The sequence below is a fragment of the Micromonospora sp. CNZ286 genome, from assembly GCF_014207755.1.
On the sequence record NZ_JACHIZ010000001.1, the window covers coordinates 3,592,492 to 4,053,864 of the forward strand.

Consider the following 461,373-nt stretch of genomic DNA (forward strand, 5'->3'; position numbering starts at 1 on the left):
CCTGACGACGCCCGCCTGACCGGCTGAGTCCCGCCCGCGCCGTGTGACAGCGACGCGGGCGGGTAAACACCTGCCTGGAGACCCAGGCCGCAGACTGTCCCACGCATACCCCCCGGGGTATATAGGCAATGAGAGGAAACGGCATGACTCTCGACGTGTCCGTCATCACGACATCCTCGCTCGGCGACCGCAGCTACCTCGCCTCCGACGGCCGGGTGGCGATCGTGGTCGACCCGCAGCGCGACATCGACCGCGTCCTGTACCTGGCCGGCGCCAAGGGCGTACGGATCACCCACGTGGTCGAGACGCACATCCACAACGACTACGTCTCCGGCGGCCTGGAACTGGCCCGGATCACCGGCGCGCAGTACCTGGTGGCCGCCGCCGACACGGTCGAGTTCGACCGGACCCCGGCCGCCGACGGCGACACCGTGCCGGTGTCCGACACGATGCGGCTGCGGGTGATCGGCACACCTGGTCACACGTTCCACCACCTGTCGTACGCGCTCGACGAGGCCACCGACGGCGGCTGGACGGCGGCCGGCGTGTTCACCGGCGGCTCGCTGCTGTTCGGCACCACCGGCCGCACCGACCTGCTCGGCCAGCAGTACGCGCACGAACTGGCGCACCACCAGTACGCCTCGGCGCGCAAGCTGGCCGACCTGCTGCCCGACGGCGCGCAGGTCTGGCCCACGCACGGCTTCGGCAGCTTCTGCTCGGCCAGCCAGGCCGACGCCCCCGAGTCGACGATCGGCCGGGAGAAGGAGGCCAACCCGGTGCTGCGGCTGGCCGCCGACCAGTTCGTCACCGAGACGCTGGCCGGGCTGGACGCCTACCCGGCGTACTACGCCCACATGGGCGTCGCCAACGCCGCCGGTCCCGCCCCGGTCGACCTCACGCCGGTGGCCCGCGCCGACGCCGACGAGCTGCGCCGTCGTATCGCCGCCGGCGAGTGGGTGGTCGACCTGCGCCACCGCAAGGCGTACGCGGCCTCGCACCTGGCCGGCACCGTCAGCCTCGGCCTGGACGGGCCGATGTCGACGTGGCTCGGCTGGCTGATCGAGTGGGGTGTGCCGATCACGTTCCTGGCGCAGACCCCGGAGCAGGTCGCCGACGCCCAGCGGGAACTGGTCCGCATCGGCATCGACCGTCCGGCCGCCCAGGCCACCGGCGAGCCCGAGCAGTGGACCGGCGACCCGTCGCAGCTGCGGGAGCTGGCGGTGGCCGACTTCGGCGCGCTCGCCGCCGCGCAGGCCGGGAAGACCCCGGCCGGGCTGCCCGAGCCGCAGGTCGTCCTCGACGTGCGGATGACAAACGAGTGGAAGGCCGGGCACGTCGACGGTGCGGTGCACGTGCCGCTGCCGGACGTGCCGAAGCGGCTCGCCGACATCCCCGCCGGGACCGTCTGGGTGCACTGCGGCTCCGGCTACCGGGCCACCGCCGCCGCGTCCCTGCTCGCCAACGCCGGCCGTGACGTGGTGCTGATCGACGACTCGTACGGCCGGGCCGAGGAGGCCGGCGTACGCATGGCGCCCACCGCCTGACCTCTCCCCGAGCGCCCGGCCGGCGTGTCCCTACGCCGGCCGGCGCCCGAGCCTGCCCGAAAACACCCCGTGAAGGAGACAGAGCATGACCACGACCACCCCCACCACCATCGACGCGGCGACCCTGCGCGAGCTGATCGCCGCCGGCCGTACGCCCCGGATGCTCGACGTGCGCACGCCCGGTGAGTTCGAGGCGGCGCACATCCCCGGCGCGTACAACGTGCCGCTGGACCTGCTCCGGGAGCACCGCGCGGAGCTGCGCAGCCACCTGGACGAGGACGTGGTGCTGATCTGCCGCTCCGGCGTCCGGGCCGGCCAGGCCGGTCAGGCGCTCGGCACCGTCGGCCTGCCCAACGTGAAGGTGCTCGACGGCGGCATGCTGGCCTGGCAGGTCACCAACGCGCCGGTCAACCAGGGCCGCCCGCGCTGGGACCTGGAGCGCCAGGTACGCCTCGTCGCCGGCTCGATCGTGCTCGCCGCGATCGTCGCGTCGGTGTTCGTGCCCGGCCTGAAGTGGGTCGCCGCGTTCATCGGCGCGGGCCTCACGTTCGCCGCGCTCACCAACACCTGCGCCATGGGCATGCTGCTGAGCAAGCTGCCGTACAACCGCGGCGCGAGCTGCGACCTCGACACGATCGTCGGGCAGTTGCGTGACGGGAGCCGCAAGTGACGACTCTCGTCCTGACGCTGGCCGGCGCGGTGCTGATCGGCGTGACGCTGGGCCTGCTCGGCGGCGGCGGGTCGATCCTCGCCGTGCCGCTGCTGGTCTACGTCGCCGACCTGCCCGCCAAGGAGGCGATCGCCACCTCGCTGCTGGTCGTCGGCGTGACCAGCGCCGTCGGCGTACTGCCGCACGCCTGGGCGAACCGGGTCCGCTGGCGCACCGGGCTCATCTTCGGCGTGGCCGGCATGACCGGCGCGTACGCGGGCGGCCGGCTGGCCGAGTTCGTCCCGGCCGGCGTCCTGCTCACCGGGTTCGCTCTGATGATGCTCGCCACCGCGGTCGCGATGCTGCGCGGCCGCCGGTCCGCCGAGGGCCGCCCGGTGCCGCACGAGCTGCCGATGCTGCGGGTGGTCGGGGACGGCGTGGTCGTCGGCCTGGTCACCGGCCTGGTCGGCGCGGGCGGCGGCTTCCTGGTCGTGCCGGCCCTGGCCCTGCTGGGCGGGCTGCCGATGCCGATCGCGGTCGGCACCTCGCTGGTCGTCATCGCGATGAAGTCGTTCGCCGGCCTGGCCGGCTACCTGTCCAGCGTGCAGATCCACTGGGGTCTGGCCGCCGGGGTCACCGCCGCCGCCGTCGTCGGCAGCCTGCTCGGTGGCCGGCTCGCCGGCCGGATCCCGGCCGACCTGCTGCGCCGGGGGTTCGGCTGGTTCGTCGTGGTGATGGGCGTGTTCGTGCTCGCGCAGCAGTTGCCGCCGCTGTGGGGACTCGCCGTGGGAGCGCTTGCCGTGGCCGGTACGGTCACCATGGCGGTGTGGGGCCGCCAGAGGAGGGAACACAGTGGACAGCAGCGCCTGGGACAGCCGGTACGCCGACACGCCCGGACTGGTGTGGAGCGCTGAGCCCAACCGTTTCGTGGTCGAGTCGGTCACCGGGCTGACCCCCGGGTCAGCGCTGGACATCGCCGCCGGCGAGGGCCGCAACGCGGTCTGGCTGGCCGGTCAGGGCTGGCGGGTCAACGCGGTGGACTTCTCCACGGTGGCCGTCGACCGTGGGCGGGAGCTGGCCGCCGCGCGGGGCGTGACCGTCGACTGGCGGGTCGCGGACGTGACCGCGTACCGGCCGGTGCCGAACAGCTACGACCTCGTGCTGATCAGCTACCTGCACCTGCCCGCGCCGGAGTTCGCCGGGGTGCTGGCCGCGGCGAAGTCCGCGCTGCGCCCCGGCGGCACGCTCGTCGTGGTGGGCCACGACCTGGCCAACCTCTCCGGCGGCATCGGCGGCCCGCAGGACCCGGACGTGCTGATCACGCCGGAGTCGGTGGTCGACGGGCTGGCCGGGCTGCGTGTGCAGCGGGCCGAGACGACCCGCCGGCCGGTCCCGGCCACCGACGGCGGCACAGTCGACGCGCTGGACACCGTCGTGGTGGCCACCCGCCCCGCCGACTGACCGCCGTCCGCCCCCGTTTCGCCGGGCCGGGCCGAGCCCCGGCCGGTAGCATCCGGGGACGGATCGGCGGAGAGGACACCGGGTGGGCGCGCGTTTCGAGGAACTGGCCTGGCGGGAGACGCCGATCGGCGAGATCAGCCTGCGGCGGCGCCGTGACCCGGCACTGGACTCCGACGTGTACGAGGTGAAGCTCGACGACGAGTACCTCATGTCCAGCGCCTTCCCGGTCGCGGAGATCGAACTGGCCCGGCTCGGGCTGGCTCCGCTGACCGGTGACGCGCTGGACGTGGTGGTCGGCGGGCTCGGTCTCGGCTACACAGCGCGTACCGCGCTGGAGGATCCCCGGGTGCGCTCGCTGCTGGTGGTGGAGGCGATCGAGGACGTGATCGACTGGCACCGGCGGGATCTGCTGCCGTTCGCCGCCGGGCTGGCCACCGATCCGCGTACCCGGTTCGTGCGGGCGGACTTCTTCGCCGCGGTCGCCGGCGACGGTTTCGACAGCGACGAGCCCGGGCGCCGCTTCCACGCGGTCCTGCTGGACGTGGACCACTCCCCCCGCCAGGTGCTGCACCCCAGCCACGCCGCGTTCTACACGGTCGACGGGCTGCGGCGGCTGGCCGCGCTGCTGCATCCGGAGGGCGTCTTCGCGCTGTGGTCGAACGACCCGCCGGATCCGGCGTTCCAGCGCACGCTGACCGAGGTGTTCCCGACCTCGGTGGCGCACGTCGTCCGGTTCCCGAACCCGTTGCAGGGCCGGGAGGCGGCGAACACCGTGTACGTGGCCCGGCACTGATCCACCCGGCGGCGCATGGCCGCACGAGCAGCGGGAAAGCGCACGGCCCACCGTACGACGGGAGGCTGGGACATGCGCGCGTTGCTCTGGGTGGTCGGCGTGGTCGCCGGTGTGCTCATCCTGCTCGGGCTGCTGCTGGAGGCGGTCCGCTGGCTCGTCATCATCGGCGTGATCGCGCTCGCCGCGGTGATCATCTTCGGGATCGTGAAGGGCCGGCAGGTGGTGCACCAGCATTCGACCCGCCGACGCTGACCTGCGGAGAGTGTGACCGACCCGGCAACCTACGTAAGCGTAGGTTACCGGGCGGTTAAGTTAGGCTGGGGGCGTCATCCGCGCGACGAGGAGTAACGGCGATGGACGCGACCGCCCAGCGACCCTGGACCCGTAGCTACGCACCCGGGGTGCCGGCTGACATCGCCGAGCCGGACGGCTCGCTCGTCGACCTGCTCACCGAGGCGGCCGGACGGTTCGGCCCCCGGGTCGCGCTCGACTTCTACGGCGCCACCACCACGTTCACCGAGCTGGCCGACCAGGTCGCCCGCGCCGCCGAGGCGCTGCGCCGGCTCGGCGTCGGCCCGGGCGACCGGGTGGCCCTGGTGCTGCCGAACTGCCCCCAGCACGTGGTCGCGTTCTACGCCGTGCTGCGCCTCGGCGCGGTGGTCGTCGAGCACAACCCGCTCTACACCGCCGACGAACTGGACCGGCAGCTCACCGACCACGGCGCAGGCGTCGCGATCGTGTGGGACAAGGTCGCGCCGCTCGTGGCGGGACGCGGCGCCGTGCGTACCGTGGTGGCGGTCGACCTGACCGCGGCGCTGCCGCGGCTCAAGCGGTGGGCGCTGCGGGTGCCGCTGCCGAAGGTCCGCGCCGCGCGGGCCGCGATGACCGCCCCCGCGCCCGGCGCGCTGCCCTGGTCGGAGCTGGTCGCCGCCGCCGGGCCGCTGCCCGCCGGGCATCCCGCGCCGGAGGCCGGGGACGTGGCGCTGCTCCAGTACACCGGCGGCACCACCGGCGAGCCCAAGGGCGCGGTGCTGACCCACCGCAACCTGCGCGCCAACGCCGCGCAGGGCCGGGCCTGGGTGCCGGGCCTGCGCGACGGCGCAGAGACGGTGTACGCGGTGCTGCCGCTGTTCCACGCCTACGGGCTGACGCTCTGCCTCACCTTCGCCGTCAGCATCGGGGCGACGCTGGTGCTGTTCCCCCGCTTCGACGCCGACCAGGTGCTCGACGCGGTCCGCCGCCGCCCGCCGACGTTCCTGCCCGCGGTGCCGCCGGTCTACGCGAAGCTGGCCAGCGTCGCCCGCGAGCGCGGCGTCGACCTCACCTCCATCCGGTACGCGCTGTCCGGCGCGATGTCGCTGCCACCGGCCACCGTGGAGCTGTGGGAGCAGGTGACCGGCGGCCTGCTGGTCGAGGGGTACGGGATGACCGAGACGTCCCCGATCACAGTGGGCAACCCGGTCGCGCCGACCCGAAGGCCCGGCACCGTGGGCGTGCCGTTCCCCTCCACCGACGTGCGCATCGTCGACCCGGAGGACCCGTCCCACGACCGCGCGCCGGGTGAGGCCGGCGAGCTGCTGGTCCGCGGCCCGCAGGTGTTCACCGGCTACTGGCACCGGCCCGAGGAGACCGCCAAGGTGCTGCTGCCTGGTGGCTGGATGCGGACCGGCGACATCGTCACCATGGACGCCGACGGCTTCGTGACGGTAGTGGACCGGATCAAGGAGCTGATCATCACAGGCGGCTTCAACGTCTACCCGTCCGAGGTGGAGGAGGCGCTGCGCCGCGTCCCCGGCGTACGGGAGGCCGCCGCCGTGGGAATGCCCACCGACGACGGCGAGGAGGTCGTCGCCGCGGTGGTGGTCGACCCGGCGGTGGCCGGCAGCCCGGAGGCGATCCGGACCTCGTGCCGCACCCACCTGGCCGGGTACAAGGTGCCGCGCCGGGTCGTGATCGTCGACGAGCTGCCGTACTCCCAGATCGGCAAGATCCTGCGTCGCGAGGTCCGCGAACGTCTGCTCGCCGGCCGCTGACGCGCAGGCCCCCTCGCCGGCCGGCGACGAGTGGAGCGCCATGGGTGTCATGCGCGGCCCCAGGCACCCACAGCGTTCCACCGACGGGTGGTCTCACCGCGGTTGACGCGCCGCTCTGCGCCGGCCGTGTCGGTGCCGCCGCCTACGCTGTGTCGATGGTCGACAGGCGTCAGGTGCTGAACTTCCGCGTCCGGGCTCAACAACTCGACCGAGTGCAGGGCTCGCTCGCCGACACCGCCGTGCTCGACATCGGCGTGCAGGACACCGGTCCCGACGGCGGCCGGTGGGCGCTCGCCGCGCGCGGCGTCGACGTGGCCCCGCTGACCGGCGACGACCTGGTCCTGCTCTGGACCGTACGCGGCGCCCCGCACCTCTACCGCCGTACCGACGTGGGCGCGGTGGCCGCCGCGGTCGAGCCGTTCTCCGACACCGACGCCGGCAAGCGCATCTACGACGCGGCGAAGCCGTTGAGGGCGGCCGGCATCGGCATCGTCGCCGCGCTCGACGAGGTGGCCGCGCGGATGCGGAAGATCGTCCGTGAGTCGACGGTCAAGGGCGAGGTCTCCGGGCGGCTCGCCGACGTGATGCCCGAGCCCTACCTGCGGTTCTGCCGGCCGTGCGACGCGACCCACCTCTACGAGATGCCGTTCCGGCTGGCCGCCGTGCGGGCCGGGTTGGAGCTGCGGCTCGACACGTCACCGCCGATCCTGGAACGCATCCCCGGGTTCCGTCCGGCCGCCGCGCCCGGCGACCGGTTCGAGCTCATCCGCGCCTACCTGCGGCTGCTCGGCCCGGCAACCCCGAAGCACGTGGCCGATTACCTCGACGCCCCGGTCAAGGAGGTCAAGGCCCGCTGGCCGCACGACGCGGTCGAGGTGAGCGTCGACGGCGAGACGCGCTGGCTGCTCGCGGCCGACGAGGCGGCGCTGGCGTCGGCGGACGCCACGACGACCCGCCTGCTCGGCCCGTTCGACCTGTTCCTCCAGGCGAAGGACCGGGCGACGCTGGTGCCGGACGCGGCCCGCGCGAAGGAGCTGTGGCCGGTGCTGGGCCGCCCCGGCGCCGTCCTCGTCGACGGCGACCTGGCCGGCACCTGGCGCCCGCGAAAGTCCGGCCGCTCCTTCACGGTCGCGGTTCAGCCGTGGCGCAAGCTCCCGGGCAGCGCACGCGACGCGGTCGTCGTGGAGGCCGAGCGGCTCGCCGCGTACCGGGGTGTGCCGCTGGCCGGCGTCGACTTCGCCGGCTGACCACGCCGCCCGGGCGCTCGCCACGTTCGCGTCGGTGACCGACGCCCGTCTGATCGACGCCTCCGCCCCGCCCGAGCAGTTGGCCGACGCCTCCGCCGCGCCCGCGCAGGTGGCCGACGCCGTCGCCGCGCATGTGCGCGCCGAAACTCGCTGTCGGGCCGCCGCGCGCACTGGTAGACAGCCTGAGTGACCGAGCCCCTGACGTTTACCGATCGGCTGCGGCTGATCGACGACCGGTCGGCCGCGTTCCGGGATGCGGTCGCCGCCGCGCCGGACCTCGACGCGCCGGTGCCGACCTGTCCCGAGTGGACGCTGTTCGACCTGGCCCGGCACATCGGCGAGGGACGCCGCTCGTGGGCGGCCACGGTCGCCGCCGGTCCCGGGGCGTCCGGGCGGGCCGCGCCCGGCGGTCCGGGCGCGCCCCGGGAGCGTACGGCGCTGCGGGACTGGCTGGCCGAGTCGACCGAGCAGTTGCTGGTCGCGCTGCGCGACGCCGGACCCGATCGTGGCTGCTGGACGTGGTGGGACACGTCGCAGTCGCCGCAGACCTGCGGCGCCGTCGCCCGGCACCAGCTCCAGGAGATCGCCGTGCACACCTACGACGCCCAGCTCACGGTGGGCGCGCCGCAGCCGATGCCGGTCGAGGTGGCCCTCGACGGCGTGGAGGACTTCCTGTTCACCTGCTGCGCGACCACTGTGCCGTGGCCGTACGAGCCCGCCGTCCTCGACTACCACGTCACCGAGGGCGGATCGTGGCGCACGCGGCTCTCTCCCGAGGGCGCACGGGTCACCCGTCTGCCCGCCGGAGCCGGGGCGGAGCCGGCCGACACCGCCGCCCGTTCCACCGCCGGTGACCTGGTCCTGGCCTTCTACGGCCGGATACCGCTGGACGCGCTCGCCGTCGAGGGCGACCGGCGCGTGCTCGACCGGATCGCGGCGTGGGATCCGGACGCGTAGGACGGCGGCCTGATCGTGGGAGGATGCCCGGTATGCCGGATCGTGCGTTGAGCTTCGGAGCGGCAGCGCAGGCATACGAGCGGTTCCGGCCCGGCTATCCGGAGGAACTGGCCGACCTGGTGCTGGCGTACGCGGGCCGGCCCGTCCGGACCGCTCTGGAGATCGGCGCCGGCACCGGCAAGGCGACCCGGCTGTTCGCCCGGCGCGGCGTCGCGGTCACCGCCACCGACCCGGACGCCGCGATGCTCGCCGAACTGCGGCGACACGTCCCGGCCGAGGTGCGGGTCCGGCAGGCCGCGTTCGAGCAGTTGCGCGCCGGCGAGCGCCACGACCTGGTGTACGCGGCGGCGGCGCTGCACTGGACCGACCCGGACCGGCGGTGGGAGCGGATCGCCGGGCTACTCGCGTCCGGTGGCGTGTTCGCGTCGTTCGGCGGCCCGTTGCGGCTGGCCGACCCGGCGCTGCGCGACGCGGTGGCCGCGGCCCGGTCCGAGTTCCTCGCCGACGACGAAATCCCGTCGCCGGACGGGACGCCACCGGAGGCCGGCATGCAGTGGCCCGGCACCGAGCTGCGCGCGTCCGAGTGGTTCACCGACGTGCGCCAGTCGGAGATCGCGCGGCGGATCACGATGAGCGCCGACGACTACGTCGGTCTCCTGTCGACCGTCTCGGCCTATCTCGAACTGCCGCCGCCGGTACGTGATCAGGTGTTCCGCCGCGTCCGGGATGTGCTGCCCGGCACGGTCGAGGTCACCTCGGACGTCACGGTCCACCTGGCGCGGCGGACGTCGCAGCCCTGATCACGCGGGCCAGGCGGGCCGCCAGACCGGTCCGGGCAGCGGCGGCAGGCCCGCGAAGTGACGGATCACCGGCCGCAGCCCCGGGTGCGGGCCGGTCCGGGGCAGCATGAGGTTGATCGGGTACGCGAGCACCGGACCCGTGATCGGGATGCGGCGCAGGTCGTGGCCGGCGGGCCAGAGGTAGCGGTCCCGGGCGCCGACGAGCGTCGCCACGTCCACGGAATTCGCGAGCTCGTCGAGGAGCACCTCGGTGCCGAAGTTCGGCCCGGTCGCGTCCACCCACAGGTCGAAGGCGTCGGCGAGCTGCTCGTAGAACTCGCCCCACTCGCTGCCGGGCACGATGCCCGGCACCCGCAGCCGGTGTCCGCGCAGCTCGGACGGTGTGAGCGTGGGCGCGGACGCGAGCGGGTGCCGGGGCCCGGCGAGCAGTTGCAGCGGCGAGTCGAAGGCGCGGACCATCCGTACCTCGGGCGGCAGCGCGGCCGGGTCGGTGACGGTGCGGAACGCGGCGTCGATCTCGCCGGCCCGGACCGCGGCGGCGACCTGCCGGGGGTCGTCGACCCGCAGCGTCACCACGTCGAGGTCGACGCCCGGGTGGGCGCGCCAGTAGTCGTGCAGCAGGACGGCTTGCGCGCTGCGCAGGCCGAGCACGTCGATGCGCGGCGCCCGCGCGCCGGGCCGGACCGCGGCGACCGCGCGGTCCGCGCCCGCGACGACGCCCCGGGCGTGCGGGAGGAACGCCCGGCCGTCGTGTGTCAGCTCGACCCCCCGGGGTGTACGGGTGAACAGGCGCACCCCCAGCTCCCGCTCCAGCGCGGCGATCCGCTTCGACACGGCCTGCTGGGTGACGCCCAGCTCGTCGGCGGCGTGCCGGAACTGGCCGAGTTCGGCCGCCCGCACGAACGACCGCACCGCCTCGCTGTCCACCGGCCCACAGTAGGCGGGCCCAGCCGATGGTTGTGGCGCGCCGGGCGGCGGTTGTTTGCTCCGGCGTCCGCGCGGCCGGTCTGATGCGCGGGGCATCGGTGACGGGGGCGGCGTGCGGAAGCTGGGTTCGGATTTCGGGTGGCTGTGGTCGGCGTACGCGGTGAGCACGTACGGCACATGGCTGGCGTTCGGCGCCTTCCCGCTGATCGCGGTGCGGGTGCTGGACTCGTCGGCGTTCGCGGTGTCGCTCCTGGAGGCGGCCGGGCTGGCAGTGGCGGCGATGCTGGCGGTCCCGCTCGGGCCGTGGGTGGCCTACCGGCGGAAACTGCCGGTGATGATCGCGACGGATCTGGTCCGGTTCGCGGCGCTGGCGAGCGTGCCGGCCGCGTACGCGCTCGGGGTGCTGTCGTACGGCCAGTTGCTCGTCGTCGCGGTGGTCTGCGGGACGGCCGCGATCACGTTCACCGCCGCGTCCGGGGCGTACCTGAAGAGCCTGGTCCGGGGCGATCGGCTGCTGGCGGCGAACGGACGGTTCGAGGCGGCGAGCTGGGCCGCGACGGCGGCCGGGCCGCCGCTCGGGGGCGCGCTCGTCGGGCTGCTCGGCCCGGTCGTCACCATCACCGCCGACGCCGTGAGCCACCTGCTGTCGGCGCTGGCGGTACGGCGGATCCGCAGCGGCGACACGGTGGCGCCCCGTGACCCGGCGGGCGCCTCCCGCGTCGCCGACCTGGGCGCAGGCTGGCGGTTCGTGCGCCGCGACCCGGTGCTGTGGCGATTGTTCCTGAACTCGGTGCTGGTCGGCGGCCTGATCATGGCGACCGCGCCGCTGCTCGCCGTGCTCCTGCTGGATGGGTACCGGGTGGCGGCGTGGCAGTACGGGCTGGTCTTCGGCGTGTCCGCGCTCGGCGGCGTGCTCGGCGCGCGGCTGAGCCCGCGCCTGGTGCGGCGGTACGGACGGCATCGGGTGATGACGGTGTCCGGCTGGCTGCGGTCGAGCGTCCCGCTCGGTCTCGCGTTCACCCATCCGGGGACCAGCGGACTGCTGACGGTGATCGCCGTCGAGTGGGTGCTCATCACGTGCATGGGCGTGTTCAACCCGATCTACGCGACCGAGCGCCTGCGCCGGACCCCGCAGGCGCACACCGCGCAGGTTCTGACCGCGTGGAGCGTCACCGGCCGGCTCACCCAGGCCGCGCTGATGACCGTGTGGGGCGTCCTCGCCACGGTCGTCGGCCCGCTCGCCGCGATCACCGTGTCCGGGGTGCTGCTGCTCGGCACGCCGCTGCTGCTGCCGACGCGCCGGCACACGCGCGACCCGGAGCCCGCACGCCCGGCCGTTGCGGTCTCCTAGGACCGGCGGCCGGACGGTCAGGACGCCAGGTAGGCGGTCAGCCGGTCGGCGAGCAGACCCGGGTGACTGAGCGCCACCGCATGGCCGCCGTCGATCTCGTCCGGAACCACGCCGAGCCGGTCGGCGGCCACCCGGCGTTGAAAGTCGGCGGGGAAGAACTGGTCGTCGCGGCCGATGAGCACCGCCGTCGGCACGGCCGGCCAGGTGGCCAGCGGCCACGGCTCGTCCCACTCCGCGCTGACCTGCTCCCGGCCGTGCGCCGGCGCCCGGGCGACGATCTCGGCCGGCACGCCGTTGTAGAACTGCTGCTCCTCGCTGAGCCCTTCCGGCTCGCGGTAGCCGGTGTTGCCCCACCACTCCCCCGGCCTCTCACCGGGCCGCGGGATCATCGGGGTGAGCAGGACCAGCAGCCGCACCGGCAACCGGTCGGCGACAAGCGGTGCGGTGAACGCGCCGTACGAGTGCCCGACCACCACGAGGTCGTCGCGGCCGCCGACGGCGTCGACCACCGTCCGGCGGAAGTCGGCGAACCGCGCCGACCGGTCCCCGATCGGCAGCTCCGGCACCACCGCGTCGTGGCCCCGGGCGGCCAGCTCGGGAACCACCAGATGCCAGTCCCACGCGCTGCCCCCGCCGCCGTGTATGAGTACGAACGTCGTCATGCCCGGACCCTCCCACACCGGTACGACATGCAGTGGCCGTCAGTGCGGACACGCCCGGGGCACCCGGGCGGCCCGCAGCTCGTCGCGGAACGCCTCGATGCGGGTGACGACCTGACGCCGCCCGATCGTGTTCTCGATCCGGTCGAGGTAGAGGCAGCGGGCGGCGAGCCGGGGCGGGCCGGTGCCCCGAGACCGCCCCGGTCGAGGCGCGGCCCGGGGCCGAGGGCCGCTCGCTCAGACCGGGCGGCCGAACGTGACCGCCTCCCGGACGAGCCGTGGCGCCTTCTCCGCCAGTTGCGCGTCCGGCCGCGCGCCGAGCGCGTCGTTCACTGTGGAGAAGGCCAGCCGGAACGCGATCAGCGTGGTCGCCTCGAAGATCTCCCGGTCGCTCAGGCCGGCCTCGCGCAGGCGTCGCGTGTCGGCCTCGGTGGTGGCGTTCGGGTCCGTCACGACCTGGCGGGACCAGTCCGCGAGCGCCGTCTCCCGCTCCGACAGGTCCGCCTCGTCGCCGCGCAGCACCGCGGCGGCTGTCTCCTCGTCGCTCATCCCGGCCAGCCGCGCGCCCCAGGCCAGCGAGCAGTACGAGTCGCCCCGCGCGGCGGCCGTGGCGGCGACCAGCACCGCCACCTCACGCGAGGACAGCGTGGACTCGGACAGCAGCTCGGTGCGGGTGTTCTGGAACGACATCAGCACGTCGGGTCGCCAGCACCAGACGCGGGTGAGGTTGTTGACGTAGCCGTCGGAGGCGAGGTCGTCCTCGTAGGCGGCTTTCGCCGCCGGGCTCTGCGGCGGTTCGGGAAGGAAGGCGGCATTCATGCGGGCAGTCTGCGCCACCCGGGCGCCCCCCACAGGCTGATCAACGACAGTACGATCCGCGAATGATCCGGGCGGTCTTCTTCGACGTGGGCGGGACGATCCTCGACGAGACGCGCGAGTTCGCGACCTGGGCGGACTGGCTCGGCGTGCCCCGGCACACGTTCTCCGCGGTCTTCGGCGCGGTGATCGCCCGCGGGCTGGACTACCAGGAGGTGTTCCGGGCGTTCCGGCCGGACTTCGACCTCACCGCCGAACTCGCGCGCCGGGTCGCGGCCGGCGACCCGGAGTCGTTCGGCGCCGACGACCTCTACCCGGACGCGCGGGCGTGCCTGGCCGCCCTGCGGGAGCAGGGATTGCGCGTCGGCCTGGCCGGCAACCAGCCGGAGCACGCCGAGGCGACGCTGCGGGCGCTGGACCTGGCGGTGGACGTGATCGGCACGTCGGCGGCCTGGGGCGTGGCGAAACCGGCGCCGGAGTTCTTCGACCGGGTCGTCCGCGAGGGCGGCGGCGACGCGTCGGCGATCCTGTACGTCGGCGACCGGCCGGACAACGATGCCGCCCCGGCGATGGCCGCCGGCATGACCGCGTGCCTGATCCGGCGCGGACCGTGGGGCCACATCCTCGACATGCCGGACGTCGCCGAACGGTGCCTGTTCCGCATCGACTCGCTGGACGAGCTGCCGGCTCTGGTCGCGCGGCACAACGCGGCGGGCGGCTAAGGCGTGTTTCATAAGCCCGGTCAGAGCCATTCACAGATGATGGTGATGGTCAGGACGGCCTGGAACCGGACGGCCAACTTGTCGTAGCGGGTGGCCAGGCCGCGGTGGCGCTTGAGCCGGGCGATGCCGTTCTCGACGGCATGTCGCATCCGGTAGAGGTCTCGGTCGAACTTCGGCGGGCGCCCGCCGCGGCTGCCCTTGGCCTTGCGGTGGGCGTCTTGATCGGTCTTACTCGGGATGCACGCCTTGATCCCGCGCTTGCGCAGGTAGGCGCGGTTTCCGCGGCTGGTGTACGCCTTGTCGGCCAGGACCAGGTCGGGGCAGGTGCGGGGCCGGCCCACCCCGAGGCGGGTCACCTTGATACGACGCAGGACCGGGATGAATTGCGGGCTGTCACCACGGTGCCCGGCGGTCACGACCATCGATAGGACCTTCTGTCCCTGCTCACAGGCCAGATGCGTCTTGGTGGTCAGACCGCCGCGAGATCGTCCGAGAGCGTGATCGGCGGGTTCGTCGTGCACGCCACCGGGTGGCTCTTTCTGCAGGTGGCCGTCTCTGCGGGCGCCGGCGGCGTGTTGGTGGGCGCGGCTGGTCATCGAGTCCACGCTGACCGTCCAGGTGATCCGGCCTTGCGCATCGCCGGCGGCCTGTGACGCGGCCAGGATCTTGTCCCAGGTGCCGTCGCGCTGCCAGCGACGGAACAGGCCGTAGAGCGTCTGCCAGGGTCCGTACTCGGCCGGGACGTCACGCCAGGGCGACCCGATCCGGATCCGCCACCTGATCCCATCGATGAGCTGCCGTTTCTGCCACTTCGGCGGCCGGCCCTTCGCCGACGCGGCCGGCAGTAGCGCAGCGAGCCGCTGCCACTGAGCGTCGGTGAGGTCGTGCCGCCTCGTCACCGCTAAGGTGGCCACGAGGTCTCCGGTATGAAGTTCTTGCTTGGTCGCAGAACCAGATACCGGAGACCTCTTCAGTTGTCGATCACCGCCACGCCGCGACCTTCACCGGCCACCACGACTTCTGAAACACGCCTTAGGGCCTGTCCTGTCGATCATGGAAGCCAGATGATGGCGGCGATGAGGATCAGGCTGGCTCGGTAGAGGGATGCGCGTTTGGCGTAGCGGGTGGCCAGGTCACGCCATTGCTTGAGTCGGTTGAAGCAGCGTTCCACGACGTTGCGTTTGCGGTAGGTCGCCTTGTCGAAGGCGGGTGGTCGCCCGCCGGTGCTGCCCTTGGCGGCGCGGCGGGCGATCTGGTCGCTGCGTTCGGGGATGACGTGCCGGATCCCGCGTTGGCGCAGGGCTCGACGGGTGGAGTCATGGGCGTAGCCCTTGTCCGCGATCAGCACGTCCGGACGTTTGCGGGGCCGGCCCGGTCCGGGCTGGTTGACGCGGATCGCGTCGAGCAGGGCGAGGAGCTGGGGGTTGTCGCCGGCCTGGCCCGGGGTGAGCAGGATCGACAACGGCCGGCCGCGTCCGTCGACTGCGAGGTGGATTTTCGTGCTCAGTCCTCCGCGTGATCGGCCGATGGCCTCGCCATCTTGCGCACCAGGCGTCGCCGGACTTGTCGGGGAGCCCCCTTTTTGCGGGCGCCAGCGGCATGCTGATGCGCCCGCACGATCGACGAGTCGATGCTGATCGTCCACTGCACCGGTGTGCCGTCGTCGTGCACCTGCGCCGCCGCGAGGATCCGATCCCATGTCCCGTCGGCGCTCCACCGACGCAGCCGCTCATGGCAGGTCTTCCACGGCCCGAAACGTTCGGGCAGGTCACGCCACGGCGCACCCGTGCGCAGCTTCCACAAAATCCCGTTGATGACCTGCCGGTGATCTCGCCACCGCCCACGAGCACCGCCCGGCTCCGGTAGCAGCGGCGCGATCACCGCCCACGCCTCATCGGTCAACTCACCACGACGCACCACCGACACATCGTCAACGACCAACCCCTACAAGATCGGCAGGACACGCCCTAGGCCGGTCGCGAACGTCGTGACCGCACCGGCCGGCGCCGGGCGTTGTGCCGGGCCGCCCGGTCGCCCTAGCCTCGTCGTCGAAGGCATCGACGGCGATCGGGGGACGCCATCAGCGACGACGACACCGGGCGCGGCGGCCTGCGACGGTTCGCCGCGAACGTGATGATGAACGTCCTCGCGAACCTCATCGCGGCGGCGATCATCTACGTGCTCGCCGCGGCCGCCGGGCTGCTCCCGCGCGACCCCGCGCTGATCCTCGCGGCGCTGCTCCTCGTCAGCGTCGCCGCTGCGATGGTTCTGCTCGTCCTCGTCACCACGAACGCCTTCGCCGACAAGGCGGACATCCTCGGCGGGTGGATGGCGATCGCCCTCGGTGCGCCGATCCTGACCTCGGCCGTGACGTACGCGTTCCGTGAGCGCGATCCGGCGGCGGGGATCGTGGGCGGGCTGATCGGCGCGGGGCTCGCCGGCGCAGGCGTGGCGATGCTGGTGGCCGGACGGCGGATTCGGCGGGCGGCCGACCCGTCGCCCGACGGCGGCCGCCGGGCGGCTGAGCCGCGCGCCCGGCCTTAGCGTCGTACCCCTGGCATAGCCTTCCGGCCATGGCGAGCGACGAGCTGGACGAGCTGATCGTGCCCGACGCGGACGCGCTGCGCGCGTGGCTGTCCGCCAACCACGACACGTCGCCCGGTGTCTGGCTCGCGCTGGGCCGTAAGGGCGGCACGATCACCACGCTGACCTGGCAGCAGGCGGTCGACGAGGCGCTGTGCTTCGGCTGGATCGACGGGCAGGGCCGCAAGCGCGACCACGAGAGCTCCTGGATCCGGTACACCCCGCGCCGGGCGCGCAGCTCCTGGTCGCAACGCAACGTCGCGCACGTGGCCCGGCTGGAGTCGGAGGGTCGGATGACGCCGGCGGGCCGGGCCGCGGTGGAGGCCGCGAAGGCGGACGGCCGGTGGGCGGCGGCGTACGCACCGCCGTCGGAGGCCGAGGTGCCCGCCGACCTGCTCGCCGCCGTCGCGGCCGAGCCCGCTGCCCAGGCCATGTTCGACGTTCTCACCAGTGCCAACAGGTTCACGCTCATCCACCGGCTCAACGCGGTCAAGCGCGCGGAGACCCGGGAGCGGAAGATCCGCGAGTTCGTCGCCATGCTGGCCCGCCACGAGACGATCCACCCGCAGAAGGCGAAGCCCTCCACCACGCCGTGACGTCGCGGGCGCCCCCGCCACGTCTCACGAGTTGTCGAGGACGAACGCGCGCATGAGCGCGGCGCACTCGGCCGCGTGCGTCTCCAGCAGCAGGTGGCCGCCGTCGTAGATGTGCGCGTCCATCCGGTCGAGCGCGCGGTGGTACGCGAGCACCTCGTCCACGTCGAAGTACGCGTCGTGCCGGCCCCACAGCACGAGCGCCGGTGGCTGGTGGGCGCTGTGGTACCCGGCGATCTCGCCGAACCGGGCGACGTGGGCGGCGTAGTCGGTGAACAGCGCGAACTGCGCCTCGACGTTGCCGGGCCGGGTCATCCGTTCCCAGTCCAGGTGCCACGCCTCGGGCGCCTGCAACGGGCGTACGTGCTCGGGCAGCCCGGCGAGGTACTGGTCCCGGGTGCCGTCGAAGGTCAGCCAGTCCGGCAGCGCGGCGCGCGTGGCCTCGCCCGGGTCGGCCCAGTACGCCCGCGCGGTGTCCCACTGCGCGCCGAGCCCGTCGGCGTGCGTGTTGCCGCTCTGCACGATCAGGCCACGGATCCGTCCCGGGGCGCGCGTGGCCAGGTGGTATCCGACCGGCGCGCCGAAGTCGTGCAGGTAGACGAAGAAGCGGTCCACGTCGAGCCGGCCGAGGAGGCGCTCGACCGTCCACGACAGGTTCTCGAACGTGTAGTCGTACTCGGCGACTGTGGGCGACGACGACATGCCGAAGCCGGGCAGGTCCGGCGCGAGCACGTACGCGACCTCGGCGAGTGTGGGCATGACCTCGCGGAACGTGTGCGACGAGCTGGGGAAACCGTGCAGCAGCAGCACCGCCGGGTCGCCGGGGCGGCCGGCCTCGCGGAAGAACACCTCCAGACCGTCGACGTCGGCGTGCCGGTGGCGGATCTTCTGACTGGCGTGCATCACCTCATCCTGGCCGCCCGGCCGCGCCCGTACTGCCGAATCGCCGCGGCCCGGGACAATGACCGGCGGCTGAACAGGGGTGAGCCGGGCGTACGCTCGAACGAGCCGACGGTGGGAGGTCGCCCGCGATGCCCGTCCAGTAGGAGGCCGGCTGGCCCGCGAGTTCGGCGTCGGACAGGTTCGGCGTCGTCATGGTGGTCTACCTCCGGCAGTGGTCGGGTGCCCACGACGCCAGGACCTCAACCACACTTCAGATCAAGGCGCGAGGGGCATCGCGTTCCGGCCGGTCCCGGCATGATGAGCCGATGCGGGTAGCGATGGCGACCGACGCGGGGCATCCGGGCCGGGCCAATGAGGACTTCGCCGGCGCCGTACCGTGCGGCATGGTCCTGGTCGACGGCGCGGGCGGCATCGCCGGCGCGGACGAGGTCTGCCACCACGGCATCGCCTGGTACGCGACCCGGCTCGGCGGCGCGCTGCTCGGTGCGCTGTCCCAGGATCGGAGCCTGCGCGACGTGCTGGCCGAGGGCATCGAGCACGTCACCGACGCGCACCGCGACACGTGCGACGTCGCCCATCCGATCAGCCCGTTCGCGGCGGTGGCGATGCTCCGGTTCTCCGGTGGGACCGTCGAGCACCTGGTCCTCGGCGACGCGGTCGCGCTGATCGGCCGGGCCTCTGGTGAGCCCGTCGCCGCCCATGATCCGCGTGAGGTGGTGATCGCGCGGTCCTTCGAGGAGCGGCTGAAGGACGTGCCCGAGGGCGGCGACGAGTACCGGCGGCTGCTGATGGAGCTGCGGGCCCGGCGGAACAGTCCGGGCGGGTTCTGGGTCGCCAAGGACGACCCGCGGGTGGCCGGCGAGGCCGTCACCGGCGAGTGCCCGGCCGACGACGTCCGCGCGACGGCTCTGCTCAGCAACGGCGCGAGCCGCCTCGTGGACACCTTCGGCCTGACCGGCTGGCCGGGGCTGCTGCGCCTGCTGGAGACCGACGGCCCCGCCGAGGTCGTCCGCCGGGTGCGCGAGGCCGAGGCGCGCGAGGGCGTCGCCACCGACGACGCCACGATCGTCTGCCGGTACTGACCGGCGCGGCAACCCGCGTGCGCGGGTCCGCAGTCCTCGTGTTGACTGCGGCGATGGACCGTCAACGCCTGAGCAGCATCGCGCACTCGCACCACCCGATCGCGGCCCCGATCTCCGGTCTCAACCTCAACCGGCTGCTGCGCCGGGCGGGCCGACGGCCGGCGGCCCGGATCCTCGATCTCGGCTGCGGCGAGGGCGCCTGGGCGTTGCAGGCCCTCGCGCACTACCCGGACGGGCACGCCGACGGCGTGGACCTCAGCCCGTACGCGCTCGAACGCGCCGCCGAGGCCGCCGCCGAGCGCGGCCTCGCCGACCGGCTCACGCTGCACGAGCGCGACGCCCGGTCGTACGTGCCGGACGGCGACTACGACCTGGTGCTCTGCGTCGGGTCGACGCACGCGTTCGGCGGCTTCGGTGGAGCGCTGGAGCTGGCCGGCCGGCACGTGAACCCCGACGGCATCCTGATGGTGGGTGAGGGATTCTGGCAGGTGCCGCCGACGCCGGACGCGCTGGCGGCGCTGGGCGCGAAACCGGACGACCACGCCGACCTCGCCGGTCTGGTCGACGCCGCCGGGAAGGCGGGCTGGGCCCCGGTGTACGCGCACGTCAGCGACACCGCCGAGTGGGACGACTACGAGTGGTCGTGGACCGGTTCGCTCACCGAGTGGGCGCTGGACAACCCCGGTCACCCGGACGCCGCCGGGGCGCTGACGGCCGCCCGCGAGCACCGTGACCAGTGGCTGCGCGGGTACCGGAACATGCTGGGCTTCGTGACGTTCGTGCTGCGGCGGATCTGAGAGTCGGAAGCCCCGGTACCGTGGAGCCGCACGTCGTCGCGGGGCAGCGCTCCCGCCGTCCAGAACACGAATCCGGTGGGTGGTCCTCGGTGCCGATGCAGATCCGTTTCGCCGTACCGGCCGATCCCGCCTATCCGGCCCGCGTGGCCGCCGCGCTGGCCGCCGCCCGGCTGCGCCGGTTCGGCTACATCGGCGCGGCCCTGGCCGCGATCGGGGTGATCGGGTGGGTCGCCTCGCAGGCGTCGGAGCGGGGTGGCCGCTTCGCGTCGCTGTGGACCGCGTTGATCGTGGCCGGCGTGCTGTCGATGCTGTACGCGCCGTGGGTGCGGTGGCGGGCCCGGCGCCGCTCCGGCGGCTACGCGGTCGAGGGCGGCTACGACATCGACGACCGCAACATCATGATGCGCAGCGGTTCGGAGTCCAGCGGCATCGCCTGGGACGGCGTCACGCGCGTCACCGAGACCCCTGACTTCTGGATCGTGTACGTCGGGCGGATGCCGGCCACGGTGATCCCCCGCTGGCTGATGTCCGCCGAGGACGCCGGGACGTTGCGCGCCTTCATGGCCGAGCGGCAACTACTCGGCGACCGTTGACCATGTATTGATCGGCTGTATATGTTGCCTCGGTGAGTGAGATGCGCGAGGCGACCTTCCTGATCCTGACCGCGCTGGCCGACGAGCCGCGCCACGGCTACGGGATCATCCAGGAGGTCGCCGGCCTGTCCGGCGGTCGCGTCAACCTGCTGCCGGGCACGCTCTACGCCGCCCTGGACCGGCTGGTGGCGCAGGGCCTCGTCGAACTCAGCCACGAAGAGGTGGTCGACGGCCGGCTGCGCCGCTACTACCGGCTGCGCGCCGACGGCCGGGCCGAACTGGCACGCCAGACCGAGCGGCTGCGGCAGCTCGCGTCCGCCGCCGAGACCCGGCTGCGCGCTCTGCGCCCTCGCCCCGCCTGACCCCCGCCGTCGCGGCACCGTAGGGAGAAACCCATGCACCGCTGGCTGCTGCTGGCCTACCCCCGTGACTATCGCCGCGCGCGCGGGGCCGAGATCCTGGAGACGGTACGGGACGTCGGTTCGGCCCACCGGCGTGGCCGGGTCGCGGCGAATCTCGTACGTCATGGTCTGCGTGCCCGGCTGGGACGGCCGGCGAGCCGTACCGTGGTGGCCTGGGCTGCGGTCTTCGCGGTGGTCTGCGGTTTGTTCGCCGCGTCGTTCGGCACCTGGCTCGCGTGGCTCGGCTCCCGCCCGCTCGACCACCGGGACCTCGCCGCCGTGGTCGGGCAGCTCTACCCGGACCGGCAGGTCAGCCACCTCGACCAGGACGACCCGCCCGCCGTGTTCCTCATCTACGGCCACCCGCTCGGCGAGGACCTCCTGTCCGAGCTGCTCCTCGGCGACGGCGGCGAGTACGCGCTGGCCGAGCTGACCGCGTCGTTCGACCAGGCACCGGCCGGAGGCCTCATCGACCTGCGGCAGCGCCTGGACGCCGCCGGGTGGGAGCGGAGCGCGCCCGTCCACACCGACGCGTACGGCTGCATTCCCGGCAGTCCGCAGTGCGACCCGGCGTCCATCCCCTCCGACATCACCGTGTACGCCGATCGCGGCGACCACATCCTCGCGGTGCAGATCAACGCCGAGGGCTCGATGAGCCTCGCCCTCAGCCGCGCCACCCCCGCCGCCGCCTACCCCGCCGGTCTGCTCGCCTTCGCGCTGGGCACGCTGGGCGGCTGGGTGCTGTTCGGCTGGGCCAGCCGCCGCACCGAGGGACGGCACCCGCTGGTGCAGGGCCCGGCGAAGGTCCTGTACGGCGTCGCGATGGTGTTCTGGGCCGCACCGATCCTGCTGAGCGCGCCGCTGATGCTCACGCACCACCTGAGCGAGCCGCATCCCCGCTGGCACGTGCCGTGGGAGTGGCTCGGCCAGCCCACCCTGTCGCTGCCGTTCCTGCTCGGTGCGGTCCTGCTGCTCCTCGCGCTGGGCCTGGCGGCGCTGCCGCACCGGCGCCCGGCGGGCCGTACGCTCGCCGGAGCACCAGACCCGGCGGTCTAGCGGCGTGCCGGGTCAGCTCGCCGGGCATCGCGTGCCGGGGGCGGGCACCGTCAGGTCGACGAGGTACCGGTCCACCACGGCGGTCGTGCAGTCGTTGCGCTGGTAGGTGCCGTGGCCCCAGCCCTCGTAGGTGACCAGGCGTCCGTGCCGGCCGAGTTGCCGGGCGACGTTCACCGCCCAGGCGTAGCCGGTACGGGGATCGTGCCGGGCGTTGAGCAGCAACAGCGGCGTGCGGGTGTGCACGTTCAGCTCGTGCGGCGGATTACGGACCGGGGACGGCCGGCCCAGGCAGGTCTGCACGGCCAGCAGACCGGCGCCGTACCGGACGGCCGGGGCGGCGGCCCTGGCGTCCCGGACCAGGCCGGCGTACTCGGCGTAGTCGCGTACCTCGGCGGGCCAGTCCGCGCAGAACGCCGCGACCGAGATCGAGAGATTCACCTCCGGTGGCGGCGTACCGGCGTCCATGTCCCGCACGATCGCGGCGAGTTGCGGCCAGCGCGGGCCGGCGAGCATGCCGAGCGCCACGGCGGTGACGTCGAAGGCGGTACGGGGGGCATATTCCCCACGGTCCGCGCGGGCCAGCACCCGCGCCCACACCGATCGCACGTCCCGTTCGTGGAGCACACAGTCCGCCGACCTGTCGCACCAGGACACGAACTCGTCGAACGCGTCCTGCAACGCGGCGGCCTGCGTCCGCACGAAGGACCGCACGTCGAGGCTGTGGTCGAACACGCCCTCCAGCACGACGGCCCGCACGTGGCCGGGGTACCGCTCGGCGTACTGCTGGCCCAGCAGGGTGCCGTACGAGCTGCCGTGGAAGGACAGCCGCCGCTCCCCCAGCGCACGCCGTAGCGCGTCGAGGTCGCGGGTCGTGCTGAGCGTGTCGGCGTGGTCGAACACCGGGCTGGTCGGGCGGCACCGGCTCCACAGCGCCCGGTTGTAGGCCACGGCGGCGTCGAAGTCGGCCTGGCCGGCCAGCGGGACGGGCGGCCTGCGCAACGCCGGATCCGGCGTGCAGACGGGCGCGGCGGTGCGGGCCACGGTACGCGGGTCGAAGCTGACCAGGTCGAACCGGTCCAGCAACTCGTCGCTGAACCGGTCGCCCCTGCGGATGCGTTCCACCCCCGAGTCGCCGGGCCCGCCCGGCCCGAACACCAGCGTGCCCACCCGCTGCTCCGGCAGCCGCGCGGACCGGCGTGCCACGGCGAGGTCGAACGCCGGGCCGTTCGGCCGGGCCCAGTCCACCGGCAGCCGGAGCCGGGCGCACCGCACGCGCTCATCCGGCGGGACGCCCGGCAGGTCGTCGGCGCACTCGCCCCAGACGAGCCGCTGCGACGGAAGACCGGCGCGCGCCGCGCCGGGCAGTCCCGCCAGGACGGTGAGCGCGGCCAGAGCGACGGCCATGGTACGTCGGAACACGGCACCTCCCGGTGTCTGGATGCTCATCGATTCTTCAGCGGCACTCCACCCGAGTCCCATACGGAAACGCCCCGATATACCCGTCGGGCCTTTCCCCGAGGCCGCCCCGAGTGCCGCATCGACGGAGGCGAGTCCGCATCTGCCGGCCGGGCGCTCGCGGGGGCATCGGGCCGGGTGCCGGCGGTCTAGCATCGGGCGATGACCTCGTCCTTGGACCGCCTGCCGAAGATCAGCGCACCGGCCACGCGGGCGCTGACCGCCGCCGGCTACACCACGTTGCGCCAGCTCGCCGGAGTGCCGCGCGCGGATCTGGCCCGCTTGCACGGCATGGGACCGAAGGCGCTGGGCGTCATCGAGGCCGCCCTCGACGAGCACGACCTGCGGCTGAGCTGACGCCCGGCAGCACGGCCAGGAACGGGGTGATCCCTGTGCCGCTCGGGCGGCTCCACCATCTGATCGTCGACTGCCCGGATCCGATGGCCGAGGCGCGGTTCTGGAGCGCGGTCCTCGGCGACCCGATCACGTACGCGGACGACGACTTCACCGTGGTGTCGGCGAGTACGGCGGCGTCCGGGCTGGCGTTCCAGCGCGCCCCCGGGCTGACGCCGTCGACGTGGCCGGATCCGGCCGTGCCGCACCAGATGCACCTCGACGTGATGGTCGACGACCAGGACGCGGCGGGCGAGGCGGTGCTCGCCCTGGGCGCGCGGCGGTTGCCGGGCGACCACGTGTACGCCGACCCGGCGGGCCACCCGTTCTGCCTGATCCGGCGCCCCACCTGGGCGTCGCCGGTGGGCGGGTCCGCGTGACGCACCGAGATCGGGCGTCGAGGCTCCGCGCGCTTCACGCACCCCGGCGGCCCCAGGCACAGCTGGACCGCGAGCTGGCAGGGCAAGGACCTACGGCTGCTGCGAGGAATCCTGGTAGGAGATGAACTCCAGCAGGCTTCCGTCCGGGTCGCGGAAGTAGACGCTGGTCCCGGCGCCACCGGCGCCGACCCGCCGGACCGGTCCCGTCTCCACCTCGACGTCGTGCCGCCGCAGGTGCGCCACCGCCTCCTCGATCGGCCCCGCCCAGACGAAGCAGATGTCGCTGTTGCCCGGGCGGACCGGGCCTCGGGCGACGTTGCCGCCGAGGTCGAGACCCGGCCCGTGCACGCTCAACTGGTGGGGGCCGATCCGGAAGGCGACGCGGTCGCCGCCGACGCCGATCACCTCGGCGCCGACGACGTCGCGATAGAAGTCGGTGGCGGCCCGCCAGTCGGACACGGCGATGACGACGTGGTCCAGTCCGGTCACGGGCGTCATGCGTCCACCCTATGAGCTCGGCGGCGTCCGCAGGTGCCGGCCGAAGAACCGGTTCGCGGACTCCCCCTCGAACCGCGGTACGCCCGTGTGCCCGCCCATGTTGGCGTGCAGCGTCTTCTCCGCCGAGCCGAAGGCGTCGAACAGGTCCAGCGCCATCTGCCGGTCGTTGCCCTCGTCGTCCCACTGCAACAGGACGTGCAGCGGGACGGTGACCCGCCGCGCCTCGGCGAACATCGCTCGCGGCACGAAGCTCCCGGCGAACAGGACCGCGGCCACGATGCGCGGTTCGACCACCGCCAGCCGTACGCCGATCGAGATCACCCCGCCGGAGTAGCCGACCGGACCGCCGATCTCCGGCAGTGCGAGGAGGGCGTCCAGCACGGCCCGCCACTCCGGGACCGCCTTCTCCACCAGCGGCAGGACGAGCCGGTCGACGATGTCGTCGGCGACCGGCTCGCCTGCCGCCAGTGCCCGCCGCAGGTCGGCGCGGGCCTGCTCGGCGGCGGCGGACGCGGGCCGGTCCCCGCCGCCGGGCAGTTCGAGGGTGGCCGCCGCGAAACCCTGCGCCGTGCAGTCGCGGGCCCGGGCCACCAGCCGGGGGTACATCCGGCGCAGTCCGCCCGGGTGGCCGAGCAGGATCAGCGGGGCCGACGTGGGCGCGGATGCGGGCGTCCACAGGATGCCCGGGATCTCGCCGAGGGTGAACTCACGTTCGCGGACGCCGTCGGCGAGGCGCTGGTCGGAGACGAATCGCATGGTCGTGCCTTTCGGGAGTGCGACGGCGCTCCCGGACGACCTGTCGCCCGGCCGTGACCCCCGAGGGGAGCACCCATGTCGATACTGCGGTCACGGGTACCACCTCCCTCGTTCTCCGGCACGGCCATCGGCAAGTTAACAGCGCTCGCCGGGACCGCCAACCGGTTTTCGCCGCACCCGGCCATCCGACGCGCACCGAGAGGCAGCGACTCGTTCCCGAGTTCACGCAAGCGGGCCGGGCGTCTTTCCCGGTGCGGTTCGACGACTGCCGCGACCTGGCTAACGATCACGGAGGGCATGGCTGCCGTCCGGTGCCACGCCCACCCCGTCATCGCGTCGACTTCGGACCTGTCACCGGCCCGCCGTGCGGAGCATCGCCTCCGTCTCGGGGTCGGGCATGATCTCCCGGACCTCCTGGGCGCAGCGGCACGAGACGGCGATCTTGGCAGCCCACTTCAGCGCCTCGTCGCGTGAGGCCACGTCGAGGACCACGAAACCGCCGATGACCTCCTTGGTCTCCGGGAACGGCCCGTCGGTGACCGCCCCGTCCGTACCGACGATGCTCGCCTGCTGGCGTTCGAGCCCGGTGCCGTACACGAACACGCCCGCGTTCACGGCCTCCTGGATGACCGCGTGCGCGTCCTTGCCCACCTCGGGGATCTCCTCGACGGGGATGTGGTCCATCGCGCCGTCGTTGAACGAGATCAGGTACCGCGGCATGCCATGACTCCCTTGTCCGGGCGGCCCGGTCAGGCCGCCTCTCACCCGTACTACGAACGAGCCGCCCGGTATCCGACGTCATGGACCCAGTGGGTCCAGTCGCTCTGCGACCGGCGCGGGGTGTCGGGTGAGGAGGGCGGTTCGCTGATCACCGAGAGGCGGAAACCCGCGCCGGTGAACGCCTTCGTCATCGCGTGCAACGGCCGGTGCCAGTAGGTGAGCGTGGCCCGCTGCCCGTCGAAGTGACGAAACCGCCGTAGTGGTCCGGCCTCATCGCACGTCCTCCTCAGGGATGGGCACGGCGGTGCCGGTCACCGCGATCCCGGCACCTTGTCCGGCGGGGATGCCGACGGTGAGCAGGCTCGGACGCCCCATGTCCTCGCCCTGCCGCACGGTCACGGTCGCGGGCGGCTGCACCAGGCCAAGCTCGCGCAGGTAGCCGCCGAACGCGGCGGCCGCCGCCCCGGTCGCGGCGTCCTCGACCACACCGCCGGGCGGGAACGGGTTGCGCGCGTGGAACACCAGCGGGGACTCCCGGTGCACCAGGTCGATCGTCGTCCAGTCACGGTCGGCCATCAGCGCGCTCAACGCCGCCATGTCGTAGTCCAGGTCCGCCAGGCGTTGCCGTGTCGCGGCGGCCACGATCGGATGCCAGGCCCCGGCGTACGCGACACGCGGCGGCAGCGTCGCGTCGAGATCGTCCGGCGACCAGCGCAGTGCGGCGAGCAGCACCGCGAGGTCCTCAGCGCTCATGGGCTCGGTGCGCGGCGCGACGCTGGTCAGCGTGGCGGTGGTGGTGCCGTCGGCCTGCACGCTCGTGGCGACCTCGACCAGTCCGGCGCGGGTGTCCAGGTGCAGCACGCCGGGGCCGTGCCGCTCGGCGTACGCGACCGCCGACGCGATCGTCGCGTGGCCGCAGAACGGCACCTCCGCCTTCGGGCTGAAGTAGCGCACAGTGAACCGGCCGTCCCCGCCCGCGGGCACGAGGAACGCGGTCTCGGAATAGCCGACCTGCGCCGCCACCTGCTGCATCTCGGCGTCGCCCGCACCGGTGGCGTCCAGGACGACACCGGCCGGGTTGCCACCGGCGGGGTCGGCGGTGAACGCCGCGTATCGGAGAACGTCCATGATCATGAGCCTAGCGCCGGCCGTCCGGCTCGTGTGCCCCGTGACCGGCTCACGGCGACACGGGGCCCCGGAGCGATCGATGCGGAACTAGTCTCCGGTCATGAGCGGCTTCGAGATCACTGCGATCGGCACGGTCCGCAACGACCGGACGGACATCCAGCACAGCGACAACTGGGGTGCCGTCCGCAGCACGATCGTCGTCGACGAGCGCTTCGGCGAGGCATGTCTCCAGGGCCTGGAGGAGTTCTCCCACGTGGAGGTCCTGTTCGTCTTCGACCGGTTCCCGGACGACGGCGACCACCGCGAGCCCCGCCCCTACCGGGGCCGGGCCGACCTGCCGCCGATGGGCGTGTTCGCCGGCCGTGGCCCCCGCCGGCCGAACCGGATCGGCGTGACGTGCTGCCGGATCGAGTCCGTCGACGGCCGCGAACTGACGGTGGTGGGCCTCGACGCCGTGTCAGGCACGCCCGTCATCGACCTGAAGCCGGTGCTTGAGGAGTTCGTCCCCGCGAACGTCCGGCAGCCGGAATGGGTCAGCAGCATGATGTCCGAGTACTTCCAGCCGTAGCAGGTCTCTGCCTGCCTCCCGGACCACGCTGCCGGGTCTGGTGAAGCACGCGACCCTCGTCGAGAAGGTCTGGTTCGACGAAGCCCGATCGCCGGCGTCACCCGCCGGCGGCCTCGTCGGGGTCACCGGCGAACGAGTCGGGGGCACGCATCCGCCACGCGTCGGTGACCAGCTCCGTCAGACGCTCGACGCCGACGTGCGCCAGCCGCAGCATGACCAGCGGTGACCCGTCGTACGCAGGCGTGGTGAAGAAGAGGTCGGGCTCGCCGAGGAGCAACGCCTGCTTCTCCGCCTCGTCGCCGACGTACAGCACGGCGATGTCGGTGCGAATGCGCCGCGGTCTGCCGGGCGTCCGCTCGGGATAGGACCAGACGAACCCCTTGCCCGCGACCCGGAAGTCGAAGCCGTCGCTGTCGATCTCGACCACGTGGGGCAACGACAGCGCCACCCGGCGGACGTCGTCCGCGTCAACCATGACGGTCACCAGGGGACACCGCCTCCACACCGGCACAGCCTAGCCGCCGCTCCGCCCCGCGGTGGGCAGGCCACCAGCGCCCGGTCACGACCCCGGCCGTTCCCGATGGTCAGATGGTGAATCCGCCGTCGACGTTCACAGTCGCCCCCGTGACGTAGCGCCCGTCCGGGCCGGCGAGGAACGCCACCGCGGCGGCCACGTCGGCCGGCTGCGCGTAGTGGCCGAGCGCGGTGAACCCGTTGATCGTGCCGGCGTTCGGACCGTCGGCCGGATTCAGCTCGGTGTCCGTGGCACCGGGGTTCACCAGGTTCACGGTGATCGCCCTGCCGCCGAGTTCGCGCCCGAGCGCCTTGGTCAGGCCGATCAGGGCGGTCTTGCTCATCGCGTACAGCGAGAAGCCCGGGAAGACCGTCCGCTCGGCCGTGTTGCTGCCGATGTTGACGATCCGTCCACCGGCCGACATGTGGCGCACCGCGGCCTGCGTCGCGACGAACGGCGCCCGGACGTTGACCGCGACGGTCTGTTCGAACTCGTCGAGACTCAACTGCTCCAGCGGCCCGAGCAGGAACGCGCCCGCGTTGTTGACCAGGATGTCCAGCCTGCCCAGCTCACCGACCGCCCGGTCCACCGCCGCGATCACCGCCGCCGGGTCGGCGCTGTCGGCCCGCACGGCGATCGCCCGCCGACCCGCGGCCCTGATCCGGTCCACCACGTCGTCGGCGCGTCGCTGATTCTGCTGGAACGTCAGCGCCACGTCGGCGCCGTCCTCGGCCAGGCGCAGGGCCACCGCCGCGCCGATGCCACGGCCACCGCCGGTGACGAGAGCTACCCTGCCGTCGAGTGCGTTGTTCATGCGGGAAAGCCTGGTCGACGACGGGCCGGCTGTCCGGCGGGGATCGGACGCCGCGTTCGCGACCCCTCACGGACGTCACGAGCGGCCTGGCTGAAATCCAGCTTCTCTTCCCGAACCTCTGTCTCCCGCTGCTTCCCGGAAGGGCGCGGATGGCAAGCTGCCATGATGCTGGTGGAGCCGAGCGGTGACTACTCCTGGCTTTTCGACCTGGTCGCGAGCGACCGGGGCACGCGCCACCAGGCGCTGGCCCGTCACCAGGCAGCCCTCGCCGCGGCGAGCGACGCGCTGGACGAGTGGAACGGCCTGTGGTCGGCGCACTACCGGTCGAGGTCCAGTCAGGCTCGGCTCCAGGCGGCGATGGACGAGGCGCACGCCCGCCTTTGCCGGCATCAAGGGCAGACGATCGATGCTCCTCTCGGCGCCTTCCGGGACTCCCCTGACGACGACCTCGACAGACGCGCCCGGTGGGCGCCGTACGCCGTCCTGTACCTGCAGTGGGAGACGGACCATCCCGACGAGTGGGGAGCGCGGGAGTCGTCGATGTGGTCCCGCTGGGGGACGAAGGAGGTGCTCCTGCACCGATTCCGTCGGGCCGGCGTCCCGGAGGGCGTCGAGCCACAGCTCGCCGCGTTGACCCTCGCGGCGCTGAGGCGCCCGTACCGGTGCAAGGACTGGATGTACGCGGGCCTGGTCCGTCATTTCTCCGACCCGCTGTTCTTCCACGAGGTGGAGACGCTGACGTACGCCGACGATCCACTGGTTCGGCTGCGGGCGCAGTTCGTCCTCCACGTGGCCGAGCACCCGGAGCGGAATGTCACCCGGGTGAGCTGGCGACGTTGGCTCGACGCGAACCAGCTGACCGCCTGATCCCCCTCACGCCGGGGCGCGAGGGGGGGGTGAGTCACCCGGCCCGGGCTCCTCCGTCCTCAGTTCATGGCGATGTAGAGCCGCTGACCGGCGGGCCGGTAGCCCACGCGCTCGTAGACCCGCCACGACTCCGCACCGCCGGCCTCCAGCCAGGCGACCTCCGTACCGGCGCTGAACAGCCGCCGGGTCACCTCGGCGGTGATCGCAGACGCCAGTCCCCGGCGGCGGTACGGCGCGCGAACGGCGATGCCTGCCACCTCGCTGACCGCGCCGACCGGTGCGGCCGCACCGCCGCCGCCCGCGCAGCCCTCGCCCTCGGTGACTGCCGTGACGACCACGCCCCCGGCGTCCTGCTGACGCCGCAGGCGAGCCACGTCGGCCTCGGAGGCGACCGGATCGCCGCCGAAGGCCTCGTTCTGCACGCTGATCAGCGCGGCGCGCCGGGAGTCGGTACCCGGTTCGCACAGGCTCAACTGGTCCGGCACGGGTGGCGACGCCAGCGTGCCCGGCACGCAGACCAGGTAGGTGTGCCGGGCTTCCACGGTGAAGCCGGCGGCGGTCAGCAGCGCCTCCAGATCGGGGGCACAACTGGTGACGTACTCCAGACGGGGTTTGCGGTCCGCGGCGCGGAACGCCGCGACCAGGGCGGTGACGTCGGCCGCGGTCACGGCGGCGCCGGGACGCGGCGTCGCGTAGTTGACGTACGGGCTGGTCGTCGTCGGGTCCAGCCCGATCACGAAGGGCCCTACCTCGACGGGCGCGGGCCGGCGGGACAGGTTGACGACGACGGACTGTTGGATACGGGCATCCATGCTCAACGGAAGACCTCGATGCATGAGAGAAGCTGCGACGGGCGGAGGAAACGTCGGGCCGCCCCGCCGTGTCGCAGGCACGCGACGGTCGTCAGTCGCGTGGTCGACACTCAGGCGGCCGCTCGGCCTACCCGGATCACAGGCGTCAGTCCCTCATGCAGAGTGCCCACGCGGTGCGCGTGGCCGACTGCAACCTTGCCCTTCCCGACCTGGACGTGTCAATCGCGTACGGCCGGGCGTCGAGAATCATCTCGCTTGTGGTCCGAGATCGTGGCGAGGTCTTCCGGACGAGACGCTGGCGTCGCAGGCCACCGACCTGCGACGGGTCGTTCTGCACGTCATCGAGGAGACCGCTCGGCACGCCGGTCACCTGGACGCCGTACGCGAGCTGATCGACGGGCGCACCGGGCTGGGACCACGCTGCACCGAGCCCGACGAGTGCGGTATGCAGCACGGGCGTCCGCGCAGACGGCCCGACGGGCTCGCCGAAACGGCTCTATGCTGCCGCGATGCAACCCCGCTTGATCAACCAGGTGCGGCTGCCCGGCATGCGGCATGTCACGGAGGCAACCGGCCTCGGCTGGGCGGTCACTGAGCGGGACAGCGTCACCGTCAACCTGCTCGACCACGACCTGCGTCGCGTGACGCGACTGGCGGCGCCTCTCGACGACCCGCCGATGACGGTCAGTGCCACCTGTCGACTCGTCGCGGCGGGCGACGCGCATCAGATCGTCGTGCTCGACCACGACGGCACGGTTCGGTGGCGCAGCAGCTGGGATCGGCTCGGCGGCAGCGCCGGCGCCGGCTTCCACCTCGACGGCGACAACGTCCTCTGGATCCGTCTGGGCGACACCGCGGAACTTGTCGCCGTCCACGGTGTGAGCGGCGCGGAGATCCATCGCACGCCGCTGCCCGGTCCCGAGGCCGCCTGGTTCATGCACTCACCCGAGGGCGTCTGGACCGGCTTGACGCTGCTCGATCCCTCCCGGTCACGCGCCATGCTCATCCGGCTCGACGCCGAGCGCATCGTGTCCCGGCCGCTGGCCGGTGGCGGTCTCGCAGGTTTCAGCCCGGCAGGCGGCCGCTACGTGACCCAGACGCTCGACGGGTTCCTGTCCGTCCGCGACGTCGCCTCCGGTGCCGTCCTCACAGAACGACACCTGGAAGACCTGCCGGGCACGCCGCCGAGCCTCCCGAGCTGCCGACACGTGGACCGTGCGGTGTTCCTGAGCGAGGAGCTGATCCTCGCCGCTCTGAACACCGCAGACCTGCCGAACGACGCCGAGGGTCATCTACTGCTGTCGGCGCTCAGCCTCCGGTGCCGCTCCCAGGTGCGCTACCCGCACCACCACGGATCCGGCGCGGTCCACCCCTCGTACCGGCCAGGCCGATGGCTCACCCGTCATCATGAGGACGATCAGCTCCGGCTGTGGCAGCTCGGCGCTCGCCTCGACGACGAGCCGATGCCGGGCCAACTCGCACTGCTCTGACGGCGCCGCCCTGCCGGCCGTACCCGTCCGGCGTCGGACGCGCGTCCGCTGCCGCCGGCGACCAGCGCGTGTGGTGGGTGGACGCCGGTGTCGGCAGCCGCGGATCAGAGCGGTCAACGGCGCACCCGATAGCGCAGGTGAAGCACCCGGTTGCCCTGAATCACCACGTCGGGATCCTCCAGCAGGTGCTGCGCGTCGACCGACCCGAAGTAGCGTTTGCCGGACCCGAGCACCACGGGTACGACATCCATGCGCACCTCGTCGACCAGGCCCGCGGCGAGCACCTGGCCTCCGACGTCGCCGGCGGCGACCTCGACGATGCGGTCACCGGCGAGTTCCTGCGCCTTGGTCACGGCTGCCTCGACGCCGTCGACGAAGTGGAACGGCGCCTCGGCGTCCCAGCCCTCGGGCGCCGGCCGGTGCGTCACGACGACCACGTGGTCGATCCCGCTCGGCGGCTTCCCGTCCCAGCCGTCGGTCAGGTCGAAGACGTGCCGGCCGACGACCGTCACCCCGATCTGGTCCCAGTACGGCCGGATGTAGTCGTGGGAGGTCTGCGACACCCTCAACGCACCACTGGCGTCCAACGGGACGTCACCGCTGGTCAACCAGTCGAACAGCGGTCCGGGCTGGTCGTTCTCGTCCGCGACGAAGCCGTCCACCGACACCGAGCTGTACATGACGACAGTGCCCACGGGGCTCTCCTCTGCCTTGGGTGCCCCCAAGTTAGCGGGCCGGGAGTCTACGAACACGATTCCAGCCGGACGCTCGCGCGTTCTGCTGACCGCGAAGTGGGCTTCATGAGGTCTCGTCCACCGGCCATGCTGGCTGGATGGATCCGCCCGGACGCCTTACTCCCCAGGCCCTGCTCACGAACCTCTACGCGGCCTTCAACAGGCGTGACATCCCCACTCTGCTGGCCGCCATGGCGCCGGACGTCTCGTGGCCCAACGGCTGGGAAGGAGGCGTCGTTCGCGGCCGGGACCAGGTGGGTGCCTACTGGCGCCGGCAGTGGGAACAGCTCGAGCCCGTCGTCACGCCGACCGCGTTCCGCACGGAGGCCGACGGCCGCATCGCCGTCACCGTTCATCAGGTGGTCCACGACAAGGCCGGAGCGAAGCTCGCCGACCACACCGTCACGCACGTCTACCGCCTGGGCGACGGCTTGGTGACAGAGATGGAGATCCGCGAGTGACGCCACGTCCTCATCGGCGTCCGCTGGTCATGCATCCGAATCGGCGATGAGTTTGGTTTCGGCGTCCGGTCTGTATCCCGTGCACCCGATCTCCCGGCTCTCGGGGGAGAGCGTCATGACCGCTACGTACAGGAGGCAAGCGTGAAACTTCTCCTCACATCCGCAGGCGTCCAGAACCCGAGCATCCACGATGCGCTGGTCGACCTGCTGGGCAAGCCGATCGCCGAATCCAGTGCCCTCTGCATCCCCACGGCGGCGTACCCGATGGGCGGACCGGCCTCGGCCTGGCGCTTCATCACCGGTCAGACACCGCTGCCCATGAGCGGCCTGGGCTGGAAGTCGCTGGGCGTCCTCGAACTGACAGCGCTGCCGAGCATCGGCCAGGAGCACTGGATCCCCTGGGTCCGGGAGGCCGACGTCCTGCTCGTGCACGGCGGCGACGCGACGTACCTGTGCCACTGGATACGGCAGTCCGGGCTGGCGGACCTCCTGCCGTCACTGCGGGACACCGTCTGGGTGGGGCTGAGTGCGGGAAGCATGGTGCTGACCCCCCGGATCGGTGCGGACTTCGTCGAGTGGCAGTCCGCACCCGACGACCGCACGCTCGGGCTCGTCGACTTCTCGATCTTCCCGCACCTGGGCCTCGAACCGGACAACACCATGGCCGCTGCCGAGAAGTGGGCGGCCGAGATCGCCGGTCCGGCGTACGCGATCGACGACCAGACGGCCATCAAGGTGACCGACGGCACCGTCGAGGTCGTCTCCGAGGGGCACTGGAGGCGGTTCCCCGCGTAGCGGTGGCTACCCGAGCAGCGTCGCCGCCACGGCCAGTGTGGCCAACGACAGCGTCGTGGTCACCACCACCGCCCGGTTGGCCACCGCCTCGCCGACGCCGTACTCCTGGGCGAAGATGAACGTGTTCTGCGCCGTCGGCAGGCCCGCGCACACCACCACGGCGAGCAGCTGCGGCGCGGACAGGTGCAGGGCCAGCCCGGCCGCGTACGCGATGACCGGCTGCGCGACCAGCTTCAGCGCGCTGACCGCGGCCAGCTCGGCCGCCCCGGCCGGCTCGGCCGGTTCTGCCCGCGACGGCGCCGTGCGGTGCAGCGACGCGCCGAGCGCGACCAGGGCGGCCGGAACCGCGGCACCGGCCAGCAGCGTCAGCGGCGCGGCGGCCGCCGACGGCAGGCGCAGGCCGGCAGCCGAGCACGCGACACCGAGCAGCGACGCCAGGATCACCGGGTTGCGTACGGGCAGGGAGGCGATCCGGCGCACCCTGATCCGCCCGGCCGGGTCGCTGTGCCGGTCCAGGGCGACCAGGATCACGGGCGCCACCACCAGCACTTGCAGCAGCACCACCACCGCCAGGAACGACACGTCGCCGAGAACCTGCGTCGCGATCGGGATGCCGAGGTTCGCCGAGTTCACGTACCCGGCGGCCATGCCCCAGATCGGCCGTTCGCCGGGCTCGCGACCGAACAGCCGGCTCGCGCCGGCCCACCCGAACCCGACGACCGCGACGGTGCTCACCGCGAAGGCGAGCAGCGAGCGGCCGGCGAACCCGGACAGCGGCATCCGGGACAGGGCCAGGAACAGGGCGGCCGGCATCGCAAGATGGAACACGAACCGGCCGAGCACCGACGCCGCCGCCTCGCCCAGCAGGCCCCAACGGCAGGCCGCGTAGCCGACCGCGGTGAGGATCCAGATCGGTACGAACGCCGACACCAAGCTCATACGGGAGTCACCGGAGCGCCGCGCCCCGTCAGGGGCCGGCGGACGTCCGGAGCGTACGAGCCGAGGAGCCCGGCGACGATCTCCACCTGGGCGCGGGTGTCATGGACCTGCCGCAGGGTGAGCCCCGTTCCGTGACACTCCACCGCACTCTCGCCGGTCTTCAGGTACACCGACGCGTCCACGGTGCCTACCAAGCCGACGGGCAGCCGAGGGCTGTCCACGCGTACATCGATCGGAAAGCCACGCGTTCAGCCTCGCATCGCCCTCGGGACAGGGCCAGCGCTCACGGCTCTGCGGATGAGCGGATGGCACTGGGCGCTGCTGCAAAAACCTTGTCCCGCCGGGTAGCGGCCGAATGCATGATCCACAACGCGCGAGAGATCCACTACCCTGCACCGCTGTGCGGCTCTTCAAGAAAAAGCAGAAGCTCTCGGGCGGCGAGTTCGCGTTCGGCGGCTTCCTCGACGACGAGTCAGAACTCTTGAACGAGGCGCTGCTGGATCGCGAGTGGGACGCGGCCCGCAGGATCCTCGCCGCGGCCGACAAAGAGCACTTCATGTACTACGTCGCGGTGGCTGCCGCTACCCCCGGTGTCGAGGAGTGGATCGACGGACCAATACGGGCCCAGCCGGATGATCCGCTGCCGCTACTCATCGGCGGCGCCCGCGCGATCTCCTGGGCCGGCGAAGCCCGCGGCGACGGCTGGGCCAACACCGTACCCAAGGAGGCCTGGCCCGTCTGGTTCCAGCGCCTCGAACTCGCCGAAAACCTGCTCGATCAGGCCCTGGACCGCCATCCAGCAATGGCCGACGCGTGGCGCTACAAGATCGCCCTGAGCCGCTACCGCCAGCTACCGGCCGTGGAGCGTTGGCGGCGATTCAATCGACTTATCGAGATCGATCCGTCACATCTGTTCGGGCACGAGGAAATGCTCGACTGCCTGTTGCCCAAGTGGGGCGGCAGCTGGGACGCAGCGTTCCGCTTCGCCCGGGAGCGAACCGCGGCCCGCCCCGCTACCAACGTCCCCTTAGTGATCATGAAGGTGCATCGCAACTTCCGCTGGGAGGGCGAGAACGGGGAAAACCGGTACTACCAACGGCCGGACGTTGCCTCGGAGATCTACGACGCGGCCGAGCAGTCGTTCTGGCATGACGACTACGAGACCACAACCCTGACACCGATCCTCTGGAACTATTTCGCCTTCGCGCTGACCTACGGCCGGTACTTCAAGCAGGCCTGCACCCTCTACGACGCCATCGGCAGCGACTTCGTCCGCAAGGAACCGTGGCATACCGCCGAGCACTACCGCGATATGCGCGACTGGGCCCGCAAGGAAGCCGCCGACCCCCACTACCACGACGAGTGAGCCCAACCCAGTTCGTGAACGTCGCCTGCTGATTGCCCTACCGGCATCCAGGAGTCTTGCGGGAAGGATCCCCACCCGATCTCGACCCGCCCAGCGCCTAGGATGGTCCCGGTGACCATCCCCGAACGGCGATCCGCCGACGTCCCGACCGACGAAGCCCGGGTCGACGAGGCCCTGCGGTTGCTCTCCGGCGTGCCGGTCGCGCTCGAAGTCGCCGTCAAGCGGCTCAGCCGTGGCAGCGGCGTGTACGCCTGGTGGGCTGCTCCGTCGGTCCTCCCGGACCTCCCCGGGCCGCCGAACGACAGCGACCCGTCGCGGCGGATGCTCTATCTCGGCCGGGCGACCAGCCTGCGGGGCCGGATCCTGCGCAACCACCTGCGGCGCTCGGGCAGCTCGACCCTGCGCCGCACACTGGCCGGCCTCCTCGTGTCCGAGGGCTACCGCACCACCTGGACCGACCGCGTCGTCCTGGTGCCCGAGGACGAGACGCGGCTGACCGCGTGGATGCACGAGCACCTGCGCCTGACCTGGGCGGAGGACCCCGAGCCGACGATCATCGAGGCCGAACTCGTCAGGCGTCTGCACCCGCCGCTCAACGTCCACGGCGTCGACCCCGAGCACATCCAGGCCGCAGTGGTCGCCGCCAAGAACTCGTACAACACCAGCAGCAGCCCGGCCCAGCCCTAACGAAGCCGTCGCCCGGCGCGCTGCTGGAATCACCCGATCCGCCGAATGCGTACCCTCGGGCGCTCGTTGCGCAGGTGACCCAGCTTGTGCTGGCGGACCTGCTCCTCCCACACCTCCTGGTCGTACTCCGGATCCGGCGCCGTCCACCGGTGCGACCCGTCGCTGTAGTGGAACTTCTCGTCGCCGGCCCGCAACACGCTCACCGCACCCACCCCAGGAACCGCCGGTGCAACGCCCCGGCCGGCGCCCAGCTCAGATCCGCTGTCGCCCGCACCAACTGCGCCCCCAGGTACACCGCCAGCGACACCGGCGCACCCTCGTACTCCGCAAGAAGCTCCCGCCGCCGCGTCGCGCACGGCCACGGCGCACCGCACCCGCCGCACGTCCAGACCGGCAGCACCGGCCCGTGGGTGCTCACCCGCGCACCCCCAGGAAGCGGGCGACGCTCGCGCGCGCCTGCCGGCTGGTCGCCCACGCGACCTGCCAGCAGGGGTACGGAGTCAGGCGCGCCCACCACAGCCGGCAACCCACGCACATGCCGTCCAGACCCCGTACGTGCACCGCCAGGATCGCCTGTTCCGCAGTGCTCACTGGTCCTCCTGCGACGGCCAGTGACCGCGATTGATCGGTACGCGGTGACGGTTCCGGCACGGCAGGTCCGCTCCACAGCGGCACACCCACCGCCACTTCCGCCACGACCAGGCCGGGCGATGCCGGCGTACGAGCGTCGACGCGACAGCGAGGAGGTAGCCCTCGTAGGGCAGGCGCCCCCTGCGTGACCTGGAGGGTGCGACGACGTCGGCGTCCCGGCGCGGAGCTTGTGCCGCTGCCGACTCGACGGGCGCTGTCTGCGCATGATCGGATTCGGCCAGCGCGAGGATCCGCCGCTTGGCCGCTTCCCATTCGGCCTTCTGCGCTTCCTGGCCCGTGCGGCGCCAACCGTTCCGACCGCCCATCACCACCTCCGTCCGCTCCGGCGCGACGGATCACTTCACAAGGGAGTGCGGTGTCGCGCCCGGCAGGATGAGGCGTTTCCTCACCCGAAAACGGACACTAGGGCCACATGGTGATGGAGAAATTACCGCTGGTTATGCCGCCAGGCTGATGCCCAGCCGCCCGGCCAGCAGACGCAGCTCGTTTGGCACGGCCCGCCGCTTGGCTCGCTGCGCCATCGCGACTACCGCGTCCTGGGCGAGCGGGTTGAGGGAGAACGGCACCGGCGCGGCCTGCTCCGCACGCACGAACGCCGCGATCGCCTCGGTGTCCCGGCGACCGGAATCGGCCAGCGCCCGCCCGAGGTCGAGCCAGTACGACATCTGCCGGATCGACGCCGCCAGCACCTGCGGCCGTACCGTGCGGGACAGCTCGATCACCCGGCCGGGCTCGCCGGACTCGGCCGCGATGGACATCTCCCACAGCGTCACGTTCGTCGGCCCGAATCCGCAGCCGTTGAATCCCATGCCGTCCGCCGGGTCACCGAGGGTCGCCGCTTCCCGGGCGGCCTCGGTCAGATGGTCTCGCGCGGCGTCCGGGCGCCCGCTGACTGTCGAGGCCAGAGCCGCCGACAGGTGCAACTGACCGAGCATCTGCCGGACCCGCTCGTCGGACGCGGCGGACTGCAGCTCTGCAAGGGAGCGGTCAGCCGCCCGCGCGGCGAGCGGGGCGGACTCGATCGGCAGACTCTGCGCGTACGCGAAACGGGTCGCGCCCAGCCACGCCGCCTCCTCGACGTCCTCGGCCGCCGTCACCGCCACCCGCGCCGCGTTCAACGCCAAGTGGCGGTACCCGAGGTGCCGCAGGCAGGCCGACGCCTGGTACGCCACCTGCGCGAGCGCAGGTCCACCGACTGCGGCGGCCTCCAGCAGCAGGCCGGGCAGCATCTGGGCCATTGCCGGGAAGTTCGAGCGGTGGCGGAGCTGCTCACTGCGGGCGATGCCCGCCGCCAGCGCTTCCCGGGTACGCGTCGACGGCCGTCGCTCGCCGTCCTCGATCTCGATGAGTGCGGACCAGATCGCCGGTACGCACTCGGCCGCGCGCTCACGTGCCGGGTCACCCGTCTCGGTGCCCTGCCCGAGCAGGTCCGCGACCGTGACCTGCAACGCGGCGGCGACGGCGACCAGGGTGGAGCGCCTGTCGATCGTCTTACGGCCGGACTCGACCTGGGAGATGTAGGACTGGCTGACCCCGGCGAGCCCGGCGAGAACGGCCTGGCTCATCCCGCCACGGCGCATCCGCCAGTAGCGAATCCGGGCACCGATCGTGTCGGCCTTGCTGGCCATGTCTCGCCTGCCTCCCAGGACGAGGGCTGGGACTTCGGCACCGGCCAGTGAGCCGGCATACCCGTGCGCCAGTGTACGTGGGTCGGTGCTCATGCATCGACGACGAGGCGGGTCCTACCTGCCGCTCCCCCGCGCTCTGTGATCGACTGGTTGGGCCGACCGGAGGTGTGACCGACATGCCAACGCCGCCTGCCTACCTGGCAATCGCCGCCGATCTACGCGCCGCGATCCTGTCCGGAGAACTTCCCGCTGGAGCCAAGTTGCCGTCCGAGTCCGGCCTGATGCGCAAGTACGACGTGAGCCGGACCGTCGCCAAGTGGGCCATCGCCGTCCTCAAGGGCGAGGGCATCGTGGAGGGTCGCGCCGGAACCGGCGTATACGTCCGAGACACCACCCGGCTGCTCCGTCATGCCCGAGGCCGCGACGTCCGCTCCGGCGACGGCCCGACTTCCCCGTTCGCCCGCGACGCGGCCGACGCTGGGCAGCAGGGCACGTGGGAGCACGACAGCCGACACGAGAAGGCCGATGAGCGGATCGCCGCCCGGCTCGGCGTGGAGCCGGGAGCGCCCGTGATGCGGACGTCGTATCGCTTCCTCGCCGACGGCGAACCGATACAGCTCTCCGTGTCGTACGAGCCCTTTGCCGTCACCCAGGGCACTCCGGTCGAATGGCCGGAGGAGGGTGAGATCAATGGCGTCGTGGCCCGCATGGACACCATCGGCGTACGGGTCGACGAGGTCGTGGAGCGCGTCAGCCTTCGATCAGCGACCGCCGAGGAGGTCGAGGCGCTCAACCTGCCGGCCCGCACGTTCGTGCACACCATCGAGCGGACCTACACCGCGGGCGGTACGCCGGTAGACGTCAGTGGACACTACGGCCCTGTGCGGCAACGCCCTGCCCGCACAGTGGAACCTGACGTCCGACTGATCGCGTCCGGCACGAAGCCGACGAACGAGGCTCTGTCGGTGACGAGCAGGTTCCCCTGACTACCGCTTGATGCCGGTATCACCAGGCTGGAGCGCGGCGGCGATGAGGCGGAGTTGTTCCGGCGACAGATCACCTCCGTGACGGCGGTACGTAGCCGATCCCAGGCCGACGAGGACGTCGTCCACGTCGGCCCATCGGCACGGCCCCCAGTACCTGAGGCTGGTGAGCAGTTCTTCACTGAGCTGACGAACACCGGACCGGGCGCCGAGAGTGGTCAGGGCTTCCGCTATCAGGTCGATGGCTGTGTTCGGGCGGCTGCTGTCGGCACAGGCCGGAACGAGCAGGAGCAACCGCTCGGCGCTTGTGTGATCCGGATCTGGCTGCTGCGCTGCGGCGACCACTTCCTGCCATGCGAACGCCGGTCCTCGGAAATGTCCCTCCATCGCGGCGAGGGGAATCGACACGTCGCCGGTGCCGGGATCGAGCACGTAGTCGACACCACCGTCGTCCTCGTAGTTGCGCATGACGACGTGCAGGCGACAGCCCTCGGCGAGCGGTAGCGAGAACACCGGCCATCGGTCCGCGTCGAGGAATAGGTCGACGATCTGCTCCAGGTCGGCTGGATCGACACCGAAGGCGTCCGGTGCCGACGCGGCTCCGCCGACGGTGGCGAGGAAAGCGGGCCAGTACATCGCGTACGACATCAGGTCGGATCCGTCGACCAGCGGCGACCGCAGGATCGGCGGTTCGTAGCCATCCAGGTATCCAGGGATGATCACCTCGCCATCATGGCAGCGCGGTAGCCGCCTGGTGGACCGGTGCCGTTTGTCGCACCGCCCCGGCAGGTTCGATCATCCGGACATGACGAGCGGATCGGCCTGTCAGAGCTGGCTGCCCGGGCTGAGAATCCTCGGCGGGACATAACCGTCGTGGTCCTTGGGATCGCCGGCGTGAGGCCCCGCGTACATCTGATACGGCAGGAGCAGGACATCAGTTGTACGGGCAAGGTCCGGCTCCGTGCTGGGCCCGAACCAGCCGTCCACGAGTGAGTCCTTGACGATCAACGTACACAGGATGACGACTCTGCGACCGTCGACCGCGCAGGCCTGAAGCTCGACGCGTTCCATGGCGGCCCACCGGTTCCCGCTGGTGAAGCGGTAGTGGAAGTGCACCGCAGGACCCCGCTCGGGTGCCTGTGGATGAACAGTGGTCTTCCAGGCGGTCACCTCTGCGGTCACCGGGTAGGTCCGCTCTCCTCGGACGACAGTGACCTCTCGGGCCGCCGCCCCCGGTTCCGGGATGACGGGGCGGTGGTCAGTGCCGCACGCTACGACGGCAGTCGCGACGGGGATGACGAGGATGCCGACGCGGCCGAGGCGGGACCACGAAGCCATGCGTGACATCGTAGACGGGCAGGCTGGCTGGCCCCGTCCGGTAACGGTCAGCCAGGCAGTCGGGACCGGGTGTCCAACTCCGCGGCCGACACGATCTGTTCCGCGAGACGCATCGTCTTCACCGTCTCCGGATGCTCCTTCCCGAGCACCTCGACCCGCTTCCTCACCGTCTCCCGGCAAAGGGTCAGAGCCTCAGCGGTGCGACCGGCGGCAAGCAGATCGATCACCACGTCATGGGCCGAGAGCAGCGTATGGGGATGGTCGTCGCCGAGCACCCTCCGCCGACGCACGTAGGTCTCCTGGTTGAGGGCCAGGCTCTCCTCGTGCAGTCCGAGGGCTCGAAAATCCAGAGCCAGGTATGCGCGGTTCCCAGCGTCTCTAGGTGCTCTTCGCCGAAAATCCTCTCCTTGCGCTTCAAGGTGTCCTCGTGCAGGGCACGAGCCTCTCGTGGTTGTCCGAGTTCCCGGAGGTTGGAAGCGACACGATCCGCTGCGTTGAGCGTGGACAGGTGGTCACGTCCGAAGGCTTGACCGCTCCGCTTGTACACCTCGACAGTCACGTCCTGACTCTCCACGTACCGCCCCTGCCGCCAGAGCGCTGTACCCAGGGTGTGGGCGGCGGAGAGAGTCTGCCGATCATCAGGGCCGAGGGAGACCCGCCAGTGCTCGTAGAGGGTGGCGGCGAGTTGGCGGCTGCGTTCCAGTTCGCCACGCTCGATCAGGTACCAGGCCAACGCATGAGCGGCAGATCGCAGAGCTGTTGATCGGGTCGTGACAAGGTCGCTCGCCAGCAGGTGCGGCATCAGCCGGTCCCAGAGTGCCCACGAAGACGTCTTCTTGCTGTCGGCCGGGCAGAGGTTTCCCAGGACCTCATCAGCCGTTCGGCGGATCTCCGGGCGGCGTTCCGCATCGATGCTTCCACTGATCACCAGTTGCACGAGCCTGTGCAGCAGAATCGACTTCCCGTCGACCCGCGCCAGGCCGTAGCGCGAGATCCAGCCGAGCGTCCGGCGCATTCCCAGCGTCGTCTGCAACTGCGCCGCCAGCGGCTCTTCCAGCGCGACGGCGACTTCTGGCGTGAACAACTCCACGGGGATCGGCTCGGCCGCCATCATCGAACAGATCTCGAGAAGCTGTACGGCCGCCGGGGATTCTTCCTCCATCCGCCGGAGGGCGGTCACCACCACCTGCGTCAGCGGCGTGGGGTACGTGGGCAAGCGCCCGTCCTCCAGCAAGTCCCTACCGTTGCGGTCCAACTCCTTGAGGTATTCCGCCGCGGACATACCTGTCTCGTTCATGAGGGAGCACGCCTGGGCGACCGCCAGGGGCAGGTCTTCCAGACGGCCGGCGATGTCGTTCGCCTCAGCGCTGCTCAATGTGGGCGACAGACGCCTCATGAGAGCCACCGATTCGGCCCGCGAGAACGGGTCCACCGCAACCGGTTCTCCCACCAACTCCCAGGCGGGATTTCGGGACGTGATGATGACGTGACCCGGCCCCTGGGGCACCCACTGCGCCAGTGCGGCCGGATCCTCCGCGTTGTCGAAAATGAGCAGCCATCGATCGGTGCGGGAAAACTGGAGCCTCACCTCGCGGAGAGCCGACGGGATGTCGGCCGCCGTCTTCACCCAACCGGCCGCGACGCCCAGCGATGTCAGCTGGCCACCGATCATCGACGGCGTCTCCGCGTCGATCCACCAGACGAGGCCGTAGCGCTCCAGTCGACGGTAGGCGTATTCAGTGCTCAGCGTGGTTTTTCCGACGCCTCCGATTCCATGGAGCACCTGGACGACAGTCGACGTCCGCTCCTCGATGCCGTTCTCGAAAGCGGCGAGTTGAATGTCTCGTCCCACGAAAGACGGATTGCGCGGCGGGAGGCTGTAGACGACTTCGCGACGCCCATTCGACGAGTCGGAGGCGGCCACCGCCTTCTGCTCTCCCGAATGGCCGGCCCACGCAGCCAGGGCTGCACCGATGACCGGACATACGAGCGCCGCTACGGTTGCCGAGGTCTGTACGTCCAAGTCGGCCCACACCTGACACGCCAGCCAGGTCGCTGCCACCAGCACTGCGCTGGCACCGGTGGCTACTAGCCACCGCGCGTTTCCTCTCAACCGTTACCCCGCCTTCAAGGAGCGCGCCAACGGTGGACCGTGAAGTTGGGACTTTACACCTTGTCTATGCCTGCGCCGACTCGACGCTTCGATTGAGGGCGTCCGAGAAGGTGAATTACGCAATTGCCTATAATTGTTCCTCGCGCGCCCGCACACGTCTCTGACCTGCGTCGTCGCCGCTTCTCGGGGCGCGTGACGCGGAGCGTGGCCGAGGGCCGACGTCACGACGCGAACGTCGTCCATTCCCGAGTCGGGATGTGGCCCTCGCTGACGTCCCAGCAGCCCTCGGCCCACGCTTTCGCCACCATCACCGGATGGCTCAGCACCACATCGTCGGCTCGTTGTGCCCGCAGCACCAGCCCGAGCTGCGGCGAGCACGGATCGCCACCCTGCGAGTACCTCAATTCGAGGCTGTACGCCGCGAGGTGCTCGGTGAAATCGTGCTCCAGCCGTGAGGGCCGCTGTCCCACCAACCGCAATCCGTCCAGTGTCACCTGCGGCCCGCGAAGGGCGTTGACGGCGACGCCGGCCAAGCCGTTCCACTCGTCGTAGTAGGTGGTGATCGCAGGTCCGGTCGGCTCCGCGCCCGCACTCCGCTCAAGCCAGAGATCCGCCCACCCGTCGGAGCACGCGACACCGAGGACGCCGTGCACAGCAGCCTGCACCTGCTCGTGCGTCATTCCGAATGTCAGCGGGCCGACGTGCGCGAACGGCGTGAACGTCCAGCGCAGTCGCTGTTCATCGGTCAGAACCGCCCAGACGTCGGCTGACAATCCTCAGAACCAGCTTTCCCGCATGTCCAGCGTCGTCCGGTCCAGCCCTTCCAGCAGGTCGAACTGCGCCCCCACCTTCGGCAACTCCCACCGGTAGAAGTACCGCGCCGCCTGCCTCTTCCCCGCCAGGAACTCCCCCTCGGCCCCCTCCGGCGACCCCAGCGCCTCCACCACCAGCACCTGCTCCAGCCACATCCACGCGATCACCACGTGCCCGACCGCCTCCAGGTACACCGACGCGTTCGCCAGCGCCAGCTCCGGATCACCAGGGGCCCACAACCGCCGCGTCACCACGGCGATCCGGTCCACCGCCGCGCCGAGCTGACCAGCCAGCTCCGAGGCGAACCCCTCGGCCTTCCACGCCCGGGTCACGGTGCCGCGGATCGTCTCCAGCAGCAGTTCCAGCGCTGCCCCGTCGCGCATGGTGACCTTGCGTCCGAGCAGGTCGAGCGCCTGGATGCCGTGGGTGCCCTCGTGGATGGCGTTGAGCCGGTTGTCCCGCCAGTGCTGCTCGACGTCGTAGTCGCGGGTGTAGCCGTACCCGCCGTGCACCTGGATGGCGAGGTCGTTGGCGGCCAGGCACCACTGCGCCGGCCAGCTCTTGGTGATCGGGGTGAGCAGGTCCAGCAGCAGCTGTGCCCGTTCGCGGTCGGCCTCGGCGGGTGCGGTCTTCTGCTCGTCGAGCAGCCGTCCGCAGTAGAGCACGAGCGCGAGCGCGCCCTCCACGTAGCTCTTCTGGGCCAGCAGCATCCGGCGAACGTCGCTGTGGGCCACGATCGGCACCTGCGGCGTGGTCGGGTCCTTGTCGGCGACCGGGCGGCCCTGCGGGCGCTGCCGGGCGTACGCGACGGACTTCAGGTACGCGGTGTAGCCGAGCGCTGTGGCGCCGGCGCCGATGCCGATGCGCGCCTCGTTCATCATGTGGAACATCACCGCGAGCCCCTGGTACGGCTGCCCCACCAGGTAGCCGACCGCCCCGGCCCGCCCGTACGGCCGGTGCACGCCCTCGCCGAAGTTCAGCAGCGTGTTGGTGGTGCCCCGGTAGCCGAGCTTGTGGTTGAGGCCGACCAGCACCACGTCGTTGCGCGGCCCGAGGTTGCCGTCGTCGTCGAGCAGCACCTTCGGCACGATGAACAGCGACAGGCCCTTCACGCCAGGCGGCGCGCCGGGGATACGCGCGAGGACCAGGTGCACGATGTTCTCGGCCAGTTCGTGGTCGCCGCCGGAGATCCACATCTTGGTGCCGACGATCCGGTAGGTGCCGTCGTCCTGCGGCTCGGCCCGCGTGGTGAGGTCGGCCAGGGAGCTGCCGGCCTGCGGCTCGGACAGGCACATGGTGCCGAAGAACCGCCCCTCGATCATGGGGCGTACCCAGGTGTCGATCTGCTCGGCACTGCCGTGGGCGAGCAGCAGGTTGGCGTTGCCGAGGGTGAGCATCGGGTACGCCGACGTGCCCACGTTGGCGGCCTGGAACCAGGCGAAGGCGGCGGCGGCCACCGTGTGCGGCAGTTGCAGGCCGCCGACCGACTCGTCCATGGTGGCGGCGAGCAGCCCGGTCTCGGCGAACGCCTCCAGGGCGGCCTTCACCTGCGGGATGGTCCGCACGCGCTGCCCGTCGAACGTGGGTTCGCCGGTGTCGGCGGCCCGGTTGTGCGGGGCGAACCGTTCGGCGGCGACGCGGGCGGCGAGGTCCAGCACCTCGTCGACGGTCTCCCGGGAGTGCTCGGCGTAGCGGGGCCGCTCGGTCAGCCGGGTCACGTCCAGCCAGTCGTGCAGCAGGAACGCGAGGTCACGGCGGGACAGCAGCAGATCGGACGAGGACAACGTGGACTCCTTCCGGTCAGCCGCGGCGCAACCCGGCGACGGCCTCCCGCAGGTCATCCTGACCGATCGGAGCCGGTGGCGCACCCTCCGCCGCCTCCCGGAGCGCCTTGGCGAGTTGCACCCGGCGCAGCGCCTCCCGGAGGTCCGCGCCGGTCAGCCCGGCCGTGTCGGCGGCGAGCGCGGCCGGGTCGACGTCGTCGGCGAACATCTTGAAGCCCGGCCGCTCGTGCCGGTCGATCAGCTCGCGGACCATCTTGGTGAGGATCTCGGCGCGTCCGGTCTCGTCCGGCGCCGGGATGGCGATCTTCAGGTCGAAGCGGCCGGAGCGGATCAGCGACGCGTCGACGCGCTGCGGGAAGTTGGTCGTGGCGACCACGATGACGTCCGGGTTCTCCTCGAACAGCGTGTTCATCTCCTGCTTGAAGATGCCCGCGACGGCGTTGACGGCCTGGCTGGCCGCGTCGCCGCCGGCACCGGCGTAGCTGATGATCGAGTCGAACTCGTCGAACAGCATCACGGTGGGCCGCCGGTAGCGGCGTGCCTCCCGGAAGATGCGCTTGATGTTGCGTTCCGAACCGCCGAGGTACTTGTCCAGGATCTCGGGGGTACGGATCTCCACGAAGTCCGCGCCGACCTCGTTCGCCAGCGCCCGGGCCAGCATGGTCTTGCCGGTGCCCGGCGGGCCGTACATCAGGATGCCCTGCGGCCTGCGCGCGCCCCAGCGGGCCATCGCCTGCGGGTGCCGGAACGACACCGCCACCTCGCGGAACCGCGCGACCACGTCGGGCAGGCCGCCGACCTGGTCGAGGGTCACCGCCGCGCTGCGCGGCCCGGCCACCGTGACCGGTCGCCGCCCCACGAGGTACGTCCGTCCGCGCAGCACCGCCGGCTCCTCGCTGTCGCCGGACAACTCACGTACGGCCTGGAGCAACAGGCCCAGCATCGCCCGCAGGTGCGCCGGATCCACCTCCGCGCTCGGTACGTCGGCGCGGATGCGTACCGTGCCGTTGTCCTGGTCGACGCGTGGGCGCAGCCCTGCCTCCTCGGCGGCGCGCAGCACCTCCCGTCCGGCCGGGTCGCGCGGCGGCGCGACGAGCGTGGCGACCGGTCGCGGCCAGATCCGCCGCCCGGCCTCCGCCGCGATCCGGCCCACCGCGGCGGCCGGGCCGTCGCCGCCGCGCGCGGCCAGCCGCTCGGCGAGCAGCAGGCCGACCGGCCCGGCCAGCCCGAGGGCGATCAGGCCCGCCGGTGCGGCCTCCACCCGGAGGTACGCCTCGAAGCAGTGCACCGGCGGCTCGGCGGCGGTGTCGGCGCGCACGGTGCAGCGGACCTCCCGCACCGGGGCGGGGAAGCCGCCGCCGGACAGCAGGTCCACCGGCCCGTCGGTGGCGGCGGCGAGCACCCCGGCCGCGTCGGTGATGCGCACCTCGGCGCCGAGCAGCGGCACCGTCTCCTCGTCCGGCCGTACCTCGGTCATCGGCAGCCCTCTCCTCGCGGCGGCGTCCGCTTCCCTCGCGTGGCGTCCGCCTCCGAGTCTGGCACCGGCCCGGCCGGGCGGCCACCGCTGCGCCGCCGCCGCTGACCTGGCCGCCGCCCGCCCGGCCGTCGCTCAGCTCGCCTCGGCGAGCAGGCCGTCGACCAGGTCGCGGGGCAGCCCGTGGGTGTCGTGCAGCCAGTGGTAGTCGCGTTCGGTCAGCGGCCCGCGCGCCCGTACCCGGTCCACGAGCGGCCGTCCGCGTCGCAGCAGTCCACGAAAGCGCCGTTCCTCGTCCACCAGCGTCGCGTGCAGCGAGCCGACGTCGACCGGCCGCGTGCTCGGATCGGGCACCTGGCGGAAGCGGCGCAGCGTGTCCGCGTACACCTGGGGTGGCATCTCGTCCAGGGTGCGCGCCGGGTCGTCGCGCCACAGCACTGTCAGCGCGCGGCGCAGCAGCCGCCGCAGCACGTACCCGCGGCCGGTGTTGCCGGGGCGTACCCCGTCACCGAGCACGACCACCGCGGACCGCAGGTGGTCGGAGACCACGCGCAGGTCCTCACCGCGCAGGTCCCACCGGTCGCGGACGACGTCCACCCACGGCCGCAGCCCGTCGCCGGTGAACACGGACCGGTCGCCGCGCAGCACCATCTCCAGCCGTTCCAGGCCCATGCCGGTGTCGATGCTGGAGTGCGGCAGCGGCGTGAGCCGGCCGTCGGGGTGCCTGTGGTAGCGCATCTGCACGTGGTTCCACACCTCCACCCACCGCACGTCGGTGCTCGGTGTGCCGGTGGGCGGGCCGTCGCCGGTCCACACGAAGATCTCCGAGTCCGGTCCGCAGGGGCCGGTCGGGCCGTTGGACCACCAGTTGTCCTCGCCGAGCGCCTCCACCGGGACGCCGAGCCCGGTCCAGGTGTCCCGCGCGGTGTCGTCCGGGCCGAGCCGGTCGTCGCCGCCGAACACCGTCGCGTGCAGTTTCCCCGCCGGGATGCCGAACCCGTCGGTGAGCAGCTCGAAGCCCCAGCGCAGGCTCGTCGCGATGTCGTAGTCGCCGAGCGACCACGAGCCGAGCATCTGGAACACGGTCAGGTGGGTGCTGTCGCCCACCTCGTCCAGGTCCGTGGTGCGCAGGCACCGCTGCACGTTCGCCAGTCGCCGTCCGCCCGGGTGCGGGCGCCCCAGCAGGTACGGCGTGAGCGGGTGCATGCCGGACGTGGTGAACAGCACCGGGTCGCCGGGCGGCGGAACGAGCGAACTCTCCGGCGCACGCCGATGGTCGTGCCGCTGGTAGTGGTCGAGGAACGTCCGGGTGATCTCGTCGGGTGTCATGGCGGGTGCCTTCCGGGTACGGGTGACCGGACGGCCCGCCGCGCGCGTTTGACGGCGTCGACACGACGACGCCGGCGGACCGTTTCCGGTCGCCGGCGTGGGTGTGGGGCAGGTCAGGCGGCGGCAACCGGCGAGCGGGAAGCTCGCGCGGCCGCGGCGGTAAAGGTACGCCTGCTCTGCATACTCCGACGGTAGCCCGCCCCGCACCGTCCCGCCCAACCCTTTTCCGCGCGCCCGCGTGCCCCGTGCGCCCCGTGCCCCGCGCCCCGCGCCCCGCGCCCCGCGCAAGATCAACGCAACTCCCCCGAGAAGGCGGGGTCACCGGCCCTCGGATGCCGCCATTTCGCCGAGCTGGAGTTGACCATGCCCCCTGGAGACGTGGGTGGAACGCCATGGGTGTCAAAACGGGCCGGAGACACCCATGGCGTTCCACTCGGGCAGGCGGCGGGCGTCAGCGGGTGGAGGTGAGCAGGCAGCGGTAGAGCGCGTCCAGGCGTTCGGCCTGCGCCTCCCACGTCCACCCGGGCAGCGGCGAGTCCGGCCCCTCGTACGCGGCGCGGTACCGGGCCGGATCCGCGAGCACGGCCCGTACCGCGCGGGCCAGGTCGGCGGCGTCGCGGGCGCGGAACACCTCGCCCTGCCCGGTGGCGCGGACCGTCTCGGCCATGGTCCGCACGTCGCTGACCACGATCGGCAGCCGCGCGTGCGCGTACTCGAAGAACTTGGTAATCAGCGCGATCTCGTGGTTGGGCCAGTGGTGCAGCGGGATCAGCCCGATGTCGGCGGCGGCGAGGAACGCGACGAGCTGCCGGTGCGGCACGTACGGCAGCACGTGCACCCGGTCGCCCACCTGATGCCGGGCCGCGCGGGCGACGACCTGACGGACGTAGGCCGCGTCCGGGTCGGCGACGACAAGGGCCAGGTGTACGCCGGGCAGCAGCGGCAACGCCTCGACCACCGTGTCCACGCCGCGCTGGACGGCCATCGCCCCGCTGTAGACGAGCAGCGGCGTGTCCGGGGGCAGACCGCAGCGCTCCCGCAGGTCGGGGGCGGGCAGGTCTGCGGGCTCGGGGGCGGTCGGCTCGGAGGGCGCAGTCGGCTCGGGGGTGGCGGTGACCGGGGCGTTCAGGATCACTGTGGGGCGCTCGGGCAGGGCATGGTCGCGTACCAGCAGGTCGGCGAGCGTGTCGGAGACGGTGACCACCGCGTCGGCGGCGCCGACATACTCGCGGACGTACCCGAGATGCGCGGGCAGCCAGCGGGCGTTGTCGCGGCGGGGCCGGGCGCCGGGCAGCCACTCGTGCGCGTCCCAGACCAGCTTGGTGTCACGTCCGGCGGCGCGGGCGCGGTCCACGGCGCGGGCGGCCACGCCGAGCATCCGGAAGTCGTGCGCGTGGATCAGGTCGGGCCGCAGCTCGTCGACGACCGGTCCGGCGACCCGTTCGTAGTCCCAGAGCCCCGGCTCCAGCCGCCGCCAGGCCCCGTCGCGCAGCCGGGCCCGCCAGTAGCGGACCTGGGCGTGCTCCACCGGCCGGCGTGCCAGCCGGGCCGCGCGCAACGGCAACCCGCCCCGGGCCACCAGCCGCGTCCGCAGCCCGGACACGCCGCGCGGGCCGGAGACGGCGGACGGTGGAGTGGCGCGCGCAGCGGCGAGCGGCAGGACGCGCACCTCGGCGTCGCCGAGCCGCCAGCGGCGTTCGGCGTCGACGTGGGCGCAGCCGATCAGCGTGACGTCCCAGCCCGCGTCGGCGGCCGAGCGGGCCGCCTTCTGCACCCGCGAGTCACCCTCGACCGCGTTGTCGACGAGCATGACCACGCGCCGCATCGGCGTTCCACCCTTCACCCGTACGCCCGGACGGGCGCGAGTGTACGGGGGCGCGGGACCGTCACGACGGCCGCGAAACCGGCTCTGAGCTGCGGTGACGCCGACTGTGCAGCCGACGGTCAGGTGCCGGCCGGTGGAAGTTCACCGGCCGTGCACCGAACGGGCGGGTCAGGCCGTACCGGAGGAGGCCAGCGCGGCCGGGGCGACCGGCTGCCGGCTGTCCTTGCGGTTGGGCAGCGACAGGCGGATGACCTTCCACCACGCGGAGGCGACCTGCTTGGGCAGCGGGCCGGTGGTGTAGTGCAGGCCGTACCTGTCGAACAGCGCCCGCACCTGCGGGGCGATCTCCTGGTAGCGGTTGCTGGGCAGGTCGGGGAAGAGGTGGTGCTCGATCTGGTACGACAGGTTGCCGGTCATGATGTGCAGCAGCCGGCTGCCGCTGATGTTGGCCGAGCCGAGCATCTGCCGCAGGTACCACTCGCCGCGGGTCTCGCCGTCGATGGAGGTCTTCTCGAACGTCTCCACGCCGTTGGGGAAGTGCCCGCACATGATCACGGAGTGGCTCCACACGTTGCGCAGCAGGTTCGCGGTGAACGTGGCGGCGAGCGTGGACAGGAACGACGGCCCGGACAGCAGCGGGTGCACCACGTAGTCCTTGAGCACCTGGCGGCGGATCTTGCGCCCGACGGCCCTGGCCTTGGCCCGGAACTTGGGGTCCTTGAGCTTGCGCTGCTTGAGGTGGTCGCCCAGCTCCATGTCGTACGCGGCGATGCCGTACTCGAAGAACATCGCGTTGAGCAGGTTCCACAGCGGCTGCCCGAGGTGCATCGGGTGCCACGGCTGGTCCTCGTCGACGCGCATGATGCCGTACCCGAGGTCGTTGTCCTTGCCGACGACGTTGGTGTAGCGGTGGTGCAGCTCGTTGTGCGACTGCTTCCACTGGTCGGCCGGGGAGACGTGGTCCCACTCCCAGGTGGTGGAGTGGATCTTCGGGTCGCGCATCCAGTCCCACTGGCCGTGCAGGACGTTGTGCCCGATCTCCATGTTCTCCAGGATCTTGGCGACCGTGAGGCCGGCCGTGCCGACGACCCAGGCCGGCGGGAACAGCGAGAACAGCAGCACCGCACGGCTGCTCATCTCCAGTGTCCGCTGGGTCTTGACAACCTTGCGGATGTAGCGGGCGTCCCGCTCCCCCCGGTCGGCGAGGACCCGGTCCCGGATCGCGTCCAGTTCCTTGCCGATGATCTCGATGTCCTCGGCGCTCAGGTGGGCGATCGGGTTGACGGCCTTCTTCTGGATGACGGTCACGTGGGTGGCTCCTGTCAGAGATCGATGTCGCAGGTACCGGCGGCGGCCGACACGCACGTCTGGACCAGCACGCCGTCCCCCGGTACGGCCGTGGTGACGTCGCCGTTGCGCAGGTCGCGCACGGCGCCCTGACGCAGCGGTACGACGCAGCCGAAGCAGATGCCCATCCGGCATCCGGAAGGCATCAGCACTCCGGCGTTCTCCCCCGCGTCGAGCAGGGTGGTGGCGCCGTCGGCTTCGACGGTCACCCCCGCCCCGGTGAAGGTCACCGTGCCTCCCTCACCCGGCGTGATCACCGTCGGGCGGAACCGCTCGGTGTGCAACCGGTCGAGAAGGCCGTTGGTGGACCAGTACCCCTCAACCGCGTCGAGCATGCCGATCGGTCCGCAGGCCCACGCCTCGCGGTCGAGGTGGTCGGGCACCAGCCCGGCCAGTTCGGCGACGTCGAGCAGGCCGTCGGTGTCGGTGTGCCGCTCGATCAGCCGCAGCGCGCCGCGTTCGGCGAGTGCGCGCAGCTCCGTACCGAAGATGACGTCGTCGCGGGTGGGCGCGGAGTGCACGAGCACCACGTCGGCCCGGTCGGCCAGCCCGGAGCGCAGCATCCCCATGACCGGGGTGATGCCGCTGCCGGCGGTGAGGAACAGGACGCGCTCGGGCGTCGCGGCGGGCAGCACGAACTCGCCCTGGGCCTGGTCGAGGTGCACGATCGTGCCGGGCCGGATCCGGCGTACGAGATGGTTGCTGACCTTGCCGTCGGGGATCGCCTTCACCGTGACGGAGATCAGGCCGTCGGCGGCGTCCGGCGGTGAGGTGAGCGAGTACGCGCGCCACTGGCGCACCCCGTCGACGTCCACGCCGAGGCGGATGTACTGCCCGGGCGTGTGGCCCTGCCAGGCACGACCGGGCTGGATCACCAGCGTGGCGGCGTCCCGGGTCTGCGGCCGCACGGCGACGATGCGGCCGCGCAGCGGGGCGCCGGCGCGAAGCGGCGCGATCAGGTCGAGGTAGTCGTCGGGCAGCACCGGTGTGGTGACCGCTCCGGCCAGCCGCAGCAGCCTGTCCCGGAAGGTGACCTTCTGAGGGCGGCGGGAGGCAGTTGTGGTCATATGACCAGCGTGACCGCCCGATCGCATAACATCTTGACCGGCAAAGGTGAAACAGTCGCGGGTTTTTGTTCGGAGGGAACAAACATGACGTCGGAGGCCGGCACGGGGCAGCGCGCCGCGCACCTCAACCTCGACGCCGGGGTGGCGGAGACGCTGCGCGCCCGGCTGCCGATGGTGGCCGAGCGGACGGTCTCCGCGATCACCGCCGAGGTGCCTGATTACTCGGGCGCGCTCACCGGTGCCATGCGGGCGAAGATCGAAAACGCGGTACGCATCGCGCTCGGCACGTTCCTCCAGCTCATCGAGGGTACCCAGGCGTTCGACCCGAGCACTCCCCTGGCCCCGGCGCTGGAGGCCGCGTACGCGCTCGGCAGCGGCGAGGCCCGCTCGGGGCGCAGCATGGACGCGCTGCTGGCCGCGTACCGGGTGGGCGCCCGGGTGGCCTGGCGCGAGGTGTCCACCACCACGGTCCGCAGCGGGCTGGCCGCGGAGACGGTGGCCGAGTTCGCCGAGCTGATGTTCGCCTACATCGACGAGCTGTCAGCGGCGAGCGTGGCCGGGCACGCCGACGAGCTGGCCAGCGCCGGCCGGATGCGCCGCCGCAGCCTGGAACGGCTCACCCAGCAGTTGCTGGCCGGCGAGCCGGAGGAGTCGCTGCGGCGCAGCGCCGAACGCGCCGACTGGCCGCCGCCGCAGACGCTCACAGTGGTGCTGCTGCCCCGCCGGCACCTGCGCGCGGTGCTGGCGCTGCTCAGCCCGTACACGCTGGAGAGCGGCGAGGACCTGCCCGGCATGAACCCGGTCGAGGAGCTGGCCGTACTGCTGGTGCCGGACATGCACGGCGGCCGGCGCCGCCAGCTCACCCGGCTGCTGCACGGGCACCGGGCGGTGCTCGGCCCGGCCCGGCCCTGGCACCGGGTCGCCGCGTCGTACCAGCGGGCCACCCGGGCGCTCGCGCTCGGCCTCGGCGAGGCGGACGCCGGGCCGGTCGACACCGAGCGTCACCTGGCGACGCTGCTGCTCAGCATGGATCCGGAAGCCCTGGCCGACCTGCGCGCGCAGGCGCTCGCGCCGCTGGCCGCGCTGCCCCCGGCCACCGCGCACCGGCTGGCCGAGACGCTGCGGTCGTGGCTGCTGCACCAGGGACGCCGCGACGACGTGGCGGCCGACCTGTTCGTGCACCCGCAGACCGTCCGCTACCGGATGGGCAAGCTGCGGGAGCTGTTCGGCGACCGGCTGCACGACCCGGCCACTGTGCTCGACCTGACCATCGCTCTGGCCGTACCTCCGGAGCCGGAGGAGGCCTGACGCCGCGCCGGGGCGCACGGCCCGGTGCGGCCGGGACCTCCGGCCCTGTCCGCCCGCGACGGCGGCGGGCAGGGTCGGAAGGGGACGAGCAACCAGGAGGGCCGCCATGAACAGCTCATCGACCCGCATCGAGCAGGACCCGAGGGTACGGGTGCTGGAGGCGGCCGCCCGGCAGTCCCTGCACGCCCCGTCGGTGTTCAACACCCAGCCCTGGCGCTGGCGGGTCACCGGCGACGCGCTGGAGTTGCGCGCCGACGCGGACCGGCAGCTCGCCCACACCGACCCGGACGGCCGGCTGCTCATGCTGAGCTGCGGCGCCGCCCTGCACCACGCGCGCGTGTCGCTGACGGCAGTCGGCTGGGCGGTCACCGTGGAGCGGCTGCCCGACCCGGGCGACCCGTCGCTGCTGGCCCGGGTGCGTACCACCGGCCCGGCCGACCTGGACGTCCCGGCGGGCCGCCTGGTCGACGCCATTCCGCGCCGCCGCACCGACCGCCGGGCGTACGGGGACCGGCCGGTGCCGGAGGCGGTGCTGGCCCGGCTCGGGGACGCCGTGGAGGCCGAGGGCGCGCACCTGCACGTGGTCCGGCCGGACCAGATGCCGATGCTCGCCGTCTCCACCGGTCGCGCCGCCGACGCGGAGCTGGCCGACCCCGCGTACCGGGAGGAGCTGCACCGCTGGACCCACCGCCCGGAGGGCAGCGGCGACGGGGTGCCCGCCGCCACCGCTGTGCGACCGTCCCCGCGCCGGGTGCCGCTGCGCGACTACGCCCCCGGCGGGGCGGCCGGGCTCAGCGCGGGCGCGGACTTCGACCGGGGCGCGGCGTACCTGATCCTGTTCGGCGAGTCCGACGAGCCGGCCGCCTGGCTGCGCGGCGGCGAGGCGCTGTCGGCGCTGCTGCTCACCGCCACCGCCGAGGGACTGGCCAGCGCGCCGCTCAGCGACGCCGTGGAGCTGGCCTGGCCGCGCCGGATGATGCGCGACCTGCTGGCCGGCATCGGCGACCCGTACCTGGTGGTGCGCGTCGGCTGGGGCCCGGACGCGGAGCTGCCGCCGGCGCCGCGCCGCGCGCCCGCCGACGTGATCGAGGTGGTGGACCCGCCGCGGTGACCCGGCGCGGTCCGGAGGGCCACCGCCGGCGCGGCGGTCGTCGTAGCCTCGACGCGTGTGGGATCTGGACCCGGCCGCCGCGTTCGTGGTCTTCGGCGACCAGGACTCCGGATGCGTCTCCTACGGCGTGGAGTCGGCGGGCCGGCGCTGGTTCGTCAAGCGGGCCGGGACACCCGCGGCGCGAGAGTCGCTGACCCGCGCGTTGGGCCTGCACGCCGCGGTCCGGCACCCGGCAGTGGTCCGGCCCGAGCTGGTCCGCGACGGCACCGACGGCCCGACGCTGGTGTACCCGTGGTGCGACGGCGTCGTGCTCAACCACGCCACAGCCGGCGGCGGCAGCGACCGGAGCGGGCTGGCCCGCTTCCAGCGGCTGCCGGTCGCCGAGGTACGCGCGGCGCTGGACGTCATCCTCGACGCCCACCTGGCCGTGAGCGCGGCCGGGTACGTCGCCGTCGACCTGTACGACGGATGCTTCCTCTACGACTTCGACGCCCGCCGAATGCGGCTGATCGACCTGGACGAGTACCGGCCGGCACCGTTCGTGCTCGACTCCGACCGGCTGCCCGGCTCCCGTCGCTACCTGTCGCCGGAGGAGCTGACCCGGGGCGCGACGATCGACGAGCGCACCACGGTCCATGCGCTCGGTCGTACGCTGCACCACCTGCTCGACGCTCCGTCCGGCTGGCGGGGCACGGCCGCCGAACGCGCGGTCGCCGACCGGGCCGCCCGGTCCGATCCGGCCGCGCGGTACGCCACAGTGGCCGCTCTGGTCAGCGCCTGGCGAGCCGCCTGATCGACGGGCCTTGTCAGGCCGGGTCTCGACGACGCGCGCTCGCCCCTGCGCGTAACTTTCCGTTACCGCGGCCCGATTCGACAGTGAATCACGGAGGGTGACGGCAGTCGCCGAGGCCGAATGGGTCGGATTGTCCGCAGCATCCTCCTGAACAGCGACGATGCGCGGCGAGCCGAGAGCTGGACGCACACCCCTTCGCGCCCTTTGCTCTGCAGCCACATACGCGGCAGTGGCCGTGAGTCACCGATGCGCCGATGGCTGCAGAGCAAAGGGCGCGGGGTGAGTTCTGCCGGGGAGCTGCGGAGGCTACTGTCGGTGACGGCAAGTCCCGACGGCGGCCGGACCTCGGCGCGGCCTGATCCCGCACGATCGGGCGCGGTGCAATCAGGCGCCGCACGACCAGGCCCGGTGCGATCAGGCCCGGTGTGATCAGGCCGGCTGCCATCGGGCCCGGCGCGACCAGGGGCCGCCCGACGTGCCGGGCGACCCCTGGGGCAGTGGATCGAGGCCACGGGACGGGCGCCGGGTCCGGCGGTCGGAGGCGCCGGGCCACGCCGACGGATCAGCGGGACGGCAGCGACAATTCCGCATAGTCCACTGTCGGCACGGCCCGGCGCCGAACATATTCACGTCTATCTGTTGACGAGTACGGGATCGACGACAATCATTACTCTCGCTGGATCGACGTACCATGAATGTCGGATCTGGTGGCATTTCTTACCCCTCGACGGGATCGCGCCGGGACTGCGATTCCGCCGGGCGACCATGCCCGGCGCACGCCCGGCTAATCCTACCGAGCTAATAGGAATTGTCGCCGCTCGCCCGAGGAGTCCGCCGGTGGACGGGAACAACGACGCTCCCGCACCGAGCCCGCCGAGGCCGGTGCAGAACGGCTCTGAGCTGCCCGAACAGCTCGCCCTGCACGGCGGACAGCCGGTGCGGCGCACGCCCTGGCCGACGTACGACAAGGGCGCGGTCTTCGTGCACACCGAGGACGAGGACGCGGCTATTCGCGCCGTCCGCAGTCACCTCTACTTCCGATACGACCATCGGCCGCCGAACGAAACCGAATGCGGGCGGTTCGAGGACGAACTGTGTCGCTATTTCGGCACCCGGCACGCGCTGGCCGTTTCCAGCGGGACCGCCGCACTGGCGCTCGCCCTGATGGGCGCCGGAGTGCCGCCGGGATCATTGGTGGCCTGCCCCGGATTCACTTTCGTCGCCACCCCCAGCGCCATTGTCCTGGCCGGTTGCCGGCCATTCCTGGTCGAGGTCGACGACGACCTGCGGATGGACCTCGACGACCTGCGCCGCCGCTGGCACCCCGAGATCCGCGCCGTCATGGTCGTGCACATGCGCGGCTTCGCCGCCGACGTCGAGGCGCTGTCCGCGTTCGCCGCCGAGATGGGCGTGCCGCTCATCGAGGACGCGGTGCCCGCGCTCGGCGCCGAACTCAACGGCCGCAAGCTCGGCACGTTCGGGGCCGCCGGGGCGTTCAGCACCCAGTCCGACAAGGCGCTCAACTGCGGCGAGGGCGGTTTCCTGATCACCGACGACAGCACGCTGTTCGCGCGGGCGGTGGCGCTGTCCGGGGCGTACGAGGGGCGGCTGCGGCGGCACTTCCCGGACGGCGAGCCGCCGCTGACCGGCCTGGACCTGCCGCTGCTGAGCCTGCGGATGGACGAGATCCGGGCGGCACTGCTGCGCGCCGAGCTGACCCGGCTGCCGCAGCGGCTGGCGCTGTTCCACCGCAACTACGCGCACGTCAGCGCCGCCCTGGCCGGGCTGCCCGGCATCGCGGTCCGGCGGCCGGTCGCGCCCGGGGCGTACCTCGGGGAGGCGTTCGTGTTCCGCGTACCAGGCGGCGACGCGGGCTGGTTCGCCCGCGCGCTGCGGGCCGAGGGGATCGACGCCCGCAACATCGGCGCGGACGACGACCTCAACGTGCGGGCGTTCTGGAACTGGCGGTTCCTGTACGACAGCGCCGACCCCGGCGAGATCCGCGCGACGCTGCCACGTACCGCACGGCTGCTGACCGAGACCGTCGACGTGCCGCTGTCGTCCAACCTCACGCCCGGGGACTGCGACGACCTGGTCCGCGCGGTCCGCAAGGTGGCCGCCGCCCGTGAGACAGCCCTGGTCGGGTCGTGACCGGCGCGCAGGCCCCCGCCCGGCCCCTGCCCCGGCTCGCGCTCGCCGGGCTGCTCGGCGGGCTGTTCACCGGCTACCTCGGACTGACAGCGGTGATCCCGGTGCTGCCCGGATTCCTGCGCGAACGGCACGACGCCGGCGACCTGACAGTCGGCGTGGTGGTCACGGTGACCGCGGTGACCGCGCTGCTGGTCCGGCCGGTCGCGGGCGCGCTCGCCGACCGGCACGGCCATCGGACGGTGATGCTGGCCGGGGCGCTCGTGGTGGCCGGTGGTGGCCTGCTCTACCTGGCCCCGCTGAGCGTGCCCGCGCTGGTCGCGGTCCGGCTGCTGCTCGGTGCCGGTGAGGCGGCGCTGTTCACCGCCGGTGCGGTGTGGATCGTGCAGCTCGCCCCGCACGAGCGGCGCGGCCAGCTCATCGGCCTGTACGGGGTGAGCATGTGGGGCGGCATCTCCGCCGGCACGTTCCTCGGCGCGACAGTGCAGCAGGCCGGGTACCCGGCGGTGTGGGTGCTCAGCGCGGTCGCCCCGGCGGTCGGCGCGGCGCTCGTCGCGCTGGTGCCCGCGCCGGCGCGTACCGCACCCGCGGCAAAGGGTGCCGGGCTGCTGCTGCGCCCGGCGCTGCTGCCCGGCATCGCGCTCACCTTCGGCGCCGCCGGGTACGCGGGTCTTGCCGCGTTCGTCGTGCTGCACCTGGACGCCCGGGGCATCGGTCACGGCGTGGTGGTGCTGAGCTGTTTCAGCGCCGTGTACGCCGGCACCCGCCTGGTCATCGGGCACCTGCCGGACCGGCTCGGCCCGCGCCGGGTGGCCGCCTGGTGCGGGGTCGGCGAGGCGGTCGGGCTGCTGGTCATCGCCGTCGCGCCGAACCTGCCGGTGGCGGTGGCCGGCAGCGTGGTGATGGGCGTCGGGTTCTCCCTGCTGCACCCGTCGCTGGCGCTGATGGTGATGAACCGCACCGACCCGGCGCGGCAGGGCGCGGCGATCGGGGCGTACACCTCGTTCTGGGATCTGGGCCTGGCGGTGTGGGGGCCGGCGACCGGCCTGGTCGCGGCCGGTCTCGGCTATCCGGCGGTGTTCGTCGCGGGCGCGGCCGGCGCGGCCGTCGCCGCCGCGATGGCGCTGCGCATCGGCCGGCCGGCGCCCGCGCCCGCCCAGGCGGCGGAGGTACGCGCGGCATGAGCCCACCGGTGACCGTCCTGAGCGTCAACGGCTGGTGCCGCAACGGCAGCACCATCATCGGCAACGTCCTCGGCGAGGCGCCCGGTGTGGTGCACGTCGGTGAGCTGCACTTCCTGTGGAAGAACTCGACCGGGCGCGGGGTGAACGACAGGTGCGGCTGCGGCGCCGCGCTGACCGCGTGTCCGCTGTGGTCGGCGGTGCTGCCGCTGGGCCGCCCGGCCGGGATGCCGGCGGACGCGCACGCCGCCGAGGTGATCCGCCGGCAACGCGCCCGGCTGCGGACCCGGCACACGTGGCGGGTGCTGCGCCGGGGCGCGTACGACGCGGACACCCGGGCGCACGCGGACCTGCTCGGCGCGGTCTACCGGGAGGTGGCCGCGCGCACCGGTGCCCGGGTCATCGTGGACAGCACCAAGATCCCCGGCGAGTCGGCGTTGCTGCCGCATGTGCCGGGCGTCGAGGCGTACTGGCTGCACCTGGTGCGCGACCCGCGCGCGGTGGCGCACTCGTGGCGGGAGCCGAAGGAGTACGTCTACGCGATGTCGGCGGCGCGCAGCACCGCGTACTGGCACGGGTTCAACCTCGCGTCGGCGGCGATCAACCGGCGGTACCCGGACCGGTCGGCGTTCCTGCGCTACGAGGACTTCACCGCCGACCCGGCCGGCACGATCGGCGCGCTGCTGCGGCTGGTCGGCGTGGACCCGGCGGCCAACCCGGTACGGGACCGGACCGTCGAGCTGCGCGGCAACCACACCGTCACCGGCAACCCGGACCGGTTCCGGACCGGGCCGACCGTCATCCGGGACCGCGACGACGGGTGGCGGCGCACGCTCACCGGCCGGCAGCGGCTCGCGGTGGCGGCGCTGGCCTGGCCGCTGTCCACCCGGTACGGCTACCGGTCCGGCGGGCCGGACGGCGACCCGGCGTACCCCGGCGCGGCGGCCCGCGTCGGCGAGACGGAGAGGTGAGGACGTGGATCTGGGGCTCAGGGGCCGGGTGGCGCTCGTCGCCGGCGGCACCAGCGGCATCGGGCTGGCCTGCGCGAGGGAGTTCGCCGTGGAGGGCGCGCACGTGGCGGTCTGCGGGCGTGACCCGCAGCGGCTGGCCGCCGCCGAACGGGAGCTGACGGCTGTGGCGTCCGGCCGGGTCAGCGCGACCGGCGTGGACCTCACCGACACCGGCGCCGCCGCCCGCTGGGTGGACCGGGTCGCCGAGGAGTTGGGCGGGGTGGACGTGCTGCTGGTCAGCGGCGGCAGCCCGCCCGTGGGCACCGCCACCGGGTTCGGCACGGACGACTACCGGGCGGCCGTCGACCGGGTGCTGCTGCCGGCGGTAGCGGTGTCGATGGCCGCGCTGCCGCACATGCGTGCCGCGGGCTGGGGCCGGCTGCTGCTGGTGGCCTCCGAGACCGCCTGCGTGCCGATCGGCCCGCTCGTGCTGTCCGGGGTGACCCGGGCGGCGCTGGTCCGCTTCGCCCAGGGCCTCGCCGTCGACGTGGGCCGCGACGGCATCACCGTGAACGTGCTCGCACCCGGCGGGGTGCGGACGCCGCCGATGGAACGCGCCGCGGCCCGGCTCGCCGGCGCGGACGGCGACGTCGAGGCGCGGCTGGCCGCGATGGGCCACCACAGCGCCGTCGGGCGGCTGGCCCGGCCCGAGGAGGTCGCCGCGGTGGCCGCGTTCCTGGCCGGCGAACGCGCGTCGTACGTGACCGCCGGGGTGCACCTGATCGACGGCGGCGCCGCCGCCACCGGCCCCGACCTGCCCCACCTCACCGGCGTCCGCAAGGACACCTACGCCTGACCCACCGACCGCCGCACAAGGGAGTGCCCATGTCCACGACCAGCCGGTTCACCGAGCGGGACGTCTCCGAGTTCTTCGACCAGACCACGCAGACGTACCTCAGCTTCTGGGACAGCGAGGGCGTGCTGCACACCGGCTACTTCGCCGGGGAGGACGACACCGACTACCACGCGGCGGCCGACCGGACCTCCGACATCCTGGCCGCGGACGCCGGGATCGACGCGTCGTCGAACGTGCTCGACGTGGGTTGCGGCTGCGGCAACTTCCTGCTGCGCCTGGCCGCCCGTACCGGATGCCGGGGCGAGGGGCTGGACCTGAGCATCGAGCGGGTGCGCTTCGCCGAGCAGCGGCGCGCCGAGCGGGGCGCCTCGCTTCCGGTGTCGTTCCGGCACGGCTCGGCCACCGCCCTGCCGTACGACGACGGCACGTTCACGCACGTGGTCAGTCAGGACGCGCTGTTCCTGGTGCCGGACAAGCCGCGCAGCCACGCCGAGATGTTCCGGGTGCTCGCCCCCGGCGGGGTGCTCGCGGTGTCCGACTTCCTCCAGCCCACCGAGCGGATCGGCGAGGCGGCCCGCCGGCACGTCTACGACCGGGTGCGCTGGAACGACGGCTACTCGCTCGACGGCTACCGCCGGGCGCTGACCGAGGCCGGGTTCGTGGACGTGGTCGCGCGCAGTCTCGACGCGCACATCAGGCAGACGTACCGGGTGCTGGGCCGCACCGCCCGGGAGCGCGCGGAGACGACGGCGGACGAGGCGGCGCGGACCTGGATCCTCGGCTTCGCCGACTCGTGCGACGAGATCCAGGCGGCGATCGACAGGGGCGAGTTCGGCTGGGGCATGTTCGTCGCCCGCAAGCCGGCCTGAGGGAGGGACAGCAGATGTCGCAGCGCACCGACACCGTGAAGCGGACGATCGCCGAGGTGGTCGCCGAGCGGAAGACGCAGATGTCGCCCGGCGCGACGTTCGTCGAGGCGTTCGCCAAGGACGGCTTCGACACCAGCGTCGACTACGACGTGACGATCACCGACTCGCTCACCAGTTCCCGGCGCAAGCCCCGCTACCCGTCGCGGAACATGCTCAAGGTGGTGGACCTGTCCCGGGATCCGCAGGACTACTACTGGCACGAGAGCCCGCCTCGCCCGGACGACCCGGCGGTGGACGGCGCGGACCTGCGCCGGGAGGCGGCCAACCACTTCCACCGCTCCCCCATCCCGCCGCTGCTCACCACCACCGCGTGGGTGCAGGTGCCGGACACGTTGTGGGAGGACCCGGTCAGCTTCGCGCAGTTCATCGACTACCGGCTGGTGGTGCGGCTGGCCACGGCCGAGAACCACACCATCCTGCGCGGCGAGGGCGGGCTGCTGACCATGCCGGACCTGGGCCGGCTCACCGACCCGGGACCGTTCGCGTCCACCGTCCTGGCCGCGTGCAACGAGGTCGAGCAGATGGGCAGCACCGCCGACGGGCTGATCATCAATCCGGCCGACTACTACCGCCTGCTGGGCAGCGGCTCGCTGATGCGGGACGTGGAGGACAACGGCGTGTTCATCGTGCGTACCCGGCTGGTCGACCCGGGCACCGCGATCGTCGGGGACTTCGGACACGGCGCGCTGCTGTTCGACGCCGGCCGGTCCACCATCGCGTTCGCCGAACCGCCGCCGGGCACGTTCGCCGAACCCGGTGTGGCACTGCGCGCCGAGATCTGGGAGCGGGTCGTGGTGAACCTGCCCACCTGCTTCTTCGTCGTGACGCTCTGACCGGCGGCGACTGATGACGACGCCGGGCCGTACCGACCCCGACGTGCTGGTGGTCGGCGCGGGCGTGGTGGGCCTGTGCTGCGCCTGGTTCCTGCGCCGCGCCGGGCTCAGCGTGACGGTGGTGGACCGGGGCGAGGTCGGCGACGCGGCGGCCTGCTCGGCCGGGAACACCGGTTTCGTCGGCACCCAGGGCTCGGCGCCGCTGGCCGAGCCGGGGGTGCCGGCCACCGGGATCCGCTGGCTGTTGCGCCCGGAGAGCCCGTTCGCGGTCCGGCCCCGGCTGGACGGCGCGCTGCTGGCCTGGCTCTGGCACTTCCGCCGGCACTGCACCGAACGGCACGCCCGCGCCGGGTTCGAGACGCTGCTCGCGCTCAAACAGCGCAGCCTCGCGCTGCTGCGCGAGATCTGCGCCGAGGACGAGCTGGCCGGGACGCTCACCGAACGCGGCATGATCCTCGCCTGCCACACCGAGCAGGGGTACGCGAAGGCGCGCCGGACGATCCCGGCGGCGACCGCGCGTGGCGTGCCGCTGCGCGAGCTGGACCGGGCCGAGCTGGCCCGGCTGGAACCCGGCGTCGACTTCGCGGTGGCCGGGACGCTGCTCAACGAGGAGGGCGCCGCGCTGCGCATCCCGGCGTTCCTGGTGGCGCTCGCGCGGGCGCTGCGGGCCCGGGGCGTGGACATCGTCACCGGCGCGGAGGTACGCGACTTCGAGGTGACCGGGCGGCGCGTACGCGCGGTGCGCACGGCCCGGGGCGAGCTGCGCCCGGCCGAGGTGGTGATCGCCGCCGGGGTGTGGTCGGCGGCCTGCGCCCGGATGCTCGACGTCGGGCTGACGCTGCAACCGGCGAAGGGCTACACCGTCACGCTGCCCGCCGGGCCGCGCACGCCCACCCGGCCGGTGCTGCTCAGCGAGGGCAAGGTCGCCGTGATGCCGCTGGGTGACCGGGTACGCGTCGGTGGCACGCTGGAGCTGTCCGGGCTGGACACGTCGATCTCACCGCGCCGCGTCGACGGGATCCTGCACACCGCGCGGCGGTACCTGCCGGCGCTGGACACCGGCCGCCGGCTGGACGTGTGGAGCGGCCTGCGTCCGTGCACCCCGGACAGCCTGCCGCTGATCGGGCGGGCCGACGGCTACGACAACGTCAGCGTGGCCACCGGGCACGGGCACATCGGGATGGGCCTGGCCCCGGCCGGCGGACGGCTGCTCGCCCAGCTCGTCTCCGGCGCCGAGCCGGACCTGCCGCTGGAGACGTTCGCCCTGGACCGCTTCCGGAAGGGGATCTCGTGAGCGACCGGCCGGAGATCGGCGTGCTCTGCCTCGACACCAGCTTCGACAAGATCCCCGGGCACATCCGCAACCCGGACACGTTCGACTTCCCCGTGCGCTACCGGGTGGTGGAGGGCGCCACCCCGCAGCGGCTGGTCCGCGAGGCCGACCCGACGCTGCTGCGACCGTTCGTCGACGCGGCCCGCGACCTGGAGGCGGCCGGGGTCGCCGGGATCACCGGGGCGTGCGGGTTCCTCGTCCTGTTCCAGGCCGAACTCGCCGCCGCGGTGCGCGTCCCGCTGTGGTCGTCGAGCCTGGTGCAACTGCCGATGGTGCACCGCATGGTCGGGCGCCCGGTCGGGCTGCTGGTCGCCGACGAGGCCGCCCTGACCCCGCGCCACCTGGCCGCGATCGGCGCCGCCGACGTCCCGGTGGCGGTCACCGGCATGGCCGGGCAGCCGGAGTTCCGCGAGGTGATGCTGGAGGGGCGGCGCGACGCCATCGACGTCGGGCGGCTGGCGGCCGAGGTGGACGAGCGGGTCGACGCGCTGGCCCGCGCGCACCCGGACCTGGGGGCGCTGGTCGTCGAGTGCACCGACCTGGTGCCGTTCGCCCACCGGATCCAGGCGCGGTTGGGTGTGCCGGTGTTCGACATCGTCACGCTGACCACGATGGCGTACGCGAGCCTCACCCGGCGGCCGTACCGTCCCGGTGGGTGACCGCGGGGCCGTCGCGCGGAAACCGGCTCCCGGCGCTCGTCCGGCGCTTAGCGTGGGACGAGGGGCGGCCTGCCCGGGACGCCGGTGAGCGGAGGGAGAACGCGGTGACGGAGCCGGAGGAGGAGCAGGAGAAGACCCGCAAGACCGATCGGGTGCTGTTCTCGCCCGACGGCGACCCGCACCACACGCTCGCCGAGGCGCCCCAGCCGGACGAGCACCTGCCGCCCACCGTCACCCGGGACGGCCACACCGACGTGCTCGACGACGAGCAGTGAGCGCACCGTCCCGCCCGGGCTCGTCGGCCGGGCGGGACGTGTCGCGGCCGGACCGGCGGATCGCCGTCACGCCGCCAGGACGTGCCGCGTCAGACCGGCGGGATGCCGGAGCGGCCGATGTCCGACATGTCGTCGCCGATCTCGGTCCGGGTGCCGGCCACCGGCCCGGCACCGGCCTCGGTGCGGTCCTCCACGCAGGCGTCGCCCAGCCCGTGCATCAGCTCCCCGACGACCGCGAGCGCCGAGCCCTTGTCCGGGCAGGGCGCCCCGGTGGCGAGCACCTGACCGTCGCCGCCGACGACCGTGAACCCCACACTGCCGTCGGCCTCGCTCTCGATGACGAACTTCACAGCGCTCCTCCCGCTCAGCTCACGCCGTGCGTCTGCAACCACAGCTCCAGCAGGCCCAGTTGCCACAACTTGTTGCTGCCGGCGGCGGCCTGGGCCCGGTCCGGCTCGGCCAGCAGCTCGTCGACGTACGCCCGGCGGAACAGCCCGCGCCGGCGCGCCTCGGGCGCACCCAGCGCCTCGACCACCAACTCTCGCACGGGACCGTCGACGTTGCGCAGCGCCGGCACCGGGAAGTAGCCCTTGGGCCGGTCGATGACCTCGGCCGGCAGCACCTCGCGGGCCACGTCCTTGAGCACACCCTTGCCGCCCTGCGCCAGCTTGTGCTCCGGCGGGCACGCCGCGGCGAGCGTGACCAGGTCCTGGTCGAGGAAGGGCGTACGCACCTCCAGCCCCCACGCCATGCTCATGCTGTCCACCCGCTTGACCGGGTCGTCGGGCAGCATCAGGTGGGTGTCCAGGCGCAGCACCGCGTCCACGGCGGTCTGCGCGCCCGGCGCGGCCAGGTCCGCGGCGACCAGCTCGCCGGAGGCGTCACCGTCGCAGGCGTACGCCGGTTCGACCACCTCGGTCAGCTCGGCGTGGTCGCGGTCGAAGAACGCGGCGGTGAACTCGGCCACCGCGTCCTCTCGGGGCGAGCGGGCCAGCCGGTGGTGGTAGCCGTAGCCGGCGAACACCTCGTCGGCGCCCTGGCCGGACTGCGCCACCTTCACGTGCCGGGCCACCTGCTCTCCGAGCAGGTGGAACGCCACCACGTCGTGGCTGCCCATCGGTTCGGTCATGGCCGCCACGGTGGCGCGTACGGCCGGACCGAGATCGCCGTCGGCGAGCCGGATGCGGTGGTGGTCGGTGCCGAACGTGCGGGCCACCAGGTCGGAGTAGTGGAACTCGTCGCCGGTCTCGTCGCCGCGGCTGTCGAAGCCGATGCTGAACGTCTGGAGGTGGTGCTGTCCGGCGTCGTCGAGCAACGCCACGATCATGCTGGAGTCGAGCCCGCCGGAGAGCAGCACCCCGACCGGCACGTCCGCGACCAGCCGGCGGCGTACGGCGGTGCGCAGCGCGTCCCCGACGGCGGCCCGCCAGTCGGCGGCGTCCATGCCGTCGTGGGTCGGGTCGCGCCGGTACTCGGGCCGCCAGTAGACGCGCTCCCGGCTGCGCCCGTCGGCCTCGATCACCCGGACGGTGGCCGGCGGCAGCTTGCGTATCCCGCGCAGGATCGTGCGGGGCGCCGGCACGATCGAGTGCCAGGACAGGTAGTGGTGCAGCGCGACCGGGTCGATGCCGGTGTCGACGTCACCGCCGGCCAGCAGCGCCGGCAGCGTGGAGGCGAACCGGATCCGGCCGGGCGACTCGGCGAGGTAGAGCGGCTTGATGCCGAGCCGGTCGCGGGCCAGCACGAGGCGGCGGCGCCGCCGGTCCACCAGCGCGACCGCGAACATGCCGACCAGGTGGTCGACGAACCGCTCCCCCCACTGCGCGTACGCCACCAGGATCACCTCGGTGTCGCTGGTGCTGCGGAAGGTGTGCCCGGCCGCGCGCAGCTCGTCGCGCAGCTCCGGGTAGTTGTAGACGCAGCCGTTGAAGACCAGGGCCAGGCCGAGGTCGTCGCGGACCATCGGCTGGGCGCCGGCCTCGGACAGGTCGATCACCGTCAACCGTCGGTGCCCGAGGGTGATCCAGCCATCACTCCACGTGCCCTCGCCGTCCGGGCCGCGTGAGCGCATGGCGGCGGTCATCCGGGTCACCGCGGCGGCGTCGGGGGCGGCCCCGTCGAATCTGGCCTCACCGCTGATCCCGCACATCTCAGCGTCCACCGGTCAGTCGGGGAGCACCCACCACGCCAACCTCCCGCCACGTCGTCTCCCGGGCGGTCCGCCGGGTACGGCGACTACCCGGCCTGTGGCGAAGGAAACCCGGATGGGCTGTTGGCGAGCCGGGCACGGCGCGCCGTCGTACGGTGGCGGTACGGGCCATGTCCCCGGGCGGTCCGGCCACGGGACGTGGCCAGGATCAACGACGCCTGCCAGGAGGACGTGTGTTCGCCAATTCCGAGGAACTCCTGCGATACCTCACCGACGAGGACGTGAAGTTCGTCGACGTACGTTTCTGTGACCTGCCCGGCGTGATGCAGCACTTCAACCTGCCGGTCGAGTCGTTCGACGACAGCGTGTTCACCGACGGTCTCGCCTTCGACGGCTCGTCGATCCGTGGTTTCCAGTCGATCCACGAGTCGGACATGCTGCTGCTGCCGGACGTGGCGACCGCGTTCGTGGACCCGTTCCGCACGCAGAAGACCGTCGCGTTGAACTTCTTCGTCCACGACCCGTTCACCCGCGAGGCGTACTCCCGCGACCCGCGCAACGTGGCGAAGAAGGCCGAGGCGTACCTGGCGGCGAGCGGCATCGCCGACACCGCCTACTTCGGCGCGGAGGCGGAGTTCTACATCTTCGACTCGATCCGCCACGAGACCTCGGCGCACCAGTCGTTCTACTACATCGACTCGATCGAGGGCGCCTGGAACAGCGGGCGGATCGAGGAGGGCGGCAACCGCGGTTACAAGACCGCCTACAAGGGCGGCTACTTCCCGGTGCCGCCGGTGGACCACTACGCCGACCTGCGCGACAGCATGGTCCGCCGGATGGTGGACGCCGGTTTCACCGTGGAGCGGTCGCACCACGAGGTGGGCACCGGCGGGCAGTCCGAGATCAACTACAGGTTCTCGACGCTGCTGCACTCGGCCGACGAGCTTCAGCTGTTCAAGTACCTGATCAAGAACGAGGCGTGGGCGCACGGCAAGACCGCCACGTTCATGCCGAAGCCGCTGTTCGGTGACAACGGCTCCGGCATGCACACCCACCAGAGCCTCTGGCGCGGCGGCGAACCGCTGTTCTACGACGAGACCGGCTACGCCGGCCTGTCCGACACCGCCCGCTGGTACATCGGCGGCCTGCTGCACCACGCCCCGTCGCTGCTGGCCTTCACCAACCCGACGGTGAACTCCTACCGTCGTCTGGTGCCGGGCTTCGAGGCGCCGGTCAACCTGGTCTACTCGCAGCGCAACCGCTCCGCGTGCACCCGCATCCCGGTCACCGGCAGCAACCCCAAGGCCAAGCGCGTCGAGTTCCGCGTCCCCGATCCGTCCAGCAACCCGTACCTGGCGTTCTCCGCCATGCTCATGGCCGGTCTGGACGGCATCAAGAACAAGATCGAGCCGCCGGCGCCGATCGACAAGGACCTCTACGACCTGCCGCCGGAGGAGTGGGGCGACGTCAAGCAGGTCCCGGGTTCGCTGCCCGAGGCGCTGGCGGCGCTGGAGACCGACCACGACTACCTGCTCGACGGCGGGGTCTTCACCGACGACCTGATCTCCACCTGGGTCGACTGGAAGAACGCCAACGAGGTCGACCCGGTGCGTCTGCGCCCGACCCCGCACGAGTTCGCGCTCTACTTCGACTGCTGAGCCGTACCGCCACCGCCCCCGCCACCCGCGGGGGCGGTGGTCGGCGGAAACGGCCTCGGGCCGGCCCCCGCCCTCGTACCGTCGAGACATGACTCCGCCTCACGACGACACGCCGACCGTTCCGTGCCGGTGGAGCCGTCGGTGAGGCCGCGGCCCACCACCACCGCCACCACCACCCCGCAGATCCCCACCGTCCTGACCCTCGGGGTGGAAGAGGAGTTCCTGCTGCTGGACCCGGCCACCGGCGAGAGCATGCCGGTCGCCGACCGGGTACGCGGCGCGCTGTCCGGCACCGCCCGCGAGCAGAGCCGGCAGGAGTTCCGGCACAGCATGGTCGAGATGGTGACGCCGGTCAGTCCCGATCTCGGAGAGCTGCGGGAGCACCTGGTCACGCTGCGCCGGGCGGCCGCGCAGGCGGCCGACGCGGCCGGGGCGCGGCTGGTCGCCGTCGGTGCCACCCCGGTCTGCGAGGCCCACCGCACGGTGCCCGACGAGCAGCGCTACCACGAAATGTCCCGCCGGTTCGGCCCGGTGGCCCACGACCCGGCGGTCTGCGGCTGCCACGTCCACGTCGGCGTGCCGGACCGGGAACTGGCAGTGCAGGTCTGCAACCACCTGCGCCCGTGGCTGCCGGTGGTGCAGGCGCTCACCGCGAACTCGCCGCTGCGCGACGGGCGGGACACCGGCCACGCGAGCTGGCGCTCGATGCAGCTGGAACGGTGGCCGAGCATCGGACCGACACCGCACTTCGACTCCGCCGCCGACTACGACGCCACGGTGGCGGACCTGATCACCGCCGGGATCATGCTCGACGCCGCGATGGTCTACTGGTACGCCCGCCCGTCCGCGGCGTACCCGACGGTGGAGGTCCGGGTCGGCGACGTGTGCCCCACAGTCGACGACACGGTGCTGGTCGCCGGGCTGGTCCGGGCGCTCGTGGCCACCCTGATCGACGACGTCCGCGCCGGTGTGCCCGCACCCCGCATCCGGGACTGCCTGGTCGCCGCCGCGCACTGGCGGGCCGCCCACGACGGCGTCGACGGCAAGCTCGTGGACCTGCGCTCCGGTCGGCCCCGGCCGGCCTGGGACCTCGTCGACGACCTGGTCGTCACCGTCACGCCCGCGCTGGCCCGCCACGGTGACCTGGATCTGGTCCGGCGCGAGCTGGACCGGGTGCGCCGGGACGGCACCGGCGCCACCCGGCAACGACGGATCATGGCCGGGACCGGCGGGGACGTCCGCGCCGTGCTCGATCACCTAGCCGCGCAGACCGTCTCGACGTGAGTCGATGACCTCCCCGGACCGGACCGGCGACCGGTCAGCGCAACCCGGCGAACAGGTCGTCCTCGGGTGTGGCCGCGCCGGTGGTGTCGCGAACCCGCACGAACGTCTCCATGCCCATCAGCTCGGTGAACCGCTCCTGCCCCAGGCGCAGGAAGAAGATGTTCTCCGCCTGGCTGGCGTGCGCGGCGAGCGAGGCGAACTTCTGCCCGCCGTAGCCGCTGGTGTCGACCCAGGTGGTGATCTCGTCGTCCGGCAGGCCCAGCGCCGGCATCTCGTCGGTCGCCTCCGGCTCGGGGAACTCCACCCCGATCTCCTTCATGACGGTGCCGAACTGCTGGAACGCGCTGCGCGGCACTGTGGTCCAGTAGACCTTGGCCGGAATGCCGGTCTGCTCCACAGCGGCCATGGTGATCCGGTGGGCCTGGATGTGGTCCGGATGGCCGTAGAAGCCGTTCTCGTCGTAGGTGACCACCACGTCGGGGCGGTAGCGCCGGATCAGCTCGGCCAGCCGGTCGGCCGCCTCGGCCACCGGCGTGTTCCAGAACGCGCCGGGCGCGTCGTTCGTCGCCCAGCCCATCATCCCGGAGTCGCCGTAGTCGAGCGTCTCCAGGTGGGTGACCTTGAGCGCCTCGCAACTGGCGGCCAGCTCGGCGCGGCGCATCTCGACCACGGCCTTCGGGTCGTGCCCGGGGTCGCCCGGTTTGATCCCGCCGGGACCGTCGCCGCACCCCCCGTCGGTGCACGTCACGAGCACAGTGGTGACGCCCTCGGCCGCATAGCGCGCCAGGACACCGCCGGTGCTCGTCGCCTCGTCGTCGGGGTGCGCGTGCACCGCCATCAGGGTCAGGGATCGATCGGTCACCCCGTCACCATACGAGCATCGGCCGACGAACTAGCATTGCCCGGTCCGCAGACGGCGACGGAAGCGAGGCGCGATGGGTTGGCTCCAGCGGTTGCTCGGTGGCGGACGGGTCGAACTGGACCCCGCACGTCAGCAGGAGCTCCTGCGGGACGTGCGGCGGTCCTACGGGGCGCACGCCCGCCTCCGGTTCCCGGAGCAGGCCGACGCGATCACCCGGCTGCTGTCCGATGACGACGGTCTCGTGGTGGCCGCCGGGATCGTCTGCGAGGCCGCCGACCAGTCGCACGCCGACCTCCAGGGCCAGGCGCAGGAGGTGTTCCGGCGCACCGGGCGGCGGCTGCTGGTGCACCGCCGCAACTACCGGCCCCTGTGGAAGGAGGCCGGACGGGCGCTGCGCTGGCCGCTCGGCGCGCTACCCAGCGGGCTGCACCCGTACGCGCAGGTCAGCGCCGCCGTGGCGGTGGTCGGCGGGCGAGCCGACCGGCTGGACCGGGTGACCGACCCGCAGCCGTTCGTGACGCGCCTGTTCGAGGTGCTCGACCTGACCACCGCCGGCTGGGAGTTCGGCCGGGTGCGTGTGGACACCGACAGCGCGACGCTCGTGGAGCGGCTGATGGGCACCGGCGCGCGGGTGCTCGCGACGATGGACGACCCGCCCCGGCTGCCGCCGGCGGTACGGGAGATGATGCGCCGCAATCACCGCATCGCCGTGTACGACCCGGCCGGTCCCCGCGTGGTCGGCGAGCTGAACCTGGGCGCGCGGCTGCGCGAGACGCTGCTGGCCTGACCGGCGGCACGCCCCGCCCCGGCCGGGTGGCCGAAGCGGGGTGCGTCGGTGCTCAGGTGGTCGTGCAGGTGAGGTTCGCCGGCGGGTTGTTGCTGCCGTTGACGGCACCGATGAAGCCGAACGTGGTGGAGCCGCCGGCCGGCACCGAGCCGTTGTAGTCGACGTTGCGCACCGTCACGTTCGCGCCGTTCTGGGTGTGTGTGCCGCTCCAGATCTGGTTGATCACCTGCCCGTTCGGGAACGTCCAGGAGACCGTCCAGCCGCGGATCGCGGTGGCGCCGGCGGTCACCGTGACCTCGGCCTGGAAGCCACCGGACCACGAGCCGGTGATCGCGTACGTGGCACGCGCGCCGGACGGCGCCGGGGAGCTGGTGGTGGGCGCCGGGCTCGGCGTCGTACTCGATGTGGGTGTGACGGTCGGGGTCGGCGACGGCGTCACGCCGGGCCGGGCCGCGCGGTAGGTGTGCCCGGCGCGGACGGTGAGCGCGACGACGTCGGACTCCGGCCGGGTGGTGGCGGGTGTGCTGCCGTCGGTGACGTCGGCGAGGGTGAAGCTCCCGGTGAACAGCCGGGACCGCAGTCGCAGCGTGCCGTCGCGGTCGGCGCGGACGGTGATCTCGTCGGCCTGGCCGCTGCTCCAGGTCAGCGACACCGTGTAGCCGCCCCGGCCGCGCAGGCCCGCGACCTGCCCGGCGGGCCAGGCGGGCGGCAGCGCGGGCAGCAGGTGCAGCTCGCCGGTGTGGCTGTGCAGCAGCATCTCGGCGATGCCCGAGGTAGCGCCGAAGTTGCCGTCGATCTGGAACGGCGGGTGCAGGTCGAACATGTTCGGCGCGAGCCGGTCGGTGCGTACCAGGTCGCGCAGGAGCTTGTGGGCGCGGGCGCCGTCCTCCAGCCGCGCCCAGAAATTGATCTTCCAGGCGAGGGACCAGCCGGTCCCGTCGTCGCCCCGCAGCTCCAGCGTCCTGCGGGCGGCCTCGTACAGCGCCGGGGTGCCGCGCCTGGTGATCTGGTTGCCGGGGTGCAGCCCGTACAGGTGGGAGACGTGCCGATGGGTGCGTTCGGTCTCGACCCAGTCGGCCAGCCACTCCTGCACGTTCCCCCGCGAGCCGACGCGGCTCGGCGGCAGCCGGTCCCTGGCGGTGCGCACCTGAGACCGGAAGGTGGTGTCGACGCCGAGCACCTCGCTGGCCCGGGCCGCGGCGTCGAACAGGTCGCGCAGGATCTGGTTGTCCATCGTCGGGCCGGCGCAGACGCTGGCGTTCGCGTGGTGCGCCAGCTCCGGCGAGTTCGACGGGTTCGTCACCAGGTAGCCGAGCGTCGGGTGGGCGACCAGGGTGTCGAGGAAGAACTGGGCGGCGCCCTTGAGCGCCGGGTAGTTGGCCTGCAGGAAACCGCTGTCGCCGGTGAACAGGTAGTGGTCCCAGATGAGCGTGCTCAGCCAGGCCCCGCCGGTCTGCCACATGCCCCAGAACGCGCCGTCCACGACCGACGCGCCCCGCCAGGCGTCGGTGTTGTGGTGGGTGACCCAGCCGCCGGCGCCGTACTGCGCCTGGGCGACCCGCGCGCCGGTCACGGTGAGGTCCTTGACCATGTCGAAGACCGGCAGGAAGCACTCGGACAGGTTCGTGGTGTCGGCCGGCCAGTAGTTCATCGGCAGGTTGGCGTTGACCGTGTACTTCGAGTCCCAGGACGGCGTCAGCGAGTCGTTCCAGACGCCCTGGAGGTTCGCCGGCTGGGTGCCCGGCCGCGAGGAGGAGATCAGCAGGTACCGCCCGAACTGGAACAGCAGCGCGGCGAACTGCGGGTCGTTGGTGCTCGCGTGCTGCGCGATCCGTACGTCGGTGGGCTGGTCGGCGGCGGCCGTGCGGCCCAGGTCGATCGTGACCCGGTCGAACAGCGCCTGGTAGTCGGCGCGGTGGCGGGTGCGGAGCTGGTCGACGGCGACGCTCTTGGCGGCGTTCAGCCGGTTGCGGGCGATGCCCTGGTAGTCGCCGTTGACGGTGCGGTAGTTGACGTAGCTGGACCCGATCGAGACCAGGACCGTCACGCTGGTGGCGCCGGACACCCGCAGCGTGCCGCCGGAGCTGCTGACCGTGCCGCCGGTGACGGCGGCGTTCGCCAGCGCGAGGAACCGTACCGAGCCGGTGACCCCCTCCATCGACCCGGAGACGCCGTCGAGCGCGACGGTCGCGCCGTCCGGGCTGGACACGGTGGTCCGCTGCGGGCTGTCGAACGCGGCGGAGAACGTGATCGCGTTCGCGCGGTCGGCGGTCAGCCGGAGCACCATGACCTGGTCGGGCGCGCTGGCGAACACCTCCCGCTGGTACCGGACGCCGCCCTGCACGTACGTGGTGGTGACGGTGGCGGTGGTGAGGTCGAGCGTCCGGTTGTACTGCGTCGCCCCGCTCGCCGAACCGAAGGCGAGCCGGAGGTCGCCGACGGTCTGGTACGCGAGCTGACCACCCGGGCTGCCCATCATGGTCTGGTTGATCAGGTCCTGGGCCGAGGTCCACTGGTCGGCGAAGACCCGACGCCGGATCTCGGCCAGGTTGGCCGCGCCCCTGGTGTTCGCCGAGTCGTACGGGCCGCCGGCCCAGACGGTGTCCTCGTTGAGCTGGAGCCGTTCGGTGTCGACGTTGCCGAACACCATCGCGCCGAGCCGCCCGTTGCCGATCGGCAGGGCGCGCAGCCAGTCGGTGCCGGCCGGTTCGTCGTACCAGAGTGCCAGGTCGTTCGCGGCCAGCACCTGTGGTGGCGCCGCCGAGCCGGCGCGTGCGGCGGCGCTCCAGGCGGCCGGCACCAGCGCGGCACCGGCCCCGGCCGCGCCGGCCTTGAGGATATTCCTTCGGGTCACGTCGGACATGGTCTTCTCCTCGCAGGCGGGTCGGGTGGTGGTGCGGCCGGTGCGCGGGCGGGCCGGCGTCGGCCCGCCCGCGCACCGGGTGCGGTGGCTACCTCGCGCAGGCGACGCCGTTGAGGGTGAACGCCGCCGGTGCGGCCGTGTTGCCGGTGTGGTTCGCCTGGAAGCCGAGGCTGACCGAGGCGCCGGGCGCGATGGTGGAGTTGTAGGAGACGTTGCGGGCGGTCACCTGACCGGAGCCGGGCGAGTAGGTGGCGTTCCAGCCGGAGGTGATGGCCTGCCCGCCCGGCAGGGTGAAGACCAGCGACCAGCCGTTGATCGCGCTGCCGCCGGTGTTGGTGAGGGTGAGGTCTTCGGTCAGGCCGGTGTTCCAGGCGTTCACCGTCGCGGTGACCTTGCAGGTGACGCCGGACGGCGGCGGGGTGGTCGGGCCGGGGGTGGTCGGCGCGGGCGTGGTGGGCGGCGGCGTCGTGCTCTGGAACTGGGTGAAGAACTGCCACGTCTCCCCCGGCAGCCAGGTACGCGAGCCGCTGTCACCCGGCGCGCCGTCCTGCGGGGCGGCGATGTGTCCCTCGTCGAAGGCCGCCCACACCACCGGGTACCCCGCCCGGCAGCCCGCGTACGTGGTGGTGCGGTGGCTCAGGCTGCCCTGGCCCGGCTCGGGCGGGTTCTGCGTGGCGCAGCCGTTGTTGCGGACGAACCGGTCGCGCATCGTCCGCCCGCCGGCGATGCCGAGGACGCCGTCGCGGATGCCGTGCGCGGCGAAGTACGCGGTCGGCTGGGTGCCGCCGCTGCATCCGCTGAGCTGGCCGCCGGCGTAGACGGCCACCGCCCGGAAGACGGTGGGCCGGGCGCAGGCGACCGCGTAGCTCATGGCGCCGCCGTAGCTGAACCCGAGCGCGAAGCGCTGGCTGGTGTCCACGCACAGGCCGGCGTCGACACGGCGCAGGATGTCGTCGACGAAGGTGATGTCCTCGCCGCCGGCGTTGGCCCAGCCGTTGTTGAGCCCCTGCGGCGCGACGAAGATGGTGCTGTTGTTCGCCAGCCGCTGCAACCCGTAGTACGACCACACGTCGCGTTGGACGGTCTGGCCGGTGGCGACGTCGGTGGCGGTGCCGCCGCGCCAGTGGAAGCCGACGACCAGCCGGTACTGGCGGTTGACGTCGTAGCCGTCGGGCACCCGCAGGATGAACGTGCGGTTCTTGCCGCTGCTGGTGACGGTGTGCGTCCCGCTGGCCAGCGTCGGGGCCTTCCCGCAGCCGGCCGTCGCGGCCGCCGCGCCGACGTCCGCGGCCCGGGCGCTGCCGCCCAGTGAGCCGCCGACCATGGCGGCGCCCATGCCCAGGGCCAGCAGGATCGCGGCGGTGACCGACCCGGCTCTCGTTCTGCGCTTCGACATCTGAGGTCTCCTCCGGTGATGGTGGGGTGGGCCGGTCTAGCGGAACTGCCACCAGTTGACGTTGAGCAGGTAGCCGCTGCCGCCGGCGAAGCGCAGGAACACGTCCTGGGTGCCGGTGGCGCCACTGACCGGGCAGGTGACCGTGGTCCACGTCTGCCAGCCGCCGGTGCCGCCGACGGCGCAGGTGCCGGCCACGGCGCCGGTGGGGCTGCCCAGCCGCACCTCGATCCGGCCGCCGGCCGTCGCCGAGGCCACCCGGGCGGTGAACGAGCCGGCGCCGGCGCCGAACGCGACGCCCTTGACCTTGATGTAGTCGCCGTTCTCGATCCAGCCGACGTTCCTCCCGCCCTCGCTCGACGGTTCCGTCTCGACGCCGGCGGACCAGGCGATCGTCTCCGCCTCCTGGCGCACGTACGGGTTGAGCGTGCCGACCTGCGGTGCGCCGGCGCTGGTCATGTTGATCGTCGGGATGGTGCCGTCGGAGCGGTAGCTGAACTTCTCCACCGCCACGGACCGGGTGAAGCCGCCGCCGCCCTGCAGCGCGCCGTTGTGGTAGAAGAAGTAGGAGCCGCCGTTGAAGTCGATGATCGAGGCGTGGTTGGTGAAGCTGCCGCCCTGGCGGGGCATGATCGTGCCGCGGTAGGTCCACGGACCGGTCGGGCCGGGTGCGGTGGAGTAGCCGATGAACTCCGAGCAGCACTCGGCCGCGAAGACGTTGTAGTAGGTCCCGTTGCGCTTGTAGACCCAGGGCCCTTCCTCGTACAGCGTGGGACGGCTGGTGTTCCCGCTGCGGGCGCCGAAGCCCGCTGTGGTCAGCGGGATCTGGGTCGGGCCGCCGGAGAACGACACCATGTCGGCGTTCAGCCGCACGTACCAGAGGTTCGGGTTGCCCCAGTACAGGTACGCCTGCCCGGTGTCGTCGACGAAGGCGTGCGGGTCGATCTCACCGTTCTCCACCAGCGGACGGCCGATGGCGTCCCGGAACGGGCCGGTCGGGCTGTCGGAGACACCGACGCCGATCGCCATCCGGCCGGTGGCCCGGTTCTTGACCGGGACGTACCAGTAGAAGCGGCCGTTGCGGTAGACGGTCTGGCCGGCCCACGCGTCGGCGCTGGCCCAGCTGAAGGTGGCCAGGTTCATCGGCGAGCCGTGGTCGGTCCAGTTGACCATGTCGGCCGACGAGTAGACCCGCCACTCCTTCATGGTGAAGTAGGTCGAGCCGTCCTCGTCGTGGCCGGTGTAGAGGTAGACCCGGCCGTTGTGCACCAGCGCCGCCGGGTCGGCCGTGTAGATGGTCTGGACGACGGGGTTGTCCGCGTGGGCGACAGCAGGCGTCAGCGCGACCGCGCAGAGCATGCTCGCGAACAGCGCGACACCGCGTCGCAGGAGTCTTCTGGTCATGACGGCCTCCTCGGTCAGGGCGTGATGCGGAAGGTGGCGTCCTGGCGGTCGCTCGCGCTCGACGCCGAGCCGAGTGGGTCGATCCGCAGCAGGTAGTTGGCGTGCCGCAGGTAGCGGTCCGGGAAGTTGTGCGACCGGAACGACGTCCACGAGGCGTCGGCGAGTCCCGCGGTGCGGTGGAAGGTGGCGTCCGCCCGGAACGTGGCCGACCCGTCGTTCGGGTCGAGGCGGATGGCGTAGTTGCTGTGCCGCAGGAAGCTGCCCGGCCGGTTCACCGACTCGAACGACACGGCGGCGGGGTCGGCCAGGCCGGCCACCATCCGCCACATCTGGTCCTGGTAGGGATCGAACGGGTACGCGTCGACGCGGCCGACCCCGTTGCTGTGCCGTACCACGTGGTCGGGCAGGTTCGACGACTTGAGCCGGACCCAGTTCGGGGTGCCCCACCGGGAGATCATCGCGTTGTACTCGGCGTCGCTGATCCCGACGATCGAGCCGTGCTTGGCGTTCAGCGGCGGCGTGTAGTCGCGCTGGTTGAGCGCGGTCCACGAGTTGCCGCCGATGTTCGAGGTGGACCAGATGTAGTAGTCGGCGTTGACCGGGCTGAACGAGTCGCCCCAGAGCCGCCAGCCGCTGCCGTCGTTGTTCTTGACCAGCAGTGGCGCCTCGATCGCGTTGCCCTGCCGCAGTCCACTCGTGTACGTGGTGAAGCTGTTCGGCGCGCCGGTCGAGGAGCGGGCGCCGTGCAGCAGGCCGGTGGACAGGTTCTTGTAGTAGAGGTACGTGGTGCCGCCGTCGACGACGACGTCGCCGTCGAGCACACCGAAGCCGGGGCTGAAGAACACCTGCTGCGGGCCGACTGTGACGAAATCGCTTGTGTAGTTGACCATGAGCACGTCGCCGCCGCTGTTGCAGGAGTAGACGATGCCGTACTGGCCGCGGCCGGCGTCCCAGAACGCCGTGGGCGCCCAGGTGTGCGAGCTGGGCAGCGTGTGCATCCGGATCCGGCGGTAGCCGGTGAGAGCGGTCAGGTCGGTCGAGTCCCACACGTGCAGGTACTGGCTGTTCAGGCCGAAGTTGGTGCCCTTGAGATCGGTGGCCAGGATGACGAACCTGCCGTCCCGCTTGCGGAACACGAACGGATCCCGCAGGCCCATCTGCCCCTGCGTCGGGGTGACCACCGGGTTGTTCTGGTTCAACGGCGTCCAGTTCAGACCGTCCCGGCTCACCGCCAGGTGCAGCCCGTAGTCCGCGCCCTGGAAGTTCGGCGTCTCGGTGAAGTAGGCCATCGCGTACGCGGTGTTCGCCGCCCAGGCCACGCCGGGAAGGCCGGTGACCGACGCCGCGGTGAGTGCGCCGGATGCGGCCACGGCCTTGATGAGTGCTCGTCGACTGATCGCCACGGATCGGAACCCCTCTGCCGCCACGCTCGTGCGCGTGGATGGGTGGGACGTGATGACGCGGGCCGGACCGGCGTCTGATGTCGGCAGGAAGGGCTGGTGTTAGCGCTAACAGGATGCTGCCCAGGCATCCTTTCCGTACGCGCTCCGCCACCCCACCGGCGTCGGGCTCCCGTCCGTGCGCCGCATCTGCCTATATGGACTCTCATGGATGGAGGCGTCGGCCGTCAAGATGTGACGAACAGGTTTCGCGAAAGTTCCCGCGGAAAGCCGGAGATCCACGACCCGACCCGGCGAAGTCCTCCGGGGCGCGAAATGTTATCGATAACCTTTCGCGGGCGGTCTGAGCGGCCCGTACTCGCCCTCGCGCCGCAGCCATAGACTTCCCTCGTGATCGAAGAAGGACCGCGGCCGCACCTGCGCAAGCCCCGGCGCGGTGACCTGCCCCTCGCGACGATCGCCGAACTCGCCGGAGTGTCCCCACCCACCGTCTCCAAGGTCCTCAACGGCCGGCGCGGGGTGGGCGAGCAGACCCGTCAGCGGGTGGAAGCCCTGCTCCGCGACCACGGCTACCGGCGACGGCAGACCACCGGCGCGGCCCTCTGCGTCGAGGTGGTCTTCCACCGGATGCTGTCCTCGATCGCCATGCAGATCCTGCGCGGCGTCCAGGAGGTCGCCGCCGCCCACGACCACACCGTCGGCTTCACCGACGTGCACCGGCTCGTGTCGGCCGGGCTGCCCTGGGCGGAGCAACTGCTGGTGCGGCAGCCGACCGCCGTCATCACGGCGTTCGCCCTGGTCACCGCCGAGGACGGCGAACGGTTCGAGGCCGACGGGATACCGCTGGTCGCCATCGACCCGACCGGCGACCTGTTCCCCACCCCCGCCGTCGGGTCCAACAACTGGAGCGGCGCGCTCGCCGCCACCCGGCACCTGCTCGAACTCGGCCATCGCCGGATCGGCGTGATCACCGGACCGGTCCGGGACCTGTCCGCGCGCGCCCGGCTGGACGGGTTCCACGCCGCGCTGGACTACGCCGGTGTCCCGTTCGACCAGAGCCTCGAACAGCGGGGCGTGTTCACCTTCGAGGACGGCCGCGACCTCGGCGCTCAGCTGCTCGCCCGGCCCGACCCGCCGACCGCTGTCGTCTGCGGCGACGACCTGCAGGCGATGGGCGTCTACGCGGCGGCCCGGGACGCCGGTCTGCGGATACCGGAGGATCTCAGCGTGGTGGGCTTCGACGACGTCGAGCAGGCGGCCTGGCTCGCGCCACCGCTGACCACGGTGCGGCAGCCGTTCGCCGAGATCGGCGCCACGGCCGCCCGGCTCGCCCTGACCCTGGCCGACGGCCGCGCCCCGGCCCAGGAGCGGTACGAACTCGGCACCACTCTCGTGGTACGGGCCAGCACCGCGCCGCCGTCGCGATGACCCCCGGCGGTCCTACCCCACCCGCACCGCGGCGTCCCGCATCAGCACTCCCCCACCCGTGCGCTCGACGCGGCGCGCCGAGCGGGGCGCGGGCGCGACCGGCCGGCCCACCCGGGCCACGTGCACGATCCGCTCCGGCGCCACGTCCAGCAGCGTGCCGAGCGCGTCCCGGGTGGCGGCCACGTCGACGAGCTGACTGAGCGGATGCGCGGCCAGCCCGGCCGTGTGCAGCGTCAGCCACATCCGCATGAGCACGCGTCCGAACTCGACCTGCCCGGCCGCGTCCAGACCGGGCGGCGCGACGAGCGCCAGCACCCCGCCGCCCTGCGCCAGCGGGTCACCGCCCGCGGCGGCGAGCAGCCGGGGCAGCCCCAGCGGGCGCAACGCCGGGTACGCCGCGAGCGCCGCCCGCAGTCCGGTGGCAGTGGCCCGGCCCAGCCCGAGGCACCTGTCACTGAGCCCGTCCGCCCGGTAGCGCGGGCCCGACCGGTCCAGGCGCAGCCAGCGGCGCAGCTCCGCGACCACCGCCGGGTCGGCGTACACCTGCCGGTCGGCCGTGCGCAGCAACGCGCGCAGCCGCCCGGCCGCCGGCACGGCACGGACCGCGCCACCGGCCCGCCGGGCGACCGCGTCCACGGCCGCGACCACGTCGGCGTCCGGCCCGGCGGTGAACCGGCCCCGGTGGGTACGCCGGTCCCACACGTCGGCGGTGCGGAACGGCGTCCGGTACGGCTGCCGTCCCGGCCGCAGCCGCCCCACCCGCCGGTCGGACTCGTCGTGGTCGGCGGCCCAGTCCAGCCTCAGCCCCACGTCGGCGGCGACGATCAGGCAGGTCTCCACGAACGCGCCCAGCGACAGCCGCAGGTCGCGCCCGGTCGGGTCGCCCGCGGGAAGCGCGTCGGCCGGATCCCAGCCGACGGTGATCGCCCAGCGCTCGTAGCGCAGCCGCCACGGCTGGGTGTTGTGTGCGCTCGGCGCCCGCCAGCACAGCGGCTCCAGCGCGTGGAACGCGGCGAGGTCCATGCTCACCGCTCCCTGGCGTAGAACGTGTAGCCGTGCAGCGGGCACCCGCCGAGGCGCCGGTACTGGGCCGCCGACGCCGGGTTGTCCCGCCCGACGTACGTGCTGCGCAGCGCCGTGTAGCCGCCGTCGTGCAGGTTGTGGTGCAGGTGCGCGGAGAGCAGCCGCTGGTAGCCGCGCCCCTGGAACTCCGGCACCACGCCCTTGACGATCAGCACCGCCTCCCGCCGGTACCGGCGGCGGGTGGCCAGCAGCCGCAGCTGGTTGACCGGGTTCAGGTCGCCGCGGACCGCGACCAGGAAGTCGCTGATGTCCGGCACGCAGAGCACGAACGCCACCGGCCGCCCGTCGCGGGTCAGGTAGAGCAGGAGCGACTCGTCCAGCAGGTACGCCAGGCCGTCGGTCTGCCGCCGCAGTTGCGCCGAGGAGATCGGCGTGTAGTAGCCGAGCTGGGCGAAGGAGTCGTTGAGCATCCGGCGCAGCAGGTCGAGCTGCTCGTCGAGCCGCCGCGTGTTCCCCCGGTGCAGTTCCAGCCGCGCGCCGTCGGGCTGGACCCCCAGCGCGGGCGGCGCCTCGACCGGCGGCGGGACCGGGCAGATCCACGTGTCGGAGACGAACCGGCCGGTGAACCCGTTCTCCTCGTACGCGTCCGGGTAGTACGGCGGGTTCCACGCGCTGTCCACGAAACCCCGGTCGGCGTACCCGGAGGTGATCACGCCGCCGGCCTGGTTGGGCAGCAGCGCCACCGGCCCGAACAACAGGTCCCGGCCGGGCGTCGCGTACGCGCCGATCGCGTCGAACAGCGGCCGGGCGGCCGGCGCGGTGAACTCGGTGAGCCCGAACAGCTGGCAGCGGCGCCCCATCTCGGCGTCGAAGTCCGCGTCGGTGTGCAGCGTGGTCCGCCCGGCCACGGCGCCGGTGGCGTCGCGCAGCACGTACATCGGCACACCGTCGCGCCACCAGCGGCGGATCTGCTGCCGGGGCGTCGGCACGTACCGGGGCTCGTCGGCGTACAGCCGGTCGGTGAGGGCGAGGAAGTCGCGCAGGCCGCGCCGGCCGGTCACGCGCTCGAACCGGTGGCCGGTCACCGGCGCACCGCCGGTCCGGTCGTCTCCGCGCCCAGCGGCGTGAACCGCTCGATGTGGCCCATCGCGCCGTCCTCGGCCCGCCACGCGCCGTTGGAGTAGCCGTCCGGGGAGGCGGTGTAGAGCCGGATGAACCCGGCGGTGGCGTTGCGGTCGCCGTCGGTCAGCCACATCATCAGCTTGCGGTGGTGCCGGGTCCGGGCGAAGCGCAGCAGCGCGTCCCGGTCGGTGAAGAACGCGATCGTGCCGAGCGTCAGCGGGAACTGCCAGTAGACGGTGTGCCAGCAGTAGCCGGACATCCGGCGCATGTCGCGCACCATCCGGATCCAGTCGGGGGCCAGGCGCAGCAGCACCAGCGGGTTCGCGTACCGGGTGCCGCCGATGAACATGGCGCCGGCGCGGGCCTGCGCGGGGGCGCGGGAGAAGTCACGGGTACGCATCGCTCACCTCACCAGGTAGACGTTCTTGAGCTTCTGCATGTCGGCGAACGGGCCGCCGTCCGGTTCGTGCAGCTCGACCCGCAGGTCGCCGGCGGTCGGGTCCTCCACCAGGGACTGCGCGAAGTCCCGCGACACCGAGGTCAGGTGCGCGCGTACCCCGTCGCGGCAGGCGTCGGCGAGCGCCGCGCGTGCCGCGGCGTCCAGCGGGCGGCGCAGCTCGACGTGGATCACCGGCCGGGTCTCCAGCGCCGCGTCCTCGTGCAGCGTGAGACAGAACCTGTTGATCTCGGCGGCGTACGGGTTGCCGGTGTAGAGGCCGTACTCGACGTCCTGCGGGTAGAGGTTCGCGCCCAGGTAGGACACGGTGGAGTCGCTGCGGCCGAACAACAGCAGCAGCGGCAGCGTCATCCGCTCCTCGGACACCGCGGTACGGAACTCGGCGCGGCGTACCGGGTCGGCGTTGGCCAGCTCGACGATCCGCCGGTACGGCACCAGCAGCGCCTCGTCGCCGACGTTGTAGCGCAGCCGGGGCTGGAGCACGTGCGGGCTGGCCACAGTGCAGAGCAGTTCCCGCCGCTCGTTCGTCTCCAGGTAGGTGGCGAACGGGTTGTACTGGAACACCATCGGCAGCCGCTGCTCGCCCCGGCCGAGCAGGTCCGCGCGCAGTCCCGCGTCGGTGCGCAGCCGCCGCCGCAGCCACACCGTGAACCGGGTCTCGGCGCCGATGCCGATGGTCAGGTCCGACGCCCCGTACGCCGACCGCACCCGCACGAACCGCTGCTCCAGGTAGTCGCGCAGTGCCTCGGTCATCCCCTCGCCGCCGCAACTGGCGAAGATCCGGTACCGCGACCACTGGAAGTCCTCGGCGTCGAGCCGGTCCCGCAGGTGCTTGAGGAACGGCGGGTACGCGGTCACGAGGTAGTCGTGGCCGGGACCGAACTCGCGCAGCGTGTCGACGATCTTCCCGAGGTCCGGGCCGGTGTTCTTCACAGTCGCGATCCGGGCCATCGCCGCGCCGGTGGTGGTGCCGGTCGCCCAGGCGCCCATCGAGTACGCGTTTATGACGAACGGGCGGCGCATCGGGAACGCCAGTCCGGTGTAGCCGGCGATGTCCCGGTGCACCGCCCGTAGTTCCCGCTCGCCGCGTGGCCAGTTGAACGGCCGCCCGGACGAGCCGGCCGACTCGTCGACCACCACGCCCCGATCCGGCATCCGCCCGTCCCGGCAGCGGGCGGAGGCGTCGTACGCCATGACGTACCCGTGCTTGTCGGTCTCCGGGAAGTCCCGCAGCCGGCGGCGCAGGCCGCCCGGGCGGGCCCGCAGGAACGCCTGGTAAGCAGGCACCCGCCGGGCGGCCCGCACGCAGGTCGACCGCGCGTTCGCGGCGGCGAGCCGGTCGAGGACCGGGTGGTGGCGCCGGGCCAGCCAGCGCCAGCCGGCCGGGTGGTGGGCGACGAGCCGGGCCAGCGCGGCGACCGCGCGGCCGGCGGGGGCCAGCGCGGCCTCGGCGGGCAGGGGCGTGTCGACGGTACGTGCAGCGGCGTGTCGGTGCAGCGTCTCGGCCATGACAAGCATCCTGTCGACGCCGCCGCGCCCGCACATGAGCGACGGGACGGTACTGCGCTGAGTACGCGTACCCAGTCACCGCCGGATGGCGAGCCGAGCTCGCCATCATTACCGTCAGTCACCATCGCGACACATGCCTAGCCCGCCGCCCGGAGCCGGGTGGAGACTCCGCCGCATGGAGAACGTGGAGCGTGAGCGCACGAACGAGCGCTTCGAGAAGGTGGCCGAGGAGACCTCGGAGACCGTGACCCACGCGGCCACGGTGCTGGAGGAGGAACTCGCGGCGGGGCTGGCCGGCGCCCGGCGGCTCGAGGAGAAGCTGACCGAGAGCCGGCGCGTGGACCCGGAGGCGTTCGACGAACTCGTCGCCCGGGTCCGCACCGACGGGCACGCCCTGATCGACACCGTGGTCGGGCAACTGAAGATGGCCGACGACCAGCGCGGCGAGGTGATCCGGCGGTACACCTCGGATGCCCACGACGCGCTGGACACCGTACTCAATCTGGCGCGGCTGGCCCCCGAGGTCGCAAACGGGCTCGCGGACCGGCTGGCGTCGCCGGCCCCGAAGCGGCCGACGGACCGGTAGCCGCGCGATGGCGCCGACCACCGGGGTGGCCGGCGGGCACGTGGAACGGATGCTGGAGCGCTATCGCGGGCTCGCCCTCGGCGCGCTGCTCGACGACGTGCCCGACGGCGGCCCGCGATACCTCTACGACCTGGTCGCGGAGTACCCACGGCGGTGGGGCAAGGGGCTGCGCGCCGCGCTGTGCCTGGCCACGTGCCGGGCGTTCGGCGGCGGCGACGCGGTGGGCCTCAACGCCGCGGTGACTGTGGAGCTGTTCCACAACGCCTTCCTCATCCACGACGACATCCAGGACGAAAGCGAGCAGCGGCGCGGTGGGCGGACCCTGCACGCCGAGTACGGCGTGGGCGTGGCCCTGAACGTCGGCAATATGACGAACCTGCTGGCGTTGCGGCGGCTGGCGGCGAATCGGGCGGCGCTCGGCTCCGGGATCGCCTGGCGGCTGTTCACCGAGACCGAGCTGATGATGCGCCACTCGCTGGAGGGGCAGGCCATCGAGATCGGCTGGATCCGCGACAACGTGTGCGACCTGGACGCCGACGACTACTACCGGATGTGCCTGAAGAAGACGTCCTGGTACACGTGCATCTACCCGTGCCGCACGGGGATCCTCGTGGCGACCGGCCGGGAGAACGCGGTCGACGTGCTGGACCGCTACGGCTGGTACCTGGGTGCGGCGTTCCAGATCCAGGACGACGCGCTCAACCTCACCGGCGACTACGCCCGGTACGGCAAGGAGATCGCCGGTGACCTGTGGGAGGGCAAGCGCACGCTGATCCTGATCGACTTCATGCGGCGGTGCACACCGGAGGAACGCGAACGGCTCGTCCGCCTGCTGAGCCGGACCCGTGCGGAGCGCACCGACGCCGAGGTGCGCTGGCTGCACGGGCGGCTGCTCGCGTACGACTGTGTGGAGTCGGCGCGGCGCAGCGCCCGGGATCTCGCGCTGGCCGCCCGGCGCGAGGGTGAGCGGGCGCTCGGCGACGCTGCCGACACCGACGACGGCCGTTTCCTGCTGGAGCTGACCGACTACGTGGTGGAACGCGCGCGTTAGCCGCCCAGGATGCCGCGCAGCCAGGTGAGCTGTTCGCGCTGGTGCTCGGCCTCGCCGCCCTCGTGGTCGTTGAACTCGTACACCCGCACGTCCTTGTCGCCGCCGTAGCGGTGGTAGGCGGCGAAGCAGGTCGACGGTGGGCAGACCTGGTCCCGCAGGGCGATCGAGAACAGCGCCGGCGCGGTCGCGCGCGGCGCGAGCACCGCGGCGTCCAGGTAGGACAGGGTGCGGAACACCTGGTCGGCGCGGTCGCGGTGCAGCGCGAGGTAGTCGACGACCTCGGCGTACGGGCTGTCCGGGCCGGCGACGCGCACGCCCCGGCGGATGTCGCACAGGAACGGCACGTCCGGCATGACGGCGGCGACGTCCGGGCACAGCGCGCCGGCGGCGAGAGCGAGGCCGCCGCCCTGGCTGAAGCCGGTGACCGCCACCCGCGCGGGGTCGACGGCGGGGTGCCGCCGGGCGGCCTCGGCGAAGCGCACCGCGTCGGTGATGAGCCGCCGGTAGTAGTGGTCGGCCGGGTCGGCGACGCCCCGGGTGAGGAAGCCGGGCACGGTGCCGGCCGGGTAGGGGTGCGGGTCGGGCGTGCCGCCGGTGGCGGCGCTCCAGCCCTGGCCCCGGCTGTCCATGATCAGGTGCGCGAAGCCCGCCGCCGCCCAGAACAGCTTCTCGTGCACCAGGCCGCGGCCCCGGCCGTAGCCGAGGTACTCGACCACGCAGGGCAGCGGCCCGTCGGCCCCGGCGGGCAGGTGCAGCCATCCGCGTACCGGCTCGCCGCCGAAACCGGGGATCGTGGCCGCGTACGTGCGGATCTGGGTCAGGCCGGTGTCGACCGGCTCGTAGACCGCCGCCTCCGGGTCGCCGCCGCCGCCGAGGGTGCGCGACCAGAACGCGTCCAGGTCCGCCGGCACGTCCAGCTCCGGCCGGTACGCGAGGCAGCCGGCCAGGTCGAGGTCGGTCAGCGGCACGACGCGGCCTCCCGTACGGCGGAGGCGAACCAGCCGGTGATGGTGCTCGGGTGGGTGATGGCGGTGCCGACCACCACCGTCCACGCGCCCGCCCGCAGCGCCTGCGCGGCCTGCTCCGGCGTGTGGATGCGTCCCTCGGCGACCACCGGGACGTCGACCGCGGCGGCGAGCCGGGCGACCAGGTCCAGGTCCGGCCCGTCGCCCTTGGTGGTGTACGCGGTGTAGCCGGCGAGCGTGGTGCCGACCAGGTCGGCGCCGGCGGCGGCCGCCGCGATGCCCTCGTCCAGCGTGGAGCAGTCGGCCATCACCAGCGCGCCGGTGCGCTCGTGCACGGCCGCGATCGTGTCGGCGAGGGTGCGGCCGTCGGGCCGGGGCCGGGACGTGCCGTCGAGCGCGACGACGTGCGCCCCGGCGTCGGCGACGGCGAGCGCGTGCTCCAGCGTCGGGGTGATGAAGACGTCGTCGTCGCCGTCCTTCCAGAGCCCGATCAGCGGCAGGTCCACCGCCGCGCGGATGGCGGCGATGTCAGCCAGTCCCTGGGCGCGGATGCCGGCGGCGCCGCCCCGGGCGGTGGCGAGCGCGACCCGGCGCATGGTGTCCGGGTCGCGCATGGGCTCACCCGGGTACGCCTGGCAGGAGACGACCAGGCGGTCACGGAGCTGGTCGACGAGCGCGTTCATGAGACCTTCCAGGCGAGCGAGGCGGCGCCGAGCAGCGGCGCGTCGGGGCCGAGGGTGGAGGCGAGCACGGGCACGCCGGCCAGGCCGGGCAGCGTCTCGGCGCGCACCGCGTCGCGCAGTGCCCGCCACCACGGCTCACCGAGGCCGGTGACGCCGCCGCCGATCACCACGGCGGCGGGGTCGAGCACGTTGACCAGGCCGCCGACGGCGGAACCGGCAGCCGCGCCGCCGAGCCGGACGACCTCCCGGGCCGCCTCGTCGCCGTCCGCGGCGAGCGCGGCGACGGCCCGCAGGTCGGCCACCGGCCGGCCGGTACGCCGGACGTACTCGGCTGCGAGCGCGGGACCGGCGGCGATCGCCTCCAGGTGCCCGCGCCCGCCGCACGTGCAGGCAAGCGTTCCGGCGTACGGGGACGGCTGGTGCCCGGCGTGCCCGGCGGCGCTGTGCGCACCGGCGAGCACCGAGTCGCCGAGGACGAACGACGCTCCGACGCCGGTGCCGACGGCGACGTAGAGCACTGTGTCGTACCCGGCGGCGGCGCCGTGACGCGCCTCGCCCAACGCGTGGGCGTGCACGTCGTTGATCACGGTGACCGGCACGCCCAGGCGCCGGCTCAGGTCGCCGCGCAAATCCGTGCCGGTCCACCCGGTCAGCACGTCGGTGGCGGACAGCACCAGGCCGGAGCCGCTGTCGATGACTCCGGCGCTGCCGACGCCGAGCGCCCGTACGACGCCCGGCGCGTCCGCCCGCAGCTTCTCCACCAGGCCGGCGGCGGTGTCGAGCACCGCGGCGGCGCCGGAGCGACCAGGCGTCGGCGCGGTGCGCCGGCCGACGACCTCTCCCCCGGCGGTGACCAGGGCGGCGGTGGTCTTGGTGCCGCCGATGTCGAGCGCGGCGACCAGACCGGTCGTGCTCACCTCGGGCATGGTCAGAGCAGCCCGGCCAGTTCCAGCTGGGTACGCACGCGGCCCGTCTCGGCGGCGTCCAGCGGCCGCAGCGGCAGCGACACCGCGTTGCCGGCGATGACGCCGAGCAGGGACAGCGCGGTCTTGAACGCGCCGACGCCCCGGGTGGCGCCCGCCGAGGTGGCCGGGTCGGCGGCGTCGACGATGCGGAACAGCCGGGTCAGGCGGTCCTGCTCCCGGCGGGCGGCGGCCCAGTCGCCGGCCATGCAGGCGCGGTGCAGCCGCACGTACCCGGCCGGGTCCACGTTGCCCAGTCCGGGCACCGAGCCGGAGCCGCCCGCGAGCATCATCGCGTCGACCACCACCTCGTGGCCGGTGAGCAGGCTGAAGTCGCGCTCCGGCGCGTGCTCGGCGACGGCGAGCGCCAGCTGGCGGAACGCGACGTCGTCACCGCTGGAGTCCTTGACACCGGCGAGCACGCCGTCGGCGGCGAGCCGGGTCAGCAGGTCGACGGAGAGCTTGCTGTGCACGCAGACCGGGATGTCGTACGCCAGCAGGGGAAGCTCGACCGCCGCGGCGACCGCGCGGAAGTGCCGCTCGATCTCGTGCGGGCCGACGATGGCGTAGAACGGCGCGGTCACGACCAGGCCGTCCGCGCCCAGCCGGGTGGACGCCTCGGCCCGCTCCACGACCCGGCGGGTCGTGGGTTCGATGCAGCCGGCGATGACCGGCACGGCACCGCCGGCGGTCTTCACGATGGTCTCCAGGGCCAGGTCCCGCTGCCGGTCGGTGAGGAAGACCGTCTCGCCGGAGCTGCCGAGGGCGAAGATGCCGTCGACGCCGGCGTCGAGCAGCCACTCGACCAGCCGTTCCAGCGAGTGGACGTCGACCTCGCCCTCATCGGTCAGGGGGGTCACGGCCGGCGGCACGACTCCGGCGAACCGCGGGGCTGGGGTGGTCACAGGTTCTCCTCGACAGACTCAGTTGTGGTGCGGCCGGTCGCCGAGGTGGCGAGCGCGACCAGTTCGGTGTTGGCGGTTCCGGCGGGCACCGGGTGGTGGCAGCGGAACTCGTGGCCCTCGCCCTCGGCGGGGCGCGGCGCCGGCATGTCCACGGCGCAGCCGTCGGTGGCGGCCCAGCAGCGGGTCCGGAACGGGCAGCCGCTCGGCGGCCGGGTGGCCGACGGGACCGGGCCGACGAGCGGAATGGGCTCGATCGGGGAGAGCAGGCCCGGCGTGGCCGAGAACAACGCCCGGGTGTACGGGTGCCGGCCACCCTCGGGCAGCAGGTCGGCGGGCGTCTGCTCGACGATGCGGCCCAGGTACATGGTGACGACCCGGTCGCTGACCCGCTTGACGGTCTGGATGTCGTGCGACACCAGCACCATCGCCAGGCCGAGCCGGTCCTTGAGGTCCAGCAGCAGGTTGAGGATCTGGGCCCGCACCGACACGTCGAGCGCGCTGGTCGGCTCGTCGGCGATGACCAGTCCCGGTTCCAGGGCCAGCGCGCGGGCGATTGACACCCGCTGGCGCTGGCCGCCGGAGAGCTGGCTGGGCAGCACGTCGGCGACCGAGCGGGGCAGGCCCACCAGGGCCATCAGCTCGGCCACCCGCTGCTCGCGCTGCTGCCGGGTGCCCCGGCGGTGCACATCGAGCGGGTCGCGCAGGATGTCGCGTACCGGCATGCGGCGGTTCAGCGAGGTGGCCGGGTCCTGGAAGATCATGCCGACGCCCGCGCCGATGTGCTCACGCCGCTCGGCGGCGCTCATCGACCACACGTCCTTGCCGGCGAACGACACCGTGCCGGCGGTCGGCCGTTGCAGGCCGACGAGCACCTTTGCGAGCGTCGACTTGCCGCAGCCGGACTCGCCGACGATGCCGACCGTCTCGCCGGCCCGGATGACCAGGTCGGCGCCGGTGAGCGCGTAGACCTTCTCCCGGCTGAACATGCCGCCGCCGCGCGCGGCGTGCACCACGTGCACGTCGCTCAGCTCGGCGATCGGCCGGTGCTCGGCGGTGGCGCTCATCGGGCCGGCTCCTTCTCGCTGACGGTGACGGCGGGGTGGTGGCAGGCGTACCCGTGGCCGTCCGTCCCCTCCAGGGCGGGCGCGGTGTCCCGGCAGATATCGGTCGCCATCGGACAGCGGTCGGAGAACCGGCAGCCCTTCGGGAAGTCGGCGGGTGACGGCACCACGCCGCGGATCTGGGTGAGCCGTTCCGCGCCGGTCTCCAGCGACAGGACGGAACCGAGCAGGCCGCGGGCGTAGTGGTGGGCGGGTGCCTCCATCACGTCGGCGGTCACGCCGGTCTCCACGATCTGCCCGCCGTACATCACCACGACCCGGTCGGAGACATCGCTGACCAGGGCGAGGTCGTGGCTGACCAGGATGAGGGCGAAGCCGAGCCGCTCGCGCAGGTCCAGCAGCAGCTTCATCACCTGGGCCTGCACGGTGACGTCGAGCGCGGTGGTCGGCTCGTCCGCGATGATCAGCTTCGGGTCGCGGGACAGCGCCATGGCGATCACCACGCGCTGCCGCTGCCCACCGGACAGCTCGTGCGGGTACGCGGCGAGCGTGCGCTGCGGGTCCAGTCCGACCAGCCGCATCAGTTCCTCGGCCGAGCGGGTGCCGCCGCGGCGGATCATCTGGGCGAGCTGGGCGCCGACTCGCAGCGCCGGGTTGAGCGCCGACAGCGCGTCCTGGTAGACCATGGCGATCTCGCGGCCCATCAGGGCGCGGCGGCCCCTGGCGTTCAGCTTCAGCAGGTTCGTGTCCTGGAAGCGGATCTCGCCGCGTACCCGGGCGCCCTGCGGCAGCAGGCCCATCACGGCCAGGACGCTGAGCGACTTGCCCGAGCCGGACTCCCCCACCAGGCCGACGACCTCGCCGGGGCGGACGTCGAAGGAGAGCCCGTCGACGATGTCCACGCCGCGGTGGCGGCCCTCGAAGCCGATGGACAGGTCGCTGACCTTAAGGACCGGCTTGCCCTGCGGCAGCGGGCGGGCGCGTTCGCGCAGCCGCTGCGCCGCCTCGGCGAGACCCGGCAGCTCGACCACCTCGCCGGTGCCGGGCTTCGCCTGCTCCAGCGCGTCACCGCTGGTGGTGGACGTGGCACGGCGCGCGGCCGGGGCGGCCCACGCGTCGGACATGCCCTCGGAGAGCACGTTGAGCGCCAGCACGGTGAGCAGGATCAGCAGGCCGGGGAAGAACGTGGCCCACCAGCCGCCGATCTGCACCATCTCCTTGCCGAACGCGATCACCGAGCCCCACGAGGAGGCCGCCTCCTGCGGGGCGAGACCGCCGCCGATGAAGGACAGCGACGCCTCGAAGACGATCGCGTCGGCCACCATGACGGTGACGAAGACGAGGATCGGGGCGGCGCAGTTGCGCAGGACGTGCCGCCAGAGGATGTGCGGTCGCCGGGCACCGATGATGCGCTCGGCGGCCACGTAGTCCTCGCCGTACTGGGACAGCACGTTGGCGCGGACGATGCGCGCGACCGACGGCGTGAACACGAAGCCGATCGCGATCACGAGGACCAGCAGGCTGTTCTTGCCGAACGAGATGATCAGCAGCGCGGAGAGCACGATCGTGGGGAAGGCCATGACCACGTCGAGGCAGCGCATGATGATCTCGTCGACGACTGTGCGGCTGCTGCCGGCGACGGCGCCGAGGATCGCGCCGAGCACCAGCGCGATGCCCGCCGCGCCGAACCCGACGACCAGGGAGCGCCGGGTGCCGGCGACCAGCCGGGAGAAGACGTCGCGGCCGAGCTTGTCCAGGCCGAACCAGAAGTCGCCGTTCGGGCCGATCAGCGCCGGCCCGAGCCCGGTCTGGGTGGGGTCGTGGCGCAGCAGCAGCGGGGCGAGCACGCCGACCACGACGATGAGCGCGACGAAGCCGAGCGCGAACCGGGCCGCGAGTCCGAGCCGGGCGAAGGCCATGCCGGGGCGGGACAGCCGCGTGGTGAGGGACCGGCGCATCAGTGGCCTCCGCGCAGTCGGGGGTTGGCGAAGAGGTAGAGGATGTCGACGACCAGGTTCACCAGGACGAAGCACAGCGCGATGGTCAGCACGGTGCCCTGGGCGAGCGCGGTGTCGTTCTGCTGGACGGCGCTCATGATCTGGGTGCCCATGCCTGGTAGCGAGAAGATGGCCTCGATGACGACGGTGCCGCCGATGAGGTAGCCGATCCGCAGGCCGAGCGCGGTGAGCGGGTTGACAAGCGCGTTGCGCAGCACGTTGCGGCCGATCACCACGCGCGGCGGCAGTCCGGCGCCGATCGCGGTGCGGACGTAGTCCTTGTCGAGTTCCTCGACCATCGACGTGCGGACGATGCGGGCCAGCGAGCAGCCGACCGGTACGGCCAGCGCCAGAGCGGGCATGGCCAGCGACTGCAACCACAGACCGACCGAGTCGGCGGGGTTGACGTAGCCGCCGGTCGGGAAGATCGGTCGGCGGACGGAGAACTCCTGGATGAACAGCAGGGCCAGCCAGAACGAGGGCGTGGCGATGCCGGCCATGGAGACGATCCGGATGACCTGGTCGGGCCAGCGGTCCCGGTACAGGGCGGCCGGGATGCCGAGCGCCAGCGCGATGACGAGCGCGCCGACGACGCCGAGCGCGGTGAGCTGGATGGTCAGCGGCAGCGCCATGGCGATCTTCTCGGCGACCGGGACCGACGGCGGGAACGTCATGCCGAGGTCGCCGCGGACGAGGTCGCCGAGGAAGTGCAGGTAGCGCAGCGGCAGCGGGTCGTTCAGGCCGTTGGCGGCACGGAACGCCTCGACCTGCGCCGGCGTGGCCTGGTCACCGAGGACTGACAACGCCGGGTCGATCGGGGAGAACTGCATGATCACGAAGACGAAGAGCGTGATGCCCAGCACCAGGGGGATCAGCGTCAGGAATCGTCGTGCGACCAGGTTCAGGACGGTCAGCATGGATTCTCTTTCTCGTGGCGGGGCGCCGGGACGTCCCGCCCGGCCGCACGGGTCACGTGGGCCGGGCGGGACGTCTGCGGGGCCGGAACCCCGCGCGTGGGCTCAGCCGGTCCGGCCGGTGCCCAGGAAGTACAGGCCGGTGGTGGAGGCGCCGGAGAAGCCGTCCACCTTGGCCGGGTCGTACGCGGTGACGACCTTGGTGTGCAGGATCGGGTACAGCGGCACCTGGTCCGCCGCCATGTCCAGGGCCTGCTTCCACAGCGCCTTGCGGGCCGTCTCGTCGGAGGTCTGCGCGGCCTTGTCCAGCAGGTCGCCCATGGCCTTGCGGTCGGCGTCGCTCCAGCGGTAGCGCTGGCCCGGCCAGGTCTCGCCGAAGTAGTACCAGCGCATCAGCAGGTCGGTGTCGACGCCGAAGACGCTCGGGTCACCGGTGGCCATGAGCACCCGGAAGGTGTCCTTGGGGACGATGTCGCCGTAGATGGCCGAGGACGGCACGGTGTTCAGCGTGGCGTTGACGCCGATCTTCTTCCACTGCTCGATGACCAGCGGGGCGACGTCCTTGACCACCGAGCTGTCGGTGGTGTCGAGCCGGAACGACAGGTTGGTGACGCCGGCCTCCTGGAGCAGGGCCTTGGCCTTGTCCGGGTTGTAGTCGTAGACGGTGGCGGCCTTCTGGTAGGCCTTGTTGCCCTCGTCGAGGTAGCTCGTCGCCGGGCTGCCGTAGCCGTTGAGCGCGGTCTTGATGACCGCTTCCTTGTCGATGGCGTAGTGCAGGGCCTGGCGCACCCGCTTGTCGCTGAACGGCGCGGCGGAGTTGTTGAACATGAGGAAGACCTGGTTGAAGGCCTGCTTCACGTCGATCGTGTACTTGCCCTTGAGCGAGTCGACGTTCAGGTAGGGCACGGCCTCGATGGCCTGCACCCGGCCGCCCTGCAGGTCCGACACGCGGGCCGACGCCTCGGTGGTGGTGTTCCACGTCATCGTCTCGACCTTGGCGGCGCGCGGGCCGTTGTAGTTCGCGTTCTTGCTCAGCTTGATGCCGGATTCCTTGGACGCGCTGTCCACCTTGAACGGGCCGGAGCCGATAGGGGCGGTGTCGAACGCCTTGGCCGCGGCGGCGTCGCCGGTCTTGGCCTTGGGGACGATCTTGATGACCGCGATCCGCTCGCTGAACAGGGCGAACGGGTACTTCAGCTTGAACTCGACGGTCGTCGCGTCCTTGGCGGCGACGCTGTCGAGGAACGACACGAAGCCCTGCATCAGCGGCGGTGCCTTCGGGTCCGCGGGCTTGAGCACGCGGGTGAAGGACCAGGCCACGTCCTCGGCGGTGACCGGGGTGCCGTCGGAGAACTTCGCCCCGTCACGCAGCGTCACGGTGTAGGTCCGGCCGTCGGCCCCGGGGGTCGGGTCGCTCTTGGCCAGGGCGTTGTAGGGTTCCCGCGTGATCGGGTCGAGGTCGACGAGGCCCTCGAAGACGTGCTGGTTGACCGCCGTCGCCACGGCCGAGGAGGCGTTGCTGGGATCGAAACCGCTGGAGAGCGTGAAGGCCAGCGTGGCCTCGATGGACGTGCCCCCCTTCCCGTCGCCCACGGCGTTGGTCGAGGCGGGACCGCCACTGCAGGCCGCCAGCGCGACCGCGAGGCCACCCGCGAGGGTGGCGACGGCCAGGGAGCGGACACGGCCCCGGGGGACACGCCGGCTCCTCGACGGCTTACCGGTGGTGCTCACGTAGCTGCCTCCATAGGCTCTTCATGCGCTCGCGTGACCGCTCGCGCTCGGGGATGTGAAGCATAAGGTGTATGACGTCTGACGTCTGATGCCGGTAGGGTGAGGGTGTCAGATTCGGGAACGAAGGGCAAGGGGCAGATGACGACCATTGACGCCAGTCCGCTACGCGGCGCCGAGCGGCCCAGCCCTCGCAGGCAGGAGGTCGCCACCAGGATCAAGGAGTACATCCTGCGCAACCGCCTGAAGCCGGGAAACCTCCTGCCCACCGAGGCGGAACTGTGCGAGGCCGTCGGCGCCAGCCGATCCAGCGTCCGCGAGGCCGTCAAGATCCTCTCCGCGCTCGACATCGTCGAGGTGCGCCACGGCCACGGCACGTTCGTCGGCCGCATGTCCCTCAACGCCCTGGTGGAGAGCCTGACCTTCCGCGGGCTGCTCAGCGGCGAGGACGACCACCGCGTACTGGCCCAGGTCGTCGACATCCGCCAGACGCTGGAGCAAGGGCTGGCCGCCACCGTCATCGACGCCTTGGACGAGCAGCACCGGTCGGAGCTGTCCGCGCTCGCCGACGAGATGCACAGCCGGGCGGCCCGGGGCGAGGACTTCCTCGACGTCGACCGCGCGTTCCACCTGAAGCTGATGGAACCCCTCGGCAACGACCTGCTGGTCCAGCTGACCGAGGCGTTCTGGCAGGTGCAGGCCATCGTCGCGCCCACGCTGCAGACCGAGCCGGAGGACCGGGTCATCACCGCCCAGCGGCACCAGGCGATCGTCGCCGCCCTCACCGCCGCCGACGCGGCGGCGCTGCGCTCGGCCGTCGCCGAGCACTACGCGCCCATCCGGGCGAGCATCGCCCGCGCCGCGCAGACCTGATCCGCCGTACGCCGGGGCCTGTCGTTCGAGCCTGATCGAAGGTCTCTGTCCCGGGGCTCGCCCCGTGCCGAAGCTGTCTTCTGACGGGCGCATCGGGCGCCCCGGACGGCCGAGGTGCATGTCATGGCGGTGGTGTCGCGCCGAACGCGGTCATTGTGGTACGCCGTCGCGGTCCCCGCCGCCCTCGCGGCGGCGGTGGCCGGGGCGCTGGGCGCCCGCCCGGACATCGCGCCGCCGTCCGAGGGTCACGCCTCGGCCGGGCCCCCCGCGGCGAGCGCGGCCGCCGTGCCGGTCCCGCCCGTCTCCGGTACGCCCGCCGAGGTGCGGTACGCCGCCACGCAGGCGCTGATCCGCGACTGCATGCAGCGTCGCGGATTCCGCTACTGGCCGGTGCCCCGGCAGCCGGTGCCGGAGCTGCGCGAATTCCCGTACGTCCTCGATGACGTGTCCTACGCCCGCCGGCACGGATACGGCACCGCCCTGGAACGCCGCCTCCAGGAGACGATGGCGGCCGACCCGAACGCGCGGTACGTACGGGACCTGCCCCCGGAGCGCGGCGCCGCCGCCGTACGCGCGGTGAACGGCGACCCCGGCGAGCCCGACGCCCTGCGCGCGACGCTGCCGGCCGGCGGCGTGCTGCGCCGCAGCAGTCACAGCTGCACCTCCGAGGCGGAGCGACAGCTCTATCGCGACCTGCCCGGCTGGTACCGGGTCACCAGGATCACCGACAGCCTGGCCGGGCTGCGCGTCGGCCGGGTGCTCGCCGACCCCCGCTACGCCGACGGTGTGACCGCGTGGCGGCGGTGCATGCGCGCCGCCGGGCACGACTCCGCCGACCCGGCATCGGCCCGCGCGTCGGCACCCGAGCCGACGTCCGGCTCTGTCACGCCCGGCGAGATCCGGCTCGCGGTGTCCGAGGCGACCTGCGCGACGCGGACCGGGCTCGGCCGGCTCGCCCGGCGGCTCGACGCCGAGCACCGCCGCGCCCTCGACCGGCAGTTCCACACCGAGGTCGCCGAACGGCTCCGCCTGGAGGCCGCCGCGCTGCCGCGGGCCCGCGCCGTGCTGGCCGCCGGCTGACCCACCCCAAGACTTCCGTGGCGGCCCGCCACGGCAGAACCCGACCGGAGGGAAGCACCATGAGAGCAGTACGGTCCGTGCTGGCCACAGTGGCCGCGGCGGCAGCCGCGCTGGCCTTCACCGCCACCGCCGCCCAGGCCGCGCCGCGGCCGACCCCGCACGCCGACGCGCAGCGTGCCGCCGCGGGCAGCGGCTACCTGTACGTCAGCCAGGACGCCAACTGGGCCGGCCGGTGGTGCTGGTGGTACAACGCCGACAACAACTGGGACACGATCAACACGGCGGAGAACGCCAACTGCGACAACAACAACCGGGCCAGCATGCGCAACCTGGCGTCCTCGGCGTGGAACGACTCGAACGGCGGCCGGCCGGTCGCCCTCTACATCCACCCCGACTACACCGGCGCGTACGCCTGCCTGGGCGCCGGCGACGCGTGGGACAACCTCACCGGCGTCTGGTTCAGCTGGGGCTCCAACCGGGACGGCTACATGGCGAACGCCAACGACAACATCGCCTCCCACCGGTGGCGCACGAGCTGCAGCGCGGGCTGAGCCGACACACGGCGGGGCGGCAGCCGTGCGGCTGCCGCCCCGCCCTATCCCTATTTAGTGATAGATGTCAATGTCGCAGACGAGACTGGGCGCGGCGGCACACGTCGGAACACTGTGCGTCATGGGGACGCTGCGCATCCACTTCACGGCCGGGGACCTCAGCCGCACCCGGCTGGCGGCCCGGCCCGATCCACTGTGGGAGATCATCTGCAGCCTGCACCGCCTCCAGACCCGGGCCGGTTACGCGGGTTACGCCCGGTGGCACCGGCAGATCCGCCCGGACCTGGAGCGCGCCGGTCTCGTCCCGGTCGTCCGCGAACGGCTGCTGCCCGTCGCGCCGCTCAAGCGGTACTTCCCCGACTTCCTCACCCCCGGCCCGGTCACCGATCTCGACGAGGGGATCGACCGGGTGCTCGGCACCCCGGCCCGGCGGATCCGCACCGAACTGGGGCGGATGGTGACGCCCGTCGACAGCGCCTGGCTGGTCGACCTGGCCGCCGGCCGGCCCGCCGCGCGACACGGCCTCGGCGACGCGCTGCGCGCCTACTTCCGGGTCGCGCTCGCTCCGTACTGGACGCAGATCACCGCCGCCGTCTCCGGCGACCGGGCGCTGCGCGGGGCCTGGGTCCTCGACAGCGGCGCCGGGCAGATCCTCGACGACCTGAGCCCGGAGACCTCCTGGGATCCGCCGGTGCTGTCCGTGCACGGCTACCCGGAGGACCGGGACATGCATCTCGACGGCCGGGGCATCACGCTGGTCCCGTCGTACTTCTGCTGGCACGCGCCGATCACACTGGCCGATCCCGAACTGCCGCCGACGCTCGTCTATCCGGCGCGCCGGCAGCGACCGGAACCGGCGCCGCCGGCGGGCTCGCAACGCCGGCTCGGTCCGCTGCTCGGCCACACCCGGGTGGCGGTCCTGCGCGCCGCCGCGAGCGGCGCCACCACCGGCGAGCTGGCCCGGCGCGCCCGCATCTCGCCGGCCACGACCAGCCATCACACCACCATCCTGCGCGAGGCCGGGCTGATCACCAGCCAGCGGCACGGCAACCTCATGCTGCACCGGCTCACCGCGATGGGCGAGGCGCTCCTGGGCGAGACGCCCGGGCAGGACGGCTGAAGGCTCGCGAACCGGACGGGGACGTCGACCGGAACCGATCCTTGACGGGCCGGGGTGAAGCCGCCTAGCGTGCAGACATCGGACATCTGACGTCAGATCGATGCCCGATTTCCCCTCCCCCGTCCCGGAAGGAACCACGTGTCCCCTCGCCGCGCCGTACCGCGCCGCGCAACCGTCCTCGCGACGGCCGCCCTCACCCTGCTCTCCGTGCTGCCCGCCACCGCCGCCCAGGCCGCCGCCCCCGCCGGTGTGACCGCCACCGTCGGCGCCGACTGCACCGCCGGCCGGCTGCTGCTCGACCTCGACAACCGCAGCGCCACGACGCAGACCTACACCGTCACCTGGCCGGGTCGCACCGGCTCGCCGTGGACCCGCACGGTCGCCGCCGGTGGCAGCGCCGAGCTGTACTGGACGCTGTCCCCCGGCACGCCGTACACGCTGCGCACCACGACCCCGACCGGTCTGGACGACACCACCAGCGGCATCTTCCACTGCGGCACCGGCATGTCCGCGCTGGCCGGCTTCGACTGCACGAACGGCCGCCTCCAGCTCGCCCTGGAGAACCGCACCACGACGGCCCGGGACTTCACAGTCACCTGGCCCGGACGCACCGGCTCGCCGTGGACCCGCACCGTCGCCGCCGGCGGCAACTACCTGCACTACTGGACCGTCGGCGCCGGCACCCCGTACACGCTGCGGGTCACCGCGCCGGGTTTCGACACCACGCTGCGCGGCACCACCTCCTGCGACCTCGCCGCCGGTAACCCGCAGCTCGCCACCACCACGCTGCTGACCACGCAGACGGTGATCCGCGACCTCAACGGAGCCGGTGGCCGGTACGACGGCACCGTCGCCTCGGTCCGCATCCCCGGCCTGGCCGTCACCAACAACGGCACCGTCGTCGCCGTGGCCGACGCGCGCGTGAACGGCTCGTACGACCTCGGCGGCGGCACCAACAACATCCAGATCGTGATGATCCGCAGCACCGACGGCGGCCGCACCTTCGAGCAGCCCCGCGTCATCCACGCCCCGCCCACCACCAGCGAGGGCGTCGGCGACCCCAGCCTGCTCGTGGACCGCGCCACCGGCGTCGTCTACTGCTTCTTCACCTACTCCCCCCGGCCCGGCATCAGCTTCTGGTCCGGCGGCTCCGGCCTGAACACCGCCGACGACCCGAACAGCATGCACCTGCGTTACATCACCAGCCGGGACAACGGCGCCACCTGGAGCGCGCCGGTCGAGCTGAACCCCGCGGTCAAGGACCCCACCTGGCGGCAGGTGTTCTTCTCCTCCGGCCACGGCATCCAGACCAGCACCGGACGCCTGATCCAGCCGATCGCCTACCGGGACTCCGCCGGCACCAGCCACGCCGCGAACATCTACAGCGACGACCACGGCGTGACCTGGCGCCGCGGCGGATCCGCCGGCGGGAACATCAACGAGAGCAAGGCGATCGAGCGCGGCACCGGCGCGGTGGTGCAGAACATGCGGCACAACTCGACCCGCAGCCGGTTCTACGCCACCTCCGCCGACGGGGGCGCGACGTTCGGTACGGCGACGGCGAGCGCCCTGCTGCCCGACCCGCTGTGCAACGCCGACGAGATGTCCTACCTGCGCCCCGCCGAGGTCGGCGCGAACCGGGCGCCGGTACGCACCCGCACGGCGCTGTTCAGCAACAACGCGCACCCGACCGCGCGCAACGACCTCACCGTACGGCTGTCCACCGACGACGGCGCGACCTGGCCGGCGCGGGCGCTGGTCAAGCCCGGCGGCGCCGGCTACTCGACGATGGCGGTCCTGGCCGACGGCACGGTCGGCAACCTGTACGAGGTGGGCAACACCGGCGGCATCTACTTCGCCCGGTTCAGCCTCGACTGGGTGAAGGGCGCCTGACCGCCGTGTCCCGCCCGGGCGGCGTCGTCCGGGCGGGACACGGTCAGCGCTGCCAGCGGACCACGCCACCGACCACCGTCAGTGCCACTGTCAGGTCCCGCAGCCGCGCCGGTTCGACCCGGTACGGGTCGGTGGGCAGCACGATGAAGTCGGCGAGCATGCCGGGGCGCAACCGGCCCTTCAGGTGCTCCTCGTAGGAGGCGTACGCGCCGGCCTCGGTGAAGCACCGCAGCGCCGTGTCCAGGTCGAGCCGCTCGTGCGGGTCGACGCCGCCGGGCGGGGTGCCGTCGGGCTGCTGGCGGGTCACCGCGGCGTGGATGCCGAAGAACGGGTCGGGGTCCTCCACCGGGGCGTCCGACCCGAACGCCACTGTGGCCCCGGCGTCGAGCAGGCTGCGCCAGGCGTACGAGGCCAGGCCCCGGCCGGCGAGCATCCGGGTGGTGAGCGGGATGTCGCTGGTGCAGTGGGTGGGCTGCATCGAGGCGATCACGCCGTGGCGGGCGAGCAGCGGCACGTCGTCCGGCAGCAGGTGCTGGGTGTGCTCGATCCGGTGCCGCAGCCGCGTTACCGGGCCCGGACCGGCCGACTCGCGCCAGCGCGCGTACGCCCGCAGCACCATCCGGTTCGCCGCGTCGCCGATGGCGTGCGCCGCCACCGCGATCCCGGCCCCGGCGGCTGTCGCCACCAGCCGCTCGAACTCCTCGGCCGGGGTGACGGCGATGCCGTGGTTGCCGGGCTCGCCGTCGTACGGCTCGGTCATCAGGCAGGTGTGCGAGCCGAGCGCGCCGTCGGTGAAGATCTTCACCGGGCCGGTGCTCAGCCAGCGGTCTCCGTCCCCGGTGGCCCAGCCGGCGTCGATCGCCTCGTCCAGGGCGGTGGCGGGGATCGTCTTGTGCACCCGCAGCGGCAGCTCGCCCCGGGCGTACAGCGTCTCGTAGGCGGCACGGGCGTCCTGCCCGTCGAGGTCGTGGATGCCGGTCAGGCCGGCGGCGAGCAGCCGGGGCAGGTGGGCACGCAGCTGCGCGACCAGGTCACCGGCGTGCGGGGAGCGCACCACCGCGTACGCCGCGTCGGCCGCCGCCTCGCGCAGGATGCCGGTCGGCTCGCCGTGCTCGTCCCGCGCGATCTGCCCGCCGGGCGGGTCGGGGGTGGCGGCGTCGATGCCGAGGCGGGCCAGGGCGGCGCTGTTCACCCAGATGGTGTGGCCGTCGATGCTCGGCAGCGCCGCCGGCCGGTCCGGGCAGACTCGGTCCAGGTCGGTGCGGGCCGGCTGCACCGGCCGGGTCCATCTGTTGCTGTCCCACCCGCCGCCGAGCAGCCAGGCGTCCGGCGGCAGCGTGGCGGCGTGTCCCGCGATCCGGGTCAGCGCCTCGTCGAGGCTCGCCGTGCCGCGCAGGTCCACCTGGTCCAGCCCGCGCACGTAGGACGCCGCGTGTATGTGGCTGTCGATCAGCCCGGGCAGCACGGCCATCCCGCCGAGGTCGACGCGGCGCGCGCCGCCGCCGGCCCGGTCCCGGCACTCGGCGAGGTCACCGACGGCGACGATCCGCTCGCCGCGGACCAGCATCGCCTCGGCGTACGGGCGGTCCGGGTCGAGGGTGTGGATGCGGGCGTTCTCGTAGACCGTGCCGCTCATGGGCTCCCCTGCCTCGGCGCTCGTACGGAGTGTCAGGACGTGCGGACCGGCGCCGTCTCCTCCGGCTCACCGGCCCGGTCCGCGCGGATCCGGTCGATGTGGTCGGCCAGCTCGTCGGTGATCAGCAGGTCCCGCCGGATGTCGTCGTGCGGGTACGCGGTCCGCCCGACCATGTGCGCCGCGACCGGGGCGGTGGCGAGCTGGAACAGGCCGACGAGGACCAGCGTGGTGATGTCCACCCCGGTACGCAGCCGCAGCGCGCAGCCGAGCAGCACCAGCAGCAGCCCGAGCACCTGCGGCTTGGCGGCCGCGTGCATGCGTGACAGCACGTCCGGGAAGCGGACCAGCGCGATGCCCGCGGCGAGGCAGAGCAGGGCGCCGGCGATCAGGCAGACGCTGGCGACGATGTCCAGGATCGCGTCGGCGGTCACTTCGGGCTTCTCCGGGACGCGAACCGGGCGACGCTCACCGAGCCGACGAAGCCGACGAGCGCGAGGACGACGAGGACCGGCAGCGCTGTGGCGTCCCGGCTGTAGGCCGCCTCGGTGGCGATGGCCGCGACCGCGACGGCGAGCAGCACGTCGGTGGCGACGGCCCGGTCGAGGATGGACGGCCCGCGGATGATGCGGACGAGGGTGAGTCCACCGGCCGCGACGAGCAGCGCGGTGACGATCACGGCGACGACGGTCACGTCGGTGCTCCTTCCAGTTCGACCGAACCGGCGGGTTCGGCCTCGTCGTGGCGGATCCGGTCGCGCTCCTCGGCCGAGCCGACGGCGGCGACGATGCGCGCCTCCAGCTCCAGCACGCTGCGCCGGAACCGTTCCACCTCGTCGGGGCTCCGGATGCCGATGACGTGCACGTAGAGCGTCCCGGTACTCCGGTCGGCCTCCAGGATGAGACTGCCCGGCACCAGCGACAGCGCCTCGGCGTTGAGGGTCAGGTTGAGGTCGGTGTTCACCCGCAGGCGCACCGCGATGATCGCCGAGTGCGGGTGCCCGGGCCGGACGGCCAGCCAGGCCACCTGGGCGGACGCGACCACCAGGTCGTACAGGAAGCGGACCAGGAACCGCAGCAGCGGCACCGGCCGGATCCGGCCGGCGAACGTGACAGGGGGCAGCGGGAAGACGACGAGCAGCACGGCAGCGACCACGAGTCCGCTGATCACGTTGGCCCAGCTGAAGGTGCCCCACAGCAGCACCCAGACGGTGACGAGGCCGGTCACCGCTACGGCCCGGTTGCGCCAGCGGTCACGGCGGGTCAGTGGCGCTTTCGGCTGACTGGTCACGGCGGTCCCTCCGGGAACACGGCCTCGACGTACGGGGCACGGCGCAACAGGTCGTCGGCGGCGTCGGTGCTGATGTCGAACAGCGGTCCGGCCACCACCGTCAGCGCCAGGCCGAGCACCACGAGGGCGGCGGTGGACACCGTCATCAGCCGGGGCAGCACCGCCCCGGCCGGCGCCGGGCCGTCGTGCGGCTGCTCGGCGCCGTCGGTGCGGGCCGCCTGGTCGGCGTCACCGGGCTCCGGCATGTCCGCGTGCGGGGCCCGCCAGAAGGCGAGGTTCCACACCCGGGCGATGGCATAGAGCGTGAGCAGGCTGGTGAGCAGTCCTCCGGCGACGAGCGACCAGGCCAGGAACCCGCCGTCGTCGACGCCGGCCTGCACCAGGCCGAGCTTGCCGAGGAACCCGGAGAACGGTGGTATGCCGGCCAGGTTCAGCGCGGGCACGAAGAACAGCACCGCCAGCAGTGGTGACAGCCGGGCCAGGCCGCCGAGGCGGTCCAGCGCGGTGCTGCCACCGCGTCGTTCGACCAGGCCGGCGGCGAGGAACAGAGTGGTCTGGATGGTGATGTGGTGGACCACGTAGAAGATGGCCGCGGACAGGCCGAGCGGGGTGGTCAGCCCGACCCCGAACAGCATGTACCCGATGTGGCTGACGAGCGTGAACGACAACAGCCGTTTGATGTCCGACTGCGCCACCGCGCCGAGGATGCCCACCACCATGGTCAGCGCCGCTATCACCATGAGCAGGTCGGCGGTGCGGCCGCCGGGGAACAGCAGCGTCTCGGTGCGGATGATCGCGTACACGCCGACCTTGGTGAGCAGGCCGGCGAAGACCGCCGTCACCGGGGCGGGCGCGGTCGGGTAGCTGTCCGGCAGCCACGCGGACAGCGGGAACACCGCCGCCTTGATGCCGAAGGCGAGCAGCAGCATGCCCTGGAGCACCAGGCGGATGTCGTCGGGCAGCGCGTCCAGGCGGTCGGCGAGCTGCGCCAGGTTCAGCGTGCCGGTGGCGGAGTAGACCAGGCCGATCGCCACCAGGAAGATCAGCGACGAGAGCAGGCTGACCACGACGTACGTGGTGCCGGCCCGGATCCGCGTCTCGGTGCTGCCGAGCGTCAGCAGCACGTAGCTCGCCACGAGCAGGATCTCGAAGCCGACGTAGAGGTTGAACAGGTCGCCGGAGAGGAAGGCGTTGCAGACGCCCGCGGTCAGCACCAGATAGGTCGGGTGGTAGACCGACAGCGGCGTCTCCTCGTTGCCGTCGGCCATGCCCTGCCCGATGGAGTAGACGAGCACGCACAGGGTGACCGAGGCGGACACGACGAGCATCAGCGCGGCGAGCTGGTCGGCGACGAGCACGATGCCCATCGGCGCCACCCAGCCGCCCACCTCCACCACGAGCGGGCCGTCCAGCGACGAGCGGACCAGGAGCATCGCGGCCACCGCGACGGTGGCGGTGAGCACGATGATGCTGACCCACCGCTGGGCGCGGGCCCGGCGGGCGAGCAGCAGGGTGAGGGCGGCGCCGAGCAGCGGCATCACCACCGGCAGCGGTACGAGCCAGGTCATCGGACGGCCTCCGCCTCACCGGCGGCGAGCACCCGCGCCTCGGGGCTGCCGTCGGCGGTGTCGACGCCGTCGGTGTCCGAGGTGCCCGGGCCCTCGTCCCGGTCGGCCAGCTCCATGATCCGGCGGTCCTCGACGTCGTCCTGCACCTCGTCGTGCCCGTTGAGGTGCCAGCTCCGGTAGGCCAGCGCGAGCAGGAACGCGGTCATGCCGAGCGTGATCACGATCGCGGTCAGCACCATCGCCTGCGGCAGCGGGTCGGACATGTCCTCCTCGGCGGTGGTGCCGACGATCGGCGGGCCGCCGGCCCGGCCGCCGGTGAGCAGCAGCAGGTTGGCGCCGTTGCCGAGCAGGATGACCCCCATCAGGACGCGGGTGAGGCTGCGTTCCAGCAGCAGGGTGACGCCGGTGGCGAACAGGACGCCGATGACCACGACGTAGACCAGGTTGGGGATGTTCGGGCTCACACCAGCTCCTCTTCCCGTACGCCGGCCGGTTCGGTCTCCTGTTCGTCGACCTCCTCCTGGCGGTCCATCTCGGCGCCCAGGCTGCGCAGGATGTCCAGGACGAGGCCGACCACGATGAGGTAGACGCCCACGTCGAAGAAGACCGACGTCACGAAGTGCACGTGGCCGAGCAGCGGCAGGTGGAAGTCGAGCGTCGCGCTCTGCAGGAACTCGCCGCCCAGCAGCATCGCGGCCACGCCGGTGCCGACCGCCACGAACAGGCCCGCGCCGAGCACCAGGCCGGCGTCGACCGGCGCGGCGCCGTTGAGTTCGGTACGCCCACCGGCCAGGTATCGCACGGCGAGCCCCAGCCCGGCGACCAGCCCGGCGGCGAACCCGCCACCGGGGGCGTTGTGGCCGGAGAAGAGCAGGTAGATCGAGAACAGCAGGATGGCGTGGAACAGCAGGCGGGTGACCACCTGGAGGATCACCGACTGCTGCCGGGAGGTCGCGCCGGTGGTGAGCCAGCGCGGGCGCGACGACTGCTGCCGGCCCGCGCCGGGGATGCCGCTGCGCAGGTCCAGCGCGCGGGAGCGGCGGAAGATCAGGCTGGCCACGCCGGTGGCGGCCACCACCAGCACGGCGATCTCGCCCATCGTGTCCCAGGCGCGGATGTCGACGAGCGTCACGTTGACGACGTTCTTGCCGCCGCCGTAGGAGACGGCCTCCTCCGGGAAGCCGACCGAGATCGGCGTGGCGGTCCGGCTGCCCGCCGCCACGTACGCCATCCCGGCGGTGACCACGCCGACGGCGACGCCGAGCGCGACCCGGAACCGCCGGGTGGCGCGGATCGGGCGGGCCGAGAACCGGCGCGGCAGGCGGCGCAGCACCAGCACGAACATCACGATCGTGACGGTCTCCACCAGGAACTGGGTGAGCGCGAGGTCGGGCGCGCCGTGCAGGATGAACATCAGCGCCGTGCCGTAGCCGGTCACGCCGACCAGGATCATCGCGGTCAGCCGGCGGCGGGCCCGCGCGGCCACTACCGCCGCGACCACGATGACCGCGCCGGCGACGGCCTGCAACGGGGTGTCCCAGAGCTGGAACCGGCGGGCCCACGGCGCGCCCGCGAGCACCGCGCCGCCCGGCAGCACGACCAGGACCAGCAGGATGACGCCGAGGTAGAAGGGCAGCGAGCCGCGCTGGGTGGCGCCGGTCAGCTCGACCGCCGCGCGGTCGACCGCGCCGGCCAGCCGGTCGTAGCCGGTGGCGCCGTCGAAGGGCAGCCGCGGCAGGTAGGGCCGGCGCCGGTGCAGCAGCAGGAACAGCCCGAGACCGGCGGTCACCGCCAGCGCCGACAGGCCGAGCGCCGGGGTCAGCCCGTGCCAGAGCGCCAGGTGGTAGCCGGGGTCGGCGGTCGGGAACTGATCGGCGTACGGGGCCAGCACCCGGTCCACCGCGGGGGCGAGGACGCCGACGGCGAGGCCAGCGAGGGCGAGCACCGCCGCCGGGCCGATGAACGCCGGCTCGATCCGGTGCGGCCGGGTCTCCGCGACGCCGGGCTTGGCGGCGAACGCGCCCCAGAGGAACCGCGCGGTGTACGCGACGGTCAGCGCCGAGCCGGTCACCACTCCGGCGAGCACGACCAGTTCGGTGGTGCCGCCGTGCAGGAACGCCTCGAGCGCGGCCTCCTTGGCCACGAAGCCGATCAGCGGCGGCAGGCCCGCCATCGAGGCGGCCGCGAGTCCGGCGACCGCCGCGAGCACCGGGGCGCGCCGGCCCAGGCCGCTGAGTTCGCGCAGGTCGCGGGTGCCGGTGACGTGGTCGACGACGCCGACGACGAGGAACAGTGTGGCTTTGAACAGGGCGTGCGCCAGCAGCATCGCGGCGCCGGCCAGCGCGGTGTCGCGGGTGCCCGCGCCGAGGATCACCATGAGCAGGCCGAGCTGGCTCACAGTGCCGTACGCCAGCAGCAGCTTCAGGTCGACCTGCCGCAGCGCCGTCCACCCGCCGAGGAACAGGGTGATCAGGCCGCCGGCCAGCAGGACGCCGCGCCACACGGTGGTCTGGCCCACCGCCGGACCCATCAGCGCGGCCAGGAAGACGCCCGCTTTGACCATGGCGGCGGCGTGCAGGTACGCGCTGACCGGGGTGGGCGCGGCCATCGCGCGCGGCAGCCAGAAGCTGAACGGGAAAATCGCCGACTTGCTGGTCACGCCGAGCAGGACGAGCACCAGCGCGACGGTGAGGTAGCCGCCCTCGGGCAGGTTCCCGGCGATCTCCGACCACCGGTACGAGCCGGCGTGCTGGCCGAGCATCACGAAACCGGCGAGCATCGCCAGGCCGCCCAGTGTGGTCACCAGCAGCGCCTGCATCGCCGCGCGGCGGCTGGCCCGTTTGGTCGGGTCGCTGCCGATCAGCAGGTACGAGAAGACGGTGGTGAGTTCCCAGAACACGTACAGCAGCAGCAGGTCGTCGGAGACGACCAGGCCGAGCATCGCGCCGGCGAACGCGACGAACACCGCGGCGAACCGGCCGAGGCCGGGGTCGTCGGAGCGGAAGTAGCGCGCGCTGTAGGCCAGCACGAGGGCGCCGACCCCACCGACGAGCAGCACCAGCAGCCAGGACAGCGTGCCCATGCGCAGCGCGAGTTCCAGGCCGAGCTGCGGCACCCAGGTGACGGTCTCGACGACGGGCCGGCCCGCACGGACCGGTTCGGTGCGGGTCACCGCCCAGATCAGGGCCGCCGCCGGGACGGCCGCCAGCAGGTAGAGCGCCCGCCGACCGAGGAGGCGTACCAGCACGGGGGCGGTCACGGCTGCGAACGCATGGACCGCCACCAGAACCAGCACACACACTCCTCAAGATCGACCTGCGGTACGTCAACCCTAACCGGCGATCCGGCGAGGCGGTATGTCGAGAGAATCACGCGAACGTGTCGTGTCGGCTCCGCTGCGTTTCGGGTAAGGAGTGAGGTTCACTCCGCCCGGTACACCGGTCGGCGTCCGGCGGTCGCCCCGATAGGGTGGTCGGCGTGCTGCCGATGCGAGCCGCCCTGGCGGGCACCACCGGGAACGCGATGCTGATGGGCCTCGCCGAGGTCAGCACGCCGGTCGGCTGGGTGCTGCTGCCCGGCCTGCTCGGCGTCTCGGCCCGGCCCCGGGTGGCGGCGCTGGTGTCGGCGTGGGCGGGCGTGCTGGTCGCGCTATCAGTCGTCGTACCGGTGATCCCCGGCCACCGCAGCGACCCGCAGGCGCTGCTCGCCTCGGCGGCCGGCCTGGCCGCGGTGCCGGTCCTGGCCTGGGCCCGCCGCCGGACGCGTACCGCGACCGTGGCGCGCGCCGCCGCGCCGCCGGACGTCGCCGTGTTCACCGTGCCGGCCGGGGCCGGGAGCGCCGCGCTGGCGATCTGCGGCACCGCCGGCGAGATCGGCGCCGCCGTCCCGGTCCGCGGCGGTGGACTGCGTGTCCTGCTCGGCACGGTCAGCGGCGCCGCGCTGGACACCCCCGCCGGACGCCGGGCGATCGAGCAGGCGTTCCGCCGGGCCGCCGCCGGACCGCGGCGCACAGTGCCGCACCTGGTCGACGCGCTCGACCGGGTGGTACGCGATCTCGCCCCGGCGGGTCACCTGCGTGCCACGATCGTGGACGTGGACCGCGCCGGGGCGGTCCGGGCGGTGCGGTGCGGATCGCCGGATCTCGTGGTCGCAGCCGGGAACCGCGCCGAACCCGCCCGGGTGCCGGACGGGCCGGCGATCGGGTCGACGGAACCGGCCGAACGCGCCACGCCCGGCCCGGTCACCGGCCGCCGGATCGCCGTCGTCGGCACCGGCTTCACCGACGCGCACGGAGAGCGCTGGTTGCGCGTACTCGATCAGGTGGCCGCAGGCGACGACCCGGCGCGGACGGCGCAGCTGCTGACCCGCGGCCCTCGCGGCGGGCGGCGGACCGGCCCGGCGCTGGTGATCGACCCGGAACCACAGTCGCGGGGATGACCGGCGGACCGGCCGGACCCGCCGCCTAGGGCGTGTCCTGCCGATCTTGTAGGGGTTGGTCGTTGACGATGTGTCGGTGGTGCGTCGTGGTGAGTTGACCGATGAGGCGTGGGCGGTGATCGCGCCGCTGCTACCGGAGCCGGGCGGTGCTCGTGGGCGGTGGCGAGATCACCGGCAGGTCATCAACGGGATTTTGTGGAAGCTGCGCACGGGTGCGCCGTGGCGTGACCTGCCCGAACGTTTCGGGCCGTGGAAGACCTGCCATGAGCGGCTGCGTCGGTGGAGCGCCGACGGGACATGGGATCGGATCCTCGCGGCGGCGCAGGTGCACGACGACGGCACACCGGTGCAGTGGACGATCAGCATCGACTCGTCGATCGTGCGGGCGCATCAGCATGCCGCTGGCGCCCGCAAAAAGGGGGCTCCCCGACAAGTCCGGCGACGCCTGGTGCGCAAGATGGCGAGGCCATCGGCCGATCACGCGGAGGACTGAGCACGAAAATCCACCTCGCAGTCGACGGACGCGGCCGGCCGTTGTCGATCCTGCTCACCCCGGGCCAGGCCGGCGACAACCCCCAGCTCCTCGCCCTGCTCGACGCGATCCGCGTCAACCAGCCCGGACCGGGCCGGCCCCGCAAACGTCCGGACGTGCTGATCGCGGACAAGGGCTACGCCCATGACTCCACCCGTCGAGCCCTGCGCCAACGCGGGATCCGGCACGTCATCCCCGAACGCAGCGACCAGATCGCCCGCCGCGCCGCCAAGGGCAGCACCGGCGGGCGACCACCCGCCTTCGACAAGGCGACCTACCGCAAACGCAACGTCGTGGAACGCTGCTTCAACCGACTCAAGCAATGGCGTGACCTGGCCACCCGCTACGCCAAACGCGCATCCCTCTACCGAGCCAGCCTGATCCTCATCGCCGCCATCATCTGGCTTCCATGATCGACAGGACAGGCCCTAGGCTGGTGTGGTGGGCCGGCGTCCGATGCCGGCCCCGTCCGGGGAGACCGCGATGACCGACAACGTCCGCCGGCCGGCACCGGTGGCGGGCGGCGAGGACGAGCAGTGGCTGGCCGAGGTGGCCCGCGAGGCGGGTGCCGACGCGGGCGGCGTGCCGGTGGAGCTGCTCGGCGACTACCTGCGGCTGCTGACCGACGCGGCGGTGACCGGCCGCCGTCCCCGCCGAGCCGAACTCGACGCGGTCGGCGCGCTGGGCCGGCGCGCGGCCGAGCAGGGGATCTCCGCCGGCCGCGCGGTACGCCTCTACCTGTCCGCGGCGCGGCGTGTCTGGCGGCAGCTTCCCCACCTGGACCGGTCCGACGACAGCGAGGCGGTCCGCGCCGCCGCCGACGCCGTCCTGCACGTGGTCGACACCGCCGTGGCCACGCTCGCCGAGGGGTACGCGGTGGCCCGCCGGGAACTCGTCCGGCGCGAGGAGTCGCTGCGAAGGGAACTCGTCGACGACCTGCTGCGCGGCGACTCCGACCTGGGCGGGCTGGTGGAACGGGCCGAGCCGTTCGGCCTGGACCTGGCCCGGGTGCACCAGGTCGCTCTCGCCGCGCCCGGCCGGCGGCTGCCGGACACGGAGGCGGCGATCAGCGCGCTGGAGCGGGTCATCTTCGACCGGCTCGGTGACCGGGACGTGCTGGTGGCCACGAAGGAAGGGCTGCTCGTGGTGGTCGCCCCGGCGGACCCGGTCACCGCCGACCGGGGCCGCGGCGCCGGAGCGACCGGCAACCTGGGCACGCTGATGCACGGCGAGCTGGACCGGCTGGTGCGGGGCCGGCCGTGGCAGGTGGCGGTGGGCCGCCCGCACCCGGGCGTCTACGGCATCGCCCGCTCGTACGAGGAGGCCCGGGAGGCGCTCACCACGGCGCGGCGCCTGCACAGCGAGGCATCCGTGATCGACGCGCACGACCTGCTGATCTACCGGGTGCTGCTGCGCGACCAGCCCGCCATGGTCGACCTGGTACGGGCGGTGCTGACGCCGCTGGCCCAGGCGCGCGGCGGCGCCGAGCCGCTGCTGGACACGCTGAACGAGTACTTCGCCTGCGGCGAGGTGTCGACCGAGGCCGCCCGCCGGCTGCACGTGTCGGTGCGCACGGTCACCTACCGGCTGGCCCGGATCCGGGCGTTGAGCGGCTACGACCCCGCCGACGCGCGGGACCGGTTCACGCTGCACGCCGCCGTGCTCGGCGCGCGGGCACTGGACTGGCCGCGCCGGCCGCTGCCGGCATAGCGCCGCCGCCGGTCCAGGTCCGCCGCCGGTGTGACAGGCGGCTCAGGCCGGTACGGCGACCAGCTCCGGGAAGCCGAGCAGGTTGGCCAGGGCCGACGCCTCGTCGCGGGTGAGGGTGAGCGTGACCATGCGGTCCGGGTCGTCCGGGTCGTCGTGGACGACGTCGCGCCGGCCGCCGACCTGGTAGTCGATCACGCCGATGCGGCGGCCCTCCTCCGTGGTCAGCGTGTGCCGGACCCCGATGCCGGGGAGGGTCGTACGTTCGATGATCACGGGGACCTCCTTCGGACGCGGCCGCCGTGGGGCCCGCCGGAGCCGGCCGGCGCTAGGGCGACGCGGTGGACGTTCGAGCTGAGCTCGCGTTCTCCATGTGTCAACCATAGCCACGGGGGACGGGCGGATCCGGGTTCCGGCCACCGGCAATCATTGCGCCCTTTGTTGGCCGGTGCCGTGCACTGCCGCGCGTGGTGTTCCAGGCGACGCTGGAGGTCCGAGGCGGTACCCGAGCAGCGAGGAGGTGGTGAGCGTGACCCGCACGTCGATGGCTCCGCCACCGGTGTCCGCCGGACTCCTCGCGTCCCGATCTGCGAGCGGCGACCAGAAGCGCGTCTGAGCCCCCGGCCGCCGGCGTCGTCGAGTGAATCCGACGCCCGCGGCCCCGGCCACGCCCCTTCCCCGCACCGTCCACCGCCCGGTTGGGCACCCTGATCCGAGAGAGGTCGGTATGCCGCACCTTGTCACAGCCATTCGCCCTCCGGCCCGTACCGGCATGCTGATCGGCCGCTCCCACGGCAGCCGCCCGCCGGTCACAGTCGACGCGGCGCCGATCGCCGTGGACCTCGGCAGCAGCCTGCTGCGGATCTGGCTGGGACCGGGCCGGACGCTGAGCGTCCCGCTCGGTCACGGCCTGCGCAGCCCGGTCGTCCGGCGCGGCCGGATCGTCGACGGTCCGGCCTGCGTCTCCGAGCTGCGCCGGATCCTGCGCGACCACCGCACCCCGGTCCCGGTCGGGGCGCTCGTCGTGGCCTGCCGTCCGGTGCTCGCCGCGCCGGCCGAGCAGGAGGCGACGCGCCGCGTGCTCACCGCCGTGCTCGCGCCGTCCCGGCTGCTGTTCCTCGACAGCGTCCGGGCGGGCGCCATCGGCGCCGGCGCCGCCGCCGGCACCCTGCTGGTCGCCGACATCGGCGCCCAGCTCACCGAGGTGGCGCTGCTGGAGGACGGCCGGGTGGTCGCCGCCCGCCGGGCCGAGGTCGGTACCCGGGACCTCAACCACGCGACCACCGCCGCCATGCTCGCCGACACCACCTCCCGGCTGGTACGCGAGCTGCGTCAGGACGCGACACTGCGGCCTCTGGTCCGCGACGCGCTGGCCCGTGGCCCGATCGTCATCGGTGACGGCGCCACCCGGCCCGACGTGACCGCCCGCCTGGTCGCCACGCTCGGCGCGACGGTGCACCGCGCCGCGTCACCCCGTACCGCCGCGCTGACCGGCGCCGGCATGGCCGCCATCTCGGCCCTGCGACACCCGCACGACACCCAGCGCCGCCCGGAAAGGAGCGCCTGATCATGACGCACGCCCTCGACCGCACCGACACGTTGCGCGAACTGCTGGACCGGCAGTTCGGCGAGTACACCGACCAGCTCACCGAGCTGACGCTGCACACGCGGCAGCCCGACTACGGCGGCCACGACCCGGACACGCTGCGCCGGCTGATCGAGACCGCCCGGCAGGGCGTCGCGGACACCGCCCAGGCGCTGAAGCGGATGTCCGAGGGCACGTACGGCGTCTGCGAGCGGTGCGGGCAGGACATCCCGACCGCCCGCCTGGAGATCCTGCCCTCGGCCCGCTTCTGCGTGCCGTGCCAGCAACGCCGCTGAGCACGCACGGGGCTGTCGGGGCAGGCGCCGGCCGGTAGCGTCACCGCCATGGATGTCGATGACGTCGCCGGCCGGCTCGGCGTGCCCGCCGAGGAGGTCGACCGGGTTCACCGGCTCGCCGGTGACCGGCCCTCCGCGCCGCTGCCCGACCGGGCGGACGCGCCCGCCCTGCTGGCCCGGCTCGCGGTCCGCCCCGACGACGCCGCCGAGATCCTGGCGGGCTGGCCGGAGCCCGGCTCGCCACTGTGGACCCCGGAGCTGCGCTGGCTGCTCGACCGCTCGATCGCCCTGGTCCGCGCCGACCTCGGCGGCCACGCCTGGCTACCGCCCGGCCCGGCGCTGCCCCGCGAACGGGGCCCGGCCTGGCGGCACCTCTACACGTACGCGTACCTCGCACTGGTCGACGTCGTCCGGGCCTACCACAGCGACCACGGCGTCCCCGACGACGTGTCCTGGGCGACGCTCGCCGACCTGGGCAACAACCTCGCCGTCGACAGGCGGATGAACGGCGAGGGCTGGCCGGTCATGCAGTGCTGGCTGACGCTGCACGCGCGCGGCGGCCTCTACGAGCTGGGCCGGCTCCAGCACCAGCGCGGCGACGCCGAGGCGATCGACCTGCACATCCCGGACGCCGGACCGCTGACCCCGGAGGCGGTCGACGCGTCGCTGGACCGGGCCCGCGCGTTCTTCCCGCGCCACTTCCCCGGCGAGCGCTACACCGCGTTCTCCTGCGGCTCCTGGCTGCTCGACCCGCAGTTGCGCGAGTACCTGCCGGAGGACTCCAACATCGTCCGGTTCCAGCGGCGGTTCACGCTGGAGCCCTACCAGGAGCAACCCGGGCTGGACGGCGACGTCGAGGTGCTGCGGTTCGTGTTCCGCACCCTGGACACGCCGCTGGACCGGCTGCCGCGCCGTACCGTGCTCCAGCGCGCGGTCATCGACCACCTCCGGGCCGGTCGCCACTGGCAGTGGCGCCGGGGCCGCTTCCCCATGTAGTCACGTCAGCGGCCGCAGGCCGCCCCGGTCCGGACCGGGATGCGGCGGCAGCGGCGCTCCGCGGGCCAGCCAGGCGTCGAGCGCGGCCTGGTCGCCGAACAGCAGCACCGGCGGTCCGGCCGGGTCGGCCGCCCAGGCCCGCAGGCGTCGGCGTGCCCGGCCGAACCCGGTCAGGTGCCACACCAGGATCGAGTCCCGGGACAGCACGCTGCGCAGCGTCTCCCGGTTGCCGTTGCAGATCAGCTCCCCACCGGCCAGCCGTCGCAGCGTGCGCCGCAGCAGCCGCCGGAACGAGACCCCGCGCGGAAGGTCCAGGCCGATCACCAGGTCGGCGCGGCCGAGGACCACGTCCCGCCAGCCGTGGTACGCGCCGTCGAGGATCCAGCTGTCGCGCCGGCAGATCGCCTCGATCCGGCGACGCTGCTCGGCCACCGGCACCTCGACCCAGCCGGGCTCCCACAGCAGGTCGTCGACCGGATACCAGGGCAGGCTGAACCGCTGCGCCAGATGCGCGGCGAGCGTCGACTTGCCGGAGCCGTGGATCCCCTCGACCAGGATGCGGGCCGGGGCGCTCATGGCAGCAGCGTAGGCACCGCGCGCCCCCGGCGCGATCCGGGCGGCCCGGTCAGTGCGCGACGGCGACCGCCGGCGCCGCCTCCAGTCCGGCGAGCTGGGACGGCCGCACGACCACCAGCAGCACCACCAGCGCCGCCACCATGCCGCCGGCCACCACCAGCGCCATCGCCACCGCGCCGGTGCCGAGCACGCCCACCAGCGGCGCGGCCACCGCGCCCACGCCGAACTGCACCGCACCGAGCAGCGCGGACGCGGTGCCGGCCGCCTCGCCGTGGCGGGACAGCGCCAGCGCCGGGGCGTTCGGCATGGCCAGGCCCGCCGCCGCCAGCACCAGCCACAGCGACACCAGCAGGGCGGGCAGCCCACCGAAGCCGGTCGCGGCGAACACCACCAGGGCCAGCCCGGCCACCGTGCCCGCCGCCAGCGAGGTCACCAGGATCCACTGCGACGGGTAGCGCCGCAGCAGCCGCACGTTGTACTGGGTGGCGCCGATCAGGCCGATCGCGCCCGCGCCGAACGCCAGGCCGAACTCCTGCTCGTCGAGCCCGTACCCGTCCTGCAGCACGAACGACGAGCCCGCGACGTACGCGAACAGCGCGGCCATCGCGAGCCCGGCGACCAGGACGAGGCCGACGAAGACCCGGTCCCGCAGCAGCCCGCCGTACGTCATCACGGTCGCGACGACTCCGCCGCGCCGGCGGCGCGCGGGCGGCAGCGTCTCCGGCAGCGCGAGCGTGGCCAGCGCGACGAGCAGCACCCCGAAGACGGCCAGGACCACGAAGACACCGCGCCAGTCGGTCCACCGCAGCACGCCGCCGCCCAGCGTCGGAGCGAGGACCGGCGCCGCGCCCATCACCAGCAGCAGCCGGGACAGCATCGTGGCGAACGCCGACCCGGTGAACAGGTCACGCACCACAGCCATCGCCACCACAGCGGTCGCGGCGACACCGAGGCCCTGCACGACGCGCAGGACGCCCAGGACGGCGATGTTCGGGGCGACCACGCACAGCGCCGACGCCACGATGTGCAGCAGCAGACCGGCGATCAGCGGGCGGCGCCGCCCGACCGCGTCCGACAACGGCCCGATCAGCAACTGCCCGACGGCGAGCCCGGCGAGCGTGCCGGTGAGCGTCAACTGGACCGCCGCCGACGTGGTCGCGAAGTCGGTGACGATCGCGGGCAGCGCGGGCAGGTACATGTCGATCGTCAGCGGACCCACGGCGATCAGCGAGCCGAGGACCAGCACGAGCTTCAGCCGCCGGCTCCGGCTCATCAGGTCGCCCGGGGTGGGCGTCGGGGCGGCATCGGTCGTCTGGGGCGTCCCGGCCCGGTCGTGCGACCGGGCGCGGGAGGGTGCGGCACTCACACAGTGAGTCAAATGCGCCCCCGGTGATCACATTCCCGTCCCGGCGAGAGGTAACGCAGGTCACGCGCCCCGGGCGGGCCTCCTCACCGTTGCAGCGCGTCGCCGAGCGCGGCCAGGTACGCCCCGGCCTGCGCCCCGTTGACCAGCCGGTGGTCGTAGGCCAGGCCCAGGTCCGCCACCGTGCGCTCGCGTACCCCGCCGTCGCCGTCGAGCACGACCTCACGGTGCACGTCCGGCACCGACAGGGCACAGGTGACGCCGGGCGGGATGATCGGCCGGGCCACCGTGACGCCGGGTGTGTCGTTGAGCGCGACCAGGACGTTCATGCCGGCCATGTCCTCCTCGCGGAGCCGGCCGCGCAGCGCCTTCATCCGCAGCGCGACCACGGCGTCGGCGAGGTCGCCGAGGTCCAGCCCGGCCGCGTCCCGGATCACCGGCAGGAACAGTCCGGTGCCGACGTCGACGGTGAGCCCGATCGACGGCGCTTCCGCGTCGAGGATCAGGCCGTCGTCGGTGAGCCGGGCGTAGAGAGCGGGGAACCGCTCGTGCAGCGCGGCCACGGCGGCGATGACGACCTCGGTCAGGCCGACCGCGGCGCCGGTCTCGTCGGCGGCGCGGCGGGCGTACGCGAGCGCGGCCGTCACGTCGACGCGCACGGCGGTGAAGGCCACCGGGATCTCCCGGTGCGAGGTGGCCACCACGTCGGCGATGCGGCGCTGTGCGGGTGGCAGCGGCCGTCCCGGCGGCACCGGGGCGGGCACAGCCGGCAGCGGCACCGGGGCGGGCACAGCCGGCAGCGGCACCGGGGCGGGCACGGCCGGCAGCGGCACCGGGGCGGGCAGGATCCGGCCGATGGGTGCGCCCGGCGCACAGTCGGCGCCGACGGCCACGTCCTGGCGCAGCACTCCGGCCTGTGTCGCGGCCAGCTCCTCGATCGCCTTGGACGTCTCGACCGCCGCGACCGGCTCACCGGCCTCGACCGTGGCGCCGTCCGCGACCAGCCATTCCAGCAGCACGTAGCTGTCGTCGTTGGGGTTGAGCCGGGGTACGTCCACCGGGACGCCCGACGGCGCCGCCGAGGTCGGATCCGGCGGCGGCGGACCGGCAGGCGAGGAATCGGTGCGCGGCACCGGAACCGCGGCGGGCAGGCGCATGATCCGGTCCAGGATCGCCTCCGTGCCGAGCAGCACCGTCCGTTCCAGGTGCGGCGCGGACGGGATGACCCGGTCGGCGGAGCTGACCAGCTCGACCGGGCCGCGCAACAGCGGCCAGGCCTCGGCGTGCAGGCGGGCGGCGACCTCGCTCCCCCACGTACCGCCCGCGGTGCTCTCCTCGGCGACGATCACGCCGTGCGCGCCGTCGAGCAGGTCGCGCAGGCCGTCCACGTCGACCGGGTAGAGCCGCGCCGGGACCAGTACCTCGACCGTACGTCCCCGCTCGGCGGCCCGGGTGGCGGCGGCTATCGCCCGGTCGGCGACCCCGCCCGGCGCGATGACGAGCGTGGGCGCGCCGGTGGCGTCCGGGTCGTGGACGCGGGCCCAGTTGCCGTCCGCGCCGCGCAGCTCGAAGGCGAGGCGGTCGTCGACGCGGCCGTCCACGTACCGCCGCCGGGTGTAGAGGACCTTGTCCTCGAACAGCATCGCCGGTTCGTCGCGGCGCAGCGCGGCGGCCAGCACGTCGGCCGCGTCGTGCAGCGGGGACAGCTCGTAGAGCGCAAGGTGCGGGATGCCGATGAAGTGCTTCTGCGGGCTCTGGCTGTGCGTCGCGCCGTAGCCCCGCCCGCCGCCGACCGGGCAGCGGATCACCACCCGCATCGGGGTGCACTCGCCGTACATGGCGACGGACTTGGTGATCAGGTTGAGGATCGGGTCGAAGGCGAGACCGGCGAAGTCCCCGAACATGATCTCGACGATCACCGTGTCGCCGCACAACGCCAGGCCGCCCGCGACGCCGGTGATGCCGTTCTCGCTCAGCGGCGTCGACAGCACCCGGTCCGGGTAGGCGGTGGAGAGCCCCTGTGTCACCTTGAACGCCCCACCGTACGGGTCGGCGACGTCCTCCCCCAGCAGCCAGGCCCGTTCGTCGGCGGCGAACAGAGCGTGCAGGGCCCGGTTGAGGTTGCGGCTGACCCGTTCGGCGCGCGTCACGCCGCCGCTCCGCGCGCGAGCGGCCGGGCCAGCACCTCGGCCGAGACCTCCGCGACCCGCTGCCGGGCCCGCGCGTCGGCGGCCGCGAACCGCTCCGGGTACGCCTCGGCGTACCGCTGGAGCCAGTCGAGGCGGCGCAGCCGGTCGAGTTCGCCGGGGGGCCGGGTGTCGTCGCCCTTGCTGTGCGGGCCGAGCCGGACCGTGTGCTGCACGAGCACGTGCGGCGTCCGGGTGGCGCGGACCCGCTCGACGTGCGGCGCGGCGGCGGCGCGTACCTCGGTGAGGTCGAGCGATTCGGACTCGCTGACGGTGATGCCGAACCCGGTGACCCGGCCGGCGATGGTGCCGGCGAGCTGCGCGGTGGTCGGGGTGGACTGGGCGATCCGGTTGTGCTCGACCACCACGAGCAGCGGCACCCGCCACAGCGCGGCCATGTTCAGCGCCTCGTAGACAGCGCCCTCGCCCCAGGTCCCGTCGCCGATGTACGCCACCACCATCGCGTCCTGCCCGGTGCGGTTGAGGTGCAGTCCCACGCCGACAGCGGCGGGCAGGCTCTCCCCCTGCACGCCGGTGGACAGGAACCGGTCCCGGCGCAGGTGCTGGCTGCCGCCGTACCCGTGGCACACCCCGCCCTCGCGGCCGAGCAGTTCCGCCAGCAGGCCCTCCGGGTCGCCGCAGTGCGCCAGGTAGTGCCCGTGGCCGCGGTGGTTGCTGAACACGAAGTCGCCGGTCAGCAGCGGGGCCAGCGCGACCGGGACGTACTCCTGGCCGAGGCAGGTGTGCGTGGTGCCGGCGAGGTGACCGTCGGCGTACAGGCGCAGCAGGTGCTCCTCGAAGCGGCGGATGAGCAGCCCCGTGTCGAGGTCGGCGTCGTCGAGCGGGGCGGGCGCGGCTGTCACTCCGGCACACCCCGCTGGGCGAGCAGCGCGCGCAGGTCGGCCACCGACCGCACGGTCCGGATCTCCCGGGGCGTCAGCGAGATCCGGTACGCGTCCTCGACGGCCGCGACGATCTGGAGGTGACGCAGGCTCACCCACGCGGCGCTGGTCGCGGGGCCGGTCTGCGCGTCGACCTGGTCGACGGGCAGTTCCAGCACGTCGGCGACGAGCCGCACCAGCCGGCTGGACATGCTCATACCTCGATGATCGTACAGGCCCAGTGGGTGCCCCGGCCCAACGAGATCAACGCGACCCGGTCGCCGTCGTGCAGCTCACCGGCGTCGAACAGGCGGCTCAGTCCGAACAGCTGGTCCGCCGCGCCGAGATGCCCGTACTCGGCCGCCAGCTCCCGGTTGGTCCGCTCCGGCGGCACCTTGTGGGCCTCGGCGAGCGACGTCATGGCGCGTTCGTTGTCGGCGACCAGGATCAGCCGCGCCAGGTCGGCGACTGTGACGCCGGCCCGCTCGCAGGCGCGTTCGGTGACCCGCACCATCCGCTCGTCGAGGTGGCGGGCGTACTGCGCGAACTGCTCGGGGTCGTAGTCGAAGAACTCCATCACGTGCCACACGTCGCGGGCGGCGGGCGGCTCGGCGCCGGGTGCGAACGGCGCCGCCGCGCCACCGCTGTCGAGCCGGTAGAACCCGGCGTAGCGGCCGTCGGTGGCCGCCTCGGTGACCTGCCAGCGCAGCCGGGGATGCCCGCGCCGGGCCACTGTGGCCACCGCGCCGTCGGAGAACACCATCGGCTGGGTGTCCATCCGGTTCCAGTACGCCTCGCAGGTCCGGTTCGCGGCCACCACGAGCGCGGTGGCGTACTCCGGGTGGGTGGCGAACTTGCCGGCGACGGTGTCGAGGCTGAGCACACCGGTGGTGCACGCCTGGGTGAGCAGCACCGCTTCGGCGCCGGCCGCGCCGAGCCGGTACGCCAGGTCGGCGGCGGCGTCCCAGTAGAGGTGTTCGGTGAGGTCGGTGACGGCGAGCACCAGCAGGTCCACCTGCGCGGCGGGCAGCGTGGCGGCGTCCAGGGCGCGGCGGGCGGCCCGCTCGGCGAGGTCGGTCAGGCCGACGTCCGGCGCGGCGCGGTGCACCTGCCGGTAGCCGTACCCGAGGACGCGGTTGACGTCGTCGGTGTACTGCGCCACCACGTCGGCGACGGGCGCCGGGTCGCCGAGCGCCTCACCGAAGGACACCAGCCCGAAGCTCATGCTCGACCGTCCCGCCGCAGATCCGCCGCTGCTTACCATTCCCCCATGCCCCGAGAGCATCTCACGTCCCTGCCCGGAACCCGTTGGCACGTATGGCGTTCCGCGTTGCTCCGGTCGGCCGGTTTTCCGGCCGACGGGATGAGCCGGTTCGCCGCTCCGGCGCTCGCGGAGGCGGCCGACCGGCACCTGCGCGGGGACGGCGACGCCGCGGAGTTCGCTGCGGCGTTCGACGCCGCCGCGGCCGACCTCGGGCAGGCGGTCTACGACATCGCCTGCGACGACGCCTTCCGTACGGCGCTGACCTGGCAGAACCCTGCGGTCCTGCTCGCCGTCGACGCGATCCGGCGCGACGGCCCGCACGCCCCGCGCAATCTGCGCCGGCGGCACCGGGAGGAGGTCGTCGCGAAGTACTGGCAGCGGTACTGCCTGAAGAACGACACGGTGGGCTTCTTCGGCCCGATCTGCTGGACCGAGCTGGGCGGCAGCGGTCCGGTCGCGACGGTGCGTCCCGGCGCGGCGCTGACGCGTACCCGGAAGGTGTTCCTGGAGCGGTGGGGCCTGGACGCGCTCGCGGAGGCCTTCGCCCGGGTGCCCGGCGTGCGGGACTGGCTGCCGGTGCGGCTCGCCCCGCACCTGAGCCTGCGCGACCGCGTGCTGCGGCATCCGCACCATCCACCGCAGACACTCCCGGCGGCGACCGCCGGGCTGCTCGCGCTGGTGCGGCGCGGACCGCGCGTGGCCGACCTGGTCGCCGCGCTGCTCGCGGACCCGGCGAGCGGTTTCCGCCGGGCCGCTGACGTACACGCGCAGCTCGACGACCTGGCCGGGCGCGGCGTGCTGCGGATCGGCTTCGACCTGCCGGTCGACCTCACCGCCGAGGACGCGTTGCGCGATCAGCTCGCCGCGATCGGCGACGACACGGTCCGCGAGCGGGTGCTCGGCGACCTCGCGACGGTGAGCGACCTGCGCGACGCGGTGGCCGCCGCCGACGGCCCGGACGCGCTGGCCGCGGCGATGTCCGCGTTGGACCGGCGGTTCGTGGAACTGACCGGCCGGGCCGCGCGGCAGCAGCCCGGCGAGGTGTACGCCGGGCGCACGCTGTGCCACCTGGAGACGGTCCGCGACCTGGACGTCCGCTTCGGTGACGCCCTGCTGGAACGGCTCGCGCCGCTGGAACCGCTGCTGCTGTCGGCGCGGTGGCTGACCGCGGCGATCGGGCAGGCGTACGCCGACGCGCTGGCCGCCCTGTACCGCGACCTCGCGGCGGAGTCGGCCACCGACGACGTGCCGGTGGCCGACCTGTGGTTCCTGGCGCAGGCGGTGGTGTTCGGGGCAGATCCGCCCGCCGCCGCCGTCACCGCCGGGTTCCTGGACCGGTGGGCGACGGTGCTGGGCCTGGCCGACGCCGACGCGGACGCCCGGGAGCTGCGGTTCGACGCCGCCGCGCTGACCGAGCGGGTCGCCGCCGCGTTCCCCGCCGACGTGCCCGGCTGGGCCGCCGCCCGCATCCACAGCCCGGACGTGCACGTGTGCGCCCCGGACGAGGCGGCGCTGCTGCGCAGGGACTTCACAGTCGTGCTCGGCGAGCTGCACGTGGCCCTGGCGGCGTTCGACACGCACTTCTTCGCGTACGGGCACCCGGACCCGCAGCGGCTGCGCGACGGGATGCGCGCCGACCTGCCCGGCGGCCGGGTCCGGCTGCTGCCGCCGGTGAACTGGCCCCGGCACACCGCCCGGATCGCGGAGTGGCTGCACGGGCCCGCCGACGCCCAGCTCGGGTTCGTCGACGCTCCCGGCGCCGACCCGGACCGCCTCGTGCCGATCACCACCCTGACCGTGCGGCCGGACGACGACGGCACGCTGACCGCGCACGCCGACGACGGGCGGCGGTGGCCACTGCTGGAGGTGTTCGCGCCGCTGTTCGACTACCAGGTGTTCGACACGTGGAAGCTGGCCGGCAACGCCGGGCGCACGCCGCGCGTCACAGTCGACGACCTGGTGCTGGTCCGCGAGACGTGGCGCACCACTGTGGGCGAGACCGGCCTGCACACGGTCAAGGGCGAGCGGGAACGCTACCTCGCGGTACGACGCTGGCGGCTCGCGCTCGGCCTGCCCGAGCGGATCTTCGTGCGGGTCGACACCGAACTCAAACCCAGCTACGTGGACCTGACCAGCGGCGTCTACACCCGGCTGCTGTGCACGCTGCTGCGCGGCGCGCACACCAAGGGCGGCGACGGGGTCGGACTCACAGTCACCGAGCTGCTGCCCGGCCCGGACGACGCCTGGCTGACCGACGGGTCCGGCCGGGCGTACGCCTCGGAGCTGCGGCTACAGATCGTCGACCCGGCGCAGGTGCGGTAGCCACTCGGTGGCGTCCGCCGGCGCGTCGGGGGTCTCGGTGTCGAACAGGCGCAGCCGGCGTACGCCGTAGGCGCCGAGCGCCACCACGGCCAGGGCCAGCCCGGACACCACGAACGCGAACCCGAGTCCACGGCCGGGGCCGGTTCCGATCAGCGCGCCGACGCTGCCGGCCAGCGCGCCGCCGGGGGCGAACATCGGTTCCAGCAGCGACCCGCTCAGCGGCACCAGCACGGCGAAGCCCAGCGGCAGCGTCGCCCAGGTCAGCGTCTGGATGATCGCCAGCACCCGGCCGTGGAACCGCTGCGGCACCTTCACCTGGATGATCGACAGGTAGATGCCGTTGTGCAGGCCCAGGCCCAGCCCCACGCCGAAGCTGCCGAGCGCCACCAGCAGCAGGCTCGGGCGGACGCCGCTGAGCACCAGGCTGACCGCCACGCCGAACGCGATGGCGATCAGCGCGGGCATCCGGCGCCGGGTCGGGCCGCCCCACACGGCGATGGCGAGTCCACCGAGGACGGCGCCGAGCGCCTCGGCGAACGCCACGGTGCCGACCTGGCCCATCGTGCCGAACGCGAGCACCATCGGCGGCACCAGCAGCAGGCTCGCCAGGCACAGGTTGTAGAGCGAGAAGAAGCCCAGCATGGCCCGGAAGCCCGGCTCGGCCCACGTCATCCGCGCCCCGCCGATCAGCTCGGCCAGGAACGGCTCCTTGCGGCGCCGGCCGAGCAGGTCGGGGAACCGCACCGCGGCCAGCACACCGATCGCCACCACGTAGCTGACGATGTCGATGACCAGGACGCCGGCCAGGCCGATCGCGGCGAGCAGGCCCGCCGCCAGCAGCGGCACCGCGAGCGAGCTGAGCCCGACCGCGAGCTGCGCGATGCCGTTGGCGTGCCCCAGGTAGCGCTTCGGCACCACCTGCGGGATCGCGGCCAGGTAGGTGATGCGTTGGAACACCGACGCCGCGCCGAGCACGCACACGAGCGTGTAGACGGCCGCCAGTCCCAGCCGGTCGGTCCAGAGCAGCAGCGCCAGCAGCGCCTCCGCTGTCACCGCCGTCGCGCACGCGGCCAGCAGCACGCGGCGCCTGTCGAACCGGTCCGCGACCGCGCCGGCGACCGGCAGCGCCAGCAGCGCCGGCAGGTAGGCGATCACCCCGGACAGGCCGAACCACAGCATCGACCCGGTCTCCAGGTAGACCCAGACCGGCACCGCCCACTGGGTCAGCGCCGAGCCGGTCGACGAGATGAGCTGGCTGGCGGTGATGGCCAGGAACCGGCGTACGCCCGGTTGCACGCCGGTCTCGGCGGTGACCGGATCGGTGCTGGTGGCCGCCAGTGCCCAGCCGTTACCGGCGAGCTGTCGCGGCGCGGCGGACGGCTCGGCGAGCCGGGGATGGGTACGGGTGAGCACCTCGGCGAGCGCCTCGGCCCGCTGCTTGACGAAGTAGTGCCCGGCCTCGTCCAGCACCACGAGCGCTGTGGACTCGCCGAGGAAGCTCCACTCGCGGTACCGCTCCTCGTAGTACTCGGTGAGCACGTCGTGGGTACCGACGACGGAGATCACCGGTGCGGGCACCCGGACCGGCTCGCCGTCCAGCCACTCGGTGAACCGCTCCTGCGCCTCGGCGGCCTCCCGGCGTACGTGGTGCACGAACCGGTCGACCTGCGCCTGGTCCAGGTCGGCCAGTTCCGCGCCGATCGAGCGCAGGAACGTCTCGTACCGCCGGTCCGCGCCCCGGGAGTCGGCCCAGTCGACGAGCCGGCCGAGCATGTTGTCCGGGCGGGCGGTGGGGAACACGCCACCGGCGTAGATCGCCTCGATCGGGCGTCCCCGCTCGTGCAGCCGCCGGGCGATGCCGGTCAGCAGCGCGCCGCCGACGCAGTGGCCGTACAGGACCAGCGGGCCGTCCACCCGCTCCTGGATCTCGGTCACGCACCGCTCGACCAGCTCGTCGAAGGGCAGCTCGGTGTCGCGGACGCCGACGTCGTGGCCGGGGATCGCCACGGAGAACAGCGTGTGCCCGGCCGGCAGCGCGTCCGCGAGCGGCTGGTAGATGCTGGCGAGCCCGCCGCCGTACGGCACGCACACGTACGAGCGCACCCGCTGGGCCGCCGGGACCGGCCGGGTCAGCTCGTACAGCAGCGGACGCTGCCGTTCCCGGTCCGCCGGGGCGTCGATCAGCGCGGCCAGCCCCTGCACCGTCGGGTGCGCGAACACGTCCATCACGCCGACGTCGACCTGCCCGTACGCCTCACGCAGCAGCGCCAGCATCCGGATCGCCAGCAGCGAGTGACCGCCCAGCTCGAAGAAGTCGTCGTCCAGGCCGACCTCGGGCACGCCCAGCACGTCGCGCCAGGTGGCGGCCACCGTCTGCTCGACCGGGGTCACCGGCGGACGGCGCTGCGCGGGGGCGACGCCGGACGAGGGTGCGGGCAGCGCGGCGGTGTCGAGTTTGCCGTTCGCGGACAGCGGCAGCGCGTCGAGCGTGACGAACGCCGACGGCACCATGTACTCGGGCAACCGCCGCTTCAGCGCCGCCCGCAGCTCCGCCGGGTCCGGGGCCTCCCCCGTCAGGTACGCCACGAGACGCTGCTCGGCGGGCGTGGCGCCGCGCACGACGACGGCGGCGGTGCCGACGCCCGGCTGTTCGCGCAGCACCGCGGCGATCTCCCCCAGCTCGATCCGCAGGCCCCGCAGTTTCACCTGGTCGTCGATGCGGCCGAGGAACTCCAGCGTCCCGTCGGTACGCCAGCGGGCCAGGTCGCCGGTGGCGTACAGCCGGCCGCCGGGCTCACCGAACGGGTCGGGGACGAACGAGGCGGCGGTGAGTCCGGGGCGGTTCAGGTAGCCGCGGGCCACCTGCACGCCGCCGAGGTGCAGCTGCCCGGCCACGCCGGCCGGGACCGGGCGCATCGCCTCGTCGAGCACGTACGTGCGGACGTTGCGGATCGGCCCGCCGATCGGCACCCGGGTCACGCCGGTCAGCGCTTCGGGCGTGGCCGCCCAGGCGGTGACGTCGATCGCCGCCTCGGTGGGTCCGTACAGGTTGTGCAGCGCCGCCGACGGGATCGCGGCCACGGCGCGGCGGGCCAGGTCGGCGGGCAGTTCCTCGCCGCTGCACACGATCCGCCGCAGCGACCCGCAGCGGGCCGGGTCGGCCGGGCCGGCGGTGGACAGGAACGCGTCGAGCATCGACGGCACGAAGTGGACCGTGGTGATCCGCTCCCGTTCGATCAGCTCCCGCAGGTACGCCGGGTCGCGGTGCCCGCCCGGCGCGGCCAGCACCAGCCGCGCGCCCACGAGCAGCGGCCAGAACACCTCCCACACCGACACGTCGAACCCGATCGGCGTCTTGTGCAGTACCGCGTCGTCCGGTCCGAGCGCGAAGGCGTCCTGCATCCAGTCGAGCCGGTTGACGATCGCGGCGTGCTCGTTGACCACGCCCTTCGGCCGCCCGGTGGAGCCCGACGTGTAGATCACGTACGCCGCGTTCCCCGGTCCGGCGGCAGTGCCCCCTGCGGTGCGCGGCCGGTCCGGCGCGGTCAGCGGCAGCACTGTGCCCGGGACGGTCAGCCCGTCCGGCAGCTCGTCGGCCAGCAGCACCCCGGCGCGGGCGTCGGCGAGCATGAAGGCCAGCCGCTGCGGCGGGTGGTCCGGGTCCAGCGGCAGGTACGCCGCACCGGCCCGGTGGATGCCGAGCAGCCCGGCGATCAGGCGGCGGGAGCGGGGCTCGTGGATCGCGACCACCGACTCCGGTCCCACGCCGTGCGCGACCAGCCGCGACGCCACCTGCTCGGCGGCGTCGGACAGTTGCGCGTACGTCATCCGGGTGTCGCCGTCGACCAGCGCGACCGCGTCCGGCGTACGGCGGGCCTGGGCGTCGAACAGCTCCGCCAGCGTGGTCCGGCGCACCGGGGCGGCGGTGGCGTTCCAGCCGGTCACGACCGCCGCGTGCTCGGCGTCCGGCATGACCGGCAGCGCGCTGACCCGGGTCCGGGGCGCGACCACGGCGGCGGCGAACAGCAGCAGGTAGCGGTCCGCGAACGCCTCCATCGCGGCGCGCTCGAACAGCGCGGTGCGGTACTCCAGCCGCAGCTCGTCCCCGGCGATCTCCAGCGACAGGTCGTCCATGGCGCCGCCGAACGCCTCACCCCGACCGGTAGGCAGGTGGTGGAACGTGAGCTGGTAGAGCGGCGGCACGCCCGGGTCGCGTCGTACCGCCAGCTCCTCGACGAGCTTCTGGAACGGCATGTCCTGGTGGTCCCAGGCGTCGAGCACGACCCGGCGGACCCGGCGCACGAGCGTCAGGAACGGTGGGTCGCCCGACACGTCGACGCGCAGCACCAGCATGTTCATGAACATGCCGAGCAGCGGTTCCAGCTCGGCCCGGTCGCGGCCGGCCACCGGCATGCCGACCACCACGTCGTCGCTTCCGGACAGCCGGTGCAGCAGCGCCACGTAGGCGGCCAGCTGCACCATGAACGGGGTCGCGGCGGCCTGCTGGGACAGCTCTGGCAGCGCCGCCGTCACGGGCCCGGGCAGCGTCCGGCGGACGTCGGCGCCGTCGAACGTGAGCGTCGCCGGACGCGGCCGGTCGGTGGTCAGCGCGTGCACGGCGGGCAGGCCGGTCAGCGCCTCCCGCCAGTGGTCGCGCAGCTCGTCCCACCGGGGGCCGTCGAGGCGGTCGCGTTCCCAGGCCGCGTAGTCGGCGTACTGGATCGGCAGCTCGGGCAGGTCCGGCGCGCGGCCCGCGACGGCGGCGGCGCACAGCTCGGTCAGCTCGGCGCGCAGGTGCAGCAGGGACGTGCCGTCGAGGATGACGTGGTGCCCGGCGAACAGCAGCCACCAGGTGTCCGGGTCGAGCCGCAGCAGCCGTGCCCGCCACAGCGGGGCCGCGTCCATCGGCAGGTCGAGGCGGGCGTACTCGGCGACGATCCGGGCGCGGGCGGCGTCCCGCTCCGGCCCGGGCAGCGCGGACAGGTCGGTGACCGGCAACTCCACCGGGACCGTGGGGTGGATGTCCTGGTAGAGCCGTCCGTCGTGCAGGCGCAGCGTGGTGCGCATGGCCTCGTGCCGGTCGGTGACCGTCCGCAGCGCGGCGAGCGCCTGCTCCGGCCCGGCACCCGCCGGCAGGGTGACCGCGTCGGTCATCGTGAACAGCGGTTGCCCGGGGCTGAGCTGGGCGGTGAACCAGACCCGCTCCTGGGCGTACGAGGCGGGAACGGTGTAGACGTCGTCCACCGGCGTGACGTCGTGGCGTGACTCGGTCATCCCGGCCGTCCCGGCCGGCGCAGGCGCGGGATGGGCGCCTCGGCCGGTGGGGCGGCGCGCAGCGACTCGATCCGGGCGGCCATCGCCGCGACGGTGGGCGCGTCGAACAGCACCCGCATGGACAGCCGGGCGCCCACCGCCTGCCGGATGCGCAGCACCAGCTGGGCGGCCACGAGCGAGGTGCCGCCGAGCCGGAAGAAGTCGTCGTGCGGGCCGACCTCGGTCACGCCCAGCACGTCACGCCAGATCCGGGCGACGGTGTCCTGCAGGTCACCGTCGGCGGCGGTCACCGTCGAGGCGGTGGCCGCCGTGGTCGCGGCGAGCCGCCGCTCGTGCCCGGCGACCGCCTCCACCGTGTAGGCGCCGATCGCCACCGAGCCGGTCCGTCCCTCGGCGAGGACCCGGCACGCCGCGCGCACCGCCGCGTCCGGGGCCAGCCCGTCGTGGTCGGGTACGCCCTCCTCCCGCCACGCGCCCCAGGCCACCGACAGCACCGGCGACCGCCAGCCGTGCGGGCTGCGCGCGTACGCGTCGAGGAACGCGTTGGCGGCCGTGTCGTCGGCGCGGCCCAGGCCACCGGCGAGCGCGGTCACCGAGGAGCTGAGCAGCACGAAGTCGAGCGGCATATCACCGAAGACCGCGCGCAGCGCCAGCGCGCCGGTGACCTTCGGCAGCAGTTCGGCTGTCGCCTCGGCCGGCCGCGACCCGGTGGACAGCCCGGTGTCGGGCAGCCGCGCGGCGTGCACGATGCCGTCGAGTCCGCCGAGGTCGTCCTCGATGTCGGCGCGTACCGCCCGCAGCGCGTCCACGTCCGTCACGTCGGCGCGCACGTGGCGGACCTGCGCCCCGGCCCGTTCCAGCGCCTCGACCAGGTCCGGCCGGGCGGTCCGGCCGACCAGCACCAGCCGCGCGCCCCGGCGGGCCAGTTCGGCGGCGAACGCCCCTCCCACCCGGCCCAGTCCGCCGGTGATCAGGTAGCGCCCGCCGTCGCGCACTGCCGGCCCGGTACGCCGGCGCGCCGGTGCCGCCGCGAACCCGCGCGTCCAGCGGCGCCCGCCCAGCCGCAGCGCGACCGCCTCGGCCCGCTCGGCGCCGAGCAGCTCGTCCGCCAGCGCGTCCGCGCCCGGCTCGGCCGGGTCGGCGTCCACCCAGTGGCAGCGCAGTCCCTGACGTTCCAGCGGCACCGAGCGCACCACCCCGGCGACTGTGGCGTGTTCCGGGCGCAGCAGGTCGGAGCCGGTCACGTCGGCCGTCCCGGCGGTCACCACGTCCAGCGTCACGTCAACGGCCGGCAGCGCCTCCAGCAGGGTCAGCAGCGCGAGGTACCCGTGTTCCTGGGCCGCCGCCACGGCGTCGGCGTCCGGGCCGGCCGGGTCGCCGTCGAGCGCCCACGCGTGCACGATCCGGGCGGCCCGGCCGTCGTCGGCGCACTCGTCGAGCAGGCGCTGGTGGTCGGCGACGCTGGCCGGGCGCAGCCGGTAGCCGTCCGGGCGGACCGCGAAGGCCGGTCCGGGACGTACCACTGTGACGTCCGCGCCGCGCTCGCGCAGCCGGTCCGCGAGCGCCGTGCCGCGCTCACCGGCGGCGAACAGCAGCAGCGGCCCGGGCGCCTCGACGGGCGCGAGGTCGGGCAGTTGGCGCCAGACCGGCACCTCGGCCACGCCGTCGTCGTACCGCTCGTCGATGGCCGGTTCGGCGGGCGCGGCCACCGGTTCCGGGTCGATCCAGTACCGGGCGCGCTGGTACGGGTAGCCGGGCAGCGGCACCCGGCGCGGCGTGCCGGAGGCGGGCAGCCGCACCGGCACCCCGGCCGTCCACAGGCGACCGGCCGCCTCGTACGCGGTCTGCCTGTCGGTCAGCCGCTCCCCCGGCGCGGGCAGCGTGCGCAGCGGCGCCCGGGCTCCCGCCGGCAGGCTGAGCCGGGCCAGACCGGCGAGTTGCCGGCCGGGACCGCACTCCAGCAGCAGCCAGTCGTCGGCGGCGCCGGTCGCGGCGAGCGCGGCCACTGTGGCGCCGAACCGCACCGGCCGGCAGAGCTGGTCGGCCCAGTACGCCGGGTCGGTGATCTGCTCGTCGGTGAACGGCGCGGCGGTCGCGGCCGAGAACACCGGCAGGTCCGGCGCCCGGCGCGGCACCGCCGCCACGAGCGCCGCGAACTCGTCGCGCACCGCCGCCAGCAGCGGCACGTGCATCGCGTACGGCGACCGCAGCGGCGTGCAGCCGATGCCGCGTTCGCGCAGGAGGACCTCGGCGGCGGCGACCGGTTCCGGCGCGCCGCCCAGCACGCAGGTGTGCGGGCCGTTGCTGATCGCCACCGCGACACCGTCGGGCAGCAGCGCCGCGATCTCGTCGGCGCCGCGCTGCACGGCGAGCATCCGGCCCTCCGGCGCGGCCTGCACGAGGCGGCCCCGGGCGGCGGCGAGCCGCAGCGCGTCCGGCAGGTCGAACACCCCGGCGACGGTCGCGGCGACCAGTTCGCCGACGGAGTGGCCGATCATCGCGGCGGGCGTGACACCCCAGTGCCGCCACAACGTCGCCAGCGCGTACTCGACGGCGAACAGCGCGGGCTGCGCCACCGCCGGTCCGGCCAGCCGTTCGTCCGCACCGGGTCCGGCGTCGAAGATCATCTCGTTCGCGTCCCAGCCGAGGATCGCGGCGCACTCGTCCACGGCGGCGGCGAACACCGGCTCGGTAGCGGCCAGGTGCGCGCCCATGCCGGGGTGCTGCGCGCCCTGGCCGGGCAGGAGCAGGCCCACCCGGGGCGGCGCGGCGGCGTCCCCGGTGGCGCGCCGTTTCGGGTCGGTGAGCGCCGCTGCCGCCCGGCCCCGGTCCACAGCGACGACGGCGGCCCGGTGCCGGTACTCCGGCCGGCCCTCCCGCAACGTGTACGCCACGTCGCGCAGCTCCACATCGGGCGCGCCGGTGAGCCGCTCGGCCAGCCGGGCACAGGCAGCGGCCAGCGCGTCGGGGGTCGCGGCGGACACCTGGAGCAGCTCGCCGCCGCCGTGACCCGGCTCCGGGGGTACGTGCGGCGGCGCCTCCTGGAGCACCAGGTGCGCGTTGGTGCCGCCGAGGCCGAGCGAGCTGACGCCGGCACGCAGCGGTCGCTGGTCCTCGGGCTCCCACTTGGTCAGCGTGGACACCACGTAGAACGGGCTCGCCTCGATGTCGATGTCCGGGTGCGGCCGGTCGTGGTTGACTGTGGGCGGGATGAGCCGGTGCCGCATCGACAGCACGGTCTTGATCAGGCCGATCACGCCGCCGGCCGCGCTGAGGTGACCGATGTTGGCCTTCGTGGAGCCGACCCCGCACCAGCCCCGCTCGGCGGTGCGCCGCCCGTACGCCGTGCTCAGCGCCGCCAGCTCGATCGAGTCGCCGAGGACGGTGCCGGTGCCGTGCGCCTCGACGTACCCCACCGAACGCGGGGCGACGCCGGCCACCGCGAGCGCCTGCGTGACCACCTCCACCTGACCGGTGACGCTCGGCGCGGTGAAGCTCGCCTTGGCCGAGCCGTCGTTGTTCACCGCGTTGCCGATGACCAGCGCCCTGATGTCGTCGCCGTCGGCGAGCGCGTCGGAGAGCCGCTTGAGCACGACCACGCCGACGCCGCTGCCGTAGACGGTGCCGTCGGCGTCCGCGTCGAACGGGCGGCAGTGCCCGTCGGCGGAGGTGTAGCCCTCGTCGGCGACGTACCCGACGCCGTGCGGCAGTTCCACGCACACGCCGCCGGCGAGCGCCGTGTCGCACTCGCCGCTGCGCAGCGCCTCGGCGGCCAGGTGCACCGCGACGAGCGACGACGAGCAGGCGGTCTGCACCGTCATCGCCGGCCCGCGCAGGCCGAGCCGGAACGCGACGGTGCTGGCCAGGTAGTCCGGCTTGTTGCCGAGCGACACGCGCAGCTCACCGGCGTCCGCGAGCGCCCGCGGGTTCCGCCGGACGTTCAGCCACTGGTACAGGTCGGCGTTGCCGCCCGCGTACACGCCGATCTCGCCGTCGTAGCGGGCCGGGTCGCAGCCCGCGTCGGTGAGCGCGGCGTGCGCGTGTTCCAGGAACAGCCGCTGCTGCGGGTCGGTCAGCTCCGCGTCGCGGGGGCTCATCCCGAACAGCTCCGCGTCGAACCGGTCCACGCCGTCGAGCACGGCGGCCACCGGCACGTACGCCGGATCGTCGAGCTGCTCCGCCGGGACGCCCCGGGCCAGCAGCTCCGCGTGGGTGAACCGGGTGAGCGACTCGGCGCCGACAACCAGGTTGCGCCAGAACTCCTCCGCCGACTCCGCCCCCGGCACGCGCAGGCTGAGCCCGACGATCGCGATCGGCTCCACTGTCTCGTTCACGCCATGACCTCCGGCTCGGCCGAATCGCTGATGTGCAGGCGCAGTTCGCTGACGTAGCGGCGGCCCGCGCGGTCGGGCAGCCACGCCTGCCCGAGCGCGGGCAGCAGCTCCGACACGGTCACCGCCACGTCGTCGCCGCCGGCCCGCCGGGCGGCGCGCAGCAGCAGGCAGAGCCGGTTGGCGTAGAGCGGGCTGGTCAGGTCCACGTAGGTGGGCTTGAGTTCGGTGGCCACCCGGACGAAGACCCGTTCCGGCAGGCCCAGCGTGGCCCGCCAGCGGCGTACCGCGAGGTAGCGCCGCGCCTGGTCGACGGCGTCGGCCAGGCCGGTCGCCCCGACAGTGGTGCGCCAGGTCTCCCGGGCCAGCACCAGCCGGTCGACTGTCACCCGGGGGCTGTGCGGGCGGTCGGTCATCAGCTTGAACGCGTCACCGGCGTGCACCGCGATCAGGTCGGAGAACACCTCGACCAGCGGCCAGCGCGTGCCGTCCGGGCCGGTCGCCGCCAGCACGCCGTCCACCTCGGACACGACCGCCGCGTTCGCCGGCACGAGCCGGTCGCGCGGCGCGCCGGGCGCGTCGGCGAACGCGAGCCGGTGGTCGTCCGGCCCGTGCAGGGACGCGGACAGCCGCCCGCCGACGCGGGGGAAGTCGACCGGGTAGAGCGGGCGCAGCCGTCCCGGGCCCAGGTCGGCCGCGTACGCGCGCCGCAGCCGGTCCACGTCGGGGTGACAGTGGGTGAACAGCTCGGCGTTGAACGTGGCGTACGCGGCGTGCAGCTCGCCGAGCACCGCCCCGAACTCGCCGGCGGCCAGCGCCTCGGGTGACTCGGCGAACAGTTGCAGGTCGGGGCTGTGCACCCGGCCCGCGCTCCAGCCGGGACGGGTCGCCGGGAAGCGGTCGGCCACCAGGAGCGCCAGCTCGGCCGCGGCGAACTCCACCCGGGCCGTTCCCTCGGGCAGTCCGGCCAGTCCGAGCACCCGTTCCCAGCGGGCGGCGAACTCGGCCGCGACCCGGTCCACCGGCCGGTCGCCGGGCCCGAACAGCGGCCCCTGCGCGACGAACCACAGGTCACCGAGCCGGACCGGTCCGTCGCCGCTGAGGTCGTCGTACAGGTCGCGCAGCGCGTCGCCGTACGCGGTGGCCAGTTCGGCGGTGAGCCAGCGTGCCGCCCGCAGCGGCAGGTCCAGCGCCGGGGCCAGGGAGTCGAGCAGGCCGTCGCCGACCGTGAGGTCCACGTCGCGTGCGGTCTCCTCGTGGCACAGCGCCCGCCCGGCGTAGTTCTGCCCGGCCCGGCGGCGCGGCGGCAGCCCGGTGAGCGCGGTGAACTCGGCGTCCAGCGCGGACAGCGCGCCGGTGAGCGCGGCCGGGTCACCGGCGGCGTCGGCGACCCGGGTGCGGGCGGCGGCCAGCCGGTCCAGCCCGTCCAGCGCCCGTGTGCGGCACTCCCGGTCACCGATCGCCGCGATCCGCTCCCGCAGGTGGTCCTGCGCGGCGAAGCCCTGCGGCAGGTCGAAGTCCCAGCGCAGCAGCCCTCGCTCGACGAGCTGGGTAAGCAGCAGGAACCCCTCCTCGGCGCGGCGTACGCCGGTCTGCCCGTCACGCACCAGATCGTCGACGACGTCCCGGGCCGGGCGGGTGCCGTCGCACCGGCACAGCGCGATCGACTCGCTCAGCGACACCGGTTCCGGGCGCTGGGCGGGCCGGTGCACGACCCGGCCCTCCAGGTGGACGTGCGGCGCCCGGACCGGTGCCAGCCACTGCCGGACCTGCGGGTCGGCGGCCAGCCGGTCCGCGTACGCGGCGAGCGCCCAGTGTTCGAGGTGGACGGCGCGGTGACGGAGCAGCCCGGGGCCGGGCACGGCGGTGACACCGGGCGCACCCGGTGCCACGGCGCCCCAGCACACCGGCCCGAAGAAGCCGATGGTCTCGCACTTGGCGACGTAGCGCTGCCAGTACCCGGCGACGACGTTCTCCCGGCCCCGGCGGCGGACGTTGCGGGGTGCGTCCGGGCCGTCGCGGAGCAGCCCGTCCAGCGCCACCAGCGCCTCCGGGTTCTGCCAGGCGACGGCCTCGCGGAACAGCGGGTCGGCGGCGATCCCGCACAGCGCCGCCGACGACGCCCGGACGGCGGTGGCGTACGCGGCCGTGAACGCCGTCTCATCCAGGTCACCGTTCAGGTGCCGGTCGGCGGCGTCGGCGCAGTCCGGCGCGGCGAACCGGTCCAGTCCGTCGGCGGGGAACCCGGCGCTGCGCAGCAGCACGTCCCGCCACACCGACCAGCCGGTGTCGCCGAGGGGGACCAGGTACGTCACCGCGGCTCCTCCTCCACCACCGGGCGGCGCTGGACCCGCTGGCGGCGCAGCGCGCCCCGGCGTGCCGCCCGTTCCACCGCCTCGTCCTCGGCGTCCTCGCCGGACGACGCCGCACCGAGGCTGTCCAGGTGCGCGGCGAGCGCGCGGACGGTCGGGTGGTGGAACAGGTCCACGACCCGCAGGTTCGTGCCGAGCAGCCGGTTGAGCTGCCGTTGCACGACCGCGACCGCGAGCGAGCCGCCGCCGACGTCGAAGAAGCTGTCAGTCGCGGCCACCTCCGGTACGCCGAGCACGTCGCACCAGACCGCGGCGATCCGCCGCTCGGTGGCGGTGGCCGGGCGGGCGGCGGGCACCCCGGCGCGGCCTCCGGTCCGGTTCACCCGGGCGGCCCGGGGCACGCCGTCGGCCGTTCCGGCCGGGACGGCCGTCCAGGCGGGCAGCTCGGCCACCGGCCGCTCCGGGTCGGCGGCACCGGCCCGCAGCAACCGCTCGACGTCGGCGAGCACGTCGCTGATCAGCGTCTCGCCGTAGACGTCCGGGTTGAAGACGATCTCCACGCGCAGCCGCCCGTCCCGGGTGATGCCGTAGAGCGTGAGGTCGAACGGTGAGCCGGGCGCGGGCACCGGCACCGGTTCGGCGGCCGGCCCGGCCAGGTCCAGCCGGGGCTCGTCGAACGTGTACATGTTGAACAGCACCTGCACCAGTGGGCTGCGGTCGAGCAGGCCGCCCAGCCCGAGGCCGCCGACGATGCGTTCGACAGGTGCCTCCGGGTGGGCGAGCGCGGCGAGCAGTTCCTCCCAGGCGGCGCGGACGTGCGCGGCGAACCCGGCCCCGGGCGTCTGCCGCAGCCGCAGCGGCGCGATCTCGATGAAGAAGCCGACCATCGCCTCGAAGTCGGCGGCGCGCCGGTCCACAGTGGGGGTGCCCACCACCAGGTCGGGTAGGCCGGTGCGCCGGGCCAGCACCAGCGCGAACGCGGCGAGCACGGCGGCGGCGGGGGTCGCACCGAGCCCGGCGGCGAGGTCGGTGAGCGCGGCGGTGGCGGCCCGGTCCAGCCGGGTACGCACCGTCGCGCTGGTGTACGTCTGTTCGCCCGGCCGGTCCCGTCCCCCGGGGAGTCGCAGCACCACTGGCGCCCCGGTCAGGTGGTCCAGCCACCAGTCCAGGTCGGCGGCGGCGCGGCGCCGGGCACGGTCGGCGCGCCAGGCCACGTAGTCGCCGTACGTGGCGGGCAGCGGCGGCAGCGGCGGCCCGTCCCCGAGCGCGGCCCGGTAGGCGGCGGCCAGGTCGGCGTAGAACAGCGACTGGGACCAGCCGTCGAACACGGCGTGGTGGGCGTAGACGGCCAGCACGTGCTCGTCGTCGCCGGTGCGGATCAGTTCGGCCCGCCACAGCGTGTCGGTGGCGAGCGCGAACGGCGTGGCGGCGCTCGCCGCGAGGTGGCCGGCGAGATCCGTGCCCGGGGCGAGGTCACGTACCGGCAGCGGCACCGGTGTGGACGGGTCGGCGACCGCGTACGGCACGCCGTCGCGCTCCGGGATGCGCCAGCGCAGGATCTGCTGACGGTCCGCGACGGCGGTGAGCGCCGTGGCGAGCGCCGCCACGTCGAGCGGGCCGGTGATCCGTTCGGCGAACGCGACGTTGTACGCGGACGCGGCGGCCGGGAAGTAGCGGTCGAGGAACCACAGCCGCTGCTGCGCCGGGGACAGCGCCGGTGGCCGTCCCCGGACGGCGGCGGCGTCGGCCGGGCCGGTTCCGGCGGCGGCGTCGGCGCGGGCGGCGATGCCGCGTGGCGTCCGCCCCACCAGCACGTCCTCGATGGCGAGGTCGCGGCCCAGCCGCTCGCGCAGGTCCGCGACCAGCCGCATCGCGGTGATCGAGTGCCCGCCCTGGTGGAAGAAGTCGTCGTCGCGGCCGACAGTGGGCACGTCCAGCAGCGCCGCCCACGCCTGCGCGACGAGGCGTTCGGTGTCGGTGGCGGGCGGCTCGCCGGACGGCACGGAAGCCGGTCCGGCGACGTCGAGCTCGGCCAGCCGCTCGGTGTCGATCTTGCCGTTGATCGTGATGGGCAGCGCGGGCATCGTGTGCATCCGGGCCGGTACGGCGGCGGGCGGCAGCAGCCGGGCGCAGTAGTCGCGCAGCTCGGCGGTGTCGAGGCCGGTGGCCACGTACGCGACGAGTTCCTGACCGCCGGCGCCGGCGCGGACCTGGACGCTGGCCAGGTCGACGTCCGGGTGGCGGCGCAACACGGCCTCGACCTCGCCCAGTTCGATCCGCTGCCCGCGGATCTTGACCTGCCGGTCGGCCCGGCCGAGGAACTCCAGGCTCCCGTCCGGCAGCCACCGGGCCAGGTCACCGGTGCGGTAGAGCCGCTCCCCCGGCCGGCCGGAGAACGGGTCCGGGAGGAACCGTTCCGCAGTACGGGCGGCGTCGAACAGGTATCCGCGGCCGAGCCCGGGACCACCGGCCAGCACCTCGCCGATCTCCCCCGGGCCGACCTCGCGCAGCTCGTCGTCGACCAGGTGGATGCGGTGGTTGGCGGCGGGCCGGCCGATCGGGATGGGCCGCGTCCAGTCGCCGCTGCCCTCGAACCAGGTCACCAGCACCGTCGCCTCGGTCGGGCCGTACACGCTGATGAAGCGGCGCCCACCCGCGGTCCAGCGGCCGACCTGTTCCGGGCCGGTGGCCTCGCCGCCGGTGATGACCAGCCGTACGCCGGGAAGCCGGTCCGGGTCCAGCAGCGGCAGGATCGGCGGCGGCAGCACCACCACGTCGACTGCCTGATCGGCGCAGATCCGGTAGAGCCGGGCCGGGTCGGCCCGCTCGGCGTCACCGGCGAGCACGACGGTGCCCCCGGCGGCGAGCGGGGCGAGCATGTCGACCACCGACGCGTCGAACCCGATCGAGGCGAACGCCAGGCACCGGGTCGCCGTGTCGAACCCGGAGAACTCGGCGATCGAGGTGACCTTCTCGGTCAGCGCCCGGTGCTCGATCACCGCGCCCTTGGGCTGCCCGGTCGACCCGGACGTGAACATCGCGTACGCCGTGGTGGCGAGCGTCGCCGGGGTCGGCTGCCAGGGCGCGGTGCCGGCGGGGACGTCCAGCACGGTCCGGCCGGTGAACGCCTCGCCGGCGGGGGTACCCACGACGACGCGCAGCCGGGCCTCGGCGGCCAGCTCCCGCAACCGTCCGGGCGGCAGCGCCGGGTCGAGCGGGACGTACCCGGCGCCGGCCGCCTGCACGCCGAGCAGCGCGACCACCAGGTCCGGGCGGCGGTCCACGCAGACGCCGACGAGGTCGTCCGCGCCGATGCCGTGGTCCCGCAGCGACGCGGCGAGCGCGGCGGCCCGGCCGACCAGGTCGGCGTAGCTGAGCGTCAGGTCGCCCTGCACCACGGCCGGCGCGCCGGGACGCCGCCGGGCGTGCGCCGCGACCAGGTCGGGCAGGCACACCTGCGGGTAGGGCAGCTCGGGGCCGACCTGCTGGTCGCGCTGATCGTCGCGGCCGGTCATCGTCGTGCCTCGATCCAGTGCCGGGTCCGCCGGAACGGGTAGCCGGGCAGCGGCACCCGCCGGCCGGGCGGCACGGGCAGGTCGGCACCGGCACGCCAGGCGCGGACTGCTTCGTCGCCGTCGACCGGGTCGCCGGCCGCGAGCGCGGTCAGCCCGGCCACGGCCTCCCCGGCGTCGGCGCAGGCGACCGCGTCCCGGTACGCCAGCCGCCGCCGTCCCACCGCGAGCGTGTGCGCCACGTCGGCCACCGCCAGGTCGCCGTCGGCCAGCCGGACGGCCAGCCGACGGGCCAGCTCCCGCAGCGCCGCCGGGCTGCCCGCGGACAGTCCCAGCACCACCGGGCCGGGTGCCCCGGCGTCCGGCGCGTCCGTCGCGGGCGCGGGCGCGGGTTCGACGAGTACGTGCGCGTTGGTGCCGCCGAGACCGAACGAGCTGACGCCCGCGCGCCGCTCCCCGGCCCACGGCCGGGTCTGCGCGTCCACCTCGGCGCCCGCGGCGGCCAGGTCGATGTCGTCGTGCGCGGCGGTGAAGTGCGCGGTACCCGGCACCTGCCCGGTGCGGACCGCGTACACGGCCTTGATCAGGGAGATCACGCCCGCCGCGGCGTCCAGGTTGCCGAGGTTGCCCTTCACCGAGCCGAGCAGCAGCGGTGCGCGGGCGCTCCGGCGTACCCGGGCCAGCGCGTCCACCTCGATCGCGTCGCCCACCGGCGTGCCGGTGCCGTGGCCCTCCAGGTAGCCCACGTCGGCCGCGTCCCAGCCGACCGACGCCAGCGCCTCCGCCATCACCGCCGCCTGGCCGGACACGCCCGGCACTGTGAATCCGGGCCGGTCGGCGCCGTCGTTGTTCACCGCCCACCCGGCGAGCACGGCGTACACGTGGTCGCCGTCGGCGCGGGCGTCGGCGAGCCGCTTCAGCACCACCGCCCCGGCGCCGTTGCCGAACACCTGCCCGGTGGCGGCGGCGTCGTACGGGCGGCACACCCCGTCGGCGGCCAGCAACCCGCCCGGCCGAAGCCGGTACCCGGCCTGCCGGGTGGACACCACCGCCGCGCCGCCCGCTATCGCCACGTCGCAGCGGTAGTCCAGCAGGCTCTGCCCGGCCTGGCACACCGCGACGAGCGAGGTCGAGCAGGCGGTCTGGACCGCCACGGCCGGGCCGGACAGCCCCAGCGCGAACGCGGTCCGCGTCGGCAGGTAGTCGCAGCCGGACCCGGTCAGCGCGTCGTCCCAGTCCTCGGCGAGCGTGCCCGCCGCCGGTGCCAGCGCGGGGTTGCCGAGCAGGTGGTGGTGCAGGTAGCGGTTGGGTGCGCATCCGGCGAACACGCCGATCTGGGCCGGGTCGCGGTCCGGGTCGATCCCGGCGTCCTCCAGGGCGTGCCAGGCGACCTCCAGGAACAGCCGGTGCTGCGGGTCGAGCAGCGCCGCCGCCGCGGCGGGACAGCCGAACAGGTCCGCGTCGAAACCCTCCAGGTCGTCGAGCCGGCCGAACGCCGGTACCCAGTCCGGTCCGCCCGGCACGCCCTCGCCGGCCGGGGTCCGGCGCACCGAGTCCACCCCGGACAGCAGGTTGCGCCACAGCGCCGGCGCGTCGTCCGCGCCGGGTACCCGGCAGGACAGGCCCACCACCGCGATCCGGTCGTCCTCGCTCACGCCCGTCCCTCCCCGCCGCCGGCGGCCCGCGCGGCGGCGCGGCGGGCCATCCGGCGTCCGACCGCGGTCAGCCGGCCGTCCTCCGGTACGCCCGGACCGTCCCCGGCCGTCTCCAGGTACGCGGCCAGCGCCGCCACCGTCGGGAACTCCACCAGCCGGGCCAGCGGCACCCGGCGGCCGAGGTGTTCCTCCAGGTACCCCTGCACCAGGGCGAGCTGGAGCGAGTGCCCGCCCGCCTCGAAGAAGTTCACCAGGCGGTCCACAGTGGGCAGTCCGAGCACCATGCACCAGCCCGCCGCGATGGTCTGCTCGACCGGCCCGGCCGGCGGTCCCCCGGCGGTCGGCTGCCCAGCGTCCGGCCCTCCGGCATCCGGGCGGCCGGCGTCCGGATCGGGCAGGGCGGCCTGGTCGAGCTTGCCGGTCGGGCCGATCGGCAGCTCCGGCACCGCCACCACCGCCCGGGGCACCATGAAGTCCGGCAGCACGGCGGCCAGCCGTGCCCGCAGCGCCGGCGGCTCGACGACCGTCCCGGCGGCGCCGACCACGTACGCGACGATCTCCTGCTCGCCCGCGCCGGACGCGCCCCGCCGCGCCACCACCGCCGCGTGGGCCACCCCCGGCAGCGCCGCCAGGCAGGCCTCGATCTCGCCCAGCTCCACCCGGTAGCCGCGGATCTTCACCATCCGGTCGCCGCGGCCCAGGTAGACGAGCATGCCGTCGGGCAGCCGCCGCGCGATGTCACCGGTCCGGTACGCGCGCACCCCGTCGTGCTCGGTGAACCGGGTCGCGGTCAGCTCCGGCAGGCCCAGATATCCGAGCGCGACGTGCGGGGTGCGCACGACCACCTCGCCGGTGAGGCAGGCCGGGCGTCCGGCCGGGTCGGTGAGCACCACCTCGACGCCCGGCAGCGGATGCCCGATCGCCACGACTGCGCGCCCCGGGTCGGCGTCCGGCGGCAGGTGGTGCTGCGCGGCGAAGCTGATCTCGGTGGTGCCGTACCCGTTGACGAACACCACGCCCGGCGCGAACGACCGCCGGGCCAGCGTCACGTCGTGCCGGGTGACCTCCTCGCCGCCGAGGACGACCGCGCGGACCGACGGCAGCCGCCCGTGCTCGCCGAGGCTCGCCACCACGTACCGGAAGACGGTCGGGGTGGAGTGGTAGACGGTGACGCCCCGGTCGGCGAGCGCGCCGGTGAGGTGGCCGAGTCCGTGCGTGCGGACGTCGACCGGGACGGCGGCGGCGCCGGACAGCAGCGCGCTGAACGTGTCGGTGACGGCCATGTCGTAGCCGAACGAGGTGAGCACGCTCGTGCGGTCGTCCGGCCGGACGGCGAAGTTGCGCACGTGGTTGCGGACGCCGAACAGCACGTTGCGGTGGCTCTGCACCACGCCCTTCGGCTTCCCGGTGGACCCGGAGGTGTAGAGCACGTACGCCGGGTCGTCCGGGCGCGCGGGCCCGGACGGCACCGGCACGCCGGGTTCGCCCCGGCGCAACGACACGACAGGCAGCTCCAGCCCGGCGCCGGCCGCGAGCGCGGCGGCCCGCCCTTCGTGGCCGGGGTCCACGACGATCGCCCGGACGCCTGCGTCGCGCAGCATCGCGGCCAGGCGGGCCGCCGGGTACGCCGGGTCCAGCGGCACGTACGGCGACCCCGACGCCAGCGCCGCCAGGATGCCGGTGATCGTGGCGACGCCGTGGCGGCACAGCACCGCCACCGGCGCCGTGACGTCACCCGTCCCGGCCAGCGCTTCGGCGGTCGCGGCGACTGCCGCCCCGAGTTCCTGGTAGGTCACAGTCGCGTCGTCGGCGAGCACCGCCGGCCGTTCCGGGTACGCCCGCACCGCCGCGGCGAACGCGGCCGGGATGGTGTCGCCGCGGACCCGATGGGCCTCGGTGCCGTCGCCGCCGTGCAGCCGCCAGAGGTCCGGCGCCGGACGCCGCTCGTAGCTGGCCGACGGCAGCACCCCCGCCGACGAGGCGTCCGGGTCCAGCGTGGACAGGAACTCGGCCAGGTCGGCGCGGAGGTCGTCGGCGTACGCGGCGGGCAGCCCGGACACGGTGACGCCGGCCAGGTCGGCGCTCACCTCGACGGTGGCGTCGACCGGTCGGTCCGGCGGCGCCGGGCACAGCGAGCGGCACAACTCCCGGATCGGCGCGTCGGCGGTCAGGTCGAGCGTCACCGGGTCGTCGCCGTGCCGCAGCGTCACCACAGGGGATCCGGTGTACCGGCGTACCACCAGGGCCGTGGCGGTGAGGACGACGGCGGCCGGGTCGACGCCCGCGGCCTGCGCCCGGGCGGCGAGCCGCGGCGGCGGGCCGAGCGGCTGCGGGGACGGGCTCACCGCTGGTCCAGGACGGCGGCGACCACGTCGGCGAGCGTGGACACCTCGGCGTCGGCCTCGGCGATCCGGAAGTCGTCGCAGTAGCTGCCGGTGCCGTGCACCACGATCTCGTGCCCGGCCGGCACCAGGCCGCGGTCGACGGCGTTGCAGACGCCGGTCAGCGCCATCAGGATCGACCACTCCCGCAGCCGGGCCGGGTCCTCGGGCAGCGTCAGGCCGGCGTCGGCGAGCCACTGCCGGGCGACCGGGTAGCGCCGGACGCACTCGCGCCGCGACACCACGATGCCGTCGCCGCCGTGCCGCCGCACGAGCGCGTTCATGGCCGGGGAGGTCACCGGCCGGTGGGTGTAGAACGTCGGGTCGAGCACCTCGGCCGGGTCGTCGGTGACGGCCGGGAAGCGCAGGTCGGCGTCCTGCGTCCAGACGCCCCGGCTCTCGTCGAGCGTGTACGCCGGGCAGTGGTCCCGCTCGAACGAGCCGTGGCGCAGGCTGAGCACCATGTCCGGCGTGCCGAGATGCTGCACGAGCAGGAAACCGGGGCGGTCGGCCGGGTCGGCGTCGCCGGCCGCCTCCAGCACGTCACGACCCAGGTTGTAGCCGAGCAGGCCGAACGCGCTGGACACGGCGTGCGCGTGCCAGCGGGAACCGGTGGCCGGCGACACGTCGGCCTCGAACGCGGCCCGGGCGGCGTCGGCGACCAGGTAGTTGCGCAGGTCGAGGGTGTACCAGAGGGTGACGCCGTGCTTGTCGTACGCGGTGGCGGCATACTCGTCGACGAACGCGCGGCCGAGCGCCTTCACGCCCTCCGGGTCCGCGCCGGTGTACCGCAGCAGCGGGTTGACCGCACGGGTCGCGGGATCGGCGGCGAGCGCGTCGTGGCGGAACTTGTGCCGGGTCGCCGCCGGGGCCAGCACCACGATGGACAGCTGCTCCGGGGTCACCAGCCCGGCCGCGTACGCGCGGGCCACCGAGTCGCGCAGCGCGACGCCCTTGTTGCCGGAGGTCGGGGTGACGATGCACAGCCGCTCGCCGGTACGCCGGATGTGCTCCACCGCGCGGGCGACGATCACCATCGAGGCGAACGTCTTCGTGGTCCGGGTGCCCGGGTTGGCGGTCAGGTCGAGCATCGTCAGGTCGTGCCCGCCGTAGTGGCCCAGCGGGGACCAGCTGACGGTGGCGGCGGCGTAGAACTCGCGTACCGCGGGGGTCAGCTCGGGCAGGTCGAAGCCGGGCGCGAAGCCGGGCGTGCCGGGCGCGTCGCCGGGGACCGCGCCGCACCGGCGCACCGCCGACGCGATGACGTCGTAGTACTCGGTGATCATGTTGCGGGTGGCCGGGGTGGTCACGGTCATCGGGCTTCCTCCAACACACTCCGGGCCGGCGCCGGCGGCACCGTTCGCAGATGGTCACGCAGGGCGGTGAACCGGCAGGCGATCTCGGGCAGCTCGCTCGCGTGCCAGCCGCCGGCCAGGTCGGGCCGGTACGCCGCCAGCGCCGCCCGGGCGCGCTCCGGGTAGCGGACGTGGCCGCCGCCGACCTCGACGCCGTCGCGGCGCCCGGCGGCGGTGTTCCAGGCGACCGCCTGCGCCACCGGCAGCTCGGCCGGCAGCCGCAGCTCGGTCCGGCCGCCGGTGAGCCGGACCGGATAGCCGCCCGGCAGTCCCAGCGGGCCGGGCAGGCTCGCCGTCACCTCGTCACCGGCGGCGAGCGCAACCACCAGGGCGGCCCCGGCGTGCCCGGCGAGCGCGTTCAGCTCCGGCCGGGGAAGCGCGCGGTACCCGGCGAGCAGCCCGGTGACGTCCGGGACGGGCCGGCCGTCCAGCCAGGCGCGTACCTCGGCGGTGTCCTCGTCGTCCGGGCCGGGCGCGGCGAGGTGGGCGTGGTGGCCGAGCACCGCCAGCCGGCGCTGGCCGGGACGGCCGAGCGCGGCGTCCAGGCACGCGGCGAGCGTCGCCACGTTGCCGATGCCGCAGCGCGCCGGCAGGTCCAGCGCGGCGAGCAGCGGGTTGACCGCGTCCGGGAACGCGCCGTTGACGAGCGTGGCGCCGGGCGCGCCGCCGGCCAGCGCGACGGCCAGCCGGGACACCAGTTCGGCCTGCAACGCCAGCGTCACCCCGAAGCCGGCCGCGGCGATCAGGTCCGTCCAGGCCGACGGCGCCGCCGCCCGCTCGTACGGCGACTGCGCGGACGCGGCGCAGACCAGCACGTCGGGCCGGAGCCGGGCCATCGAGGCGGCGTCGGCGGCGTACCCCTCCCCCGGGCCGGCGCCGGGTTCGGCGGTGAACGGCCGGGCGGTGACGGCGACGGGGGTTCCGGCGACTGTGGCGCGCACCCGCGCGGCGCGGGCGAGCGCGTGCGCCGCGTCCGGGTCGCGGGCCAGGACCGTCACGCGCAGCGGCGCCGGGGTGGGCGTCGCGGCCAGGGCGTGGCACAGCGAGCGGGCCAGCCGGCCGGCGCCCACCACGACGACGTGCCGCGCGTCAGCGGACCGGGCTGACATCGCGTCCCGCCTCCGTGACCCGGTCGACCCAGTCGGCGAACGACCCGGCGCGCAGACAGCTCGCCGGGGACACCTCCAGCCCGGCCATCTCCCGTACCCGCAGCGCCATCCGCAGCGCGGTCAGCGAGTGCCCGCCGAGCGCGACGAACGTGTCGTCGTCGTGCACCGCGTCGACGCCGAGCGTGGCCCGCCACGCCTCGCGCAACCGGTCGGTGAGGGCGCCGCCGCCGGGTTCCGCAGCAGGCCCGGTGGGCCGGGGCGGTGGCGGTGGCAGCTCCAGCCGTGCGACCTTGCCGTTGGGCAGGCGGGGCAGCCGGTCGACCAGGACGATCTGGTCCGGGCGCATCGCGGGCGGCAGCGCCGAGGCCAGGTAGCCCTGGAGCAGCCCGGTGGTCAGCAGGTGGTCGGCGGGCTCGTCCCGGGGCGTCGCCGCGGGTGGCGGGTCCTGCGGCCGTACGGCGTAGACGTAGCTGACGTCGGCGTCCGCGCCGACGTTCCAGTCGCCGATGTCGTGCACCTCGAACCCGGCAGCGCACAGCAGCTCGCGCACCCGCGGGGTGGTCACGCTGCTGCGCTCGACCTCCAGGCAGACCTGGCGGATGCGGGGCCAGTGCTCGGGGCGCAGCCCGCGCAGCACGCTCAGCTCGGCACCCTCGGTGTTGATCTTCAGCAGGTCGACGCGGTCCAGCCCGAAGCGGTCCAGCAGGTCCGACAGCGTCACAGTCGGCACCACGTGCGCCACCGGGGCGAGGCGGCGGCGGGCGTCCGCGAGGAGCGCTGCCTGTTCGGTCTCGTCGGCGTCGCCGCCGCCGTGGCGGTAGTGCGACCGGACCAGGTCGGAGGCGGCGCCGGCCCGGTCGGCGCCGAGGCCGGACAGGTAGCTCAGCTCGGGGAACGAGGTCAGCTCGGCGGTGCCCGCCGCGTCGGTCACGGCGGCCTCGACGACCGACGCGGACCCGGCGTAGAGGCCGAGGTTGGCGCGCAGGTACGGCAACGTGTCCGGGTTCGGTTCGACCGCCACCAGCCGCACGTCGCGCGCCTGCCGGGACGCCCAGAGCGAGAACAGGCCGATGTTGGCGCCGACGTCGAGGACCACGGCGCCGTCGCCGACGCGGACGCCGAAACGGGCGTACTCGGCCTGGTCGAAGATCTGCCGGTAGAGGAAGACCGCCTCGTCCGGCGACGCCGCCGTGACCGCCATGCCGTTCGGAAGCGGGAACCGCGGCAGCCCGCCGGCCGCCGGGGCCTGCCGGGGCTGCGGCACCACGTACCCGACCAGGCGTGGGCCGTCCTCGGCGTCGGGGACTGTCACCACCACCGCGTCGTGCACTGCCGGATGCTCGCGCAGCACGGCTGCCACCTCGCCCGGCTCCACCCGGACCCCCCGGATCTTGACCTGGTCGTCGGCCCGGCCGCGGAACTCCAGGAAGCCCTGCGGCGCGATCCGCACCAGGTCACCGGTGCGGTAGAGCCGCGCGCCCGGCCGCGCCGGGTCGGGTCGGAAGCGCTCCGCCGTCCGCTCGTCGTCGCGCAGGTAGCCGAGCCCGACCGCGACCCCGCCGATCCACAGCTCGCCGGTCCCGCCCTCGGGCACCGGGCGCAGGTCGTCGTCGAGCACGTGGGCGGTGACGCCGTCGATGATCCGGCCGATCGGGGCGATGCTGCCCGCGTACGGCTCGGCGCAGTCCCAGTAGGACACGTTGATCGACGTCTCGCTCGGGCCGTACCCGTTGAACAGCCCGCACGGCAGCAGCTCGCGCAGCCGCCGGACCAGCCGCATGTCCAGCGCCTCGCCGCCGCACAGCACCCGCCGCAGCGTGACGCAGCCGGCGAACTCCGGCTCGTCGAGCACGTGCCGCAACATCGTCGGTACGAAGTGCGCGGTGGTGACCGCCTCCCGCTGAATCAGCCGGACCAGCCCGAGGCTGTCGAACTGCAGGCCCGGCCCGGCGACGACCACGGCGCCGCCCGCGATCAGCGGCGAGAGGATCTCGTGCACCGACGCGTCGAATCCGATCGACGCCTTGTGCAGCACCCGGTCGCCGGCGGTGAAGCCGAACCACTCGTGACCCCAGGCCAGCCGGTTGACCAGACCGGCGTGGTGCAGCACGACGCCCTTCGGCCGGCCGGTGGAGCCGGAGGTGAACAGCACGAGCGCGGCGTGCTCACCCGGCGGCAGCCAGCCGGTGCGATCGGTCAGGTCGGCCGGCGACCCGGCCCGCGCGGTACGCACGTCCCGCCACCCGGTGGACGCGGGCGCGGCGACGGCGGGCGGACGGTCGGCGTACAGGACGAGCCGGGGCGCGGCCGCCGCGAGCATCTGCTCGGCCCGGCCGGAGGGCAGCTCGGGGTCGATCGGGACCGCCACCGCGCCCACCGCGAGCGTCGCCAGCAACGACGTGACGTAGTCGGCGGACCGGTGCAGGTACAGGCCCACCAGGTCACCCGGCCGCACGCGGGCGCGGCGCAGCAGCTCGGCCGTCGCGCCGACCCCCTCCCACAGCGCGGTGTAGCTCAGCTCGCCGTCCGGGCCGACGATCGCGGGCCGGTCGCCGCCGGCGCCGGCGGGCCGGTGCACCAGGTCGGTCAGGTAGCGCGGGCCGGTCACGGCGCTACCTGCGTCCTCGTCGCGACCGCGACGATCGCCATCCGGGGCACCTCGGCCACGAACTGCCCGTCGGCCCGGTAGACCAGCGGACGGGCCGGCACGTCGTCGCGGCCGATTCCGGCCAGGTAGCCGGTGTGGTCGAAGTGGCGGGTCAGGAGCTGCCACACCTCGTCGTCGGTGAGCGTCGCGAAGTAGTCGCGTACGCCGTACATGTCGCCGACGTAGTCGCGCATGCTCGCGGAGGCGGACTCGGCGCTGTCGGCGCGCACGATCAGCGGGTCGTACAGGTCGACGACGCGTACCGGCAGCCCGGCCGCGGTGAACAGGCCGGTCAGCTCGGCGCGGCTGAAGTGCCGGTAGTCGTGGCCGCCGGCGGCGTGCGGGTGCACCACCTCGCCGAAGAACCCGGCCATCGGGCTGGACTCGTCGAAGTCGTGCAGCACGATCCGGCCGCCGGGGCGGACCACCCGGGCCGCCTCCGCCACCGCCTGCGGCCGCCGGGCCGCCGGGATGTGGTGCGTGCCGTACGCCAGCAGCACCGCGTCCACGCCGGCGTCGCGCAGGAACAGGAAGTGCGCGGCCTGGCGGACGGCGGGCAGGCCGTGGGCCAGTGCCTTGTCGACCATGTGGCCGGACAGGTCCCCGGTGATGAACGCCAGTTTGGACTCAAAGCAGGCGGACTGGCTGCTCGCGGCGCGGGCCACTGTGCCGTCGCCGCCGAGCACGTCGAGGATGAGCGTGACCGGGGCGGCGGCGTCCGGGGTGGCGAGGTCCAGCAGCCGCCGCATGCCGGTCCAGCGGACGAGCGTGTCCCGCTGCGCCCGGCGGTAGGAATCGCCCCGGCCGGTGGAGTCGGTGTCGAACTCGCTGACCGTGCCGGCCAGTTCCGCCAGGGCCTCGTCGGCGCCGGGACGCCCGAAGTCGAGCAGCTCGCGCAGTTGCGGGTGAAGGGTCGCCACGGTGTGCAGGTAATCGCGCAGGACCAGGGACGGAAGGTACGGCCGGCTCATGAACACCTCGGCGCACGCGACAGTATGCCGCCTCGTCAGCGACGTCCCTTCGGCGAACGGATGGCGAACTTTAACACCGCTTCTCGGCCGTTCACCAGGTCGAATACCGGACATTGTGGAAGGTCCGGTACGGGTACGAGTCCTTACCTGTTCTTTGTCGCTTATTCCGCCACAGGGGTGTGACTGGCGACGATGTGTCGCATTAGGTCGATGATTTCCGGCAGATGGTCGGTAAGGAAGAAATGCCCGCCGGGAAACACGTGCCATCGCGGCTCGGTGACACATTCCCGGGCCCACCCCGCGGCCCGGTCCCGGTCCACGTGCTCGTCCCCGTCGCCGAGCAGCACGTGCACCGGCACCTCCAGCGGCGGCTCCGGACGGTAGGCGTACCGCTCGGACAGCGCGAAGTCGGCGCGTACCCCGGGCAGGATCAGCTCCATCAGGTCGCGGTCGGCCAGCAGCGCGGCCGGCGTGGCCCCGAAGTCGCGCAACGCCTCGATCAGACCGGCGTCGTCGAGGTCGTGCACGCGCCGCCGTACCAGCCGGGTCTGCGGCGCCTCCGCGCCGCCGACCAGCAACGCCAGCGGCGCGGGCGCGCCGCGACGGCGCAGCTCCCGCGTCACCTCGAACGCCACGAGCGCCCCCAGGCTGTGGCCGAACAGCAGGAACGGCCCGGACGCCCGCTCGACGACGGCTGTCGCCAGCGCGTCCACCAGCTCCGCGAGGTCGTCCACGGGTGGCTCGTGCAGCCGGGCGCCCCGGCCCGGCATCAGCGCGACCTGCACCGACAGCTCCGGCGCGGCCAGTTCCCGCCACTGCGCGAAGGAGGCGGCGACGCCACCGGCGTACGGGAAGACGAACACCTGGGCGTCGCCGGCCGGGGAACCGGCCGGCCCGAACCAGCGGCTCGCACTCACCTGGGACATGGCCAGGAGCATAGGGCCGGAACACTCCCGGCTCGGCGGACGGGCCTGTGTGGACAGCCGGCCGGCTGGCACACTACCGGGATGCGGCGGGGGGTCTGGTCGGTGCTGGCGATGCTCGTCGCGGCCGGGCTCGGCGCGTCGGTCGCCTGGCTGCCGAACGCCACCGACCGGCAGCTCACCCTGCTGCAGTCGGTCCTCGCCGTCCTGGCGGCCGGCGGGCCGATCCTGGGCTGGCTGTGGCGGCGCAACCACCGGGGCGCACGCCGCCACGGCCCCGAGGCGCAGCGGGCGGCCGACGAACTGGCCGCCGCCGTCCTCGCGCAGTGGAGCCGCGCGGCGACCGAGCGCGGGCTGTGGGCGCCGGTTCCGATCCGGGTCCACTGGCGGTGGTCGGACCGGCCGGTCACCGGGCCGGTGGACGCCGCCGCGACCGAGGGCGACCTGGTCCGGTTCCCGCCCCTGCCGGCCGTCCCGCCGGTGCGGGCGGCCGACCTCGCCCACGGCGACCTGCACGACCTGTTCCGGGTGTACGCGGGCCTGGGCTCCGGCCGCCTCCTGCTGCTCGGCCGGCCCGGGGCGGGCAAGTCGGCAGCGGTCGTCCTGCTGCTGATCGACGCGCTGGAGCACCGGCAGCGCCTGCCGGAGCAGGAACGCGCACGGGTACCCGTGCCGGTGCTGCTGACCGTGTCCGGCTGGGATCCGCGCCGGCAACCGGTCGCCGACTGGCTGGCCGCCCGGCTGGCCGCCGATCACGATGTCCTCGGCGGGCTCGAACCGGCCCGCCGGCTCGTCACGGGCGGGCACGTGGCGCTCTTCCTGGACGGGCTGGACGAACTGCCGCCGGACCTGCGACCGGTCGCCCTGCGCGCGCTCGACGTCCAGACCACGTTCCGGCTGGTGGTGACGACCCGCAGCCGCGAGCTGGTGGAGGCGGTGGCCGCAGCCCGGCACCTCTCCGGCGCCGCCGCCCTGGAGCTGGAGCCGCTGACCGGCGCGGACATCGCCGCGTACGTCACCCGGAGCCGGACCCAGCCGTTGCCGCCGGGGTGGCAGCGGCTGGTGGACGAGGTGCGCGACCGGCCTGAGAGTCCCGTCGCGCAGGCGCTGCGCAGCCCGCTGATGCTGAGCCTGTTCCGGGACACGGTGACCACCGACGACGATGCCGCGGAGCTGCTCGACAGCTACCACAGCCGGGAGGCGGTGGAGGACGCCCTGCTCGACCGGGTGCTTCCCGCGGCGTACGCCGTCCAGCCCGGCGTGCCGGAGCCGCGCTACACGGCTGCGCAGGCGGCGCGCTGGCTCGGTCACCTCGCCCACCTGATGAACCTGGCGGGCAGCCGCGATCTGGTGTGGTGGCACCTGGCGTCGTTCACCTCCTGGGACCTGTACGCGGTCACGACGGTGCTCGTCACCGGTCTCGGCGCCGGACTGAGCGCGGGGTTGCTCGCCGGGCCGGCGTTCGGCGTCCTGGCCGGGCTGGCGTTCGGGCTGGTGCTCACGTTCACCGCCAAGCTGTCCCGGGACGTGCTGATCGGCCGGCGTCCGCTGCGGCTCCGCCGGATCAGATGGAGCCGGGTGGTCAGCCGTCAGCGGATGGAGAGCGTGCTCGGCGCCGGGCTCACCGGTGCGTTGTTCCTGGGCTTCTTCGGGCTCCTCGTCGCCGCGTGCGCCGATGTCACAGGCATCGGGTCCGGCCGGGCCTTCCCGGTCTTCCTCGCCTTCACCGCGGCCGGTTTTCTCGGTTGCCTCTCCCTGGGCCTGTACCTGGCGATGGCCGGCTCGGCGGGCGAGGACGACCCGGTGTCGTCGCGGCTGTCCTGGCGGCGGGACCTGTGGTCCGCGGTGGGCGGCGGCCTCTGGCTCGGGTCCGTGCTCGGTGTCCTGGGTGGCCTGGTGGGGCGGCTCGCCGGGTCGGCGGAAGGTGGCATCGCCTGTGGCATCGTCGGCGGCTTCCTGCTCGGCGTGACGTCCTCGCAGACCTGGCGCGCCCTGCTCGTCATGGTCGAGCTGCGCCGTACCGGGGTGGCGCCGCTGCGGCTGCTCCGGTTCCTCGACGACGCGCACCGCCGGTCGGTGCTGCGTACGGTGGGGCCGGTCTACCAGTTCCGGCACGCCCGTCTGCAGGACCGCCTGGCGACCACCGCCGGTGCTACGGTGGACCGGAGTGATCCAGTGGCGATCAGGCAGGCAGGGAGACCAGACATGGCGGGTGACGACGACATCTCCGGGTGAGACCGGACATGTGACCGACCGCAGGCGAGCGCCGTGGTCGTTCCGTCGTACCCCGAGACCGTGTCCCCCGCCGGGCGGCTGAGGTCCGCCCGCCCTCATCTTGAGGTCGTCTTCCTGATGTCCGATTCCTTCGTCGTCTGCTCGAACCTGACCTTCTCCTGGCCGGACGACACCCCGGTCTTCCAGAACCTCTCCTTCACCCTCGGCGGCGGCCGGACCGGACTGGTCGCGCCGAACGGCGCCGGCAAGAGCACGCTGCTCAAGCTGATCGCCGGCGAGTACCGCCCGGCCGCCGGGTCGGTGACCGTCGACGGCGTGCTGGGCTACCTACCGCAGAGCCTGCCGCTGGCCGCCGACCTCACCGTGGCCGAGGTTCTGGAGATCGCCCCGCTGATCGCGGCGCTGCACGCCATCGAGGCCGGCGACGCCGACGAGAGGCACTTCACCACCATCGGCGCCGATTGGGACATCGAGGAACGCACGCGCGCGCAACTCGACCGGCTCGGCCTCGGCGACCTCGCCTTCGACAGGCGCCTGGGCACGCTCAGCGGTGGGCAGGTGGTCTCCCTCGGCCTGGCGGCGCAACTGCTCAAGCAGCCCGACGTGCTGCTGCTGGACGAGCCGACGAACAACCTCGACCTGGGCGCCCGGCACCGGCTCTACGACGTGCTGGAACAGTGGCACGGCTGCCTGCTGCTGGTCAGTCACGACCGGGCGCTGCTGGACCGGATGGACCGCATCGCCGAACTCGACCGCGGTGAGATGCGCTTCCACGGCGGCGACTTCACCTCGTACGAGGCGGCCGTGCGGGCCGCGCAGGAGGTGGCGGAGAAGAACGTCCGCAGCGCCGAACAGGACCTCAAGCGGGAGAAGCGGGAGTTGCAGGAGGCCCGCGAACGGGCGGCCCGGCGAGCCGGCAACGCCGCCCGGAACCTGAAGAACGCGGGTCTGGCGAGGATCGTCGCCGGCGGCTTGAAGCGGGACGCGCAGGTGGCGGCGGGCAAGGCGAACGAGATGCACTCCGGGCGGGTCGACGACGCCCGGGCACGGCTCGACGAGGCCGAGCGGGCGCTGCGCAACGAGAAGACGATCACGGTGGAGCTGCCCGCCACCACCGTCCCGGCCGGACGCACGCTGCTGACCGCCGAACGGGTCCGGGTCCGGCACGGTGAGCGGTCGCTGTTCGCCGCCGACGGTGTCGACCTGACGATCCGCGGTCCGGAGCGGATCGCCCTGCTCGGCGACAACGGCGCGGGCAAGTCGACGCTGCTGCGCCTGATCGACGGCGATCTGGAGCCGGAGAGCGGCCGGATCACCCGCGCGGACGGCCGGATCGCGTACCTGTCGCAGCGGCTGGACCTGCTGGACCTGGACCGTACCGTGGCGGAGAACCTGGCCGCGTTCGCGCCGCAGGCCCCTGACGCGCAGCGGATGAACCTGCTCGCCCGCTTCCTGTTCCGCGGCCCGCGCGCGCATCTTCCGGTCGGGGTGCTCTCCGGCGGGGAGCGGCTGCGCGCCACGCTCGCGTGCGTGCTGGGCGCCGAACCGGCCCCGCAGCTCCTGCTGCTCGACGAGCCGACGAACAACCTCGACCTGGTCAGCGTCGGGCAGTTGGAGAGCGCGCTGCACGCCTACCGGGGCGCGCTGCTGGTGGTCAGCCACGACGAGCGGTTCCTCGCCGCGATCGACGTGGGCCGCTGGCTGCGCCTGGCGGACGGGCGCCTGGTGGAGACCGGTCCCCCGGACGCCGGCTGAGCGGCCCGGTCAGACCGCCGGCAGGCGGACCACGAACCGGCACCCGCCGGTCACGTTGTGCGCGTGCACCCGCCCGCCGTGCGCCTCGACCAGTCCGCGCACGATCGCCAGGCCCAGCCCGCCGCCGGCCGGTGCCGCCTCGTCGGCGCCGGCCGGTGCGGGGGTACGGGCCCGGGTGCCCCGGAACGCCACGTCGAACACCCGGGGCAGGTCCGCCTCCGGAATGCCGCCGCAGGTGTCGGAGACGGCGAGCCACGCGTCGGCGTCGTCCCGTCCGGCGTCGATGCGGACAGTGCCGTCCGGTGGCGTGTACCGCACCGAGTTGACCAGCAGGTTCGTCACGACGCGGGCGAGTTCGGCCTCGGCGGCCCGGACGGTCGGCCAGCCGGTCTCCGGGGCGAGCACCCGGACCCGCCGGTCGGCGGCCAGCGGCGCGGTGGCGGCGATCGCGTCGGAGACCACGTCGCCGAGCGGCACCGGGGACAGCGCGGGCCGCAGCGCTCCGGCGGTGATCCGGGACAGCTCGAACAGATCGTCGACCAGGCGCGTCATCCGGTCCGTCTCGACCCGGATCCGGCGGTGGTACTCGGCCACCGCCGCCGGCTCGTCGACCACCCGGTCCTCCAGTGCCTCCGCCATCGCCCGCAGCCCGGCCAGCGGCGTACGCAGGTCGTGGGAGACCCACGCGACCAGCTCGCGGCGGCCGGCCTCCAGCTGCCGTTCCCGCTGCCGGGCCTGGTCGGCCCAGACCGCCGCCTGGGCGAGGCGGCGGGCGAACGCCACCCCGACGGCCAGGCTGAGCGCCGCGGACGCGGCGACCGTGACGAGGACGACCTGGAGGTCGTGCGCGGACAGGAACATGGCCTGGGCGACGGCGGTGACGCCCGCCGTCACCGAGGCGATGGTGACCGCGAGCAGCACCGCGATGTGCGCGAGGATCGACCGGTGGCGCACCAGCCGCAGCGCGCCGACGCCGATCGCGCCGACCGCAGCGCCGGCGAGCAGGGCGTAGAGCCCGATGACCATCAGTTCGTTCACCGGGACGCCGCCGACGGCTCGTACCGGTAACCGACGCCCCACACGGTGACGATGCGGCGCGGCTGCGCCGGGTGGTCCTCGATCTTCTCCCGCAGCCGCCGGACGTGGACGGTGACTGTGGACTGGTCGCCGAACCGCCAGCCCCACACGCGGTCCAGCAGCTCGGCCCGCGACCAGGCGCGTCCCGGGTTCGCCAGCAGAAACGCGAGCAGGTCGAACTCCCGTACGGTCAGCGACAGCGGCTGCCCGCCGCGCTCGGCGACGCGCCGGTCGGTGTCCGCGGTGAGGTCGCCGTCGCGCAGCACCCCTGTCGGTCCCCGGTCCTGCGGGGCCGCGCGCCGCAGCACCGACCGGATGCGCAGCACGAGTTCACGGGGCGAGAACGGCTTGGTCACGTAGTCGTCCGCGCCGACCTCCAGCCCGGCGACCCGGTCGGCCTCGTCCCCGAGCGCGGTGAGCATGACGACGGGCAGGCCGGGCAGCCGGCGCCGCAGCCGCCGGCACACCTCGATGCCGTCGAGACCCGGCATCATCAGGTCGAGGACCACCAGGTCGGGCGGCTCCTCCTCGGCCGCGGCGAGCGCGTCCGGCCCGTCGAAGGACAGCCGGACCCGGCAGCCGTCCTGTTCGAGGTAGCGCCGGACGACGTCGCTCACCGTCCGGTCGTCGTCGACGACGAGCACGTAGCGCCCCATGGGCCAGACGCTACCCATCGGCGTCCCGGTGCGGCGGCCCGCGGTCGACCCGTAAGCGGACGGAAAGATCTTTCCGCCGGCTACGCGCCTACCGTCGGAGCATGGGCAGAAGACGTGTGGTGTTGTCGGTGCTGGCCGTGGTGGCCGTCACCGGCCTCGGGGTGAGCCTGTACCTGTTCCAGCCGTGGCGGCTGGTGACCGACCGCGAGGTACGCGAGACGCTGCCCACTGTGGCGGAGCCCTCACCGGCGCCGGCCGGCACGACCGGCTCGTCGCCGACCGGTGCGGCGCCCGCCGACGTGGTGCTCGCCGCCGGTGACTTCGTCACCCACGAGCACGACACGTCCGGCCGGGCGCAGCTCGTCCGTCTCGCCGACGGCCGCCGTCAGCTGCTCCTGCGCGGACTGGACACCTCCGACGGGCCGGACCTGCGGGTGTGGCTCACCGACCGGAAGGTGCTGCCCGGCCGGGCCGGCTGGCAGGTGTTCGACGACGGCCGCTGGATCGAGCTGGGCCGGCTCAAGGGCAACATCGGCGACCAGGCGTACGACATCCCGGCGTCAGTGGACCTGGACGGTCTGCGCAGCGTGTCGATCTGGTGCAAGCGGTTCGCGGTGTCGTTCGGCGCGGCGCCGCTTGCCGCTGTGACGGGATCGGCGCCGGCCTGACGCCTGTGCCGCCGGCCTCGGACGCTGGGCTACGCTGCGGGGAGCGCTGGTTCACCCGGTCGGCGACGGCCGGGTGTCGTAAGAGGGAACCCGGTGGGAATCCGGGACTGCCCCGCAGCGGTGAGTGGGAACGACAGCCGTCAACAGCACTGGGCCACCGGCCTGGGAAGCGACGGCCAGTAGGCGACCTCGTGTCACGCCCGCGAGTCCGAAGACCCGCCCGCGTCGCGCGTACCACCGGTGCGCGCCGCCGTCGACCTCGCGGGTGGGTCGGGCGGGTGACACGTCGTACGCAGGGCCGTCGGCGTGTCCTCGACGTGCACACCCCGGCCGGTCGGCGGTCCGCTTCTGCGAGGACGGAACCGCACAGTGCCCGACACCATCACGCTCACCGGCCGACCACCGTCGGCCTCGCACCTGACCCTGTCGCAGATCATGGACCAGCACCACACCAACCTGATGGGCACGGTCCACGGCGGGCGCATCCTCAACCTGATCGACTCGGTCGCCGGTGTGGTCGCCGCCCGCCACTCCGACGGCCCGGCCGTCACCGCCGCCATCGACGAGACCGCGTTCCTTCGGGCGGTACGCGTCGGGGACGTGGTCCACGTGGACGCCCGGATCACCTGGGCCGGCCGCAGCTCGATGGAGGTGGCGGTGAAGGTCAGCGCGGACCGGTGGGACCGCGCGGTGCCGCCGGTGGACGTGGCGACCGCGCACCTGGTGATGGTGGCGGTGGACGACGACGGGCAGCCCCGGCCGGTGCCGCCGCTGCACGCCGAGACCGACGGCGACCGGCGGCGCTACCGGGAGGCGCAGATCCGGCGCGAACACCGGCTGGCGCTGCGCCGGGCGCTGCTCGACGGCGCCGGGGAGGGCTGACCGGTGCTCGGACTGTCGGCGGCCACGCTCGCGGGTTACCTGGCCGCCATCGTGGTGCTCATGCTCACCCCGGGGCCGGACATGATGTTCGTGCTCGCCAACGCCACCCGGTACGGCCCACGGGCGGGCGCGGTGGCCGCGCTCGGGGTCGCCGCCGGGGAGGCGGTGCACGTCGCCGCCGTGGTGGCCGGGCTCGCCACGCTGATCGCCGCGTCCCCGGTGCTGTTCACCGCGATCCGGTGGGCCGGTGCGGCGTACCTCATCGTGCTGGGCCTGCGGGCGCTGCGCGGCACGGGCCGGCCCGGCGCCCCGGCGGACCGGCCGGACGGCGGTGCCGGGCGGGCGTTCCGGCGCGGGCTGCTGACGAACCTGCTCAACCCGAAGATGATCCTGTTCAGTGTGGCGTTCCTGCCGCAGTTCGTCCGGCCCGAGGCGGGCCCGGTGGCGGCGCAGCTGGTGCTGCTCGGCGTGCTGTTCGTCGCGGTGCAGCTCGCCGTGGACCTGGCGCTCGGGGTGGGCGCCGGGCGGTTCGCCAGGCGGTGGGGCGACAGCCGCTGGTCACGGCGCGTCGACCGGCTCTGCGCTGTCGCCTTCGTCGCGCTCGGCGTCCGGCTGGCCGCCGGCTGAGGCGTACCGGGGCGAGTGGCGGAGCGCGGTGGGGCGTCGGCAATGCCCGGGCCGGTTGATCGACTCCATCACGCCGAAGTGGCGGCATCAGAAGTGCTCCGACCCCGCCACCTCGGCGAACTGGCGATGATCATGAGGCCGGTCCCGGTTCGGCTCCGCCGGCGTCCCGGACGCGGGCGGCCGCTCGCGGTCCAGGTGCAGGCGCAGCAGCACCCAGCCCAGCGACACGGCGCCGATGAACACGTACGCGGGCTGGGTGCCGAACGTGTCCCAGCAGGTGTGCAGCGTGACGGCGGCGGCGAAGGTGAGCAGGAACGCCGCCAGCTTCCGGCCGCCGGGCGCGGCGGCGAACGTGAACAGCGCGGCGGCGGTCAGCCCGGTCCAGGCCAGGTGCGCGGCGGGCGCGGTGAGACCGCGTACCAGCAGCGTCCGCTCGACCGCGCCGAGGTTGCCCTCCGACCCGACGAACGCGGCGAACGCGTAGCCCATGGTCTCCAGCGCGGCGAACCCGGTGCCGGAGGCCACGCCGATCACCAGGCCCTGCGCCGGGGACGGGTGCCGCCGCCACAGCAGCAGGATGCCGGCCGGCACGATCAGTTTGGCGGTCTCCTCGGCCAGGCCGACGAGCGCCATCGGCAGGACGCCGAGGCGGTGCAGGGTGCCGTACTCCAGCCAGCCGGCGGCGACCACGCCGACCACGCCGCCGAGGAGCGCGGCGACGCCGACGACGGAGCCGGGGACCGGGCGGCGGGCCGGCCGTCCCTGGGCGAAGGCCAGGAATGTGGCGGGCGCGACGCACGCGCCGAGCACGATCAGCGCCGGGACGAACGTGACGGTCCCGGTGCCGGCGAGTGTCTCCAGCACCAGCAGGTGAAGCCCGACGCCGACGAGCAGGACCGCCACCCACGCCCAGCGGCGTCCGGTATTCCCCATACCGCCGAGTATCGCGCCCGCCGGGTCGCGCCGGAATCGGGGGTAGGCACTGTGGACAGTGAGATCATTCCGACACGCCGACACGACATCTGGTGTTGCACGCAAGCCCTCACCGCCATATATGGTGGTGCCGCAGCTGGTTCGGCCGAGCCCTCCGGGGCGGGGCCGAGGCAAGAGGGAACCCGGTGGGAATCCGGGACTGCCCCGCAGCGGTGAGTGGGAACGACAGCCGTCAACAGCACTGGGCCACCGGCCTGGGAAGCGACGGCCGGTAGGCGACCGGCGACCCCGGTCGGGCCCGCGAGTCCGAAGACCTGCCAGCGCGCCGTACGCCTCCGCGTACGGCGGCCGGAGGTCGCGCGGGACGACCGACGCCAGCAGCCGGGCCGGCCGTGCGCCGCGCCCGTTGGCGTCTCCCGCCGTCTCCAGACGGTGACAGCGAGGAGAGGTCATGACTGTCGTACAGGAGAGTCCCCCGTCCGGGACCGCCGGGTCCGAGGCCCGCCGCCCGGCGATGCGGGTACGCAAGCGGGACGGCGACACCGAGCCGGTGGACGTCAACAAGATCGTCCGGGCGGTCGAGCGCTGGGTCGCCGACCTGGACGAGGTGGACCCGCTGCGGGTGGCCACCAAGACGATAAGCGGGCTCTACGACGGGGCGACCACCGCCGAGCTGGACCGGTTGTCGATCCAGACCGCGGCGGAGCTGATCGGCGAGGAGCCGCAGTACTCGAAGCTGGCGGCGCGGCTGCTCGCCGCGTACGTGGACAAGGAGGTCCGCGGACAGGGCGTGGCGAGCTTCAGCCAGTCGATCGCCTACGCGCACGGGCTGGGACTGATCGGCGACGAGACGGCCGCGTTCGTGGCCCGGCACGCCCGCAAGCTCGACGACGCCGTGGACCCGGACGGCGACCTGCGGTTCGAGTACTTCGGACTGCGCACGGTGGCCGACCGCTACCTGCTGCGGCACCCGCAGTCGCGGCTGGTGGTGGAGACGCCGCAGTACTGGCTGCTGCGGGTGGCCTGCGGGCTGTCCCGCACCCCGGGCGAGGCGGTCGGCTTCTACCGGCTGATGTCCAGCCTGGCGTACCTGCCCAGCTCCCCCACGCTGTTCAACTCCGGCACCCGGCACACCCAGATGTCGTCGTGCTTCCTGGTCGACTCGCCGCGCGACGAGCTGGACTCGATCTACGAGCGGTACCACCAGGTGGCGAAGCTGTCGAAGTTCTCCGGCGGCATCGGCATCTCCTGGTCGCGGGTACGTGGCCGGGGCGCGCTGATCCGGGGCACCAACGGGCGCTCCAACGGCATCGTGCCGTTCCTCAAGACGCTCGACGCCGGGGTGGCCGCGGTCAACCAGGGCGGCCGGCGCAAGGGCGCGGCCTGCGTCTACCTGGAGCCGTGGCACCCGGACGTGGAGGAGTTCCTGGAGCTGCGGGACAACACCGGCGAGGAGTCGCGGCGTACGCACAACCTCAACCTGGCCAACTGGATCCCGGACGAGTTCATGCGCCGGGTCGAGGCCGACGGCGAGTGGTCGCTGGTCGACCCGTCCGACGCCCCGGAGCTGCCCGACCTGTACGGCGAGGCGTTCGACGCCGCGTACCGGGCGGCGGAGAAGAACGCGGTCCGCACGGTCCGGGCCCGGGACCTGTACGGGCGGATGATGCGTACGCTCGCGCAGACCGGCAACGGCTGGATGACGTTCAAGGACGCCGCGAACCGGCTGTCCAACCAGACCGGCGAGCCGGGCAACGTGATCCACCTGTCCAACCTGTGCACCGAGATCCTGGAGGTCAACGACGACGCCGAGACGGCGGTGTGCAACCTCGGCTCGGTGAACCTCGGCGCCCACGTCACCGCCGACGGGGTGGACTGGGAGCGGCTGCGCGCCACGGTACGCACCGCCGTGGTGTTCCTCGACCGGGTCATCGACATCAACTACTACCCGGCCGAGCAGGCGGCGGCGTCGAACCCGCGCTGGCGGCCGGTCGGGCTCGGGCTGATGGGGTTGCAGGACGCGTTCTTCACGCTGCGCCTGCCGTTCGACTCGGCGCAGGCCAAGGAGCTGTCCACCCGCGTGCAGGAGGAGATCCTGCTGACCGCGCTGGAGACCTCCGCCGGGCTGGCCGAGCGGTTCGGGCCGCATCCGGCGTACCCGCAGACCCGGGCCGCGAAGGGTGACCTGCACCCGGACCTGTGGGGCGCGGAGCCGGCGCAGGCCGGACGGTGGGCGGCGCTGCGCGAGCGGATCGCCGTCCACGGGCTGCGCAACTCACTGCTGGTGGCGATCGCGCCGACCGCCACCATCGCCTCCATCGCCGGCTGCTACGAGTGCGTGGAGCCGCAGGTGTCCAACCTGTTCAAGCGCGAGACCATGTCCGGGGAGTTCCTCCAGGTCAACACGTACCTGGTGCGGGAGCTGAAGGCGCGCGGGCTGTGGACGCCGCAGGTCCGCGACCGGATCAAGCGGGCCGAGGGCTCGGTGCAGGACATCACCGAGCTGCCCGCGCCGGTGCGGGAGCTGTTCCGCACCGCCTGGGAGCTGCCGCAGCGGGCGCTGATCGACCTGGCCGCCGCGCGGGCGCCCTTCGTCGACCAGTCCCAGTCGCTGAACCTGTTCCTGAGCGCGCCGACCATCGGCAAGCTCTCCTCGATGTACCTGTACGCCTGGAAGGCCGGGCTGAAGACCACCTACTACCTGCGTTCCCGTCCCGCCACCCGCATCCAGCAGGCCACCGTCGCGCCGGTGCTCGCCCCGGTCTCCGGCGTGGTCTCCGCCGTGAGCGACGACGAGGCGCTGGCCTGTTCCCTGGAGAACCCCGAGAGCTGCGAGGCATGCCAGTGACCACCACCGCACCGACCCGGCACATGCTGCTCGACCCCGGCATGGACCTGACCCTGCGGCCGATGCGCTACCCGCGCTTCTTCGACCGGTTCAAGGACGCGATCAAGAACACCTGGACGGTCGAGGAGGTCGACCTGCACTCGGACCTCGCCGACCTGGCGAAGCTGTCCCCGGCCGAGCGGCACCTGGTGTCGCGGCTGGTGGCGTTCTTCGCCACCGGCGACACCATCGTCGCCAACAATCTGGTGCTCAACCTCTACCAGCACGTCAACTCCCCGGAGGGCCGGCTCTACCTGTCCCGGCAGCTGTTCGAGGAGGCGGTGCACGTCCAGTTCTACCTGAACCTGCTCGACACGTACGTGCCGGACGAGAAGGAACGGTTCGCCGCGTTCGACGCGGTGGAGAACATCCCGTCGATCGCCCGCAAGGCCGAGTTCTGCTTCCGGTGGATCGACTCGATCTTCGAGCTGCGTGAGCTGCGGACCCGCGCGGACCGGCGGGCGTTCCTACTCAACCTGATCTGCTTCGCCGCGTGCATCGAGGGCCTGTTCTTCTACGGCGCGTTCGCCTACGTCTACTTCCTGCGCTCCCGGGGCCTGCTCAACGGGCTGGCCTCCGGCACCAACTGGGTGTTCCGGGACGAGTCGATGCACATGGCGTTCGCCTTCGACGTGGTGGAGACCGTACGCGCCGAGGAGCCGGACCTGTTCGACGACGAGATGGAGCGGCAGGTGAAGGAGATGCTGGCCGAGGCGGTGGAGTGCGAGGTGAGCTTCGCCGAGGACCTGCTCGGGCAGGGCGTGCCCGGGATGTCACTGGCGGACATGCGCGAGTACCTCCAGCACGTGGCCGACCGGCGCCTCGCAGTGCTCGGCATCGCCCCCATGTACGGCAGCGGCAACCCGTTCGCGTTCATGGAGTTGCAGGACGTGCAGGAGCTGTCCAACTTCTTCGAGCGCCGGGTGTCGGCGTACCAGGTCGGGGTGACCGGCTCGGTCACCTTCGACGACGACTTCTGAGCGCCGCCCCCCGCCCCGGCCGTCACGGCCGGGGCGGGACCGGGCTCTCGCCGGGCAGCGCCGTCGCCCGGACCCGCCCGATCAGCGCCACCACGGCGATCGCCATCACGGCCACCACCACGAACGCGCTGCGCAGGTCCAGGGCGCCGGCGAGCAGGCCGATCACCGGCGCCGCGAGCAACGCGCCCGGCCACTGGCCCATCGCCACCACCGAGACGCCCTCACCCGAGGTGAGGCCCGGCTGCTCGCCGGCGAAGCCGAGCACCGTCGGGGTCACGCACGCCAGGCCGAAACCGAGCAGTCCGAAGCCGGCCATCACCGCGGCCGGATGGGGGTACGCCACCGGCAGCGCCACGCCGACGGTGGCGACGAGCGCGGACAGCCGCACGAAACGGATCCGCCCGAACCGGCCGGCCAGCCGGTCGCCGAACAGCCGGGCGACGGTGGCGGCCAGCGACAGGCAGGTGTACGTGGCCGCGGCGAGCACCGCGGCGGCGCCCGCGACCTCGGTCGCGTACAGCGCGCTCCACTGTGCGCCGGCCATCTCGATGAACGAGGCGAGGAACGCGATCACCGCGAGCAGCAGCAGCTGCGGGGTGAACCGGTCACGCAGCCGCCGCCGGTCCTCGCCGTCCTTCGTCTCCTGCCGGGGCGTATCAGGCAGCCAGCGGTGCGTACCGACCAGCAGCGCTCCCAGCAGGACGCTGGTGACAGCCATCTGCGCCGACGGGGACATCCCGATCGCCGCGGCGCCGGTGCCGCAGAGGCCACCGGCCAGCATGCCGATGCTGAAGCCGGCGTGGAAGGTGGACAGGATGGGCCGCCCGTAGCGCTTCTGCACCTCGACCGACTGGGCGTTCATCGGCGTGGCCAGCAGGTTCGCCGCGAAGCCCCAGACCGCCAGCCCGCCCACAAGCGCCACCACTGTGGTGGACGCGGCCAGCAGCGGCGCGTTGACCAGGATCAGCGCGGCCCCGGCCAGCGCCAGCCGGCGGGTGTTGATCCGGCTGATCAGCACCGCCACCACGACCAGGGAGACCAGCTCCCCGGCGTTCGTGGCGATGTTGGCCAGGCCCCAGCCGGTGTTGCCGACGCCTACCGCGTCCCGCACCTCCGGCACGCGGGCCGACCACCCGCCGATGGCCAGGCCCATGATGACGAAGAGCAGCGCCACCGACCAGCGGGCCCGTACGGCCGAGCGTGGCACCGGCGGCGCGGGCTGCTCCGTCGTGTGCTGGTTCGTCGAGGTGTCCGTCATGGTCGTCGTACCTCTCTCCGATCGGTCCGTCGGAACTCCTACCCGATCGCGTGGTCGAGGAAGCACGCACCGTCAGGAAGGTGTACCTCCGCCGGGGTGGTCCCGGGGTCGGTGACGAGCGCCGAGACCACCGCGACGTAGTCGTCGATGAGCCCGCGGACGAGGTCGTCGCCGAAGACACCCCGGTTGCGGATCACCACGCCGCCGGCCCGGTCGTCGTCCACCACGACGATCGGTGAGCCCCGCTTGACCCAGACGGGCAGGCATTCGGGCGGCACGTCGGCGGCGACCACCGGCGGCGGTGTGCCGGGCGCGGGCCGGGCGGTGATGTCGACCGGCTCCACCCGCAGCCCCGGGCAGTGCAGCACCGGCGACGCCGACGCGGCGGACTGGAACCAGGCGTCGAACAGGTGGCTGTCCGGCCAGGGGCGGATCGCCGCGAAGTCGGGGCGGACCGCCCGGGCCAGCCGGTGGAACGCGGTGGCGTGCGCGACGGCCTCGGCCAGCGAGGCGTGCGCGGCGTCTACCACCGCGCTCATCGGCGCGTCCGCCGCGACCGCGACGGGCAGGTAGACGTTGTTGGTGAACTGGCCGACGAGTTGCCGCGACAGCGGGCTCTCCCGGCCCAGCGTGGTGGTGCCCAGCACCACCCGGGGCCGGCCGGCCCGCCGCGACAGCAGCACCAGGTAGGCGGCGAGCAGCAGCACGTACGGGGTGGTGCGGGCCCGCCGGGCGGCCGGGCGCAGCCGCGCGGTGACCTCGGGGGGGAACGCGAAGCGGGTGGCCACCTCCGCGCTGAGCGCGACGTCCGGCGCCGGTGGCGACGCCGGGAACAACTGGTACGGCTCCACCGGCCGCAGCCGGTCCCGCCAGTACGCGGCCCGGGCGGCGGCGTCGACGCCGTTCCCGGCCTGCTCCGCCTCCTGGAGCGCGGCGAGTGCGGTGTGGTCCACGCCCAGCGGCGGCTGCGGATCGGCCGCGCCGAGCCGGGCCGCGTACGCGTGGCACAGGTCCTCCACCACGACGCGGCACGACCAGCCGTCGGAGACCATGTGGAAGAAGCAGAGCGCGAGCACGTGCTCGGTCTCGGAGAGCCGGACCAGGGCGGCCCGCCACAGCGGCGCCCGGCCGGGGTCGAACTCGTCGTTGCGGTGCGCGTACGCGATCCGCTCGACGCGGGCCTGCTGCTCAGCCGGCGGCAGGCCGGACAGGTCGACGTACTCCAGCGGCGACTCGACGTGCGGCAGGATCCGCACCTCGGGCTCCACGCCGATGCGGTCGAACCGCATCCGCAGCGCGTCGTGCCGGTCCACCACGTCCTGCATCGCCTGCCGCAGCACGTCGACCCGCAGGGTGCCCCGCAGCCGGCGGAACTCCACCACCACGAGCCGGGCGGCACCGGGACGGGCCGGGTCGAGCGCGGTCATGAACTCCCACATCATCTGCTGGCCGGGGGCCAGCGGAAACGTCGTCGGCACTGCGACTCCCCCCGTCAGGCCGCCACCGGCGGCGCGGCCACCGGCGGGACCGGTCGCCGGTCCACCTCGTCCGGCCGGCGGTCCGTCCCGTCCGGCTGGCAGTCCGCCCCGTCCGGCTGGTAATCCGCCTCGTCCGGCTGGTAGTCCGCCTCGTCCGGCGCGCGGAAGCCGGTGAAGAGCAGGTCGGGGCGGCCGAGCCGGAGCGAGGTGACGAACGCGGCCCCGTCGAACAGCGTCTCGATCGCCGCGCAGGCCATCGACTCGGCCACCGCGCGCGGTCCCCGGTCACCGCCGAGCCGGCCGGGTGTCTTCGCGGCGATCACGGCGGCCGCGACGGCCGGTACCGCGAGCAGACTGCGCCCCCCGCTGCGCCGGGCGGTGAGCAGCCCGGCCAGGGCGGTCACCGCGAGCGTGCTGGCGGTGTTGAGCACGAACCGGCGCCGGTGCGGGTGGGCGAGGCAGAGCCACTGCTCGGAGCGCCCGTACGTGGTGAACCGGTAGGCGACCGCGCGGAACGTGTCGGCGACGCCGGTGTCGTGGGTGATCACCCCGCCCGGGTCGGTGAGCAGCGCGTAGCCGGCGTCGGTGAGCAGCAGCCCGAGGTGCAGGTCCTCACCGCCCAGCGGCATCGGGGAGTCCTCCGGGAATCCGCCGACCGCCTCGAAGACGGAGCGCTTCAGGGCCATGTTCGCCCCGGCGCCCCAGGACACGCGCTCGTAGTGCAGCGGCCGGGTCAGGTCGCCGAGCAGCAGGTACGAGCGGCGCATCACGCGGAAGAACGCGCTGTCGCCGGGCTCGACGACCACCGGGCCGGTGACGCCGGCGACCTCCTCGCCGGAGGCGCGCAGCCGGGCCGCGTACCGGGTGATCAGATCGGCCGGCACCCGGCAGTCGGAGTCGGTGAACAGCAGCAGGTCGTAGCGGGCGTGCCGGACGCCCAGGTTCCGTTTGGCCCCGACGTGCCGGGGGCCGCGCACGTAGCGGGCGCCGTACTCGGCGCAGGCGGCGCGGTGCGCGGCGGCCGCGGCGGGCGCCGAGTCGTCGACGACCACCACCTCCACCGGCTCCGGGCAGTTCGGGGCGGCGTCGCGCAGGCTGCGAAGCTGGCGGCGCATCTCCGCCACCCGGTCCTTGACCGGGATGACGACGGAGACGCCACGAGCGACGGCGCGAGGTTCGGTCGGTTCGCCCACGGGCGATGCGGATCGGCTCATACCCCGAGGTTCGACCACCGGGATACAACACCGATACACGGCTCCGGCCGTCCCGGCTATCGCGTGTGTACCGCTGATGTATCGATGAGCATCAAGGTCGAAGGCATGACGACCTCCATCCCTCTCGACCGGCGGCTCGCCGTGGACGGTGGCCGGCCGGTCCGCCCGCCCGACCGTCCATGGCCACGCTGGCCGATCCCCGCTCCGGACGCCGCCGGCAACCTCTCCGCGGTGCTGACCGGCGGCCGGTGGGCGATCAGCAGCCCGTCGGTCGGCGACGCCGTCCTGTTCGAGCGCCGCTTCGCGGCCGACTTTGCCCGCTACGTCGGCACCCGCCACTGCGTACCCGTCGACCACGGGTCGAGCGCCCTGGTGGTGGCCCTGGAGTCACTCGGCCTCGGCTACGGCGAGACGGTGCTCGTACCGGCGCTGACCTGGACCGCCTCCGCGACCGCCGCGCTGCGCGCCGGCCTGGTCCCGGTGCTCGTCGACGTCGACCGTGACACCGGCTGCGTCGGGCCGGACGACCTCGACCTGTCGGTGGACCCGCGTGCAGTGGTCGCCGTGCACTGGGCCTCCAACATGGCCGACGTGCCGGCGCTCGACGCGGTCACGAGGCCGCGCGGCATCTCCGTCGTGGAGGACTGCGCGCAGGCCCACGGCGCCACCTGGCAGGGCCGTCAAGCCGGCTCGCTCGGCCGGATCGGCTGCTTCAGCTTCCAGCACGGCAAGGTACTCACCTGCGGTGAGGGCGGGGCCGTGGTCACCGACGACGACACGCTCGCGCCGGTGCTCCAGGAGCTGCGGGCCGACTCGCGCCGCTACCGCGGCGACCGGACGCCCCCGGGGGAACTGGACCTGGAGGAGAGCGCCGGTGTGCAGGGGGCCAACTTCTGCCTGGACGAGTTCTCCGCCGCGGTGGCCTGCGCGCAACTGACCACCCTGGACGAGCAGCACGAGGTACGCAACCACAACTACCGGCTGCTCGGCGAGCTGCTCGACGGCGTGGACGGCGTACGGCTGCTGCGACCCGCGGCGGGGCAGACGCGCATCTCGATCTACGAGGGCACGATCGTCTTCGACCAGTTCCCGGCCGGCATGGACAACGCCGCCGTGGCCGCCGCGCTCACCGCCGAGCTGAACCGGCGGTTCTACTGCACCGACGAGCCGCTGCACCGCAGCCGGCTGCTCCAGCCGTGGACGAAGCCGCTGCTCGCGCCGCTGGCCGAACGCTTCGCGGCGATCCACCGGGAGCGCACGTACCCCAACACCGAGTGGCTCGCCGCCCACACCGTCCAGACACACCACAGCACCTTCCTCGGCGCCGAACAGGACATGGAGGACATCGCCGCCGCCGTCACCAAGATGCTCACCCGCTGAACCGCGCCGTCCCGGCGCACCCAGAGAAGGAGTCTTCCCGTGACCGTCACCCAACGCGAGACCTCGCACGCCCCGACCCCGTCCCCCGACACGGACGCGCCCGTCGGCGTGTGGCTCAACGGCGCCCGCGGTTCGGTCGCCACCACCGCGATCACCGGTCTGCTGGCGCTGCGCGCCGGCATGGCCGACTCGACCGGCTGCGTCACCGACACCGGCATGCTGCGCGACGCGCCGCTGGCGAGCTGGAACGACCTGGTGGTCGGCGGGCACGACATCGTCGACACGCCGCTGGAGAAGAAGGCCGAGTCGCTCGTCGACTCCGGGGTCATCCCGGCACCGGTGCTGGCCGCCGTGCGCGGCAGCCTGCCCGAGGTCGAGCAGAACCTGCGCACCGGGTACGACGCGCGTACCGAGACCGCACCGCTGGCCGAGGTGGTCGACCGGCTGGCCGGCGACATCGAGGAGTTCCGCAGCCGTTACGGGCTGTCCCGGGTCGTCGTCATCAACGTGTCCTCGACCGAGCCGCCGGCCGACCACCGGCCCGAGTACGACGACCTGGACGCGCTGACCCGCGCCATGGCCGACCCGGACGACAAGGCGCTACCGGCCAGCTCGGTGGTCGCGTACGCGGCGTTCCAGGCCGGCTGCGGCTTCGTCGACTTCACCCCGTCCACCGGCGCCCGGCTGCCCGCGCTGGAGATGATGGCGCAGCGGGAGCGCGTGCCGTTCGCCGGCTCCGACGGCAAGACCGGGGAGACGCTGCTGCGTACCGCCCTGGCGCCGATGTTCACCTCCCGCGCCCTGCACGTGCTCTCCTGGGCCGGGGTGAACCTGCTCGGCGGCGGCGACGGCGCGACGCTGGAGGATCCGCGCAACGCGCGCAGCAAGCTCAGCTCGAAGTCGGGCGTGCTGCCCGCGCTGCTGGGTGAGGACGTCACGGCCCCGCTGCACATCGACAACGTGCCGGACCTGGGCGACCACAAGACCGCCTGGGACCACGTCTCGTTCGAGGGGTTCCTGGGCGTCCGGATGTCCATGCAGCTGACCTGGAGCGGGGTCGACTCCACGCTGGCCGCCCCGCTCGTGCTCGACCTGGCCCGGCTGACCGCCGCGGCGCACCGGGCCGGCCACGTCGGCCCGATCGAGGAGCTGGGGTTCTTCTTCAAGGACCCGATCGGCACCGACGAGCACGCGCTGGCCGAGCAGGCGCAGGCACTCGCCTCCTGGGCCAACGGTCTGGACGGCCGCGCCGGCAGCTGACCTTCGTACCGGCCGCCGGCGCGGCACCCTCCGCGCCGGCGGCCCCGCCCCACGTACCCGCATCGAGGAGTCCCCCATGTCCCACCACGTCCCGAACGCGCCGGACCGGCCGACCACGGATCCGGTGTGGACGCCGATCCTGACCGGCCTGCACGCGACCGCGCTGGACTGTCTCCAGACGAGCTTCGCCCTGCTGGCCGACCATGCGAACGGGTCCGGCAGCCACCTCGCCCTCGGCGCCCGGTACGGGTTCCGCACCCGGGACCAGGACGGCCTGGTCACAGTCGAGGCGACCTCGGACGACCGGGCCGCCGAGGCGGTCGACCTCCTGGGCCTGCGGGTCGAGGGCCGGTGGATGCAGCTCGACGGCCCGCAGGTGCGGCGGCTGTGCGCGCCCGGCCAGCCGCTCTACGTCACCGCCGACGCGTACGACCTGCCCTGGTGCCCCTACCACGAACACGAACACATGCGGCACAGCTTCCTCGTCACGGCCGCCGCGCCGGACGAGGTCACAGTGGTCGACGCGTACCACAACGACACCGCCTGGGGCCCCGCGCGTCCCGGCGTGTGGCGGCTGCCCGCCGCCGCGTTCGACACGGCGCTGGCCGGCGGCGCGCACACCCTGGCGGTGACGGCGCACCCGGCCCCGGAGATCGACGTGCCCGCCATGCTCGCCGGCAACGCCGCCCGGGCCGGCCGGGCCCGCCCGGAGATCGACAACTACCTGACCCGCACCGGCGCCGCCCTGGACACCGTGGCCGGGCTGCACCGCTTCGTCCTCGACGTCTGGCTGCTGGCCCGCGCCCGCGACCTGCACGAACGCTGGCTCGCCGCGGTCGCGCCGGAGGCCGTCGCCGCACTGGCCGGGCAGGCCGCGCGCTGGCAGCAACTCGCCACGCGCAGCTACGTGGCGCTGCGGCGGGCCCAGGCGGGCCGGCCGGCCGCGCCGGAACTGGCGGACGCGCTCGGCGAGCTGATCGCCGACCACCTGGCCGCGCTGGAGTCGATCGCCGGGCCGCCCGGCACGACCGGCGACGCCGCCGCGCCGCCCGCGCCGGAGCGGGCCGGTGACGACGGGGTACGCGCGGCGGTGCTCGGCGCGCTCGGCGACACCCTGGACCTGGACGGCTCGGCCCTGCGCACCACCGACGTGCTCCGGGAACTGCCCGGCTTCGACTCGTTCCGGCTGGTCGACGTCATCGACCGGGTCGAACGCCGGCTCGGCGTCGAGGTGCCGGCCACCGCGCTGTCAGCGGCCGACCTGCGCGACGTCGGCTCCCTGTGCGCCATGTTCGGCGCCGCCACCGGAGGTGCCCGATGAGTACCGAACTGCTGCACGACCTGCTGGACCGCACCGCCGGCGCGCGCCCCGACGCGCCCGCCGTCGGGGACGGGACCGTCGAGTTCACGTACCGTCAGGTGCGGGCCGACAGCCTGCGCCTGGCCGGCTGGCTGCGCGGGCAGGGCGTCCGGCGCGGCGACCGGGTGCTGGTGGCGCTGCCCGCCGACGCGGCCCTGCCGGCGCTGCTGTACGCGGTCGCCCGGGCCGGCGCGGTCTTCGTCGTCCTCCGGACGCCGGCCCCCGAGGTCGCCCTCGCCCACGTGCTCGACGACGCCGAGCCGGGCCTGGTCCTCACCGACGACCCGGTCCTGGCCGGCCTGTCCCGCGCCCGCGGCGTCCCGGTGCGCGGCGCGGTCGAGGCGCGCCGCGCCGCGTCCGGCGTGGCCATCGGCGGCGCGCCCGCCGGTCCGGCCCCGCTCGCCGTCGACCCGGTCTGCCTGATCTACACCTCCGGCAGCACCGGCATGCCGAAGGCCGTGGTGTCCACGCACGCCCAGGTCACGTTCGCGGTCCGGGCGATCCAGTCGGAGCTGCGCTACCGGCCCGACGACGTGGTGCACGTCCTGCTGCCGCCGTCGTTCGACTACGGCCTCTACCAGATCTTCCTCAGCACCGTCGCCGGCGCCCGGCTGCGCCTCGGTGATCCCGGGGACACCGGTGGCCGCCTGCTGGCGACCCTCGTCGAGTCCGGCGCCACGGTGCTGCCCTGCGTACCGTCGCTCGCGATCAACCTGCTGCGGCTGCTCGGCCGGGCCGGCGCGCCGCGCCCGCCGCTGCGCCTGCTCACCAACACCGGCGCGGCCATGCCGCCGGAGGTGCTGGCCGGCCTGCGCCGGCTGCTGCCCGGCCTGAGCGTCCAGCTGATGTTCGGCCTCACCGAGTGCAAACGCGCGGCGATCATGCCGCCGGACGCCGACCTGCGCCGGCCCGGCGCCTGCGGGCGGGCGCTACCAGGCACCGAGATCTTCACAGTCGACGCCGAGGGGCGGCGTCAGCCACCGGGCGTCCGCGGCGAGCTGGTGGTACGCGGCCCGCACGTGATGGCCGGTTACTGGCGGCGGCCCGAACTGACAGCGCAGCGCTTCCGCCGCGCCCACGGACTGTTCCCGCAGCTGCACACCGGCGACCACGGTCACGTGGACGCCGACGGGTACGTCCACTTCGCCGGCCGGCGCGACGACGTCTACAAGGAGAAGGGCACCCGGGTCAGCGCCACCGAGGTGGAGGCCGCCGCGTACCGGGTCGACGGCGTGGACGCGGCCGGGGTGCTGCCGCCGGCCGACGGCCGCGACGGCGCGACGCTGTTCGTGGTGGCCGAGCTGACCCCCGCCGACGTGCTGCGCCGGCTGCGGGAACAGCTGGAGGAGATGAAGGTGCCGGCGCGCTGCGTCGTGCTGCCCGACCTGCCGCTGACCGGCAACGGCAAGGTGGACCGGCGGGCGCTGGCCCGGCTGGCGGGTGAGCACCGTGGCTGACCTGCCCTTCGACACCCCCGCGTACCGCTACGACCTGGCCCGGGTACGTGCCAGCCACGCCACCCTGGTCGCCGCGCTGCCCGCGCCCAGCCGGCTGTTCTACTCGCTCAAGGCCAACCCGCACCCGGCGCTGGTCGCGGCGCTGCACACCGCCGGCTGCGACGCCGAGATCTGCTCGCCGGGCGAACTGGCAGCGGCGCTGCGGGCCGGCGTTCCGGGCGACCGGATGCTCTACACCGGACCCGGCAAGCGCGACGCCGAGGTGACCGAGGCGGTACGCGGCGGGGTCCGCTGGTTCTCCGTCGACTCGCCGGCCGGCCTCGACCAGGCCGACCGGATCGCCGCCGCGCACGGCGTCGAACTGCACTGCCTGCTGCGCGTGAACGACCGGGTGCCCAACCCGGGCCAGGGGCTGACCATGACCGGCGTCGCGTCGCAGTTCGGCGCCGACGTCGACTGGATCGAACAGGAACCGCAGCGGTTCCGCTCCCGCCCGTCGGCCCCGGTACGCGGATTCCACCTCTACACCGGCAGCAACGTCGACTCGGTGGACGCGCTGGTGGCCCAGTTCACCGCGGCGGCGCGTACCGCCCGGCGGCTGCGGGACCTGCTCGGCATCGACCTCACCCTGCTCGACCTCGGCGGCGGCTTCGGCGCGCCGTTCGCCCGGCCCGGCCAGAACGCGGACCTGACCGGCCTCGCCGACCGGGTCGCCACGGCGCTGGACGACCTCTTCCCCGCCTGGCGCGACGGCACCCCCGAGGTGGCCTTCGAGTCGGGGCGGTTCCTCACCGCCACCGCCGGCACGCTGCTGACCCGCGTGCTGGACGTCAAGCGGTCGCAGGGCACGCCGGTGGTGGTGCTGGAGTCAGGCATCAACCACCTCGGCGGGATGTCCGGCCTGCGCCGGCTGCCGCCGCTCGTACCCGCCCTGCACGCCGCCGACGGCCGCGACGGCGCGCCGCTGGAGGCCGCGATCGTCGCCGGGCCGCTGTGCACGCCGCTGGACACCTGGGCCCGCGCCGCGAACCTGCCCGACGTACGGCCGGGCGACGTGCTCGCCGTGCCGAACGTCGGGGCGTACGGGCTCTCGGCGAGCCTGCTGGCCTTCCTCGGCCACCCCGCGCCGGTCGAGGTCGTCTGCGACGGCGACCGCGTCGTCGAGACGTCCCGGCTGACCCTGACGCGGCACCCGGTCGACACGCCGGGCGCCACTGCCGAACCCCGAGAAGAAAGGTGACGTCATGAACGCCGAATTCACCGAACTGCTCCGCCCGTTCCTCAAGTTCGCCGGGCCGGACGAGATCACCGAGGACGCCCGCCTGCGCGACCTCGGCCTGGACTCCATGCGCGAGATCGAGCTGCTGTTCGCCATCGAGGACACGTTCGGGGTCGCCGTGCCCGACGACAAGCTGGTCGACTCCACCTTCGCCACCGCCGGTGGACTGTGGAGCGTGGTCGAGGAGCTGCGCGCCCCGGTCGGCGGTGGTTCCCGATGACCGCGACCGCCGGGTACGCCCCGGCCGTCGAGACCGTGGCCGACGTGGCGGCGGAGCACGCCCGCCAGTCCGACGAGGACGCCGCCTTCCCCACCGAGGCCCTGGCCGCCATGCGCCGTACCGGGCTGCTGGGGCTGCTGGTCCCGGCCGCCGAGGGCGGCGCCGGCGGGACACTGCCGGACCTGGTCGACGTCACACTGGCGCTGGGCCGGGTGGACATGTCGGTGGCGATGGTCTTCGCCATGCACTGCCAGCAGGTCGCGGCGATCACCGCGTACGGCGGGGAGAAGCTGCGTGCCGAGGTGCTGCCGGCGGTGGCCCGGGGCGAGCGGTATCTCGGCTCAGTCACCACCGAGGCCGGCAAGGGCGGCCACCTGCTGACCTCCGAGTCGGCGCTGGAGCACGACGGCGAGATGCTGCGGATCGACCGTCAGGCCCCGATCGTGACAGGCGGCCCGTACGCGGACGCCTTCCTCATCACCACCCGCGCGCCGGGCGCCGGCTCCGCCGCCCAGGTGGACCTGGTCTACGCCGACCGGGACCAGGTGGAGATCGAGGTGACCGGCGGGTGGCGCCCGCTGGGCATGCGGGCCACGCACAGCGTCCCGATGCGGCTGCGCGGCGCGGTGCCGCAGTGGCAGGTCATCGGCGAGCACGGCGGGTTCCGGGAGATCGCCACCCGGGTCTTCGCGCCGCTGGCGCACGTGGGCTGGTCGGCGGCCTGGATCGGGGCGGCGGCCGGGGCGTACGGCCGGGTGCTGCGGCACGCCCGCAGCGAGGCGGGACGGCGGCAGTTCGCCCCCTCCTCCGAGCTGGTGCTGCTCCGGCTGGCCGGCATCCGCGCCCGGCTGGACGCGGCGCACGCGCTGCTGCGGCACACCGTCTCGGTGGTCACCGACGCGCCGGACATGTCGGCGGCGCCGGTGCAACTGCTGCTCAACACGTTGAAGATCCGGGCGGCCGAGGAGTCCTTCGCCGCCGCCGACGAGCTGGTCGAGCTGACCGGCCTGCGCCACGGCTACCTGACCGACTCGCCGCTGACGCTGGAGCGCACCTTCCGGGATCTGCGCTCGGCCTCGCTGAACTACGCCAACGACCGGCTGCGCCTGGCCAACGGGGCGCTGTCGCTGCGCGACCCGGGGGTGCGTCTTGCCTGAGCCGACGCCCGCCGGGGACGACGCCGCCGCGGTGCGGGCGGCCCTGTCCGGGGTGGACCCCACCGATTCCGGCGCCGTGTGGCGCGCGCTGGGCGTCGCCGGGATCATCGAGGCGCTCTACCCGGACGGCGTCCAGCCGGACCCCCGGCGGCTGTCGGCGTTGCTCACCGAGCTGGACGCCCGGTGCCCGCTCGGCGTGACGCTGTCGGTCTGCGTCCAGGTCGCCACAGTGCTGCCGCTGCTGGCCGGCGCGACCGGCCCGGCGGACGCCGCGCGACGCGGGATGCTGCGCGGCGAGACGGTGGTGGCGCTGGCCGTCACCGACGCCGCCGGGTCGGGCTCGGACCTGCTCGACGCCACGACCGGGGTGAAGCCCGGCGACGACGGCGCCGTCCTGGACGGCGGCAAGGACTGGATCACCAACGCGACGAGCTGCGATGCGGCGCTGGTGCTGGCCCGGCACCGCGAGGCGCGGCACTTCACCAGCTTCTGCTGGGTGCTGGTGCCCGCCGCCGCGCCCGGCGTGACTGCCGAGTCCGCCGGCCGGGCGTTCGCCGGATCCGGCGTGGGCCACCTGCGCTTCGCCGGCGTCGCGCTCGACCCGGACGCCGTGCTGGGCCGCCCCGGCCGGGCGCTGGCCGGGTTCGCCCGGCAGGTCGGCGTCGAACGGGTCGCCGGAGCGCTGTGGGCCCGGGCGATGTGCCACCGGATGCTTGCCGGCCTGCACGACTGGCTGCGGCGGCGGCCGGCCGGGACGGGCACGCTGTGGGACCGCCCGGCGGTCCGCGAGCGGTACGCCCGGTGCCTGGTCGCCACGCACCAGCTCGACGCGCTGTGCGCGCCGCTGCTGGACGCGCCGGCGGCCGTCCCGTCCGCGGTCACCGGGATGCTGCTCAAGGTCAGCGCCGCCGAGACCGTGGACCGGGTCGCCGCCGAGGCGGTGCGCCTGCGCGGCGCGGACGCGTTCCGCGACGGCGGGGAGGCGCAGCTGCGCACCGAGGCGGCCATGTTCGGCATCGCCGGTGGCGCCACCGGCGCGATGCTCGCCGGCATCGCCGACCACGCCGACGAACTGGCGGGCGCGGTGACCTGAGCGCGGCGTCCCGCGTGCGGCGGCGCCGGAAGACCGATCGACGACAGCACAGTGAAGGGAGCAACGCCGTGAGTCTCTACTCCTGGTTCGAGCGGACCGTGGCACGCGTGCCCGAAGCGGTCGCGCTGGAGGTCGGCGGGGAGCCGGTGACCTACCGCCGGCTGCGCGACCTCGCCGACGGCCTCGCCGGGCGGATCCACGCCGAGGTGGGCCACCGTCCGCGTGCGGTCGGCCTGCTGGCCGCCCGCAGCCTGCCCGCGTACGCCGGTTATCTGGCCGCGCTGCGCGCCGGAGCGGTGGTGGTGCCGCTCAACCCGGCCTTCCCACCGGCCCGCACCGCCCGGCAGTGCCGGGACGCGGGCGTGGACGCGCTCGTGGTCGACGACGCGGGCGCGGCGACCGCGGCCCAGGTCGCGGGCGACGCGGTGACGGTACGCCTCGACGGCGCGCCCGCCGCCCCGCCGCCGGCCGCGCCGGTGGCACCGGACGACGTGGCGTACCTGCTGTTCACGTCCGGCTCGACCGGGCGGCCCAAGGGCGTGCCGGTCCGGCACCGCAACGTGGACGCGTTCCTCGCGTACTGCCGGGACCGCTACCCGGCCGACCCGGGTGACCGGCTGTCTCAGACCTTCGACCTGACCTTCGACCCGTCCGTGTTCGACATGTTCGTCGCCTGGGGCGGCGGCGCCACGCTCGTGGTGCCGCAGCCGGACGAGGTACTGACGCCGGTGCGGTTCGTCAACGAACGACGGATCACGCACTGGTTCTCGGTGCCCTCGGTGGTCTCGCTGGCCCGCCGGATGCGGATGCTCTCCCCCGGCGCCATGCCCGGCCTGCGGCACAGCCTCTTCGCCGGCGAGCCGCTGACGCTGGAGCAGGCGCGGGCGTGGGCCGACGCGGCGCCGGGCAGCGTGGTGGAGAACCTCTACGGTCCCACCGAGCTGACCGTGACGTGCACCGGTCACCGGCTGCCGGCGGATCCGGCGGCCTGGCCGGCGACCTCCAACGGCACCGTCCCGATCGGCGACGCGCACCCCGGGCTGGACGCGATCCTGCGCGCCGAGGACGGCACCGTCGGCGTGGACGACGGTGAGCTGTGCGTGCACGGGCCGCAGCGGTTCGACGGCTACCTCGACCCGGCCGACGACGAGTTCCGGTTCGTCACGTACGCGGACCGCCGGTACTACCGCACCGGTGACCGGGTCCGCCGCGAGCACGGCACGTTCGTGCACCACGGGCGCCTGGACGACCAGGTGAAGCTGCGCGGCTACCGGATCGAGCTGGGCGAGATCGAGATGGTCCTGCGCGGCCACCCGGGGGTGCAGGACGCGGTGGTGCTGGCGTTCGGCACGGGCGACGACGTCTCCCTGCGCGCGGTCTACACCGGCGCCGCCGGGATCACCGACGAGCTGACCCGCAGGTGCGCCGAGCGCCTGCCCGCCTACATGGTGCCGGCGCGGATCCACCACGTGGCCGCGCTGCCCACGAACGCCAACGGCAAGACCGACCGGCGGCGGGCCGCCGACCTGGTCGGCAGCGCGACGAGAGGAGCACGGTGATGACCGGCACAGGGAACGGACAGGACCAGGAGCGGGCGTTCCGGTCGGTGGCCGGGCGCTTCGCCACCGGGGTGGCGGTGGCGACCGCCGTCGGGCCCGACGGCCCGGTGGGGATGACCGTCAACTCGTTCACCACCGTGTCGCTGTCGCCCCGGATGCTGCTGGTCTGCCTGCGGCGGGACTGCCGGCTGCTCGGCGCGGTGCGTCGTACCGGCCGGTTCGCGGTGACTGTGCTCGGCGACGACCAGCGCGAGGAGGCGGCCTGGTTCGCCAGCCGGGGCCGCCCGGCGGGCGCCGACGGCTTCGCGGGTGTGGCCTACGACGACGAGCGGGCGACCGGCTGCCCGCGGCTGACCGACGGGGTGGCGTACTTCGGCTGCGAGGCGGTCTCCGCCGACCCGGCCGGGGACCACGCGGTACTGATGGGCGCGGTCCGCTCGGCGGGCCTGCTCCGGCCGACCCCGCCACTGCTGTTCGTGGACGGCGACTACGCAAAGGTCGCCGCGCCGCGGGAAGCGCAGGTGGCGCGATGAGCATCGGCGCCGCTCCCGGCGACCTGCGCCACCTGAGCCTGCGCGCGGCGCGGGCCGGGGCGGACGCGATCCGCGAGGCGCGGGGCCGGGGCTTCCGGACCGAACACAAGGGCGGCGCGGCCCAGGACCCGGTGACCACCGCCGACCACGCCAGCGAGCGGGCCATCCTCGGCCTGCTCGCCCGGGACCGGCCGCAGGACGCCGTCCTGGCCGAGGAGTCCGGTGCCAGCGCCGGCTGCTCCGGGCTGCGCTGGATCGTCGACCCGCTCGACGGCACGCTGAACTTCAGCCACGGTGCGAGCCGGTACGCGGTGAGCATCGCGGTGGCGACCGGCTGCGACGTGGGCGACGGCCAGGTGGTCGCGGCCACCGTCCTGCAACCGGCCACCGGCGCCTGCCTGGTGCTCGACGACGGCGGCGCGCTCGACGGCGACGCCCCGGTCGCGGTCAACCGGGAGGCCCGGCCGGGGCACGCCCTGGTGGCGTTCGCGGTGCCGAACGCGCCCGGGCCGCGACGGCGGGCGTACCAGGCGCTCGTCGGCGTCGCGCCCCGGGTCGCCGACCTGCGCAACACCGGCTCCACCGTCTGCGACCTGGCGGCCGTGGCCCGCGGCGAGCTGGACGCGTTCGTCAGCTTCGACCCCGCGCCGTGGGACATCGCGGCCGGCGCGGCGCTGGTCGAGGCCGCCGGCGGGGTGAGCCGGCGGTGGCGCCACGACGGGTTCGAGGTCTTCGGCACCGGAGCGCCGGCTGTGGTGGCCGCGTTGGCCGGCTGGCTGGGCGACGACGGTACGGACGGCCGCGACACCATCGACGGCCGCGACGGCACCGATGACACCGACACCGACGAGGAGAGGGGAACCGACGATGACGGGCAGCGATGAGTTCCGGCTGGCGCTGGTGGGGGCGGGCCGGATGGGCCACCACCACCTGCGCGCCCTGGCCGACCACCGGAGCGTCCGGATCCGGTACGTGGTCGATCCGGTTCCGGCGGCACGGGAGGCGGTCACCGCGGCCGGGCTGCCCGCGTACCCGAGCGTGGAGGACCTGCTCGCGGACGCCGCGCCGGACGGTCTCCTGGTGACCGCGCCCACCGGGCGGCACGGCGCGCTGGTCGCGGCCGCCGCCAAGGCCGGGCTGCCGGTGCTGTGCGAGAAGCCGGCCGGGCTCGACCCGGCCGGGGCGGCCGAGGCGGGGCGGGTCGCCGCCGCCGCCGGGATCCCGTTCCAGGTCGCCTACTGGCGCCGGTTCGTCCCGCAGCTGTGCCGGCTGCGGGAGCGGATCGCCGGCGGCGAACTCGGCGAGGTGCTGTTCGTGGCCGCGGCGCAGTGGGACGGCGAGCCGCCCGCGGCGGCGTTCCGCACCGGCAGCGGCGGGATCTTCGTGGACATGGGCGTGCACGAGTTCGACCAGATCCGGTGGCTGACCGGGCAGGAGATCGACCGGGTCGCGGTGCAGCCGGCCGGTCCGGTAACCGACCCGGCGGTACGCGGCCGGGACGTGGACAGCGCGCAGGCGTTGCTCGGCCTGTCCGGCGGCGGCACCGCGCTGGTCTCGCTCGGCCGGCACCACCGCGGCGGCGACATGGCGACGGTGGAGGTCTTCGGCACCCGCGACCACGAGCGGCTGGCCTTCCTCGACCCGGCCGACGGGGACGCCACCATGTACGCGGCCCTGGCCCGCCAGGCGGAGGACTTCGCCGTGCTGGTCCGGGAGGGCCGGTCGGCGGGCGCCGGGGTGACGGACGCGGTGGCGGTGCTCGACGCGGCGCGGCGGGCGACGGCGCAACTGACTCCGGGTCACGAAGTACACACCGATCAGTGATTACTTGCACCATCTGGGAGCGATGCATTCCCCGGCCGAAGGTGGGAAACCCAGCCTTACACACCACACTGTGGACGGTGCGCCAGAGCGGGGGACGACATCCATGCGGTTCAGTGTTCTCGGTCCGTTGAGCCTGTACGCGGGCGACCGCCCCGTCATGCTGACCGGCACCAAGCCCCGCCTCCTGCTCGCCGTGCTGCTGCTGAGTCCGGGGCGCACGGTCGCCACCTCCCGGCTGGTCGACGGCCTCTGGCCGGAGTCGCCGCCCGCGTCGGCGGTACGCAACCTGCGCACGTACGTGCACCGGTTGCGGCAGACGCTGGACCGCGGCGGTGACTCGGCCGGCCGGCTGGTCCACGACGGCACCGGCTACCACCTGCGGGTCGACGAGGACGAGCTGGACCTGCTGCGGTTCCGTCGGCTCGCCGACGAGGCCCGCCGGGCCGCCCGGAGCGACCGGCCGCAGGCCGCCGCCGACCTGTTCGACCGGGCGGTCGACCTGTGGGGCGGGCACCCGCTGGAGGACCTGACGGATCTGGGCACCGACCTGGGCGCGACCGTCACGGCACTACGGGAGCAGCACCGGGAGATGACGACGGAGCTGATCGACCTGCGCCTGCGGCTGGGGCAGCCGGCGCGGGTCATCCCGTCGCTGCGCCGGATGGTGGCCGAGGAGCCGCTCGACGAACGACGGCAGGCGCAGCTGGTGACCGCGCTGACGCGGGAGGGGCGCGTGGCCGAGGCGCTGGCCGCGTACCAGCAGGCCCGGCGCGGCATCATCGACGAGCTGGGCGTCGACCCCGGCCCCACGCTCCAGGGCGCCCTCCAGACCGCGCTGGACGCGGACTCCGCCGAGGTCCGCCCACCGTCCGGCCGGACCACGGCCCTCGGCGCCGGGCCCGTGTCGCCGCCCGGCCCGCCGACCAGCCCGCAGGCCCTGCCGATGAAGCCGCCGTCCCTGGTCGGCCGGGACACCACTGCGGGCCAGCTGCGCGCCATCGCCGAGGGGATCGCCGACCCGGCCGGCGCCGACGAGCACGCCGGTGTCGTGCTCGTCTCCGGCGCGCCGGGCGTCGGCAAGTCGTCGTTCTCGGTGAGCAGCGGGTACGACCTGGCCGACCTCTTTCCCGACGGTCAGCTCTTCGTCAGCTTCGACAGCGGCGACGAGCCGCCGCGCGGCAGCGGGGAGCTGATCCGGGAGCTGCTGGTCGAGCTGGGCGTACCGCTGACCGACGTGTCCGAGGACATCCGGGAGCGCTCCGCCGTGCTGCGGTGCGCGCTCGCCGGCCGGCGGCTGCTGCTCATCATCGACGACGTCGACTGCGCGCAGCAGGTGCGCCCGCTGTTGCCCGGGGCGGGCCGCAGCCTGGTCCTGATCAACAGCCGGCAGCGCCTGCTGGACCTGGACGTGGGCTGGCGGTTGACGCTCGGCGCGCTCGACCGGGCCGACGCGGTGGAGCTGCTGGCCACGATCGCGGGCGAGCGCCGGGTACGTGAGCAGCCGGAGGTGTTCGGCCGGATCGCCGCGGCCTGCGACCGGTTGCCACTGGCGCTGCGGATCGTCGGCAGCCGGCTCGTCACCCAGCCCGACGTGGCCCTGCCCGGCTTCGCCGCGCACCTGGAGGACGAGGAGAACCGGCTGTCGGAGCTGGCGGTCGGGGACATCTCGGTGCGCGGCAGCCTGTCGGTCAGCTACCAGGCGCTGGACGTCGACGCCCGCTTGGCGCTGCACGCGCTGGCCCGCGCCGACTCGTTCATCACCCCGGCCAGCGCGGTGGAGATCCTGCGCCTGCCCCGGCAGCAGGCCAACCGGATGGTGGAGCACCTCATCCAGCACAACCTGCTGGTGCCGGTCGACTCCTGCGCCCCGGCCGAGCGCTTCCATCTGCCGGAGTTGCTGCGGCTCTTCGCCCGCGAGTGCGTGGAGACGCACGGCCGGCCGCTTCCGGCCTGAACACCGATCGCGGTGTGCGGGTCGGTGAGACCCGCACACCGCGATCCGGGTGTCGTTACTTGAGGAAGCGGTCCAGCGCGGCCTCGATGGTGCCGCTGTCCGGCGACGCGTACGACTTCATCGTCACCTTGTTGTAGGAGATGAAGCTCGGGCACCGGGCGGCGGGCGCGGTCACCGTGCCGCCGTCGCCGACCTTCTCGCCGGTCTTGGCGGCGTGGAAGGTCAGGGTGTACCGCGAGGAGATGTAGTCGACGGTGACGACCTTGTCCTCGCTGTTCTTGTACTGGCACTTCTTCGGCGTGCCCTCGCTGCCCTCGACCATCTTGAGGCAGCCGATGACCGACACCGTGGCGAAGTCGGCCGACTTCGCGTAGTACGGCTTGGCCGAGCTGACCGTCTTCTGCGACCAGAACGACGGCCGGTCCGGGGAGTTGGAGAAGACGTACGCCTTCGAGCCCGCCGGCGCGGTGTACGGGGCGGCGTTGAGGATCGCTCCCCCGTCGCAGACCGCCGACATCTCGCTGGCGTACCGCGCGGTGATCGAGTTGTTGTTGGAGGGCCCGTCCGGCCCGGTCGACTCCGGGCCGTCCGCGCTGGGGGTCGCGGACGGGCTGGTGTCCGGCCCGGGGGTGGCGCTGCCCGACGCCACCGGCTTCGGGTCCTCCTCGTCGCCGTTGAAGGCGACGTAGGCGAGCCCGCCGCCGCAGCACAGCAGCGTCAGCGTGACCGCGCCCGCGGCGAGGCCGACGATGAGCCCCTTGCTCTTGCCTCCGCTCGGGGGCGGCGGGGTGGGCGCGTACGGCGCCGGCCCGGGGTAGCCCGGCTGCCCGGGGAACGGCGCCGCGGGCTGCGCGCCGTACGGCGCACCCGACCCGGGCTGGGTACCGTACGGCGCACCCGACGCGGGCTGGGCGCCGTATGGGGCGCCCGACGCCGGCTGCGAACCGTAGGGCGCACCCGACGCCGGCTGCGAACCGTAGGGCGCACCGGAGGCCGGCTGCGCGCCGTACGGGGCGTTCGGGTCGGGCTGGTTGCCCCACGCTCCGGCGTTCGGGTCCGGATAGCCTCCGTAGGGAGGGTGATTGTCACTCATCTGAGGTTCTTCCACCTGTCGTCCGTGGTTCCGGCGATCAACCACCCCGCAGCGTAATGACGCCTGCAAATTCACGATCGCCGACATTCGATACGTTCTTCACCAGCCGTGCCGGGGTCACTCCGGTGCGTACGTGCCCGGATCCGGCATCCGGCCGCCCATCAGGCGTGACGGGCCGGGGACCGTTGGGACGCAACGGATCGACCGATCGGCGACCGACCCGTACCCGACATCGGCGACGCCGAAAAGTGTGATGTACGCGACACCTCCGGCCGCTCGGCCGGACGGCGGCGGACCACATCCTGGACCGTCATTTAATGAGGTTCATCGATATTGACGCACGTCACAGGCGCGGACAGAATCCCAGCACCACCACCAGGACCCCTCCGGGAGGGCCCCATGAACCGTCCCCGCCTGCCGCTCCTGCGGACCGCCGGCCGGATGACCGCGCTCGTCGCGGCCGCCGCCGGCATGCTGCTCACCGCCGCCGCACCCGCCGTCGCCGCCGCGCCCGCCGGTCGCTACGTCGCGCTCGGCGACTCCTACACCTCCGCACCGCTCGTGCCCACCCAGGTCGACCTGAACTGCCTGCGCTCCAACCGCAACTACCCGTCCCTGGTGGCGGCGTCCGCCGGCTCCTCGTCGTTCGCCGACGTGAGCTGCTCCGGAGCCACCACCGAGGACATCCTGTACGGCGGCGACGGGGCGCTGGGCATCGCGCTGCCGCCGCAGGTCAACGCCGTCACGCCGGCCACCGCGCTGGTGACCGTCCAGATCGGCGGCAACGACATCGGCTTCTCCGGCATCATCAGCGACTGCGCCGAGGCGAGCGTGAGCAGCCCGCTCGGCTCGCCCTGCAAGAACCGGTTCACCGCGGGCGGCACCGACCAGTTGCGGGCCCGGATCGCCGCGACCGCGCCGAAGGTGACGGCGGTGCTGCGGGCGGTCCGCCAGGCCGCCCCGAACGCGCGCGTGGTGGTGCTCGGGTACCCGGCGATCCTGCCCGACAGCGGATACGGCTGCTGGCCGGTGGTGCCGATCGCCTACCAGGACGTGCCGTACCTGCGCGGCGTCCAGAAGGCGCTCAACACGATGCTGGCCGACACGGCGGCGGCAGGCGGCGCGAACTACGCCGACGTCTACACCCCGTCGATCGGCCGGGACTCGTGCAAGAGCAGCGGCACCCGCTGGGTGGAGGGGCTGGTGCCGCAGAACGCCGCCGCGCCGTTCCACCCCAACGCCCGGGGAGAGCAGGGCATGGCCACCGCCCTGCTGGCGCACCTGAGCTGACCCGGCCCGGGTGAGCCGGTCCCGCTCGGGCGGGACCGGCTCACCGGCGTGCGGCCTCACGCCCGGGTGATGCGGACCGCGTCGGCGACCACGTACCCGGTGCCGGCGCTCCAGCGGCTCACCCCGACCTTGTCGCCGGTCCCGGCGGGGAGCGTGAACACGCCGAGCGAGACCCAGCGCCCGCCGCCGGTGCGCTGGTCGACCGCCACCGACCGGTTGCCGGTCGTGGTGGCCACCAGGTACGGGGTGCGGTCGTTGTAGCCGGGGTCGGCCGGGTACCACACCGACACCTCGTAGGAGCCGGTCGCGGGCAGGCTCGCCCGGAACCAGGCCACGTCGCTGGACGCCACCGGCGCGGCGAAGCGGTAGTCGGCGCCGTAGCGCTGCCCGGAGTACGCGGAGGTGCCCCAGGCGGCGCCCGCGCTGAACCCGCCCGACGTGGCGTTGTCGACTGTGACGCTCCACGTCGCGGGCGGGGTGCCGGCCCGTACGTCCAGGTAGTTGCGGTCGATCTTCATGGTCACGCCGCCCCACGTCTCGGTGACGTCCCCGGCGTACTGGTGCAGGCGCTGCTGGTCGGCGTAGCGGTCGTCGGCGCAGTACGTGCCCCCGTCGGTGTCCGCGACGCCGTTCCACCAGGCGATCCAGATCTGGTCCAGGCGCAGGTACCGGGTGTCGTGGTAGGCGGCGCAGACGTCGGTGATGCCGGACGAGCCGCTGGAGTACATGCCGGCGAGGTAGCCGCGCGTGTGCAGGCGCTCGACCCAGCCGGAGAGGAAGGAGAGCACCGCGGCCCGGCAGCTCGCGTTCGACGGGTACTGCTCGATGTCGTTGTAGAGCGTGCTGCCCGTGCCGATGCCGAGCGCCACCGCCGCGGCGACCGCGCTGTCCGCCGCGGTCCTCCCCTGCCCGCGGGCGGTGGCCGGGTCGGCGGACATCTTCGGCATACGGGTGCCGCACGGCGCCTGGTAGCCCAGCTCGATGGGGATCAGCCGCCAGCCCTTGCGGGTCTGGTCGGCGACCCAGGTCGCGGTCAGGTTGGGTTGGGCGCACGTCCGGCTGCCGCCGCTGATGTAGACGCCGACCGCGCGGTACGGCGACGCGGTCAGCCAGGCGTCCATCGCGGCCTGCGACGGCGCGGTGCAGGTGTCGAAGCCCTTGCCGGTGAAGGTGCCGGGCTGCGGGCCGACCGCGGCGACGGTGGCCGCTGTCCCGGCGGCGGGCTGCGGCTCGGCGACAGCCGGTGTCCCGGCGCGGGCCGGGACGGCCGAAGCCTGCGCCGGTACGGCCGCGGCCGCGAGCACGGCGAGAAGTGTCAGGGCCGTGGCGATCGCTCTCATCGGCGCCCCTCCTGTGAAGGATTCCTCGCTCGACGGCGAGACTTGGGCAGGATTTCTACCACGCATCGACGGATGACGACAGATGATGATGGCGAAAGTTTTCACGACGGAAACGATCATTGAAGGGTATCGACAGAACGGCAGATGCCGGTATAGCGTGCCCGCACTCACATCCGTCGATCGGTGAAGCGCCGTCACCCGAGGAGCGCCATGCCCACGTCACGATCCCCCCGTCTGCGACGCCGAGGTCTGCTCGGCGTACCCGCCCTGGTGGCCGCCGCCCTCGCGGTGGCCGTCCGTCCCGGTACGGCGCACGCCGCGCCGAAGGCCGAGTGCCTCGCCGACCTGCTCGGGGAGCAGTGATGGCCACCATTCCCTGGCTGGTGGACGTGCTGCGTGGCGCCGGCGTACAGGTCGTGGTCGAGGGCGACTGGCTCAACCGGATGCGCTCCGGCTCGTTCGACCCGATCGGCGTGCTCTGGCACCACACCGCCGCCACGTCCAGCGCCACCAACCCGCACCCGGCGCTGAACATCTGCATCAACGGCCGGTCCGACCTGCCCGGCCCGCTCTGCCAGGCGCTGGTGGACTACCACGGCGTGTTCCACGTGATCTCCGCCGGCCGGTGCAACCACGCCGGCACCAGCGGCGGCAGCGGCCCGATCCCGGCCGGGGACGGCAACACCCTGATGATCGGGTGGGAGATCGACTACAACGGTGTCGACCAGCGGATGACCACCGCCCAGTACAACGCGAGCATCGCGGCCACCGCCGCCGTGCTCAAGCGGCTCGGCCGGGACTCCAGCTACGCCCGCGGCCACCGGGAGACCAGCACCACCGGCAAGATCGACCCGTCCTTCATCGACCTGAACACGATGCGCGCCGACGTGGCCGCCAAGATGGCCGGCGGTGGCACCGGCTGGACGTCGATCGTGGACAACGCGACGGCGGGCCGGTTCACCGCGAGCGCGAGCTGGGGCACCTCGACGTACTCCGGGCAGCGCTACGGCGCCGACTACCGCTACGCGGACCCGGTCGCCGCGAGCGACGCGGCCTGGTACAAGTTCAACGTTCCCCGCACCGGCAACTACCGGGTCGAGGCGTGGTGGCCGGCGAACGCGGGCTACAACGCGGCCACGCCGTACGTCGTCGCCACCACCACCGGCAACCGGACGGTAGTGGTCGACCAGCGGGCGACCGGCGGGCAGTGGCGCTCGCTCGGCACGTTCACGCTGCCGGCCGGGGACGCCAACCGCGTCGCGGTCAGCCGATGGAGCTCCGCCGCCGGCCTGGTCATCGCCGACGCGGTCCGGCTGACCGAGGTCTGACCCCGGGCGTACCGACGCGGCCGGGTGGGCGCCCCACCCGGCCGCGTCCGCCGTCGGTCAGCGCAGCGACCGGAAGGCGGCCCGCATCTCCTGGGCGAACAGCTCCGGCTGCTCCCAGGCGGCGAAGTGCCCGCCCCGGTCGAGCGTGTTGTAGTGGATCAGGTTCGGGTACGCCCGCTCGGCCCAGCTGCGCGGCGCGAGCAGGATCTCGTCCGGGAACTGGCTCACCGCGGCCGGGACCTGCACGCCCTTGGCGGCGAAGAACGACAGCGCGTTCTGTGCGTAGAGCCGGGCCGAGGACACACCCGTGTTCGTGAGCCAGTAGAGCGTGACGTTGTCCAGGATGTCGTCACGGCTCAGGCCGCCGGGCCGGCCGGCGAACGCGGCGCAGATCAGGTCCAGGCTCGCGGCGTCGTGGTCGAGCATGAACGTCGCCAGCCCGACCGGCGAGTCGGCGAGCGCGGTCAGGGTCTCCGGGCGGGTGGTCATGATCAGCGCGTACGCGGAGTGCTTCCAGAAGAAGTCGATCCGCTCGCAGGCGGCCCGTTCCTCGGCCGAGAGCCCGGACGGCAGGTCGGCGAGGGGGTTGTTCACGCCGGTGATGCCGGTCTGCAACAGCGCGTCGATGTCCGGCGGCACCACGCACGGCATGTTCGTGTGGATGCCGGCCAGTTCCGGCGGCGCCTGCACGCCGAGCATGTCGGTGATCAGCGCGCCCCAGTCGCCACCCTGGGCCACGAACCGGGTGTAGCCCAGCCGCCGCATCAGTTCGGTCCAGGCGCGGGCGATGTGCTGCGGATCCCAGCCGGGCCGGTCCGGCTTGCCGGAGAAGCCGTAGCCGGGCATCGACGGGATCACCAGGTGGAACGCGTCCGAGGCGTGGCCGCCGTGCGCCGTCGGGTCGGTGAGCGGACCGATGATCTTCAGCTGTTCGATCACCGACCCGGGCCAGCCGTGCGTGACGATCAGCGGCAGCGCGTCGGGGTGCGGCGAGCGTACGTGGATGAAGTGGATGTCCAGGCCGTCGATCTCGGTGACGAAGTTCGGCAGGTCGTTGAGCCGCGCCTCGACCTTGCGCCAGTCGTACCCGGTGGCCCAGTAGCGGGCGAGCGCCTGGCTGGTCTCCAGCGGGACGCCCTGCGACTGGTCGTCCACGGTCTGCCGTTCCGGCCAGCGGGTGGCCGCGATCCGGTTCCGCAGGTCCTCCAGGTCCGCCTCCGGCACGTCGACGCGGAAGTCGCGGATGCCGGCGGCGGTACGCGTCGGCGTCATGGTCTTGACGGCCACGGGTTGTCCTCCTCGGGTCGGGTCAGGGACCGAACGTGAAGACGTACGCGCGGAGACCGGACCGCTCGGCGCGCAGGGTGAGCCGGTGCTCCCCCGGCGTCGCGCCGTCCACCAGCCGGATCATCGCGGCCCGGTCGACGACGGCCGTGCCGTCCGGGTCCACGTCGGCGCCGCGCGCGTCACCGGCCGGTTTCCCGTCCAGCAGCACCCGAACCGCTGCCGGTCCCTCCGGTCCCGGGTCGGCCACCAGGTTCACCTCACCGGCGGTGAACGGCAGGACCAGTTCCGCCCCGGCACTGCCCGTCTCGACGTACTCGCCCTCGACCCGCCAGTCGCCGGTCAGCGCGTACGTGCCGGGAACACCCCGGTCGGCGCCGAGGTAGGTCTCCGGGGTGATCCCGGCGTACGTGGGCTGCGGGCTGGTCACGAACGCGGTCACCTCCGCGGTGACCGGCGGCAGCGCGGGCGTGGGCGTGGCGGCCTCGACCAGCCGCCGGATCAGCGCCTCGGTCCGGTCGTAGCCGCCCTCGCCGATCCAGCGGTCGGCCAGCCGCCCGTCGGCGTCGAAGAGGTACCTGGCCGGCCAGGCGTCGTTGCGCAGGGCCCGCCAGAACGTGTAGTCGTCGTCGATCGCGATCGGGTAGGTGAGCCCGTGGTCGCGGATCGCCCGGTCGATGTTCTCCGGAAGCCGGCCGAACGCGAACTCCGGCGCGTGCGCGCCGATCACCGTGACCCCCAGGTCGCGGTAGTCGCGGTGCCAGGCCCGCACGTACGGGGCGGTACGGATCCAGTTCACGCAGGTGTACTCCCAGACGTCCACCAGGACCACGCGTCCGCGCAGCTCCTGCGGCGTCAGCGGCGCGGAGTTCACCCACCGGTGGACGTCGATCGGCGGCAGCCGGGTCGCCACCGCGGCCCCCGTCATCCGGCCGCGCCGCGCGGTGATGGTGTGCCGGTCATGCGGGCTCCCTTCCGAGTACGTCCGGCGGCGGTTACCCGGAGGGCGCGGCTTCGAACGGGCCGCCCGCCCGGCCCGCGGGCGTTTGCCCCCGGCCCGGCCGGGTAGGACGCTGCGCCACCCGAGGGCGGGCCGTGCAGGCGGCGTGGGCGGCCGGGACGTCGCGGAGGGTCGATGACGGCTGGACCAGGGCGGGCACAGGCGCCGTCGGGCGAGGTGGTGGAGCTGCGGGTGCACGGCGTCTCCGCGGGCGGGGCCGCCGAGGTGCTGGACCGGCCGCTGGTCCGGCAGGTCGCGGGTGACCGCAGCGCCGGCTTCTACCGTCCCCGTCACGGACACGCCGACGAGCACGGGGCGGGCGGGGTGACGCTGGAGGCGTACCAGTGGAACGACCTGCCGTCCGGCACCGCGCTGCGTACCCTCTCGCTGCTGTTCCTGATGCCCTTCATGCTGCTCAACGTGGCCGTGTGGATGCGGCCGGGGGACGCCGTCGGCGGCGCGGTCGTGCGGGCGCTGTGCCGGGTGCTGGGGTTGAGCCTGACCGCGCTGTACGTGCTCGCCGGCGCCGGGGTGGCGCTGGACCTGGTGGCCTGGCAGTGCCTGTCCGTCCCGGCCTGCATCGCCGACCGGGAGTGGCTGTCCTGGATGGGCGGGCGGCCGGTGGGGCTGCGGCTCGTGGTGCTGGCGCTGGTCCCGGCCGCCGCGGTGAGCCTGGTCTGGTGGGGCGCCCGGCGGCCGGGTCGCTCGTTCACCGCGTTCCGGGCGCCGGAGCGGGCGTCCGCCGGGCCGCCGCTGAGCACGATCGGCCAGTGGGACGCCGAGCCGCTGATGGGCCGGCTGCGTTCGATCCACATCGCGGCGGCCTTCGCCACCCTCGACGGCTGTCTGCTGGCCGCCCGGGCCGCGCAGGGTGTCCCGCCCACTGTGGCGGCGCTGCTGGCGGTCACCGGCGCGGTGCTGCTCGCCTGCGTGGTACTGGTCTGCGTTCCGCCGCTCGTCGACCGGGCGCCCACCGACCCGCGACGTGACCGGGTCGCCCGTGCGCTGCGCGCCACAGCGGTCGGGCTCACCGTCGTGGTGGCCGGGTACCTGCTGTTCGCCCCGGCCCGCTGGCGTACCGGCGGGGGCCTGCCCGGCTACGGCTCGATCCTGACCTGGCTGCTGGTGACGCACGCGGTCCTGCTGGGCGCACTGGGTGCCGTGCTGCTCTGGCACCGCCTGCGGGTACGCGGCCACCGGCCGCCGAACGGGCTCGGCGCGCTCGTGGTCGCGGCGGCGGCGGGCGGGCTCGCGGTCGCGTACTCCGCCGAGCTGGTCCAGCGCACCGCCGACCTGCTGGACCGGGGCGTGTCCCCGGCGGACGACATACCGGGTCCGGCGCGCGCGTACACCTGGGCGATCTACGGTTTCTTCCGGGCGTTGCTGGTCACGCTGGCGGCCGCCGCAGTGGTGGCGCTGGTGTCCCGGCGCGGCCGGACACGGGCCGCCCAGGCGATCGTCGAGCGGGACTTCCCGGCGCCGCCGGCCGAGGCGGCGCCGCGGCTGCGGCAGGTCCGGACGATGATCGTCCGGGCCCGGTTCACCGACCTGATGGTGCCGTTGGCGGTGCTGTTCGCCGTCATGGCCGGGGCGGGCGCGGCGACCACCGCGATGGCGCTGGTCCGTCCCGAGCCGGGCGAGACGCTGGAACGCCGCACGCACGTCCCGGCCGAGCTGGTCATGTTCGGCATCGAGGTGGGCGGGGTGGCGATCTCGGCGGCGGTGCTGGCCCTCATCCTCGCAGGGGTCTTCGCCTACCGCAGCCCTGGGTTCCGGCACCACGTCGGCGTGCTCTTCGACCTGGCCACGTTCTGGCCCCGGGCGGCGCACCCGTTCGCACCGCCCTGCTACGCCGAGCGGGCCGTGCCGGAGCTGGCCCGGCGGATCACGTACCTGGTGCACAGCGGCAGCGGGGTGCTGCTCTCCGGCTACAGCCACGGATCGGTGCTCGTCGCCGCGACAGTCCTGCAACTGCCGGCGGAGATCAGCGCACGGGTCGCCCTGCTCACCTACAGCTCGCCGCTGCGTCGGCTCTACGCCCGGTTGTTCCCCGCCTACGTGGGCGACGAGATGCTGCGCGGGATCGGCGGCCGGCTGGGGTGGCGGTGGCGCAACCTGTGGCGGGACACCGACGCGCTGGGCGGATGGATCTTCTCCCCACACCGCGCGGACGAGCCGGCCCGCGTCAGCGGCCCGGAGGCGGCGGTGGATCGCCGTCTCCGGGATCCGGAGAGTTTGGTGGCGCCCGCCTGGGACAGCGTCCCGCCGCCGATCCAGGGTCACCTCCCGTCCGAGGACGACCCGGCGTACGCCGAGACGGTGCGGGACCTGGCCGGGCGGCTGCGCGCCACCGGACCGTGACGCGGACGGGTCACGCCGGAGGGTGGTCCGCCTCGAACCGGTCCCGGGTGAGGAACGCCAGCCTCGCCCGCTTGTCCGGCATGTCGATCTCGTCGCCGAGCGTGAAGCCCTCGATGCGCAGCCGGCGCAGCATCGCGTCGTTGCGCACGTCCGGCTCGACCACCACGCGGCGCGCGGCCGGGTCGCGCAGCAGGAACCGGATCAGGGCCGGGAAGACCGCGCCGGTCAGCGAACCCGGGTACGGCCGGGGCGCGTCGAGCAGCAGGTGCGTCCCCACGTCGCCGGGCTGCACGGGGTAGCGCTCGCCGACCGGGTCCGCCTCCGGCTGGTAGGTCTGGAACAGCCCGATCGGCTCGCCGTCGAGCCGGATCAGGTACGCGTGGTGGGTGTCGAGCCCGTCGACGAACGCGTAGATCTCGCGTACCTCGTCGACGGTGTGCGAGCCCATGCCCCAGAACCGGTTGCGGGGCCGGACCACCCAGCCGTGCAGCAGGTCCGCGTGCCGGTCGGGGCGTACCGGCTCCAGCGCCAGCTCGCCGAGGCCGGGGATCCGTTCCAGGTGGATCACGTCGTCTCGTCTCCCGTCAGTGGGCCGTCGGGCACCGGGATCAGCGTCCCGGCGGCCCAGTGGGTCAGTTGGTCGGCGAAGTGCGGCTCGTCCGGGCGCCCGGACGCGCCGAAGGGGACGATCCAGCGGCTGGCCGCCCGGTCGGTCAGGTCCCACACGTAGCGGGCCACCGGGCCGCGCCAGCAGGCGTCGGAGATCCCCGGCACGCTGGAGGTGGCCAGCACGCAGTCGGTGTCGCCGCCGAGCGCCACCCGCCGCCGCATCGCTGTCACCGCGTCGGTGATCGCCGGGGCGACGCCGAGGTGCACCGGGTGCAGCAGGTGCCGGCTGCCCCACTCACCGGGCGCCGGGCCGGCGGCCACCTCGGCCAGCGCCTCGGCCGCCGGTTCCGCGAGGTCCGCGCCGAGGGCGGTGGCCAGGTGGTCCAGCGCCAGGCCGATCCGGGCGGCCGGGTCGGTCCAGGGGGCGAACAGCTCGTCGAACCCGCACGGCTCGTCGAGGCCACGCAACCTCGGGTGTACGCGCAACCGCCGGGCCAGCGCCGCCCGCCAGGCCGCGTACGCGCCGGCCCCGGCCGAGCCGGCCGCCATCGCCCGGTCCCATCCGCGCAGCCGCAGCAGCAGCGCGCGGGCGGGTTCGTCGAGCCGGTCCGGGTCGAGCCGGTCGAGCAGCCGGTACAGCGGTCCGGCCGGGAGCCGGTCGTCCGTGTGCACTGTGGACGGCTCGGCGCCGTCGGCGAGCAGCGCCCGGATCCGGCGGGCCCGGTGCGGCGGGGCGAAGTCGGCACCGTGCGCTGCGACGTCGTCGCGCCGGTCGTTGGCGCACACCGCCACGCCGTCCACCGGCTCGTCGACCAGCGGCAGGTAGCCGCCCCGCCACCGGTAGGCCGGCTCCCAGGCCGGCACGGGTTCCCGGCGGCACCGCTCGTCACGTACCGGGACCAGGCCCGCGACCAGGCGGCGGACGCCTCCCCCGGTGTCGGCGGCGAGCACGCTGTTGACCGGCTCGACCCAGTGGCGCAGCGCGTCGGCGACGTCGCCCGTACGCCGGGCACGCAGCAGCGGCAGCAACGCCTCGAAGCCGAGCCGGGCCTCGACCCGGCTCGGGGTGCGCAGGGCGATCGCCTCGCCGGTGACCCGGTCGTGGTCGATCACCGGCCCGCGGGGCGTCTCGATCACCTCGACCGTCTCCGGGGCGCCGCCGCGAACCTCGATCTCCTCGACGTGGCGCGCGGCGGGCGTCCAGCCGTCGGCGTCGCGCACCAGCACGCGGTTACCGTCGCGGCGCAGCCGTTCGCGGTAGAGGTCCTGGTAGTCGGCCATCGCGTTGGTGACGGCCCAGGCCACGCGGCCGGTGTGGCCGAAGTGCGGCACGCCCGGCACGCCGGGGAAGGCCAGACCGACCACGTCGAACTCCGGGCAGGCCAGCCGGACCTGCTGGTAGACGCCGGGGAGTTCGAGCAGCCGGTGCGGGTCACCGGCGATCAGCGGGCCGCGCCCGGTGGCCGGATCGGCGGGCACCGCCCAGGCGTTGCTGCCGGACGAGGCCGGTCCCTCGACCGCGAACAGTCCGGCCGCCTCGGGGCCGAGCGTCCGGGCCACGTGCGCGTGCCAGAGCTTGTTCGGGAACGTGGAGAACAGCACGTGCTGGACGAGGAACACGCCGAGCGGTGACCAGGGGTGCCACGGTTCGGGCGCGGTGCCGGTGGCGGCGAACTCCGGCGCGGCGGCGGCGCCCTCGGCGAGTCCGGAGTTGACCCCGTCGACGTACGCCTCGACCCACCGCCGGGTGTCAGGGTCCAGCCGCTCGTAGCAGCGCCGGGCGGTGTCGTCCAGCCGTACGCGGCGGGCGAACCGGTCCCACGCCAGCTCGGCCGGGCCGACGTGGGCGGCCAGGCGACCCTCGGCGCGCCAACGTTCGACACTGATCTGCCAGGCCCGGTCGACAGCGGCGACACGCCCCTGCAGACGCGCCAGCGCGTCGGCGTCGCCGGCCCACAGCTGGGGCACGCCCCACTGATCGCGATCGACGTGTGTCATCGTCTCGCGCCGCCTCGGCGCGCCGGGCGACGGTTCCGTTCGACAGTCAACTTAGGATAACCTCCCCTAACCGAGGGCGACCTTACCGCGACGCGGGCGGGGCGCCAACCGGCAGTACATGCGGGACAAAGCACCCCGAGTCGTGCTTGCTAGTTAGGCCAGCCTAACCTAACCTGATCGCCGCGGCTGATCGCCGCGCGTCCTGTCCGTACGACCGCTGGGAAGTCGCATGAGTTCGATCGGGAGCCCGACCGGCGCCGCGCCCGCCGACACCGGCAGCGCCGCCGCCACGGCACGCGGCCACCTGTTCAACGCCGGCTCGCTCGGTCGGTACCGGGACGTGCTGGCGCGCGGCGTGGACCGGGTCGCCCGCCGGGTGGGCGAGGCGGACCGGCCGTTCACCGGCGTCACGCCCGACGAGCTGGCGCCGCTCATCGGTGCCATCGACCTGGACCGGCCGCTCGGCGATACCGACGCCGCCCTGGACGAGCTGCACGACGTGTGGCTGCGTGACGCGGTCTACTTCCACCACCCGCGCTACCTGGCCCACCTGAACTGCCCGGTGGTCATCCCGGCGCTGCTCGGCGAGGCGGTGCTCAGCGCCGTCAACTCCTCACTGGACACCTGGGACCAGAGCGCCGGTGCGACGCTGATGGAGCGGCGCCTGATCGAGTGGACCGCCGGGCGCATCGGGCTCGGCGCCACCGCCGACGGGGTCTTCACCAGCGGCGGCACCCAGTCGAACCTCCAGGCGATGCTGCTGGCGCGCGAGGAGGCGTACCGCACTGTGGTGGGCGGCGGCACGACCGGTCGGCCGGACCGGCCGCAGGTGCTGTCCAGGCTGCGCATCCTCACCTCCGCGGCCGGGCACTTCAGCGTGCAGAAGGCCGCCAAGCTGCTCGGCCTGGCCGCCGACGCGGTGCTCACCGTGCCCACCGACGCCACCCGCCGGATGCGCACCGACGAGCTGGCCCGCACGATCGACAGCTGCCACCGCGACGGTCAGGTGGTGATGGCCGTCGTCGCCACCGCCGGCACCACCGACTTCGGCACCGTCGACCCGCTGCCGGAGATCGCCGACATCTGCGCCGCCGCGGGGGTCTGGCTGCATGTCGACGCCGCGTACGGCTGCGGCCTGCTGGTCTCACCCACCCGCCGGCACCTGCTCGACGGCATCGAACGGGCCGCGTCGGTGACAGTGGACTACCACAAGTCGTTCTTCCAGCCGGTCAGCTCCAGCGCGCTGCTGGTCCGCGACGGCCGGGTGCTGCGCCACGCCACCTGGCACGCCGACTACCTCAACCCGGTCCGCGCGGTCGAGCAGGGGATCCCGAACCAGGTCGACAAGAGCATCCAGACCACCCGCCGGTTCGACGCGTGCAAGCTCTGGCTGACCCTGCGGATCATGGGACCGGACGCGATCGGCACGCTGTTCGACCAGGTCGTCGACCTCGCGGCGCAGGCGTGGCGGCGGCTGGACGCCGACCCGCGCTTCGAGGTGGCCGCGCCGTCGCAGCTGAGCACAGTGGTCTTCCGGTACCGGCCGTCCGGTCTCGCCCCCGATCTGGTCGACGAGGCCAACCTGCACGCCCGCGACGCGCTCGCCGCCTCCGGCGCGGCCCTGGTCGCCGGCACCAAGGTCGACGGCGCCCACCACCTGAAGCTCACCCTGCTCAACCCCGAGACCACAGTGGACGACGTCGCCCACGTGCTGGACCTCATCGCCGACCACGCCGCCTGGTACGCCCGGACCGCGGCCGCCGCCGAGCTGTCCTGCCCGGTCTGACCCCCCGTCGAGGAGAACGAGAATCCCCATGTCGACCCACGACTTCATCGCCGTCGGGCTGGGCCCCTACAACCTCGGCCTGGCCTGCCTCACCGCGCCGATCGACGACCTCGACGGCCTGTTCCTGGAGGCCCGCGACAGCTTCGACTGGCATCCCGGCATGCTGCTCGAATCCACCCGGCTCCAGACGCCGTTCATCGCCGACCTGGTCACGCTCGCGGACCCGACCTCGCCGTACTCGTTCCTGAGTTACCTCAAGGAGACCGGCCGGCTCTACCCGTTCTACATCCGGGAGAGCTTCTTCCCGCTGCGCGCCGAGTACAACGACTACTGCCGCTGGGCCGCCGGGAAGCTGCCGAACCTGCGCTTCCGGCACAGCGTCACCGCTGTCGAGTACGACGAGAGCGACGACCGGTACGTGGTGCACGCGGACACGCCGGACGGGCCGGTCACCCACCGGGCCCGGCACCTCGTGCTCGGCACCGGCACGCCGCCGTACCTGCCGCCCGCCTGCGCCGGCCTGGGCGGTGACATGATCCACAACTCACGCTACCTGGCGCACCGGGAGGCGCTGCGGGCCAAGGACAGCATCACGATCGTCGGCAGCGGCCAGAGCGCCGCGGAGATCTACCACGACCTGCTCGGCGACATCGACACGTACGGCTACCAGCTCACCTGGGTGACCCGCTCGCCACGGTTCTTCCCGCTGGAGTACACCAAGCTCACGCTGGAGATGACCTCGCCGGACTACGTGGACTACTTCCACGCGCTGCCCGAGCCGACCCGCTACGCGCTGGAGGCCGCGCAGAAGCCGCTGTTCAAGGGCATCAACGCCGACCTGATCAACGACATCTACGACCTGCTGTACGCCAAGAGCCTGCACGGACCGGCGCCGACGCGCCTGCTGACCAACACCGAGCTGGTCGAGGCGGCTTACGCCGACGGCCGCTACCGGCTCGGGCTGCGCCACACCGAGCAGGACCGCGCGTTCACCCTCGACACGGAAGGACTGGTGCTGGCCACCGGCTACCACTACCGGGTGCCGGAGTTCCTCGCGCCGGTACACGACCGGCTCCGCTTCGACGCGCACGGCCGCTTCGACGTGGCCCGCAACTACAGCATCGACCACACCGGCCGGGGCGTGTTCCTCCAGAACGGCGGCACCCACACGCACAGCATCACCTCGCCCGACCTGGGCATGGGTCCGTACCGCAACTCGTGGCTGATCCGGGAGATGACCGGCCGGGAGCACTACCCGGTGGAGAAGACCATCGCGTTCCAGGAGTTCGGCGCGCCGGCCGGAGCGCCGGCATGAGCGCCCGCATGACCACCTTCACCCGCGTCGACGACGCGCTGGGCGAGTTCACGCTGCGCCCGCTGGACCCGGACGCCGACGCCGCGCTGCTGCACCGCTGGGTCACCCATCCCAAGTCCGCGTTCTGGCTGATGCAGGACGCCGACGTGGACGCCGTCGCCGCCGAGTACCGGCGCATCGCCGACCATCCGCACCACGACGCGTACCTGGGTTCGTGGCGCGGCGCTCCGGCGTTCCTGGCCGAGCGGTACGACCCGGCCCGGGTGGAGCTGGTCGGCCTGTACGACCCGGAGCCCGGCGACGTGGGCATGCACTTCCTCTGCGCACCCGCCGACACGCCGGTGCACGGCTTCACCCGTGCCGTCATCACCACGGTGTTGGCCTGGCTGTTCGCCGACCCGGCGACGCGCCGGGTGGTGGTGGAGCCGGACGTGCGCAACACCGCCGTGCACGCGCTCAACGCGGCAGTCGGCTTCACAGTCGTCGGCCCGATCCGCAAGCCCGAGAAGGAGGCGCTGCTCAGCGTCTGCACGCGGGACCAGTTCCGGGCCGCCACCGGCGCGCCCGCAGGCGAGGAAGGGGCACCGGCGTGAACGCCAGCGCATCCGTGGACCACCTGACCCCCGAGGCGTGGGCGACGGCCAACCGGCTGCTGGTGCGCAAGGCGCTCGCCGAGTTCGCCCACGAGCGCCTGATCACCCCCGAGCCCGACGGCCCGGGACGGTGGCTGGTCCGCAGCGACGACGGCAGCGTCGAGTACCGGTTCGCCGCGCAGCGGCTGGCGCTGGACCACTGGGAGGTCGACGCGGACAGCATCGTGCGCCGCCGCGACGGCGCGGAGCTGCCGCCCGACGCCGTGGACCTGTGCATGGAGCTGCGCGGCGCGCTCGGCCTCACCGACGCGATCCTGCCGGTCTACCTGGAGGAGATCACCTCCACGCTGGCCGGGACCGCGTACAAGCTCGCGAAGCCCACACAGAGCGCCGCCGAGCTGGCCGCCGCCGACTTCCAGGCGATCGAGACCGGCATGACCGAGGGGCATCCCTGCTTCGTGGCCAACAACGGCCGCATCGGCTTCGGAGTGCACGAATACCACGCGTACGCCCCGGAGGCCGCCGCGCCGGTACGGCTGCTCTGGCTCGCCGCGCACCGCGACCACACCACGTTCACCTGCGCCGACGACCTGGACTACGACACGCTGGTCCGGGCCGAGCTGGGCGGGCAGACGATTGCCGGGTTCACCGCCACGCTCACCGGGCTGGGCCTGGACCCGGCCGACTACCTGTTCGTCCCGGTGCACCCGTGGCAGTGGTGGAACAAGCTCGCCGTCACGTTCGCCGGTGAGGTGGCCCGGCGCCGGCTGGTCTGCCTCGGCGAAGGGCCGGACGAGTACCTGGCGCAGCAGTCCATCCGGACCTTCTTCAACGTCACCGACCCCGCCAAGCACTACGTGAAGACCGCGCTGTCGGTGCTGAACATGGGCTTCATGCGCGGGTTGTCCGCCGCGTACATGGAGGCGACGCCCGCGATCAACGACTGGCTGGCCGGGCTGATCGAGGGCGACCCGGTGCTCAAGCGCACCGGACTGTCGATCATCCGGGAGCGGGCCGCCATCGGTTACCGGCACCGGCAGTACGAGGCGGCGACCGACAGGTACTCCCCGTACCGGAAGATGCTGGCGGCGCTCTGGCGGGAGAGCCCGGCACCAGGGCTGGAACCCGGGCGGCGGCTGGCCACCATGGCCTCGCTGCTGCACCTGGACCGGGACGGGCGGTCGCTCGCGGCCGCGCTGATCGACGAGTCGGGGCTGGCGCCGGCCGACTGGCTGCGCCGCTACCTGGACGCCTACCTGGTGCCGCTGCTGCACAGCCTGTACGCCCACGACCTGGCGTTCATGCCGCACGGCGAGAACGTCATCCTGGTGCTGCACGACGGCGTGGTCGAGCGGGTCGTCTTCAAGGACATCGCCGAGGAGATCGTGGTGATGAACCCGGAGGCGGACCTGCCGGAGCGGGTGCGGCGGATCCGGGCCGCGATCCCCGAGGACGAGAAGATCCTGTCCATCTTCACCGACGTGTTCGACTGCTTCCTGCGGCACCTGAGCGCCGCCCTGCACACCCGGGGCGTCCTCGACCAGGACGGGTTCTGGCGCACCGTCGCCGCATGCGCCGCCGGCTACGCCGCGACGGTGCCGCACCTGGCCGACCGGATGCGCCGGCACGACCTGTTCGCGCCGGAGTTCACGCTGTCCTGCCTCAACCGGCTCCAGCTGCGCAACAACCAGCAGATGGTGGACCTGTCCGACCCGTCCGCCGCGTTGCAGTTCGCCGGCACGCTGGTCAACCCGCTCGCCCCGTACGCACGGCGCGACTGACGGCATCACAGAAGCGGGCCGGCGCATCGCGCCGGCCCGCTTCCGTCGGTGGTGGGGACGATCAGTTCTCCGCGCGACCGGCCCGCCAGTAGCCCATGAACGCCACCGCGCGCCGGTCCATGCCCCGCTCGGTGACCAGGTGGCGGCGCAGGCCGCGGATCACCGCCGCCTCCCCGGCCAGCCAGGCGTAGAGCGCCGCGCCGTCGGGCCGCTCCGGCACCTCCCAGAGGATGTCCCGGTCCACGTCCACCTCGGTCAGCGGTGCGGCGGCCACCGCGACCGGTACCGGCACCAGCCGCCCGGCCAGGCTCGTCACGGCCGGGGTGAGCCGGCTGCCGTGCGGGGCGCCGTCGCGGGGCAGCCAGGTCACGGTGACGCCGGCCGGGGCCCGGCAGGGCAGCTCGTCACCGGTCTCCGGCACCTCCACCAGCGCGTGCCCGCGCGCCTCGGCGGGCAGCCGCTCCAGGATCGCGCAGATCGCCGGCGCGGCGGTCTCGTCGCCGGCCAGCAGCAGCGTCGCGCCGGCCGGCGGCTGGAACTCGACCCCGCCGTGCGGGCCGTCCCAGCCGGCGTCCGGGCCGACGACGGCGATCCGGTCGCCGAGACGCGCCCGCCGGGCCCACCGGGTGGCCGGGCCGCCGTCGCCGTGCAGCGCCATGTCCACGTCCACCTCGTACGCCTCCGGCCGGACGGCGCGGACCGTGTACGTGCGGATCGGGCTGCGCAGCGCGTCCGGCAGCTCACGCCACCGCGGGAACCAGTCCGGCCCGTCGGGCAGCTCCCCCGGCGCGCCGTCGACCGGCGGCAGGGCCAGCTTGATCCGCTGGTCGTACCCGTTGTCGGCGAACCGGTCCAGGTCCGGGCCGGTGAGCGTCACCCGCAGGAAGGACGGGCCGAGCCGGCGTAGCGCGCGGACCTCGACGGTGAAGACTCGCCAGGGCGCGACGGCCAGGGTGCTGGTCATGCGTCATTCCTCTCACGGCCGGTGGGGGCTGCGTCGGTGAACGGGCTAACGGGCGGCTGCCGCGGCGCGGGAACGCCACAGCAACCAGACGAAGTACGGGGTGCCGATCATGGCGGTGACCAGACCGGCGGGGACCTGGGCGGGAGCGATGACGCTGCGGCCGAGCGTGTCGGCGAGGCTGACCAGGGTGGCGCCGAGCAGCACCGCGACCGGCAGGACGCGGGTGTGCCGCCCGCCGACGAGCGCCCGGGCCGCGTGCGGCGCGACCAGGCCGACGAAGCCGATCACGCCGACCGCCGACACGGCGGTCGCGGTGAGCAGCGCCGCCAGGCCGAGCGCGACCAGCCGGGCACGTTCCAGCCGGACGCCGAGCACCCGGGGCGTGTCGTCGTCGAGCGCGAGCAGGTCCAGCTCGCGGCGCACGGCGGCGACCACCGGCAGCGCGATCAGCAGCGCGATCGCCACCGGCAGCACCTGCGGCGCGGTACGCCCGTAGGTGGAGCCGGACAGCCAGGTCAGCGCCTTGCCGGTGTTCCACGGGTCGGACGACACCACGATGAACGTGATGATCGCCGTACCGCCCTGCCAGACCGCGAACCCGATCAGCACCAGCCGGTCGGAGTTGAGCCCCCGCCGCCGGGCCAGGCCGTAGACCAGCGCGAACGCGACGACTGCGCCGAGACCGGCGGCGCCGGACAGGGCGAGCACGCCGGCCATCGGCGCGAACGTCAGCAGCGACACCGCGCCGATGCCGGCGCCGCCGGTGATGCCGAGGATGCCCGGTTCGGCCAGCGGGTTGCGGCACACCGCCTGCACGGTGGTGCCGGCCAGGGCCAGCGCGGCGCCGGCCAGCAGCGCCGCGGCGACCCGCGGCCAGCGGGCGTCCAGCACGAATGTGTACGCCGGTCCGGTGCGGCCCTGCACCCAGTTGACGATGTCCCCGAGCAGCACCCACGTGTCGCCGGCCAGCATGCCGAGCACCAGCGCGGCGGTGACGACCACCGCGCAGACCGCGACGACGGTGGCGACGAAGCCGCGGGAGCGGACTGCGGCGTGGCCGCCCGGCGCCTGCCGGGTCGGTCCGGCGTCGCGGTGGCGGCGGGCCAGCCAGACCAGCAGCACCGCGCCGAAGAGCGTGGTCACCACGCCGGTCGGCACGTCGACACCCGCCTGCCCGCCGAGCACGGCGCGCAGCAGCACGTCGGAGCCGAGCACGATGACCACGCCGACGATGCCGGACAGCGGCATCAGGATGCGGTGCCGGTGCACCTCGGGCACCCACCGGCCGAGCAGCCGGACGATCACCGGCGCGCCGAGGCCGACGAAGCCGATGGGGCCGGCCAGGGTGACCGCCGCGGCGGAGAGCAGCACGGCCAGCAGCACGACAGTCAGCCGGGTACGGCGCACGTTGAGCCCGAGCACGGTGGCGGTGTCGTCGCCGAGGGCCAGCAGGTCCAGCCGGTGCCCGAGGGCCACGAGCACCAGCGCGGCGACCCCGATCACGGGGGCGAGCTGGGTGAACGCGACCAGGTCGCCCTGCACGAGCGAACCGTTGCCCCAGGCGAACAGGCCGATGGTGGCCTGCTCGAACAGCAGCATGAGCAGCATGGTCAGCGAGGAGAGCGCCATCGCGGTGGCCGAGCCGGCGAGGATGAGCCGGGTGGTGGCGGCCTGACCGCCGGCCGAGAGCAGCATGACCAGGGAGGCGGCGGCGAGGCCGCCGCAGAACGCCAGCCCGCCCGCGGGCAGCGCGGGCAGCGCGATCCCGAACGCGGCGGTGGAGACGATCGCCAGGTGGGCGCCCGCGTTGACGGCGAGCGTGTCCGGCGAGGCGAGCGGGTTGCGGGTGGTCGACTGCAACGCCGCGCCGGCGAAGCCGAGCGCGACGCCGACGGCCAGGCCGGTGAGCAGCCGGGGCAGGCGGGAGGCGACGAGCACCCGGGCGGTCTCGTCGTCGCCGCCGGTGAGCAGCCGGAGCAGGTCCAGCGCCCCCACCGAGGAGGTGCCCTGGGTGAGATGCACCGCGGTGATCGCGACGAGCAGCGCGGCGGCGAGGGCGAACGCGCCGGCCACCCGGCTGCGCCGGGCGGGCGGCGGCCCGACCGGAGCCGGCCGGGTGGCCGGCCCCGGCGGGGCGGGGGCGGTCATCGCGCTCAAGCCGTGTAGACCTTGACCAGCTCGTCGATGTACTGCTTGGCGGACAGCGTGCCGCCGAAGGTCCAGATGCCGTTGGGCATCTTGTGCAGCTTGTTCTGCTGGACGAACGGCAGGGAACGCCAGATCGCGTTGCCGGCGAGGCCGTCGGCGAACACGTCGGTGCCGTCCGAGGCGTTGTAGAAGAAGTGCACGTCCTGGCCCTTGAGGACGGTCATGCCCTCGACGTCGGTCTGGCCCAGGCCCCACATCTCGTCGGTCTTGCCGGTCCAGGCGTTCTTGAGGCCGAGCTGGATGCCGAGCTGGGAGACGAGCGCGCCCTGGCCGAACATCCGGATCGAGACGGTGCTGCCCTCCTTCCAGCCGTCGGCGATGGCGAACTGCTTACCGGCCGCCCCGGCGTCGGCGATCTTCTTCTTGCCGTCGGCGATCGCGGCGTCGAAGTCGGCGAGCAGCTTGTCCGCCTGCGCGGTACGGCCGGTCGCGGTGGCGATCATCTTCAGGTCCGCGCGCATCCGGCCGATGTTGTCGGAGGCGTCGCTGCCCTTGGTGACCAGCACCGGGACGTACTTCTCCAGCTGGGTGACCACGGCGGAGCCGCGCTCGGCCTCCATCACCACGAGGTCCGGCTGGAGGGCGACGATGGAGTCGACGCTCGGCTCACCCCGGGTGCCGACGTCCTTGACGCCCGCGTCGAGCGGGGCGGCGGTCACCCAGGTGGCGTACCCCTTCGGGTCGGCCACGCCGACCGGCATCACGCCGAGGCCGACGAGCATCTCCACCTCGCCCCACTCCAGGCCGACGACCTTGGTGGCGGGGCTCTTGAGGGTGATGGTCTTGCCCCGGCTGTCGGTGACGGTGACCGGGCCGGTGGACGCGGCGTCGGAGGGGGACGGTGCGGCGGCGGGCTCCTCGGTGGTGCCGCAGCCGGCGATCAGCAGCGCGCTCGCCGCGGCGGCGGCGAGCAGGGTCAGACGGGTACGCAGCATCGGTTTCTCTTCTGTGTGCAGGAGTCGGTCAGGCGGAGACGCGGGTCGTGTGCCGGCCGACGGGACGAGTGGAGAGCAGGTTGGTGACCGGGTCGACGCTCACCTCGACGCGGATGCCGTACGCCTCGGTGAGCGCCTCCTCGGTGAACACCTCGTGCGGCGTGCCGGCGCCGCGGACCCGGCCTTCGTGCAGGAGCACCACCTGGTCGGCGACGGCGGCGGCCTGGTTGAGGTCGTGCAGCACCACACCGACGGCGACGCCGGCGGTGTCGGCGAGTTCGCGCATCAGGTCGAGGATCTCCACCTGGTAGCGCAGGTCCAGGAACGTGGTCGGCTCGTCCAGCAGCAGGATCGCGGTGTCCTGGGCCAGGCACGTGGCCAGCCAGACCCGTTGCAGCTCGCCGCCGGACAGCTCGTCGACCGGCCGGCCGGCCATGCCGTCGACGCCCGTCACCCGCATGGCCCGGTCGATCGCGGCCGGTCCGTCGAGGTCGTTCGCGCGCCACCGCTGCCGGTACGGGTGCCGGCCGTACCCGACCACGTCCCGCACCGTCACCCCGCTGGGGGTGGGGCGGCTCTGCGCGAGCAGCGTGACCCGGCGGGCGAAGTCCCGGGCGGACAGCGCCCGGGCCGGCGTGCCGTCGGCCAGCACGATCTCGCCGTGTTCCAGCGGGTGCAGGCGGGCCAGCCCGCGCAGCAGCGTCGACTTGCCGCTGCCGTTCGGGCCGACCAACGCGGTCACCGCCGCGGGCCGCAGCGTGATGGCGGCGTCGTGCACCACCGTCGTGCCGTGGTAGCCCAGCCGCAGGTCGCTGCCGCTCAAGCCGTCGGCTCGCACCGTTCTGCTCGTCACGGAGGTTAGGCTAACCTAATCAACGATCACGCTGTCAAGCCGGTCCTTCGGTCGGAATCGGCGACCCGCCGCGCATTGACACCGGTCGCGTGACGGGCGGTCACGTCGCGGTAGGCAGCGGCGACCCCGGCCAGCCCCCGGCCCAGCGCGGCGCCGCGCACCCCGGCGTACCCGATGACCAGCGCCGGTGGCCGGTCGTCGGCGCGCAGGGCGTAGAACCGGCCGCCGCGAACCAGCACGGACCGGCGCCGCGCGGCGGCCACCATGGACTCCTCAGCACACCAGCGGGGCAGCACCAGGTACGTCTGGAGGCCGCCACTGGCGTCGAGCGGCGCCACACCGGGCAGGTGGCGCGCGACGTGCTGGCGTACCGCCTGGCCGCGGCGCTGGAACTCGGCGCGCAGCCGGCGCAGGTGCCGGTCGAACGCGCCGGTGTCCACGAGCCGCGCGAAGGCGAGCTGGTCCAGCCCGGAGCAGCCGATGTCCCAGCCGGCCCGGACCCGCTCGATCGAGGCGGCCAGCCCGGTCGGCGCGGCCAGCCAGCCGAGCCGCAGCGCCGGGGCGAGGACCTTGCTGGCGCTGCCCGCGTAGACCACCCGGTCCGGGGCGACGCTCTGCAAGGCGGGCATCCGCTGCGCCGGTGCCACGAACGCGGCGTCGAAGTCGTCCTCGACGACGTACCCGTCCACTGCCCGCGCCCAGTCGAGCAGTTGCTCCCGGCGCCGCCGGCTCAGCGGAGCGCCGGTGGGGAACTGGCTGGCCGGGGTGGTGAGCACGGCGCGTACGCCGGTGGCGGCCAGCTCGTCGACGCGGATGCCCTCCCGGTCCACCGGCACGCTCACCGGCCGCAGCCCGGCGTCGGCGATGAACGCCCACTCCCCCGGGTGCCCGGGATCCTCGACGCCGATCGCCTCGTGTCCCTGGTCGCGCAGCACCCGGCAGAGCAGCGCCAGCCCCTGGGCGAAGCCGGACGTGATCATCAGGTGCTCGGGGCGGACACGGACGCCCCGGACCCGGCCGAGGTAGCCGGCGAGCGTGCGGCGGACCGGCGGCAGACCGGACGGCGGGGCGTAGCCCAGTTCCCGCGGCCCGGCCGAGCGGAGCACCGCGCCGACGCAGCGGATCCAGTCCTGGCGCGGGAACGTGGACACGTCGGTGCCGCCGGCGCGCAGGTCCCACACCTCCGGCGCGGGCGCCTCGTCGGCGGTGAGCGCGGAGGCGACACCGGCGCGCGCGGAGTCCGCCACCGAGGTGCCGGAGCCGCGCTGCGACGTCAGGTAGCCCTCGGCGCAGAGCTGTTCGTACGCCTCGACGACCACGGTCCGGGACACGCCGAGGTCAGTCGCGAGCTGCCGGGTCGACGGGACGCGCGTCCCGGGGCGCAGCGTGCCGTCGGTGATCCGGCCGCGCAGAGCGTTGCGGAGCTGCGCCGACAACGTTTCGCGCGCGTCGCCGTCAATTGACAGATTCAGATGCCACACCGATTGGTCCTCTCCCCGGTCACCGAAGTGGTATGGACAGCGGGAACCGCACTTGGTGAAAGTGTTTCCCGGGACCGCAACCCATTCCCGGCCGAACCCGGGGGGTGCCGCGCGTCCTTTTCAACGGGGGAAGTCCGATCTGTCACCGAACGCGGCCCAGCCGGTCCGCGTGGGGGCATCCGGGCTGCTCAAAGGGGGGTTCCACAGTGTCCTCATTGTCGACTGCGGTGGGTGCGGAAACCACAGACCACCGTTCGGAGACGCCGGGAGGCACGACGCCGGCCGACCGCATTCCGATTTCCGTGACCTCAATCACACTGCCGTCCATCAATCCGCTCGCGTTGTACACCGCATTGACACAAAGCCATGCCGCGCATGACGCGTACCTCTTCGAAAGCCTGGACGGGCCGGCCGCCGACCGGCAGGCCGCGGCGGTGGGCTGGGGCCGCCTCGCCGAGCTGCGGTTCCTGGCCGACAGGTGCGAGCTGACCGCCGCCGGGCCGCTGGGCGACGCGCTGCGCGCGGTGGTCACCGCCGTCCTCGGCGCGCCGGCCCGGCAGCGCGACACCACGTCCGCCTGGCACGTGCCCGGCCCGGCGCAGCTCTGGTCGGTGGTCCGCGCCGTGCAGCGGGCCTTCACCGTCGAGACGCCCGTGCCGGCCGGCCGGTTCGCCTTCGGTTTCCTCACCACCCTGGCGTACGAGGCCGCCCGCGACATGGACGAGCTGACCCTGGACCGGGCCGACGACGGCCTCCCCCGGTGCGCGCTGACACTGTTCCGGCACACCGTCTGGTGGGACCTTCGCGCCGGGACGGCGCACCAGCTGCACGCCACCGGCCCGCACCTGCCGCCGCAGCCGGCGCCGCCGGTGACGCGGCTGCTCACCGGCGTGCCCGCCGACCAGCCGCCGCCACCCGCGCCCACGCCGGAACGGGTGCGCGACACCGTCGACGAGGAGACGTTCGCCGAGCGGGTGCGGCGGTGCCTGCGGCACATCCGGGTCGGCGACAGCTACCAGGTGCAGATCGGCCACCGCATCGAGGTGGAGACCACCCTCACCCCGCTGGACGTCTACCGGCGCCTGCGGCACCGCAGCCCGTCGCCGTACATGTACCTGGCGCCCTGGGCCGGGCGCACGGTGATCGGCGCCAGCCCGGAGCTGTTCCTGCGCCTGGACGGCGACCGGCTGTCGATGCGCCCGATCGCCGGCACCGCCGCCCGCTCGGCCGACCCGCTGACCGACCGCCGCCGGGTGGCCGAGCTGCGGGCCAGCGAGAAGGAGCGCGCCGAGCACGTCATGCTCGTCGACCTGTGCCGCAACGACATCGGCCGGGTCTGCGAGCCGGGCACGCTGTCGGTGGACGCGATGCTCGACGTCGAGCCGTTCGCGTACGTGCACCACCTGGTCTCCACCGTGTCCGGCCGCCTCGACGACGGCGCGGACGTGTGGGCGGCGGTCCGCGCCGCGTTCCCGGCCGGCACCATGACCGGCGCGCCGAAGCTGCGGTCGATGGAGATCATCGACGGGCTGGAGGCGGAGCCCCGGGGCATCTACGCGGGCGCCATCGGCCTGGTCGACGTCCGCGGGTTCGCGGTGCTCGCGCTCTGCATCCGCACCGTCGTGCACGACGGGCACCGCTACCACACCCAGGCGTCCGCCGGGGTGGTCGCCGACTCCACACCGGCCGCCGAGTGGCGGGAGACGCTGGCCAAGATGAGCGCCGCCTACTGGGCCCTGACCGGCGAGGAGCTACTGCCGTGAAGGTCCTGCTCGTCGACGCGTACGACAGCTTCACCCACATCATCGACCAGTACCTGCGCACGCTCGGCGCGCGGACGGTGGTGGTCCGGTCCCGCGCGCGCAGCCCCCGGCACCTCGCCGCGCTGCGCCCCGACGCGGTGGTGCTCGGCCCCGGGCCCGGCCACCCCGGCGACTCCGGCCACGTCGAGCTGGTCCACGCGTTCGCCGGGCGGGTGCCGCTGCTCGGCGTCTGCCTCGGCCACCAGGCGATCGGCCTGGCGTACGGCGGCACGATCGCTGTGGCCCGGCACCTGATGCACGGCAAGACCAGCGAGGTCACGCACGACGGCCGCGGGGTGTACGCCGGGGCGCCGGCGCCGCTGACGGTCACCCGCTACCACTCGCTCATCGTCGCCGACCCGGTGCCGTCCCCGCTGGAGGTGACCGCCCGCTCCGGCGACGACGGCTACGTGATGGGCCTGCGCCACCGCACGCTCGCCGTCGAGGGGGTGCAGTTCCATCCGGAGAGCGTGACCACCCAGGACGGGCTGCGGTTGTTCGACAACTTCCTGCGCGGCGTACCGGCGGCGCTGCCGGTCGCCGGCTGAGCGGCGGAGACGGATCATGTCCGGGTCCGTACCCCCGCTCGCCGTGGTCACCGGCGGGGCCGGCGGCATCGGCCGGGCAGTCACCGCGGCGCTCACCCGCGCCGGTCACCGGGTGCTCAGCGTCGACCGCGAGCCGGCCGCCGACCCGTCCGCGTACGCGGCGCTCGTCGCCGACCTGGCCGTGCCGGATCAGGCGCAGCGGCTGCTGGACGACGTGCACGAGCGGCACGGCCTGCCCGCCGTGCTGGTGAACAACGCCGGCGTCTACCCGGCCCGGGACTTCCTCGACTACGACCCGCGCACGTACGCCGAGGTGCTGGACACGAACCTCGGCGCGACGTTCTTCGGCACGCTCGCGTACGCCCGGGCGCTGGTGGCCGCCGGACGTCCGGGCACCGTGGTCAACGTCGCCTCGATCAGTGGCCGGATCGGCAGCCCGGACGCCGCGTACGGCGCCTCGAAGGGCGCTGTCGTCGCGCTCACCCGCAGCCTCGGCCGGGCGCTCGCCGCGCACCGCATCCGGGTCAACGCGGTCGCCCCCGGGCTGGTCGAGACGCCGATGGCCGCCCGGATCCCGGCGGCCCGCCGGGACGACTACCGGGCCCGTATCCCGGCCGGCCGCTTCGGCGCCCCGGACGAGATCGCCGCCGCCGTCGCCTGGCTGGCCGGCCCGGACAGCAGCTACGTCACCGCCTCCGTGCTGGACGTCGACGGCGGCCTGCACTGACGCACACCGAGAGGACCCCGATCCATGTGGCTTCCCACCACCGGCCCGGCGGCCGGTTTCGCCGCCGACTACCTGCGTCTGCACCGCGCGTTCTACGACCGCACGCTCACCGCCGAGCAGCTCGGTGACTGGCGGGACCGGCAGCTGCGCCGGGTGCTCGACCAGGTCGGCACCGGCTCGCCGTTCTACGCCCGGCACCTCGCCGGGATCGACCTGTCCACGATCACCCCGGCCACGCTCGACCGGCTGCCCTTCACCACGAAGGCGCACCTGCGCGAGGAGATGCTCGACGTGCTCAGCCGCCCGCTGGCCGAGGCCGTCTTCTTCTACGAGACCACCGGCACCACCGGGCCCGCCACGCCCTGCCCCCGCGACGGCCGCGAAGTGGTGGCCAGCAACGCCCACGTCACCGAGTCCTGGGCGTCGATCTTCCGCCACCACTTCGGCGACCACGCGCCCCGCGTGGGGCTCATGGGCCCGACCGAGGTGCACTCGTTCGGCGACACGCTCGGCGACGTGGCCCGCAACACCGGCGCGATGAACGCGAAGATCTGGCCGTACTCGCCGGTGATCGGGTTCGCCAAGGCCCTCCAGCTGATGCGGGACCTGGAACTTGAGGTGATCTGCTGCACGCCGGGCGTGGCGCTGATGCTGGCCAAGGCCGCCGAGCACCACGGCTACCGGCTGCGCGAGGACTTCGCGGTCAAGCTGCTGTTCGTCACCGGCGAGATGTGCACGCCGGCGCTGGCGCACAACCTGGAGTCGGTCTGGGGCGCTGACGTCTACAACATCCTGTACGGCTCGCAGGAGGCGTTCGTGATCGCCACCGCCTGCCGCAACAAGCGGATGCACCTGTCCCAGACCAACTACCTGATCGAGGTGGTCGACCCGGAGACGGGCGCGTCGCACGGCCCGCGCGGCACCGGCGAGCTCACGGTGACCATGCTCGTCGACGGCGTGAAGCCGCTGATCCGCTACCGCACCGGCGACGCGGTGGTGGTCGGCGCGTCGGACTGCGACTGCGAGATGCCCGGCGACCTGGTGCAGATCGTCGGGCGCACGCTCGACCGCATCGACCTGGGCGGGCAGCGCCGTACCGCCGGGCAGATCGAGAGCGCGGTGCTCACCGGCGTCACCGGCTCGGCCGGCTACCAGGTGGTGATCGACCACGACCCGGCCGGCGGCGACCGGCTCACCGTCCGGCTGGAGCTGCTCAAGGACCTGGTGGACGACCCGGCCGCGGTGGCCGGCGGGGTGCGCCGGCGTGCCGCCGCCGCGCTCGGCGTGCCGGTGGAGGTCGAGCTGAGCGACGGGCTGGACCCGATCGTCAGCACCGGCGCGTTCGTGAGCTGGAAGGCCGCACGGATCGTGGACCGGCGGGTCGCCGACGACCACGAGACCCGGGTGGCCCGGCGGATGGCGGGCAGGCGTGGCTACGACACCTGACACCGCAGCCGCCGCGCCGGTGCCCGCGCTGCCCGGCCTGCTCGCCGGGGCGTACGGACGGCGGTGGCGGACGGTGGTGGACCGGTGGGCGGACCACCCCGGCACGGCGGTGGCCACGCTCGGGCCGGCCGGCACGTCCAGCCACCTGACCGCCGCGTTCCTGGCCGAGCGGCACGCGCTGCGCATCGAGCTGTGCGACACATTCGACGAGGTGCTCGGCGCGCTCGTGGAACGCCGCGTCGACCAGGCGCTGGTGCCCAGCGCGTACCAGGGCGCCACCCGCTTCCACTGGCACCGCGACCTGCGCCTGGACGCCTACTTCGCGCAGGCCACCCCGGAGTACGGCATCGCGGCGCGGGAACGGGACGCGCACCCGGGCGACGGCGAGGTCACTGTGGCCGCGCTCTGGGAGGTCCGGCGGATCTTCGCCGACCTGGCCCCGCCCGCGCTGCGCGACCGTCCGATGCGGTGGCTCGACGCCGAGTCCACCCAGCACGCCGCCGAGCTGCTCGCCGCCGGGGCCGCCGACCTCGCGGTGACGAACGCCCCGGGGGTACGCCGGCACGCGCTGCGCTGGGTGGTCCGCCGCCCCGGCGCGGAGATCGTCTGGCTGCTCTTCGGCCACCGCCGACCGCACCTTCGAGGAGAACCGGAGTGACAGCCGTGTCCCGACGAACCTTGCTGCACCGCGCCACCGTCCAGGAAGGGCTGGGGGTGGCGTCCCGGCCGCACCACAGCGTGCTGCTCGACGGGGAGCGGATCGTCGCGGTGCTGCCCGAGGCGCAGGCCCCGCTGCACGACCCGGACGTCGACGTGCTGGACCTGGACGGGCGGACCGTGATGCCCGGCATGACGCTCGGCCACACCCACATCGCCTACCTGAACGTGCTCGACGGCCGGGAGACGCTGTTCAAGCACTCGATCCCGGAGGTGACGCTGGGCGCGGCGGCGAACGCGGCGGCCATGCTCCGGCTGGGCTACACCGCGTTCGTCGGCGCCGGCTCGGTGGCCGGCATCGACATGGCGCTGCGCCGGGCGATCGACGCCGGACGGCTGCCCGGCCCGCGGATCACGCCGTGCAGCCGGGACCTGATGGTCTCCGGGCCGCCGCAGCGGCGCAACCCGGCGGTCAAGCAGCGCATCCCCACCGACCTGATGCGGCTGGCCAACACACCGGAGGAACTGGTCGAGTACGTCGACACCGAGGTCGCCCAGGGCGCGGAGATCATCAAGGTGTTCTCCACCGGCGACGACACGTTCCCCAACGGCCGCTCGCACGAGCTGCTGTTCACCGCCGAGGAACTGGTGATCGCGGCCCGCGCCGCACACGAGCGGGGGGTACGGATCCGGGCGCACTCACGCGGGCTGGGCGGCATCCGCAACGCCATCGCCGCCGGGGTGGACGTGATCGACCACGCCACGTACGCCGACGACGCGGCGCTGGAGGCGATCGCCGAACGCGGCATCTTCGTGGTGCCGAGCCTGCACCAGCCGCACCGGCTGCTCACCACAGGCACCGCGCACGGCAAGACCCCGGAGTACCTGGAGACGCTGGAGTTCCAGGCCGAGGTGGAGAACACGCTGCGGATCCTGCCGCTGATGGTGGAGATGGGCATCCCGATCGTGGCCGGGGACGACTTCGGGTTCGCCTGGACCCCGCACGGCCGGTACGCCGAGGAGCTCGAGACGTACGTGAGCATGGCCGGCATCCCCGCACCGACGGTGCTGACCTGGGCCACCGCCAACGGCGCGCGACTGGCCGGGCGTGGCGGCGAGGCCGGGACGGTGCAGCCGGGCCGGCTGGCCGACCTGGTGGTCACCGACGGCGACCCGGCGCGGGACATCACGGTGCTGGGGCGGCCCGAGGCGATCGAGATGGTGCTGCTGGGCGGGCGGGTGGTCGCCGGGGACGCCGCCGCCTACCGGGACCGCCGGCCGGCCGGGGTCGCCTGATGCGGCCGGCCGCGCGGGCCCGGATTGGCCTCACCGGATCGGCGGGGATTGGCCACAACCGGTGGCGGCCCCGCTTCGTACGGTCGGGGCGACCGTGTGAACCGAACCGACGGGGATGACGATGACCCAGCTCAGCGACGGCGCCGACCGGCTGTCCGTCCGCATCGACGACCGGGTGACGGCGAGCGTGCCGGACTACGTCCTCGGCCTGCTCGCCGTGCCGGCGATCGAGGTCGGGCCGGCCCACCCGGCCGTGGCGGAGCGGCTGACCGCCGCCGAGGACGCGCTGCACCGGGCCGGCCTGGACAAGGCCGGGGTGTCCGAGCTGCCGGGCATCGCCGGGTGGCGGGCGGCGTACCGGGCGGTGGCGGTGAACCCGAACCGGTTCCCGTGCGCCGCCGAGTCGATCGCCCGCCGGGTGGCCCGGGGCGACCGGCTGCCCCGGATCAACGCGCTCGTGGACCTCTGCAACGCCGTCTCGCTGGACTCGGCGCTGCCGGTGGCCTCCTGCGCGGTGGACGGCATCGGCGCGCTCGCCGTCCGGCCGGCCGACGGCACGGAGGCGTACCTGCCGCTGGGCGCGCCCGATGCGCCGGAGCGGCCCGAACCGGGCGAGGTCGTCTACGCCGACGACCACGGGCGGGCCCACTCCCGGCGCTGGAACTGGCGCCAGGGCCACCTGGTCCGCACCGACCTGGGCCGGCGGCGGCTGCTGCTCACAGTCGAGGCGGCCCATCCGGGCGGCCGGGCGGAGGTGGAGGCGGCGCTGGACCGCCTCGACGCCGTGCTCGGCGAGCTGACCGCCGCGCCCCGCCACCGGGCGGTGCTGGACCGGGAGGCCCGGGACGCTGCGTTCCCTGTCGAGGCCCCGCTCAGCCCCGCCGGCACCCCGGGGGTCCGCTCGTGAACCGCGCGATCCTGATCGTCTACCGGCCCGCGGCCGGCCGCTACGCCGCCCAGTTCCGCAGCGTCGTCGCCGCCGCCACCGACCTCGGCGTGGACAGCGTGGTGCTGCTGCCCACCGGCGGGCCGGCGCCGGAGACCGCCGGGCTGCCCTGCCACCGGGCCGATCTGGACGACCCGGAGGCGGTCCGGGCGGCGGTGGCGGCGATCGTCGCCGACCGTCCGATCGAGCGGATCTTCCCGCTGTTCGAGGGCGACGTGCTGACCGCCGCGCGGTGCCGGCGCGACCACGGCATCCCCGGCCTGGACCCGGAGCAGGCGCTCGCCTTCCGGGACAAGAACGTGATGCACCGCCGGGCCGTCGAGCTGGGCGTGCCGGTGGCCCGCTCCTGCCGCCCGGACACCATCGGCGCGGTCGCCGAGTTCGCCGCCGAGGTGGGCTGGCCGGTCGTGGTCAAGCCGTACGCCGGCTGGGCCTGCGGCGACACCCACCGGGTGGACTCGGCCGACGACCTGGCCCGGGTGTGGCCGCTCGTGGCCGACGCGCGCCACGACTACCGGGTCGAGGAGTACGTCCGCGGCGCGGAGTACCACGTCGACTCGCTGCTGCGCGACGGCGAGGTGGTCTTCGAGCAGCTCTCCCGCTACACGTACTCGGTGCTGGAGTTCCGCGACGAGCCGGGCGGCACGATCTCCCGCAAGCACGACCTGACCCCCGCCGAGCAGCGCATCCTGACCGCCAGCGCGGGGCTCCTGCGCGGCTTCGGCATGCATACCGGGGTCGCGCACGTGGAGTTCTTCCTGCGCGACGACGGCGAGGTGGTCTTCGGCGAGGCGGCGGCCCGGGCCGGCGGCGGATCGATCGTCCCGGCCATCGAGGCCGGGCGCGGCATCAACCTCGCGGGCGAGTGGTGCCGGCTGGAACTGGACCCCGGGCACCGGCCCGCCGCCGCGCTGGGCGCGGAGACCGGCACCGAGTACCTCTGCTCCGACCGGTACGGCCGGATCACCGCGATCACCACCGCCGACGAGCTGCGGGCGCTGGACTCGGTCCTCGACGCCGATGTGTGGAAGGGCGTCGGCGACGTGCTCGCGCCGCCGACCGCCTCGAACGACGTGCTCGGCTGGTACGTCTGCGAGGGCCGGGACTTCGACGACGTGCGGGCCCGGTTCAAGACCATCCGGGACGCCTTCCAGGTGCGTACCGAACCGGCCGGGGAGGCGTCATGTGGCTGAGCCGGTTCCGGGCGCTGCCCCGTCCGCTGCGGATGCTGGTGCTCGCCTCCTTCATCAACCGCGCGGGCATGTTCGTCTTCCCGCTGCTCGCTGTATACCTGGTGCGCAGCCGAGGGCTGAGCACCGGCGAGGCGGGTGTGCTGATCTCGGTCGGCAGCACCGGCCTGCTCGCCGGGAGCCTGCTCAGCGGCCCGGTCTGCGCCCGCGCCGGCCGGCGGGCCGCGCTGGTGTCCAGCCTGCTGCTCAACGCGGCCGGCTACCTCGGGCTGGCGGTGCTGGACGGCCCGCCGTGGACGTACGCGGCGCTGCTGTTCGTCGCGCTCGTCGGCATGGGCATGTTCGCGCCCGCCGCCAACACGCTGATCGCCGACCTCGCCGAGCCGGAGCAGCGGCCGTTCGCGTACACCGTCAGCTACATCGCCAACAACCTCGGCATGGGCGTCGGGCCGCTGCTGGGCGGCCTGGCCGCGGCGTACTCGTACGGCCTGATGTTCGCCGGGAACATCCTGCTCGGGCTGCTCGCGGCGCTCACCATCCGGCTCAGCGTGCCCGCCGACACCGGCCGCGCCGCGGCCGGGACACCGGCGAAGACCGGGCTGCGCCGGGCGGCGCTGCGGCGCGACCTGGACGTCGCGGTGCTGGTGGTGCTCTCGTTCTGCTACGTGGCGCCGCTGATCGGGCTGGAGTACACGCTGCCGCTGGCGGTCACCGGGGTGCTGAACTCGTCGGTGGCGGTGGTCGGCGCGGTCTACACCATCAACAGCATCGTCGTGGTGGGCGCCGGCATGCTGATCGAGAAACGGATCAAGGCGTACCCGACCCGCACGCTGCTCGTCGTCGCCGGCCTGCTCTGGTCGGCCGGGATGGCGGTGCTGGTGTTCGCGTTCTCACTGCCCGCGGTGCTGCTGTCCACAGTCGTCTGGACCCTCGGCGAGATCATCGCCTCGGTGGTGGTGCCCACCTACATCGCCGACCACGTCGAGCCGCGCCGGGTCAGCGCCTTCATGGCGCTCAACGGTTTCGTGCTCAGCTCCGCCCGGCTGGTGGTGCCGATGGGGCTGGGCTTCGTCTGGCAGGCGCACGGGCACCAGCCCGTGCTGCTCCTGCTGCTGCTGACCCCGCTGGCCGGCGTCGTCGCGTTCGCAGCGCTGCGGATCCGACCCGAGGCCCGGCCGGTGCCGGAGCCCGCCGCGCCGGCCCCCGCCCGTCCCTGACCCGCCCGACCCCTCACCGGAAGAGGCCCATGACCGCCACGAAGTTCGTCCTGCCCGAGAGTGACATCCCGACGACCTGGTACAACGTGGTTCCCGACCTGCCCAAGGGGCTGCCGCCGATGCTGCACCCCGGCACCCGGGAACCGATCACCCCGGCCGACCTGGCGCCGCTGTTCGCCTCCGAGCTGATCGCGCAGGAGTTCTCCACCGAACGGGACGTGGACATCCCCGGCCCGGTGCTCGACATCTACCGGCAGTGGCGGCCCAGCCCGCTGATCCGGGCCCGCCGGCTGGAACGCGACCTGGACACCCCGGCGCGGATCTACTTCAAGTACGAGGGGGTCAGCCCGGCCGGCAGCCACAAGCCGAACACCGCCGTCCCGCAGGCGTACTACAGCAAGCTCGACGGGGTGCGGCGGCTGACCACCGAGACCGGCGCCGGCCAGTGGGGCAGCTCGCTGTCGATGGCGTGCGCCTACTTCGACCTCGAGTGCGAGGTCTTCATGGTGCGGGTCAGCTACGACCAGAAGCCGTACCGGCGCGGCCTGATGGAGACGTTCGGCGCCTCGGTCACCGCCAGCCCCAGCGACCGTACCGAGGCCGGACGGGCGGTGCTCGCCACCGACCCGGACTCCCCCGGCAGCCTCGGCCTGGCCATCTCCGAGGCGGTGGAGGCCGCGCTGCACAGCGGCGGCGCCGCCCGGTACGCGCTCGGCTCGGTGCTCAACCTGGTGCTGATGCACCAGACGATCATCGGGCAGGAGGCGCTGGCGCAGATGGGGCTGGCCGGCGACTACCCCGACGTGGTGGTCGGCGCGGCCGGCGGCGGCTCCAACTTCGCGGGCCTGGCCCTGCCGTTCCTGCGCCGCCAGCTCGACGGTGGTCCGGCCGTCCGGTTCCTGGCCGCCGAGCCGGCGTCCTGCCCGTCGCTGACCCGGGGCAGCTACGACTACGACTTCGGCGACACCGCCGGGCTCACCCCGCTGGCAAAGATGCACACGCTCGGCCACGACTTCCGGCCGCCCGCGATCCACGCCGGCGGGCTGCGCTACCACGGCATGGCGCCGATCGTGAGCGCGCTGAGCGAGGTGGACCTGATCGAGGCGCGGGCGGTGCCGCAGACCGCCTGCTTCGAGGCGGGCGTGCGGTTCGCCCGCAGCGAGGGGATCGTGCCGGCGCCGGAGTCCAGCCACGCGGTGCGGGTCGCCGTGGACGAGGCGCTGCGCTGCCGGGAGACCGGCGAGGAGAAGGCGATCCTGTTCTCCCTGTCCGGGCACGGCCACTTCGACATGCAGGCGTACATCGACTATTTCGCCGGAAAGCTGACGGACTGACACCGGCCGGGACGCGGCGCGGTGCGGCGCCGCGTCCCGGCCGACGAGCCCTCGGGGGTGCGATTGCCCAGCGAAGCAGCCACCATCCTGGCCATCAACGGTTCCGAACGGGCGGGCGGCAACACCGACCTCGCGGTCGCGCACGCCGGACGCCTGATCGCCGAGCGCGGGGCCGTCCTGCGCACCATCCGGCTGCGCGAGCACCGGATCTCGCCGTGCAGCCCGTGCGGCGACTGCAACAGCCGTACGCTGCCGTGCACAGTGGACGACGACGTCCCCGCCCTGGTGGAGCAGATGGTCCGCGCCGACGGGCTGATCTACGCCGCGCCGGTGCACGGGTTCGGCCTGGCCCACCTGATGCAGATCTTCATCGAGCGGGCCGGGGTCGGCTATCTGCGCTTCACCCGCCCGCTGGCCGACAAGGTCGGCGGCATCATCGTCACCGGACGCCGCTACAGCGACTCGTCGGTGCACAACCAGATCGTCAACAACCTGCTGCTCAACCGCATGATCCTGGTGGGCAGCGGCTTCCCGGTCCTGCTGCGCAACACCACCGGCACGCCCGGCCTGACCGACCCCGAGGGTGTCGACGCGCTGGAGCGCATGGTGCACCGCATGGTCGACATGGTGCAGCTGCTCAAACGCCACCAGCGGGTCACCGGCGGCCCGGTCCTGCCCTCGCGGGACCGCAACGAACGCGTGCCGCGGCCCCGCCGCGCCGAATCCGTACCGACCAGAGGAGACAGCGAGAGTGTCCACTGAGCAGGCGACCGTTCCGGTCGGCATCGACTTCCCCGCCACCGAGTGGGAGAAGTGGGACAAGCCCGGCGCCGAGGGCCGGGTCAAGATCGCGTACGTCGGGGGGCAGCGGCTGCGCCTGCTGGAGCTGCCCGCCGGGTTCGACGAGCACCACTGGTGCCTGCGCGGGCACACCGGCTACGTGCTGCGGGGCGAGTTCACCATCCACTTCCGGGACCGCTCGGTGCCCTGCCGCCCCGGCATGGGCTTCGTCATCCCGGACGACGAGGAGCACCGCTCCCAGGGCAGCGCGGACGAGCCCACTGTCGTGTTCGTGGTCGACCGGGTCGACCAGCCGTGAGCGACGCCCCCGCCGGCGCGGCCCGCATCACCGAGCTGCGGGCCGCCGTGGACCGGCTCGACCAGCGGATCGTCGAGCTGCTGGCGGTCCGTACCCGGGTGGTCCGGGAGCTGACCGCGCACAAGTCCGACGAGGCGGCCGTGCGGTCGCCGGACCGGGTCCGGCAGGTGCTCGACCGCGTCGCCGAGCTGGCCGGCCGGCACGGCATGCCGCCGGAGGTCGCGGTGGCCACGTACCGCACGCTGATCGAGGAGCTGACCCGGATGCAGCTGGACATGCTGGCGGACCGCCGTGCCGCCGGGACGGCTCCGGCCGCCCCGGCGGCGCCGGAGCGGCGATGACCGGCGGCCGGGCACCCGTCGACCTGCGGCACGCGCTCGCCACGCTCGACCCGCTGCCCGGCGAGCTGGTCCGGGTCGCCGAGGAGCTGCCCGCCCGCTACGGCGTCTCCGCGCACTACGCCCGGTGGGCCGGCGCGCCCGCCGCGCCGCCCACCGGCCCCGGCCCCGCGGTGCTGTTCGACCGGGTACGCCCCGCGCACGGCCCCACCCGGGCCGTGCTGATGGGCCTCTACGGCACCCGGCGCCGCGCCGCCGGGCTGCTCGGTGTCACCCCGGCCGAGCTGCCGCACCGGCTGCTCGACGCGGTGGCCGCGCCCCGGCCGCCGGTGCCCGCCACCGACCCGGCGCGCTGGCCCCGGCATCGGCTGCCGCTGGATCTCACCGCGCTGCCGGTGCCGGTGCTCACCGACGAGGACGCCGGCCCGTACCTGACGCTCGGGGCGGTGCTCGCCACCGATCCGGACACCGGGGTACGCAACCTGTCCGTGCACCGGATGTGTGTCCAGGGTCCGGACACGCTGACCATCTGGATGGTCCCCGGCCGCGACCTGGAACTGGCCCACCAGGCCGCGTTGCGCCGGGGCGCGGCGCTGCCGGTGGCGATCCACCTCGGACTCGGCCCGGCAGTCCTGCTGTCGTCCTGCTGCCCCACCTCGCTGGTGCCGCCGGACCTGGACGAGCTGGCGGTGGCCGGGGCGCTCGCCGGCCGGCCGGTCGAGCTGCTGCCCTGCACCACTGTGGATGCCGAGTTCGTCGCGCACGCCGAGTACGTCATCGAGGGCGAACTGCTGGCCGAGCATGCGCCGGAGAGCCGGCACGGCGCGGTCGCCACCCCGGAGTTCCTCGGCTACCAGGGCCGCGCGCACCCGTCGCTGCCGCTGATCCGGGTCACCGCGATCACCGCTCGGGAGAGCCCGATCCTCCAGGCCGTGTCCGGGCCCGGGCACGAGCAGTCGGTGCTGCTCGGCTTCGGGATGGAGGCCGCGGTGCTGGACCTGCTGCGCCGCCGGGGCACACCGGCGCTGGCCGCGCACTGCCACACAGCCGGCGGCGGCCAGCTCATGGTGGTGCTCCAGTGGCCGGCCAAGCGCGGCCCGGCCGACGACGACGCGGTACGGGACGCGGCGGAGGCGGTGCTGGACGGCTTCCGGATGGCCAAGCTGGTGCTCTGCGTGGACGAGGACGTCGACATGGAGTCCGACCAGGACCTGTGGTGGGCCATGGTGACGCGGTTCCAGGCGGACCAGGATCTGCGTGTACTGGCCGACCGGGAGGGCTTCCCGCTCGACCCGAGCCAGCACACCGGCTACTCCCGGTCGCTGTCCGCCGACGGGCGCACCGCGAAGGCGGTGTTCGACTGCACGGTGCCGTACGCCCAGCGGGACCGGTTCCGCCGGCCCCGGTTCACCGAGCCGTCACTTCCCGTGCCGCGCCGGCCAGCAGCGCCACTCCCTCGCTGATCCGGGCGGTCGGCAGCGCCGCGTACCCGATCAGGAACGTCGGCTCCGACGGCGGGTGGGTGACGAAGTAGCCGGAGGCGGGATAGACCCGCACGCCGCGCGCGGCGGCGGCGCGCACGATCGCCGCCTCGCCGGCGCCGGGCGTGCCGCCGAGCGTGACGAGGACGTGCAGCCCGGCGGCGGCGCCGGAGACGCGCACCCCGGCGCCGAAGTGCTCGTAGAGCGCCTCCAGCAGCCGGGCCCGGCGCTGCCGGTAGAGGCGGTCCATCCGGGCGATGTGCCGGGCGTACGCGCCGGAGTCGATGAACTCGGCGAGCGCCTCCTGGGTCAGCGTCGGGGTCAGCCGGTCGGTGATCCACTTGATGCCGAGGAACGGCCGGACCAGGTGCGGGGGCAGCACCGCGTAGCCGATGCGCAGCGACGGGAACAGCGTCTTGCTGAAGCTGCCGACGTAGGCCACGTCGGCGCCCTGCGGGTCGGCGGCGAGCGACGGCAGCCGTTCGGCGGCGAACGTGAACTCGTTGTGGTAGTCGTCCTCCAGCACCGTGACGGCGTGCTCGCGTGCCCAGCGCAGCAACGCCCGCCGTCGCCGCTCGGACATGACGAACCCGGTCGGGAACTGGTGCGACGGTGTGACGTAGACCAGGCGGACCCGGGCCGGGTCCAGGCCGTGGCCGCGTACCCGGTCCTCGATCTCGCCGACCCGCAGCCCTTCCTCGTCGACCGGCACGGGCACCACGGCGGCCCGGGAGTAGCCGAAGATCTGCCGCAGCACGGTGTGGCTGGGGTCCTCGATCACCACCACGTCGTCGGGGCCGACGAGCAGCCGGACCAGGATGTCCATGGCCTGGGTGGCACCGCTGGTGACAATGGTGTGCTCGCGGGCGACGTCGAGCGCCCGGCTGCGCCGCAGCAGCGCGGCGATCTGCGCGCGCAGCGCCGGTGAGCCCTCCGCCGGGCCGTAGCCCAGCGCCACCGCGTCGGCCCGGCTCACCGCCGTGGCGAGCGACTGCCGCCAGCGCGCCACCGGAAAGCTCGCCAGCGCCGGGGTGCCGTGCCGGAAGTCGTACGCACCGTCCGGCCGGTGCATGGGTGCCGGCTCCCACGGCCGCCACAGCGGGCTGCCGGCGTCGGTGGGCAGCGGCGGTTCGGGGCGCAGCGGGGCGCGGGCCGGCGGGTCGCGGTGCGGCAGGTCGGGCAGGGCGTCGCTGACCCGGGTGCCGGAGCCGCGCCGGGAGGTGAGGACGCCGTTGGCGCGCAGCAGCTCGTACGCGCGGGTGACCACGGTGCGGGAGACGCCGAGCTGGTGGGCCAGTTCCCGGCTGGGCGGCACCGGATCGCCGGGGCGCAGTCGGCCGGCGCGGACGGATCCGCTGATCTGGTCGCAGAGCTGCTGCTGCAACGGCACCGGGCTGTCCCGGTCGAGCACCACGAGCAGCTGCGACGACCCCACCCGCGACGCTCCCCCACCTAGCCGCCCCCTCCCCGCGATCCTAGTCCCACCCCACCCCCACATCCGGTCGATCATGAAGTTGACGGCGTTCTCGATCTCCGATCCGGCCGCCAACCTCATGATCAACCGAGAGGAGAGGGTCAGAGGGAGACGGGGCGGCCGCCGAGGGTCACCGTGAGGCGGCCGTCGCCGGTGAAGGACCAGGCGAGGGCGCCGGAGTACGTGGAGCAGCGGGAGCCGTTGCTGCCGGACCAGAACTGGTTCGAGCCGTCCACGTTGCCGATTGTCTTGTCGTTGGAGCCGCTGCCGGCGAAGCGGCAGGACGTGTTGCTCCGGAACACCGAGGTGCCGGCGTCGAACGAGAAGTTGCGTTCGGTGTTGTCGATGCTCAGGTTGTTCGAGATCGTCATCGTGCCCGGGTTGCGGTTGTACGTGAACCCGTGCTTGCCGTTGCGGTACGCGATGGTGCGCCGGACGGTGTGGTTCACCGCGATGTCCTCGCCGCCGAGCTTGAAGCCGTTGCGGTCGCCGTTGCCGTTCTGCGTGCCGTTGCTCAGCGTGCCGTTGCTGTAGGCGAGCGAGTCCTCGATGGTCACCGTGCCGATCGCGCCGGTGTCGGACTTGGTGTAGAGGTCCCACCCGTCGTCGATGTTGTGGTGCGACACCGCGTACCGGAAGACGTTGCCGCCGCCGACGGTGAGCTTGGCCGCGAAGCCGTCGGCGTCCTCGCCGTCGGAGTCGGCGTTGTCGTGCGACTCCACGCTGACCATCAGGTTGTTGGCGGGCCACTGGTCGCGGGGCGTGCTGGAGGCGATCCGGGACAGTTGCAGTCCGGTGTCGCGGTTGAAGCGGGTCACCGTCCGCTCGATGATGTTGTTGCTGCCGCCGACGAAGATGCCGTTGTCACCGGCCCGCTCCACCACGAGCCCGCGCACGTGCCAGTACGAGGCGTTCAGCGCCAGTCCCCGGTTGGCCGGGTCCTCGCTCATCGCGGAGAAGTTCAGGATCGGCGTCTCGCCCGGGTAGGCGTACAGGTTCTTGCGGGCGCTCGACGTGCCGTTGTTGCCGGCGGCGACGGTGACCGTCTGGGACAGGTTGTAGGTGCCGCCGCGCAGGTAGATCGTGCCGCCCGCGCCGACGCGGGTGATCGCCGCGGCGATCGTGGTGGGGCTGGCCTGGGTGCCGGCCGCCCCGGCGGTGCCGTTCGGCGCGGCGTAGATCGCGCCGCCGGTCGGCGGCGGCGTGCTGGGCGGCGGCGTGCTCGGGGGCGGGCTGCTGGGCGGCGGCGTACTCGGCGGCGGGGCGCTGGTCGGCGGCGTGCCGGTGGTGGGGGTGACGCCGCCGGTGCAGGTGACACCGTTGACGGCGAACGAGGTCGGGACCGGGTTGCTGCTGTTGTTCCAGGTGCCGTTGAAGCCGAACGACGTGCTCGCGTTGGTGCCCAGGCTGCCGTTGTAGCTGACGTTGGCGGCCCGCACCGAGGCGCCGCTGGCGGTGATCTCGGCGCCCCAGGCCTGGGCGACGGTCTGACCGGCGGCGAACGTCCAGGTGACGGCCCATCCGTTGAGCGGGTCGCCGAGGTTCGTCAGGTTGACGTTGGCGGTGAAGCCGCCGCCCCACTGCGCGGTGACGGCGTAGTCGACGCGGCAGCCGGCGGCCGCCTGCGCGGCGGTCGCGCCGACGGCCAGGCCGGACGCGGCGAGCGCGGCCGTCGCCGCGGCGGACGTCCACAACACCGTACGGCGGTGTCGGTTGATCATGCTGGTCTCCTGCGGGTGGTGGTGCCGTGCCCGCGCCGGCACCGATGCCCTGTCGGTGTCGGGGGCGGGCCTTGATACCCGGACGTCCCACGAACGCTCACGTCTCCCGCGCAGTAAGCGCTTTCAGCGCAGCCTAACGACGGACGTCGATGTGGTCAAACCTCGGTACGCACTGAACGATCTCGACGCGCCGTCCGTATCCACTGCCGACCGGAACATCGGCCGGAACCGCGATGCCGGAGCGGGCACGAGCACGATTCCTCCAGTCGTCACTTCGCACCGTGGAGACGGGGCGGCAGCCGCCGCACCGGCCCTCCCGGTCAACCAGAGGAGAGGTGCATGGCCAGGGGTACGCGCAAGACCGCGGTCCTGAAGCTCGGCGGGGTGGGCGCCCTCGCGGCGCTGTTGTTCGCCGGCGGACTGCAACTGGCGTCGGCGGGCGAGAACAACCGCCCGGCCACCACAGCCGCCGCGCAGACCGTGAACTGCCCGACCGTACGCGACAAGCTGCCCGCCGTCCCCGCTGCGGCGTCGGCCCAGGTGGAACGGGAACTGGCCAACCTGGACCAGGAGATCGCCCGGCAGAACGAGCGGCTGGCCCGGCAGGCGGTACGCCCCGAGGGCGGACCGGCGTTCATCGACAACGCCATCCTCGGCCCGCTGCGCAGCAAGCGCGTCGCCGTGCTCGACCGCATCGAGATCGCCTTCAACCGGATCGGCGCGCAGCGACCTAACCTGGACGCGCTGGCGGCCTGCTCGCTCAACGCCCCGGGCGTGCCGAGCGCCGTCAACGGCGGCGCCGGCCAGAACGGTGCCGGCCAGAACGGCAACGGCAACGCCGGCGGGCAGAACGGCAACGGTCAGAACGGCAACGCGGGCGGCCAGAACGGTAACGCCGGCGGCGCGGCGCGGACCGTCAACTGCCCCCGCGTCGTGCTCCCCGCCGTCCCGGCGGCGGCCGCGGGCCAGGTGCAGGCCGAACTGGCCACGCTGGACAAGCAGATCGCCGAGGCCGACGCCCGGCTGGCCCGGCTCGCGGTACGCCCCGAGGGCGGACCGGCGTTCATCGACAACGCCATCCTCGGCCCGCTGCGCAGCAAGCGCGTCGCGGCGCTCGACCGCATCGAGATCGCGTTCAACCGGGTCGGCGCGCAGCGGCCGAACCTGGACGGGTTCGCCACCTGCGGCCTGAACTGACTGGGACCGGTCGCGGCCCGGCGGTGCGCATCCCGCCGGGCCGCGACAGCGGTCACAACGGCCCGAACACGTCGCCCGGGTCGGCGTCCAGCGAGAGCGTCTCCAGCACGGTGAGCAGTTGCCGTTCCTCGTACCGGAAGTGCGACTCCATGATCGCCGCCACGCCCTCCAGGTGCCGGGCCAGTTCCCCGGGCGGGGCGTCGCGAGCCACCGCCGCGCTCAGCCCGGTCAGCAGGTACCCGATCATCGAGTGGTCCTGCCGCAGCCGGTCCAGCGTGCCGCGCAGCTCCGGATGCCGCGCTGCGATCGCCGGGAAGAGGCTGTGGTCCTCGCCCTCGTGATGCGCGGTCAGCGCCGCGCAGAACCCGTGGCAGAACAACAGCAGCTCACGTGTCGCCGGGCGGGCCGGCTCGCCGTCGGCGAGCGCCCGCCGGGTCACCGCCAGCGCCTCGCGCAGCCGCTCGTGAACGGCGCGCATCTCGCGGCTCCAGGCCACCAGCCTGGTCTGTTCGCCCTCAGCCATGAGGCGAGGGCGAAGGGACGACGAGTGTCATCGTCGTACTCCCTTCGATCCGGCGCCTCCATGCCTGACACGGTCTGCCACCGGCACGCGACGCTGGGCGGAGCCTAACCGGCGGCACCGGCGCCATCAAGTAGTGCCAGCGCTACCCCGGTTCGGCAGCTGGCGGTATGGAGCGCAGGGCCTGGTTCTCCGAGGCTTGAGGCCGTACCCGTTCACCTCCGTCGAGGAGTTCCCATGACCCGCCGTACCTTCCCGGTGGCCGTCGGCGCCGCGGCCCTGCTCACCGTCACCGCGCTGGGTGTGCCCGCCGCGTCCGCCACCACCACCGACGCCCGGCGTCCGGCCGCAGACGCCGTCCAGCAGCGACTGGACGGCCTGGTCGCCGAGCACGGCTTCCCCGGGGCGCTGGCCTCCGTACGCCGCGACGGCCGGGTGCGCGACTACACCGCCGGGGTCGGTGACCTGCGCACCGGCGCCGCGATCCCCCGCGACGCCCGGGTGCGCGTCGGCAGCAACACCAAGACGTTCACCGCCGTGGTCGTCCTCCAGCTCGTCGGCGAGGGCAGCATCGACCTGGACGCCACCGTCGAGCGCTACCTGCCCGGCATGGTGCGCGGCAACGGCAACGACGGGCGGCGGATCACCGTACGCCAGTTGCTGCAGCAGACCAGCGGCCTGCCCGACTACGACGACGTGGTGTTCAGCAAGGCGCAGGACCTGGTGGACCGGCGCAGCGACTACTTCGACCCGCGCCGGCTGGTGGACGAGGCGCTCACCCAGTCGCGGCACTTCCCGCCGGGCGAGAAGTGGGAGTACAGCAACACCAACTTCGTCCTGGCCGGGCTGATCGTCGAGCGGGTCACCCAGCGCCCGGTCGGCGAGGAGATCACCCGGCGGATCATCGAGCCGCTGCGGCTGCGCGACACGTACTGGCCGCAGACCGGCGAGCAGGACCTGCCCGGCCGGCTGCCGCGCGGATACGTGGCGGTGGAGCCGGGCGCGCCGTGGGTCGACGTGACCCGGATGGACCCGTCGCTGGGCTGGGCCGCCGGCCAGCTCGTCTCGACCCCGTCGGACCTGCGGACGTTCTTCGAGGCGCTGCTGGCGGGCAGGCTGCTCGAGCCGGCCCAGCAGGCGGCCATGACGCGTACCGTGCCGGCGCCCGACTTCGAGCCCAGCGGCGTGTGGGAGTACGGCCTGGGCATCGCCCGGCACGAGCTGCCCTGCGGCGGTCACGCCTGGGGGCACGGCGGCGACATCCAGGGCTTCCAGACCCGCAACCTGTCCACCACGGACGGGCGCAGCGCGGTGGTCGCGGTGACCGGGCTGCCGACGAGCATGGAGATGCTGGAGGCGGTCACCAGCACCGTCGACGCGGCCCTGTGCGGCACCCGCCGCTGATCCGCCTCGACACCGCACGCGCGCCGCCTCCCGCGAGGCGGCGCGCGGACGCGCGTGCGTCTACCGCCGGCCGTCGAGATAGCGCAGCACGGCGGTGACCCGGCGGTCGGCGCGGTCGTCAGGCGGCAGGCTCAGCTTCGCGAAGATGCTGCGGATGTGCTTGTGCACCGCGCCGTCGGTGACGAACAGCCGTTCCGCGATCGCGCCGTTGCCCAGCCCTTCGGCCATCAGCGCCAGCACCTCGTGCTCACGCGGCGACAGCTCGGCCAGCGCGGTGTCCGGCCGCCGGTTGCGGGCGAGCAACTGCCCGACCACCTCCGGGTCGATCACGCTGCCGCCGGCCGCGACGCGGTGCAGCGCGGCGAGGAACTCCTCGACCCGGCCCACCCGCTCCTTGAGCAGGTAGCCGAGCCCGGAGGCGCCGACCGAGAACAGCTCGGTGGCGAACGCCTGCTCGACGTACGCCGACAGGACCAGCACCGCAAGGCCCGGCAGGCGGCGGCGGGCCTCGACCGCGGCGACGATCCCCTCGTCGGTGTGCGTGGGCGGCATCCGCACGTCGACGATCGCCACGTCCGGCCGGTGCTCGTCCACCGCGGCCAGAAACTCCCCCGGCGTGCCGGCGGTGGCCACCACGTCCAGGTCCTCGGCGCGCAGCAGCAGCGCCAGCCCCTCGCGCAGCAGCGCGTCGTCCTCGGCGATCACGATCCGCATGGCAGCTCCACGTGCATCCTCGTCGGTCCTCCCGGTGGACTCGTCAGCGTCATCCGCCCGTCGTACGCCTCGACCCGGCGGCGGATGCCGGTCAGCCCGGAGCCACGCGTCTCGTCGGCGTCCCCGCGCCCGTCGTCGGTGACTGTGACGAGCAGGCGGTCCCCCTCCCGGCGCACGGCGACGTCCACCGCGCTCGCGCCGCTGTGCCGGACCACGTTCGTCAACGCCTCGGCCACCACGAAGTACGCGGTGGCCTCGACCGACGCCGCGCAGCGCACGTCGACGTCCACCGACAGGCGGCACGGCACCGCGCACTCCGCGGCGAGTCCGTCGAGCGCCCCGGCCAGGCCCCGGTCGCCGAGCACCGGCGGCAGGATGCCGCGCACCACCGTACGCAGCTCACCGAGCGCCTGCTCGGCCGCGTTCTGCGCGCGTTCCAGGATCTCGTCGGCGCGGGCCGGGTCACGGCGTACCGCCCGCCGCGCGGCGCCGAGCAGCACGTTCACCGCGACCAGCCGGTTCTGCGTGCCGTCGTGCAGCGAGCGTTCGATCCGGCGCAGCTCCACCGCGTGGGCGTCGAGCGCGGCGGCCCGGGTGGCGGTGAGTTCGGCGACCCGCAGCGACAGGTCGAACCCGGGCGGCGGGGGCAGCAGCCGGCGGCCCGGCCGGGCCTGGATCCGCGCCAGGGCCGGCCCGGTCGCGACCGCGAGCACCAGCCACCCGATGCCGAGCACGCCGACAGTGAGCGCGTCGCCGAGTCCGTCGACGCGCCACCAGCCGATCCCCGGCGCACCGGCGTCCGGCGGCACCAGCCGGTACCACAGCGGGAACGTCATGTCCTGCACGGCGTAGATCGGCAGCGCGAGCGCGATCAGCCCGGCGCCGAAGCCGAGCGTTCCGTGGGTGGCCACCCAGCGCAGTTCCCGCCGGACGACCGGGTCGCGCAGCGCCGGGCGCACCCCGGCCGGCACCGGGCCGGGCGACGGGATCGGCGGCCCCCACCGGGACAGCCGGGCACGCTCGCGGTCGGCCACCGACCGCACCGCCCGCAGCATCCCGGGTACGAGCAGCAGTCCGACCCCGCCGACGCAGGCCGCCGCCACGACGACGGCCCCGAACAGCGCGCCGAGCGCCAGCACGGCGGTGCCGAGCCCGCCGACGAGGTGCTCCAGCGCGTCCACCGCGGCGCGGAACCGCCTGCGTACGTACTCCATCCCCGGCCCACCCCCGGCCGCGACGATAGGTCACCGCTGTCGCCGTCCGTCAGGTCCGGGCGCGGAAAGTACAGCCTGCTGTACCCCGGTCGTCGTGCTGGCGGGATCGTTCCCGGCCGGCCGCGCGCCTAGCGTCGAGGTGCAAGGACGTCACCCGAGGAGGCAGCCGTGAACGACCTGGACCGTACCGCCGAGAACACCGCCGCGACGACGCCCGTCACCCGGATGCGCCCGCTGCTCTGGCTGGTGCTCGTCGTCAGCGTGGCGGCGAACATGACGCTGTCGAGCGTCCTGGACAACCCGTGGGCCGGCTCGGCCTTCGGCGCGCCGGCGCTCGCATCAGGCGCGGCGCTGGCAGTGAACCACTACCGCAACCGCTGACCCGCCGCCGTGCGGGCGGCGCCGGGAAGCCGGGCGGGGCGGGCCGGGACGACGATCGGCCCGCCCTGCGGCGTTCGCCCGGCGACCACTCCCCCGGCTGGTACGACTGGTGTCGTCGCGGGAGGTCCGCGGCTGAGCGCGTTAACGTCACCACTCGATTGACAGACGACTATGTGAACGCCAGGCTAGGGGAGATTGTTAGCGCTAACGCGGACGTCATCCCCACCGCAGAGGAGGGCCCCTCGTGCCCCTGACCCGACGCGCGTTCACCCTCGGTGCCCTGTCCACCGCTGCAGCCGCCTCCGGCGCGCTCAGCCTGCCCCGCGGCGCGCTCGCCGCGCCGAACACGGCCTACGCCATGGCCTACTTCACCGAGACGCCGAACGGTCTCGGCGCCGACTACGGCCTGCACCTGGCCGTCAGCCGGGACGGCCTCACCTGGACCCCGCTGAACCAGAACAACCCGGTCGTCACCCCGACCGCCGGGCAGCTCGGCCTGCGCGACCCGTTCGTGCTGCGCAGAACCGACGGCACGTTCGTGGTGCTGGCCACCGACCTCAAGGGCACCAACTGGGGGCTGACCAGCCAGTACCTGCACGTGTGGGACTCCACCGACCTGACCGCGTTCACCGGTTACCGGCGCATCCGGATGCACACGCTGGACACCCACACGTGGGCGCCGACCGCGTTCTGGGACGCCGCCCGCGGCCAGTACGCCATCGTCTACTCCGCCAACAACGGCCGGGACGTGCTGTTCGTCAACTACACGAGCGACTTCCGCACCGTCAGCGCACCGCAGGTCTACTTCAGCCCGGGCTTCGGCGTGCTCGACGGCGACGTGGTGGTCGACGGCGGCACCACGTACCTCTACTACAAGAACCTCGACGACGGGTACCTGTACGGCGCCCGGTCCGCCACCGGCGCGCCGAACAGCTTCACCACGTACACCGGCGGGCTGCGGCAGGGCAACGCGATCGAGGCGCCGCTGCTGCTGCGCACGAACGAGGGCGGCTGGCGGCTGTGGGGCGACTCGTTCAGCCCCGTCAACAACGACTACTACGCCTGGTCCACGACCACCATCGCGGGCAACTCGTGGACGCCGCTGAACCAGCGCGACTACACCCCACCGCTGAACTCCAAGCACGGCTCGATGGTCGGCATCAGCGACGCCGAGTACGCCGGGATGGTCAACCGCTGGGGCACGCCGAACTGGGTGCGGCTCAAGTCGTCGAACCTGCCCGACCGCTACGTCCGGCACGCCGACCGGATCGCCCGCGTCGACGCGTACCCGTTCGACCCCTACCAGGACCAGATGTGGCGCATGGTCCCCGGCCTGGCCGACTCCGCCGCCGTCTCGTTCGAGTCGGTCAACTACCCCGGCAACTACCTGCGGCACTACGACTACGCGGTCCGGCTGGACCCGAACGACGGCACCGCCACGCTCCGCGCCGACGCCACCTTCCACCGCACCGCCGGCCTGGCGGACAGCACCTGGTCGTCGTTCCGCTCGCACAACTTCCCCACCCGCTACCTGCGGCACTACGACTACCGACTGCGCATCGACCCGCTCGGCGCCGGCTCCCCCGCGATCGACAGGCAGGACGCCACGTTCCGGGTCACCGCGTAACCGCCCCCACCACCACCGTCCCCCACCACCACCGTCCCCCACCACCACCGTCCCCCGCCACGGAGGCCGCCATGCCCGCTCCCCTGGTGAACCGCCGATTCCTCCTGCGCACGACCGCCGCGACAGCCGTCGCGGCCACCGCCGGCGCCGCCGCCGGGTCCGTCTCCGCAGCCGGTACGGCACACGCCGCGCTGCCACCGGCCCGCCCCGACATCGGCGTGTCCGCGTACGCGTTCGACCCCGGCCAGGTACGGCTGACCGCCGGCCGCTGGCAGGACAACCAGAACCGTACGGTCGCCTACCTGCGCTTCGTCGACGTGAACCGGCTGCTCTACAACTTCCGGGCCAACCACCGCCTGTCCACCGGCGGCGCCGCCGCCAACGGCGGCTGGGACGCGCCCAACTTCCCGTTCCGCACCCACATGCAGGGCCACTTCCTGACCGCCTGGGCACAGGCGTGGGCGGTGCTCGGCGACACCACCTGCCGGGACAAGGCACTCACCATGGTCGCCGAACTGGCCCGCTGCCAGGCCAACAACGGCGCGGCCGGGTTCAGCGCCGGGTACCTGTCCGGCTTCCCGGAGTCCGACTTCACCGCGCTGGAGGCGCGGACGCTCAGCAACGGCAACGTGCCCTACTACTGCATCCACAAGACGCTCGCCGGGCTGCTGGACGTGTGGCGGCTGATCGGCAGCACCCAGGCCCGGGACGTGCTGCTGGCGCTGGCCGGGTGGGTCGACCAGCGCACCGGCCGGCTCACCTCGGCCCAGATGCAGACCATGCTCGGCACCGAGTTCGGCGGCATGAACGCGGTCCTGACCGACCTCTACCAGCAGACCGGTGACGGGCGGTGGCTGACTGTCGCGCAGCGGTTCGACCACGCCGCCGTGTTCAACCCGCTCGCCGCCAACTCCGACCAGCTCAACGGCCTGCACGCCAACACCCAGGTGCCCAAGTGGATCGGCGCGGCCCGGGAGTACAAGGCCACCGGCGTCACCCGCTACCGGGACATCGCCGCGAACGCGTGGGCCATCACGGTCGGCGCGCACACGTACGCCATCGGCGGCAACAGCCAGGCCGAGCACTTCCGGGCACCCAACGCGATCGCCGGCTACCTGCGCAACGACACGTGCGAGGCCTGCAACACGTACAACATGCTCAAGCTGACCCGGGAACTCTGGCAGCTCGACCCGGACCGGGTCGCGTACGCCGACTTCTACGAGCGCGCGCTGCTCAACCACATGATCGGCCAGCAGAACCCGGCCGACGCGCACGGCCACGTCACGTACTTCACCCCGCTCAACCCGGGCGGGCGGCGCGGTGTCGGCCCGGCGTGGGGCGGCGGCACGTGGAGCACCGACTACAACTCGTTCTGGTGCTGCCAGGGCACCGGGCTGGAGACCAACACGACGCTGGCGGACGCGATCTACTTCCACAACGGCACCACGCTGACCGTCAACCTTTTCGTCCCCTCGGTGCTCACCTGGAGCCAGCGCGGCATCACCGTCACGCAGGCCACCTCGTACCCGGTCGGCGACACCACCACGCTCACCGTCACCGGCTCGGTGGCCGGGTCGTGGACGATGCGGATCCGGATCCCGGCGTGGACCAGCGGGGCGAGCGTCAGCGTCAACGGCGTCGCGGCGGGCATCGCCGCCACGCCGGGCAGCTACGCCGTCCTGACCCGCGCCTGGACCTCCGGCGACACGGTCACGGTCCGGCTGCCGATGCGGGTCACCACTGTGGCGGCCAACGACGACGCCGCTGTGCAGGCCGTCACGTACGGGCCGGTGGTGCTCTCCGGCAACTACGGCAACACCACGTTGAGCGGCCTGCCGACGCTGGACCCCGGCTCGGTGACCCGCACCGCCGCCGGCAGTCTCGCGTTCACCGCCCGGGCCGACGGCGCCACCGTCAACCTCGGCCCGTTCTACGACGCCCACGGGCACAACTACACGGTCTACTGGCGGGTCGGCGCGGGCGGTGGCGGCGGGGAGGCGAGCTTCCGGCTCGCCAACGCGGCGAGCGGCCTGGTGCTCGGCATCCAGAACATGTCCACAGCCGACGGCGGGCTCGCGCTCCAGTGGGGCGACACCGGCACCGCCGACCACGACTGGCAGCTGGTGGTCGACGGGTCGGCGCTGCGGCTGCGCAACGTCAACAGCGGCAAGGTGCTGGGGGTGGAGAACATGTCCACGGCTGACAACGCCCGGATCCTCCAGTGGGCGGACAACGGCACCGCCGACCACCTCTGGACCGTCGTCGACGTGGGCGACGGCAGCCACAAGCTGCGCAACGTGCACACCGGCAAGCTGCTCGGCATCTCCGGCGGTTCGACCGCCCAGGGCGCGTTCGCCGTGCAGGACCCGGACAACGGCAGCCTGGACAACCAGTGGCGGTTCCTGCCCAACGGAGCGCGGCGGATCCAGAACCTCGGCAGCGGTCTGGTGCTCGGCGTGCAGAACATGTCCACCGCCGACGGCGGGCTGGTCGTCCAGTGGGGCGACACCGGCACCGCCGACCACCTCTGGACCGCGCTCGTGGACACCGGCGGCTACCTGCGGCTGCGCAACGGCAACAGCGGCAAGGTGCTGGGCGTCGAGGGCGGCTCGACAGCGGCCGGCGCCCGGATCGTCCAGTGGGCCGACAACGGCACCGCCGACCACAGGTGGCGGCTGCGGCACGGCGGAGGCGGCTGGTTCCGCATCCAGTGCGCGAACGGCGGCCGGGTGCTCGGGCTCAGCGGCGGCTCCGGCGCCCAGGGCGCGCAGGCGGTCCTCGCCGACGACACCGGGGCCGCGCACCAGCGCTGGCGGTTCCTGTAGATCAGGCGGTGGCGGTGGGAGCGGTCCGGCCGCTCCCACCGCCGCCGGGATCGGTCAGGGCGTCAGGGCGTCCGGGGCGGGAGTCCAGGTCGACTCGTCCCGCACGTCGTCGGCGACGGTGATCCCCTCGGCGATCCGCAGCAGCTCGGCCTGGGGCAGCCGGCCGCCGACGCCCTCGGAGCTGACCTGGACGACGACAGTGCCGTCGGCGCTCCAGATGTTGCAGAACCCGCCTCCGCGGGCCGCCCCCGGGTAGCACTTCGTCGCACCGGGCTCCGGTGACTGGTTGGAGCTGGTGCTCGGCGTGACGAAGATGTGGAACCCGTCCCTGATCCCGCCCTCGACCGAGTCGAACGGCGCGGTAAGGCCCGAGGTGCGCAGGGGCGGCCTGGTGTACGTCGCGCCGCCGTAGTCACCGGCGCGGGCGGTGGCGATGCCGCTCAGGCCGGGCATGGCGTGCGTGCCCACCTGGAGCGGCACGTAACCCCGCGGCAGGTAGCCCACCGTGAACGGCAGCGGCGCCGGCGTCGGCCCGGCCGGCTTCAGGCCCGCGACCAGGCCGCTCAGGTCCGCGAAGCTCGGCGTCGCCGCGTCGCCGGAGATCGATGTGACGGCCGCCCAGGCGTTGTGGGCGTACTCCCAGGCGAACAGCTTGTTGCCCGGATCCACCGGGTTGCGCGGGTCGAGGCCGAACGGCAGCGTCGCCTGTACCGCCCTGCGCCCGGCCACCCTGACGCTCCGACCGTCCTTGACCGCGGCCGGATCGAAGGCGCCGGGCCGGTAGACGGTCAGGTACGCCCACAGAGTCGGCTTCGCCCCGGCGGCCGTCCTCTCCTGCTCGAACGCCTCGGCCTCGTCCTGGCTGACGGGCTTGTCGTTCGAGGTGTGCCGGTCGGAGTAGACGGGGGCGATCTGGTACGCGGTCGACACGACGATCGGGTCCTGCACGTGCAGCGTGCCGGCGTCGTACCCGGTGAAGGTGAAGGTGAACGGCGAGGCGTCCGGCCAGGGGCTGACGCCCGGACGCGGCGCCTCGGACAGCGCCGAGGCGGTGCGCCTCGCGTCCAGGGTCGGCACCGTGATCGCGGCGGCGACCGCCACCGCGACGAGGCCCGCCGCGCCGGCTGTCGCGAACCGGTTCCGGCGGCGCCGCTCGGCGCGCCGCCCGGCCGCGACGATGTCGTCGACGGTACGGCCCATCGGCGGCTCGTCGCCGGTCACGGCGTCCACCAGTTCACGCAACTGCATTCGTCCACTCCTCCATCGGCCTGCCGGTGAGATTGAGGTGTTCGCCGCCGAGGGACTCGCGCAGCTTCGCCAGCCCACGGGAGACCTGGCTCTTGGCCGTAGTCAAGCGTCGGAAAAAGCCAAGATGTTTCGCATGAGCCCACCCGGGCATACCCCGCGTCGCGGCGCAGGAGTCGACACGTGCCAAGAACTGGCCCGACGGAAGCTGGCCGGACACCGAAAGTCCGGGCCGATTCAGCGCCGGCCAGGCAGCGGCTGCGGTATCTCACGATCGCCAGCTCGCCTCGCCGGCACTCATACTTCCGCGACTGGTCCGCTGGAGGTACCGCCGTACGAATCACCTGGCGGCCCGCCCTGCAGGCGATCATTCCGACGGCCGTGCGCACCTCGATCTCCCTGGGCATGAGCGCGGCGCACTGGCACCTAACGGAGAAGCGACGAGGCCCAAGTTGATCAGCCGGAACGACTCCGCCTGACTGCTCACACCGAACTGGCTAATCAGCACATCGTCCAGTTTCGTCTGCACGACGATTCAGGGCTCGGGCGGGCGCACGGCTATACCAACTCGTACAGCGACCCGTGCTTGCTCGTCATGGTGGCCTCGACGGACTCGGCTAGTGCAGAATCGCGGATCAGGACGCCGAACTCGACGTTCACGTTCTCGGCGGAGTAGCTGAAGTTGGCGCTGGTCAGCAGGAGCAGTTCGTGGTCGATCACGATGAACTTGGCGTGGCTGCGCACGTGGTTGCCGTTGGGCAGTTCGGTGGAGCGGTAGACGGTGGCGCGTGGGAGCTGGGCCTTCACCCCAGCGGCGTCGGCGACGTCCCCGTCGATGTAGACGGTGACGACGACGCCGGGCTGTTCGGAGGCTTCCTTGAGCACGGACCGCATCTGCGATGAGTCCTGGAAGTTGTAGGTCGCTGCAGTGACAGATTGCCGGGCGGCTCGCGCGATGCGGTGGAACTCGCTGGTGAGGTGTCCGACGGTGGCTTCGTTGCCGGGCATCGTCCAGACGGGAGTCAGTTCTCGCAGCACGGCCTTCGCGCCCGCGATGGCGCGCAACACGCTCACGGTGCGCTCGCGGTCGGTGTGCCCGAGCGCCGCTGCCACGAGGAGGCGCTTGACGGTCTCCCTTCGCGCTGCGGCGACCTCGGTCAGCGCGGCGATCGTGTGCTGCCCGGTCTTGAACTGGACGGCGAGTCGCTGTGCTTCGGTGGCGGTGAGGAAGCTGCCCAGTTCGGCGAAGGGGTCAGATGCCATGGAAGCTACCGAAGAATCCAGGCACGGTCGGGCCGTCTGCGGTGGGGAGATCGAGCAGGAACCGCCGGTCGAGGAACCGGTTCGCCTTCTCGCAGGAGGTTTCTGAGGCGAAGCTGCAGGTGTGGCAGGCGGCGCCGTGCAGGAAGTCCTCCGGGTCCGCCGGCGTACGCATGGCGCAGGTCGGGTCGGAGGAGCAGCGTGCGGCCCGGCGCAGCGCGGTGCGCACGATTGACTGCAGGCGGGCGGGTTCGGCCAGTGCAACGAGCCCGCCGAGGGTGCCTTCGCTGTCGGAGGCGGTGGTACAGATGAGCAGCCCGGCAGCGGACTCACGCTGCGGCGCATCGTTCCAGGCGTAGATGCGCTCGGTGAGGCTCGCGGCGCCGTATCCCGAGTACATCGCCATCTCACGGATGAGAACGTGGGCGAATGTGTGGACCAGCCAGTAGCGCGGTCCGGGCAGACGGGTGTCAGCATCGTCGACCTTGGCGGTCTCGGAGAAGCGTCGGGCGAAGTTGCGCCGGTGCGCCTCCCGGTGTGCCTTCCACAGTGCACTGCCCTCAACCGTCTTTTCCCACCTGGCGGCGGCGTCGAGGTCGAGTTGAAGGAAGATTCCCTCTCCGCGGTCCTCGGTGGCGGGCACCCAGGTCGGCCTCGCGGCGCGGGTGAGGGCGACCAGGCGCGAAGCGACGTCGTTGACGCGGTCCAGCTCGTCCAAGCGGGTGAAGCCGAGGACGGCGTTGACGCGCTTCATCCGGTTGACGCCGACCACGCGGGCGACGTGCCGGTGCAGGTCAGGCCCGCGCTGCATCTCGGTGACCATGAGCCCGGTGTTGTTCTGCTGTTCGGGGAATAGTGCCGGCTTCTGCAGGTAGCGCCACTCGGGGATGAGTAGCTCGATCGGGTCCCATTTCGCCTGGCGTTCTTTGCGGGCTTCCTCGGACTCAGGCGGTGCGAGGACTTCAGCGACGGCGGCGGCGATGTCGTCGTCGGTGAGTCCGGTGACGTCGATGTTGCGTGCGGCCGCGAGGGCGCGGATGACTGGGACCTGTTCGCCGAACTGCTTGATCTGGTCGATGCCGACCTCGAAGCGCAACTGGTCGCCGAGAGCTTCCTTCTTCTCGGCGTCGGAGCGCGGCATGACGATGATGCTCTGCGTCGAGGGGAACCAGAGGTTGGATGCGCCCATCATGATCAGTGCCGGGCGGGCTTGGCATCCGGGGTAGAACGCGCCCAGGTGCGGGTGGCGACCGCGGCAGGTCTGTGGGAGTTTTTCCCGGCCCTTCGATCCCTGCGCCTCCGCCATCCCGCGGGTCGTCCCGCAGGCCTGGCAGATGATCGTCGACCCGACGCTTCTCCCGACGTTCGCATCGCGCATCTTCAGCTCGGGCGATTCCGCATTCGGGCATGTTGCCCCGCGGTGAACCCAAAGTGTGTAGGGGAACTCGTCGAGGTGGCCGTTCGTGCAGGTAAGTAGGTGCTGTGCGGCCACGGCGGGGCTGCCCGCGCGCCTGCCCCTCCCGCCGCGGCCTGGGCACGGTTTGTGGGCGAACTGCGCCAGGTCTGGCCGGAACGGATGGGTGTTGGTGTAGGTGAATCGGGTGAGCGGGCCCAGGTAGTCACACCCGGTGCACCGGAACCACTGGGGGAACACCCTTGCCGGCAGGCCGAGGTCCGAGCCCTCGTTCGACAGGGTGCCCTTCTTCGGCTGCCACGGGAACGGACGCAGGGCGTCGACCTGCGTGCCGAGGTGCAGGCGCACCACGTTGAGCAGGCGCGGTTCGAGGATCGTGGGTACAACCTCGCGGCGCTTCCAGATCGGCTCCCAGTCGTCGAGGCCGGCGGGCATGACCGAGAAGTTTGGCAGGTCCATGATCGCGCCCGGTCCATAGGTGTAGAGCAGCGACGAGGGGCGGGCGGAGCCGACCTTGGCGCGGTTCTTGGCCTGGCCCTCCTCCACGTCGCCGAGTGGGTCGAGAGCGTCGTTGTTATCGGGCAGCACCTCTGCAACGGTGTCGGTCATCAGTCGCTCTCCCCGGCGGGCAGTGTCCAGTTGTCGACGCCTGGCGGGGTTCGGGCGAACAGCCGCTCCGGTATCGGCGAGACGAGGATGTTGATCTCGGGTTGCACCTCGCGCATCGAGTTCGCGATCACGAACGGCGCTTCGGCCTTGCTGCCGACGCTGGCGCGGTGGTTCTCGGGGCTGATGATCAGGGGTAGGTACTTGTCGCCTTCGCCGGTGCGCTCGTAGACGAGGGTCTTGTGCTGTTCAGTGGCGTACCCGGCTCGGCTGGCCCACCGGTCGACGCGGTTGGTGAGCAGATCGCTGGCCCGTTTGGTCAGGTCTTCGTCCTGTGAGGCAGCCAGGATGCGGGCTTTGAGTCGGTTGATCAACACGGCCACGGCGTCGTGCTGGGAGCCAATGCGGCCCGCCTGCTGTTCGGGCGAGAGCCCGTCGGCGACGACGGCTTGGGCGACGCGGGCCGCGCTGACGAGCAGGCTGTCGAGGCCACGCTCCAGAGCGGTGGGCGAGAACGGGGTGACCGACAGCGCCTCGACCTGCTTGTAGAAGGTCTCGTGGTAGTGGCGGAACTGTTCGAAGTGCGCCAGGTCGCGGGGTCTGGCCCAGTTTCCCAACGCCACCACCAGGCCCGGGCGGGCAGCGTCCCGGCCGACGCGGGAGGACGCCTGGATGTACTCGGCGGTGTTCTTCGGCTGGCCGACGACGAGCATCAGGCCGAGGCGTTGTATGTCCACCCCTACTTGCAGCATTGAGGTGGCGAGGACCACGTCGAACGGCGCCTCGCCGTTGCGCAATGGCGGCTTCTTGTTCTCCTTTGCCGCCGCGATGCGGGCCCGGAACGCGCCGGTCGTGTCGTGGCCGGGGTCGAACTCCAGGCCGAGCCGGTCGAGGGTCTTACCGATGTCCGCCCCGGAGATGCGCGCGGTAAGTTCGGCTACGTTGAGGCTGCCGAACGCGGTGCCGTATCGGCGCGGGAAGCCCGAGTCCTGTCGTGGGTTGCCCACCCGCGTGCTCACGTCGTCATCCACATATCGGCGCATACCCGCCAACTCACGGGTGGCGTTGAAATAGCCAACCAGCGTCATGTAGGGGTCAGCCTCGATACCCGTGCGGTCGAAGAGTAGCTGGCCTGCCAGCAGCAGCACCTCGGCGACGCGGATCTCCGCGCTGGATAGGCGCACGCCCTGGGCACTGACCCCGACGTAGCGGCGGCCGGGGTTCTTGGTCGAGACCGGCACCTCGCGGGAGAAAAAAGTGTCCGCCACGTCGAGCACCTGCGGTGGGAAGATCTCGACCTTGCGCCCGTAGAGTGCCCGCACCTGCTCGCCGGCGTTGCGGACGGTCGCCGTGGACGCGACGATCAGCGGCCTGACCGGCTGGCCGTCCGGGGTCTGCCACGAGCACAACGTCTCGACAGCGACCTCGAAGAGCCCGACCGCGGTGCCGAGCGCGCCCGTGATCAGGTGCAGCTCGTCCTGGATGATCAGGTCCGGTGGCCGCAGCCGCCCGACGGGCACCACGGTCGCCGTGCGATGTCCGCCGGCGGCCTGGTGGGAGCTGACCGTGCAGCCGGTGTAGTCGGGATGCACGTAGCCGTGCCGGCCGCAACGCTTGGCGACGAACCCGAACAGCGACGCCGCCTCACCCTCGCGAGCCAGTCGGGCAAACTTGTCGACGGTAGCGATCACGAACGCCGGGGTCAGCCGGTAGATCTCCTCGTCGACCGTCAGGATCGGCAGGCCCTCGGGCACGCCACCGCCCTTGGAGAACGGGCACCGGGCGAGCTCGTCGCCGCAATGCACGAACACCCGCCGCGACGTGGGATCGCCTTTGACGTTCGCCGGGGTGATCTCGGTGCCGCACCACGGGCACCGCTGGATCTGCAGCACGGTCAGCCGGTGAGAGGCGCCGTCGTTGACCTTCTTGAGCTGCTCGTCGGCCTCCTCGAACCGCTTCGGGCTCACATCGGTGCCGACCCACAGCCCGATGCGGAACGGCTCGGTCCCCCACGTCACCTCGTCCTCGCGGCGCGCCAGTTCCGCCGCGCACACCAGCGCGGTCGCGCGCTGGAACTGCTGCGCGGTGAGCAGCCGCAGCGTGTACCGCATAAGGACCGAGACACCGTCACCGCCGTTGAGCGGCCCGTCCGCGGAGGCGACCACCCCCTGCCGCCGTCGGATCGCGAAGGTGTACGCGGTCAGACCCAGGTAGGCCTCGGTCTTGCCACCACCGGTCGGGAAGAACAGCAACTCGACCCTGGCCTGGTGCTCGGCGCTGCGCAGGGTCGCGGTCGGGTCAGTCAGCGCACGTAGCTGCATGAGGATGAACGCGAGCTGGAACGGCCGCCACGACGCCACCGGCTTGCCGTCTGCCTCAGCGAGTTCGAGGTCTTGGCGCGCCAGCGCGATCGACAGAGCCGAGTCGGACTTTCGCGCCTCGGCCACCTGCGAGGCGAGCCGCTGATCGCGCATGACCCGATTCATAAACCGGAAGCACTGCAGCGCAGCCGGGTCGGAAGCTACGAATTCCAGCCCCTCGACCAGACGCTGATGCGCCTGCCGCGCCTCCCACAGCACCAGCTCGGCCGTCTCCTGCAGATGCGCCGGCAGCGTCTTCGCCGCCGTCTCCTGCCGGTTGAGCCAGGCCCCATAGCCAGACACGAGCGGTGCCAGACCTGCCTGGACCTCGTCGGGACCGGCCACGGACAGCGCCTTCATCGACAGGGTCGCGCCCTCAACTTCGCCCGCTCTCGTCTGCGGGGTCTCCGCCACCGGCAACCACGCCGTCGACACCTCCGTCGCCCGCCGCGACCCGGTGCGCACGACCCAGCCAGCCGAACAGGTGCGCCCGATCGCGAACTCCAGCCGGTCCTTGTACTGAAGGTCGAGGCGGCGCACCTCGTCGTCGTACTCCGGCCAATCCTGCTCCAGGACATCACGCACGGGCAGGAACACCTCGGCCCCGCCGGCGTCGGCTCGCAGCTTGGTCTGGAACATCCACATGTTCGACGGGATCGGCAACGGGGTCTCGCGGTCATTGCACAGCGCGACCTCCACGAGCACGCGCTGGTACTCGGGATCGTCGTACCGGTCGATGCGCAGACATATCGCATCGCGCAGCACGATCGTCGCCGTGTGCCCCGGCTTCAAGTCGTGCAGCGCGACCGTCCGCGACTCCTCGACCGGTATGCGCTGATACTGACGCACGGGGCGCCCTGCCTTGTTGACCTTGTCGATCTCGACCGTCTCGTACGTCCCCCACGACGCCGTCACCGTGAACGACGCCAGGTCGGTTGGCACCTGGAACCGAAGCCCCATCGACGCCGGGATCATCAGCCCCTGCTTCGGCGCACGGTCCTCGACATCGTCATCCTCGGTCTCCGCACCGTCTTCGTCGGCGGACACCGTCGGCACGCCGCGCCCCTCCGTATACCCCTCGTCGAGACGGACCTCGGTCAGGTCGTTCGCCTCACGTTGATCGAGTCCCGACGCGGATGTGCTCGTGAGCTTGACCGGCGCGATTAGGCCGAGAAGGTACCGCTGGCGTGGACTGAACGGCAGCAGCTCATCGGGTCCGTTGATCGGCCCGAGTAACTCCCGCTCCAGGATGTCGACGAGGTTCTCCCGAACGGTAAACGACGTGCCATCAGCCTCATGGTTGAGCACATACCCGCCGTCTGTAGGTGCCGCCGCCCCAGTGCCGTCCGCCATGCGCCACAGTCTGCCGCACACCATCAAAAGATTGCGAGCGTCACCCGCCGTGAGCGTGACGCCACCCCGGTGGCCAGCCGCGGGACCACCCCGCGCTGCGCTGAGGTGCTCCCGTGACTGGCCGATTCGATCCCCTCCGCGCGAGCTTCGGATCTACGCCGCCACGGGAAGATCGTCCTGCCGGCTGGAATCTGAGAGCCTCCACTGGACCAGTACGCGCTCGTCGTCGAAGTAGCGCCCGACGACGCCACGACGGATCCGCAGGCTGTCCAGCTGGGTGAGGAGCACAGCTCGGCGGGCTACCTCGTCAGTGCCGGCGGCGGCCCAGCTCTGCTCGACGGTCGCGTCGCCGAGCAGCTCGCTGCCGCGCTCCGCCATCAGGCGCTGGACGAGATAGGGGTCGAGGGCTGCGCGGCCAATGGTCTGCCTGCACGTCGGGCAGTAGAGAACGGGGCGCTTCTGGTTGGTCCCGCGGCACATGTACGCGTCGCAGTCGTCGCAGCGCGCGACACGCGACAGGAACGGGCTCGTCGTCTGCCGGTCGCGTCGCTTCCGGGCCTGCGGGCTGGTGCGCGAGTCGAGCATGTGCTGCAACACCGCGAACGCCTCGCAGTTGATCACGGCCAACGACTCGTTGATGACCGGTCGGCCGTGCTCGTCACGGACCACCGCGAAAGGGTCCACGCGCTTGGCGCTCTTCGCCCTGCCCGGGTTATGGGGTGTCATCCCCGCCAAAACCGGGTTGCGAAGCAGACCATCGACAGTCTGACGGTTCCAGGTGACGGCGGCGTTCTTTTCGCTCTGCCGACGAGGAAGCGGCGCGCCGTTGTCGCTCAGCCACGTAGCGATCGCGTTGACGGTGGTGCCCTGCAGCGCCATCGCGACCGCCTCCGCGAGCCAGCGGACACGCTCGGGGTCCTTGACCAACACGCGGCCCGGGCCGGCCGGGTTCGCGATCGATCGGTAGCCGTACGGGATGCCGCCGCCTGGCCACCGGCCGTCCTTAAGCAGCTGCACTCGTGCTGCACGGACACGTGCCCGAATGGCCTCAGCCTCCATCTCACCGAACACGGCGAGCATGACCGCGAACGCACGGCCCTGCGGGCTGGTCATGTCGATCGGGTCCTCGACCGCTACAAGGCCCGCGCCACGCATCTGCAGGGTCTCATCGGCGTGGAGGAAGTCGAGGACGCGCCGTGCAAGCCGGTCCACCTTCCAGATGATCACGGCGTCGAACTCGGCGGCCCCGAGAAGCGAACGCCAACCCTTGCGGTCTTCCGGTCGGTTAGCGGTCGCGGAAACGCCGTCGTCGATGAACTCACCGACGATCTCCCATCCGCGCGCCTCCGCATACCTACGGCAGGACTGGAGCTGCCGAGCGATCGAAACGGACTCTTCCTTGGTGACACTGAGGCGGGCGTAAAGAACGCAACGGCGCGCGTGGGTCGGATTCATGTACGTCATCAGAGGCACATTCATTGGCGGAATGCAACCTCACTCTTGCAGGCGAACGGCACCCTCGGCCTGATCGCCACGAACACCGTCGCCCAGGGCGACTCCCGCGAGGTCGGCCTCGACGCCATAGTCGCCGCCGGCTTCACCATCACCCGCGCCATACAGTCCCGGTCCTGGCCGGCAGCGAGCGCCAACCTCGAATACGCCGCAGTCTGGGGCACACTCGGCTCGGTCGCCGACGCGGTCCCGCGTGTGGCCGACGATGTGCCGGTCAGCCGCATCAGCACCCTGCTCGAACCGCAAGGCCGCGCCGCGGGCAATCCGATCCGCTTGATCGAGAACGCCGGCATCGCCTTCCAGGGCTGCATCGTGCTCGGGATGGGCTTCGTGCTCGACACGGCTGAAGCGCAAGAGTGGATTGCCACCGATCCACGCAACGCCGAGGTGCTCTTCCCGTACCTCAACGGCGAAGATCTCAACTCCCGCCCCGACGCCTCAGCCTCACGCTGGGTAATCGACTTCAACGACCGCACTGAAGCGGCGGCGGCGGCGTACGCCGCGCCGTACGCACGGATAAAAGACAGCGTCAAGCCGGAGCGCATGCAGAACAACCGAAAAGTCTACCGCGACTACTGGTGGCAGTTCGCGGAGAAGCGGCCAGCCATGCGCAAGGCAATCGCGGAGTTGCCTGAGGTGTTGGTCATCGCTCGTGTCAGCAAGACTGTCATGCCTTTGCGTGTGCCGACTGGGCAGATCTTCCATGAGAAGGTGGTCGTCTTTGCGACTGATTCCTTCGGAACTCAAGCCATCCTCTCCTCAAGCATTCACCAGTTGTGGGCCATCAAGTACGGCACGACCATGCGAACTGACGCGACGTACACGCCCGACATTGTCTTTGGCTCCTTGCCGCGACCTATGTCCACCGACCGCTTGGAGGCCGCCGGGCGTTCACTCGACGAGGAGCGTCGCGAGGTCATGCTTCGTCGCGAACTCGGCCTCACGAGGCTCTACAACCTCGTGAACGATCCCGGGACTCAGCGGGACAGGGACATCGACCGGTTGCGCGACATCCACGTCGAGGTCGACGAAGCGACCATGGCCGCGTACGGGTGGGATGACATGCACCTCGACCACAGCTTCAACTCATACCGGCAAGTGGAGCGATGGACGGTCGGCCCGGCCGCGCGCGTCGAGATCCTCGACCGTCTGTTACTGGAGAACCATCGCCGCGACGGAGTCCGGCCAAGTAGCCCAACCTCGGCTAGAAATCGCTCCCCGCTCGACGAATGCACTCTCTTCGACTGACGGAACCCGAACTGGTCAGAAGAGTGTTCCGCCGTATCCGAGTTCATCGACCCCCAAGGATGCGTCGATGCTGCTCCGTGGCGGTTGTCCGGCTCGGCGGTGGTTCTCTTCGAGGAGTCGGTCGAGAATGTCGACGCGGGCTGCAGGGCTCACGCTCCAGCGCTGCATTTGCCTAAATGCATGGAAGCCGTGACCGGGAGTAACATCGGACCAACCGTATGCATCTAGGACGGCGAGGTCGAGTTCCACGTGCAGTGCTCGCATGCGCGCCACATCCTGGTCGGCGGCATCGCTCAACTCGGCGTCGTTGACTAGGTTATAGAGCTTCGTGAGACCGAGCCCGCGTCGAAGCATGACCTCCCGACGCTCCTCGTCCAGAGAACGCCCTGCAGCTTGAAGACGTTCGGAAAAGGGCGGGCGGGGGAAGGTCTCAAACACGTCCGACGGCGAGTAGTTGATGTCCGCCCGCATCGTTGACGTGTACTTGACGACCCAAAGTTGGTGAACCGTCGATGACAGCACCGCCTGGTCCGCATACGAGTCCGTAGCAAAGACACCCAGCTTGTGGCTGAAGACCTGCACGTTCGCGACCCGGATGGGCATGACGGTCTTGCTGACAAGAGCGATGACCAACACCTCAGGCAACTCCGCGATTGCCTTGCGCATGGCTGGCCGCTTCTCCGCGAACTGCCACCAGTAGTCGCGGTAGACTTTTCGGTTGTTCTGCATGCGCTCCGGCTTGACGCTGTCTTTTATCCGTGCGTACGGCGCGGCGTACGCCGCCGCCGCCGCTTCAGTGCGGTCGTTGAAGTCGATTACCCAGCGTGAGGCTGAGGCGTCGGGGCGGGAGTTGAGATCTTCGCCGTTGAGGTACGGGAAGAGCACCTCGGCGTTGCGTGGATCGGTGGCAATCCACTCTTGCGCTTCAGCCGTGTCGAGCACGAAGCCCATCCCGAGCACGATGCAGCCCTGGAAGGCGATGCCGGCGTTCTCGATCAAGCGGATCGGATTGCCCGCGGCGCGGCCTTGCGGTTCGAGCAGGGTGCTGATGCGGCTGACCGGCACATCGTCGGCCACACGCGGGACCGCGTCGGCGACCGAGCCGAGTGTGCCCCAGACTGCGGCGTATTCGAGGTTGGCGCTCGCTGCCGGCCAGGACCGGGACTGTATGGCGCGGGTGATGGTGAAGCCGGCGGCGACTATGGCGTCGAGGCCGACCTCGCGGGAGTCGCCCTGGGCGACGGTGTTCGTGGCGATCAGGCCGAGGGTGCCGTTCGCCTGCAAGAGTGAGGTGACACGTAGGAAGAAGTAGGCGACGAGGTCGGCGCTGCCTCGGCGGCCCTCGGAAAGGATGTTGACGAACCAGTCGCGGACCGGCGTGCCCATGGCGCCGGTGAGCTTCTGTCCGCCAAGGAACGGGGGGTTGCCGATGATGGCATCGAAGCCGCCGTGGTCGACCATGACGTCGGCGGCCTCGATGATCCAGTGAAGTGGTTGCCAACGCTCGTAGTCGGTCTCGACAGCGGGTGTGAGGCCCCGGTCGATGATTGTTTCAAGCCATGCGCTGTCGGAGTCACCGCCAGCCGTGCCCGGGTATGCCTTTCTGGCAGCCATCCGCAAGTCCTCATACGCGGCGTCCAGAGTCTTGCCGGGTTTGCCACCGAGAGGGAGGCCCGCGCCGATGACGCCGTTTGCGATCTTCCGCAAGTCTGCCGTCACCTCGTGCAACTGCGTGAGCAGGCGGCGCTTCGCCGCGCTGGAGCGAGCCGGGTCAGCGTCGTCGACCGGCGACGCAAGGTCCTCACGGAGGGCGACAGCCTTGGCGATGATCGAGTCAACGTCAACGTCGACGACGTACGTGAGGTCGGTGCCGGACGCCAACCTCTTGGTAACCCACTTGGTTCCCTTGCTCGGATCGATGTGCAGGTTTCGGAGTTGGTCGAGCTTCGTGAGACCGAGCAGGGAGTTGCCGAGGAAGACCTTGTCATCGACGAACGAGAACGGCAGGTTACGGTCGAGAGATACAAGCCATAGCGAGAGTTTGCACATCTCAATGGCCATGTCGTTGATGTCGGCACCGTAGAGGCATTTCGCGATGACCTGGCGGATCGCGAGGGTGTAGAGGTCTTTGCGGGCTGCGTTCGCAGGGTCCTCGGTGGTCCAGGCTTCGACGACGCGCTCGGCTAGGTAGCGGGCGGCGGCGACGAGGAATGCCCCGGAGCCGCAGGCAATGTCGGCGATTTTGAGGCCGAGGATCTCGTTGGACGACTTGAGCTTCCACGCCGCCGGATCGGCTGCCTGGTGCGGGCCGGGCGCGTAGCAGAGCGGTTGGAGGGCGTGGAGCACGACCTGTTCGGCGAGGGACTTCGGGGTGTAGTGGGCACCAGCGTTTTTCCGCGATGGGGTTTCCCTGACGAGCAGGCCGCCGTCGAGGACGACGAACGGCCGCTTGCGCAGGTCGAGGCGGATCAGCCCGAGCCATGGCTTGACGCGGTCGCGCAGGGCGAGGTCGTCGCTAACGGCTTGGGTCAACGCGCTGACGATGTTCGGGTCGACGTCGGCGTCAACGGCTTTGGCGATGGCGGCTCGCGACGGCGGCTTGGCCGAGGGCTGATCCTGCTCCACCCAGGCGCGGAGGGCGTCGGCGAACTTTTTACGGTCAGGGTTCTTTGCAGCCAGCCCCTCCAGCAGGGCGAGCGGGATCTCGGGCTCTTCGCCGAGGCCGCCCTTGATGCCGACGGTGACCTCGCGGGCGACGGCGGCGGTGTAGCCGAGCAGTCCCTCGTACATGTAGCCGATCTGCTCGACATCGATGTCGCGAAACGAGATTCGCCGCGCTTCGCCCTTGATGGCGGCAATCTGCACGGACTGCAGGACGTGAAGCATGACGCGGTCCGAAACCGTGACGGCCAGGGTTCCCTCGTCGGTCGCAGCGGTGAGGAACGGGAACCGGGACGGATCGAACAGGGAGCCGCCGTAGGCGGGCATACGGATATTCTCGAAGGACGCGCCGTGGTAGAGGGCGTTGCTGGTCGCGAGAAGCCGGTGCCAGGTCAACGAGGTGGAGTCGAGGGCTTCCTCGCTCTCCTCGGTCCTGCGCGCGATGAGCTGATCGAGCTCACGGGCGATGCCGTAGCCCTGGTCGAACAGTTCGCCAGAGGGCAGCAGACCGCGCTCCTCGGCGAACAGGAGGAAGACGACGCGCATCATCACCGTGACGGCGGCCTCGTAGCTGTCGCGCGGGCGCGCCGGCAGCGGGTCTGGAAGGCTGCGTCGTCGGGCGTCGGCTGCCGACTCGGACATGGACTGGATGATCAGCTCGACGGCTCGCCGCACCTGGGCGCCCAGAGCCTCGGTGATCTCCTCGGCTGCGGCCACCGACTCCTCGAACAACACGGGGAGCCGGTCCTTCGGGTCGCCGCCGATCAGGTATGGCCGGCCGATCAGGGTGAGGAACGCATCCCGGGTGCGCGGTTCTTCGATCCAGGTCAGCGCGTCCACGATGCCAGAGGCCACCATTGAACCCTGGCGGGCGCAGACGAGTCCCCACCAGCGGCCGTCAGTGACAATGCCGATCGGGACGCGGCCGTCGCGCAGCATCGCCTCGAGGCGGTCGATCGGGTTGGCCGCCCACAGGTCGCCGGGCGTATCGCGCAGCGATTCGACGGGGTCAACGACGTGCACTAGCGCGCCGACACCGTCGGGACCGCTGAGCGACGCTTGCGCGCGCACGGTGACAGCCCGGTTGGGTGAGCACGCCTCCACGCCTGCCACTTCGCCCCACGACAGCGATTCGGCCCAGCCCGCGACATCGCGCAGGATCGTCTCGACCCACTTGTCGCGCACGACGCGGTAGGCGTCGAGGGCCTGCTCCGAATCCGGTGTACGGTCGAGGCGCTCCCACGCGGCCTCGAAGTCCTTGCGGGCATCGACCAATGCGGCCTTGCTTGCGTCGGACAGCGTGGGCATGCCCTGCGGCCACACGCGCTTCAGTGGCGGGATGGCGAGAAACGGGCCGTCAGTGTCGACCAGCTCCAGCCAGGCGCGGTGCTGGTCGGCGACGCTGGGGGCCGAGCGTCGGGTGTTGTAGCGGCGCACCATCACTCTCGCCACCCATCTGCGTCGCCGCGGGTCAGGGCGAACACGACGGCGGCTGCGGTCGTGTGCGGCTTGACCTCGGCGTACCGGTCGTTGATGGCGGCGATCTCGCGCGCCTGCTCGTCATCGAGTTCGTCCAGGCGGCGGGACATGGCCTCAATGTCGCGCCGCCACTGCCGCTGCTGGTCCGGGTCGGTGAACAGCTGCCCGGCGGTTGCGTCTTCCTCGGCGCGGAGGCGGGTGAGCGAGTCGCGGAGATTGGCGCGGAAAGCGGCGAAGATCTCCGTCGCCCGCTGCACGTCTGCGGCCTGCCTCCGGGCGAGTTGCTCGGTGACCAGGTCGTGTCGGCGGTCGGCGCGGGTGCGCATCGACTCTTCGAGTCGCAGGCGCAGCGGGGCGTCAGGCACGTTCCACAGGTCGCACAGCTGGTCGCGGACCCGCTGATCGGCCAGGGCGAGGTTCTCCCGGTCTAGCGCCTTATCGAGTGCCTCCTCTGCCCGCTCCTCGGCCATCGCGCGCCGTCCGCGCAGCCGGACGCCAGCAAGGAAGACCTCTTCGTGCAGCCGGACACCGCCGCGGCCGACGAGAACCATGCGGGTCACGGCGGCGACGAACGATTCATCAAGGCCGTCCACGACCACCGCCGTCACACGCCGAAGAGTCGAGTCGACGCTCCACAACGACCGGCGCAGCAGTCGTTGGGCCTTCTGCACGATCGGGTGGCCAAGGTGGACGTACACCAGGTCGGCTCTCCCTTCGGCGGCGTCCGGGTCGAAGGTGATGGGCCGCAGTACACCGGGATCGAGGCGAGTATCGAGGCCCCGGAGGGTGTCTCGCCAGCCTGTGGTGAGAGTCGGCACGGTGAAGACCTCGGCGTCGGTGTCCTGGGCGAACTCATGGTTCGGGATCAGGGCTTCCTGGTGGTTGAGCCGTAGCGCGGCGTCGACCACGCGGCGTAAGTTGGCCGGGTCGAGGTGCATCTCGGTGCGCTGGTCGTCGTAGCCCTGCTCCAGCTGGGTGAGGCGGGCGTTGAGTTCCATGCCGCCGGCCAAGGCGGCGTTGATGACCTCGTTGGTGTCGATGCCCCTGGACTTCTTCGTCGTACGTGTGCGGCGGCCAAAGTGGCTCTGGATCTCGTCACCGACGACCTGGTTGGCTGAGCCGAGGTCGTACTCGACCTGTGCGATCTTGCGGGCGATGATCTGCATGAACTTCAGGTCGGCACCGTATGTGGAGGAGTCCCGCACGGGCAGGAAGTGGAACACCTGCGGCTGTTCGGTCTGGCCGTACCGGTCGATGCGGCCGATGCGCTGTTCGAGCCGGGACGGGTTGAACGGGATATCGAAGTTGACCAGTCGGTGGCAGTAGGTCTGCAGGTCGATTCCCTCACCGGCGGCGTCGGTGGCGAGCAGCACGCGCACCGGCTCCTTCGACGGGTCGGCGGTGAACTGGGAGCGGATGTACTCACGCTGGTCCGGCGGGGTTGAGCCCTGGATCACCGCGAGCCGGTTGTCGCTGTAGCCGCGCTGGCGCAGCACGCGGGTGAGCCAGTCGACGGTGTGCGCGTACTCGGTGAAGACGACGACACGCTCGTTGGTCCAGCGCTTGCCGTCGGGACGGCAGTTCGCGTCGAGGAAGCCGATAAGCCGATCGACACGGGAGTCAGCGCGGCTCTCATAGCCCAGACCCCAGTTCATCAGGGTCTCTAGTTGCCCGGGTTCAGCTCCGACGAGCGGGTCGGAGCCCTTCGACTCGCGCAACCTCTCCGCCTCGTCCTGCTCCCACAAGCCCTCTTCCTCGTCGGACTGGCCCTCGCCGAAGATGTCGTCGTACTCGTCGTCGGACAGCCCGCGGCCGGCCTTCGATGACAGGTAGTGGCTCAGGGTCATACCGAAGGCGAACGGGCTGGACAGGAACCGCTTCTTCAGCAGCATTGTCACGATGTCGCCGCCGGGCTTGGTGCCGTTCAAACGTGCGCTCTTGGTGACGATCTCGTCCAGCAGCGAGAACATCCGCTGCTCGGACTCCGACGGGTCGAACTCGATCGTCCCGACTTGGCGTTTCTTGAACCCCTTACCGGTCAGGTCCGCCTTCAGCCGCCGGACCGTCACGTCCTTGAGCGCGGTGGGGTCGAGGTTCGCGCCACGGGCGAACCGCCGGCGGTCGATCATCTCCATCAGCGCCGTGAACGACTCGGGGTGCCCGTTGTGCGGTGTCGCGCTCAGGAACAGGCGATGCTCGCACTTCTCCGCGAGCTGCCGCACGGCGACCGTGCGCTGGGTGTCCACCGCGTACCCGCGCCCGCCGGCGACCATCGAGGGACTCGCTGGCGCCACATGGTGCGCCTCGTCGACGACGAGGACGTCGAAGGCGTACCGGCTGCCGGTCTTGGGGTTCGCGGCCTGCGCGTAGATGTCGCGCATGAGGCGCTGGGCCCGGACCTGCGGCAACCAGGCCATGCTCACGATCACCCGACGGAAGATCTGGAACGGGTTGGCCTGTAGACCGTGGGTGCGACGTACCTCAGCCATCAGTTCGGAGTTGACGATGGTGAACTCCAGGCCAAACTTCTCCCGCATTTCGTCCTGCCACTTCAGCGACAGGCTCGGCGGACACACGATGATCGCGGTGCGGGCACGGTGACGCAGGAACAACTCCTGGATCACCAGCCCTGCCTCGATCGTCTTGCCTAGGCCGACGTCGTCGGCCAGCAAGAGGTTCGCGCGCGGTGCCCCAAGCGCGCGGCGGAGCGGTTCGAGCTGATACGCCTCTACGTTCACCCCAGACCAGAACGGAGCCTGATAGCGGTTGGGGTCGGCGCTCGTGACGGCTCCCCACCGCATCGCGTCGATGAAGCCAGCCAGCGTCTCCGGGTCGTCAAAGCCATCGGCTTGAATCGCGTCCGGGAGGCCCTGCGCTGGGGCAACAGTGTGGCCGACTTCGAGTTCCCATACCACGCTGAGCTGCGCGCCCAGGCTGCCTTCATCGAGGGACAGCAGGTCGACGACGTGGCTCAGTTGCGCAACCGACTCGTCGGCCGGGCTACGCGGAAGACCCTGCGCCTGGACGTTGGACACAGCCCATGTCGAGCCGCGAACCTCGACCACCTGACCGGGTTCTGGCAGCGGCGGCAGACCGCGTCGAGCGGCCCTCACACCCTCGGCAGCAAACACAGCAGTATCCACCCTCAGTCACGGCTTAGATACCATCACGCGCTCTGACATCCAACTCATCACGATGGTTCGCGCGCTCACTTTATCTTCCCCCAAGAGCACGAGACCGGCTCTCTCCCCGCCGCAGGGCCTTGATACGTTCACGGCCGCCGCGACCACGGTCGCACGCCGGTACGCAGCGTCCTGGACTTGCCGTACCGGCGCGCCCGAGGCGAGCCAGGTCGCCGACAGGTGGCATATCTGGCACAACGTGGGCGAGGCGGTCGACAAGACCCTGCGCTCCCACCACGCCTGCGTGTGGGGCGGCTGACCGCCGCAGCGCAGGCCACCGCGCCCTCGCCGCCGCCGACCATCGAACAGCCCGACAGCCTCCGCAGTGGGCCGCCGCCAGCGGACGCCGACCCCGTGCCCAAGGGGATGCGCGACGTCTGTGGCCGCAAACGGTCGCTGGCCGCCCGCACGCGAGAGCGCTTCGCCGCTCGCTGTGCCGGAGTCGCTGGCCGAGGGTGCGTCGCTGTGGGCGATCAGCCGCCAACTCGATCTGGATCGCTCGACGGTGCGCCGCTTCGCCCGCGCCAACAGCATTGACGAACTGCTGGTCAAGGCCGTCAAACGCACCAGCCTGCTCGACGGGTTCACCGCCCGCTTGGCCACCCGGTTCATCGCCGGCGTCACCGACGCCGTCGTCCTGCACGCTGAACTGCAGGCGATGGGGTTCACCGGCAGCGTGCAGACCGTGTGCCGCTGGCTGCACCCGCTACGCGCAGCCACGCCGACCACACCGCCATCAATACGACCGGCGGTCCCGAAACCCCGCCACATCAGCCGGTGGATCATGACCGGCCCGGACCACCACCGGGGATCTACCAAGCTGACGGGGAGTTGGGCCTGAACTCCCGCCGCTTCATAGTTGGCGCGCGGAGGGGGCCGGTGGGGGAGGATCGCCGGCGCTCTTCACCTCTATCGCCGTTACACGGCGCCGGGGCGGCAACGTGTGAAGCGTCTGGACAGCGCCTGGCGGACCGTGGCGGTCAGCGCGTCAAGGTGGAAGCAGTGCTCGATGACCTTGCGGTCGAGGTCGGTGAGGTTGCCGTAGGTGCTGATGAATGCTTCTTCCAGGTCTGGTCGGTTCGGCCATGTTCGGGTAGCGAGGCGGACAAGGTCGCGGGCGGCGAGGTCGAACCGGGCGTGTTCGAAGTCGATCACCGCGAGTGCCACGCCGGGTGACGTTGAGGAGGCGTCGTGGCGGTTACGGTTGACCGGCTCTTCCGCGGATGTGGTTGTTGTGCACAGCAGGTTGCGGGGGGTGAAGTCGAGGTGGCATGGGACGGCAGGGAGTGGTCCGAGCGTGGCGAGGTCGCGGAGGTGAGCTCGGATTTCAGTGCGTCGTTGTTCGCTCAGAAGATCTTTTGCGAGTGAGAGCCAGTAGTCGCCGCGTTCGGCCAGCCAGGCGGTGATGTCTGGTTCCGTGCGTGGCGGGCTGGTGTTGTGGAGCAGGCGCAGGAGTGTGCCAGCTTGTCGGTGTGCGTGGATCTCGCGCTGCGGGTCAAGATCCGTTTCTGCGAGTGGGCGCCCTGGTAGTGCGGTGACGACGACGCTTGGTGGCTCGTCGCTGACGGCGATCAGTTTGGGTGCGCTGGTGCCGAGGGCTGGGGTCCAGTGTTGATAGGCGTGGATTTCCTGGTGGTGGCGGTCGTGGCCGCGGTGGCACTTGACGATGACGTCCCCGGCGTGCGTAGCGGCCCGTAGCACGGCGGTGCCGTTGTGGCCGGCGTGCAGGGCGACGGGTCGGGCGTGGGGGTCGACGAGGCGTCGGCAGATGGCGAGCAGGGTTGCGGCTGGGTCGCTCATTGCTGCTGATCGCTGAGGTGCCGGGTGTCGTTGTGGGCGGCGAGCATCCAGACGTGCCTGTCGAAGCGGTTGACGTGCTGCTGCCAGCGGGTGATGCAGGCGTGGTCGGTGACGAATCCGAGTCCCAGGCGTGCTGCGGGTGGTAGCTGGAGGAGCAGTACGTGGGCGGCTTCGATGGTTTCGCCGTGGGCGGTGATCAGGATGCGTTGTCCGGCGTGCCGGTCGAGGATCTGTCGTAGTGTGCTGGTCGCCCGGTGGAGGTATTGGTTCCAGGTTTCGGAGTCGGTGGCGTATGGCTGGTCGGGGTTGTGCTGGGGCGGTCCGCCGAAGGTGGTCTTGATGTCGTGCCAGGGGCGGCCGTCTGCGTCGCCGTGGTCGGGGCCGCGTAGGTCCTCGACGATCGTGACGGCTACGGGGAGAGCCTCGGTGATGATGTCGATGGATTCGCGGACTCGGCGGCGTGGGGTGCCGTAGAAGGCGTTGAAGGGGCGCTGCTGGTGTTCAGCGGCGAGGCGGTGGGCGAGGCGCTGGATCTGGGTGCGGCCACGGGGGCTGAGGCCGGTGCAGCCGCGTTCCCCGCCGACGGTGCCGGTGGCGTTGTTGTTGGCTTCGCCGTGGCGGGTGAGGACGAGTTCTGTGGTGACGGTCATGGCGGGGGCTCCTTCAGGCTGAGCGGCCCAGCGGGTGCCGGCCAGGGACGCACGGCGGGCCAGGGGTGCCGGTAGCCGTTGCGGTGCAGGTAGCGGGCGGTGAGGAGGTGGTGCATCTCTGCGTAGCGGGTGAGTTGGGTGAAGGTGCAGGAGTTGATTGGTCCGCCGGTGTTCTCGACGTGGTGGGTGTAGGCGGCAACGACAACCTCGGCTTGGTGGCTGTCCAGCGTGCCGTAGGTCATGGCGGCCGAGACGATGAGTTTGGCGAGGTCGTAGCCGAACGGGGCGAGGGTCAGGTCATCGAAGTCGACCACCGCCGGCCCGGTGGCGGTGATGATGAAGTTGCGCAGGTTGGCGTCCTTGTAGAAGGCGGCGAGAAGGCCGGTGGGGTCTACGCCGACCTGGGCGAGCACGGTGTGTCGGCCGGTGTGGAAGGCCGGCAGGGTCGGCCCTGCCTGGCTGTGGAAGGGCCGGTCGAGGTGGGCGGCGTGTAGCTCGCGGGCGTAGGCGGTGCCGTGCAGCCGCCCCAGGACGGCGGCGAGGCGGGGCAGGTCGCGCGGTTGTGGTGGCGTGCCGTCAAGGTGTTCGAGGATCAGGTGGGTGGCGGTCCCGGGGTGCAGATGCGGTAGCCGTACGTCGCTGCCGAGCTGCTGGAGCCATCGCAGGTGCGCCTGGGCGGCGACGCCCCGGGCCGGGTCGGCGTAGCGTTTGACGAATACTGCCGGGCTCATGGCCGCGCGGCCACCAGGTACGTCACGGTGGAGGCGGCGGTGACCGGCTCGTCGGGGAGCCGGGCGCGCAGCACGGCGGCCAGCGCCGCCGGGTCGGCGGCCAACTCAGGTGCAAGCCGGTACTTGGGGCTGGTGACCGCATATTCGGCGAGGTGAGCGAGGTCGGTGAACCGGAACGTGTGCTGCTGGTCTAGCCGCCGGTGAAGGACGAGCCCGGCCGCAGCGAACGCCGCTTCGGCGTTGCCGGTGTGGAACGCCTCATACAGGCTCGGTCGGCTGATGGCACCCCGGTCCAGGCCGCTGGCGGCGATGACCTGGTCGATGGTCGTGTAGCTGTCGGCTGACTTGGTGGCTGCGATGACATACCCGCCCGGCGCCAAGCATGCGCCGATCTCGGCGAGGGCCTGTTCGGGCCGCCGCGAGTGGTAAAGGCAGAACGCCGCCACGGCCACGTCGACGTCGGCGAGGACGCCGCGCAGGTGGTGAAAGTCGGCGGTGACGAGGTTGATCTCGCGGGCGTGGGTGCGTAGCCGGTCGCGGACGACGGCCAGCAGGGCCGGGGACTGATCGACGGCGACGATGGCCGCTGCGGGGTATTGGCGGGCCAGTTCGACGGTGGTGGTGCCCCGCCCGCATCCGATGTCCGCGACCCGGGTGGGGTTTGGATGGGCGGCTGCCGCCAGCGCGGCGATGGTGGTGGCGGCGTCCGCACCGGTGATCTTCGCACGGTGCAGGGCGCTGGTGCGCTGCCCGATCCGGTCTGCGGTGGCGTACAGGGTGCCTCGGATGAGCGCGGGGTCGGTGAAGGGAGCGGTGGGGGTGGACAGGGTCGCCTCCGCAGGTCAGGTGCCGGTGTCGGCGTCGAGTTGACGCAGGAATCGATTGGCCTGCCGCCTGCTGGCTAGGCGCAGGTACCGGACGTGTCGGCCATGCTCGGCGACGAGTGCGTTGACCTTGGGGCGCATGCTGCGCCGGTAGCCGAGCACGTACTTGATGAAGGACCAGGTGATGCGGTCGTAGACGCCGTCGGCGTGTTGGCCGCCCCGGTAGCGCCAGCGGCGTTGCGCGATTCCCCACAGGCAGGTGCGGGCCGGCAGGTCGAGGAAGACGACGGTGTCGGCACGGGCCAGGCGGATGGGCAGGGTGGAGGCGTAGTTGCCTTCGATGATCCACCGCTCTGCCGCGACCAGTTCGCGCTGGAGGGCGGCGAACTTCTCCATCGGGGTGGGGTTCCAGCCGTCGTCGTAGTAAAGCTTGTCGAGGTTGGTGACGGGAAGTCCGAGAGTGGTGGCGAGATGGCGGGCCAGGACGGTCTTGCCGGAGCCGCCGCAGCCGATGATGGCGATCCTGTCCATGGCCGCCGACAGTAGTCTCCGGCTGGTGCCGCTGGGCGGCGGCGAGCCGGTCATCGACCGACCCCGTGGCCGGCGAGGACCTGCTCGATGGTGTCGAGCTGGCGGGATAGGCGGAACAGATCCAGCCGGTCCAGGCACAGGTCGATCAGTTCTGCGTGACGGTCGGTCCCGGCCAGGCTCACCAGCTCCGTGATCCTTCGGGCGACCTGACGCCCGTCGGCCGCGTGCAGTTCGGGTGGGGTGAACCGTGCGGCGTCGCGGATGGTCGCCGGGGTGAGCGGCAAGCAGCCGGCGAGGACTGCCTCGAACAGCCGTTGGGTCATGTGCGCCGCGCGGGCGTACCGGTCGGGCAGCAGCAGGAGCGTGGACATCGACCGGTGGTAGAGGGCGTTCACCTCCACGAACGGCACCCGGCCGTGAAAGTTGAGACCAGGCCACCGCTGCGTACTGGTCCACTTCCCTGCGACGAGATGGGGATGAACGTTGGCGGCTGGGGCGAAGAAGCGGTTGAAGGCGTCATCGCGGTCGTACTGGTTTCCGACGTACACCAGCGGCAGGTCCCGGTGCCGGGCCGCGAGGGCCATGGGATCGGCACCGTCGAGCGCGGAGTCCGCGACCGGGAACAGCAGCGAAACCGCGCCGGGCGAAGGGTGCAGCGCCGGTTCACAGACCGTCACGTTCGCCCCTTGCCGCAGCGGATCATGCTCCGGGAGCTGCCGGTCCTTGTCCCAGAGCACGGTGGGAGTGCCCCGCCCGGTGTAGTGGTCGAGCAACTGTTGCTGTCGGTGCAGGTCGCAGGTGTGACCGGGCGTGCCGCACGCTGTGGTGTTGCGGCCGGGGATCGGCCAGCGCCACTCCAGGAACAGCACGTCGGCCTCGGGTAGCCCGCGGTCCCACCGGTAGGCGTGGGTCAGGTCGAGGTCTGCCTCCTCGCGGTCTCGGTTGGCCTGGACGAAGACGATCTCGTGCCCACGTTCCCGGAGGCCGTCGATGAGCACCCGCCGGTGGCTACGCCCGCCGTCGGGGGTGTCGGTGATGCCGGGGCCGAGGAAGCCCCAGAAGCTGTAGCCGATCAGCACTTGGTCACCCACCAGCCTTCCAGCATGAGGGCGTCGAGTCCGCTGTCGGTCAGGCAGTCCATCGCCATGTCCGGGGTGCCGCAGATCGGTTTGCCCTTGACGTTGAGCGAGGTGTTGATCAGCACCGGGTGGCCGGTGATCGCGGTGAACTCCGCCAGCACCTCGGCGAGGAAGGAGTTCGCGTCCGGGGTGATGGTCTGCATCCGGGCGGTGTTGTTGACGTGCACGACGGTGGGCAGTTTGTCGCGTGTCAGGTCGGTCACGCCGGAGGCGATCGACATGAACGGGGTCGGCTGCGGCAGGGTGAAGTAGTCGCGCGCGGCCGAGGCGAGCACGACGGGCGCGAACGGGCGGAACGGCTCGCGGAACTTCACCGTGGCGTTGAGCCGGTCGACCACGTCGGGCAGCAGCGGTGAGGCCAGGATCGACCGGTTGCCCAGCGCACGAGGGCCGGCCTCCAACGCGCCGTGGAACAGGCCCACCGTGTATCCCTCGGCGAGTTTGATCGCCAGGTGCTTGGCCGGTACGGCGGGCTGGTACGCGCTGAGCCCAGGGCGGGGATGTTCGGGCAGTGTCAGCTCCGTGTAGGCCGGACCGAGGTAGCAGCGGCCGGCGACGCCGGTGGGAATCCGGCGGGTAGCGTCGAGGCTGGCCGCCAGCGCCGCACCGATCGCCGTGCCTGAGTCACCTGGTGCCGGCGGGACGTGGACCTCGTCGAAGATCCCGGCCTCTACGATCTTGCCGACCGCTACGCAGTTCGCGGTTACCCCACCGCCGAGGCACAGCAGTCGCATCCCGGTCACCGCGCGGGCGCGGCGAGCCAGGTGCAGCATGACCTCCTCGGTGCGGTCCTGGAGCGCGGCGGCGAGGTCGGCGTGGACGGGCTCCACCGGGGCGGCGGGGTCGCGGCTGGGACAGGTGGCGGCGACGAACTCGGCGCTGACCCGGGGGTAGCCGCGGGTGAGGACGCGCAGCGGAAACCAGCGCGGATTGAGTGCAAAACCGCGCTCAGTCAGCACAATCGCCTCGCGCATCAGTGGGCGGAATCGGCCTGGGTCGCCGAGCGCGGCGAGCGCCATGACCGTGCCCTCTTCGTCGCCCCGGCGCCAGCCGAGGTGCTCGGTGACTGCCCCGTAGGCGTAGCCGAGTGACGCCGGGTCGGTGATGTCCTCGGCGATGACGGTGCGGCAGTCTCCGTTCGACAGCCGTAGCCCGCTGCCGATGGTGGTGGACTGCACCTCGCCGAGGCTGTCCACCACCAGCACGGCAGCGGCGTCGTACTCGCTGGAGGCGAAGGCGTACAGGCCGTGGGCGCGGTGGTGCAGCACCGGCGCCATCCGGGCGCGCGGGAAACGGCTGCGTAGTTCAGTCATCCGGGCGGTGAACCGGTCGTGGACCTTCCGGAAGCTGTCCGCTCGGGGCTGCGCCCGCTCCTGCGTCTCGGGCATCCGCGCGAACAGTTCGGTGGCGGGCAGGGCGTCGAGGTAACGACGGCCGTCGAAGTTGTAGGCCACCACATCCACCGACGCGGGACCGATCCCGGCGGTGTCGAGCAGCCACGCGACGGCCCTGGCAGGGTAGGCGGCAGTGTGCTTGTCCCCGGTGAGCCGTTCCTCTTCGGCGAAGCCAACCAGGTCGCCGTCGACCAGGAGCCCGGCGGCCGAGTCGTGGGTGAACGCGCACAGACCCAGCACGACGTTGGTAGCGGTCATCGGGCACCCCCTCTCGCGGAGCCGGCCAGCTCCGCCGCGTCGGTGAGGCGGGCGTACCAGCTCTGCAAGGCCCGCCCCATGTCGCCGTCGATCTTCGAGGCGAGATCTCGTGCAGCCGGCCGGTCGCCCGCGCTCCATCGGCGGTAGCTGGCCAGCACGGCGGCCATCGCCACCCAGGGTGCGTCGGCGTCCGGCATGACGTCGCCCGTCACCACGGTGGTGAGGAATTCGGTGAAGCCGTCGGCAGGTGCCGACAGCGCCGGCATGGCCGGTGACGGTGCGACCACGGATTCGGCCACTGTCGCGGCGGCCTGCTCGTGCTCGGCGTAAACGTGCAGCGAGTCGACGTGATGGTGATAGGTGCCCAGGTCCACGCCGAGCCAGCCGGCCAGCAGCTCATGCAGCATGGTCGCGGTGAACAGGTCGTACGGCAGGCCGAGCCACATGTCGTTGCTGCGCATGGTGGTGTGCATCTCCAACCGGCCGCGGCGGATGAAGAACCGGTAGTTCAGCGTGCAGGGCACGTCGCGGTGTCCGCACGTATCCCGCTGCGGGTCGTAAAGCTGGATGACCGCCTGGCGGCTGTCCGGATCGCGCTGCAGCAGACGGCGAACGTGATCGAGCTGGTCCACGCCGCGCCAGTGCCGCATCCTCGGTCCGTAGGCCCCTTGCAGCCTGCCTTCGTCGGCGTACCGTTCCAGCGACCGGTTGTACGTGAAGATCCAGGGTGCGTCAGAGCCCGACAGGATCCACAGCGCCTCGGCGACCGCGAACGCGGGATTCAGCACACGCACCGGCGGCACGCTGACGAACCGGCGACGTGGATCGGTCAGCCGTAGATGCGCGCCGAGCACCTCCATGGTCGGCAGGCCGCGCGGCGTCGCACGGTGCCCTTGCACCAAGAGCTCTCGACACACCGACGCGTACAACTCGTTTGCCGATCCGGCCGTCAGGACGAGCATGCGGACACCTCCTCGATCGCCACACGCGGTGGGGTGTAGAGGCTGAGTTGATCGGGTGGGAGCCGGCGCAGCCACTCGGCGTGGCGCGCCAACCCGGTGTGCAGGTCGGTGTCGGGTCGGTACCCCAGCAAAACGCGTGCCAGGGTCAGATCGGCGGCAGTGGCCGGAACATCCCCGGCCAGCGCAGGGATGGCGGTGAGCGGGACCGGCTGCCCGGTCACCTGCCGCGCCATACCGATGACGTCGATCATCGAGACGCTCGAACCGCCACCGACGTTCACCACGGCGGCCGGGACATCCACCGTCGCCGCCGCTAGCGTGGCATCGGCCACGTCCCCGACGTAGGTGAACTCCCGCCGCTGCGTACCGTCCCCGAACAAGGTGTACTGTTCGCCGGTCAACGCCGCCGCCAGCACGCGACCGATCGCCATGTCGGGCCGCTGCCTCGGCCCATAGACGGTGAAGTACCGCAACGCAACGACCGACAACCGGCTGCCAGGACGCTTCGCATGGGCCAGGCAGAGCTGCTCGCCGGCGAGCTTGCTCACCCCGTAGGGAGAGATCGGCACCGTCGGCTCGTTCTCCCGGCTCGGGCTGCCACTGACGCCGTACACGCTGGATGACGAGGCGTAGATCAGTCTCGGTACTTCCTGGCGCACGCATGCCGCCAACACACGCTCGGTGGCCAGGATGTTCGCCGTCACGTAGCGCGGGAAGCCGGTCCACGACGACCGGACACCAGGCACCGCCGCGAGGTGAAAGACGTATCGAACATCCTCCATGAGGCTGTCCAAGTCCGCGTCCATCAGATCCGCCTCCGCCCAGGAGAACCCGGGGTGGCCTACGACCTCCTGCAAATTGAGGCGCGCGATCGGATCTGTTCGCGGGCTTCGCCGGTCGATGCCGATCACCGTGTACCCCTGGTCGAGGAGTGCCTCTACCAGGTGCGAGCCGATGAATCCGGCTGCGCCCGTCACCACGACCTTGGTTCCTCGTGCAACGACGTTGTCCATGGGCGGGGGTCTGCCTTTCCGATGGGTGGCTGCTGGCCGTGGCCCCGCCGTGCGGAATCGCGTCGAGCGGTGCGCTGTCCTGCCCCGTCGAGGGCAGAGTTCTGGCCAAAATGGGGGACGTCGAAGGAACGCGGCCTGCCCGCCGCAAGGTCGGGCTGTTCGATCGGTTTCACCTCGGGCGGAATTGCCGGGGGTTCGGCGTCCTGGTGCTGGTGGCCTTTGGCGGCGCAGTCGCGCCAGATGCGGGTCAGGTGCTGGGTCATGCGGGCGGTGGCGGGGTGCTCGCGGCGGTGGGTGGTGATGGTCTCCGCGAGGAGGGTGCGGGCGGCTTGGCAGTGACCGAGTGCATGCAGGACGAGGGCGATGGTGGCCTGGGCTGCGAGGGTTCGCGAAGCATGCGGCCCGGCGGTCGCGGCAAGGTGTTCAGCGAGCTGTCGGTAGAGGCGGTACCCGCGCTGGTGATGTCCGGCGCGCCGGTGGGCGGCGGCGAGGATGCGAAGGGCGTGAAGACTCCGCTGGTGGGTGGGCCCGTAGAGGTGGGCCGTGCTGTGGTGGGCGTAGGTGGCCCAGGTGATGGCGTCGGCGAGGTGGCGGAGGCGGAGTTGCAGTTCGGCCAGGAGTGCGGCGGCGTCGGCGTGCAGAGGGTGGGCCGACGCGGTGGCGGGGTCGACGCCGGTGAGGCTGGCGTGCAGGAGGTGCCGGGCGCGTAGCGGGTCGCTGACGGCGAGGTTGCGGGCGGTGGCGACACGCTGGGCGCGTTCGGTGTCGAGCCGGTCGGGCTCGACAACTGGGGTGGCGCGCCAGGTGAGGGTGACGTCGCTGGGAGTGGCCCCCACGGTGACGCGGGCGACAACGCGGTGGGCGTGGACGGCTGCGAGGTGTGGCGGGGTCGGCGTGCCGGTCGACGGGATGAGCCGAGGGGCGTGCGCCAGGATGGCCCGGCCGACGGTGTCGGCGACGGCAACGCCATCCAGAGGGCGGGGTCTGCAGCCCTGTTGGCACTGGTAGCCCTGACCCGAGTCGTGCGACTGGGCGTGAGCCATCGGCTGCTGGCAGAACCTGCAGTGCAGCAGCCCCGGTGATAGGTACGCCTCCCGCGACTCGGCGGCGGGTTTGCCTCGCTGGAGAGTGACGGGGGCAGTGGCCTTGTTGACCCACTTCTGGACCAGGCGCGGGTCGAGGCCCATCTGGCGGGCGACGGCGGTGACGGCGCCGTATGCCTTGACGGCGCGGGTGTCCGTGACGCGCTGGACGACGGCGTCGATGAGGTCTGGAGGGTATCTGTTTGGGAGCGGCATGGTTTGCGGTATTGGTTGGGGATCGAGATGGTCGGTCGCCGGGTCGGTCTGTTTGGTGATGAGAGCGCCAGGTTTAGACATGGAAGCCCTGCCAGCGGTTGTCGACGGGGCGGGCCGGGTTGATCGGCATGCCCCCGCCGCTGCTGCTGTCACGGTGGGCGTTACGCCGCATCGGCTGCAGGGCCGGGCCGTCGGGCAGGGTGATCGCCGGTCGAGGCGTGTAGCCGTGGCGCGCGAACAGGTGCTCCCCGCCTGCGAGGACGGCGGTCCAGGACGGTAGGTCGATGCGGTCGAGTCGGCTGCGGTGATGGGCCAGCAGCGCGGTGCCACGGCCGGCCTTCTGGGCGTCAGGACGGGCGGCGAGGAACGCGAGATGGTAGTGCGGCTCGGTCGGCTGTTTCTCGGCCAGGAGCGAGTCCAGCAGATCGAACCGGTCGGCGTGTGGTCCGGCAACCTCGGTCAGGCGGGTGCGGTAGTTGGCTGGTGGCGGGATGGGCCGGTAGCGGTGGAAGCCGACAGTGGTGGCGGTGTGGTCGTCGGTGAGGTGGATATCGCCGAAGAAGAGCGCATGCTCGACCCAGATCCCCACGACATCGGTGAGCACCTGGCGGCGCTGCGGCGGGTCAGGCACCAGCCACGCCGCCAGCGGGCTGAGGTGCAAGGTGTCGGCGATCAGTTCGGCGACCGCGTCCTTGTCCGTCCAGCGGGCAGCACGGATGCGCACAGCAGCGTTCATCGGATAGCTCTCCATGTCGCGCTCACCGGTAGGCGGCGGTGGCGAGGTCACCGACCGCGGCGTCGACGGCGGCGGTGATGTCCCACACCGACCGATGATGCTGCTCAGCGATCGCCTTCAGCCGTTCGATGAGGGTGGCGGTGTCGTCGTCGAGGTAGAGATGGGTGGCCAGGCCGAGGGTGGCGACAAGTCCGGCGAGGGCGGCGGTGTGGTTGTCGGGTTGCTCCCGACCGGCGGCGAGGTATCGCAGCCGGGCCCGGGCGACAACAGGCCATTTGGTGTCCGTCGGGAGGTAGGTGTCGGTGCGGGCGAGGCCACCGAGGCGGCGGCGAGTGACCTGCCGGAGGATGCCGGCGGCGACGAGACCGGCGCGGGTGCGCTCGTACAGGTCGTCGGCGAAGCCCCGCAGGAAGACCTTCACCGGTGGGGCGGTGCGCCCGCGGCGGATGGCGGCGAGGGCGGTGTCGGCGATCAGGTCACCGACCGGCTGATCGCTGTACAGGCGCAGCCACCGCTCGCCGGCCGGGCGGTCGTCGGTCGGGTCGAGGGCGATCCGCCCGGCGAGGAATAGTTCGATCAGGACCGCGCCGGCCAGCCCCAGCGCCAGCGCCTGGCGGTGGATGTGCGGGTGGCCGGTGTCGTCGTTGTGGCCGAGCAGGAACAACTCGTCGCGCAGCGGCAAGCGCGGGATTGCCATCAGTCCCGCCCTCTTCACCGCAGCCCGACGGCAAGCTGCCGCAACCGGGCGTGCACCCCGCCGTAGGCGGGTTCGGGCGCGGGAAGGAAAGTCTTCTCGACTGCGGCGAGGGTGGTGTAGTTGGGGTCGCAGACGTTGCCGATCGGCGCCCGTCCTGCCTGGGAGACGAGCTGGTAGGCGTCCAGCGCCTCCAGGCCGGTTAGAGACCCGACCCAGCCGACCATGTCGTGGTGGGCGATCCGGTAGGCGTCCTCCAATGGGCGGGCGCAGCCGATCGACATGATCGTCGCGTCGGTTTCCAGGCGCGGCCACACCGTCGGCACACCCTTGATCACCTCGACGGCGAGGGTTGTGGTGGTGGCGATCTCGACACCCACGCCGCAGGCCTCGCCCTCGCCCTGGCGGGCGTGGCCGTCGCCGAGCGCGAGCATCGCCCCGTGCACATTCACCCCGAGATAGAGCGTGGTCCCGGGGCGAAGTTGCGGGGTGTCGAGGTTCCCGCCGTGGGCGTCCGGGACGATCGTGGAGCGGGCCTCGAACCCGCCGGGGGCGACCCCGATCGTGCCGATCATCGGATCCAACGGAAGATCCACGGCGTGGTCGCTCTCCGTGGCCTGGAACCGCACACTGCCCGCCTGCCGGTCGATGCCGTACACCCACACCCGCTCCTCAAGCGGCGGCTGCAGCGTGGCCGTGTGCGAGGTCGACGTGAGGGCCCCGAAGTGCGGGAACGTCGAGGACACACCCCAGTCCCGGGCCGGGGTGATCGAGGCGAGGTGGATGGCGAGGGTGTCGCCGGGCTCGGCGTCCTCGACGAAGAACGGCCCCGACACGGGGTTGAGATACGGCATGCGGCACACCTGCGACGGCAGATCCGCCGGCCCGCGCACGAGCCCGCCGAAGCAGTCCTCCGTGGCCACTTCGAGGAGGTCTCCGGAGCGCAGGTGCGCTACCGGCATTCGCCCGCCGAAGGTGTAGGCCAACTCGTCCCGCGCCGGCCGGTAGGAAATCTTCTCCATGGTCCTCACACCCGCTCCACGTCACGCTGCTGCGGCTGCACAGGCGCCAGCCCGGACAGGACTGGCCGGCGACCCGACAGGTACAGGCCGGCCAGGACGATCACGCCGAGGGCGAGCCAGGCCAAGCCGAGGCGCTGGGCGGCGATGTTCGCATTCACCACCACGTAGGCGAGGATCGCGAACCCGACCGCAGGCATTACCAGATGCGCCCACCAGTTGCCGGTGCGTCGGCGGATGAGGTGGTGCACGACCACGGAGACGTGCAGGACCAGGAAGGCGACCATCGCCCCGAAGTTGATCAGCGACGACAACAGGGTGATCCCGTCCGCCCGGGTGGCCATGTACAGGCCCAGAGCAAGGGACACGGCGCCGGTGAGCAGGGTCGCGTTGATCGGCACGTTCCGGCGGATCGACACCTTCGCCAGAAACGCGGGCAGCTGCCGGTCGCGGGCCATCGCGTACAACAGCCGGGACGTGGCGACCTGGGCGACCATCGAGTTCGGCAACCCCCACGCCACCGCCGTCGCCACCGCGCACAGGGTTGCCAGCCAGCTCCCGCCGGCGGCTTGGGCGGCGTCGTAGAAGGCGGTGCCGGTCGCGTCGCCGTCGGCCAGCAGCCCGGACGGGTTGGGGACGAGCATCGCGGCCAGCCACGTCTGCGCAATGAACAACACCCCCGCCAGCATCAGGACCGCCGCCATCGCCCGGCCGATCTGCCGGGCGCCGCCCTTGGCCTCCTCGGCCAGCATGCTGATCCCGTCGAAGCCCAGGAAGCTGAGCACGGCGATCGACACCGCGCCGGCGACGACCGACCAGGTGAAGGTGTCCGGGTTGTAGAAGGCATCCCAGCTGAACCGGCCCTTCCCCGAGGTGATCGCCCAACCTGCGACGGCGATGAAGATCGCCAGGACGGTCAGCTCGCCGACCAGCATGACTCGGGTGACCACCGCGGTCATCCGGATCCCGACCGAGTTGACGACGGTGTTGACCGCGACGAAGCCCAACAGCCACAGCCACACCGGCACGGCGGGCACGGTCGCGTGCATCGCCACCGATGCCACCAGATACAGCAACCCCGGCACGAGCACGTAGTCGAGGAGGATCACCCAGCCGGCGAGGAAGCCGACGGGTGGGCTGATGCCGCGGCCGGCGTAGTTGTAGACGCTGCCGGACATGGGGAACGCTCGGACCATCTGCGCGTACGAGAACGCGGTGAATACGAGGGCCACGACACCGATGGCGTAGGCCAGGGCCACCATGCCGCCGGAGCCGGCGTAGACGCTGCCGAAGATCGCCATCGGCGCGATCGGCACCATGTACACCAGCCCGTACGCGATCAGGTCCCTGAATCGCAGCTTCCGGGCCAGCTCCTGTCGATAGCCGTAGCGGGCCAGCTCATCCTGCTCATACATCACGCAAGCCTTTCCAAAAGGGGACATAGGCCTTCGGAGGTTGTCGTCGCCCAACGGGTCGACCCGCCTCGTCATGACACGCCCGAATGCTCAGTTGCCAGCCTTCGCGTCACGGTCTGTCATCGCCCTGGTGGCATCCGTGACTTGCCGACCACGGTCGCCTACCGGCTGATGTCGAGGGAAGACGTTCGGCTGGGGAGGGATGGGGATGGTTGGGGAGGGAGGGATCCTCGTCGCATCCCTCGTCGTCCCGGTCGCAGAGGGTTACGGGCACGAACCGTTCAGATGTACGCTCGGGCCGGCGACGTCCGCGTCATTGCACAGTTCACTCAGGGCGTCGGTCGGAGGTGCTGGTGATCAGTACGTACGTCCGGCGGCTGCGGCTGGCGGCCGAGCTGGTTGCGCTACGTCAGGACCGGCGGATGTCGTCCGAGGCGCTGGCACGCGCGGCGGGCCTCCCGAGGACGACCGTCTCGCGGCTGGAGAACGGCCGCATGAGGCCCAACCCGAACGACGTGATGAAGATTCTGGAGCAGCTCAAGGTCACCGGGGAGGAATGGACAACGCTGCTGACCATCGCCCGGCAGGCCAGCGAGCGAGGATGGTGGGAGTCGGCGGCCAGTGAGATGGGAGCCCGCCAGGCGCTGTATGCGAACCTTGAGGCAGGCGCATCCGCTATCCGCGAGTACCACATGACACTGCTACCTGGACTGCTGCAGACCGGAGAGTTCACGCGGGCGCGAGCGGGCGTTGACAAGGCCGACTGGTCGGCGCATTTCGATCCCGAACGTGCGGTCGAGGCGCGTATCGGACGGCAACGAGTGCTTCATCGCCCGGACGGCCCTACCTACGAGGTTGTCATCGATGAGCTGGCGGTCCGCCGGCCTGCTGCTGCCGCTCCCGTGCTTCGCGATCAGCTGGTGCACATCGCCCATCAGGCCAATACGGCTAGCAAGATCAGTGTGCGGGTCCTGCCCGTTGACGGTCGGATCAGCGGCCACATGGTGCCGCGGTCGGGGTTCTCGATCTACACCTACCCGGACCCGCAGGACCCGGTCGTCGTCGCGGTCGACACCGTCACCGACGACCTGGTGCTGACCAACCCTGAGGCCGTGAACCACTACCTTGACCTGTACGAGCGGTTGAGCGAGGCCGCACTCCGACCCGAGCAGAGTGTGCGGCTCCTGCTGGAAACCGCCGACAAGATTACGACGTGACAGGAAGAGCAGCGTGACCGAACCGACCTTCACCAACTGGCGGAAGTCCACCAAGAGCAGCGGCGGCGGAAACTGCGTCGAGGTGGCACACGATCGGGTCACTGTTGGCGTTCGGGACACCAAGGATCGCACCGGTGGAACGCTTGTCTTCTCCGCGGCCGGGTGGCGCGCCTTCCTCGACGGCCTGCGCGAAGGCGAGCTCGGCCTTCGCTGATCTCCACTCCCGAAGCTCCTTCCTTCAGTTGGGCCGGCCTCACCAGGGCCGGCCCAACTGTCTCGTCAGGAGGGCAGAGAGAACGATCAGGATCGACTTCACACGGGGCTTGAGAAGAGTGACTGACGGTGCAATGCTGTCCCAAATACGGCAAGTGAAATGTTCAAGGGCTGCGCGGTTCAAAGCAGCCTGACGCTGACCCGGGGCCGCATCGTGACGAACCAGCTACTCCGCTCGGCGCGCGAGCGCCTGCCCTCTCCACGGCGCCCCGGAGAGCTGATGTCGCGGTCCGAGTTGGTAGCTCTGGTCAACGAGGTGCTGTATCCGGACCCGCACCGGCGCAGCCGCAGCGCCTTCAACGCCAACTATCTGGGCAAGCTCGAAGACGGACTGATCCATTGGCCCAAGGCTGAGTACCGTGCCGCGCTGCGAGCCGCCCTCGGCACCCAGAGCGACGAGGAGCTCGGCTTCTATAACCCGCGTGCTCGCAGCTCGGCTAACGTCGATAACGTGGACCGACGAGACATGCTCGGCATGCTGGGAGTGTTGGTGGGAGCCGGCGTCGTCAGCTCTCCCGCGATGACGCTGCTAGGAACCGGGCCATCACACGAACTACCGCAACGCATCGGCCGCGAACACATCAATCAGGTCGTCGAAGCGGCGGACATCTTCGAGCACTGGGACAACAGCCACGGTGGCGCCCTCGCCCGCGAAATCGCCGACGACAAGCTGCGTCGGCTCGCCCAGCTCCTCCAACGCTCGTGCCCGCCGAAGCTCCAAACCGACTTGCACACCGCCATGGCGCAACTGGCCGGCGTAGTCGCGTTCATGCTCTTCGACGCCTACGAACACGACGCCGCGCGCAGGAGGTTCGCCTTCGCGCTGCAGTGCGCGGAGATCGGCGGGAACTGGCACCAACGGGCCCTGCTGCTGTCCTACATGGCTCGCCAGGCCGTCTGGTGTGGGCAGCCCGACGACGGCCTCACCTACGTCGAGATGGGGCTCGTGCGAGCCGAACGGCTCACGGCAACAGAACGCGCCATGCTTCATACCGTCCGCGCTCGCGCGCTGGCCAAGCTCGGTCCGGCTCGCGCCCAGGAGGCCCTGGCGGCAGTAGGAGCGGCGGACGAGGCGTTCGCTCACTCGCAGCCAGCCGACGACCCGCCCTGGATGCGCTTCTACGACGAGGCCCAGCACCACGGCGACACCGCTCACGCGCTGTACGACGTTGCCATGAACACCAAGCTTCCAACCGAGGCCGGCAGCCGGTTCCAGTACTCGGTTGAGCATCACCAGCCAGAGTTCGCACGTTCCAGAGCGATCTCCCGCACCAAACTTGCATCTCTCACCATGGTCCAAGGTGATCCTCGCGAGGCCGCGCACATCGGTCAGCTCGCGCTCAATGATGCTGGCACCGTTCGCTCTCTCCGCGCCGCAGACGACCTTCGCGAGCTGCATCGCCTGGCCGGAACCCATACGGGCATCCCAGAGGTTGACGCGCTGCGCACCCAACTCCAATCGACGGTCAGGGCGGTTGCATGACCGACGTCATGGCAGTGCTCACCCGAGCCTGCCAGGAGGCCGGGCTCGACGCCACCGGCGCTGAGCTAATCCGGGCAGGGGAGAACGTCCTGTACCGCCTTGCCGGCGCTGTCGTCGCCCGCGTTACACGACCCGGACAAACAGGCGCAGCAGCCAAGGAGGTACGGGTCTCTCGTTGGCTGCAACAGGCTGGCATCCCTGTCGTCCGGGTCGTGCCCGGCGTTGCCCAGCCAGTACAGGTCGACGGCCGGGCCGTGACGTTCTGGCAGGAGTTGCCCGAACACCACGAGGGAACTATTGACCAGGTGGCCGACATCCTCCGGCAAATCCACGACCTCCAACCCCCACCAGACCTCGCCCTGCCCGCGCTGGCGCCGTTCGTGCGGCTCAAGGAACGCATCACCGAGACCACGGTGTTCAACGCCGAAGAGCGGGAGTGGCTACTAAAGCACCTTCAGCGCCTAACCGAGCAGTACGAAAACCTGCCCGCCGGCCTTCCAAAGGCAGCCGTGCACGGCGACGCCTGGGGCGGCAACATCGTCACCACCACCACCGGCCCAGTCGTGATCGATCTAGAGCGCTTCGCCTACGGACATCCCGAGTGGGATCTCGCATCCATTGCAGTTGACCACTTCACGTTCGGATCCATGACAGCGACAGAGTGGGCGCGATTCTGCACACGCTACGGTTACGACGTCACCGAATGGGAGGGCTACGCCGTCCTGCGCGATGCGCGGGAGCTGCGCAAGGTCACGTTCGCCGCGCAGATGGCCACCCAGCAACCCCGTCTGAACTCGCAAGCGCGGTACCGGCTGGCGTGCATCCGCGGCGAACAGGGGCCCCGGCCCTGGCACTGGACCCCCGTCCCCTGACATCGCCCAAACGACCGGAGACAGGGCTCGCGCACGCCAGCTCCCCCGTACCAGCGCCTACGCCCGCCCTGTCTGGGCGGGCGTACGTCACGCAGCGTGGGGTGGGGCAGCGGGCTGGTGGTGCAGGCGTAGGAGGCGGGCGAGCCTGGCGGCTTGGTCGATGTCGGGTAGGCCGGCTTCGGCGGCGAGGGCTTGGATCTCGGTCTCGGTTTCGGGGTCGGTCAGGTAGTGGGCCATCGACAGCGTTCCCGGCAAGCGTGGAGCGCTGGTGTCGGGGTGTGTGGTCGTGGCCTCGCCGTCGGCTGTCCGCGTGGGCGGGGTCGGCGGCGACGGGTGTGGTGTGTTCGCGCGTGATTGCTGGTCACGGCGTGTGGCCATGTCCCTCCCAGGACGGCTCGGGGTGTGAGGTCGTGGTGTCTGGCCATCGGCACTCCTTCTCGGTCGTGGGAACTTGCTGAAGATCGGCCGCCGGGTCGCGTCGTCTGTGGACGGGGGCGGATCGGTGACGGTCAAGGGGGGTGCGGACTGTAGCTCTGGTGGCTGCGGAAGTGAAGACGTGCGCCACTCAGTGGTAGGAACTCGCTGAAGATCGATCGCCGGACCGCGCCGTGCAGAGGCGGCGGCGCGGTCGGCGTCGGTAAAGGGCCGCGGACTGTAACTCCGGTGGCCGTGGAGGTGAAGACGTGCGCCACTCACAGCGACTCACAACGGCGCGCCGCTGGTGTGAGTGGCTGGGCGGTCGCGGGGTATGTCGCCGAACAGCGTCCGGTGACAGACGTTGACAGCTTCCGGGAACAGCCGTGCCGCTGCCGCCCGACGCGCAGCCCGGCCTGGTCGCCTCGGTGCGGGCCACAGGGCGGGCGGTGACGGCTGCCCGGGGTTGGGGCGGGCAGGGGCGGGTTCGGCGGCGTGTGGGCGAGTGGGCCGCCCGGACGCGCCGTGTGCGCCGCCCGCCCGCATCAGGCGGCCCGGTCTTCCTGGTCGGGGACGTTGTGGGTGGGGAACTCGGTGTCGTGGCGGGTGTCGGTGTAGGGCAGGTCGATGAGACGGTGACGGCCGGTACGGCCGGGCATTTGCCAGACCTGGTGTGCGGGGCTGGCGGCGAGTGCGGCGCGTAGTTCGGCGGTGGTGGTGGCGACGACGGTTTCCAGGCCGATGCCGGCGATCCGGTGGTGCAGGTTCGCCTCCCGGCGTGCGGAGGGGAGGTGGAACAGCACCGGCCATGCCCAGGTGCTCATCGTGTACAGCCGCTCGTACTTGATGACCTTGTCGATGAGGACCTGCAGGTTCTCACCGCTGGTGTCGTACTCGAGGAAGAACGGCACGGACCGTCCGTCCTCGGTCCACACCCCGGCGCCGTCCGGGCGGGGGAAGCCGGTCGCTCCCGCGATGATGATCTGCGGGTCGCCGCCTTCGCGGTACAGGGTGCCGGGTTCGTGGTAGGCCGAGGCGGGCTGCCAGCGGACCAGGTCGCCCTCGGGGTGGGTGCGGGCGTGGGCGGCGAGGTCGATGAAGACCTGGTTGCCGCCGAGCAGGTGCGGCAGGTCCGGCCGGGAGGTCAGCGACTGTTTGCGGCGGCGGGCCTGGTCCCGGCGGCCTCGTGGGAGTCCGCGTTGGGCGTGGACGTGGTCGTAGCCGAGCTGATCCAGGACGTAGTGGTAGGGGTAGGAGCCGCCGTCAGCTTTGTTGGGCCGGAACCGGTCCACCGCCCGCAGCAGGGTGAGGCGGCGCAGGCGGCGTTGGGTGAAATCCAGGGACGGGAACAGGGCGGCGGCGATCTGGTCGGTGGTGAGCACGCCGTGGTCGTAGAGCCAACCGAGGAGCCGGTCGTCGCGGGCGGTGATACTGGCCTGCAGGCGCAGCAGCGGATCCGCGGTCGGTAGGTGTTTACCCACGGGCAGCCCCTGGGGGGAGACCCGAGACTGGAGGGTCTGTCTGGAGCGGTCCCAGACTGCTGACAGCGGGGTTGACCTGGGCTGTGAGCGGCTGTGGGGGGTCAGGTTGGGGGTCAGGATCAAGACGGACGGTAGAACGGAGATCGACGCTGACTCCTACACCGCCGGGCACACCGGGTCCGGGATGAGGATGCGGTGAGAGTGCGTGTGGGTCTCGCGAGTGGCGGGACGGTCGACGTTGGTGATCGCTGTACTGCGACATCATCGTTGGTGCTCCAAGGGTGGGAGATGTGGGTTGAGTGTGCGGGGCACACCGACCGCTGCGAGGTGGCGGACGGCCGGCGGGGGTGCGCTGACAGGTCGTGTCAGGTCGCGGGCTTGCTAAGCAGGCGCGCGGTGCTCTGACAGCGGCGGCCAGGTCTGACGGGCGTACGGGTTGAGGCTCTGTCACGCGGCCTCCCGGTGTGACAGATCCGGTGCGGGCGGGGTGGTTTCGGCGCGTAGGACGCGCACGAGGGTGGAGGCGGTGGCGTTGGACAGTTGGTGTCCGTCGGCGCGGAGCTGTCGGGCGAGGGCCTTGCGGGACAGCGGGGTCCCTTCGGCGGTGAGGGTGCGGGCGGCGGTCCGGGCGGCCGGGACCAGCGCGGCGACCTCCGGACCGCCCTCGTCAGTCGACGCCTCGCGGTCCGGGTGGTCCGGGCGGTCCGGGACCGCCGGAGGTTGGTCCGTGACGGCGGGGACCGCCGTCGGCGAGTCCGGGACCGCGGTGGCGGTGACGGGTACCGGTGCTCTGGGGTCCGGGACCGACGCGTCGACAGCGGGCGGCGGTCCGGGCTTCGTCCGTTCGGCGTGAGCGGTCTGGTTGGGCGGATGGGCTTCGGTGCGGCCGAGGGCGATCTTCACCATCGCCAGGAACCCGAGGGCCGGTAGGGCGGCGGCGATCCAGCCGATCACCGACGCTTCCGCCTCCACCACCTGCGCGGCCAGCGACAGCGACACCGCCACCACCAGCACCGCAGCGGGGAAGACGACGCTCTTACCCAGGCGCCGCTTACGCCGCAACTCCAGACCGGCGGCGATCGACATCAATTCGAGGACGACCGCGTCGGCCCAGGCCAGCCAGCCCGGCTGCCCGTGCCCGGCGGCGACGTCGTGCACGTGCGTGAACGACGCCGCGCCGGCCGCCCCGCCGATCAACAACATGATCGCCACCTGGGCGCGGTCCTCCCAACGCTCCCGCCGCGCGTCCACCCGGGCAGGTGAGCGGGCGGTTCGCCGGTCAGGTGTCGCCAACGGCCCACCACCTGGCTTCAAGCCGCGCGTGCACGGCCGCGTTCAGCGTCGTCTTCCGGAGGCGGGCCGCGATGGCAGCCGCCTCCGTGTGGTTGTTGGTTGAGGTCACGTTCTGCTCCAAGGAAGTGGTTGAAAGGGTTTGACTTCAGGTGGTTAAGGTCCGTCCCGGGCCGCGCCTGCCCGGCTTCCGGTCCGTGTCCGGGCAGGCGCGACCCCGCCGGGTGACGCCCGGCTGGGCGGAACCCTCGCAGATGCAGGGGACGACAAACGTCACTATGGTCGAGTCAATAAACAGGCCAAACCCCGCGCAGGGGCAGGCAGCAGGGCAGCAGGCGTCGCCACAACCCGCACAGCGGGCTGTGATCAACACGGGCGGACACAGGGCGGACGGCCTAGCCGAGCCACAGAGGATCAAGACTCACCACCGGCAGCGCCACAGCAGCGCTCAGGTGGTGCGGCGGCTCAACTCGCCGACGAACGGTCCTTCATGCGGGGGCCTCCCATCTCTGCACGTCCCTTCGCGGTGTCGGCACGAACAACGGCAGGCACCCCATCCGTGGGGTGCCTGCCCGCTGCATGTGTGGCCGACCGCGCCGGCCGGCGCTGCGGGAACGTGTCTCCATTACGCCCCGGGAATCTGATGGAGTCAACCCCCGATTGGCAACGGATCGCCACCGAGTCTTGCCAACGGTCCGGCTAAGTGCTATCGAGTCCGCCTGCGTCCGTCGTTGTGCCGGCACGTCCACTCCACGTTGGCAAAAGATTTCCCCGAGCGGTCCACATGCTGAGACGCGAGCCTCCGAATGTGGCCTGGCTGGTGGGGTTAGCGGCGCTCGCCGGGCCTCACCTCAGCGTCTGGCCGGCTGTGGCGGCTTTGGGTTGCTAGGAGCGGGTGACGGTGAGCAGCACCGGCGTGGTGACGCCGCGCTGGGAGCTCAGGTCGGCGAGGAAGCCACCCACCAGGGCGGTGTCGCATCGCGCTCAACTGCCGCACATAACCTGCGGGTCGGCACCACACCGGCCGCGAGCTCGCCGAAGCCCTCCGGCTGATTCGCCCGCACCCACTGTCAGACTGGCCGATCTCCAAGTGCCCACCGGCGTGGCGGCTGGCCTCGGCTGGTCCCTGCTGTCATCGCCCGCTGGCCATGCTGGTGGCACAGCCTGCCAGGTACTACAACACCGAATGCCTGGCGTACATCAGCACGTGGAAGGCGATCCAGGCGACTTGCAGAGCGGTGCCAACTGCGCCGCCCGCCAGTCCCAGGACTGCCACCGCACGGCAGAGAGGGTGAGCGCTTGCGCGTATCGCGAACAGGCCGAACACGACGCCGGCGGCTCCGGGGAGGGCGCCGAAATCGAAGTGCGGGAACAGCGGCATCCAGATCACGCCTGCGGCCAGCCCCAAGAGCGACAGGACCGGACCTGTGTAGTCGACGACCGGACTGCGGCGCTCGCGCTGCGGCGGCGGCAGGTCCGCGACCAAAGCCTCCAGCTCGCCGTAGGTCTTCGCGGCATAGGCCTGCCTTGATCGATCACCGAACTCGGCGAGGGTCAATCGTCCCTCACCGGTAGCGGCGCCGAGCCGGGCCATGACGGCTTCCCGGTCACGGTCGGACACCCGCAGGTCGTTCACAAGCGGGAGCCTACTGATGACCTGGTCACGCTGGCCGGATCTCGCCAAAGATGCCCCACCGAATGTGCCGGGTCGGCGTTTGTCCGTCAACGGAGGCCGGGGCCTGTCACGCCACCGCGCGCCTCGGATCCGACCAGCGCGGCAGCGCCTCCGGACGGCTGGTGGGGCGTGTCGCCTCGATCCGTGAGCGTGAGGTGAACCAGCCGGCGAAACTGCGCTTGGATGGGTCGGCCACTGTGGCGCGGCCCCGAGGAGGTAGCGGGTGCGGCGCGGTCGCTCGCGGTGCGCGCGCCGCGGTCATCGCGCGGCGGGCGGCGCGAGCGGCGGCGCACATGCCGCGCTGCCCGTGGCACTGCAGGTTGCGGCAGTCGCCGCGCTCGTCGGGTTGGTGTGCGGCGGTGACGTCGAAGGCGAGCCGCCACAGCAGCGGATCGGTGACGTCGTCGGGCAGCACGGCCTGGGTGCTGAGTCGTTCGCGTGGCACAGCCGAACACCTTCCGTCAACGGGTCACGCCGCCCGCCCAAGGGGGCGGGCGGCGGACACCATCGACGCTCAACTCTTCCCGCAGATCAAGTCGCCCTCTGCAGCTCCTAGCTGAGCCCCGCCGAGTTCAGGCCGACTGCTGGTCCTGCGGGCCGAACTTCCACCTCCAGGCCAGGCGGTGACGGCCGAAGGTGCGGCGTTCGCCCTTGAACCCGGCGCGTAGGAGTTTGATGTCGGCGACGAGGCGGATGATCTCGCGCTTGACGGGGATGTCGTCGCCGAGGTCCTGCCACGCCTGCACCGCCTGGTCCCCGATGCGTCCGCGCAGCACGGCGGGGATCCCGGCGTCGGCGGCGCGTTGCTCGTGCTCGGCGATCTGCGCGAGCAGACCCTTTTCGGCGCGGGCGTAGGCGATCGCGGTGACCTCGCCCTCCTCACCCAACTTCCGCCAGTCCTCCAACTCGCCCCGCAGTCGTTGCGCCTCGGCGCGGGCGTGGGCGACCTCCTCGTCGGTGGCGCTGGCGGCGGTGAGGATGTCGTAGACGTCGGGGCGGGACAGCCACGCCACCACCGTGCGCTGCACGTACTCGTCGAGAAACTCGGCCTTCACCGCGGCGCACCGCTTGTGCAGGCAGGAGTACACCTGCCCGGTCCAGCCGTGCCGGTTCACCCGCTGCGACGACAACGGCCCGTCACACACCCCGCAGCGCACCAAGTACGACAGCAGATGCACCGCGCGGGCGGGCCGCGTGGTCGTGCGGGACGGATCGCCCAGCATCCGTACCACCGACCAGTACGTCTCCTCCTCAACCAGAGCCGGCCAGATCCCGTCGCCCACGATCTCCCCACGCAGCACCCGCTTGCCGATGTAGGCGGGATTCATCAACTGCTTGCGCAGAATGCCCCGCCGCCAGATCCCGCCCTGCGAGGCAGGAATGCCGAGGCGGTTGAGCTCGGCCTCACGAACGGTGAGGGGCATACCTTCGGAGACCTTGCGGAAGTTGTCCCGCACCACCTGAGCATGCGAGTACTCAGTGACGGCCCCGTCCGCAGCGACCGCAGTGCGGATCTCGGTGTCCGGCTCCTGGCGCAGCAACGCCTTCGTGCGTTGGTCGTAGATCCGCCGGTACCCGTAGGTGATCTTCCCGTGCGGGCGTCCGGCTTCGGCGGCGCCGACGATGCCGCGCAGCACGTTGTCGCGGATCGAGTCGGCCATCCACTCGGCCTGCACCGCCTGGAAGCCGAGCATCATCCGGTCGTTCTTGTCCCGCAGGTCGTACAGCACCCCGCCGACCAGCCAAAAGTTGAGACCGACCTCGTGGCACATGTCCCGGATCTTCACGAACACCGCGAGGTCACGTTCCTTGCGGGAGATCTCCCAGACCACCAGCACGTCGCCCTTGCCCGCGCGGATCTGCTCGATCAGCAACTCGAACTGCTCTCGCTCCTTGGTGGCGCGGCGGCTGGCCGAGCGGTGGTTGTCGGTGAACGACCCCGCGTCCGTCCAGGACCGCTTCGTGATCTCCGCCAGGTTGAGCACTCCCTGGTCGTGGACGCTCTTGCCCTGCTCCTTCTTGTCCTGACTGGCGCGCTGATACCGCAACGCCCGCACATCACCGCCACCGGCCAACAACGCGTCCTTGCTGTCGAACCGGCCCCGATTCCCCGACCGGGCCTTACGCCGTACCATCAGAACCGTCCCCCTAGATCGACGTTCGTGTCGGCAACATCGACCATAGCTTCTAACGATTCTTGACAGTGCCGACCGTGCAGTCGAGCACGGCGGCCGTGTCCTCCAGGCTCAGGTCCAGGTAGTGCCGCAGCACCACGGCGGCCCGCTGTCCCGCCGGGACGGCTTCGAGCGCCGCCCGCAGGCGCATCCGCTCGTCAGTCACCGCCGCCGTGTCCCGCACCGCGGCGTCCGGCATGGCGTCGCCGGCCGACCGCTCGCGCCGCCAGGGCCGGCGGGTCTCGTCGATCGCGGCCCGGTAGACCATGGTCTTGACGTAGAGATCGGGCCGCTCCAGCTTCCGCCAGCGTGGATAGAGCTTGACCAGCGCGTTTGCCACGGCGTCCTCCGCGGCGTGCCAGTCGCCGCAGGTCATGTACGCCAGCTTGCGCAGGGACGCCATCTGTGACGTCACGAACTCGCGGAACGCTTGCTCGTCTTCGGCTTTCAATCGACTGCCTCCTCGTGACGGAGGTAGAACGGCTACGCCCGCCCGGGAAGTTGCACGGACGGCGGACCAATTCCGACGCGTGTCCGGAGACCTCGTCAGTACCGTCCCGGTGGCGGCACCGGCCACGAGCGGATCATGGTCGCCAGCAGCGCCGGATGGTCGGTCGCCCCGCGCATGTCCACCGACCGGCGGCAGCAGATCGTCACGCCGCTCGACGCCAGGATCTGCTGGCGGCCGCCGTCGTCGATCCGCCGGTAGCCCACCGGCACGCACGACCGCACGTCCGGCATGCCTCCGGCCCGCAGGTTGAGGTCACCCGCGAGGACGGTCGGCGCGCCGACGGCGTCGCCCCGGACGCCCGGCACGACGGTGCCGAGCAACTGCCCGCACTGGGCCAGCGCCACCTGGCCGCTGGTGTTCGCCAGGTGCGTGGTGCACGCGTGCAGCCCGCCGGCCCGGACGCAGAGCCAGACCCGCTCCTCGGGGTCGGCGAGGTCCTGCGCCGGATAGGTCCCCCGGTGCACCGACGGCCGCACGTCGCGGGCGTCGAGGCGGGCCAGCAGCCCGATCCCGTACGGCTCGCCGTTGTTGCACCGGGTGGGACCGCCGGAGGGGCGGTCACCGGCGGCCTGGAACGCGGACACCGTCGTGCCACCGGCACGGACGGCCCGCAGCGTACGCCCCAGCGTCACCACGTCGTCGCGGCAGACCTCGTTGAGCGTGACCACGTCGGGCAGTTCCGCGGCGATGACGTCGGCGGCCTGCGAGACGGCCCGGCCGGTGTAGCAGCCGGCCCGGCCGCTGTTGCAGAGGTTCATCTGGAGCACCCGCAGCGTTCCCGCGCCGGCGGCGCCGGCGCCCGACGACCCTGCGGGCAACCCGGCAACGACGAGCAGACACACCGCGGTCAGCACCCGGCGGACACGCCGGGCGAGGTGGGTGACCGGCTGCGCTGACAGCGGGGCTCCAACGGGTACGGGCGGCGGCGGGCGCCGGTGATCCTATCGCCGCAACGCTCCCGTCGCCGCCCGGCGCGGCCTACCTCGGTACGGCCCGGAACCACGCCTCCCGGTCGTCCGGGTCCGGTCCGCGCCGGGGCAATGTCGGGGGTTCCTCGCCGGTGACCGGAGCGTAGTGGTCGAAGGTGGTGGTCAGCACCGCCTCGCCGCCGGTGAGGTCGGGCAGGGCGGCGACGACCCGCGGCACCCGGGCGGACGGCAGGGTGCCGCTCACCTCCAGGTAGCCGCCAGCGACTGCGGTGTCGTGGACGACCGCGCCGAGCCGGCCGAGCAGCGCCAGCACCGTCTCGACCGCGTGCCGGGGCAGGTTGACGTCGAACCGCTCGATCGGCTGGCACACCCGCGTACCGGCCTGCCGCAGCGCGGCGGCGACCACGACCGGGGCGAGGTTGCGGAAGTCCGCCGCCACCGTCGAGATCGACTTGTCGAACTTCTGGTGCGGCCGGCTCTGCCGGGGCCAGTACCGGGACGCCGTCATGGTGACAGTGCAGTCGGTGACGGGCCAGCCGTGCCGGCCCTGCCGCAGCGCGGCCCGCACGCCCTCCTCGGTGGCGGCGACGAAGGCCGGCGGCAGTCGGCCCGGCTCGATCCCGGGACGGAACTCGATGCCGTGCCCGGCCGGTGCGGCGTCGATGCGCAACCCCAGCCCGGCCAGGTACGGGTTGCCGCGCTCGCGCAACCGCTCCTCGGCGGCGCCGGTGCCGGCGACCCGTTCGATGCAGGCGGCGAGCGTGCCGGAGAACCGCACCCGGACGCCGTACCGGTCCTCCATCAGGGTGGCGAGGACCTCCTTCTGGACCTCGCCGTGCAGGCGGATCACCGCTTCCGCCTGCTGCTCGTCGAGGCGCAGGTCCACGAGCGGGTCCTCGTCGGCCAGCTCGGCCAGGCCGGCGAACATCGCCAGGCGCTGCGCCGGGTCGACCGGCTCGACGACCGCCTGCCGGGTCGGTGGCGGGAACCGGTAGCCGTGCCGCCGTGGCGGGTCGCCGATGTGCTGGCCGATCCGGGCCGACACCCCGCGTACCGCCGCGATCTGCCCGGCGGAGACCGACCGGCGCACCAGCACGCCGGCGGGCTCGATGACGGCGATCTCGGTGACCGGCTCCGGACGACCGCCGGCGAGCTGCACCCGGTCCCGCACCCGCAGACGCCCGGACCACAACCGCAGCCAGACGCGCCGGCCGTGCCCGTCCCGGTCGACGGCGAAGACGGTGCCCGCCGGCGGACCGTCCCGCGCCTCGCCGTACGGGAGCAGGTCGGCCAGGACGTCGCACAGCCGGCGTACCCCGGCGCCGGTGATGGCCGAGCCGCACACCGCCGGGACCAGCTCGGCGCCTCGTACCGCGCGGCGGAGCGCCCGGCGGACGTCGCGGACACGTACCGGCCGGTCGGTCAGCCAGCGTGCCGCCACCGCGTCGTCGACCTCGGCCACCTCCGCCACCACGGGTTCGGCGTCGAGGTCCACGGCATGCACCAGGGCCTCGCGGCTGCCCTGGCCGGTGACAGTGGTGAGCAGGACCGGCCGCGCCCCGAGCCGCTGCCGCACCTGGGCCGTCGCCCGGTCCACGTCGGCGCCGCCACGGTCCACCTTGTTGAAGAAGAACACAGTCGGTACGCCGATGCGGCGCAGCGCCCGCCAGATGGCGACTGTCTGCGGCTGGACGCCCTCCACGCTCGACACCACGAGCACTGCAGCGTCGAGGACGGCCAGCGACCGCTCGACCTCCGCGATGAAGTCGGGGTGGCCGGGGGTGTCCAGCAGGTTGATGCTGAGGTCGCCGATGGTGATCGAGGTGACGGCCGCCCGGATGGTGATGCCGCGGCGGCGTTCCAGCTCCATCGAGTCGGTCCGGGTCGTGCCGGCGTCGACGCTGCCCGGCTCGGCCACCGCGCCCGCCTCGTAGAGCAGGCGTTCGGTCAGGCTGGTCTTTCCGGCGTCAACATGCGCGACGATTCCGAGGTTCAACAGGGCCAAGGCGGAGCTCCACGGTAGGACGGGCAAGGGTCCGAAGCGTGGAAGCTGCTCGCATTGTCTCTCCTGGTGACAGTCGTGGTGGCGACGCTCGCCGCCGGCGTGCAGTCCTACCTTGCCCGTCCGCCGCGATCGTCACCACCGAATTCGGGCCGGCTCAGCGCACGGACACGGCCGTATTCGGCCAGGGCGTGAAAGGCGGCCTTGGGCGTCCACGAGCCGTCCGGCAGCACGCGCACGATCCCCCGTGACGCCAGGTCGTAGTCGTGCTCGGGGTCGCCGGTGGTCGGCAGGTGCCGGTTCGCGAACGTGTACACGAACGCCGCCTCCGCCCCGCCGGCCTCGTAGTCGCGCAGCAGGTCGACGAGGTAGCGTGCCTGGCCCTCCTCGTCGCGCTCCAGCTCCGCGGTGAGCTTCGCCGCACGGCCGTGCTCGTCGTAGGCCACGGGCTCCGTCGCGCCCGCGACGTCGGCCGCGCCGCGGAACGTGCAGCAGCCGAACTCGGTCGCCGCGTACGGCTTGCCCTGCCCCACGGCCGCCGCCAGGGACTGCGGGAACACCGCGGAGTTGGTCGCGTCACGGTAGCCGGCGTCGCTGGCGATGATGTCGAAGGCCGTCCAGTCGACGTCCTCGAGCGGGATCGAGGCGTACCCGACGGGGCCGCCGAAGCGCTCCCGCACCGCGGGCACCGCTTCCGCGAGGAAGTCGCGCACCGCCGCCCGCGCGGCGGGGACCGCCTCCCGCATCCGCATCGGGTCGGTGAACACCGCCATGCGCTCGGTCAGGTCACGGCCGGGCAGGAAACCGTCGGTGAACAGGGAGATCTCGGAACCGGTGAGGTAGACGACCGGGGCGCCGTCACGCCGTAGCCGCTCGGCCCGCTCGGCGCCGTCGAGCAGGAACGCCATGAGGCCGTCGCGGTCCAGGCCGTTGGTGAACGGGCAGTACCACACCTCGAACCCCGCCTCGGCCGCCAGCCGCGCGGTCAGCTCCAGCCGGTCCTGCACGCCGCCGGTGACGCGGACCGCGTCGCAGCGCAGCTCGTCGCGGATGACACGCAGGTCGCTGCGCACGATGTCGGGGTCGAACGGCTCGTGGGTGGTGGATCCGGCGCTGACGAAGCCGGTGTCGTAGTTCATGCCGAAGACGCGCATCGAGAACTCCACTCTTAGGGTACGACGCGTACCCTATAAGGTACGGCGCGTACCCTGCAAGGCATGAGCAGGAGGCGACGGGGCGAGGAACTGGAACAGGCGATCCTGCGGGCCGCGGCGGAGGAGCTACGCGAGTCCGGATACGCGGGGATGACGATGGACCGGGTGGCCGCCCGCGCCGGAACCAACAAGAACGCCATCTACCGCCGGTGGCCGCACCGGGCGGCGCTGGGCGTCGCGGCGTACCACCACCTGTCCGACGCGGCCATGCCGAATCCGGACACGGGCACGCTGCGAGGCGACGCGCTCGAGATGCTCCGGCTCGCAAACGAGACGTGGTCGTCGCCGCACGGGGCCGTCCTGCGCGGCCTGCTCGCCGCCGCGGCCGACGATCCGGAGCTGCTCACGCTCATGCGCGAACGATCCGGCGCCGACACCATGGACCGTGCGTGGACCGGGATGCTGGAACGGGCCGCGGCCCGGGGCGAGGCGCCTGCGGCGGCCGTCCGTCACCGGGTGGCGACGGTACCGATGATGCTGCTGCGCGCCGAGTACGCGATGCGCGGCGTCCCGTCCGTCCCCGACGAGGTGCTGGTCGAGATCGTGGACGAGGTGTTCCTGCCCCTGGTACGTGGTCGCGGCTGACGCCACAGTTCATCGGCGGGCCCGCGCGATGTCGAGGCGCCGGCGCAGCACCCGTGGAGCGTGGGCGAGCACACCCGGGCCGTACCGGCGGCAGCCCGACGAGCGTCTCCACCGCCTTGTCCACCACCAGCTGATCGTCGCCCCCAACGGGTTGACCGGTGGCGAACCGGAGCATCCGCCGGGTCGGCGATCCGTAGGGTTCGGATCGACAGCAGGCATCTGCGCCGACTGAGGGGCGGCCGAGGACCGGTGGCAGCGCGTACGCATCGCCCGTCGCCCGCCCTGCTGGTCAGCCTGGCCACCTCGACCGGTCTGCTGGCAGCGCTGAGCGCGGCCGTCCGGAGCCGCCGGGTGCCGCCCTGGGAACGGGACCTGTTCGCCCTCCTCAACCACCTTCCCGCCGGGCCGACTCCGGTCCTGGTCCTGGTCATGCAGCTCGGCTCCTACCCGGCGGTGTTCGTCGCCGCCACCGCGGCCGTCCTGGCCCGCCGGATCGGCACGGCGTGGAGCCTGCTGCTGGCCGGGAACCTGGCGTACTGGCTCGCGGTCGCCGCCAAGGCCGCGGTCGCCCGGCAGCGGCCGGCGGCGTTGCTCACCGATGTGGTCCTGCGGGAGACGATCACCGGGCGGTACGGATACCCCTCGGGACACGTCGCGGTCGCCACCGCCCTGGCGCTCGTCGCGGCGCGGGCCGGGGGCACCCGGTGGCGCCGGGCGGCCTGGGTGGCGATCGCCCTGGTGGCCGGGGCCCGGATCCACGTCGGGGCGCACCTGCCGGTCGACGTGGTCGGCGGGTTCCTCGTCGGCTGGCTCGCGGTCTGCGTGACGCGGCTCGTGGTCGGCGAGGTCGGGCCGCAGCGGTCGGTGCCCGCCCTGCGGGCGGCGCTGCGGCGACGCGGGATCGACGTGGCAGGGCTGACGCCGATCCACGGTGACGCCCGGGGTTCGCAGCCGTGGCGGGCGGTCACCACCGGCGGGCGGCAGTTGTTCGTCAAGGTGACCGGCGGCGAGCAACGCGACGCGGACTGGGCCTACAAGCTCTACCGCCGGGCGCGGTACCGGCACGTGGCCGACGCGCCCCCGTATCTGAGCGCCCGCCAGCAGAGCGAACACGAAACCTGCATGACCCTGCTGGCCGAGCGCGGGGGCGTGCGGATCCCGGCGGTCGTCACGACCGCCGCGATGTCCGGCGGGGACGCCGTCCTGGTGCAGGAGTTCATCGACGCCGCCCCGCTGCACGCCGTCGTCGGACCGGTCCCGCCCGCCGCCGTGCGCGACGCGTGGGACCAGGTGGGTCGCCTGCACCGGGCCGGCATCGCACACCGCGACCTGCGCGCCGCGAACGTGCTCGTCGGCCGGGACCACGTCTACCTGGTGGACCTGGGCTTCGCCGCCGACGACGCCCCGGCCGACCAGCGGGCCCGTGACGTCGTCGAGCTGATGGTCGCGCTGTCCACGCGGGTGGACCCCGCCGCTGTGGTCGCCGCCGCGGTCGACCGTCTGGGCGCCGCGGCGGTCGCGGACAGTGTGCCGTTCCTGCAACCCGCGGTGCTGTCCCGCGCCGGCCGCAGCGCCCTGCGCGGCCGTCCCGGCATGCTCGACAGCCTCCGTCAGGAGATCGTGCGGCGCTGTCCCGACCGCGACCGCCCGGCGGCGAAGGTGGTCCGGTTCAACCGCCGCACCGTCCTGGAGCTGCTGATCCTGGGGCTGATCGTGCACCTGCTGCTCCCGCAGCTCGGCGAGATACGCACCGCGGCGCGTCTGATCCTGCACGCCGATCCGCTCGCGGTCGCCGCGGCGCTGCTCGGCTCAGCTCTGACCTACCTGCTCAGCGGCGTCGTGCTCCGGCTCGCCGCGGCCAAGCGGATCCCGCTGGGCGAGGCCACCCTGGTGCAGGTGGCCGCGTCGTTCGCCAACCGGCTGGCTCCCGGCAGCCTCGGCGGCGCCGCGCTCAGCCTGCGGTACCTGCACCAGAGGGAACTCACCACCGCCGACGCGGCCACTGCCGTCGGTGTCTCCCGCGCCGCCGGTGCGGTGTCGGTCGTGCTGCTCCTGCCGGTGCTGCTGCCGTTCGCCCGCCGGCCCGCCCGCATCCTCACCCATGACGCGACCAGGGCGATACCGCTGCTGCTGGGCGCCCTGGCTGTGCTGCTCGTCCTGGCGGCCGTCCTCGCCGCGCCACGGCTCCGGCGGCGCGGACGCGACGCGGCCGGCCAGGTCGTCACCGCCCTGCGCGCCCTGACCCGTCAGCACGGCCTGTGGTGGCTCGTCGTCGCGTCCACGGCGCTCACCCTCACCTACGGCCTCTGTCTCTACCTCGCGCTTCTCGCCACCGGCCCGCTCCCCCTCGCGCACCTGCCCCCGGTGATCCTGGTCTGCCTCGTCGGCGAGGGCGTCTCGTCCGCCGCGCCCACCCCCGGCGGGCTCGGCGCCACCGAGGCCGCGCTCGTCTCCGGGCTGCTGCTCTACGGAGTGCCACTGGACGCCGCCGTCGCGGGCACCCTGATCTACCGTCTCGCGACGTTCTGGCTCCCGGTACCGCCGGGGTATCTGGCCTTCCGGCTCCTGACCCGCCGCCGGCTGCTGTGAGCGCCGGGCGGCCGCCGGTCGTCGCGGTGGCGCGGCGGCGGTACGCGGGGCGGCCTCAGCCGGGGGCACCGGCCCGGATGTCGTCGACGAGTTCCCGCACGGCCTCCCGGTACTCCGGCTCGGTGTGGTAGTGCCAGTGGCGTTCGACGGGTGGCGGCACGGTGTCCGGCGCCTCCACGACGACGCTGCGCGGATCCCGCAGCCGGACGTCGACCGCCTCGGCGGCCGGGGGCAGGTGGGCCCGCAGACCCGGGTCGGCGAAGATCGGGCCGCCGATCGGATCGGTGTCGCGCCACAGGTTGCGCCAGCGCCAGCCGATCCGGTCGCCGACGTCGCGCAGCGCCTCCTCACCGAGATAGGCGGGGTAGAGGCGGGCGTAGATGCGGTTCAGTGGACTGCCGTGGGTCAGCAACGCGACGTGGGGCAGGGCCTCCGGCGGCAGTTGCAGGACGGTGGCGGCGGCCAGGACGGAGCCGTGGCTGTGTCCGGAGATCACCACCGGTCCCTGCGCGGCGAGCGCGGAGACCCGCCGGGCCAGCTCCGGTACGGCGCGGGCGGCGTAGCACGGCGGCGCGAACGGGTGCACCGTACGCGGCCAGAACGTGCCCAGGTCCCACAGGACGCCGACGAGCCGGCGGGTCTCCGGCGACCGGTACGCCCGGTAGCCCAGGATCAGCAGCCCGATGACGAGCAGACTGATGGCCCAGATGCCGACGTCCGTCACGTACGCGGTCAGCACGGCGAGCGTGTCGTGCCGGCGGCCGAGGCGGGCGACGAGCTGGGTCGGGCCGATCCCGATCAGGTCGAGCGCGACGGTGGCGAGCCCGACCGACGAGATCACGAAGAACGCCACGAACGTCGGCCCGAGTTCGTCGGTCACGAAGGACCGGGCGATCGTCGAGCGGACCGCGTCGAGTCGTGGTGTCGCCTCGGCGGGCGCGTCGGGATAGTCGTGCTCGACCACGCGTCGCGCGTACGCCCGCCGCCGGCGCCGGGCCACCGGCAGGGTGACGGCGATCGCCGCGCTGACGACCAGCAGAGCGGCGAGCCCGGCCAGCGCCGCCCACCAGTACCCGACGGGGGGTTCCAGCGGTCCCAGGGCGGGTGGGTTGTTCCGGATCGGGTCGGGGATGCGGCCCCGGTCGAGCTGGTCCGCCGTCCGGAACACGAGCGTGGCCGTGTAGGCCGAGGCGACGGTGACCGACATGGCGGCGACCAGCGGTGTGCCGAGCCCGCGGAGCAGGGCGCGGGAACCGGCCGGCCGGGCGCGCCGGCGCACGAGCGTCACCGCGGCGATCAGGACCAGCATCAGCCCCTGCGCCGCGACCAGGCCGGCGACGGCGCCCTCGTAGCCGGGCATCTGCCCGGCCGGCACGGGAACCTCCCGCCGGGACACGGCGTACCCCAGGCTCGACACGGTGGCGACCGCGACCAGGGTCCAGACCGCGCGGCGCAACGGCCCGGCCCGCCCGGCGGGGACCGTCACTGTCAGCAGCACGGCGCAGAGGACCACGAGCCCGGCGGTGAGGCCGAGCAGCCCGACGGCGACGGCGCCCCACCGGCCGTGCGACACCGCGACGACGAGGCTGACGCCGACGGTGCCGGTGCCGAGACCCACGTGGATCTGGCGCAGCCACGAGGTCATCTGCTCGTCGTGCCAGACCCCGGGGGCGGCGAGACTCCCGGTGGACTCCAGGAACCGCCCGCGCGGCGGGGCCGATCCGAAGCCCTCGAAAGCGGCGGCCGACCGCTTCCCGACGGCCCAGAACACCCGCAGCGCCAGCAACGGGACCAGTGCCAGCACGGCCAGGCGCGGGCCGATCGGCAACGCCACCAGCCATGACAGGTACGGTCTCCCCTCCCGGCACTCGGCGTACGGGACGCACTGCCAGCCGGTCAGGTTCATGGTGACCCCGACCAGCGCCAGCGTGAACGCCACGGTCAGCGATCCGGCCAGCAGGCGGCACAGCCCGCCGAGCAGGCCGCAGCGGTCCACCGGCGTGGAACGCATCCACACCGCCAGGTTGCTCAGCATGAACGGCAGCAGCACCAGCATCGACGCCGTGCGCACCGCCACCCCGGCGGTCAGGGTTCCCCACCGGTACGCCTCCACCACCACCCCGGCAGTCGCGCCGCCGGCCGAGCCGAGCCCTTCCCGGACCCGGTAGAACCCGGCGTGCCCGTCGCCAGCCACGCGTACCACTATCGGATGGTCGACGATCGTCTCCGCCGACGCACCGGACACCCCGTGGATGCGCAGCTCGACGCCTCTGTCGCCGCCGGGTATCTCCACTATCGAAGCGTCACAAAGACGGCCCGCCCCGCGCTGCCGAACGCGGAACAGAGGGCCGCTGTCACCTCATGCCGGCCGCGGCGGCGGTAACCGGGTGCGGACCGGACCGGACGGGAAACCGCACGCCGGTGAGGTCCTCGGAGACGGCCCAGAGCCGCTGCTGGACGGCCGCCTCGTACGACTGCGGGCTGGAGGTGACCAGCCGGGGGTGACCCTTCACCTCGTACCGTCCGCCGGGGCCGTAGTACTGGCCGCCGAGCACGGCGGGGTCGGTGGCGGCGCGCAGCGTGGGCAGCGCGCCCATCGCGGGTGTCTGGGTGATCAGCGGCGCGAGCCAGGTGAGCGGAAGCCGCAGGGCCACCGGGGTGTTGCGGGCGAGTTCGGTGCTGGACATGCCGGGGTGCGCGGCCACCGCGACAGTGGTGCCGTACGGGGCGAGCCGGCGTTGCAGCTCGTACGTGAACATCAGGTTGGCCAGCTTGGACTGCCCGTACGCGACGGCCCGGCCGTACGAGCGCTCGAAGTGCAGGTCGTCGAAGTGGATCGCGGCCCGGATGCGGTGGCCGGTGCTGCTGACCGTCACCACGCGTGAGCCGGGCACCGGCAGCATCAGGTCCAGCAGCAGCCCGGTGAGCGCGAAGTGGCCGAGGTGGTTGGTGCCGAACTGGAGTTCGAAGCCGTCGCGGGTGGTCCGCTTCGGGGTGTACATCACGCCGGCGTTGTTGACCAGCAGGTCGATCCGGCCGAACCGGGACCGCAGCGCCGCCGCTGCGGTGCGGACGGAGTCGAGCGAGGTCAGGTCAAGCGCCTGCACGCTCACGTCGCCGGTCAGGCCGGCCGCGGCCCGCTCGCCCTTCCCGACGTCGCGGACGGCGAGCACGACCGAGGCGCCGCGCTCGGCCAGTGCCTTCGCTGTCTCGTACCCCAGTCCGGTGTTGGCCCCGGTCACCACCGCCACCCGCCCGCGCTGGTCCGGGATGTCCGCCGTCGTCCACGTCTCGCCCATGCCACGCCTCCACCTAAAGTACCGGAAGTATCTTGTGCCGTAAACGCTAAGGTACCTCCGGTACGTTGTCAACGTACCGGAGGTACTCAAGTTAGGCTGGCGGGCGTGACTTTCCAGCGGGCCCGGACCGAGGAGCAGCGGGAGATCCGCCGGCGGGCGATCCTCGACGTGGCGTCGGCGATGCTCGACGAGATGCCTGTCGCCGCCGTCACGCTGAACGAGCTGAGCCGCCGGGTCGGCCTGGCGAAGCCGAACGTGCTGCGCTACTTCGAGTCCCGCGAGGCGGTGCTGCTGGAGCTGCTGGACCGCTACCTGCGGGAGTGGCTGACCGAGCTGGCCGACGAGCTGGCCGACGGCGTCGACGCGAACCTGCCGATGGCCGAGCGGGCGACCGCCGTGGCCGGGGTCGTCAGCCGCTCGCTCGCCCGCCGATCGGTGATGTGCGACCTCTTCGGGGCACAGGGCAGCGTCCTGGAGCACAACGTCTCCGTCGAGGTCGTGGCCCGCTACAAGCGCGCCTCCCTGGACCGCCTGGCGACCATGACCGACCTGATGCGGAAATACCTGCCGGAGCTGGGCGGGAACGCGATGCTGTTCAGCCTCCAGACCATGGTTCTGGCGGGAGCGCTGTCGGCGTACAGCACACCACCGCCGAGCCTCGCGGCGGCCTACCGGGCCGAGCCCGAACTGGCCCGCCTGCACCTGGAGATGGCGGACTCGCTGACGATGGCCCTGACCGCGACCCTGCTGGGCGTGCTGCCCCGGGCCTGACCGGCTGCCCCGCGCGCCACCGGCGCTGCGGGGCAGCCGGACCGTCAGCACCAGGTCAGCGTCGAGTTGACCCGCGTGACGTTGCTGATCGTGTTGTTCGCCCCGCCGCACGGGCTCTGGGTGATGTTCGTGTTGGTGACCGTCAGGTTCTGGAAGCGGATACCGGAGGAGATCGGGAACTCGGTCCGCGAGGCGATCCGCACCTCACCACCGCCCGTCACCGTGCCGGACGCCCCGGCGATCGTGACGTTGTAGCAGTTCTCCACGAGGATCGAGTTGTTCCCGGTGTTCGAGATCGTCACCCGGTCGATGACCGCGCCGCCGGACTCCGACACGCAGAAGACCCCCCGGCCACCGCCGGACGCGATCACGGTGCCGACCCGGATATTCGTCGGGTACGAGCTGCCGACCCGGCCGTTGCGGTTGGCCATCCGGAACGCCGCGTACCCGGTTCCGGTGCCGGCGCCCTGCGCGTCGACGGTGCCGACTGTGGCGTTGATCGTGTCGTTGAGCAGCAGACCGGAGTAGCCGGTGTTGCGCGCGGTGACGGTGCCGATCGTCAGACCGTCCACGCCGTACGTCTCCACGCCGTGCGCGCCGGTCCCCGACACGTACACGCTGTCGATCCGCACGTTGCGCACCTTGACCGCCCGGTCGCCGCCGTGGTTGTCGATCCGCACCCCCAGGCCGCCGGACAGCCGCATGTCGATCTGGCCGAGCGTCAGGTTGTTCACGTTGCGCATGAAGATCCCGTACAGCGGCGCCCCGGTGAGGGTCAGGTTCTGCACCTCGACGTCGGTGGTCCCGCGCGAGTACACGGGCGCATAGTCACCCGACCCCGAGCCGGTCACGTTGATCGTGCCGCAGACCGCGAGCGTCGTGTACGACGGCAGCGACAACCGCGACCCCGCGCTCATCGACCCGGAGCCGCGCACCACCACCCGCTGCTTCGCGGTCCGTCCCGCCGGCAGGGAGTTCACCGCGGCCTGCATCGCGGCGAGCATGTCCCCGCCCGAGTACACGGTCGACGATCCGTTGCGGGCCGTCCAGGTGCCGCCGTTCAGCACGGCCTCGGCCTGGTAGGAGCCGCTGCCGCACCCGGTGGACGGCGGCGGTGTGGTCGGTGTGCCCGCTCCCACCCGGACCATCTGCCACTGCTGGTTGGTGCCGTTGAGATCGGTGTACTGGCTGACCCGGGCGCCGTCGGCGGTCGACCTCTCCCAGACCTCCAGTGCCTTACCGGAGTGCCTGTTTATCAACCGGATGTAGCCGCCGTCCGAGTCGCGCACCTGGAACTGCTGGTTGGCGGCGTTGAGGTCGGGCCACTGCCGGTACTCCGCGCCGTCCGCGACGTTCCACTCCCACAGGTCGACCACCTTGCCGCTGTGCCGGGCACGGAGGCGGTAGTAGCCGCTGCCGGAGGAGACGAACTGGAACTGCTGCCACTCGCCGTCGTTGCGGGACCACTGCTGGATCGCCGCGCCGTCGCTGGTCGAGGTGTCCCGGACGTCGAGGACCTTGCCGCTGTTGCGGTTGACGAGCACGTACCAGGCGCTGGTGTCGATGGTGGCCGCCTGCGCCGACGGCGCGGCCACCACTGCCACGCCGATCGCGGCGGCCAGCGCCGCCACCAGGGTCAGCGCCAGGCCGGCGCGCCGGCCCCGGCGGGCGCCGGGCGGCGACGTCACTGCGGGGTTGAGCATCGTTCGACCTCCGAGAAAGGGGTACGCCGAGTCCGGCGCAGCGGTTGTCGGGGCGCCTACTCCAGGTGGAACGTGGCCGCGGCCCGGTCCGCGCCCGTACCCACCGTTTCGAGCTGGAGCAGTCCGTCCCGGTGGCGGACGTACCGGCCGGGGTAGTTCTGCGATTCCAGGGAGAGCCCTTCGGTCGTGGCCAGGCCCGGTCGGCGCTGGAAGCTCGCGTCGCCGTCGAACAGGGCCGAGCCGTCGTCGCGTTCGACGTAGAGAGCGAAGGCCCGGTGCCGCAGGTAGTAACCGGGGAAGTTCGTCGACTCCAGCGACACCGATCCGGCGCCGGCGAGACCGGCGACGAGGCGGAACTGCGAGTCGGCGAGGTTGGTGACGTTCGGTTCGACCCGGGCCCGGTAGTCGTAGTGCCGGACGTAGGCGGCCGGGAGATCGTGCGAGCGTAACCGGACCGGTCTGGCGCCGTCGGGTACGGGGATGCCGAGGTTCGGCGTGCCGTCGGCGTTCCAGTACAGCTTCTGGATCCGGGTCCGCCGGTTCGGGTCGTTGAGCGGATCACCGCTGATGTCCCGGTAGTTGCGGTCGTGGTAGACCAGGATGTCGCTCTGCCCGTCCTCGGAGACGGTGAAGGAGTTGTGGCCGGGGCCGTACTGGCCGGCGGCGGCGTTGCTCGCGAACACCGGGGTCGGGCTCTTGCTCCAGGAGGCGGGGTCGAGCAGGTTCGCGCCGGCCGACGCGGTGAGCATGCCGAGGCAGTAGTTCGCGTCGGTGGCGCTGGCCGAGTACGTGAGGAAGACCCGGCCGTTGCGCTGGATCACAGCCGGTCCTTCGGCGACGCGGTAACCGCGGGTCTCCCAGTCGTACGCCGGCACGACCAGCCGGGCCACCGGGCCGGTGATCTGCCACGGTTCGGCGCCCGTCCGGGCGAGGTAGACGTTGGAGTTGGTGGCGATGCCCGGTTCCTGCTGGGCCCAGGTCAGGTACCGCACCCCGTTCACCACGAACGTCGAGGCGTCCAGGCTGAACGTGTCCCACGGGGTGGTGATCCGGCCGCGTTCGGTCCACGAGCCGGTCAGCGGGTTCGCGCTCGCGTTCTCCAGCACGTACATCCGGATCCGCCACACGTCGTCGGTCCGCCCGGCGGCGAAGTAGACGTACCACCTGCCGTTCATGAAGTGGATCTCCGGGGCCCAGATGTGGGCGCCCATCTCGCCGCTCGTGTGCCGGCGCCAGATCGTCGTCTCCGTGGCGGTGGCCAGCCCTTGCAGCGTGGTGGCCCGCCGGAGCACGATCCGGTCGTACTGCGGCACCGTCGCGGTCATGTAGTAGTAGCCGTCGGTGTGCCTGACGATGTGCGGGTCGGCGCGTTGGTCGACCAGCGGGTTGGCGTAGTTCACCGCGGGCGCCGCCTGCGCGGGGCCGGGCGCGGCGAGACCGGCGGACGCGGTGAGCATCGCGAGCGCCGCGGCCAGGATCGGCCGCAGACGACGGCGGGCCGGGTCGGCGGCCGTGCGGCGGGCCGGGTGGAGAAGGTGACGAGGCGACATGCGCGCCCTCCCTGGTGGCCGGTTCAGTACACGTAGGGCCAGGCAGCGGCGTCGTAGCCGATGCGGTTGACGCCGAGCAGCGACGCGCCGTTCTCGGCGTAGTAGTGGTAGAAGAGGACGTCGCCGTCGGTGTCGGCGAGGACCGCCTGGTGGCCGGGGCCGTGCACGTTGCCGTGCGAGGCCAGGATCTGGGTGCCTCCCCCGGCGAGCATGTCCCGGCCCGCGCGGTCGACGAACGGCCCGGTGGGGCTCGCCGAACGACCGACCATGATCCGGTACGTGCTGGCGGCGCCCTGGCAGCATCTGTCGAACGAGACGTACAGGTAGTACCAGGCGCCGCGCTTGACCAGGACGGGTGCCTCGATGCCGGGGCCGTAGTTCGCGAGCGCGTACAGGGCGGTGCCGAGCCGGCGTCCGGTGGCCGGGTCGATCGGGATCATCTTGATGCCGGACCAGAACGAGCCGAAGGTGAGCCACCAGCGGCCCTGGTCGTCGACGGTGAGGTTCGGGTCGATGGCGTTGAAGTCGTCGGTGGTCCGCGACTCGACGACGAGCCCCTCGTGGGTCCAGCTCCCGGAGTTCCCGGTGGTGCTGGTGGCCAGGAAGATCGCCGAGCGGTTGGAACCGAACGTCGACGCCGAGTAGTACAGGTGGTAGCGCCCGTTGCGGTACGACAGGTCCGGCGCCCACAGGTTGCGCGCTCCCCCGGTGTACGTGGTGGTCCACGGCGCGCCGCCGGGGAAGACGGCGCCCGCGTTGCGGAAGGCGATCCGGTCGGCGGAGGTCTTCAGCGCGATGCCGTCACCGGTGTGCGCGACGAGGTAGGTGCCGTCGGGTCGCTTGACCACCGTCGGGTCGTGGACGCCGATGTCCCCGGTCACCCGGCCGGGCTGCGGGTAGGCGGGCGCCGGGGTGGTCGGTGCCGGGGTCGTGGGCGCCGGTGTGGTGGGTGTGCCGCCGCCCAGCCGGATCAGTTGCCACTGCTGGTTGGCGCCGTCGAGATCGGCGTAGCCGGCCAGCCGGCCACCGTCGGCCGTCGACCACTGCCACACGTCGACGACCTTGCCCCACTGCCGGTTCACGAACCGCACGAACCCGCCCGCGGAGTCCTGCAACCGGAACTGCTGGGTGGCCGACGAGCGGTCGGTGCTCTGCACGAGCTGGGTGCCGTCGCCGCCGTTCGGCAACTCCAGCACCTTTCCGCTGTGCCGGGACCGCACCTTGTAGAACCCGCCGCCGGCGTCCACGAACTGCCACTGCTGCACCGCGAGGTCGTTGCGCGTCCACTGGTTCACCGGCGCGTTCTCCGCGGTCGACCAGTCGTACAGGTCCATCGCCTTGCCGCTGTGCCGGTTCACGACGACGTACGACGCGGACGTGTCGACTGTCGCCGCCGACGCCGGCGGCATCCCTGCCACCACCCCCGCGGCGAGGATCAGCGCCGCGGGGACCACGACCGCGGCCGTACGCGTCGTCCGAGCGGTCCCTGTCACCGAAACCTCCTGCGCTCGGCCGCCTCCGGCTCCCGGAAGCACGATCGGGGGCGAAGGATGATGGCGGCGGCGTTACGTCCGGGTTACCGGTCATGTTGTCGATAACATCGATATCTGTCAAGGTCTCGCTGATTTCCGCTGCAGCCCGGCGTCACATCACGGCGCACTCGTCTCACGGCGCGGGCGGTTAGTTAGCGCTAACAGAGCTGCTGACAGGGCTCCGGCCGCACGCCGGAGCCGCGTCGCCGGCTTAGCGCGGGTCGGCCGGACCCGGGTCGTTCGCGTCCACGATGGAGACCGGAGTGCCCAGCTCCACAGTGCGGGACACGGTGCAGAGCCGGTCGTGCGACTGCCGCAGCGAACGCGGCAGCACCTCTCGTGCCCGGTCACCGTCCGCGCCGTCCGGGAACGTCACCGCGAACGTGACGGTGAGGTTCTCCATCCGGTTCCCGGCCTCCGGGTCACGGATCTTGTCGCCGCTCACCGTGACGGCGAACCGGGTCGGTTCGGCGCGCCGGCTGGTCACGTGGTCGACGTCCACGGCGGTGCAGCCGCCGAGGGCCGCCAGCAGCAGTTCCACGGGCGTGAAGGTCGCGTCCTCCCCCGTACCCATCGACAGCTCGCCGCCGCGGGCGTTGCGCGCGACGTATCTGCCCACGCTGGTGCGCTCGATCTCCACCGACCGGAAGGTGTCGTCACTCATGCGACGAACCTACCGAAAAGCGTTCCGCGAACGTGCGGTACACCGGTGTGCCCGGCAACCCGTCACGAACGGCGAACACCACGAGGTCGAACCGGTCGACCACCCGGAGCGCGTCGGCGAACGCACCGGCCACCGTCGCCGGGTCGTTCCGGAACACCCCGCACCCCCACGCGCCCAGCACCACTGTCCGATGCCCGTGCGCGGCCGCCACCTCCAGCACCCGCCGGGCGCGCCGGCCCAGCGCCGCCGGCACGTCCGCGGCGTGCTCCGGCTGATTGCGCACCATCGCGCCCAGGTTGGGCGCCGCCGCGGTCAGGAAGGACGTCGTGTACGGCTGGTCGAGCAGGTCGCCCTTGTCGTCCCGGAACACCGGCACGCCCGGCGAGTAGACGACCCGGTCGCTGTACCGCAGATCCCGCTGCGCCCGGTGGAAGGCGTAGAAGTCGGGCGCCGCGAGCAGACACGGGTACAGCGCGGACGCGCGGGCGATGCTCTCCTCCTGCGCCTTCGCGCCGCCCAGGAACCCGCCGCCCGGGTTCTTCGCCGACGCGAACACCAGACACGCCGCGCCGGGGCCGAGCCGGCGGGCCGCCTGCAACGTCGACTCGTGCGTCACCTCCAGGTCGCCGGTGCCGGGCTTCGCGCCGTCGACGTGGAGGACCTCGTCCGGCAGGTGCTCACGGGTGCCGGCGACCGCGGCGCGTACCGCCGCTTCGATCGCGATGTCCTCGCCGGCATTGTTGCGATAGCGTCCGGCTTCGGTGATCGCGACCGTCTGCCGGGCGATCTCGCGGAGACGGCCACTCATCCGGCATACCCGTCGATGTCGTGCATGATCGGCAATCTAGGCAGTCCCTGCCGCGTCGGGCAACCGATTAGTGGCCGCCGCCGGTCGGCTCGCCGGGTCAAGTCCAGCCGGTCCCGACCGCGGACCGAGGGCTACCGCCCCGCCGGCTCCCCCAGCAGCCGGTCCAGGGCCCGGTCGGCCACCGCCGCGATCGTGAGCGCCGGATTCGGTCCCACCGGCCCGGGCATCGCCGAGCCGTCGAGCACGTAGAGCCCGGGATGACCGAACACCTGGCCGTGCCCGTCGCACACCCCGTCCCCCCGGTGGCGGCCCATCGGCGCGCCCCCGAGCGGATGGACGGTGACCACCCGGCGCAGCCACCACGCGGGGTTGTCGGTGTAGCGGCCACCCAGGACGTCGGCCACCGCTCGCATCGTGGACCGGACCGCCGCGAAATAGCCGGCGCTGGTCCGGGTCGTCCAGTCCACGTCGAGGTGGTCGCCGCGCAGCCGGAACACGCCGTCCGGCACGTCCCGTCCCATACCGAGGATCGGCAGCGAGCCGGCGGAGAGCCGGCCGTCGCCGAGCAGCCGGGCCAGTCCCCCGCCCAGACCGCTGCGGGGCGAGCCGGTGAGCCGGGCCGACAGCCAGTCCACAGCGAACCGCAGCCGGCGGGCCGGGGCGCCGGACAGCCGGGACGACTCCGCCAGCCAGTCCACGAACCCGGGATAGCCGCCGTCCTGAAGATAGAAGCCGCGGCCCGGAGAGCCGTCCCCGTCGTGCGCGTCCCCCACCCGGATGGCCGTGGTGATGACGGGCCCGCGGCTGGCCGAGAAGCGGGTGGCGTCGCCGCGACGTGGCGGCCGGATCAGCCCGAGCAGATCACCGTTGCCGCTGAACCGGGTGCCGAGTGCCGGGCCGACGGCGGGCAGCCGGTGCCGGTTCCGCAGCAGCAGGTACGTGGTGCCGTACGTGCCCGCGGCGAGCACCAGACGGTCACAGGTGATCGTCCTGCCCGGCCGGGCGCGGCCGTCGCTCCGCCGGTCCTCGTCGGCCGGGTCGTGGACGAGATACCGGACCTCGTACCCGCCGCCGCGCCGGGGGCGGATCGACCGGACCTCGGCGCGGGTCCGCAGCTCCGCGCCGTGCCACCGGGCCGCCGACAGGTAGGTGTGGTCGAGGGTGTTCTTGGCGCCGTCGTTGCAGCCGATGTCGCACTCTCCGCACAACCGGCAGGTGCGGCGCGGCGCGGCGTGCAGGTTGCCGTACGCCGGCTCGGCGATCAGCGCGGCCGGGACCGGCTCCGCGCCCGGCCCCGGAGCGAAGCTGACCGCGAGCGGCGGGTACTGGTACGCCAGTCCCAGCCGTTCGGCTGCCGTCCTCATCGCCGCCGCCTTGGGCACCGAGCGGTACGGCGGACGGTCGGCCGGGAACCGGCTGGCGCCCAGCATCCGCTCGACCCGGTCGTAGTGCGGGTCCAGGTCGGCCCGGGTCACCGGCCAGTTCTCATGGCCGGCGCCGGGCACCGGATCCTCGGTGACGAACCAGTGCTCGTCCTTGCGCAGCAGGACGTTCGCGTAGATCAGGGAGCCGCCGCCGAGACCGCTGGCCACCACCGACTCCAGTCCCCGGAAGGTCCACACGTCGAACAGGCCGTACAGCCCTTCGCTCGGATCCCAGAACGCCCGGCCCATCTCCTGCGGCGTACGTGGGAAGCTGCCCGGCGGGTACGGCCGCCCGCGCTCCAGCACCACGGTGCGGCGGCCCGCCTCCGCCAGCCGGTACGCGGCGACCGAGCCGCCGAATCCGGAGCCGACGACCACCGCGTCGACGTGCTCGTGGGTTTCCATGTTCCGGTCTCCTCTCGGAGCGCGTGGATCAGGGGCGCGTGGGTCAGGGGCGCGTGGTCAGGGAGGCCGTCTCCTGGAGTCCGCGGAGCACGTAGGGCACCGCCTCGGCCTGGAAGTCGATGTCCGGCGCCAGTTCGCGCACCGAGCCCTCGAGCACCAGCAGGGCGAGGATCGGGAAGACGAACTGCGGGTCGGCGTACAGGCCGCGAGAGCGCTGGATGGCGAAGAGCGAGGCCGCGAAGGACACCAGGTCGAAGTCCGCGGCCGCGACCGAGCTGTTGCGGGCCACCAGCGCCACCACGTCCTCCCGGAAGCCGTCCCGGTCGTACCCGCCGCCGGGCGCCCGGGCCGTCGACAGCAGGACCTCGGCGCAGCGTCGCCCGTCGTTGCGGCCGAGGTGGTAGAAGAACTCGGCGAAGGTACGGCGCGCGAAGTCGGTCAGACAGCGGACGAAGCCCGCGTCGACGATCACCGCCGTCCCGTCCGCCATCAGGTAGAGGTTTCCCGGGTGCAGGTCACAGTGGACGAAGCCGTCCCGGAAGAGCATCTGGTAGGCGGCCCGCAGCCCGTTGAGCACCGCCGTCCGGCGAGCGCCGGTCGGCTGGGCGTCGCGTACCAGCCCGTCCATCCACTCCGTCACCAGAACCGTGCGGCTGGACAGCTCGGGCACGACGGCCGGCACCCGGACATCGGGCAGGGTGTGCAGGTTCTCCCGCAACCGGGTCAGCGACCGGGCCTCGCGGACGAAGTCGAGTTGCTCGTACACGGCCGCCGAGACCTGGTCGACGATCTCCGCCAGCGGAACCCGGCGCAGCGCCGGCAGCCGGCCCACCGCGCGGGCGACGGCGCCGACCAGAGCCAGGTCGAGCCTCATGGTCCGGTCGATTCCCGGCCGCCGCACCTTGACGGCCACCTCGCGGCCGTCCCTGAGCCGTGCGCGGAAGACGCAGGCGATGCTGCCCGCCGCCGTGAGGGTCAGCCCGGACGCCGCCCCGACGACGGAGCCGGTCAACCTCGGCGGCACGGTCCGGACGACCGCGGCGATGTCGGACGGCGGTGACACCCGGTCGTGCAGCCGGGACAGGCTCCGGCAGAGCCGGGGAGGCAGCACGTCGGACCGGGTGCTGAGCACCTGTCCCAGCTTGACGTAGGCCGGGCCGAGCCCTTCGACGGCATCGGTGAGCGTGGCCGCCACCCGCTCCCGCGGGGCGACCCGGCCGGCGCCGCCCGGACCGGTCCGGCGCAACGCGTCGACCAGCAAACGGGCGCCGAGCCGGCCGGTCCAGCCGGCCAGCAGGACGGCGACCGTTCCCGCCCGGACCACGAGTGACAATCGTACGAACATTGATTCCCGCACCGCTTTCTCCCGACCTCGACGACGGGGGGAACAATAGTTCGCAACGACCCCCGACCGGGTTTCTCGAATGCAGGAGAGCAAGACTTCGCAGTTCTCCGGCATTCGCAGTTACGCGTTCTTGCTGCGCTGCGCCGGACGGTTGACGCCGCGCTGCCGCGCTGCCAACCCTGGAGGGGCACCACCGCAGGCGGGGCCATGGCATGTGGAGCAGCGGCCAGCGGAGCCGGCCGCCACCGGGCGGCTTCATGGTTCTTCGCCTGCGGCCCGAATCCTGAACCGGCAATGAGGTCGCGAATGGTTCGCACTCGGTCTGCAGCCGGTGCCCGTATTCGCCATCCGAGGCGGAACCCCCGATGACTGCTCCGCATCGGGATCCGCCGCACGCATAACACAGGCACCGCAATCACCAGAGATGAAAGGGTGATCACGAAAATGACGCTCCAATCCATCGGCCTGTCCACCGGGGGCCGGGACCGCGCGCCGCAGTGGGAGCATTACCTCAAGGGTGACCCGGCGCTGCTGAACAGCGAGTTCGGCGACATCCTGGACCGGGACGCCGTCCGGCTCGACATCCGCACCGACGACCAGGTGGCGTACGAGGCGCTGCACCACCCGGACCCGATGGTTCGCGAGCAGTCGCTGTACCAGGCGATGGACCGCCGGCTGACCGGGACGATCGACCTGATCGCCGAGAGCATCGCCAGCGACGAGAACCGCGAGGTGCGGTGGAACGCGCTGTGGGCGCTGGAGAAGATCGGCGGCCCGCGGGCCCTGCAGGTCATCGAGCGGCACATCGACGACGACGACGCGGACGTCGGCGAGTGGGCGCGGTTGTTCAGCTCCGAGCTGCGCACCGGCGTGCCGGCCTTCGACAACCGGTCGTTCACCTGGGACGGCGACCGGACCTTCGACGAGACGATCCTGCTCAACATCCACTGCGACGTCTACGTCGCCCTGGACGAGACGGGCCGCAACTGGGGCAAGATCTCCCTGTCCCCGCAGGGACTCGCCCGAAGCTACGGGCAGGCGCACGCGTGCCCGAACGTGGACACCCGCAACCAGAAGCTGATCATCAGCAAGACGCTCTCCGGCCTGCACGACGACGGCTCGCCGCACACCGAGAACTTCGTGTTCCGGGGTCTGACGAATCACGCCAACGCCGGTCGGGGCAGCTTCTACTTCGAGTCCCGCGGTCTGCGCCCGGTCTTCCTGTCCGGCCGCGCGGACGACGACAGCCTGGGCCACCGCAACGAGATGGTCGCGGCCAAGCGCAGCGGTGAGTGGACCCTCGACCCGCAGATCCAGATCAAGGGCGAGTCGGCCATCCGCTACGTCCGGGGCCGCGTGCACACCTGGGGGTACGTCAACTTCGACACCATGGCGGGCAGCTCGCTGGAGGAGGTGCTGTTCCCGGGCAACAGCATCCTCGGCACCCTGGACACCCCCACGGGGCCGCTCGCCAACGCGTTCATCGTGGGCACGTTCAAGGGCAAGCTGGTCGACTGGGACGGCGACGGCAAGATCAACGTCAACTCCCTCGACATCTACTCCACGCTCGACGGGGACGTCGACTCCGACCAGGACGGCGTAGCCGACATCCCGGGCGTGCAGTTCTGCCCGCGCACCAACTGGATGAACTGAGCTGATTGGTCTCCGGGGCGGACGGCGAATGCCGGCCGCCCCGGAGCCGTATCTGTGGATTCTTTGGCGGGCCGATGACGACAATCAGTGTCTTTGCCACAGTCAGGTCTTTCCGCCGTCGACATCACGCCATTGGTGAGGACATTAGCAAGATTGCGACTATACGCACAGCGTGACGAGCTGTTGACTGAACGCTCAGCGGCGCAGCCGGCAGAACGTCAGTTCGAGTGCCTGGAGGCGTACGAATCTCGGGCCTTTGTGCCCGGATGAGGACTGGTCGGCGGCAAGGAGAGACGCCCGCCCGGACTCCGTCGGACCACCGTCCGATGCTCAAGTAAATCCTAAGGGATGTCTCGTAACCCTGCCGTCTGTCTGTTGAGGATGGTCGGGCAGGATGCCTGGGTGCAGGTGATCACCGCGGCCGACTCTGAGTGGATCTTTCCGTTCACCGGGTTGCAGCCCGCCCAGTTCCGCAAGCTGGTCCGGTTGGTCGCCGAGCGTGGCGGTGACGGCATCGCTGACGGCCGGCCGGGCCGGCAGTGGGCCCTGGACCTGCCGGATCGGGTGCTGCTGGTGGCCACCTACTGGCGTACGAACCTGACAATGCGGCAGATCGGCCCGCTGTTCGGGGTGTCGCACTCGGCTGCCCATCGGGTCATCGACACCCTCGCGCCGCTGCTGGCCCTGGCGCCGGTGCGTAAGCGGCCAGTCGAGCAGATCGCGATCGTCGACGGGACTCTGATCCCCACCCGCGATCACCGCTTGGCCGCCCGGAGCAAGAACTACCGGTACTCGACGAACCTGCAAGTCGCCATCGACGCCAGCACCCGCCTGGTCCTCGCCGTCGGCGACCCGCAGCCGGGCAACCGCAACGACACCATCGTCTACCGCACGTCCGGCATCAAGGCGAAGCTGGACGGGCGGCCGGTGATGGCCGACGGCGGCTACCGCGGCAACCCCGAGGTGATCATGCCGTACCGCAAGCCCACCGACGGCAGCCAGCTCCCGGATTGGAAGGAAGCCCTCAACGTCCAGCACCGCACCGTCCGAGCGGGAGTCGAACACGCTCTGGCCAGGATGAAGTGCTTCAAGATCCTGCGCGACTACCGCCGCGCCGCCCACACATTGGCCGACGCCGCTTCCGGCATCGCGAACCTCCACAACATCATCCTCGCCGGCTGACCATCGGCTTGATGCCGAGCAACGCCTTCACCCAGTTACGAGACGTCCCTTAGGGGAGGCCATACGATGACCACCGCCGATCAAGCATGGCGACAGGGGGGGAACTGTATGGATTGCGCCCAATTCATGACGTGCAGCACCCTGGGCGTCTGCCTCGGCAATCCTACCGACGCGGCCCGGCTGGATTCCGTCACCCGAGCCGTCGAATACATGACTGAATATCTTTCGGAACCTCAGCGGCTGTCCGACATCGCCCAGGCCGCATTGCTCAGCCCGTTCCACTTCCACCGGGTCTTCCGACACGTCACCTCCACCACGCCCGCGCGGTTCCTGACCGCGCTACGGATGGCTCAGGCCCGGAACCTCCTTGTCAATTCGAACCTGTCGGTGACCGAGGTCTGCATGGCCGTCGGCTACTCCAGTCTCGGCACCTTCATCAGCCAGTTCACCCGGCTGACCGGGATGTCGCCGCGTCGGTTCCGGTCCGCGATGTCCGTCTTCGGCCAGGTACGACTGAGCGAGCTGACCGATCCGGCCGCCGACCGCCACTGCGCCCCGGGCCCGGTCGGCGCCGTAACCGGAGGACCGAGCGGCGGCGGGTGCGCGGTGCTGGCGCTGTACCGGTCGGAAGAGCCCGACGACGTCCCGCTGACCTACGGCGTGCTGGAGACCAACCGTCTCAGCCGCATCCGGCCGCTGGCCGACGGGGCGTACCACGCCGTGGCGCTCGGGTTCGACAAGACCTCGACGCTGTCCGACGTGCTCGGCGACAACGGCCGGCAGGTGGAGTTCGTCGGCACGGGCGGCGCACCCATCGTGGTCCGCGGCGGGCGCACCTTCCGGACCTTCCAGGTCGCGCTGCGGCGACCTCGCCCCATCGATCCTCCGCTGCAGCTCACCTCGTCGGTGCTCGCCCTCGCCCAGCGCAGGCGGCCGCAGCTGCTGGCTACCGGCAGCTGACGACGCAGGACGGCGCGTCCCCGACGAGGGGGTGCCGACACCGCGGCGCCCGACCCGTTCACCGGGTCGGGCGCCGCGACTGTCTCAGGCGGTGAAGGCCGCCAGGGCCGCCCGCAGGTCGACCGGCGGATCGACGGGAACCGGTCCGGCCGGGGTGGGGCGCAGACAGGCCACCGTCTGCCGGCCCCGGGCCACCTCCCGCCCCGCCCGGAGGAACTCGAAGTGCATGCTCAGCCGGTGGCCCTCCCGGCCGTCGGCGCTCATCCGCACCTCGATCTCCTCCAGGCCGAAGCACTCCTCGTAGTAGTCCATCGCGCACGACACTGTCACCAGCGTCAGCTCACCTCGACGGAGCTGGTCCAGGACGGCCGGTGCGTGGTCGGCGAGGAAGCGCTCCCGGCAGTGCCCCTGCCAGTGTAGGAAGTGGGCGAAGTAGACGTTGCCCACCATGTTGGTCTCGTCCAGGGTGACCACGTGCCGGTAGACGTACCAGCCGGTCATGACGCCACCGGCCGGGTCGCCACCGCCACGGCCACCCGCGTCGCCCCGTCGGCCCAGGCCGGCACTGTCACCACGGTGAGGTCCCGGCCGGTCGAGACGAGCAGGCCGTCCGGCTCCGGCTCCCCGTGCGCCAGCACCTGGTCCGGGTCGGCGCCGAGCTTGACCAGCGCCTCGCGGGCGGCCCACAGCCGGGTGGCGGCCACCGCCGGGTCGTCACCGGTCCGCCGGCCGAGCTCCTCGGCGCTCGCCCGCGCGCCGTCGTCCAGCAACCCGGCCGGCGGCCGGTCGGTCACCGGTTCCCAGTCCACCCCGACCGGACGATCGGCCAGCGCGACGAGCACCTGCCCGTCGGCGTAGCTCGCCGAGGCGTGCCGGCCCGGCACGTGGAGCGCGCCGGACGGCTGGTGGTCCACGTCCGCCTCGGGCACGGCGAGATGCCGGGCCAGCAGCCGGCGGGCGCCGTCCGCCTCGCGCCGGCCGGGCCCCACCACGAGTTCGACCGCGTCGACCGCACCGGCCTCGATCAGCCGGCGGGTCAGCCACGGGCCCACCAGCTCCGCGCCGAGCCGGCCGCCGGACCTGGCCACCGCGAACTCCCGGTTGTCGCCGACCGCCCGCAGCCGTAGACCCCGCCAACGGGCCACCGGTACGCCGGCGTGCGCGACGTCCACGTCGAAGACGTACTCGTCGGCACTGTGCCGCACCTCCCGGGCCTCGACGGTGAGCCGCCCCCGCAGCGGCCGCCAGACGACCACCTCCGCCGCGCCCACCGGCAGCACCCTGCGGTGCGGCGCGCAGGCGAGCAGCGCGTGGATCGCCGCGTCGTGCCCTCCCGGGCTGCCCAGCAGCAGCTCCTGCCCGAGGAAGGAGGCGAACCAGCGGTCCCGGTCGTCGGCGTCGACGGTGGCGCGCACCGCGAACGCCGAGACCGGTCCGGCGTGCGTCAGGCGGCGCATCCGTCCCTCGTGGAAGAGCACCGGGCCGTACCACGGATGTGGGGTGGTGGCCTCCCGCCCGCTGTCCACGGGTGACTCCGGCCGGTGCGCGGCATCGTCCGCCGTGGCGGCGGCCGGCAGTGCCGGCGGGTCGGTGACCGTCCCGGCGAACCGGTCCGTGGCGAAGCCGTCGGTGTCCGCGCGGATCGCCACCGCCACGTCCCCGCCGATCTCCGCGGCCAGTGCCGCCACCCGGATCCGCCTCGTCCGGCGCTCGGGGACGTCGATCGGCGCGGCGAAGCTCGCGTCGCGGACCGCCCAGCCGGCCCGGCTTACGGTGGTCAACGCCGCCACCTGCACCATCGCCTCCAGTCCGAGCACGGCGGGCAGCAGCGGCGCGTCGCCGACCCGGTGCTCCCGCAGGTACGGGTCCGCCCCGACGGACAACTCCGCCTCGGTCACCGTGGCGACCTGCCCGACCCGGCCGATCACCGACTCGGCGAAGCGCAGCCGGCCCGGCTCGGGGGTGCCGGGCGCGGGCGCCGGGCTCAGGGTGCCGGACTCGGGGAAGGCAGCAGTGCAGAGCACTGTCACCGGAGCGGTCGGATCGGTGAGGATCCGCCACAGCGCCGCGACGCCGTCGTCGGGCGCGATCCCGGCCACCCCCCGGCGGCGCAGCGAGTCGAGCACGTCGAGCCGCACCCCCATGCCGATCCCGGACCAGACCGACCACTCGACGAGGTGCACCCGGGTCTCCGGGTGATCGCCGGCCCACCGTTCCACGTCGTGCCGCAGCCACTCGTTACCGATGCAGTAGGCGGCCTGCCCGGCGAGCCCCTGCCGGCCGATGATGGAACCGAACGCGAGCACCAGCCGCAGGTCCGGTCCGACCGCGTCGAGCACCGACCGGAGTCCGGTCACCTTCCCGCCCAGGTGCTCGCGGAGGTCCCCGGCAGTGACGTCGGTCAGCTGGGCCGGCCGGTTGATCCCCGCCCCGTGCACCACCGCCCGGACCGGACCCAGCCGGCCGGCGCCGAGCACCTCCCGTACCGCGTCGGGATCGGTCAGGTCGACCCGCTCGTAGCGCAACCGGTCGTCGCCGAGGACCGTGCGTAGCCGGCGCAGCGCCTCCCCGGTCTCGGCGTCCTCGGCGGGACGCCGGCCGAGGACCACCAGCCGGCATCCGGTCCGCTCGGCGACGGCCGCCGCGGCGAAGGCGGTGATTCCGGTGGCGCCACCGGTGACGACGCAGACGTCGCCGGGCCCCAGCGGCACCTCCCGGGTCTCCTCGGCGGGCCGATGCACGGAGGTCACCAGCCGCTGGACGCCACCGGGCCCGGCCCGCAGTTCCGCGTACCCGGCCGGCACCGCCAGCCCGGCCAGCAGGCCCACGTCCCCGTCCGCGGACACGTCGAGCACCGTCACGGCGCAGCCGGAGATCTCCGCCGCCACCGACCGGCCCACGGCGGCGGCGGCCGGGTGGTCGTCGTGCACGATCGCCAGCCGGGCCGGCCGCTGCCCGGCGATGCGGGCCAGCAGCGCGGCCACCTGCTCCGGGCCGTCGTCCGGGCCGAGCGCGACGGCGAGACCGTGCGACGTCGCCGTCCCGTCGGGTACGGCGGGGAAGACCGTGTGCAGGGGATGTCCGGCCGGCGCCTCGACCCGCCACCGCACGGAGCCGGCGGCCGGCGGCCCGGACAGCGGTCCCCGCAGCGGAACCCAGTCGTGCCGGAACAGCCGCACCCACGGCGCGAGGCCCTGCGCCGGCGCCTCGTCGTCGCCGGCGGCGGGCAGTTGCGCGAGCACCTCGGCCGCCTCGGCGACTGTCGCGTCGGCCAGTGACAGGGGCGCGGCCGGGGGTTGCCGGCCCAGGGCCGCGGCGACCGCGGCGACGGTGCGGGCCACCTGCAGCGAGTTCAGGTGCAGGTCGCCGAGCAGCCGGCTGGCCGGGGTGATGCCCGCCACCGGCAGTTCCAGCTCGGCGGCGAGGTGGGCGCGCAACCGGCCGAGCGGGTCGTCGGGACGGGGAGCGGACCCGGCCGGGTCTACCGACCCGGCCGGGTCCGCCTCGGGCGGGGTCGGCGCCGGTCGAGCGGAGGCGGTCCTCACCACCGCTGCTGCGACACTCGACGGCTGCTCGACCCGGCCCGGAGGGGAGTCGCGCTCCGCGTCGGCGGACGCGGAGCGCGACCCCGGCAGCCCGGCGCGAGAGATGCCGGCTCCGCACGGGCTGCTGAGGAACGTCATGGCCGCCCCGGGCCGGAGCGGGCGGTAGGGCCGCCCGTCGTACCAGGCGGCGAGGTCGCCCGCGCCGGCGACCACGACCGCGGCGGTGGCGAGGGCGAGCGAGCGCGGCGGACCGCCGCAGTCCAGGCTGACCGCCGGTACCGGCAGGAACCGGGTGACCAGCCGCGACAGCACGGTCCCCGGGCCCGCCTCGACCAGCAGGTCGCACCGCTGGCCGAGGTCGCGGGCGGCGGCGGCGAAGCGCACCGGGGCGGTGAGCTGACGGGTGAGCAGTGCCGCCAGGTCGTCGACCGTCCGCACGTCCGCACCCGTCACGGTGGACGTCACGGACCGCGCCGGCGGGGCGAACTCGACAGTGTTCAGCTCGGCGGCCCACGCCGGCAGCGCGGGTTCCATCGCGGGGCTGTGGAAGGCGTGCGACACCGGCAACCGGATCGCCTCGACCTCGCTGTCGCGCAGCGCCGCCGCCAGCCGGGTGAGGTTCTCGTCGGCCCCGGCGAGCACCGTACGGTCGGGGGCGTTGAGCGCCGCGACCACGAGTCCGTGCTCGTCCGCCAGCCGGATCGCCCGCGTCTCGTCGACGGAGAGGCTCACCATCCCGGTGCCCGGCACACCACTGTGCTCCATCACCCGTCCGCGGGCGGCAGCCAGCGCGACGAGCCGGCCCGGGTCCAGCGCACCGGCCCAGGCGAGGGCGGTCAGCTCGCCGAGGCTGTGCCCGACGGCGCCGACCGGGGCGCAGCCGAGCCGGTCCAGCCAGGCGAGCCCGAGCAGCGACTGCCACACGACAGCCGGCTGTGCGGCCTCGGTGCCGGTGGCGCCGGTGGCCGTCGGCCCCTCGGGCAGGTCGCCGAGCAGCCGGGCCAGCGGGCCGGCGTCGTACCGCACCGGTGCTCCCTGGCCGGGCAGGAGCAGGCCCACCCGGGCGGGCGGTCCGCCACCCAACGCCACCCCCGCCGCCTCGTCCACCACGACGCGCCCGTCCCAGGTGGCGAGCAGGCCCGTCGCCGCGCGGGCCGCCGCCGACAGCTCGTCGGCGTCCCCGGCGACCAGGGCACAGCGGATCCCGGCCGTGCCGCCGGCACCGGCGGCGAGCGTCGCCGCCACGTCGCCGACCTCGGCGTCGCTGAGCGTCGCGCCCCAGCTGCCCAGCAGGTCGAGCCGTTCGGCCAGCTCCGCCGTGGTGGCCGCCTCGATCAGCAGGATCTCCGGTCGTACCGGACGGCGGGACCAGGACCGCACCGAGGGCGGGAGGCGACGGCGACCCACGGCGGCGGGATCGGCGTTCTCCACCACCACGTGGCTGTTGATCCCGCCGAAGCCCATCGCGGACACCCCGGCGGCCAGCCGCCCGCCCGGCCACGGTTCCGGCTCGTCGAGCACCCGCAGGGTGGCGTCCGGCGCACGCAGCAGAGGATGCGGCGTCTCGCAGCCGGTGGTCGGCGGAAGGACCCGGTGGTACGCGGCCAGGACCGTCTTGATCAGTGCGGCCGCTCCGGCGGCCGCCTTCGTGTGCCCGATGTTCGCCTTCACCGAGCCGAGCGCCGCCGCCCCGGGCGCGTGCCGCCGGATCCCGGCCAGCGTCTCCAGCTCGACCCGGTCGCCGACGGCGGTTCCGGTGCCGTGCCCCTCGATCAGGGCGATCTGCTCCGGCGCCAGTCCGGCCATCCGGTACGCGCGCCGCAGCGCCAGCGCCTGTCCCCCGGCGTCGGGGCGGGTCAGGCCCCCGGACCCGTCGGAGGACGTCGCCCATCCGGTCAGCCGCGCGTAGACGCGCAGGCCGCGCCGTTCCGCCTCATCGGCGCGCATCAGGGCGACGATCCCGCACCCCTCCCCGGGCAGGAACCCGGTGGGCCGCTCGTCGTACACCCGCATCTCGCCGTCGGCGAGCGCGCCGAGGCGGGCGAAGCCGATCATCTCCAGCGGGTCCAGAGACAGGTCGACGCCTCCGGCGAGGGCGAAGTTCAGCTCGCCGGAGAGCAGCGCGTTGGCGGCTGTGACGACGGCCAGCAGACTCGACGCGCAGGCGCCGTCCACCGTGTACCCGGTGCCGTGGAAGTCGAAGTGGTTGCAGATCCGGCCGGCGATGGTGTTGCTCAGGGCCCCGGCCAGCGATTCGTCGCCCGGCTCGGGGAACGCCGCCGCGATGCCGCGCCGGGCCTGGTCGAGCACCTGCGCGGCGACGGCGGGGTCCACTCCGGTCTGCCGCAGCGCCGCCTCGACCGAGCGGCGTACGAACGGCCAGTGCAGCCGTACCAGGCCGGCCCGGGTGAACTCGCCGGTGAGCGAGTTGCCGAGGATCACGCCGACCCGGTCGGCGTCCAGGCCGGCGCCCGAGGGGAAGCCGGCGTCGGACAGGGCGGCCGCCGCCGTCTCCAGTGCCAGCCAGTGCGTGTGGTCGGCCGCCCGCCAGCTCGACCCGGACACGCGGAAGGCTTCACGGTCGAAGTGCCAGTCGCGCAGCAGCCCGGCCCGGCGGACGTACGTGGACTCCGGCGCGTGCGGCGCGCCGAGCCGGTGCTCGGGGTCCAGGCGCGTGGCCGGGATGGCCCGGAACGCGCGGCGGCGGGCCAGCACCGACCGCCACAGCTGTGCCGGGTCGTCGGCATCCGGGTAGCGGCAGGCCAGGCCGACGACCGCGATCTGCCGTTCGCCCGGCCTCATGCCGCCTCCCGCAGCCGGACCCGCCGGGCCCGGGCCGGCCGGCGACGGCCGATCAGGAGCAGACCCGCGCGCAGGGCGCAGGTGATGACCAGGGCGAGGAACAGCCCGTACGACACGTGCGCGAGCACCAGCAGTCCGTAGACCGCCGCGGTGCACAGCCCGAACGCCCACTGGTTGGCGCGGGCACGGGGGGTCGTCCCCGGGTCGGTGATCATGTAGTTGGTGAAGAGGATGAAGGCCAGGCCGGTCATCGGCAGCAGCGCGGCGACGAAGTCGTGGTCGAAGAGGAGGGCACGCAGCAGCGCCTGCGCGACGAACCCGGTCAGCCAGCCGAGGATGAGCGGCATCTTCCCGGTGAGCTTGCCGTTGAGCAGCGTGCCGGCCATCAGGACACCGAGCGGCAGCAGCCAGTCCAGCGCACCGGAGACCCCGGCGGTGAACTGGTAGGGCGGCGCGATGCTGACCCACGGGAAGAGCACGAGGGTCAGCGCGATGCCCGCGTTGGACGGGTTGAGCACGTGCCGGGCACGGCCGTCGATCCGGATCCGCAGGACGTGGCGGGAGCCCACAGCGGCCGCGACGGCGAACAGGTACGGCCAGGGTGAGGAGTTGCCGTACAACAGCATGGCGCAGGCCAGCGCGCCGATGTGCGTGGGCAGGAGATGGTCCACCAGCCGCCGGAGGCCACCTGCGAAGGCGGGCGCGCGGCCCTCGGCCCGGGCGGCGAGCGTCTCCAGTGTCAGGTCGAGGGCGTAGCCCAGCAGGAGGGTCAGCACCGGCGTCACCGGGGCCTGCTCGAACCCGAGGAAGAGGTGACCGAGCACCGTGAGGATCGTGATGGACAGGGCGAAGCGGCGCAGGGCCGTCAGGCGGAGGTCTCTCGCGGCAGCGGACGTCACAGCGGTCACCGTTTCCGTCGGTGGATGGTCGGGTTGGAGGGCCGTCGCGCCGGCCGGCGCGCTGAGGGGAACAGCAACCGGCCGGCGCGACGGGGCTCAGATGGTGACGGACGTGCCGTCGAACCGGGTCAGGGTCAACGAGTGGTCCTCGTTGAACCAGGACTTCTGGCGCCGCAGGATCTCGATGGCCAGCGCCTCACCGAGCCGGCTGGACGCCGAGTAGTCACTGCGGTAGTGGACGCCGGCGATGTTGCGGCCGACGGCGATGTTCGCGGCGAGCTTGTTCAACTCGCCGCCGACGGTGAGCTGCCCGGCGTCCGCGCCCTCGTACGGCACCAGCGCGGTGCCGGTCGCGTCCACCTGGACCGGGTCGGCCAGCGGGGCCGTCTCGTCGAACCACGCCTTCAGCACAGTCGCGGTGGCGGCCGCCACTGTGGCGTGACCGGCCGTGTACGAGGGGTGGGTCGGTGCCCCCTCCGGGTACGCCTGCGGGAGCAGATGGCTCTGGTTGCGGTCGAAGACGCGCTGCACCGCCTCGGACTCCAGCAGTTCCCGGTCGAGGAAGTCGTACCGGTGCAGACCGGTCAGGTGGGCGTGGACCCGCCCGCCGACCGCCTCCGGCCGCAGCCTGCGGTGCACGTACCACTTCTGCCACCAGGCGGTCCGTAGCGCGCGGGCGGCGACCGAGGTGATCAGGTCGAACAGGTGCGGCATGCCGAAGGTCGCGAAGCCGTCCTGGTTCGAGGACCAGTGGTACGGCAGGTTCGCGTCCAGCGGCGCCCGCTCCCGCAGCAGGATCAGCCCGGCGTTCAGGAAGGGCTGGAACGGGCTGGCATCCGCGTCGAAGTGGACGTAGTGGCTCAGGTCGCGGGGCGTACGCAGGTACCGGGTCTCGGTCCGGTTCCGGTCGCCGGGGGCCAGTCCCCGGGACAACCCCCGCTGCACCGCGAGCCAGGTGGGGAACGTGGTGACGTAGTCCCGCCCCGGCTGCACGGTGTCCTGCCGCTGGGAGTAGTGATGGGTGCCGAACTGCACGTCGCGCAGGAGGAACTGCGAGATGTACGGCCCGATCCGGTCCTGCGGGGTGTCACCGCGGAAGAGCGTGCGGGTGGTCACCACCCCGCCTTCCTTCGGGCCGCGGAAGTCCGACATCCGGGACAGGTCGGCGGCGGCCGACGCGACCAGCGGATCGGTGTCGAACTGGTCGAACGGCACGTCCCGGGTCAGCGCCATCCAGTAGAGCTCGGCCATGTCGCCGGAGTTCTCCGGGCTGTCGAGCCGGGGCGCCGGCGGCGCGGTGAAGGAGGTGGCGTCGATGCCGTCGGCGTTCGCCGCCAGCCCGCCCTGGGGATTGGTCAGCTTGCGGGCACCGGCCGGGTCCAGCGGGATCGACTCGAAGTCCGCCGGGTCGGCGCTGTTGACCGCCCGCAGCAGCCGCCGGTACGCCTCCGGGTCCACCTCGCCCGTGTCGTCGTGCGGCAGCCCCTTGCTGTAGCAGGCGACGTATCCCGGGTAGATGTTCTCCTCTCCGTTGTTGACGTGCTCGGTCGGATCCGGGCCGGCGATGCGGCCGCCGGTCACCGGCGGCTGCCGTCGCGAACTTCCTGACGAGGTACTCACTGCACACACCTTTCTGCTGCGGCTTCGGACGAGCAGCCGCCGGCGGACACGTCAGTCCGCGACCGGGGTGCCGGTCGCCGGGGCGCCATCGAGCGGGATCCGCACGCCGTTGGCGTTGACCCGGAAGCGCGGGGCGGCGGCCGACATGTGCCAGTGCAGCCACTTCCAGCCCTCGGCCGTGCGGATGGCCACGGCCGAGGCGCGCAGCGGCTGGTGCTCGAAGGTGCCGTCGGTTCGGGCGATGACGACGTCGCCGTCCTCGCGGGTCAGACCGATGGTGGAACTGGCCAGCACCTGGCTCACCGAGACCGACTTGTTCTGCGTCTCGCCGTCGGCCGGGAACAGCGTGTCGAGGTACTCACGCATGGCGGCCTTCTCGGTGATGGTCACCGCGTGTCCCTCGGCGGAGGTGAGTTCGTAGGTGGTGAATTCCTCGGCCAGGCTGTCGACGATGGCGTCCGCGTTCTTCTCCGCGAAGGCGGTCTGGAGGTCGTTGAGAAGCTGCCGGACCTCGATCTCGGCCTGCGGGTCGGGCCGGAAGACACCGGCTCCGCCACCCGCGGCGTCGGCGAAGACACCGCCGAGGAAGTCGCCGAGCTGGCGGCCGAAGTTCTGTACCTCTGTCATTTCTGCGCCATTCCTCTCTGGATGTTCTCGGGACGGATACCGCCCGCCCGTGAACAGTGGGAAACAATCGGTCCGGTGCGACCGTTCTCGTGCGGCGATCGGTACGTCTGTTGTAGATCGCGCGGGTGGTGGGGAACTTCTTCCGCCTTGCGGTGCGCCGGGACCGGCGCCCGGGCGGGCCGGCCGGTCAGTCCCCGGCGGACGGGCCGGGACGGTGCCGGTCCCGGACGGCCTGCACCTCGGCCCGCAACTGCACGATCTGCCCGCGCAGGTCGGCGATGACCAGCTGGGCGCTCTCCCGGACGCCGGCCACCTCGTCCCGCGTCTCCTGGCGGACCCGGGCGAGCTCGGACCGGTGTTCCTGGAGCAGGCGCTGACGGTCGTCACGGGCCTCGTCGAGGGTGCGCTGCCAGCGCTCCAGCAGCTCGTTGCGCTCCATGATGATCGCGGCCTGGGCCTGTTCGTGGGCCGTGGACAGGGCCTGCTCGACGACGAGGGCCTCGTCCCGTGCCGCCTCGGCGAGACGTGCCTCCTCGCGGCTGCGTTCGACCCGGGCGATGTGCCGGGTGCCCAGGTAGGTCAGGATCGCGGTGCAGACGGCGGCGATCGGTGTCCCCACGGACTGCCAGTCCACCGGTCACCTCCCTCGCGCCACGCTCGACAGGCCCGTGGCCTCCGCGCGGGCGACGATCCGCAGGCAGTTCATCGCCAGCCAGGCGAGGGCCAGCTCGGTGAGCCAGACGGAAGACCGCCAGTCGGCGAGCATCGACTCGACCGCGGCGAACACCCACCAGGCGGCCGCCGCGGCCACGATCCGCCGCTGATGCCGGCGTAGTCGGCCGAACAGATTCATGACCTGCGCGGCGAGCAGGAGGGTGGCGAGGCCCGGGGCGAGCACACGGAACACCTCCCGCAGTCGCTGTGGCATCGCCCCGAGTTCTGCGATCACCAGCCCGGGTTCGGCCCAGAGCACGGCGGCCTGCACGGCGACGGCGACGGCCAGCACCAGGCCACCGGGCAGCCGGCGGAGGTGGTCACCACCCCGGGCGGTCCGTGGTTCGCGCTCCGGTGCGAAGCGGCGGCGGTCTCGGACGTGTGAGGTGGGCATCGGTGCCTACCACGATCCGTGGTCATCGGAACTCGACCGCCCGGACGGGCACGGCAGGGTTGCATACATGGTGGATCCCTCTCTCTGGCTGCGTTGTCACGCGTACGGCCGGATCTCCCACCTCCCGACGGACTCCGCCTCCCGGACCCCGACCACCTCTCGCGCGCTCAGGTCGACCGACGCCTGGCCGAGTCGTACCGGCCGGTCGGTCGCCGACCAGAAGAAGAACGTGTAGAGGCGGTGGCCCCGGCGCGGGTGGCCCGCGCCGATCGCCGCCCGGGAGATCCTCGGCACCACGACCCATCGGCTCGCCTCGGCGAGCGGGCCGAGCCGGCCGGCCGCACGGAGCAGGCCGAGCGCCTCGGCCCGCTCGGACCGGGTCAGTGGCGGACGGGCCCGGGCCCGTCCGGTGACCGCCGTGAGGCGGCCGGACGGCAGGTCGAGGAAGAACTCCAGCAGCAGGTCCGAGTCGTAGTCGTAGAGCCGGATCCGGGCCGTGCCGGCATGCCGCCGGGACGTCCGGAACCACGAACGGGCCGGCGCCGGCACCACCTCCACGTCGAGCAGGTGGTGCCGGACGCCGGCCAGTCTGGTCCGGGCCGCCGGGTGGGCGTACAGCAGACGCACCAGGCGGGTCTTGAGCCGGTCGGCGGCGGCGAGCAGGTCCTGTTGGTCCCGCTCACTCGTCCGTACGCCCGCGAGCAGATGCCGGGCGCAACGGCCGAGACGTGCCGAACCGGTCATGGGCTTCCTCCGTCATCGGGGGGTGGGTTCCTCCTTTCTATGCGTCGGCGTGCCGGGGCGACTTCTCGCGGATTGCCCTACCTGATCAAGGGCGGGACGCCGCCGCGAGCACCGCCACGACCAGGTCGGTGTCGTTGCCGGCGGGCACCGGGCGCAGGTCGAGCAACAGGTGTCCGTCCCGCAGCTCGCCCACCACGGCCGGGTCTCCCACGCGCAACCGGCCGGCGAGCCGCTGGTCGACCGCCACCGCGAAGCTGTGCAGCCGGGTGCTGGCGCCGCTGAGCACCGTGACGTGGGACTCGACCAGCTCGGCGGGGACTCCCCCGGCCCGCAGCGCGCCGACGAGCGACTCGCCCCGGGCCCGCAGGTCGTCGGGGGCGGCCCGGACGGCGGCGAGCGTCGGTGTGCCGCCGTGAGCGACCGTCGCACGGAGCGCGGCCAGTGCCAGTTTGTCCGCCTGCATCGCCCGGGCGAGCGGATGTCGCCGCACCTGTTCGATCACCGCCCGGTCGCCGAGCAGCAGCCCGGTCTGCGGACCACCCAGCAACTTGTCGCCGCCGGCGGTGACCAGCGTGGCGCCCTGCCGCAGGGCGGTCTCCGCGTCCGGCTCACCGGGCAGCGCGGGCTCGGGACGCAGGAGGCCGGAGCTGATGTCCGCGATCACCGGGACGTGCAGGCCGGCCAGGGCCGCCACGTCCGGCCGGTCCGCCGGGGCGTCCGTGGCGGAGCGGCCCGGCACCAGGGTGAGCACGCACCCGGTGCCGGACCACACCGCCTGCCGGTAGTCCTCCAGCACCGCACCGTCCGCCGTACCGACCGGGCAGAGCCGGGCACCGGTCGAGGTGAGCAGTTCGGGCAGGCGGAAGCCGTCCCGGATCTCGTACAGCTCCCGCCGGCTGATCACCAGTTCCCGGCCGGGCGCGAGCACCGTCGCGGCGAGCACCAGCGCGGCCGGGTTGCTGTTGACCACGTAGGCCGCCGCGGCCGTCGGCACCGCGGCGAGCAGGGCGGCGACCGTCTCCCGGCCGCGCCGCCCCCGCTGCCCGTTGTGCAGGTCGTACTCCAGGTCGGTGCAGCCGGAGGCCACCGCCACCGCGCGCCGGGCCGAACCGGAGAGGACGGCCCGGCCGAGGCCGGGGTGCACCAGGACGCTCGTCGCGTTGATGACGTGGCGGGGCGTGTCCCCCGCGGCCGGCGGCCCGCACGGCAGCGGGTCCTGGTTCCGTTCGCCGGGTGGGCGGGCGGCGGCGGTCCGCGGCGGGTCGAGGAGGGCCGGTGTCGCGACGGGCCGGCTCGTCCGGGCCCTCATCGCGTTGTCACCCGGCCGTCGTCGTGCATCACCAGTTCGTGCCGGCCCGGCGCCAGCCGCACCTCCGCCGTCCGCACCCCGCCGGCCGTACGCCAGGACAGCGTGAACGGGGCTTCCCGGTCGACGGCGAAGAAGAGTTCCGTGCTGGAGGCGCCGGCGTGACCGTTGCTGGGGTAGAGCTGAGCGCGAAGGGCCGGCCGGCCCTCGCCGGGCCGGACGACCACCGAGGCGCCGAGCGCGGGAGTGGGCTGCCGTCCGTCCGCGCCGGCGCGCAGCAGGACCAGCGTGGCCCGGCCGACCGACCGGGACCGGTTCATCAGCAGCCGGCTGTCCTGCCACTGGTTCGCCACCAGCGCGTCCGGGCGGCCGTCCGCGTCCACGTCTCCGACGGCGATGCCGCGGCTGACGTCGAGCTGACCGAGACCGCTCCGGGCGGCCACGTCGACGTACCGTCCGTCGGGCCCCCGCGTCCAGAGCACGTTCGCCTGGTGGCCCGACACGTCGTCGCCCGGGCGGAAGTGTGGCCAGGCCCACGGGTGCTGGAGCACCTGGTCGTTGGCCATCGCGAGTTCCTGGAGTTCGGGCCAGCGCCACCGGTCCCCGGCCATGAATCCGGTCGCCTGGAACAACTCGTCGGTGCCGTCGCCGTCGAAGTCGACGGCCTTGACGTCCCAGCCCCAGCCGCTGCGGGACAGGCCCAGGGGTTCACTGCGGTCCCGGTACGGCAGCCGGCCGTCGAGCAGGTCGGAGCCCTTACCGGTCGGGGTGAAGGCGAAGTTGCTCTCCTGCAGCCCCCAGGGTGTCGTGATGTTGCTGACCACGATGGTCGGCAGGTCGGCGCCGTCCGGGTAGGTGTAGGCCACGCCCATGCCCTTGAACGAGTCCCGGCCCAGCACCTTCGACTTCGGCGTCGACGCGGTCCGCTCGCCCCGGACCGGGCGCAGGTCGAGCCGCCCCGGCCGGGAGTGGTTCACCAGGAGGTGGTCCGGGCCGAAGTCGTTGGCGAGGTACACCTCGGGCCGCAGGTCCCCGGTCAGGTCCTGCATCCCGATGGCGAGCGTCCAGGAACGGGCGACCCGGTCGGGCACTCCGGTGGACGCGTCGAGCCAGGCCGGCGCCGTGTCGGGGGCACCGGGGCGGGAGAGGAAGGCCCGGTTCGTGCCGCCGTTGCCAGCGTCCGCCATGCCCGCCTGCATCCGCATCCGCCCGTCCCCGGCGGCCTCCGGATCGAGCACCCGGGCACCGTCCGGGAAGTAGTTGCCGACCAGGATGTCGGCCGCGCCGTCACCGTCCAGGTCGCCCACCGCGAGCGCGGTGGTGTTCCACACCTGCGGCGGCTGGACCAGTTCCACCGGGCGCCATCCCTCGGCGACCCGCAGGAACTGCACCGGGGAACGGCCCCAGTAGTAGACGACGAGATCGCTGTCGCCGTCCGCGTCGAGGTCCGCCGGGACGCAGCCCATCGGTGCGACGCGGTCGATCGGGCCCGGCGGCGCGACGAGCGACGCCGGCGGATAGCGCTCCCCGGTGCCTGGTGCCGGGAAGACCCGCACCGAGTCGTCCCGCGGATCGACGAGGCACACGTCGTCCTGGCGCCGGTTGCCGTCGGCGTCGAGGAGCGCGACCGCGGCGCCCACCGCGGAGATCCAGGACCGGATGCCCGACAGCTCGGGCGCGACGTCACGAACGCTCCTGGCCCCGGCAGGGGCGGTGTTCAGCGGGCGTACGTCGAAAGCGAAGCGGGCGGCCAGCACGGCGGCCTCGCGAGGGCTCGGCGACGGCCGGACGGTGAGCACGCCGAGGACGGCGACCAGCACGATCACCAGTGCTCCGGGCAGCATGCGACGCGGTGACAAGGACATGGGGTTTCTCCCTGCTCGTGGCGGCGGGCGCCGCCGGCGGGTGCGGATCGGGACCGGTGGAGCCGAGGCTCAGCCGGCCGCCGCGGTTGCCCGGCGGCGGATCTCCCGCTGCCACCACCGGTAGGAGTCGATCTCGGGGCCGAGGGCGAGGGCGGAATCTCGGGAGTCCCGTGCCCAGTTGGCGGCCGTGTCGGCCGGTACGCCGGTGAGCGCGGCCACGGCCGCCGCCGTGTGCGCAGGCACATGACCGGCGGTGCGCCGGGCCTCGGCCGCGAAGGCGGCGCCCTGGGCCAGCGCGGCGCGCTCCTTGCCGTCCAGCGTCTGGAGGTGTTCGAACTGGCGGTCCGAGCAGCCGCCCGCGTAGCAGACGGCAAGGCCGACACCGGCCCACAACTCGGGCCGCAGGCCCGGTGGGAACCCTTCTATCTGCCGGCCGATCGCCGGGACGTCACCACACTCGACGAACCACAGGCTGCGGCCCAGCCCTTGCCGGAGCACCGTCTGGACGGGATCGTCGCGGTCCGGCCGGCGGGCCAGCCGGCGGATCGCGCCCGGCCCGCCGAAGAAGCCGCGGGCGAACCCGGCGCCGTCCAGGGCGAGCCAGCGCAGCAGCGGGTCGAGCGGCAGCCGGCGGTGGACGGTCCGCCAGGGCAGCACGGCGGCCGCCCAGCCGGCCCCGACGTGGACGAGGTGGACGAAGCCCGCGCCGGGGCCGTCGAGCAGGTGCCCCAGCCGGGTCTGCCGGCCGTCCCGGCTCCCCGGTGCCGGGGCCCGGCGCGGCGTGGCGAGGTCGGCCAGGGCCGCGGCCAGCGCGGCCCCCTCGTACGCGAACCCGCGGTTGACGGGTTCGATCAGTGCCAGTTCCTCGTGGATGTCGCGGCGTCCGGCACGCCGCAGCCGGTAGCCCTCGACGAAGGCGAGCGCGCGGGTCTGCAGGAGCAGCCGGCTGGTCACCTCCCCGCGCCGGTGTCGCCGCCCGGCGAGTTCGACGAGCGCCGGCGACAGGGGCGGCACGAGCAGACGCCCCTGTCCCCTGCCGCTTGTCACCGGTAGGACCGATCGTCGTCCGGCCCTCCGCCGGCGGGGGCGAGCCGCCGGCCGTGCGCGTCCCGGGGGTCGCTCAGGGGCGTCACCAGCCGGCGGGTGATCACCCCGAAGGCGGCGGCGACAGCGGCGTTCACGGCGGCGATCTGGGCGCAGGACCACCCGATCACCCCGAACGCGGCCAGGAGGTTGAACAGGGCGAAGAGTGCCACCTGGAGGATGACGGGCTCACGCTTGAAGATCATGTCTGCTCCGTTCGTTGTCGAGGGCGGGTCAGGCCGCCTGGCGGGCGGTGGCCCGACGGGGCCGACGGGCGAGCCCGTGCCAGTACGTGAGCTGCCCGCTCCGATAGGCGTCGAGGTAGAAGTCGGTGGCCGTGCGCCACTCCGCGAGTTCCTCCGCCGTCACCACGGCGGCGAGTTCGCCGGCCCGCTCGGTGGTCGCGTCGGCGATGGTCTGGAAGCAGGCGACGGCGGTGTCGGTCGCGTCGACCAGGTGCACGTCCACCAGGCCCGCCGCGGTGAACAGGTCGTCCGACCGCGAACCGCCGGGCAGCGGGCGCAGCCCGTCGAGGTCCCAGGCGCGGCGTTGCGTCGCCGCGGTCATCTCCGGCCCCGCCAGGGTGTCCGCGAAGACCAGCCACCCGGCCGAGCACAACGCCCGGCGGGCGTTGCGCAGCGCCGCCACCGGCTCCGACAGCAGGGACAGCGAGTCGACGACCAGCGCCAGGTCGTAGAGCCGGTCCGGTTGCCACCTGGTCACGTCGCCCTCCACGAACGACACCCGGGCCATCCCCGGGCCCGCCTCGGCGCGTGCCCGGCGGGCGCAGGCGAGCTGGGCGGCGTTCAGCTCCACGCCGGTGACGGCGCACCCGGTCCGCTGGTTGAGGTACCGTGCGACCGCGCCGGTGCCGGAGCAGAGTTCGAGCACATGGGTCAGCGGGCCGACCCGGAAGGTCGCCGCGACGTCGTCGAGCAGGCGTGCCCCGGCGATGTTGGTGAACTCCCACCCGCCGTGGACCGGCTCGTAGACGGTCGTCCGCCAGAGCGGGCCGGTCACGGTGTCGTAGATGCGGTTCTTGTCGTCCTCGTCCGGCGCGGCGTTCTCCCGCGACGCCCCCGGCGGTGCTCCGGTCATCTCCTGCTCCTCCTGTCACACGTGTCGGCTGATCGCGCGGTCATCGCCCACCCGACCGGATGGGACGGCGTCACATCCGTCATCTGCGGCGGGTGTCGACGGGGCTGCGCACCGGACCGAGCGGCGGCTGCTCGATCACCCCCGCCGGCGCGGTCGCGGCGACCAGCGGGCGGCCGAGCGGCGCGAGCGGCGAGTCGGCGGCCCAGACGTTCTCCGCGAGCCAGTACTCGACTGTGGTGCGGGTACGGGTGAAGAGCACCTGCTCGCCGTCGGCGGACAGCACGGGGTAGCGGACGCCCGGCCCCGCCTCGGTCACCACCCGGCCGGTGCCGTCGGGTAGCTGCTCGTACAGTTCCTCGACCTTCGAGGCGACCATCGTCGACAGGATCCGGCCGTCCGCAGTGGACCGCGGGTTGTTCCGCTCCACGTAGTCCGGACCGGCCAGCGTCAGCAGTTCCCCGCTGTCCAGGTCGATGCGGTAGAAGCCCCAGGTCCAGTTCCCTCCCCGGGTGGACATGAAGACGACGCCGCGCCCGTCGGGGGTGAAGGCCGGCGCCTCGTCCCACCAGCTGTCCTCGGTGAGGTTGGTGATCCGGCCGCTGTCGAGGTCGAGGACGAGCAGGTTCGCCTCGAACGGCTCCGTCTCGCTGCGGAACACCAGGCGCCGCCCGTCCGGCGCGAAGGAGACGGGCGCGTGCAGTCCCCGCAGGTCGTCACGGTCGGCCGTCCAGACGCGCGGCTGCCCGCCCGCCACGTCGACCGTCGCGATCTCCCATCGCGAGGTGGGGTCGGGCCGGAGCGCGCAGGCGATCGTCCGGCCGTCCGGGGACCACGAGGGGAAGGCGGCCTCGCCGGCCGGCACCGGCTGGGACACCCCGGTCGCCAGGTCCAGGATGCGCAGCGCCGAGCGGCCGTCCGCCTCGGTGCCGTACACGATCCGGCGGCCGTCCGGCGCGAAGGACGCGTACCGGGGTTTCTCCTCGGCCGGCACGAGTTCCCGTACCGCCTTCGTCCGCCGGTCCCACACCGCGATGCCCGCGCCCTCGTCGACCAGCCGGTGGAAGAAGAGGTGGTTCCCGTCCCGGGTCCAGGTGGGCCACCGGTCGTCCGCGCCGGTGACGACGAGCGGCCGGCCCACCCCGTCGGCGAGCCGCTGCACCCAGATGACGGACCGCCCCTCGTCGCTGCGGGAGAAGGCGACCGCCGGCCGGGTCGGGCAGATGGTCGGCTTGTAGTCCCACGAGGAGCCGTCGGTGACCGGGATCGCCTCCCCGGTCCGGCTGTCCAGCAACCACACCGCTCCCGCGCCGGTGTCGTACGAGTGGCAGACCAGCCAGCGTCCGTCCGGTGCCCAGGAGCAGGCGCCGGCGCGGCCGGGCTCGGTGGTCACCCGGCGAGGCGCGCCGCCGTCGGCGGACACCACCAGGAAGTGCCGCCTGCCCCAGGGCCCGCCGACGTAGGCGACGGTCCGGCCGTCCGGTGACCAGGAGGGGTATTCCTCCTCGTGTCCGGCCGAGGTCAGCTGGCGGGTCTGGCCGTCGCTGAGCCGGTACAGCCAGATCGCCTTGTGACCACCGCGGGAGGAGGTGAAGGCCAGCTGCTCGTTGTCCGGCGACCACTGCGCCTCGATGTCGTCACCGGTGCCCCAGGTGCCCTGCTGCCATTTCCCCGTACGCAGATCGAAGAACCACAGATTGACCGATCCGTTTCGCTTGGAGGAGGCGACGAATCTGGTTCCGTCGGGCGATATCGCCCCGTCCCCGGAACCGTTCGGATCGGCGGCGAGAAGCCGGAGGCGGAATCCGTCCGTTCCCGCTCCGGCGATTCCTGCGCCCCGGGCCGCCCGCTTCACGACACCGGCCGGTCACGACGGACCGAACCATCGGATCGGCGACGGGCCGCTGAACTGAATCGCACGCCAAACCTCCCTGAATCACACGTCACTGGCTTGCGGCGGCATCCCGGCGCAGCGATCAATTCGTACCGGGGCGACGCGAGCCCGAACTTCTCGGATCTTGCTCGTATCGACGGATGACGCTTGAGCAAGATGCGAGTGGAACGCCGTTGTCCGGCGGCCTTGAATGGTGCGGAACCGCCGGGCGTCCGGCCGGCCGACCAGGGAGGGATCTCCACGCGTGAATGGACTTTCGGCCACGAACGGCGTGGTGCACCCGTTACTCACGCCCCCGGCCAGCACGCAGATCTTCGACGGTTCGGCGCTGCCCTGGACCCGGTTGGCGGGACTGCTGGAGGCCGCCCGGTGGACCGCCTCCAGCTGGAACCGGCAGCCCTGGCGCTTCGTCGTCGGGCGCAACGGCGACCGCACCTTCCAGGAGATGCACGGCGCGCTCACCCCGGCGAACCGCACGATCGCCGGCGACGCCGGGGCGCTGGTCCTGGCCCTGCGTCAGGTCCGCGGCGTCGACGGCGCTCCGCTGATCGGCACCGAGTACGAGCTGGGCCTCGCGGTCGCCCGGCTCAGCGTGCAGGCACGGGCCACCGGCTGGCACACCGTGCAGCTCGGCGGCTTCCGCCGTCGTGCCCTGGTGGCGGCGTTCGAGGTGCCTGCGGAGTTCGAGCCGTTCGTCGTACTCGCCGTGGGGCGGGCCACCGCCGACCCCTCCCGGACTCCCGTGCCCCGCTCCCGGCTGCCGCTGGCGGACATCGTCTTCACCGGCAGCTGGGGCGCGCCGTCGGACAGAGAGGGGCTCTCGTGACCGGCACGCCCGACCCGGCCGCACCGGCCACCGCCACCCCGGCCGCCTGCGCGCCGGCCTGGCCCGGCGACTGGGCCACCGACGGCCTGTGGCGGCTGATCTGGTTCGGGCCGGCCCACCAGGGCTGGGAGTTCGGCTCGTACGCCGGTCCGGCACTGCTCGACCGGGCGGTCGAGGAGCTGCCGCTGCACGCCTCGGACCGGGTCCTGCACCTCGGCTCCGACGGCGGGGAGACGTCCCGGTACCTCGCCCTGGGGGCGGGCTGTGCGGTGACCGCTGTGGAGCCGGACCCGGTCCGGCGCGGTCACGCCCGGCGCCGCGCCCGGGCGTTGCCGCCCGACGTCGCCGCGCGCGTACGGATCGCCGGATCCACGTCGGAGGGCACCTCCGGCCCGCCCTTCGACCGGGTGCTGGTGCTGCAACCGGCCCGCACCGGGGACGACCTGGCGGCAGTGCTTCGTCAGGCCGCCCTCGCGGCGCGCCCCGGGGGACGGATCCTGCTCGGCGAGCTGGTCCACCATCGTCCCGGCCGGCCCCGCGGCGCCGCCCCGAACGGGTTGGAGGTCCGCCTGCGGCAGGCCGGCTTCGCCGGACCGCGGTCGGTCGACATCACGGACGAGGCGGTGGACGCGCTGCGCACGGCGCAACTGACCCTGATCCGGCGCCACCACGAGGTGCTGCGTCACCTCCCGCCCGCCGCCGCCGACCAGTTCCTCGCACTGATCCTCACCGCGCAGGCCGACCTGCGCGAGGGCCGGTCCCGGTTCTGGGCGGTGAGCGCGACCCGGACGTCCCCGGTACCCGGCCGGGTGTGACCCGTCACCGTGCGGGCGGGCGCCGCGTCAGCCGACCGGCTCGTCCTGCCACACGCTGCGCTGCCAGTCCTGGCCGGACGCGAGCATCCGTTGCAGGTCGATGAGGAAGTTCTCCCAGCCGATCTGGTGTCGATCGGCCGGGCGGCCGCCCAGGTCGTGCTGCACCCGCACGGTGGTGCCGCGCCCGCAGGGACGCAGCGTCCATCGCACGACGCTGTCCCGGTGCCCACGTTCCCGCCAGGTGTACGCCAGCGACCGGGAGGGCTCCAGGTCGACGATGGACCGGGGACCGAGGTCGTCCCCCCAGCCGAAGTCGTACCGGCCGCCGACCCTGGGCGAGACCACCGCGGTGGCGGCGATCCACCGCTCCAGCTCCGCCGGCACCGTCAGCGCCGCGTACACCCGCCGGGCGGGGACGGCCAGTGTCGCCTCTGCCCGGGCGGTGCCGCGCCGGGGCCGCGCGAAGTCGTGCCGGACGACCGGGCGGCCCTCCAGGTGGTTGGCGAGGTTGCCGGCGGCGAGGCACCAGAAGTCCAGGGCGGAGGGGTCGTCGGGGCCGCCGCCCGGAGGCGACCACTGGACGAACCGGACGCCGGTGCGCCCGGTCGGCACCGACACCAGCTCGATCTCCACCGGCGAACCGGCGCCGGCCTCCCAGCAGAGCGCCAGCCGCCGGCCCGGTTGCGCATCGATCGTCCGCAGGGCGCCGCTGGCCCATCTCGGGGTGAAGCTTCCATCGGTACGGAAGCAGCCCGCGTCGGGCTGCGTCTCCACCCGCTCGGCGAACCAGCCGGCCAGCGCCTCGTGATCGGTCAGCGCGGCGTAGACGGCCGACCGGCGGGCGTTGACGGTCGTGGACACCATCAGACGTGCCGGTGCCATGGCAGCTCCCTCCACCGAGCGGTCCGACACGAGGTGGGAAGATCCTCCGGCAACTTCGCATCCCGCCGAGCGCCGCACTAGGACTAATAGTCATAGTGGAAGCCGCAGCCGCCCACCGCAAGGAGGACATCGTGGCAGATCCCCATCGGCCCGGGGCCCCCGGCCTGCCGGCCACCGCGTACGCGGTTCTCGGTCTGCTCTCCTTCGGGCGCGAACTGACCGGTTACGACCTGCGCAAGTGGTCCATGAACATGCGCTTCTTCTACTGGAGCCCGGCGCAGAGCCAGGTCTACAGCGAGCTGCGCCGGCTGCTGGCCCAGGGCTACATCAGCGAGCGGCAGGAGACGCAGCGCGGCTCGCAGACCAAGCGCCACTACCGGATCACCGACACCGGGGTGGCGGCCCTGCGGGCATGGCTGAGCCGGGACGAGGTGGATCCGCCGGTGATCAAGCACAGCGTGATGCTGCGCCTGTTCTTCGGTCACCAGGCGGACCCGGAGGAACTGCACCGCGCGCTGCACGGCTACCTGTCCTGGCTCCGGGAGCAGCGTGCCGACCTGGGCGAGGTCGGGCGTGGGCTGCTGCCCGACTTCCGGTACCCGCATCTGGTGGCCGTGTGGGGCCAGGCCTATTACGCCGCGGAGACCGCGGCGGTCGAAGCGGTGCTGGCCGAACTCGAACGTCTCCGGCCGCCGGCGACGCCGGCCGGGCCCTCTGCACCGCCGGGACCGCAGGACCACTGAGACCCTGGGCGCGCGACCGGGGCCCGTCCGTCCGGACGGGCCCCGGCGGGTCCGGCGTCAGTCCCGGGCGGATGCGCCACCCGGTGCCGGCCGGGAGGCCGCCGCGCCGGCGGACGAGCCGGCGGTGCCCGACGTCGGCGGCGCAGTGGCCGGGCCCCCGGCGGGCGCGGAGGACCCGCCCGCCTCGGGGCCCAGCAGCTGCGCGGCGAGCGCCGCACCGTCGTAGTAGACGCGCCACCGGAAGATCCGCCCGTCCCGGAACTCGAAGGTCTCGGCCACCTCGGCCTTCACCAGCCGGTTGGTCGGCGGGACAGTGCCGCCCGGCACCTCCAGCGGGCCGGTCTGCAGACCTCCGCCGGCGTGCTCACTGGCCACCTTCTCGCCGTCGGCGATCAGGTTGGTGATGAACAGCCGCGCCTCGGGCAGCGCGGTCTTGGAGATCGAGAACCAGCGGCGCAGTCCGTCCGGCCCGCGGTAGATCTGCCCGGCCGGCACGTCGTGCAGTTCGAAATCGTCGGTGACGCTCTCCACGATGGAGTCGAGGTCACCCTGGTTGTACCACTCGAAAATCTGGTGGATGAGTCGGCTGTTGCGCTCCGGTGCGCCGGGGTCCCCGAATCCCAGCAGCCCACTGAGCAACGTCCGGAGTTGTTCGCCGAACACGCGCAGGTCATTCACGTGGCTCTCCTATTCTGCTGTGCCGCTCCTCCATTCGTACGGCCGCTGCGGTCATCGAACTTCTCGCAGCTTGCCGCGCTTTCCGGGCCGGACGCGGACGGCCGGCGGACGGCCGCGCAGCAAGGGGGAAGAAGCCGCACGGGCGGTGCGCACCTACCAATGGATGGAGATCGGTGTGCCACGTCTCCGAACGGAGATCGGTAAACGATTCTTCAAGTCGGCTGAGGAGCGGCCCCGCCGATCTTCCTGGGGAAGCGCCCGCCCACGGCCGCACAACTGTGAGGAAGGACAGAATGCCTGCACTGCTGCATTCCCACGAAGTCAGCCAACTTCTCGAACTGGTCCAGGACCAGCCTGGTTCCACCTCCGTCTTCCTCGACCTGCTCGGCCAGATCAAGGACCGGGTGGCCGCCGCCATCGACGCCGACCCCCTGGTCGCCGAGCGTCTGGGCGGCAACCGGCACCGGCTGATCGACATCGAGTTCCGCGAGGAGGAGCAGAAGGTCGCCGACGCCCAGGTGTCGGTCCGCCTCGCCGAGGCGGTCATCTACGACTACGACCGCAGCGTCCTCATCATCGCCGTGCTGGACCTGCGGGCCGGCGTGGTGGAGGCGATCGTCGAACGGCCGGGCATCCAGCCCGCGCTGACCGCGGAGGAGCGGGAGGAGGCGTACGAGCTGGTCGTCACCGACGACCGGTACGAGGCGCTGCGTGCCCGCGGCCCGGTCGACATGGTGGCCCTGCCGGCCCGGGCGGCCCAGATCGAGGAGAACCCCCGCTTCGGCCACCGGCTCTTCCAGCTCTACTTCTGGTCCCGCGGTGACGCGCCGGCCCGGGTCGGGCAGGCGGCGGTCGACCTGAGCACCCGCGAGGTCGTCCCGACCGACGAGGCGCGGGGCACCGCGTCGGGGCCGCAGACCCAGGCTCCCCACAACTGACGAGGAGACAACCAATGCCTGGCGGTTACATCACCCACGCCAACTGGACCTTCGGATACTCGATCAACACGATGCAGGGCACCGGGCTGCGGCTCGCCCACGCCCACTTCGACGGCCGACCCGTCCTGTTCCGGGGCGAGCTGGCCTTCACCCTGGTCGACCACGGCCCGACCCACGGCGTGGCCAAGAACGGCCTCGGCGCCCGGGGCGGCGGGTCGCCCCTGGTGCCGCTGCTGCCCACGGCGCCCAACGCGGCCGGGAGCGACCTGCCCCCGACGGCGATCGCCACCAACGACAGCCAGTACGACGCGGCCGCCAATCCGACGGGCGCGGTCCACGTCGAGCGGTACGGCCCCAGCGGCATCGAGCCGGCGAAGGTCGCCTTCTGGGCGAAGTTCCAGGCCGGTGACTACCAGTACGTGCACCGCTGGGAGCTCTTCGAGGACGGCGTCATCGCCGCCTCGGTGGGTGTCGGCGGGCGGCCGGCCGCCGGCCCGGTGGCGGGCCTGCCGCACACCCATCACCACTACTACCGGCTCGACCCGGACGTGGCGACGATCGGCGGGAACACCGTCCAGCTCGGCACCCGGGGCGGGGCCGCCGCGACCCAGTGGCAGAACGTGGCGCGTGGCGCCCACACCCTGGAGCCCGGCTCCCGGCTGCGGGTGGCGAGCGAGGCGCCCAAGCCCAACGGCCTGCTCCGTTCCTACGAGCTGCTGCCGGGGTCGAACATCGGCCCGGACGGCCGCACCAGCAGCGCCGACCTCTGGGTCGCGCCCTACCGGGGCAACCTGGACGACGGCTACGAGGTCGCCACCGACGACAGCGTTCTGACCTCGAGGTACGCGGCTGAGACGGGCGCCTCGGTGGGCGAGGAGAACGACGTCAGCCTGTGGTACGCGCTGCGGCAGCACGTCGAGCCGCGGACGGCGGGCGAGGAACACCGGATCGTGCCCTACCGCTTCACGGGCTTCCGGCTGGACCCGCGCGACTTCCTCGACGACACTCCGAACCGGCTGTACCGGACCTCACCGCCCTCGCCGTGAGGCGGGCGGCCTGATCCGAGGTCGAAAACAGGGGTGGGGCCCTCGGCGGCCCCACCCCGTCGTCGCGTCCCCGGACGGTCAGCCCGTCGGCGGCTTGAGCCGGTCGGGGGCCGGCTCCCACAGCTCGATCCGGTTGCCTTCGGGGTCGATCGCCCAGCCGAACCGGCCTTCCGGATAGTCCTCGGGCTCGGGGCTGACCTCCACGCCGGCGGCCCGCAGCTGCGCGAGCATCGCCGCCATGTCCCGGACGCGGAAGTTGAGCCGTACCGCCTGCCCGGTCTCCTCCTCGACGTCGGCGCCGTACGGCGCGAAGACGGTGGGGCCCTGCTCCTGCCACCAGTCCCGGTCCTCGTCCGGAGTGGGCGGTGGCGTGAGGCCGAGGTGGTCGACGTACCACTTCGTCATCGCCGTCGGGTCCTTGACCCGGAAGAAGAGACCACCGATGCCCGTCACACGTTCCACAGGGAACCTCCGTCTGATCCGCCCCGCACCCGACGGGGCCGGGCGCTCACGTCTCGTGCACTATGACTGTCAGTCATAGTGCACGAGACGCACGATCCACGCCAGCCGGACACGGGTGGGCGGGCCGTCAATCTCCGGAGCCGCGCCCAGCCGGCACCAGACCGGCGAACCGGAGCAGTTCCACCATGCCGAAGACACCGTTCTGACCGGCCAGAGTGGGTCGCCAGGCGGGGTAGGCGGAGCAGTACGACATCGGGTCTCCCTTCAGGATTCCCAGCAACACCTCCGCCACCAGCCGCCCGCCGACCGGGCCGAGCCGGTGCCCGCCGGTGAGCACCTCCGCCTCCTTCAGGATGTAGTACCAGAGGTAGGCGGGACCGTCGAAGTCCAGCAGCTCGTCGGAGAGCGGCACCTCTCCCATGGCGCGTGCGACGTCCTGGCCCGACGGCAGCTGCTGCGCCTCGCTGCGCAGCATGTTCCGCACGGCCAGCGAGCCGAGCGACTTCGCGAGCGCGCCCTCCTTCGCTCCCGGCACCGCGCTCACCGGCAGGTTGAGCAGCGCCGACGTGAGCGAGGCGCCGAACGCCTTGGCCCGCTGGGGTACCCGGTTCGGGTCGGTCCGGAAGAACAGCGACCAGTCGATCGAGTGCTCGGGCAGGATCCGCCCGCCCCGCAGGTCCGCCCGCGGGCTCGGGGGCGCGTTCCGGTCGGCCGGGAACAACGGCGCGCTGAACTTCTCGTTGATCTGGTAGCGGGGCAGGATCGTCGAGTGCATCACCCGGAACGCGGCGACCGCGAACTCCACCGGGATGTACGGCACCGGACGGGGGTCGTAGAAGCGCAGGCCGTTCTCGAAGATGTCGTCGACGATGTGCTGCCCGACGAAGAGCGGCAGGTACTCGTGCACCACGATCCACTGGAAGTGCCAGCGGACCAACTGCTGTGCCTTGTAGGTGAGTTCGTTGTAGTAGTTGTCGAGGGAGAGCAGATCGTCGAGCCGGCCGGCCGGCGCGTCACCCGGGGCCGCCGGTCGTGACCGGACCCGGTCGCCGACCGCGTCGGTGAGGCTGCCGTCGGCCAGCCCGTCCACCACGCGGTTGTGGAACTTGATGAACGCGAGGTGGATGTGGGCGATCAGCATGTTCTCGTCGTTGCGCGGGTCCCCGATCAGCGGCACCCCCTCGGCGGTCCGCGCGAAGTCGGTACCGCCCGGCCCGAGTACCAGTTTGGTGCCGTGCGACGCCTGGTCGTAGAGGTAGGGGTCGACTGTCGGCCCGGCGCCGTAGAGCGCGTCGAGGTCGAGCCGCGGCGGCCGGAACGCCTGGATGGCCTCCGGGTCGACCTGCTGGTTCAGGACGGTGGTGGGGTCGAAGGTGATGTTGTGGTCGATGAACTGGGCGAGGTAGACGAAGCCGGTGTCGACCGGGCCGAGCTTGTCCGGGGTGATCTCCCCAGCGTCCAGCCGGCCTCCCGGAAGCCCGTACTCCTCGGCCAGCGGCAGGCCGGTCGGGCGACGGGGCGGCAGGTTGGGAAACATCCGGCCGAACCGGCCGTGCTGTGCGGTGTTCCCCGGGGGAACGTGGAGGCCGCGGTGCTGTGTGACGCCGTGACGCATGGCAGTCCCTTCATGAGGCTGACGCGAAGGGGCGCGACACCTGGTCGCGCCCCTTCGCCATTGATAGCCACCGTCGGGTGCCGGGGTCTTCTCCCGGCTTGCGGATCCGCCACGCAGCCGCGGACGCGCCCGGCCGCTCAGCCGGCGAGGAAGCCGCCGTCCACGGCGAGCACCGCGCCGGTCACGTAGCTCGCCTCGGCCGAGGCGAGGAAGACGGCCGCGCCGACCAGGTCCTCCGGCTCCGCCACCCGGCCGATCGGGATCCGCTGGGCCAGCATGGCCTGGACCTCGGGGGCCTGCAGGAGCGGCTCCATCATCGGCGTCCGGGTCGCTCCGGGGATCAGCTCGTTGACCCGTACGCCCTGCGGGGCGAACTCGGCGGCCCAGCTCACCGTCAGCATGTGCAGCGCCGCCTTCGCGGCGGCGTACACCGCACCGCCCGGAGAGCCCCGGTGGGCGCCCGCGGTGGTCACGTTGACGACCGACCCGCCGCGCTCCACGAGGGACGGCAGAGCGGCCCGGGTGACGAACAGCGGCGCCTTGAAGTTGATCGCCAGGACCTCGTCGACGTTCTCCTCGGTCACCTGGCCGGCGGTGCCCATGCTCATCACGCCGGCGTTGTTCACGACGACGTCGACCCCGCCGTGGCTGTCCAGCACCGCCCGCACCAGCCGGCCGGCCTCACCGGGCCGGGACAGGTCCGCGAGGACCGCCTCGGCCCGCCCTCCGGCGGCCGAGATCCGCTCGACCACGGCGTCGGCGCGTTCCTTGTCCCGGCCGTGCACGACCACAGTGGCGCCCTCGGCCGCGTATCCCGCGGCGATGGCCCGGCCGATGCCGGAGGTGGAGCCGGTGACCAGCGCTACTCTTCCCTCGAGACGGTTCATGACGGCACTCCGATCGACGTGTGGTCCGGGCTGTCGGTCCGGTCCGGCGACGCAGCGGGTCGCGGCGGCCGGATGACGAGGGTGAGCAACGCGGCGGCGACGAGGATCACGGCCGCGACCTGGAAGGCGAGCACCGTGCCGCCGATGGCGGCGGCGTCCTCGCCGGCGCCGTCGGAGACCATCTGCCGCGACCTCAGCCCCGCGAGACTGACCAGCAGCGCCAGGCCGACGGCACCGCCGATCTGCTGGGCGACGGTCAGCATCCCCGAGCCGAGGCCGGCGTCCTCGGCGGTGGTGGCGGACATCGCGGCGGTGGCGAGGACCGGCACGGCGAGCCCGGCGCCCAGCGCGACGAGCATCATGCCGGGCAGGATGTCCGGCAGGTAGCGTTCGGTCCCGTCGATCCAGGACAGGTAGAGCAGTCCGGCCGCGGTGAGCAGCGGTCCCACGAGCAGCACCGGCCGGGGGCCGAGGCGCCCGACCAGGCGCTGCGAGAGCGAGATGCCGATCAGCAGGCACACGGCCATTGGTACGTACGCCAGGCCGGTCTGCAGCGGCGACCAGCCCAGGCGCTCCTGGACGTGCAGGGTGAGCAGGAAGAACATCGCGAACAGGCCGGTGGTGAAGAGCATCATGGTGCCGTTCGCCGCGCTGCGCGTGCGGTTGGCGAAGAACCGCAACGGCACGAGCGGGTACGCGACCCTGCGTTCCTGGAGCACGAACGCCGCGAGCAGCACCACGGCCACCACCAGGGGAACGAGCGCGCGAGGGCTGCCCCAGCCGGCGCCGGGCGCCTCCAGCAGCGCGAACACCAGGGCGGCGAGGCCGACCGTGGCGGTGACCGCGCCCGGGATGTCGACCCGTTGGCGAGCGGCCGTCGCGGCGGGCGGAACCAGTGCCGGCACCAGCGCGAGCACGACGGCCGCCACCGGCAGGTTGATCAGGAAGACCAGCCGCCAGGAGACCAGGTCGGTGAGCAGACCGGACAGCACGTAGCCGACGATTCCGCCGAGGGCGGCGATGCCGCCCCAGAGGCCGATGGCCTTGGCCCGCTCCGCGCCCTCCGCGAAGATCAGGGTGATCAGGGCGAGCGCGGTCGGCGAGGCCAGCGCGCCGCCGACGCCCTGGAGGAACCGTGCCGCCACCAACTGCCAGGGCTCCTGCGCGACGCCGCAGGCGAGCGACGCCACGGCGAAGACGGCCACACCGGCGAGGAACACCCGACGGTGCCCGACCAGGTCCCCGGCACGTCCACCGAGCAGGATCAGGCCGCCGAAGGCCAGCAGGTAGCCGTTGACCACCCAGGCCAGGCCGGTGGCCGAGTAACCGAGGTCCTCGCGGATGGACGGCAGCGCGACGTTCACCACCGTGTCGTCCACGACCAGCATGAACTGCACGAAGCAGAGCAGTGTCAGCGCCCACCAGCGCCGGCGTACGGGTGAACGGGGCTCATCGGCCGCAACGGCCATGTCTCCTCCTGGGTTAGTGCACGACGTCTCACGTGCGGCGTGACTCGACGACCATGGGCAGGCTGTTGGGCAGGCCGCCCTTGGCGACCGACGGCTTCACGACGTGACCGGGCACGGGCCGCAGGCGCAGCCGGCGGACGAGCGTGGCGAACACGACGAGCATCTCGGTCATGGCGAACTGCTCGCCGATGCAGATGTAGCGGCCGGAACCGAACGGCAGGAACGCGTTGCGGGGCACCTCTGCCGCACGTTCCGGCAGCCACCGGTCCGGGTCGAACCGGAGCGGATCGCGGTAGATCCGGGGGTCGCGGTGGATCGCCTGCGGGCTGAACATGATGGTCGCGCCGGCCGGCAGGGCGTACCCGCCGAGTTCGACGGCCCGGGTCGTCTGGCGGGTCAGCACCCACATCGCGTACAGCCGCAGCACCTCGCTGAGGAAGCGCCGGGTGTACTCGAGCTTCGGCAGGTCGGCCGCGGTGACCGGCCGGTCGCTGAGCACGTCCGTCAGCTCCTCGTGCAGCCGGCGCTCGACGTCCTCCCGCTGGCCCAGCTCGTACGCCGCCCACACCAGGGCACCGTTCGTGGTCTCGGTCGCGGCGGTGGCGATGGTCATCACCTCGGCGTGGACCTGCAGGTCCGGCATCGGCTCGCCGGTGTCCTCGTCACGGGCCGCGAGCAGCATCGACAGCACGTCCCCGTGGTCGACACCGTCGCGCCGGTACGCCTGGATCATCCGGTCGATGATCTGGTGCAGCCGGTGCAGCGCCCGGTCGAAGCGGCGGTTGCCCGGGGTGGGAAGGGCCGCGAGGGCCGGCATCATGGTGCGGACGGCCACGCCGCTCACCGCGATCGGGATCGACGTGCGGAACTCCTCGACCGCCTCGCGCCCGATGTCGGAGGCGAACAGCGCCTTCGCCGCGACGGTGAGGGCGATCTCGCGCATCTCCTGTTCCATCACGATCCGGTCGCCGTCGCGCCAGCCGGCGATCCGCTCGCCGGCGATGGCGCGCATGACGTCGACGTAACCCGCGACGCGTTCCTTGTGGAACGCGGGCTGCATGAGGCGGCGCTGGCGGTGGTTGAAGTCGCCGGTCGAGCACGAGATGCCGTTGCCGAGCACGAGCTTCGCCTTCTCGACCAGAGGGCCCTTGCCGGCGAAGGCCGGGGCGTCGGTGACCAGCACGCGGCGCAGCAGGTCGGCGTCGTTGACCACGTAGACCGGTTTGCGGCCGAGGTAGATCCGGACCACCGGCGCGGTGTCCCGGGCGCGCTCCATCAGCCGGAGTCCCTGGCTCATCAGCAGCGGTGCGTGCCCGGCTATGGGCAACCGGCCGGGCAGCACCGGCACCTCTGGCTTCGTCGTGTCTGCGGCGACCATCGGATCCTCCCCGGCGGTTCGCGCCCCACCCGGCTGGCAGCGCCGGCCGGGATGCACCGCGGGCGAGCGGCGATCAGCCGACGGGACGGCGGCGCACGGAATCCGTCGCCGCCCGACGCCCTCTATGACTAACAGTCATAGTGGAGTATGACTATCAGTCAGTGCAACCCCGGCGCGCCGTTCACCTGCCGGGCGAGGGGTCGTCCCGCCGGCGCCGGTGGAGCAGCCGCAGTCCGACGACCAGCAGCACCAGCAGGTCGGCCCCGAGCAGCACGAGCACCCACGGCTCGGCCGACGCGCCGTGCGAGTGCCCGCCCCCCGCCGGATCGACCTGGACACGCGGATCGGGCCGGTCGCCGACGACTGCCGGCGGCGCGTCCCCACGTACGTCGAACCGGATCGTGCCGGCCAGCTCACGGCCGGCGCCGAACTCCGCGTGATAGGCCACCAGGTACGTCCCCTCGCCGGCCGGCGGCACGGCGATGCTGACCTGGCGTCCACGAACGACCGGGCGGCCGACCTGCGGCGCGATCCCGGGCGCGGCGACCGAGAGGTGCGTCCCGGAGCCGGCCGGCGGACGGTCGAAGGTGAGCGTGACCGAGGACGGCGGCCGGCCGACGACCGCCCGGTCCGCGGGCGCCGCGGAGACCATCCGGACCGGTGCCGCGGCGGACAGGATGCTCAACAGCGGTACGCCGAGCGCGAGCGCCGCCACCGCCGCACCGGCCGCCCAGCCCGTGCGGGCCGGCCGGGCGGCGGGGACGGGCACGTCAGGCCCCCGCGGGAGCGGGACGACGACAGCTGCACCGCATCAGTGCCCGCTCGTGCCACGTCGGACGCAGGTGCAAGCCGATCGCGATCACCATCGGCGCGAAGACCACGGCGTTGTAGAACAGGTGCAGCTCGACGCGCGGGAACACGACCTGGGCGAGGCTGGTCGGCACCGGGCGACCCAGCAGGTACTGACCGGTGAGCGACTGGACGAGCAGCAGCAGGTGCTCCAGGTGGTGCCACACCTGCACGCCGAGGGCGATGCCCCACCACAGCCGGGCGCGGCCGACGAAACCGTCCCGCAGCAGCCAGAAGCCGGCGAGCATCACCAGGGCGTATCCGTAGTGCAGCCACTCCGACTCGATCAGCCACGGGAAGGGCATGCCCAGCAGACCACGGGCGTCGGGCCGGCTCCAGCCCAGGATCCAGATCTGCGCGGCCTGCACGAGGTGCTCGGCCCAGTGGGCCAGCACGACGAACGTGAACACGTTGATCGCGGCGCGGTGCCAACTGGTGTTCCACGCCGTGACGAGCGACGTGGGGTTCACCGGCTGGAGCCGCCGAGGACGGTCGGACATCGGGCCTCCGGGGATCGGCGCTGACGGCGTGGCCGTAGCGGTCGGACGGCTTCGACGGTAGGAGCGGACCGGGTCCGGAACCTCTTCCCGCTTGCGGTCCGTCCCGGCCGGACGGTCCCGGCCCGTGCGGGCTGCCGGCCGGCCGCCGGAGGCGGGTCGCGCGGCCGGCGCCGGACCGGGCATAGTGGCCCGCGGCGCCATCGACCGGCGTCGCCGGCTCGGGGGAAGAGGTGGTGGGGAGTGACGACGCGCTCACGTGTCCGGCTGGCCCGGGCGGCCGCACTGGTGGCGCTGGCCGGAGGGACGCTCGCGGTGGCGGCGGCACCGGCGACGGCCGCGCCGGAGACGGTGAGCATCCTGAGCGTGTCGGCGGAGAACGTGAAACCCCGCGAGACGGTACGTGTGCAGTTCCGCGTCACCAACGACGGACGCCGCGCCGAGACGGCGATCGTGGTGGTGGGCGGCGGCCTGCGGTGCGCCACCGGCTGCCGGGCGGAGCCGAATCTCCGGCCCGGTCAGAGCCGGACCTTCGACGCGACACTCGTGGCCCCTGACGCTCGCCCGGGCGAGACCACCGGCCTCAACATCTCGGTCGGCGTGCGGCTCGCCGGGCAGAACAGCTACGCGTACAAGATGGTCTACGTCCACGGGCCGGGCGCCTCGCCCTCCGGCGAGGCCGAGCCGGCGGCGGGGGTGAGGGGGGTCTCCGGCCGGGTCGGCGACGCCGACGAAAAGGCCATCGGCGGGGCGGATCTGACCATCCGGGACAGTGCCGGCCACGAGTACCGGACGACCAGCGACCGCAGCGGCCGGTTCTCGATCACGTCCAGGGCAGGCAGGACGATCGCCGAGGGATCCATCACGGTCCGCGCGACCATGGACGGCTACCGCACCGCCCGCGCGACCGTACGGGGCCGGGCCGGCGACGTCGCGACCGTACGGTTGACCCTCTCCGCGGTGCCGGCGCCGACCACGACGTCGCCGTCGCCCACCGCGGAGGCGAGCCCTCTCGCCGAGGCGGCTGACGACGGCGCCCCCGCGGCCGCGCCGCCCACACTCACGGCCACCGGCGACGAGGGCGGCAGTACGTCGATGTTCCTGCTGGGCGGCCTGCTGGTCGCCGCGGGCCTGGGCGCGCTCGCACTGGTGATGGTGCGGCGCAGGAGCGCACCGGGCGCGGAGGCGGAGGCGGCCGCTCTCCCGGCGGCCCGGCTGCCGGCCGGCGGAGACCTGGCCGACGCGCCGACCGCGATCCTGCACATCGGGCCGGCCGGCGGAAGCCCGGCTGTCCCGGGTCCGCCGGGGCGCGCGAAGGCTCGCCCTACGCCGTCCGCTGCGGGCCGACGACGCTCCAGCAGAGGCCGGCAGGGTCGCGCAACATGACCTGGTGCGACGGGGCAGCCGGCGGCTCGAGGTGGGCGCCCGCGGCCACCGCCCGCCGCAGCACCGACTCGGGGTCCGTCCGCTCGATGGTCAACACCTCGTCACGGTCTGCGGCCACCGACGGGTCGCCCGCCTCCCACCACTCGCTCACGGTCAGGTGATGGCCGCCGACGGCCAGTTCCGCGTGCACGACATGCCCGTCGAGCAGGCACTCCCGTTGGATGGCCACGGCGTCGAAGACGTCCGTGTAGAAGGCGATCGCCTCGCTTGTGTCGCTGACCGTCAGGTGCGGTCCCGTACGCTGGTCCTGTGCCCGCATGAGACTGCTGTCCCTTCGCTACTCGGCGATCCGGGTCCGACCGGTCCAGCGGAAGACCACCGGCTCGACCGCCGCGGCGGCGTTGCCCCGCTCGAAGTGCTCGTACCCGCCGTAGTACAGGATCTTGATCTTCTTCTCGGCCGTGGAAACCCGACGGCTGCGCAGGTCGGCCGGCAGGTCGGCCGGGCCGCCCTCCAGGACGACGTCGATGACGCCGGCGGCGTCCCGGGCGACCGGATCAGCTTGCGAAACGTCCTTCATGGCACGACCTCCGTCGCATTCCGCACACCTTACGAGCCGCTACAGGGGCGACGGCGGCTCGGTCCACACAGGTCCAACGACACCCGATGCCGGGTGAACCGAACGTAGTGCAGATCACATTTCGCCGGCACCCTTAGCGCACCCCTAGATACGCCCTGGGCAGCGACGATGCCCAGACCAGCCCTGTCGGGCGGCGGGCTCACTCCCAGCGGAAGAAGCGCGTCGCCCCCAGGGAGGCGACGGCGGCCGTGACGGCCAGGGCGATCAGCTGCGGCAGTTCGGGGTCGGCGCCCGCCCACGCCGCGCCGATGGTGTCGACCGTCGCGCCGAGCGGCGAGTAGTCGGCGACGACGGCCAGGGCACTCGGCATCCGGTCGCGGGGCAACCAGGCACCGGCCAGGAAGAGCAGCGGGAAGAACAGCGCGGGGCCGATCGACTGTGCCGCCCTGGCCGACGGCGCCAGCGCCGCGATCAGCAGGCCGACGGCGAACAGACACGCGACCCCGAGGAGGAAGGCCAGCACGAACCCGGGCAGGTTGGCCGGCGCCGGCTGGTCCAGCAGGAACCGCACGGCGATCGCGGTGACCACCGCACCGAGCACGCCCATCACGAGGTTGACCACGACCTGGGCGACCAGCAGCAGCGCGGGCTGCACCGGGGTCGTCGCCAGACGGCGCAGGATCCGGCGTTCCCGGTAGATGCCCAGCGCCATCGGCAGGGTGAAGAGCGCGAGCATGCCGATGGTGAGAGCCAGCGCGAGCGACGGCAGGAACGTCTGCTCGGCGTGCTGCCCGGTGTCGGCGGCCGTACCGGCACGCTGCGGCAGGCCGAAGACGAGCATCAGGCCGATCGGCAGGGCGAAGACGAAGAACAACGACACGGGCTCCCGGAGGAACAGCTTCGTCTCGACGGCGATCAGCTTGGACAGGGCGCTCACGACGACCTCCCGTCGGTCGGGGACTGCGCGGCGGTCCGGCCGCCACGGCCGGTCAGGGCGACGAAGGCGTCGTCGAGGCTGGGCTGCTCGACCCGCAGGTCCGTGTAGGTTGTTCCGCGCCCGTTGAGCGCTGACAGGACCGACTGGAGCACGTCCTTCGTGCCGGTCACCGTCACCTCCGCGCCGTAGCGGCTGACCCCGGTCACGTCGGGCGAGGCGAGCAGCAGGGCGTCCTCGACCGGCTCCGCCGGGCGGAAGTGCACCCGGTGCTCGCTGCCGACGCGGGCGAGCAGGCCAGCGGGGCTGTCGATGGCCACCACCCGCCCCTTGTCGATGATCGCGATCCGGTCACAGAGTCGTTGCGCCTCCTCCATGAAGTGGGTGACCAGCACGACGGTGACGCCGCGGTCGCGAATCCGCTCGACGAGATCCCAGGTGTCCCGGCGGCCCTGCGGGTCGAGGCCCGTGGTCAGCTCGTCGAGGATGGCGATCTCCGGCCTGCCCACCAGCGCCAGGGCCACCGACAGTCGCTGCTTCTGCCCGCCGGAGAGCTTCTGGAAGTAGGTGTTGCGCTGCTCGGCCAGGCCGAGGTCGGTCAGCAGCTCGTCGATGTCGGCCCGGTTGCGGTAGAAGGACCGGTAAAGGTCCAGCGCCTCCCGCACCCGCACCTTGTCCGGCAGCTGGCTCTCCTGGAGCTGGGCGCCGACGCGCTGGCGCACCTCGGTGCGGTCGCGCACCGGGTCCAGCCCGAACACCCGGACGGTCCCGCCGTCGGGACGGCGCAACCCCTGCACGCACTCCACCGTGGTCGTCTTGCCGGCGCCGTTCGGGCCGAGGACGCCGAAGATCTCGCCCTGCTCGACGGTGAAGGAAACGTCGTCGACCGCGACCTTCTCGCCGTACCGCTTCTGCAGATGATCGACCTCGATGACCGGCATCTGGGGTGGTCCTCCTTCATGTGCGGTTTGCCGTCGGAAAGGGCGGACCCCTCGGCTGATCGCGGCGTCGGTTCGCGGGAACGGGCCGGACCCGGGCCGACCGACGCCCGACATCATCCGCGCAACCGATGCGCCGATCAACTGATCGGGTGACGAATCGGGGGTGTCGATGTCGGGGAACGATCCTCCACAGGGGTGCCGCCCGGCGACAGGGGTGTCGCCCGGTCACGCCAGGTGTCCGTGCGTCCGTCCGGGCGGGCGGCGGCTCCGGGCGGCTTCTCGCCCACGGATCCGGTGTGGCTCGTCACCGCCGTGCCGGGCACAGCGGCAGCAACTCGTCGAGCCGGGTCAGAACGACGTCCGGGCCGGCCGTGCGCAGCGTCTCCTCGTCGGACTCGCCCCACAGCGCGGCCACCGCCGTCACCCCGGCCGCCCGCGCGCTGGCCAGGTCGCTGGGCGCGTCGCCGACCATCAGCGCCTCCGCGGGCCGGGCCCCGAGCAGGTGCAGCGCCCGCCGTACGATGTCGGGCGCGGGCTTCGGGCGGGGCACCTCGTCCGAGCCCACCACGTGGTCGACGAGCGGCAACAGGTCGAGCCGGCCGAGCAGGTCCCGGGCGCGTACGCCGCTGCGGCCGGTGGCCACCGCGAGCCCGATCCCCCGCCGACGCAGGGTGCGCAGCAGCTCCGCCGCGCCGTCGACCGGGCTGACCCGGTGTGCAAGGCGGTTGCTCTGCCGCACGAACGGCTCGGCGAGCGCCGCTGGCAGACCCATCAGCTCCAGCACCTCCGGCAGGTACCGGCCCGGGTGGCGGCAGTACTCCTCGACCGGGGCCATGCCGTCGCCGACCACCTCGGCGTAGGCGAGGGCGAACGCCTCTCTGGCCACGGCGAGGCTGTCGACCAGCACCCCGTCGAGGTCGAACACCACCGCCCCGACACCGTCGGGTGCCGCCGTCGCCCTCGCGACCACCGATGTCACCTCCCCGCCCGCACGACTGCCACGGCCGGTAGGGGTGGCAGGCCGCGGAGACCCCCGACTACGGTCAGGACCGTTCTCCCGGCCCACCGGCGCGGCGCACTCGCCCACCCGGATCCGGCGGTACCCCACGACCCTACCGGCGTCGCGGCCCCCGGCAGGGCTCGGACCGGGCCGCTGAGAGGATCGCACCATGCCGCTGCTGGGCTGGCTGACGAAGGGCACCGACGAGCACCCGGACGCGATCCGGGTCGACGGCCGGGCGGCGTCCTGGGTGGAGCTTCGCCGCCTTGCCACGGCGGTGGCCGACGAGCTGCGCGGCGTCGACCGGGTGGCGATCGAGGCCACCGCCACCCTGGAGACCGTGGTCGGCGTGGTGGGCGCGCTGACGGCCGGGGCGGCGGTCGTGCCGATCCCGCCGGACGCCGGGCCGATGGAGCGCGATCACATCCTGCGCGACTCGGGCGCGACGGCGCTGCTGGCCCCGGCCGGCGCGGAACACACCGTCGGTGACGCCGGCCGGCCCGTCGTACCCGTCGACCTGACCCGCCGGTCGGACACCGTCCACCCCGAGCCGGATCCGGCCTGCACCGCGGTGATCCTCTACACCAGCGGCACCACCGGCGCCCCGAAGGGCGCCGTGATCTCCCGCCGCGCGATCGCCGCCTGCCTCGACGGGCTGGCCGACGCCTGGGCATGGACGCCGGACGACCTGCTGGTGCACGGCCTGCCGCTGTTCCACGTGCACGGGCTGGTGCTCGGCGTGCTCGGACCACTGCGGCTGGGCGGCCGGCTGCACCACGTGGGCCGCCCCCGCCCCGACCGGTACGCCGCCGCCAACGGCACCATGTACTTCGGGGTGCCGACGGTGTGGTCCCGAATCGCCGCCGACCCGGACGCGGCCCGGGCGCTGCGTCCGGCGCGGCTGCTGGTCTCGGGCAGCGCGGCGCTGCCGGCGGCGGTCTTCGCCGACCTCGCCACCCTCACCGGTCACCGGGTCGTCGAGCGGTACGGGATGACCGAGACCCTGATCACTGTGAGCGCCCGGACGGACGGCCCACGCCGGCCCGGCACCGTCGGGCTGGCGCTGCCCGGGGTCCGTACGCGGCTGGTCGGCGACGACGGCACCCCGCTCCCGGCCGACGGGACGACGATGGGCGAGCTTCAGGTCACCGGCCCCACGCTGTTCGACGGCTACCTCAACCGTCCGGACGCCGACGCGGCGAGCCGTACCCCGGACGGTTGGTTCCGCACCGGGGACGTCGCCACCGTCGACCCGGACGGCTGGCACCGGATCGTCGGCCGGGCGTCGACCGACCTGATCAAGAGCGGTGGCTACCGGATCGGCGCCGGCGAGGTGGAGGACGCCCTGCTGACGCACCCGGGGGTCCGTGAGGCAGCCGTGGTGGGCACCCCGCACCCCGACCTCGGTCAGCAGGTCACCGCGTACGTGGTGGGCGACGGGGTGGGCGAGGCCGAGCTGATCGACTTCGTGGCCCGGCACCTTTCGGCGCACAAGCGACCACGCGAGGTGCGCCTTGTCGACGCCCTGCCCCGCAACGCCCTGGGCAAGGTGCAGAAGACGCGGCTCAGCGCAGACGGTTAGGACGCGACCGCCGGGATGCTGACCGCGGTGACCACCAGCCCCCGCTCGACCAGGAACCTGCCCGCGAACGCCCGCACCTCGGCCCCGCCGAACACCGGACCGGGCACCAGCAGCCGGGCCTCGAACGTGCCGGCCGGGTCGAACACGATGTCCGCCTCGGAGAAGTCCAGCCACTGGCCGGTGAGCGGGAACCACGCCTTGTACACCGCCTCCTTGGCGCTGAACAACAGGCGGTCCCAGCAGACGGCGGGGCGGACCGCGCCCAGCGTGACGGTGCGCGACCGTTCGGCCGGCAGGGCGATCGCTCCAAGCACCCCGTCGGGCAGCGGGGCGTGCGGCTCGGCGTCCACCCCGAGGCTGGCGAACGCCGCCGTACGGCCGACGACCGCCGCCCGGTAGCCATCGCAGTGCGTCATACTGCCGACCACGCCGTCCGGCCAGAGCGGGGCACCGCGTGCGCCGGAGACGATCGGCGCCGGGGCGAGGCCCAGCTCGCCGAGGGCCAGCCGGGCGCAGTGCCGCACTGTGGTGAACTCCCGGCGTCGCTTCTCCACCGACCGTGCCACCAGCGCCTCCTCCTCGGGGAACAGGGTCACGCCGGCGGGATCGGTGAAGGACTCGGACACCGCCACGGTGGGGGGCAGGATCTGCTCGATCACGTTGGCCGATGGTAGGCGCTGCGGCACCCCTCGCCGCGGCGGGCCTCGGCGATAGGTGCACCATAGGGGTCGGGTACGGGTGCCGGCCTGCACGGGACAGGTGCCACTCTGGGCGCCGTCCCGGTCCTGCGGGCGGGGCACCTGGATTTGGGGCGGATGGACGCGGGAATGGCGATGCTTACTGGCAAAGTGGTGCGGTTCGACGAGGTGCGGGGCTACGGGTTCATCGCCCCGGACGACGGCAGCGACGACGTGTTCGTGCACGCGAACATGCTCGACGGCGACAAGTGGGCACTGACGCCCGGCGTCCCGGTCGAGTACGACGCGGTGGAGACCGAGCGCGGCCCCAAGGCCGTGCTGGTGCGGGTGTCCGGCGTCGCCCCGGGTGCGGATCGCGTCCCGACGGCCGGTGCCGGGCTGTCCGCCCGGGCCGGCGTCACGGTCGGCGGCGGGCGCAGCAGGGACAGCGGGCAGGCCACGGGCGGCGCGGAGGACGACGAGGGTCTGTGCGACGTCCTCTCCGAGCGGGCCTTCTCCGCGGAGACCACCGAGGCGCTGGTGACCTCCGTGTCGGACCTGACCGGAGCGCAGATCGTGGCGGTACGTGCGAGGATGCTGGAGCTGGCCCGGCGGCACGGCTGGGTGGAGGGCTGACCGTGGCGGGGGCGGGTCACCGCCGCCCGCTGTCCGGCCGGCTCAGCCGCGGGCGATCAGCAGGGACTTGCTGATCCGCCCGAAGGCGCTGCGCGGCAGCTCGTCGACGAAGTGCACCCGCCGGGGGCGCTGGCCCGCCGAGAGGTACCGACCGACGTGGTCGATGAGCACCTGCGCGGTCACCCCCTCGGCGACGACGTAGGCGGTGACCTGCTCGCCGAGCGCGTGGTGCGGCGTGCCGACGACGGCGGCGTCGCGCACGCCGGGGTGGCTCAGCAACGCCTCCTCGATCTGCCCGGCGGGCATCCGCCGGCCCCGGCTGTGCACCACGTCGAGCCCGCACCGCCCGATGATCCGGTACGTGCCGTCGGGGGCCACGCTGGCCAGGTCCCCGGTGGCGTGCCAGCGACCGGCGGCGAGGCTCCGCCCGCCGACGTACCCGCTGAACAGCGTCGGCCCGCAGACGCTCAGCTCGCCCGCCGACTGGCCGTCGGCCGGCACCGGCCGGTCCTCGCGGTCCAGCACGCGCGTCTCGACGCCGGGCAGGGGGGTGCCGACAGCGCCCGGAACCGTACGGTCGCCGGCCCGCCCGGTCAGCGCGACGAGCGTCTCGGTAGTGCCGTAGGCCTGCACCGGCCGGTGCGAGGTGAGCAGTCGGAGCCGCTCGGCCACGGCGCGGGCCAGCGGACCGTCCGCGGAAACGAGGATCCGCGCCGCGGACAGCGGCCGGGCCCGGTGGCCGTCCAGCGCTATCCTCGCCCACTGGTCGGGCGACGCCAGGTGCATGGAGCCGACCGGCCCGGCGGTGCCGGCGTCATCGAGGTGGACGAAACGGCTTCCGGCCCGCAGTGCGCCGAGCAGTCCGACGACCAGACCGTACGCCCGGAACAGCGGGGTGCCCTGGACGACCACGTCCTCCTCGCTCCAGTGCCACGCACGGGCCAGAAGGTCGAGGTCGGCGGCGATGGCGCGGCGCGAGATGCGCACCCCTCGTGGCGGCCCTGATGCGCCACCGGTGTAGAGGATGACGGCGTCGCTGCCCGGGGCGGGCTCGGGGTGCCGCGTCGAGGCGTGTTCTCGCAGGTCGACCGGGATCGTGGACAGGCCGTCGGCCCCGGACGGGGCACGGCCGAGGATCACCGTCGCTCCGGACTGCCGCAGGATGCGGCGGCGTTCGCGTTCGTCGGCGCCGGGAGGCAGCGGTACGAGCGGCGCCCCGGCGAGGAGGGCGCCGAGCATTCCGACCACCGCTTCCAGCGTCGGTGTGCCGTCGACCGCGACCGCGGTCGCGCCCCTGATCCGATCAGCGACGGCGGTGACGCAGCCCAGCAGGGCCTCGCTGGAGAGGGCTTTTCCGGCCACCGTGACCGCGTCGGCCCGATCCGCACCGAATCCACGCAGCACCGGCAGCAGTGTCATCTCCGCTATCCCCTGCGCGGGGCCGCAACGAGTCGCGGCGGCAGCTGGGACATCACGACGGCCACAGAACCCTTCAGGTCTCGGGCCTGCACGGCCCCATGTCCGGCTATCCAGACGGTGGAGACCGGGTGCCCCGAAATTAGGGCCGGGCTATCGTCGGGCACAACCCCTAGCCGCCGAGTCCGAATCCCCCTGTCCGGGCCTACTGGCCAGCTAGGACCGGATCCCGGCCGTCCGGACACAACGGCCGGCCCGAGCGCTCACTCCGGCTCGGCGAACAATACAGAGACCGCATTTGTCCTCAGCGAGCGAAAACCGATCGGAAAACGTCTTTCTCAATGCCCGGCAGCTCGCTGTCACGACTTTATCGCATTGACGCGTCCCGCATGAGATCAGCCTTCAGGCCGAATGGGACCGCAGACCTCCGCAACCAACAGACACTCGGACGCATAATTCCTTTTCATACATAATCGCAGAATCTCCCAAACGTCCGAATCGTGGCCCGCCGACGCACACCAAGCCTCGACCGCCGGCAGGATCGGACAGGCATCGATCGCAGTTCCGGCATCGATGCCTTACATCGCAACAATCGAGCGCCTCCGGCAATTGCCGGAGGCCCGACCAGACCCCGCAGCCCCACCCCGGGGGCGGACGACACCTCCACACCAGCCGCCGGCGCCAGGCCCGCCCGCGCCGGGATCGGCACGGGCGGGGTCACGAACGCCGAGTTCAACGACGATGACGCTCAGCTCGACGTCTCCGCACGCCGCAACCGCGGGCGGCTTCGAACACCTCGGCGAGAGCGACCGGCAACGCCCGGACGCCGGATTAGCACGGAAAAGCCCATTCGCCAATCAGCAGGCGGGCCGAATAAGCGGAACCATCGGCTCATGGGAGCGCTCTGTCACGGTACGGGACCAGCCGGCGACTTTCCGTCGCCACCCCCGGTCCGGGTCACCCGAGACAAGTAACCCATGTTTGCTCATCCTTTACACAACTCGGCTTGCCGCCCAATTGCCCAACTGCCATACTCCCACCATCAAGGAGGTCGATAGGAAGTGTCGACCCCGCGAGAGCTGGGGAATTATCGCCGACGCACACGGGAACACGGCTCGCAGCAGCCAACCGGTCAAGTCGGTCGATGGCGCACCGGCAAAGCTCGACACCCGTCGATACTTGCCGATAATGGAATGGGTCAAGAATTGCCGGTCTCCAATTTGGTCGAGCTGTCGGGCCGCACCGGGCACGCGGCCCTCCCCCGGAGGGGGCGGTGATGGAGCTGACCGAGCGTTCAAGCCAGCTCGGCCTGCTGGAGCGCCGACTCGCAGACCTGCTCCGCGGCGGCACCTCGCCGACCGACCGGCCGGTGACCGTGCTGACCGGCCCGGTCGGCTCCGGCAAGACCGCGCTCTCACAGACCTTCGCCCGGCGCGCCTGCGACGCCGGAGCACGGGTCATCGGCGCGAGCGCCTCCCGCGCGGAGCGCAGCGTACCGCTGGAGGTCGTCCGGCAGCTCGTCCGCGCGGTGCCGTCGTGCGCCGCGGACGCCCCCGACATCCGGGCCCGCCTCGCCCGGCTGCTGGACGCGGGCGCCCTCGCATGGAGCGACGCCGATCCGGCGGACGCGGAGAACGCCCGGCTCACCGCCGCCATCGGGCGCGCCCTGCTCGAACTGACCTCGCGGGGGCCGCTGGTCATCGTGGTGGACGACATCCACCACGCGGACGTGCCGTCGCTGCGCTGTCTCGATTACGTGGCCCGGCGGCTCTCCGGCCTGCCCGTGCTGATGGTCCTGACGGAGGCGCCACGCACCCGGCCGTGGCAGGCGGACGTGCACGCCGAGATGCTGCAACCGGCGAAGCTGCACCGCATCCGCCTGCCGCTGCTCACCGCCGAGGGGACGTTCCAGCTGCTCGCCCAGCGGCTCGACATCCCGCTCGCCCGCAGCATCGCCGAGGAGAGCCACCGGATCAGCGGCGGGAATCCGCTCCTGGTGCATGCGCTCGCCGATGACCAGGCAGCCGCGCCACGGTCCGCCGACGCCCCGGCGGTCGGCGAGTCGTTCCGGGAGGCCGTGCTGAGCTGCCTGTACCGCTGCGACCGCCTGGTGCTCAACGCCGCCCGGGTGCTCGCCGTGACCGGCGAGCCGCTGCACGGCAGCCTGCTGCCGCATCTCGTCGACGCCCGGTTGCACCCCGCGCTGGGCGCTGTCGACAAGTCGACCAGCGCGGGGCTGATCGACGAACAGGGGTTGCGCCATCCGGCGGTGACCCAGGCCGTGATCGACGGGATGACCGCCGAGGAACGCGTACGGCTGCATCTGGGAGCAGCCCGCCTGCTGCACGACGACGGCGCGCCCCCGGCCCGGATCGCGCCGCACCTGGTGGACATCGGCGAGCTGGCCGAACCCTGGATGGCGCAGACCCTGCTGGACGCCGGCGAGCAGGCGCTGCTCGACGGCGAGGTGGAGACCGCCCTGCGGTACCTGCGCCGGGCGCACCGCAGTGGCGTCGGCGAGTGTCTGCGGGCGCGGATCCGCTCCGCACTGGCGCGCGCCGAGTGGCGGCTCGACCCGCAGGCCACGATCCCCCACCTGGTCAGCGTCGCCACCGCCATCCGGGCCGGGCACCTCGGCAGCCAACAGGCCGCCGGTCCCATCCAGTACCTCCTCTGGCACGGTGAGATCGACAAGGCCGTCGACCTGGTCAGGCACCTGAGCGAGCGGTCGGATCCCGCCGATCCGCAGTCCGCGGCCGAGCTGCTCGTCATCACCGGCTGGATCTCGACGCTCTATCCCGGGGTCATGGTCGACCGGCCCGCGCCCGCCGTGGCCGCGCGGGATCCGCTCACGCTGGCCCGGGTCAAGCACGGGCTCAGCGGAGTCATCCTGCTGTCCGGCGTGCTGGCCCGGGGTGACGCGGGCGTGGTCGAGGCGGCCGAGCGGACACTGTCGACCACCGGGCCGGACGACGAACCGCACATGTGGAGGGTCATCTGCGCCCTCATCGCCATGATCTACGCCGACAAGCTCGACCTGGCCGACGACTGGTGCGACCGGCTGGACCGCCACCTCGCCACCCCACACCACCCCACCCCCTCGGCTACGCTCACCGCCCTGCGGGCCGCCGTCGCCGGCCGGCTCGGCGACCTCCCCCGCGCCGGCAAGCTGGCCGACGAGGCACTGGGGCAGCTCTCGCCGAAAGGCTGGGGGGTGGTGATCGGGATACCTCTCGCCGTCCGGATACGGGCCCTGACCTTCATGGACCAGCTCGACACGGCGGCCGCCTGCCTTCAGGTGCCGGTGCCGCCGGCGATCTTCGAGACCCCGCTCGGGCTGCACTACCTGCACGCCCGCGGGACGCACGCCCTCGCCGCGGGAAACCCCGAGGCCGCGCTGGCCGACTTCCAGCTCTGCGGGCAGCTGATGCAGCGGTGGCGGCTGGACTTCTCGGGCCTGGTGCCGTGGCGCACCGAATCGGCTCGGGCGCTGCTCCGGATGGGCCGCCGTCAGCAGGCGCGCAAGCTGGTGCGCGACGAGTTGGCCCGGCTGCGGCCCGTCCATGTCCGGTACCGGGCCGCGGCCCTGCGGGTTCTGGCCGCGACCGAGGAGGGACAGGAACGGATCCCGCACCTGCGCAGCGCCGTACGGCTGCTGCGGCAGTGCGGCGACCGGATGGAACTGGCGCACAACCTTGCCGACCTCGGTCACGCCTACGAGCAGGCCGGCGACCGGCGGCAGGCCCGCGCCGCGACCCGGTCGGCCTGGGCTCTCGCAGAGGAGTGCGGCATCCCGACGTTGTGGCCCAGCGCCCTGTCCACCAGAGACGGTGCCACCGGCGGCCGGGCGGGTGCGGCGGTCGTGGTCCAGGGCCTGACGGACACCGAATCCAGGATGGCCACCCTGGCCGCCCAGGGTCACACCAATCGTGAGATCGCCGAGAAGCTCTTCCTGACGGTCAGCGCGATCGAACAGCGAATGACGCGCATCTACCGGAAGCTGGACGTCAACTCGCGCGGCGAACTCGCCGGACGGCTGCGGTTCGACCGCCCCGGTACGACGGTGCTGGATCCGCTGACGCGGGGCACGGACCCCCCGGGCGGCCGTCCGTCCGGCCCTCGGCCGCGCTGATCCCGGTCGGGCTTCCGCACGGAACAGCCACCGGGCGTCACGCGACCGTCGCCCTCGCCGACCGTCGCGAAGAGTCTGCTCACCACCACTGTGGGTACCACCAGGCGTGCGCCGGGAGTCGCGGTGTGGCACCATCAAGCCGTACGCCCCGACACCAGCCGCTCACCGGCGTGTCGCCTCCCCCGGGCCGATCGGCTCCAACACCCCTCACCCCGAGTCGCGCAACCCCTAAATGCCTTCTGGGGCCGCAGGTTTGGGTGCGAAACGATGGGGTCTCACGCCCGTTGTCGCACCATCATGCCGGTGCCAGACTCGCCTCGACACGCGGACCGTACGGCAAGAAGACCGGTCCGACGAAGGATTTCAGGTCCACCCGGCGTGGCCGCCCGGCGCGCTCCACCCCTACCCGTCGAGACGCGGGCGGAGGGGCGGCTGTCTCCGGCAGGGGTGGCGGTGTCGGGCCGCACCGGCGTTTCCAGGCCCGCGCCGCGTACAAGGAGGGCTTACGCGCAGGTGTTGGTTCAGCAAGAGGAACAGATCACCCGTCTGCGGCGCGTGTTCCACGCGTGCGAGGAGCAGCAGCGCGGACACGTCGCGCTGGTCACCGGTGCCGTGGGCAGCGGCAAGACCAGCCTGCTGGAGTCGTTCGGCGAGTGGACGGCCGGCTCCCGCGGGCAGGTGATGAGCGCGACCGGCTCGCGGGCGGAGCGCGGTCTCCACCTGGGAGTCGTCGGGCAGCTGTTCCACAGTGCACGACTCGCCCCGGAGACCGCCGCCCACGTCGAGAAGCTGCTGCGCGACGCCACCTCCGCGGTGCCGTTGCCCGAAGTCGGCGGCGAGGCGTCCGACGGAGACCGGGCCTGGGCACCCCTGCTGCACGGCCTCTTCACCACCCTGATCGACCTGACGGCCAACGGGCCCCTGGTCCTCCTCGTCGACGACGTGCACCACGCGGACCCGGCCTCGCTGCACTGCCTGCTCTACGTGACCCGACGGCTGCGCCACGCCCGGATCATGGTCGTGTTCGCGGAGGCGTCGACGCTGCGCCCGCCGCACCCGCTGTTCCGCGCCGAGCTGCTCAGCCAGCCGCACTTCTCCCGGATCGGCCTGCCACCGCTGACCGTCGACGCCGTCGCCCGGCTGGTCGAGGGCGCCGTCGACGACGCCGACACCCGCGCGACCGCGGAACACTACGTCCGGATGACCGGAGGCAATCCGCTGCTCACCCGGGCGCTGCTCGACGAACGGGCCGGTGGCGAGGGCAGCGACCACGACGTTCCGTCCGTCGGTGACGCGTTCGACCAGGCCGTGCTCGGGTGCCTCTACCGCCACGAGCCCGGGGTACGCCGGGTGGCCCAGGCGCTCGCCGTGCTCGACCGGCCCGCGTCGACCGAACTGCTCGGCCACCTCCTCGACGTGATGCCCGCGACCACGGTCCCGGCGGTACGGGTGTTGCGTACCTCGGGCCTGATGGAGTGTGACCAGCTACGCCACTCGCGCATCCTGCGCTCGATCCTGGCTGACATGTCGGCCGACGAGCGGCGCAGCCTGCACCAGCGGGCCGCCGAGGTGCTGCACGACCGCGGCGCCGAGGCGAGCGTGGTCGCCGAGCACCTCGTTGCCGCCGGTGCGGCGGTGACCGGCTGGAGGGTGCCGGTGCTCCAGGACGCCGCCGGTCACGCGCTCTCGTCGGGCCGGCCCGACGTGGCGGCAGCCTGCCTGCGGCTGCTCGCCCGCGCGCCGGTGGACGAGCGGCAACGCACCGCCACCACCGAGATGCTGGTGAATGCCCGCTGGCAGATCAACCCGTTGACGGTGAACGGGCAGCTGACGGAGCTGGTGCAGACGGCGCGGGCCGCCGGCTGGTCCACCGATGCGAGCCTCTCCGCCGTGCCGTACCTGCTCTGGCAGGGCCGCATCGATGAGGCTGCCGAGGCCGTCAGCGGCTTCTCGGCGGACGAGGAGCAGGGCCCGGCCGCCCCGCCCGGCCGCCTGCGGATCATGCAGCTTCTGATCTCCCTCTCCCACCCGGACCACCTGGCGAGCGTGCGGCAGACCCCGGCCACCTGGAGCCGCGCGGCCGGCGCCCCGACCACCGTCAGCCCGCTCCTGCAGGCGGTCACGGTGCTCGGCGCCGCGCTGACGCCGACCGCCGACAACGACACGGTGACGACCGCCGAGCAGATCCTGCAGCGCCACCACACGGACGACGGCGCCCTCGGCCTGCTGACCGCGCCCCTGCTGGCGCTGCTCTGGGCCGGCCGGTCGGACCGGGCCGCGGTCTGGGGCGACGTGCTGCTCGACCGGCCGGTGGCTCAGCACGCGCCGGGCTGGCGGGCAGTGATCCGGGCGATCCGGGCGGAGGCGGCCCTGCGCGTCGGCGATCTGCCCGGTGCCGAGCACCACGCCCGCGCGGCCCTGGAAGACATGCCCGCCCCCGCCTGGGGTGTGGCGATCGCCGGACCGCTGTCCACCCTGATCGCGTCCGCGACGGAGTCGGGCCGGTTCGCCGAGGCCGACCGGTGGCTGGCCCACCCGACCCCGCCCGGCATGTTCCGCACCCCGTTGGGCCTGCACTACCTGGCCGCGCGCGGCCGGCACCACCTGGCCGTACGCCGGCCGCACGCCGCCACCACCGACCTGCGGCGCTGCGGCGAGCTGATGCGTACGTGGGGGATCGACGCGGCCGGACTGGTGCCGTGGCGGCTGGAGCTGGCCCGGGTGCAGCTCAGCGTCGGCAACAAGACGCAGGCGATGCAGCTCCTGCAGGAGCAGTTGCGGGTGCCGCACGGGGTCGACGACCGGACCCGGGGCCGTACGCTGCGCCTGCTCGCCACCACCGCCGCCCAGGACCACCGGCGCAAGCTGCTCTCCGAGGCGGTCAACCTGCTCCAGTCCAGCGGCGACCGGTTGGAGCTCGTCCGCGCCCTCGGCGACACCGGTCAGACACTCCAGCGCGCCGGAGACTCCGCCCGCGCCCGGCTGCTCGTCCGCCGCGCCTACCAGCTCGCGCAGGACTGCGGGGCGTCGGTGCTGGCTCAGCGGCTGATCCGCCGGGAGCCGGGCAGCGGACTGCCGGCGTACCCGGCCGCCGCCGAGCTCCAGGAACCGGACGACGGGCTGAGTGACGCCGAGCGGCGCGTCGCCGCGCTGGCCGCACAGGGCCACACCAACCGCCAGATCTCCAGCCGGCTCTTCATCACGGTGAGCACTGTCGAGCAGCACCTGACCCGGGTCTACCGCAAGCTCGACGTGAAGCGCCGGACCGACCTTCCGTCCCGGCTCGTCATGTACGCCGAGACACTGGCCGACGAGACACAGAGCGCCACGTCCTGACGGCTGTCGCAGGGGCGCGGTGGAACCGCCCCCTGCGACACCCACCGCGACCGGCGACGACGCAGCGAGGGCCCGAACCGCAGAAGCGGTTCGGGCCCTCGGCGGACGCATCCCGGGCCGGTCAGTCCATGGCGCGGCGCATGAAGCCACGCATGCCGATCGCCGAGAACGCCACGAAGACCCCGGTGAGGACACACATGCACAGCCAGAGCGGCAGCGACTCGACCCCCGGCGGGCCGACGAGCGACCGGGTCGCCTCGCTGATGTAGGTCAGCGGGTTCAGCGAACAGATCACCTGATACCAGCGCAGCGAGTCCAGGCCGAGCAGCGGGAACTGGGTGGCACCGGTGAACATGATCGGGGTCATCACCACTGTGAACATGATCTGGATGTGCTGCGTGGGCACCAGGGTGCCGAAGGCGAGACCGACCGCCGCGCCGACCAGCGCGCCGATCGCCAACACCCCGACCACCTTGAGCACCACCGCCCAGGGCCAGGTGACACCGAGCATGAGCATGCCGACCGGGATCAGCACCACGCCGGCGATCAGGCCGCGGATGCCGCCGAAGACGATCTTCTCCAGGGCCACCAGCGGAATCGCCATGGGCGACAGGAGGCGGTCCTCGATCTCCCGGGTGAAGGAGAAGTCCATCATCATCGGCAGCGCGGTGTTCTCCAGGCCGATCAGGAAGGCGTTCAGCGCGATGACGCCGGGCAGCAGCACGTTGGAGAAGTCGTCGCTGGCGTAGCCCAGGTCGCTGAGCACCTTGCCGAAGATCAGCAGCATGAACAGCGGCTGGATGAAGACCTGGAGCAGGAAGCCGACCAGCTCCCGGCCGGTGACGAACAGGTCCCGCGAGAGCACCGCCCGAAACGTGGCGAACTGGTCCAGCGCGCGCACCGGCGGCGGCGACGAGGCCGGCGACGGCGCGGACGGGGGGGCGGGGGCGGCGACGCTCACCGAAGTTCCCTTCCGGTCAGGTGGATGAAGACATCTTCCAGGCTGGGCTGGCCGATGTTCAGGTCACGGACCTCGCAGCCCAGGTCGGCGAGGATCTTCATCGCCATCGGGATGGCGTTGGCCGGCTGGCCGCTGGTGTAGACCCGGAAGGACAGGGGGGCGTCCGAGTCGGCGGGCGCGTCCGGGACCGGGGCGGGCATCGGCATCGCCGGCATGCCGGGAAACGCCGGCGCGGCGGCGGGCACCTTGGCGGTCATCTTGAAGTGTTCCACCTGCTCCACGTCGGGGATCGCATCGAGCGCGGCCCGCACCTCCTCGGCGGGGGCGCCGGGGGTCACCACGAGGGTCAGGGTGCTGCTGCCCGGCAGCGTACGGGTCAGCGCGGACGGGGTGTCCAGGGTGAGCAGCTTGCCGTGGTCGACGATGCCGACCCGGTCGCAGAGCTTCTCCGCCTCGTCCATGTCGTGCGTGGTGACCACCACGGTCACCCCGGACCGCTTCAGCTCGGCGACCCGGTCGTGCACGAAGAGCCGGGACTGCGGGTCGAGGCCCGCGGACGGCTCGTCGAGGAAGAGCACCCGGGGCGAGTGCATCAGCGCGCGGGCGATCATCGTGCGCTGGGCGAGGCCGCCGGACAGGAAGTCGGTGCGGTGGTTCGCGAAGTCCTTGAGCCCCATCTGGTCCAGCAACTCGTCCGCCCGCCGGATGCGCTGCGCCCGGGGCACCCGGTGGTAGGCCGCGTGGAACAGCAGGTTCTGCCGGACGGTCAGCGCCCGGTCCAGGTTCACCCGCTGCGGTACGACCGCCAGCAACTGCCGGGCGACGGCGGGCGAGCCGATCACGTCGGCGCCGCACACCTGGGCCCGGCCCGAGGTGGCCCGCACCCGTGTGGTCAGCACCCCGATCGTCGTCGTCTTGCCCGCACCGTTCGGCCCGAGCAGGCCGAAGACCTCACCGGCGGCGACGGAGAAACTCAGCCCGTCCACCGCCGGTGGCATGTTGGGCTGGTACCGCTTGACCAGCTCCGTGACCACCACTGCCTCGTCCACGTCGTCATGCTCCGTCCTGGAACGTCGGTCCGATAGATGTATGTGCGCCGATAGGGGGCGCTAGGGGCACGCCAGGGGCGGAACCGGTCACAGGCCCCGCGCGACCAGCCAGCGCTGGACCGTGCCGGCGAGTTCCGGACCCCGGTCGGCGACCATGCTGAAGTGGTCGCCGGCCGCGTCGACGGCCTCGTGCGGGTAGGGCCAGCGCGACCGCCAGCCGTCCGGTTCGCCGTCCCACTCCCCCAGCGGCTCGGTGGCCCGCACCAGCAGGGTCGCCGCCGCCGTCTCGGTCGGCTGCCAGTCCAGGAACAGCGGCAGGTAGCCCGCCCACGCCGTCGTCCGCCAGTCGTCCATCGGCGTGTACGCGGTGTCCCGGTCGATCATCCCGTCGAGAAGCTGCGGCACCCACCCGCCGAGCACCTCGCTGTCGGCCGGGTAGGTGTCCATGAGCACTACCGCGTCCGGCGGGCGGCCCTGGCGTTCCAGCTCCCCGGCGAGCAGGTTGGCCACCATCGCACCACCGGAGTGACCGGCCAGCACGAACGGGCCGGCGCCGACGGTACGCAGAACCGTGTCGGCGTGCACCCGCAGCAGCGCGTCGAGGTCGGCGGGAAGCTCCTCGCCCGCGCCGAACCCGGGGTTGGGCAGGGCCCACACGTCACGTACGCCCCGGAAGCCGGCGGCCAGCCGGGCGTACTCGTGCGCGCCGGACAGCAACGACATCGTGCAGCAGCACACCAACTGCGCCCGGGCGCCGCCCTCGGCCAGCCGGAGGATGCCGGCCGGGCGGGTGAGCTGCGCCGGCTCGCGGAAGCTGGGGCGGAACTGGGCGAGCTTGACCAGCAGTTCGGCATACCCGGCCGGGTCCTCACGCGCCTTCGGCTGGTTGAACAACCCGCCGAGCAGTCCGCCGCCGGCACCATTCCCGGCAGGTCCACCGGCGTCGTCCGCGCCGTCCCCGGCCGCCTCCGCGCCGAGGAGCCGGCCGATCAGGTGAACGGCCAGCGCCGTAGGCGTGGGGTGGTCGAAGAGCAGGGTCGTCGACAGCTCCGCCCCGGTCTCCTGGCGCAGCGCGTCGCGCAGCTCCAGTGCGGTCAGCGAGTCGAAGCCGAGTTCCAGGAAGTCCCGGTCGGCCTCGACCGCGTTGGGTGAGGCGTGCCCGAGGACGGTGGCCACCCGCGCCCGGACCAGGTCCAGCAGGATCCGGTGCCGGTCGCCGGCCGGGACGCCGGCCAGCCGCTCGCGCAGCGCGCGAGCGGGATCGGTCGCCGCGGCATCGCCGGCCTCCGGCTCGGCACCGGCCGTCGCCTCGGGCACGCCGCGCAGCAGCGCGCTGGGCCGTACGGCGGTGAAGGCCGGCACGAACGCGGGCCAGTCGAGGTCGGCGACGGCCAGTTGGTCGTCGCCGCGGACCAGGGCCTGCCCCAGCGCGGCCAGGGCCACGTCGGCGGGCAGCGGCCGGACCCCCCGGCGGCGCAGCTGCGCCGCATCGGTGACCTCGTCCGCCCAGGGCACCCACGCGACGACGGTGGCCGGGCGGCCAGCGGCACGCCAGCCGGCGGCCAGCGTCTCCAGCCCGGCGCCCACGGCGGCGGCGACCGCCGCTCCCCCGCTGCCCCAGACGGCGGCCGTCGAGGTGAAGACGACGAACTCGTCGATCGGTAGGCCGGCGCAGGCCCGCCCGAGCAGTTCCACCGCGGTGGTACGGGCGGCCACGGCGTCGGCCAGGTCGTGCGGATCCAGCACCGCCACCGGGTCGCCGGCCCCGTCGGAGTCGGCGATGTGCAGGACGGTACGGATCTCGCTGCCGGTGGCGGCCAGCCGGTCAAGCGCCTCGGGCAGCCCGTCCAGGTCGTCGACGGCGGTGACGGTGACGTCCGGGCCGAGCGGGTCGGCGTCCGCCACCGGCCCCACGAGGACGAGGTGCGACGCGCCCCGCTCGGCGAGCCAGCGCAGCAGGTGTGGGGTACGCACCTGCGCGGAACCGTGCACCAGGACCGCGCCGCGGGGCCGCCAGTCCGTATCGGTGGCGCCGGCCGGGATCCGGTGGAGCCGCCGGGCGTACACCCCGCCGGCGCGTACCGCCACCTGGTCCTCGTCACCGCCGGACGCGACGACCCGGGCGAGCGCGGCGAGCGCGACGTCGTCCGGCTCCGCCGGCAGGTCGACCAGCCCGCCCCACGAGCGCGGCTGCTCCAGCGCCAGCACCCGGCCCAGCCCCCAGACGTACGCCCCGGCCACGCCGGGAGCGGCGTCGTGCGCGTCGACGGCCACCGCGCCCCGGGTCACGGTCCACATCGGCGTGCCGTTCCCCGCAGCGGCGAGGGCCCGCACGAGCGCGGCTGTCCCGGCGAGCGCGCCGGTCCCCGTGCCGGCCGCCCGTTCCTCCGCCGCCAGCAGCGAGACCACGACCGACCAGGTGCCGTCGGCGAGCAAGGCCCGGGCCACGGCGTCCAGGTCGTCGCCCACGGTGACCAGCGTCGGGTCCAGGCCCTCGGCGCGCAGCACGGTGAGCACCGCGGTGGCGTCGGTGCCTGCCCCGGCCACCAGCAGGCATCGACCGGCCGGCGTGGTAGGGGCTGACAGGTCGACGCGTTCCCAGTCGGCGCGGTAGCGCAGCCCGTCCAGCTCCGATCCGCGACGCCGCCGGTCCCGGTAGGAGGCGAGGGCGGGCAGCAAGTCGGCGAGCGCGTCCTGCCGGTCGGCGGGCAGGCCGAGCGCGGCGGCCAGCTCGGCGGGTCGTCCCTGCGCCACGGCCGCCCAGAACTCCTCGTCTTCGCCGGTCGCGGCGGGCGGGACGAGATCCACGGTGGGCGGGTCCGGCCAGAAGCGCTCGCGGTGGAAGGCGTAGGTGGGCAGTTCGACGCGCGCGGCGTCGCTGCCGTCGAAGGGAGCCGCCCAGTCGACTCCGGCACCGCGCAGGTCGACCGCGGCCAGCGCGGCGAGCAGCGTGGTCGTCTCCGGCTGGTCCCGGCGGGCGAGCGGCACGAAGGCCGCCGGTTCCATGTCGGGCAGGCACTCCCGGGCCAGCACGGTCAGGGCGCCGTCGGGGCCGAGTTCCACGAAGGTTCCGACGCCGCCGGCGGCGAGGGTGGCGACGCCGGCGTGGAAGCGGACGGTGTCCCGGACGTGGTCGACCCAGTAGCCCGGGTCCGTGGCCTGGGCGGCGGTGAGCGGCTCGCCGGTGCGGTCGGAGACGATCGGAAGGTTCGGCGGGTGCCAGGCGACCTTCTCCGCGACGATCCGGAAGTCGGCCAGCATGGCGTCCATCCGGGCGGAGTGGAAGGCGTGGCTGACCCGCAGCCGACGGGACCGCCGGTCCTCGGCAGACAGCCGCCGCCCCGCCGCGAGCACGGCCTCCTCGTCGCCGGAGAGCACCACCGACCGGGGGCCGTTCACGGCGGCCAGGGACACCCGCTCGTCGAGCAGCGGGACCACCTCCGCCTCGGACGCCTGTACCGCCAGCATCGCCCCGCCGGGCGGCAACTGTTGCATGAGCCGGGCCCGGGCGGCCACCAGGGTCGCCGCGTCGGCCAGCGACAGCACCCCGGCGACGTGCGCCGCGGCCAGCTCGCCGACCGAGTGGCCGAGCAGGAACTGCGGGCGTAGCCCCCAGGCGGTGACCAGCCGGTATGCGGCGACCTCGTAGGCGAACAGCGCCGGCTGGGTGAACTCGGTACGGTCCAGCAGATCCGCGTCGGGCGAGTCGGCCCCGGCGAAGACCACCTCCCGCAGCGGCCGGCTCAAGTGCCGGTTCAGCTCCCCGGCCACCTCGTCGAAGGCGGCGGCGAAGACCGGGAACCTGCGGCACAGCTCGGCGCCCATGCCGGGGCGCTGGGCACCCTGCCCGGTGAAGAGGAACGCGACCTTGCCGGCCCGGCGGGCCACGCCGCGCACCACGCCGGGGGTGTCGCGCTCCTCGGCGACCGCGTGCAGGCCGGCCCGCAGCTCGTCGCGGTCCCCGCCGATCACCGCTGCCCGGTACGGCAGGGCCGCCCGGGTGGTGACCAGCGAGTACGCCACGTCGGCGGCGGTCAGGTCGGGGTGATCGGCCAGATGCGCCAGCAGCCGCCGCGCCTGCCCGGCCAGGGCCGGCGCGGAGCGGGCCGAGACGATCCACGGTGCCGGCGGGGCGGGCGTACCGGCCCGCCGGACGTCGTCGGTGTCCGTCGCGACGGCCTGCTCGATGACGACGTGTGCGTTGGTGCCGCTGATCCCGAACGCGGAGACCCCGGCCCGGCGTGGCTGCCCGGTCTCCGGCCAGGGCTGCGTGCCGGTCAGCAGGGACACCGCCCCGGCCGACCAGTCGACATGCGGGGTGGGCTCGTCCACGTGCAACGTGGGCGGCAGCACCCCGTGCCGCATCGCCAGCACCATCTTCATCACCCCGGCCACACCCGCCGCCGCCTGCGTGTGCCCGATGTTCGACTTGATCGAGCCGAGCCAGAGCGGCCGGTCCGCGGACCGACCCTGCCCATACGTGGCGATCAGGGCCTGCGCCTCGATCGGATCACCCAAAGTGGTACCCGTGCCATGCGCCTCGACCACGTCCACCTGGTCGGCACTCAGCCCCGCGTTCGCGAGAGCCTGCCGGATCACCCGGCGCTGCGACGGGCCGTTCGGGGCGGTCAGCCCGCTGCTCGCGCCGTCCTGGTTGACGGCACTGCCGCGCAGCACGGCGAGGACCGGATGGCCGTTGCGGCGGGCGTCGGAGAGCCGCTCGACGAGCAGCATGCCGGCCCCCTCGGACCAACCGGTGCCGTCGGCGGCGGCGGCGAACGACTTGCACCGGCCGTCGGTGGACAGGCCCCGCTGCCGGGAGAACTCCACGAAGACGGTCGGGGTGGCCATCACCGACACCCCGCCGACCAGCGCCATCGTGCATTCGCCCAGCCGCAGCGCCTGGCAGGCGAGGTGCAGCGCGACCAGCGACGAGCTGCACGCGGTGTCAACGGTGACCGCCGGCCCCTCCAGCCCGAGGGCGTACGAGATCCGGCCGCTCGCCACGGCTGCGGCGCTGCCGGTGCCGAGGTAGCCCTCGACGCCGCCGGTGACCCCGGTAAGCAGAGCCGCATAGTCACCCTGACTGCTGGTGGCCGCGTAGACGCCGGTCGGCGCGCCGCGCAGCCGGGTGGGGTCGATGCCGGCCCGCTCGAACGCCTCCCAGGCGGTCTCCAGCAGCAGCCGCTGCTGCGGGTCCATGGCGAGTGCCTCGCGGGGGCTGATGCCGAAGAACGCCGGGTCGAAGTCCCCGGCGGAGTAGAGGAACCCGCCCTCGCGCACGTACGACGTGCCCCGGCTGTCGGGGTCGGGGTCCGGGTCGTAGAGCGCGCCCAGGTTCCAGCCCCGGTCGTCCGGGAACGCCGACATCGCGTCGCTGCCGGCGGCCACCAGGTCCCAGAGCTGCTCGGGTGACCTGACACCGCCAGGGAACCGGCAGCTCATGCCGATGATCGCCACCGGTTCGCTGAGCGCGGCGGTGAGCTGCTGGTTCTGCTGCTTGAGCTTCTGGTTGTCGAGCAGGGACGCACGCAGCGCGCCGACGACCTCGTCCAGGGAAACAGTCATCGGGCGCTCCTCAGGGCCGGCCGGGTCACGAGTCGGAGCCTTCCAGGGCCATCCGGACCAGGCCGGCGACGTCGAGTTCGCGGATCTGGGTCTCGGGTGCGGGCGACGTGACCGGGACGGCGGGCGCCACGGGCGGCGTGCCGGCACTCGTACGGGCCAGCTGGAGCAGCTGGTCGAGCAGGCCCGCCTGCCGCAGCTCGTCGAGCGGGATCGCGGCGAGGGCCCGGCGCACCGACTCCTCGTCGCCGCCGTCGCCGTCGTCCCCCTCGCCGTCAGCGAAGAGCTGCTCGTACAGGTGGCCGGCCAGGCCGTCCGGGGTGGGGTAGTCGAAGACGACGGTGGTGGGCAGGTCGTGCCCGGTCGCCGCGGTGAGCAGGTTGCGCAGTTCCACGGCCGTGAGCGAGTCGAAGCCGAGGTCCAGGAAGCCCCGGTCGGTCTCGATCGCGTCGGCGGAGGGGTGGCCGAGCACCTTCGCCGCGTCGACCCGCACCATCTCCAGCAGTGCGGCCCGCCGCTCGTCGTCGGGCAGCGCCCGCAGCCCGGCGAGCAGATCCCGGGAGCCGGGCGCGACCGCGTCCGGCGCCTCGGCGGGGGTGGCGGCCAGTCCGCGTACGGCCGGCAGGTCGGCCAGCAGCGGACTGGGCCGCAGCGAGGTGAACAGCGGCTGGAAGGTGGCCCAGTCGACATCGGCGACTGTGACGCAGCTGTCGCCGGCCGCCAGGGCGTGCCGCAGCCCGGCCATCGCCACACCGGGTGGCATCACCTGCAGCCCACGGCGACGCAGCTGCTCCGCCGCACCCTCGGTGTACATGCCCGACTCGGTCCACGGTCCCCAGGCGATGGAGGTGGCCGCCAGGCCCCGGCCGCGTCGCCGCTCGGCGAGCGCGTCCAGGTAGGCGTTACCGGCCGCGTACGCGCCCTGTCCGCCACTGCCCCACACCGCCGAGATGGACGAGAAGAGCACGAACACGTCCAGTTCGGCGTCGCCGAGCAGCTCGTCGAGGTGTTCGGCGCCGCTGACCTTCGGGGCGATGACGTACGCCAGGTCCTCCAGGGTGGTGTCGGCCAGCGGCACCACCTCGCTGACCCCCGCGGCGTGCACCACCGCGCGCAGCGGCGGCCCCTCCCGCCGGAGATCGGCCAGGAGGTCGGCCACGGCGGCGCGGTCGGCGGCGTCGCAGCGGACCACCCGGCAGTCCACGCCGAGCCCGGCCAGCTCGGAGAGCAGCTCGGCGGCGCCCGGGGTGTCGGTCCCCCGCCGGCTGGTCAGCACCACCCGTTGCGCGCCCTCGGCGGCCACCCAGCGGGCCACGTGCCCACCGAGCGCGCCGGCGCCTCCGGTGATCAGCACCGTGCCCCGGGGCTGCCACGGCGTGAGCTCCCCGTCGGTGGTGGCCGGTACGAGCCGCCGCACCAGCACCCCGGACTCGCGGACTGCGACCTGGTCCTCCACGCCGCCGCCGGTGAGGATGCCGCCGAGACGCATCGCCGTCCACGGCTCCAGGTCGGTGGGCAGGTCGACCAGCCCGGCCCAGCGGGCGGGCTGCTCCAGCGCGGCCACCCGGCCCAGGCCCCACAGCATCGCCTGCCGCGCGTTGGCCGGGGCGTCGCCGTCGCCGAGGCCGACGGCGCCCTGGGTGACGCACCAGAGCCGGACCGAGGCGTCGAGGTCGACGAGCTGCTGGAGCAGGTGCACGGTCGCGGCGAGGCCGCGCGGCAGCGCCGGGTGCTCGGCGTGCGGGGCGTCGTCCAGGCCGAGGAAGGACAGGATCGACAGCGGCCCGTCGCCCGCGCCGAGCGCCTCGGTGAGCACGTCGGCGAACCCGCCGCACAGCTCCTCGGAGTCGGCGGCGGTGTCCACGGGCACGATGCTCACCTCGGCGCCCAGGGCCCAGGTGCAGGAGTGCAGGTCGGGGTCGTCCGCCCGGTCGGCGGGCAGCAGCACCAGCCACCGGCCGGGGTCCTGCTCCTGCGGGGTCTCCGCGATGGGCTCCCAGACCGCCCGGTAACGGGTGCCGTCGACCAGGGCCTGCTCCCGGCCGCGCCGGCGCCACGCCGACAGGGCGGGCAGCACGGTGCCGAACGGCTGGTCGCGGTGCACGTCGAGGTCGCGGGCCAGCGACTCGAGGTCCTCGGCCTCGACCGCGGCCCAGAAGCGGCGCTCGACCTCGGTGGCCTCGTCGGCGGCCACGAGGGCGGCCCAGGGCGGCGGCTCCGGCCAGTAGCGCTGCCGGTCGAACGCGTAGGTGGGCAGCTCGACCCGCTGGGCGCCGGTGCCGGCGTAGAGGACGGACCAGTCCGGGGAGACGCCGTGGGTGTGCAGCGCGGCGAGCGCGCGCAGCAGGGTGGTCGGCTCGGCGCGGTCCCGGCGCAGGGCGGGCACCACCAGTGGGGCCCGGCCGCCGGCCGGGGCCTCGGCCAGGACGGCCTGGGCGAGGGCGGTGAGCACCCCGTCCGGGCCGATCTCGACGTAGCCGGTGACGTTGCGCTCGCGCAGTGCCACGACGGCGTCGGCGAAGCGTACCGCCTCGCGGGCGTGGCGCACCCAGTAGTCGGGCGTGCCGATCTCCGCCGCGTCGACCGGCGCGCCGGTGACGGTGGAGACCATCGGGATGCTCGGAGCCGCGTACCGCAGCCGTCCGGCGACGGCGGCGAGGTCGTCGAGCACCGGATTCATCAGTGGACTGTGGAACGCGTGGCTGACCGTCAGGCGCCGGACCCGGACGCCCCGGCCGGCCCACTCGGAGGCCAGTTCCTCGACGGCGTCGCCGGCCCCGGACACCACGACGGCGGAGGGGCCGTTGACGGCGGCGACGGAGACCCGGTCGGCCCGCTCGCCGAGCGTGGCGGTCACCTCGGCCTCGGTGGTGGCGACGGCGAGCATCGCCCCGCCGGCCGGCAGCGCCTGCATCAGCCGGCCCCGGGCGGCGACCAGCTCGGCGGCGTCGGCCAGGGAGAGCACGCCTGCGGCGTGGGCGGCGGCGATCTCGCCGATCGAGTGCCCGGCGACGGCGTCGGGACAGACCCCCCACGCCTCGAACAGCCGGAACAGCGCCACCTCCACGGCGAACAACGCCGGCTGGGTGAATTCGGTGCGGTCCAGCGCCTCGGCCTCGGGCGTGCCGGGCTCGGCGAAGAGCAGTGGCTTGAGCGGGCGGGGCAGGTGCGCTTCGAGGGCGGCGCAGGCCTCGTCCAGGGCGGCGGCGAAGACGGGGAACGCCTCGGCCAGCTCGCGACCCATCCCGGCCCGCTGGGCGCCCTGCCCCGAGAACAGGTACGCCACCTTCGGCCGGGGCACCGCCACGCCGGTGACCACCAGCGGCGCGTCCTTGCCGGTGCCGAGGGCGCGCAGCCCGGCATCCAGCGCGATCCGGTCGGTGGCCAGCACGACGGCCCGGTGCTCCAGGGCGGCCCGGGCGACGGCCGACGACCAGCCGACGTCGACCGTACGTGGCGCCTCCAGCCCGGTGAGCTGCTCGGACCAGCGCTGCGCCTGGGCGGCCAGCGCGGACGCCGAACGGCCCGACAGCAGCACCGGCACCACCGGCAGCCGCGCCGGGTCACCCGTCGGCTGCTCGGCTTCGACCGGCTCCGGGGCCTGCTCCAGGATGGTGTGCGCGTTGGTGCCGCTGATGCCGAACGAGGAGACGGCGGCGCGGCGCGGGTGGTCGGTGACCGGCCAGGGGCGGCCCTCGCCGAGCAGCTCGACCGCGCCGACGCTCCAGTCCACCTGGTCGGTCGGCTCGTCGACGTGCAGGGTCTGCGGCAGGTAGCCGTGCCGCAGCGCCAGCACCATCTTGATGATCCCGGCGACACCGGCAGCGGCCTGGGTGTGACCGATGTTCGACTTGATCGAGCCGAGCCAGAGCGGCTGCTCGGCGGGCCGCTCCCGGCCGTACGTGGCGAGCAGGGCCTGCGCCTCGATCGGGTCGCCGAGCTTCGTGCCGGTGCCGTGCGCCTCGACGGCGTCCACGTCGGCCGGGGCGAGGCCGGCGTTGGCGAGCGCCTGCCGGATCACCCGCTGCTGCGACGGGCCGTTCGGGGCGGTGAGGCCGTTGGAAGCGCCGTCCTGGTTGACGGCGCTGCCCCGGATGACCGCGAGCACCGGGTGACCGTTGCGGCGGGCGTCGGAGAGCCGCTCGACGAGCAGCAGGCCGAGGCCCTCGCCCCAGCCGGTGCCGTCGGCGGCGGAGGCGAACGCCTTGACCCGGCTGTCCGGAGCGAGGCCCCGCTGCCGGCTGAAGCCGACGAACACCCCGGGGGTGGACATGACGGTGACGCCGCCGACCAGGGCGAGGGAGCACTCCGAGCGGCGCAGCGCCTGGCAGGCCCAGTGCAGCGCGACCAGCGACGACGAGCAGGCGGTGTCCACCGAGACGGCGGGCCCCTCCAGCCCGAGGGTGTACGACACCCGGCCCGAGAGGACGCTGCCGGCATTGCCGGTCATCAGGTGCCCCTCGGCGCCCTCGGCGCTGAACATCAGGTTGCGGTAGTCCTGGTAGTTGGTGCCGACGAAGACGCCGGTGGCGCTGCCGCGCAGCGTGTGCGGGTCGATCCCGGCCCGCTCGATCGCCTCCCAGGACGCCTCCAGCAGCAGTCGCTGCTGCGGGTCCATGGCGAGGGCCTCGCGGGGGCTGATGCCGAAGAAGCCGGCGTCGAAGTCGGTGGCGCCGGTGACGAAGCCACCCTCCCGGGCGTAGCTGGTGCCCTCCTTGTCCGGGTCGGAGTCGAAGAGCCGGTCCAGGTCCCAGCCCCGGTCGGTGGGGAACTCCCCGATGGCGTCGCCGCCGGCGGCGAGGAGCTGCCACAGCTGCTCCGGGGTGTCCGCCCCACCCGGCAGGCGGCAGCTCATCGCCACGATGGCGATCGGGTCGTCGTCCTCGGCCGCGGTGGCCGGGGCGGGGGTGGACACGTCGGGCACGATCCCGGTGAGCAGTTCGCCGAGGTGCGCGGCGAGCACCGTCGGGTTCGGATAGTCGAAGGCGAGCGTCGCGGGCAGCCGCAGGTCGGTGGCGGCGGCCAAGAAGTTGCGCATGTCGACTGCGGTCAGCGAATCCAGGCCGAGGTCGCGGAAGGGCTGGGTGGCCGGGATGTCGTCGGCGGCCCCGTAGCCGAGGGCCGTCGCCGCGCACTGCCGCACCAGCTCCAGCAGTGTCGCGGCGCGCTCCCCCGGCGCGAGCGCGGCGAGCCGCCGGGCGAGGGCCGACGGTACGTCCGTCTCCTCCTCGGCGGCCTCCTGCCCGGCCGGCTGCGTCGCCTCCTGGGCCTCGGCGAGGTCGCCGATCAGCGGGCTGGGCCGCACCAGGGTGAACGCGGGGGCGAAACGGGCCCAGTCGATGTCGGCGACGACTGTGGTGGGCTCGTCGCGGCGCAGCGCCCGGGCGAGGGCCTCGACGGCCAGTTCCGGGTCCATGCCGATCATGCCGCCCCGGCGCAGCCGCTCCTGGGCGCGTTCGTTCTCGGCGGGCAGGCCGGCCCCGCGCCAGGCACCCCAGGCCACCGAGAGGGCGGGCAGTCCCTCGGCCCGGCGCCGCTCGGCGAGGGCGTCGAGGAAGGCGTTGGCCGCCCCGTACGCGCCCTGCCCGGCGTTGCCGGTGGTGCCGGCCACCGAGGAGAAGAGCACGAAGGCGTCCAGGTCGAGGTCGCGGGTCAACTCGTCCAGGTGCAGCGCGGCGACGCACTTCGACGCGGCGACTGTGTGCAGGCGCTGCGCGGTGACGGTGTCGACGATGCCGTCGTCGAGGACGGCGGCGGTGTGCAGCACGGCGCTCAGCGGGGCGTCGGCGGGGACGGCGGCGAGCAGATCGGCCACCTGTGCCCGGTCGGCGACGTCGCAGCGGGCCACTGTGACCCGTACGCCGAGGTCGGTCAGCTCCGCCTCCAGCTCGGCGGCGCCCGGGGCGTCCGGGCCGCGCCGGCTGGCCAGCAGGACGTGCGCGGCGCCGGAGCGGCCGGCCCAGCGGGCCAGATGCCCGCCCAGTCCGCCGGTGCCACCGGTGATCAACACGGTGCCGCGCATCCGCCAGGTGTCGTCCGCGTCGCCGGAGGCGGCCGTCTCGGGTTCGGTGATCCGGGTGAGGCGGCGGACGAAGACGCCGGAGGCGCGGACGGCGAGTTGGTCCTCGCCCCGGCCGGACTGCTCCGCGCCGTCGTCGCCGAAGGCGTCTTCGCCACCGCTGGCGCCGAGCGCCGCGCAGAGCAGCGCGCCGGCCTGCGCGTCGAGCACGTCGGGCAGGTCGAGCAGGCCGCCCCAGCGGGCGGGGTGTTCCAGGGCGACGGCGCGGCCGAGCCCCCAGACGGAGGCGGCGGCGGGGCGTGGCGCCGGGTCGTCGGCGCAGGCCACGACGGCTCCCCGGGTGGCGCACCACAGCGGCGCCTCGACGCCGAGCAGCCCGAGCGCCTGCACCAGCAGGGCGGTGCCCGAGACGGCCAGCGAGGTGGCCGGGTGCTCCGGGTGCGCCCGCTCGTCCAGGCCCAGCAGCGAGAGCACGGCGACGGGTCCGCCGGGGCCGGCGAGCGCGGCGCTGAGCCGCTCGGCCAGCGCCGCCGGATCGCCGGTGGCGTCCAGCTCCACCGGGACGACGTCCGCGCCGAAGTTGCCGAGGGCCGACAGCACGTCGGTGACCAGCGGGTCGTCTTCCAGCGCCGCGGGCACCGGCACGAGCCAGGTGCCGGCGAGCCAGGTCAGCGGCAGGTCGGGCAGGGCTCGCCAGGTGACCCGGTAGCGCCAGCGGTCGATGTCCGGGGCGGCGTCGGCCGCGGCGAGGAAGAGCGGCGGCGCGGGCCAGTACCGGTGGTGGTCGAAGGCGTAGGTGGGCAGGTCGACGGTCGCCGCGGCCGGAAGCACCTTCGTCAGGTCGACGGGCAGGCCGACGGTGTACGCGGTGGCCAGGTTGGTCAGCAACCGGGTCACGTCGTCGTCACCACGACGCAGACTACCGATGGTGTGCCCACTCACACCGGCGTCGTCAAGAATCGCAGTCACCGGCATCGCCAGCACCGGATGCGGACTGATCTCGACGAACGTGGTGTACCCGGCAGCCACAGCCGTCCGCACGGCCGCGTCGAAGAGCACAGTCTGCCGCAGATTGTCGTACCAGTAGTCAGCGGTCATCACCGCCGGGTCGACCCAGTCCCCGGTGAGAGTGGACACGAGCCGGGTATGACCGGCCCGCGGGCTGACACCGGCCAGATCCGCGCGGAGCTGCTCGGCGACCTCCTGCACCGCGGGTGAATGCGACGCGTAGTCCACCGGGATCAACCGGGCACGGACACCCTCGGCCCGGCACGCCTGCACAAGGCCGGCGACACGCTCCGGCGGACCGGACACCACGACGGTGGACGGACCGTTGACCGCCGCGACCCCGACACCCGCAAACGCGGGCAGCCGCTCGGCAACCGCGTCGACCGGCAGGTCCACCGACGCCATCGTCCCCGTACCACGCAGCACGGCCAGAGCACGCGAACGCAACGCCACCGTCCTCGCCGCATCCTCCAGACTCAGAATGCCCGCCACACACGCCGCACCGATCTCACCCTGCGAATGGCCGATCACCACCTCCGGCACCACACCCGCCGCGCGCCACACAGCCGCCAGAGCGACACCGACGGCCCACAGCACCGGCTGCACGACCTCGACCCGCTCCAGCCACGACTCGTCCTCACCCGTGAGCACCGACACGAGATCCACATCGAGATACGGCGCCAGGGCCCGCCGGCACTCGGCCAAACACTCGTCGAACACCGGCACACGACCCACCAGGCCCGCCGCCATCCGCACCGACTGCGCACCCTGACCCGGAAACACGAAAACCGGACCCGCACCCGGACCCGACGCCGCCCCCGCGACCACATTCCCCGCCGGCTCACCGGCAGCGAAAGCGTCCAGCCCAGCGAGCAACCCCTCAGCAGACGACCCGACGACGACCACCCGATGATCGAACGCCGACCGGGTGGTCGCCAACGACCACCCCACCGCCACCGGATCGACCTCACCCCGCTCACGCACGTGCCCCGCGAGCCGGACAACCTGCCCAGCCAACGCAGCCCTCGACCGCGCCGACACCGGCCAGACAACCACATCCGAAGCGACCAGACCGGACCCGGACACGGACTCGACAACACCCGGCTCAACCGGCTCGGTCGGCTGCTCGATGATCACGTGGGCGTTGGTGCCGGAGATGCCGAACGAGGAGACGGCGCCCCGGCGTACCCGGCCCGTCTCGGGCCACGGGCGTGCCTCCGTGGCCAGTTCCACCGCGCCGGCCGCCCAGTCGACGTGCGGAGACGGCGCGTCGACGTGCAGCGTCGCCGGCACGAGGCCGTGCCGGATGGCGAGCACCAGCTTGATCACGCCGGCCACGCCCGCGGCGGCCTGGGCATGGCCGATGTTCGACTTCACCGAGCCGAGCAGCAGTGGCGGGGCCTCGCCACGGTCCTGCCCGTACGTGGCGATGAGCGCCTGCGCCTCGATCGGGTCGCCCAGCTTGGTGCCGGTGCCGTGCGCCTCCACGACGTCGACGTCGGCGGTGGAGAGCCGGGCGGAGGTGAGGGCCTGGCTGATGACCCGCTGCTGCGCCGGCCCGTTGGGCGCGGTCAGCCCGTTCGACGCGCCGTCCTGGTTGACGGCCGTGCCGCGTACCACCGCCAGGACACGGTGGCCGTTGCGGCGGGCGTCCGACAGCCGCTCGACCAGCAGCCAGCCGACCCCCTCGGAGAACCCGGCGCCGTCGGCGGCGGCGGCGAACGACCGGCACCGCCCGTCGGTGGAGAGTGCGCGCTGCCGGCTGGATCCGATGTAGAGGCCCGGAGTGGCCATCACCGTCACCCCGCCGGCAAGCGCCAGGTCGCACTCCCTCGCCCGCAGCGCCTGCACGGCGAGGTGCAGCGCCACCAGAGACGACGAGCAGGCCGTGTCGATGGAGACGGCCGGTCCTTCGAGCCCGAGGGCGTACGACACCCGGCCCGACGCGACGGCCGCCGCGCCCCCGGTCATCGAGTGCCCCTCGTCGCCGTCGGGCGACATCATCAGCAGGGTGCCGTAGTCCTGCCCGTTGGTGCCGACGAACACCCCGGTCCGGCTGCCGCGCAGCGAGGCGGGATCGATACCGGCGGCCTCTACCGCCTCCCAGGAGGTCTCCAGCAGCAGCCGCTGCTGGGGGTCCATGGTCAGCGCCTCGCGGGGCGAGATGCCGAAGAAGGCGGAGTCGAAGTCGCCGGCCCCGTCGACGAACCCGCCCTCCCGGGCGTACGAGGTGCCCGGGTGGTCGGGATCGGGGTGGTAGAGGCGCTCCAGATCCCAGCCCCGGTCGTCGGGGAAGGGCGCGACGGCGTCCCGGCCCTCCCGCAACAGCTCCCACAGGTCGTCGGGGTTGCGCACCCCGCCCGGCAACCGGCAGCTCATCGCCACGATCGCCACCGGCTCCAGTTCCTGGGACTGGGCCTCGCTGAGTCGGCGGCGGGTGTCGTGGAGATCAGCCATGACCCGCTTGAGGTAATCGCGGAGCTTGTCTTCATTGGCCATCGGAGTGCCGCTTCCTCGAAAGAGACGGGAGAGAGCTGGAGCTGGGGTCAGGAGATGCCGAGGTCCTTGTCCACCATCGCGAACAGTTCGTCGTCGGTGGCGTCGTCGAGATGCCGGCCGATGCCGGCGCCGCCGCTGTCCTGGCCGAGCCGGGAGAGCATCGCCTGCAGGCGTACGGTGGCCCGCACCCGGGCCGCCTCGTCCCGCGCGACCACGTCGAGGCCCTCGGCGATCCGGTCCAGATCGTCGAGGAGCGCGTTCGGGGTGACCACGTCGTCATGGGCGACCTCGGCGTAGAGGTACTCCGCCAGGGTCGTCGGGGTCGGGTAGTCGAAGACCAGGGTGACCGGGAGGGCCACGGCGGTGGCCGAGCCGAGCCGGTTACGCAGCTCGACGGCGGTGACGGAGTCGAAGCCCAGCTCCCGGAACGCCCGATGCTCGTCCACCGACTCGGCGGACGGGTAGTTGAGCACGGCGGCGACCTGGCTACGGACCAGGCCGAGCAGCACGGCGAACCGCTCGGTGGCGGGCAGCCCGGCGAGCCGGTCCCGCAACGACTCCGGGCCGTCGCCGACCTCCACACTGGCCACCGCCTCGGCGGCGGCGAGTCGCCGGACGTCCGGCAGGTCGCTGATCAGCGGACCGGGCCGGGTGGCGGTGAACGCGACGGAGAACCGTTCCCAGGCGATGTCGGCGATGGTGAGGAACGCCTCGCCGTGGTCCACGGCCTGGTGCAGCGCGGTGATCGCCGCCTCCGGGGTCATCTCGGGTACACCGTGGCGGTGCAGCAGATCGCCGAGCGGCCCGTCGGCCATACCGCCGCCGGCCCACGCCCCCCAGGCGACGGAGGTGGCGGTGAGACCGAGGCCGCGACGGTGCTGGGCGAGCGCGTCGAGGAACGCGTTGCTCGGGGCGTAGTTGCCGACGCCGGAGCTGGCCACGCTGCCGGCGAAGGACGAGAACATGACGAACGCGGACAGCTCGTGGTCGAGGGTCAGCTCGTGCAGGTTGTACGCGACGTCGACCTTGGCCTGCAGCACCCGTTCGATCTGCTCGGGCCGGATGTCGTTGATCATGGCGTCGTCGAGGACGGCGGAGGCGTGCACGACCACGGTGAGCGGGTGCTCGGCGGGGATCTGGTCGATCAGCTCGGCCAGGGCTTCGCGGTCGGAGGCGTCGCACTCGGCCACGACGGCCTGGGCGCCCAGCGCGGTGAGGTCGTCGACGAGCTGCTGCGCACCGGGTGCGGCCATGCCCCGGCGGCTGACGACGACGATGTTCTCCACACCGCTGCGGGCCAGCCAGCGGGCGGCGTGCCCACCGAGCGCGCCGGTGCCGCCGGTGACGAGCGCCGTGCCGTACGGCTGCCACGGGTTGGCGGGCTGGCTGTCGCCGAGCGGGACGCGGGTGAGCCGGCGGGCGAGCAGGCCAGTCGGCCGTACCGCGATCTGGTCCTCGTCCCCGGCGGTGGTGAGGGCCGCGACGAGCAGGTCGGCGCAGCGGTCCTCGACGGCCTCGGGCAGGTCCACGAGTCCGCCCCAGCGCTGCGGGTGCTCCAGCGCGGCGACCCGGCCGAAGCCCCAGACCAGCGACTGCACCGGGGAGCGCAGCAGGTCGGCCATACCGACGGACGCGGCGCCGGAGGTGACGCTCCACATCGGCGCGCGCAGGCCGATGTCGCCGAGGGCCTGGAAGAGCGCGACGGTGGCGGCGAAGCCGCCGGGCACGGAGGGGTGCAGCGGGTGGGCCAGTTCGTCGAAGGCGAGCAGCGAGACCACGCCGGCGACCTCGGCGGTGGCGTCGCCGCCCGGTGCGGCGGCCAGCGCCTCCCGCAGCAGCTTGCCGAACTGGTCGCGGTCGACGTCGGGCGTGGAGACGGCCACCGGGACGAGGGTCGCGCCGGCCGCCGCGAACGCCTCGACGCAGGCGTCCTGCCATGGCTCGATGATGTCGCCGGTCGGCAGGACCACGACCCAGGTGCCGTCCATGCCCCGGTTGGCGACGCCGGTCAGCGGCTTCCAGGTGTCCTGGTAGCGCCAGCTGTCGATGTCGGCCTGCCGGCGCCGCTGCCGGCGCCAGGAGGCGAGCATCGGCAGGGCCGGCAGCAGCGCGTCGAGGACCTCGTGTGCCGGGGTCTCCTCGGTGGCGATGGTCTCGGCGAGGGCCGTGACGTCCCCGCTCTCGACGGCGGCCCAGAAGCCCGCGTCGCCCGGGTCGCCGCTCATGCCCGACAGCAGGCTCTCCAGGTCGGGCCCGCCGCTGCCGTCGAGCCAGTACCGGTGGTGGTCGAAGGCGTAGGTGGGCAGGTCGACGGTCGCCGCGGCCGGAAGCACCTTCGTCAGGTCGACGGGCAGGCCGACGGTGTACGCGGTGGCCAGGTTGGTCAGCAACCGGGTCACGTCGTCGTCACCACGACGCAGACTACCGATGGTGTGCCCACTCACACCGGCGTCGTCAAGAATCGCAGTCACCGGCATCGCCAGCACCGGATGCGGACTGATCTCGACGAACGTGGTGTACCCGGCAGCCACAGCCGTCCGCACGGCCGCGTCGAAGAGCACAGTCTGCCGCAGATTGTCGTACCAGTAGTCAGCGGTCATCACCGCCGGGTCGACCCAGTCCCCGGTGAGAGTGGACACGAGCCGGGTATGACCGGCCCGCGGACTGACACCGGCCAGATCCGCGCGAAGCTGCTCGGCCACCTGCTGCACGGCCTCGGAGTGCGACGCGTAGTCCACGGGGATCAGCCGGGCGCGGACGCCCTGCGCCTGGCACGCCTGCACGAGGTCGGCCACGGGCTGCGGCGGACCGGACACCACGACGGTGGACGGACCGTTGACCGCCGCGACACCGACACCCGGGAACTCCCCCAGGCGCTCGGCAACCGCGTCGGCCGACAGGTCGATCGACGCCATCGTCCCGGTCCCCCGCAGCACCGTCAGCGCCCGCGACCGCAACGCCACTGCCCTCGCAGCGTCCTCCAGGCTCAGGATCCCGGCGACACAGGCCGCGCCGATCTCGCCCTGCGAGTGACCGATCACCGCGTCCGGGACGACGCCCGCCGCGCGCCACACGGCCGCCAGGGCGATGCCGACGGCCCACAGCACGGGCTGCACGACCTCGACCCGCTCCAGCCACGACTCGTCGTCACCGGTCAACACCGCGATGAGGTCCACGTCGAGGTACGGCGCCAGGGCCCGCTGGCACTCGGCCAGCTTCGCGTCGAACACCGGCGTACGACCGACGAGCCCGGCCGCCATCCGCGCCGACTGCGCCCCCTGACCCGGGAACACGAAGACGGGACCTGCGCCGGCGCTGGTGACCGTACCGGTGACGAGGTTCCCTGCCGGCTGGCCGGCGGCGAGGGCGTCCAGCCCGGCCAGCAGCTCGTCGGCGGTCGACCCGACGACGGCGGCACGGTGGTCGAACGTCGAGCGGGTGGTGGCCAGCGACCAGCCGACCGCCGCCGGATCGATCTCGCCGCGCCTGCGCAGGAAGTCCGCGAGCCGGGCCGCCTGCCCGCCCAGGGCGGTCCTCGACCGGGCCGACACCGGCCAGAGGGTCACGTCCGAGGCGACCAGGTCCGGCCGGCGCGCGGGCTCGACGGCGCCGGTCCCGTCCGCCTGCTCGCCGTCGACGGTCGCCGCCTCGGCGACGCGCGGGCGGTACTCCTCGAGGATGACGTGGGCGTTGGTGCCGCTGACCCCGAAGGAGGAGACGCCGCCGCGGCGGGGGCGGTCCAGCTCCGGCCACGGCTTGGACTCGGTGAGCAGGGAGACCGCCCCGGCCGTCCAGTCCACGTGCGGGGACGGCTCGTCGATGTGCAGGGTCTCCGGCATGACGCCGTTGCGCAGCGCCATCACCATCTTGACCAGACCTGCGACGCCGGCGGCGCTCTGGGTATGGCCGATGTTCGACTTCACCGAGCCCAGCCACAGCGGCCGGTCCGCCGGGCGGTCCTGCCCGTACGTGGCGATGAGCGCCTGCGCCTCGATCGGGTCGCCGAGGGTGGTGCCGGTGCCGTGCGCCTCGACCATGTCGACGTCGGCGGTGGAGAGCCGGGCGTTGGCGAGGGCCTGGCGGATGACCCGCTGCTGGGAGGGGCCGTTGGGGGCGGTGAGCCCGTTGGAGGCGCCGTCCTGGTTGAGGGCGCTGCCCCGGATCACGGCGAGGACCGGGTGGCCGTTGCGTTCGGCGTCGGCCAGCCGCTCCACGACGAGTACGCCGCCGCCCTCGCCCCAGCCGGTGCCGTCCGCGCCGGCCGCGAAGGCCCTGCACCGGCCGTCGACGGACATGCCGCGCTGCCGGGAGAAGACGACGAACACACCGGGGGTGACCATGACTGTGACGCCACCGGCGATGGCCAGGTCGCACTCGCCGCGGCGCAGCGCGTTCACGGCGAGGTGCAGGGCCACCAGCGAGGAGGAGCAGGCGGTGTCCACGGTGACGGCCGGGCCGTTGAGGCCGAGGGTGAACGAGATCCGGCCGGACGCGACGCTTGTGGTGTTGCCGGTGCCGATGTACATGTCGACGCCCTCGGGCACGTGCGGCAGACCCATGCCGTAGTTCGAGGTGCTCAGCCCGACGAAGACACCGGTGGAGCTGCCGCGCAGCGACAGCGGGTCGATGCCGGCCCGCTCGACGGCCTCCCAGGACGTCTCCAGCAACAACCGCTGCTGCGGGTCCATGGCGAGGGCCTCACGCGGGGAGATGCCGAAGAGGGACGGGTCGAAGTCGCCGGCACCGTCGAGGAACCCACCGATGCGGGTGTAGCTCTTACCCGGCTTGTTGGGATCGGGGTCGTAGAGCGCCTCCAGGTCCCACCCCCGGTCGTCGGGGAACTCGGTGAGCGCGTCCCGGCCGTCGGCGACGAGCTCCCACAGGTCCTCCGGCGACCGGACGCCACCGGGGAAGCGGCAGCTCATGGAGACGATGGCCAGCGGCTCCTGATCCCGGGCCTCGACGGTCTGCAGCTTGCGCTTGGTGTCGTGCAGGTCTGCGGTCACCCGCTTGAGGAAGTACCGCAGCTTGTCGTCGCTCATCGGGTGGCCCCTGCCTCGATCCGAAGGTTGGTCATCTCAGGAGATTCCAAACTCTTTGCTGATGAAGTCGAAGATCTCGTCGTCGCTGGCCGAGTCGAGGTCTGGCCGGTCCGGTTCGACGGAGGGCCCGGCCGCAAGGTCGGACGCCTTGGCGAGCAGGTCCTGCATCCGGGCGGTGAACCGGGCGCGGGCCGCCGGGTCGAGCGGGATGGCGGTGAGCAGGCTCTCCACCGTGTCGATGCCCTGGAAGAGCGGTTGGGTGGAGGGCGCCGCGTCGGCGGCGATCTCGCTTGTCAGCTTCTCGGCGAGCGCCGTCGGCGTCGGGTAGTCGAAGACGAGCGTCGCCGGCAGCCGCAGGCCGGACAGGTTGTTGAGCCGGTTGCGCAGGTCGACGGCGGTGAGTGAGTCGAAGCCCAGGTCGGTGAAGAGCCGGTTCGGGTCGACCGCGTCAGGGCCGGCGTGGCCGAGGACGGCGGCGATGTTCGCCCGTACCACGTCGAGCACCACCTTGAGCCGCTCCGGGGCGGCCAGTCCGGCGAGCCGCTGGCCGAGTTGGACCCCGCCGGAGCGGGCACCGGTGGCGTCCACGGAGCGCCGCAGCGGCACCCGGACCAGGGCCCGGAGGATGGGCGCGAGGGTGCCGCCCTCCGCCTGCCCGCGCAGCGTCCCGACGTCCAGGCGCATCGGCAGGACGGCCGCCGCGTCGAGCCGCCACGAGGCGTCGAAGAGATTCAGCGCCTGCTCGGTGGCCAGGCCGGTGGCGCCCTGCTCGGCCATCCGTCGCACGTCGTCGTCGCCGAGGTGACCCGTCATGCCGCTGGCCTGCTCCCACAGGCCCCAGGCGAGCGAGTTGCCGGCGAGCCCACGTGCCCGGCGGTGCGCCGCGAGGGCGTCGAGGAAGGCGTTCGATGCCGCGTAGTTGGACTGGCCGGCGCTGCCCAGCGTGGCCGCCGCCGAGGAGAACAGGACGAAGGCCGCGAGGTTCGCGTCGGCCGTGAGGCGGTGCAGGTGCCAGGCGGCGTCGATCTTCGGCACGGCGACGGCGTCCACCCGGTCGGGGGTCATCGACTCCAGCACGCCGTCGTCGAGGACGCCGGCGGCGTGCACCACGGCGGTGAGCGGGTGCGCCGCGGGCACCCCGGCCAGCAGCGCCGACAGGGCCTCGGGGTCGGCGGCGTCGCAGGCCACGACGGCCACCTCCGTACCGGTGCCGGCGAGTTCGGTGACCAGGTCGCCGATCCCCTCGGCCGCCGCGCCGCGCCGCCCGGCCAGCAGCAGGTGCCGCACGCCGTGGCTGGTGGCGAGGTGGCGGGCCAGGATGCGGCCCAGCACGCCGGTGCCGCCGGTGATCAGCACGGTGCCGGCCGGGTCGATCCCGCCGGGCAGCGGCTCGACGGCGGCCGGAACCCGGCCGAGCCGTGGCGTGCGGACCTGCCCGTCGCGCACGGCGAGCTGCGGCTCGCCGGAGGCGATGGCGGCGGCCACCGCGGCGGCGCTGTCCGGGGCGTCGTCGAGGTCGACGAGCTGGCACCGGCCCGGGTGTTCGAGCTGGGCGGTGCGCAGCAGGCCCCAGACGGGGGCCTGGCGCAGGTTCACCGGCTCCTGCTCCCCTGCCGCGACCGCGTTCCGGGTGACGAGCACCAGCCGCGAGTCGGCGAACCGGTCGTCGGCGAGCCAGGTCCGCAACGCGGCGAGCGTACGGTGCGTGGTCGCCCGCGCCTGTGCGGCGAGCTCCGGGTCCGTCGGGTCCCCGGCGTCGCCGACCGGGACGATCACCGCCTCGGGCGTCGGCTCACCCCCGGCGAGCAGGTCGCCCAGCGAGTCGAGCCCGACGTCGGTACGCACCCGGGCACCGGCCGCCTCGCAGGCGGCGCTGAGCGCCAGGTCGTCGCCGAGCGCCACCCAGCGGGTGGCCGCCGGCACGGGGCCGGTTGGCACCGGCAGCACCGGCCAGTCCACCTGGAACAGCGACTCGTGCCGGCCGGAGCGGGCCGCGCCGAGGGAGTCCCCGGAGACGCGGCGCATGATCAGCGAGTCGACGTGCAGCACCGGGGCGCCGGTGGCGTCGGCCACCTGGAAGGAGACGCCGACCTCGCCGGCCGCGGCGACGCGTACGCGCAGGGCGGTGGCCCCGGCGGCGAGCAGGGAGACCCCGGTCCAGGCGAACGGCAGACGGGGCACGCTGGCGTCGGCGCCGTCGCCCATCCGGCCGAGGAAGCCGCCGATCGACATGGCCTGCAGCGCGCCGTCCAGCAGTGCCGGGTGCACGCCGAAGCGGCCGGCCGTGGCGTGGTGGTCGGCGGGCAGCTCGACCTCGGCGAAGACCTCGTCGTCGCGGGTCCACGCGGCGCGCAGGCCACGGAACGCCGGTCCGTAGCCGAAGACGGTCGCCTCGATACCGGAGTAGAAGTCGTCGGACTCGACGCGTGTCGCGCCGGGCGGCGGCCAGACCCCTAGGTCGAAGGCGGGCGCGGCGTCGGCCGGCTGCGGGCCGAGCAGACCGGTGGCGTGGCAGGTCCAGGCGACGTCGGCGAGGATCTCGTCCGAGCCGTCCCGGTAGGGCCGGGAGTAGAGCTGGACGGTACGCCGCCCGTCGTCGTCCCGGTCGCCGACCGTCAGCTGCACCTGGAGCGCGCCGAGTTCGGGCAGGACGAGCGGGGCGAGCAGGGTCAGCTCCTCCACCGTCGGGCAGCCGGCCTGCTCACCGGCGTACGTGGCCAGCTCGACGAAGGCGGTGCCGGGCAGCAGGATGTTGTCCATCACCCGGTGCTCGCCGAGCCACGGGTGGGTACGCACCGACAGCCGCCCGGTGAAGACCATCCGCTCGCTGTCGGGGAAGGTCAGCGCGGCGCTGAGCAGCGGGTGCCCGGCGTCCTGGAGGCCGGCGGAGGCGACGTCCTGCGCCCGGTGCACCGGCGGCTCGACCCAGTACCGCTGGTGGTCGAAGGCGTACGTGGGCAGTGCGACGGTGCCGGTCTCGGCGAGTACGGCCGTCAGGTCGACGGGCAGACCGACCGTGTGCGCGGTCGCGAGATTCGTCAGCAGCCGCGTCGCGTCGTCGTCACCCCGCCGCAAACTGCCCAGCATGTGCCCGCTCACGCCGGCGTCGTCCAGGATCGCCGTCACCGGCATCGCCAGCACCGGATGCGGGGAAATCTCCACGAACGTGGTGTGCCCGGCGGCGACGGCCACCCGCACCGCCGCGTCGAACTGCACCGTCTGCCGCAGATTGTCGTACCAGTAGTCCGCCGTCATCGACGCCGGGTCCACCCAGTCCCCGGTGAGCGTCGACACGAGGCGGGTGTGGCCCGGCTGCGGCGTCACGTCGGCCAGATCGGCGCGCAACTGCTCCGCGACGTCCTGCACCGCCGCCGAATGCGACGCGTAGTCGACGGGAATCAACCGGGCCCGCGCACCGTCGGCCTGACACGCCTCCACGAGGTCGGCGACCGGCTGCGGCGGACCCGAGACCACGACGGTGGACGGGCCGTTGACCGCCGCGACACCGACGCCCGGGAACGCCGGCAGCCGCTCGGCGACCGCCTCGGCGGACAGGTCGATCGACGCCATCGTGCCGGTGCCCCGCAGGACCGTCAGCGCACGGGAGCGCAGGGCCACGGCCTTCGCCGCATCCTCGATGCTGAGGATGCCGGCCACGCACGCGGCCCCGATCTCGCCCTGCGAGTGACCGATCACCGCCGCCGGGGTGACCCCGGCGTGCTGCCACACCGCCGCCAGAGCCACACCGACGGCCCACAGCACCGGCTGCACCACCTCGACCCGCGCCAACCACGACTCGTCCTCGCCGGTCAACACCGACACGAGATCGACATCGAGGTACGGGGCCAGAGCCCGCTGGCACTCCGCCAGCTGCGCGTCGAACACGGGCGCACGACCGACGAGACCGGCCGCCATCCGCGCCGACTGCGCACCCTGACCCGGGAACACGAACACCGGGCCCGCGCCGTGGGGCGTGGTGGTGTCGGCGACGACGTTGCCGGCCGGCGTCCCGGACACCACCGCGTCCAGCCCCGCCAGCAACTCCTCCGTGCCCGACCCGACGACAGCGGCACGGTGACCGAACGCCGACCGGGTCGTAGCCAGGGACCAGCCCACCGCCGCCGCGTCGATGTCGCCGCGCTCACGCACGTACTCCGCGAGACGGGCCGCCTGGCCGGCCAGGGCGCCCTTCGACCGTCCCGACAGCGGCCACAGCACCGCGTCGGAGGCCACGAGCCCGGGGCCGGGCTCGGCCGGTGCCACGGACAGTTCGTCGGCCTGCTCGATGATGACGTGGGCGTTGGTGCCGGAGATGCCGAACGACGACACCGCCGCCCGGCGCGGCCGGTCCACCGCCGGCCAGGGCCGCGACTGCGTCGCCAGCTCCACCGCGCCGGAGGTCCAGTCGATGTGCGGGGACGGCTCGTCCACGTGCAGCGTCGCCGGGACGAGGCCGTGCCGGATGGCCTGCACCATCTTGATCACGCCGGCCACACCGGCGGCGGCCTGGGCGTGGCCGATGTTCGACTTGATCGAGCCGAGCAGCAGGGGCCGGTCGGCGGGCCGCTCCCGCCCGTACGTGGCGAGCAGGGCCTGGGCCTCGATCGGGTCGCCGAGGGTGGTGCCCGTGCCGTGCGCCTCGACCACGTCCACGTCGGCCGTGGTGAGGCGGGCCGACGCCAGCGCCTGCCGGATCACCCGCTGCTGCGAGGGGCCGTTCGGGGCGGTCAGCCCGTTGGAGGCGCCGTCGGAGTTGATCGCCGAGCCGCGCACCACCGCGTAGACGGTGCGGCCCTGCCGGCGGGCGTCGGAGAGCCGCTGCACGAGCAGCATGCCGACGCCCTCGGACCAGCCGGTGCCGTCGGCGGACGCGGCGAACGACTTGCACCGGCCGTCGGCGGCCAGGCCGCGCTGCCGGGAGAACTCGACGAAGGCGGTCGGGGTGGCCATCACCATGACACCGCCGGCGAGGGCCATGTCGCACTCGCCGCGCCGCAGCGCCTGGCCGGCCCAGTGCAGCGCCACCAGCGACGACGAGCAGGCCGTGTCCAGCGACACCGCCGGCCCCTCCAGCCCGAACGTGTAGGCGACCCGGCCGGAGATGACGCTGCTGGTCATCCCGGTCAGCATGTAGCCCTCGGCGGCCTCCGGCGAGTACGCGAGCAGCGAGCCGTAGTCCTGGCCGCTGGTGCCGACGAAGACGCCGGTGCTGCTGCCCCGTACGTCGGTGGGGTCGATGCCGGCGGACTCGAAGGACTCCCAGGTGGTCTCCAGCAGCAGTCGCTGCTGCGGGTCCATGGCCAGGGCCTCGCGGGGCGAGATGCCGAAGAAGTTGGGGTCGAACCTGTCGACGCCGCTGAGGAAGCCGCCGCCGCGGGCGTAGAAGGTGCCGGGGGCGTCGGGGTCGGGGCTGTAGAGGCTGTCGAGGTCCCAGCCACGGTCGGTGGGCAGGTCGCTGATCGCGTCCACGCCGTCGACCACCAGCCGCCACAGGTCGTCGGGCGACCACACGCCGCCGGGCAGCCGGCAGGCCATGCCGATGATCGCGAGGGGCTCGTCGTCGCCGACCGACACGGCGGTCGTCGTGGGTCGCACGGGAACCGGGGTGCCGGCGATCTCCGTACCCAGGAAGGCCGCCAGGTCGTGCGGGGTCGGGTAGTCGAAGACGAGGGTGGCCGGCAGCCGCATCCCGAAGGCGTTGTTGAGCCGGTTGCGCATCTCGACGGCGGTGAGCGAGTCGAAGCCGAACTCGCTGAACGCCCGGCGCGGCTCGATGGCCGCCGGGTCGGGGTAGCCGAGCACGGCGGCGGCCTGGCCCCGGACGATCTCGACCAGCGCGGCGGCCCGCTCGGCGTCGCCGAGCCCGGCGAGCTGCTGCACCAGCGACGCGCCGGTGCTGGCCGCGGCGGCGCGGGCGGGCGTGCGGATCAGCGCCCGGTACAGCGGCGGGATGCTTCCGCCGGCGAACTGCACCTTCATCGCGGCGAGGTCCAGCCGGGCCGGGACGAGCGCGGCGTCGGTGGTGCGGCAGGCCGCGTCGAAGAGGGCGAGCCCCTCCTCGGCCTCCATGGCGGCGACGCCGGAGCGGGAGATCCGGTTGAGGTGGACGTCGTCCAGCTCGGTGGTCATGCCGCTGCGGTCGGCCCAGAGGCCCCAGGCGAGGGTGAGGGCGGCGAGGCCGCGCGCCTTGCGGTGCTGGGCCAGCCCGTCGAGGAACGCGTTGGCGGCGGCGTAGTTGCCCTGGCCCGGGCCACCGGCGGTGGCGGCCAGCGAGGAGTACGAGACGAACGCCTTCAGGTCGAGGTCGGCGGTCAGCTCGTGCAGGTGCCAGGCGGCGTCGACCTTGGGCCGCAGCACGCCGTCCATCCGCTCGGGGGTGAGCGAGGAGATGACGCCGTCGTCGCGGACGCCGGCGGCGTGGATGACGGCGGTCAGCGGGTGCTCCGCCGGGATGCCGGCCAGCAGCTCGGCCACGGAGCCACGGTCGGCGACGTCGCAGGCGGCGACGGTGACGCTCACGCCGAGCGCCTCCAACTCGGCGCAGAGCTCCGCGACGCCCCCGGCGGCGCGGCCGCGCCGGCTGGTGAGGATCAGGTGCCGGACGTCGTACGTGCTGACCAGGTGCCGGCTCATCAGCCGGCCGAGGGTGCCGGTGGCGCCGGTGATCAGGACGGTGCCGTCGGAGTCGAACGGGGCTGCCGGCGGCTCGGTCGGGGCGGGAACCCGGGTGAGCCGGGCGCCGGCGGCGACGCCCGCGCGGATCACGACCTGCGGCTCGTCGGTCGCGACGGCCGGGACGAGCGCGGCGGCGCAGCCGGCCACGTCGTCGACGTCCACCAGCACGAACCGGTCGGGGTTCTCCGACTGGGCGGAGCGCAGCAGGCCGATCACGGCGGCGCCGGCCAGGTCCGTCAGGTCGGTGTCCCGGTCGATGGCGACCGCGCCCGAGGTCAGCACCACCAGTCGGGACACCGCGTAGCGCTCCTCGGCGAGGAACTGCTGGAGCACGGCGAGCACCCGGTGGGTCGCCTCGGCGACGGCGCGCGGCACGTCCGCCGACGCGGGCGGGTCGAGCAACGGCAGGACCAGCACGCCGGGCGCGTCCGTCCCGCCGTCCATCGCCGTGGCCAGGGCCGCCAGGTCGGGGTACGCCGCCACGGCCGTGCCGGTGGCGGCGACCGCGTCGGTGAGCGCCGCGGCGTCGCCGAGCACCGCCCAGTCGACCGGGGCCGGGCCGGCGGGAAGCGCGAGCGGGGCCCACTCGACCCGGAACAGCGACTCGGTGCCGCCGCCGGAGGCGGTGCGGAGCTGGTCGGCGGAGACCGGCCGCAGGACGAGGGAGCCGACGGAGATGACCGGCGCGCCGGTGACGTCGGTGAGCAGCAGCGAGATGCTGTCGGGGCCGGTGTGCGAGACCCGGACGCGGGCCGCCGCGGCCCCGGCGCCGTGCAGGGCGACGTCGTTCCAGGAGAACGGCAGGCGGCCGAATCCGGGGGGCATGCCCGCCCCGGAGGGCTCCCCGGCCGGCGTGGTCAGGCCGAGGGTGTGCAGCGCCGCGTCGAGCAGGGCCGGGTGCAGGCCGTACCCGGCGGCCTCGGCGGCGGGGGCCTCGGGCAGCGCCAGCTCGGCGAAGAGGTCGTCGCCGCGCCGCCAGGCGGAGCGCAGGGCGATGAACGACGGGCCGTAGTCGTAGCCCTGGGCGGCGAGGTTCAGGTAGAGGTCGTCGGTGCCGACCTCGGTCGCGCCCGGCGGCGGCCAGGTGGTCAGGTCGGACCAGCCGGCGGGACCGCTCGGCACGGCCGGGCCGCTGGCCAGCACGCCGCTGGCATTGCGGGTCCAGGCCCGCTCACCCGTGCCCTCGGTCGGCTCGCCGTCCTGCGCGGAGTGCAGCGACACGGAACGGCACCCGGTCTCGTCCGCCGGGCCGATCCAGAGCTGGATGTCCACGCCCCCGGTCTCGGGCAGGATCAGCGGCGACTCCAGGGTCAGTTCGCGGACGTGGTCCGCGCCGACGTGCGCGCCCGCCTGGAGGGCGAGTTCGACGAAACCCGTGCCGGGCAGCAGCACGGTGTCGAAGACGACGTGGTCGCAGATCCACGGGTGGGTACGCCGGGCCAGCCGACCGGTGAAGAGGAAGCCCTCGGCGTGCGCGACGCCGACGGCGGCTCCGAGCAGGGGGTGTTGCGCGGGGCGCAGGCCGACCGCGGTGACGTCGCCGGTCCACCCGGCGCCCGCCTCGGGCCAGTAGCGCTGGTGCTGGAAGGCGTACGTGGGCAGGTCCACCCGCCGGGCGCCGGTGTCGGCGAACCACTGCAGCCAGTCGACTGCAACCCCGTGCACGTGCAGCTCGGCCAACCCGGCCAACAGCCCGTGCACCTCGGGCCGGTCCTTGCGCTGCGCGGCGACGGCCAGCACGACGTCGTCGCCGGGCGGGATCTCGCCGACCATCGCGGTCAGGACGCTGCGCGGCCCGACCTCCAGGAACGTGTCCGCCCCGGCGGCGCGCAGCGCGGCGACCCCGTCGGCGAAGCGGACGGCCTCGCGGACGTGGCGCACCCAGTAGTCGGGCGTGCGGATCTCGTCGGCGTCGGCCAGCGCACCGGTCACGTTCGACACCACCGGCAGCGACGGCGCGGAGAACGTCAACCCGTCGAGGACGGCGCGGAACTCGGCGAGCATCGGCTCCATCAGCGGACTGTGGAACGCGTGGCTGACGGTCAGCCGGCGCGTACGCACGCCCCGCTCACGCCAGACCCGCTCCACCTCGTCGAGGGCGTCGACGGCACCGGAGACCACGACCGAGGTCGGCCCGTTGACGGCCGCGATCCCGACCCGGTCGGTCGAGCCGGCGATCGACTCGACCACAGCCACCTCGTCGGCGGCCACCGCGAGCATGCCGCCACCGGCCGGCAGGGCCTGCATCAGCCGGCCCCGCGCCGCCACCAGCGCACACGCGTCGGCCAGCGACAGCACCCCCGCCACGTACGCGGCCGTCACCTCACCGATCGAGTGACCGCCCACGAACTCCGGCGCGATGCCGAACGACTCGACGAGGCGGAACAGCGCCACCTCGACGGCGAACAGGCCCGCCTGCGTGAACACCGTCTGGTCCAGCAGGGCCGCCTCGGCGGAACCCTCCAGCGCGAACAGCACCTCCCGCAGCGGACGCGGCAGCAGCGCGTCCAGGTACACGCACACCTCGTCCAGCGTGGCGGCGAACACCGGGAAGCCCACGTACAGCTCCCGGCCCATGCCGGCGCGCTGCGCGCCCTGGCCGGAGAAGAGCACCGCGAGCGAGCCCCGGCCGCCGGCCTGCCCGGCGACGACCGCGCCGGACGGCTGACCGGCGGCGAGGGCGCGCAGCCCGGCCAGCAGGTCCTCGCGGCCGGTCGCGTGGACCACGGCGCGGTGGTCCAGGCTGGACCGGGACGTCACCGACGAGAAACCCAGATCGAGGGGCCGCAGGGTCTCGTCGGCGGCGATCCGGGCCGCCCAGCGGGCCGCCTGCGCGGCGAGGCCGGCAGCGTCCCGGGCCGACACCGGCACCGGTACGACCGGCCGCTCGACCACCGGCGCGGCGGCCGACGGGGCCGGCTGCGGTGCCGGGGCCTGCTCCAGGATGGTGTGCGCGTTGGTGCCGGACACCCCGAACGAGGAGACCGCCGAGCGGCGCGGCCGGTCCACCGCCGGCCACGGCGTCGCCTCGGTCACCAGCGAGACGTCGCCGGCCGACCAGTCGACCTCGGGCGTCGGCTCGTCGACGTGCAGGGTGGGCGGTACGACGCCGTGCCGCATCGCCATGACCATCTTGATGACGCCGGCCACCCCGGCGGCCGCCTGCGCGTGGCCGATGTTCGACTTGACCGAGCCGAGCAGCAGCGGCGCGGAGTCCCCCCGCTCCTGTCCGTACGTGGCCAGCAGCGCCTGCGCCTCGATCGGGTCGCCGAGACGGGTGCCGGTGCCGTGCGCCTCCACCACGTCCACGCCGCCGGCGGCGAGGCCGGCGTTGGCCAGGGCCTGCTGGATCACCCGCTGCTGCGACGGTCCGTTCGGGGCGCTCAGCCCGTTGGAGGCGCCGTCCTGGTTCACCGCGCTGCCCCGTACCACGGCGAGGATGGGGTGACCGTTGCGCTGCGCGTCCGAGAGCCGTTCCAGCACCAGGACGCCGACGCCCTCGGACCAGCCGGTCCCGTCGGCGGCGGCGGCGAACGCCTTGCACCGGCCGTCGGCGGCGAGGCCGCGCTGCCGGGAGAACTCGACGAAGGCGGCCGGGGTGCACATGGCGGTGACGCCGGCGACGATGGCCAAAGTGCACTCCTGCTGCCGCAGCGCCTGGCCTGCGAGGTGCAGGGCGACCAGGGAGGACGAGCAGGCGGTGTCGATGGTGACGGCCGGCCCCTCCAGCCCGAAGGTGTACGCGATCCGGCCGGAGACCACGCTGCCGGCGTTGCCGGTCATCAGGTGCCCCTCGAGGCCCTGCGCGGCACCCATCAGCACGGTGCCGTAGTCCTGGCCGGTGCTGCCGGCGAAGACGCCGGTGCGGCTGCCGCGCAGCGAGTGCGGGTCGATGCCGGCCCGCTCCAGGGCCTCCCACGAGGTCTCCAGCAGCCAGCGCTGCTGCGGGTCCATCGCCAGCGCCTCCCGGGGGGAGATCGCGAAGAAGCCCGGGTCGAAGTCGGCCAGGTCGTGGACGAAGCCGCCCTGCCGTGTGTACGACGTGCCAGCCTGCTCGGGGTCGCTGTCGTAGAGCGACCCGAGGTCCCAGCCGCGGTCGGTCGGGAAGTCGGAGACCACGTCCCGGCCGGACGCGACCACCTCCCACAGGTCCTCGGGCGAGCGCACCCCGCCCGGGAAGCGGCAGCTCATGGAGACGATGGCGACCGGTTCCTGTTCACCGGCTTCCACCTCGCGCAGGCGCTGGCGCACCTGGTGCAGGTCAGCGGTGACCCGCTTGAGGTAGTCGAGAAGCTTCGCCTCGTCAGCCATGGACCGCGCACTCCTTGTGTTGACCCGTCGTCGCAGCAGCGATCACGTCAGGACATCCCCAGCTCGCGGTCGATGAAGTCGAAGACCTCGTCCGGCGTCGCGTCCTGGAGCTTCTCGGCGACGGTGTCGCCGTCCGCCGGGGCGTCGGCCTCGTTGAGGGAGGCCAGCAGCGCCCGCAGCCGCTCGGTGATCCGAATTCGGGCGCTGCGGTCCGGCGCCGAGCCGGAGAGCGCCGCTTCCAACCTGTCCAGCTCGCCGAAGACCGGTGCGACCCCGACCACCCCGCCGTCGACGACGGCGGCCCGCACGTACTCGGCCAGCCCGGCGGCGGTCGGGTAGTCGAAGACGACCGTGGCGGGCAGCCGGACGCCGGTCGCCGCGGTGAGCCGGTTGCGCAGCTCCACGGCGGTCAGCGAGTCGAAGCCGAGTTCGCGGAACGCCCGGTCCGGCTCGACGGCGTCCATCGAGGCGTGGCCGAGCACCGCGGCGGCCTGCCCGCGTACCAGCTCCAGCAGGGTCTTGCGTCGTTCGGCGTCGGTCTGCCCGGCGAGCAGGGCGGCCAGGGACTCCGCGGAGACGCCGGTGTCCTCGGCCCGCTCGGCGACGGCCCGCCGCGCCTCGGCCACGCCCGCGATGAGCGGGCTGGGCCGCACGGCCACGAAGCCGGGCACGTAACGGGCCCAGTCGATGCCGGCCACCATCGTCGCCGGCTCGCCCCGCGCGACGCACTGCGCGAGCGCCGTGAGCGCGGGCGCGGTGTCGAGGCGGGCCACGCCGGTACGCCGGCGGCGCTCCTCCACGGCATGGTCGGTGGTGGCCATCCCGCCGGCCGCCCAGGGGCCCCAGGCGACCGAGGTGGCCGGCAGGCCCTGCCGGTGCCGCTGCTCGGCGAGGGCGTCGAGGTAGGCGTTGGCGGCGGCGTAGCTGCCCTGACCGGCGGCGCCGAGCTGCCCGGCCAGCGCGGAGAACAGCACGAACGCGCGCAGTTCCCGCCCGACGGTCAGCTCGTGCAGGTGCAGGGCACCGAGCACCTTGGGGCGCAGGACGGTGGCGAGGCGGTCGGCGGTGAGCCCGTCGAGCACCCCGTCCTCGAGGACGCCGGCCGCGTGCACGACGCTGGTCAGCGGCGCGTCGGCGGGTACCTCGTCGAGCAGCTTGGCCAGCGCGGCCCGGTCGGCCACGTCGCAGGCCGCGACGGTCACCCGGGTGCCCGCCCCGGTCAGCTCGCGGACGAGTTCGGCGGCGCCGGGGGCGTCCGCGCCACGGCGGCTGACGAGCATCAGGTGCTCGGCGCCCCGGGCGGCCAGCCAGCGGGCCACCTCCGCGCCGAGCGCGCCGGTGCCGCCGGTGACCAGCGTCGTGCCCGGGTAGCCGGCGTCGTCGGCGGGCGCCTCGCCGCCGGGCGAGCGCACCAGCCGGCGTACCAGGATGGTAGCGCCGTCGACCGCGAGCTGGTCCTCGCCGTCGAGTCCGGCGAGGGCGGCGCAGAGCAGGTCCCAGCCGTGGTCGTCCAGGGTGGCCGGTACGTCGACCAGGCCGCCCCACCGCTCGGGGTGTTCGAGGGCCACGACCCGGCCGAGGCCCCAGAGCAGCGACTGCTCCGGTCGGCCGGGTGCCGCGCCCCGGGTGGTGCCGGCCGCGCCCCGGGTGACGCACCACAGTGGCGCGGCGACGTCGAGGTCGCCGAGCGCCTGGATCAGCGCGAGCGACCGGGCGAGGAACGGCGGCACCGGCTGGGTGTCGTCGACCGCGCCGTCGGCGAGGGCGAGCAGGGACAGCACCCCGTCGACCGGGGCCGGCCCGCCGTCGGAGGTACGGGTGACACCGTTCAGGTGCGCGGTGAGGGCGGCGCGGTCGGTCAGGTTCTCCGGCAGCGACACCAGCCGGACATCGGCGCCCCGGCGGGACAGCTCGGCGACGGCGGCCTCGCCCTCCTCCGGGTGCCGTGCGTCGGCGATCACCCACCAGGCGCCGGGGAGGAAGCTGACGGGCGTCCCGGTGTACGGCTGCCAGACGCTGCGGTAGCGCAGGTCGTCCAGGGCGGAGCGGTTGCGCTGCTGGCGTCGCCAGGAGGCGAGCACGGGCAGGGCCGCGCCCAGCCGTTCCAGGGATTCCGTCGCGTCCTGCTCGGTGAGTTCCGCGAGCGCGGCCAGGTCCTCGCTCTCGACGGCCGCCCAGAACGCGGAGTCGACGCCGCTCGAGGTCTCCTCGGTGTCGTCCTGCCGGGTCGCCGCGGTCGGCCAGAAGCGGCTGCGGTCGAAGGCGTACGTGGGCAGTGCGACGGTGCCGGTCTCGGCGAGTACGGCCGTCAGGTCGACGGGCAGGCCGATCGTGTGGGCGGTCGCGAGATTCGTCAGCAGCCGCGTCGCGTCGTCGTCACCGCGCCGCAGGCTGCCCAGCACGTGCCCGGTCGCGCCGGCGTCGTCCAGGATCGCCGTGACCGGCATCGCCAGCACCGGATGCGGGGAGATCTCCACGAACGTCGTGTGACCCGCCTCGACGGCCACCCGGACGGCGGCCTCGAACTGGACGGTCTGCCGCAGGTTGTCGTACCAGTAGTCCGCCGTCATCGACGCCGGGTCCACCCAGTCCCCGGTGAGGGTGGAGACGAGCCGGACGTTGCCCTGTCGCGGCGTCACGTCGGCCAGGTCGGCGCGCAACTGCTCCGCGACGTCCTGCACCGCCACGGAGTGCGACGCGTAGTCCACCGGGATCAGGCGGGCCCGCACCCCGTCGGCCTGACACGCCTCCACCAGGTCGGCGACCGGCTGCGGCGGACCCGACACCACCACCGTCGACGGACCGTTCACCGCCGCAACGCCCACCCCGGGGAATTCCCCGAGCCGCTCGGCCACCGCCTCCGCCGACAGGTCCACCGACGCCATCGTGCCGGTGCCCCGCAGCACCGTCAGCGCCCGCGACCGCAACGCGACCGCCTTCGCCGCGTCCTCCAGGCTGAGGATCCCGGCCACACACGCCGCGCCGATCTCGCCCTGCGAGTGACCGACCACCGCCGCCGGGGTGACCCCGGCGTGCTGCCACACCGCCGCCAGGGCCACACCGACGGCCCACAACACCGGCTGCACGACCTCCACCCGCTCCAGCCACGACTCGTCGTCGCCGGTCAACACCGACACGAGATCGACATCCAGGTACGGCGCCAGGGCCCGCTGGCACTCCGCCAGACGCGCGTCGAACACCGGCGTACGACCGACGAGACCGGCCGCCATCCGCGCCGACTGCGCACCCTGGCCCGGGAACACGAACACCGCACCGGTTCCGGAGGCCGTACCCGTGACGAGGTTCCCCGCCGGCGCGCCGGCGGACAGGGCGTCGAGCCCCGCCAGCAACTCGGCCACGGTGGCCCCGACGACGGCGGCCCGCTGGTCGAACGTCGACCGGGTGGCGGCGAGGGACCAGCCCAACGCCGCCGCGTCGAGGTCGGCGTGCGCGCGGACGTGCTGGGCCAGGCGAGCGGCCTGACCGGCCAGCGCGCCCTTCGACCGCCCCGACACCGTCCAGACGACGACGTCGGAGGCCACGAGCCCCGGGCTGCGATCCTCGGCGGCCTCGCCGTCGGGCTCCACGCTCTCGGCGGGGAGGTCCTCGGGCAGTTCGATGATGACGTGGGCGTTGGTGCCGGAGATGCCGAACGAGGACACCGCCGACCGGCGCGCCCGGCCCACGGCCGGCCACGGCCGCGACTCGATCGCCAGCTCGACGGCCCCGGAGTTCCAGTCGATGTGCGGGGACGGCTCGTCCACGTGCAGCGTCGCGGGGACCACGCCCTCGCGCATCGCCAGCACCATCTTGATCACACCGGCGACGCCGGCGGCGGCCTGGGTGTGGCCGATGTTCGACTTCACGGAGCCGAGCAGCAGCGGCTCGTCGCGCTCCTGCCCGTACGTGGCGAGCAGGGCCTGCGCCTCGATCGGGTCACCGAGGGTGGTGCCCGTGCCGTGCGCCTCGACCACGTCCACGTCGGCCGTGGTGAGGCGGGCCGACGCCAGCGCCTGACGGATCACCCGCTGCTGCGACGGACCGTTCGGGGCCGTCAGCCCGTTCGACGCACCATCCTGATTGACCGCACTGCCCCGCACGATCGCCAGCACCTCGTGACCGTTACGCCGCGCGTCCGACAACCGCTCCACCACCAGCACGCCCACGCCCTCGCCCCAGCCCGTGCCGTCGGCACCCGCCGCGAACGCCTTGCACCGGCCGTCGGCCGCCAGGCCCCGCTGCCGGGAGAACTCCACGAACAGCCCGGGCGTCGCCATCACGGTCACGCCGCCGGCCAGGGCCAGGTCGCACTCGCCACGCCGCAGCGACTGCACCGCCAGGTGCAACGCCACAAGCGACGACGAACACGCCGTGTCCACCGACACCGCCGGCCCCTCCAACCCCAACGCGTACGCCACCCGACCCGACACCACACTCGCGGCGTTGCCCGTGCCCGCGAAGCCCTCCACCTCGTCCCCCGCCACCATCAGCAGGGCCCCATAGTCCTGACCATTCGTGCCCACGAACACCCCTGTTCGCGAACCCCGAAGAACCCCAGGCTCAACCCCTGCCCGCTCGACCGCCTCCCACGAAACCTCCAGCAACAACCGCTGCTGCGGGTCCATCGCCAAGGCCTCACGGGGGGAAATCCCGAAGAAACCGGCATCAAACTCCGCCGCCTCGTAGAGGAAGGCGCCGCTGCGGACGTATGAGGTGCCGGTGGAATAGGGGTCGGGGTCGTAGAGCTTCTCGACGTCCCAACCCCGATCGCCGGGGAGATCGGACACGGCGTCGAGGCCGGCGTGCAGCATCTGCCAGAACCGCTCGGGGTCGTTGGCCCCGCCGGGGAAGCGGCAGGACATGGCGACGATGGCCACCGGCTCGTCGTCGCCGAGCGTCACCGGGGCGGCCTCGACGGCCACGGCGGCCTCGCCGCCCAACTCCTCGTGCAGGTGCCGGGCGAGCGCGGTCGGCGACGGGTAGTCGAAGACCAGGGTCACCGGCAGCCGCAGTGAGGTGGCGGTGGCGAGCCGGTTGCGCAGCTCCACCGCCGTCACCGAGTCGAAGCCGAGGTCCCGGAACGCGTGGTGCGGGTCGACGGCCTGGCCGTCGGCGTACTTGAGGACCGCGGCCGCCTGGTCGCGGACCAGATCGAGCAGCGCCTGCTGGCGCTCGGCGGCGCTCATCCGGGTGAACGCGCCGGCGGAGCCGGCCTCGTCGGTCTCCTTCGTCTCGGCGAGGCCCTTGGTGGCCTGCAACCGCTGCGCCTCGGGGATCTCCGAGATCAGCGGACCGGGCCGGGTGGCGGTGAACGCGACGAAGAACCGGTCCCAGGCGATGTTCGAGATGGTCAGGAAGGTCTCGTCGTGCTCGACGGCCTGGTGCAGGGCCGCGACGGCGAGGCGCGGGGGCATCTCGGGCGCGCCGTGGCGGTGCAGCATCCGGCCGAACTCGCCGTCGGCCATGCCGCCGCCGCCCCAGGCGCCCCAGCCGATGGAGGTGGCGGGCAGGCCGAGGGCGCGCCGGTGCTCGGCGAGGGCGTTGAGGAACGCGTTGCCGGGGGCGTAGTTGCCCACGCCGGAGCTGCCGACGGTGCCGGCCATCGAGGAGAACAGGATGAACGCGTCGAGGTCCAGCTCGCGGGTCAGCTCGTGCAGGTTCAGCGCGGTCGTGACCTTCGCGCTGAGCGCGTAGTCGACCTGCTCCAGGGTCAGCGAGTTGATCACCGAGTCGTCGAGGACGGCGGCGGTGTGCACGACTGTGGTCAGCGGGTGCTCGGGCGGCAGGTCGGCGAGGACGGCGGCGAGCGCCGACCGGTCGGCGGCGTCGCAGGCGGCGACGGTGACCCGGGCGCCCAGTGCGACCAGCTCGGCCTCGAGGTCGGCGATGCCCTCGGCCTGCCGGCCGCGCCGGCTGACCAGCACCAGGTGCGCGGCGCCGTTGGCGGCGAGCCAGCGGGCCATGTGTCCGCCGAGCGCGCCGGTGCCGCCGGTGACCAGGGCGGTGCCCGACGGTCGCCAGGTGCGCGGGGCGGGGGCGTCGCCGAGCGGGGCGTGCAGCAGTCGCCGGCCGAAGGCGCCGGCCCACCGCAGCGCGACCTGGTCCTCGCCGTCGGCGCCGGCGAGGACACGGACCAGCCGTCGGCCGGCCGCGTCGTCGAGTTCGTCGGGCAGGTCCACGAGGCCGCCCCAGCGGTCCGGGTGCTCCAGCGCGGCGACCCGGCCGAAGCCCCAGGTGAGCTGCTGGAGCGGGTGCGGCAGCGGGTCGGCCGGGCCGGTGGCGACGGCACCCCGGGTGAGGCACCACAGCGGCGCGCGGACTCCGGCGTCGCCGAGCGCCTGCACGAGGGTGACGGTGCCGGCGAAACCGACCGGCACCGACTGGTGCGCCGGGGCGGGCGTCTCGTCGAGCGGCAGCAGCGACACGATCCCGGCGGGGCGAGGGCCGCCGTCGGCGAGGTCGCGCAGCCGAGCGGCGAGCGCCGCGCGGTCCGTGCGGTCGGCGTCCAGCGCCAGCGGTACGACGGTGCCGCCGTGCCGCCGCAACGCCTCGGTGCAGAAGTCGGCCTCGGCCGCGCCGGTGTCGTCGGGGCCGGTGAGCAGCCACCAGGTGCCGGTGGCGGCCGGCTCGCCGGAGGCGTCGGGAGCGACGGGCGTCCAGTTGTCCCGGTACCGCCAGGAGTCCACGGTGGCCTGGTCGCGGTGCCGGCGACGCCAGGCGGCGAGCACCGGCAGCACGTCGGCGAACGCCGTCTCCGAAACGGGCCGCGACTCGGCCGTGGCGGAGAGTTCGGCCGTGAGCGCGGTCAGGTCCTCCGCCTCGACGGCCGCCCAGAACCGGGCGTCGACCTCGTCGTCGGCCACGGGACCGGCGGCCGCGGGGGCGGGCGCGGTTGACGGCTGCGGCCAGTAGAGCTGCCGCTGGAACGGATACGTGGGCAGGTCGAGGCGGCGCCCGGCGAGGCCGGCGAAGGCGGGCCGCCAGTCCACGGCCGTACCCCCGGCCCAGACCTCGGCCAGGGCGCGCAGGAAGCGGCCGAGGCCGCCCTCGCCCCGGCGCAGGCTGCCGGTGACGGTGACCGCGTCCGGGTCGGCGGCGGCCAGCTCGACGCTCTCCTGCACGGCCATGGTCAGCACCGGGTGGGCGCTGACCTCGACGAAGGTCTGGTAGCCGGCGGTGACGAGGCTGCGCACCGCCTCGTCGAAGCGGACGGTCTGCCGCAGGTTGCGGTACCAGTAGTCGGCGTCGAGGGCGGCGGTGTCGAGCCAGTCGCCCTCGACTGTGGAGCGGAACCGGACCTCGCCGGTGCGGGGCCGCAGCCCGGCGAGCAGTTCCAGGAGCTGCTCGCGCAGCTGCTCGACGTGGGCGGAGTGGGAGGCGTAGTCCACGGGCACGCGGCGCACCCGCACCTCGCGGGACTCGTAGTGGGCGACGAGCTCGTCGAGGGCGGCGCCGTCGCCGGAGACCACGACGGAGGTGGGTCCGTTGACGGCGGCCAGGGCGATGCGGCCGGCCCAGCGGGCGATCGTCGCGGTGGCCTCGTCGGCGGTGGTGGCGACCGAGACCATGCCGCCGTCCCCGGCGATGCCGGCGATGATCCGGCTGCGCAGCGCGACCACGGCCGCCGCGTCGTCGAGGGTGAGGCCACCGGCGACGTACGCGGCGGCGATCTCGCCCTGGGAGTGCCCGACGACGGCTGCGGGGCGCACCCCGTACGACTCCCAGAGCGCGGCGAGCGAGACGCTGACCGCGAACAGGGTGGGCTGCACGACGTCGACGCGCTCCAGCGACGGGGCGTCGGGCGCGCCGCGCACCACGTCGGCTGGCGACCAGTCGACGTACGGGCGCAGCGCCTCGGCGCAGGCGGCGAACGTCTCCGCGAAGACGGGGGCGGTGTCGAGCAGCTCGGCGGCCATCCCGGCCCACTGCGAGCCCTGGCCCGGGAAGACGAACGCGACCTCGCCCGGCGTGCCGGGGACGCGGGTGACGGTCTGCGGGCCGGGCCGGCCGGCGGCGAGCGCGTCGAGGGACGCGGCCAGTTCGTCGCGGTCGGCGGCGAAGACGACGGCCCGGTGGTCGTGCGACGCGCGGGTGGCGGCCAGCGACCAGCCGACGTCGGCGAGCGCGTCGTCGTCCACTGTGCCGAGGTGCTCGCGCAGGTCCCGGCTGCGGGCGGTGAGGGCGTCGACGGTGCGCCCGGAGAGGACCCAGGGCAGTTCCCCGGTCGGCACGTCGGCTGCCGGTCCGGGCTCCGGCTCGTCGGCGGGGGCCTGTTCGAGGATGGTGTGCACGTTGGTGCCGCTGATCCCGAACGAGGAGACGGCGGCGCGGCGTACCCCGTCGGCGGGCTCCCACGGCCGGGCGGAGGTGAGCAGCTCGACGCTGCCGGCGGTCCAGTCGACGTGCGGGGTGGGCTCGTCCACGTGCAGGGTGGGCGGCAGCACCCCGTGCCGCATCGCCAGGACCATCTTCATCACCCCGGCCACACCCGCCGCGGCCTGGGTGTGCCCGATGTTCGACTTGATCGAGCCGAGCCAGAGCGGCCGGTCGGCGGGCCGGTCCTGCCCGTACGTGGCGATGAGGGCCTGCGCCTCGATCGGGTCGCCGAGGGTGGTGCCGGTGCCGTGCGCCTCGACGGCGTCCACCTGCTCGGCGGTGAGTCCGGCGTTGGCGAGGGCCTGCCGGATCACCCGCTGCTGGGCGGGGCCGTTGGGTGCGGTGAGACCGTTGGAGGCGCCGTCCTGGTTGACGGCGCTGCCGCGCAGCACGGCGAGGACCGGGTTGCCGTCGCGGCGGGCGTCGGAGAGCCGCTGGAGCACCAGCAGGCCGACGCCCTCGCCCCAGCCGGTGCCGTCGGCGGCTCCGGCGAACGGCTTGCACCGGCCGTCGGCGGCGAGGCCACGCTGGCGGGAGAAGCCGACGAAGATGCCGGGGGTGGCCATCACGGTGGCGCCGCCGGCCAGGGCGAGGTCACACTCGCCCGTCTGGAGGGCCTGCGCGGCCAGGTGCATCGCGACCAGCGACGACGAGCAGGCGGTGTCGACGGTGACCGCCGGGCCGTGCAGCCCGAAGGTGTACGCCAGCCGTCCGGAGATGACGCTGGCGGAGGTGCCGGTGGCGAGGTAGTTCTCGTCGACGTCCCCGGTGGCCATCAGCAGCGAGCCGTAGTCCTGGCCGTTGGTGCCGACGTACACGCCGGTGCGGCTGCCGCGCAGGGCGGTCGGGTCGATCCGGGCCCGCTCGAACGCCTCCCAGGTGGTCTCCAGCAGCAGCCGCTGCTGCGGGTCCATGGCGAGGGCCTCGCGGGGGCTGATGCCGAAGAAAGCCGGGTCGAACTCGCCGGCGCCGGCGACGAAGCCGCCCTCCCGGACGTAGCTGGTGCCGAGGTGCTCGGGGTCGGGGTGGTACAGCTCCGCGAGGTTCCAGCCGCGCTCGCCGGGCATCAGGCTCAGCGCGTCGGTGCCGGTGGCGAGGAGGTCCCAGAGCTGCTCGGGCGAGGTGACCCCGCCGGGGAAGCGGCAGCTCATGGCGACGATGGCGATCGGTTCGCGGTCGCGGCCGGTGCCGTCGGCGACCACCTCGCCGGTGGTGTGCCCGGCGGTGAGGCCGTGCAGGTGGGCGGCGAGTTCGGCGACCGTGGGGTGGTCGAAGACCAGCGTGGCGGGCAGGGTCATACCGGTCTCGGCGGTGAGCCGGTTGCGCAGCTCGACGGCGGTGAGCGAGTCGAAGCCGAGGTCGCGGAAGGTGCGCTCGGGCAGCGGCCGGCCGGCCGGGTAGCCGAGCACGACGGCGGCCTGGGTGCGTACGAGGTCGGCGAGCTGCGGCAGGGACCGGCCGACCACCACGGCGCGGGCGGGGCCGGTGGGCACGGCGGGCACCCCGGGCAGGGCGGCGATCAGTGGCGTCGGGCGGCCCCAGGAGGCGGCGAGGCGTCCCCAGTCGACGGCGGCGACGGTGACGGCCGGCTCGGCGGTGTTGACCAGCCGGCCGAGGGCGGTGACGGCCTCGGCGGCGGGGAGCGCGTCGACCCCGCCCCGGGCGAGCCGGGCGGTCAGCGCGGCGGCCATGCCGTCCTCGGCCCAGGCGCCCCAGGCGATGGCGGTGCCGGGCAGGCCCTGGTCGCGGCGCCAGGCCGCGAACGCGTCGAGATAGGCGTTGGCCGCCGCGTAGTTGCCCTGTCCGGCGCTGCCGATGATCCCGGCGAGGGAGGAGAAGAGCACGAACGCGTCGAGGTCGCGGTGGGCGGTGGTCTCGTGCAGCACCTGGGCGGCGCGGACCTTGCCGTCGAGGACGGTCTGCATCCGGCCAAGGTCGAGCCCGTCGAGGACGCCGTCGTCGATCACGCCGGCGGTGTGCACGACGGCGGTCAACTCCGGCAGGCCGGCCACGAGGGCGTCGACGGCCGCCCGATCGGTGACGTCGCACGCCACCACGCGTACCGCGCCCGACTCGTCGACCAGCTCGGCCGCGCCCGGCGCCGCCGGACCCCGCCGCGAGGCCAGCACCACCTCGGCCGCCCCGTTGGCCAGCAACCAGCGCGCCACGTGCCGGCCCAGGGCACCCGTACCGCCGGTCACCAGCACCGTCCCGGTAGGCCGCCAGCCCGCACCCGCGGGCGGCGCGGCCGGCACCAGCCGCCGGCCGAAGACGCCCTGCGGGCGGATCGCCACCTGGTCGTGGCCGGCGTCGGCGAGGACGGCGAGCAACGCGTCCGCCGCGGTGCGCTCGGCGCGGGCGGGCAGGTCGATCAGGCCGCCCCAGCGGTCGGGCTGTTCGAGCGCGACGACCCGGCCCAGGCCCCAGGCCAGGGCGGGCCAGGGGTCGGTGAGGGTCTCGCCGGCCCCGACGCGCACGGCGCCCCGGGTGAGGCACCAGAGCCGGCCGGGCAGGCCGGCGTCGGCGAGCGCCTGGGTGAGGGTGAGCAGCAGCGCGGCGCCGACGGAGACGGCCGGGGCGTCCGGCAGCGCCCGGTCGGTCGCGGGGAGCACGCAGAGCACGCCGGTCCAGCCCTGCTCGCCGTGGCCGCGCAGCAGCCCGGTCAGCTCGGCACGGTCGACGCCGGGGGCGACGGTGAGCGTGTCGACGTGGGCGCCCGCGCCGGTCAGCGTGCCGGCCGCCCCGGCGTCGTCGGCGTCGGCGGTGACGACCAGCCAGCGGCCGGTCAGCGCGGGCGCGGCGGCGGGGCGTACCGGCTCCCAGTCGATCCGGTACGTCCAGCCGTCCACCACTGCGTCGCGCTGCCGGGCCCGCCGCCACGACGACAGCACCGGTACGGCCGGGGCGAGGGCCTCGACCGCGGCGGGGTCGTCCTGCACGGCCAGGTGGGCGGCGACCCCGGTCAGGTCGCCGCGCTCCACGGCCGCCCAGAAGTCCCCCTCGGCGGCGTCGCCCGGCGCGGCCGTCACGGCGGTGCCGCCGGCCTCGGGCCAGTAGCGCTGGTGCTGGAAGGCGTACGTGGGCAGGTCCACCCGCCGCGCGCCGGTCTCGGCGAACCACTGCAGCCAGTCGACCGCAACCCCGCGCACGTGCAGCTCCGCCAGCCCGGCCAGCAGCCCGTGCGCCTCGGGCCGGTCCCCGCGCTGCGCGGCGACGGCCAGCACGGCGTCGTCGGCGGGCAGGATGTCGGCGACCATCGCGGTCAGTACGCTGCGCGGCCCGACCTCCAGGAACGTGTCCGCCCCGGCGGCGCGCAGCGCAGCGACCCCGTCGGCGAAGCGGACGGCCTCGCGGACGTGACGCACCCAGTAGTCGGCGGTGCGGATCTCGTCGGCGTCGGCCAGCGCACCGGTCACGTTCGACACCACCGGCAGCGACGGCGCGGCGAAGGTGAGCTTGTCGAGCACCGCGCGGAACCGGGCGAGCATCGGCTCCATCAGCGGGCTGTGGAACGCGTGGCTGACGGTGAGGCGGCGGGTGCGTACGCCCCGGTTCTTCCAGAGCCGCTCCACCTCGTCCAGGGCCGCCACGGCGCCCGAGACCACGACCGAGGTCGGCCCGTTGACCGCCGCGATCCCCACGTCGGCCAGGCCGTCGAGCGTGGCGAGGACGTCGGCCTCGGTGGCCGCGACGGCCAGCATCCCACCCCCGGCGGGCAGCGCCTGCATCAACCGGCCCCGCGCCGTCACCAGCGCGCAGGCGTGCTCCAGCGACAGCACCCCGGCCACGTACGCGGCCGTGACCTCGCCGATCGAATGACCGCCGACCAGGTCGGGGGCGACGCCGAAGGACTCCACCAGCCGGAACAGCGCCACCTCGACCGCGAACAGACCGGCCTGCGTGAACACCGTCTGGTCCAGCAGGCCGGCGTCGGCCGAGCCGTCGGCGGCGAAGAGCACCTCACGCAGGGGGCGCGGCAGGGCTCGATCCAGGTGCCCGCACACCTCGTCGAGGGCGGCGGCGAACACGGGGAACTCGGCGTACAACTCCCGGCCCATGCCGGCGCGCTGCGCGCCCTGACCCGAGAAGAGCACCGCGAGCTGGCCGCGCGGCGCCCCGGCACCGGTCACGACGGTACCGGCCGGTTCCCCGGCGGCAAGGGCGCGCAGCCCCGCGAGCAGGTCGTCGCGGCCGGTCGCGGACAGCACGGCCCGACGGTCCAGGGTGGAGCGGGAGGTGACCGACGAGAAGGCCACGTCGAGCGGGCGGAGGGTCTCGTCGGCGGCGAACCGGGCGGCCCAGCGGCCGGCCTGCGCGGCGAGCGCGGCGTCGGAGCGGGCGGAGAGCAGCACGGGGGCCACCGTGCGGGCCTGCGGCGTGGTCGGCTCGGCCTCGACCTCGGCGGGAGCCGGGGCCTGCTCGATGATGGTGTGCGCGTTGGTGCCGGACACGCCGAACGACGACACGGCGGCCCGGCGCGGCCGGTCCACGGCGGGCCAGGGCGTCGCGGCGGTGGCGAGGGTGACCGCCCCGGCGGTCCAGTCGATGTGTGGGGACGGCTCGTCGACATGCAGGGTGGGCGGCACGACGCCGTGCCGCATCGCCATCACCATCTTGATCACACCGGCCACGCCGGCGGCGGCCTGCGTGTGCCCGATGTTCGACTTGACCGACCCGAGCAGCAGCGGCGCGGCCTCGTCGCGGTCCTGCCCGTACGTGGCCAGCAGCGCCTGCGCCTCGATCGGGTCGCCGAGCCGGGTGCCCGTACCGTGCGCCTCCACCACGTCGACCTGCTCGGGCGTGAGGCGGGCGTTGCCCAGGGCCTGGCGGATGACGCGCACCTGGGAGGGGCCGTGCGGGGCGCTGAGCCCGTTGGACGCGCCGTCCTGGTTGACCGCGCTGCCGCGTATCACGGCGAGCACCGGGTGGCCGTGCCGCTGCGCGTCGGAGAGCCGGGTGAGCAGCAGGATGCCGATGCCCTCGGACCACGAGGTGCCGTCCGCGCCGGCGGCGAACGCCTTGCACCGGCCGTCGGCGGCGAGGCCGCGCTGCCGGCTGAAGCCGACGAAGACCGCCGGGGTGGGCATCACCGTCACGCCGCCCGCGAGGGCCAGCTCGCAGTCGCCGTTGCGCAGGGCCTGCGCGGCCAGGTGAAGGGCGACGAGCGAGGACGAGCAGGCGGTGTCGACGGTGACCGCCGGCCCCTCCAGCCCGAGCGTGTACGCGACGCGGCCGGAGATGACGCTCGTGGCGTTGCCGGTGAGCAGGTGCCCCTCGCCGTTCTCGGCCTGCGCCATCATGCCGTCGTAGCCGTGCGACGACGCCCCGACGAAGACGCCGGTGCGGCTGCCCCGGACGGCCGGCAGCGGCAGCCCGGCCCGCTCGAACGCCTCCCAGGACGTCTCCAGCAGCAGCCGCTGCTGCGGGTCCATGGCGACGGCCTCGCGGGGCGAGATGCCGAACAGGTCGGCGTCGAAGTCGGCGGCGGAGTAGACGAAGCCGCCCTCGCGCACGTAGCTGGTGCCCGGGTGGTCGGGGTCGGGGTGGAAGAGGCTCTCCAGGGACCAGCCCCGGTCGGCGGGGAACGGCCCGATCCCGTCGCCGCCGTCGTGCACGAGCTGCCACAGCGCCTCGGGGCTGTCGACCCCGCCGGGGTAACGGCAGCTCATCGCCACGATGGCGACGGGCTCGGCGTCGCGGGCCTCCAGCTCGCGCAGCCGACGCCGGGTACGCCGCAGCTCCGAGGTCGTACGCTTCAGGTACTCGACGTACTTCTCGTCCTCGTTGCTCACCGTGGACCTACCTCACTCGGCATGCCGATGTCGTTGCGGCTGGTGGTCACGACGTCTCCAGCTCGCGGTCGATCAGGTCGAAGATGTTCGCGGCGGTGGCCGACTCCAGGTCGTCGTCGCCGTCCGCGTCCGCCTGCCGCTCGGTCAGCCGGCCCAGCAGGCCGTGCAGCCGGTCGGTGATCCGGCGGAACTCGTCGTCGGCCGGGTCCAGCCCGACGAGCGCCGCCTCCAGCCGGTCGAGTTCCCGGCCCGCCCCCGACGGCTCGCCCGCCGAGGTCGCCGGGACGAACTGCCCGCCCAGGTGGGCGGCGAGCGCCTCGGGCGTCGGGTTGTCGAAGACCAGCGTCGCCGGCAGCCGCAGCCCGGTGGCCGCGCCGAGCCGGTTGCGCAGCTCGACGGCGGTGAGCGAGTCGAAGCCGAGTTCCCGGAACGCCCGGGTCGGCTCGATGCCGGCCGGGTCGCCGTGGCCGAGGACGACCGCCACGTGCGACAGCACCAGGTCGCGCAGGGCGCGTGCCCGCTTGTCGTCGGGCAGGGCGCGCAGCGTCTCGGCGTACGCCTGCCCATCGGTGGCCGCACCGGCCGCGGCCCGGCGGCCGGCGGCGCGGACCAGGTTGGTCAGCAGCGGGTGTACGGGCGACCCGGGCGCGGCCACGCCGGTGACGATCTTGGCGGGCATGAGGGTCGCCCGCTCCGAGCGCCAGACCGCGTCGAACAGGGCGAGCCCCTCGGCGTCGGAGAGGGCGGCCATGCCGCCCCGGTCGAGGCGGCGGATGTCGGCCGAGTCGAGGTGACCGGTCATGCCGCTGGCCTGCGCCCAGCGGCCCCACGCCAGCGCGACGGCCGGCAGGCCGAGGGCCCGCCGGTGCTCGGCGAGGGCGTCGAGGAACGCGTTGCCGGCGGCGTAGTTGCCCTGGCCGGGACCGCCGAACACGCCCGCGGCGGCGGAGAAGAGCACGAACGCGCTCAGCTCGTGGCCGAGGGTGGCCCGGTGCAGGTTCCACGCCACGTCGACCTTGGGCCGCAGCACCGCGGCGAGGCGGTCGGGGGTGAGCGACTCGACGGTGGCGTCGTCGAGGACGCCGGCGGCGTGCACGACGGCGCGCAGCGGGTGCCGCCGGTCCACCGTGGACAGCACGTCCGCCACGGCGTCCGGGTCGGCCAGGTCGGCGGCGACGATCGACACGTCCGCGCCGAGGGCCTTGAGGTCGGCGAGCAGGTCGTCGGCGCCCTCGGCGTCCGGGCCGCGCCGGCTGACCAGCAGCAGTTGCCGGGCGCCGTGCGCGGTGACCAGATGCCGGCAGAGCAGCGCGCCGAGGGTGCCGGTCGCCCCGGAGACCAGGACCGTGCCGTCGAGCCGGGGCGTCTGCGGGATACTCAGGGCGAGCTTGCCGACGTGCCGGGCCTGGCTGAGGAAGCGGAACGCCTCGGGGGCGCGCTGGACGTCCCAGGTGCGCCGGGGCAGGGGCCGCAGCGCACCGGCGGCGAAGAGCGCCATCAGTTCGCCCAGCATCGCGCCGATCTTCCCGGGGCCGGCCTCGATGAGGTCGAAGACCTGGTAGCTGACGCCCGGGTGGTCGGCGGCGACCTGCTGCGGGTCGCGCTTGTCGGTCTTGCCCATCTCGACGAACCGGCCGCCGTCGGCGAGCAGCCGCAGCGACGCGTCGACGTACTCGCCGCGCAGGGCGTTGAGCACCACGTCGACGCCCCGGCCACCGGTGCGGTGGGCGAACTCGTCGGCGAAGTCGAGGCTGCGGGAGGAGGCGAGGTGCGCGTCGTCGAAGCCGGTGGCGCGCAGCGCCGGCCACTTGCCGGGGCTGGCCGTGCCGTAGACCTCCGCGCCGAGGTGGCGGGCGATCTGCACGGCGGCCATGCCGACGCCGCCGGCCGCCGCGTGGACGAGCACTGACTCGCCCGCGCGCAGCCGGGCCAGCTCCACCAGCCCGTACCAGGCGGTCAGGAAGACCACGGGCACGGCGGCGGCGTCGGTGTAGGACCAGCCGTCGGGGATGCGGGTGAGCAGTCTGCGGTCGGTGACCGCCGCCGAGGAGAACGAGCCGGAGAAGATGCCCGTCACCCGGTCGCCGGGGGCGAGGTCGGTGACGCCCGGCCCCACGCCGAGCACCACGCCGGCGCCCTCGTTGCCCAGCACCTCCTGGTCGGGAACCATGCCGAGGGCCAGCACCACGTCGCGGAAGTTCAGCCCGGAGGCGCGCATCCCGACCAGGACGTGGCCCGCCGGCAGCTCCCCGGCCGTCTCGGGGCCGGGCAGCAGGGCGAGGTTCTCCAGCGTGCCCTTCTCGGTGACGTCGAGGCGCCATGGCACCTCGCCGGCGGGCAGCGGCAGCACCCCGGCGTCGCGGGCCCGGGTCAGCCGCGGCACGAGCGGCGCGCCGTCGCGGAGCGCGAGCTGCGGCTCGCCGGAGGCGACGGCCGCCGGGACGGCCGCCAGGGAGGCGGCGTCGTCGTCGGTGTCGAGCAGCGTGAACCGGCCGGGGTGCTCGGACTGCGCGGAGCGGACCAGTCCCCACAGGCTCGCCCGGGCAAGGTCGCGGGGGGCCTCGCCCGGGGCCGCGCCGACCGCGCCCCGGGTGTGCAGGACCAGCCGGGACCGCTCCAGCCGGGACTCGCCCAGCCACTGCTGCACCAGCGCGAGCGCGTCGCGGGCCGCGTCGTGCGCGGCCTCGCCGGCCCGCTGCGGGTCCGGCTCCGCGCCGGAGCGCAGGTCCAGCACCGTATCGGGTACGTCCCCGGACTCCCCGATCTCGGCGACCAGCGCCGCCAGGTCGGCGTGGGACCGCACCGGGTGCCCGGCGGCGGTGAGCGCACCGGTGAGGCCGAGGGTGTCGTCGCCGAGCAGCGCCCAGCTGACCGTCTGCCCCGCCGCCGCGTCGGCACCCGGCAGCGGCGTCCAGTCCAGGTGGAACACCGAGGTGCGGCGCAGCGCGGCCGCCTCGTCGGCCCGCCCCGCGGCGACGGGGCGGAACGTCAGCGACTCGACGGTGGCGACGGGCTGGCCGGCGGTGTCGGCGAGGGTGACCGCGACGGTGTCCGGGCCGAGGGAGCGCAGCCGCGCCCGCAGCCGGGTGGCCCCGTGGGCGTGCAGGGCGACCGAGCGGAAGGCGAACGGCATCCAGCCCGCCCCGGAGGTGTCCGCCGGATCGCCGAGCAGGGCGGTGACCCCGCTGGCCTGCAGGGCCGCGTCGAACAGGGCCGGGTGCAGCCCGAAGCGGGACGCGTCGGCGCTCGCCTCCTCGGGGAGGGCCACCTCGGCGTAGACCTCGCCGTCGCCGCGCCACACCCGGCGCAGCCCTCGGAAGGCGGGGCCGTAGCCGAGGCCACCCTCGGCCATCTGTGCGTACCAGGCGTCCAGGTCGGCGTCGATCTCGACGGCGCCGGCCGGCGGCCACTGCCCTGGTACGGCGGCCGGGTCGGGCAGTTGCGGCAGCAGGAGGCCCTCGGCGTGCCGGGTCCACTCGGCGTCGGCGTCCTCCTCGGGGCGGGAGTGCACTGTGACGCTCCGCTCGCCGGTGTCGGCGGGCGGGCCCACGCGTACCTGCACCTGCATCGCGCCGGTCGCGGGGAGCACCAGCGGGTTGATCAGCGTCAGGTCGCCCACCTGGCCGGCGTCGACCTCGTCGCCGGCCCGGACCACCATGTCGACGACGCCGGTGCCGGGGACGATCACTGCCCCGCCGACGGCGTGGTCGGCCAGCCACGGGTGGGTACGCACCGACAGCCGCCCGGTCAGCACCACCGTCCGGTCGTCGGCGACGGGTACCGCCGCGCTGAGCAGCGGGTGCCCGGTGTCCTGGAGGCCGGCGGAGCCGACGTCACGTACGCGGTGCGCGGGGGCGTCCAGCCAGTAGCGTCCGTGCTCGAAGGCGTACGTGGGCAGTGCGACGGTGTCGGTCTCGGCGAGTACGGCCGTCAGGTCGACGGGCAGGCCGATCGTGTGCGCGGTGGCGAGGTTCGTCAGCAGCCGCGTCGCGTCGTCGTCACCGCGCCGCAGACTGCCCAGCACGTGCCCGGTCGCGCCGACGTCGTCCAGGATCGCCGTCACCGGCATCGCCAGCACCGGATGCGGAGAGATCTCCACGAACGTGGTGTGCCCGGCGGCGACAGCCACCCGCACCGCCGCGTCGAACTGCACCGTCTGCCGCAGGTTCTCATACCAGTAGTCCGCCGTCATCGACGCCGGGTCCACCCAGTCCCCGGTGAGCGTCGACACCAGGCGGGTGTGGCCCGGCTGCGGCGTCACGTCGGCCAGGTCGGCGCGGAGCTGCTCCGCGACGTCCTGCACCGCCACCGAATGCGACGCATAGTCCACCGGGATCAACCGCGCCCGCACCCCGTCGGCCTGACACGCCTCCACCAGCTCGGCGACCGGCTGCGGCGGACCCGACACCACCACCGTCGACGGACCGTTGACGGCCGCAACGCCCACCCCGGGGAACTCCCCGAGCCGCTCGGCCACCGACTCCGCCGACAGGTCGACCGACGCCATCGTCCCGGTGCCTCGCAGCACCATCAGCGCCCGCGACCGCAACGCGACCGCCTTCGCCGCATCCTCCAGGGACAGGATCCCCGCCACACACGCCGCGCCGATCTCGCCCTGCGAGTGACCGACCACCGCAGCCGGGCTCACCCCGGCGTGCTGCCACACCGCCGCCAGAGCCATACCCACGGCCCACAGCACCGGCTGCACCACCTCGACCCGCGCCAACCACGACTCGTCGTCACCGGTCAACACCGACACCAGGTCCACGTCCAGGTACGGGGCCAGAGCCCGCTGGCACTCCGCCAGCCGCGCGTCGAACACCGGCGCACGACCCACCAGACCGGCCGCCATCCGCGCCGACTGCGCACCCTGACCCGGGAACACGAACACCACACCCGCACCGGTGCCGGAAACCGCACCCGTCACGAGGTTCCCCGCCGGGGTACCGGCGGACAGGGCCTCCAGCCCCGCCAGCAACTCCTCCGTGCCCGACCCGACGACAGCGGCACGGTGATCGAACGCCGACCGGGTCGTAGCCAGGGACCAGCCCACCGCCGCCACATCCACCACGGCTTCGTTGGCCCGCTGGAGGTGCCCGGCGCCGCCGGCGCCGCGCCCGCGCAGGAAGTCCGCCAGTCGGGCCGCCTGCCCCGCGAGCGCGCCCTTCGACCGCGCCGACACCGGCCACACCACGACATCGGAGGCCACCAGGCCCGGGCCGTGCCCGACCGGAGCGACGGACAGCTCGTCGGCCTGCTCGATGATCACGTGGGCGTTCGTACCGGACATGCCGAACGACGACACCGCCGCCCGACGCGGGCGCTCCACCGCCGGCCACGGCCGCGCCTGCGTCGCCAGCTCCACCGCACCGGAGGTCCAGTCGATGTGCGGCGACGGCTCGTCCACGTGCAGCGTCGCCGGGACCACGCCCTCCCGCATCGCCAGCACCATCTTGATCACACCGGCCACACCCGAGGCGGCCTGGGTGTGGCCGATGTTCGACTTGATCGAGCCGAGCAGCAGCGGCTCCTGTCCCTCGCGGCCCTGCCCGTAGGTCGCCAGCAGGGCCTGCGCCTCGATCGGGTCACCCAGCGTCGTGCCCGTACCATGCGCCTCCACCACGTCGACATCCGCGCTGCCCAGCCGGGCACCGGCGAGCGCCTGGCGGATCACCCGCTGCTGCGACGGACCGTTCGGGGCCGTCAGCCCGTTCGACGCACCATCCTGATTGACCGCACTGCCCCGCACGATCGCCAGCACCTCATGACCGTTACGCCGCGCGTCCGACAACCGCTCCACCACCAGCACGCCCACGCCCTCGCCCCAGCCCGTGCCGTCGGCACTCGCCGCGAACGCCTTGCACCGGCCGTCGGCCGCCAGGCCCCGCTGCCGGGAGAACTCGAAGAAGGTGCCGGGGGTGGCCATGACCGTGACGCCGCCGGCGAGGGCCATGTCGCACTCGCCACGCCGCAGCGACTGCACCGCCAGGTGCAACGCCACAAGCGACGACGAACACGCCGTGTCCACCGACACCGCCGGCCCCTCCAACCCCAACGCGTACGCCACCCGACCCGACACCACACTCGCGGCGTTGCCCGTGCCCGCGAAGCCCTCCACCTCGTCCCCCGCCACCATCAGCAGGGCCCCATAGTCCTGACCATTCGTGCCCACGAACACCCCTGTTCGCGAACCCCGAAGAACCCCAGGCTCAACCCCTGCCCGCTCGACCGCCTCCCACGAAACCTCCAGCAACAACCGCTGCTGCGGGTCCATCGCCGCCGCCTCGCGCGGCGAGATCCCGAAGAAGCCCGGGTCGAACTCGCCCGCCGCGTGCAGGAAGCCGCCCTTGTCGGCGTACGTGGTGCCGGGGTTGGCCGGGTCGGGGTCGTAGAGCCGGTCGAGGTCCCAGCCCCGGTCGGTCGGGAAGTCTCCGATCGCGTCGACGCCGTCGGCGACGAGGCGCCACAGCTGCTCGGGGCCGTCGGCGCCGCCCGGGTAGCGGCAGGCCATGGCGACGACTGCCACCGGCTCGTCGTCGCCCACGGCGGCCGGGGCGGCGTCCGGAACCGCCGCGGCGCCGGCGCCGAAGAGGCCGGTGAGCAGGAAGCGGGCCAGCACGGCCGGGGTCGGGTGGTCGAAGACCAGGGTGGTGGGCAGCGCCTGCCCGGTGGCGGCGACGAGCCGGTTGCGCAGCTCCACAGCGGTCAGCGAGTCGAAGCCGAGGTCGCGGAACGCGGTGGTCGCGCCGACGGCGGCGGCCCCGCCGTCGTGGCCGAGCACGTCGGCGGCGAGTTCGCGGACCATCTCGGCGACGGTCTCCTCGCGTCGGGCCGGTGCCAGCGCGGCGAGGCGCCGGCGCAGGGTCGCCGCCGGGCCGTCGTCGCCGTCGTCGGCTGCGGCGCCGCCGTCGAGGGCGGCCCGCGCCTCCGGTACGCCCTCCAGCAGTGGCCGGCGGCGGGCGGAGGCGTACGCGGGGGCGAACCGGGCCCAGTCCACGTCGGCCACCGTCACGGTGACGTCGTCGTGGTCGAGGGCCTGCTGCAACGCGGCCGTGGCGACGGCCGGGTCCATGGCGGGCAGGCCCCGACGGCGCAGGTTCCGTTCGGCGTCGGCGGCGTGCATGCCGCCGTCGGACCAGGGCCCCCAGGCGATGGCGGTGCCGGACCGGCCGTCGGCGCGCCGCCGCTGCACGAGCGCGTCCAGGTAGGCGTTGCCGGCCGCGTATCCGGCCTGCCCGCCGCTGCCCCAGGTGGCGGCGATGGACGAGTAGACGACGAAGGCGTCCAGTTCCCGGTCGCCGAGCAGGTCGGCGAGGTGGGTGGCCCCGGCGGTCTTGCCGGCGGTGACCTCGGCCAGTTCGGCGGGGGTGACCTCCGCCAGCGGGGTGGCCTGCGCGACGCCGGCGGTGTGCACGACCGTACGCACCGGCGGGCCGGCGGCCTCGACCCGGTCGAGCAGGTCGGCGACGGCGGCCCGGTCGGCGATGTCGCAGGCGGCGACGGTGACCCTGGTCCCGAGGGCGGTCAGCTCGGCCTCCAGCGCGGCCGCGCCGGGGGCGTCGGGCCCGCGCCGGCTGACCAGCACGACGTGTTCGGCTCCGGCGGCGGCGAGCCAGCGGGCGGCGCGGGCCCCGAGCCCGCCCGTGCCGCCGGTGACCACTGCGGTGCCGGTGGGCGTGAACCGGCGCGCCGGCGGGCGGTCGCCGAGGGCGGCGCGGACGAGGCGGCGGGTGAAGACCCCGGGGCCGCGTACCGCCAGCTGGTCCTCGCCGGTCGATCCGGTGAGGATCGCGGCGAGCCGGGCGACGGCCCGGTCGTCGGGGTCGGACGGCAGGTCGACCAGGCCGCCCCAGCGGTGCGGCGCCTCGACGCCGACGACCCGGCCGAGGCCCCAGATCGCTGCCTGCGCCGGGTCGACGAGCCGGTCGTACGAGGCGGCGGCGACCGCGCCCTGGGTGACCAGCCACAGCGGCGTGGCCCCGCCGGCGTCGCCGAGCGCCTGCGCGAGCGCGAGGGTGGCGGTCAGGCCGGGCAGGACCGTGCCGCCGGTGCGCGGTTCCCCGGCGAGCAGGGAGACGACGCCGGCGGGCTCGGTGCCGGCGAGGGCTGCCGCGAGGGCTGCCCGGTCGGCGTCCGGCTCGACGGTCAGGGGCCGCACGTCGGCGCCGGCGTCGGTCAGCGCAGCCCGGACGGCCCGCGCCGCCGGGTCGTCCGCGTCGGCTGCGGGCAGCGCCAGCAGCCAGGTGCCGGTCAGCCGGGCGGGGGCGGGCTCGGGGGCCACCTGCCACTCCTCCCGGTACCGCCAGCCGTCGAGGACCGAGTGTTCCTGCCGCTGCCGCCGCCAGTCGGCGAGGACGGGCAGCAGGGTACGCAGCGACTCGGCGGCGGCGGTGTCGGTGACGGCGAGGGTGTCGCGCAGCGCGTCGAGATCGGCGCGTTCGACGGCGGCCCAGAACCGCCGGTCGAGCGCGCCGGCCCCGCCCGTCGTGGTGTCGTCGGCGGGCGCCTCGGCCGGCACCCAGTAGTGCTGCCGCTCGAACGGGTAGGTGGGCAGGTCGACGAGCCGGCCGGGCAGGTCGGCGAGGACGTCCGCCCAGCGCGGCGGCGTACCGGCGACGTGGAGCTGGGCGAGGGCGGCGAGCAGGGTACGGCGGTCCGGGCGGTCCCGGCGCAGCACCGGAACCACCACGGCGGGGGCCGCGTCGGTGGTCTCGGTCTCGGTCCCGGCGAGGGTCTCCTGGACGGCGGCGGTGAGCACGGCGTCCGGTCCGACCTCCACGAAGGTACCGACGCCGTGGGCGCGCAGGGTGCGTACGCCGTCGGCGAAGCGGACCGCTTCCCGGACGTGGCGCACCCAGTAGTCCGGGTCGGTGAGCTGCGCCGGGTCGGCCAGCTCACCGGTCACGTTGGACACCACCGGCAGGGTGGGGGCGCGCAGGTCGAGCCGGGCGGCGACGGCGGCGAACTCGGCGAGCATCGGCTCCATCAGCGGGCTGTGGAAGGCGTGGCTGACCCGCAGCCGCCGCACCTGCACCCCCCGGTCGGTCCAGAGTCCCGCCAGCTCGTCGATGGCCACCGCCTCGCCGGAGACGACGACGGCGTCGGGGCCGTTGACGGCGGCGACGGCGACCCGGTCGGTCAGCGCGGCGATCGACTCGGCGACCCGGGCCTCGTCGGCGGCCACGGCGAGCATCGCGCCGCCGGTGGGCAGGGCCTGCATGAGCCGGCCCCGGGCGGCGACGAGGGCGCACGCGTCGTCGAGGCCGAGCACGCCGGCCACGTGGGCGGCGGTCAGCTCGCCGACGGAGTGCCCGGCGACCATGTCGGGGGCCAGCCCCCAGGAGCCGAGCAGCCGGTGCAGCGCCACCTCGACGGCGAACAGCGCGGCCTGGGTGAAGACGGTCTGGTCGAGCAGGTCGGCCTCGGCGGTGCCGGGCCCGGCGAACAGCAGCGGCTTCAGCGGCCGGGGCAGCCGGTGGTCGAGGTGGCCGCAGACCTCGTCGAGCGCCTCCGCGAAGACCGGGTACGCCTCGTACAGTTCCCGGCCGGCGCCGGCGCGCTGGGCGCCCTGGCCGGAGAACAGGAACGCGACCCCGCCGCGTTCGGCGGCGGCGCCGGTGACCAGCCCGGGGGCGGGCCGGTCGTCGGCGAGGGCGTGCAGGGCGGCGAGCAGGCCGTCGCGGTCGTCTGCGAGGACGACCGCCCGGTGTTCCAGGGGCGAGCGCGAGAGCACCGACGTCCGGGCGACGTCGGCCGGGCGTGCGTCCGGGTCGTCGGCGAGCCAGGCCGACCAGCGCTCGGCCTGGCGGCGCAGCGCGGTGCGGGTGCGGCCGGTGAGCAGCACCGGCGCGGGCGCGGGCGGCACCGGGTGGTCCGCCTCGACGCCGGCCGGTTCGGGCTGTTCGAGGATGAGGTGGGTGTTGGTGCCGCTCATCCCGAACGACGAGACGGCGGCCCGGCGCGGCCGGTCCACGGCCGGCCACGGCGTGGCCTCGGTGACGAGGGTGACCGCGCCGGCGGCCCAGTCCACGTGCGGGGTGGGCTCGTCGACGTGCAGGGTGGGCGGCACGATGCCGTGCCGCATCGCCTCCACCATCTTGATCACCCCGGCGATGCCGGCGGCGGCCTGGGTGTGGCCGATGTTCGACTTGATGGAGCCGAGCAGCAGCGGCGCGGCGTCGCCCCGCTCCCGGCCGTACGTGGCGAGCAGCGCCTGGGCCTCGATCGGGTCGCCGAGGGTGGTGCCGGTGCCGTGTGCCTCGACCACGTCGACCAGGTCGGGGGTGAGCTTCGCGCCGGCCAGGGCCTGCCGGATGACCCGCTGCTGGGACGGGCCGTTGGGGGCGGTGAGCCCGTTGGAGGCGCCGTCGGAGTTGACCGCCGAGCTGCGGATGACGCCGAGTACGGGGTGGCCGTTGCGGCGGGCGTCGCTGAGCCGTTCCAGCAGCAGCATGCCGATGCCCTCGGACCAGCCGGTGCCGTCGGCGGAGGCGGCGAACGACTTGCACCGGCCGTCGGCGGCGAGGCCGCGCTGCCGGGAGAACTCGACGAACGGGCCGGGGGTGGCCAGCACGGTCGCGCCGCCGGCCAGGGCGAGGCCGCACTCGCGCTGGCGCAGCGCCTGGCAGGCGAGATGGATGGCGACCGACGCCGACGAGCAGGCGGTGTCCACGGTGACCGACGGGCCTTCCAGCCCGAACGTGTACGCCAGCCGACCGGACACGACACTGGCGGCGGTGCCGGTCAGCACGTACCCCTCGACGCCGGGCGCCCGGTGCAGCACGGCGGCGTAGTCCTGCCCGGAGGTGCCCACGAAGACGCCGGAGCGGCTGCCACGCAGCGACAGCGGGGCGATGCCGGCGCGTTCGAACAGCTCCCAGGTGACCTCCAGCAGCAGCCGCTGCTGCGGGTCCATGGCGACCGCCTCGCGCGGCGAGATGCCGAACAGCGCGGCGTCGAACTCCCCCGCGTCGCGCAGGAACCCGCCGGCCGTGGTGTACGAGGTGCCGGCGTTGTCCGGATCGGCGTGGTAGAGCCGCTTCAGGTCCCAGCCGCGATCCGTGGGGAAGTCGCCGATGGCGTCCCCGCCGGACGAGACGAACTCCCACAGTTCCTCGGGCGAGCTGATGCCGCCCGGGTAGCGGCAGCTCATCGCCACGATCGCCACCGGCTCGGACTCCTCGGCGGTGACCTCGCGCAGCCGTTGGCGGGTCTGCTGCAGCTCGGCGACGACGCGCGTCAGGTATTCGCGCAGCCGCTCTTCGTCCGCCATGACATCTCGCTTTCTCGTGACACCACAGGTCCCCGTACGGCTCAGGAGAGCCCGAGGTCCTGGTCGATGAGGTCGAACAGCTCCTGGTTGCTGGCCGCCCGCAGCCGGCCGGCCACCTCGGCGGTCTCCTCCCGGCGTTCCTCCGCGACGCCGAGCCGTTCGAGCAGGCTGTGCAGGCGCATCGTGATCCGCACCCGGCCGATGTCGTCCGGGTCGCGCAGCGCGAGGGCGCTCTCCAACTGGTCCAGCTCCGCGAGGGTGGGCAGCGCCTCCACCGACGCCTCGTCGAGCAGTTCGGCCCGCAGGTGCTCGGCCAGCGCCTGCGGGGTCGGGTGGTCGAACACCACCGAGCTGGGCAGGCTCAGCCCGGTCGAGCGGGCCAGCCGGCCCCGCAGCTCCACGGCGGTGAGCGAGTCGAAGCCGAGGTCCCGGAAGGGCCGCCCGGCCTCCACCGCGTACGGGGTGTCGTGGCCGATGACCTCGCCCGCGGCGGTGCGGATGAGATCGACCAGCAGCCGTGCCTGTTCGGCCTGCGACAGCTCGCCGAGCCGCTTGCGCAGTTCGCCGGCGACCTGGTCGCCCTCCTCGGCGGTGGCACGCGCCGCCGCGGCCTGGGCGGCCACCTCGGCGATCTCGCTGATCAGCGGCCGGGGCCGGGCGGAGGCGAACACCGGCGCGAAGCGGTCCCAGTCGATGTCGGCGACGGTGAGGGCGGTGTCGTCGCCGTCGAGGCCGGCGCGCAGGGCGGCCATCGCCGGTTCCCGGTCGAGCAGGGACACCCCGCGCCGGCTCATGGCCGCGGTGTGCGCGTCGGTCACCATGCCGCCGCCGGCCCAGGGGCCCCAGTTCACCGAGAGGTGCCGGGCCCGCCCGGCAGGCCGGGACTGCGCCCAGGCGTCCAGGAAGGCGTTGCCGGCGGCGTACGCGCCGTGGTCGCCGACGCCCCAGACGGCCGCGATGGAGGAGAAGTGCACGACCAGGTCGAGCGGCTCCGGGTCGAGGAGCTCGCCGAGGTGCCGGGCGCCGGCGATCTTGCCGGAGACGACGTCGGCGAGTTCCGCCTCGGTCACGGCGGCGACCGGGTTGAGCCGGCCCACCCCGGCGGCGTGCACCACCGCGTGCACGGTCTCGCCGTCGGCGCGCAGGGAGCGCACGAGGTCCGCGACCGCGTCCCGGTCGGCCAGGTCGCAGGCCAGCACCCGGGCCTCGGCGCCGAGGGCGGCCAGTTCCGCCACCGCCTCGTCGGCCCCGGGGGCGGCCGCGCCGCGCCGGCTGACCAGCAGCAGTCGCCGCGCGCCGTGCCGGGCGAACCAGCCTGCGGCGTACCGGCCGACGGCGCCGGTGCCGCCGGTGACCAGGACGGTGTCCGGTGCCTGCCAGCCGGCCGGTGCCTCGGCGCGGGGCGCGCGCTCCAGCCGCCGCAGGTACGTCCCGGATTCGCGCACCGCGAGCTGGTCCTCGTCGCCGGCGGCGGTGAGGGCCGCCAGGACTCCCTCGGCGGCGGCGGTGTCCAGGGTGGCGGGCAGGTCCAGCAGGCCACCCCAGTGCCGGGGGTGTTCCAGCGCGGTCACCAGGCCGAGGCCCCACGTGGTGGCCTGGGCGGGGCGGGCGACGGGGTCGTCGGCGCCGGTGGCGACTGCCTGCCGGGTGAGCAGCCACAACGGTGCCGGGGGCAGGGCGTCCGTGACCGCCTGCACGAGGGCGAGGTTCGCGGTCAGGCCCAGCGGCACGGCCGGGCGCTCGGGGTGCGCCCGCTCGTCGAGGGCGAGCAGCGACACGATCCGGGCGGGCGCCGCGGCGGCGAGCTGCCCGGCGAGCGCGTTCCGGTCGATCGTCGCCGGATCGACGACGATCTGCCGCACGTCACCGCCACGGGCGGTGAGCAGTTCGGCGAGCCGGTCGGCGACCGGCTGGCCGGTGCCGCTGTGCACAAGGGTCCAGGTGCCCTCGACGGCGCCCGCCGCGAGGGGCCGCGGACGCCAGGTGATCCGGTAGCGCCAGCGGCCGGCGAGGGTGTCCTCCTGCTGCCGGCGCCGCCACCGGTCCAGGTCCGGCAGCAGCTTCCGCAGCGGCCGGTCCGCGTCGAGTCCGAGCCGGCTGGCGAGTTCGTCGCCGTCGCCCGATGCCACGGCCCGCCAGAACGCCGAGTCGACGTCGTCGGGGGTGGTGGCGGGGGTGGGCCCCGGCGCCGCGTCGAGGGTCGGCCAGAACCGCTGGTGGGCGAACGCGTACGTGGGCAGGTCCACGTGGCCGCCACCGGGAAGCAGCGCCGGGAAACGTACGGGCATGCCGTGGCAGTACAGCTCGGCCACCGCGCCGAGCAGGGTGGTCACCTCGTCCTGGCCGGGCCGCTGCACGCCGGTCACGACGATCGGGGCGTCCACCGGCAGCGCGTCGGCGGTCAGTGCGGTCAGCACGGTGTCCGGCCCGACCTCCAGGAACCGCGTCACCCCGTGGGCGTGCAGGTGGGTGACGGTGTCGGCGAAGCGGACCGCCTCCCGGACGTGGCGCACCCAGTAGCCGGGGGTGCAGAGCTGCTCGGCGTCGACGACCGCGCCGGTCAGGTTCGACACCAGCGACACCGTCGGCGGGGCGTACGACAGGGTCGCCGCGACGGCCGCGAACTCGGCGAGCATCGGCTCCATCAACGGGCTGTGGAAGGCGTGGCTGACCCGCAGCCGCTTGGTGCGTACGCCGAGGTCGGCGAAGTGGGCGGCCAACCCGGCCAGCGCCTCGTCGGCGCCGGCGACGACGACGGCGGCCGGCCCGTTCACGGCGGCGACGGCCGCCTGTCCCGGCGTGCCGTCCAGCGCCCGCAGCACGTCAACCTCGGGCGCGGCGACGGCCAGCATCCCGCCGCCGGCGGGCAGGGCCTGCATCAGCCGGCCCCGGTTGCCGACGAGCGCGCAGGCGTCGGGCAGGTCGAGCACCCCGGCGACGTGGGCCGCGCTGATCTCCCCGACGGAGTGCCCGGCCACGAAGTCGGGCCGGATCCCCCAGTGTTCGAGCAGCCGGAACAGCGCCACCTCGACGGCGAAGAGCCCGGCCTGGGTGAAGACCGTCTGGTCGAGCAGGTCGGCCTCGGCGGTGCCGGGCTCGGCGAAAAGCACCGTGCGCAGCGGCCGCGGCAGGTACGCGTCCAGGTGCTGGCACGCCTCGTCGACGGCCGCCGCGAAGACGGGGAACGTCTCGTACAGGTGGCGGCCCATGCCGGCATGCTGGGCGCCCTGGCCGGAGAAGAGCATCGCCAGCGCCCCGCCGGGCTCGGCGACGCCCCGGGTGAGCCCGGGGTGCTCCTGCCCGGCGGCGAGGGCCCGCAGGCCGCCGAGGGCGGCGTCGGCGTCCTCGGCGAGCAGCACCGCGCGGTGCCGCAGCGGGGACCGTCCGGTCGCCAGTGCCCGGGCCACGTCGGCGGCGGACGCGGCGGTCTGCGGCAGCCAGTCGGCCAGCCGGGCCGCCTGGGCCCGCAGGCTGTCGGCGGTGTCGGCCGAGACGACCCAGGGCAGCACCGGCGGCCCGGCGGCGGGGCGGGGCGTGCCGGTGTCGGCCGGCGGCGCGGCCGGCGCCTGTTCGAGGATGACGTGCACGTTGGTGCCGCTGACCCCGAACGACGACACGGCGGCCCGGCGAGGCCGCTCCACGTCCGGCCACGGCTGCGCCTCGGTCAGCAGCGCGACGGCGCCCGCCGACCAGTCCACGTGCGGCGACGGCTCGTCCACGTGCAGGGTGGGCGGCAGCAGGTCGTGCTGGAGCGCCAGCACCATCTTGATCACGCCGGAGACCCCGGCGGCGGCCTGGGTGTGGCCGATGTTCGACTTGACCGAGCCGAGCAGCAGCGGCCGGTCGGCGGGCCGGTCCCGCCCGTACGTGGCCAGGAGCGCCTGCGCCTCGATCGGGTCGCCGAGCCGGGTGCCGGTGCCGTGCCCGTCGACGGCGTCCACGTCGGCGGCGGTCAGCCGCGCGTTGGCCAGCGCCTGGTTGATCACCCGCTCCTGGGCGGGCCCGTTGGGCGCGGTCAGGCCGTTGCTGGCGCCGTCCTGGTTCATCGCCGAGCCGCGGACGACGGCAAGGATCCGCCGGCCGTCGCGCTGGGCGTCGGAGAGCCGCTGCAACATCACCAGGCCGACGCCCTCGCCCCAGCCGGTGCCGTCGGCGGCTCCGGCGAACGACTTGCACCGGCCGTCGAGGGCGAGCCCACGCTGCCGGGCGAACTCGAGGAACGGGCCGGGGGTGGCCATCACCGTCACGCCGCCGGCGACCGCGACGTCGCACTCGCCCTGCCGCAGGGACTGGCAGGCCAGGTGCAGCGCCACCAGCGACGACGAGCAGGCGGTGTCGACGCTGACGGCCGGGCCCTGCAACCCGAAGTGGTACGCCAGCCGACCGCTGATGACGGCGGCGACGTTGCCGGTGGCCTGGTAGCCCTCGGTCTCGACCCGGGCGGCCATCAGCAGCGTCGCGTAGTCCTGGCCGTTGGTGCCGACGAAGACGCCGGTGTTGGTCTCCCCCATGTCGGCCGGCGCGGTGCCGGCCCGCTCGAACAACTCCCAGGCGCTCTCCAGCAGCACCCGCTGCTGCGGGTCCATCACCATCGCCTCGCGCGGGGAGATGCCGAACAGGGCCGCGTCGAAGCCGGCGGCGTCGGTGAGGAAGCCGCCCTCCCGCACGTACGAGGTGCCGGGCCGGTCGGGGTCGGGGTCGTAGATGGCCGCCAGGTCCCAGCCCCGGTCGGCCGGGAACTCCGCGATGCCGTCGCGCCCCTCGGCGACGAGTCGCCACAGGTCCTCGGGGCCGGCGACGCCGCCGGGGTAGCGGCAGCTCATCGAGACGATGGCGATCGGCTCGTCCAGCGCGGTGGCGGCCCGGGTGGGAACCGCCGCCGGGCTGTCGTCGCCCGCGAGCCTGCCCGCCAGGTGCTCGGCGAGGGCGTCGGGCGTCGGGCGGTCGAACACCAGGGTCGCCGGCAGGTTCAGCCCCACCGCCTCGGCGAGCCGGTTGCGCATCTCGACGGCGCTGAGCGAGTCGAAGCCGATCTCCCGGAACGACCGGTCCGCAGCGAGCGCCTGCGGCGAGGCCAGCCGCAGCACCGCCGCCGCGTGGACCCGTACGAGGTCGAGCAGGACCCGGCGGCGCTCCGGCGCGGCGAGGCCGGCCAGCCGGCCGCGCAGCGGCGAGGCTGTGTCGGACGGGTCGGCGTCGCGCTGCCCGGCGGCGAGCAGTTGCGCCACCTCGGGGACGTCGGCGATCAGCGGCCGGGGGCGGGCCAGCGTGTAGGTCTGGAGGAACCGGTCCCAGGCGATGTCCGCCACGGTGAGCGTGGTGTCGCCGTCGTCGAGCGCCCCGGCCAGCACGGAGACCGCGAGGTCGGGGCGCATGGCCCGGACGCCCGAGCGGAACATCTGGTCGGCGGCGCCCTCGGCGTCGACCATGCCGCCGCCGTCCCAGGCGCCCCAGGCGATGGCGGTGGCGGCCCGGCCGCGCCGTCGCCGGTCCTCGGCGAGCGCGTCGAGGAAGGCGTTGGCGGCGGCGTAGCCGCCCTGGTGCCCGCCGCCCCAGACGCCCGCGCCGGAGGAGAAGAGCACGAACGCCGACAGGTCGTCGCCGCACGCCTCGTCCAGGTTCACCGCGCCGGCCACCTTGGCCCGCAGGGCGTCGGCGAGGTCGGCCACGTCGGTGGCCGCGACCGGCGCGGCGTGGGCCACGCCCGCGGTGTGGAACACGGCCCCGACGCGGGTGCCCTGCGCGGCCAGCCGCTCGACGAGGGCCCGTACGGCGGCGGGGTCCGCGACGTCGCAGGCGGCCACGGTGACGGTGGCGCCGGCGGCGCGCAGTTCGTCGGCCAGCGCGTCGGCGCCGGGCGTGGCGGGCCCCTGGCGGCCGGTCAGCACCAGCTCGCCGACGCCCTCGCGGGCCAGCCAGCGCGCGACCTGGGCCCCGATCGACCCGAGGCCGCCGGTGACCAGGACGGCGCCGCTGGCGGGACGCCAGTCCCCGGTCGCCGTCCGGTCGGCGCGGGCCCGGACCAGCCGCCGGGCGAACACCCCGGAGGGGCGCAGCGCCAGCTGGTCCTCGGCGTCGACGCCGGCCAGCACCGCCACGAGCCGGGCCCGGTCCCGGGGGTCCAGCTTCGTGGGCAGGTCGACGAGGCCACCCCAGCGGTCCGGGTGCTCCAGGGCGACGACCCGGCCGAGCCCCCAGAGCATCGCCTGCCGGGGGCGGTCGAGCTGGTCGGCCCGGCCGGTCGAGACCGCACCGGCGGTGGCGCACCACAGCGGCGCGGTGATTCCGGCGTCGCCGAGGGCCTGGACCAGTGCGTACGTGGCGGCGAGGCCCGCCGGGACGACCGGGTGGGCCGGGTGCGGCGCGTCGTCCAGGCCGAGCAGCGAGAGCACGCCGGCGACGGGCCCACCGGTACGCGCGAGCCGGTCGGCAAGCGCCTGCCGGTCCGGCTCCGTCGCGTCGATCCGGACGACCTCGGCCCCGCCCTCGCCCAGCACCCGGGCGACGCCGTCGACCAGGGGGTGCTCGACGCCGGCGGCCGGCACGACCAGCAGCCAGGTGCCGGCGAGGGTGGCCTCCGCGACGGTCAGCGGCTTCCAGGTCACCCGGTAGCGCCACAAGTCGACGGTGGACTCTTCACGGCGGCGCCGGCGCCACGAGGAGAGCAGCGGCAGCGCGGGGTCGAGGGAGCGGGCCGTGGCCTCGTCGATGCGCATCGCGGCGGCCAGCGCCTGCGCGTCGGCGCGTTCCACGGCCTCCCAGAATTTCCGGTCCGCCTCGTCGGCGACGGCGAGGGCGGGGGCGGTCGCCGCCGTCGGCTGCGGCCAGTAGCGCTGGCGCTGGAAGGCGTACGTGGGCAGCGCGACCGGCGGGCCGGTGGGGGCGCCCAGGATCGCCGTCCAGTCGACCGGCACGCCGTGCACGTGCAGCCCGGCGAGGACCGTCAGCATGCGCTGCCAGCCACCGGCCAGGGTGTCCTCGGCGGCCACCACGACGGCGTCGTCGGCCCGCGCGCTCTCGCGGATCCCGGCGGCGAGCACGGACGCGGGAGCGGCCTCGAGGAAGACCCGGTGGCCCTCGTCGAGCAGGACGCGTAAGGCGTCGGCGTCGGCGTCGGCGTCGGCGTCGGCGTCGGCGTCGGCGTCGGCGTCGGCGTCGGCGTCGGCGTCGGCGTCGGCGGACAGTTCCCGGTACCACCGGGCGGCGTCGAGGCCGTCGGTGTCGACCGGGCCGCCGATCGCCGAGTACAGCGGTATCTCGGCCGCCCGGAGGGTGATCCCGGCCGGCGCGTCCGGGCCGTCCTCCGCCCGGCTGGCGAGGGCCATCGTCTTCGCCGCGTCCTCCAGCGACAGCGCGCCGGCCACGCAGGCGGCCGCGAGCGCCCCCTGGGCGTGCCCGAGCACGGCGGCGGGCCGTACGCCGAGCGAGCGCCACCAGCGTCCCAGCGAGACGGCCACGGCCCACCGGACGGCCGGCGCCACCCCGGGGTCGGCCGGGGTCGGGGCGCCGTCCGCGCCGCGCAGCACGGCGGCGAGCGACCAGTCCACGTGGGGGGTGAGGGCCGCCTCGCAGGCGGCGATCACGGCGGCGAACTCCGGTGCCCGGTCCAGCAGCTCGACCGTCGCGGCGGGCCACGGGTCGCCGTGGCCGGGGAAGACGAGGATCGGGTCGCCGCCGCGCAGCGCGGTGCCGGTGACCGTGGCGGGGGTGGCCTCGCCGAGGTGGAACGACTCCAAGGCGCGCGTCAGGCCGACTGTGTCGCGGCCGAGGACGACGGCGCGGTGCGCGAACGCGGTCCGGGTGGTGACCAGGGCGTGTGCGACGTCGGCCGGCGCCAGCTCCGGGTGTGCCGCGAGGTGCGCGCCCAGCCGGGCCGCCTGGTCGCGCAGCGCCGGAGCGTCCGCGGCGGAGAGCACCAGGGGTACGAGTCCGGGGCGCGGCCGGTCGGCGGGCCGCGCGTCGATCGTCTCGGCGGGTGGCTGCTCGATGATCACATGCGCGTTCGTGCCGGAGATCCCGAACGACGACACCGCCGCCCGACGCGGACGGTCCACCCGCGGCCACGGGGTCGCCTCCGTAGCCAGGGCCACCGCCCCGGCCGACCAGTCCACATGCGGCGACGCCTCGTCCACATGCAACGTCGCCGGCACCAGACCGTGCCGCATCGCCATGACCATCTTGATCACACCAGCCACACCCGCAGCCGCCTGCGTGTGCCCGATGTTCGACTTCACCGACCCCAACAGCAACGGCCGATCCTGCGGACGCTCCTGCCCGTACGTCGCCAGCAGAGCCTGCGCCTCGATCGGGTCACCGAGGGTCGTGCCCGTGCCGTGTGCCTCCACGGCGTCCACGTCCGCCGGAGTCAGGCGCGCGTTCGCGAGGGCCTGCCGGATCACGCGCTGCTGCGACGGACCGTTCGGCGCGGTCAGGCCGTTGGACGCACCGTCCTGGTTCACAGCCGTACCCCGCAGGACGGCGTGGATGCGCCGGCCTTCCCGCTGGGCGTCGGAGAGCCGCTGCACGAGCAGGACACCCACGCCCTCGCTCCAGCCGGTGCCGTCGGCCGAGGCGGCGAACGACTTGCACCGGCCGTCCTGCGACAACCCCCGCTGCCGGGAGAACTCGATGAACGTCCCCGGCGTCGCCATCACCGTCACGCCGCCAGCCAGGGCGAGGTCACATTCACCCGACCGCAACGCCTGCGCGGCAAGGTGCAGCGCCACGAGGCTGGACGAGCAGGCCGTGTCGACGGTGACCGCCGGGCCTTCGAGGCCGAACGTGTACGCCACCCGCCCGGACAGCACGCTGCCCGAGTTGCCGGTGCCGACGTAGCCCTCCACCTCGCCGGCCAGCTCCATGAGCCGCGTCGCGTAGTCGTGGTACATGACGCCGGCGAAGACACCGGTCCGGCTGCCCCGCAACCGCTGCGGATCGAGACCGGCGGACTCGAACGACTCCCACGACGCCTCCAGCAACAACCGCTGCTGCGGATCCATCGCCAGAGCCTCACGCGGCGAGATGCCGAAGAACGCCGGGTCGAACGCACCCGCGTCATACAGGAAGCCGCCGTGCCGGGTGTACGACGTCCCGGGGTGGTCCGGATCGGGATCGAACAGGCTCTCCAGGTCCCAGCCACGGTCGGCGGGGAACTCCCCGATCCCCTCCCCGCCGGCGGCCAGCAGCGCCCACAACTGGTCGGGCGTCTCGACGCCGCCCGGGTAGCGGCAGGCCATGCCGACGATGGCGAGCGGCTCGTCGGAGCGGGTGGTGGTCCGCACGCCCGGCGCGGCGGGACCGCCGGCGGCACCGGCGAGTTCGGCGTGCACGTGGACGGCGAGCGCCTGCGGCGTCGGGTAGTCGAACACCAGCGTCGAGGGCAGCCGCAGGCCGGTGGCCGCGTTCACGCGGTTGCGCAGGTCGACGGCGGTCAGCGAGTCGAAGCCCAGCTCGCGGAACGCCCGGTCGGCAGGCACGGCTTCCGCCCCGCCGTGCCCGAGCACCTGCGCGACGAGGCCGCGTACCAGCACGTCGACCTGGGCGCGCGCCTCATCGGCGGTCAGGCCACCGATACGGGTCGCCCAGGTGGTGCCCTGTCCCGCCTGGCGCCGGATCGTGGTCGTACCGATCAGGTTGCGGAGCATCGGCGGCACCGGGCCTGCGCCGACGGCGGCCCGGAGGGCGGCCAGGTCGATCACGGCGGGCACCAGGGCGGGGCGGTCTGCGGTGAGCGCGGCGTCGAACAGGCGCAACCCGGTGTCGGCGCTCATCGCGGTGATGCCGCCCCGCGCCGATCGCGCCCGGTCGGCGTCGTCGAGGGACGCGGCCATGCCGGGGGTGTCCCACATGCCCCAGGCGAGGCTGACGGCAGGCAACCCGAGCTGCCGCCGGTAGACCGCCAGGGCGTCGAGGAACGCGTTACCCGCCGCGTACGCCGACTGACCCGGCGAACCCAGCACACCCGCCACCGACGAGAACACCACGAACAGATCCAGACCCAGACCCGCCGTCGCCTCGTGCAGGAACCAACCCGCCGACACCTTCGGCGCCAGCACCGCACGAAGCCGCTCGGCGGTCAGCCCTTCGACTACGCCGTCGTCCAGGACACCGGCGGTGTGCACGACACCCGCCAGCCGGCCCTCAGCGGAAACCTCCGCCACCAGGGCGGACGCCTGATCCCGGTCCGTCACGTCGCAGGCGACCACCCGCACCGACGCACCCAGCGCGGTCAGCCGCTCCGACAACTCACCGGCACCCGCAGCCGCCGGGCCACGCCGCGACACCAGCACCAGCGACCGCACACCATGCGCCGACACCAGATGCTCCGCGACCAACGCCCCGAGCGCACCCGTACCGCCGGTCACCAGCACCGCACCGTCACCCACGACCGGCGTCTCCAGCGACGCCGGGGCGACCGCGCGCACCAGACGCGGCACGAACACCTCACCCGAGCGCACCGCGACCTGACCACCGAACGCCACCGGCTCGTCGGCCACGGAAGTCAGCACACCCAGCAGCCCGGCGTCCACGTCACCGTCGACGTCCGCCAGGACGATGCGACCCGGATGCTCCGACTGCGCCGAGCGCAGCAGACCCCAGACCGCCGCTGCGGCCAGGTCGGTGACCCGGTCTCCGTCCCCGACCGACACCGCACCCCGGGTCACCACGACCAACCGCGACTCCGCCAGCGCGTCGGCCGCCAGCCAGGACCGCACCGTCGCCAGCACCTGCGACGTCGCCGCCCGCACCGACTCGGGGCCGTTGTCGACGGCGGCGGCGGGCATCTCACCGGGGGCCGAAGCAGGTTCCGTCCCGACGTGAAGGGCCCGGCGCAGGCCACCCGCCGGCACCAGCAACAGACGCGGCGCCACACCCGACGCCACGGCGACCGCCTCGACGTCGGCGTACACCGGCAGCTCACCGACGGCCGGCAGGTCGGCGGCGGCGGCGGGCGAGCCCAGCAGCGCCCACCCGGAGGCGTCCCCGGCTGGGGCGACCTCCTGGGCCTGCCAGGTGAGTTCGAACAGCGACCGGGCCGACGCGTCCGGGGACGACGACACCCCGCTCAGCTCGCGCAGGGCGAGGGTGTCCACCGAGACCACGGCCGCGCCCGACTCGTCGCACGCGACCAGCCGCACCGCCGAGCCCGTACGCGACAACCGCACCCGCAGCACCCGCGCACCCGAGGCATACACCTGCACACCCTCGAACGCGAACGGCACCCGAGGCCCACCCGAGCCCTCCAAGCCGGACAGCAACCCGATCGGATGCAGCGCGGCGTCCAGCAGCGCCGGGTGCACGCCGAACCCCGCGGCGTCACCGGCCACCTCGTCCGGCAACGCCACCTCGGCGTACACGTCCTCGCCGACGGTCCACACCCGGCGCAGCCCCCGGAACACCGGCCCGTACGACAGGCCGCGCTCCGCCAGCACCGGATACCAGCCCGCCACGTCCACCTCGACGCCGTCGACCGGCGGCCACTCCCCCACGCCCGGCTCGTCGGCCGACGCCGGCTCCAGCACACCCTCCGCGTGCCGGACCCACTCCGGGTCGGCGGCCTCGTCGGGCTGCGAGTGCACGGTCACCGATCGCACGCCGGTCTCGTCGGCCGCGCCGACGCGCACCTGCACCCGCACCGCACCCGCCTGCGGCAGCACCAGCGGCGCGGCCACGGTCAACTCCCGCACCCGCGACGCGCCCACCTCGTCGCCCGCCCGCACCGCCAACTCCACCAGAGCGGCACCGGGAACGACCACCACACCGGACACGACGTGGTCGGCGAGCCACGCGTGCGTCGACGTCGAGAGGCGGCCGGTCAGGACCACCATGTCCGCGCCGGCCACGGAGACGGCCGCGGCGAGCAGCGGATGCCCTGCCACGCCGAGGCCCGCCCCGGACACGTCCGTCCAGCGGCCCGCCGGCTCCAGCCAGTAGCGCTGGTGCTGGAAGGCGTACGTCGGCAGGTCCAGGTGCCGGCCGCCGGCCCGGCCGAGCAGGTCCGCCCAGCCGACGGTCACGCCGTGCACGTGCAGCGCTGCGAGGGCCTCCAGGAGGGCCTGCGGCTCGGGGCGGTCGTGGCGCGACGCGGACACCAGCAGGGGCGCCGGTTCGTCGTCCGAGCGCTCGGCGAGGCAGTTCTGCGCCATGGCGGTCAGGACGCCGTTCGGTCCGACCTCGAGGTAGGTGTCGACGTCCCCGGCGCGCAGGCAGTCGACGGCGTCGGCGAAGCGCACGGTGCCGCGTACGTGGCGCACCCAGTAGCCCGGGTCGCAGAGCTGGTCGGCGTCGGCGACGCGGCCGGTCAGGTTCGACACCACCGGGATCGTCGGCGGCCGGAACGTCAGCCCCTCGGCGACGGCCGCGAACTCGGCGAGCATCGGGTCCATCCGCGCGCTGTGGAAGGCGTGGCTGACCCGCAGCCGGCGGGTCTGCACGCCCCGCTCGGACCACACCCGCTGCACCTCGTCGAGGGCCTCGACGTCGCCCGCCACCACCACGGCGGCGGGGCCGTTCACGGCGGCCACGTCCAGCCGGCCGGTCAGCCCCGCCAGGGAGGCGGCCACCGCGGCCTCGTCGGCTGCCACGGCGAGCATGCCGCCGCCCGCCGGCAGGGCCTGCATCAGCCGACCCCGCGCCGCGACCAGCGCGCACGCGTCGGCCAGGGAGAACACGCCCGCCACATGCGCCGCCGCGATCTCACCGATGGAGTGCCCGGCCACCAGGTCCGGCACGACACCCAACGACTCGACCAGGCGGAACAACGCCACCTCGACCGCGAACAGCCCCGCCTGGGTGAACACCGTCTGGTCCAGCAGCCCCGCCTCAGGCGTACCCACCCCGGCGAACAACACCTCCCGCAGCGCACGCGGCAGCAGCGGATCCAGGTGAGCACACACCTCGTCCAAGGCGGCGGCGAACACCGGGAACGCCGCGTACAGCTCACGACCCATACCGGCGCGCTGCGCGCCCTGACCGGAGAAGAGAAAGGCCACCCGGCCGCGCGGCGCCGACGCACCGGTGGTGACGGTGCCGGCCGGCTCGCCTGCGGCGAGGGCCCGCAGCCCGGCGAGCAGGTCGTCCGCGTCGCCGGCCAGGACGACCGCGCGGTGCTCCAGTCCCGCGCGGTTGACCGAGGAGGCCGCGACGTCGACCGGGCGCGGGGAGTCGACGCGGGCGAGGTGGTCGGCCCAGCGGCCGGCCTGCCCGGCGAGCGCCTCGGGCGTACGGGCGGAGAGGAACACCGGGGCGAGCGGAAGCGTCACCGGCGCGTCGGCGGCGGGCGGGGCCTCCTCCGTGGACGGGGCGTCGTCGACGGGCGCCTCCTCCAGGATGACGTGCGCGTTCGTACCGCTGATGCCGAAGGACGACACGGCGGCCCGGCGCGGCCGGTCGGTGGCCGACCACGTGCGTGCCTCGGTCAGCAGCGAGACCTGCCCGGCGGACCAGTCGATGTGCGGGGAGGGCTCGTCGACGTGCAGGGTGGCGGGCATGGTGCGGTGCCGGATCGCCTCGATCATCTTGATCAGGCCGGCGGCACCGGCGGCAGCCTGGGTGTGGCCCAGGTTCGACTTGACCGAGCCCAGCCAGAGCGGCCCGCCGTCGCCCCGGTCCTGCCCGTACGTGGCCAGCAGTGCCTGTGCCTCGATGGGGTCGCCGAGGGTGGTGCCGGTGCCGTGCGCCTCGACCACGTCGATGTCGGCCGGCGAGAGCCGGGCGTTGGCGAGAGCCTGCCGGATGACCCGCTCCTGTGACGGTCCGTTGGGCGCGGTGAGCCCGCTGCTGGCGCCGTCCTGGTTGACGGCGCTGCCCCGCACGACGGCGAGGATCCGGCGGCCGTCGCGGCGGGCGTCGGAGAGCCGTTGCAGGAGCAGCACGCCGACGCCCTCGGACCAGCCGGTGCCATCGGCGGCGGCGGCGAAGGACTTGCAGCGGCCGTCCGAGGCCAGGCCCCGCTGGCGGGAGAAGTCGGCGAACGTGCCGGGGGTGGACATCACGGTGACGCCGCCGGCGAGGGCGAAGTCGCAGTCCCGCTGGCGCAGCGACTGCGTGGCGAGGTGCACGGCGACCAGCGACGACGAGCACGCCGTGTCCACAGTGACGGCTGGGCCCTCCAGCCCGAATGTGTACGCCACCCGCCCGGACACCACGCTGCCGGAGTTGCCGGTGCCGATGTAGCCCTCGACGCCGTCGGGCAGGTCCAGCACCCGCGACGCGTAGTCGTGGTACATGACCCCGGCGAAGACGCCGGTCCGGCTGCCGCGCAGCGCCTGCGGGTCGATGCCGGCGTGCTCGAACGCCTCCCAGGAGGTCTCCAGCAGCAGCCGCTGGTGCGGGTCCATCGCCAGGGCCTCGCGGGGGCTGATGCCGAAGAAGCCCGGGTCGAACTGCGGCGCGTCGTAGAGGAAGCCACCCTGGCTGCTGGTCGACGTGCCCGGGTTGTCCGGGTCGACGTCGAAGAGCCGCTCCAGGTCCCAGCCCCGGTCGGCCGGGAAGTCGCCCACCCCGTCGCCGCCCCGGTCGACGAGGTCCCACAGCTCCGCCGGGCTGGACACGCCGCCCGGGAACCGGCACGCCATGCCGATGACTGCCATCGGCTCGCGGTCCTTGGCCTCCACCTCGCGTACCCGCCGGCGCGCGTCGCGCAGGTCGGCAGTCGCACGCCGGAGGTAGTCGAGGAACTCTGCCTCAGTGGGCATCGGGCCACTCCGTATCGGGGTTCGAGGTGTGCGACATGCCGGATCAGGCCGAGCCGAACTCTTCGTCCAGCAGGCTGAAGATCTCCTCGGCGGAGGCCGACTCGAGGCTGGCGCCCTCGTCGGCGGCGGAGTCCGCACCGGACTCGGTGTAGGTCCACAGGGAGAGCAGTTCACGCAGCCGGGCGCCGACGGCGGCCCGGTCGGTGTCGGCAGAGGCCACCGCCCGCATGGCGTGCTCCAGCTTGTTCAGCTCGCCGAGCACCGTCAGCGCGGAGGTGCTCCGCTCCGCCAGCAGCGCGCCCCGCAGGTACTCGACCAGCGCGGCCGTGGTCGGCCGGTCGTAGATCAGCGTGGACGGCAGCCGCAGCCCGGTGGCGGCGTTGAGCCGGTTGCGGAACTCGACGGCGGTCAGCGAGTCGAAGCCCAGCTCGACGAAGCCGCGCTCGGCGTCGATCGAGCGGATCGACGCGTAGCCGAGGACCGCGGCGGCGTGGGTGCGGACCAGATCGGAGAGCACCTGGTCGCGGTCGGCCTCCGCCGTGGCGGCGAGGGTCTCCCGCAGCGCCTCGGCCGGATCGCGTTCGGCGGCCCGTACCGCGCCGGTCGTCGCCGGCCGCACCAGCGACCGCAGCACGGGCGGGACCGCCGCCGGTCCGTGCCGGCCGATCAACGCGAGGTCCAGGTTGACCGGTACGACCACCGGCTCGGCGAAGCGCAGGGCCTCGCTGAACAGGTCCATGCCCTCCTCGGCGCCGAGCGGCACGAAGCCGCCCCGGTTCATCCGGGCCTCGTCGACGTGCCCGGTCCGTCCGTCGCCGGTGTCGTTGACCCACGGGCCCCAGGCCAGCGAGAGCGCCGGGAGTCCCCGGTCGCGCCGGTGCTGGGCGAGGGCGTCGAGGAAACAGTTCGCCGCCGCATGGTTGGCCTGCCCGGGGCCGCCGAACAGGCCGGCCGCCGAGGAGAAGAGCACGAACGCGGCCAGGTCCAGCTTCTCGGTCAGCTCGTGCAGGTGCCACGCCGCGTCGACCTTGGGACGCAGCACGGCGTCGAAGCGCTCCGGGGTGAGCGCGGGCAGGACGCCGTCGTCGAGTACCCCGGCGGCGTGCACCACGCCGGTCAGCGGCTGGTCGGCGGGGAGCTCATCGACCAGCAGGGCGAGCGCATCGCGGTCGGTGACGTCGCAGGCGGCCACCCGGGCGGTGGCACCCAGCCCGGCCAGGTCGTCGACCAGCGCGGCGACGCCCGGTGCGTCCGCCCCGCTGCGGCTGACCAGCAGCAGGTGCCGTACGTCGTGGCGGGTGACGAGCCGCCGTGCCACGAGCCGCCCGAGCAGACCGGTCGCCCCGGTCACCAGGACGGTGCCGGCGGCCAGGTCGGGGCCCGGCGCGTCGGCCGGGGGCGGGCCGAGCCGGGTCAGCCGGGGCACCCGGAGCTGCCCGGCACGTACGGCGAGCTGGGGTTCGCCCGTGGCGAGAGCGGCCGGCAGCAGCGCGGCGGCCGGGGCGTCGTCGTCGACGTCGAGGAGCACGATCCGGTCGGGGTTCTCCGACTGGGCCGAGCGCAGCAGGCCCCAGGCGGTGGCGGCCGGCACGTCGGCGATCCGCTCGTCCGGGTCGACCCGGACCGCGCCGCAGGTGACCACCACCAGCCGGGCGGCGGTGAGGGACTCCTCGGCGAGCCACTGCTGGGCCAGCGCGAGCATCCGGTGGGCGACCCGGTGCGCCTGGGCGGCCGGGTGTGGCTCGCCGGCGGCGGTTCCGGCGCAGGTCACCACCACCGCGTCGGGTGCGGCGGCACCAGCGCGTACGTCGGCGACGAGCGTCGACAGGTCCGGGTGCCGGTCGGCGCCGGGCCAGTCGTCGCCGAGGGCGACGAGCCGGGACGTGCCGTCGGCGCGGCCGGTGGCGGGGGCGACCCAGTCGAGGCGGTGCAGGGACCGGCTGGCCGAGCGGCGGGCGGCGCTGAGCTGCTCGCCGGAGATGGGCCGCAGGACCAGACCGTCGACGGAGGCGACCGGGGTCGCGCCCGTGTCGGTCACGGTCAGGGCCACGGAGCCGGCGTCGGTGGCGCGCAGCCGGATCCGCAGTTCGCGGGCGCGGGTGGGTCGGATGGTCACGCCCGACCAGGTGAACGGCAGGCCCGGGCGGATGTCGGGGCCGCCCTCGGTGCCCGACGCGCCACCGGCGGGGTCGCCGGCCGTGGCGTCGGTGGCGCCGTCCGTGGCGCTGGCGCCGATGGCGTGCAGCGCCGCGTCCATCAGGGCCGGGTGCACGGAGAAGGCCGTGGTGTCGGTGGACGCGTCGGCGTCCAGGGCGACCTCGGCGAGGATGTCCCGGCCCGAGCGCCAGGCGGCGCGCAGCGCCCGGAAGGTGGGGCCGTAGTGGTAGCCCTGGGCGGCGAGCCGGGCGTAGAGCCCGTCGAGGGCGATCGGCTCGGCGTCGGCGGGCGGCCACACGGCGGCCGGCACGGGGTCCGGGTCGACGGTGTCGGCGAGCTGGCCGGAGGCGTGCCGCTGCCAGGCCCGGGAACCGTCGGGTCCGGTGTCGTCGTCGCGCCGGGTGTGGACGGCGACGGGCCGGTGCCCGGTCTCGTCCGGCGGGCCGACGCGGACCCGCAGGTCGATTCCTCCCTCGGTGGGGATCGCCAGCGGCGCCTCCAGGTTCAGCTCGGCGACGGTCGCCGCGCCGGCCTGCCGGCCGGTCCAGGACGCCAGCTCCACAAGCGCCGTCCCGGGCAGCAGCACCGTGCCCAGCACGGCGTGGTCGGCCAGCCAGGGGTGGGTGGCGAGGGTGATCCGGCCGGTGAACAGCAGGCCCTCGTCGCCGGGCAGGTCGGCCACCGCGCTGAGCAGCGGGTGGTCGACCACGTCGAGGCCCACGGCGGGCAGGACCGAGCGGTGCGCGCCGGTGCGCTCCAGCCAGAAGCGGTTCCGGTCGAAGGCGTACGTGGGCAGGTCGACGGGCTCGGCCTCGGGCAGCAGCCGGCGGTGGTCCACCGCCAGGCCGAGAGTGTGCGCGGTGGCGAGGCCGGTCAGCAGCCGGGTGGCGGCGTCGTCCGACCCGGCGAGGGTCTCCAGGACGTGGCCGGTGACGCCGGTCGCGTCGAGGACGGCGGCGACCCGGTCGGTCAGCGCCGGCTCCGGCGAGACCTCCACGAATGTCACGTGTCCGGCCGCGACGGCGGCGCGCAGGGCGGCGTCGAGCCGCTCCGGTCCCCCGGCGATATCGGCCGGGCGGTCGGCGCCGGAGGCGGTCGGCGCCGCTCCGAGGCCGGCCGGGTCGGCACCGGGGCCCGCCCGGTCGACACCAAGGCCGGTCAGGTCGGCCCAGTGGTCGACACCGAGGCGGGCCGAATCGGCCCAGTCGCCGGTGAACGTGGAGGCCAGCCGGGCGGTCCCCGGCTGCGGGGCGAGCCCCGCGAGGGCGGCACGGAGGCCGTCGGGGTCCAGGTGGCCGGCGGCGGCGCGGGCCCGCAACGCCACCGTGCGGGCGGCGTCGGGCAGGGACAGCAGGCCCGCCACGTACGCGGCCACGACCTCGCCGTCGCCGGTGCCGACGACAGCGGCGGGGGTGACGCCGGCGTGCCGCCAGACGGCGGCGAGCGCCACCCCGACGGCGAACAGCACGGGCCGGGCCAGCTCCGGCCGCTCGCCCCAGGAGGCGTCCGCGCCGGTGAGCAGGGCGGCCGGATCGACGTCGACCCAGGGCGCGAGGGCCTGCCGGCACTCGGCGAGGGTGTCGTCGAAGACCGGGCAGCGGCCCACCAGTGCGGCCACCGCCCCCGCCGGGGTGGCGCCCGGGAAGACGAACACCGGGCCCGCGCCGTGGTTGGCGACGGTGCCGGTCACGACGTTGCCGGCCGGGGTGCCGGCGGCGAGCGCGTCCAGGCCGGCCAGCAGCTCGCCGGGGGTCGCGCCGAGCACGGCGGCGCGCCGGTCGAACGCCGAGCGGGTCGCGGCGAGCGACCAGCCGACCGCCGCCGGGGCGAGGCCGGGGTGCGCGCGAAGGTGCCGGGCCAGCCGGGACGCCTGCGCGGCCAGGGCCGAGGTGGAGCGGGCCGAGACGGGCCAGGCCACCACGTCGGCGGTGAGCAGCCCGGCGGCGCGTTCCCCCTCCGCAGCGGCTGCGGGCGGCATCGGTGCGTCGACCGGCTCGGCGTCGGCGGGCGCGTCGGCGGGCGCGTCGGTGGGCAGCTCGACGACCACGTGGGCGTTCGTGCCGGAGATGCCGAACGAGGAGACCGCCGCGCGGCGGGGCCGGTCGACGGCCGGCCACGGCCGGGACCGGGTCACCAGTTCCACGTCGCCGGCCGACCAGTCGATGTGCGGCGACGGCTCGTCCACGTGCAGCGTCGCCGGTACGGTCCCCTCCCGCATCGCCAGCACCACCTTGATCACGCCGGCCACACCGGCGGCGGCCTGCGCGTGGCCCATGTTCGACTTGACCGAGCCCAGCAGCAGCGGGCCGGCGTCGCCCCGGTCCTGCCCGTACGTCGCCAGCAGCGCCTGCGCCTCGATCGGGTCACCGAGGACGGTGCCGGTGCCGTGCGCCTCGACGACGTCCACGTCGGTGACCGCCAGCCCGGCGCCGGCCAGCGCCTGCCGGATCACCCGCTGCTGGGAGGGGCCGTTGGGGGCGGTCAGGCCGTTCGACGCGCCGTCGGAGTTGACGGCGGAGCCGCGGACGACGGCGAGGACGCGGCGGCCCTGCCGCCGGGCGTCGGAGAGCCGCTGCACGAGCAGCATGCCGACGCCCTCGGACCAGCCGGTGCCGTCCGCCGTCGCGGCGAAGGACTTGCACCGCCCGTCGGAGGCGAGGCCGCCCTGGCGGGAGAACTCCTGGAACGCCGTCGGGGTGGCCATCACGGCCACGCCGCCGGCCAGCGCCAGGTCGCACTCGCCGCGCCGCAGCGCCGCCCCGGCGAGGTGCAGCGCCACCAGCGACGAGGAGCAGGCGGTGTCGACGGTGACGGCGGGGCCCTCCAGCCCGAGGGCGTACGCGACCCGGCCGGAGATGACGCTGTGCGCGGCGCCCGTCATCAGGTAGCCCTCGACGCCCTCGGGGACCTCGGTCAGGCCCGTGCCGTAGCCGGAGGTGGAAGCGCCCACGAAGACGCCCGTACGGCTGCCGCGCAGCGACGCGGGGTCCACCCCGGCCCGCTCCAGTGCCTCCCAGGACGTCTCCAGGGTGAGCCGCTGCTGCGGGTCCATGGCGAGGGCCTCGCGGGGCGAGATCTCGAAGAAGGCGGGGTCGAAGTCCGCCACGTCGTGGAGGAAGCCGCCCGCCGGCGGGTGCGTCCCCTCGGCCGGCTCGGGTATCTCCCAGCCCCGGTCGGTGGGGAACGGCGAGATGGCGTCCACGCCGTCGGCGACGAGCCGCCAGAACGCCTCCGGCCCGTCGACGCCGCCGGGGTAGCGGCAGGCCATGCCGACGATCGCGACGGGCTCGTCGGCATCGACGACGACGGTCTGCGGGGCGGCGGCCGGGGCGGCGCCGGAGACCAGCTCGCGCAGGTGCGCGGCCAGCTCGGCGGGGGTCGGGTAGTCGAAGACCAGTGTGGTGGGCAGCCGCAGGCCGGTGGCCGCGTTCAGCCGTCCCCGGAAGTCCACGGCGGTCAGGGAGTCGAAGCCGAGGTCCTTGAACGGGCGGCCGCGCAGCTCGTCAGGGGTGGCGTGGCCCAGCACCGCCGCGGTCTGCTCGTTGACCAGGCGCAGCAGCTCCCGCTCCTGCTCCGCGGCCGGGAGCGCCGCGAGGTGGCGCAGTGGCGCGGCGACCCCGTCCGCCTCCGTGGCGGCTTCCTCCTCGGCGACGAGCGCCCGCACCTGCGGCAGGTCGCCGAGGAACGGGCTGGGCCGGGCCACTGTGAACGCGGGGTGGAACCGGCTCCAGTCGACGTCGGCGACGGTCACGCAGGGCGTGGGCCGGCGCAGCGCCCGGTCGAGGGCGACGAGCGCCTTCTCCGGGTCGACGGGCGGCAGGCCCATCCGGTTGAGCTGCTCGGTGGCGACGTTCTCGGCGGCCATGCCGTGCGCGCCGCCCCAGGCCGTCCAGGACACGGCGGTGGCCGGCAGGCCCCGGTCGCGCCGGTTCACGGCCAGGGCGTCCAGCAGCGAGTTGCCGGCGCCGTACGCGCACTGCCCGGCGCTGCCCCACACGCCGGAGATGGAGGAGAACATGACGAACGCGGCGAGGTCGCGCTCGGCGAGGCAGGCGTCGAGGTGCAGGGCGCCGAGCACCTTGCCCGCGACGACGTGGGAGAACTCGTCGAGGGTGGTGTCGATGATCGGGGTGAGCTGGTCGGTGCCGGCGGCGTGCACGACCGCCGTCAGGTCGGGCAGCGAGCCGACCAGGTCCGCCACGGACCGCCGGTCGGTGACGTCGCAGGTGGCGGCGGTGACCCGCCCGTCGGCGCCGTACCGGTCGAGCAGGTCCGCCACGGCGGGGGCGGCGGCGCCCCGGCGGCTGGCCAGGACCACCCGCCCGGCGCCGCGGTCGAGCAGCCAGCGGGTGACGTGGCCGCCGAGGGCGCCGGTGCCGCCGGTGACCAGGACGGCGCCGGACCACCAGTCGCCGGCGGGGTTCTCGTCGGTCGTCGGCGGGGCCGGCGTGAGCCTCCGGGCCCAGGTTCCGCCGGGGCGCACGGCCACCTGGTCCTCGCCGCCGTGGCCGGCCAGCACGGCGGCGAGCCGCCGGGTGATGGCGGCGTCGACGGTGGCCGGCACGTCGACCAGGCCGCCCCAGCGGTGCGGTTGCTCGACGGCCGCCGCGCGGCCGAGGCCCCAGACCTCGGTCTGCAGCGGGTGCGCGACCCGGTCGCCCGGGGCCGCCGCCACCGCGCCGCTGGTGACGCACCACAGCGGCGCCACCAGGTCCAGGTCGGTCATCGCCTGGACGAGGGCGAGGGTGCCGGCGGCGGCGAGGGTCACGCCGGGGTGCTCGGGCAGCAGCCGGTCCTGGCCGGCGACGACGGCGAGCACGCCGTCGACACCGCGGTCGCCGGTCAGCATCCGGAGCCGGGCGGCGAGCGCCGCGCGGTCCAGGTCCGCGGCGCCGACGCGCAGCACCAGCGGCTCGGCGTCGCCGAAGAGCCCGGCCAGGCCGTCGGCCCACGCCGGCGCGTCCTCGGCGGGCAGCACAACCAGCCAGCGGCCCGCCGGGGCGTCGCCGTCCTCGACCGGCACGGGCTGCCAGCTCACCTGGTACGACCACCCGTCCACGAGGGAGCGTTCCCGCCGGGACCGGCGCCAGGAGGACAGCGCGGGCAGGGCCGGCAGCAGCGCCCGTACCTGCTCGTCGTCGCCCAGCTCGCCGCGCAGCGTGTCGACGTCCGCCTGCTCCAGGGCGGTCCAGAACTCGTCGTCGCCGTCGGAGGACGCGGTGCCGGGGCCGGCGGGCGGCGGCTCGGGCCAGAAGCGCCGGCGGCGGAAGGCGTACCCGGGCAGCGGCACCCGCGCGGTGTCGGCTCCCGCGTACAGCCTCGTCCAGGCGACCTCCACCCCGCCGACGTGCAGCTCGGCGAGGGCGGTGAGCGCCGACGTGGACTCGGGGCGGTCGCGGCGCAGCAGCGCCACGGCGGAGGTCTCGTCGTCGGCCAGGACGTCGCGGGTCAGCGCGGTGAGCACTCCGCTGGGGCCGACCTCCAGGAACGTACGCACGCCCAGGGCGCGTAGCTGCTCGACGCCGTCGGCGAAGCGGACCGCCTCCCGCACGTGCCGCACCCAGTACTCGGCGGTGCGGATCTCGTCGGGGTCGGCGACGGCGCCGGTCAGGTTCGACACGATCGGCAGCGCCGGCGGGTGCAGCTCCAGCCGGCGCACCACGGCGGCGAACTCGGCGAGCATCGGTTCCATCAGCGGGCTGTGGAAGGCGTGGCTGACCCGCAGCGGCCTGGTGCGTACGCCCTGGTCGGCCCAGCGGCGTTCGAGTTCCTCGACGGCGTCGGCGGCGCCGGAGACGACGACGGCGGTGGGCCCGTTGACGGCGGCCACGGCGACCCGGTCCTCGACGTCGGCCAGAGCGGACCGGACGGCGTCGGCGGGGAGCTGGACGGCCAGCATCGCGCCGCCGGCCGGCAGGGCCTGCATCAGCCGGCCCCGGGCGGCCACCAACGTGGCGGCGTCGGGCAGCGACAGCACGCCGGCCGCGTGCGCGGCGGAGAGCTCGCCGATCGAGTGGCCGAGCAGCACGTCCGGGACGACCCCCCAGCTCTCCAGGAGCCGGAACAGCGCGGCCTCGACGGCGAACAGACCGGCCTGGGTGTAGAGGGTCTGGTTGAGCAGCCCGGCCGCCTCGTCGCCCTCGGGCGCGAAGAGCACCGGGGCGAGCGGGCGGGGCAGGTGCCGGTCCAGCTCGGCGCAGACCTCGGCCAGTGCCCGGTCGAAGACGGGGAACGCGGCGGCCAGCTCGCGGCCCATGCCGCTGCGCTGCGCGCCCTGGCCGGAGAAGAGGAACGCGAGCTTGCCGCCGCGCGGACCTGCGCCGGTGACCAGGCCCGGGGCGTCGCCGCCGGTGGCCAGCGCGCGCAGGGCGGCGGCCAGGTCGGTGCGGTCGGTGGCGAGCAGCACGGCGCGGTGCTCCAGGCCGGCCCGGGTGCTCGCCGACGACCAGCCGACGTCGGTCAGCCGCAGCCCGGGGCGGTCGTCGAGCCAGTCGGCCCAGCGGGTGGCCTGCGCGGTCAGGGATCCGGCGTCGCGGGCGGAGACCAGCACCGGCACGAGGCCGGCCCCGTCGACCGGGGCGGTGCCGGGCGCCGTGACCGGGTCGGTCGCGGGGGCGGAGCCGTCCGGGGCGTCCGCCGGGGCCGGATCGGCGGCGGGTGCCTCCTCGATGATCACGTGGGCGTTGGTGCCGCTCATGCCGAAGGAGGAGATGCCGGCGCGGCGGGGCCGATCCCCGGCGGGCCACGGCCGCGGCTCGGTGGCCAGCGCGACCGCGCCGGCCGTCCAGTCCACGTTGGGGGTGGGCTCGTCGACGTGCAGGGTGGCGGGCACGGTGTCGTGCCGCAACGCCATCACCATCTTGATCACGCCGGCCACGCCGGCGGCGGCCTGGGTGTGGCCGATGTTCGACTTGACCGAGCCGAGCCAGAGCGGTTGGTCGGCCGGCCGGCCCTGCCCGTACGTCGACAGCAGCGCCTGCGCCTCGATCGGGTCGCCGAGGGTGGTGCCGGTGCCGTGCGCCTCCACGACGTCGACCTGCTCGGGCGCGAGCCGGGCGCTGGCCAGCGCCTGGAGCACTACCCGCTGCTGGGACGGGCCGTTGGGGGCGGTCAGGCCGTTGCTCGCGCCGTCGGAGTTGACGGCGCTGCCGCGTACGACCGCGAGCACGGGGTGGCCGTTGCGGCGGGCGTCGGAGAGCCGCTCGACGAGCAGCAGGCCGGCCCCCTCGCCCCAGGCGGTGCCGTCGGCGGCGGCGGCGAACGACTTGACCCGGCCGTCCAGGGCCAGGCCGCGCTGGCGGCTGAAGCCGATGAACGCGGACGGGGTGGACATGACGGTGGCGCCGCCGGCCAGCGCCAGGGTGCACTCGCCCTGCCGCAGCGCCTGGCAGGCCAGGTGCAGCGCGACCAGCGACGACGAGCAGGCGGTGTCGACGGTGACGGCGGGCCCCTCGATGCCGAGCGCGTACGAGATCCGGCCGGACACGACGCTGGCCGCGGTGCCGGTGAGGATGTAGCCCTCGGTGCCGGGTGGCGGCTGCTGAAGCAGCCCCACGTAGTCCTGGCCGGTGGTGCTGGCGAACACCCCGACCTGGTGGCCTCGCAGCGTCGAGGGGTCGATGCCGGCGTGCTCGAACGCCTCCCACGAGGTCTCCAGCAGCAGCCGCTGCTGGGGGTCCATGGCCAGCGCCTCGCGCGGCGAGATGCCGAAGAACGCGGCGTCGAACTCGGTAGCGGAGTCGACGAAGCCGCCCTCGGCGACGTACGACGTGCCGGGATGGTCGGGGTCCGGGTGGAACAGCCGCGCCAGGTCCCAGCCGCGGTCGGCGGGGAACGCGGAGTAGGCGTCGCGGCGGGACTCGACGAGTTCCCACAGCTCCTCGGGCGAGCCCACCCCGCCCGGGAATCGGCAGGCCATGCCGACGATGGCGATCGGCTCGCGGCTGGCCGCCTCAAGCTCGCCGAGCTTCCTCCGGGTCTGGTGAAGGTCCGCCGTCACCCATTTCAGGTACTCCCGGAGCGTATCTTCAGTCGCCATTGACGCCACCTCTTCGGGTCGGAGAGAAACAGCGACCCAATACCGTCCACGGACGCCACAAGCCGCGAAGATCCAAACCCATTCAGCCGACCACGAATTGCCAGACAAAATGGCGTTTCAGCCCCCCACCAGGTCTTACGCGCCGGACGAAAGGTAATTGTCGCCGGACGGCGGTCACAACCCCTAGCGTGCCCCTACGGGTGCCCCTAGGTGGCGGGGGCGCAGGCTGGGCCGACCCGCCCTGCGAGCGGTGCGGCGCACCGCCCTCGCGGGGTGCGGCCGGGCGAGTGCGCGGACCCGCCCGGCCCGGCGTGTCACGACCGCCGACAACGGTCGTACGACACCATTTCTAGATTCCTGGCAAATTGCCGCCGGGGCCACCCAGCTCGCGGTGGATGAAATCGAAGATCTCGGCGTCGGTGGCGTCGTCGAGGGTGTGCGTGGCCGATTTCTCCTCGGCGGGACCACGGTCGTCGCCCCACCGGGCGACGAACGCCTGCAGCTGCACCAGCAGCTTCTGCCGGGTCAGCCGGTCCGGCGCCTCGGCCGCGAAGGCGCCGTCGAGCCGTTCCAGCTCGGCGAGCAGCGGCGCCGCCGCGGCGGCGCCGTCCTCGGCGAGCCGGTCGCGCAGGTGCCGGGCGAGGGCCGCCGGCGTGGGGTAGTCGAACACCACGGCGGCGGGCAGGTGGACGCCGGTGGCGGCGCGGAGCCGGTTGCGCAGCTCCACGGCCGTCATCGAGTCGAAGCCGACCTCGCGGAACGCCCGGTCGGGCTCCAGCCCCGCGTCGCCGCTGTGGCCGAGCACGGTCGCCGCCAGGCCGCCCACGAGGTCGACGAGGACGCCCTCGCGGTCGGCGGGGCTCAGCGGACGCAGCCGCTCCCGCAGCGCGGTCGCCGCCTCGTCGTCAGCCGGCCGGCGCTCGTCGTCGGCGGGCATCGCCGCGCCCGCCTCCGGGACCCCGGTCAGCAGCGGGCACTGCCGCATCGACGCGAACGTCGGCACGAACCGGTCCCAGCGCACGTCGGCGACGATCAGCGCCCCCTGCGCGCGCAGCGCCTGCCCGAACGCCTCGACGGCCAGCTCCGGGGGCAGGCCCGGCAGGCCCCGCCGGCGCAGTTGCGTCTGCTCCGCCGACTCGGGATCGTCGCGCCACGGGCCCCACGCCACGGCGGTGGCCGCCAGTCCCCCGTGGCGCAGGCTCGCCGCGAGCGCGTGCAGCAGCGCGTCGCCGGCGGACTGGCCGGCCCGGCCGCCCGCGCCCCACACCCCAGTGGTCGAGGTGCACAGCACGAACGCGTCGAGCGGGCGGTGGGCCAGCTCGTCGGCGTACCTCGGGACGTCGCCGACGGTGGCGGCCAGGTCGGCGGCCAGGGCGGCGAGGGTCAGCTCGGTCAGCGGCACCGAGCCGGTCTCGGCCGGGACGTGCACGAGCGCGGTCACCGGCCGTTCCTCGGCGGCGAGCCGCTCCATCAGGTCGCCGAGCTTGCCCGTGGCCGGCTCGGCCAGCGGGAGCACCTCGGCGCCGTGGCGGCCCAGCCAGTCGGTGGTGTGCCGGGCGAGGGGGCCGGTCCCGCCGGTGAGCAGGACGGTGCCGTTCGGCCGGTAGCCGTCGCCCGCCGCCGGCAGCCCGGTGTCGCGGACCAGCCGCCGGGTGTGCACGCCGGCCTCCCGGACGGCGAGCTGGTCCTCACCGTCGACGTTGACCAGGGCCCCGGCCAGGGCCGCGTACGCCGCCTCGGCCGGGTCCGCCGGCAGGTCGACGACTCCGCCGACGTGCCGGGGGTGCTCCAGCGCGGCGACGAGGCCGAGGCCCCAGGTCGTGGCCTGCGTCGGGTGCACGACCGCTTCCCCGCCGACGGCGACCGCGCCGGTGGTGGCCAGCCACAGCGGCACGGCCGGGCCGGAGCGGCCGGTGTGCGCCTGCACGAGCAGCAGGTTCGCCGCCAGGCCGGTCGGCAGCGCGGACTGCTCCGGGTGCGGCGCCTCGTCCAGCGCCAGCAGGGACAGCAGTGCCGTCGGCTGGTGCGCGGCGGCGAGCCGGTCGAGGTCGGCGGTCAGACCGTCGCGGGTGACGGTGGCCGGGTCGACGGTCAGCAGGTGCACCGTCGCGGCTCCGGCCGTGAGGGCGGCGAGCACCCGCTCGGTGACCTGGTGCGGCGGGGCCACCACCAGCCACGTGCCGGGGTCGGCGACGGTCAGCGCCCGGCGTTCCCAGGTGACCCGGTACCGCCAGCCGACCAGGGTGCCGTCGAGCTGCCGGCGGCGCCGCCACGACTCCAGTTCCGGCAGCAGCTCGCGCATCGGCTGGTCCGGGTCGAGGCCGAGGCGGCCCAGGTCGCCGTCGGTGACGGCCCGCCAGAACGCGTCGTCGACCGGGTCGTCGGCGGCCGGTGCCGGCAACGTGTCGAGGGTCGGCCAGTAGCGCTGCGGCCGGAACGCGTACGTCGGCAGCTCGGGCAGCAGCCGGCGATCCGGGCGGGGGCCGGCCAGCGCGGCGAGCACCGCCGCCCAGTCGACGTCGCGCCCGGTGCCGTGCACGACGGCCAGCGCGGCGAGCAGGGCGGCCGGCTCGTCGGCGCCTGCGCGCAGCGCCGCCACGGCCGTGCCGTCGTCGGCGTCGGGGAGCAGGCCGGCGGTCATCGCCGTCAGCACCGCCTGCGGTCCGAGCTCCAGGAAGGTGTCCACGCCCGCGTCGCGCAGCGCGGCGATCCCGTCGGCGTACCGGACGGCCTCCCGGACGTGGCGCACCCAGTAGCCGGGCGTACGGATCTCGTCGGGCTCGGCGAGCCGCCCGGTCAGGTTCGACACGATCGGCAGCAGCGGCGCGGCGAACGTCAGTCCGTCGAGGACGGCTCGGAAATCGGTCAGCATCGGCTCCATCAGCGGGCTGTGGAACGCGTGGCTGACCCGCAGCCGGCGGGTGCGTACGCCGCGTTCCCGCCAGAGCCGTTCCAGCCCGTTGAGGGCGTCGAGGGCCCCGGCGAGGACCACGGCGGTGGGGCCGTTGACGGCGGCGACGCCGACCCGGTCGCCCAGCCCGGCCAGGGACTCGACGACGGCCGCCTCGTCGGCGGCGACGGCGAGCATCCCGCCCCCGGCGGGCAGGGCCTGCATGAGCCGGCCCCGGGCGGCCACCAGCGTGGCGGCGTCGGCGAGGGACAGCACGCCGGCGACGTGCGCGGCGGTGATCTCGCCGATGGAGTGCCCGGCAACGTGCCCGGGCACCACCCCGAACGACTCGACCAGCCGGAACAGGGCCACCTCCAGCGCGAACAGCCCCGCCTGGGTGAAGACCGTCTCGTCGAGCAGCGTCGCATCGGCGCTGCCCTCGGCCGCGAACAGCACCGGCTTCAGCGGCTGCGGCAGCTGGTGGTCCAGGGCCGCGCAGACCTCGTCGAGGGCCGCCGCGAAGACGGGGAACGTGTCGTACAGCCGGCGGCCGGCACCGGGGCGCTGGGCGCCCTGGCCGGAGAACTGGACCGCGAGGCCGCCGCCGCGTCGCCGGGCGGTGACCACCGCGGGGTGCTCCTCCCCGGCGGCCAGGGCGCGCAGCGCGGCCGTTCGGGTCGCCCGGTCGGCGGCCACCACTGTGGCCCGCCGGCCGAGGTGGGCCCGGCCGTCGGCGAGCGCCCAGGCGACCAGGTCGGCGGGGTCGTCGCCCGTCGCGGCGCGGTCGGCCAGCCGGCCGGCCTGCTCGCGCAGCGCGGGCAGGTCGGCGGCGGAGACCGGCCACGGCAGGATCGCCGCGGGACGGTCCCCGTCGGGGAAGACCGGCTCCGGACGGTCCGGGGCCTGTTCCAGGATGACGTGGGCGTTGGTGCCGCTGATGCCGAACGAGGAGACGCCCGCCCGGCGCGGCCCTTCCGTGGTGGTCCACGGTCGTGCCTCGGTGAGCAGCGCCAGCGTGCCGGAGGACCAGTCGACGTGCGGGGTCGGCGCGTCGACGTGCAGGGTCTTCGGCAGCACCTCGTGCTGCAGGGCCAGCACCATCTTGATGAGGCTGGCGGCGCCCGCCGCGGCCTGGGTGTGGCCGATGTTCGACTTCACCGACCCGAGCCACAGCGGCCGGTCGGCGGTCCGGTCCCTGCCGTACGTGGCCAGCAGGGCCTGCGCCTCGATCGGGTCGCCGAGGGTGGTGCCGGTGCCGTGCGCCTCGACGACGTCCACGTCGGCGGGGGTGAGGCCGGCGTTGTCGAGCGCGTGCCGGATGACCCGCTGCTGCGCGGGCCCGTTCGGCGCGGTGAGGCCGTTGCTCGCGCCGTCGGAGTTGACGGCGCTGCCCCGTACGACGGCGAGGATCCGGTTGCCGTCGCGCTGGGCGTCGGAGAGCCGCTGGAGCAGCAGGACGCCGACGCCCTCGCCCCAGCCGGTGCCGTCGGCGGCCTCGGCGAACGCCTTGACCCGCCCGTCGGCGGCGAGGCCGCGCTGCCGGGAGAACTCCAGGAACGCGCCCGGCGTCGACATCACCGTCACGCCGCCGGCCAGCGCGAGGTCGCATTCGCCGCTGCGCAGCGCCTGCGTGGCGAGGTGCAGGGCCACCAGCGACGACGAGCAGGCCGTGTCGACGGTGACCGCCGGGCCGTGCAGCCCGAACGAGTACGCCAGGCGGCCCGAGACCACCGACGCGCCGTTGCCGGTCGCCTGGTAGCCCTCCACCTGGGCTCGGGCGCCCAGCAGCAGCGTGGCGTAGTCCTGCCCGTTGGTGCCCATGAAGACGCCGGTGGCGGAGCCGCGTACCCGGTGCGGGTCGATGCCGGCGTGTTCGAAGGCCTCCCAGGTGGTGTGCAGCAGCAGCCGCTGCTGCGGGTCCATGGCGAGGGCCTCGCGCGGGTTGATCCCGAAGAACGCGGCGTCGAAGCCGGCGACGTCGTGCAGGAACCCGCCGCTGCGGGTGTAGCTGGTGCCGACCTGCTCCGGGTCGCTGTCGAACAGGGCGTCGAGGTCCCAGCCCCGGTCGGCAGGCATCGGCGTGACCGCGTCCACTCCGTCGGCCAGCAGCCGCCACAGCTCCTGCGGCGACGACACCCCGCCCGGGAAGCGGCAGGCCATGGAGACGATCGCGATCGGCTCGTCGGCCGCGGGCCGGGCCGCGGTCGCGCCGCCGGCAGCCGGGCCGCCGTCCGCGCCGACCACGATTTCGGTACGCAGGAAGCGGGCCAGTTCCGCCGCCGAGGGGTGGTCGAAGACCACTGTCGACGGCAGGGTCAGGCCGGTGACCCGGCCCAGCCGGTCCCGCAGCTGCACGGCGGCGAGGGAGTCGAAGCCCAGCTCGCGGAACGCCCGGCCGGCCGGCACCTGGTCGGTGGTGGGGTGGCCGAGCACGGCCGCCGCCTCCGCGCGGACGAGGTCGACCAGCAGCGCCTCCTGGCCGGTCGCCGGCAGCGTGGCGAGCCGGTTGCGCAGCCCGTCGGTCGCGGCGGTGTTCTCCGGCCGCTGCGGCTCCCCGGCGACGGCGGGGGCGACCCGGTCGAAGAGGTGGCTCGGCCGTGCGGCGGTGAACGCCGTGACGAACCGGGACCAGTCGACGTCCACGATCACCGGGGCCGCCTCGGGGGCGTTCACCCAGCGGCCGAGCGCCGCGACGGCGGCGTCGGGCGCGAGCGGGCTGAACCCGCGGCGGCGCAGGCCGTCCGCGGTCTCCCCGGCGGCCATGCCGTCCTCCGCCCACGGGCCGTACGCCAGCGCGGTGGCGGGCAGGCCCTTCGCCCGGCGGGCGGCTACGAGGGTGTCGAGCAGGGCGTTGCCGGCCGCGTAGCCGGCCTGCCCGCCGCCGCCCCAGACACCGGCGACCGAGGAGAAGACCACGAACGCGTCGAGGTCCCGACCCCGGCAGGCGGTGTCGAGGTGCAGGGCGCCGAGCACCTTGCCGGCCAGGGTCTCCGACAGCTCGCCGTCGGTCACCTCGTGCGCTGCGGCGGTGCCGCCGGACGCCCCGGCGGTGTGCACGACGGCGGTCAGCTCCGGCAGCCCGGAGACCAGAGCCTCGACCGCGGCCCGATCGGTGACGTCGCACGCCACCACCCGCACCGCGCCCAGCTCCGCCACCAGCTCCGCAGCGCCCGGAGCCGCCGGACCCCGCCGCGACGCCAGCACCACCTCGGCCGCCCCGTTCGCTAGCAACCAGCGCGCCACATGCCGACCCAAGGCGCCCGTACCACCGGTCACCAGCACCGTCCCGGCGGGCCGCCAACCCGCACCCGCGGGCGGCGCGGCCGGCACCAGCCGCCGGCCGAAGAGGCCGTTGCGGCGGACGGCCACCTGGTCCAGGGTGCCGTCGGCGAGGACCGCGACGAGCCCGGCGCGGGCGCCGCGGTCGGCGCGGTCGGGCAGGTCGACCAGGCCACCCCAGCGGTCCGGCTGTTCGAGGGCGACGACCCGGCCCAGGCCCCACGCCAGCGCCGCCCACACGTCGCCGGCCCGCTCCCCCGCCGTGACCGGCATCGCGGTACGGCTGAGCGCCCACACCCTTCCGGCCAGGCCGGTGTCGGTCAGCGCGCGGACAAGGGTGAGCAGCACCGCCGTGCCGGCGGGCACCGCCGGGGTGTCCGCCAGGGGCCGGTCCTGGCGGGGCAGCACGCAGAGCACCCCGGCCCAGCCGTCCCCGCTGATCCGGCCCAGTCGCTCGCCCAGTTCGGCGCGGGCGAGGGTGGACGACACGGTGAGCGTGTCCACCCGGGCGCCCGCCTGGGTGAGGGTCTTCGCCACGCCCGCGTCGGCACCGCTGTCGACGGTGACGACCAGCCACCGCCCGGACAGCCGGGTCGCCGGGGCCGGCCGTACCGGCTCCCACCCGATCCGGTACGACCACCCGTCGAGGGCGGTGTCGCGCGACCGGTGTTGACGCCAGCGCGCCAGGAGCGGCAGGGCCGGGCCGAGCGCGTCCAGGTCCTCGGTGTCGCCGCCGAGTTCGGCGGCGAGGGCGGCCAGGTCGCCGCGCTCGACGGCGGCCCAGAACTCGGTGTCGCCGCCCTCCGGGGCGGCCTGCCTCGTGGGCGTACCCTCAGGCCAGTAGCGCTGGTGCTGGAAGGCGTACGTGGGCAGGTCGACGCGGCGCGCGCCGGTGTCCGCGAACCACGACTGCCAGGTCACCGGCACGCCGTGCACGTGCAGCTCCGCCAGGGCGTGCAGCAGCGCGTGCGCCTCCGGACGGTCCCGGCGCTGCACCGCGACGGCCAGCACGGCGTCGTCGCCGGCCAGCACGTCGGCAGCCATCGCGGTCAGCACGCTCTGCGGCCCGACCTCCAGGAACGTGTCGATACCGGCGGCCTTCAGGGCGGTGATCCCGTCGGCGAAGCGCACGGCGTCGCGGACGTGCCGCACCCAGTAGTCGGCCGTGCGGATCTCGTCGGCGTCGGCCAGGGCCCCGGTCACGTTCGACACGACCGGCAGCAGCGGCGTGGCAAAGGTGAGGCCGTGCAGGATCGTGCGGAACTCGTCGAGCATCGGCTCCATCAGCGGGCTGTGGAACGCGTGGCTGACGGTGAGCCGGCGGGTACGCACACCTCGGTCCCGCCAGGCCCGCTCCACCTCGTCCAGGGCCTCGACGGCACCGGACACCACCACTGCGGTGGGTCCGTTGACCGCAGCGACGCCTGCCCGGTCGGCGAGCCCGGCGATCGACTCGACCACTGCGGCCTCGTCAGCGGCCACGGCCAGCATGCCGCCGCCCGTGGGCAACGCCTGCATCAACCGACCCCGCGCGGCCACGAGAGCGCACGCGTCGGCCAGGGACAACACCCCGGCCACGTACGCGGCCGTCACCTCACCGATCGAGTGACCAGCCAGCATGTCCGGCACGATCCCGAACGACTCCACCAGGCGGAACAGCGCCACCTCGACCGCGAACAACCCGGCCTGCGTGAACACCGTCTGATCCAGCAACCCCGCCTCGGCGGAACCCGACGACGCGAACAGCACCTCCCGCAACGGACGCGGCAGCAACGGATCGAGGTGTCCACACACCTCGTCCAGCGCGGTCGCGAACACCGGGAACCCGGCGTACAACTCCCGGCCCATCCCGGCCCGCTGCGCGCCCTGGCCCGAGAAGAGCAGCGCGAGCTGGCCGCGTACGGCGGTGGAGCCGGTCACGACGGTCCCGGAGGGCTCGCCCGCATCGAGGGCCCGAAGCGCGGTGAGCAGGTCGTTGCCGTCGGCCACCACGGCGACGGCACGCTGTTCCAGCGCGGGTCGGGTGGTGACGGAGGACCAGGCCACGTCCAGCGGACGCGGGGCCTCGTCGGCGGCGAGCCAGCGCGCCCACCGGCCCGCTTGGCCGGCCAGGGCCGCGTCGGAGCGCGCGGAGAGCAGCACCGGTACGACCGGCGGCAGGTCGCGGGCGACGATCTCGCCCTCGATCGTCTCAGCGGGCGGCTGCTCGATGATCACATGCGCGTTCGTGCCGGAGATCCCGAACGACGACACCGCCGCCCGACGCGGACGGTCCACCGCCGGCCACGGGGTGGGCTCGGTCGCGAGGGCCACCGCCCCGGCCGACCAGTCCACATGCGGCGACGGCTCGTCCACGTGCAGCGTCGCCGGCACGAGGCCGTGCCGCATCGCCATGACCATCTTGATCACACCAGCCACACCCGCAGCAGCCTGCGTGTGCCCGATGTTCGACTTCACCGAACCGAGCCACAACGGCTCCCGCCCCTGCCGGTCCTGCCCGTACGTGGCCAGGACGGCCTGCGCCTCGATCGGGTCACCCAGCGTCGTACCCGTGCCGTGCGCCTCGACCACGTCCACATCGGACGGCGACAGCCGCGCCGACGCCAGCGCCTGCCGGATCACCCGCTGCTGCGACGGACCGTTCGGCGCGGTCAGACCGTTCGACGCACCGTCCTGGTTCACGGCCGTGCCCCGCACCACGGCGTAGATCTTTCGGCCCTCGCGCTGGGCGTCGGAGAGCCGTTGCACCAGCAGGACACCCACGCCCTCGGACCAGCCGGTGCCGTCGGCGGACGCCGCAAACGACTTGCAGCGGCCGTCCTGCGACAGGCCCCGCTGCCGGGAGAACTCGATGAACGTCCCCGGCGTCGCCATCACCGTCACACCACCGGCCAACGCCAGATCACACTCACCCGACCGCAACGCCTGCGCGGCGAGGTGCAGCGCCACCAGCGACGACGAGCACGCCGTGTCCACTGTGACCGCCGGCCCCTCCAACCCGAAGGTGTAGGCGACCCGACCGGACAGCACGCTGCCGGAGGTGCCGGTCCCGACGTAGCCCTCCACCTCGGTCGGCAGGTCCATGAGCCGGGAGGCGTAGTCGTGGTACATGACACCGGCGAAGACACCCGTCCGGCTGCCCCGCAACCGCTGCGGGTCCAGCCCCGCCGACTCGAACGACTCCCATGACGCCTCCAGCAGCAACCGCTGCTGCGGGTCCATGGCGAGGGCTTCACGCGGCGAGATCCCGAAGAAGCCCGGGTCGAACTCCGCAGCCCCGTACAGGAAACCACCGTGGCGCGTGTACGACGTACCGCTGCGGTTCGGGTCCGGGTCGAACAGCGACTCCAGGTCCCAGCCCCGGTCCGCCGGGAACTCGGAGATCCCGTCGCCGCCGCCGGCCAGCAGCCCCCACAGTTCGTCGGGGGATTCCACCCCGCCCGGGTAGCGGCAGGCCATGCCCACGATCGCGATCGGCTCCTCGGTGCCGACGATCGGGCCGGCGACCGGGCCGGCGGTCGACTGGCGCACCCCGGCCAACTCCGACCACAGGTGGTCGGCGAGCACGGCCGGGGTCGGGTAGTCGAAGACCAGCGTCGAGGCCAGCCGCAGCCCGGTGGCCGCGTTCACGCGGTTGCGCAGGTCGACGGCGGTCAGCGAGTCGAAGCCCAACTCCCGGAACGCCCGGTCCGCCGGCACCGACTCCGCGCCACCGTGCCCCAACACCTGCGCGACCAGACCCCGTACCAGCACGTCGACCTGGGCGCGGCCCTCGTCCTCGGTCAGCCCGGCGAGCCGGTCGGCCCAGCCGCCACCGCCCTGCCCTGCCTGGCGGCGGGTGCCGGTCACGCCGATCAGGGTGCGCAGCACGGCCGGCACGGGGCCGCCGGAGGTCGCCGCCCGCAGCGCGGGCACGTCGATCACGGCCGGTACGAGGACCGCCCGGTCGGCGCCCAGCGCGGCGTCGAACAGCTCCAACCCGATCTCGGCGCTCATTGGCGTCAGACCCGCCCGCGCGGACCGCGCCCGGTCCGCCTCGTCGATCGACGCGGCCATACCGTCCGTGTCCCACATGCCCCACGCCAGGCTGACGGCAGGCAACCCGAGCTGCCGCCGGTAGACCGCCAGGGCGTCGAGGAACGCGTTACCCGCCGCGTACGCCGACTGACCCGGCGAACCCAGCACACCCGCCACCGACGAGAACACCACGAACAGATCCAGACCCAGACCCGCCGTCGCCTCATGCAGGAACCAACCCGCCGACACCTTCGGCGCCAACACCCCCGCCAATCGCTCCGCCGTCAGCCCCTCCACCACACCGTCGTCCAACACACCAGCGGTGTGCACCACACCTGCCAGCCGACCCTCGGCGGCCACCTCGGCCACCAGACCGAACACCTGGTCCCGGTCCGTCACGTCACAGGCAACGACCCGCACGGACGCACCCAGCGCCGACAACCGCTCCGACAGCTCGCCCGCACCGGCGGCCTCCGGGCCGCGCCGCGACACCAGCACGAGAGACCGCACGCCGTGCACCGACACCAGGTGCTCCGCGACCAGCGCACCGAGCGCACCCGTACCACCGGTGACCAGCACCGCACCGTCACCCACGGCCGGCGTCTCCGCCGCCGTGATGCCGGCCCGGACCAGGCGTGGCGAGTGCACCGCACCCCCGCGGATGGCCAACTGGCCGCCGGTCGCGGTCGGTTCCCGCAGGACGCCGTCCAGCAGGTCCATCAGCGCGGCATCCGGGTCGCCGTCGACGTCCGCGAGCACGATGCGGCCCGGGTGCTCCGACTGCGCCGACCGCAGCAGACCCCACACCGCCGCGCCGGCCAGGTCGGTCACCCGGTCGTCGTCTCCGACGGACACCGCGCCCCGGGTCACCACCACGAGCCGCGAGTCCGCCAGGGCATCCGCCGCGAGCCAGGACTGCACGGTCGCCAGCACGTCCGAGGTCACCGCCCGGACCGACTCCGCGGTCGTCGACCCGGGCGCGGGGAACACCGGCAGCAGCAGCGTCCGGGGGACAGACTCCTCCCCCGCGGCCGTCGCCACGTCGGGGTACGTGGGCATTCCGACGGGTGCCGGCAGCTCCCGGCCGCCGGTCACCAGCGCCCAGCCGGAGAGCTCCCCGGCGGGCGCGGCCTCCACGGCCGGCCATCGCAGCTCGAACAGCGACCGCGTGGCCACGCCCGGCGCGGCCACGCCGGTCAGCTCCCGCAGGGCGAGGGAGTCCACCGACACGACCGGCGCGCCCACCTCGTCGTACGCGGCCAGCCGCAGCCCGGAGCCGTCGCGGGTCAGGCGTACCCGCAGCGCCCCCGCTCCCGAGGCGTGCACCTGCACGCCCTCGAACGCGAACGGCACCCGTGGCCCGCCCGACTCCTCGCCGACCAGCAGCAGCCCGATCGGGTGCAGGGCGGCGTCCAGCAGCGCCGGGTGCACGCCGAACCCGGCGGCCTCCGTCGCGTCGTCCGGCAGGACCACCTCGGCGTACACCTCGTCGCCGCCGGTCCAGGCACGCCGGAGCCCCTGGAAGGCCGGCCCGTACGTCAGGCCGTGTTCCGCCAGCGTCGGGTACCAGCTCGCCAGGTCCACCTCCGCCGCGCCGGCGGGGGGCCAGGTGACCGGGTCCGGCTCGTCGGCGGTGGAAGGCTCCAGCACGCCCTCCGCGTGCCGGGTCCAGCCCGCCTCGGGGTCGTCGTCGGGGCGGGAGTAGACGGCGACGGGACGCTGCGGCGACTCCGACGTGGACACCCGCACCTGGATCCGCACGCCTCCCGTTCCGGGGAGGGCCAGCGGGGTGGCCATGGTCAGCTCCCGCAGCCGGGAGAGGCCCACCTCGTCGCCGGCCCGCACCGCCAGCTCGACCAGGGCGGTGCCCGGCACCAGCGTCAGCCCGGAGACCGTGTGGTCGGCCAGCCACGGGTGCGTGGCCAGGGAGAGCCGGCCCGTCAGCACCATCTCGTCGTCGCCGGCCAGGTCCACCGTCGCGCCGAGCAGCGGGTGCCCGGTGCGGCCGAGCCCGGCCCCGGACACGTCGCCCGTACGCGCCCGGCCGGCGGTGGGCCAGTAGCGCTGGTGCTGGAAGGCGTACGTGGGCAGGTCGACGCGGCGCGCGCCGGTGTCGGCGAACCACGGCTGCCAGGTCACCGGCACGCCGTGCACGTGCAGCTCCGCCAGGGCGTGCAGCAGCGCGTGCGCCTCCGGACGGTCCCGGCGCTGCACCGCGACGGCCAGCACGGCGTCGTCGCCGGCCAGCACGTCAGCGGCCATCGCGGTCAGCACGCTCTGCGGCCCGACCTCCAGGAACGTGTCGATACCGGCGGCCCTCAGGGCGGTGATCCCGTCGGCGAAGCGCACGGCGTCGCGGACGTGCCGCACCCAGTAGTCGGCCGTGCGGATCTCGTCGCCGGCCAGGGCCCCGGTCACGTTCGACACGACCGGCAGCAGTGGCGCGGAGAACGTCAACCCGTCCAGGACCGTGCGGAACTCGTCGAGCATCGGCTCCATCAGCGGGCTGTGGAACGCGTGGCTCACCGTCAGGCGGCGAGTGCGCACGCCCCGGTCGCGCCAGTGCCGCTCCACCTCGTCGAGGGCCTCGACGGCACCGGACACCACCACTGCGGCGGGTCCGTTGACCGCAGCGACGCCTGCCCGGTCGGCGAGCCCGGCGATCGACTCGACCACTGCGGCCTCGTCAGCGGCCACGGCCAGCATGCCGCCGCCGGTGGGCAACGCCTGCATCAACCGACCCCGCGCGGCCACGAGAGCGCACGCGTCGGCCAGGGACAACACCCCGGCCACGTACGCGGCCGTCACCTCACCGATCGAGTGACCAGCCAGCATGTCCGGCACGATCCCGAACGACTCCACCAGGCGGAACAGCGCCACCTCGACCGCGAACAACCCGGCCTGCGTGAACACCGTCTGATCCAGCAGCTCCGCCTCGGCCGTGCCCGCCGACGCGAACAGCACCTCCCGCAGCGGGCGCGGCAGCAACGGATCGAGGTGTCCGCACACCTCGTCCAGCGCGGCGGCGAAGACCGGGAACCCGGCCGACAGCTCCCGGCCCATCCCGGCACGCTGCGCACCCTGGCCCGAGAAGAGCAGGGCGAGCCGGCCGCGCTGGCCGGTGGCGCCGGAGACGACCGTACCGGTGGGGTCGCCGTCGGCGAGGGCGGTCAACGCCGCGACCAGGTCGTCCCGGTCGGCGGCGGTGACGACCGCCCGGTGCTCCAGCGCGGGTCGGGTGGTGACGGAGGACCAGGCCACGTCCAGCGGACGCGGGGCCTCGTCGGCGGTCAGCCAGCGCGCCCACCGGCCCGCCTGCGCCGACAGCGCGGCGGCGTCGCGGGCCGACAGCAGCACCGGTACGACCGGCGGCACGTCGCCGGCGACGACCTCACCCTCGATCGTCTCAGCGGGCGGCTGCTCGATGATCACATGCGCGTTCGTGCCGGAGATGCCAAACGACGACACCGCCGCCCGACGCGGACGGTCCACCCGCGGCCACGGAGTGGGCTCGGTGGCCAGGGCCACCGCCCCCGCCGACCAGTCGATGTGCGGCGACGGCTCGTCCACATGCAACGTCGCCGGCACCAGACCGTGCCGCATCGCCATGACCATCTTGATCACACCAGCCACACCCGCAGCCGCCTGCGTGTGCCCGATGTTCGACTTCACCGACCCCAACAGCAACGGCCGATCCTGCGGACGCTCCTGCCCGTACGTCGCCAGCAGAGCCTGCGCCTCGATCGGATCACCCAGCGTCGTACCCGTGCCGTGCGCCTCCACGGCATCCACGTCCGCCGGGGACAGGCGCGCGTTCGCCAGCGCCTGCCGGATCACCCGCTGCTGCGACGGGCCGTTCGGCGCGGTCAGCCCGTTCGACGCACCGTCCTGGTTCACGGCCGTGCCACGTACCACCGCCAGCACGCGGTGCCCGTTGCGCCGCGCGTCCGACAGCCGCTCCACGAGCAGCACGCCGACGCCCTCGGACCAGCCCGTGCCGTCGGCCGACGCCGCGAACGACTTGCACCGGCCGTCCTGCGACAGGCCGCGCTGACGCGAGAACTCGATGAACGTCCCCGGCGTCGCCATCACCGTCACACCACCGGCCAACGCCAGATCACACTCACCCGACCGCAACGCCTGCGCGGCAAGGTGCAGCGCAACGAGGCTGGAAGAACAAGCGGTGTCGACGGTGACCGCCGGGCCCTCCAACCCGAAGGTGTAGGCGACCCGACCGGACAGCACGCTGCCCGACGTGCCCGTGCCGACGAAGCCCTCGGCGTCCGGCGGCAGGTCCATCAGGCGGGAGGCGTAGTCGTGGTACATGACACCGGCGAAGACACCCGTCCGGCTGCCCCGCAACCGCTGCGGGTCCAGCCCCGCCGACTCGAACGACTCCCACGACGCCTCCAGCAGCAACCGCTGCTGCGGATCCATCGCCAGAGCCTCACGCGGCGAGATCCCGAAGAAGCCCGGATCGAACTCCGCCGCCCCGTACAGGAAACCACCGTGGCGCGTGTACGACGTACCGCTGTGCTCCGGGTCCGGGTCGAACAGGCTCTCCAGGTCCCAGCCGCGATCGGTGGGGAACTCCGAGATCCCGTCGCCGCCGCCGGCCAGCAACGCCCACAGCTGGTCCGGACCATCGACGCCACCGGGGTAGCGGCAGGCCATGCCCACGATCGCGATCGGCTCGTCGGTGCCGGCGGTGAGTACCGCCGTCTGGCGGGCGGTGATCTGCCCGGAGACCTGCTCGTGCAGGTGGTCGGCGAGCACGGCCGGGGTCGGGTAGTCGAAGACCAGCGTCGAGGCCAGCCGCAGCCCGGTGGCCGCGTTCAACCGGTTACGCAGGTCCACCGCCGTCAGCGAGTCGAAGCCCAACTCCCGGAACGCCCGGTCCGCCGGCACGGCTTCCGCACCACCGTGCCCCAACACCTGCGCGACCAGACCCCGTACCAGCACGTCGACCTGGGCGCGCGCCTCGTCGGGCGCCAGGCCCGCGAGCTGGTTGGCCCAGTCGCCGCTCCGCGCGGCCCGTCGCCGGGCCGCCGTCGACCCGATCAGGGTACGCAGCACGGCCGGCACCGGGCCGGCGCCGAGCGCTGCGCGCATCGCCGGTACGTCGATCACGGCCGGCACCAACGCCGGCTGCTCCGCCACCAGGGCGGCGTCGAACAGCTCCAACCCGGTCCCGGCGCTCATCGGCGTCAGACCCGCCCGCGCGGACCGCGCCCGGTCCGCCTCGTCGATCGAGGCGGCCATGCCTGCCGTGTCCCACATCCCCCACGCCAGACTCACCGCCGGCAACCCGAGCTGCCGCCGATACACCGCCAACCCGTCCAGGAACGCGTTACCCGCCGCATACCCCGACTGACCCGGCGAACCCAGCACACCCGCAACCGACGAGAACACCACGAACAAGTCGAGATCCAGACCCGCCGTCGCCTCATGCAACAACCAACCCGCCGACACCTTCGGCGCCAACACCCCCGCCAACCGCTCCGCCGTCAGCCCCTCCACCACACCGTCATCCAACACACCAGCCGTGTGCACCACACCCGCCAGCCGACCCCCGGCGGCCACCTCCGCCACCAGACCGAACACCTGGTCCCGGTCCGTCACGTCACAGGCAACGACCCGCACCGACGCACCCAACGCCGACAACCGCTCCGACAACTCACCCGCACCGGCGGCCTCCGGGCCACGCCGCGACACCAGCACCAGCGACCGCACACCATGCGCCGACACCAGGTGCTCCGCCACCAACGCCCCGAGCGCACCCGTACCACCGGTCACCAGCACCGCACCGTCACCCACGACCGGCGTCTCCACCGACGCCGGAGCGACCGCACGCACCAGACGCGGCACGAACACCGCGCCCGCACGCACCGCGACCTGACCGCCGTGCGTCGACGGCTCGTCGGCCACCGTGGTCAGCACACCCAGCAGCCCGGCATCCACGTCACCGTCCACGTCCGCCAGCACGATGCGACCCGGGTGCTCCGACTGCGCCGACCGCAGCAGACCCCACACCGCCGCACCGGCCAGGTCCGACACCCGGTCGTCCGCCGCCACCGACACCGCACCCCGCGTCACCACCACGAGCCGCGACTCCGCCAGCGCATCGGCTGCCAGCCAGGACCGGACGGTCGCCAGCACCTCCGAGGTCGCCGCGCGTACCGCATCGGGGACGGCCCTCTCCGGCCCGTCGAGCGGCAGCAGCAGCGCCCTCGGTGCGACCGTCCGGCCGGCGTCGACCGCCGCGACGAGCGCCTCGACGTCGCCGTACGCCGGCAGGTCGGCGGTTGCCGGCGAGCCGACCAGCGCCCACCCGGAGAGGTCCCCGGTGGCGGCGATCTCCTCGGCCTGCCAGGTGAGTTCGAACATCGCGCGGGCCGCCGCGCCTGCCGCGGTCACGCCGGTCAGCTCGCGCAGGGCGAGGGAGTCGACCGAGACCACGGCCGCGCCCGACTCGTCGCACGCGACCAGCCGCACCGCCGAGCCCGTACGCGACAGCCGCACCCGCAGCACCCGCGCACCCGAGGCATACACCTGCACACCCTCGAACGCGAACGGCACCCGCGGCCCGCCCGACCCCTCGGTGCCGGGCAGCAGCCCGATCGGGTGCAGGGCGGCGTCCAGCAGCGCCGGGTGCACACCGAAGCGCGCCGCCTCCGTCGCCACCTCGTCCGGCAGCGCCACCTCGGCGAACACCTCGTCGCCGCCCGTCCACACCCGGCGCAGCCCCCGGAACACCGGCCCGTACGCCAGGCCGTGCTCCGCCAGCGTCGGGTACCAGCCCGCCACGTCCACCTCGGACGCGCCGACCGGCGGCCACTCCCCCAGGCTCGGCTCGCCGGCCGACGCCGGCTCCAGCACGCCCTCCGCATGCCGCACCCAGTCGGCCTCCGGATCACCCTCGGACTGCGAGTGCACCGCCACGACCCGGACGCCGGTCTCGTCGGCCGCACCGACGCGCACCTGCACCCGCACCGCGCCGGCCTCCGGCAGCACCAGCGGCGCCGCCACGGTCAGCTCCCGCACCCGCGACGCGCCCACCTCGTCACCCGCCCGGACGGCCAACTCGACCAGGGCGGTCCCGGGCAAGACGACCGCGCCGGAGACGACGTGGTCCGCGAGCCACACGTGGGTGGTGAGGGACAGCCGGCCCGTCAACACCACCATGTCCACACCGGCCACTGACACCGCCGCACCGAGCAGCGGATGCCCGGCCACGCCGAGGCCCGCCCCGGACACGTCGGCGGCATGCGCCTGGCCCGCGCCGAGCCAGTAGCGCTGGTGCTGGAAGGCGTACGTCGGCAGGTCGACCCGGGCGGCGCCGGCGTCGGTGAACCACTGCGTCCAGGTCACCGGGACACCGTGGACGTGCAGGTCGGCGAGGGCGTGCAGGAGTGCCTGCGGGGCGGGCCGGTCCCGGCGCTGGACGGCCACCGCGAGCGCGTCCTCGGCGAGCAGGTCGGCGTTCATCGCGGTCAGGACGCTCTGCGGGCCGATCTCCAGGAAGGTGTCGACCCCGGTGGCCCGCAGGGCGGCGATGCCGTCGGCGTAGCGGACGGCCTCCCGCACGTGCCGCACCCAGTACTCGGCGCGGGTGATCTCCTGCGGGTCGGCGAGCGCGCCGGTCAGGTTCGACACCACCGGCAGCAGCGGCGCCCGGAACGTCAGCCCCGCCAGGACGGCGCGGAACTCGTCGAGCATCGGCTCCATCAGCGGACTGTGGAACGCGTGGCTCACCGTCAGGCGGCGCGTACGCACACCCCGCTCCCGCCAGACCCGCTCCACCTCGTCCAGGGCCTCGACGGCACCGGAGACGACGACGGCGGTGGGCCCGTTGACGGCCGCGATACCGAGGCGGTCGGTCATCCCGGCGAGAGACTCCGCCACCGCAGCCTCGTCAGCGGCCACGGCCAGCATGCCGCCGCCCGTGGGCAACGCCTGCATCAACCGACCCCGCGCGGCCACGAGAGCGCACGCGTCGGCCAGGGACAGCACCCCGGCCACGTACGCGGCCGTCACCTCACCGATCGAGTGACCAGCCACCACGTCGGGAACGACCCCGAACGACTCCACCAGACGGAACAACGCCACCTCGACCGCGAACAACCCGGCCTGCGTGAACACCGTCTGATCCAGCAACCCCGCCTCGGCGGAACCCGACGACGCGAACAGCACCTCCCGCAACGGACGCGGCAGCAACGGATCGAGCTGCGCGCACACCTCGTCCAGCGCGGTCGCGAACACGGGGAACAGGGCGGACAGCTCCCGGCCCATCCCGGCGCGCTGCGCGCCCTGGCCCGAGAAGAGCACGGCCAGTTGCGTACGCGTCGCGCCCGTGCCGGTGACCACGGTGGCGGCCGGCTCACCGTCGGCGAGGGCGCGCAGCCCGGCCAGCAGTTCGTCCCGGTCCGTCGCGGTGACCACCGCGCGGTGCTCCATGACGGCCCGGCTGACGGTCGACGACCAGCCGACGTCGAGGGGGCGCAGTTCCTCGTCGCCGGCGATCCAGCGGGCCCAGCGCTCCGCCTGGGCCGCGACGGCGGCCTCGGAGCGGGCCGACAGCAGCACCGGCGACGGCAGCTGCCCGGCGGTGGGCGTCGGCGCGCCCTCGCCCCGGGTCGGCTCCGCCTCGGCGGGCGGCTGCTCGATGATCACATGCGCGTTCGTGCCGCTGACGCCGAACGACGAGATCGCGGCGCGACGGGGCCGGCCCGCCGCGGGCCAGTCGCGGGCCTCGGTGAGCAGGGAGACCGCCCCGGCGCTCCACTCGATGTGCGGGGACGGCTCGTCGACGTGCAGCGTCGACGGCAGCACGCCGTGCCGCATCGCCATGATCATCTTGATGATGCCGGCTGCCCCGGCGGCGGCCTGGGTGTGGCCGATGTTCGACTTGACCGAGCCCAGCCAGAGCGGCCGGTCGGCGGGCCGGTCCTGCCCGTACGTCGCCAGCAGGGCCTGCGCCTCGATCGGGTCGCCCAGGGTCGTGCCGGTGCCGTGCGCCTCGACGGCGTCCACGTCGGCGGCGGTGAGCCGCGCGTTGGCCAGCGCCTGACGGATCACGCGCTGCTGCGACGGGCCGTTCGGGGCGGTCAGACCGTTCGACGCGCCGTCCTGGTTGACGGCAGTGCCACGCACGACCGCAAGCACGCGGTGCCCGTTGCGCCGCGCGTCCGACAGGCGCTCCACCAGGAGCACGCCCACGCCCTCGGACCAGCCCGTGCCGTCCGCCGACGCCGCGAAGGACTTGCACCGGCCGTCGGCCGACAGGCCACGCTGCCGGGAGAACTCGATGAACGTCCCCGGCGTCGCCATCACCGTCACGCCGCCGGCCAGGGCGAGGTCGCACTCGCCGCCGCGCAGCGCCTGCACCGCCAGGTGCAGCGCGACCAGCGACGACGAACACGCGGTGTCCACGGTCACCGCCGGGCCTTCGAGCCCGAACGTGTACGCCACCCGGCCGGACAGCACGCTGCCGGAGGTGCCGGTGCCGAGGTAGCCGCCCACGCCCTCGGGCAGGTCCTGCACGCCGGAGGCGTAGTCGTGGTACATCAGGCCGGCGAAGACGCCGGTCCGGCTGCCGCGCAGCCGCGAGGGGTCGAGACCGGCCGACTCGAACGTCTCCCAGGACGCCTCCAGCAGCAGCCGCTGCTGCGGGTCCATGGCGATCGCCTCGCGCGGCGAGATGCCGAAGAAGTCCGGGTCGAACTCGGCGGCCCCGTACAGGAAGCCACCGTGGCGGGTGTACGACGTCCCGGGGTTGTCCGGGTCGGGGTGGAAGAGCCGGTCGAGGTCCCAGCCCCGGTCGGTGGGGAATTCGCCGATGCCGTCGGCGCCGGCGGCGACCAGGTCCCACAGCTGCTGCGGGTTCGTCACGCCACCCGGGTAGCGGCACGCCATGCCGACGATGGCGATCGGCTCGTCGACGGTTGTCGCCCGCACGGCCTGCTGCTGCGCGGCGACCTGGCCGGACAGCTGCTCGTACAGGTGCTCCGACAGGGCGCCGGGGGTCGGGTAGTCGAAGACGAGTGTCGACGTGAGTCGCAGCCCGCTCGCGCTGTTGATCCGGTTGCGCAGCTCGACGGCGGTCAGCGAGTCGAAGCCCAGCTCCCGGAACGCCCGGTCCGCCGGCACCGCCTCGGCGCCGCCGTGGCCGAGGACCTGCGCGATCATTCCGCGCACCAGCAGCGCCACCTGCGCACGCGCCTCCTGCGGGTCGAGGCCGGCCAGCCGGTCGGCCCACGCGCCGGTGCCGGAGCGGCGGCGCTTCGCGGCCGGTCCCACCAGGCCCCGCAGCATCACCGGCACCCGGCCGGCGGCGGTCTGCGCCCGCATGGCGGGCAGGTCGACCACGGCCGGCACCAGGGCCGCGCCGCCGTGGGTCAGGGCGGCGTCCCACAGCCCGAGCCCGACGGGGGCGGTCATCGGGACCAGGCCGGCCCGGGTCACCCGGGCCCGGTCGGCGTCGTTGATCGACGCCGCCATGCCGTCGGTGTCCCACATGCCCCAGGCGAGGCTGACGGCGGGCAGCCCGCGCTGCGCCCGCAGCACGGCGAGGGCGTCCAGGAAGGCGTTGCCGGCCGCGTACGCGGCCTGGCCGGGAGAGCCGAGCACTCCGGCGACGGAGGAGAAGAGCACGAAGAGGTCGAGGTCCAGCTCGGCGGTCGCCTCGTGCAGCCACCAGCCCGCCGTGACCTTCGGGGCAAGCACGTCCGCCAGCCGGTCGGCGGTGATCCCGCTGACGATGCCGTCGTCGAGGACGCCGGCGGTGTGGACCACCCCGGCCAGGCGGTCGTCGGCGGTGATGGACCGGACCAGCTCGCCGACGCGCTCGCGGTCGGTGACGTCGGTGGCGACCACCCGGGCGGTCGCGCCCAGCGCGGCCAGCCGCCGCACCAGTTCGTCGGCGCCGGGGGCAGCCGGCCCCTGCCGGGACACCAGCACCAGCGAACGCACGCCGTACGCGGTGACGAGGTGTTCGGACACCAGGGCGCCCAGCGATCCGGTGCCGCCGGTCACCAGGACGGTTCCCCCGCCGAGGGCCGCGGGGGTGCGCGCGGCGCCCGTGGCGCGGACCAGCCGCGGCAGGTACGCCGTGCCCGACCGCACCGCGACCTGCCCGCCGAGGGCGGGGCCGTCGGCGACGGCGGCGAGCAGGGCCAGCAGGTCGGCGTCCAGGTCGGTGCCGGGTTCCAGGTCGGCCAGCACGATCCGGCCGGGGTGCTCCGACTGGGCCGAGCGCAGCAGGCCCCAGACCGCCGCCCCCGCCAGGTCGGTGACGCGGTCGTCGGCGCCGGTAGCCACCGCGCCGCGGGTCACGACGACCAGCCGCGAGTCCGCCAGCGGCCCGGCCGCCAGCCACGCCTGCACCACGCCGAGGACGTCCGCCGTGACGGAGCGCACCGCGTCGGGCACGTCCGCGCCGGAAGGCGCCGGGGTGACGGGCAGCAGCAGCGCCGCCGGGGCGGTGCCGTCCGTCGCCGCCGTGGTCAGATCGGCGACGCCGGCGTACGCCGGAAGCTGCGGGGCGCCGTCGAGCGGACGCCCACCGAGCACGACCCAGCCGTACGCGCCGTCGGGCGCGGCGATCTGCTCCGGCTGCCAGGAGACCTCGAACAGGGATCGGTACGCCTCGTCCGGCGCGGCCGCCAGGCCGGTCATCTCGCGCAGCGTCAGCGAGTCCACCGACACCACGGGCACGCCCGTCTCGTCGGTGGCTACCAGCCGCACCGAGCTGCCGGAGGCGGTGAGGCGGACCCGGAGCGTCCGGGCGCCGACGGCGTGAACCTGCACCCCCTCGAACGCGAACGGCACCCGGGGCCCGCCGCCCGCCTCGTCGGCGGGCAGCAGCCCGACAGGGTGCAGGGCGGCGTCCAGCAGCGCCGGGTGCACCCCGAAGCCCGCCGGATCACCGGCGAACTCGTCGGCGAGGGCGACCTCGGCGAACACCTCGCCGTCGGCGGTCCACGCCCGGCGCAGGCCCCGGAAGACCGGCCCGTACGCGAGCCCGTGCTCGGCGACCGTCGCGTACCAGCCGGTGACGTCCACCTCGGACGCGCCGGGCGGCGGCCACGCGCCAAGGGTGGGCTCGTCGACCGTGGGGGCGTCGACGAGGCCGTCGGCGTGCCGGGTCCACCCCGACTCGGGGTCGTCCTCGGACTGCGAGTGCACGGTCACCGACCGGCTGCCGGTGCCGTCGACGGGACCGACCCGGACCTGCACCCGTACCCCGCCGCCGGTGGCGGGCAGCACGAGCGGGGCGAGGACGGTCAGCTCACGGACACGGGAGGCACCGACCTCGTCGCCCGCCCGGACGACGAGGTCCACCAGGGCGGTGCCCGGCACGACCACGGCGCCGGAGACGACGTGGTCGGCGAGCCACGGGTGCGTCGACACCGACAGCCGGCCGGTCAGCACCACCATGTCCTCGCCGGCGACCGACACCGCCGCGCCGAGTAGCGGGTGTCGCGCCACGCCGAGGCCGGCCCCGGAGACGTCGGCCGACTGGCCGGCCGGCGGCAGCCAGTACCGCTCCCGCTGGAAGGCGTACGTGGGCAGGTCCACCCGCCGCGCGCCGGTCTCGGCGAACCACGACTGCCAGGTCACCGGCACGCCGTGCACGTGCAACTCGGCCAGGGCGTGCAGCAACGCCTGCGCCTCCGAACGGTCACGGCGCTGCACAGCCACCGCCAGCACGGCCTCGTCATCGGCGAGCAGGTCGGCGTTCATAGCGGTCAGGACGCTCTGCGGGCCGACCTCCAGGAACGTATCCACACCGGCAGCCCGCACGGCGGCGACCCCGTCGGCGTACCGCACAGCCTCGCGCACGTGCCGCACCCAATACTCCGGCGTGCAGATCTCGTCACCAACCAGGGCACCGGTCACGTTCGACACGACCGGCAACAACGGCGCCGCAAACGCCAACCCGCCCAGAACCGTACGGAACTCATCGAGCATCGGCGCCATCAACGGGCTGTGGAACGCGTGGCTGACGGTGAGCCGACGGGTACGCACCCCCCGATCCCGCCAGACCCGCTCCACCTCGGCCAGGGCCTCGACGGCACCCGACACCACCACTGCGGCAGGCCCGTTGACCGCCGCGATACCGACCCGATCGGTCAGCCCCGCGACCGACTCCGCCACGGCCGCCTCATCAGCGGCTACGGCCAGCATCCCGCCACCGGTCGGCAGCGCCTGCATCAACCGACCCCGCGCCGCCACGAGGGCGCACGCATCCGCCAGGGACAACACACCCGCGACATGCGCCGCCGTCACCTCACCGATCGAGTGACCGGCCAGCATGTCGGGAACGACCCCGAACGACTCCACGAGGCGGAACAGCGCCACCTCGACCGCGAACAGACCGGCCTGCGTGAACACGGTCTGGTCCAGCAACCCCGCCTCGGCGGAATTCAGAGAAGCGAGCAGCACCTCCCGCAGCGGGCGCGGCAGCAGCGGGTCGAGGTGTCCGCACACCTCGTCCAGCGCGGCGGCGAACACCGGGAAGACCCCGTACAACTCCCGGCCCATCCCGGCACGCTGCGCACCCTGACCGGAGAACAACAGCGCCAGCTGGCCGCGCTGGCCGCCCGGGCCGGTGAGCACGCCGGCCGAGAGCTCGCCCGCCGACACGGCTTCGAGGCCCGCCAGCAGTTCGTCCCGGCTCGCACCGGACACGACGGCCCGGTGCTCCAGTACAGAGCGCGACGCCACCGAGGACCACGCCACGTCGAGCGGGCGCGGGGCCTCGGTGCCGCCGAGCCATTGCGCCCAGCGGCCGGCCTGCGCCGACAGCCCGGCCGCGTCGCGGGCCGACAGCAGCAGCGGCAGCACCGTCGGCGGCCGGGACGGCTCGTCACCGGTGACCGGCTCGTCGCCGTCGGCCGGCTCGTCCGCGTCGGTCGGCGCGGACGGCTGCTCCAGGATCAGGTGCACGTTCGTACCGCTGATGCCGAACGACGACACGGCGGCCCGGCGCGGCCGGTCCACCGCCGGCCAGGGGCGCGCCTCGGTGAGCAGGGAGACCGCGCCGGAGGACCAGTCCACGTGGGGGGTCGGCTCGTCGAGGTGCAGGGTCCGCGGGAGCAGGCCGTACCGCATCGCCTGCACCATCTTGATCATGCCGGCGACGCCGGCCGCGGCCTGGCTGTGGCCGATGTTCGACTTGATCGAGCCGAGCAGCAGCGGCCGGTCGGCGGGGCGGCCCTGGCCGTAGGTGGCCAGCAGGGCCTGCGCCTCGATGGGGTCGCCGAGCGTCGTTCCCGTGCCGTGCGCCTCGACCGCGTCGACGTCGGCCGTGGTCAACCGGGCGTTTGCGAGGGCCTGCCGGATCACCCGCTGCTGGGCGGGGCCGTTGGGGGCGGTGAGGCCGTTGGACGCGCCGTCCTGGTTGACGGCGCTGCCGGCGAGCACGGCGAGCACCTGGCGGCCCTGCCGCCGGGCGTCGGAGAGCCGCTGGACCAGCAGCACGCCGACGCCCTCCGACCAGCCGGTGCCGTCGGCGTCGGCGGCGAAGGACTTGCAGCGCCCGTCCGGGGCGAGGCCGCCCTGGCGGGAGAACTCGACGAAGGCACCGGGGGTCACCATGACGGTGACGCCGCCGGCCAGCGCCATGTCGCACTCGCCGCCGCGCAGCGCCTGAGCGGCCAGGTGCACAGCCACGAGGGAGGACGAGCAGGCGGTGTCGACCGTCACCGCCGGGCCCTCCAGCCCGAAGGTGTACGACACGCGGCCGGAGATGACGCTGTGCGCGCCGCCGGTGAGCTGGTAGCCGGCCAGCTCGGCCGGTGTGTCGGTGGTGCCGTAGCCCGACGGGGAGGCGCCGACGAAGACGCCGGTACGGCTGCCGCGCAGCTCGTCCGGGTCGATGCCGGCCTGCTCCATGGCCTCCCAGGACGCCTCCAGCAGCAGGCGCTGCTGCGGGTCCATGGCGACGGCCTCGCGCGGCGAGATGCCGAAGAAGCCCGGGTCGAAGGTGGTGGCGCCGTCGACGAAGCCGCCCTCGCGGGTGTGCGAGACGGGTTGCCCGTCGGCGTCGACGGCCAGCAGCCGGCCCATGTCCCAGTGCCGGTCGTCGGGGAAGCCGCTGATGCCGTCGCGCCCGGTGGCGACCAGGTCCCACAGGTCGTCCGGGTTGGCCACGCCGCCCGGGTAGCGGCAGCTCATACCGACGATGACGATCGGGTCGCCGTCCACCGGCCCGGCGGGGCCCCAGGCGGTCACGGTCTCGACCTCGTGCAGGCGCAGCGTCACCGACAGGTGGTCGGCGAGGGCGGCCGGGTTCGGGTAGTCGAAGACCAGGGTGGTGGGCAGGGTGAGGCCGGTGGCGGCGCCGAGCCGGTTGCGCAGCTCGACGGCGGTCAGCGAGTCGAAGCCGAGTTCCTTGAACGCCCGGCCGGCCTTGACCAGGTCCGTGCCGGAGTGGCCGAGCACGGCGGCGGTGTGCGTGCGTACGAGGTCGGTCAGGTGGCGGTCCTGCTCGGCGCGGGGCAGCGTCAGCAGGTGCTGGCGTAGCCCGCCGCCGGCGGTGTCCTCCGGCTCGGCGTCGACCACGCGCAGGGCGTCGCGCGCCTCGGCGACGTCGTCGAGCAGGGGGCGGGCGCGGGCGGCCGCGAACGCCGGGGTGAACAGGGACCAGTCGACGTCCGCCACGGTCACCGACGGCACGGCCCGGCCGACGGCGCTGCGCAGCGCGTACACGGCCTGGGCCGGGGACATCGGGCTGAGGCCGCGGCGGGCCAGCAGTTCCTGGCCCTCGCCGCTGGCCATGCCGCCCTCGGCCCAGGGGCCCCAGGCCACGGCGGTGGCGGCCAGGCCGCGGGCGCGGCGCCGCTCGGCGAGGGCGTCGAGGAAGGCGTTGCCGGCGGCGTACGCGGCCTGTCCGCCGCTGCCCCAGATGCCGGCGATGGAGGAGAACAGCACGAACGCGTCGAGCGGCCGGTCGCCCAGCAGCTCGTCCAGGTGCACGGCACCGGCGATCTTGCCGTCGAGCACCCCGGCCAGCCCGGCGAGGTCGGTGTCGACCAGCATGGTCAGCTGGCCCACCCCGGCGGCGTGTACCACCGCGGTCAGCGGCGCCGGGTCGGCGTCGACGTCGCGCAGCAGCGCCTCGACGCGGGCGCGGTCGGCCATGTCGGCGGCGACCAGGGTCACCCGGGCGCCGAGCCCGGTCAGTTCGTCGCGCAGCTCGGCCGCCCCGGGGGCGTGCTCGCCGCGGCGGCTGGTCAGCACGAGGTGCTCGGCCCCGTTGGCCGCCGCCCAGCGGGCCACGTGCGCGCCCAGCGCGCCGGTGCCGCCGGTGACGAGGACGGTGCCGGACGGCTGCCAGCGGTCGACGGCGCCGACGGCCGCCGGCGTAGCACGCACCAGTCGCCGTACGAAGACGCCGGAGGGTCGTACGGCCACCTGGTCCTCGGGGCCACCGCCGGTGAGGACGCCCACCGCGTGGTCCCAGTCGCCGCGCCCGGGCGCGTCCGGCAGGTCGACCAGGCCGCCCCAGAGCTGCGGGTGTTCCAGCCCGGCGACCCGGGCCAGGCCCCACAGCCCGCCCTGGGCGACGCTGCGCACCGGGTCGGTGTCGCCGGTGCCGACCGCGCCCCGCGTGAGCATCCACAGTGGTGCCGTGACGTCGGCGGCGTGCAG

The 461,373-nt window shown here is 73.5% G+C and carries 307 protein-coding genes, 2 pseudogenes and 2 riboswitches (2 of these 311 cut by a window edge); of the genes and pseudogenes, 132 read left to right on the plus strand and 177 right to left on the minus strand.

Annotated elements, in window-relative coordinates; genetic code table 11:
* The 12 genes from FHX31_RS16335 to FHX31_RS16390 form a co-directional block, all read left to right on the plus strand.
* Positions 1–5: the 3' end of a metal-sensitive transcriptional regulator gene (locus FHX31_RS16335; protein WP_013285930.1), read on the plus strand. Its footprint begins 265 nt before the window's first position; the window shows 5 of its 270 coding nt (coding positions 266–270); its start codon lies off the left edge, out of view; it ends in the stop codon at positions 3–5.
* Between the two features lie 138 nt (positions 6–143).
* Positions 144–1,544 carry an MBL fold metallo-hydrolase gene (locus FHX31_RS16340; protein WP_047891264.1) on the plus strand — a complete coding sequence of 467 codons (1,401 nt, stop codon included), beginning with the start codon at positions 144–146 and terminating at the stop codon, positions 1,542–1,544.
* An 85-nt stretch (positions 1,545–1,629) separates the two neighbouring features.
* A complete protein-coding gene (locus FHX31_RS16345; protein WP_091328448.1) occupies positions 1,630–2,214 on the plus strand; it encodes a rhodanese-like domain-containing protein in 585 nt (194 codons plus the stop codon).
* A complete protein-coding gene (locus FHX31_RS16350) occupies positions 2,211–3,107 on the plus strand; it encodes a sulfite exporter TauE/SafE family protein (RefSeq protein WP_184976696.1) in 897 nt (298 codons plus the stop codon). The genes FHX31_RS16345 and FHX31_RS16350 overlap by 4 nt, the downstream gene beginning before the upstream one ends.
* Positions 3,046–3,654: a class I SAM-dependent methyltransferase gene (locus tag FHX31_RS16355; RefSeq protein WP_013477081.1), complete on the plus strand. Its 609-nt coding sequence runs from the start codon at positions 3,046–3,048 to the stop codon at positions 3,652–3,654. The genes FHX31_RS16350 and FHX31_RS16355 overlap by 62 nt, the downstream gene beginning before the upstream one ends.
* A gap of 82 nt (positions 3,655–3,736) precedes the next feature.
* The gene (locus tag FHX31_RS16360) at positions 3,737–4,447 is read left to right on the plus strand and encodes a polyamine aminopropyltransferase (RefSeq protein ID WP_013285925.1); all 711 of its coding nucleotides are present in this window, start codon (positions 3,737–3,739) and stop codon (positions 4,445–4,447) included.
* A gap of 72 nt (positions 4,448–4,519) precedes the next feature.
* The gene (locus tag FHX31_RS16365) at positions 4,520–4,699 is read left to right on the plus strand and encodes a hypothetical protein (protein WP_013285924.1); all 180 of its coding nucleotides are present in this window, start codon (positions 4,520–4,522) and stop codon (positions 4,697–4,699) included.
* A gap of 101 nt (positions 4,700–4,800) precedes the next feature.
* Positions 4,801–6,480 carry a long-chain-fatty-acid--CoA ligase gene (locus tag FHX31_RS16370; protein ID WP_151013863.1) on the plus strand — a complete coding sequence of 560 codons (1,680 nt, stop codon included), beginning with the start codon at positions 4,801–4,803 and terminating at the stop codon, positions 6,478–6,480.
* Between the two features lie 155 nt (positions 6,481–6,635).
* Positions 6,636–7,727 (plus strand): winged helix DNA-binding domain-containing protein, encoded by a 1,092-nt coding sequence (locus FHX31_RS16375; RefSeq protein WP_151013861.1) that lies wholly within the window; start codon positions 6,636–6,638, stop codon positions 7,725–7,727.
* Positions 7,728–7,761: 34 nt separating this feature from the next.
* Entirely contained in the window at positions 7,762–7,917 is a 156-nt protein-coding gene (locus tag FHX31_RS16380; RefSeq protein WP_256092775.1) for a hypothetical protein, read from the plus strand.
* Positions 7,914–8,684 (plus strand): maleylpyruvate isomerase N-terminal domain-containing protein, encoded by a 771-nt coding sequence (locus tag FHX31_RS16385; protein ID WP_151013859.1) that lies wholly within the window; start codon positions 7,914–7,916, stop codon positions 8,682–8,684. The genes FHX31_RS16380 and FHX31_RS16385 overlap by 4 nt, the downstream gene beginning before the upstream one ends.
* Before the next feature lie 32 nt (positions 8,685–8,716).
* A complete protein-coding gene (locus FHX31_RS16390; RefSeq protein WP_071095360.1) occupies positions 8,717–9,484 on the plus strand; it encodes a class I SAM-dependent methyltransferase in 768 nt (255 codons plus the stop codon).
* Here the strand turns inward: FHX31_RS16390 and FHX31_RS16395 are convergent, their stop codons facing one another.
* Positions 9,485–10,411, minus strand: coding sequence for a LysR family transcriptional regulator (locus tag FHX31_RS16395; protein ID WP_184976697.1), 927 nt, complete (start codon positions 10,409–10,411; stop codon positions 9,485–9,487).
* A 112-nt stretch (positions 10,412–10,523) separates the two neighbouring features.
* On the opposite strand from FHX31_RS16395, the gene FHX31_RS16400 reads away from it, so the two are divergent.
* The gene (locus tag FHX31_RS16400; protein WP_184976698.1) at positions 10,524–11,762 is read left to right on the plus strand and encodes an MFS transporter; all 1,239 of its coding nucleotides are present in this window, start codon (positions 10,524–10,526) and stop codon (positions 11,760–11,762) included.
* A 17-nt stretch (positions 11,763–11,779) separates the two neighbouring features.
* Here the strand turns inward: FHX31_RS16400 and FHX31_RS16405 are convergent, their stop codons facing one another.
* Both FHX31_RS16405 and FHX31_RS16410 read right to left on the minus strand, forming a co-directional pair.
* Positions 11,780–12,424, minus strand: a complete 645-nt coding sequence (locus FHX31_RS16405; RefSeq protein WP_013285915.1) for an alpha/beta fold hydrolase — start codon at positions 12,422–12,424, stop codon at positions 11,780–11,782.
* Between the two features lie 234 nt (positions 12,425–12,658).
* Positions 12,659–13,240 carry a carboxymuconolactone decarboxylase family protein gene (locus FHX31_RS16410; protein ID WP_221488087.1) on the minus strand — a complete coding sequence of 194 codons (582 nt, stop codon included), beginning with the start codon at positions 13,238–13,240 and terminating at the stop codon, positions 12,659–12,661.
* A gap of 62 nt (positions 13,241–13,302) precedes the next feature.
* Between FHX31_RS16410 and FHX31_RS16415 the strand changes: the two genes are divergently transcribed.
* Positions 13,303–13,959 carry an HAD family hydrolase gene (locus tag FHX31_RS16415; protein WP_030269046.1) on the plus strand — a complete coding sequence of 219 codons (657 nt, stop codon included), beginning with the start codon at positions 13,303–13,305 and terminating at the stop codon, positions 13,957–13,959.
* 20 nt (positions 13,960–13,979) lie between these two features.
* Here FHX31_RS16415 and FHX31_RS16420 read toward each other — a convergent pair whose 3' ends face one another.
* Together FHX31_RS16420 and FHX31_RS16425 are read right to left on the minus strand one after the other, a co-directional pair.
* Positions 13,980–14,873, minus strand: coding sequence for an IS5 family transposase (locus tag FHX31_RS16420; RefSeq protein WP_047894821.1), 894 nt, complete (start codon positions 14,871–14,873; stop codon positions 13,980–13,982).
* Positions 14,874–15,010: 137 nt separating this feature from the next.
* Positions 15,011–15,876 (minus strand): IS5 family transposase gene (locus tag FHX31_RS16425; protein ID WP_013474031.1). Its coding sequence is split into 2 segments (ribosomal slippage): positions 15,011–15,543 and positions 15,543–15,876, totalling 867 coding nucleotides; the frame shifts between segments, so codons are not numbered across the junction.
* Positions 15,877–16,095: 219 nt separating this feature from the next.
* On the opposite strand from FHX31_RS16425, the gene FHX31_RS16430 reads away from it, so the two are divergent.
* Together FHX31_RS16430 and FHX31_RS16435 are read left to right on the plus strand one after the other, a co-directional pair.
* Entirely contained in the window at positions 16,096–16,503 is a 408-nt protein-coding gene (locus tag FHX31_RS16430) for a diguanylate cyclase (protein ID WP_357154376.1), read from the plus strand.
* A gap of 29 nt (positions 16,504–16,532) precedes the next feature.
* Positions 16,533–17,138, plus strand: coding sequence for a YdeI/OmpD-associated family protein (locus tag FHX31_RS16435; RefSeq protein WP_013477087.1), 606 nt, complete (start codon positions 16,533–16,535; stop codon positions 17,136–17,138).
* Positions 17,139–17,162: 24 nt separating this feature from the next.
* Here FHX31_RS16435 and FHX31_RS16440 read toward each other — a convergent pair whose 3' ends face one another.
* Positions 17,163–18,038, minus strand: coding sequence for an alpha/beta fold hydrolase (locus tag FHX31_RS16440; RefSeq protein ID WP_030269043.1), 876 nt, complete (start codon positions 18,036–18,038; stop codon positions 17,163–17,165).
* Positions 18,039–18,343: 305 nt separating this feature from the next.
* On the opposite strand from FHX31_RS16440, the gene FHX31_RS16445 reads away from it, so the two are divergent.
* The 5 genes from FHX31_RS16445 (at position 18,344) to FHX31_RS16465 (ending at position 21,967) form a co-directional block, all read left to right on the plus strand.
* Entirely contained in the window at positions 18,344–19,120 is a 777-nt protein-coding gene (locus FHX31_RS16445) for a hypothetical protein (RefSeq protein ID WP_357088808.1), read from the plus strand.
* 53 nt (positions 19,121–19,173) lie between these two features.
* On the plus strand, positions 19,174–19,917 hold the full coding sequence (locus FHX31_RS16450; RefSeq protein ID WP_184976699.1) for an SAM-dependent methyltransferase: 744 nt from the start codon (positions 19,174–19,176) through the stop codon (positions 19,915–19,917).
* Between the two features lie 95 nt (positions 19,918–20,012).
* Positions 20,013–20,510, plus strand: coding sequence for a YcxB family protein (locus FHX31_RS16455; RefSeq protein WP_184977802.1), 498 nt, complete (start codon positions 20,013–20,015; stop codon positions 20,508–20,510).
* A gap of 41 nt (positions 20,511–20,551) precedes the next feature.
* Positions 20,552–20,872, plus strand: a complete 321-nt coding sequence (locus FHX31_RS16460; RefSeq protein WP_013285906.1) for a PadR family transcriptional regulator — start codon at positions 20,552–20,554, stop codon at positions 20,870–20,872.
* Between the two features lie 33 nt (positions 20,873–20,905).
* The gene (locus FHX31_RS16465; protein ID WP_184976700.1) at positions 20,906–21,967 is read left to right on the plus strand and encodes a hypothetical protein; all 1,062 of its coding nucleotides are present in this window, start codon (positions 20,906–20,908) and stop codon (positions 21,965–21,967) included.
* 12 nt (positions 21,968–21,979) lie between these two features.
* On the opposite strand, the gene FHX31_RS16470 is transcribed toward FHX31_RS16465, so the two are convergent.
* Positions 21,980–23,371, minus strand: a complete 1,392-nt coding sequence (locus FHX31_RS16470) for an alpha/beta hydrolase (RefSeq protein ID WP_402881765.1) — start codon at positions 23,369–23,371, stop codon at positions 21,980–21,982.
* Between the two features lie 213 nt (positions 23,372–23,584).
* Here FHX31_RS16470 and FHX31_RS16475 point away from each other — a divergent pair, with 213 nt between their 5' ends.
* Together FHX31_RS16475 and FHX31_RS16480 are read left to right on the plus strand one after the other, a co-directional pair.
* Positions 23,585–23,779, plus strand: coding sequence for a helix-hairpin-helix domain-containing protein (locus FHX31_RS16475; protein ID WP_013477095.1), 195 nt, complete (start codon positions 23,585–23,587; stop codon positions 23,777–23,779).
* 26 nt (positions 23,780–23,805) lie between these two features.
* Positions 23,806–24,195, plus strand: coding sequence for a VOC family protein (locus tag FHX31_RS16480; RefSeq protein ID WP_184976702.1), 390 nt, complete (start codon positions 23,806–23,808; stop codon positions 24,193–24,195).
* Positions 24,196–24,285: 90 nt separating this feature from the next.
* Here the strand turns inward: FHX31_RS16480 and FHX31_RS16485 are convergent, their stop codons facing one another.
* From FHX31_RS16485 to FHX31_RS16500, 4 genes are all read right to left on the minus strand, one after another.
* Positions 24,286–24,693 (minus strand): VOC family protein, encoded by a 408-nt coding sequence (locus FHX31_RS16485; RefSeq protein WP_091328469.1) that lies wholly within the window; start codon positions 24,691–24,693, stop codon positions 24,286–24,288.
* 9 nt (positions 24,694–24,702) lie between these two features.
* Complete coding sequence (locus tag FHX31_RS16490; protein ID WP_091328473.1) at positions 24,703–25,449, minus strand: dienelactone hydrolase family protein; 747 nt, start codon at positions 25,447–25,449, stop codon at positions 24,703–24,705.
* 351 nt (positions 25,450–25,800) lie between these two features.
* Complete coding sequence (locus tag FHX31_RS16495) at positions 25,801–26,169, minus strand: YciI family protein (protein WP_013285899.1); 369 nt, start codon at positions 26,167–26,169, stop codon at positions 25,801–25,803.
* A gap of 270 nt (positions 26,170–26,439) precedes the next feature.
* Positions 26,440–27,297 carry a PhzF family phenazine biosynthesis protein gene (locus tag FHX31_RS16500; protein ID WP_030269037.1) on the minus strand — a complete coding sequence of 286 codons (858 nt, stop codon included), beginning with the start codon at positions 27,295–27,297 and terminating at the stop codon, positions 26,440–26,442.
* A 100-nt stretch (positions 27,298–27,397) separates the two neighbouring features.
* Here FHX31_RS16500 and FHX31_RS16505 point away from each other — a divergent pair, with 100 nt between their 5' ends.
* Positions 27,398–27,865, plus strand: a complete 468-nt coding sequence (locus FHX31_RS16505; protein ID WP_013477100.1) for an SAM-dependent methyltransferase — start codon at positions 27,398–27,400, stop codon at positions 27,863–27,865.
* A 7-nt stretch (positions 27,866–27,872) separates the two neighbouring features.
* A pseudogene (locus FHX31_RS16510) lies at positions 27,873–27,953 on the plus strand (hypothetical protein); the annotation flags it as partial.
* Between the two features lie 9 nt (positions 27,954–27,962).
* Here FHX31_RS16510 and FHX31_RS16515 read toward each other — a convergent pair.
* Together FHX31_RS16515 and FHX31_RS16520 are read right to left on the minus strand one after the other, a co-directional pair.
* Complete coding sequence (locus FHX31_RS16515) at positions 27,963–28,340, minus strand: MmcQ/YjbR family DNA-binding protein (RefSeq protein WP_030269034.1); 378 nt, start codon at positions 28,338–28,340, stop codon at positions 27,963–27,965.
* A 109-nt stretch (positions 28,341–28,449) separates the two neighbouring features.
* Entirely contained in the window at positions 28,450–29,193 is a 744-nt protein-coding gene (locus FHX31_RS16520) for an SDR family NAD(P)-dependent oxidoreductase (protein WP_184976703.1), read from the minus strand.
* 165 nt (positions 29,194–29,358) lie between these two features.
* Between FHX31_RS16520 and FHX31_RS16525 the strand changes: the two genes are divergently transcribed.
* Positions 29,359–30,060, plus strand: a complete 702-nt coding sequence (locus FHX31_RS16525) for a hypothetical protein (protein ID WP_232236614.1) — start codon at positions 29,359–29,361, stop codon at positions 30,058–30,060.
* A gap of 59 nt (positions 30,061–30,119) precedes the next feature.
* On the opposite strand, the gene FHX31_RS16530 is transcribed toward FHX31_RS16525, so the two are convergent.
* Positions 30,120–30,872: a GNAT family N-acetyltransferase gene (locus tag FHX31_RS16530; RefSeq protein WP_091328484.1), complete on the minus strand. Its 753-nt coding sequence runs from the start codon at positions 30,870–30,872 to the stop codon at positions 30,120–30,122.
* 22 nt (positions 30,873–30,894) lie between these two features.
* Between FHX31_RS16530 and FHX31_RS32430 the strand changes: the two genes are divergently transcribed.
* Together FHX31_RS32430 and FHX31_RS16540 are read left to right on the plus strand one after the other, a co-directional pair.
* A complete protein-coding gene (locus tag FHX31_RS32430) occupies positions 30,895–31,467 on the plus strand; it encodes a mycothiol transferase (RefSeq protein ID WP_396866931.1) in 573 nt (190 codons plus the stop codon).
* Positions 31,382–32,362 (plus strand): hypothetical protein, encoded by a 981-nt coding sequence (locus tag FHX31_RS16540; RefSeq protein ID WP_091328487.1) that lies wholly within the window; start codon positions 31,382–31,384, stop codon positions 32,360–32,362. Before FHX31_RS32430 ends, FHX31_RS16540 begins: the two co-directional genes overlap by 86 nt.
* 113 nt (positions 32,363–32,475) lie before the next feature.
* Here FHX31_RS16540 and FHX31_RS16545 read toward each other — a convergent pair whose 3' ends face one another.
* Positions 32,476–33,057 carry a dihydrofolate reductase family protein gene (locus tag FHX31_RS16545; RefSeq protein WP_030269029.1) on the minus strand — a complete coding sequence of 194 codons (582 nt, stop codon included), beginning with the start codon at positions 33,055–33,057 and terminating at the stop codon, positions 32,476–32,478.
* Between the two features lie 137 nt (positions 33,058–33,194).
* On the opposite strand from FHX31_RS16545, the gene FHX31_RS16550 reads away from it, so the two are divergent.
* Together FHX31_RS16550 and FHX31_RS16555 are read left to right on the plus strand one after the other, a co-directional pair.
* Complete coding sequence (locus FHX31_RS16550) at positions 33,195–33,557, plus strand: nuclear transport factor 2 family protein (RefSeq protein ID WP_184976704.1); 363 nt, start codon at positions 33,195–33,197, stop codon at positions 33,555–33,557.
* Positions 33,558–33,698: 141 nt separating this feature from the next.
* Positions 33,699–34,352: a Type 1 glutamine amidotransferase-like domain-containing protein gene (locus FHX31_RS16555; RefSeq protein ID WP_184976705.1), complete on the plus strand. Its 654-nt coding sequence runs from the start codon at positions 33,699–33,701 to the stop codon at positions 34,350–34,352.
* Positions 34,353–34,358: 6 nt separating this feature from the next.
* Here FHX31_RS16555 and FHX31_RS16560 read toward each other — a convergent pair whose 3' ends face one another.
* Complete coding sequence (locus FHX31_RS16560) at positions 34,359–35,291, minus strand: AEC family transporter (protein ID WP_184976706.1); 933 nt, start codon at positions 35,289–35,291, stop codon at positions 34,359–34,361.
* Between the two features lie 400 nt (positions 35,292–35,691).
* Here FHX31_RS16560 and FHX31_RS16565 point away from each other — a divergent pair, with 400 nt between their 5' ends.
* Together FHX31_RS16565 and FHX31_RS16570 are read left to right on the plus strand one after the other, a co-directional pair.
* Positions 35,692–36,657, plus strand: a complete 966-nt coding sequence (locus FHX31_RS16565; RefSeq protein WP_030269025.1) for a hypothetical protein — start codon at positions 35,692–35,694, stop codon at positions 36,655–36,657.
* Between the two features lie 102 nt (positions 36,658–36,759).
* The gene (locus tag FHX31_RS16570) at positions 36,760–37,344 is read left to right on the plus strand and encodes a GIY-YIG nuclease family protein (protein ID WP_053065313.1); all 585 of its coding nucleotides are present in this window, start codon (positions 36,760–36,762) and stop codon (positions 37,342–37,344) included.
* 29 nt (positions 37,345–37,373) lie between these two features.
* On the opposite strand, the gene FHX31_RS16575 is transcribed toward FHX31_RS16570, so the two are convergent.
* The 4 genes from FHX31_RS16575 to FHX31_RS16590 all read right to left on the minus strand — a co-directional run bounded on the left by FHX31_RS16575 (position 37,374) and on the right by FHX31_RS16590 (position 39,623).
* Positions 37,374–37,547, minus strand: a complete 174-nt coding sequence (locus tag FHX31_RS16575; RefSeq protein ID WP_166456489.1) for a hypothetical protein — start codon at positions 37,545–37,547, stop codon at positions 37,374–37,376.
* Positions 37,544–37,762, minus strand: a complete 219-nt coding sequence (locus tag FHX31_RS16580) for a hypothetical protein (protein ID WP_184976707.1) — start codon at positions 37,760–37,762, stop codon at positions 37,544–37,546. Before FHX31_RS16580 ends, FHX31_RS16575 begins: the two co-directional genes overlap by 4 nt.
* On the minus strand, positions 37,759–38,208 hold the full coding sequence (locus FHX31_RS16585) for a hypothetical protein (RefSeq protein WP_402883117.1): 450 nt from the start codon (positions 38,206–38,208) through the stop codon (positions 37,759–37,761). Before FHX31_RS16585 ends, FHX31_RS16580 begins: the two co-directional genes overlap by 4 nt.
* A gap of 224 nt (positions 38,209–38,432) precedes the next feature.
* Positions 38,433–39,623 carry a helix-turn-helix domain-containing protein gene (locus FHX31_RS16590; protein WP_184976708.1) on the minus strand — a complete coding sequence of 397 codons (1,191 nt, stop codon included), beginning with the start codon at positions 39,621–39,623 and terminating at the stop codon, positions 38,433–38,435.
* Between the two features lie 176 nt (positions 39,624–39,799).
* Between FHX31_RS16590 and FHX31_RS16595 the strand changes: the two genes are divergently transcribed.
* Positions 39,800–40,609, plus strand: a complete 810-nt coding sequence (locus tag FHX31_RS16595; protein WP_184976709.1) for a GntR family transcriptional regulator — start codon at positions 39,800–39,802, stop codon at positions 40,607–40,609.
* Here the strand turns inward: FHX31_RS16595 and FHX31_RS16600 are convergent, their stop codons facing one another.
* From FHX31_RS16600 to FHX31_RS16650, 11 genes are all read right to left on the minus strand, one after another.
* Complete coding sequence (locus FHX31_RS16600; RefSeq protein ID WP_184976710.1) at positions 40,610–41,329, minus strand: hypothetical protein; 720 nt, start codon at positions 41,327–41,329, stop codon at positions 40,610–40,612.
* A 102-nt stretch (positions 41,330–41,431) separates the two neighbouring features.
* Positions 41,432–41,944, minus strand: coding sequence for a hypothetical protein (locus FHX31_RS16605; protein WP_071095402.1), 513 nt, complete (start codon positions 41,942–41,944; stop codon positions 41,432–41,434).
* 47 nt (positions 41,945–41,991) lie between these two features.
* On the minus strand, positions 41,992–42,273 hold the full coding sequence (locus FHX31_RS32725) for a tetratricopeptide repeat protein (protein WP_435055162.1): 282 nt from the start codon (positions 42,271–42,273) through the stop codon (positions 41,992–41,994).
* Positions 42,168–44,006 (minus strand): FxSxx-COOH system tetratricopeptide repeat protein, encoded by a 1,839-nt coding sequence (gene fxsT / locus FHX31_RS16615; protein ID WP_184976712.1) that lies wholly within the window; start codon positions 44,004–44,006, stop codon positions 42,168–42,170. Before fxsT ends, FHX31_RS32725 begins: the two co-directional genes overlap by 106 nt.
* A gap of 272 nt (positions 44,007–44,278) precedes the next feature.
* Complete coding sequence (locus FHX31_RS32435) at positions 44,279–44,830, minus strand: hypothetical protein (RefSeq protein ID WP_221488089.1); 552 nt, start codon at positions 44,828–44,830, stop codon at positions 44,279–44,281.
* Positions 44,831–44,833: 3 nt separating this feature from the next.
* Positions 44,834–46,654: an acyl-CoA dehydrogenase gene (locus FHX31_RS16625; protein WP_184976713.1), complete on the minus strand. Its 1,821-nt coding sequence runs from the start codon at positions 46,652–46,654 to the stop codon at positions 44,834–44,836.
* A gap of 16 nt (positions 46,655–46,670) precedes the next feature.
* On the minus strand, positions 46,671–48,131 hold the full coding sequence (locus FHX31_RS16630) for an ATP-binding protein (protein WP_184976714.1): 1,461 nt from the start codon (positions 48,129–48,131) through the stop codon (positions 46,671–46,673).
* 132 nt (positions 48,132–48,263) lie between these two features.
* A complete protein-coding gene (locus tag FHX31_RS16635) occupies positions 48,264–49,457 on the minus strand; it encodes an alanine--tRNA ligase-related protein (protein ID WP_184976715.1) in 1,194 nt (397 codons plus the stop codon).
* Between the two features lie 451 nt (positions 49,458–49,908).
* Positions 49,909–51,267 (minus strand): glycosyltransferase family 4 protein, encoded by a 1,359-nt coding sequence (locus tag FHX31_RS16640; RefSeq protein ID WP_402883773.1) that lies wholly within the window; start codon positions 51,265–51,267, stop codon positions 49,909–49,911.
* A 183-nt stretch (positions 51,268–51,450) separates the two neighbouring features.
* Positions 51,451–52,590 (minus strand): fatty acid desaturase family protein, encoded by a 1,140-nt coding sequence (locus FHX31_RS16645; RefSeq protein WP_184976717.1) that lies wholly within the window; start codon positions 52,588–52,590, stop codon positions 51,451–51,453.
* 14 nt (positions 52,591–52,604) lie between these two features.
* Entirely contained in the window at positions 52,605–53,696 is a 1,092-nt protein-coding gene (locus FHX31_RS16650) for a ferredoxin reductase (protein ID WP_184976718.1), read from the minus strand.
* An 84-nt stretch (positions 53,697–53,780) separates the two neighbouring features.
* Here FHX31_RS16650 and FHX31_RS16655 point away from each other — a divergent pair, with 84 nt between their 5' ends.
* The 12 genes from FHX31_RS16655 to FHX31_RS16710 all read left to right on the plus strand — a co-directional run bounded on the left by FHX31_RS16655 (position 53,781) and on the right by FHX31_RS16710 (position 66,072).
* Positions 53,781–55,004, plus strand: coding sequence for a PucR family transcriptional regulator (locus FHX31_RS16655; RefSeq protein ID WP_030269007.1), 1,224 nt, complete (start codon positions 53,781–53,783; stop codon positions 55,002–55,004).
* A 106-nt stretch (positions 55,005–55,110) separates the two neighbouring features.
* Positions 55,111–56,115 carry an Acg family FMN-binding oxidoreductase gene (locus tag FHX31_RS16660; RefSeq protein WP_091328522.1) on the plus strand — a complete coding sequence of 335 codons (1,005 nt, stop codon included), beginning with the start codon at positions 55,111–55,113 and terminating at the stop codon, positions 56,113–56,115.
* A 55-nt stretch (positions 56,116–56,170) separates the two neighbouring features.
* Entirely contained in the window at positions 56,171–56,908 is a 738-nt protein-coding gene (locus tag FHX31_RS16665) for a serine/threonine-protein kinase (protein WP_184976719.1), read from the plus strand.
* Positions 56,909–57,745: 837 nt separating this feature from the next.
* On the plus strand, positions 57,746–59,059 hold the full coding sequence (locus FHX31_RS16670; protein ID WP_071095413.1) for a DegT/DnrJ/EryC1/StrS family aminotransferase: 1,314 nt from the start codon (positions 57,746–57,748) through the stop codon (positions 59,057–59,059).
* Positions 59,056–60,240, plus strand: a complete 1,185-nt coding sequence (locus FHX31_RS16675; RefSeq protein WP_184976720.1) for an MFS transporter — start codon at positions 59,056–59,058, stop codon at positions 60,238–60,240. The genes FHX31_RS16670 and FHX31_RS16675 overlap by 4 nt, the downstream gene beginning before the upstream one ends.
* Positions 60,237–61,208, plus strand: coding sequence for a sulfotransferase (locus FHX31_RS16680; protein WP_184976721.1), 972 nt, complete (start codon positions 60,237–60,239; stop codon positions 61,206–61,208). The genes FHX31_RS16675 and FHX31_RS16680 overlap by 4 nt, the downstream gene beginning before the upstream one ends.
* 4 nt (positions 61,209–61,212) lie before the next feature.
* The gene (locus tag FHX31_RS16685) at positions 61,213–62,043 is read left to right on the plus strand and encodes an SDR family NAD(P)-dependent oxidoreductase (RefSeq protein ID WP_091328540.1); all 831 of its coding nucleotides are present in this window, start codon (positions 61,213–61,215) and stop codon (positions 62,041–62,043) included.
* 29 nt (positions 62,044–62,072) lie between these two features.
* Positions 62,073–62,912 carry a class I SAM-dependent methyltransferase gene (locus tag FHX31_RS16690; RefSeq protein ID WP_030268995.1) on the plus strand — a complete coding sequence of 280 codons (840 nt, stop codon included), beginning with the start codon at positions 62,073–62,075 and terminating at the stop codon, positions 62,910–62,912.
* A 14-nt stretch (positions 62,913–62,926) separates the two neighbouring features.
* Positions 62,927–63,805 (plus strand): family 3 encapsulin nanocompartment shell protein, encoded by an 879-nt coding sequence (locus FHX31_RS16695; RefSeq protein ID WP_184976722.1) that lies wholly within the window; start codon positions 62,927–62,929, stop codon positions 63,803–63,805.
* Positions 63,806–63,818: 13 nt separating this feature from the next.
* Positions 63,819–65,099, plus strand: a complete 1,281-nt coding sequence (locus FHX31_RS16700) for an FAD-dependent oxidoreductase (RefSeq protein WP_184976723.1) — start codon at positions 63,819–63,821, stop codon at positions 65,097–65,099.
* Complete coding sequence (locus FHX31_RS16705; protein WP_184976724.1) at positions 65,096–65,797, plus strand: aspartate/glutamate racemase family protein; 702 nt, start codon at positions 65,096–65,098, stop codon at positions 65,795–65,797. Before FHX31_RS16700 ends, FHX31_RS16705 begins: the two co-directional genes overlap by 4 nt.
* Before the next feature lie 104 nt (positions 65,798–65,901).
* The gene (locus FHX31_RS16710) at positions 65,902–66,072 is read left to right on the plus strand and encodes a hypothetical protein (protein WP_013285860.1); all 171 of its coding nucleotides are present in this window, start codon (positions 65,902–65,904) and stop codon (positions 66,070–66,072) included.
* 89 nt (positions 66,073–66,161) lie between these two features.
* Here FHX31_RS16710 and FHX31_RS16715 read toward each other — a convergent pair whose 3' ends face one another.
* Both FHX31_RS16715 and FHX31_RS16720 read right to left on the minus strand, forming a co-directional pair.
* Positions 66,162–66,422 carry a YegP family protein gene (locus FHX31_RS16715; RefSeq protein WP_013285859.1) on the minus strand — a complete coding sequence of 87 codons (261 nt, stop codon included), beginning with the start codon at positions 66,420–66,422 and terminating at the stop codon, positions 66,162–66,164.
* Positions 66,423–66,436: 14 nt separating this feature from the next.
* Positions 66,437–68,221, minus strand: a complete 1,785-nt coding sequence (locus FHX31_RS16720) for an N-acetylglutaminylglutamine amidotransferase (protein WP_184977804.1) — start codon at positions 68,219–68,221, stop codon at positions 66,437–66,439.
* Between the two features lie 233 nt (positions 68,222–68,454).
* On the opposite strand from FHX31_RS16720, the gene glnA reads away from it, so the two are divergent.
* Together glnA and FHX31_RS16730 are read left to right on the plus strand one after the other, a co-directional pair.
* On the plus strand, positions 68,455–69,879 hold the full coding sequence (gene glnA / locus FHX31_RS16725; protein WP_184976725.1) for a type I glutamate--ammonia ligase: 1,425 nt from the start codon (positions 68,455–68,457) through the stop codon (positions 69,877–69,879).
* 141 nt (positions 69,880–70,020) lie between these two features.
* Positions 70,021–71,163: a carboxylate-amine ligase gene (locus FHX31_RS16730; protein ID WP_184976726.1), complete on the plus strand. Its 1,143-nt coding sequence runs from the start codon at positions 70,021–70,023 to the stop codon at positions 71,161–71,163.
* A 34-nt stretch (positions 71,164–71,197) separates the two neighbouring features.
* On the opposite strand, the gene FHX31_RS16735 is transcribed toward FHX31_RS16730, so the two are convergent.
* Positions 71,198–72,025 (minus strand): PIG-L family deacetylase, encoded by an 828-nt coding sequence (locus FHX31_RS16735; RefSeq protein ID WP_013477132.1) that lies wholly within the window; start codon positions 72,023–72,025, stop codon positions 71,198–71,200.
* Between the two features lie 73 nt (positions 72,026–72,098).
* Between FHX31_RS16735 and FHX31_RS16740 the strand changes: the two genes are divergently transcribed.
* Positions 72,099–72,812, plus strand: a complete 714-nt coding sequence (locus FHX31_RS16740) for a hypothetical protein (protein ID WP_184976727.1) — start codon at positions 72,099–72,101, stop codon at positions 72,810–72,812.
* A gap of 52 nt (positions 72,813–72,864) precedes the next feature.
* Here the strand turns inward: FHX31_RS16740 and FHX31_RS16745 are convergent, their stop codons facing one another.
* From FHX31_RS16745 to FHX31_RS16760, 4 genes are all read right to left on the minus strand, one after another.
* A complete protein-coding gene (locus FHX31_RS16745) occupies positions 72,865–75,675 on the minus strand; it encodes a glycosyl hydrolase family 95 catalytic domain-containing protein (protein WP_184976728.1) in 2,811 nt (936 codons plus the stop codon).
* An 88-nt stretch (positions 75,676–75,763) separates the two neighbouring features.
* Positions 75,764–77,071, minus strand: a complete 1,308-nt coding sequence (locus FHX31_RS16750) for a CE1 family esterase (protein WP_184976729.1) — start codon at positions 77,069–77,071, stop codon at positions 75,764–75,766.
* 36 nt (positions 77,072–77,107) lie between these two features.
* On the minus strand, positions 77,108–78,472 hold the full coding sequence (locus FHX31_RS16755) for a glycoside hydrolase family 43 protein (protein ID WP_184976730.1): 1,365 nt from the start codon (positions 78,470–78,472) through the stop codon (positions 77,108–77,110).
* A 14-nt stretch (positions 78,473–78,486) separates the two neighbouring features.
* On the minus strand, positions 78,487–79,875 hold the full coding sequence (locus FHX31_RS16760) for a glycoside hydrolase family 43 protein (protein ID WP_184976731.1): 1,389 nt from the start codon (positions 79,873–79,875) through the stop codon (positions 78,487–78,489).
* Between the two features lie 387 nt (positions 79,876–80,262).
* On the opposite strand from FHX31_RS16760, the gene FHX31_RS16765 reads away from it, so the two are divergent.
* Positions 80,263–81,300 (plus strand): LacI family DNA-binding transcriptional regulator, encoded by a 1,038-nt coding sequence (locus FHX31_RS16765; RefSeq protein WP_013285849.1) that lies wholly within the window; start codon positions 80,263–80,265, stop codon positions 81,298–81,300.
* A 12-nt stretch (positions 81,301–81,312) separates the two neighbouring features.
* On the opposite strand, the gene FHX31_RS16770 is transcribed toward FHX31_RS16765, so the two are convergent.
* The 4 genes from FHX31_RS16770 to FHX31_RS16785 are packed head-to-tail and all read right to left on the minus strand — an operon-like array spanning position 81,313 to position 85,411.
* Positions 81,313–82,323 (minus strand): nitroreductase, encoded by a 1,011-nt coding sequence (locus FHX31_RS16770; protein ID WP_184976732.1) that lies wholly within the window; start codon positions 82,321–82,323, stop codon positions 81,313–81,315.
* 2 nt (positions 82,324–82,325) lie between these two features.
* Positions 82,326–83,408 carry a hypothetical protein gene (locus FHX31_RS16775; protein ID WP_184976733.1) on the minus strand — a complete coding sequence of 361 codons (1,083 nt, stop codon included), beginning with the start codon at positions 83,406–83,408 and terminating at the stop codon, positions 82,326–82,328.
* Positions 83,405–83,845 (minus strand): hypothetical protein, encoded by a 441-nt coding sequence (locus FHX31_RS16780; RefSeq protein WP_013285846.1) that lies wholly within the window; start codon positions 83,843–83,845, stop codon positions 83,405–83,407. Before FHX31_RS16780 ends, FHX31_RS16775 begins: the two co-directional genes overlap by 4 nt.
* A gap of 3 nt (positions 83,846–83,848) precedes the next feature.
* Entirely contained in the window at positions 83,849–85,411 is a 1,563-nt protein-coding gene (locus tag FHX31_RS16785; RefSeq protein ID WP_184976734.1) for a phenylacetate--CoA ligase family protein, read from the minus strand.
* A 175-nt stretch (positions 85,412–85,586) separates the two neighbouring features.
* Between FHX31_RS16785 and FHX31_RS16790 the strand changes: the two genes are divergently transcribed.
* Both FHX31_RS16790 and FHX31_RS16795 read left to right on the plus strand, forming a co-directional pair.
* Positions 85,587–85,997: a hypothetical protein gene (locus tag FHX31_RS16790; RefSeq protein ID WP_013477142.1), complete on the plus strand. Its 411-nt coding sequence runs from the start codon at positions 85,587–85,589 to the stop codon at positions 85,995–85,997.
* A 7-nt stretch (positions 85,998–86,004) separates the two neighbouring features.
* Positions 86,005–87,048, plus strand: coding sequence for a polyprenyl synthetase family protein (locus tag FHX31_RS16795; protein WP_013477143.1), 1,044 nt, complete (start codon positions 86,005–86,007; stop codon positions 87,046–87,048).
* On the opposite strand, the gene FHX31_RS16800 is transcribed toward FHX31_RS16795, so the two are convergent.
* From FHX31_RS16800 to FHX31_RS16835, 8 genes are all read right to left on the minus strand, one after another.
* The gene (locus FHX31_RS16800; protein WP_184976735.1) at positions 87,045–88,016 is read right to left on the minus strand and encodes an acetylxylan esterase; all 972 of its coding nucleotides are present in this window, start codon (positions 88,014–88,016) and stop codon (positions 87,045–87,047) included. The genes FHX31_RS16795 and FHX31_RS16800 overlap by 4 nt on opposite strands.
* Positions 88,007–88,696, minus strand: a complete 690-nt coding sequence (locus tag FHX31_RS16805; RefSeq protein ID WP_013477145.1) for an N-acetylmannosamine-6-phosphate 2-epimerase — start codon at positions 88,694–88,696, stop codon at positions 88,007–88,009. Before FHX31_RS16805 ends, FHX31_RS16800 begins: the two co-directional genes overlap by 10 nt.
* Positions 88,693–89,622 carry an ROK family protein gene (locus tag FHX31_RS16810; protein ID WP_184976736.1) on the minus strand — a complete coding sequence of 310 codons (930 nt, stop codon included), beginning with the start codon at positions 89,620–89,622 and terminating at the stop codon, positions 88,693–88,695. The genes FHX31_RS16805 and FHX31_RS16810 overlap by 4 nt, the downstream gene beginning before the upstream one ends.
* 2 nt (positions 89,623–89,624) lie before the next feature.
* A complete protein-coding gene (locus FHX31_RS16815) occupies positions 89,625–90,563 on the minus strand; it encodes a dihydrodipicolinate synthase family protein (protein ID WP_013285839.1) in 939 nt (312 codons plus the stop codon).
* Complete coding sequence (locus FHX31_RS16820) at positions 90,560–91,627, minus strand: oligopeptide/dipeptide ABC transporter ATP-binding protein (RefSeq protein WP_013285838.1); 1,068 nt, start codon at positions 91,625–91,627, stop codon at positions 90,560–90,562. The genes FHX31_RS16815 and FHX31_RS16820 overlap by 4 nt, the downstream gene beginning before the upstream one ends.
* Complete coding sequence (locus FHX31_RS16825; RefSeq protein ID WP_184976737.1) at positions 91,624–93,582, minus strand: dipeptide/oligopeptide/nickel ABC transporter permease/ATP-binding protein; 1,959 nt, start codon at positions 93,580–93,582, stop codon at positions 91,624–91,626. Before FHX31_RS16825 ends, FHX31_RS16820 begins: the two co-directional genes overlap by 4 nt.
* A complete protein-coding gene (locus FHX31_RS16830; RefSeq protein WP_013285836.1) occupies positions 93,582–94,538 on the minus strand; it encodes an ABC transporter permease in 957 nt (318 codons plus the stop codon). The genes FHX31_RS16825 and FHX31_RS16830 overlap by 1 nt, the downstream gene beginning before the upstream one ends.
* Before the next feature lie 102 nt (positions 94,539–94,640).
* A complete protein-coding gene (locus tag FHX31_RS16835; RefSeq protein WP_184976738.1) occupies positions 94,641–96,266 on the minus strand; it encodes an ABC transporter substrate-binding protein in 1,626 nt (541 codons plus the stop codon).
* A gap of 138 nt (positions 96,267–96,404) precedes the next feature.
* On the opposite strand from FHX31_RS16835, the gene FHX31_RS16840 reads away from it, so the two are divergent.
* The 5 genes from FHX31_RS16840 to FHX31_RS16860 all read left to right on the plus strand — a co-directional run bounded on the left by FHX31_RS16840 (position 96,405) and on the right by FHX31_RS16860 (position 101,780).
* A complete protein-coding gene (locus FHX31_RS16840) occupies positions 96,405–97,136 on the plus strand; it encodes a FadR/GntR family transcriptional regulator (RefSeq protein WP_013285834.1) in 732 nt (243 codons plus the stop codon).
* A gap of 123 nt (positions 97,137–97,259) precedes the next feature.
* On the plus strand, positions 97,260–98,216 hold the full coding sequence (locus FHX31_RS16845) for a hypothetical protein (RefSeq protein WP_184976739.1): 957 nt from the start codon (positions 97,260–97,262) through the stop codon (positions 98,214–98,216).
* 59 nt (positions 98,217–98,275) lie between these two features.
* Positions 98,276–98,767 carry a hypothetical protein gene (locus tag FHX31_RS16850; protein WP_013285832.1) on the plus strand — a complete coding sequence of 164 codons (492 nt, stop codon included), beginning with the start codon at positions 98,276–98,278 and terminating at the stop codon, positions 98,765–98,767.
* 121 nt (positions 98,768–98,888) lie between these two features.
* Positions 98,889–99,887 (plus strand): ArsR/SmtB family transcription factor, encoded by a 999-nt coding sequence (locus FHX31_RS16855; RefSeq protein ID WP_013477149.1) that lies wholly within the window; start codon positions 98,889–98,891, stop codon positions 99,885–99,887.
* Between the two features lie 138 nt (positions 99,888–100,025).
* The gene (locus tag FHX31_RS16860) at positions 100,026–101,780 is read left to right on the plus strand and encodes an exo-alpha-sialidase (RefSeq protein ID WP_184976740.1); all 1,755 of its coding nucleotides are present in this window, start codon (positions 100,026–100,028) and stop codon (positions 101,778–101,780) included.
* Between the two features lie 43 nt (positions 101,781–101,823).
* On the opposite strand, the gene FHX31_RS16865 is transcribed toward FHX31_RS16860, so the two are convergent.
* From FHX31_RS16865 to FHX31_RS16895, 7 genes are read right to left on the minus strand one after another with little or no spacing between them, the layout of a single operon-like run.
* Positions 101,824–103,416, minus strand: a complete 1,593-nt coding sequence (locus FHX31_RS16865) for an amidohydrolase (protein ID WP_123109792.1) — start codon at positions 103,414–103,416, stop codon at positions 101,824–101,826.
* Positions 103,417–103,448: 32 nt separating this feature from the next.
* Positions 103,449–103,847 carry a monovalent cation/H(+) antiporter subunit G gene (gene mnhG, locus FHX31_RS16870; protein WP_013477152.1) on the minus strand — a complete coding sequence of 133 codons (399 nt, stop codon included), beginning with the start codon at positions 103,845–103,847 and terminating at the stop codon, positions 103,449–103,451.
* The gene (locus tag FHX31_RS16875) at positions 103,844–104,107 is read right to left on the minus strand and encodes a monovalent cation/H+ antiporter complex subunit F (protein ID WP_013285827.1); all 264 of its coding nucleotides are present in this window, start codon (positions 104,105–104,107) and stop codon (positions 103,844–103,846) included. Before FHX31_RS16875 ends, mnhG begins: the two co-directional genes overlap by 4 nt.
* The gene (locus tag FHX31_RS16880) at positions 104,104–104,703 is read right to left on the minus strand and encodes a Na+/H+ antiporter subunit E (RefSeq protein WP_013285826.1); all 600 of its coding nucleotides are present in this window, start codon (positions 104,701–104,703) and stop codon (positions 104,104–104,106) included. The genes FHX31_RS16875 and FHX31_RS16880 overlap by 4 nt, the downstream gene beginning before the upstream one ends.
* On the minus strand, positions 104,700–106,271 hold the full coding sequence (locus tag FHX31_RS16885) for a Na+/H+ antiporter subunit D (protein ID WP_013477154.1): 1,572 nt from the start codon (positions 106,269–106,271) through the stop codon (positions 104,700–104,702). The genes FHX31_RS16880 and FHX31_RS16885 overlap by 4 nt, the downstream gene beginning before the upstream one ends.
* The gene (locus FHX31_RS16890; protein ID WP_013285824.1) at positions 106,268–106,735 is read right to left on the minus strand and encodes a Na(+)/H(+) antiporter subunit C; all 468 of its coding nucleotides are present in this window, start codon (positions 106,733–106,735) and stop codon (positions 106,268–106,270) included. The genes FHX31_RS16885 and FHX31_RS16890 overlap by 4 nt, the downstream gene beginning before the upstream one ends.
* Positions 106,732–109,566, minus strand: coding sequence for a Na+/H+ antiporter subunit A (locus tag FHX31_RS16895; protein WP_013285823.1), 2,835 nt, complete (start codon positions 109,564–109,566; stop codon positions 106,732–106,734). The genes FHX31_RS16890 and FHX31_RS16895 overlap by 4 nt, the downstream gene beginning before the upstream one ends.
* A 191-nt stretch (positions 109,567–109,757) precedes the next feature.
* Here FHX31_RS16895 and FHX31_RS16900 point away from each other — a divergent pair, with 191 nt between their 5' ends.
* The 3 genes from FHX31_RS16900 (at position 109,758) to FHX31_RS16910 (ending at position 112,950) form a co-directional block, all read left to right on the plus strand.
* On the plus strand, positions 109,758–110,708 hold the full coding sequence (locus FHX31_RS16900) for a hypothetical protein (protein WP_123109862.1): 951 nt from the start codon (positions 109,758–109,760) through the stop codon (positions 110,706–110,708).
* Between the two features lie 79 nt (positions 110,709–110,787).
* Positions 110,788–111,653, plus strand: a protein-coding gene (locus tag FHX31_RS16905; RefSeq protein ID WP_013474031.1) for an IS5 family transposase whose coding sequence is annotated in 2 segments (ribosomal slippage) — positions 110,788–111,121 and positions 111,121–111,653 — 867 coding nt in all. Because the reading frame shifts where the segments join, the coding sequence is not laid out codon by codon here.
* Between the two features lie 70 nt (positions 111,654–111,723).
* Entirely contained in the window at positions 111,724–112,950 is a 1,227-nt protein-coding gene (locus FHX31_RS16910; protein WP_013285821.1) for a PucR family transcriptional regulator, read from the plus strand.
* Between the two features lie 42 nt (positions 112,951–112,992).
* On the opposite strand, the gene FHX31_RS16915 is transcribed toward FHX31_RS16910, so the two are convergent.
* Positions 112,993–113,223: a cation:proton antiporter regulatory subunit gene (locus tag FHX31_RS16915; RefSeq protein WP_013285820.1), complete on the minus strand. Its 231-nt coding sequence runs from the start codon at positions 113,221–113,223 to the stop codon at positions 112,993–112,995.
* Positions 113,224–113,674: 451 nt separating this feature from the next.
* Between FHX31_RS16915 and FHX31_RS16920 the strand changes: the two genes are divergently transcribed.
* The 3 genes from FHX31_RS16920 to FHX31_RS16930 are packed head-to-tail and all read left to right on the plus strand — an operon-like array spanning position 113,675 to position 115,824.
* Complete coding sequence (locus FHX31_RS16920; protein ID WP_013285818.1) at positions 113,675–114,514, plus strand: rod shape-determining protein; 840 nt, start codon at positions 113,675–113,677, stop codon at positions 114,512–114,514.
* Positions 114,515–114,516: 2 nt separating this feature from the next.
* A complete protein-coding gene (locus tag FHX31_RS16925) occupies positions 114,517–114,828 on the plus strand; it encodes a TraR/DksA family transcriptional regulator (RefSeq protein ID WP_013285817.1) in 312 nt (103 codons plus the stop codon).
* Between the two features lie 48 nt (positions 114,829–114,876).
* Positions 114,877–115,824, plus strand: a complete 948-nt coding sequence (locus FHX31_RS16930; RefSeq protein ID WP_123109794.1) for an acyltransferase domain-containing protein — start codon at positions 114,877–114,879, stop codon at positions 115,822–115,824.
* Here FHX31_RS16930 and FHX31_RS16935 read toward each other — a convergent pair whose 3' ends face one another.
* The 6 genes from FHX31_RS16935 to FHX31_RS16960 form a co-directional block, all read right to left on the minus strand.
* Positions 115,825–116,400 carry a P-loop NTPase family protein gene (locus tag FHX31_RS16935; protein WP_123109795.1) on the minus strand — a complete coding sequence of 192 codons (576 nt, stop codon included), beginning with the start codon at positions 116,398–116,400 and terminating at the stop codon, positions 115,825–115,827. It lies immediately after the preceding gene.
* Between the two features lie 49 nt (positions 116,401–116,449).
* The gene (locus tag FHX31_RS16940) at positions 116,450–117,673 is read right to left on the minus strand and encodes a multidrug effflux MFS transporter (RefSeq protein WP_123109796.1); all 1,224 of its coding nucleotides are present in this window, start codon (positions 117,671–117,673) and stop codon (positions 116,450–116,452) included.
* A 176-nt stretch (positions 117,674–117,849) separates the two neighbouring features.
* On the minus strand, positions 117,850–119,913 hold the full coding sequence (locus FHX31_RS16945; RefSeq protein WP_184976741.1) for a 2-oxo acid dehydrogenase subunit E2: 2,064 nt from the start codon (positions 119,911–119,913) through the stop codon (positions 117,850–117,852).
* Complete coding sequence (locus FHX31_RS16950) at positions 119,910–120,812, minus strand: thiamine pyrophosphate-dependent dehydrogenase E1 component subunit alpha (protein ID WP_114920164.1); 903 nt, start codon at positions 120,810–120,812, stop codon at positions 119,910–119,912. Before FHX31_RS16950 ends, FHX31_RS16945 begins: the two co-directional genes overlap by 4 nt.
* Positions 120,809–121,048: an acyl carrier protein gene (locus tag FHX31_RS16955; protein WP_225319539.1), complete on the minus strand. Its 240-nt coding sequence runs from the start codon at positions 121,046–121,048 to the stop codon at positions 120,809–120,811. The genes FHX31_RS16950 and FHX31_RS16955 overlap by 4 nt, the downstream gene beginning before the upstream one ends.
* On the minus strand, positions 121,045–122,055 hold the full coding sequence (locus FHX31_RS16960; RefSeq protein ID WP_114920163.1) for a 3-oxoacyl-ACP synthase III family protein: 1,011 nt from the start codon (positions 122,053–122,055) through the stop codon (positions 121,045–121,047). The genes FHX31_RS16955 and FHX31_RS16960 overlap by 4 nt, the downstream gene beginning before the upstream one ends.
* Positions 122,056–122,100: 45 nt before the next feature.
* Here FHX31_RS16960 and FHX31_RS16965 point away from each other — a divergent pair, with 45 nt between their 5' ends.
* On the plus strand, positions 122,101–124,416 hold the full coding sequence (locus FHX31_RS16965) for a lantibiotic dehydratase (protein WP_184976742.1): 2,316 nt from the start codon (positions 122,101–122,103) through the stop codon (positions 124,414–124,416).
* Here the strand turns inward: FHX31_RS16965 and FHX31_RS16970 are convergent.
* From FHX31_RS16970 to FHX31_RS17020, 11 genes are all read right to left on the minus strand, one after another.
* On the minus strand, positions 124,384–129,690 hold the full coding sequence (locus tag FHX31_RS16970) for a non-ribosomal peptide synthetase/MFS transporter (protein WP_184976743.1): 5,307 nt from the start codon (positions 129,688–129,690) through the stop codon (positions 124,384–124,386). The genes FHX31_RS16965 and FHX31_RS16970 overlap by 33 nt on opposite strands.
* Entirely contained in the window at positions 129,687–134,024 is a 4,338-nt protein-coding gene (locus FHX31_RS16975) for a type I polyketide synthase (RefSeq protein ID WP_184976744.1), read from the minus strand. Before FHX31_RS16975 ends, FHX31_RS16970 begins: the two co-directional genes overlap by 4 nt.
* Entirely contained in the window at positions 134,021–136,336 is a 2,316-nt protein-coding gene (locus tag FHX31_RS16980) for a lantibiotic dehydratase (RefSeq protein ID WP_184976745.1), read from the minus strand. The genes FHX31_RS16975 and FHX31_RS16980 overlap by 4 nt, the downstream gene beginning before the upstream one ends.
* Entirely contained in the window at positions 136,333–139,848 is a 3,516-nt protein-coding gene (locus tag FHX31_RS16985) for a non-ribosomal peptide synthetase (protein WP_184976746.1), read from the minus strand. Before FHX31_RS16985 ends, FHX31_RS16980 begins: the two co-directional genes overlap by 4 nt.
* Positions 139,845–141,500, minus strand: a complete 1,656-nt coding sequence (locus tag FHX31_RS16990) for a beta-ketoacyl synthase N-terminal-like domain-containing protein (protein WP_184976747.1) — start codon at positions 141,498–141,500, stop codon at positions 139,845–139,847. Before FHX31_RS16990 ends, FHX31_RS16985 begins: the two co-directional genes overlap by 4 nt.
* On the minus strand, positions 141,497–143,845 hold the full coding sequence (locus FHX31_RS16995; protein WP_184976748.1) for an amino acid adenylation domain-containing protein: 2,349 nt from the start codon (positions 143,843–143,845) through the stop codon (positions 141,497–141,499). Before FHX31_RS16995 ends, FHX31_RS16990 begins: the two co-directional genes overlap by 4 nt.
* Positions 143,842–145,197, minus strand: a complete 1,356-nt coding sequence (locus FHX31_RS17000; protein WP_091328648.1) for a DUF6002 family protein — start codon at positions 145,195–145,197, stop codon at positions 143,842–143,844. The genes FHX31_RS16995 and FHX31_RS17000 overlap by 4 nt, the downstream gene beginning before the upstream one ends.
* A complete protein-coding gene (locus FHX31_RS17005; protein ID WP_184976749.1) occupies positions 145,194–146,345 on the minus strand; it encodes a potassium transporter TrkA in 1,152 nt (383 codons plus the stop codon). The genes FHX31_RS17000 and FHX31_RS17005 overlap by 4 nt, the downstream gene beginning before the upstream one ends.
* Entirely contained in the window at positions 146,326–148,953 is a 2,628-nt protein-coding gene (locus FHX31_RS17010; RefSeq protein ID WP_184976750.1) for an amino acid adenylation domain-containing protein, read from the minus strand. Before FHX31_RS17010 ends, FHX31_RS17005 begins: the two co-directional genes overlap by 20 nt.
* Positions 148,950–149,963, minus strand: coding sequence for a class I SAM-dependent methyltransferase (locus FHX31_RS17015; RefSeq protein WP_114921248.1), 1,014 nt, complete (start codon positions 149,961–149,963; stop codon positions 148,950–148,952). The genes FHX31_RS17010 and FHX31_RS17015 overlap by 4 nt, the downstream gene beginning before the upstream one ends.
* Before the next feature lie 161 nt (positions 149,964–150,124).
* A complete protein-coding gene (locus FHX31_RS17020; protein WP_486481681.1) occupies positions 150,125–150,889 on the minus strand; it encodes a thioesterase II family protein in 765 nt (254 codons plus the stop codon).
* An 81-nt stretch (positions 150,890–150,970) separates the two neighbouring features.
* Between FHX31_RS17020 and FHX31_RS17025 the strand changes: the two genes are divergently transcribed.
* Positions 150,971–153,121 (plus strand): hypothetical protein, encoded by a 2,151-nt coding sequence (locus tag FHX31_RS17025; RefSeq protein WP_184976752.1) that lies wholly within the window; start codon positions 150,971–150,973, stop codon positions 153,119–153,121.
* Between the two features lie 117 nt (positions 153,122–153,238).
* Complete coding sequence (locus FHX31_RS17030) at positions 153,239–154,876, plus strand: ABC-F family ATP-binding cassette domain-containing protein (RefSeq protein ID WP_041784318.1); 1,638 nt, start codon at positions 153,239–153,241, stop codon at positions 154,874–154,876.
* Positions 154,877–154,885: 9 nt separating this feature from the next.
* Here the strand turns inward: FHX31_RS17030 and FHX31_RS17035 are convergent, their stop codons facing one another.
* Together FHX31_RS17035 and FHX31_RS17040 are read right to left on the minus strand one after the other, a co-directional pair.
* The gene (locus tag FHX31_RS17035) at positions 154,886–155,902 is read right to left on the minus strand and encodes a sensor histidine kinase (protein ID WP_184977805.1); all 1,017 of its coding nucleotides are present in this window, start codon (positions 155,900–155,902) and stop codon (positions 154,886–154,888) included.
* 8 nt (positions 155,903–155,910) lie between these two features.
* Positions 155,911–156,609 (minus strand): response regulator transcription factor, encoded by a 699-nt coding sequence (locus FHX31_RS17040; RefSeq protein ID WP_047891490.1) that lies wholly within the window; start codon positions 156,607–156,609, stop codon positions 155,911–155,913.
* 101 nt (positions 156,610–156,710) lie between these two features.
* On the opposite strand from FHX31_RS17040, the gene FHX31_RS17045 reads away from it, so the two are divergent.
* The 3 genes from FHX31_RS17045 (at position 156,711) to FHX31_RS17055 (ending at position 158,786) form a co-directional block, all read left to right on the plus strand.
* Positions 156,711–157,277, plus strand: coding sequence for a DM13 domain-containing protein (locus FHX31_RS17045; RefSeq protein ID WP_184976753.1), 567 nt, complete (start codon positions 156,711–156,713; stop codon positions 157,275–157,277).
* 30 nt (positions 157,278–157,307) lie between these two features.
* A riboswitch (cobalamin riboswitch) is annotated at positions 157,308–157,515 on the plus strand.
* Positions 157,516–157,646: 131 nt separating this feature from the next.
* On the plus strand, positions 157,647–158,159 hold the full coding sequence (locus tag FHX31_RS17050; protein WP_030268885.1) for an acyl-CoA thioesterase: 513 nt from the start codon (positions 157,647–157,649) through the stop codon (positions 158,157–158,159).
* A 3-nt stretch (positions 158,160–158,162) separates the two neighbouring features.
* On the plus strand, positions 158,163–158,786 hold the full coding sequence (locus tag FHX31_RS17055; protein ID WP_013285791.1) for a LysE family translocator: 624 nt from the start codon (positions 158,163–158,165) through the stop codon (positions 158,784–158,786).
* 87 nt (positions 158,787–158,873) lie between these two features.
* Here the strand turns inward: FHX31_RS17055 and FHX31_RS17060 are convergent, their stop codons facing one another.
* A complete protein-coding gene (locus FHX31_RS17060) occupies positions 158,874–159,719 on the minus strand; it encodes a PrsW family glutamic-type intramembrane protease (protein WP_013477181.1) in 846 nt (281 codons plus the stop codon).
* Between the two features lie 120 nt (positions 159,720–159,839).
* Positions 159,840–160,054, plus strand: a riboswitch (cobalamin riboswitch).
* 116 nt (positions 160,055–160,170) lie between these two features.
* On the opposite strand from FHX31_RS17060, the gene FHX31_RS17065 reads away from it, so the two are divergent.
* Both FHX31_RS17065 and FHX31_RS17070 read left to right on the plus strand, forming a co-directional pair.
* Complete coding sequence (locus FHX31_RS17065) at positions 160,171–162,567, plus strand: ribonucleoside-diphosphate reductase subunit alpha (protein WP_123109813.1); 2,397 nt, start codon at positions 160,171–160,173, stop codon at positions 162,565–162,567.
* Positions 162,558–163,586, plus strand: a complete 1,029-nt coding sequence (locus FHX31_RS17070; RefSeq protein ID WP_013285788.1) for a ribonucleotide-diphosphate reductase subunit beta — start codon at positions 162,558–162,560, stop codon at positions 163,584–163,586. Before FHX31_RS17065 ends, FHX31_RS17070 begins: the two co-directional genes overlap by 10 nt.
* A gap of 22 nt (positions 163,587–163,608) precedes the next feature.
* On the opposite strand, the gene FHX31_RS17075 is transcribed toward FHX31_RS17070, so the two are convergent.
* The 3 genes from FHX31_RS17075 to FHX31_RS17085 are packed head-to-tail and all read right to left on the minus strand — an operon-like array spanning position 163,609 to position 167,536.
* Complete coding sequence (locus FHX31_RS17075; protein WP_047891075.1) at positions 163,609–164,844, minus strand: MFS transporter; 1,236 nt, start codon at positions 164,842–164,844, stop codon at positions 163,609–163,611.
* Positions 164,845–164,882: 38 nt separating this feature from the next.
* The gene (locus FHX31_RS17080; RefSeq protein ID WP_184976754.1) at positions 164,883–166,322 is read right to left on the minus strand and encodes a condensation domain-containing protein; all 1,440 of its coding nucleotides are present in this window, start codon (positions 166,320–166,322) and stop codon (positions 164,883–164,885) included.
* Between the two features lie 14 nt (positions 166,323–166,336).
* A complete protein-coding gene (locus FHX31_RS17085; protein ID WP_184976755.1) occupies positions 166,337–167,536 on the minus strand; it encodes a glycosyltransferase in 1,200 nt (399 codons plus the stop codon).
* A gap of 105 nt (positions 167,537–167,641) precedes the next feature.
* Between FHX31_RS17085 and FHX31_RS17090 the strand changes: the two genes are divergently transcribed.
* From FHX31_RS17090 to FHX31_RS17150, 13 genes are all read left to right on the plus strand, one after another.
* Positions 167,642–168,916, plus strand: a complete 1,275-nt coding sequence (locus tag FHX31_RS17090) for a DegT/DnrJ/EryC1/StrS family aminotransferase (RefSeq protein ID WP_363801247.1) — start codon at positions 167,642–167,644, stop codon at positions 168,914–168,916.
* Positions 168,917–168,955: 39 nt separating this feature from the next.
* The gene (locus FHX31_RS17095) at positions 168,956–170,176 is read left to right on the plus strand and encodes an inositol-3-phosphate synthase (RefSeq protein ID WP_013285783.1); all 1,221 of its coding nucleotides are present in this window, start codon (positions 168,956–168,958) and stop codon (positions 170,174–170,176) included.
* A 76-nt stretch (positions 170,177–170,252) separates the two neighbouring features.
* Complete coding sequence (locus tag FHX31_RS17100; protein WP_013477186.1) at positions 170,253–171,497, plus strand: acyl carrier protein; 1,245 nt, start codon at positions 170,253–170,255, stop codon at positions 171,495–171,497.
* The gene (locus tag FHX31_RS17105; RefSeq protein ID WP_091328673.1) at positions 171,494–172,993 is read left to right on the plus strand and encodes a class I adenylate-forming enzyme family protein; all 1,500 of its coding nucleotides are present in this window, start codon (positions 171,494–171,496) and stop codon (positions 172,991–172,993) included. The genes FHX31_RS17100 and FHX31_RS17105 overlap by 4 nt, the downstream gene beginning before the upstream one ends.
* A complete protein-coding gene (locus tag FHX31_RS17110) occupies positions 172,986–174,233 on the plus strand; it encodes a type III PLP-dependent enzyme (RefSeq protein ID WP_184976757.1) in 1,248 nt (415 codons plus the stop codon). The genes FHX31_RS17105 and FHX31_RS17110 overlap by 8 nt, the downstream gene beginning before the upstream one ends.
* Positions 174,234–174,237: 4 nt before the next feature.
* The gene (locus tag FHX31_RS17115) at positions 174,238–174,492 is read left to right on the plus strand and encodes a phosphopantetheine-binding protein (RefSeq protein ID WP_013477189.1); all 255 of its coding nucleotides are present in this window, start codon (positions 174,238–174,240) and stop codon (positions 174,490–174,492) included.
* Positions 174,489–175,649, plus strand: coding sequence for an acyl-CoA dehydrogenase family protein (locus FHX31_RS17120; RefSeq protein WP_013477190.1), 1,161 nt, complete (start codon positions 174,489–174,491; stop codon positions 175,647–175,649). Before FHX31_RS17115 ends, FHX31_RS17120 begins: the two co-directional genes overlap by 4 nt.
* A complete protein-coding gene (locus tag FHX31_RS17125) occupies positions 175,642–176,742 on the plus strand; it encodes an acyl-CoA dehydrogenase family protein (RefSeq protein WP_013477191.1) in 1,101 nt (366 codons plus the stop codon). Before FHX31_RS17120 ends, FHX31_RS17125 begins: the two co-directional genes overlap by 8 nt.
* A 68-nt stretch (positions 176,743–176,810) precedes the next feature.
* Complete coding sequence (locus FHX31_RS17130; RefSeq protein WP_184976758.1) at positions 176,811–178,301, plus strand: amino acid adenylation domain-containing protein; 1,491 nt, start codon at positions 176,811–176,813, stop codon at positions 178,299–178,301.
* Positions 178,301–178,834 (plus strand): flavin reductase family protein, encoded by a 534-nt coding sequence (locus FHX31_RS17135; RefSeq protein ID WP_013477193.1) that lies wholly within the window; start codon positions 178,301–178,303, stop codon positions 178,832–178,834. The genes FHX31_RS17130 and FHX31_RS17135 overlap by 1 nt, the downstream gene beginning before the upstream one ends.
* A complete protein-coding gene (locus tag FHX31_RS17140) occupies positions 178,831–179,718 on the plus strand; it encodes an inositol monophosphatase family protein (RefSeq protein ID WP_184976759.1) in 888 nt (295 codons plus the stop codon). The genes FHX31_RS17135 and FHX31_RS17140 overlap by 4 nt, the downstream gene beginning before the upstream one ends.
* Positions 179,702–180,658, plus strand: coding sequence for a Gfo/Idh/MocA family oxidoreductase (locus tag FHX31_RS17145; RefSeq protein ID WP_030268846.1), 957 nt, complete (start codon positions 179,702–179,704; stop codon positions 180,656–180,658). The genes FHX31_RS17140 and FHX31_RS17145 overlap by 17 nt, the downstream gene beginning before the upstream one ends.
* Before the next feature lie 103 nt (positions 180,659–180,761).
* Positions 180,762–182,612, plus strand: coding sequence for an AfsR/SARP family transcriptional regulator (locus FHX31_RS17150; RefSeq protein WP_114920135.1), 1,851 nt, complete (start codon positions 180,762–180,764; stop codon positions 182,610–182,612).
* A 55-nt stretch (positions 182,613–182,667) separates the two neighbouring features.
* On the opposite strand, the gene FHX31_RS17155 is transcribed toward FHX31_RS17150, so the two are convergent.
* Positions 182,668–183,705 carry a hypothetical protein gene (locus tag FHX31_RS17155; protein ID WP_184976760.1) on the minus strand — a complete coding sequence of 346 codons (1,038 nt, stop codon included), beginning with the start codon at positions 183,703–183,705 and terminating at the stop codon, positions 182,668–182,670.
* A 399-nt stretch (positions 183,706–184,104) separates the two neighbouring features.
* Here FHX31_RS17155 and FHX31_RS17160 point away from each other — a divergent pair, with 399 nt between their 5' ends.
* Positions 184,105–184,995 (plus strand): SGNH/GDSL hydrolase family protein, encoded by an 891-nt coding sequence (locus tag FHX31_RS17160; RefSeq protein WP_184976761.1) that lies wholly within the window; start codon positions 184,105–184,107, stop codon positions 184,993–184,995.
* A 56-nt stretch (positions 184,996–185,051) separates the two neighbouring features.
* Here the strand turns inward: FHX31_RS17160 and FHX31_RS17165 are convergent, their stop codons facing one another.
* Positions 185,052–186,335, minus strand: coding sequence for a glycoside hydrolase domain-containing protein (locus FHX31_RS17165; RefSeq protein WP_184976762.1), 1,284 nt, complete (start codon positions 186,333–186,335; stop codon positions 185,052–185,054).
* Positions 186,336–186,545: 210 nt separating this feature from the next.
* Here FHX31_RS17165 and FHX31_RS17170 point away from each other — a divergent pair, with 210 nt between their 5' ends.
* Together FHX31_RS17170 and FHX31_RS17175 are read left to right on the plus strand one after the other, a co-directional pair.
* Positions 186,546–186,698, plus strand: a complete 153-nt coding sequence (locus FHX31_RS17170) for a hypothetical protein (RefSeq protein ID WP_013285768.1) — start codon at positions 186,546–186,548, stop codon at positions 186,696–186,698.
* The gene (locus tag FHX31_RS17175) at positions 186,698–187,663 is read left to right on the plus strand and encodes a golvesin C-terminal-like domain-containing protein (protein WP_013477199.1); all 966 of its coding nucleotides are present in this window, start codon (positions 186,698–186,700) and stop codon (positions 187,661–187,663) included. The genes FHX31_RS17170 and FHX31_RS17175 overlap by 1 nt, the downstream gene beginning before the upstream one ends.
* Positions 187,664–187,720: 57 nt before the next feature.
* Here the strand turns inward: FHX31_RS17175 and FHX31_RS17180 are convergent, their stop codons facing one another.
* A complete protein-coding gene (locus FHX31_RS17180) occupies positions 187,721–188,950 on the minus strand; it encodes an epoxide hydrolase family protein (RefSeq protein ID WP_013477200.1) in 1,230 nt (409 codons plus the stop codon).
* A gap of 22 nt (positions 188,951–188,972) precedes the next feature.
* On the minus strand, positions 188,973–189,875 hold the full coding sequence (locus FHX31_RS17185) for a redoxin family protein (protein WP_013477201.1): 903 nt from the start codon (positions 189,873–189,875) through the stop codon (positions 188,973–188,975).
* Between the two features lie 207 nt (positions 189,876–190,082).
* Here FHX31_RS17185 and FHX31_RS17190 point away from each other — a divergent pair, with 207 nt between their 5' ends.
* Positions 190,083–192,308 (plus strand): hypothetical protein, encoded by a 2,226-nt coding sequence (locus tag FHX31_RS17190; RefSeq protein WP_184976763.1) that lies wholly within the window; start codon positions 190,083–190,085, stop codon positions 192,306–192,308.
* 10 nt (positions 192,309–192,318) lie between these two features.
* Here FHX31_RS17190 and FHX31_RS17195 read toward each other — a convergent pair whose 3' ends face one another.
* Both FHX31_RS17195 and FHX31_RS17200 read right to left on the minus strand, forming a co-directional pair.
* A complete protein-coding gene (locus FHX31_RS17195; protein WP_123109826.1) occupies positions 192,319–192,876 on the minus strand; it encodes a GNAT family N-acetyltransferase in 558 nt (185 codons plus the stop codon).
* Positions 192,873–194,915 (minus strand): penicillin acylase family protein, encoded by a 2,043-nt coding sequence (locus FHX31_RS17200; RefSeq protein WP_184976764.1) that lies wholly within the window; start codon positions 194,913–194,915, stop codon positions 192,873–192,875. Before FHX31_RS17200 ends, FHX31_RS17195 begins: the two co-directional genes overlap by 4 nt.
* Positions 194,916–195,144: 229 nt before the next feature.
* Between FHX31_RS17200 and FHX31_RS17205 the strand changes: the two genes are divergently transcribed.
* Genes FHX31_RS17205 through FHX31_RS17220 form a run of 4 tightly spaced genes read left to right on the plus strand, consistent with a single transcriptional unit; the run spans position 195,145 to position 200,390 of the window.
* Complete coding sequence (locus FHX31_RS17205) at positions 195,145–196,701, plus strand: pyridoxal phosphate-dependent decarboxylase family protein (protein WP_091328691.1); 1,557 nt, start codon at positions 195,145–195,147, stop codon at positions 196,699–196,701.
* 28 nt (positions 196,702–196,729) lie between these two features.
* The gene (locus tag FHX31_RS17210) at positions 196,730–198,016 is read left to right on the plus strand and encodes a lysine N(6)-hydroxylase/L-ornithine N(5)-oxygenase family protein (protein ID WP_184976765.1); all 1,287 of its coding nucleotides are present in this window, start codon (positions 196,730–196,732) and stop codon (positions 198,014–198,016) included.
* 8 nt (positions 198,017–198,024) lie between these two features.
* Entirely contained in the window at positions 198,025–198,609 is a 585-nt protein-coding gene (locus FHX31_RS17215) for a GNAT family N-acetyltransferase (RefSeq protein ID WP_184977806.1), read from the plus strand.
* Entirely contained in the window at positions 198,606–200,390 is a 1,785-nt protein-coding gene (locus tag FHX31_RS17220) for an IucA/IucC family protein (protein ID WP_184976766.1), read from the plus strand. The genes FHX31_RS17215 and FHX31_RS17220 overlap by 4 nt, the downstream gene beginning before the upstream one ends.
* A gap of 61 nt (positions 200,391–200,451) precedes the next feature.
* Here the strand turns inward: FHX31_RS17220 and FHX31_RS17225 are convergent, their stop codons facing one another.
* The 5 genes from FHX31_RS17225 to pdxR (FHX31_RS17245) are packed head-to-tail and all read right to left on the minus strand — an operon-like array spanning position 200,452 to position 206,831.
* The gene (locus FHX31_RS17225; protein WP_091328699.1) at positions 200,452–201,354 is read right to left on the minus strand and encodes a siderophore-interacting protein; all 903 of its coding nucleotides are present in this window, start codon (positions 201,352–201,354) and stop codon (positions 200,452–200,454) included.
* Between the two features lie 45 nt (positions 201,355–201,399).
* Complete coding sequence (locus FHX31_RS17230; protein ID WP_013285757.1) at positions 201,400–203,502, minus strand: iron ABC transporter permease; 2,103 nt, start codon at positions 203,500–203,502, stop codon at positions 201,400–201,402.
* A gap of 5 nt (positions 203,503–203,507) precedes the next feature.
* Positions 203,508–204,497 carry an ABC transporter substrate-binding protein gene (locus FHX31_RS17235; RefSeq protein WP_184976767.1) on the minus strand — a complete coding sequence of 330 codons (990 nt, stop codon included), beginning with the start codon at positions 204,495–204,497 and terminating at the stop codon, positions 203,508–203,510.
* A gap of 28 nt (positions 204,498–204,525) precedes the next feature.
* Positions 204,526–205,335, minus strand: coding sequence for an ABC transporter ATP-binding protein (locus FHX31_RS17240; RefSeq protein ID WP_013285755.1), 810 nt, complete (start codon positions 205,333–205,335; stop codon positions 204,526–204,528).
* A gap of 41 nt (positions 205,336–205,376) precedes the next feature.
* Complete coding sequence (gene pdxR, locus FHX31_RS17245; protein WP_184976768.1) at positions 205,377–206,831, minus strand: MocR-like pyridoxine biosynthesis transcription factor PdxR; 1,455 nt, start codon at positions 206,829–206,831, stop codon at positions 205,377–205,379.
* A gap of 302 nt (positions 206,832–207,133) precedes the next feature.
* Here pdxR (FHX31_RS17245) and FHX31_RS17250 point away from each other — a divergent pair, with 302 nt between their 5' ends.
* The 14 genes from FHX31_RS17250 to FHX31_RS17315 all read left to right on the plus strand — a co-directional run bounded on the left by FHX31_RS17250 (position 207,134) and on the right by FHX31_RS17315 (position 220,894).
* On the plus strand, positions 207,134–208,594 hold the full coding sequence (locus FHX31_RS17250; RefSeq protein ID WP_486481682.1) for an anthranilate synthase component I family protein: 1,461 nt from the start codon (positions 207,134–207,136) through the stop codon (positions 208,592–208,594).
* The gene (locus tag FHX31_RS17255; protein ID WP_184976770.1) at positions 208,591–209,181 is read left to right on the plus strand and encodes an anthranilate synthase component II; all 591 of its coding nucleotides are present in this window, start codon (positions 208,591–208,593) and stop codon (positions 209,179–209,181) included. Before FHX31_RS17250 ends, FHX31_RS17255 begins: the two co-directional genes overlap by 4 nt.
* Before the next feature lie 16 nt (positions 209,182–209,197).
* Entirely contained in the window at positions 209,198–209,908 is a 711-nt protein-coding gene (locus FHX31_RS17260) for an SDR family NAD(P)-dependent oxidoreductase (RefSeq protein WP_013285752.1), read from the plus strand.
* A gap of 24 nt (positions 209,909–209,932) precedes the next feature.
* On the plus strand, positions 209,933–211,354 hold the full coding sequence (locus FHX31_RS17265; protein ID WP_114920120.1) for a phenylacetate--CoA ligase family protein: 1,422 nt from the start codon (positions 209,933–209,935) through the stop codon (positions 211,352–211,354).
* Positions 211,338–212,012, plus strand: coding sequence for a prephenate dehydratase (locus tag FHX31_RS17270; protein ID WP_225319513.1), 675 nt, complete (start codon positions 211,338–211,340; stop codon positions 212,010–212,012). Before FHX31_RS17265 ends, FHX31_RS17270 begins: the two co-directional genes overlap by 17 nt.
* Positions 212,013–212,017: 5 nt before the next feature.
* Positions 212,018–213,307 carry an amidohydrolase family protein gene (locus FHX31_RS17275; RefSeq protein WP_240638113.1) on the plus strand — a complete coding sequence of 430 codons (1,290 nt, stop codon included), beginning with the start codon at positions 212,018–212,020 and terminating at the stop codon, positions 213,305–213,307.
* A gap of 121 nt (positions 213,308–213,428) precedes the next feature.
* Positions 213,429–214,214 (plus strand): B3/B4 domain-containing protein, encoded by a 786-nt coding sequence (locus tag FHX31_RS17280; RefSeq protein WP_123109865.1) that lies wholly within the window; start codon positions 213,429–213,431, stop codon positions 214,212–214,214.
* Positions 214,211–215,446: an ATP-grasp domain-containing protein gene (locus FHX31_RS17285; RefSeq protein ID WP_123109835.1), complete on the plus strand. Its 1,236-nt coding sequence runs from the start codon at positions 214,211–214,213 to the stop codon at positions 215,444–215,446. Before FHX31_RS17280 ends, FHX31_RS17285 begins: the two co-directional genes overlap by 4 nt.
* The gene (locus FHX31_RS17290; protein ID WP_184976771.1) at positions 215,437–216,660 is read left to right on the plus strand and encodes an MFS transporter; all 1,224 of its coding nucleotides are present in this window, start codon (positions 215,437–215,439) and stop codon (positions 216,658–216,660) included. The genes FHX31_RS17285 and FHX31_RS17290 overlap by 10 nt, the downstream gene beginning before the upstream one ends.
* A 29-nt stretch (positions 216,661–216,689) precedes the next feature.
* The gene (locus FHX31_RS17295; protein ID WP_013285745.1) at positions 216,690–217,994 is read left to right on the plus strand and encodes a TrpB-like pyridoxal phosphate-dependent enzyme; all 1,305 of its coding nucleotides are present in this window, start codon (positions 216,690–216,692) and stop codon (positions 217,992–217,994) included.
* Positions 217,995–218,051: 57 nt separating this feature from the next.
* Positions 218,052–218,756 carry a flavodoxin family protein gene (locus tag FHX31_RS17300; RefSeq protein WP_041784324.1) on the plus strand — a complete coding sequence of 235 codons (705 nt, stop codon included), beginning with the start codon at positions 218,052–218,054 and terminating at the stop codon, positions 218,754–218,756.
* On the plus strand, positions 218,746–219,093 hold the full coding sequence (locus tag FHX31_RS17305; RefSeq protein WP_013477221.1) for a cupin domain-containing protein: 348 nt from the start codon (positions 218,746–218,748) through the stop codon (positions 219,091–219,093). The genes FHX31_RS17300 and FHX31_RS17305 overlap by 11 nt, the downstream gene beginning before the upstream one ends.
* A complete protein-coding gene (locus FHX31_RS17310) occupies positions 219,090–219,434 on the plus strand; it encodes a chorismate mutase (protein WP_013477222.1) in 345 nt (114 codons plus the stop codon). Before FHX31_RS17305 ends, FHX31_RS17310 begins: the two co-directional genes overlap by 4 nt.
* Positions 219,431–220,894, plus strand: coding sequence for a UbiD family decarboxylase (locus FHX31_RS17315; RefSeq protein WP_013285741.1), 1,464 nt, complete (start codon positions 219,431–219,433; stop codon positions 220,892–220,894). The genes FHX31_RS17310 and FHX31_RS17315 overlap by 4 nt, the downstream gene beginning before the upstream one ends.
* On the opposite strand, the gene pdxR (FHX31_RS17320) is transcribed toward FHX31_RS17315, so the two are convergent.
* Together pdxR (FHX31_RS17320) and FHX31_RS17325 are read right to left on the minus strand one after the other, a co-directional pair.
* Positions 220,839–222,347: a MocR-like pyridoxine biosynthesis transcription factor PdxR gene (gene pdxR / locus FHX31_RS17320; RefSeq protein WP_013477224.1), complete on the minus strand. Its 1,509-nt coding sequence runs from the start codon at positions 222,345–222,347 to the stop codon at positions 220,839–220,841. The two genes, FHX31_RS17315 and pdxR (FHX31_RS17320), sit on opposite strands and share 56 nt — an antisense overlap.
* 140 nt (positions 222,348–222,487) lie before the next feature.
* The gene (locus tag FHX31_RS17325) at positions 222,488–224,107 is read right to left on the minus strand and encodes a cellulose binding domain-containing protein (RefSeq protein WP_184976772.1); all 1,620 of its coding nucleotides are present in this window, start codon (positions 224,105–224,107) and stop codon (positions 222,488–222,490) included.
* 339 nt (positions 224,108–224,446) lie between these two features.
* Between FHX31_RS17325 and FHX31_RS17330 the strand changes: the two genes are divergently transcribed.
* Positions 224,447–225,304, plus strand: a complete 858-nt coding sequence (locus tag FHX31_RS17330) for a hypothetical protein (protein ID WP_184976773.1) — start codon at positions 224,447–224,449, stop codon at positions 225,302–225,304.
* Positions 225,305–225,356: 52 nt separating this feature from the next.
* On the opposite strand, the gene FHX31_RS17335 is transcribed toward FHX31_RS17330, so the two are convergent.
* Positions 225,357–225,827, minus strand: coding sequence for a hemerythrin domain-containing protein (locus FHX31_RS17335; RefSeq protein WP_013285737.1), 471 nt, complete (start codon positions 225,825–225,827; stop codon positions 225,357–225,359).
* 234 nt (positions 225,828–226,061) lie between these two features.
* On the opposite strand from FHX31_RS17335, the gene FHX31_RS17340 reads away from it, so the two are divergent.
* Complete coding sequence (locus tag FHX31_RS17340) at positions 226,062–227,228, plus strand: serine hydrolase domain-containing protein (protein WP_184976774.1); 1,167 nt, start codon at positions 226,062–226,064, stop codon at positions 227,226–227,228.
* A gap of 60 nt (positions 227,229–227,288) precedes the next feature.
* Here FHX31_RS17340 and FHX31_RS17345 read toward each other — a convergent pair whose 3' ends face one another.
* The gene (locus FHX31_RS17345) at positions 227,289–227,942 is read right to left on the minus strand and encodes a response regulator transcription factor (RefSeq protein WP_030268785.1); all 654 of its coding nucleotides are present in this window, start codon (positions 227,940–227,942) and stop codon (positions 227,289–227,291) included.
* A complete protein-coding gene (locus tag FHX31_RS17350; protein WP_184976775.1) occupies positions 227,930–229,156 on the minus strand; it encodes a sensor histidine kinase in 1,227 nt (408 codons plus the stop codon). The genes FHX31_RS17345 and FHX31_RS17350 overlap by 13 nt, the downstream gene beginning before the upstream one ends.
* A 168-nt stretch (positions 229,157–229,324) precedes the next feature.
* Here FHX31_RS17350 and FHX31_RS17355 point away from each other — a divergent pair, with 168 nt between their 5' ends.
* The 3 genes from FHX31_RS17355 to FHX31_RS17365 all read left to right on the plus strand — a co-directional run bounded on the left by FHX31_RS17355 (position 229,325) and on the right by FHX31_RS17365 (position 233,989).
* Positions 229,325–229,537 (plus strand): hypothetical protein, encoded by a 213-nt coding sequence (locus FHX31_RS17355; RefSeq protein WP_184976776.1) that lies wholly within the window; start codon positions 229,325–229,327, stop codon positions 229,535–229,537.
* Positions 229,538–229,781: 244 nt separating this feature from the next.
* Complete coding sequence (locus FHX31_RS17360) at positions 229,782–231,164, plus strand: glycoside hydrolase family 43 protein (RefSeq protein ID WP_184976777.1); 1,383 nt, start codon at positions 229,782–229,784, stop codon at positions 231,162–231,164.
* Between the two features lie 71 nt (positions 231,165–231,235).
* Positions 231,236–233,989, plus strand: a complete 2,754-nt coding sequence (locus FHX31_RS17365) for a beta-L-arabinofuranosidase domain-containing protein (protein WP_184976778.1) — start codon at positions 231,236–231,238, stop codon at positions 233,987–233,989.
* A gap of 54 nt (positions 233,990–234,043) precedes the next feature.
* Here the strand turns inward: FHX31_RS17365 and FHX31_RS17370 are convergent, their stop codons facing one another.
* The 5 genes from FHX31_RS17370 to FHX31_RS17390 all read right to left on the minus strand — a co-directional run bounded on the left by FHX31_RS17370 (position 234,044) and on the right by FHX31_RS17390 (position 243,691).
* The gene (locus FHX31_RS17370; RefSeq protein ID WP_030268776.1) at positions 234,044–235,237 is read right to left on the minus strand and encodes a hypothetical protein; all 1,194 of its coding nucleotides are present in this window, start codon (positions 235,235–235,237) and stop codon (positions 234,044–234,046) included.
* 555 nt (positions 235,238–235,792) lie between these two features.
* Positions 235,793–236,497 carry a DISARM system phospholipase D-like protein DrmC gene (gene drmC / locus FHX31_RS17375; protein WP_184976779.1) on the minus strand — a complete coding sequence of 235 codons (705 nt, stop codon included), beginning with the start codon at positions 236,495–236,497 and terminating at the stop codon, positions 235,793–235,795.
* Entirely contained in the window at positions 236,487–238,517 is a 2,031-nt protein-coding gene (gene drmB, locus FHX31_RS17380; RefSeq protein WP_184976780.1) for a DUF1998 domain-containing protein, read from the minus strand. The genes drmC and drmB overlap by 11 nt, the downstream gene beginning before the upstream one ends.
* Positions 238,517–242,227, minus strand: coding sequence for a DISARM system helicase DrmA (drmA, locus tag FHX31_RS17385; protein WP_184976781.1), 3,711 nt, complete (start codon positions 242,225–242,227; stop codon positions 238,517–238,519). Before drmA ends, drmB begins: the two co-directional genes overlap by 1 nt.
* 153 nt (positions 242,228–242,380) lie before the next feature.
* Positions 242,381–243,691, minus strand: a complete 1,311-nt coding sequence (locus FHX31_RS17390; protein ID WP_221488092.1) for a recombinase family protein — start codon at positions 243,689–243,691, stop codon at positions 242,381–242,383.
* 36 nt (positions 243,692–243,727) lie between these two features.
* Between FHX31_RS17390 and FHX31_RS17395 the strand changes: the two genes are divergently transcribed.
* The gene (locus FHX31_RS17395) at positions 243,728–244,987 is read left to right on the plus strand and encodes a type IIL restriction-modification enzyme MmeI (protein ID WP_184976782.1); all 1,260 of its coding nucleotides are present in this window, start codon (positions 243,728–243,730) and stop codon (positions 244,985–244,987) included.
* A 15-nt stretch (positions 244,988–245,002) separates the two neighbouring features.
* Here the strand turns inward: FHX31_RS17395 and FHX31_RS17400 are convergent, their stop codons facing one another.
* The gene (locus tag FHX31_RS17400; RefSeq protein ID WP_184977809.1) at positions 245,003–249,088 is read right to left on the minus strand and encodes an Eco57I restriction-modification methylase domain-containing protein; all 4,086 of its coding nucleotides are present in this window, start codon (positions 249,086–249,088) and stop codon (positions 245,003–245,005) included.
* On the minus strand, positions 249,088–252,258 hold the full coding sequence (drmD, locus tag FHX31_RS17405) for a DISARM system SNF2-like helicase DrmD (protein ID WP_486481683.1): 3,171 nt from the start codon (positions 252,256–252,258) through the stop codon (positions 249,088–249,090). Before drmD ends, FHX31_RS17400 begins: the two co-directional genes overlap by 1 nt.
* Positions 252,259–252,688: 430 nt before the next feature.
* Between drmD and FHX31_RS17410 the strand changes: the two genes are divergently transcribed.
* Complete coding sequence (locus FHX31_RS17410) at positions 252,689–253,150, plus strand: hypothetical protein (RefSeq protein WP_184976783.1); 462 nt, start codon at positions 252,689–252,691, stop codon at positions 253,148–253,150.
* Between the two features lie 77 nt (positions 253,151–253,227).
* Here the strand turns inward: FHX31_RS17410 and FHX31_RS17415 are convergent, their stop codons facing one another.
* Genes FHX31_RS17415 through FHX31_RS17480 form a run of 14 tightly spaced genes read right to left on the minus strand, consistent with a single transcriptional unit; the run spans position 253,228 to position 266,773 of the window.
* The gene (locus FHX31_RS17415) at positions 253,228–254,109 is read right to left on the minus strand and encodes an aminoglycoside phosphotransferase family protein (RefSeq protein ID WP_486481684.1); all 882 of its coding nucleotides are present in this window, start codon (positions 254,107–254,109) and stop codon (positions 253,228–253,230) included.
* Positions 254,106–254,759 carry a histidine phosphatase family protein gene (locus tag FHX31_RS17420; protein WP_184976784.1) on the minus strand — a complete coding sequence of 218 codons (654 nt, stop codon included), beginning with the start codon at positions 254,757–254,759 and terminating at the stop codon, positions 254,106–254,108. Before FHX31_RS17420 ends, FHX31_RS17415 begins: the two co-directional genes overlap by 4 nt.
* The gene (locus FHX31_RS17425) at positions 254,756–255,490 is read right to left on the minus strand and encodes a phosphotransferase (protein WP_184976785.1); all 735 of its coding nucleotides are present in this window, start codon (positions 255,488–255,490) and stop codon (positions 254,756–254,758) included. Before FHX31_RS17425 ends, FHX31_RS17420 begins: the two co-directional genes overlap by 4 nt.
* Positions 255,487–256,317 (minus strand): class I SAM-dependent methyltransferase, encoded by an 831-nt coding sequence (locus FHX31_RS17430; protein WP_184977811.1) that lies wholly within the window; start codon positions 256,315–256,317, stop codon positions 255,487–255,489. Before FHX31_RS17430 ends, FHX31_RS17425 begins: the two co-directional genes overlap by 4 nt.
* 15 nt (positions 256,318–256,332) lie before the next feature.
* Entirely contained in the window at positions 256,333–256,845 is a 513-nt protein-coding gene (locus tag FHX31_RS17435) for a topology modulation protein (protein ID WP_184976786.1), read from the minus strand.
* Between the two features lie 50 nt (positions 256,846–256,895).
* Entirely contained in the window at positions 256,896–257,936 is a 1,041-nt protein-coding gene (locus tag FHX31_RS17440) for a glycosyltransferase family protein (protein WP_486481685.1), read from the minus strand.
* Entirely contained in the window at positions 257,918–259,636 is a 1,719-nt protein-coding gene (locus FHX31_RS17445) for a carbamoyltransferase C-terminal domain-containing protein (RefSeq protein ID WP_184976787.1), read from the minus strand. Before FHX31_RS17445 ends, FHX31_RS17440 begins: the two co-directional genes overlap by 19 nt.
* On the minus strand, positions 259,633–260,598 hold the full coding sequence (locus tag FHX31_RS17450) for a thymidylate synthase (protein WP_184976788.1): 966 nt from the start codon (positions 260,596–260,598) through the stop codon (positions 259,633–259,635). The genes FHX31_RS17445 and FHX31_RS17450 overlap by 4 nt, the downstream gene beginning before the upstream one ends.
* Positions 260,586–261,611 carry an NAD-dependent epimerase/dehydratase family protein gene (locus FHX31_RS17455; RefSeq protein WP_184976789.1) on the minus strand — a complete coding sequence of 342 codons (1,026 nt, stop codon included), beginning with the start codon at positions 261,609–261,611 and terminating at the stop codon, positions 260,586–260,588. Before FHX31_RS17455 ends, FHX31_RS17450 begins: the two co-directional genes overlap by 13 nt.
* On the minus strand, positions 261,572–262,990 hold the full coding sequence (locus tag FHX31_RS17460) for a tetratricopeptide repeat protein (protein ID WP_184976790.1): 1,419 nt from the start codon (positions 262,988–262,990) through the stop codon (positions 261,572–261,574). The genes FHX31_RS17455 and FHX31_RS17460 overlap by 40 nt, the downstream gene beginning before the upstream one ends.
* Positions 262,983–263,660 carry a GNAT family N-acetyltransferase gene (locus FHX31_RS17465; RefSeq protein ID WP_486481686.1) on the minus strand — a complete coding sequence of 226 codons (678 nt, stop codon included), beginning with the start codon at positions 263,658–263,660 and terminating at the stop codon, positions 262,983–262,985. The genes FHX31_RS17460 and FHX31_RS17465 overlap by 8 nt, the downstream gene beginning before the upstream one ends.
* A gap of 7 nt (positions 263,661–263,667) precedes the next feature.
* Positions 263,668–264,342 carry a GOLPH3/VPS74 family protein gene (locus tag FHX31_RS17470; RefSeq protein ID WP_486481687.1) on the minus strand — a complete coding sequence of 225 codons (675 nt, stop codon included), beginning with the start codon at positions 264,340–264,342 and terminating at the stop codon, positions 263,668–263,670.
* A gap of 14 nt (positions 264,343–264,356) precedes the next feature.
* On the minus strand, positions 264,357–265,361 hold the full coding sequence (locus tag FHX31_RS17475) for an acetamidase/formamidase family protein (protein WP_221488093.1): 1,005 nt from the start codon (positions 265,359–265,361) through the stop codon (positions 264,357–264,359).
* A gap of 5 nt (positions 265,362–265,366) precedes the next feature.
* Entirely contained in the window at positions 265,367–266,773 is a 1,407-nt protein-coding gene (locus FHX31_RS17480; protein ID WP_184976792.1) for an APC family permease, read from the minus strand.
* Between the two features lie 353 nt (positions 266,774–267,126).
* Between FHX31_RS17480 and FHX31_RS17485 the strand changes: the two genes are divergently transcribed.
* The 4 genes from FHX31_RS17485 to FHX31_RS17500 all read left to right on the plus strand — a co-directional run bounded on the left by FHX31_RS17485 (position 267,127) and on the right by FHX31_RS17500 (position 270,618).
* Positions 267,127–267,990: a Scr1 family TA system antitoxin-like transcriptional regulator gene (locus FHX31_RS17485; protein ID WP_184976793.1), complete on the plus strand. Its 864-nt coding sequence runs from the start codon at positions 267,127–267,129 to the stop codon at positions 267,988–267,990.
* A 13-nt stretch (positions 267,991–268,003) separates the two neighbouring features.
* Positions 268,004–268,204 carry a DUF397 domain-containing protein gene (locus FHX31_RS17490; protein WP_184976794.1) on the plus strand — a complete coding sequence of 67 codons (201 nt, stop codon included), beginning with the start codon at positions 268,004–268,006 and terminating at the stop codon, positions 268,202–268,204.
* Between the two features lie 159 nt (positions 268,205–268,363).
* Complete coding sequence (locus FHX31_RS17495; protein WP_486481688.1) at positions 268,364–269,746, plus strand: NsdA family TPR-like regulatory protein; 1,383 nt, start codon at positions 268,364–268,366, stop codon at positions 269,744–269,746.
* Positions 269,743–270,618: an aminoglycoside phosphotransferase family protein gene (locus FHX31_RS17500; RefSeq protein ID WP_184976795.1), complete on the plus strand. Its 876-nt coding sequence runs from the start codon at positions 269,743–269,745 to the stop codon at positions 270,616–270,618. Before FHX31_RS17495 ends, FHX31_RS17500 begins: the two co-directional genes overlap by 4 nt.
* Before the next feature lie 959 nt (positions 270,619–271,577).
* Here the strand turns inward: FHX31_RS17500 and FHX31_RS17505 are convergent.
* From FHX31_RS17505 to FHX31_RS17545, 9 genes are all read right to left on the minus strand, one after another.
* A complete protein-coding gene (locus FHX31_RS17505; RefSeq protein WP_184976796.1) occupies positions 271,578–272,513 on the minus strand; it encodes a replication-relaxation family protein in 936 nt (311 codons plus the stop codon).
* A 447-nt stretch (positions 272,514–272,960) separates the two neighbouring features.
* A complete protein-coding gene (locus FHX31_RS17510; protein ID WP_184976797.1) occupies positions 272,961–273,806 on the minus strand; it encodes a DUF2637 domain-containing protein in 846 nt (281 codons plus the stop codon).
* Positions 273,807–274,977: 1,171 nt separating this feature from the next.
* Complete coding sequence (locus FHX31_RS17515) at positions 274,978–275,439, minus strand: DUF1707 SHOCT-like domain-containing protein (protein WP_486481689.1); 462 nt, start codon at positions 275,437–275,439, stop codon at positions 274,978–274,980.
* A 106-nt stretch (positions 275,440–275,545) separates the two neighbouring features.
* Positions 275,546–275,923 carry a hypothetical protein gene (locus FHX31_RS17520; protein WP_184976798.1) on the minus strand — a complete coding sequence of 126 codons (378 nt, stop codon included), beginning with the start codon at positions 275,921–275,923 and terminating at the stop codon, positions 275,546–275,548.
* 127 nt (positions 275,924–276,050) lie between these two features.
* Entirely contained in the window at positions 276,051–277,613 is a 1,563-nt protein-coding gene (locus tag FHX31_RS17525; RefSeq protein WP_184976799.1) for a recombinase family protein, read from the minus strand.
* A 52-nt stretch (positions 277,614–277,665) separates the two neighbouring features.
* The gene (locus FHX31_RS17530; RefSeq protein ID WP_184976800.1) at positions 277,666–278,103 is read right to left on the minus strand and encodes a SigE family RNA polymerase sigma factor; all 438 of its coding nucleotides are present in this window, start codon (positions 278,101–278,103) and stop codon (positions 277,666–277,668) included.
* A gap of 95 nt (positions 278,104–278,198) precedes the next feature.
* The gene (locus tag FHX31_RS17535; RefSeq protein ID WP_184976801.1) at positions 278,199–279,017 is read right to left on the minus strand and encodes an endonuclease/exonuclease/phosphatase family protein; all 819 of its coding nucleotides are present in this window, start codon (positions 279,015–279,017) and stop codon (positions 278,199–278,201) included.
* A 124-nt stretch (positions 279,018–279,141) separates the two neighbouring features.
* Positions 279,142–281,097: an elongation factor G gene (locus FHX31_RS17540; protein WP_184976802.1), complete on the minus strand. Its 1,956-nt coding sequence runs from the start codon at positions 281,095–281,097 to the stop codon at positions 279,142–279,144.
* 107 nt (positions 281,098–281,204) lie between these two features.
* Positions 281,205–282,260 (minus strand): glycoside hydrolase family 113 protein, encoded by a 1,056-nt coding sequence (locus FHX31_RS17545; RefSeq protein WP_316250330.1) that lies wholly within the window; start codon positions 282,258–282,260, stop codon positions 281,205–281,207.
* A 51-nt stretch (positions 282,261–282,311) separates the two neighbouring features.
* On the opposite strand from FHX31_RS17545, the gene FHX31_RS17550 reads away from it, so the two are divergent.
* Entirely contained in the window at positions 282,312–282,893 is a 582-nt protein-coding gene (locus FHX31_RS17550; RefSeq protein WP_184976803.1) for a TetR/AcrR family transcriptional regulator, read from the plus strand.
* Between the two features lie 249 nt (positions 282,894–283,142).
* Positions 283,143–285,482 carry a lysylphosphatidylglycerol synthase domain-containing protein gene (locus tag FHX31_RS17555; RefSeq protein WP_184976804.1) on the plus strand — a complete coding sequence of 780 codons (2,340 nt, stop codon included), beginning with the start codon at positions 283,143–283,145 and terminating at the stop codon, positions 285,480–285,482.
* Positions 285,483–285,537: 55 nt separating this feature from the next.
* On the opposite strand, the gene FHX31_RS17560 is transcribed toward FHX31_RS17555, so the two are convergent.
* The gene (locus tag FHX31_RS17560) at positions 285,538–287,775 is read right to left on the minus strand and encodes a hypothetical protein (protein WP_486481690.1); all 2,238 of its coding nucleotides are present in this window, start codon (positions 287,773–287,775) and stop codon (positions 285,538–285,540) included.
* A gap of 61 nt (positions 287,776–287,836) precedes the next feature.
* The gene (locus FHX31_RS17565; RefSeq protein WP_184976805.1) at positions 287,837–288,781 is read right to left on the minus strand and encodes an SDR family NAD(P)-dependent oxidoreductase; all 945 of its coding nucleotides are present in this window, start codon (positions 288,779–288,781) and stop codon (positions 287,837–287,839) included.
* 105 nt (positions 288,782–288,886) lie between these two features.
* Between FHX31_RS17565 and FHX31_RS17570 the strand changes: the two genes are divergently transcribed.
* Positions 288,887–289,552: a TetR/AcrR family transcriptional regulator gene (locus FHX31_RS17570; protein ID WP_047890671.1), complete on the plus strand. Its 666-nt coding sequence runs from the start codon at positions 288,887–288,889 to the stop codon at positions 289,550–289,552.
* Between the two features lie 44 nt (positions 289,553–289,596).
* Here the strand turns inward: FHX31_RS17570 and FHX31_RS17575 are convergent, their stop codons facing one another.
* The 7 genes from FHX31_RS17575 to FHX31_RS17605 form a co-directional block, all read right to left on the minus strand.
* On the minus strand, positions 289,597–291,255 hold the full coding sequence (locus tag FHX31_RS17575) for an RICIN domain-containing protein (protein ID WP_184976806.1): 1,659 nt from the start codon (positions 291,253–291,255) through the stop codon (positions 289,597–289,599).
* A gap of 56 nt (positions 291,256–291,311) precedes the next feature.
* Positions 291,312–292,805: a family 43 glycosylhydrolase gene (locus FHX31_RS17580; protein WP_184976807.1), complete on the minus strand. Its 1,494-nt coding sequence runs from the start codon at positions 292,803–292,805 to the stop codon at positions 291,312–291,314.
* Between the two features lie 23 nt (positions 292,806–292,828).
* Positions 292,829–294,298, minus strand: a complete 1,470-nt coding sequence (locus FHX31_RS17585) for a family 43 glycosylhydrolase (protein WP_123109850.1) — start codon at positions 294,296–294,298, stop codon at positions 292,829–292,831.
* Between the two features lie 250 nt (positions 294,299–294,548).
* Positions 294,549–295,001, minus strand: coding sequence for an OsmC family protein (locus FHX31_RS17590; protein WP_013285689.1), 453 nt, complete (start codon positions 294,999–295,001; stop codon positions 294,549–294,551).
* Entirely contained in the window at positions 294,994–295,809 is an 816-nt protein-coding gene (locus FHX31_RS17595; protein WP_013285688.1) for a TIGR02452 family protein, read from the minus strand. Before FHX31_RS17595 ends, FHX31_RS17590 begins: the two co-directional genes overlap by 8 nt.
* Before the next feature lie 131 nt (positions 295,810–295,940).
* The gene (locus FHX31_RS17600; RefSeq protein ID WP_013477243.1) at positions 295,941–297,638 is read right to left on the minus strand and encodes a GMC oxidoreductase; all 1,698 of its coding nucleotides are present in this window, start codon (positions 297,636–297,638) and stop codon (positions 295,941–295,943) included.
* Between the two features lie 43 nt (positions 297,639–297,681).
* Positions 297,682–298,962 (minus strand): ABC1 kinase family protein, encoded by a 1,281-nt coding sequence (locus FHX31_RS17605; RefSeq protein ID WP_240322341.1) that lies wholly within the window; start codon positions 298,960–298,962, stop codon positions 297,682–297,684.
* Between the two features lie 465 nt (positions 298,963–299,427).
* Between FHX31_RS17605 and FHX31_RS17610 the strand changes: the two genes are divergently transcribed.
* The 3 genes from FHX31_RS17610 (at position 299,428) to FHX31_RS17620 (ending at position 302,778) form a co-directional block, all read left to right on the plus strand.
* Positions 299,428–300,636: a HEAT repeat domain-containing protein gene (locus tag FHX31_RS17610; protein WP_013285685.1), complete on the plus strand. Its 1,209-nt coding sequence runs from the start codon at positions 299,428–299,430 to the stop codon at positions 300,634–300,636.
* Positions 300,637–301,038: 402 nt separating this feature from the next.
* A complete protein-coding gene (locus FHX31_RS17615; protein WP_084588886.1) occupies positions 301,039–301,818 on the plus strand; it encodes a transposase family protein in 780 nt (259 codons plus the stop codon).
* 66 nt (positions 301,819–301,884) lie between these two features.
* Positions 301,885–302,778, plus strand: a complete 894-nt coding sequence (locus tag FHX31_RS17620) for a helix-turn-helix domain-containing protein (RefSeq protein ID WP_013285684.1) — start codon at positions 301,885–301,887, stop codon at positions 302,776–302,778.
* A gap of 84 nt (positions 302,779–302,862) precedes the next feature.
* On the opposite strand, the gene FHX31_RS17625 is transcribed toward FHX31_RS17620, so the two are convergent.
* The 14 genes from FHX31_RS17625 to FHX31_RS17690 form a co-directional block, all read right to left on the minus strand.
* Positions 302,863–303,279 (minus strand): acyl-CoA thioesterase, encoded by a 417-nt coding sequence (locus tag FHX31_RS17625; protein ID WP_013477245.1) that lies wholly within the window; start codon positions 303,277–303,279, stop codon positions 302,863–302,865.
* On the minus strand, positions 303,276–309,125 hold the full coding sequence (locus FHX31_RS17630) for a type I polyketide synthase (RefSeq protein ID WP_184976808.1): 5,850 nt from the start codon (positions 309,123–309,125) through the stop codon (positions 303,276–303,278). The genes FHX31_RS17625 and FHX31_RS17630 overlap by 4 nt, the downstream gene beginning before the upstream one ends.
* Positions 309,122–310,024 carry a hypothetical protein gene (locus FHX31_RS17635; protein WP_091331835.1) on the minus strand — a complete coding sequence of 301 codons (903 nt, stop codon included), beginning with the start codon at positions 310,022–310,024 and terminating at the stop codon, positions 309,122–309,124. The genes FHX31_RS17630 and FHX31_RS17635 overlap by 4 nt, the downstream gene beginning before the upstream one ends.
* Before the next feature lie 96 nt (positions 310,025–310,120).
* Entirely contained in the window at positions 310,121–311,644 is a 1,524-nt protein-coding gene (locus FHX31_RS17640) for a phosphatase PAP2 family protein (protein ID WP_091328751.1), read from the minus strand.
* A gap of 51 nt (positions 311,645–311,695) precedes the next feature.
* The gene (locus FHX31_RS17645; RefSeq protein WP_013285679.1) at positions 311,696–312,271 is read right to left on the minus strand and encodes a nuclear transport factor 2 family protein; all 576 of its coding nucleotides are present in this window, start codon (positions 312,269–312,271) and stop codon (positions 311,696–311,698) included.
* 187 nt (positions 312,272–312,458) lie between these two features.
* A complete protein-coding gene (locus FHX31_RS17650) occupies positions 312,459–312,905 on the minus strand; it encodes a hypothetical protein (RefSeq protein ID WP_013285678.1) in 447 nt (148 codons plus the stop codon).
* A 3-nt stretch (positions 312,906–312,908) separates the two neighbouring features.
* A complete protein-coding gene (locus FHX31_RS17655; RefSeq protein WP_141722500.1) occupies positions 312,909–313,379 on the minus strand; it encodes a hypothetical protein in 471 nt (156 codons plus the stop codon).
* Between the two features lie 96 nt (positions 313,380–313,475).
* A complete protein-coding gene (locus tag FHX31_RS17660) occupies positions 313,476–314,123 on the minus strand; it encodes a hypothetical protein (RefSeq protein WP_091328753.1) in 648 nt (215 codons plus the stop codon).
* An 85-nt stretch (positions 314,124–314,208) separates the two neighbouring features.
* Positions 314,209–315,432, minus strand: a complete 1,224-nt coding sequence (locus tag FHX31_RS17665; protein ID WP_013285675.1) for an aminotransferase class V-fold PLP-dependent enzyme — start codon at positions 315,430–315,432, stop codon at positions 314,209–314,211.
* Positions 315,429–317,294, minus strand: a complete 1,866-nt coding sequence (locus FHX31_RS17670) for an FG-GAP repeat domain-containing protein (RefSeq protein ID WP_091328755.1) — start codon at positions 317,292–317,294, stop codon at positions 315,429–315,431. Before FHX31_RS17670 ends, FHX31_RS17665 begins: the two co-directional genes overlap by 4 nt.
* Before the next feature lie 69 nt (positions 317,295–317,363).
* Positions 317,364–318,341 (minus strand): DUF1702 family protein, encoded by a 978-nt coding sequence (locus FHX31_RS17675; RefSeq protein WP_030268734.1) that lies wholly within the window; start codon positions 318,339–318,341, stop codon positions 317,364–317,366.
* Positions 318,338–318,583 carry a hypothetical protein gene (locus tag FHX31_RS17680; RefSeq protein ID WP_013285672.1) on the minus strand — a complete coding sequence of 82 codons (246 nt, stop codon included), beginning with the start codon at positions 318,581–318,583 and terminating at the stop codon, positions 318,338–318,340. The genes FHX31_RS17675 and FHX31_RS17680 overlap by 4 nt, the downstream gene beginning before the upstream one ends.
* A 28-nt stretch (positions 318,584–318,611) precedes the next feature.
* Positions 318,612–319,475: a class I SAM-dependent methyltransferase gene (locus FHX31_RS17685; RefSeq protein ID WP_184976809.1), complete on the minus strand. Its 864-nt coding sequence runs from the start codon at positions 319,473–319,475 to the stop codon at positions 318,612–318,614.
* Positions 319,476–319,554: 79 nt separating this feature from the next.
* Positions 319,555–321,327: a DPP IV N-terminal domain-containing protein gene (locus FHX31_RS17690; RefSeq protein WP_091328761.1), complete on the minus strand. Its 1,773-nt coding sequence runs from the start codon at positions 321,325–321,327 to the stop codon at positions 319,555–319,557.
* Between the two features lie 283 nt (positions 321,328–321,610).
* On the opposite strand from FHX31_RS17690, the gene FHX31_RS17695 reads away from it, so the two are divergent.
* On the plus strand, positions 321,611–322,192 hold the full coding sequence (locus tag FHX31_RS17695) for a nitroreductase family protein (RefSeq protein ID WP_091328763.1): 582 nt from the start codon (positions 321,611–321,613) through the stop codon (positions 322,190–322,192).
* Positions 322,189–323,007: a class I SAM-dependent methyltransferase gene (locus FHX31_RS17700; protein WP_013477252.1), complete on the plus strand. Its 819-nt coding sequence runs from the start codon at positions 322,189–322,191 to the stop codon at positions 323,005–323,007. Before FHX31_RS17695 ends, FHX31_RS17700 begins: the two co-directional genes overlap by 4 nt.
* Before the next feature lie 27 nt (positions 323,008–323,034).
* Here FHX31_RS17700 and FHX31_RS17705 read toward each other — a convergent pair whose 3' ends face one another.
* Entirely contained in the window at positions 323,035–323,889 is an 855-nt protein-coding gene (locus FHX31_RS17705) for an SRPBCC family protein (protein WP_013285667.1), read from the minus strand.
* A 131-nt stretch (positions 323,890–324,020) separates the two neighbouring features.
* Between FHX31_RS17705 and FHX31_RS17710 the strand changes: the two genes are divergently transcribed.
* Positions 324,021–324,632, plus strand: a complete 612-nt coding sequence (locus FHX31_RS17710) for a PadR family transcriptional regulator (protein WP_013477253.1) — start codon at positions 324,021–324,023, stop codon at positions 324,630–324,632.
* A gap of 57 nt (positions 324,633–324,689) precedes the next feature.
* Here FHX31_RS17710 and FHX31_RS17715 read toward each other — a convergent pair whose 3' ends face one another.
* On the minus strand, positions 324,690–325,310 hold the full coding sequence (locus FHX31_RS17715; RefSeq protein WP_030268730.1) for a nuclear transport factor 2 family protein: 621 nt from the start codon (positions 325,308–325,310) through the stop codon (positions 324,690–324,692).
* Positions 325,311–325,603: 293 nt separating this feature from the next.
* On the opposite strand from FHX31_RS17715, the gene FHX31_RS17720 reads away from it, so the two are divergent.
* Both FHX31_RS17720 and FHX31_RS17725 read left to right on the plus strand, forming a co-directional pair.
* On the plus strand, positions 325,604–326,248 hold the full coding sequence (locus FHX31_RS17720) for a hypothetical protein (RefSeq protein ID WP_013285664.1): 645 nt from the start codon (positions 325,604–325,606) through the stop codon (positions 326,246–326,248).
* 14 nt (positions 326,249–326,262) lie between these two features.
* Entirely contained in the window at positions 326,263–327,294 is a 1,032-nt protein-coding gene (locus FHX31_RS17725; protein WP_091328765.1) for a hypothetical protein, read from the plus strand.
* Positions 327,295–327,372: 78 nt separating this feature from the next.
* Here FHX31_RS17725 and FHX31_RS17730 read toward each other — a convergent pair whose 3' ends face one another.
* The 7 genes from FHX31_RS17730 to FHX31_RS17760 form a co-directional block, all read right to left on the minus strand.
* Positions 327,373–327,756, minus strand: a complete 384-nt coding sequence (locus FHX31_RS17730; protein ID WP_013285662.1) for a VOC family protein — start codon at positions 327,754–327,756, stop codon at positions 327,373–327,375.
* Between the two features lie 127 nt (positions 327,757–327,883).
* On the minus strand, positions 327,884–329,293 hold the full coding sequence (locus FHX31_RS17735) for a peroxidase family protein (RefSeq protein ID WP_225319672.1): 1,410 nt from the start codon (positions 329,291–329,293) through the stop codon (positions 327,884–327,886).
* A 215-nt stretch (positions 329,294–329,508) separates the two neighbouring features.
* Positions 329,509–330,258 (minus strand): SDR family NAD(P)-dependent oxidoreductase, encoded by a 750-nt coding sequence (locus tag FHX31_RS17740; RefSeq protein ID WP_013285660.1) that lies wholly within the window; start codon positions 330,256–330,258, stop codon positions 329,509–329,511.
* Positions 330,255–331,727 carry an MFS transporter gene (locus FHX31_RS17745; protein ID WP_091328766.1) on the minus strand — a complete coding sequence of 491 codons (1,473 nt, stop codon included), beginning with the start codon at positions 331,725–331,727 and terminating at the stop codon, positions 330,255–330,257. Before FHX31_RS17745 ends, FHX31_RS17740 begins: the two co-directional genes overlap by 4 nt.
* Positions 331,728–331,755: 28 nt before the next feature.
* Positions 331,756–333,105: a cytochrome P450 gene (locus tag FHX31_RS17750; RefSeq protein WP_091328769.1), complete on the minus strand. Its 1,350-nt coding sequence runs from the start codon at positions 333,103–333,105 to the stop codon at positions 331,756–331,758.
* 181 nt (positions 333,106–333,286) lie between these two features.
* On the minus strand, positions 333,287–333,874 hold the full coding sequence (locus FHX31_RS17755) for a copper resistance CopC family protein (RefSeq protein WP_013477257.1): 588 nt from the start codon (positions 333,872–333,874) through the stop codon (positions 333,287–333,289).
* 1 nt (position 333,875) lies between these two features.
* Positions 333,876–334,454, minus strand: a complete 579-nt coding sequence (locus FHX31_RS17760; protein ID WP_013285656.1) for a hypothetical protein — start codon at positions 334,452–334,454, stop codon at positions 333,876–333,878.
* Positions 334,455–334,694: 240 nt separating this feature from the next.
* On the opposite strand from FHX31_RS17760, the gene FHX31_RS17765 reads away from it, so the two are divergent.
* The gene (locus FHX31_RS17765) at positions 334,695–335,837 is read left to right on the plus strand and encodes a carboxypeptidase-like regulatory domain-containing protein (protein WP_013477258.1); all 1,143 of its coding nucleotides are present in this window, start codon (positions 334,695–334,697) and stop codon (positions 335,835–335,837) included.
* On the opposite strand, the gene FHX31_RS17770 is transcribed toward FHX31_RS17765, so the two are convergent.
* The 5 genes from FHX31_RS17770 to FHX31_RS17790 all read right to left on the minus strand — a co-directional run bounded on the left by FHX31_RS17770 (position 335,776) and on the right by FHX31_RS17790 (position 339,262).
* Complete coding sequence (locus tag FHX31_RS17770; RefSeq protein WP_013285654.1) at positions 335,776–336,156, minus strand: VOC family protein; 381 nt, start codon at positions 336,154–336,156, stop codon at positions 335,776–335,778. The genes FHX31_RS17765 and FHX31_RS17770 overlap by 62 nt on opposite strands.
* An 18-nt stretch (positions 336,157–336,174) precedes the next feature.
* The gene (locus FHX31_RS17775) at positions 336,175–336,417 is read right to left on the minus strand and encodes a DUF5988 family protein (RefSeq protein WP_013477259.1); all 243 of its coding nucleotides are present in this window, start codon (positions 336,415–336,417) and stop codon (positions 336,175–336,177) included.
* Positions 336,418–336,616: 199 nt separating this feature from the next.
* The gene (locus FHX31_RS17780) at positions 336,617–337,354 is read right to left on the minus strand and encodes an ABC transporter permease (protein ID WP_013285652.1); all 738 of its coding nucleotides are present in this window, start codon (positions 337,352–337,354) and stop codon (positions 336,617–336,619) included.
* Positions 337,351–338,292 carry an ABC transporter ATP-binding protein gene (locus tag FHX31_RS17785; protein WP_013477260.1) on the minus strand — a complete coding sequence of 314 codons (942 nt, stop codon included), beginning with the start codon at positions 338,290–338,292 and terminating at the stop codon, positions 337,351–337,353. The genes FHX31_RS17780 and FHX31_RS17785 overlap by 4 nt, the downstream gene beginning before the upstream one ends.
* A gap of 304 nt (positions 338,293–338,596) precedes the next feature.
* Positions 338,597–339,262 carry an HAD-IA family hydrolase gene (locus FHX31_RS17790; RefSeq protein ID WP_013477261.1) on the minus strand — a complete coding sequence of 222 codons (666 nt, stop codon included), beginning with the start codon at positions 339,260–339,262 and terminating at the stop codon, positions 338,597–338,599.
* A 199-nt stretch (positions 339,263–339,461) separates the two neighbouring features.
* On the opposite strand from FHX31_RS17790, the gene FHX31_RS17795 reads away from it, so the two are divergent.
* Positions 339,462–340,874 carry an acyl-CoA synthetase gene (locus FHX31_RS17795; protein WP_013477262.1) on the plus strand — a complete coding sequence of 471 codons (1,413 nt, stop codon included), beginning with the start codon at positions 339,462–339,464 and terminating at the stop codon, positions 340,872–340,874.
* Here FHX31_RS17795 and FHX31_RS17800 read toward each other — a convergent pair.
* Positions 340,871–341,533 carry a 4'-phosphopantetheinyl transferase family protein gene (locus FHX31_RS17800; RefSeq protein WP_091328774.1) on the minus strand — a complete coding sequence of 221 codons (663 nt, stop codon included), beginning with the start codon at positions 341,531–341,533 and terminating at the stop codon, positions 340,871–340,873. The genes FHX31_RS17795 and FHX31_RS17800 overlap by 4 nt on opposite strands.
* A gap of 156 nt (positions 341,534–341,689) precedes the next feature.
* Between FHX31_RS17800 and FHX31_RS17805 the strand changes: the two genes are divergently transcribed.
* Positions 341,690–342,187, plus strand: a complete 498-nt coding sequence (locus FHX31_RS17805; RefSeq protein WP_013477264.1) for a cold-shock protein — start codon at positions 341,690–341,692, stop codon at positions 342,185–342,187.
* 42 nt (positions 342,188–342,229) lie between these two features.
* Here FHX31_RS17805 and FHX31_RS17810 read toward each other — a convergent pair whose 3' ends face one another.
* Entirely contained in the window at positions 342,230–343,606 is a 1,377-nt protein-coding gene (locus FHX31_RS17810; RefSeq protein WP_013477265.1) for an AMP-binding protein, read from the minus strand.
* 1,273 nt (positions 343,607–344,879) lie between these two features.
* Between FHX31_RS17810 and FHX31_RS17815 the strand changes: the two genes are divergently transcribed.
* Positions 344,880–347,735 (plus strand): helix-turn-helix transcriptional regulator, encoded by a 2,856-nt coding sequence (locus tag FHX31_RS17815; RefSeq protein ID WP_184976810.1) that lies wholly within the window; start codon positions 344,880–344,882, stop codon positions 347,733–347,735.
* 513 nt (positions 347,736–348,248) lie between these two features.
* Positions 348,249–351,071 carry a helix-turn-helix transcriptional regulator gene (locus tag FHX31_RS17820; RefSeq protein WP_047890662.1) on the plus strand — a complete coding sequence of 941 codons (2,823 nt, stop codon included), beginning with the start codon at positions 348,249–348,251 and terminating at the stop codon, positions 351,069–351,071.
* 121 nt (positions 351,072–351,192) lie between these two features.
* Here FHX31_RS17820 and FHX31_RS17825 read toward each other — a convergent pair whose 3' ends face one another.
* The 11 genes and pseudogenes from FHX31_RS17825 to FHX31_RS17875 all read right to left on the minus strand — a co-directional run.
* Positions 351,193–352,032 carry an ABC transporter permease gene (locus FHX31_RS17825; protein ID WP_013285643.1) on the minus strand — a complete coding sequence of 280 codons (840 nt, stop codon included), beginning with the start codon at positions 352,030–352,032 and terminating at the stop codon, positions 351,193–351,195.
* Complete coding sequence (locus FHX31_RS17830) at positions 352,029–353,081, minus strand: ABC transporter ATP-binding protein (RefSeq protein WP_013477268.1); 1,053 nt, start codon at positions 353,079–353,081, stop codon at positions 352,029–352,031. Before FHX31_RS17830 ends, FHX31_RS17825 begins: the two co-directional genes overlap by 4 nt.
* An 87-nt stretch (positions 353,082–353,168) precedes the next feature.
* A pseudogene (locus tag FHX31_RS17835) lies at positions 353,169–358,649 on the minus strand (type I polyketide synthase); the annotation flags it as partial.
* Positions 358,650–358,674: 25 nt separating this feature from the next.
* On the minus strand, positions 358,675–368,172 hold the full coding sequence (locus FHX31_RS17840) for a type I polyketide synthase (protein ID WP_184976811.1): 9,498 nt from the start codon (positions 368,170–368,172) through the stop codon (positions 358,675–358,677).
* A 47-nt stretch (positions 368,173–368,219) separates the two neighbouring features.
* The gene (locus FHX31_RS17845; RefSeq protein ID WP_184976812.1) at positions 368,220–373,214 is read right to left on the minus strand and encodes a type I polyketide synthase; all 4,995 of its coding nucleotides are present in this window, start codon (positions 373,212–373,214) and stop codon (positions 368,220–368,222) included.
* Positions 373,215–373,250: 36 nt separating this feature from the next.
* The gene (locus tag FHX31_RS17850) at positions 373,251–384,200 is read right to left on the minus strand and encodes a type I polyketide synthase (RefSeq protein WP_184976813.1); all 10,950 of its coding nucleotides are present in this window, start codon (positions 384,198–384,200) and stop codon (positions 373,251–373,253) included.
* 47 nt (positions 384,201–384,247) lie between these two features.
* Positions 384,248–398,368, minus strand: a complete 14,121-nt coding sequence (locus FHX31_RS17855; RefSeq protein WP_184976814.1) for a type I polyketide synthase — start codon at positions 398,366–398,368, stop codon at positions 384,248–384,250.
* 46 nt (positions 398,369–398,414) lie between these two features.
* The gene (locus tag FHX31_RS17860) at positions 398,415–409,640 is read right to left on the minus strand and encodes a type I polyketide synthase (RefSeq protein WP_184976815.1); all 11,226 of its coding nucleotides are present in this window, start codon (positions 409,638–409,640) and stop codon (positions 398,415–398,417) included.
* A gap of 41 nt (positions 409,641–409,681) precedes the next feature.
* Positions 409,682–424,336: a type I polyketide synthase gene (locus tag FHX31_RS17865; RefSeq protein WP_184976816.1), complete on the minus strand. Its 14,655-nt coding sequence runs from the start codon at positions 424,334–424,336 to the stop codon at positions 409,682–409,684.
* 43 nt (positions 424,337–424,379) lie between these two features.
* Positions 424,380–434,531, minus strand: a complete 10,152-nt coding sequence (locus FHX31_RS17870) for a type I polyketide synthase (RefSeq protein WP_184976817.1) — start codon at positions 434,529–434,531, stop codon at positions 424,380–424,382.
* A gap of 349 nt (positions 434,532–434,880) precedes the next feature.
* A protein-coding gene (locus FHX31_RS17875) for a type I polyketide synthase (RefSeq protein WP_184976818.1) crosses the window boundary here: on the minus strand, positions 434,881–461,373 show its 3' portion. It continues 3,321 nt past the right edge of the window; 26,493 of the gene's 29,814 nt are visible here — the last part of the coding sequence; its start codon lies off the right edge, out of view; it ends in the stop codon at positions 434,881–434,883.

Coding starts and splice junctions, on each gene's coding strand:
- FHX31_RS16695 (WP_184976722.1), top strand. CDS start 62,927: ATGTCGCAGCGCACCGACACCGTGAAGCGGACGATCGCCGAGGTGGTC.
- FHX31_RS17140 (WP_184976759.1), top strand. CDS start 178,831: ATGAGCATCGGCGCCGCTCCCGGCGACCTGCGCCACCTGAGCCTGCGC.
- FHX31_RS16790 (WP_013477142.1), top strand. CDS start 85,587: ATGGAGAACGTGGAGCGTGAGCGCACGAACGAGCGCTTCGAGAAGGTG.
- FHX31_RS16970 (WP_184976743.1), bottom strand. CDS start 129,690: ATGACCGAGTCACGCCACGACGTCACGCCGGTGGACGACGTCTACACC.
- FHX31_RS16635 (WP_184976715.1), bottom strand. CDS start 49,457: ATGACACCCGACGAGATCACCCGGACGTTCCTCGACCACTACCAGCGG.
- FHX31_RS17500 (WP_184976795.1), top strand. CDS start 269,743: ATGACCGACGTCATGGCAGTGCTCACCCGAGCCTGCCAGGAGGCCGGG.
- FHX31_RS17290 (WP_184976771.1), top strand. CDS start 215,437: ATGTGGCTGAGCCGGTTCCGGGCGCTGCCCCGTCCGCTGCGGATGCTG.
- FHX31_RS16340 (WP_047891264.1), top strand. CDS start 144: ATGACTCTCGACGTGTCCGTCATCACGACATCCTCGCTCGGCGACCGC.
- FHX31_RS16830 (WP_013285836.1), bottom strand. CDS start 94,538: ATGCTGACCGTCCTGAACCTGGTCGCACGACGATTCCTGACGCTGATC.
- FHX31_RS17030 (WP_041784318.1), top strand. CDS start 153,239: ATGTCCGATTCCTTCGTCGTCTGCTCGAACCTGACCTTCTCCTGGCCG.
- FHX31_RS17815 (WP_184976810.1), top strand. CDS start 344,880: ATGGAGCTGACCGAGCGTTCAAGCCAGCTCGGCCTGCTGGAGCGCCGA.
- FHX31_RS17165 (WP_184976762.1), bottom strand. CDS start 186,335: ATGAGAGCGATCGCCACGGCCCTGACACTTCTCGCCGTGCTCGCGGCC.
- FHX31_RS17645 (WP_013285679.1), bottom strand. CDS start 312,271: ATGACAGAGGTACAGAACTTCGGCCGCCAGCTCGGCGACTTCCTCGGC.
- FHX31_RS16720 (WP_184977804.1), bottom strand. CDS start 68,221: ATGTGCGGGATCAGCGGTGAGGCCAGATTCGACGGGGCCGCCCCCGAC.
- FHX31_RS17215 (WP_184977806.1), top strand. CDS start 198,025: ATGACCACCTTCACCCGCGTCGACGACGCGCTGGGCGAGTTCACGCTG.
- FHX31_RS16795 (WP_013477143.1), top strand. CDS start 86,005: ATGGCGCCGACCACCGGGGTGGCCGGCGGGCACGTGGAACGGATGCTG.
- FHX31_RS16745 (WP_184976728.1), bottom strand. CDS start 75,675: ATGTCCGACGTGACCCGAAGGAATATCCTCAAGGCCGGCGCGGCCGGG.
- FHX31_RS17145 (WP_030268846.1), top strand. CDS start 179,702: ATGACGGGCAGCGATGAGTTCCGGCTGGCGCTGGTGGGGGCGGGCCGG.
- FHX31_RS17115 (WP_013477189.1), top strand. CDS start 174,238: ATGAACGCCGAATTCACCGAACTGCTCCGCCCGTTCCTCAAGTTCGCC.
- FHX31_RS17370 (WP_030268776.1), bottom strand. CDS start 235,237: ATGCAGTTGCGTGAACTGGTGGACGCCGTGACCGGCGACGAGCCGCCG.
- FHX31_RS16470 (WP_402881765.1), bottom strand. CDS start 23,371: ATGGCCGTCGCTCTGGCCGCGCTCACCGTCCTGGCGGGACTGCCCGGC.
- FHX31_RS16850 (WP_013285832.1), top strand. CDS start 98,276: ATGAGAGCAGTACGGTCCGTGCTGGCCACAGTGGCCGCGGCGGCAGCC.
- FHX31_RS17100 (WP_013477186.1), top strand. CDS start 170,253: ATGTCCCACCACGTCCCGAACGCGCCGGACCGGCCGACCACGGATCCG.
- FHX31_RS17840 (WP_184976811.1), bottom strand. CDS start 368,172: ATGGCCAATGAAGACAAGCTCCGCGATTACCTCAAGCGGGTCATGGCT.
- FHX31_RS17665 (WP_013285675.1), bottom strand. CDS start 315,432: ATGAGGGCCCGGACGAGCCGGCCCGTCGCGACACCGGCCCTCCTCGAC.
- FHX31_RS17280 (WP_123109865.1), top strand. CDS start 213,429: ATGACCCAGCTCAGCGACGGCGCCGACCGGCTGTCCGTCCGCATCGAC.
- FHX31_RS16450 (WP_184976699.1), top strand. CDS start 19,174: ATGGACCGTCAACGCCTGAGCAGCATCGCGCACTCGCACCACCCGATC.
- FHX31_RS16530 (WP_091328484.1), bottom strand. CDS start 30,872: ATGGATGCCCGTATCCAACAGTCCGTCGTCGTCAACCTGTCCCGCCGG.
- FHX31_RS16985 (WP_184976746.1), bottom strand. CDS start 139,848: ATGACCGGCCGCGACGATCAGCGCGACCAGCAGGTCGGCCCCGAGCTG.
- FHX31_RS16550 (WP_184976704.1), top strand. CDS start 33,195: ATGGATCCGCCCGGACGCCTTACTCCCCAGGCCCTGCTCACGAACCTC.
- FHX31_RS16375 (WP_151013861.1), top strand. CDS start 6,636: ATGGTCGACAGGCGTCAGGTGCTGAACTTCCGCGTCCGGGCTCAACAA.
- FHX31_RS17065 (WP_123109813.1), top strand. CDS start 160,171: ATGACTGTCGTACAGGAGAGTCCCCCGTCCGGGACCGCCGGGTCCGAG.
- FHX31_RS16560 (WP_184976706.1), bottom strand. CDS start 35,291: ATGAGCTTGGTGTCGGCGTTCGTACCGATCTGGATCCTCACCGCGGTC.
- FHX31_RS16690 (WP_030268995.1), top strand. CDS start 62,073: ATGTCCACGACCAGCCGGTTCACCGAGCGGGACGTCTCCGAGTTCTTC.
- FHX31_RS17525 (WP_184976799.1), bottom strand. CDS start 277,613: ATGGTACGGCGTAAGGCCCGGTCGGGGAATCGGGGCCGGTTCGACAGC.
- FHX31_RS17000 (WP_091328648.1), bottom strand. CDS start 145,197: ATGACCGTGACCACCCCGGCCACCCGCAACATGATCACCGAGTACTAC.
- FHX31_RS16440 (WP_030269043.1), bottom strand. CDS start 18,038: ATGCACGCCAGTCAGAAGATCCGCCACCGGCACGCCGACGTCGACGGT.
- FHX31_RS16445 (WP_357088808.1), top strand. CDS start 18,344: ATGCGGGTAGCGATGGCGACCGACGCGGGGCATCCGGGCCGGGCCAAT.
- FHX31_RS17785 (WP_013477260.1), bottom strand. CDS start 338,292: ATGCCGGTCATCGAGGTCGATCATCTGCAGAAGCGGTACGGCGAGAAG.
- FHX31_RS17340 (WP_184976774.1), top strand. CDS start 226,062: ATGACCCGCCGTACCTTCCCGGTGGCCGTCGGCGCCGCGGCCCTGCTC.
- FHX31_RS17345 (WP_030268785.1), bottom strand. CDS start 227,942: ATGCGGATCGTGATCGCCGAGGACGACGCGCTGCTGCGCGAGGGGCTG.
- FHX31_RS17865 (WP_184976816.1), bottom strand. CDS start 424,336: ATGCCCACTGAGGCAGAGTTCCTCGACTACCTCCGGCGTGCGACTGCC.
- FHX31_RS16940 (WP_123109796.1), bottom strand. CDS start 117,673: ATGAGCCGGAGCCGGCGGCTGAAGCTCGTGCTGGTCCTCGGCTCGCTG.
- FHX31_RS16810 (WP_184976736.1), bottom strand. CDS start 89,622: ATGCCCGAGGTGAGCACGACCGGTCTGGTCGCCGCGCTCGACATCGGC.
- FHX31_RS17455 (WP_184976789.1), bottom strand. CDS start 261,611: ATGGACAACGTCGTTGCACGAGGAACCAAGGTCGTGGTGACGGGCGCA.
- FHX31_RS17590 (WP_013285689.1), bottom strand. CDS start 295,001: ATGAGTGACGACACCTTCCGGTCGGTGGAGATCGAGCGCACCAGCGTG.
- FHX31_RS16655 (WP_030269007.1), top strand. CDS start 53,781: ATGACGTCGGAGGCCGGCACGGGGCAGCGCGCCGCGCACCTCAACCTC.
- FHX31_RS16640 (WP_402883773.1), bottom strand. CDS start 51,267: ATGCTCGTCGACAACGCGGTCGAGGGTGACTCGCGGGTGCAGAAGGCG.
- FHX31_RS16595 (WP_184976709.1), top strand. CDS start 39,800: ATGCCAACGCCGCCTGCCTACCTGGCAATCGCCGCCGATCTACGCGCC.
- FHX31_RS32430 (WP_396866931.1), top strand. CDS start 30,895: ATGAGAGAAGCTGCGACGGGCGGAGGAAACGTCGGGCCGCCCCGCCGT.
- FHX31_RS16515 (WP_030269034.1), bottom strand. CDS start 28,340: ATGGTTGACGCGGACGACGTCCGCCGGGTGGCGCTGTCGTTGCCCCAC.
- FHX31_RS16485 (WP_091328469.1), bottom strand. CDS start 24,693: ATGACGCCCGTGACCGGACTGGACCACGTCGTCATCGCCGTGTCCGAC.
- FHX31_RS16820 (WP_013285838.1), bottom strand. CDS start 91,627: ATGAGCGCCACCGCCGAGCACCGGCCGATCGCCGAGCTGAGCGACGTG.
- FHX31_RS16390 (WP_071095360.1), top strand. CDS start 8,717: ATGCCGGATCGTGCGTTGAGCTTCGGAGCGGCAGCGCAGGCATACGAG.
- FHX31_RS16700 (WP_184976723.1), top strand. CDS start 63,819: ATGACGACGCCGGGCCGTACCGACCCCGACGTGCTGGTGGTCGGCGCG.
- FHX31_RS16570 (WP_053065313.1), top strand. CDS start 36,760: ATGGTCCCGGTGACCATCCCCGAACGGCGATCCGCCGACGTCCCGACC.
- FHX31_RS17020 (WP_486481681.1), bottom strand. CDS start 150,889: ATGTCCCAGGTGAGTGCGAGCCGCTGGTTCGGGCCGGCCGGTTCCCCG.
- FHX31_RS17860 (WP_184976815.1), bottom strand. CDS start 409,640: ATGGCGGACGAAGAGCGGCTGCGCGAATACCTGACGCGCGTCGTCGCC.
- FHX31_RS17475 (WP_221488093.1), bottom strand. CDS start 265,361: ATGGAGAAGATTTCCTACCGGCCGGCGCGGGACGAGTTGGCCTACACC.
- FHX31_RS17330 (WP_184976773.1), top strand. CDS start 224,447: ATGGCCAGGGGTACGCGCAAGACCGCGGTCCTGAAGCTCGGCGGGGTG.
- FHX31_RS17600 (WP_013477243.1), bottom strand. CDS start 297,638: ATGGAAACCCACGAGCACGTCGACGCGGTGGTCGTCGGCTCCGGATTC.
- FHX31_RS16475 (WP_013477095.1), top strand. CDS start 23,585: ATGACCTCGTCCTTGGACCGCCTGCCGAAGATCAGCGCACCGGCCACG.
- FHX31_RS17465 (WP_486481686.1), bottom strand. CDS start 263,660: ATGGAGAGCTATCCGATGAACGCTGCTGTGCGCATCCGTGCTGCCCGC.
- FHX31_RS17435 (WP_184976786.1), bottom strand. CDS start 256,845: ATGGACAGGATCGCCATCATCGGCTGCGGCGGCTCCGGCAAGACCGTC.
- FHX31_RS16520 (WP_184976703.1), bottom strand. CDS start 29,193: ATGAACAACGCACTCGACGGCAGGGTAGCTCTCGTCACCGGCGGTGGC.
- FHX31_RS17425 (WP_184976785.1), bottom strand. CDS start 255,490: ATGAGCCCGGCAGTATTCGTCAAACGCTACGCCGACCCGGCCCGGGGC.
- FHX31_RS17170 (WP_013285768.1), top strand. CDS start 186,546: ATGCCCACGTCACGATCCCCCCGTCTGCGACGCCGAGGTCTGCTCGGC.
- FHX31_RS16825 (WP_184976737.1), bottom strand. CDS start 93,582: ATGCGCCGGTCCCTCACCACGCGGCTGTCCCGCCCCGGCATGGCCTTC.
- FHX31_RS17450 (WP_184976788.1), bottom strand. CDS start 260,598: ATGCTCGTCCTGACGGCCGGATCGGCAAACGAGTTGTACGCGTCGGTG.
- FHX31_RS17775 (WP_013477259.1), bottom strand. CDS start 336,417: ATGAAGGACGTTTCGCAAGCTGATCCGGTCGCCCGGGACGCCGCCGGC.
- FHX31_RS17315 (WP_013285741.1), top strand. CDS start 219,431: ATGACCGGCGGCCGGGCACCCGTCGACCTGCGGCACGCGCTCGCCACG.
- FHX31_RS16955 (WP_225319539.1), bottom strand. CDS start 121,048: ATGAGCATGTCCAGCCGGCTGGTGCGGCTCGTCGCCGACGTGCTGGAA.
- FHX31_RS17415 (WP_486481684.1), bottom strand. CDS start 254,109: ATGAGCGACCCAGCCGCAACCCTGCTCGCCATCTGCCGACGCCTCGTC.
- FHX31_RS17660 (WP_091328753.1), bottom strand. CDS start 314,123: ATGACCGGTTCGGCACGTCTCGGCCGTTGCGCCCGGCATCTGCTCGCG.
- FHX31_RS17135 (WP_013477193.1), top strand. CDS start 178,301: ATGACCGGCACAGGGAACGGACAGGACCAGGAGCGGGCGTTCCGGTCG.
- FHX31_RS16410 (WP_221488087.1), bottom strand. CDS start 13,240: ATGAATGCCGCCTTCCTTCCCGAACCGCCGCAGAGCCCGGCGGCGAAA.
- FHX31_RS17070 (WP_013285788.1), top strand. CDS start 162,558: ATGCCAGTGACCACCACCGCACCGACCCGGCACATGCTGCTCGACCCC.
- FHX31_RS17155 (WP_184976760.1), bottom strand. CDS start 183,705: ATGAGTGACAATCACCCTCCCTACGGAGGCTATCCGGACCCGAACGCC.
- FHX31_RS17120 (WP_013477190.1), top strand. CDS start 174,489: ATGACCGCGACCGCCGGGTACGCCCCGGCCGTCGAGACCGTGGCCGAC.
- FHX31_RS17630 (WP_184976808.1), bottom strand. CDS start 309,125: ATGAGGCCGGGCGAACGGCAGATCGCGGTCGTCGGCCTGGCCTGCCGC.
- FHX31_RS16505 (WP_013477100.1), top strand. CDS start 27,398: ATGAGCGGCTTCGAGATCACTGCGATCGGCACGGTCCGCAACGACCGG.
- FHX31_RS17075 (WP_047891075.1), bottom strand. CDS start 164,844: ATGACGGACACCTCGACGAACCAGCACACGACGGAGCAGCCCGCGCCG.
- FHX31_RS17015 (WP_114921248.1), bottom strand. CDS start 149,963: ATGAGCCGGCCGTACCTTCCGTCCCTGGTCCTGCGCGATTACCTGCAC.
- FHX31_RS16650 (WP_184976718.1), bottom strand. CDS start 53,696: ATGACCACAACTGCCTCCCGCCGCCCTCAGAAGGTCACCTTCCGGGAC.
- FHX31_RS16885 (WP_013477154.1), bottom strand. CDS start 106,271: ATGACCTGGCTCGTACCGCTGCCGGTGGTGATGCCGCTGCTCGGCGCC.
- FHX31_RS16900 (WP_123109862.1), top strand. CDS start 109,758: ATGCGAGCCGCCCTGGCGGGCACCACCGGGAACGCGATGCTGATGGGC.
- FHX31_RS16455 (WP_184977802.1), top strand. CDS start 20,013: ATGCAGATCCGTTTCGCCGTACCGGCCGATCCCGCCTATCCGGCCCGC.
- FHX31_RS17265 (WP_114920120.1), top strand. CDS start 209,933: ATGTGGCTTCCCACCACCGGCCCGGCGGCCGGTTTCGCCGCCGACTAC.
- FHX31_RS16805 (WP_013477145.1), bottom strand. CDS start 88,696: ATGAACGCGCTCGTCGACCAGCTCCGTGACCGCCTGGTCGTCTCCTGC.
- FHX31_RS17705 (WP_013285667.1), bottom strand. CDS start 323,889: ATGGCACCGGCACGTCTGATGGTGTCCACGACCGTCAACGCCCGCCGG.
- FHX31_RS16840 (WP_013285834.1), top strand. CDS start 96,405: ATGACGACCATTGACGCCAGTCCGCTACGCGGCGCCGAGCGGCCCAGC.
- drmC (WP_184976779.1), bottom strand. CDS start 236,497: ATGGCATCTGACCCCTTCGCCGAACTGGGCAGCTTCCTCACCGCCACC.
- FHX31_RS16405 (WP_013285915.1), bottom strand. CDS start 12,424: ATGACGACGTTCGTACTCATACACGGCGGCGGGGGCAGCGCGTGGGAC.
- drmA (WP_184976781.1), bottom strand. CDS start 242,227: ATGGCGGACGGCACTGGGGCGGCGGCACCTACAGACGGCGGGTATGTG.
- FHX31_RS17090 (WP_363801247.1), top strand. CDS start 167,642: ATGACGACCTCCATCCCTCTCGACCGGCGGCTCGCCGTGGACGGTGGC.
- FHX31_RS17005 (WP_184976749.1), bottom strand. CDS start 146,345: ATGTCAGCCCGGTCCGCTGACGCGCGGCACGTCGTCGTGGTGGGCGCC.
- FHX31_RS16370 (WP_151013863.1), top strand. CDS start 4,801: ATGGACGCGACCGCCCAGCGACCCTGGACCCGTAGCTACGCACCCGGG.
- FHX31_RS16630 (WP_184976714.1), bottom strand. CDS start 48,131: ATGACCGAGGTACGGCCGGACGAGGAGACGGTGCCGCTGCTCGGCGCC.
- FHX31_RS16755 (WP_184976730.1), bottom strand. CDS start 78,472: ATGACCAGAAGACTCCTGCGACGCGGTGTCGCGCTGTTCGCGAGCATG.
- FHX31_RS17740 (WP_013285660.1), bottom strand. CDS start 330,258: ATGAACCGTCTCGAGGGAAGAGTAGCGCTGGTCACCGGCTCCACCTCC.
- FHX31_RS16960 (WP_114920163.1), bottom strand. CDS start 122,055: ATGAGCTTCGGGCTGGTGTCCTTCGGTGAGGCGCTCGGCGACCCGGCG.
- FHX31_RS16865 (WP_123109792.1), bottom strand. CDS start 103,416: ATGAGCGGCACGGTCTACGAGAACGCCCGCATCCACACCCTCGACCCG.
- FHX31_RS17845 (WP_184976812.1), bottom strand. CDS start 373,214: ATGAGCGACGACAAGCTGCGGTACTTCCTCAAGCGGGTGACCGCAGAC.
- FHX31_RS16660 (WP_091328522.1), top strand. CDS start 55,111: ATGAACAGCTCATCGACCCGCATCGAGCAGGACCCGAGGGTACGGGTG.
- FHX31_RS16345 (WP_091328448.1), top strand. CDS start 1,630: ATGACCACGACCACCCCCACCACCATCGACGCGGCGACCCTGCGCGAG.
- FHX31_RS17235 (WP_184976767.1), bottom strand. CDS start 204,497: ATGCTGCGTACCCGTCTGACCCTGCTCGCCGCCGCCGCGGCGAGCGCG.
- FHX31_RS17470 (WP_486481687.1), bottom strand. CDS start 264,342: ATGGCAATCCCGCGCTTGCCGCTGCGCGACGAGTTGTTCCTGCTCGGC.
- FHX31_RS17420 (WP_184976784.1), bottom strand. CDS start 254,759: ATGACCGTCACCACAGAACTCGTCCTCACCCGCCACGGCGAAGCCAAC.
- FHX31_RS17045 (WP_184976753.1), top strand. CDS start 156,711: ATGGGCAGAAGACGTGTGGTGTTGTCGGTGCTGGCCGTGGTGGCCGTC.
- FHX31_RS17805 (WP_013477264.1), top strand. CDS start 341,690: ATGGACGCGGGAATGGCGATGCTTACTGGCAAAGTGGTGCGGTTCGAC.
- FHX31_RS16855 (WP_013477149.1), top strand. CDS start 98,889: ATGGGGACGCTGCGCATCCACTTCACGGCCGGGGACCTCAGCCGCACC.
- FHX31_RS17025 (WP_184976752.1), top strand. CDS start 150,971: ATGCGGCGGGGGGTCTGGTCGGTGCTGGCGATGCTCGTCGCGGCCGGG.
- FHX31_RS16845 (WP_184976739.1), top strand. CDS start 97,260: ATGGCGGTGGTGTCGCGCCGAACGCGGTCATTGTGGTACGCCGTCGCG.
- FHX31_RS17035 (WP_184977805.1), bottom strand. CDS start 155,902: ATGGTCATCGGGCTCTACGCCCTGCTCGCCGGCGCTGCGGTCGGCGCG.
- FHX31_RS17160 (WP_184976761.1), top strand. CDS start 184,105: ATGAACCGTCCCCGCCTGCCGCTCCTGCGGACCGCCGGCCGGATGACC.
- FHX31_RS17620 (WP_013285684.1), top strand. CDS start 301,885: ATGACCACCGCCGATCAAGCATGGCGACAGGGGGGGAACTGTATGGAT.
- FHX31_RS17745 (WP_091328766.1), bottom strand. CDS start 331,727: ATGGCCGTTGCGGCCGATGAGCCCCGTTCACCCGTACGCCGGCGCTGG.
- FHX31_RS16785 (WP_184976734.1), bottom strand. CDS start 85,411: ATGGCCGAGACGCTGCACCGACACGCCGCTGCACGTACCGTCGACACG.
- FHX31_RS17580 (WP_184976807.1), bottom strand. CDS start 292,805: ATGTCGCCTCGTCACCTTCTCCACCCGGCCCGCCGCACGGCCGCCGAC.
- FHX31_RS17625 (WP_013477245.1), bottom strand. CDS start 303,279: ATGACCGGCTGGTACGTCTACCGGCACGTGGTCACCCTGGACGAGACC.
- drmB (WP_184976780.1), bottom strand. CDS start 238,517: ATGACCGACACCGTTGCAGAGGTGCTGCCCGATAACAACGACGCTCTC.
- FHX31_RS16590 (WP_184976708.1), bottom strand. CDS start 39,623: ATGGCCAGCAAGGCCGACACGATCGGTGCCCGGATTCGCTACTGGCGG.
- FHX31_RS17185 (WP_013477201.1), bottom strand. CDS start 189,875: ATGACGGGGGCCGCGGTGGCGACCCGGCTGCCGCCGATCGACGTCCAC.
- FHX31_RS17105 (WP_091328673.1), top strand. CDS start 171,494: ATGAGTACCGAACTGCTGCACGACCTGCTGGACCGCACCGCCGGCGCG.
- FHX31_RS17040 (WP_047891490.1), bottom strand. CDS start 156,609: ATGGGGCGCTACGTGCTCGTCGTCGACGACGACCGGACGGTGAGCGAC.
- FHX31_RS16430 (WP_357154376.1), top strand. CDS start 16,096: ATGAACGTCCTCGCGAACCTCATCGCGGCGGCGATCATCTACGTGCTC.
- FHX31_RS17720 (WP_013285664.1), top strand. CDS start 325,604: ATGCCTGCACTGCTGCATTCCCACGAAGTCAGCCAACTTCTCGAACTG.
- FHX31_RS16605 (WP_071095402.1), bottom strand. CDS start 41,944: ATGGCTTCGTGGTCCCGCCTCGGCCGCGTCGGCATCCTCGTCATCCCC.
- FHX31_RS17575 (WP_184976806.1), bottom strand. CDS start 291,255: ATGCTCAACCCCGCAGTGACGTCGCCGCCCGGCGCCCGCCGGGGCCGG.
- FHX31_RS16540 (WP_091328487.1), top strand. CDS start 31,382: ATGCAACCCCGCTTGATCAACCAGGTGCGGCTGCCCGGCATGCGGCAT.
- FHX31_RS17085 (WP_184976755.1), bottom strand. CDS start 167,536: ATGAGCCGATCCGCATCGCCCGTGGGCGAACCGACCGAACCTCGCGCC.
- FHX31_RS17770 (WP_013285654.1), bottom strand. CDS start 336,156: ATGCGGGCACAGGACCAGCGTACGGGACCGCACCTGACGGTCAGCGAC.
- FHX31_RS17680 (WP_013285672.1), bottom strand. CDS start 318,583: ATGATCTTCAAGCGTGAGCCCGTCATCCTCCAGGTGGCACTCTTCGCC.
- FHX31_RS16415 (WP_030269046.1), top strand. CDS start 13,303: ATGATCCGGGCGGTCTTCTTCGACGTGGGCGGGACGATCCTCGACGAG.
- FHX31_RS16910 (WP_013285821.1), top strand. CDS start 111,724: ATGACCGACAACGTCCGCCGGCCGGCACCGGTGGCGGGCGGCGAGGAC.
- FHX31_RS16495 (WP_013285899.1), bottom strand. CDS start 26,169: ATGCCGCGGTACCTGATCTCGTTCAACGACGGCGCGATGGACCACATC.
- FHX31_RS16460 (WP_013285906.1), top strand. CDS start 20,552: ATGCGCGAGGCGACCTTCCTGATCCTGACCGCGCTGGCCGACGAGCCG.
- FHX31_RS17760 (WP_013285656.1), bottom strand. CDS start 334,454: ATGTCCGACCGTCCTCGGCGGCTCCAGCCGGTGAACCCCACGTCGCTC.
- FHX31_RS17495 (WP_486481688.1), top strand. CDS start 268,364: ATGTTCAAGGGCTGCGCGGTTCAAAGCAGCCTGACGCTGACCCGGGGC.
- FHX31_RS16770 (WP_184976732.1), bottom strand. CDS start 82,323: ATGGACCTCGCCGCGTTCCACGCGCTGGAGCCGCTGTGCTGGCGGGCG.
- FHX31_RS16500 (WP_030269037.1), bottom strand. CDS start 27,297: ATGGACGTTCTCCGATACGCGGCGTTCACCGCCGACCCCGCCGGTGGC.
- FHX31_RS17595 (WP_013285688.1), bottom strand. CDS start 295,809: ATGAGTGGCCGTCTCCGCGAGATCGCCCGGCAGACGGTCGCGATCACC.
- FHX31_RS17685 (WP_184976809.1), bottom strand. CDS start 319,475: ATGACCGGAGCACCGCCGGGGGCGTCGCGGGAGAACGCCGCGCCGGAC.
- FHX31_RS16925 (WP_013285817.1), top strand. CDS start 114,517: ATGACGCACGCCCTCGACCGCACCGACACGTTGCGCGAACTGCTGGAC.
- FHX31_RS17750 (WP_091328769.1), bottom strand. CDS start 333,105: ATGGTCGCCGCAGACACGACGAAGCCAGAGGTGCCGGTGCTGCCCGGC.
- FHX31_RS17795 (WP_013477262.1), top strand. CDS start 339,462: ATGCCGCTGCTGGGCTGGCTGACGAAGGGCACCGACGAGCACCCGGAC.
- FHX31_RS16930 (WP_123109794.1), top strand. CDS start 114,877: ATGGATGTCGATGACGTCGCCGGCCGGCTCGGCGTGCCCGCCGAGGAG.
- FHX31_RS16780 (WP_013285846.1), bottom strand. CDS start 83,845: ATGCGTACCCGTGACTTCTCCCGCGCCCCCGCGCAGGCCCGCGCCGGC.
- FHX31_RS17230 (WP_013285757.1), bottom strand. CDS start 203,502: ATGACCGCCCCCGCCCCGCCGGGGCCGGCCACCCGGCCGGCTCCGGTC.
- FHX31_RS16750 (WP_184976729.1), bottom strand. CDS start 77,071: ATGTCGAAGCGCAGAACGAGAGCCGGGTCGGTCACCGCCGCGATCCTG.
- FHX31_RS17445 (WP_184976787.1), bottom strand. CDS start 259,636: ATGACCGCTACCAACGTCGTGCTGGGTCTGTGCGCGTTCACCCACGAC.
- FHX31_RS17565 (WP_184976805.1), bottom strand. CDS start 288,781: ATGGGCGAGACGTGGACGACGGCGGACATCCCGGACCAGCGCGGGCGG.
- FHX31_RS17175 (WP_013477199.1), top strand. CDS start 186,698: ATGGCCACCATTCCCTGGCTGGTGGACGTGCTGCGTGGCGCCGGCGTA.
- FHX31_RS17400 (WP_184977809.1), bottom strand. CDS start 249,088: ATGGTGCGCCGCTACAACACCCGACGCTCGGCCCCCAGCGTCGCCGAC.
- FHX31_RS17655 (WP_141722500.1), bottom strand. CDS start 313,379: ATGCCCACCTCACACGTCCGAGACCGCCGCCGCTTCGCACCGGAGCGC.
- FHX31_RS17810 (WP_013477265.1), bottom strand. CDS start 343,606: ATGACACTGCTGCCGGTGCTGCGTGGATTCGGTGCGGATCGGGCCGAC.
- FHX31_RS17460 (WP_184976790.1), bottom strand. CDS start 262,990: ATGTCTAAACCTGGCGCTCTCATCACCAAACAGACCGACCCGGCGACC.
- FHX31_RS17735 (WP_225319672.1), bottom strand. CDS start 329,293: ATGTTTCCCAACCTGCCGCCCCGTCGCCCGACCGGCCTGCCGCTGGCC.
- FHX31_RS17365 (WP_184976778.1), top strand. CDS start 231,236: ATGCCCGCTCCCCTGGTGAACCGCCGATTCCTCCTGCGCACGACCGCC.
- FHX31_RS17725 (WP_091328765.1), top strand. CDS start 326,263: ATGCCTGGCGGTTACATCACCCACGCCAACTGGACCTTCGGATACTCG.
- FHX31_RS17390 (WP_221488092.1), bottom strand. CDS start 243,691: ATGACGTACATGAATCCGACCCACGCGCGCCGTTGCGTTCTTTACGCC.
- FHX31_RS17225 (WP_091328699.1), bottom strand. CDS start 201,354: ATGACCAGCACCCTGGCCGTCGCGCCCTGGCGAGTCTTCACCGTCGAG.
- FHX31_RS16680 (WP_184976721.1), top strand. CDS start 60,237: ATGAGCCCACCGGTGACCGTCCTGAGCGTCAACGGCTGGTGCCGCAAC.
- FHX31_RS16935 (WP_123109795.1), bottom strand. CDS start 116,400: ATGAGCGCCCCGGCCCGCATCCTGGTCGAGGGGATCCACGGCTCCGGC.
- FHX31_RS16920 (WP_013285818.1), top strand. CDS start 113,675: ATGCCGCACCTTGTCACAGCCATTCGCCCTCCGGCCCGTACCGGCATG.
- FHX31_RS17325 (WP_184976772.1), bottom strand. CDS start 224,107: ATGATCAACCGACACCGCCGTACGGTGTTGTGGACGTCCGCCGCGGCG.
- FHX31_RS17350 (WP_184976775.1), bottom strand. CDS start 229,156: ATGGAGTACGTACGCAGGCGGTTCCGCGCCGCGGTGGACGCGCTGGAG.
- FHX31_RS16525 (WP_232236614.1), top strand. CDS start 29,359: ATGCTGGTGGAGCCGAGCGGTGACTACTCCTGGCTTTTCGACCTGGTC.
- FHX31_RS17190 (WP_184976763.1), top strand. CDS start 190,083: ATGACGGCTGGACCAGGGCGGGCACAGGCGCCGTCGGGCGAGGTGGTG.
- FHX31_RS17670 (WP_091328755.1), bottom strand. CDS start 317,294: ATGTCCTTGTCACCGCGTCGCATGCTGCCCGGAGCACTGGTGATCGTG.
- FHX31_RS17200 (WP_184976764.1), bottom strand. CDS start 194,915: ATGACACACGTCGATCGCGATCAGTGGGGCGTGCCCCAGCTGTGGGCC.
- FHX31_RS17260 (WP_013285752.1), top strand. CDS start 209,198: ATGTCCGGGTCCGTACCCCCGCTCGCCGTGGTCACCGGCGGGGCCGGC.
- FHX31_RS16435 (WP_013477087.1), top strand. CDS start 16,533: ATGGCGAGCGACGAGCTGGACGAGCTGATCGTGCCCGACGCGGACGCG.
- FHX31_RS17480 (WP_184976792.1), bottom strand. CDS start 266,773: ATGTATGAGCAGGATGAGCTGGCCCGCTACGGCTATCGACAGGAGCTG.
- FHX31_RS17870 (WP_184976817.1), bottom strand. CDS start 434,531: ATGGCGACTGAAGATACGCTCCGGGAGTACCTGAAATGGGTGACGGCG.
- FHX31_RS17610 (WP_013285685.1), top strand. CDS start 299,428: ATGACGCTCCAATCCATCGGCCTGTCCACCGGGGGCCGGGACCGCGCG.
- FHX31_RS17850 (WP_184976813.1), bottom strand. CDS start 384,200: ATGGCTGACGAGGCGAAGCTTCTCGACTACCTCAAGCGGGTCACCGCT.
- FHX31_RS17335 (WP_013285737.1), bottom strand. CDS start 225,827: ATGGCTGAGGGCGAACAGACCAGGCTGGTGGCCTGGAGCCGCGAGATG.
- FHX31_RS17295 (WP_013285745.1), top strand. CDS start 216,690: ATGACCGCCACGAAGTTCGTCCTGCCCGAGAGTGACATCCCGACGACC.
- FHX31_RS16465 (WP_184976700.1), top strand. CDS start 20,906: ATGCACCGCTGGCTGCTGCTGGCCTACCCCCGTGACTATCGCCGCGCG.
- FHX31_RS17210 (WP_184976765.1), top strand. CDS start 196,730: ATGTCGACCCACGACTTCATCGCCGTCGGGCTGGGCCCCTACAACCTC.
- FHX31_RS16740 (WP_184976727.1), top strand. CDS start 72,099: ATGGGTTGGCTCCAGCGGTTGCTCGGTGGCGGACGGGTCGAACTGGAC.
- FHX31_RS17060 (WP_013477181.1), bottom strand. CDS start 159,719: ATGGGGAATACCGGACGCCGCTGGGCGTGGGTGGCGGTCCTGCTCGTC.
- FHX31_RS17150 (WP_114920135.1), top strand. CDS start 180,762: ATGCGGTTCAGTGTTCTCGGTCCGTTGAGCCTGTACGCGGGCGACCGC.
- FHX31_RS16490 (WP_091328473.1), bottom strand. CDS start 25,449: ATGCGATTCGTCTCCGACCAGCGCCTCGCCGACGGCGTCCGCGAACGT.
- FHX31_RS16365 (WP_013285924.1), top strand. CDS start 4,520: ATGCGCGCGTTGCTCTGGGTGGTCGGCGTGGTCGCCGGTGTGCTCATC.
- FHX31_RS17550 (WP_184976803.1), top strand. CDS start 282,312: ATGAGCAGGAGGCGACGGGGCGAGGAACTGGAACAGGCGATCCTGCGG.
- FHX31_RS16965 (WP_184976742.1), top strand. CDS start 122,101: ATGCCCCGAGAGCATCTCACGTCCCTGCCCGGAACCCGTTGGCACGTA.
- FHX31_RS17205 (WP_091328691.1), top strand. CDS start 195,145: ATGAGTTCGATCGGGAGCCCGACCGGCGCCGCGCCCGCCGACACCGGC.